The organism is Psychrobacter jeotgali (genome assembly GCF_904846315.1).
Taxonomy (GTDB): Bacteria; Pseudomonadota; Gammaproteobacteria; order Pseudomonadales; family Moraxellaceae; genus Psychrobacter; species Psychrobacter jeotgali.
On record NZ_CAJHAF010000001.1, the window covers coordinates 1,384,113 to 1,845,485 of the forward strand.

At 42.7% G+C, this 461,373-nt stretch carries 401 protein-coding genes, 5 tRNA genes, 1 pseudogene, 1 CRISPR repeat array and 2 riboswitches (2 of these 410 running past the window's edge); of the genes and pseudogenes, 178 read left to right on the top strand and 229 right to left on the bottom strand.

Going from position 1 to position 461,373, the window contains the following annotated elements; all coding sequences use genetic code 11:
- The 5 genes from JMX18_RS05485 to JMX18_RS05505 form a co-directional block, all read right to left on the bottom strand.
- A protein-coding gene (locus tag JMX18_RS05485) for a lytic murein transglycosylase (RefSeq protein WP_201585446.1) crosses the window boundary here: on the bottom strand, positions 1-1,043 show its 5' portion. The gene continues 283 nt to the left of window position 1, outside the view; only the first 1,043 of its 1,326 coding nucleotides appear in the window; its start codon is at positions 1,041-1,043; the stop codon falls past the left edge of the window.
- Positions 1,044-1,258: 215 nt separating this feature from the next.
- Positions 1,259-2,482, bottom strand: coding sequence for a vWA domain-containing protein (locus tag JMX18_RS05490; RefSeq protein ID WP_201585448.1), 1,224 nt, complete (start codon positions 2,480-2,482; stop codon positions 1,259-1,261).
- A 66-nt stretch (positions 2,483-2,548) separates the two neighbouring features.
- Positions 2,549-3,412 carry an AAA family ATPase gene (locus tag JMX18_RS05495; RefSeq protein WP_201585450.1) on the bottom strand — a complete coding sequence of 288 codons (864 nt, stop codon included), beginning with the start codon at positions 3,410-3,412 and terminating at the stop codon, positions 2,549-2,551.
- A 287-nt stretch (positions 3,413-3,699) separates the two neighbouring features.
- Complete coding sequence (locus JMX18_RS05500; RefSeq protein WP_227674570.1) at positions 3,700-4,437, bottom strand: hypothetical protein; 738 nt, start codon at positions 4,435-4,437, stop codon at positions 3,700-3,702.
- Positions 4,438-4,686: 249 nt separating this feature from the next.
- The gene (locus tag JMX18_RS05505; RefSeq protein ID WP_201585452.1) at positions 4,687-5,007 is read right to left on the bottom strand and encodes a YcgL domain-containing protein; all 321 of its coding nucleotides are present in this window, start codon (positions 5,005-5,007) and stop codon (positions 4,687-4,689) included.
- Between the two features lie 217 nt (positions 5,008-5,224).
- Positions 5,225-5,348: riboswitch (glycine riboswitch) on the top strand.
- Positions 5,349-5,883: 535 nt separating this feature from the next.
- Between JMX18_RS05505 and gcvT the strand changes: the two genes are divergently transcribed.
- The 6 genes from gcvT to JMX18_RS05535 all read left to right on the top strand — a co-directional run bounded on the left by gcvT (position 5,884) and on the right by JMX18_RS05535 (position 13,420).
- Positions 5,884-7,062 (top strand): glycine cleavage system aminomethyltransferase GcvT, encoded by a 1,179-nt coding sequence (gene gcvT, locus JMX18_RS05510; RefSeq protein ID WP_201585454.1) that lies wholly within the window; start codon positions 5,884-5,886, stop codon positions 7,060-7,062.
- A gap of 118 nt (positions 7,063-7,180) precedes the next feature.
- Positions 7,181-7,561: a glycine cleavage system protein GcvH gene (gene gcvH, locus JMX18_RS05515; RefSeq protein ID WP_201585456.1), complete on the top strand. Its 381-nt coding sequence runs from the start codon at positions 7,181-7,183 to the stop codon at positions 7,559-7,561.
- Between the two features lie 270 nt (positions 7,562-7,831).
- Positions 7,832-8,611 carry a nitroreductase family protein gene (locus tag JMX18_RS05520; protein ID WP_201585458.1) on the top strand — a complete coding sequence of 260 codons (780 nt, stop codon included), beginning with the start codon at positions 7,832-7,834 and terminating at the stop codon, positions 8,609-8,611.
- 225 nt (positions 8,612-8,836) lie between these two features.
- On the top strand, positions 8,837-11,740 hold the full coding sequence (gene gcvP, locus JMX18_RS05525) for an aminomethyl-transferring glycine dehydrogenase (protein WP_201585459.1): 2,904 nt from the start codon (positions 8,837-8,839) through the stop codon (positions 11,738-11,740).
- Between the two features lie 176 nt (positions 11,741-11,916).
- Positions 11,917-12,642 carry an esterase/lipase family protein gene (locus tag JMX18_RS05530; protein ID WP_227674571.1) on the top strand — a complete coding sequence of 242 codons (726 nt, stop codon included), beginning with the start codon at positions 11,917-11,919 and terminating at the stop codon, positions 12,640-12,642.
- Between the two features lie 103 nt (positions 12,643-12,745).
- Positions 12,746-13,420, top strand: coding sequence for an esterase/lipase family protein (locus tag JMX18_RS05535; protein WP_201585460.1), 675 nt, complete (start codon positions 12,746-12,748; stop codon positions 13,418-13,420).
- Positions 13,421-13,450: 30 nt separating this feature from the next.
- Here JMX18_RS05535 and JMX18_RS05540 read toward each other — a convergent pair whose 3' ends face one another.
- The 4 genes from JMX18_RS05540 to JMX18_RS05555 all read right to left on the bottom strand — a co-directional run bounded on the left by JMX18_RS05540 (position 13,451) and on the right by JMX18_RS05555 (position 17,260).
- Positions 13,451-14,767: a ribonuclease D gene (locus tag JMX18_RS05540; RefSeq protein WP_320158319.1), complete on the bottom strand. Its 1,317-nt coding sequence runs from the start codon at positions 14,765-14,767 to the stop codon at positions 13,451-13,453.
- A gap of 64 nt (positions 14,768-14,831) precedes the next feature.
- Positions 14,832-15,425: a recombination mediator RecR gene (gene recR, locus JMX18_RS05545; RefSeq protein ID WP_201585463.1), complete on the bottom strand. Its 594-nt coding sequence runs from the start codon at positions 15,423-15,425 to the stop codon at positions 14,832-14,834.
- A 113-nt stretch (positions 15,426-15,538) separates the two neighbouring features.
- Positions 15,539-15,868 (bottom strand): YbaB/EbfC family nucleoid-associated protein, encoded by a 330-nt coding sequence (locus JMX18_RS05550; protein WP_201585465.1) that lies wholly within the window; start codon positions 15,866-15,868, stop codon positions 15,539-15,541.
- A 126-nt stretch (positions 15,869-15,994) separates the two neighbouring features.
- Positions 15,995-17,260, bottom strand: coding sequence for an O-succinylhomoserine sulfhydrylase (locus JMX18_RS05555; RefSeq protein ID WP_201585473.1), 1,266 nt, complete (start codon positions 17,258-17,260; stop codon positions 15,995-15,997).
- 391 nt (positions 17,261-17,651) lie between these two features.
- Here JMX18_RS05555 and JMX18_RS05560 point away from each other — a divergent pair, with 391 nt between their 5' ends.
- The 3 genes from JMX18_RS05560 (at position 17,652) to dusA (ending at position 21,852) form a co-directional block, all read left to right on the top strand.
- On the top strand, positions 17,652-19,340 hold the full coding sequence (locus JMX18_RS05560) for a phospholipase D family protein (RefSeq protein ID WP_201585475.1): 1,689 nt from the start codon (positions 17,652-17,654) through the stop codon (positions 19,338-19,340).
- Positions 19,341-19,453: 113 nt separating this feature from the next.
- Positions 19,454-20,755 (top strand): MFS transporter, encoded by a 1,302-nt coding sequence (locus JMX18_RS05565; RefSeq protein ID WP_201585476.1) that lies wholly within the window; start codon positions 19,454-19,456, stop codon positions 20,753-20,755.
- A gap of 125 nt (positions 20,756-20,880) precedes the next feature.
- Positions 20,881-21,852 (top strand): tRNA dihydrouridine(20/20a) synthase DusA, encoded by a 972-nt coding sequence (gene dusA / locus JMX18_RS05570; protein WP_201585477.1) that lies wholly within the window; start codon positions 20,881-20,883, stop codon positions 21,850-21,852.
- Positions 21,853-21,902: 50 nt separating this feature from the next.
- Here the strand turns inward: dusA and JMX18_RS05575 are convergent, their stop codons facing one another.
- The 4 genes from JMX18_RS05575 to JMX18_RS05590 form a co-directional block, all read right to left on the bottom strand.
- On the bottom strand, positions 21,903-22,679 hold the full coding sequence (locus tag JMX18_RS05575; RefSeq protein WP_201585478.1) for a CPBP family intramembrane glutamic endopeptidase: 777 nt from the start codon (positions 22,677-22,679) through the stop codon (positions 21,903-21,905).
- A 71-nt stretch (positions 22,680-22,750) separates the two neighbouring features.
- A complete protein-coding gene (locus tag JMX18_RS05580) occupies positions 22,751-23,638 on the bottom strand; it encodes an alpha/beta fold hydrolase (protein ID WP_201585479.1) in 888 nt (295 codons plus the stop codon).
- A gap of 156 nt (positions 23,639-23,794) precedes the next feature.
- A complete protein-coding gene (sppA, locus tag JMX18_RS05585) occupies positions 23,795-24,856 on the bottom strand; it encodes a signal peptide peptidase SppA (RefSeq protein ID WP_201585480.1) in 1,062 nt (353 codons plus the stop codon).
- 133 nt (positions 24,857-24,989) lie between these two features.
- Positions 24,990-28,043 (bottom strand): ComEC/Rec2 family competence protein, encoded by a 3,054-nt coding sequence (locus JMX18_RS05590; RefSeq protein ID WP_201585486.1) that lies wholly within the window; start codon positions 28,041-28,043, stop codon positions 24,990-24,992.
- Positions 28,044-28,376: 333 nt separating this feature from the next.
- Here JMX18_RS05590 and JMX18_RS05595 point away from each other — a divergent pair, with 333 nt between their 5' ends.
- Positions 28,377-28,964, top strand: coding sequence for a DUF2062 domain-containing protein (locus JMX18_RS05595; RefSeq protein WP_227674572.1), 588 nt, complete (start codon positions 28,377-28,379; stop codon positions 28,962-28,964).
- Positions 28,965-29,004: 40 nt separating this feature from the next.
- Here JMX18_RS05595 and JMX18_RS05600 read toward each other — a convergent pair whose 3' ends face one another.
- From JMX18_RS05600 to JMX18_RS05610, 3 genes are all read right to left on the bottom strand, one after another.
- A complete protein-coding gene (locus JMX18_RS05600) occupies positions 29,005-29,307 on the bottom strand; it encodes a hypothetical protein (protein ID WP_201585490.1) in 303 nt (100 codons plus the stop codon).
- Between the two features lie 49 nt (positions 29,308-29,356).
- Complete coding sequence (lolD, locus tag JMX18_RS05605) at positions 29,357-30,037, bottom strand: lipoprotein-releasing ABC transporter ATP-binding protein LolD (RefSeq protein WP_201585492.1); 681 nt, start codon at positions 30,035-30,037, stop codon at positions 29,357-29,359.
- A 70-nt stretch (positions 30,038-30,107) separates the two neighbouring features.
- Positions 30,108-31,346 carry a lipoprotein-releasing ABC transporter permease subunit gene (locus JMX18_RS05610; protein ID WP_201585500.1) on the bottom strand — a complete coding sequence of 413 codons (1,239 nt, stop codon included), beginning with the start codon at positions 31,344-31,346 and terminating at the stop codon, positions 30,108-30,110.
- Between the two features lie 513 nt (positions 31,347-31,859).
- Between JMX18_RS05610 and JMX18_RS05615 the strand changes: the two genes are divergently transcribed.
- Positions 31,860-32,825 (top strand): hypothetical protein, encoded by a 966-nt coding sequence (locus JMX18_RS05615; RefSeq protein WP_201585502.1) that lies wholly within the window; start codon positions 31,860-31,862, stop codon positions 32,823-32,825.
- A 124-nt stretch (positions 32,826-32,949) separates the two neighbouring features.
- Here JMX18_RS05615 and JMX18_RS05620 read toward each other — a convergent pair whose 3' ends face one another.
- The gene (locus JMX18_RS05620; protein WP_201585510.1) at positions 32,950-33,339 is read right to left on the bottom strand and encodes an SCP2 sterol-binding domain-containing protein; all 390 of its coding nucleotides are present in this window, start codon (positions 33,337-33,339) and stop codon (positions 32,950-32,952) included.
- Between the two features lie 997 nt (positions 33,340-34,336).
- Here JMX18_RS05620 and ccoN point away from each other — a divergent pair.
- The 6 genes from ccoN to JMX18_RS05650 all read left to right on the top strand — a co-directional run bounded on the left by ccoN (position 34,337) and on the right by JMX18_RS05650 (position 40,405).
- Positions 34,337-35,818, top strand: a complete 1,482-nt coding sequence (ccoN, locus tag JMX18_RS05625; RefSeq protein ID WP_201585512.1) for a cytochrome-c oxidase, cbb3-type subunit I — start codon at positions 34,337-34,339, stop codon at positions 35,816-35,818.
- Between the two features lie 9 nt (positions 35,819-35,827).
- Complete coding sequence (ccoO, locus tag JMX18_RS05630; protein WP_201585514.1) at positions 35,828-36,466, top strand: cytochrome-c oxidase, cbb3-type subunit II; 639 nt, start codon at positions 35,828-35,830, stop codon at positions 36,464-36,466.
- Positions 36,466-36,648 (top strand): cbb3-type cytochrome oxidase subunit 3, encoded by a 183-nt coding sequence (locus JMX18_RS05635; protein ID WP_201585516.1) that lies wholly within the window; start codon positions 36,466-36,468, stop codon positions 36,646-36,648. Before ccoO ends, JMX18_RS05635 begins: the two co-directional genes overlap by 1 nt.
- A complete protein-coding gene (gene ccoP, locus JMX18_RS05640) occupies positions 36,645-37,787 on the top strand; it encodes a cytochrome-c oxidase, cbb3-type subunit III (protein ID WP_201585523.1) in 1,143 nt (380 codons plus the stop codon). Before JMX18_RS05635 ends, ccoP begins: the two co-directional genes overlap by 4 nt.
- Before the next feature lie 432 nt (positions 37,788-38,219).
- Positions 38,220-39,629: a cytochrome c oxidase accessory protein CcoG gene (gene ccoG / locus JMX18_RS05645; protein WP_201585531.1), complete on the top strand. Its 1,410-nt coding sequence runs from the start codon at positions 38,220-38,222 to the stop codon at positions 39,627-39,629.
- A gap of 185 nt (positions 39,630-39,814) precedes the next feature.
- Positions 39,815-40,405, top strand: coding sequence for a FixH family protein (locus JMX18_RS05650; protein ID WP_201585533.1), 591 nt, complete (start codon positions 39,815-39,817; stop codon positions 40,403-40,405).
- A gap of 112 nt (positions 40,406-40,517) precedes the next feature.
- Here JMX18_RS05650 and ttcA read toward each other — a convergent pair whose 3' ends face one another.
- Positions 40,518-41,639 (bottom strand): tRNA 2-thiocytidine(32) synthetase TtcA, encoded by a 1,122-nt coding sequence (gene ttcA / locus JMX18_RS05655; RefSeq protein WP_227674573.1) that lies wholly within the window; start codon positions 41,637-41,639, stop codon positions 40,518-40,520.
- 301 nt (positions 41,640-41,940) lie between these two features.
- Here ttcA and queC point away from each other — a divergent pair, with 301 nt between their 5' ends.
- From queC to JMX18_RS05710, 11 genes are all read left to right on the top strand, one after another.
- Positions 41,941-42,666: a 7-cyano-7-deazaguanine synthase QueC gene (gene queC, locus JMX18_RS05660; protein WP_201588242.1), complete on the top strand. Its 726-nt coding sequence runs from the start codon at positions 41,941-41,943 to the stop codon at positions 42,664-42,666.
- Positions 42,667-42,843: 177 nt separating this feature from the next.
- Positions 42,844-43,173 (top strand): hypothetical protein, encoded by a 330-nt coding sequence (locus JMX18_RS05665; protein ID WP_201585535.1) that lies wholly within the window; start codon positions 42,844-42,846, stop codon positions 43,171-43,173.
- Positions 43,174-43,514: 341 nt separating this feature from the next.
- Positions 43,515-44,012 (top strand): peroxiredoxin, encoded by a 498-nt coding sequence (locus JMX18_RS05670; protein ID WP_201585543.1) that lies wholly within the window; start codon positions 43,515-43,517, stop codon positions 44,010-44,012.
- A 215-nt stretch (positions 44,013-44,227) separates the two neighbouring features.
- On the top strand, positions 44,228-45,709 hold the full coding sequence (locus JMX18_RS05675; RefSeq protein ID WP_201585545.1) for a dihydrolipoyl dehydrogenase: 1,482 nt from the start codon (positions 44,228-44,230) through the stop codon (positions 45,707-45,709).
- A gap of 126 nt (positions 45,710-45,835) precedes the next feature.
- Positions 45,836-47,080, top strand: coding sequence for a mechanosensitive ion channel family protein (locus JMX18_RS05680; protein ID WP_227674574.1), 1,245 nt, complete (start codon positions 45,836-45,838; stop codon positions 47,078-47,080).
- Between the two features lie 177 nt (positions 47,081-47,257).
- A complete protein-coding gene (rlmKL, locus tag JMX18_RS05685; protein WP_201585556.1) occupies positions 47,258-49,552 on the top strand; it encodes a bifunctional 23S rRNA (guanine(2069)-N(7))-methyltransferase RlmK/23S rRNA (guanine(2445)-N(2))-methyltransferase RlmL in 2,295 nt (764 codons plus the stop codon).
- A 165-nt stretch (positions 49,553-49,717) separates the two neighbouring features.
- Complete coding sequence (locus tag JMX18_RS05690) at positions 49,718-50,293, top strand: TerD family protein (protein WP_201585563.1); 576 nt, start codon at positions 49,718-49,720, stop codon at positions 50,291-50,293.
- 346 nt (positions 50,294-50,639) lie between these two features.
- On the top strand, positions 50,640-51,707 hold the full coding sequence (locus JMX18_RS05695) for a DUF475 domain-containing protein (RefSeq protein ID WP_201585565.1): 1,068 nt from the start codon (positions 50,640-50,642) through the stop codon (positions 51,705-51,707).
- 376 nt (positions 51,708-52,083) lie between these two features.
- On the top strand, positions 52,084-52,659 hold the full coding sequence (locus JMX18_RS05700) for a TerD family protein (RefSeq protein WP_201585567.1): 576 nt from the start codon (positions 52,084-52,086) through the stop codon (positions 52,657-52,659).
- A gap of 174 nt (positions 52,660-52,833) precedes the next feature.
- Complete coding sequence (locus JMX18_RS05705; RefSeq protein ID WP_201585569.1) at positions 52,834-53,586, top strand: TIGR00266 family protein; 753 nt, start codon at positions 52,834-52,836, stop codon at positions 53,584-53,586.
- A gap of 140 nt (positions 53,587-53,726) precedes the next feature.
- On the top strand, positions 53,727-54,335 hold the full coding sequence (locus JMX18_RS05710; RefSeq protein WP_201585571.1) for a TerD family protein: 609 nt from the start codon (positions 53,727-53,729) through the stop codon (positions 54,333-54,335).
- Between the two features lie 98 nt (positions 54,336-54,433).
- Here JMX18_RS05710 and JMX18_RS05715 read toward each other — a convergent pair whose 3' ends face one another.
- Positions 54,434-55,720 carry a TerD family protein gene (locus tag JMX18_RS05715; protein ID WP_201585579.1) on the bottom strand — a complete coding sequence of 429 codons (1,287 nt, stop codon included), beginning with the start codon at positions 55,718-55,720 and terminating at the stop codon, positions 54,434-54,436.
- 171 nt (positions 55,721-55,891) lie between these two features.
- Here JMX18_RS05715 and JMX18_RS05720 point away from each other — a divergent pair, with 171 nt between their 5' ends.
- Positions 55,892-56,995, top strand: coding sequence for an ATP-grasp domain-containing protein (locus JMX18_RS05720; protein ID WP_201585581.1), 1,104 nt, complete (start codon positions 55,892-55,894; stop codon positions 56,993-56,995).
- 177 nt (positions 56,996-57,172) lie between these two features.
- Positions 57,173-58,280: a CRISPR direct-repeat array (repeat unit 28 nt; unit sequence CTTAATCACCGCATAGGTGACTTAGAAA).
- A gap of 788 nt (positions 58,281-59,068) precedes the next feature.
- On the opposite strand, the gene JMX18_RS05725 is transcribed toward JMX18_RS05720, so the two are convergent.
- Positions 59,069-60,256, bottom strand: a complete 1,188-nt coding sequence (locus JMX18_RS05725) for a sugar transporter (RefSeq protein WP_201585583.1) — start codon at positions 60,254-60,256, stop codon at positions 59,069-59,071.
- Between the two features lie 366 nt (positions 60,257-60,622).
- Between JMX18_RS05725 and JMX18_RS05730 the strand changes: the two genes are divergently transcribed.
- The 8 genes from JMX18_RS05730 to JMX18_RS05765 all read left to right on the top strand — a co-directional run bounded on the left by JMX18_RS05730 (position 60,623) and on the right by JMX18_RS05765 (position 68,849).
- Positions 60,623-61,900, top strand: coding sequence for a phosphoribosyltransferase domain-containing protein (locus JMX18_RS05730; RefSeq protein ID WP_201585585.1), 1,278 nt, complete (start codon positions 60,623-60,625; stop codon positions 61,898-61,900).
- A gap of 83 nt (positions 61,901-61,983) precedes the next feature.
- A complete protein-coding gene (locus JMX18_RS05735) occupies positions 61,984-62,805 on the top strand; it encodes an HAD hydrolase family protein (protein WP_201585587.1) in 822 nt (273 codons plus the stop codon).
- Between the two features lie 74 nt (positions 62,806-62,879).
- Positions 62,880-64,067 carry a cysteine protease StiP domain-containing protein gene (locus JMX18_RS05740; RefSeq protein ID WP_201585589.1) on the top strand — a complete coding sequence of 396 codons (1,188 nt, stop codon included), beginning with the start codon at positions 62,880-62,882 and terminating at the stop codon, positions 64,065-64,067.
- A 92-nt stretch (positions 64,068-64,159) separates the two neighbouring features.
- Positions 64,160-65,245: an HpcH/HpaI aldolase/citrate lyase family protein gene (locus JMX18_RS05745; RefSeq protein ID WP_201585591.1), complete on the top strand. Its 1,086-nt coding sequence runs from the start codon at positions 64,160-64,162 to the stop codon at positions 65,243-65,245.
- 86 nt (positions 65,246-65,331) lie between these two features.
- Positions 65,332-65,420: riboswitch (TPP riboswitch) on the top strand.
- 54 nt (positions 65,421-65,474) lie between these two features.
- Entirely contained in the window at positions 65,475-66,278 is an 804-nt protein-coding gene (gene thiM, locus JMX18_RS05750; protein WP_201585593.1) for a hydroxyethylthiazole kinase, read from the top strand.
- Between the two features lie 91 nt (positions 66,279-66,369).
- Positions 66,370-67,068 (top strand): thiamine phosphate synthase, encoded by a 699-nt coding sequence (gene thiE, locus JMX18_RS05755; RefSeq protein ID WP_227674575.1) that lies wholly within the window; start codon positions 66,370-66,372, stop codon positions 67,066-67,068.
- A complete protein-coding gene (gene thiD / locus JMX18_RS05760; protein ID WP_201585595.1) occupies positions 67,065-67,847 on the top strand; it encodes a bifunctional hydroxymethylpyrimidine kinase/phosphomethylpyrimidine kinase in 783 nt (260 codons plus the stop codon). The genes thiE and thiD overlap by 4 nt, the downstream gene beginning before the upstream one ends.
- A 66-nt stretch (positions 67,848-67,913) precedes the next feature.
- Complete coding sequence (locus JMX18_RS05765) at positions 67,914-68,849, top strand: DMT family transporter (RefSeq protein ID WP_201585597.1); 936 nt, start codon at positions 67,914-67,916, stop codon at positions 68,847-68,849.
- Between the two features lie 29 nt (positions 68,850-68,878).
- Here JMX18_RS05765 and JMX18_RS05770 read toward each other — a convergent pair whose 3' ends face one another.
- Positions 68,879-69,691 (bottom strand): alpha/beta fold hydrolase, encoded by an 813-nt coding sequence (locus tag JMX18_RS05770; RefSeq protein WP_201585599.1) that lies wholly within the window; start codon positions 69,689-69,691, stop codon positions 68,879-68,881.
- A 304-nt stretch (positions 69,692-69,995) separates the two neighbouring features.
- On the opposite strand from JMX18_RS05770, the gene JMX18_RS05775 reads away from it, so the two are divergent.
- Complete coding sequence (locus tag JMX18_RS05775) at positions 69,996-70,793, top strand: enoyl-CoA hydratase/isomerase family protein (protein ID WP_201585601.1); 798 nt, start codon at positions 69,996-69,998, stop codon at positions 70,791-70,793.
- Between the two features lie 159 nt (positions 70,794-70,952).
- On the opposite strand, the gene JMX18_RS05780 is transcribed toward JMX18_RS05775, so the two are convergent.
- The 3 genes from JMX18_RS05780 to acnB all read right to left on the bottom strand — a co-directional run bounded on the left by JMX18_RS05780 (position 70,953) and on the right by acnB (position 74,725).
- Positions 70,953-71,414, bottom strand: coding sequence for a DUF805 domain-containing protein (locus tag JMX18_RS05780; RefSeq protein WP_201585603.1), 462 nt, complete (start codon positions 71,412-71,414; stop codon positions 70,953-70,955).
- Positions 71,415-71,436: 22 nt separating this feature from the next.
- Positions 71,437-71,886 carry a PACE efflux transporter gene (locus tag JMX18_RS05785; RefSeq protein WP_201585612.1) on the bottom strand — a complete coding sequence of 150 codons (450 nt, stop codon included), beginning with the start codon at positions 71,884-71,886 and terminating at the stop codon, positions 71,437-71,439.
- Between the two features lie 235 nt (positions 71,887-72,121).
- Positions 72,122-74,725 carry a bifunctional aconitate hydratase 2/2-methylisocitrate dehydratase gene (acnB, locus tag JMX18_RS05790; protein WP_201585614.1) on the bottom strand — a complete coding sequence of 868 codons (2,604 nt, stop codon included), beginning with the start codon at positions 74,723-74,725 and terminating at the stop codon, positions 72,122-72,124.
- Between the two features lie 407 nt (positions 74,726-75,132).
- Between acnB and JMX18_RS05795 the strand changes: the two genes are divergently transcribed.
- The 3 genes from JMX18_RS05795 to JMX18_RS05805 all read left to right on the top strand — a co-directional run bounded on the left by JMX18_RS05795 (position 75,133) and on the right by JMX18_RS05805 (position 77,440).
- Entirely contained in the window at positions 75,133-75,537 is a 405-nt protein-coding gene (locus JMX18_RS05795) for a carboxymuconolactone decarboxylase family protein (protein WP_201585622.1), read from the top strand.
- Between the two features lie 134 nt (positions 75,538-75,671).
- Complete coding sequence (lipA, locus tag JMX18_RS05800) at positions 75,672-76,727, top strand: lipoyl synthase (protein WP_201585631.1); 1,056 nt, start codon at positions 75,672-75,674, stop codon at positions 76,725-76,727.
- A 239-nt stretch (positions 76,728-76,966) separates the two neighbouring features.
- Positions 76,967-77,440, top strand: a complete 474-nt coding sequence (locus JMX18_RS05805; protein WP_201585633.1) for a GFA family protein — start codon at positions 76,967-76,969, stop codon at positions 77,438-77,440.
- 141 nt (positions 77,441-77,581) lie between these two features.
- On the opposite strand, the gene JMX18_RS05810 is transcribed toward JMX18_RS05805, so the two are convergent.
- Genes JMX18_RS05810 through JMX18_RS05820 form a run of 3 tightly spaced genes read right to left on the bottom strand, consistent with a single transcriptional unit; the run spans position 77,582 to position 81,207 of the window.
- Complete coding sequence (locus JMX18_RS05810) at positions 77,582-79,627, bottom strand: TRAP transporter permease (protein WP_406947365.1); 2,046 nt, start codon at positions 79,625-79,627, stop codon at positions 77,582-77,584.
- Positions 79,628-79,649: 22 nt separating this feature from the next.
- A complete protein-coding gene (locus tag JMX18_RS05815; protein ID WP_201585637.1) occupies positions 79,650-80,222 on the bottom strand; it encodes a DUF1850 domain-containing protein in 573 nt (190 codons plus the stop codon).
- Positions 80,203-81,207 (bottom strand): TAXI family TRAP transporter solute-binding subunit, encoded by a 1,005-nt coding sequence (locus tag JMX18_RS05820; protein ID WP_406947366.1) that lies wholly within the window; start codon positions 81,205-81,207, stop codon positions 80,203-80,205. The genes JMX18_RS05815 and JMX18_RS05820 overlap by 20 nt, the downstream gene beginning before the upstream one ends.
- A gap of 656 nt (positions 81,208-81,863) precedes the next feature.
- Here JMX18_RS05820 and JMX18_RS05825 point away from each other — a divergent pair.
- The 7 genes from JMX18_RS05825 (at position 81,864) to JMX18_RS05855 (ending at position 89,751) form a co-directional block, all read left to right on the top strand.
- Entirely contained in the window at positions 81,864-83,615 is a 1,752-nt protein-coding gene (locus JMX18_RS05825; protein ID WP_201585641.1) for an amidohydrolase, read from the top strand.
- Positions 83,616-83,663: 48 nt separating this feature from the next.
- Positions 83,664-84,638, top strand: a complete 975-nt coding sequence (locus tag JMX18_RS05830; RefSeq protein ID WP_201585643.1) for an alpha/beta fold hydrolase — start codon at positions 83,664-83,666, stop codon at positions 84,636-84,638.
- Between the two features lie 132 nt (positions 84,639-84,770).
- Positions 84,771-85,592, top strand: coding sequence for a 2,3,4,5-tetrahydropyridine-2,6-dicarboxylate N-succinyltransferase (gene dapD / locus JMX18_RS05835; RefSeq protein WP_201585645.1), 822 nt, complete (start codon positions 84,771-84,773; stop codon positions 85,590-85,592).
- Between the two features lie 124 nt (positions 85,593-85,716).
- Positions 85,717-86,925 carry an L-2-hydroxyglutarate oxidase gene (gene lhgO / locus JMX18_RS05840; protein WP_201585647.1) on the top strand — a complete coding sequence of 403 codons (1,209 nt, stop codon included), beginning with the start codon at positions 85,717-85,719 and terminating at the stop codon, positions 86,923-86,925.
- A 183-nt stretch (positions 86,926-87,108) separates the two neighbouring features.
- Positions 87,109-87,843 carry a 7-carboxy-7-deazaguanine synthase QueE gene (gene queE / locus JMX18_RS05845; protein WP_201585649.1) on the top strand — a complete coding sequence of 245 codons (735 nt, stop codon included), beginning with the start codon at positions 87,109-87,111 and terminating at the stop codon, positions 87,841-87,843.
- Positions 87,844-87,953: 110 nt separating this feature from the next.
- Entirely contained in the window at positions 87,954-89,078 is a 1,125-nt protein-coding gene (locus JMX18_RS05850) for a multidrug resistance efflux transporter family protein (RefSeq protein WP_201585651.1), read from the top strand.
- Between the two features lie 37 nt (positions 89,079-89,115).
- On the top strand, positions 89,116-89,751 hold the full coding sequence (locus JMX18_RS05855; RefSeq protein WP_201585653.1) for a trimeric intracellular cation channel family protein: 636 nt from the start codon (positions 89,116-89,118) through the stop codon (positions 89,749-89,751).
- A gap of 54 nt (positions 89,752-89,805) precedes the next feature.
- Here the strand turns inward: JMX18_RS05855 and recJ are convergent, their stop codons facing one another.
- Positions 89,806-91,647, bottom strand: a complete 1,842-nt coding sequence (gene recJ / locus JMX18_RS05860; protein ID WP_201585655.1) for a single-stranded-DNA-specific exonuclease RecJ — start codon at positions 91,645-91,647, stop codon at positions 89,806-89,808.
- Positions 91,648-91,981: 334 nt separating this feature from the next.
- On the opposite strand from recJ, the gene JMX18_RS05865 reads away from it, so the two are divergent.
- Positions 91,982-92,497 (top strand): hypothetical protein, encoded by a 516-nt coding sequence (locus tag JMX18_RS05865; protein ID WP_201585657.1) that lies wholly within the window; start codon positions 91,982-91,984, stop codon positions 92,495-92,497.
- A gap of 156 nt (positions 92,498-92,653) precedes the next feature.
- Here JMX18_RS05865 and JMX18_RS05870 read toward each other — a convergent pair whose 3' ends face one another.
- The gene (locus JMX18_RS05870) at positions 92,654-93,034 is read right to left on the bottom strand and encodes a hypothetical protein (protein WP_320158320.1); all 381 of its coding nucleotides are present in this window, start codon (positions 93,032-93,034) and stop codon (positions 92,654-92,656) included.
- A gap of 221 nt (positions 93,035-93,255) precedes the next feature.
- Complete coding sequence (uvrB, locus tag JMX18_RS05875) at positions 93,256-95,370, bottom strand: excinuclease ABC subunit UvrB (protein WP_201585659.1); 2,115 nt, start codon at positions 95,368-95,370, stop codon at positions 93,256-93,258.
- 313 nt (positions 95,371-95,683) lie between these two features.
- Between uvrB and dps the strand changes: the two genes are divergently transcribed.
- Positions 95,684-96,166, top strand: a complete 483-nt coding sequence (gene dps, locus JMX18_RS05880; RefSeq protein WP_201585661.1) for a DNA starvation/stationary phase protection protein Dps — start codon at positions 95,684-95,686, stop codon at positions 96,164-96,166.
- A gap of 178 nt (positions 96,167-96,344) precedes the next feature.
- Positions 96,345-97,325 carry a glutathione S-transferase family protein gene (locus JMX18_RS05885; protein ID WP_201585663.1) on the top strand — a complete coding sequence of 327 codons (981 nt, stop codon included), beginning with the start codon at positions 96,345-96,347 and terminating at the stop codon, positions 97,323-97,325.
- A gap of 95 nt (positions 97,326-97,420) precedes the next feature.
- On the opposite strand, the gene JMX18_RS05890 is transcribed toward JMX18_RS05885, so the two are convergent.
- The 7 genes from JMX18_RS05890 to JMX18_RS05920 form a co-directional block, all read right to left on the bottom strand.
- Positions 97,421-98,491, bottom strand: coding sequence for a cation diffusion facilitator family transporter (locus JMX18_RS05890; protein ID WP_201585665.1), 1,071 nt, complete (start codon positions 98,489-98,491; stop codon positions 97,421-97,423).
- A 218-nt stretch (positions 98,492-98,709) separates the two neighbouring features.
- Positions 98,710-99,225, bottom strand: a complete 516-nt coding sequence (locus JMX18_RS05895) for an acyl-CoA thioesterase (protein WP_201585667.1) — start codon at positions 99,223-99,225, stop codon at positions 98,710-98,712.
- Positions 99,226-99,345: 120 nt separating this feature from the next.
- Positions 99,346-99,756 (bottom strand): DUF2177 family protein, encoded by a 411-nt coding sequence (locus tag JMX18_RS05900; RefSeq protein WP_201585669.1) that lies wholly within the window; start codon positions 99,754-99,756, stop codon positions 99,346-99,348.
- Positions 99,757-99,768: 12 nt separating this feature from the next.
- Positions 99,769-101,259 carry an SAM-dependent methyltransferase gene (locus tag JMX18_RS05905; protein ID WP_201585671.1) on the bottom strand — a complete coding sequence of 497 codons (1,491 nt, stop codon included), beginning with the start codon at positions 101,257-101,259 and terminating at the stop codon, positions 99,769-99,771.
- A gap of 317 nt (positions 101,260-101,576) precedes the next feature.
- Positions 101,577-102,611 (bottom strand): DUF1365 domain-containing protein, encoded by a 1,035-nt coding sequence (locus JMX18_RS05910; RefSeq protein WP_201585673.1) that lies wholly within the window; start codon positions 102,609-102,611, stop codon positions 101,577-101,579.
- Positions 102,612-102,795: 184 nt separating this feature from the next.
- The gene (locus JMX18_RS05915) at positions 102,796-104,547 is read right to left on the bottom strand and encodes an NAD(P)/FAD-dependent oxidoreductase (RefSeq protein ID WP_201585675.1); all 1,752 of its coding nucleotides are present in this window, start codon (positions 104,545-104,547) and stop codon (positions 102,796-102,798) included.
- Positions 104,548-104,717: 170 nt separating this feature from the next.
- Positions 104,718-105,458 (bottom strand): SDR family NAD(P)-dependent oxidoreductase, encoded by a 741-nt coding sequence (locus JMX18_RS05920; protein ID WP_201585683.1) that lies wholly within the window; start codon positions 105,456-105,458, stop codon positions 104,718-104,720.
- A 385-nt stretch (positions 105,459-105,843) separates the two neighbouring features.
- Between JMX18_RS05920 and JMX18_RS05925 the strand changes: the two genes are divergently transcribed.
- From JMX18_RS05925 to JMX18_RS05945, 5 genes are all read left to right on the top strand, one after another.
- Entirely contained in the window at positions 105,844-107,046 is a 1,203-nt protein-coding gene (locus JMX18_RS05925) for a pyridoxal phosphate-dependent aminotransferase (protein ID WP_201585685.1), read from the top strand.
- 232 nt (positions 107,047-107,278) lie between these two features.
- Positions 107,279-107,354 (top strand) — tRNA-Asn (locus tag JMX18_RS05930).
- A 416-nt stretch (positions 107,355-107,770) separates the two neighbouring features.
- Positions 107,771-107,846: transfer RNA gene (locus tag JMX18_RS05935), tRNA-Asn, on the top strand.
- A 274-nt stretch (positions 107,847-108,120) separates the two neighbouring features.
- Positions 108,121-108,456 carry a CopG family transcriptional regulator gene (locus JMX18_RS05940; RefSeq protein WP_201585687.1) on the top strand — a complete coding sequence of 112 codons (336 nt, stop codon included), beginning with the start codon at positions 108,121-108,123 and terminating at the stop codon, positions 108,454-108,456.
- A gap of 276 nt (positions 108,457-108,732) precedes the next feature.
- Positions 108,733-109,467: a hypothetical protein gene (locus JMX18_RS05945; protein WP_201585689.1), complete on the top strand. Its 735-nt coding sequence runs from the start codon at positions 108,733-108,735 to the stop codon at positions 109,465-109,467.
- Positions 109,468-109,551: 84 nt separating this feature from the next.
- Here JMX18_RS05945 and JMX18_RS05950 read toward each other — a convergent pair.
- The 3 genes from JMX18_RS05950 to JMX18_RS05960 form a co-directional block, all read right to left on the bottom strand.
- Positions 109,552-109,642 (bottom strand) — tRNA-Ser (locus JMX18_RS05950).
- A gap of 96 nt (positions 109,643-109,738) precedes the next feature.
- A complete protein-coding gene (locus JMX18_RS05955) occupies positions 109,739-110,893 on the bottom strand; it encodes a type I glyceraldehyde-3-phosphate dehydrogenase (protein ID WP_201585691.1) in 1,155 nt (384 codons plus the stop codon).
- 119 nt (positions 110,894-111,012) lie between these two features.
- Positions 111,013-112,971, bottom strand: a complete 1,959-nt coding sequence (locus tag JMX18_RS05960; RefSeq protein WP_201585693.1) for an AAA family ATPase — start codon at positions 112,969-112,971, stop codon at positions 111,013-111,015.
- Between the two features lie 354 nt (positions 112,972-113,325).
- Here JMX18_RS05960 and exaC point away from each other — a divergent pair, with 354 nt between their 5' ends.
- The 4 genes from exaC to JMX18_RS05980 all read left to right on the top strand — a co-directional run bounded on the left by exaC (position 113,326) and on the right by JMX18_RS05980 (position 118,455).
- On the top strand, positions 113,326-114,852 hold the full coding sequence (exaC, locus tag JMX18_RS05965) for an acetaldehyde dehydrogenase ExaC (RefSeq protein ID WP_201585695.1): 1,527 nt from the start codon (positions 113,326-113,328) through the stop codon (positions 114,850-114,852).
- Positions 114,853-114,943: 91 nt separating this feature from the next.
- Positions 114,944-115,972, top strand: coding sequence for an alcohol dehydrogenase AdhP (gene adhP / locus JMX18_RS05970; RefSeq protein WP_201585697.1), 1,029 nt, complete (start codon positions 114,944-114,946; stop codon positions 115,970-115,972).
- A gap of 241 nt (positions 115,973-116,213) precedes the next feature.
- Positions 116,214-116,540, top strand: a complete 327-nt coding sequence (locus JMX18_RS05975) for a DUF779 domain-containing protein (protein WP_201585699.1) — start codon at positions 116,214-116,216, stop codon at positions 116,538-116,540.
- A 214-nt stretch (positions 116,541-116,754) separates the two neighbouring features.
- On the top strand, positions 116,755-118,455 hold the full coding sequence (locus JMX18_RS05980) for a GMC family oxidoreductase (protein WP_201585701.1): 1,701 nt from the start codon (positions 116,755-116,757) through the stop codon (positions 118,453-118,455).
- Positions 118,456-118,562: 107 nt separating this feature from the next.
- Here JMX18_RS05980 and JMX18_RS13325 read toward each other — a convergent pair whose 3' ends face one another.
- The 3 genes from JMX18_RS13325 to JMX18_RS05995 form a co-directional block, all read right to left on the bottom strand.
- Positions 118,563-118,784: a DUF2798 domain-containing protein gene (locus JMX18_RS13325; protein ID WP_201585703.1), complete on the bottom strand. Its 222-nt coding sequence runs from the start codon at positions 118,782-118,784 to the stop codon at positions 118,563-118,565.
- Between the two features lie 175 nt (positions 118,785-118,959).
- On the bottom strand, positions 118,960-119,901 hold the full coding sequence (locus JMX18_RS05990; RefSeq protein WP_201585705.1) for an NERD domain-containing protein: 942 nt from the start codon (positions 119,899-119,901) through the stop codon (positions 118,960-118,962).
- Between the two features lie 120 nt (positions 119,902-120,021).
- Positions 120,022-120,732: a pirin family protein gene (locus tag JMX18_RS05995; protein ID WP_201585707.1), complete on the bottom strand. Its 711-nt coding sequence runs from the start codon at positions 120,730-120,732 to the stop codon at positions 120,022-120,024.
- Positions 120,733-120,939: 207 nt separating this feature from the next.
- Between JMX18_RS05995 and JMX18_RS06000 the strand changes: the two genes are divergently transcribed.
- A complete protein-coding gene (locus tag JMX18_RS06000) occupies positions 120,940-121,566 on the top strand; it encodes a YceI family protein (protein ID WP_201585709.1) in 627 nt (208 codons plus the stop codon).
- Between the two features lie 117 nt (positions 121,567-121,683).
- Here JMX18_RS06000 and JMX18_RS06005 read toward each other — a convergent pair whose 3' ends face one another.
- Positions 121,684-122,637 carry an MBL fold metallo-hydrolase gene (locus tag JMX18_RS06005; protein ID WP_201585717.1) on the bottom strand — a complete coding sequence of 318 codons (954 nt, stop codon included), beginning with the start codon at positions 122,635-122,637 and terminating at the stop codon, positions 121,684-121,686.
- A gap of 336 nt (positions 122,638-122,973) precedes the next feature.
- Between JMX18_RS06005 and JMX18_RS06010 the strand changes: the two genes are divergently transcribed.
- Positions 122,974-124,248, top strand: coding sequence for an alpha-hydroxy-acid oxidizing protein (locus JMX18_RS06010; RefSeq protein ID WP_201585723.1), 1,275 nt, complete (start codon positions 122,974-122,976; stop codon positions 124,246-124,248).
- Between the two features lie 364 nt (positions 124,249-124,612).
- Here the strand turns inward: JMX18_RS06010 and JMX18_RS06015 are convergent, their stop codons facing one another.
- The 8 genes from JMX18_RS06015 to serS form a co-directional block, all read right to left on the bottom strand.
- Positions 124,613-125,002, bottom strand: a complete 390-nt coding sequence (locus tag JMX18_RS06015) for a hypothetical protein (protein WP_201585725.1) — start codon at positions 125,000-125,002, stop codon at positions 124,613-124,615.
- A 574-nt stretch (positions 125,003-125,576) separates the two neighbouring features.
- A complete protein-coding gene (locus JMX18_RS06020) occupies positions 125,577-126,470 on the bottom strand; it encodes a tetratricopeptide repeat protein (RefSeq protein ID WP_201585727.1) in 894 nt (297 codons plus the stop codon).
- Between the two features lie 106 nt (positions 126,471-126,576).
- Complete coding sequence (locus JMX18_RS06025; protein WP_201585729.1) at positions 126,577-127,104, bottom strand: hypothetical protein; 528 nt, start codon at positions 127,102-127,104, stop codon at positions 126,577-126,579.
- 503 nt (positions 127,105-127,607) lie between these two features.
- Positions 127,608-128,501, bottom strand: a complete 894-nt coding sequence (locus JMX18_RS06030; protein ID WP_201585731.1) for a tetratricopeptide repeat protein — start codon at positions 128,499-128,501, stop codon at positions 127,608-127,610.
- 100 nt (positions 128,502-128,601) lie between these two features.
- Positions 128,602-129,135 (bottom strand): hypothetical protein, encoded by a 534-nt coding sequence (locus JMX18_RS06035; protein WP_201585733.1) that lies wholly within the window; start codon positions 129,133-129,135, stop codon positions 128,602-128,604.
- Between the two features lie 3 nt (positions 129,136-129,138).
- Entirely contained in the window at positions 129,139-130,356 is a 1,218-nt protein-coding gene (locus tag JMX18_RS06040; protein WP_201585735.1) for a PAAR domain-containing protein, read from the bottom strand.
- A 324-nt stretch (positions 130,357-130,680) separates the two neighbouring features.
- Positions 130,681-132,678: a transketolase gene (gene tkt / locus JMX18_RS06045; RefSeq protein WP_201585737.1), complete on the bottom strand. Its 1,998-nt coding sequence runs from the start codon at positions 132,676-132,678 to the stop codon at positions 130,681-130,683.
- A 380-nt stretch (positions 132,679-133,058) separates the two neighbouring features.
- Positions 133,059-134,345: a serine--tRNA ligase gene (gene serS / locus JMX18_RS06050; RefSeq protein WP_201585739.1), complete on the bottom strand. Its 1,287-nt coding sequence runs from the start codon at positions 134,343-134,345 to the stop codon at positions 133,059-133,061.
- Between the two features lie 362 nt (positions 134,346-134,707).
- Here serS and JMX18_RS06055 point away from each other — a divergent pair, with 362 nt between their 5' ends.
- Together JMX18_RS06055 and JMX18_RS06060 are read left to right on the top strand one after the other, a co-directional pair.
- Positions 134,708-135,367, top strand: a complete 660-nt coding sequence (locus JMX18_RS06055) for a YcxB family protein (protein ID WP_201585741.1) — start codon at positions 134,708-134,710, stop codon at positions 135,365-135,367.
- Between the two features lie 309 nt (positions 135,368-135,676).
- On the top strand, positions 135,677-136,165 hold the full coding sequence (locus JMX18_RS06060; protein WP_201585744.1) for a Dps family protein: 489 nt from the start codon (positions 135,677-135,679) through the stop codon (positions 136,163-136,165).
- Positions 136,166-136,252: 87 nt separating this feature from the next.
- Here JMX18_RS06060 and JMX18_RS06065 read toward each other — a convergent pair whose 3' ends face one another.
- From JMX18_RS06065 to JMX18_RS06075, 3 genes are all read right to left on the bottom strand, one after another.
- Entirely contained in the window at positions 136,253-136,984 is a 732-nt protein-coding gene (locus JMX18_RS06065) for a DUF2057 family protein (RefSeq protein WP_201585746.1), read from the bottom strand.
- A 129-nt stretch (positions 136,985-137,113) separates the two neighbouring features.
- Positions 137,114-137,917 (bottom strand): DnaA regulatory inactivator Hda, encoded by an 804-nt coding sequence (gene hda, locus JMX18_RS06070; protein WP_201585748.1) that lies wholly within the window; start codon positions 137,915-137,917, stop codon positions 137,114-137,116.
- Between the two features lie 256 nt (positions 137,918-138,173).
- Positions 138,174-139,280, bottom strand: a complete 1,107-nt coding sequence (locus tag JMX18_RS06075) for an AI-2E family transporter (RefSeq protein WP_201585750.1) — start codon at positions 139,278-139,280, stop codon at positions 138,174-138,176.
- A gap of 291 nt (positions 139,281-139,571) precedes the next feature.
- On the opposite strand from JMX18_RS06075, the gene purM reads away from it, so the two are divergent.
- The gene (gene purM / locus JMX18_RS06080; RefSeq protein ID WP_201585752.1) at positions 139,572-140,642 is read left to right on the top strand and encodes a phosphoribosylformylglycinamidine cyclo-ligase; all 1,071 of its coding nucleotides are present in this window, start codon (positions 139,572-139,574) and stop codon (positions 140,640-140,642) included.
- Entirely contained in the window at positions 140,642-141,349 is a 708-nt protein-coding gene (purN, locus tag JMX18_RS06085) for a phosphoribosylglycinamide formyltransferase (protein WP_227674576.1), read from the top strand. Before purM ends, purN begins: the two co-directional genes overlap by 1 nt.
- 134 nt (positions 141,350-141,483) lie before the next feature.
- Here the strand turns inward: purN and JMX18_RS06090 are convergent, their stop codons facing one another.
- Entirely contained in the window at positions 141,484-142,872 is a 1,389-nt protein-coding gene (locus JMX18_RS06090; RefSeq protein WP_201585754.1) for an NAD-dependent succinate-semialdehyde dehydrogenase, read from the bottom strand.
- Positions 142,873-143,347: 475 nt separating this feature from the next.
- Positions 143,348-144,337, bottom strand: coding sequence for a LysR family transcriptional regulator (locus JMX18_RS06095; RefSeq protein ID WP_201585756.1), 990 nt, complete (start codon positions 144,335-144,337; stop codon positions 143,348-143,350).
- A 706-nt stretch (positions 144,338-145,043) separates the two neighbouring features.
- Here JMX18_RS06095 and JMX18_RS06100 point away from each other — a divergent pair.
- Together JMX18_RS06100 and JMX18_RS06105 are read left to right on the top strand one after the other, a co-directional pair.
- Entirely contained in the window at positions 145,044-146,627 is a 1,584-nt protein-coding gene (locus tag JMX18_RS06100; protein WP_201585759.1) for an isocitrate lyase, read from the top strand.
- A 248-nt stretch (positions 146,628-146,875) separates the two neighbouring features.
- Positions 146,876-148,486 carry a CYTH and CHAD domain-containing protein gene (locus tag JMX18_RS06105; RefSeq protein ID WP_201585761.1) on the top strand — a complete coding sequence of 537 codons (1,611 nt, stop codon included), beginning with the start codon at positions 146,876-146,878 and terminating at the stop codon, positions 148,484-148,486.
- 100 nt (positions 148,487-148,586) lie between these two features.
- Here the strand turns inward: JMX18_RS06105 and JMX18_RS06110 are convergent, their stop codons facing one another.
- Positions 148,587-149,105, bottom strand: coding sequence for a L,D-transpeptidase (locus JMX18_RS06110; protein ID WP_201585763.1), 519 nt, complete (start codon positions 149,103-149,105; stop codon positions 148,587-148,589).
- A 124-nt stretch (positions 149,106-149,229) separates the two neighbouring features.
- On the opposite strand from JMX18_RS06110, the gene JMX18_RS06115 reads away from it, so the two are divergent.
- Positions 149,230-150,513, top strand: a complete 1,284-nt coding sequence (locus JMX18_RS06115) for a hypothetical protein (RefSeq protein WP_201585765.1) — start codon at positions 149,230-149,232, stop codon at positions 150,511-150,513.
- Between the two features lie 133 nt (positions 150,514-150,646).
- Here JMX18_RS06115 and JMX18_RS06120 read toward each other — a convergent pair whose 3' ends face one another.
- On the bottom strand, positions 150,647-151,885 hold the full coding sequence (locus tag JMX18_RS06120; protein WP_201585767.1) for an argininosuccinate synthase: 1,239 nt from the start codon (positions 151,883-151,885) through the stop codon (positions 150,647-150,649).
- Between the two features lie 287 nt (positions 151,886-152,172).
- On the opposite strand from JMX18_RS06120, the gene pyrC reads away from it, so the two are divergent.
- From pyrC to JMX18_RS06140, 4 genes are all read left to right on the top strand, one after another.
- Positions 152,173-153,252, top strand: coding sequence for a dihydroorotase (gene pyrC, locus JMX18_RS06125; protein WP_201585769.1), 1,080 nt, complete (start codon positions 152,173-152,175; stop codon positions 153,250-153,252).
- Between the two features lie 373 nt (positions 153,253-153,625).
- On the top strand, positions 153,626-154,282 hold the full coding sequence (gene rnt / locus JMX18_RS06130; RefSeq protein ID WP_201588246.1) for a ribonuclease T: 657 nt from the start codon (positions 153,626-153,628) through the stop codon (positions 154,280-154,282).
- A gap of 228 nt (positions 154,283-154,510) precedes the next feature.
- Complete coding sequence (locus JMX18_RS06135; protein ID WP_201585771.1) at positions 154,511-154,708, top strand: hypothetical protein; 198 nt, start codon at positions 154,511-154,513, stop codon at positions 154,706-154,708.
- A gap of 53 nt (positions 154,709-154,761) precedes the next feature.
- Positions 154,762-154,837: transfer RNA gene (locus JMX18_RS06140), tRNA-Glu, on the top strand.
- 203 nt (positions 154,838-155,040) lie between these two features.
- Here the strand turns inward: JMX18_RS06140 and JMX18_RS06145 are convergent.
- The 13 genes from JMX18_RS06145 to JMX18_RS06205 all read right to left on the bottom strand — a co-directional run bounded on the left by JMX18_RS06145 (position 155,041) and on the right by JMX18_RS06205 (position 171,969).
- Positions 155,041-155,664, bottom strand: a complete 624-nt coding sequence (locus JMX18_RS06145; protein ID WP_201585772.1) for a BLUF domain-containing protein — start codon at positions 155,662-155,664, stop codon at positions 155,041-155,043.
- A gap of 405 nt (positions 155,665-156,069) precedes the next feature.
- Positions 156,070-156,870 (bottom strand): IspD/TarI family cytidylyltransferase, encoded by an 801-nt coding sequence (locus tag JMX18_RS06150; RefSeq protein WP_201585779.1) that lies wholly within the window; start codon positions 156,868-156,870, stop codon positions 156,070-156,072.
- Between the two features lie 120 nt (positions 156,871-156,990).
- Positions 156,991-157,299 carry an FtsB family cell division protein gene (locus JMX18_RS06155; protein ID WP_201585781.1) on the bottom strand — a complete coding sequence of 103 codons (309 nt, stop codon included), beginning with the start codon at positions 157,297-157,299 and terminating at the stop codon, positions 156,991-156,993.
- Positions 157,300-157,376: 77 nt separating this feature from the next.
- A complete protein-coding gene (eno, locus tag JMX18_RS06160; RefSeq protein ID WP_201585783.1) occupies positions 157,377-158,693 on the bottom strand; it encodes a phosphopyruvate hydratase in 1,317 nt (438 codons plus the stop codon).
- Positions 158,694-159,040: 347 nt separating this feature from the next.
- Positions 159,041-161,356 carry a heavy metal translocating P-type ATPase gene (locus JMX18_RS06165; RefSeq protein ID WP_201585785.1) on the bottom strand — a complete coding sequence of 772 codons (2,316 nt, stop codon included), beginning with the start codon at positions 161,354-161,356 and terminating at the stop codon, positions 159,041-159,043.
- Positions 161,357-161,628: 272 nt separating this feature from the next.
- The gene (locus tag JMX18_RS06170; protein ID WP_201585787.1) at positions 161,629-161,853 is read right to left on the bottom strand and encodes a heavy-metal-associated domain-containing protein; all 225 of its coding nucleotides are present in this window, start codon (positions 161,851-161,853) and stop codon (positions 161,629-161,631) included.
- A 225-nt stretch (positions 161,854-162,078) separates the two neighbouring features.
- Positions 162,079-162,330: a heavy-metal-associated domain-containing protein gene (locus JMX18_RS06175; protein WP_201585789.1), complete on the bottom strand. Its 252-nt coding sequence runs from the start codon at positions 162,328-162,330 to the stop codon at positions 162,079-162,081.
- 41 nt (positions 162,331-162,371) lie between these two features.
- The gene (kdsA, locus tag JMX18_RS06180; protein ID WP_201585791.1) at positions 162,372-163,247 is read right to left on the bottom strand and encodes a 3-deoxy-8-phosphooctulonate synthase; all 876 of its coding nucleotides are present in this window, start codon (positions 163,245-163,247) and stop codon (positions 162,372-162,374) included.
- Between the two features lie 349 nt (positions 163,248-163,596).
- The gene (locus JMX18_RS06185; protein WP_201585793.1) at positions 163,597-165,231 is read right to left on the bottom strand and encodes a CTP synthase; all 1,635 of its coding nucleotides are present in this window, start codon (positions 165,229-165,231) and stop codon (positions 163,597-163,599) included.
- A 210-nt stretch (positions 165,232-165,441) separates the two neighbouring features.
- Positions 165,442-166,638: a porin gene (locus JMX18_RS06190; RefSeq protein WP_201585794.1), complete on the bottom strand. Its 1,197-nt coding sequence runs from the start codon at positions 166,636-166,638 to the stop codon at positions 165,442-165,444.
- Between the two features lie 227 nt (positions 166,639-166,865).
- Entirely contained in the window at positions 166,866-167,981 is a 1,116-nt protein-coding gene (locus tag JMX18_RS06195; RefSeq protein ID WP_201585796.1) for a porin, read from the bottom strand.
- A 165-nt stretch (positions 167,982-168,146) separates the two neighbouring features.
- Positions 168,147-169,229, bottom strand: coding sequence for a porin (locus JMX18_RS06200; protein ID WP_201585798.1), 1,083 nt, complete (start codon positions 169,227-169,229; stop codon positions 168,147-168,149).
- 541 nt (positions 169,230-169,770) lie between these two features.
- Positions 169,771-171,969, bottom strand: coding sequence for a malate synthase G (locus JMX18_RS06205; RefSeq protein WP_201585800.1), 2,199 nt, complete (start codon positions 171,967-171,969; stop codon positions 169,771-169,773).
- Positions 171,970-172,342: 373 nt separating this feature from the next.
- On the opposite strand from JMX18_RS06205, the gene miaE reads away from it, so the two are divergent.
- Positions 172,343-173,119, top strand: a complete 777-nt coding sequence (miaE, locus tag JMX18_RS06210) for a tRNA-(ms[2]io[6]A)-hydroxylase (protein WP_201585802.1) — start codon at positions 172,343-172,345, stop codon at positions 173,117-173,119.
- A gap of 122 nt (positions 173,120-173,241) precedes the next feature.
- Here the strand turns inward: miaE and JMX18_RS06215 are convergent, their stop codons facing one another.
- From JMX18_RS06215 to mtgA, 6 genes are all read right to left on the bottom strand, one after another.
- A complete protein-coding gene (locus JMX18_RS06215; protein ID WP_201585804.1) occupies positions 173,242-173,448 on the bottom strand; it encodes a hypothetical protein in 207 nt (68 codons plus the stop codon).
- Positions 173,449-173,555: 107 nt separating this feature from the next.
- Positions 173,556-173,942, bottom strand: a complete 387-nt coding sequence (locus JMX18_RS06220) for a hypothetical protein (protein ID WP_201585806.1) — start codon at positions 173,940-173,942, stop codon at positions 173,556-173,558.
- Positions 173,943-174,117: 175 nt separating this feature from the next.
- Positions 174,118-174,378 (bottom strand): hypothetical protein, encoded by a 261-nt coding sequence (locus tag JMX18_RS06225; RefSeq protein WP_201585808.1) that lies wholly within the window; start codon positions 174,376-174,378, stop codon positions 174,118-174,120.
- Between the two features lie 124 nt (positions 174,379-174,502).
- Positions 174,503-174,691 carry a hypothetical protein gene (locus JMX18_RS06230; protein ID WP_201585810.1) on the bottom strand — a complete coding sequence of 63 codons (189 nt, stop codon included), beginning with the start codon at positions 174,689-174,691 and terminating at the stop codon, positions 174,503-174,505.
- A gap of 255 nt (positions 174,692-174,946) precedes the next feature.
- Positions 174,947-177,157, bottom strand: a complete 2,211-nt coding sequence (gene ppk1, locus JMX18_RS06235) for a polyphosphate kinase 1 (protein WP_227674577.1) — start codon at positions 177,155-177,157, stop codon at positions 174,947-174,949.
- A gap of 105 nt (positions 177,158-177,262) precedes the next feature.
- The gene (mtgA, locus tag JMX18_RS06240; RefSeq protein WP_201585812.1) at positions 177,263-177,949 is read right to left on the bottom strand and encodes a monofunctional biosynthetic peptidoglycan transglycosylase; all 687 of its coding nucleotides are present in this window, start codon (positions 177,947-177,949) and stop codon (positions 177,263-177,265) included.
- Positions 177,950-178,138: 189 nt separating this feature from the next.
- Here mtgA and JMX18_RS06245 point away from each other — a divergent pair, with 189 nt between their 5' ends.
- The 5 genes from JMX18_RS06245 (at position 178,139) to JMX18_RS06265 (ending at position 182,334) form a co-directional block, all read left to right on the top strand.
- Entirely contained in the window at positions 178,139-178,504 is a 366-nt protein-coding gene (locus tag JMX18_RS06245) for a glutaredoxin family protein (protein WP_227674578.1), read from the top strand.
- Between the two features lie 45 nt (positions 178,505-178,549).
- Positions 178,550-179,761: an alpha-hydroxy acid oxidase gene (locus tag JMX18_RS06250; protein ID WP_201585814.1), complete on the top strand. Its 1,212-nt coding sequence runs from the start codon at positions 178,550-178,552 to the stop codon at positions 179,759-179,761.
- 182 nt (positions 179,762-179,943) lie between these two features.
- Positions 179,944-180,840 (top strand): rhomboid family intramembrane serine protease, encoded by an 897-nt coding sequence (locus JMX18_RS06255; RefSeq protein ID WP_201585816.1) that lies wholly within the window; start codon positions 179,944-179,946, stop codon positions 180,838-180,840.
- A 91-nt stretch (positions 180,841-180,931) separates the two neighbouring features.
- Complete coding sequence (locus tag JMX18_RS06260) at positions 180,932-181,741, top strand: MipA/OmpV family protein (RefSeq protein ID WP_201585818.1); 810 nt, start codon at positions 180,932-180,934, stop codon at positions 181,739-181,741.
- A 164-nt stretch (positions 181,742-181,905) separates the two neighbouring features.
- Positions 181,906-182,334: an Hsp20/alpha crystallin family protein gene (locus JMX18_RS06265; RefSeq protein WP_201585820.1), complete on the top strand. Its 429-nt coding sequence runs from the start codon at positions 181,906-181,908 to the stop codon at positions 182,332-182,334.
- A gap of 89 nt (positions 182,335-182,423) precedes the next feature.
- On the opposite strand, the gene JMX18_RS06270 is transcribed toward JMX18_RS06265, so the two are convergent.
- Together JMX18_RS06270 and JMX18_RS06275 are read right to left on the bottom strand one after the other, a co-directional pair.
- Positions 182,424-182,723: a HigA family addiction module antitoxin gene (locus tag JMX18_RS06270; RefSeq protein ID WP_201585822.1), complete on the bottom strand. Its 300-nt coding sequence runs from the start codon at positions 182,721-182,723 to the stop codon at positions 182,424-182,426.
- Positions 182,724-182,757: 34 nt separating this feature from the next.
- Positions 182,758-182,973, bottom strand: a complete 216-nt coding sequence (locus JMX18_RS06275; RefSeq protein WP_201588249.1) for a type II toxin-antitoxin system RelE/ParE family toxin — start codon at positions 182,971-182,973, stop codon at positions 182,758-182,760.
- A 325-nt stretch (positions 182,974-183,298) separates the two neighbouring features.
- Between JMX18_RS06275 and JMX18_RS06280 the strand changes: the two genes are divergently transcribed.
- From JMX18_RS06280 to JMX18_RS06290, 3 genes are all read left to right on the top strand, one after another.
- The gene (locus JMX18_RS06280; protein ID WP_201585824.1) at positions 183,299-183,853 is read left to right on the top strand and encodes a hypothetical protein; all 555 of its coding nucleotides are present in this window, start codon (positions 183,299-183,301) and stop codon (positions 183,851-183,853) included.
- Between the two features lie 58 nt (positions 183,854-183,911).
- On the top strand, positions 183,912-184,832 hold the full coding sequence (locus JMX18_RS06285) for a hypothetical protein (RefSeq protein ID WP_201585826.1): 921 nt from the start codon (positions 183,912-183,914) through the stop codon (positions 184,830-184,832).
- Positions 184,833-185,070: 238 nt separating this feature from the next.
- A complete protein-coding gene (locus tag JMX18_RS06290) occupies positions 185,071-185,223 on the top strand; it encodes a hypothetical protein (protein ID WP_201585828.1) in 153 nt (50 codons plus the stop codon).
- A 122-nt stretch (positions 185,224-185,345) separates the two neighbouring features.
- On the opposite strand, the gene fumC is transcribed toward JMX18_RS06290, so the two are convergent.
- On the bottom strand, positions 185,346-186,734 hold the full coding sequence (gene fumC / locus JMX18_RS06295; RefSeq protein WP_201585835.1) for a class II fumarate hydratase: 1,389 nt from the start codon (positions 186,732-186,734) through the stop codon (positions 185,346-185,348).
- 193 nt (positions 186,735-186,927) lie between these two features.
- On the opposite strand from fumC, the gene JMX18_RS06300 reads away from it, so the two are divergent.
- The 4 genes from JMX18_RS06300 to JMX18_RS06315 all read left to right on the top strand — a co-directional run bounded on the left by JMX18_RS06300 (position 186,928) and on the right by JMX18_RS06315 (position 188,587).
- Positions 186,928-187,545, top strand: coding sequence for a 5-formyltetrahydrofolate cyclo-ligase (locus tag JMX18_RS06300; protein ID WP_201585844.1), 618 nt, complete (start codon positions 186,928-186,930; stop codon positions 187,543-187,545).
- Positions 187,545-187,784: a hypothetical protein gene (locus JMX18_RS06305; RefSeq protein WP_201585846.1), complete on the top strand. Its 240-nt coding sequence runs from the start codon at positions 187,545-187,547 to the stop codon at positions 187,782-187,784. The genes JMX18_RS06300 and JMX18_RS06305 overlap by 1 nt, the downstream gene beginning before the upstream one ends.
- 105 nt (positions 187,785-187,889) lie before the next feature.
- Entirely contained in the window at positions 187,890-188,075 is a 186-nt protein-coding gene (locus JMX18_RS06310) for a type II toxin-antitoxin system HicA family toxin (RefSeq protein ID WP_201585848.1), read from the top strand.
- Positions 188,076-188,182: 107 nt separating this feature from the next.
- A complete protein-coding gene (locus JMX18_RS06315) occupies positions 188,183-188,587 on the top strand; it encodes a type II toxin-antitoxin system HicB family antitoxin (protein WP_201585850.1) in 405 nt (134 codons plus the stop codon).
- A gap of 95 nt (positions 188,588-188,682) precedes the next feature.
- Here JMX18_RS06315 and JMX18_RS06320 read toward each other — a convergent pair whose 3' ends face one another.
- Positions 188,683-190,044, bottom strand: coding sequence for a Na+/H+ antiporter family protein (locus JMX18_RS06320; protein ID WP_201585852.1), 1,362 nt, complete (start codon positions 190,042-190,044; stop codon positions 188,683-188,685).
- 533 nt (positions 190,045-190,577) lie between these two features.
- On the opposite strand from JMX18_RS06320, the gene lon reads away from it, so the two are divergent.
- From lon to JMX18_RS06335, 3 genes are all read left to right on the top strand, one after another.
- A complete protein-coding gene (gene lon, locus JMX18_RS06325; RefSeq protein ID WP_227674579.1) occupies positions 190,578-193,091 on the top strand; it encodes an endopeptidase La in 2,514 nt (837 codons plus the stop codon).
- Between the two features lie 143 nt (positions 193,092-193,234).
- On the top strand, positions 193,235-194,335 hold the full coding sequence (locus JMX18_RS06330; RefSeq protein WP_201585861.1) for an META domain-containing protein: 1,101 nt from the start codon (positions 193,235-193,237) through the stop codon (positions 194,333-194,335).
- 196 nt (positions 194,336-194,531) lie between these two features.
- The gene (locus JMX18_RS06335) at positions 194,532-195,089 is read left to right on the top strand and encodes a superoxide dismutase family protein (RefSeq protein WP_201585863.1); all 558 of its coding nucleotides are present in this window, start codon (positions 194,532-194,534) and stop codon (positions 195,087-195,089) included.
- A 175-nt stretch (positions 195,090-195,264) separates the two neighbouring features.
- Here the strand turns inward: JMX18_RS06335 and topA are convergent, their stop codons facing one another.
- On the bottom strand, positions 195,265-197,919 hold the full coding sequence (gene topA / locus JMX18_RS06340; RefSeq protein ID WP_201585870.1) for a type I DNA topoisomerase: 2,655 nt from the start codon (positions 197,917-197,919) through the stop codon (positions 195,265-195,267).
- Positions 197,920-198,331: 412 nt separating this feature from the next.
- Entirely contained in the window at positions 198,332-198,952 is a 621-nt protein-coding gene (locus JMX18_RS06345; RefSeq protein WP_201588251.1) for a hypothetical protein, read from the bottom strand.
- A gap of 417 nt (positions 198,953-199,369) precedes the next feature.
- Here JMX18_RS06345 and JMX18_RS06350 point away from each other — a divergent pair, with 417 nt between their 5' ends.
- The gene (locus JMX18_RS06350; RefSeq protein WP_227674581.1) at positions 199,370-199,804 is read left to right on the top strand and encodes a DUF2799 domain-containing protein; all 435 of its coding nucleotides are present in this window, start codon (positions 199,370-199,372) and stop codon (positions 199,802-199,804) included.
- Positions 199,805-199,994: 190 nt separating this feature from the next.
- Here the strand turns inward: JMX18_RS06350 and JMX18_RS06355 are convergent, their stop codons facing one another.
- From JMX18_RS06355 to JMX18_RS06365, 3 genes are all read right to left on the bottom strand, one after another.
- Positions 199,995-200,396, bottom strand: a complete 402-nt coding sequence (locus JMX18_RS06355; protein WP_201585874.1) for an ExbD/TolR family protein — start codon at positions 200,394-200,396, stop codon at positions 199,995-199,997.
- A 34-nt stretch (positions 200,397-200,430) separates the two neighbouring features.
- Positions 200,431-201,090, bottom strand: a complete 660-nt coding sequence (locus tag JMX18_RS06360) for a MotA/TolQ/ExbB proton channel family protein (RefSeq protein ID WP_201585876.1) — start codon at positions 201,088-201,090, stop codon at positions 200,431-200,433.
- 77 nt (positions 201,091-201,167) lie between these two features.
- On the bottom strand, positions 201,168-202,253 hold the full coding sequence (locus JMX18_RS06365) for an energy transducer TonB (RefSeq protein WP_201585887.1): 1,086 nt from the start codon (positions 202,251-202,253) through the stop codon (positions 201,168-201,170).
- Between the two features lie 452 nt (positions 202,254-202,705).
- Between JMX18_RS06365 and JMX18_RS06370 the strand changes: the two genes are divergently transcribed.
- The 4 genes from JMX18_RS06370 (at position 202,706) to JMX18_RS06385 (ending at position 206,965) form a co-directional block, all read left to right on the top strand.
- Entirely contained in the window at positions 202,706-203,728 is a 1,023-nt protein-coding gene (locus JMX18_RS06370; RefSeq protein WP_201585888.1) for a siderophore ABC transporter substrate-binding protein, read from the top strand.
- 273 nt (positions 203,729-204,001) lie between these two features.
- Positions 204,002-204,979, top strand: coding sequence for an ABC transporter permease (locus JMX18_RS06375; RefSeq protein WP_227674692.1), 978 nt, complete (start codon positions 204,002-204,004; stop codon positions 204,977-204,979).
- Between the two features lie 66 nt (positions 204,980-205,045).
- On the top strand, positions 205,046-206,116 hold the full coding sequence (locus JMX18_RS06380; RefSeq protein WP_201585890.1) for an iron chelate uptake ABC transporter family permease subunit: 1,071 nt from the start codon (positions 205,046-205,048) through the stop codon (positions 206,114-206,116).
- 75 nt (positions 206,117-206,191) lie between these two features.
- Positions 206,192-206,965 carry an iron ABC transporter ATP-binding protein gene (locus JMX18_RS06385; protein WP_201585899.1) on the top strand — a complete coding sequence of 258 codons (774 nt, stop codon included), beginning with the start codon at positions 206,192-206,194 and terminating at the stop codon, positions 206,963-206,965.
- A 100-nt stretch (positions 206,966-207,065) separates the two neighbouring features.
- Here JMX18_RS06385 and JMX18_RS06390 read toward each other — a convergent pair whose 3' ends face one another.
- Complete coding sequence (locus JMX18_RS06390; RefSeq protein WP_201585906.1) at positions 207,066-209,114, bottom strand: TonB-dependent receptor domain-containing protein; 2,049 nt, start codon at positions 209,112-209,114, stop codon at positions 207,066-207,068.
- A 655-nt stretch (positions 209,115-209,769) separates the two neighbouring features.
- On the opposite strand from JMX18_RS06390, the gene JMX18_RS06395 reads away from it, so the two are divergent.
- Positions 209,770-211,185, top strand: coding sequence for a uracil-xanthine permease family protein (locus tag JMX18_RS06395; protein WP_201585907.1), 1,416 nt, complete (start codon positions 209,770-209,772; stop codon positions 211,183-211,185).
- Positions 211,186-211,209: 24 nt separating this feature from the next.
- Here the strand turns inward: JMX18_RS06395 and JMX18_RS06400 are convergent, their stop codons facing one another.
- Entirely contained in the window at positions 211,210-211,881 is a 672-nt protein-coding gene (locus JMX18_RS06400; RefSeq protein ID WP_201585910.1) for a TetR/AcrR family transcriptional regulator, read from the bottom strand.
- A 233-nt stretch (positions 211,882-212,114) separates the two neighbouring features.
- On the opposite strand from JMX18_RS06400, the gene uraD reads away from it, so the two are divergent.
- From uraD to JMX18_RS06435, 7 genes are all read left to right on the top strand, one after another.
- Entirely contained in the window at positions 212,115-212,666 is a 552-nt protein-coding gene (gene uraD / locus JMX18_RS06405; RefSeq protein WP_201585919.1) for a 2-oxo-4-hydroxy-4-carboxy-5-ureidoimidazoline decarboxylase, read from the top strand.
- Positions 212,667-212,739: 73 nt separating this feature from the next.
- On the top strand, positions 212,740-213,108 hold the full coding sequence (uraH, locus tag JMX18_RS06410; RefSeq protein ID WP_201585927.1) for a hydroxyisourate hydrolase: 369 nt from the start codon (positions 212,740-212,742) through the stop codon (positions 213,106-213,108).
- A 79-nt stretch (positions 213,109-213,187) separates the two neighbouring features.
- Entirely contained in the window at positions 213,188-214,504 is a 1,317-nt protein-coding gene (locus JMX18_RS06415; RefSeq protein WP_201585929.1) for a urate hydroxylase PuuD, read from the top strand.
- A gap of 235 nt (positions 214,505-214,739) precedes the next feature.
- Positions 214,740-216,251, top strand: a complete 1,512-nt coding sequence (locus JMX18_RS06420; protein WP_201585930.1) for an NCS1 family nucleobase:cation symporter-1 — start codon at positions 214,740-214,742, stop codon at positions 216,249-216,251.
- Between the two features lie 88 nt (positions 216,252-216,339).
- Positions 216,340-217,350, top strand: a complete 1,011-nt coding sequence (gene puuE, locus JMX18_RS06425) for an allantoinase PuuE (RefSeq protein WP_406947350.1) — start codon at positions 216,340-216,342, stop codon at positions 217,348-217,350.
- 54 nt (positions 217,351-217,404) lie between these two features.
- A complete protein-coding gene (gene alc, locus JMX18_RS06430; RefSeq protein ID WP_201585932.1) occupies positions 217,405-218,508 on the top strand; it encodes an allantoicase in 1,104 nt (367 codons plus the stop codon).
- 8 nt (positions 218,509-218,516) lie between these two features.
- Positions 218,517-219,041 (top strand): ureidoglycolate lyase, encoded by a 525-nt coding sequence (locus JMX18_RS06435; RefSeq protein WP_201585934.1) that lies wholly within the window; start codon positions 218,517-218,519, stop codon positions 219,039-219,041.
- A 90-nt stretch (positions 219,042-219,131) separates the two neighbouring features.
- Here the strand turns inward: JMX18_RS06435 and JMX18_RS06440 are convergent, their stop codons facing one another.
- The 5 genes from JMX18_RS06440 to gdhA all read right to left on the bottom strand — a co-directional run bounded on the left by JMX18_RS06440 (position 219,132) and on the right by gdhA (position 224,130).
- On the bottom strand, positions 219,132-219,875 hold the full coding sequence (locus JMX18_RS06440) for an amino acid ABC transporter ATP-binding protein (protein WP_201585936.1): 744 nt from the start codon (positions 219,873-219,875) through the stop codon (positions 219,132-219,134).
- A 60-nt stretch (positions 219,876-219,935) separates the two neighbouring features.
- On the bottom strand, positions 219,936-220,664 hold the full coding sequence (locus JMX18_RS06445; RefSeq protein WP_455237714.1) for an amino acid ABC transporter permease: 729 nt from the start codon (positions 220,662-220,664) through the stop codon (positions 219,936-219,938).
- Positions 220,664-221,470: an amino acid ABC transporter substrate-binding protein gene (locus JMX18_RS06450; RefSeq protein ID WP_201585937.1), complete on the bottom strand. Its 807-nt coding sequence runs from the start codon at positions 221,468-221,470 to the stop codon at positions 220,664-220,666. The genes JMX18_RS06445 and JMX18_RS06450 overlap by 1 nt, the downstream gene beginning before the upstream one ends.
- Before the next feature lie 537 nt (positions 221,471-222,007).
- The gene (locus JMX18_RS06455; protein WP_201585946.1) at positions 222,008-222,586 is read right to left on the bottom strand and encodes a PepSY domain-containing protein; all 579 of its coding nucleotides are present in this window, start codon (positions 222,584-222,586) and stop codon (positions 222,008-222,010) included.
- A gap of 197 nt (positions 222,587-222,783) precedes the next feature.
- Positions 222,784-224,130 carry an NADP-specific glutamate dehydrogenase gene (gdhA, locus tag JMX18_RS06460; protein ID WP_201585948.1) on the bottom strand — a complete coding sequence of 449 codons (1,347 nt, stop codon included), beginning with the start codon at positions 224,128-224,130 and terminating at the stop codon, positions 222,784-222,786.
- A 623-nt stretch (positions 224,131-224,753) separates the two neighbouring features.
- Between gdhA and JMX18_RS06465 the strand changes: the two genes are divergently transcribed.
- The gene (locus tag JMX18_RS06465) at positions 224,754-225,419 is read left to right on the top strand and encodes a class I SAM-dependent methyltransferase (RefSeq protein WP_201585949.1); all 666 of its coding nucleotides are present in this window, start codon (positions 224,754-224,756) and stop codon (positions 225,417-225,419) included.
- Between the two features lie 14 nt (positions 225,420-225,433).
- On the opposite strand, the gene JMX18_RS06470 is transcribed toward JMX18_RS06465, so the two are convergent.
- Positions 225,434-225,988 (bottom strand): GNAT family N-acetyltransferase, encoded by a 555-nt coding sequence (locus tag JMX18_RS06470; RefSeq protein ID WP_201585951.1) that lies wholly within the window; start codon positions 225,986-225,988, stop codon positions 225,434-225,436.
- Positions 225,989-226,088: 100 nt separating this feature from the next.
- A complete protein-coding gene (locus JMX18_RS06475; protein WP_201585953.1) occupies positions 226,089-226,613 on the bottom strand; it encodes a hypothetical protein in 525 nt (174 codons plus the stop codon).
- A 332-nt stretch (positions 226,614-226,945) separates the two neighbouring features.
- On the opposite strand from JMX18_RS06475, the gene JMX18_RS06480 reads away from it, so the two are divergent.
- Entirely contained in the window at positions 226,946-227,599 is a 654-nt protein-coding gene (locus JMX18_RS06480) for a DsbA family oxidoreductase (protein ID WP_201585954.1), read from the top strand.
- Here JMX18_RS06480 and JMX18_RS06485 read toward each other — a convergent pair.
- From JMX18_RS06485 to nhaC, 19 genes are all read right to left on the bottom strand, one after another.
- Positions 227,596-229,446, bottom strand: coding sequence for a potassium/proton antiporter (locus tag JMX18_RS06485; protein ID WP_201585956.1), 1,851 nt, complete (start codon positions 229,444-229,446; stop codon positions 227,596-227,598). The genes JMX18_RS06480 and JMX18_RS06485 overlap by 4 nt on opposite strands.
- 221 nt (positions 229,447-229,667) lie before the next feature.
- Positions 229,668-229,952, bottom strand: a complete 285-nt coding sequence (locus tag JMX18_RS06490; protein ID WP_201585958.1) for a DUF4031 domain-containing protein — start codon at positions 229,950-229,952, stop codon at positions 229,668-229,670.
- A 36-nt stretch (positions 229,953-229,988) separates the two neighbouring features.
- Entirely contained in the window at positions 229,989-230,525 is a 537-nt protein-coding gene (locus JMX18_RS06495) for a cytochrome b (RefSeq protein ID WP_201585960.1), read from the bottom strand.
- A 24-nt stretch (positions 230,526-230,549) separates the two neighbouring features.
- Positions 230,550-230,954 (bottom strand): RidA family protein, encoded by a 405-nt coding sequence (locus JMX18_RS06500; protein ID WP_201585962.1) that lies wholly within the window; start codon positions 230,952-230,954, stop codon positions 230,550-230,552.
- Between the two features lie 45 nt (positions 230,955-230,999).
- On the bottom strand, positions 231,000-231,701 hold the full coding sequence (gene modB / locus JMX18_RS06505) for a molybdate ABC transporter permease subunit (protein ID WP_201585968.1): 702 nt from the start codon (positions 231,699-231,701) through the stop codon (positions 231,000-231,002).
- 89 nt (positions 231,702-231,790) lie between these two features.
- Entirely contained in the window at positions 231,791-232,747 is a 957-nt protein-coding gene (modA, locus tag JMX18_RS06510) for a molybdate ABC transporter substrate-binding protein (RefSeq protein WP_227674582.1), read from the bottom strand.
- Positions 232,748-232,968: 221 nt separating this feature from the next.
- Positions 232,969-233,433, bottom strand: coding sequence for a molybdenum cofactor biosynthesis protein MoaE (locus JMX18_RS06515; RefSeq protein WP_406947367.1), 465 nt, complete (start codon positions 233,431-233,433; stop codon positions 232,969-232,971).
- 29 nt (positions 233,434-233,462) lie between these two features.
- Positions 233,463-233,744: a MoaD/ThiS family protein gene (locus JMX18_RS06520; protein ID WP_201585970.1), complete on the bottom strand. Its 282-nt coding sequence runs from the start codon at positions 233,742-233,744 to the stop codon at positions 233,463-233,465.
- 44 nt (positions 233,745-233,788) lie between these two features.
- The gene (gene moaC / locus JMX18_RS06525; RefSeq protein WP_201585971.1) at positions 233,789-234,283 is read right to left on the bottom strand and encodes a cyclic pyranopterin monophosphate synthase MoaC; all 495 of its coding nucleotides are present in this window, start codon (positions 234,281-234,283) and stop codon (positions 233,789-233,791) included.
- 25 nt (positions 234,284-234,308) lie between these two features.
- Positions 234,309-235,073, bottom strand: a complete 765-nt coding sequence (gene mobA / locus JMX18_RS06530; protein WP_201585972.1) for a molybdenum cofactor guanylyltransferase — start codon at positions 235,071-235,073, stop codon at positions 234,309-234,311.
- Positions 235,066-235,596, bottom strand: coding sequence for a molybdenum cofactor biosynthesis protein B (gene moaB, locus JMX18_RS06535; protein WP_201585973.1), 531 nt, complete (start codon positions 235,594-235,596; stop codon positions 235,066-235,068). The genes mobA and moaB overlap by 8 nt, the downstream gene beginning before the upstream one ends.
- Before the next feature lie 247 nt (positions 235,597-235,843).
- Entirely contained in the window at positions 235,844-236,926 is a 1,083-nt protein-coding gene (gene moaA / locus JMX18_RS06540) for a GTP 3',8-cyclase MoaA (protein ID WP_406947351.1), read from the bottom strand.
- A gap of 227 nt (positions 236,927-237,153) precedes the next feature.
- Entirely contained in the window at positions 237,154-237,894 is a 741-nt protein-coding gene (locus JMX18_RS06545) for a nucleotidyltransferase family protein (protein WP_201585976.1), read from the bottom strand.
- Positions 237,891-239,237 (bottom strand): XdhC family protein, encoded by a 1,347-nt coding sequence (locus JMX18_RS06550; protein WP_201585978.1) that lies wholly within the window; start codon positions 239,235-239,237, stop codon positions 237,891-237,893. The genes JMX18_RS06545 and JMX18_RS06550 overlap by 4 nt, the downstream gene beginning before the upstream one ends.
- Before the next feature lie 102 nt (positions 239,238-239,339).
- Positions 239,340-241,835, bottom strand: coding sequence for a xanthine dehydrogenase family protein molybdopterin-binding subunit (locus JMX18_RS06555; RefSeq protein ID WP_201585980.1), 2,496 nt, complete (start codon positions 241,833-241,835; stop codon positions 239,340-239,342).
- 2 nt (positions 241,836-241,837) lie between these two features.
- Positions 241,838-242,830, bottom strand: a complete 993-nt coding sequence (locus JMX18_RS06560) for an FAD binding domain-containing protein (protein WP_201585982.1) — start codon at positions 242,828-242,830, stop codon at positions 241,838-241,840.
- Complete coding sequence (locus tag JMX18_RS06565) at positions 242,827-243,507, bottom strand: 2Fe-2S iron-sulfur cluster-binding protein (RefSeq protein ID WP_201585990.1); 681 nt, start codon at positions 243,505-243,507, stop codon at positions 242,827-242,829. Before JMX18_RS06565 ends, JMX18_RS06560 begins: the two co-directional genes overlap by 4 nt.
- A 136-nt stretch (positions 243,508-243,643) precedes the next feature.
- Positions 243,644-244,507 (bottom strand): universal stress protein, encoded by an 864-nt coding sequence (locus tag JMX18_RS06570; protein WP_227674583.1) that lies wholly within the window; start codon positions 244,505-244,507, stop codon positions 243,644-243,646.
- 164 nt (positions 244,508-244,671) lie between these two features.
- Positions 244,672-246,078 carry a Na+/H+ antiporter NhaC gene (gene nhaC, locus JMX18_RS06575; protein WP_201585992.1) on the bottom strand — a complete coding sequence of 469 codons (1,407 nt, stop codon included), beginning with the start codon at positions 246,076-246,078 and terminating at the stop codon, positions 244,672-244,674.
- Positions 246,079-246,426: 348 nt separating this feature from the next.
- On the opposite strand from nhaC, the gene JMX18_RS06580 reads away from it, so the two are divergent.
- The 5 genes from JMX18_RS06580 to JMX18_RS06600 all read left to right on the top strand — a co-directional run bounded on the left by JMX18_RS06580 (position 246,427) and on the right by JMX18_RS06600 (position 252,035).
- On the top strand, positions 246,427-247,623 hold the full coding sequence (locus JMX18_RS06580) for an amino acid aminotransferase (protein WP_201585994.1): 1,197 nt from the start codon (positions 246,427-246,429) through the stop codon (positions 247,621-247,623).
- 261 nt (positions 247,624-247,884) lie between these two features.
- Positions 247,885-248,352, top strand: coding sequence for a hemerythrin domain-containing protein (locus JMX18_RS06585; RefSeq protein WP_201585996.1), 468 nt, complete (start codon positions 247,885-247,887; stop codon positions 248,350-248,352).
- Between the two features lie 253 nt (positions 248,353-248,605).
- On the top strand, positions 248,606-250,138 hold the full coding sequence (nirK, locus tag JMX18_RS06590; RefSeq protein ID WP_227674584.1) for a copper-containing nitrite reductase: 1,533 nt from the start codon (positions 248,606-248,608) through the stop codon (positions 250,136-250,138).
- A 226-nt stretch (positions 250,139-250,364) separates the two neighbouring features.
- Positions 250,365-251,186 carry a formylglycine-generating enzyme family protein gene (locus JMX18_RS06595; RefSeq protein ID WP_201585998.1) on the top strand — a complete coding sequence of 274 codons (822 nt, stop codon included), beginning with the start codon at positions 250,365-250,367 and terminating at the stop codon, positions 251,184-251,186.
- A 99-nt stretch (positions 251,187-251,285) separates the two neighbouring features.
- Positions 251,286-252,035 (top strand): SCO family protein, encoded by a 750-nt coding sequence (locus JMX18_RS06600; protein WP_201586000.1) that lies wholly within the window; start codon positions 251,286-251,288, stop codon positions 252,033-252,035.
- Between the two features lie 117 nt (positions 252,036-252,152).
- On the opposite strand, the gene JMX18_RS06605 is transcribed toward JMX18_RS06600, so the two are convergent.
- From JMX18_RS06605 to JMX18_RS06645, 9 genes are all read right to left on the bottom strand, one after another.
- Positions 252,153-254,429: a nitric-oxide reductase large subunit gene (locus JMX18_RS06605; RefSeq protein WP_201586002.1), complete on the bottom strand. Its 2,277-nt coding sequence runs from the start codon at positions 254,427-254,429 to the stop codon at positions 252,153-252,155.
- Between the two features lie 386 nt (positions 254,430-254,815).
- Positions 254,816-255,286 carry a cyanase gene (cynS, locus tag JMX18_RS06610; RefSeq protein ID WP_201586004.1) on the bottom strand — a complete coding sequence of 157 codons (471 nt, stop codon included), beginning with the start codon at positions 255,284-255,286 and terminating at the stop codon, positions 254,816-254,818.
- A gap of 170 nt (positions 255,287-255,456) precedes the next feature.
- Positions 255,457-256,485, bottom strand: a complete 1,029-nt coding sequence (locus JMX18_RS06615) for a peptidylprolyl isomerase (RefSeq protein ID WP_201586007.1) — start codon at positions 256,483-256,485, stop codon at positions 255,457-255,459.
- A 112-nt stretch (positions 256,486-256,597) separates the two neighbouring features.
- Positions 256,598-257,791 carry a globin domain-containing protein gene (locus JMX18_RS06620; RefSeq protein WP_201586009.1) on the bottom strand — a complete coding sequence of 398 codons (1,194 nt, stop codon included), beginning with the start codon at positions 257,789-257,791 and terminating at the stop codon, positions 256,598-256,600.
- Positions 257,792-257,932: 141 nt separating this feature from the next.
- Positions 257,933-258,658, bottom strand: coding sequence for a respiratory nitrate reductase subunit gamma (gene narI / locus JMX18_RS06625; protein ID WP_201586018.1), 726 nt, complete (start codon positions 258,656-258,658; stop codon positions 257,933-257,935).
- Positions 258,659-258,669: 11 nt separating this feature from the next.
- Positions 258,670-259,476 (bottom strand): nitrate reductase molybdenum cofactor assembly chaperone, encoded by an 807-nt coding sequence (narJ, locus tag JMX18_RS06630; RefSeq protein WP_227674694.1) that lies wholly within the window; start codon positions 259,474-259,476, stop codon positions 258,670-258,672.
- Between the two features lie 61 nt (positions 259,477-259,537).
- Positions 259,538-261,076 carry a nitrate reductase subunit beta gene (gene narH / locus JMX18_RS06635; RefSeq protein WP_201586028.1) on the bottom strand — a complete coding sequence of 513 codons (1,539 nt, stop codon included), beginning with the start codon at positions 261,074-261,076 and terminating at the stop codon, positions 259,538-259,540.
- Between the two features lie 50 nt (positions 261,077-261,126).
- A complete protein-coding gene (locus tag JMX18_RS06640; RefSeq protein ID WP_201586030.1) occupies positions 261,127-264,885 on the bottom strand; it encodes a nitrate reductase subunit alpha in 3,759 nt (1,252 codons plus the stop codon).
- Between the two features lie 391 nt (positions 264,886-265,276).
- Positions 265,277-266,641, bottom strand: a complete 1,365-nt coding sequence (locus tag JMX18_RS06645; RefSeq protein ID WP_201586032.1) for a NarK family nitrate/nitrite MFS transporter — start codon at positions 266,639-266,641, stop codon at positions 265,277-265,279.
- Positions 266,642-266,995: 354 nt separating this feature from the next.
- On the opposite strand from JMX18_RS06645, the gene JMX18_RS06650 reads away from it, so the two are divergent.
- Genes JMX18_RS06650 through JMX18_RS06660 form a run of 3 tightly spaced genes read left to right on the top strand, consistent with a single transcriptional unit; the run spans position 266,996 to position 270,978 of the window.
- On the top strand, positions 266,996-269,050 hold the full coding sequence (locus JMX18_RS06650) for a histidine kinase (protein WP_201586040.1): 2,055 nt from the start codon (positions 266,996-266,998) through the stop codon (positions 269,048-269,050).
- 55 nt (positions 269,051-269,105) lie between these two features.
- Entirely contained in the window at positions 269,106-269,765 is a 660-nt protein-coding gene (gene narL / locus JMX18_RS06655; RefSeq protein WP_201586047.1) for a two-component system response regulator NarL, read from the top strand.
- Between the two features lie 25 nt (positions 269,766-269,790).
- Positions 269,791-270,978: a cytochrome P450 gene (locus tag JMX18_RS06660; protein WP_201586049.1), complete on the top strand. Its 1,188-nt coding sequence runs from the start codon at positions 269,791-269,793 to the stop codon at positions 270,976-270,978.
- 72 nt (positions 270,979-271,050) lie between these two features.
- On the opposite strand, the gene JMX18_RS06665 is transcribed toward JMX18_RS06660, so the two are convergent.
- Positions 271,051-272,532: an MFS transporter gene (locus tag JMX18_RS06665; protein WP_201586051.1), complete on the bottom strand. Its 1,482-nt coding sequence runs from the start codon at positions 272,530-272,532 to the stop codon at positions 271,051-271,053.
- Positions 272,533-272,914: 382 nt separating this feature from the next.
- On the opposite strand from JMX18_RS06665, the gene JMX18_RS06670 reads away from it, so the two are divergent.
- The 6 genes from JMX18_RS06670 to JMX18_RS06695 all read left to right on the top strand — a co-directional run bounded on the left by JMX18_RS06670 (position 272,915) and on the right by JMX18_RS06695 (position 278,180).
- Entirely contained in the window at positions 272,915-273,298 is a 384-nt protein-coding gene (locus JMX18_RS06670) for a DUF1971 domain-containing protein (RefSeq protein ID WP_201586053.1), read from the top strand.
- A 95-nt stretch (positions 273,299-273,393) separates the two neighbouring features.
- Positions 273,394-274,341 (top strand): DMT family transporter, encoded by a 948-nt coding sequence (locus JMX18_RS06675; protein WP_201586055.1) that lies wholly within the window; start codon positions 273,394-273,396, stop codon positions 274,339-274,341.
- Between the two features lie 113 nt (positions 274,342-274,454).
- A complete protein-coding gene (locus tag JMX18_RS06680; RefSeq protein WP_201586057.1) occupies positions 274,455-275,822 on the top strand; it encodes an amidase family protein in 1,368 nt (455 codons plus the stop codon).
- 92 nt (positions 275,823-275,914) lie between these two features.
- A complete protein-coding gene (locus JMX18_RS06685; RefSeq protein WP_201586059.1) occupies positions 275,915-276,817 on the top strand; it encodes a polysaccharide deacetylase family protein in 903 nt (300 codons plus the stop codon).
- A 107-nt stretch (positions 276,818-276,924) separates the two neighbouring features.
- Complete coding sequence (locus JMX18_RS06690; RefSeq protein WP_201586061.1) at positions 276,925-277,224, top strand: hypothetical protein; 300 nt, start codon at positions 276,925-276,927, stop codon at positions 277,222-277,224.
- Positions 277,224-278,180 carry a CobW family GTP-binding protein gene (locus tag JMX18_RS06695; protein ID WP_201586069.1) on the top strand — a complete coding sequence of 319 codons (957 nt, stop codon included), beginning with the start codon at positions 277,224-277,226 and terminating at the stop codon, positions 278,178-278,180. The genes JMX18_RS06690 and JMX18_RS06695 overlap by 1 nt, the downstream gene beginning before the upstream one ends.
- A gap of 364 nt (positions 278,181-278,544) precedes the next feature.
- On the opposite strand, the gene JMX18_RS06700 is transcribed toward JMX18_RS06695, so the two are convergent.
- The 22 genes and pseudogenes from JMX18_RS06700 to epmB all read right to left on the bottom strand — a co-directional run bounded on the left by JMX18_RS06700 (position 278,545) and on the right by epmB (position 313,478).
- Positions 278,545-279,300, bottom strand: a complete 756-nt coding sequence (locus JMX18_RS06700; protein WP_201588257.1) for a hemagglutinin repeat-containing protein — start codon at positions 279,298-279,300, stop codon at positions 278,545-278,547.
- An 84-nt stretch (positions 279,301-279,384) separates the two neighbouring features.
- Positions 279,385-279,594, bottom strand: coding sequence for a hypothetical protein (locus JMX18_RS06705; protein ID WP_201586071.1), 210 nt, complete (start codon positions 279,592-279,594; stop codon positions 279,385-279,387).
- Between the two features lie 28 nt (positions 279,595-279,622).
- Positions 279,623-279,856 carry a hypothetical protein gene (locus JMX18_RS06710; protein ID WP_201586073.1) on the bottom strand — a complete coding sequence of 78 codons (234 nt, stop codon included), beginning with the start codon at positions 279,854-279,856 and terminating at the stop codon, positions 279,623-279,625.
- Between the two features lie 63 nt (positions 279,857-279,919).
- The gene (locus JMX18_RS06715; RefSeq protein ID WP_201586075.1) at positions 279,920-280,330 is read right to left on the bottom strand and encodes a hypothetical protein; all 411 of its coding nucleotides are present in this window, start codon (positions 280,328-280,330) and stop codon (positions 279,920-279,922) included.
- Positions 280,331-280,445: 115 nt separating this feature from the next.
- Complete coding sequence (locus tag JMX18_RS06720; protein WP_201586077.1) at positions 280,446-280,676, bottom strand: hypothetical protein; 231 nt, start codon at positions 280,674-280,676, stop codon at positions 280,446-280,448.
- Between the two features lie 39 nt (positions 280,677-280,715).
- Positions 280,716-283,262 (bottom strand): hemagglutinin repeat-containing protein, encoded by a 2,547-nt coding sequence (locus JMX18_RS06725; RefSeq protein WP_201586079.1) that lies wholly within the window; start codon positions 283,260-283,262, stop codon positions 280,716-280,718.
- A 321-nt stretch (positions 283,263-283,583) separates the two neighbouring features.
- Complete coding sequence (locus JMX18_RS06730) at positions 283,584-284,018, bottom strand: hypothetical protein (protein WP_201586081.1); 435 nt, start codon at positions 284,016-284,018, stop codon at positions 283,584-283,586.
- A 31-nt stretch (positions 284,019-284,049) separates the two neighbouring features.
- Positions 284,050-286,764 carry a hemagglutinin repeat-containing protein gene (locus tag JMX18_RS06735; protein WP_201586089.1) on the bottom strand — a complete coding sequence of 905 codons (2,715 nt, stop codon included), beginning with the start codon at positions 286,762-286,764 and terminating at the stop codon, positions 284,050-284,052.
- A gap of 857 nt (positions 286,765-287,621) precedes the next feature.
- Positions 287,622-287,834, bottom strand: coding sequence for a hypothetical protein (locus JMX18_RS06740; protein ID WP_201586091.1), 213 nt, complete (start codon positions 287,832-287,834; stop codon positions 287,622-287,624).
- An 84-nt stretch (positions 287,835-287,918) separates the two neighbouring features.
- A complete protein-coding gene (locus tag JMX18_RS06745; RefSeq protein WP_455237854.1) occupies positions 287,919-288,638 on the bottom strand; it encodes an IS1 family transposase in 720 nt (239 codons plus the stop codon).
- Positions 288,624-288,701: pseudogene (locus JMX18_RS13330) on the bottom strand (IS1 family transposase); the annotation flags it as partial. The pseudogene JMX18_RS13330 and the gene JMX18_RS06745, both read right to left, overlap by 15 nt.
- Before the next feature lie 240 nt (positions 288,702-288,941).
- The gene (locus tag JMX18_RS13200) at positions 288,942-289,319 is read right to left on the bottom strand and encodes a hypothetical protein (RefSeq protein ID WP_227674585.1); all 378 of its coding nucleotides are present in this window, start codon (positions 289,317-289,319) and stop codon (positions 288,942-288,944) included.
- Positions 289,320-289,337: 18 nt separating this feature from the next.
- Positions 289,338-300,623, bottom strand: a complete 11,286-nt coding sequence (locus JMX18_RS06755; protein WP_201586117.1) for a two-partner secretion domain-containing protein — start codon at positions 300,621-300,623, stop codon at positions 289,338-289,340.
- A 115-nt stretch (positions 300,624-300,738) separates the two neighbouring features.
- Positions 300,739-302,529 (bottom strand): ShlB/FhaC/HecB family hemolysin secretion/activation protein, encoded by a 1,791-nt coding sequence (locus JMX18_RS06760; RefSeq protein ID WP_201586118.1) that lies wholly within the window; start codon positions 302,527-302,529, stop codon positions 300,739-300,741.
- A gap of 203 nt (positions 302,530-302,732) precedes the next feature.
- Positions 302,733-302,809 (bottom strand) — tRNA-Val (locus JMX18_RS06765).
- A 98-nt stretch (positions 302,810-302,907) separates the two neighbouring features.
- Positions 302,908-305,133, bottom strand: coding sequence for a transglutaminase family protein (locus JMX18_RS06770; RefSeq protein ID WP_201586120.1), 2,226 nt, complete (start codon positions 305,131-305,133; stop codon positions 302,908-302,910).
- Positions 305,130-306,266 (bottom strand): DUF58 domain-containing protein, encoded by a 1,137-nt coding sequence (locus JMX18_RS06775; RefSeq protein WP_201586122.1) that lies wholly within the window; start codon positions 306,264-306,266, stop codon positions 305,130-305,132. The genes JMX18_RS06770 and JMX18_RS06775 overlap by 4 nt, the downstream gene beginning before the upstream one ends.
- 163 nt (positions 306,267-306,429) lie before the next feature.
- A complete protein-coding gene (locus tag JMX18_RS06780) occupies positions 306,430-307,494 on the bottom strand; it encodes an AAA family ATPase (RefSeq protein WP_227674586.1) in 1,065 nt (354 codons plus the stop codon).
- 37 nt (positions 307,495-307,531) lie between these two features.
- Positions 307,532-308,167 (bottom strand): c-type cytochrome, encoded by a 636-nt coding sequence (locus JMX18_RS13245; RefSeq protein WP_265088815.1) that lies wholly within the window; start codon positions 308,165-308,167, stop codon positions 307,532-307,534.
- A gap of 167 nt (positions 308,168-308,334) precedes the next feature.
- Positions 308,335-310,416 (bottom strand): EAL domain-containing protein, encoded by a 2,082-nt coding sequence (locus JMX18_RS06790; protein WP_201586124.1) that lies wholly within the window; start codon positions 310,414-310,416, stop codon positions 308,335-308,337.
- Between the two features lie 134 nt (positions 310,417-310,550).
- Complete coding sequence (locus JMX18_RS06795; RefSeq protein ID WP_201586126.1) at positions 310,551-312,365, bottom strand: hypothetical protein; 1,815 nt, start codon at positions 312,363-312,365, stop codon at positions 310,551-310,553.
- Positions 312,366-312,470: 105 nt separating this feature from the next.
- Positions 312,471-313,478, bottom strand: coding sequence for an EF-P beta-lysylation protein EpmB (gene epmB / locus JMX18_RS06800; protein WP_201586128.1), 1,008 nt, complete (start codon positions 313,476-313,478; stop codon positions 312,471-312,473).
- A gap of 196 nt (positions 313,479-313,674) precedes the next feature.
- Between epmB and efp the strand changes: the two genes are divergently transcribed.
- Positions 313,675-314,247: an elongation factor P gene (efp, locus tag JMX18_RS06805; RefSeq protein ID WP_201586130.1), complete on the top strand. Its 573-nt coding sequence runs from the start codon at positions 313,675-313,677 to the stop codon at positions 314,245-314,247.
- Positions 314,248-314,295: 48 nt separating this feature from the next.
- Here efp and JMX18_RS06810 read toward each other — a convergent pair whose 3' ends face one another.
- From JMX18_RS06810 to JMX18_RS06860, 11 genes are all read right to left on the bottom strand, one after another.
- The gene (locus tag JMX18_RS06810) at positions 314,296-316,071 is read right to left on the bottom strand and encodes a GAF domain-containing hybrid sensor histidine kinase/response regulator (RefSeq protein ID WP_227674587.1); all 1,776 of its coding nucleotides are present in this window, start codon (positions 316,069-316,071) and stop codon (positions 314,296-314,298) included.
- Between the two features lie 63 nt (positions 316,072-316,134).
- Positions 316,135-316,929 (bottom strand): tRNA threonylcarbamoyladenosine dehydratase, encoded by a 795-nt coding sequence (locus JMX18_RS06815; protein ID WP_201586132.1) that lies wholly within the window; start codon positions 316,927-316,929, stop codon positions 316,135-316,137.
- A gap of 24 nt (positions 316,930-316,953) precedes the next feature.
- Positions 316,954-317,907 (bottom strand): TatD family hydrolase, encoded by a 954-nt coding sequence (locus JMX18_RS06820; RefSeq protein WP_227674695.1) that lies wholly within the window; start codon positions 317,905-317,907, stop codon positions 316,954-316,956.
- A 131-nt stretch (positions 317,908-318,038) separates the two neighbouring features.
- Positions 318,039-319,004, bottom strand: coding sequence for a hypothetical protein (locus JMX18_RS06825; RefSeq protein WP_201586136.1), 966 nt, complete (start codon positions 319,002-319,004; stop codon positions 318,039-318,041).
- An 89-nt stretch (positions 319,005-319,093) separates the two neighbouring features.
- On the bottom strand, positions 319,094-319,291 hold the full coding sequence (locus tag JMX18_RS06830) for a hypothetical protein (RefSeq protein ID WP_201586139.1): 198 nt from the start codon (positions 319,289-319,291) through the stop codon (positions 319,094-319,096).
- A gap of 46 nt (positions 319,292-319,337) precedes the next feature.
- A complete protein-coding gene (gspD, locus tag JMX18_RS06835; RefSeq protein ID WP_201586148.1) occupies positions 319,338-321,578 on the bottom strand; it encodes a type II secretion system secretin GspD in 2,241 nt (746 codons plus the stop codon).
- 44 nt (positions 321,579-321,622) lie between these two features.
- Positions 321,623-322,546 (bottom strand): type II secretion system protein N, encoded by a 924-nt coding sequence (locus JMX18_RS06840; protein WP_201586151.1) that lies wholly within the window; start codon positions 322,544-322,546, stop codon positions 321,623-321,625.
- On the bottom strand, positions 322,546-323,355 hold the full coding sequence (gene gspN / locus JMX18_RS06845) for a type II secretion system protein N (RefSeq protein WP_201586163.1): 810 nt from the start codon (positions 323,353-323,355) through the stop codon (positions 322,546-322,548). The genes JMX18_RS06840 and gspN overlap by 1 nt, the downstream gene beginning before the upstream one ends.
- Before the next feature lie 280 nt (positions 323,356-323,635).
- The gene (locus tag JMX18_RS06850; protein WP_201586166.1) at positions 323,636-323,959 is read right to left on the bottom strand and encodes an H-NS histone family protein; all 324 of its coding nucleotides are present in this window, start codon (positions 323,957-323,959) and stop codon (positions 323,636-323,638) included.
- A 503-nt stretch (positions 323,960-324,462) separates the two neighbouring features.
- The gene (gene ssb, locus JMX18_RS06855; protein ID WP_201586169.1) at positions 324,463-325,020 is read right to left on the bottom strand and encodes a single-stranded DNA-binding protein; all 558 of its coding nucleotides are present in this window, start codon (positions 325,018-325,020) and stop codon (positions 324,463-324,465) included.
- Positions 325,021-325,337: 317 nt separating this feature from the next.
- Entirely contained in the window at positions 325,338-326,390 is a 1,053-nt protein-coding gene (locus tag JMX18_RS06860) for a DMT family transporter (protein ID WP_201586172.1), read from the bottom strand.
- A gap of 616 nt (positions 326,391-327,006) precedes the next feature.
- Between JMX18_RS06860 and JMX18_RS06865 the strand changes: the two genes are divergently transcribed.
- From JMX18_RS06865 to JMX18_RS06900, 8 genes are all read left to right on the top strand, one after another.
- Positions 327,007-327,915: an urease accessory protein UreD gene (locus JMX18_RS06865; RefSeq protein WP_201586175.1), complete on the top strand. Its 909-nt coding sequence runs from the start codon at positions 327,007-327,009 to the stop codon at positions 327,913-327,915.
- Between the two features lie 95 nt (positions 327,916-328,010).
- Positions 328,011-328,313 carry an urease subunit gamma gene (ureA, locus tag JMX18_RS06870; RefSeq protein WP_201586177.1) on the top strand — a complete coding sequence of 101 codons (303 nt, stop codon included), beginning with the start codon at positions 328,011-328,013 and terminating at the stop codon, positions 328,311-328,313.
- A gap of 11 nt (positions 328,314-328,324) precedes the next feature.
- The gene (locus JMX18_RS06875) at positions 328,325-328,657 is read left to right on the top strand and encodes an urease subunit beta (protein ID WP_201586186.1); all 333 of its coding nucleotides are present in this window, start codon (positions 328,325-328,327) and stop codon (positions 328,655-328,657) included.
- Positions 328,657-330,360, top strand: coding sequence for an urease subunit alpha (ureC, locus tag JMX18_RS06880; protein WP_201586189.1), 1,704 nt, complete (start codon positions 328,657-328,659; stop codon positions 330,358-330,360). The genes JMX18_RS06875 and ureC overlap by 1 nt, the downstream gene beginning before the upstream one ends.
- Positions 330,361-330,381: 21 nt before the next feature.
- The gene (gene ureE, locus JMX18_RS06885) at positions 330,382-330,957 is read left to right on the top strand and encodes an urease accessory protein UreE (RefSeq protein WP_201586192.1); all 576 of its coding nucleotides are present in this window, start codon (positions 330,382-330,384) and stop codon (positions 330,955-330,957) included.
- Positions 330,935-331,654 (top strand): urease accessory protein UreF, encoded by a 720-nt coding sequence (locus JMX18_RS06890; RefSeq protein WP_265088816.1) that lies wholly within the window; start codon positions 330,935-330,937, stop codon positions 331,652-331,654. The genes ureE and JMX18_RS06890 overlap by 23 nt, the downstream gene beginning before the upstream one ends.
- A 59-nt stretch (positions 331,655-331,713) precedes the next feature.
- Positions 331,714-332,352 (top strand): urease accessory protein UreG, encoded by a 639-nt coding sequence (gene ureG, locus JMX18_RS06895; protein ID WP_201586195.1) that lies wholly within the window; start codon positions 331,714-331,716, stop codon positions 332,350-332,352.
- 291 nt (positions 332,353-332,643) lie between these two features.
- Positions 332,644-333,912 carry a RidA family protein gene (locus tag JMX18_RS06900; RefSeq protein WP_201586198.1) on the top strand — a complete coding sequence of 423 codons (1,269 nt, stop codon included), beginning with the start codon at positions 332,644-332,646 and terminating at the stop codon, positions 333,910-333,912.
- Positions 333,913-333,978: 66 nt separating this feature from the next.
- On the opposite strand, the gene JMX18_RS06905 is transcribed toward JMX18_RS06900, so the two are convergent.
- Complete coding sequence (locus JMX18_RS06905; RefSeq protein WP_201586201.1) at positions 333,979-335,343, bottom strand: MFS transporter; 1,365 nt, start codon at positions 335,341-335,343, stop codon at positions 333,979-333,981.
- A 645-nt stretch (positions 335,344-335,988) separates the two neighbouring features.
- Here JMX18_RS06905 and uvrA point away from each other — a divergent pair.
- The 3 genes from uvrA to JMX18_RS06920 all read left to right on the top strand — a co-directional run bounded on the left by uvrA (position 335,989) and on the right by JMX18_RS06920 (position 342,623).
- Positions 335,989-338,895, top strand: a complete 2,907-nt coding sequence (gene uvrA, locus JMX18_RS06910) for an excinuclease ABC subunit UvrA (protein WP_201586209.1) — start codon at positions 335,989-335,991, stop codon at positions 338,893-338,895.
- Positions 338,896-339,058: 163 nt separating this feature from the next.
- Positions 339,059-341,224, top strand: a complete 2,166-nt coding sequence (locus tag JMX18_RS06915) for an SEC-C metal-binding domain-containing protein (RefSeq protein WP_201586212.1) — start codon at positions 339,059-339,061, stop codon at positions 341,222-341,224.
- Positions 341,225-341,408: 184 nt separating this feature from the next.
- Positions 341,409-342,623 carry an IS256 family transposase gene (locus JMX18_RS06920; RefSeq protein WP_201586215.1) on the top strand — a complete coding sequence of 405 codons (1,215 nt, stop codon included), beginning with the start codon at positions 341,409-341,411 and terminating at the stop codon, positions 342,621-342,623.
- Here the strand turns inward: JMX18_RS06920 and JMX18_RS06925 are convergent.
- On the bottom strand, positions 342,615-343,565 hold the full coding sequence (locus tag JMX18_RS06925) for an IS110 family RNA-guided transposase (RefSeq protein ID WP_201586217.1): 951 nt from the start codon (positions 343,563-343,565) through the stop codon (positions 342,615-342,617). The two genes, JMX18_RS06920 and JMX18_RS06925, sit on opposite strands and share 9 nt — an antisense overlap.
- Positions 343,566-343,912: 347 nt before the next feature.
- On the opposite strand from JMX18_RS06925, the gene JMX18_RS06930 reads away from it, so the two are divergent.
- The 5 genes from JMX18_RS06930 (at position 343,913) to JMX18_RS06950 (ending at position 347,041) form a co-directional block, all read left to right on the top strand.
- Complete coding sequence (locus JMX18_RS06930; RefSeq protein ID WP_201586229.1) at positions 343,913-344,758, top strand: SDR family NAD(P)-dependent oxidoreductase; 846 nt, start codon at positions 343,913-343,915, stop codon at positions 344,756-344,758.
- 39 nt (positions 344,759-344,797) lie between these two features.
- Complete coding sequence (locus JMX18_RS06935; RefSeq protein WP_201586231.1) at positions 344,798-345,103, top strand: putative quinol monooxygenase; 306 nt, start codon at positions 344,798-344,800, stop codon at positions 345,101-345,103.
- Positions 345,104-345,315: 212 nt separating this feature from the next.
- Positions 345,316-346,368 carry an alpha/beta hydrolase gene (locus JMX18_RS06940; RefSeq protein WP_201586233.1) on the top strand — a complete coding sequence of 351 codons (1,053 nt, stop codon included), beginning with the start codon at positions 345,316-345,318 and terminating at the stop codon, positions 346,366-346,368.
- An 81-nt stretch (positions 346,369-346,449) separates the two neighbouring features.
- Entirely contained in the window at positions 346,450-346,782 is a 333-nt protein-coding gene (locus tag JMX18_RS06945; RefSeq protein ID WP_227674588.1) for a type II toxin-antitoxin system RelE/ParE family toxin, read from the top strand.
- On the top strand, positions 346,775-347,041 hold the full coding sequence (locus tag JMX18_RS06950; protein WP_201586244.1) for a helix-turn-helix domain-containing protein: 267 nt from the start codon (positions 346,775-346,777) through the stop codon (positions 347,039-347,041). Before JMX18_RS06945 ends, JMX18_RS06950 begins: the two co-directional genes overlap by 8 nt.
- 36 nt (positions 347,042-347,077) lie before the next feature.
- On the opposite strand, the gene JMX18_RS06955 is transcribed toward JMX18_RS06950, so the two are convergent.
- Complete coding sequence (locus JMX18_RS06955) at positions 347,078-347,359, bottom strand: DUF503 domain-containing protein (protein WP_201586246.1); 282 nt, start codon at positions 347,357-347,359, stop codon at positions 347,078-347,080.
- Positions 347,360-347,514: 155 nt separating this feature from the next.
- On the opposite strand from JMX18_RS06955, the gene JMX18_RS06960 reads away from it, so the two are divergent.
- From JMX18_RS06960 to gorA, 3 genes are all read left to right on the top strand, one after another.
- The gene (locus JMX18_RS06960) at positions 347,515-348,303 is read left to right on the top strand and encodes a threonine/serine exporter family protein (RefSeq protein ID WP_201586248.1); all 789 of its coding nucleotides are present in this window, start codon (positions 347,515-347,517) and stop codon (positions 348,301-348,303) included.
- 1 nt (position 348,304) lies between these two features.
- A complete protein-coding gene (locus JMX18_RS06965; RefSeq protein WP_201586263.1) occupies positions 348,305-348,757 on the top strand; it encodes a threonine/serine exporter family protein in 453 nt (150 codons plus the stop codon).
- Positions 348,758-348,911: 154 nt separating this feature from the next.
- Positions 348,912-350,267 carry a glutathione-disulfide reductase gene (gorA, locus tag JMX18_RS06970; protein WP_201586266.1) on the top strand — a complete coding sequence of 452 codons (1,356 nt, stop codon included), beginning with the start codon at positions 348,912-348,914 and terminating at the stop codon, positions 350,265-350,267.
- A gap of 109 nt (positions 350,268-350,376) precedes the next feature.
- On the opposite strand, the gene JMX18_RS06975 is transcribed toward gorA, so the two are convergent.
- Positions 350,377-350,700 (bottom strand): hypothetical protein, encoded by a 324-nt coding sequence (locus tag JMX18_RS06975; protein ID WP_201586277.1) that lies wholly within the window; start codon positions 350,698-350,700, stop codon positions 350,377-350,379.
- A gap of 162 nt (positions 350,701-350,862) precedes the next feature.
- Here JMX18_RS06975 and JMX18_RS06980 point away from each other — a divergent pair, with 162 nt between their 5' ends.
- Positions 350,863-351,060 (top strand): hypothetical protein, encoded by a 198-nt coding sequence (locus JMX18_RS06980; RefSeq protein WP_227674696.1) that lies wholly within the window; start codon positions 350,863-350,865, stop codon positions 351,058-351,060.
- Between the two features lie 29 nt (positions 351,061-351,089).
- On the opposite strand, the gene JMX18_RS06985 is transcribed toward JMX18_RS06980, so the two are convergent.
- Both JMX18_RS06985 and JMX18_RS06990 read right to left on the bottom strand, forming a co-directional pair.
- The gene (locus JMX18_RS06985) at positions 351,090-351,725 is read right to left on the bottom strand and encodes a GNAT family N-acetyltransferase (RefSeq protein ID WP_201586285.1); all 636 of its coding nucleotides are present in this window, start codon (positions 351,723-351,725) and stop codon (positions 351,090-351,092) included.
- A gap of 112 nt (positions 351,726-351,837) precedes the next feature.
- Positions 351,838-353,448 carry an FAD-dependent oxidoreductase gene (locus JMX18_RS06990; RefSeq protein WP_201586292.1) on the bottom strand — a complete coding sequence of 537 codons (1,611 nt, stop codon included), beginning with the start codon at positions 353,446-353,448 and terminating at the stop codon, positions 351,838-351,840.
- A gap of 270 nt (positions 353,449-353,718) precedes the next feature.
- Between JMX18_RS06990 and truD the strand changes: the two genes are divergently transcribed.
- Positions 353,719-354,891 carry a tRNA pseudouridine(13) synthase TruD gene (truD, locus tag JMX18_RS06995; RefSeq protein WP_265088817.1) on the top strand — a complete coding sequence of 391 codons (1,173 nt, stop codon included), beginning with the start codon at positions 353,719-353,721 and terminating at the stop codon, positions 354,889-354,891.
- Between the two features lie 7 nt (positions 354,892-354,898).
- On the opposite strand, the gene JMX18_RS07000 is transcribed toward truD, so the two are convergent.
- Complete coding sequence (locus JMX18_RS07000; protein WP_227674589.1) at positions 354,899-356,350, bottom strand: GGDEF domain-containing protein; 1,452 nt, start codon at positions 356,348-356,350, stop codon at positions 354,899-354,901.
- A 162-nt stretch (positions 356,351-356,512) separates the two neighbouring features.
- On the bottom strand, positions 356,513-357,400 hold the full coding sequence (locus JMX18_RS07005) for a PHP domain-containing protein (protein ID WP_201586294.1): 888 nt from the start codon (positions 357,398-357,400) through the stop codon (positions 356,513-356,515).
- Between the two features lie 168 nt (positions 357,401-357,568).
- Here JMX18_RS07005 and JMX18_RS07010 point away from each other — a divergent pair, with 168 nt between their 5' ends.
- From JMX18_RS07010 to JMX18_RS07030, 5 genes are read left to right on the top strand one after another with little or no spacing between them, the layout of a single operon-like run.
- Positions 357,569-358,120 (top strand): inner membrane-spanning protein YciB, encoded by a 552-nt coding sequence (locus JMX18_RS07010; RefSeq protein WP_201586297.1) that lies wholly within the window; start codon positions 357,569-357,571, stop codon positions 358,118-358,120.
- 59 nt (positions 358,121-358,179) lie between these two features.
- A complete protein-coding gene (locus JMX18_RS07015; protein ID WP_201586300.1) occupies positions 358,180-358,515 on the top strand; it encodes a YciI family protein in 336 nt (111 codons plus the stop codon).
- Positions 358,512-358,940: a hypothetical protein gene (locus JMX18_RS07020; RefSeq protein ID WP_201586302.1), complete on the top strand. Its 429-nt coding sequence runs from the start codon at positions 358,512-358,514 to the stop codon at positions 358,938-358,940. Before JMX18_RS07015 ends, JMX18_RS07020 begins: the two co-directional genes overlap by 4 nt.
- A 58-nt stretch (positions 358,941-358,998) precedes the next feature.
- Complete coding sequence (mnmC, locus tag JMX18_RS07025; RefSeq protein WP_201586310.1) at positions 358,999-361,119, top strand: FAD-dependent 5-carboxymethylaminomethyl-2-thiouridine(34) oxidoreductase MnmC; 2,121 nt, start codon at positions 358,999-359,001, stop codon at positions 361,117-361,119.
- Positions 361,120-361,133: 14 nt separating this feature from the next.
- Positions 361,134-361,559 carry a secondary thiamine-phosphate synthase enzyme YjbQ gene (locus tag JMX18_RS07030; protein ID WP_201586312.1) on the top strand — a complete coding sequence of 142 codons (426 nt, stop codon included), beginning with the start codon at positions 361,134-361,136 and terminating at the stop codon, positions 361,557-361,559.
- A gap of 33 nt (positions 361,560-361,592) precedes the next feature.
- Here the strand turns inward: JMX18_RS07030 and JMX18_RS07035 are convergent, their stop codons facing one another.
- The 6 genes from JMX18_RS07035 to tsaB all read right to left on the bottom strand — a co-directional run bounded on the left by JMX18_RS07035 (position 361,593) and on the right by tsaB (position 366,251).
- Positions 361,593-362,270: a DUF4112 domain-containing protein gene (locus tag JMX18_RS07035; RefSeq protein WP_201586314.1), complete on the bottom strand. Its 678-nt coding sequence runs from the start codon at positions 362,268-362,270 to the stop codon at positions 361,593-361,595.
- On the bottom strand, positions 362,263-363,201 hold the full coding sequence (gene ubiA / locus JMX18_RS07040; protein ID WP_201586316.1) for a 4-hydroxybenzoate octaprenyltransferase: 939 nt from the start codon (positions 363,199-363,201) through the stop codon (positions 362,263-362,265). The genes JMX18_RS07035 and ubiA overlap by 8 nt, the downstream gene beginning before the upstream one ends.
- Before the next feature lie 73 nt (positions 363,202-363,274).
- Positions 363,275-363,526, bottom strand: a complete 252-nt coding sequence (locus JMX18_RS07045; RefSeq protein WP_201586318.1) for a hypothetical protein — start codon at positions 363,524-363,526, stop codon at positions 363,275-363,277.
- A gap of 70 nt (positions 363,527-363,596) precedes the next feature.
- A complete protein-coding gene (locus JMX18_RS07050; protein ID WP_227674697.1) occupies positions 363,597-364,460 on the bottom strand; it encodes a class I SAM-dependent methyltransferase in 864 nt (287 codons plus the stop codon).
- Between the two features lie 65 nt (positions 364,461-364,525).
- The gene (locus JMX18_RS07055) at positions 364,526-365,368 is read right to left on the bottom strand and encodes an undecaprenyl-diphosphate phosphatase (RefSeq protein ID WP_201586319.1); all 843 of its coding nucleotides are present in this window, start codon (positions 365,366-365,368) and stop codon (positions 364,526-364,528) included.
- Positions 365,369-365,507: 139 nt separating this feature from the next.
- Complete coding sequence (tsaB, locus tag JMX18_RS07060; RefSeq protein WP_201586328.1) at positions 365,508-366,251, bottom strand: tRNA (adenosine(37)-N6)-threonylcarbamoyltransferase complex dimerization subunit type 1 TsaB; 744 nt, start codon at positions 366,249-366,251, stop codon at positions 365,508-365,510.
- A gap of 327 nt (positions 366,252-366,578) precedes the next feature.
- On the opposite strand from tsaB, the gene JMX18_RS07065 reads away from it, so the two are divergent.
- Entirely contained in the window at positions 366,579-367,394 is an 816-nt protein-coding gene (locus JMX18_RS07065) for an oxygen-binding di-iron domain-containing protein (RefSeq protein WP_201586330.1), read from the top strand.
- A gap of 255 nt (positions 367,395-367,649) precedes the next feature.
- Here JMX18_RS07065 and ffh read toward each other — a convergent pair whose 3' ends face one another.
- Positions 367,650-369,194, bottom strand: coding sequence for a signal recognition particle protein (gene ffh / locus JMX18_RS07070; RefSeq protein WP_201586332.1), 1,545 nt, complete (start codon positions 369,192-369,194; stop codon positions 367,650-367,652).
- Between the two features lie 473 nt (positions 369,195-369,667).
- On the opposite strand from ffh, the gene JMX18_RS07075 reads away from it, so the two are divergent.
- Positions 369,668-370,471 carry a cytochrome C assembly family protein gene (locus JMX18_RS07075; RefSeq protein ID WP_201586335.1) on the top strand — a complete coding sequence of 268 codons (804 nt, stop codon included), beginning with the start codon at positions 369,668-369,670 and terminating at the stop codon, positions 370,469-370,471.
- A 117-nt stretch (positions 370,472-370,588) separates the two neighbouring features.
- On the opposite strand, the gene purU is transcribed toward JMX18_RS07075, so the two are convergent.
- Complete coding sequence (gene purU, locus JMX18_RS07080) at positions 370,589-371,524, bottom strand: formyltetrahydrofolate deformylase (protein WP_227674590.1); 936 nt, start codon at positions 371,522-371,524, stop codon at positions 370,589-370,591.
- 189 nt (positions 371,525-371,713) lie between these two features.
- The gene (locus JMX18_RS07085) at positions 371,714-373,747 is read right to left on the bottom strand and encodes an Ig-like domain-containing protein (RefSeq protein WP_201586336.1); all 2,034 of its coding nucleotides are present in this window, start codon (positions 373,745-373,747) and stop codon (positions 371,714-371,716) included.
- A gap of 482 nt (positions 373,748-374,229) precedes the next feature.
- Here JMX18_RS07085 and rpmB point away from each other — a divergent pair, with 482 nt between their 5' ends.
- Both rpmB and rpmG read left to right on the top strand, forming a co-directional pair.
- Positions 374,230-374,466, top strand: a complete 237-nt coding sequence (gene rpmB / locus JMX18_RS07090; protein ID WP_201586338.1) for a 50S ribosomal protein L28 — start codon at positions 374,230-374,232, stop codon at positions 374,464-374,466.
- 94 nt (positions 374,467-374,560) lie between these two features.
- Positions 374,561-374,716 (top strand): 50S ribosomal protein L33, encoded by a 156-nt coding sequence (gene rpmG, locus JMX18_RS07095; RefSeq protein WP_010201403.1) that lies wholly within the window; start codon positions 374,561-374,563, stop codon positions 374,714-374,716.
- A gap of 204 nt (positions 374,717-374,920) precedes the next feature.
- Here the strand turns inward: rpmG and JMX18_RS07100 are convergent, their stop codons facing one another.
- Together JMX18_RS07100 and JMX18_RS07105 are read right to left on the bottom strand one after the other, a co-directional pair.
- Positions 374,921-375,232, bottom strand: a complete 312-nt coding sequence (locus tag JMX18_RS07100; RefSeq protein ID WP_201586340.1) for a hypothetical protein — start codon at positions 375,230-375,232, stop codon at positions 374,921-374,923.
- A 165-nt stretch (positions 375,233-375,397) separates the two neighbouring features.
- On the bottom strand, positions 375,398-375,709 hold the full coding sequence (locus JMX18_RS07105) for a hypothetical protein (protein WP_201586341.1): 312 nt from the start codon (positions 375,707-375,709) through the stop codon (positions 375,398-375,400).
- Between JMX18_RS07105 and JMX18_RS13250 the strand changes: the two genes are divergently transcribed.
- Positions 375,708-375,839, top strand: a complete 132-nt coding sequence (locus tag JMX18_RS13250) for a hypothetical protein (protein ID WP_265088818.1) — start codon at positions 375,708-375,710, stop codon at positions 375,837-375,839. The two genes, JMX18_RS07105 and JMX18_RS13250, sit on opposite strands and share 2 nt — an antisense overlap.
- On the opposite strand, the gene JMX18_RS07110 is transcribed toward JMX18_RS13250, so the two are convergent.
- The 10 genes from JMX18_RS07110 to ispH form a co-directional block, all read right to left on the bottom strand.
- A complete protein-coding gene (locus JMX18_RS07110; protein ID WP_201586342.1) occupies positions 375,836-376,219 on the bottom strand; it encodes a hypothetical protein in 384 nt (127 codons plus the stop codon). The two genes, JMX18_RS13250 and JMX18_RS07110, sit on opposite strands and share 4 nt — an antisense overlap.
- A gap of 120 nt (positions 376,220-376,339) precedes the next feature.
- Positions 376,340-377,026 carry a ribulose-phosphate 3-epimerase gene (gene rpe / locus JMX18_RS07115; RefSeq protein WP_201586343.1) on the bottom strand — a complete coding sequence of 229 codons (687 nt, stop codon included), beginning with the start codon at positions 377,024-377,026 and terminating at the stop codon, positions 376,340-376,342.
- Between the two features lie 78 nt (positions 377,027-377,104).
- Positions 377,105-377,326: a TIGR03643 family protein gene (locus JMX18_RS13255; protein WP_265088833.1), complete on the bottom strand. Its 222-nt coding sequence runs from the start codon at positions 377,324-377,326 to the stop codon at positions 377,105-377,107.
- Between the two features lie 310 nt (positions 377,327-377,636).
- The gene (gene fghA, locus JMX18_RS07125) at positions 377,637-378,527 is read right to left on the bottom strand and encodes an S-formylglutathione hydrolase (protein ID WP_201586352.1); all 891 of its coding nucleotides are present in this window, start codon (positions 378,525-378,527) and stop codon (positions 377,637-377,639) included.
- An 84-nt stretch (positions 378,528-378,611) separates the two neighbouring features.
- On the bottom strand, positions 378,612-380,078 hold the full coding sequence (locus tag JMX18_RS07130) for a C13 family peptidase (protein ID WP_201586353.1): 1,467 nt from the start codon (positions 380,076-380,078) through the stop codon (positions 378,612-378,614).
- A gap of 270 nt (positions 380,079-380,348) precedes the next feature.
- A complete protein-coding gene (gene htpG / locus JMX18_RS07135) occupies positions 380,349-382,361 on the bottom strand; it encodes a molecular chaperone HtpG (RefSeq protein WP_201586354.1) in 2,013 nt (670 codons plus the stop codon).
- Positions 382,362-382,626: 265 nt separating this feature from the next.
- Positions 382,627-384,147 (bottom strand): catalase, encoded by a 1,521-nt coding sequence (locus tag JMX18_RS07140; RefSeq protein ID WP_201586356.1) that lies wholly within the window; start codon positions 384,145-384,147, stop codon positions 382,627-382,629.
- Between the two features lie 223 nt (positions 384,148-384,370).
- Positions 384,371-385,186 carry a thioesterase family protein gene (locus tag JMX18_RS07145; protein ID WP_201586363.1) on the bottom strand — a complete coding sequence of 272 codons (816 nt, stop codon included), beginning with the start codon at positions 385,184-385,186 and terminating at the stop codon, positions 384,371-384,373.
- Positions 385,187-385,296: 110 nt separating this feature from the next.
- Complete coding sequence (locus JMX18_RS07150) at positions 385,297-385,542, bottom strand: hypothetical protein (RefSeq protein ID WP_201586365.1); 246 nt, start codon at positions 385,540-385,542, stop codon at positions 385,297-385,299.
- Positions 385,543-385,552: 10 nt separating this feature from the next.
- Positions 385,553-386,509 carry a 4-hydroxy-3-methylbut-2-enyl diphosphate reductase gene (gene ispH / locus JMX18_RS07155; protein WP_201586367.1) on the bottom strand — a complete coding sequence of 319 codons (957 nt, stop codon included), beginning with the start codon at positions 386,507-386,509 and terminating at the stop codon, positions 385,553-385,555.
- Between the two features lie 288 nt (positions 386,510-386,797).
- Here ispH and gmk point away from each other — a divergent pair, with 288 nt between their 5' ends.
- The 6 genes from gmk (at position 386,798) to JMX18_RS07185 (ending at position 394,613) form a co-directional block, all read left to right on the top strand.
- Positions 386,798-387,427: a guanylate kinase gene (gmk, locus tag JMX18_RS07160; RefSeq protein ID WP_201586369.1), complete on the top strand. Its 630-nt coding sequence runs from the start codon at positions 386,798-386,800 to the stop codon at positions 387,425-387,427.
- A 143-nt stretch (positions 387,428-387,570) separates the two neighbouring features.
- Entirely contained in the window at positions 387,571-387,831 is a 261-nt protein-coding gene (gene rpoZ, locus JMX18_RS07165) for a DNA-directed RNA polymerase subunit omega (protein ID WP_201586374.1), read from the top strand.
- Positions 387,832-388,257: 426 nt separating this feature from the next.
- Positions 388,258-390,444: a RelA/SpoT family protein gene (locus JMX18_RS07170; RefSeq protein ID WP_201586375.1), complete on the top strand. Its 2,187-nt coding sequence runs from the start codon at positions 388,258-388,260 to the stop codon at positions 390,442-390,444.
- 93 nt (positions 390,445-390,537) lie between these two features.
- Positions 390,538-390,918, top strand: a complete 381-nt coding sequence (locus tag JMX18_RS07175; protein ID WP_201586376.1) for a Rid family detoxifying hydrolase — start codon at positions 390,538-390,540, stop codon at positions 390,916-390,918.
- A 174-nt stretch (positions 390,919-391,092) separates the two neighbouring features.
- On the top strand, positions 391,093-393,366 hold the full coding sequence (locus tag JMX18_RS07180; protein ID WP_201586383.1) for a primosomal protein N': 2,274 nt from the start codon (positions 391,093-391,095) through the stop codon (positions 393,364-393,366).
- A gap of 143 nt (positions 393,367-393,509) precedes the next feature.
- The gene (locus JMX18_RS07185; RefSeq protein ID WP_201586386.1) at positions 393,510-394,613 is read left to right on the top strand and encodes a cation diffusion facilitator family transporter; all 1,104 of its coding nucleotides are present in this window, start codon (positions 393,510-393,512) and stop codon (positions 394,611-394,613) included.
- A 72-nt stretch (positions 394,614-394,685) separates the two neighbouring features.
- Here JMX18_RS07185 and JMX18_RS07190 read toward each other — a convergent pair whose 3' ends face one another.
- A complete protein-coding gene (locus tag JMX18_RS07190; protein WP_227674591.1) occupies positions 394,686-394,958 on the bottom strand; it encodes a hypothetical protein in 273 nt (90 codons plus the stop codon).
- Between the two features lie 195 nt (positions 394,959-395,153).
- Here JMX18_RS07190 and JMX18_RS07195 point away from each other — a divergent pair, with 195 nt between their 5' ends.
- Positions 395,154-395,858, top strand: coding sequence for a hypothetical protein (locus tag JMX18_RS07195; RefSeq protein WP_201586388.1), 705 nt, complete (start codon positions 395,154-395,156; stop codon positions 395,856-395,858).
- A 128-nt stretch (positions 395,859-395,986) separates the two neighbouring features.
- Positions 395,987-397,900 (top strand): monovalent cation:proton antiporter-2 (CPA2) family protein, encoded by a 1,914-nt coding sequence (locus tag JMX18_RS07200; protein WP_201586390.1) that lies wholly within the window; start codon positions 395,987-395,989, stop codon positions 397,898-397,900.
- A gap of 76 nt (positions 397,901-397,976) precedes the next feature.
- Here JMX18_RS07200 and JMX18_RS07205 read toward each other — a convergent pair whose 3' ends face one another.
- On the bottom strand, positions 397,977-398,906 hold the full coding sequence (locus tag JMX18_RS07205; RefSeq protein WP_201586392.1) for a DUF2628 domain-containing protein: 930 nt from the start codon (positions 398,904-398,906) through the stop codon (positions 397,977-397,979).
- 229 nt (positions 398,907-399,135) lie between these two features.
- On the opposite strand from JMX18_RS07205, the gene trmB reads away from it, so the two are divergent.
- The 3 genes from trmB (at position 399,136) to JMX18_RS07220 (ending at position 403,029) form a co-directional block, all read left to right on the top strand.
- A complete protein-coding gene (trmB, locus tag JMX18_RS07210; protein ID WP_201586394.1) occupies positions 399,136-399,936 on the top strand; it encodes a tRNA (guanosine(46)-N7)-methyltransferase TrmB in 801 nt (266 codons plus the stop codon).
- Positions 399,937-400,847: 911 nt separating this feature from the next.
- On the top strand, positions 400,848-401,897 hold the full coding sequence (recA, locus tag JMX18_RS07215; protein WP_201586396.1) for a recombinase RecA: 1,050 nt from the start codon (positions 400,848-400,850) through the stop codon (positions 401,895-401,897).
- Between the two features lie 55 nt (positions 401,898-401,952).
- Positions 401,953-403,029, top strand: a complete 1,077-nt coding sequence (locus tag JMX18_RS07220; RefSeq protein ID WP_201586398.1) for a regulatory protein RecX — start codon at positions 401,953-401,955, stop codon at positions 403,027-403,029.
- Between the two features lie 122 nt (positions 403,030-403,151).
- Here the strand turns inward: JMX18_RS07220 and JMX18_RS07225 are convergent, their stop codons facing one another.
- The 6 genes from JMX18_RS07225 to JMX18_RS07250 form a co-directional block, all read right to left on the bottom strand.
- Entirely contained in the window at positions 403,152-403,871 is a 720-nt protein-coding gene (locus JMX18_RS07225; RefSeq protein ID WP_201586400.1) for a YidB family protein, read from the bottom strand.
- Between the two features lie 268 nt (positions 403,872-404,139).
- On the bottom strand, positions 404,140-404,580 hold the full coding sequence (locus JMX18_RS07230; protein WP_201586402.1) for a hypothetical protein: 441 nt from the start codon (positions 404,578-404,580) through the stop codon (positions 404,140-404,142).
- Between the two features lie 47 nt (positions 404,581-404,627).
- Positions 404,628-404,924, bottom strand: a complete 297-nt coding sequence (locus JMX18_RS07235) for an FAD assembly factor SdhE (RefSeq protein WP_201586404.1) — start codon at positions 404,922-404,924, stop codon at positions 404,628-404,630.
- Positions 404,925-405,119: 195 nt separating this feature from the next.
- Positions 405,120-406,022, bottom strand: a complete 903-nt coding sequence (folP, locus tag JMX18_RS07240) for a dihydropteroate synthase (protein ID WP_201586406.1) — start codon at positions 406,020-406,022, stop codon at positions 405,120-405,122.
- Between the two features lie 255 nt (positions 406,023-406,277).
- On the bottom strand, positions 406,278-408,173 hold the full coding sequence (gene ftsH, locus JMX18_RS07245; protein ID WP_320158321.1) for an ATP-dependent zinc metalloprotease FtsH: 1,896 nt from the start codon (positions 408,171-408,173) through the stop codon (positions 406,278-406,280).
- Between the two features lie 423 nt (positions 408,174-408,596).
- Positions 408,597-409,229: an RlmE family RNA methyltransferase gene (locus JMX18_RS07250; RefSeq protein WP_201586407.1), complete on the bottom strand. Its 633-nt coding sequence runs from the start codon at positions 409,227-409,229 to the stop codon at positions 408,597-408,599.
- A 273-nt stretch (positions 409,230-409,502) separates the two neighbouring features.
- Here JMX18_RS07250 and JMX18_RS07255 point away from each other — a divergent pair, with 273 nt between their 5' ends.
- Complete coding sequence (locus tag JMX18_RS07255; protein ID WP_201586408.1) at positions 409,503-409,814, top strand: YhbY family RNA-binding protein; 312 nt, start codon at positions 409,503-409,505, stop codon at positions 409,812-409,814.
- 198 nt (positions 409,815-410,012) lie between these two features.
- A complete protein-coding gene (locus JMX18_RS07260) occupies positions 410,013-410,801 on the top strand; it encodes a DOMON domain-containing protein (protein ID WP_201586409.1) in 789 nt (262 codons plus the stop codon).
- Between the two features lie 110 nt (positions 410,802-410,911).
- Here the strand turns inward: JMX18_RS07260 and JMX18_RS07265 are convergent, their stop codons facing one another.
- Positions 410,912-411,634 carry a CHAP domain-containing protein gene (locus tag JMX18_RS07265; RefSeq protein WP_201586410.1) on the bottom strand — a complete coding sequence of 241 codons (723 nt, stop codon included), beginning with the start codon at positions 411,632-411,634 and terminating at the stop codon, positions 410,912-410,914.
- A gap of 271 nt (positions 411,635-411,905) precedes the next feature.
- Between JMX18_RS07265 and JMX18_RS07270 the strand changes: the two genes are divergently transcribed.
- Positions 411,906-412,421: a DciA family protein gene (locus JMX18_RS07270; RefSeq protein WP_201586411.1), complete on the top strand. Its 516-nt coding sequence runs from the start codon at positions 411,906-411,908 to the stop codon at positions 412,419-412,421.
- A gap of 290 nt (positions 412,422-412,711) precedes the next feature.
- On the opposite strand, the gene lpxC is transcribed toward JMX18_RS07270, so the two are convergent.
- The 13 genes from lpxC to JMX18_RS07335 form a co-directional block, all read right to left on the bottom strand.
- A complete protein-coding gene (gene lpxC / locus JMX18_RS07275; protein ID WP_201586412.1) occupies positions 412,712-413,629 on the bottom strand; it encodes a UDP-3-O-acyl-N-acetylglucosamine deacetylase in 918 nt (305 codons plus the stop codon).
- 408 nt (positions 413,630-414,037) lie between these two features.
- A complete protein-coding gene (gene ftsZ, locus JMX18_RS07280) occupies positions 414,038-415,219 on the bottom strand; it encodes a cell division protein FtsZ (RefSeq protein WP_201586414.1) in 1,182 nt (393 codons plus the stop codon).
- Between the two features lie 250 nt (positions 415,220-415,469).
- The gene (gene ftsA / locus JMX18_RS07285) at positions 415,470-416,762 is read right to left on the bottom strand and encodes a cell division protein FtsA (RefSeq protein WP_201586416.1); all 1,293 of its coding nucleotides are present in this window, start codon (positions 416,760-416,762) and stop codon (positions 415,470-415,472) included.
- Between the two features lie 173 nt (positions 416,763-416,935).
- Positions 416,936-417,736, bottom strand: coding sequence for a cell division protein FtsQ/DivIB (locus JMX18_RS07290; RefSeq protein WP_201586418.1), 801 nt, complete (start codon positions 417,734-417,736; stop codon positions 416,936-416,938).
- A gap of 346 nt (positions 417,737-418,082) precedes the next feature.
- Positions 418,083-419,219, bottom strand: a complete 1,137-nt coding sequence (locus JMX18_RS07295; RefSeq protein ID WP_320158322.1) for a D-alanine--D-alanine ligase — start codon at positions 419,217-419,219, stop codon at positions 418,083-418,085.
- 11 nt (positions 419,220-419,230) lie between these two features.
- The gene (murC, locus tag JMX18_RS07300; protein ID WP_201586420.1) at positions 419,231-420,688 is read right to left on the bottom strand and encodes a UDP-N-acetylmuramate--L-alanine ligase; all 1,458 of its coding nucleotides are present in this window, start codon (positions 420,686-420,688) and stop codon (positions 419,231-419,233) included.
- A gap of 120 nt (positions 420,689-420,808) precedes the next feature.
- A complete protein-coding gene (gene murG, locus JMX18_RS07305; RefSeq protein ID WP_201588271.1) occupies positions 420,809-421,873 on the bottom strand; it encodes an undecaprenyldiphospho-muramoylpentapeptide beta-N-acetylglucosaminyltransferase in 1,065 nt (354 codons plus the stop codon).
- A 229-nt stretch (positions 421,874-422,102) separates the two neighbouring features.
- Positions 422,103-422,543 carry a DUF2147 domain-containing protein gene (locus JMX18_RS07310; protein ID WP_201586422.1) on the bottom strand — a complete coding sequence of 147 codons (441 nt, stop codon included), beginning with the start codon at positions 422,541-422,543 and terminating at the stop codon, positions 422,103-422,105.
- Between the two features lie 107 nt (positions 422,544-422,650).
- Positions 422,651-423,619 carry a glutathione synthase gene (gene gshB, locus JMX18_RS07315; protein WP_201586424.1) on the bottom strand — a complete coding sequence of 323 codons (969 nt, stop codon included), beginning with the start codon at positions 423,617-423,619 and terminating at the stop codon, positions 422,651-422,653.
- A 93-nt stretch (positions 423,620-423,712) separates the two neighbouring features.
- Positions 423,713-424,411: an orotate phosphoribosyltransferase gene (pyrE, locus tag JMX18_RS07320; protein WP_201586425.1), complete on the bottom strand. Its 699-nt coding sequence runs from the start codon at positions 424,409-424,411 to the stop codon at positions 423,713-423,715.
- Positions 424,412-424,514: 103 nt separating this feature from the next.
- Positions 424,515-425,546 carry a hypothetical protein gene (locus JMX18_RS07325; protein WP_201586426.1) on the bottom strand — a complete coding sequence of 344 codons (1,032 nt, stop codon included), beginning with the start codon at positions 425,544-425,546 and terminating at the stop codon, positions 424,515-424,517.
- Positions 425,547-425,614: 68 nt separating this feature from the next.
- Positions 425,615-426,466 (bottom strand): NAD-dependent epimerase/dehydratase family protein, encoded by an 852-nt coding sequence (locus tag JMX18_RS07330; RefSeq protein ID WP_201586427.1) that lies wholly within the window; start codon positions 426,464-426,466, stop codon positions 425,615-425,617.
- An 80-nt stretch (positions 426,467-426,546) separates the two neighbouring features.
- A complete protein-coding gene (locus JMX18_RS07335; RefSeq protein WP_227674592.1) occupies positions 426,547-428,661 on the bottom strand; it encodes an Lnb N-terminal periplasmic domain-containing protein in 2,115 nt (704 codons plus the stop codon).
- A gap of 114 nt (positions 428,662-428,775) precedes the next feature.
- Between JMX18_RS07335 and ampD the strand changes: the two genes are divergently transcribed.
- From ampD to JMX18_RS07350, 3 genes are all read left to right on the top strand, one after another.
- Positions 428,776-429,390: a 1,6-anhydro-N-acetylmuramyl-L-alanine amidase AmpD gene (gene ampD, locus JMX18_RS07340; protein WP_201586429.1), complete on the top strand. Its 615-nt coding sequence runs from the start codon at positions 428,776-428,778 to the stop codon at positions 429,388-429,390.
- 123 nt (positions 429,391-429,513) lie between these two features.
- Positions 429,514-431,064: a murein biosynthesis integral membrane protein MurJ gene (murJ, locus tag JMX18_RS07345; protein WP_201586431.1), complete on the top strand. Its 1,551-nt coding sequence runs from the start codon at positions 429,514-429,516 to the stop codon at positions 431,062-431,064.
- 127 nt (positions 431,065-431,191) lie between these two features.
- Positions 431,192-431,839, top strand: coding sequence for a hypothetical protein (locus JMX18_RS07350; RefSeq protein WP_201586433.1), 648 nt, complete (start codon positions 431,192-431,194; stop codon positions 431,837-431,839).
- Here JMX18_RS07350 and JMX18_RS07355 read toward each other — a convergent pair.
- A complete protein-coding gene (locus JMX18_RS07355) occupies positions 431,831-432,475 on the bottom strand; it encodes a GNAT family N-acetyltransferase (RefSeq protein WP_201586437.1) in 645 nt (214 codons plus the stop codon). The two genes, JMX18_RS07350 and JMX18_RS07355, sit on opposite strands and share 9 nt — an antisense overlap.
- A 154-nt stretch (positions 432,476-432,629) precedes the next feature.
- On the opposite strand from JMX18_RS07355, the gene ribF reads away from it, so the two are divergent.
- Positions 432,630-433,679 carry a riboflavin biosynthesis protein RibF gene (gene ribF / locus JMX18_RS07360; RefSeq protein ID WP_201586439.1) on the top strand — a complete coding sequence of 350 codons (1,050 nt, stop codon included), beginning with the start codon at positions 432,630-432,632 and terminating at the stop codon, positions 433,677-433,679.
- A gap of 125 nt (positions 433,680-433,804) precedes the next feature.
- Here ribF and JMX18_RS07365 read toward each other — a convergent pair whose 3' ends face one another.
- The 4 genes from JMX18_RS07365 to JMX18_RS07380 all read right to left on the bottom strand — a co-directional run bounded on the left by JMX18_RS07365 (position 433,805) and on the right by JMX18_RS07380 (position 438,535).
- Positions 433,805-434,044: a DUF2789 domain-containing protein gene (locus JMX18_RS07365; protein WP_201586441.1), complete on the bottom strand. Its 240-nt coding sequence runs from the start codon at positions 434,042-434,044 to the stop codon at positions 433,805-433,807.
- 235 nt (positions 434,045-434,279) lie between these two features.
- Positions 434,280-435,263 (bottom strand): malate dehydrogenase, encoded by a 984-nt coding sequence (locus JMX18_RS07370; protein WP_201586443.1) that lies wholly within the window; start codon positions 435,261-435,263, stop codon positions 434,280-434,282.
- A 208-nt stretch (positions 435,264-435,471) separates the two neighbouring features.
- The gene (locus JMX18_RS07375) at positions 435,472-436,209 is read right to left on the bottom strand and encodes a T2 family ribonuclease (protein WP_227674593.1); all 738 of its coding nucleotides are present in this window, start codon (positions 436,207-436,209) and stop codon (positions 435,472-435,474) included.
- A gap of 265 nt (positions 436,210-436,474) precedes the next feature.
- Complete coding sequence (locus JMX18_RS07380; RefSeq protein WP_227674698.1) at positions 436,475-438,535, bottom strand: lytic transglycosylase domain-containing protein; 2,061 nt, start codon at positions 438,533-438,535, stop codon at positions 436,475-436,477.
- Positions 438,536-439,017: 482 nt separating this feature from the next.
- Between JMX18_RS07380 and miaB the strand changes: the two genes are divergently transcribed.
- Positions 439,018-440,499, top strand: a complete 1,482-nt coding sequence (miaB, locus tag JMX18_RS07385) for a tRNA (N6-isopentenyl adenosine(37)-C2)-methylthiotransferase MiaB (protein ID WP_201586447.1) — start codon at positions 439,018-439,020, stop codon at positions 440,497-440,499.
- A 93-nt stretch (positions 440,500-440,592) separates the two neighbouring features.
- Here the strand turns inward: miaB and JMX18_RS07390 are convergent, their stop codons facing one another.
- The 4 genes from JMX18_RS07390 to JMX18_RS07405 form a co-directional block, all read right to left on the bottom strand.
- Entirely contained in the window at positions 440,593-441,357 is a 765-nt protein-coding gene (locus JMX18_RS07390) for a LysE family translocator (RefSeq protein ID WP_201586449.1), read from the bottom strand.
- A 37-nt stretch (positions 441,358-441,394) separates the two neighbouring features.
- On the bottom strand, positions 441,395-442,627 hold the full coding sequence (argE, locus tag JMX18_RS07395; protein WP_201586451.1) for an acetylornithine deacetylase: 1,233 nt from the start codon (positions 442,625-442,627) through the stop codon (positions 441,395-441,397).
- Between the two features lie 71 nt (positions 442,628-442,698).
- Positions 442,699-443,184 (bottom strand): nucleoside deaminase, encoded by a 486-nt coding sequence (locus JMX18_RS07400; RefSeq protein ID WP_265088819.1) that lies wholly within the window; start codon positions 443,182-443,184, stop codon positions 442,699-442,701.
- Positions 443,185-443,262: 78 nt separating this feature from the next.
- Positions 443,263-443,916 carry a UPF0149 family protein gene (locus JMX18_RS07405; protein WP_201586453.1) on the bottom strand — a complete coding sequence of 218 codons (654 nt, stop codon included), beginning with the start codon at positions 443,914-443,916 and terminating at the stop codon, positions 443,263-443,265.
- Between the two features lie 263 nt (positions 443,917-444,179).
- On the opposite strand from JMX18_RS07405, the gene JMX18_RS07410 reads away from it, so the two are divergent.
- Both JMX18_RS07410 and JMX18_RS07415 read left to right on the top strand, forming a co-directional pair.
- Complete coding sequence (locus JMX18_RS07410) at positions 444,180-444,620, top strand: hypothetical protein (RefSeq protein ID WP_201586455.1); 441 nt, start codon at positions 444,180-444,182, stop codon at positions 444,618-444,620.
- An 87-nt stretch (positions 444,621-444,707) separates the two neighbouring features.
- The gene (locus tag JMX18_RS07415) at positions 444,708-445,163 is read left to right on the top strand and encodes a cell division protein ZapA (RefSeq protein WP_201586457.1); all 456 of its coding nucleotides are present in this window, start codon (positions 444,708-444,710) and stop codon (positions 445,161-445,163) included.
- Positions 445,164-445,255: 92 nt separating this feature from the next.
- Here the strand turns inward: JMX18_RS07415 and JMX18_RS07420 are convergent, their stop codons facing one another.
- From JMX18_RS07420 to JMX18_RS07435, 4 genes are all read right to left on the bottom strand, one after another.
- Positions 445,256-445,543 (bottom strand): hypothetical protein, encoded by a 288-nt coding sequence (locus JMX18_RS07420; protein ID WP_227674594.1) that lies wholly within the window; start codon positions 445,541-445,543, stop codon positions 445,256-445,258.
- Between the two features lie 204 nt (positions 445,544-445,747).
- Complete coding sequence (glyS, locus tag JMX18_RS07425) at positions 445,748-447,841, bottom strand: glycine--tRNA ligase subunit beta (protein WP_201586459.1); 2,094 nt, start codon at positions 447,839-447,841, stop codon at positions 445,748-445,750.
- Between the two features lie 9 nt (positions 447,842-447,850).
- Positions 447,851-448,846, bottom strand: coding sequence for a glycine--tRNA ligase subunit alpha (gene glyQ, locus JMX18_RS07430; protein ID WP_201588275.1), 996 nt, complete (start codon positions 448,844-448,846; stop codon positions 447,851-447,853).
- Between the two features lie 401 nt (positions 448,847-449,247).
- Positions 449,248-449,460, bottom strand: coding sequence for a PspC domain-containing protein (locus tag JMX18_RS07435; RefSeq protein ID WP_201586461.1), 213 nt, complete (start codon positions 449,458-449,460; stop codon positions 449,248-449,250).
- A gap of 483 nt (positions 449,461-449,943) precedes the next feature.
- On the opposite strand from JMX18_RS07435, the gene nadR reads away from it, so the two are divergent.
- From nadR to JMX18_RS07450, 3 genes are all read left to right on the top strand, one after another.
- Entirely contained in the window at positions 449,944-451,029 is a 1,086-nt protein-coding gene (gene nadR, locus JMX18_RS07440) for a multifunctional transcriptional regulator/nicotinamide-nucleotide adenylyltransferase/ribosylnicotinamide kinase NadR (RefSeq protein ID WP_201586463.1), read from the top strand.
- 34 nt (positions 451,030-451,063) lie between these two features.
- Entirely contained in the window at positions 451,064-451,807 is a 744-nt protein-coding gene (pnuC, locus tag JMX18_RS07445) for a nicotinamide riboside transporter PnuC (protein ID WP_201586464.1), read from the top strand.
- A gap of 106 nt (positions 451,808-451,913) precedes the next feature.
- Positions 451,914-452,366, top strand: a complete 453-nt coding sequence (locus JMX18_RS07450; RefSeq protein ID WP_201586465.1) for an Mpo1 family 2-hydroxy fatty acid dioxygenase — start codon at positions 451,914-451,916, stop codon at positions 452,364-452,366.
- Between the two features lie 125 nt (positions 452,367-452,491).
- On the opposite strand, the gene JMX18_RS07455 is transcribed toward JMX18_RS07450, so the two are convergent.
- From JMX18_RS07455 to JMX18_RS07465, 3 genes are all read right to left on the bottom strand, one after another.
- Positions 452,492-453,103, bottom strand: coding sequence for a nitroreductase family protein (locus tag JMX18_RS07455; protein WP_201586466.1), 612 nt, complete (start codon positions 453,101-453,103; stop codon positions 452,492-452,494).
- 224 nt (positions 453,104-453,327) lie between these two features.
- The gene (locus tag JMX18_RS07460; protein ID WP_201586467.1) at positions 453,328-454,266 is read right to left on the bottom strand and encodes a pirin family protein; all 939 of its coding nucleotides are present in this window, start codon (positions 454,264-454,266) and stop codon (positions 453,328-453,330) included.
- A 155-nt stretch (positions 454,267-454,421) separates the two neighbouring features.
- Complete coding sequence (locus JMX18_RS07465; RefSeq protein WP_201586468.1) at positions 454,422-455,135, bottom strand: pirin family protein; 714 nt, start codon at positions 455,133-455,135, stop codon at positions 454,422-454,424.
- A 223-nt stretch (positions 455,136-455,358) separates the two neighbouring features.
- Here JMX18_RS07465 and JMX18_RS07470 point away from each other — a divergent pair, with 223 nt between their 5' ends.
- Positions 455,359-455,685 (top strand): GNAT family N-acetyltransferase, encoded by a 327-nt coding sequence (locus tag JMX18_RS07470; protein ID WP_201586469.1) that lies wholly within the window; start codon positions 455,359-455,361, stop codon positions 455,683-455,685.
- A 118-nt stretch (positions 455,686-455,803) separates the two neighbouring features.
- Here the strand turns inward: JMX18_RS07470 and JMX18_RS07475 are convergent, their stop codons facing one another.
- The 4 genes from JMX18_RS07475 to JMX18_RS07490 form a co-directional block, all read right to left on the bottom strand.
- Positions 455,804-456,475 (bottom strand): isochorismatase family protein, encoded by a 672-nt coding sequence (locus JMX18_RS07475; protein WP_201586471.1) that lies wholly within the window; start codon positions 456,473-456,475, stop codon positions 455,804-455,806.
- 266 nt (positions 456,476-456,741) lie between these two features.
- Entirely contained in the window at positions 456,742-457,287 is a 546-nt protein-coding gene (locus JMX18_RS07480) for an NADPH-dependent FMN reductase (RefSeq protein ID WP_201586473.1), read from the bottom strand.
- 337 nt (positions 457,288-457,624) lie between these two features.
- Positions 457,625-458,347: a YoaK family protein gene (locus tag JMX18_RS07485; RefSeq protein WP_201586475.1), complete on the bottom strand. Its 723-nt coding sequence runs from the start codon at positions 458,345-458,347 to the stop codon at positions 457,625-457,627.
- Between the two features lie 150 nt (positions 458,348-458,497).
- The gene (locus JMX18_RS07490) at positions 458,498-458,896 is read right to left on the bottom strand and encodes a DoxX family protein (protein ID WP_201586477.1); all 399 of its coding nucleotides are present in this window, start codon (positions 458,894-458,896) and stop codon (positions 458,498-458,500) included.
- Positions 458,897-459,368: 472 nt separating this feature from the next.
- Here JMX18_RS07490 and JMX18_RS07495 point away from each other — a divergent pair, with 472 nt between their 5' ends.
- From JMX18_RS07495 to JMX18_RS07505, 3 genes are all read left to right on the top strand, one after another.
- Positions 459,369-459,980, top strand: coding sequence for a YceI family protein (locus JMX18_RS07495; RefSeq protein ID WP_227674595.1), 612 nt, complete (start codon positions 459,369-459,371; stop codon positions 459,978-459,980).
- Positions 459,981-460,191: 211 nt separating this feature from the next.
- Positions 460,192-461,097 carry a LysR family transcriptional regulator gene (locus JMX18_RS07500; protein ID WP_201586478.1) on the top strand — a complete coding sequence of 302 codons (906 nt, stop codon included), beginning with the start codon at positions 460,192-460,194 and terminating at the stop codon, positions 461,095-461,097.
- 172 nt (positions 461,098-461,269) lie between these two features.
- On the top strand, positions 461,270-461,373 hold the start of the coding sequence (locus JMX18_RS07505) for an MBL fold metallo-hydrolase (protein ID WP_201586479.1). The gene runs 1,024 nt beyond the window's last position; the window shows 104 of its 1,128 coding nt (coding positions 1-104); its start codon is at positions 461,270-461,272; its stop codon lies beyond the right edge, outside the window.

Sequence of the window (461,373 nt, forward strand, 5' to 3'; positions counted from 1 at the left end):
TTATAAACCTTTATCACATCAAAGTTAGGGCTTAGCAGCAGCGCAGGGCCATTTGCACCTGCCGGTAACCACAGCTCCATCATAGTATTGGCATCTAAATAGACATCATCTATGGTATCAATACCGAGCGACGCCCATCTTGCAGCAGGCATTTTTGTTCCCACCGTTGAGTAATCAAATGAGGCCGGAACAGTCACTTCATAAAAAGGCGCTAATCCACGTACCCAGCCTGAATTATTCAAATAATTGGCGGTTGATGCTAGAGCGTCTTTTGTCGACCAAGGGTTACGATGGCCATTACCATCACCATCCACCCCTTGCTCAAGCCAAGTTGCCGGGATAAATTGAGTCTCACCCATCCCACCTGCCCATGAGCCATCGAGCTGTGACCACGAGATATCGCCCCGCTGTAATAGGGATATCAGTGCCAGTAATTGTTTCTCTGCAAACTCTTGACGACGCCCATCGTAAGCTAGGCTAGCCAGCGCACTTGGGATATAACTGGAGCCTGTCACCGCACCAAAAGAGGATTCCATACCCCAAATAGCGGCAATAATCTCAGCGTTAACGCCATACTGCGATTCCAGTCCTGATAAATAGCCACGCTGCTCAGCGAACTTGCGTTTACCCGTACTGACTCGGCCATCTGATACCGCAGAATCGGCATAGTCCCAAGGCATTTTTGAAAACTCAGCCTGACTGGAGTCTGACGAGATGACCTGTTGGTTTAGATAAGTAGAGCCCAGCAAACGCTGCACGTCAGAGGCGTTATAACCAGCTGCCATGGCACGCATAGAAAAGTCTGATTTCCAGTCCGAAAAGCTACTGTAGCTAGGCTTTGGCGTTGATGGTGGTTTGGGTTTGATAACGGTTTGTTGCTGAATAACAACCGGAGCAGGTTTAGGCTTGATAGTTTGGGTTTGGGTAACCTGTACATTGCCTCGCACCGGTTTGCTAGGCTGAATTTGGGTGGGTTGGCTCACACAACCTACCACCATAAGAGTAGGCAGTAATAGGGCGATATGGTGCTTTTTTAACATCATAAGAATCTCGAGTATCTATAGCGGGGAGAAGTCAGTCAAATTTAGAACAAAGTTAGCAAAGGCTTACCTGCCTAACCTAGGTTATTGATACGAAGGACAATAACTGAAAATTACTTTAGCAATAAATAACTATAAAGTCGATGACATTAATGCGCTGATTACTATCTATCATTTCTGCTAGTTTCTAGCTATTAAAAAACCAAACATCTTAGCTTTTAGCGTGCCAAATAAGCGGTCATATCCTCGACCCCATGTAAAGTCATCGGATACATGTGTCCATCGAATAATTTTTTAATCTCGCCTATCGTTTGGGTATAGTCCCAATAAGCAGGGTTTTCAGGGTTAAGCCAAGCGACTTTGTCAAAATGTTCAAGGACACGCTTTAGCCATACGACTCCAGCCTCTTTATTCATATACTCTACGCTGCCGCCGACTGAAAATAGCTCGTAAGGCGACATCGAGGCATCACCGACAAAGATAACCCGATACTCACGGCCATATTTATTTAGCAGCTCAAAGGTCGGCATCGGGTTACTATGGCGACGGTTATTATCTTGCCAAACATAATCATATAAACAGTTATGAAAATAAAAAAACTCTAAAGTTTTAAACTCGTTTTTAGCGGCAGAAAACAGCTTCTCTAGAGCATCAACATGGATATCCATACTGCCGCCCACATCAAAGAGCATCAGCACTTTGACCCTATTACGGCGCTCAGGCTGCATGTGAATATCGAGCACACCTTTTTTGGCGGTACGTTTGATAGTTTCATGAATATCGAGCTCGTCAGCGCTACCGGTACGGGCAAACTGGCGCAGATTACGTAACGCCATCTGGATTTGCCGTGTACCAAGTAGATTATCATCATCCAAATTGCGATATTTACGCTGCTCCCAAACTTTTACTGCGCTACGCTTACGGGATTCGCCGCCGACTCTTACGCCTTCTGGATGGTCACCATAAGCGCCAAAGGGAGAGCTGCCGCCAGTGCCTACCCATTTACTACCGCCTTGATGACGCTCTTTTTGCTCTTTAAGACGCTCCTCTAAAGCTTTCATCAGCTCCTCAAGCGAGCCGTATTTTTTCAGCAGGCGTCGTTGCTCCTCCGTTAGATTCTTGGGATCAAGCTTTAAATCCAGCCATTCTTCTGGAATATCGGTCAATTTTGACATTAATTCATCAATATCTAAGCTGTCCACACCCTCAAAATAGTCCGCCATTGCGCGATCAAACTTATCGAAGTGGCGCTCGTCTTTGACCATGCATAATCTGATCAGCCGGTACATATCCTCACGACTGGCAAAGGTGGTTAAGCTGGCGTCCTCTGGATGTGGCTGCATCATCAGACCTTGCTCAAGTGCGGCATTGAGGTCAAGCAGCTCACGGGTGCTCACGGGCACGCCATAAGTACGCAGGGTATAGAATAGTTTTATAAACATAAGTTAAAGTCGCTTATTGGCAGATGTGGTTAACAAGCTAATAGCTATATAAACAGCTTTAGACCCTTAACGGCGCATCATATTGGCAAAACGCTGCAGCAAACTCACATCGGCTTCGTTTTTGAGCAGTGCACCATACAGCGGCGGAATGGACTTCTCACCGCGCAAGTTTTCTTCCAGCTCGTTTTGTGCCATATCGTCGGCAAGTAATAAAGTTAACCAATCAACCAATTCTGAGGTTGAGGGCAGTTTTTTGAGTCCTTGAATATTACGCAGCTTATAAAAGACATCTAGCGCATCATTGACCAGTTTTTCTTGGATATTGGGAAAATGCACCTCGATAATCTGACGCATGGTATGTTCATCAGGAAAGTCAATATAGTGAAAAAAGCAGCGACGCAAAAAGGCATCAGGTAGCTCTTTTTCATTGTTTGAGGTAATAATCACCACCGGACGCTGCTCGGCGGTAATGGTCTCGCCGGTCTCGTAAACGTAAAAGGACATTTTATCGAGCTCATGCAGCAAATCGTTTGGGAATTCGATATCGGCCTTATCCACTTCATCAATCAATAACACACTACGCTGCTCACTGGTAAAGGCATCCCACAATTTACCGGGCTTGATGTAATTACCAATCTCATAGACCTTGTCATCACCCAACTGCGAATCGCGCAGGCGTGATACGGCGTCATACTCGTATAACCCTTGCTCCGCCTTAGTAGTCGATTTAATATGCCAAGTAATCAGCGGCATGCCTAAACTTGCCGCCACCTCTTCGGCGAGCAAAGTCTTACCGGTGCCCGGCTCGCCTTTGATTAATAGTGGCTTTTGCAAGGTCATTGCGGCATTAACCGCTAGCTGTAGATCATCAGTGGCGATATAGCTGTCGGTACCAGTAAAGCTTTTTTTAGGGATGTTGTTAGTGGTCATAATACAAGTCTCAATGATGTCAAAATGAAAAGTTAATGAAATATCAGTAGTTAATAATAGTCAGTGGTCAATAATAGATAGTTATTAAGCCTAGCACAGCTCAGTCCTATATCGAAATAGTTCCAGCCGACTTATGCGTCTTTACTGACACTCAGCTTACCATTGTTAACCAGTAATTTTTAGTAAAGGGGCTCCATAAAAAAAGACACGCAGTGGTGTCTTTTATTGCACTTCTTATAAGGTCTGTTGACCCTAGTTAAAAGCTGAGTCTAAAAATAATAAGCTCATTATAACTTAGGGTCTTTGACCTCAGTCTCAGCTACAGGTTTTTTGCTGCTTGACTGATCAACAGCTGGTGCTTTGGAATTTTTGGCTTTAGCAACAACTTTCTCAGCGGCTATATTTTTATTGACGTCCTTGGTATAAAAACCTTCTCTAATTTTTTTGGGAGGCACGTTTGTCGCTGTTTTGGGAGCGGCTTGAGGGGTAGCTACGGGTATCTCATTGCTAGGTACAGCAGAATCTTGTACTAAATAATTACCCGTGGTCAACTGCATAGTAGCCTTGGTATCTTCAGCTGAGCGTTGACGGGCTTTATCCAAACTAGATTCGAAGGCACCCCGTATGAGCTGCCAAACAAAGCCAATAAACAATCCAACAACCAGCACCACTAATATCGGTAATAAATTACTAATTGCCATCGCCGTATCTTTCATCATCAGCGCATAAATCACCGCTATACTAGCCGGTGCAATCTGACTGGGATCACCAAGTGCAGTACTTGGTGCGAGTAGTACAGCAAATATCAGCATCCAAGTCATACCACCTAGCGGCTTTGGCAACATGCGAGCTACTAGTAGCCACAACAATAAGACAATAATAGTGAAACCAATATAAGCGTACATCGGTAGGTCAGCCGCTGGAACGTCTTTTACCAGCTGACTCCACCAAATAGTAATCTCACCAAGAATATCACTGATGGTATCTAATGGTAATAATTGTAAAATACTTTTTAACCAGTCCATGCGTGTTCAAACACCTACGTTATAAATAGACCTACTCAGCTATTTATGAGTTATTAATATTGTCAATATCTGTAAATCACCAACTCTTTAGGTCATAACAGACCCTATCTGTGACCAACAGACAACTAAGCTAATAATAACTACGCTAATAACAACTGCTCTAATAAATAGCTTCGCTTTATAAGCCGCTAGTTTATCACGACTCTATACTAAAATGCATATCACGGGCACAGACTCTGCTAGCAAGTCTTAATCGTACTTATTATCTTGCAACTCGCGGGCACGCAGCTCAGCTTGCCGGCGCATAACATCTTGCGGCGGCATTTGCACATAATAACCTTGTGATTTTAGTTTTGTCAGCACCTCGTCTTTATCGACACGAGCCAGCTTTGCAGTCGCGCTTAAATCTAGATGCATAACGAATTTACTAGCGCCTAAACTGGCACGAAAGTCCTTTGGCAACACTCCTAACCAGTCCTTAATCTCATCGGTATCATCTGGATAATCAGGGCGGGCAATATAAACATACATATCGTCGTGCTTAGGGAATTTGTAAATATCGCAATGCATACAGGCAACCTTTCATCTATACAAAAATATATAAAACGCTTCATTTATAATGCCATAGACTAGCATAATTCAGTTGAATAATATTAGTAGCTTTACGTTTGGCTATGGTAATTTAGGTCAAGTATTCTTTTTGGTTAACAAAAACACCTTTTTAGCAAATTTATTGATATTAATCCGTTTGATGACTTGTAAAAAGAGCAGTAACCTTTCATAATAAAAGCGTTTTTCAGGAGAGAGTTTAGGCTTAATACGGCGTTATAAATGACTCTGTAGCGGCTACTAAACCACCGAAGGCGCATCCACCCTGCCAATCGCTCAGGTAAAAGGACTGAAAAACGCATGCCATTATGGTTTATCAAACTGCTTTTATTCGCATAGTTTTTCATGCAAAAAGGCTTTCAAACGATAACGATCAGGCATAACAAATCTGGAGAGCGGTAAAACTATTATAGTTTGCCCACCGAAGGGGAGAAAATACGATCTTTTTCACTAAAATATAGTCAGGTGAAAGTAAAACTGTTATGTAGATTCAAATGTGCTGTTAGTATCCATTTTACTTGCTTGCTGTGTCTACGCTGACAGAGGCTGCGCAAAATGAACACCAGCAGCACTGAACGGTAACACTTTTAAAGTCACTCAACTATATCAGCTGGATAATGAAGTCGTATTGAAAATCTCAGGTCACAGGACAGATGGGGCTTTGCTAAACTGGCGTTCAGCGTCTGTTTGGCTTATGCTCTATGGTTCGTGCTACCCTTTAATACCGTGTTTGCCTATTGGCGAACTTATCTCCCATCATTATTAAACGTCATGTTAAATAGCTATATATCCCATTACCTATTTACAATAATAATGACGCAAACATAAGGATTTGTTATGACCGATACCTCATCTCAAGCAGATAACACTCAAACCCCTAAGCGCACTCCCCTCTACCAGTCTCACGTTGATAGTGATGGCAAGATGGTGGACTTTTCTGGCTGGGAGCTGCCTATTCATTATGGCTCACAAATAGAAGAGCATGACGTGGTACGTACCGATGCCGGGATGTTCGATGTCTCTCACATGGTCATCGTCGATGTTAAAGGCAAGGATGCCAAAGCTTGGCTCCAAAAGCTGCTCGCAAATGACGTCGATAAATTAAAAACCGTCGGTAAAGCGCTCTACTCGCCTATGCTCAATGAGGAAGGCGGTATCATTGACGACCTGATTGTTTACTTGATGAATGAAGACGCCACCCAGTACCGTATCGTCTCCAATGCCGCTACCCGCGATAAAGATATGGCACAGTTTAATAAAGTAGCCCAAGGTTTTGAGGTGAGCATAGATGAGCGTTCAGAGCTGGCTATGCTGGCGATTCAAGGACCTAAAGCGGTCGAAAAACTAGCGCAAGTTAAGCCTAGCTGGACAGATATCCTAACCGAGCTTAAACCCTTTGTCGGTGCAGATTTGACAACGATCGAAGGCAAAGATTGGTTCGTCGCTCGTACGGGTTACACTGGAGAAGATGGCGTCGAAGTCATTATGCACGGCGATGATGCGCCCGCATTCTTTGAGCAATTAAAAGCTAATAATATCAAACCCACAGGGCTCGGCGCGCGTGATACTTTGCGTATGGAAGCCGGTATGAACCTTTATGGTCATGATATGGATGAAACTACCAGTCCTTATGAGTGCAACATGGGCTGGACGCTAGCATTAAAAGATGAGCGCGACTTTATTGGTCGCACGGCTTTAGTCAGTAAACGTAAGCAAGCCAAAGACAATAGTACCGCTATGAAACAAGTCGGCTTATTGCTCACTGCCCGCGGCGTCTTGCGTGAAGGCATGGCAGTTACCATCAATCAGGGAACGGACAATGAGCAAACCGGTGTTATTACCAGCGGTACTTTCTCCCCTAGCCTGAAACATTCCATTGCTATTGCCCGTGTTCCTGCTAGTTTAAGCGAAGAAGATAGCGTCCAAGTTGATCTACGCGGTAAAGGCAAATTCGTCGATGTACGGGTTATAAAACTGCCCTTTGTACGCAATGGTCAGCAGCAATTTGACTCATAGATTTTTGTAAGCCTTTTCTGCAAAATAGTGCTAAATAGTTTTGTTGCGCAAGCTAGCAATTCAAAATAATTTTTATATACTGTTCATTCAACTACCCTCTATATTTTAGGAGAAAACCATGAGTAACATCCCAGCAGAACTTAAGTACATTGCCAGCCATGAATGGCTACGTTTAGAAGACGACGGCACCATCACCGTTGGTATTACCGACCATGCACAAGACTTGCTAGGCGACGTGGTATTCGTTGAATTACCTGATGTCGGCGATACTATCGCTGTTGATGATGAGATCTCAGTGGTTGAGTCAGTAAAAGCGGCCTCTGATGTTTATGCGCCTTTATCAGGTGAGATTGTTGCTATCAACGAAGCGCTTGAAGACGACCCTGAAATCATCAACACCGACCCTTATGGCGAAGGTTGGTTCTTTAGAATCAAACCTGACAATATGGATGACTACGAAGCCTTAATGACCGCTGATGAATACGAAAGCGAGCTTTAATTTTTAATTATTGATAAAGCTTATTAAATAAAATGATTTATTTATAGCAAAACTGCAGATATTAACCTCGATTGGTATCTGCAACTGCCCCGTACACTTGCTCACTTGAAGCATTGTTTATAACTTTAATACGTATATCTCTATTCTTTTAAAACTAACTTTTATCCTTTTACCGCCAATAAACCCAAGCATTTATATGATTTTAAGCCTTTAGACTCATAACTTCTGAAAAAAGTGCATAAAACTACCGCTACTCGCATGGATAATACAATGAATTCTGATACTGATAACAACGGTAATGACGATATGGATAAAACTCATTTAGCCACGCCGAAACATACGCCGCAGCTTGATGCCTTTCGGCAAGTAGTAGAATCACGGCGCTCAGTACGCCGTTTTACGGACACCCCTATTCCTGATGAAGTTATGGCAGAATGCCTGCGCTTAGCTATGCTGGCTCCCAACTCTAGCAATTTGCAGCCGTGGGAGTTTTATGTGATTGATAGCGACCATAAACGCAAAAAAGCCATCAAAAACTGTATGGGACAAAATGCCGCCAAGACCTCAGCTCGTCTAATCGCTGTCGTCGCACGCACTGATATCTGGCATGACCATGCGCAGCAAATCTTGCGAGAATATCCGGATAAACCCGTGCCCAAAAAGGTCATAGATTACTATACCAAAGTGGTTGCTTTAGACTTCTTACGCGGCCCTGCCAATGTGGTATCAGCAGCCAAGTGGAGCGCTACGCAAGTGTTCAGACGCGCTAAAGGCCCGATCAAATCGCCCTATTATACTTTTGAAGACGTCAAAAACTGGGCGACCAATAATACCGCACTAGCTGCTGAAAACCTGATGTTGGCACTGCGAGCGCATGGTTTTGATAGTTGTCCGATGGGCGGCTTTGATGAGCCTGCCATGAAGCGCTTGCTGGGTCTAGGCGATGAACATCATATCGTCATGATGATCGGTGCGGGCGAGCGTGCTGATAATGGTATTTATAACTCGCAATTTAGATTTAACCAAGACCAGTTTGTACATTACGTATAACCGGCTAAATATAGTTAATTCACTATAAAAGTGATGCAGGGCTGCTGGGATGAATTTTGCGCAGCCTCGAAACAGCATTGAAACAGCATAGCCGCAGCACGCAAGTAAAATTTATACCAGCAGCACGTTAATATCAACGTATCGATTTTATTCGGTACTGATTATATAACGGGTCAAAAACTATTAGGGTTAGCCCTTTTACCATAAACTTAATTAAGGACTGTCATGACGATTTCTCAACAACCGACATTCGATACTTTCAAGGGTTTATTTAACGAGGCGGAGTTTGTCTATCGCCATTTAGGCTCTAATGATAGCAAACAAGCCGAACTGCTAAGCTCAATCGGTTACAGTGATATGGACAGCTTTATCGATGATACCGTCCCTGAGCCAGTGCGTTTGCATAAAGATTTGGATCTGCCATTAGCGATGAGTGAGCACGCCGCCCTTGCCAAACTGCGTACTATGGCCGATAAAATCACGGTTAACAAAAGCTATATCGGTCAAGGCTATTCGCCAGTGCGCATGCCTGCTGTCATTCAGCGTAATGTGCTGGAAAACCCAGGTTGGTACACTGCCTACACCCCTTATCAGGCTGAAATTGCCCAAGGCCGCCTAGAGGCGCTGCTTAACTTTCAACAAGTGTGTATTGACCTGACCGGTCTTGAGCTGGCTGGTGCTTCCCTACTTGACGAGGCGACTGCGGCGGCTGAAGCTATGGCAATGTCAAAGCGAGTAAGCAAAAGTAAATCCGATAAATATTTCGTTGATGAGCGCATTTATCCGCAAACGCTAGACGTTATCCGTACTCGCGCCAAATACTTTGGTTGGGAAGTCGTCGTTGGTGATTTTGAACTGGCAAAATCGGGGGATTACTTTGGCGCTATATTTCAATACGTTGGTAAAGAAGGCGATGTCAAAGATTTAACCGAGGTCATCAGCGCCGTTAAAGAAAACAAGACTTATACCTCTGTGGTCAGCGATATTATGAGCTTGGTACTATTAAAATCGCCCGCTGAGATGGGCGCTGATATCGCTTTAGGTAGCACCCAGCGCTTCGGTATTCCTATGGGCTTTGGTGGCCCGCATGCCGCCTACTTTGCTTTTTCAGATAAAGCCAAACGCTCAGCACCGGGGCGTATCATTGGCGTATCAAAAGATGCGCAAGACAATGTGGCACTGCGTATGGCGCTACAGACTCGTGAGCAGCATATTCGCCGCGAAAAAGCCAACTCCAACATCTGTACTTCACAGGTATTATTAGCCAATTTAGCCGGCATGTATGCTGTTTATCACGGCCCCACTGGCGTCAAGCGTATTGCTACCCGTATTCATGCCTTTGCTACCGCCTTTGCCGATATTATCAACAACAGTAGCGATAGCAACGATAGTTTAAGTGTGGTACATGAGCAGTTTTTCGATACGGTAGTGATTGATTGCGGTTCAGAGAAAATGGCGACCCAAATCTTTGAAAACGCTGATAATGTAGGCTACAACTTATGGCGCATTAATGAGACTAAGCTGGCGGTTGCCTTTAGTGAAACTAGCGATGAAGAGGATTTTAAGGTCTTGACTCAGCTGTTTGTGAGTAAGTCGCATAGTCTACCTGAAACAGCGACGGTATCGCTTGATGACGCGCACCTGCGTAAAGATGATATCTTGACCCATCCGGTCTTTAACTCGCACCATACTGAGCATGAAATGCTGCGTTATCTAAAGTCGCTCGAAGATAAAGACTTGGCAATGAACCGCAGTATGATATCGCTAGGTAGCTGTACCATGAAGCTTAACGCCACTAGCGAGATGCTGCCTATCACTTGGCCTGAATTTGCTAACATCCATCCTTTTGCTCCGCGCGATCAAGTGGGCGGTTATATTGAGATGATTGCGAGCTTACAAGATCAGCTTAAAGCCATTACCGGTTTTGATGAGATCTCTATGCAGCCAAACTCTGGCGCCTCTGGTGAATATGCTGGTCTGTTGGCCATTCGCCGCTACCACGAGTCTTTGGGTGAGACCAATCGCGATGTCTGCCTGATTCCTATGTCAGCACATGGTACTAACCCCGCTACCGCTATGATGATGGGTATGCAAGTGGTGGTGGTCAAAACGGATGGTAACGGTAACGTTGATATTGATGACTTAACTGCTAAATGCGAGGAGCATAGCGAGCGTTTGGGCGCACTAATGATTACTTACCCTTCAACTCATGGCGTTTTTGAAGAAGGTATCCGTCATATCTGTGATTTGATCCATAAACACGGCGGTCAAGTGTATATGGACGGCGCTAATATGAACGCCCAAGTAGGTGTCATGCAGCCTGCTGACGTGGGCGCTGATGTGCTACACATGAACTTGCATAAAACCTTCTGTATTCCGCACGGCGGCGGTGGACCGGGTATGGGACCTATCGGTATGCAAGCGCATCTAGCGCCCTTTATCGCCAACCATACGATCAGCCCAGTGTTTAATGCCCAAAACGACTATTCAGCTGTATCAGCCGCGCCTTATGGTTCAGCAAGCATTTTACCGATATCGTGGATGTATATTGCGATGATGGGCCGTGATGGCTTGCTCAAAGCAACCGAGCTGGCGTTATTAAATGCCAACTATGTCGCCGATCAGCTCAAAGACGACTATCCTGTCCTTTATGCGGGCAAGAACGGCCGGGTGGCGCACGAATGTATTATAGATATTCGTCCGCTAAAAGAAGAGACCGGCATTACTGAGAGCGATATTGCCAAGCGCCTAATGGATTATGGTTTCCACGCGCCGACGATGAGCTTCCCGGTAGCGGGAACTTTGATGATTGAGCCCACTGAGTCTGAATCTAAAGAAGAGATTGATCGCTTTATCAGTGCGCTTAAAGCTATCAAAGCTGAAGCTATGAAAGCCAAAGCCGAGGAAGATGGCTGGACACTAGAAAATAACCCGCTAAAGAATGCCCCGCATACGGCGGCAGTGATTACCAGTAGCGAATGGGATTATCCATATAGCCGTGATATTGCTGCCTTCCCGCTGCCTTATATCCGTAACAACAAGTTCTGGCCAAGTGTGGGACGGGTTGACGATGTCTATGGGGATAAGAATTTGATGTGCTCATGCCCAAGCATTGAGAACTATATGTAGAATGATTGGTAAAATCTAAAACGTATTTAAATTATAAATTAGCCTTCAAATCACTGGTTTGAAGGCTTTTTCATAAGCCCTTATTCAGCACAATATTCATAAGTTGTTATAATATGACATGATAAAGCCAACTTAGCTTATCATTAATAAATGTCATCGTAATGGAATAACATATTGTGGTTCTCTCTTCTTTGCTGTCTAATTCTTCTTTTCTTAGTAACGACAATTCCTCTAGCAGTTATGATCCCTCAAAACCTTTTGTGGTTCTAATCCATGGCTTGCACCAAAGTGCCCGCACCATGAGCCCTTTGGCGGCTCAACTTCAAAGTAAAGGCTTCTCTACTTATCAGCATGATTACGACAGCCTAGGTGAAACCCTCGATCAGCATAGCGACAACTTACATACTTGGCTTGTAGACCACCGCGATCCCAAGGTGCCTATTAATTTTGTCGGGCACAGCTTAGGCGGTCTGGTAGTCAGGAATTTTATTACCCGCTATCCTCAGTGGAACATTGGACGCTGCGTAACGCTTGGCACCCCGCATACCGGCAGTATCAAGGCGAAATATATAAAAGACTTAATACCACCCCTTATAGGTAAGTCGTACGAGCAATCTTTGGATGGTAATATAGCGCCGCTAGAAGAAGACATTTGTATGGGGGTTATTGCCGGTGATGCGCCTGATAATTTTAGTCAAATTGTATTGATATATCATGAGCATCAGGCTAAATTAGCCGTAGATGAGCGCGCGCATGATGGGGCAGTTTTTGTCTATGAGACTTTGCTGCCCAATGCCGCCGACCATATTATTCTACCGGTTTCGCACATGGAGATGCTGATAGATGATGAGGTCGCTCAGCAAACGGCTTACTTTATACGTCATGGCAAGTTTGATAGGTAGCTTTTAAAATCATTGAAATTACACTGGATGCTAAGTAACAATATTAAGTACTGTGAATCGCTCATTAATAAACCAATTATCGTTAACGGCTTTGGATAATACTATGCACAAAAAGAATCGGGTAATTCTTATTCACGGCCTACATCAAGCGCCGTTTATCATGAGCCTGATGGCAAAGCGCCTGCAGGCACAAGGATTTGCTACCCATCAGTATGGTTACCGCAGTATGCGCGATGGCATTAAAACCAATAGCGCACGTCTAAATAGTTGGCTTGAGAACAATCATAATCCTGATCAGCCTCTATATCTCGTTGCTCATAGCTTGGGTGGTTTGATTATTCGTGATTTTGTGCATAGCTATCCACACTGGCAGATTGGGCGCTGCGTGACGCTTGGTACGCCGCATGCTGGAAGTGTCTGCGCTGATTATATTTGGCAACTTATGCCAGCAGTCGTAGGCAAGTCTTACGAGCAAGCTTTGGATGGAACCGTTGCGCCTTTGCCTGAACATATAGAGCTTGGCGTAATCGCTGGCAATAAACCTAAGGGGTTGGGACAACCCTTTTTATCCTATCATAACCATAAACTAAAAAAATCAGCTGAGGAATTAACAGCAGAACAACTCGCCCATGATGGTACAGTTTATGTGTCAGAAACCCAGCTTGAAGAAGCTAGCGATCATATTATTATGCCTGTCACCCATACTGGCATGCTGGTCAATAAAAACGTAGCTGCACAAACCGCGCATTTCTTAAAGCATGGAGCATTTCAGCGTTAGAGTATTAGGTCTCAAGCAAAAAACCACGCCTTATCCTTTAGCGTTTACCAGACCCATGCCTTGCTGCAACTCCTCTTTATGAGCTTCAATCACCGGCATTAAAGTTTGCGTCACCCATTCATAACGCCAGCCCTTTAAGCCTTCAGGTAAGTCCGCCAAATCCTTATCTAGCGCAATAACCTCATACAATTGACCCAGCCATTTTTTACGCATGAGGACGTTGGCCGGTACGCCAAGATGCTCAGCTTGCTCCTTTAGCGCTTGCTGTACCGCTTTTGATAATGCTTTATTTTTGGAGCGATAAGGCGGCACCAAACAAGCCGGGTGCTCAGCAAAGGCCATATCTTTTGCCTCTTTGATTACTTTAAGTAGCTCTTCGCCATAAAGCCGTAGCGTACTGCGGTGCATACTGGTCTTATGCGCAAGCTCACGCATGTTTTTGGGATTTTCAGTAATCACCTCGCGAACAGCTTGTTTTTTGATTATAAAAGTCCGCGGCTGGTTGGTCGCCCGTGCCAGCTCTTCTCGCCAAGTCGCCACCGCTTGCAAAACCGCCATTTGCTGGGAGTTATAACGATAATCCGCCATAGTCAGATACATAGCATCGTCTTCAATGTGCTGCGCTTCATATAACTCACTGGCATACAGCTGACAATCTTCCCACACATAATCATATAAGCCTTGCTGTTTTAGCTCATATTCTAAGCTTAGATATAACGCTGGCAAAAAGCGCACATCGTCAATCGCATACTGCTCTTGCTCATCCGATAGCGGTCTTTGTAGCCAATCAGACTGACTTTGCTCTTTATCAATATGCATATCTAGCTGATCATCAAGCGCTTGCTGATAACCCATTTGCAATTGCCCAGTCAGATAAGACAAAGCAATCTGAGTATCAAAGATATTGGTCAATGGCGGACAGCCAGATAGCAGATAAAATATCCCTAAATCCTCACCACAAGCATGCCAAATAGCAATATCTACCTCAGTAAGCGCCCGCCAAAAATCGGCTAATTGCAGCTTAGGCGCATCTAGTAGATAAATATGATCGCCAATGTTGAGCTGAACCAAAGCTAGGCGCGGATAATAAGTATCGCGCTTAATAAATTCAGTATCCAAAGCCACGCGCCCGCAACTCTCCAGCGCCTCAATGACTTCATCCAGCTGATATTGCTCTTTGATCCAAGTCACTGGCACTTCATCGGCGATATCTAATAGCGCATCAATATCAGGCTCATTAGGAATGCCGGATAAAGGTTGCGCTGGTAAGGTGGATTCGGACGAAAAGTCATCGTCAGCAATTGAAGCGTTATCTTGAAACATAGTAGCGGAGGAAGGGTTTGACACGGGCAGATACCTGCTTAAATAAAATGAATAGATTAAAGAATTTAAATACTATAAGATTAAAATACTATAAGAAAGAGCGGTTTTGTAGCGCCTGCCCCAAGGTCATACTATCGAGATATTCAAGCTCACCGCCCATAGGTACGCCTTGAGCTAAACGAGTGACCTTTTTGACATGGCGGCTTACCGCTTCACTAATAAAGTGTGCGGTTGTCTGACCCTCAACGGTAGTCCCGGTTGCTAGTATTAATTCTTCGACCGGCTCTTGTTTGACTCGCCATACCAGCTGATCAATATTCAAATCATCAGCATTGATACCATCAATCGGTGATAAGTGACCACCTAAGACAAAATAACGTCCACGGTAACCGGCGGTCTGTTCAATCGCCATCACATCAGCGGCGGTTTCAACCACACATAACAGGCTATCATCCCGCCTCGGGTCTTGGCACAGTGGACAGATATTATCATCACTAAAGCTATGACAGCGCTGACACTCAACGATATCACGCATAGCTTCATCGAGCGCTTGCGCGAGCGCCATACCTTGAGGACGTTTTTTAGTTAGTAGATGCAGCGCCATACGCTGGGCACTCTTTTGTCCCACACCCGGTAGCACCCGTAGTTGTTTAACCAGCTGATCAAATTTGGCAGTAAGCAAATGATTATCCTTTATTCATATAGCAAAAGCGTAGCTATAAAAATGGGGTCGTATCCTATAGATAACAACCCCTTTTTACGGTAAAAACCAGTATTTAGCGCAGAGTCATCGGCTTAAAACAGACCTTGCATACCTGGTGGTAAACCCATGCCTGAGGTCGCGCCAGCCATAGTTTCTTCATACAATTCATCGGCTTGACGAACCGCATCATTGATAGCGGCAGCGATTAAGTCTTCAATCATATCCGGCTCGTCCTCTAAAAGACTAGGATCAATACTGAGACGCTTGACCACGTGACGACCGGTCATGGTCACTTTAACCAGACCACTACCCGCTTCAGCTTGTACTTCTTTGTTAGCCAGCTCTTTTTTTGCCGTTTCAACATTAGCTTCAACCTTCTTTTGCATGGTTTGGGCTTGTTGCATTAATGCTTGAATATTCATAATTGCCTCTTTATTGCATGATGATAAATGTAAGGTGGTAATGATAAAAAGTGATAATGATAAATGGGTAGTAATAAGCGCTTGATAATAAAAACACTATGTTAACAGCCAATTATACCGTTAATGCTACAAACTGTCTAAACCACGTGCCAAATCTTTAATAATATCCTCTGCATCCTCAAGCCCTACTGACAAGCGAAGCAGACCATCATTGACTCCGGCTTCAGCACGGGCTTCAGGAGTCAGACGGAAATGCGTAGTAGTTGCCGGATGGGTAATAGTAGTTTTGGCATCACCCAAATTATTAGTGATAGAAATCATTCGGGTCGCATCAATAACTTGCCAAGCAGCGGCTTTAGCATCAAGGTTAGCGCTTGCTTTTACCTCAAAACCCATAATAGCGCCATAACCATTGGGCATGTGATGCTGACGAGTGGCTAGCTTATGTGAAGGATGATCAGGCAGACCTGAGAAATGCACTTTGCTCACATTGGGATGCGTCGCTAAGAATTGTACCACTTCGTTAGCATTTTGACAGTGCGCTTGCATACGCAGCTTGAGGGTTTCAAGCCCTTTGGTAAATACCCAAGCATTGAACGGGCTCATACTGATTCCACCTGAGCGTACGACTGTAAAGGCATCTTGCATGAGCTTATCACTGCCAACCAGTGCGCCACCAAGCACGCGTCCTTGACCATCTAAGTACTTGGTCGCAGAGTGAATGACCACATCCGCACCCAAATCAAGCGGACGCTGGATAGCAGGCGAAGCAAAGCAATTATCCACAACCAATAAAATATCGTTGGCCTTACACAGCTCGCTTAAAAACCCAATATCACAAATCTGCGCCAAAGGATTACTGGGGCTTTCGCAATAAATTACTTTAGTATTCGCTTGCACTGCATTTGCCCAAGCTTCATTATCAAAGCAATCAACGTAGCTGACCTCAACACCAAACTTGGCGATATAGTTATTAAATAGGCCCATAGATGAGCCAAATAATTGATTGGCAGCGAGCAGATGATCACCTGATTTGAGATAGGCCAAACACATGGTCAAAATAGCGCCCATACCTGAGGCGGTCGCTACGGCACGCTCGCCATTTTCAAGCGCAGCGAGGCGGCGCTCAAAGGTACGTACCGTTGGATTGGTATGGCGTGAGTAGACATTTCCGGTCTTACTACCATTAAAATGCGCGGCGGCATCGCTCGCTGACTCATAAACATAAGAGCTGGTGGTATAGATAGGTTCTGAATGCTCACCCTCATCACTACGGTGCTGTCCTGCACGGACGGCAATGGTTTGCATTCCATAATCTAAACTCAAATCTAAAGCGTCAGAGCGCCAATTTAAATCTAGACCATTATCATCTTGCGGTTGTGATTGACTCATAAATCTTCCATTATTTTCATTGCTTTAAAACATGCTAAAGGCGCAAGCGGGTATTTTAAGTGGTTTTAGTAGCTATTGTCTTTAGATATTGTTAAATTTAAATGCGGTTATTTTCTATACTACCCTATGCAGCTAACTTTACCGCTAATTCATAATAATAGTCAGTGATATCAACCGCTTTAAAACTAGAGCATCTGCTAGAGCTGGCTATAAAAACTGGCACGATATCATAACATGCCATTTATTGATTTATAAATGTATCTTTCACGCAGCCTACGCAAGCCATACCTATATTAGACATACTTATGCTAAAATCGTCTGCTGATAATTATTATTAACAATCCTTTACTTAGACTTTTAAATCGTTGGACACACTAAGGTAAATCCAGTTATGTCAATGTTAAATATAGAGCCAAACCAGATAGCATTGAGCCTTACGCTTGGGCTAACTTTAGGTCTAAGTGGCTGTCAGAACCTCCCTAAACAGCCCCATTTAGCTGACAGTCAGAATTTATCAGCGCGGATTAATGCGCTTTATCAACAAAACCCTAACCCTGAAAACACTGTTGCCGATGCTAATAATGATGCGGAAGAAAACACTGGACTCCTAAACCCTAGTAATACAAACCGCAGCAACAAAAATCTAGTAGCCGCTATTAGCGAACAAAACGATATTCATCCAGAATTATCAGGCTACCACCCTATTGTTACTGGCGCCAACGCTTTTGCTTCCCGCAGTATCTTAACCGGTATGGCTGCACGTAATATCGATGTGCAGTATTATATTTGGCATAACGATCAAGCAGGACAGTTGATGCTAAAGGATTTGTGGGAGGCGGCGGAGCGCGGAATTATTGTACGCTTATTGCTCGATGATTTTAATAATAGTGCAGAATTCGATCAGCATCTACTGCGTTTTTCGAGTCATCCCAATATTGCAGTGCGCATTATGAATCCCTTGATGCATCGCAAGCTCCAAGCATTGAACTATGTCACTGGCTTACCTCGAATCAATCGACGTATGCATAATAAAAGCATGATTTTTGATAAGCAAATCACCATCATCGGTGGCCGCAATATCGGTAACGAGTATTTAAGTAATGACCAAAATAGCCAATTCGCTGACCTTGACGTTCTGTTAATCGGCAAGGTCGTCGCTGATATTGATAATAGCTTTAATAGCTACTGGTCTTCACCACTATCATTCGATATCGAGACTTTAGCTACTCCCGATAAAAATGCGACAAAGGATTTTTTGGTAGGTCTAGATAAATTAGAGGAAGAAGAAAAGAGCAACTCTAGCAGTAGCTTAGCCGTTTATAAAAACGCTATTGAAGACTCCACCATTGATGAGGACTTAATCAACAAACAAGTGCCTTTTCGCTGGACCAATATGCAGTTCTTGAGCGATGATGTAGGCAAGCTAACTAAGAGTGTGCCCAGCGATACCAACTTAGTTCAGCAATTGCGCACCTTACTGGGTAGTCCTTCTGAGAAGCTGACTATTATCTCCTCTTATTTTGTTCCCACAAGAGACGGTGTTGACACCTTAGTGCGTCTGGCAGACTCTGGTATAGATATCAAAATTCTAACCAACTCATTTGACGCCACTGACGTTACCGCTGTGCATTCAGGCTATAGCCAATGGCGTCCTAAATTATTGCGATCAGGTATAAAAATCTATGAGCTAAAATCAACTGCTAGTGAAGAGAAGCGTGAAAACAAACTGTGGCGTGCCCGCAGTCAGTCTTCAACTAGCTTGCATGCTAAGACCTTTGCTGTTGATGACCACCAAGTATTTATCGGTTCTTACAACGTTGACCCCCGCTCTGCTAATATCAATACTGAAATGGGGGTCATTATCAGCGATGATGAGCTGGCTCAACAATTACATGAAGCGCTTAGCGATGATCTATTGAATCAAGCTTATGAGGTAAAGCTATCAGATAACAATAAACTGCAGTGGCATACGATTGAAAACGGCGAGACTATCATTTATGACTCAGAGCCGCGCGTTGACTTTACAGATCATATCTGGTTGAAAATTATGTCGTGGCTGCCTATCGATTGGTTACTGTAGTCAAAACCGTAAAAAAACATTCGTTTTGCAATAATTGATTATTTTTATTATGTATGGTTGCTGCTATAGCAACCATTTTCATACGACCTTAACTTGTAAAAATGTGACCTACTATGCCCTCTCGTCCTCAATATGCAATGATGTCACCTAAAGACAGAAACATGCTGCTATTCGTCTGTTTCACCAGTGCTGTCGCTTTTTTTGATTTTTTGATTTACTTATATATGGCGGATTCTATTTCATCAGCTTTCTTTCCGGTCGATATAGATAGTCGTGTCAATCGTTTGCGCGGCCTAGGACTATTTGCTATTGGTTATCTTGCTCGACCCATCGGCGGCATCGTTTTAGGTCGTTATGGTGATATTAAAGGTCGTAAACCCGTATTACTACTAAGTATTTTAATTACCGCTTTTAGTATGTTAGCAATGGCATTCTTGCCTTCATACTTGCAATGGGGACTTGCGGCACCGATTTTGTTTATTCTACTGCGTATGATTCAAGGGATGGCCTTTGGCGTTTACGTACCGCTTGCTTGGACTTTCATTTCAGAACATCTACCGCGGCAATATCTGACCTTGGGTTGTAGCTATGTGACCGCTAGTTTCTTTGTAGGGGTATTATTTTCTAATACTTTTTTTGTTTGGCTTAATTCAGCCATGACTCCCGAACAACTTATAGACTATGGTTGGCGGGTACCTTTTGTAGTAGGTGCGGTACTCAGTTTTTTACCATTAATAGTTTGGCGTTTTATTCGTGAGTCGCCTTTTTTCATTTTCATGCAGCAATCTAAGCCAAACACTCAACTGAATAAACCATTATCGCTACTGTTTAAACATTGCAAACACGCTATTTTTATAGGGCTAATTCTGGCTTTTATTATTGCTAGCATCACTACCGTTATCGCTTTATTGTTGCCTAGTCTGGTTGAGTTAAGCTTTAGCGTAGATAGTGATTTATTCGGATTCTCTCACAGCTTAGGTATTATTTTTATGATTTTTGGCTGTATTTTTTACGGCTTCTTATCTAATTATAAAAACTTTGGGAAGATTCTGGTGATTGGCTCTCTTCTACTAATTGCACAGATGTTTGCCTTTTACTATCACTTGCGGGCAGGCGGCGACTATATTCTAATTATGTATGCCTTATTGGGATTTTTTGCAGGAATTGTCGGTATGGTACCCGCTATTTTTGTGGTGCTGTTCCCCATCAATGTTCGTCTGACCGGTATAGCATTATCATATAATACTATGTATGCCATTGTTGGCGGCGTACTGCCGTTTGCTTTAGCGTATCTCACTGTATTTATTAGCTTTTCACCAGCATTATATATTGCCTTTATCGGTTTGATGGGGGTGATGATTGGGTTGTATTTTTATCATTTGCCTGAATTTAGAGAGGTTGATGAGATTGTTTAACGCTAACCTTATTTTACTTAGCCAAAAATGAGTTTATGTTTAAGAAAAACGGTCACACTTAAATACAATACATGCTTCAACATACTGAATAATTTATAAAGTTTAAGAAAAGGTAGTAAAAAATAATGCTTGATATGACTAATAAGCGCCTATCGGTCGCTCCTATGATTGACTGGACGACAACCGACTATCGTTATTTTGCACGATTATTCAATCCTCACATTTATTTATATACTGAGATGATCAGTACCGGTGCTTTGCTGTACGGCAATCGAGAGCGGCACCTACGTTTCGACGACAGCGAGCAACCTGTGGTATTACAGCTCGGGGGTGCCGATATTGACGAGATGACTCAATGTGCTGAATTTGCTCAACAATATGGCTATAACGAAGTTAATATTAATGTCGGCTGCCCATCTGATCGTGTCCAGCACAATAAAATCGGTGCCTGTCTTATGGCAGAACCTAATACGGTTGCAGACCTAGTCAAATATATGCAAGCAGCCGTCGATATTCCGGTCACGGTTAAGCATCGAATCGGTATTGACGACTTTGATAGCTATGAGTTTATGGTTGATTTTGTGCAGAAGGTCGCTGCTGCAGGTTGTTCGCGCTTTATTGTGCATGCCCGCACAGCTTGGCTACAAGGGCTCAGTCCCAAACAAAACCGTGAGATTCCGCCGCTACGTTACGACGATGTCTATCGCCTTAAACAAGACTTCCCAGCGCTTGATATCGAAATCAACGGCGGCATTGACACCATAGCGGATATAAAAGCACATTTGCAACATGTCGATGGAGTAATGATTGGACGAGCGTTTTATCACAATCCTTATTTATTGGCAGAAGCTAATGCCCTATGGCATCAGCCTTTACCTAAGCGCTCAGAAGTTTTAACGCAGCTCTACCCTTATCTGCAGGAGCAGACGGAAGAAGGAGAGTCGTTGCCTTCAATGGCTCGGCATTACTTAGGTCTATTTCAAGGGTTAAATGGAGCACGAAAATGGCGTCAAGCTTTAAGTGGTAAGCCGCAGTTGACGATTGATGATATCAAACGTGCAGCGGATGAGGTCTTACAATTAAATCCAGAAGCTTAGGGTCTGTTAGATTATTAAGTCTTTAAACCTTTATCAACATCTACCACCACTTAGCCAACCTGTGCTAAATACTGCCACATGGCTATACCGTTATTAATAATGTGGAGCAATATGGGCAGCAATAAGGAGCCGGACTTAATACGAGCATAGCAAAATATCAATGCCAGCACGACGATAGTGCTTATTTCGTACAACCCATATTGCAGATGTATCACGGCAAAAATTACGCTGGTTAAAAAACTAGCAACAATTGCGCCACGGGGCGCTGAGAATTGTTCAGCAATGGCTGACCACAATATACCGCGAAAGACTAACTCCTCATAGATAGGAGCCACGACAACCATCGCAGCTACTAGTAGCCATACCGAGCTGACCGACGCATAAAGCGGATTGACAAAGACTGATGGAGATTTACCGAGCCAATATGTGAGCAGCTGACTGCCTATCATAAACAGCAATAGCAGCCCAAACATACCCAGTCCAGTCGCTAATGAGAACGGCCTTAGCGCTAAGTACTGTCTAACCCTCCCCTTTTTTATACGGATAATAGATACCGTAAGCACACTCAATAAGGCTAGGCTAATCATAATGGAGAGGCTAACTATAGTGCCATTGCTACTACCAAAAAAGAAAATGTCACCAACGTTTGAACTTTTGGTGGCGGGCAACAACCATTTACCCGCTACATAAACACCTATTAACTGGCTCATAAAGAAAGCAATAACTGTACCAATAATGAGCGCAAATACTTCAAAGCGCGAGAACAAAGGGACGCGATTTGCTCGAGGCGTTGATAAAGGCTTTAGATTAGGTGGGTGGTTTTGCATAGCATAAGGGCTCAAGATAGCAGGCGATTATTTTCGATATGAGTAGATTTAAGATGACAAACTAGCATAATTTACGCTGTCAATTGCTGCTCAATCAAGGTTAGCACTTGCTGAGCTACCGATTCAGGATGCTCCAGTGGAAACATGTGCCCTCCCTTATGAGTCGTATAAGGAATATTTAACCGAGCCTGTATTTGCTGAGGGAAACGGCGTTTAAGAAAGATACTGTCCTCACCAATAATTAAGGTGACGGGCGGTTTGGGCGCTTGATTGGGCTTGAGCCAATAAAGCGATGGGTTGGTACGAAACACCGCTACCTCGCTAGACTTGGGAATAGCCAGCGTTACTTTGCCATCGGCACGCTCTTCTAAACCGTGCTCGATGTAACCTTGAAAACTACGCTCATCGAACTCCTTAAAAAAACCTTTATGGCGTAGCTTTTCATAAGCATCCTTGCGGCTATCCCAGACATCACGGCGGTTTTTTGACACCCCAGCTGGCGACAACTTATCCATCAAGCGATGATGCATCAAAGGCAGTCTATCCATAGTTTTTGCCAAGTGCCAAAGCAAACTGGTCTTACCATAAATCCAAGGCGGATCCATAAGCACCGCCTGATTAAAGCGCTCCGGAGCTTGATATAGCGCTTGCACAGTACAAAGCGCCCCAAGCGAATGGCCAACAGCAACTAGTTGCTCGACACTATGATGCTTGCAAGTGTGCTCGACGCTATCAATAATTTGCTGAGTAAGACTCAGCCAATGATCATCAATAGGATAATCCGGATCAACACCTAACATCGGAATATATTCGATAGTAAAAAACTCAGAAAGTGGCTCAAAAAACGGTGCATAAACCGCGCTTGGCATCCCATTAGCATGCGCAAAATGGAGCACTGGCTTTTGAGTTATCTTAGATACCGGTAATGCTGCAAAGGCTTGTAAATCAATCTCACTCATAACAGGCTCTCATGGGTTAGTATTTTTATAATATAAATCGAGTATGTTGAGCTGCTGCGCATACAACAAGGCTGAGTTTATTAAACTCAGCCTTAGAATAACAACCTTTTATTTTAAACGCCATGGCTCTATTACCACCAGTTTATCACCAAGTACTTAACGCATTTTGGCATTACTGTCTTCTTGTGGCAATAGATCAAGATTGACGCTTGAGCCTATCCCTGCCCCCATCTTGACTGCAAAACGATCCATGAATAACTGAAAAGGATCTAGCGGTGTGTAATTTACGATATTATCGAGCTCAAGTTTGCGCTCTAAGCTGGCGATACTGCCGGTATCATCCGCCAAACCTAAAGCAATAGACTGCTCACCAGTCCAAAACAGCCCTGAGAATAGTTTATTTGCTTCGGGGTCTTTCAGACGATCACCACGACCTTCTTTAACCGCATTGATAAAGTGCTTATGGGTATTAGCAAGTACTTCTTCAACATGCTGCTCCTCATAGTCACTAAGTGAGCGTGACAAACTCAATATATCTTTATATTCACCCGCCGTCACCGTACGATCATCAATACCTAACTTATCCATTAAACCTTCAATATTATAGCTGGGCATAATGACACCGATAGAGCCAACGAGGCTTGATGGATTGACATATATCTCATCTGCTGCTGAAGCAATATAATAAGCGCCTGAAGCCCCCATATCACCGATGACTGCATAAAGTTTTTTGTCTGGATATTCTTGACGCAAGTCCATCATGGTTTGCCAAATTTGATCGGACTGTACCGGCGAGCCACCTGGTGAATTGATATCTAAAGCTACCGCTTTGGAGTTTTTGTTCTCAAAAGCACGGGTTAACGCTTTGCTAATATCATAGGCATTAGCGGGGTCAGCATCACTAATAGTACCTTGTATCTCAACCACAGCCAAATGTGGTCTGCTGGTATCTGCACCTTCAAGCCCTGTTGGCGCTTTACTAGTACAGCCACGACCAAGCGTTAAAAACAGTAATAAGATATAGCCGAAAGTGAGTAATTTAAAAAATATACTCCAACGCCTTGCACGGCGCTGTTCTTCGACGCTGGCTAATAAAGTTTTTTCAATAACCCGCCATTCTTGTCCACTAGGCTGATTAGTAGCCGTTGGCTGGATAGGTGCCGGATGATTTGTCGAATTATCAGGACGTTTATTGGGATCTGGTGGCCAATTGGGCATATAACTTCCTAGGTTAAAAAACGCTATTTATTAAAGCAGTTTAGTATGGTGGCATTTCACTCGTGGTTCAATAGCAAAGCATCAAAGCGCAGAAATAATTTTATCTGAAGGCTATTATATCAGTATCTCTTATCTATGGCTCGCTAGAAACTAACATCGAAGAAAAGCTAGCTTCTAACGCTTTATTATCATAAGTGAGCACCTCCTTCACTCGCTGTGTTGTGAGTATCTTAGCTGAGGTGGACGCCTGACTGTGACTCAGCCAAGTTATTGAATCTATAGCTGCTGACTCACTCGTCATATTGATAGCAAACGGCTGTGTTTGACACAATAACGACCACAGCTGCCAAACCCTTTGGTGGGTAGCAGCATCTAAAATAAGACGCGATTGCATTTTTTGACTTTGAAGCGTTTTTTGCTGTGCTGATGGTAGATTTTGCTGGCTTTGGGATTGTTGGTTTTGATTAAATGCTTGGCCTATCAGTTTTTGACCGTCTACAGGCTTAGACTTATAAGGATTAGCTGCATCATAACGTTTAACCGTTATCGGTAGTACACTATCAATAGCAATCACACAGTCCCAAACTCGACTATCTTTTATCTCACTCCAACCCGTCATGGCCTTCAATACTAGGCTGCCATTAGCTGACTGCCAGATCTTTGCTTGCCCACAATTTTGGGCAGTGATTGGCATATCCAGGCTTGGCGCTATTTGACGCCCCGCTTGCCAATATTCAGAAGTGGGCAATTTACGACTTAATAGTGCAACTACCTTTGGAAGTATAGACAGCGGCTGAGAGTTCTTGGCTTTAGATCGGCTAGTAATATGAGCACTTTTTTGCTTATTAACTTCATCGTTAATCATTAGTAACTCAGCGCTAGTTTGTACAATAATGCCCTCCAAGCTTTTAACCGCTAAAGTACGCAGTTGTTGCTCAAGCGTAGTTGATAACTTATCAGCGCTTAGTGCGCTTGGCTTAGAAAGCTGCTCTTGTGGACGATGATCTGCCAAAAACAACCAACTGATATTATCAGTATCGTTATTCTTCTCAGGCTTTTTATAGTTGGGTTGATCCGTTATGTTGGTAGGATATTGTAGCAATACTGCAGTTAACTTTTGATCACCAGTAGGTAGTATATATAAAGTGGGCGTCAGTGATAGCGCTTGCTGATTGCCATAAACGCTCATCATCAGTAGAGCCAGTGGTGGTAGCGCCAGCCAGCGACTAATAAGACCACGTGGTAATAGCCATGGCAATATTATTAATAAGGCAATCAGCAGCACTCCCATATTCACTGGGGTATACAGCCAAGCTGCTGACAATGCTGGTAATGAAGTTAATTTATCAATAAAGGTATGCAAACAACCTATTATCGCACTTACTGATGCCCATATTATATCGGCTAATGCTGGAGAGAATAGATAACAAAGTCCCGCCAATAAATTAAGCGGTACAATAATCCAACCAAACAAGCCAATAGCAAACAAATTAATCACCAGCCCCCATAATGAGACCTTACCAAACAGCAATAAAGTGATAGGCAATAATGCGATAAATAACCAAAATTGTAGCTTGAATATACGTTTTAATAGCAGCCATAATTGAGTATACAACACGCTGGCTTTAGACTTTTTAGCAGCAGAAGGCCGTAAATGTGTGCGTAATTGAGTGTTCATATCGGCAAGCGGCACTACAGAGGTTTGATCTGGTCGGCTCTCTTCATACCTAAGCAGCAAGGCGACGGCGATAAAAGATAACCAATATCCAGCTTGCCATAACACGTAAGGATCAAACCATGCCATGACCACTGCTAAAGTCAATAATATGCGCATAGTACTGATAGGCAATAAAGTCATGCGCATTAACCCAATAACCAGTAGCATCCAAGCGGTGCGCGCAGCAGGCACATCAAAGCCTGTAAATAGAGCATAAATAAAAGCGGCACTTATCATCACCAGCCAGCGCAGTTGCCAACGTGGAATCCTGCGATACACTCCAGAATAAAACCGGTTCAAAAGTGATATGACCAAACCTGCCAGTACAATTGCTAAAAACAATACATGAGTGCCAGATATAGCCAATAGGTGCGAAATGCCAGCGCGTTGATATAAATCTTTAGTTTCACGACTAATGAGACTACGATCGCCAGTTAATAGACTCAAAGTAACGGCTTTGGCCTGCCTTTCAGCGGAGGTTTGAGCGTTCCAATCTACATAAAAATGTTGCCGAAGCTGCCAGCGCCCTTGGTCAATAATCGTACGTAAACGCTTAACGAGGGATTTTTTGGTCGATAGCAAAGTGGTGCCAACAGCATTAGGCACTCCAGAAGCATTTATAGAAGCATCTATCGGACTGCCCATAGCGATAATAGTTGCCATTCCATCGATATGGCGGCTGCGCAACCAGCGATAGCTATCAAACCCTTGCGGATTATCAAGGGCTTGTTGAGAGCTCTTCAACGGCGCTAATGATAAAGTCATCCATAACTGATCACCGGGCTGTAAGTTATTTATAACTGAAGCTTGAGAGTCTTTAGAATCCTTAGACGAGTTTTTGGGGTAAGCATTGAGTAGCACTCGGTAAGCAGGATACTGTCGTTTATTTTGACTTGAATAGTTAGGATTGTTTATATTGCTTAGGCTATTATCGCCTTCTGTGCTACTACGATTTATAGTATCGCTATTTAACGCTTCAGCACTTATCTCAGAAACTAAGGGCGAAACCGCTCGCAAAGTAGCGACTTGTCGGTAGCCACTATCATTCAAGGGGTCATAAACACTATCGCTGATACCCTCAATAGTCACCCAAGCTTGCACACGCATAGATTCAGCGACTTTGGTTGTTTCTGCCTGTTGATAATGAATCAAGGCTTGTAGTGCACTACCGATGATGAGTAGTAGCGATAGACTTATAACGAATAAGTAGCGCAAGATAACAAACAGCTGCTTAGAAATCACAGCTGGTTTAAGTCGTGGGTTGAGGGGCGGGTTTGACAACGGACTTGATAAAAATGAAAGCGGCTTTATATACAATAAAGTGGCAGCGATAAAGATTAACAATAGCGCCCAAATAGAAGCATTGATTTGAGTCAATAGTAGCGCATTGATCGGCAGTGAGGTAGTATCGACAACCGCCAACACCCCCATCATAGCGGTTATTATAATGATACTAATTGACCAATACACCAGCGCTCCTTGCTTGGTGAGTCGAGGGTTTCTCAGAGGTATTGCTAACAGCTAAATTTAGCAGCACTTATCAAAAGCGATGTAGGCTATATAGAGACAATAGCATTTCTATTTATATTACCTTATACTCGTTAAGGATGTTGCAGATATTTATCCTCGCTACTATTTATTTTATTATCCTTCTTTTTTATATCTCTGTTTTGATAACTTCTATTAATTGGGGTTATCAATGATATTGTTGCACCTTAGCTCTTTACGTGATTGCTAGAAACTGGCAGGAGATTAACTTGCAAAGTCTTTAGCTCACTATAGATAATGATTAAAGGCAAACCTGTGCCCAAAAACCGTTCAGACCGTCTTAAAAAACTTTTGCCTACGCCCGAAAAGATATTGGAAACCCGCTCTCTAAAGCTGTTTGTGCCTCATCTGGTAGATCCGCGTTTATGGCATTTCAATCGTCATAGCTTGAATAAAGCCGTTTACATCGGCGTGCTTTGCGCTTTTTTTCCGTTACCAGGACAGATGTTACTGGCTTTAATTGGGGCGCTGATTTTTCGTGCTAATGTGCCTATGGCACTGGGACTAACGTGGATTACCAATCCACTTACTACCTTGCCTATTTTTTACGCAGCCTACTATATTGGTGCCAAGATTATCGACGTACCAATGATTAGTATTAGATTGATCGGTAGAATGATTGCTGACTTTAGCTTATGGTTACTATCCAACGGCAGCAATCCATTTATTACATATCGAGGCACAGTATCTATTACCGCCTTTTGTCTAGGACTGACCATTTTAGCGATTGTAACCAGTGTCATATGTGGTTTAGCCTTTAAGGCTATCTGGCGTTACAAGACCGTGAGCAGCTGGCAAAAACGTTCACGCAGCTCCTCAGATGAGCCGCCCCATTCACGCTAAGCTATAGCTATAAACAACTATTATTAAAATATAGCGGCTACTATTCTTGGCTTTGCTTTATCAGCTCAAGGATGCGATCTGTAAAGTTACTATCCATTGCGATGATGTTAACCACTTTATTATTTTTCAGTAAAATATAGCGTTTACCGGTCTCGCTATCATGAACCTTTAGATCATAATCAACCCCAGCTAATGTTAAAGCATCAAACGCTGGGGTCAGCAGCTCTATCTGTGCTTTCTTGTCTAGCGTATCGAATAAACTAGGATCAATATAAGGCTGTAACGGACTTGTCCCCTCTTCAATACTACCAAAAGCACTAACAGGATCTTGATATTCATTCATTATATTTATCCTTATTAATCAATGATTAAGTTACCTATCCCCAAGCGGCTTAATAGTCTTCCCAGTGGCCATTACGCAACAATAACTGTCGATCTGCCAGTGCCGCTAGACTACGATCATGCGTAACCATTAAAAGTGCGGTTTGCATAGTACTTTGTAGCTCGGAGAGTAACCCAAACACACTTTGAGCGTTATCATAATCCAAGTTACCGGTAGGCTCATCTGCCAAAATAAGCGAAGGCTTGGTAACCAAAGCGCGCGCAATAGCCACCCGCTGGCGTTCACCACCTGATAACTCCCCTGGCCTATGATCTAAACGATGGCCTAAACCTACATTCTCTAAAATCTCAATCGCCTGCTTGCGTGCTTCACTGGTTGAGACTTTAGGGCGCATAAGTAAAGGCATAGCCACGTTTTCGACTGCGGTAAATTCCGCTAATAAATGGTGGAACTGGTAAATAAATCCTAGGTATTTATTACGCATAGCGCCGCGCTGGGTCTCATTCATATGGTTCAGGCACTCACCATGCAGCCACACTTCACCGCTGGTAGGTGTGTCAAGACCACCAAGCAAATGCAGTAAGGTACTTTTCCCCGAGCCACTGGTCCCCACAATGGCAATGCGTTCACCTGGATGCACGTTCAAGTCTAGACCGGTTAGGACTTGGGTATGTACTGCCCCTTCATCATATATTTTACTAATATTGCTCGCCTTTAAAATGGCAGACATATTCTTTCCTTTATTTATACTTATAGTCGTACTTATATTTATACTCAATTAATAACTAGCGGTTTAGCATCTATTCATAACGTAGCGTTTGTGCTGGTTGTATCTTTGCTGCTCTACGCGCAGGATAAATAGTCGCCAAGAAGCTTAAAATAAACGATACACCGGTGATCAGTAGCACATCGGTTAAACGCAGCTGTGAGGGTAAATAGTTAATAAAGTAAGCATCAAATAAATTTAGACCAAAGCTTTGATTGATCCAGCCTAAGATATCACTAACCGTTAGCGCAAATACTACCCCTAGAATCGTACCAGCGATAGTACCAATGACTCCAATGACCACCCCTTGAACCATGAATACTTGAGTAATCAGGCGCGGCGATGCTCCGAATGTTTTTAGGATAGCAATATCTGCTTTTTTGTCGGTGACGAGCATAACCAAGCTGGAAACAATATTAAAAGCGGCTACTAATATGATCAGGAACAATAATAAACCGACCATAGCCTTCTCCATTTGAATGGCGCCAAATAGATTACCATGCGTTTGTGTCCAGTCATTTGGATAGAGTAGATTAGGAGCAAGAGAAGCTGCCTTTTCTGCTGCGAGGGGCGCAGTGAAAATATCATCAAGCTTCATTCGAATACCTTGTGCGCCCTCTGGTAAACGTAATAGCTTGGCTGCGTCATTCATTGGAATAAAAGCCATCAAACTGTCTACTTCCGGGCTAATACTAAACACTCCAGTCAAAGTAAAACGCTTAAATCGCGGTATCACCCCGGCGGGTGACGGCGAAGCTTCTGGTAACACCAAAGTAACTTTATCACCCACCATTAGGCCCAAAGACTTGACCATCTCTTCACCCAGTACAATAGTGAAGTCACCGCTCTTCAAAGTATCAATACTTCCATCAACCATATGATCATTGATGATAGAGACGTTTTTCTCGTATTCAGGATCTATGCCGGTCACCATAATGCCTGCAACCTGACCATTAGAAGTCAGCATGCCTTGCAACTGGATAAAGGGTGCTACCGCTGTGACTTCAGGATCTTCTTCAATAATACGATCAGCCAGTAGCCTCCAGTCACCAATGACCTCTGGTGCCGTTACAGTCGCCTGCGGCACCATTCCTAAGATACGAGTTTTTAGCTCTCGATCAAAGCCATTCATCACCGATAGTACAGTGATTAATACCGCAACCCCAAGAGTCAAACCCACCATAGAGATCAGTGATATGAAGGAGATAAAGCCATTACTACGTTCTGCTCGGGTATACCGTAAGCCGATAAATAACGCTAAAGGACGAAACATATTCAAACTCTTTATCTTATTGATGGGCTTCACAAGATACACGAAACCCAGCAATATGGTTTTAGGCAAACTAAATACTTTTTAACAAGTTACTAATGACCTAACTACATTAATAGTGATATAAAGAGCACAGCTGCCAAAAAATGGATAGTTTGACACAATTTAGCTAAAATGTGCTAGCCATTAGCATTAACTGGTCAGATTTTTCAATAAAAATAGCATTTTGTTATTATTTTTTGTGAGGGGCTTGCTATTACTTGCGTCTATACCTATATATTGTATGCTAAAGACAATTGTCACTAACCCATCATTATGGTTTGTTGATCACAGCTAATAACACCGCAGATCGGCTAATGCTGCTGTATGAGACAGTGTCACTATATAAGAGATGCCTAAACCTTTCTCATTTATACAGCTAAGTATTGGTCAATGCAGATAACTAATACTATTAACCGTTATCAGCAAGAAGCTGGGTATCTAAACCTCACGACCGACCTAACTTTGAGTATTTTCATGAGCATTAATTATCAATATAAAAACGTACAATCTCCTACCAAACTCACTTTATCTGACGAGCAGACTGCTGGTCATGCTGATCACTGGCGTATTTTAACTGATGATATCAGTAACGATGTGCCTGAATGGTTACAGCAAATGATTACCCAAGCTTCCATGCCCAAAGGTCTTAATGGTAATGTCAGCGCTAAGGATAGCTGTTTACTACTATCGGAAAACCAGCCTTGTCATATCAATCAAGTTCTGGCTATGAATAACGGTAAGCCTGAACGCTTCATTAATGCTTACCCTTGTGTTGATGGACCTTACGGCCTAACTTGTACTATCGAGCGATTGGTAGTCAACGACAACTCACATGACGCTGTCCTACGTCTGCGTAGTGCTGATGGTAGTACCATTTATGCTTTTGATCAGCTTTACACGGCCAATCGCCATTTGTATCAGCAAAATACGCCTTACTTCGTCAACTTTAGTGGCTGGGCATACGAAATTACCCCCAGTGCTCAAGACGAGGTGATCGTGGTTGAGGATCAAGAAGCTATTCGTTACAACCGAGCTTATAACGATATTGTTGCTGCTAATGATGGACAAGTACCAGAGGATATCCAACAGCAAATTGCAGACTGGCAACCGGAAACTGAAGAACAAATGGCGCCAGTAGAAATCAACTTAGGCCACATGTGCGCCTATTTGTTTGGTGATACCCTAGGTCAAGAAGATGAAGCCTGGTGTCAAGGTCAAGTACTAGGAAAACAAGAGACTAGTTTTAATGGTAAGCCTATTATTTTGTTTGACCTAGTTATTTTACGTGAGCAAGATGCGGATCCATTCGTAGTACGTATCGGTGCCCTAAGTAATAGCGACACTCAAAAAATAGAAGTTCAAGACTATGTTCAAGCGAACATATGGCTGCAAGCGGCGATATATAAAGAAAACCAAGTGCCAGTATCAAGAGCCGGTTAATTCTTCATTCTAAAGACTTATTATAAAAATCGCTCTTAATATGAAATAGAACAGCCCCCTAACGTTGAGGTTAGGGGGCTGTTCTTTAATGACTCATTGCATTTATCTAACGCTTGGATTTAATTTAGGCTAGAGTCGTTATGGATTTGATACGTTTAAACAGCTCTTTTTGCTCTGTACTTGGACGAGCAGTTTGTAGAGCCATTAATTGTGACATATCGCCTTCAACGCGAATCTTTCCACTCATAAACGCGCCCATTACTTCATTCATATCAAAATCAGTTACGATAGATTGAAGAGTATCACGATCCAGTAATAAAGTAGTGGTTGCTTCATCATTTAGACCACGTTTTAATAGGCCATCTGTAAAATTAGCTTCTATTTCCTCTTCGGCACCAGAAACTTTTAAATTAATAATCATATCTGCTAATGCTGGTGGCAAATTTAGCTCGCCGGCTTCACTACCCAATTGCTCAACTTGTTCAAACCAAGCGTCCGTCAAAAAAACTGCCATATTATTATCCTTAATAGGCCAATAGCTTAAGTATCAATAATGCTATTACCCAAATTATATTAATGAATGTTAAAAATCGATAGCATGTAATAGTGAGCTGTACCACTATCGACCATTATAATTTATGTCCGACTTTCTCATTATAGTGGGTGAGCTGATAATAAGTAAAACTCAATTGTATAGCTAATTGTTAAATTGTAACAAAAATTTATACTTTATGGTTTCTTAATAGCTTTTTGGGCTAGCTCCGCTTTAAGCGATGAGCTATAAAACTATTATGGCGATAATAGCGAATTGCTAGCATCGAATTATTGCTATGTTGATTATATTTGCTATGATAACCAGCGTTTGGAAACGCTTCATAAATCGTAACGGTTGAACTATCAAGGTATGAACAATCATTTACTATTTGGTTTTTGAGTCAATAGCGGTTGCTATGCTGTATTTGATACCTTTCTCAATCCCTTAAATCTAAGCACAGTTAGCTTTTACAGATCTTATGATGAGTATTATAATAAGTTGTTCGCACAACTATTTACCAAAGAGTTTGTATTTTGGCGTACTGTTCTGATGATATTTCATTAAGATTGCGTTACAATACCCTTATATAGAGTCGGGAGTTTTAACTAATTATTACCCAACCCTGTTTTTTGTCGGCTGTCACTAGCATACATTGACTGTTAATAAATGATTATCAGATAAGTGTTTGATGCTAGAGACAGAGAGCTATATTACGACCCTAACGATATATCAATTGTCTTATCCCAGTTTGGTTTTATATGTGAGCTATTTTAAGTGCTCTACTTTATCAGTACTATTTGATAACCAACAAGAGTCTAAGCTGATAGTTGATAAACCATTAGGACTGGTAAATAAGCCTGACAGTAACAGCTAACGTTTATCATACCCTGCCATAGTTTACTATAGCGCAGGGTATCGATGTCCGAAGGGTATTAGTTAATTCTGTTGATAATTCAGGCTGTAAAGGAATCATCCAATGAGTTTACAAAACACAGCAGTCGCCCCTATTGACCGTGAGTATGAAATCACTATCGTAAGATTCTTTACGATAATGGCTGTCGTTTGGGGCATCATCGGCATGAGTCTTGGTGTGTTCATTGCTTCACAGTTGGCGTGGCCAGCACTTAACTTTGACATTCCATGGCTATCATTTGGTCGTCTAAGACCACTGCACACTAACGCCGTTATTTTTGCGTTTGGTGGTTGTGCCTTGTTCGCAACCTCTTATTACATCGTCCAGCGGACTTGTAAAACTAGACTTTTTGCACCTTATCTGGCTTGGTTTACCTTCTGGGGTTGGCAAGCCGTTATTGTCGCAGCAGTTATTACCCTGCCACTAGGTTTAACCTCTACTAAAGAATATGCAGAGCTCGAATGGCCTATTGATATTTTGATCGCTTTGGTCTGGATCTCATACGCTATTGTGTTCTTCGGTACGCTAATCAAGCGTAAAACGTCGCATATTTATGTAGCCAACTGGTTCTTTGCTGCCTTTATTATTACGATTGCTTTACTGCATATCGTAAACAGCATGGCAATTCCTGTTAGCGCATTTAAGTCTTATTCACTGTTTGGCGGCGCAACCGACGCTATGGTGCAGTGGTGGTATGGTCATAACGCCGTAGGTTTTTATCTAACGGCAGCCTTCCTGGGAATGATGTATTACTTCGTTCCGGTACAGATTGGTCGTCCTATCTACTCGTATCGCTTATCTATCGTTCACTTTTGGGCATTGATTGCTTCATATATGTGGGCTGGTGGACACCATCTACATTATTCAGCGCTACCCGATTGGACTCAATCATTAGCAATGGTATTCTCTATTATTCTATTCGCACCTTCTTGGGGTGGTATGATTAACGGGGTACTTACCTTGTCAGGTAGCTGGGATAAACTGCGTACCGATCCGATCATTCGTTTCATGATTGTGGCATTATCATTCTATGCGATGTCCACGTTCGAAGGTCCGATGATGTCGATTAAGACGGTTAACGCCTTGTCTCATAATACTGATTGGACAGTAGGACACGTACACTCAGGCGCTCTAGGTTGGGTTGGTATGATTACCATCGGCTCTTTATATGTGCTGTTACCTCGCATCTATAATAAGCCCAAAATGTACTCAATTAGTCTGATTACCACTCACTTTTGGCTAGCGACAGCAGGTACTATTTTCTACATCGTATCTATGTGGATCTCAGGTATTGGTCAAGGGATGATGTGGCTTGCTACTAACCCAGATGGTACTTTGGTATATAGCTTCGTTGATACGGTTGAGTTCTCACACTTGCCTTATATTGGTCGTGCTTTTGGTGGTTTCTTGTACGTCTCAGGTATGTTTGTTATGGCTTATAACTGCTATCGTACTGTCAAAATGCCAGAAGGTAAGCCTGTAGACGCTGCAGATCCAACTGATCATCACCCTAGTGTCGATAAGCCACAGACAGCTAACGTATAAGGAGCGATCATGGCTGGTATACCGCATGAAATTATTGAAAAAAATACAGGCTTGTTGGTCATTTTTATCGTTATTGCAATTAGCTTTGCAACGCTAGTTGAAATTGTTCCACTGATATATGATCAAAAAGGTCCTGAAGAGGGTGGCGTTAACGCTCCCCTACCTTCTATGGAGCCTTGGACAGCGCTGGAATTTGAAGGTCGTGATATTTATATTCGTGAAGGGTGTCACGTCTGCCATACTCAAATGGTTCGTCCCTTGCGGGCTGAAGTTGAACGTTATGGTCCCTATTCGCGTGCTGCTGAGTCAACTTGGGATCATCCATTCTTATGGGGATCAAAACGTACTGGACCTGATCTTGCACGAGTTGGTGAGCGTTACTCTGATGATTGGCAAAAACAGCATCTGATAGACCCACGCTCACTAGTGCCTGAATCAGTGATGCCAGGTTTCCCTTGGTTAGCTACTAGCGAAGTCAATGGGGTAAAAGTTCAGGATAAAATGCGTTTATTCCGCGATCGTTTTGGGGTGCCTTATACTGAAGATGATATCGAGGGCGCTCCCGATGCGGTTCTTGGTGCTACTGAGCTTGATGCTTTAGTTGCTTATCTACAGCAGTTAGGTACCGCGATGGAAGGGCAGCGCTAATGGGTATTGGTGAATTACAAACAATTGCGACCGTTTCTGCCTTTGTTGCCTTCGTAGGTGTTGCATGGTGGGCGTATTCGCCAAAAAACAAAAAACGCTTCGAAGAGGATGCAAAACTTGCGCTTGATGATGAGGATAAAGCCCCTGCATCTGACGAGCAGCGCAATAAGGATGAACGATGACATTTTTTTGGAGTTCTTGGATTACCATACTAAGCATTGCATGTTGGCTTGGTATCCTCGGCGTCTTATTATTTGTATTAAAATATAAACCAGATGTAGAAGAAGATGGTACGACTGGCCATGAATATGATGGTATCCGAGAATATGACAAACCGCTTCCTAAATGGTGGTTAGTCATCTTCTTCGGTAGTATTATATGGGGTGCGGCTTACTTTGTATTCTTTCCAGCTATTCAACCTGCGAGCTGGGATGGTATTGCTACCGTAGAAGTCGACGGTGAAACGGTGCCATGGAGCTCAAAAAACGAGCTCTTCAGCGAGCTTGAGAGTAACAACAAAGTATTCACCGATAACTTTGAACAAAGTATCTTAGTAAAAGCTAATGCTACGGAAGCTACTGAAACTTTAAGTGCTTTGGCTTCTCTACAAACTACTATGCGCCGTAGCGAAGAGCCACCAGCGGATTTGCAAGATAAGATTGATGAAAAGATTGCAGAGCTTGCTCCTGCTGTCGAAAAGCTGGCGCAAAACCCGAATGCACTGAAAGTTGGCAGTCGTTTGTTTTTACAGAACTGTGCAGTTTGTCATGGTTCTAACGCTAAAGGTGCTGTAGGCTATCCTAACCTAACCGATAATGATTGGTTATACGGCGGAGAAGCTGAGAATATCTTGACTACTCTACATAAAGGTCGTGTAGGTGGTATGGCAGCGTGGCGTGATCAGATCGGTGAAGACGGTATACGTGCGGTAGCCGAATATGTATTGGCAATCTCAGGTAACCAGCTAAATTACGATCTTGATGAAACTAAGGTTGCACAAGGCAAGGTAATATTTAATGAGCCTACTAACTGTGTGCTGTGTCATGGTGAAGATGCGAAAGGCATGATTTCTACTGGTGCGCCCAACCTAACCAATGATATTTGGTTATATGGCGGCGATCGCGAAACCATTCGTGAAACCCTTCGTTATGGCCGTGCTGGGGTAATGCCTGAATGGCAAACTAAGCTAGGTAATGAGCGCATTATGTTGCTTGCTGCTTATGTTTATTCATTGTCTGATAGAAGCAATCAAGCCAATAGTGACTCTGTAACGGCTTCGGCATCAAATGCGCCAAAGACAGAAGCAGCTATTGCCAATTAGCATCATCTTTAAAACTTACTGTTAGTATTGTTCAAGAAAGGGAGAGCTGTTATTACAGTTCTCCTTTTTTATTATATTGATTCGTTTATCTAGATTACTTATTGCTAAATTATCAATATTTATATTCATATAATGATTGTTTTTTAGGTTTTATTCCCCATTTATAAGGGGTAATGTTAAAATAAGTAAATATCCGTTCTTCAGTTTATGGTAACGACTTAATTTAATAATCATTTAGGCATAGATGGCTATTAAATCAAGTAATTGTAACCTTAACTTGTCATTTTTAGATTCTTTTGCATAAGCAAAGTCCTTATGTATAGCACCTTTTGTTTAATGACAATGATTACATCGAGAGTTAGATATCTAGTTCTATAATGGGTATTTTTATCCATGCCAGCAGACTGATTCTTTTTTTAAAGAGGCAAGTTTATGTCAGCACAACCCCCTAATCGGATACCAGTTCACGAAGTTGACATGAATGCTAACAAGAAACGCGTTCATCCTAGATTCGTAACCGGTTTTTATCAAAATATTCGTGTCATCACTATGTATGCGCTTTTGGCAGCATTCTTACTACTACCCTGGTTACGCTATCATGGCAGACAGGCGATTTGGTTTGATGTGCCCTCGCAGCATTACTATATTTTTGGCATGACGTTTTTGACGCAGGATTTTTATTTCATTGCCGCCTTCGCCATTATTGCCGCTTTCACTTTATTTATGGTAACGGTTTATGCAGGGCGTGTATGGTGCGGTTATGCTTGCCCGCAGACGATATGGACACATTTATACCAACATGTTGAAAAGTGGGTGCTTGGTGATCGAAATAAACGTATTAAGTTCGATAAATCACCTATGGGTCCAAAAAAAATCTCTAAGCGTTTATTAATATATTTTATTTGGTTTGTCTTTTCAGTGATTACAGCAGCGACTTTTGTCAGCTATGTGGCTGGAACTGAATACCTATATGGTAGCTGGCAAATGCTAGGGTTTATTCCCTTTCCAGACTGGCCTACTTGGGTTTGGGTATCGATGTTTATCTTTACTTTTGCTACTTATGCCAATGCCGGCTATATGCGTGAGCAAATGTGTATCCAGATCTGTCCTTATGGACGTTTCCAAAGCGTAATGTTCGATAAAGATACTCTAATTGTCTCTTATGATTACGACCGCGGCGAACCTCGTGGCCCACGCAAAAAAGGGACTAACCCTGATGACTTAGGCGATTGTATTGAATGCCAAATGTGTGTGCAAGTTTGCCCTACGGGTATTGATATTAGAGATGGACTGCAAGTTGCCTGTATTCAATGTGCTGCTTGTATTGATGCCTGTAATGAGATTATGGATAAAGTGGGCTATCCACGCGGATTGATTAGATATACTACTGAGCGGCAATTGGCTGAAAAAGAGCCTAGCCGGGTCTTGCGCCCTCGCCTATTTGCCTATTTAGCATTGCTGACAATACTATGTGCTGGCCTTATTTATGCTTTAACTGATCGGGTTCCGTTAGAGATTGATATTCGCCGTGACCGTAATCAGCTCTCCTCTATGAATGCTCAAGGTATGATCGAGAACAGCTATATAGTCAAGCTAACTAACAAAACTCAAGATGCACATACTTATGAGATTACTTTAGAACCGCAGGATGGTTTAAGTCTACAGCTTCGCTTCAATGATGTGCCGCTTGAGCCTGGCGAAAGCTTTGATATGCCTGTAAGTATTTATGGCGATCCTGACATCATCGAACCTGGTCAGACGCCTGTTATTTTAAGCGTTTCTAGTGAAGATGGTAAATATAATGTCAGTAAGCAAAATATCTTTACCACTCAAGGTCAGTAAGCACTTGATAAGCTTTGTTTACAGTTTTGGCTGCTAGGTATGCTCATTTGAGTCGCCTAGCAGCATGTTAGTATTCAAGCTATACTGATTTTATTTATGTGTTATTAAATATTCTAAATTTAACAGTGACAATTATAAATTATCTCATTTAATAAGCGCATTATTTCATTATCTATAGGTATATTATGTCTACACCCACTCAATCACCAAACTTTAAACATCAAGACAGTCAGCCTTGGTATAAGAATTACATGGTGATTATCTTTGTTATTGGGCTACCTGCCTTTGTAGTGGTAGCTTGTATATTCTTTGTTTATTATTCCTATCAAATCCGTGATAGTGTAGTGCGTGATGACTGGTATATGGACGGCAAAACCTTATATCACGATGTCTCTAGAGACAAACTTACTCACGATCTAGACCTTCGAGGCGAGATGCAGATCTCCGATAAGGGCGATGTGATTTTTTATTTAAACTATCCACAGCAAAGCTTGCAAACCGGTAAATTGCTAAATGGTGAACCTCTTGTTTATCCTGATAAGCTTGAATTATCTATATCCCATGCTACCGATATCAAAAAAGACCGTGATGCCATCCTGCAACACCAAGAAGGTAATAAATATATTGCTCATGTAGATATTGACCCTGTTAAAGCTAAATATTATCTACAAGTCAGTAATGATGGCAAAAATGATTGGCGCATGCGTGATGAGGCTAGGTTGCCGCGTCCAGAAGTTAATTTTAAACCGTTACCTGTTTTTGAGAAAAACAGCTAGCCGTAATGATACTCACCTACCCTTCAATAAAAAACCAGCTCATAAGCTGGTTTTTTATTACAGTTGATTAAATATCTAGATAATCTCTATGAAGTTCGTTTTCCTTATAACTTTAAAGCACAGGATTAATAGTAGGAATTTTTTGCGGAGTACCCTGACTTTCTGCGTCTCTATGCGGAGAGTTAGAACTATTATTAGCATTAGCAAATTTAGGATTATAAGTTTGAGTCTCTGGTGCTACTGGCAAACCAATCTCAGCCAGACTTTGAGTTTGTCCAGCCTGAATATTATCCCCTTCAAACAGACGCTCGTTATCATCACGATCTAAACTAAGCCGCTCAAAATCAAATAGCTCTCTGTCTGCTAGCTGGGAGGGCGCTACATTTTGCATGGCCTTAAAGATAGACGCCAGTCGCTGCGGATGGGCATCATCCCATTCGCGTAGCATGTCGTTAATAATAGCGCGTTGCAGATTGGTCTGGCTGCCACACAAGTTACACGGAATAATAGGGAACTCTTTTAAACGAGCGTACTCAATAATATCTTTTTCTTCGACGTAAGCTAAAGGACGAATCAAGATATTTTGTTTATCATCACTTAGCAGTTTAGGCGGCATGGATTTAAGCGCCCCACCATGAAATAGGTTTAAGAAAAAAGTAGCGAGCATATCATCACGATGATGACCAAGCGCAACTTTAGTCGCGCCAATTTGTTTAGCAAATCCATATAATGAGCCACGGCGTAGACGGGAACAGGCAGAACAATAAGTTTTACCCGCTGGAACCACGCTTTTGACAATGCTATAAGTGTCTTTTTCTAGAATATAGTGGGCAATACCCTGCTGATTAAGATATTCAGGTAAAACATCTTCGGGGTAACCAGGCTGTTTTTGGTCTAAATTGACCGCCACCACATCAAAGCTAATCGGAGCAATGCGCTTCAATAGTAGCAATATATCTAGCAAAGTATAACTGTCCTTACCGCCTGAAATACAGACCATAATGACGTCGCCTTCTTCGATCATATTAAAATCACGAATAGCCCACGAAACTTGACGACGCAGCTTTTTTTGAAGTTTACGAAAGTGTGCCGATTCCAGGTTTTTATTTTCTGTAGCCACTTTTCCAGTAGCTTTCTCATTACTATTAGCTACTTGTTGGTTATGGTTAGTATCTTCTGAACTATCAGTAGCATAGGGTGCAAACTCGGGCACATACAAGGTAGCTGTGGTCATAAATTACTCAATATTTTCGATAAGGTATTTGCAATAAGACCGCTTAAGATTAAGGCGTATTATCTTATTATAAGTGGTGGCGATTATAACAAAATTTGCTAACAGATTGAAAATATAGCATTAAACCATTCTGCTCTATCTATTATGGTACTGCATGGTTTTGTAATAAGCATAATTTCGCTAAATTTGCTAAAATAGCGATTTTTACTCATTAACGAATTACTCATTAACCAAAGATGCTCTTATGACCACTCACATTCCTCAATCACACACCTCTAACCCAGAATCAAACAGCGATAATATGAATAATAAACATCAAAACGCTGTGGTACTACTATCAGGCGGTCTTGATTCTGTCACTTGTTTGTACTGGGCCAAAGCGCGTTACGCCTCTGTGACCGCCGTTAGTTTTAATTATGGTCAACGCCATAATAGCGAGCTGGTCGCTGCTAAAAATATTGCAGAAACTGCGGAGGTTAGCCATCGCATTATCGATATCGACATTGCCCAACTCGGCGGCTCATCTTTGACCGATCACAGCATGATTGTGCCCGATGGGGATACCAATAAATTCCCTAATAAAAAGTATGATGAGATCGATAACGACACTATTCCAAATACCTATGTACCGGCACGTAATACCATATTTTTATCTTACGCTCTAGCCGTTGCTGAGGTGACTGATGCCAACCATATCGTTATTGGGGTGAGCTCCGTAGATTATTCAGGCTATCCTGATTGCCGACCTGAATATATTGATGCCTTTGAAAAAATGGCTAACCTGGCGACCAAAGCCGGGGTAACTGGTCATCATTTAGCTATTCAGACCCCTTTGCAGCATCTGTCTAAGGCCAAAACTATTGAGCTGGGACTGTCATTAGGAATAGATTATGGGCAAACGATTTCTTGCTATAAAGCGGATGCAAATGGGCGTGCTTGCGGAGTATGCGATAGCTGCGCTCTTCGTCGCCAAGGTTTTGCTCAGGCCGGAGTCGCTGACCCTACTCATTATCAGCTCGCTAAATAACGTTAAAAGTAAGAACTTTGTAATTATAATAAACAATATTAAATAAGTATCGAACGATAGAGATTTAAACATAAGCGTAACAATTGCTTGCATCAATACAGCATTAGCATGGTGTTTTTGCTGGCGATAATTGTTATCGTATTAAACTCTGTATTTATGATAATTAAGAGGACATCTATGAAGCTGTTGCAAATCCTACCTTTAGCACTAGTTGGTCTGGTTGCTATGCCGCAAGCTAATGCAGTTGACATCAAGCAAAGTAATATCAACCAGTGTATTGAAGGCGCGGTTAAATATAAAGTTGCTGATCGCAGTACCGCCTCTAAGCTCTGCAACTGTACCATTAATGTCCGTAGCAACATGACCATCGGACAGATGTGGGAAATTGAGAGTTATGCCCAAAACAAAAAGGACCCTTCAGGTCTGCCCTATGTTAAAAAGATGCAGAATGACTTGCAGCAATGCACAGTTGGATTAGATCTAAAACAGCCTCAAAAACCTTCTTAAATTTTTTCCAATTTAGTATGAGCTAGCACTGGACTAGAACCCAGTCTAAATCAATAATGCTATAGGACTGAAACTGAGGTGTTTTACTCGGCTAATATAGCCCAGTAATGTATCATTTAAGATACCAATAATTAAAGACTGACCATTGTCAGTCTTTTTTTGTTGTCAGCAGTTGCCAATAAAGAGCCAAAGTGTAAGACTAAGGAAGTCCTCCATTCAGAGAATAATATTCTCAACTAGATTTATCATAATGCTTTTTGTCATGTTTTTCGTCCTATATTGACTACTTAGAATAGACTTTCAATCAGCTTTAATCACTTTAAAATAATAAGGATATACTAATGGCTAAGCCAACTACTGAAACCACTCCTCTACCAGATTTTCCAGTCACTATCGTTCGTGAATTAGATGGTCACTTTATTCATGATGACATCAACTTAAAGGAGTTAATTGAGAATACCCGAAAAGGACTGATTCTCTATTTTTATCCTAAGGATAATACCCCGGGCTGCACTACCCAAGCGCTAGACTTTACCGAATACCTAAACACTTTTGATGATTTAGGCTACGACATCATTGGAGTCTCCCGCGACAGTGTTGAATCACACGAAAAATTTATTGCCAAACATGACTTACATATTCCCCTTATTAGCGATAGCGATGAAAAACTCTGCCAGTACTTTGAGGTAATTAAAGAAAAGAACATGTACGGCAAAAAAACGCTCGGCTTAGTACGCTCAACCTTCGTCTATGATAAAGACGGTACCCTTACTCACGCTCAGCGTAATCTAAGAGCCAAAGGTTATGCCGAACGCCTATTACAAACTTTAAAAGCATAGAGCAACTTATAGGGTTTATTGATCAAATCCTTATAATTATAATTTGTCAACGTTCTACAACAGGTATTGATTGCACTCTTCATTATAAACATTTACCCTACAATAGTATTGATATGTTTAGCTAAACTTATATAAAACCTAGCCATACACCCCTAGAAGTGGATAGTAGTTGCATAGATTTTGAATTAATTTAAAAACAATAGAGAATAAATAATATGAATGACTCGTCTAATAATGCTAATAGTAAAGTGACTCGCAAAGTTTCTGTCGCCGTCATTGGTGCTGGTACTGCAGGACAAAACGCCTTTCGTCAAGCCCTGAAGACCACCAAAAATATCGTTATTATCAATGAAGGCTATTGGACCACTACTTGTGTCGCTGTGGGCTGTATGCCAAGCAAGCTACTCATAGCCGCAGCTAACCGTGCTCACACCTCCAAATACTCTGAGGAGTTTGGTATTCATAGTGAGGTTAAGATAAATGGCAAACAAGTCATGGCTCGAGTACAAGCTGAGCGTAGCCATTTTGAGAGTTTTGTTGAAAAACAAGTGGAGAGCTGGCCTGCAGATAAGAAAATAGATGGACGCGCTTATATCAATAAAGAGGGTTTGATCGAAGTCAATGATGAGATTATTGAAGCTGATAAAATCATCGTAGCGACTGGTAGTACACCCTTTGTTCCTGATGGCTGGAGCGATAAGCTGGGTGAAACTTTGATTACTTCTGATAGCGTATTCGATTTGTCAGATTTACCTGACTCAATGGCAGTAGTCGGTACTGGCTCAGTAGGTTTGGAGCTTGCGCAAGCGTTTTCACGTTTAGGCGTTGGAGTAACTTCATTTAATCGTGAAAACAGGGTCGCAGGTCTCATTGACAATGATATTAACGCTAAAGCTATCGACTGCTTAAGTGGAGATCTGACCTTTAATTTAGGCAGCAAAATTACTGAAGTAGGCACTAAAGTAGATGAGAGCGATAAATTAGTCGCCTTTATTAAATATACTGATAAAGATGGCGAAGAGGGTCAATGGCAAGGCGACTATGTGCTAGCAGCTACTGGCCGCCGCAATACTATTAAATCACTGGGAGTTGAAAACTTAGGCGTTGAGCTCGATGACGACAACCGTCCAAAAAACCTAGACATAAATACCGGACAGATTGGCGACCTAGAGGTTTATGTCGTGGGTGACGCCAATGCGCATATTCCGCTATTACATGTCGCTAGTGATGAAGGCTTTAGTTCTGGCAGCATGGTATGTGATAAAAATACTGATGCCTATATTCGTCCACCGTCTGTCCCTTTCTCTATTGTATTTTCTGAGCCGCAAATCGTTAATGTGGGTAAAACGATACCCGAAATTGAGCAAGATCCAGAGCTTGAATATGTGATTGGTGAAGTCAGCTTCGATAACCAAGGACGTAGCCGAGTCATGGGAGTAAACTGTGGTTTGCTGCATATCTATGGCTGTAAAAAAACTGACAGTATCTTAGGCGCTAGTATGGTTGGTCCAGATGCTGAATATATTGGTCATATATTAGCAAACGCTATTACTAATAACATAACAGTAAAAAAGCTGCTTGATGCGCCTTTTTATCATCCTACTATTTTGGAAGGACTGCGCTCAGCGCTACGAGATGTCCAACATAAGATGTCGATACCCTATCAGTCTCATGATGCTCAAGAAGATAGCTTTTAGGCGATAGCTGAGCTACAATTTTACCAGAACGCTTTTTATAATAGCTTCGGTTAACCATCAGCTAACTACAGTCTGGTTGACCGAATTTTGTAGCACCTTCAGAACTAATTTGGCATGGACAAAACAATGGCAATCGCTGGGATTACTGATTTTTTTCAAGAAATCATTCAAGATTTATATACCAGCTTATATCTTGCTATTGGCGGCTCTGTAGAAGAAGAATCACGTGATTGGTCAGCTTTTGCTGTAGAGTTTGTGAGTACGAGTATCAAAATCCTAATATTGCTAGCGATACTAGGATTTTTTTATTGGATTGCTATTTATTTTATTAAGCACAATAAATCGCGAATGCGCCTTAACGAGCGGCGAGTCAATATTGCCCGCTCCATACTGCGTTATATTTGGATTGTCGCTAGCTTGATTGCGGTCATGAGTCAAATGAACTTTGAACCCAGCACAGTTAAAGCTACAGCCAAAGCGAGTACTTGGGCGGGTATCTATTATATATTATGGACCTCGTCAGGGCAGATTATCCATAGAGTATTACAACATTATGGACTAAATGCATCCATTGAACAGTTACTAAAAAACATTCTATCAGTACTAATTTGGGTGCTGGGCTTGGCCAGTGTTATGGCCCAGTTCGGTTTTGACATTGTATCGTTAGTAGCAGGTCTAGGTATCGTAGGTTTGGCCGTAGGTTTTGCAGCCCAATCGACATTGGCAAACTTTATCGCTGGTATCACCATTTTGCTTGAGCAGTCTTTTCAAGTCGGTGATTGGATCAATATGAATGATCAAGAAGGCCGCGTGGTGCTTATCTCTCTACGTACCACTCATATATTGACCCGCGACAATATTACCGTAATTATTCCTAATTCTAACATGGCCTCTTCTGAGGTTACTAACCTGACTTCTAAGAATTTTATCCGTTTCGATATTCGTATGCGCATAGCTTTTGAAGACGATATTGAAAAGGCACGTGAGCAGATACTACAGGTACTAACCGAAAATGAAGCGGTACTCAATCGTCCCGAATCTTCGGCCACCGTAGCTGAGATTGGTGAGTATGGCGTATTTTTTATCATCCGCTTTTGGGTCAAGCCAGCTTCAGTCGCTCGTATGCCTAAGATAAAAGAAAACTTGCAAGAAAGGATCAAACGAGCTTTTGATGCCGCCGACATCTCTACCCCTTACCCCCATATGCGCTTACTTATGCCCAAAGATGTAGATTATCCGATAGCTACTAAACCTTTTGCCACCACTACCCAGTTGTTGGCAGAAGATGGGCTCACAGAACCTTCTTTATCAAAAGAGGCCGCAGCAAAAAACCATACCTCAGATGTCTCCTTAACTAAAAAAGATAAATAAAGATTAGGGTCTATTAACCCTAAATACTGCTAACCTTAAGTAATGCTAACTTTAGCTGCTTTAAACCATAAAGCCCTAAATTATGGTAAAATTACCGGTTGAACATTCTATCTAATGACTCATTCAGCTATTGTTAGTTTCTTAACTCATGATGCATGACCGCCCACAGGTAACCGTATGACCGAACAGAATACCCCCGCATCTTTCACAGCCTCTTCGCCCGAGCTTGCGCTTGACCTTATTGTCACTTGTGCCGATGGCCTTGAAATTCCTTTACAAACTGAACTGACAAGCTTTGGTATTGTAAGTGCTATAAAAAGTACGGGACGTTTAACCGTTACTGGTAACTTACAAGACCTATATACTATCTGCCTATGGTCACGGGTAGCGTCACGGGTACTGATGCTGATTAAACGTAAGAATATCAACACCGAATACGATGTAGCCGAGCAGCTTTATGGCTTAGCTAAGTCAGTCAATTGGACTGAGCAGTTTAAGCTTGAGCAGACTTTTGCGATTCGCTTATCGGTGGATAAACGGGTGGCAGTCAGTCAGCAGTTTGCTATGCTACGTATCAAGGATGCAATCGCTGATACCTTTAATGAAGCTTACGATAGCCGTCCTAACGTCGACAGTAGAAATCCAGATTTTGCTATTTTTGCCACTGTTAATGATAAGCAAGCAGAGCTCTATTTAGATTTGTCTGGCACCAGCTTGCATCGCCGTGGCTATCGGGTAGCTATGACCGAAGCACCGCTCAAAGAGAATTTAGCTGCTGCCCTCCTCTATAGTGCTGGCTGGCATCAAAAAAATAACGATAGCACCCCTTTTTATAACGCTTTGATAGATCCTATGTGCGGTTCAGGCACCTTTATTATTGAAGCGCTATTGATGCATTGCGATTATGCAGTTGGTATCGATAAAGCCGCCAATCAGTTCGGCTTTTATGAGTGGCAGCATCACGATGAGCGCTTATGGCAGCAGATGATTGATGAGGCTCAAGACCGCTTTAGGGAAGCTTTAGCTATTGCTATTGAGCAGCCGGATACCTTGCCTCTGATATTAGGTTTTGATGCCGATAGTGGCGCTATTATCGCCACAGAGAAAAACTTGATCGCCGCCGGTCTACAGGATTTACTACCCTTATTAGATATTGAAACGCGTGCGCTTGATAAGTTGAGTAATAGACTACGTCCTATGGTAAAAGATGGCCGACTAAGCCATCCTTTAGTAATTACTAACCCGCCTTACGGTGAGCGTTTGGGCGATGAGGATTTTATTCGTCCGCTGTATCAAGCATTAGGACTTATCTTGCAGGATAGCTTTGCTGATAGTGGCATCCATCCTATGCTGGGCATCCTTGCCGCTCATGTCGAACAAGTAGATATCCTGCCGATCAGAGAGCCACAAACCCTGCGTTGTCATAACGGCGCAATTACCGTCTATTTCCGCTATGGTAAGCTCCTTTCTGGACAAAGTGGAAATCTGGTCAGCCGTTTTGAGAAGCGTGAGATTGAAGTAGAAGACGGCCAAGATTTTATCAATCGTCTGCAGAAGAATCTGACTCGGCTGAGAAAGCAAGCCAATAAAGAACAAGTCAGTAACCTGCGCGTCTATGATGCTGACTTGCCTGACTTTAAAGTCGCTGTTGATTTATACGGTGATTATGCTCATGTGCAAGAATACGCACCACCGAAAACCATTCCTCCGGAAACTGCCAAAAAGCGTTTTAATTTAGCGCTAATGGGCATTCGTGAAGTCCTTAACGTCAATCGTGAGCAAGTCTTTATCAAAACCCGCGCTCGTCAATCGGGCAATGAGCAATATACCAAACAAGCTCAGACGGATAAGCGTGGTAAATTCTATATCGCTCGAGAAGACGGTGCTTATTTTTACGTCAACTTTACCGATTATCTCGATACTGGGCTATTTATTGACCACCGTAATATGCGTATGCGCATCAAAGCCAATAGCAGTGGTAAGTCGGTATTGAATTTATTCGCTTATACTTGTACCGCCAGTGTTCATGCTGCCCTCGCTGGTGCCAAAAAAGTCACTAGCGTGGACTTATCACAGAATTATCTAGACTGGGGCAAGCAAAACTTTGTGTTAAATGGTTTGGATATCAACCAGCGTAAATACGAGTTTGTTGCTGCGGATATCTTTGAGTGGATTAAAAACAATACTGAACAGTTTGACGTTATCTTTATTGATCCGCCGACTTTTTCTAACTCCAAAAAGTTTCAAGGTACCTTCGATGTGCAACGTGACCATGCGGCGCTGATCAATCGAGCGATGAACCGCTTGACTGCTGATGGTGTGCTTTATTTCTCTAATAACTTTACACGTTTTGAGCTTGATGAGCAGTTAACCGAGCGTTATAACATTACCGACATTACTCATCAGACGATTGGTTTTGATTTTAATCCTAAAAAGCCGATTCATCAGAGTTTTGAGATTCGTCACCTTTAGAATGGTTTTATTAGCAAGCAGTAACATTAAGTCAGAAGCTAAATCTACCCAATCGGCTTTGATTGGGTTAAATTTTGTTGTTATGATAGAAAGCTGCTAATCGGTGTAAAAATCATAATCATAAAATACTTATAAACCCTATTCATAAACATAAAAGGAAAGCTCATGGCTTTATCACTCAATAAAGGCGGTAATTTATCGCTAACCAAAACTGACCCTAACTTAAATAAGCTACTCATTGGTCTAGGCTGGGACGAGCGGGCTACCTCTGGCGCTGAGTTCGATCTTGATGCTAGCGTCTTTTTGGTCAACAATGCCGGTAAAGTACGCGGCGATCACGATTTTATCTTCTACAATCAGCTCAAGTCTGACAATGGCGCAGTTGAGCATACTGGTGACAACCGTACTGGCGAAGGTGACGGCGATGATGAAGTCATCAAGGTGAATCTAACCCAAGTGCCAGCGGATATTGACAAAATTGTGGTTACGGTCACCATTCATGATGCCGCAGCTCGTGGCCAAAATTTTGGTCAAGTCGCCAACGCTTTTATTCGGGTAGTCAACGAAGAGACGGGTACAGAAGTGGTGCGTTTTGACTTAGCAGAAGACTATTCAGTCGAAACCGCTATGGTATTTGGTGAAGTTTATCGTCATAATAACGAATGGAAATTCCGCGCGGTCGGTCAAGGCTATTCAGGCGGTTTGCAAGCCATGTGTCACCAATATGGCGTTGATATTTGATAGCCCATACCTTATGCGTATTGAGTATTTAAAAATATTGAATGACGTTAAATAATGTATTGTTTAACGTCATTTTATTTGTCTGAACTATTTTTCTTAGATTTCTTCAATATAATATTTAAAATAAATTAACCATTGCAGTTTTATTTTCAGTCATACGTCACAATAATAAGTAAAATCATAAAAGTATTTGCAATTATTTTATAGAAAAAACCTTAATAATTCTTTATATTCCTTCTATGCTTATACCCAAAAAGTAGTGTTATTAGCTGCTTTTTATGGTTTAACCTCTATTCTTTATAGAAACAGACCAACTTTAGTTTTATGTAACCAGACAGGACATGTCATGAGACATTTTTATTTAGATTTTATCTTCACTGCCATTGCCTTAGCGGTAGCGGCTTGGTGGGGATATTCACATGGCGGTATGGGCGGGCTGATTGCCACGCTATCGATTACCGCTATTTTGGCCGTCATGGAAATCTCATTATCATTCGATAATGCGGTGGTCAACGCCTCGGTGCTTAAAGGCTGGGATGATTTTTGGAAAAAGATTTTCTTAACCGTTGGTATTTTAATCGCAGTATTCGGTATGCGTTTGGTGTTCCCTATCGTGATTGTCGCCGTTACCGCAGACTTAGGGATGATGCAGGTCATTGATTTAGCTTTGAATGATCCTAAAGAATACTCAGCAAGACTAATGGCTCATCATGCTGAGATCTCAGCATTTGGTGGTATGTTCTTGTTATTGGTTTTCTTAAACTTTATATTCGATGACAAAGATGTTCATTGGTTTAACTGGCTCGAGAGCCGCTTGGTGAAGCTAGGCAAAGTTGACGCTATGAGTGTATTTGTAGCACTCATTGTACTGATGATAGCGGTAACTTGGGCTAGTGCTGAGCAATCTTCAGCAGTATTAATGGCTGGTATTTGGGGCATTCTAATCTACTTAGGCGTACAAGTAGTATCCGGTATGCTTGAAGGTGATCTCGAAGAAGAACTAGAGAGTGACGGATCGGGTGCTGCTGCCACCAGCGCTATTATGAAGGGTGGTATCATTGGTTTCTTATACCTAGAAGTACTGGATGCCTCGTTCAGTTTTGATGGCGTAATTGGTGCCTTTGCTATTACTAATGACGTTATTGTCATTATGTTAGGTCTAGCGATTGGTGCGATGTTCGTCCGTTCTATGACCATCTTCTTGGTGGATAAAGGCACACTTGATGAGTTTGTCTATCTTGAGCACGGTGCGCATTATGCTATTGGAGCCCTAGCAGTGATTATGCTGTTATCTGTAAAATTCCATGTACCAGAGCTCATTACTGGTTTAATCGGTATCGCCTTTATCGGCTGGGCACTAATCGCCTCATTGCAGTATCGCAAACGCCATCCAAATGAAGTCACTGAGTTATAAAATAAGGTAATTTATATTTACTTACTTAGACCTTAGCTTTAATACTTACAGGCTATATCAAATAAATTGATATAGCCTGTTTTTTTAGAAAAATGCCTTTAACAGATTGATAAAGAGATGATTTTTTAGCCTTACTAACCTTTAGTAAAATAGTTAAAAAAGTATAAATTAATTCAGGTTAGTAAGTGAGTTAAATAAAAAAGTAAGCACACAAAATACGCCTTGCTTAGTAAGCAAACGCTTAGTATAGTAAAACTTAACCTATTTGATGGCGTATTGTAAGTGCTCACCTCTTTAATTTGAGTCTATATTTAGCTATTGCATAGGACATTTTTTATTTCATTAAATTCTAAAGATTAATTAAAAGGACAGTTATATGGCTATTAGCTTAACGAAAGGCGGCAACGTTAACTTATCAAAAGAAGCCCCAGGTCTTACCAACATTACCGTTGGTCTTGGCTGGGATCCACGTGCTACTGATGGCCAAGAGTTTGACTTGGATGCTATTGGCTTTTTGCTTGGGGAAAGTGGCAAAGTACGTAACGATCAAGACTTTATTTTCTTTAATAATTTAAAATCAGACAACGGCGCAGTTGAGCACACCGGTGATAACCGTACTGGCGAAGGCGATGGCGATGATGAAAAAATCAAAGTCAATCTAGCGAGCATTCCTGCTGATGTTAGCAAAGTCGCTTTATGCGCCATTATCTATGAAGGTCAAGCTCGTAACCAAAACTTTGGTCAAGTTGGTGACGCTTATATTCGTGTCGTTAATGACAATGGTAATAGCGAGATTGCTCGTTATGACTTGTCAGAAGACGGTAGTACTGAAACCGCTATGATCTTTGGTGAGCTTTATCGCCATAACAATGATTGGAAATTCCGCGCAGTAGGTCAAGGCTTCAGCGGTGGACTCGGTCCACTAGCAGCTTCTTATGGCGTAAATGTTTAATATTACCTGTCAATAAGATAGTCAATATTTGTCGGTGGCAGGGCTAAGTAAGCACCTGCTACCTTATGCTATTAAACAAGCTACCCATTACTATTTTTAAAGCACAAAAGTACATTTATCAAAAATATTACAGATTAAAGAATACAAGAATACAAGAATAAGGATTTACGCCCCATGGCAGCGACATTTAGCTTGATCGGCACTATTGAACCATTCTTACATTGTAACCTTAAAAAAGGCGATTCAATATATTGTGAAGCCAACGCCATGGTAATGATGGAGTCTAACCTTGAATTAAAAGGTAAGCTCCAAGGCGGTCTTATGCAGTCGCTTATGCGCCGCTTTGCTAATGATGAATCATTATTTCAACAGCAAATTGAGGCGGTCAATGGTGAAGGCGATTGCTTGCTTGCCCCTACCCTTGATGGCGATATGCAAATCATTGAGGTTGGTGCGCAGCAATATACTTTGAGCGATGGCGCCTTTGTCGCCGCTCAAACCGGTGTCGATATTAGGGCTAATATCCAGCGTAATTTAGGCGGTGCAGTATTCGGTGATACTGGCGGCTTTATGGTGATGCAGACCCAAGGCAAAGGTCAGGTTGTGGTATCAGGATTTGGCTCGCTATTTGAGATTGAAGTGACCCCGGATAAAGACGTCATTATCGATAATGGTCATGTGGTTTGTTGGGATTCCAATCTTGATTATAAGCTATCAGTTTCGACTAGCAAGAAAAAAGGCATCATGAGCAATATTATCAACTCAGTCACCAGTGGTGAGGGTATGGTATTAAACTTTTCTGGTAGTGGAAAAGTCATTATTTGCTCGCGCAATCGTGACAGCTATCAAGGCTGGCTCCAAAGCATCCTCGGCACCAGCTCTGGTGGTCGCGGCGGCGGTGGTGGATTTTTAGATAATATTTTATAAATATAGAATTATAACCATTCACTCATCAACAAGCCTTAAATGACTCGGGTCAGATAAACACTTACTCCTATATTGAATTTATAGAGATTATTCTTCACGAATTATAATAATTTACTCACAACCTCTACAAGGACTCTCTTATGGCAATCAATCTACAAAAGGGACAAAAGATCTCCCTAAATAAAGAAGCCGGTGGCACACTTACGCAAGTCAAACTAGGTCTAGGCTGGGATGTTGCGCAAGGTCCACAAGAAAAGAAGGGTGGCTTTTTAGGCAAACTGTTTGGTGGTGGTAGCGGCGGCGAATCTATCGATTTAGACGCCTCGTGCATTATGTTTGATGGCAATAAGCAGCCCGTCGATGCCATTTGGTTCAGCCAATTAAATTCAAAAGATGGCAGCATCGTCCATACGGGCGATAACCGTACTGGCGATGGTGATGGCGACGACGAAGTCATAAGGGTTAATTTAGCAAAAGTACCTGCTAATGTCGTCTCGCTGGTTTTTACCGTTAACAGCTTTACGGGACAAACTTTTGAGACCGTTGAAAATGCTTTTTGTCGTATCGTTAACGCCGATAATGATACTGAGGTGGCCCGCTACAATTTGTCAGCTCAAGGCGGCCATACCGCTATGATTATGGCAAAAGTCTATCGCCACAATGACGAGTGGAAAATGCATGCTATTGGTGAACCCGCCTCTGGTCGTACCTTTCACGACTTAATGCCTGCTATTACTCCGCATGCTTAATTGCTATTATTGAATATCTAAAAAGCCGACCGATGATAACATTGGGCGGCTTTTTCTTAGCTCTAAACGGGTATGCAATATACCCAAATAAAAACTTGCTATTTCCTACCTTTTTTCCAGCTAAAGCCCCAATTAAAGGCTTTATCCATCTCTTGATGACCTTTAAAATATTGGTTAATCCGCTCAACATTGATACTACCCTGCTGATTAACCAATCGTGCAATTGCACACATCGGTGAGCTGTTTGAACCTTCGGTCAAACGGGTCTCAATCGGTGGCTGCTCAGGCACATGTATGGTCACCACGCCATCAGTTTGCGCCCAGTTGGGTGCGCCCTCATAGATAAAAGCAAAGATAAATACCTCTTCTATCTGCGACCACTGCTGACCATTGATATCGAGCCACTCCCCGCCGCTCACTTGCCCCGTTCGATCATCAGCACGTAAGCAAACATAAGGCGGTGAAGACAGGCTACCAAAGCGATTGCCTAGTGCTTGTATTAAAGTTTTCTCGCCATTTTTTAGATGAATCATAGCGCCAACATCGAGATCAATACCACTGCTAGAGCCATGCTGCTTGAATAAATCGCCTAACAAGCCTTTTTTAGGTGCCGACTTGTTGGTATTGGGACGTTGGTTCCAGTTGAGATTAACAGAGATCTTACCGAAATCATCGCGTTTTTTCAGATTGATGCTCGATTGACTCTTAGTTAAAGTGACTTTACTTAAATTAATCGCAGGACTGGCTGGAATAGGCGGCGGCGTGCTGGATTGATTGGCGCTAACAGTGCCGCCCGCTTTTTGAGTATTAATAGGTCTTTGGGTATTAATCGGCTGCGCTTGGTTTTGGTTCTGGTTTTGGTTCTGGCTTTGAGCTTGAGCAGGTGCATCATCGGCAATCTCAACCCCAAAATGCTCAGATAAAGGCTTAAGCCCGCCTTCAAAGCCCTGATCGATAAAGCGAAACTTCCAGCTGCCCTGCCGACGATAACATTCCGCTAGGATAATGGCTTTTTCATTACGACCAGCGCTACTCACACGGCAAGTCAGTAGCACTTGACTGCCTTGTAATACTTGAATATCGACATCACCAATCTGCGCTAGAGTCTGATTGCTCGAAAATGCTAAAGCAATTTTATCAATATTCGCCGGCTGTGCAGGCAAGTTGATATCAAAGAAACCATCGCTGTCATGACCACGAAAGCTCACGCTACCATCATCACTACGCGTCTGCCCATAAAATATCATATCGCCATCGCCGCGTACTTTTCCAGCTGTGGTTAGACGATAAGCAGCGCAATCAATAGCATTTTGGCTTAAAATTCGCACGCTAATATTTTCATTAGGTAGTGGCGCATTGGCACCGGCGATTAATGTTTGACTCATGGATTATCCTTTAGGTTATTTATCGTATTGTCATTTGATTGCCCTATAGTAGCATGGATATTGAACGCTTTTTAATGGTGGTTTTTGAATGGTCAACAGACCCTAGTATTTATATCCTATAGCAATGTATATAATGGCTGTGATATTTATTTATGGGTGATTGAGAGTATTATGGATACTAGTAATAGTAATAAGAATAACAGCGAACAAGCCAAAGACTCTGCTGTTTGGCTGGCAGAGGGACAATCCAGCCAGCGCGATATGTTGCAGAGTCTGCAAGCGCTAAAAGCTAAATCAGAAACTCCCTTTACTATCATCGCTTCCCATCGTCAAAATCGTCCTGAGATTTTTGAGTTTGCTGATAAGGTCTATTCCGAACTCTCTGAACCCTCTTTATCACGCTGGCAATTGGTGCTTGAACAGGCGCAAAAAAACAAGGTTAAAGTATTGCTCACGGGTCGTAATAGTATCGATTATGAAGCGCAGCGTGATAAGTTTGCCGCCGCTGGTATTCGGCTATTAACCGGTGCCACTAGCGTGGCGGCATTAGAGTCTATTGATGATAAATTTGCCTTTATGCAGCACTGTCAGGCGCATGATATTCCCGTTGCTGCGGCGTGGCGCTTTGATAATAGCGCTGAGCTGAATGCTTTACTTAGCAAACATGGCGATCAACCACTTTGTGTCAAGCCTGTCACTGGCATATTTGCACAAGGGTTTTGGCGGCTGGATACCGGCAAAGCAGATCATGAGCAATACGATAGCTTTGAGCATCTTTACTTTACTGATAGCAAGAAAATCAGCACTGACCAGTTTGTAAATGCTTACGCCAACAGCAAAATGGTACATGAGCGCCCTATCCCGATGCTGCTCATGCCCTATTTAGCTGGACAAGAGTATTCTATCGATGTGGTGTGTGAATATGGTGAAGTGCTAGCCGCTATCACTCGGCATAAAACAGGTAAGGTGCAACATATTGGTTATGATGAAGCGGTTATGGAGGTGGTCATTCCACTGATTAAAGCGTTCAACTGCGACGGTATCGTCAGTGTGCAGACCAAAGCAGATGATAATGGTCAACACTGCGTGCTTGAGATCAATAGTCGTCCCTCTGGGGGCATTGGCTATACGGCTCATAGCGGCGTGGACTTGACCCAAGTCGGCTTTGGCTATTGGCTTGGTTTGACTGACAAGCCTAAACTGGCGAATATCGTTAAGCAAATTAAACCCTGTCAGGTACGTTCGATAATGACCAGTGTAAAGATTGAAGATTAACGATAAGTAACTCTTCAGTTTAACTGTGATACTTAACCCTAAAAAACCCTTTTTTTAGGCGCTATAAAAAATACCAACAAAATCAATAATTTATAATAGGGCTAAAAATGCAGGGTAATTTATGGTATTTTGCCCTCAACGCCTTGTCTTAACTGATTTTTTTGAGGTATAATTCTTCTTAATCACCGCATAGGTGACTTAGAAAGTCGATATGCAGAGCTATGTTGTCTGTATTATCTTAATCACCGCATAGGTGACTTAGAAATGTGCGCAGACTAGCTCAGCTGCTAATACCTGCTTAATCACCGCATAGGTGACTTAGAAATAGCATGTCGGTATACCCGTATTGTTCAGCTACTTAATCACCGCATAGGTGACTTAGAAAAATTTTAGAGATTAATATCATGGCCAAAACCACTTAATCACCGCATAGGTGACTTAGAAAATTATGAACAAACTCAACTTTATCTTCTCGAACTTAATCACCGCATAGGTGACTTAGAAATGCGCTTAGATACACCGCTGATTTTAGATATACTTAATCACCGCATAGGTGACTTAGAAATGTCATCGTAGCGTTTAATGCGCATAATCTAACTTAATCACCGCATAGGTGACTTAGAAACCTACGCCTTCAAAATCAGCAACCGACACACCCTTAATCACCGCATAGGTGACTTAGAAACGATGGCGGCCGCTATTAGTTTATTAGTCTCACTTAATCACCGCATAGGTGACTTAGAAATCATTTACAAGGCGCTGAATAACGCTGATGACCTTAATCACCGCATAGGTGACTTAGAAATGAGACGCAAATCTATTTAATCTCACCACTGCCTTAATCACCGCATAGGTGACTTAGAAATACTATGAGGACAGGCGTAAGGTGTCAGGCAGCTTAATCACCGCATAGGTGACTTAGAAAACGCTACTTGCAGTAAACGAATTAAAAACAGTCTTAATCACCGCATAGGTGACTTAGAAATCATATATTAGTATCACTCAGTTAACCGCAATCTTAATCACCGCATAGGTGACTTAGAAAAGTGTCATACTCATAATCTAGGCAACCTTTTACTTAATCACCGCATAGGTGACTTAGAAATGGTACTTGCAAGATACGTCTATGCCGGTCAACTTAATCACCGCATAGGTGACTTAGAAAGCTCACAAGCAAAGTAACATAGATTGCTTATCCTTAATCACCGCATAGGTGACTTAGAAACATTAGCCTCAGCTATAGCGTTCATCACATCACTTAATCACCGCATAGGTGACTTATGAGCAGCGTTAAAAAATTGCATGCCAATTTTAGCTGCGCAAGGAAAATCCTTTAGATAGGATTTTCAGGAGTCATAACTTCAAGCGTAACCTGAATAGGAAAATCATAGATTTCCCCTTGCGATGGGCTGAGCACTTCCCAAGTGCTCAGAATACCCCCATCTCACACACTTATAGGTGACTTAGAAAAGCGCCGTTACATTATCGGCGGCCATGGCAGCCTTAATCACCGCATAGGTGACTTATGAGAGCCGTTAAAAAATTGTATACCAGTTTTAGGCTCGCAAGGAAAATCCTTTAAATATGAGAACCGTTAAAACAAAGCACTGCTTTGTTAGGTTTGCAAGGGAAATTCTTTAAATAGAATTTCCAAACTCAGAATTCATGCTTCTAAACGCAACTTGATAAAATATATTTCATCGCCTAAGCGGCTTAGAAGTTATAACTCTAAACGTAACCTGAATAAGAAAATCACAGATTTCCTCTTGCGACGAGCTGAACATTCCTCGAATCTTCAGAATACCCCCATCTCACACACTCATAGGTGACTTAGAAAAAATGGAAAGATAAAAATGAGTGTTTAGTCGCATAAACGTTTTTAGATAAAAACGTCCAGCGAGAGTGATTGATTATGAAAAACTTTTAAATCATTCATTTAGACTTCTGTCTTCATCAACGCATAGATGACTTATGAGCAGCGTTAAAAGCTCAGCTTATGCTTGTTTCTTTATCCCTTCTCCCTCTAAAAAAGCACCTTATTATCAAAACCCAATCTAACTCTCAACCCAACTACTAACGCAAATCAGCAAAGCGCCTTATCATAAATATCATCAGTAGCAGCGCCATACCAGCGACGCCAGCCCCGACAAAACCCACGCTTGATAGCGAGATATTAGTCACCGCATAGCCGCCAAGTAGCGCGCCCATCCCAATTCCTAAATTAATAACACCCGAGAACATCGCCATCACCATATCTTGGGCGTTGACATCAATCATAATGACTTTGGCCTGAATAGAGATGATGAGCAGCATCAGTGCCGTGCCCCACAAGAGCGCATTTAGGCTCAGCGCCCATATCGACGTCACCACCAACAGTAGTGTGAGCATAGACACCAACATCACCACCGTCGATACCAGCATCAATAGCGTATTGGACTTATCGCCCCAACGACTGAATATCACACTGCCGATAATCCCAGCGCCGCCGAACAGCAATAGCACTAAAGTAGCGCCATTTTCACTGATTGAACCTACTTCGCGCATAAAAGGTTCGATGTAAGAATAAGCGGCATAATGGGCAGTAAAGACCACAAAACAGAATAAATATAGACAGACTAATAACGGATTTTTCAGCAGCTTAGGCACTTTTGCAAATGAGCCTTCAAACATACTAGGCAGGGTTGGCAAGAGTCTTGCTTGCAAAACAAAGACGATAAAGGCAATCACCCCAATACCGCCAAAGGTCGCACGCCAGCCAAACCATTGACCAACCAAACGCCCTATCGGGACGCCAAGCACCATCGCCAGTGACGTTCCAGTTGCCAGTACACTAAGCGCCAACGCCCTTTTGCCCTCAGGTGCCACGCGCAGGGCTATCGCTGCGGTGATTGACCAAAATATCGCATGCGAAAAGGCAATCCCTACTCGGCTAATCAACAGCACTTGAAAGCTCCATGCCAATACGGAAAGCACATGACTGGCAATAAACACCACAAATACCGCCAGCAATAAACGCTTGCGCTCAAGCCGACTGGTCAGTAACATCAGCGGCAATGACATGGCAGCGACAATCCAAGCGTAAAGCGTCAGCATCCAGCCGGTTTGAGCAGTGGTGATGGAGAAATCCTGCGCAATGTCACTAAGGAGCGCTACCGGAACAAACTCGGTGGTATTGACCACAAAGGCACTGACCCCCATCAAAATCATGCGCAGATATTGGGTTTGCCGCGAGACCGGTTCTGTATCAAGGTGATATGTCATAAAATCCAGTAATAAAAAGATAGCAAGGTGTCAAAACGGCAGCATTAGCCAAAAATAGAGAGAAAGACTAGAGGATATGCGAGTGGCTGAGCAAGATAACAAGCCATAAGACTTAATTAGCGTTGTTTTTTACTTTAGAATGGATAACAAGCTCTATTTCGCAGAAAAACCACCTATAAAAGTACAATAATTATTTAAACCCATTACTTGAATCAGCCGACTGCTAGAAGCAGATACTTATCAAGCTTATGCTTCTATATTCAGTCCGAAATAAAATAGGTACGTTAGGGTCTGTTTTAAAGTGAATCGACTATACAAAATTAAAAGTAGCATTAAAAGCACTATTCAAAGTATCAAGGAATATGAATGTCAAATAAGCCCCACAGCACTACCATTATGCTACCTCGAGGTACACTAGAGCTCAGTTATCAGACCAATAAGGTTAAAGGAAGCGATAGCACTTATCAATTAGAATATTTATTAGGATTTGCTCAGCGTATCAATCCTAAACGTGCATTTTTATTCGTCTCCAAAGTCTTAGGGCGTCATATTCCCGTTGCGCCCAGCACCATGCGCCGCGCCTTTACCGATTTGGCAAACTTAGTACCTTATAATCTGCCTGAACCTATTTTAGTCATTGGTATGGCAGAAACCGCCGTGGGCTTATCCGCTGGTGTGCATCAAGCTTTGCAAACCCGCTATCCCAAGGCATTACTCCTAAACTCCACTCGGCATGCCCAGCATAATCAAAATGATGCTAATACGGCGCGCTTATTGACCACTTTTAGCGAAGATCATAGCCATGCTAGCCAACATTTGATTTATCAAAGTAGCGACCAGAGCATACAAGCAAAACTTCTTGCTAGTAAAACCTTAATTATGGTCGATGACGAAGCCTCAACTGGCAATACTTGTGTCAATGTCGTCACGGCGCTGCGTGATGCTGGACTTGACCAATTAGAGCAAGTACACCTGACCACCCTAGTCGATTGGTCGCTAGATCAGAATCAAAACCAACAACAGGATCAGGGTCAAGCTGACGATAACATAGCTCAGCGCTTGTCTAATATCGACTTTTATCGCCATCATCTGCTAGCGGGTGCTTGGCAATGGATCGATACTCCTAATCCTGAACCGATTATCATGCCCTCGGTCGATACTACCGAAGCTGGTAGTCAAGCGCTGGGCAATACCGGTAATTGGGGACGCATGCCGACACTCGATAGCATCGATGGCTTTGCTGATTACTTAAAAAGGTTTCAACGAAGTTTTACTCGTTTTAGTAATCAAGTAGATTTTGATAAAGCTCAATTGCCACCGCGCATTTTGGTATTAGGCAGTAATGAGTTTGTGTGGTTGCCGTTTTTATTGGCAGAATGGTTAGAAGCCCAGAGTGATGATATCGAAAAAAAATCAACGGTTAAATTTAGTGCCCTTACCCGCTCACCGATTGCCCTTGGTGGTGCGATTAGCACTATGCTCAGCTTTCAGGATAATTATGGACTCGGTATGACCAATTTTGCCTATAACGTTGCGCCTAGCGATTGGGATTTGATTGTATTGTGTGTGGAGACCTCTACCGATAGCGTAGATGATATGTGGCAAGGATTAGATAATGTGTTGGTGGTGGGTGTTGATGATTGAGATTTGGCGTAGGGTGGCACCCTACATGAGCTATTTATTTTGAAGATATGACCCAACCCCAAAACTCATCAATGGAAAATCTTATGTCCACTCCCTTCTTTCAACCTGACTCAAATATCGTAAAACCTTATGCGTTAATGGATTTGGACGACACTCTATTTCAAACTCAGCGTAAAATTGACAAATGGGACTTACCAACAGCTGACGTTGAAGATTTGGTATACGCCACAGTGAATAAAGAAAACGAACCACTTAGTTTGATGACTCAGCGCCAAGCCAACCTTTTTAATTGGTTACTCATTAGTACCGAGCTTATTGCCGTTACCGCGCGTGACCGTGATGAGATTAAACGGGTTAAATTACCTCTTGATAGCTGGCAAGTCTTGACTCATGGTGCCACTATCATTCAGCCAAATGGTGATAGGCTTAATAGTTGGCTACAGCACATTTATAGAGAGCTTAAGCCTTTACAAGATAAACTAAAACAGCTCAGCCAATTATTTGATAAGCACAGCAAAAGTGACGATAGCCAGCTAGTGTTTAAAGCGCATACCGATAGCTTTAACAATGGCTCTGTCAATGAAGATTTGACTATTTATTTGGCGATTAAGCATGCGCAAAAAAACCATCAAGCGCTTGTTGAGTTGGCTAAGCAATTGCCCCATCTAGTCCGCGACTTTGATGATGATTTTTATGTCCATGTTAATGCCAATAACTTAGCGATATTGCCACATGCCATTCATAAGCGGCATGCCGTCCAGTTTTTATTAGACAACCATTTAGATAATGAGCGGCCTAGTTTTGGTTTTGGTGATAGCTTGGCTGACTTGCCATTTTTACAGCTATTAGACTGGTATGGGATGCCCAATCATGGTCAGCTGCACAATCAGCTTGATGCTAAATAACTTATAAAAACACAGTTTATAAAGAAATTATTTATAGAGAAACTATTTATAGAGACGTTACTTATAGAGACACTATGAACCATACGAAAACCCAAGTTTTTGATAAATTCAGCTCAGGCAGCTATCTTGCCAGCGATGTTACTATACTGCTCGATATCGTCGATAAAGATGCGGTTGCTGATGTGCCCGTTGCTCAAAAAGAAGCGCTGATTCAGAGTGGTCAGCGTCACTATTCAGACATGCTAACTTTGGAGCAAGCGCCCACTGCCGTGCACGAGCAATTATATCAGCAGGCATTAGATCAAGGCACAGCTAGAACCGCCACTGATATTGCTAATCTGGCTTATAGCTTACAGCATATTTTTGATAAAACCGTCAGTTTTGATAAAACCGTCAGTGAGGAGCAGCCTTTAGTTCTGGTGAGCTTGGTGCGGGCAGGCTTACCGATTGGGGTATTATTGCAGCGCGCTTTAGCGGATGCAGATAGCAGTTATGCGTTACCAAGTGTGCACTTTGGGATTAGTATTATTCGTGATCGTGGTTTGGATGCGCTAGCCTTGCAAATGATACTGGACGCTTATCCAAATAGCCCTATCGTATTCGTCGACGGCTGGACGGGCAAAGGCGCTATATATCAAGAATTAGCCCAGAGTTTAGCGCCATTTAACGATGCAAACCATGCTCATTTTGCCAATATTTTTCATCAGGGAAAAGACGTTATTCCGCTCTTGACCCTTGCCGATCCGGCAGGGGTTGCTTGGCTTGCTGCCAGTACGGAGGATTGGCTAATTCCATCCGGGCTACTTAATAGTACGGTATCAGGGCTGATATCACGCAGCTTATATACTGAGCCGCAATTGGGTCTGCATCGCAGTGTGTTTTATGATAACTTAGTAGCGGTGGATCATAGCTTGGCATTCGTCAATCAGATTGAGGCGGCAAGACAGCGATTAACCGCCTGCCCCCAGCGTTTGCCAACCTTTAAACAACCCCGTTATCAAACGGCTGATTTGATTGATACCCTTGCGACCCGTTATCAGATTACCAATCGCAACCGCATTAAACCGACGATTGCAGAGGCAACACGGGCTATCCTGCGCCGCGATCCTGAACGTATATTACTGGCTTACCCTGATCATCCTGATACGATTTTACTGCGTCATTTGTGCAGCGAACGAAATATTGATATTACAGTCTTAGGTGCTAAAATATTACCTTACCAAGCCATCACCCTTATTAAACAACGCACAATAAAAAATTAATTTAGGCGGATGCTGAACCCTTATAAGTAGGATAAATGCTTATAGCATTATACCTACTCCATCACTCACTACTACTTATGATAGCCGCTACTATGCCTGATAAACCATCCAATCTTTATGATTATACCCAGTCTTACGCTCATCTGATCACTGAGCGTCATGCGATGATTAAGCCGCACACTCACCATCCCTATCAGTTGGGGGCGAGCCTTTATATGCCGGCGACTCGGCAAGATATTTTGCAAGTGATTAAGCGTGATAAACTGCCTACGATTAATAGTATTATTATCTGTTTAGAAGATGCTGTCAGCCATAATGACGTTGAGCTGGCATTATTACGATTGCAGACTTTGCTTGAGGATTGGGCTAATAATATTGATAGTATAAATGAGCCTTCAAAACAGCCTGATAGTCAAACAGAGCAGCAGACCCATCAAACCCTCCAGCCGACACGACCTTTAGTATTTGTACGTCCACGTAATCCGACTATGCTGCAAAAGCTAGCAGACTTTGAACATATCGACCTGCTCGACGGTTTTGTGTTGCCTAAAGTAGATATGTATAGTTTATCTAATTGGCGCATGGCTTGTCAGAACCTAAGCGATCATCAGCTATTGATGCCGACTCTCGAGACCGCTGCGGTTTTTAATCCGCATCACAATCAAGAGTTGGCGATCGGTTTTAAAGAAGCTTTTAGCCAGCCTGTCTTTGCCCTACGTATCGGCGGCAATGATTTATTTGCGGCTCTGCGTTTGCGTCGTCCTAAGAATAGCATCGTCTATGATACGCCTATCGGTACTCTTGCCTATCAGCTACTAGGCTGCTTTGTGCCGCACGGCTTTTATTTATCAGCGCCAGTATTCGAATACTTGGATGAGCCGGTACTATTTATGCAGGAGCTTGATCGTGATGTCAGCTTGGGATTGGTGGGCAAGACCGTCATTCATCCGAGCCAAATCGCTTTAGTCCAGCAAGCTTACTGCGTACCGATGAGTATCTTGGATGAGGCGCAAGCGATACTGCATAGTGAGGCCAAGGCAGTATTTAAGTATAACAATACTATGCTAGAGCCTGCTACTCACCGGGCTTGGGCGACTGAGATTGTCAATCGCGCCGAAGTATTTGGCACCATCAACGACGGCAATAGTGACTATAACTCCTTGAGCGACTCGCTTTAACCTTTAATTTTTTAATCTTATACCTTTTTCTACTTACTCAGCTAAGGGTTGTATTACTCTCATAAGTTGAGTAAGATGTTTTATAACGTTATTCACAGGGGCGCCGCAAGGCTGAGAAGTACCCTTTGAACCTGATCCAGCTCGTACTGGCGTAGGGAGTGTATAGCAATCATCGTATTATTCATGATTCTATGTATTTTCTCGCCTGCCATTTATTTATGGAGGGGAAATGCAGCCTCAATTGATTCATTCTTGTTTTACCGCAACTCAAACGCAAGCACCCTTGGTGCAAAACATCACTAACTTTGTCGCTATGAATACCGCAGCCAATGTTCTTTTGGCCGCTGGCTGTTCGCCTGCCATGGTTTGGGCTTTAGAAGAAGCGCCTGAATTCGTGCGCTTGGCTCAAGCGCTTACCATCAATATCGGTACCTTATCGCCAGAAGGGTTAGCCGGTATGTTAGCGACAGCAGAAGTCGCTCATCAACATAATATTCCTTGGGTGTTTGACCCCGTTGCGGTAGGTGCCACCAGCTATCGCCAGCAAAGCTGTGCGCAATTATTGAGATTTAAACCTGACATAATCCGTGGTAATGCTTCGGAGATTTTGGCGTTAGCAGGCATGAGCAGCCAAAGCAAAGGCGCTGACAGCGGCGATACTGTCGAATCGGCAAAGCTAGCCGCAGAAGCTTTAACGCAGCATGCCAAGGTGGTCATTGTCACCGGTGAGATTGACTGGGTAACTGATGGCACCCAGCAATGGTCAGTTCATCATGGGGTGCCTATGATGGAGGATGTCACTGCCTTGGGTTGTGCACTCACGGCACTGCTGGGCGGGTTTGTAGGTGCCAATCGTGATAATTTCGCAGCGGCAGCCATCAGCGCACTATGCTATTACGGTCAGGCAGGAGAAGTTGCCGCCCAGCAGGCGCAAGGCCCTGGCAGCTTTTATGTGCATTTTTTAGATGCGCTACATAGCTTGGATGCAGATAATGTAGCCAAAAATGCCAAGGTGACTTCTATAAAAGCCTAATTTTCAACATGCAAGCTGGGCTAAAAGCACCAGCCTACGCCGATATATTTTGCTAGTTGAGATTAGAGTATTATAAAAAAAGGTAAAAAATATGACAAATAACACTCATGAAATAAACGCTAACAATATGAGCAAACCCAGCTCAGCGTTAAGCTTATATCTGGTGACTGACGCTGCCATGTGTAATGAATATGGCTTAATTGATACTGTTTGCGCTGCTATTGATGGCGGGGTCACCATGGTACAACTGCGTGACAAACAAGCCGATGATGAGGAGTTATACCTAACAGCCTGTGCGCTTAAAGAAGCTATCGCAGGACGAGTACCCCTATTACTCAATGATCGGGTAGCTATCGCTAAAAAAGCCAAACTAGATGGCGTACATCTAGGTCAAAGCGATATGTCGATTAATGAAGCTCGGACGCTGCTAGGCTCAGAGGCTTGGCTGGGTTTGTCAGTAAATACGCTAGAGCAATTACAGCAGGCGCATAACCATCATTTATCACAGATAGATTACTTTGGTTTTGGCCCTGTTTTTCCGACCACTACCAAGCGTAACCACGCTACTCCGCTAGGTTTAGAAGGGCTTGCTAAGCTTATTAAATCAAGCCAATTGCCTACGGTAGCTATTGGTGGTATCCACCTAGATACTGCTGCTCAAGTTTATGCTACTGGCTGTGACGGTATTGCGATTGTGTCTGCGATTTGTGCCGCCAAAGACCCAAAGGCCGCCGCTGCATCATTAACTAAAGCAAAAATAAAAGCCAACAGTATGGGAGAGCAGCCATGATTGCCAACATTTTATCTATCGCTGGCACCGACTGTACTGGCGGTGCGGGCATCCAAGCGGATATCAAAGCCATCAGTGCCAATGGCGCTTATGCCATGAGCGTCATTACTGCTGTGGTGGCGCAAAACACCCAAGGCGTCCAGCAAATCCAAATGATGTCGCCTGAGATGGTACGAGCGCAGCTTGATTCGGTGTTTACTGATGTGCATGTCGATGCGGTAAAGATTGGTATGCTCGGTAGCGCTGAGATTATTCGCTGCGTTGGCGAGGCCTTAGCAAAGTACCAACCCAAAAATGTCGTCCTCGATCCGGTTATGGTCGCCAAAAGTGGCGATCGTCTACTCGATACCGACGCCCTAGCTGCCATGCGTGAGCTATTGCCACAAATGGGACTGATCACCCCCAATCTACCAGAAGCCGCTGACTTACTTGGCGTGACAGAAGCCCAAAGCCGTGCCGAGATGATAGTGCAAGCTGAGCAATTTAAAGTGCCAGTGCTACTAAAAGGTGGACATTTAAGCAATGGAGACTCACCCGATTTATTAAGCATTAATAGTCAGCAGCACTGGTTTGAAAGCGAGCGTATTAATACTAAAAATAGCCATGGCACCGGTTGTACCTTATCCGCCGCCATTGCTACTTATTGGGGTCGCGGTGATACGCTTGCAGACGCTTGCGAAAAGGCTAAAGTCTATCTGACGGGCGCTTTGAAAGCGGCAGATAGACTCAATGTCGGACAAGGACAAGGGCCTGTGCATCACTTTTATGAGTTTTATTAACGCCTTGTCTTATTGACATTTTATAAGGCTTTCATCATTTTTCGCCATTTATTGTGAGTCAGACTTATGCTCAAAAAAGGACTACCCTCGCCCTATATCATGTTGGTTTTGGCTCCGCTGTTTTGGGCGACTAGTAACGTCACTGGCAAGCTAGGTAAAGGGTGGCTCACTCCTTACGAGATGACATTTTTTCGCTGGTTTTTAGCCACCCTTATCTTGAGCTTTTTTGCCCGTAAGTTTATTCGTCAAGATTGGGCGCAGCTCAAGCAGCATTGGCTATGGCTGTTCGTCGTAGGTGGTAGCGGCTTCGCCCTGTTTAATATCATTCTTTATAGTGCGTTTTCATTAGGGGCAAGCGTGGTCAATGTATCCATTATCACCGCTTTAATTCCCTTTGGCGTGATTTGTTTTAGTGCCTTTATCTACAAAGACCAACCGCATATCTTGCAGTGGCTGGGTATTGCTATTGCTTTTATGGGGGTGATTTGGGTATTGACTCAAGGTCAACCGTGGGTACTGGCCCAATATAACTTTGCTATAGGTGACGCTTTAGCGCTGGTCACAACTGGTATTTATATCGCCTATTCGCTGGCGCTACGTCATGCGCCCAAGATTCATTGGGCTAGTATGATGTGGGCGATGAGTTTGGCAGGCTTGGTAGTCGCAGCACCTTTTTACGCTTATGATTTGGCTCATAACGGTTTGCATTTTCCAGATTGGCGTGGCTGGCTGATGCTGCTCTATATTGCTGTCTTTATCTCTATAATATCCAAGCTATTTTATATGGAAAGCGTAATTCAGATTGGTGCTAATCGAGCGGCATTGGCGATGAACTTTCTGCCGGTGTTTGGTGCGGTAATGGGAGTTCTATTTTTCAAAGATGAAGTTATGAGTATCAACCATCTTATTGCCTTGGGACTGGTTGTTATTGGTATTGTTTGCTCAGAGTATGGCGCAGCGCTCAAACGCCGACCTTTACCTGAGCGCGCCGGTGCTTACTAATACCTATTAGTGAAACAATATCGTGATAACTAAGCCTGATTTTTTAAGAAGTTCTCAATAACTTTATTAACTTGCTCAGGCTCTTCCACTGTCGAGGTGTGCCCTGCCCCTTTTATGACTTCAAGCTTAGAGCCTTTTATCGCCTGATGCATGCGCTCAGCTTTTGCAACTGGGGTAGCGGTATCTTCGTCGCCCACTATGATCAAAGTTGGCGTAGTGATATTGCTTAACTGCTCATAAGTGCCTTGACGCTCAATCACTCCTAACGTCGCTTTGGTGACCCCTTCTTTGTCATTTTCTTGAAGCATAGAGCGCCATTTTTTCTGTTCAGCTTTGCGAGCTTTGTCATTCAAAAAGCTCTCACCAAACATAATGGGCATCACCTTACCACTAACCGGCTTCATACCCAGCCAGCGAATGGCGGTAAGCAGTTTACGATATTCAGGGATGTTACTAGGATCTTCGGGGTCGGCAGAGGTTTCGAGCAGTATCAAGGTATGTAGTAGCTCAGGACGTTTCAGCGCGACCCGCTGCGCCACAAAACCACCCATAGACAATCCCAAAAAGTGACATTTTTCGATGTTCAGAGCATCAAGCAACGCTAAAGCATCTTCGGCTAAAGTATCCATATCATAGCCAGATTCGGCTACTTGTGACTGACCTTGACCCCTAAAATCAAAAGCAATACAGCGATAATCATTTTTAAAATACTCAACCTGCTTATCATACAAGCGCGTATTCCACAGCAGCCCATGCGCAAATACCATCACTGGCTTTTGGCTATCATTAGGGGCACTATCTTCGTAATAAATCTCGGTATTATTGACTTTGAGCTTTGGCATAATAACTTCCTTGTTTAGTGATTTAGAGGTTTGATAATCTAGAGAATAGACCTGTCCTTGAGTCATTCCTTGCTACTAGAGCCTTTTAGCATAAGGCACAAACTTAGCATTTAATAGCACTATTTTTGAATCAGAAGTTTTTATAGCATATCGTAAAACCCTTCAGCCAGTAATAAGCTTAACCTGTTTGAGTATAAAACCTGCTTTTATAATAATGCCAAGCTGCTATAGTAATCTAGCATTGAGCCATTTATCACTATTAAACAGTCATTTTTAATCAATTATTTTGAATAAGGACAACCCTATGTCGTCATCTCTAGTTGAGTATCAAGTTAATAACCATATTGCTACCATCACCTTGAATGATCCAAAAAGCCTAAACGCATTTAGTACGCCTTTAAAGAACAGCGTGTTAAAAGCGCTTAATGAGGCTGAAGCCGATGATCAGGTTCGAGTCATTGTCCTACAAGGAGCAGGCGGTAACTTTTCAAGTGGTGGCGATATCAAGGAGATGCTCTCTGACGGCATAGACAAAGAAGTCATTTCAAATAAGTTAAAAGGCATGGTCGAGGGTGCGGGAGAAGTGAGCCTAAAGCTGCGCAAAATTCATAAGCCTATTATTGCTAAGTTAGAGGGCGCAGTTGCCGGCGCAGGTATGAATCTAGCCTTAACTTGTGACTTTCGTATCACCGCCGATAATGCAAAATTTATACAAGCCTTTGTACACATTGGCTTAGTACCCGATGCTGGCGGAGTCTATTTATTGAACCAATTAATCGGTCCTGCTAAGACCGCTGAGCTGGTAATGCTCGGTGAAAAAGTCAGCGCTACAGAAATGGCGGATTTAAACTTGGTCAACCAAGTGGTGCCAGTAGAAGCACTAGATGAAGCGGTATTAAAACTGGCTTCGCGTCTGAGTGCCCTACCCGGTAAAGCCTTATCCAGCATGAAGGATATGCTCAATACTCATGCCTACTTTGGTCTCAACGAAGCACTCGATATGGAAGTGCATCAGCAAGCTCGCCTAGCAAAAACTGATGACTTTATCGAAGGCGTGACTGCTTTTGTAGAAAAGCGTAAGCCGGTATATCAAGGCAAGTAGATAGCAAACCAAGCTTATTTTGTTAGAAAGTATTAACTATTAAAGTATCAGGTTATTAAAATATCAAGCACCATTAAAAAGACTTCGCTTATATGCTAAGCGAAGTCTTTTTATTTATAATTCTAACGATAATATAAAGCCCCTATCAATCTAGCTTATTTACTTAGCTGGAGGCCCCCATTGATTGGTCTCAAATTTGGTTTGGCTAACGAAGAATATCAACAACACAATAGAACCTATAAGCGGGATAAGCGATAACAAAACCCACCATCCTGAGCGGCTGGTATCATGCAGTCTGCGAATAGTAACCGCCAAACCCGGTACGAACAGACCCAACGCCACTATTCCATAGAACAAAGGAAACCCTGAATCAAACAACATAGCATCAATCATTGAAGTAATGAACATCAGCACCGTATGTACCAGTACAAAATACCAGTATTCTTTCCGCCGAGCTCGACCAGAAAAATTGGTATAATTTCTCAGTGATTTTTTGAACCAATCGATAATACTATAATTTTCTTCTGCGGCATAAATATCATTATTATCGATAGTAGGATTAGTTGATGGGGGCTGGTAAACCTTATCAAGCGTAGTTTTGTTTTCTCTAGGATCTATCATGGGCTCTCTCTAAAGGTTGGTGTTATGCGTTAGAAGCAGAGTCTGACTTCTGCTGATAGGGTAAGGTAAATATCTTGTCAAAGATCAAAGTAAAGATAAAAGTATAAACCAAAAAGAATAATAGTAATGCAGCTTCCATCTTGAAAGCTTTTATCACACTCACATCGTACCATATCATGTATAACGGTAAGCAAATTAGTACCAACCCGCCTTCAAAACCTACAGCATGAATAACCCGTATCAAGAGTGTACGCTGCGCTGCCCGCCGGCGACGCTCCCAAGCCTCAAAAGCGGTGTTATAAATAAAATTCCAAATGACTGCTGCCAATGACACCATCACCGCTACCGGCAAGGATTCTGCAGCATCGCCACCACTTAGCAGCATCAACACAAAGGTAGATGCAATAATAGCAATAATCTCAAAAATGACCACATAAACGATACGACGTTTTAGCGGAGATAAAGTAATCACCACGACTCCAAAGCACGTAAGTGCCTAATTAAAGCACCTAGTTAAAGTATCGGTCCGTCCCGAGATAGAAAAATAAATAGAATGCAAAGCCACGGTTTCCGCCTGCGCTGATATTATACCTAAAACAGTGTTATTAGACAGGGCGTGCTTAAATCAAAAAAACCCCGCATCATGACGATACGGGGTTCCTATTTAAATAAAAGCTGTAAAACTTCAAAACGTTTAGATTAAAGACCTAAGTCAACTGAGCAACGTTAATCTTATCCGCTTCTTCAGTGTACTCTTCCATACGGTCGAAGTTCATGTACTGATAGACTTCATCGCCCATGCTGTTGAGCATGCCAGCGTACTGCTGATATTCATCGTTAGTTGGCAGTTTACCCAGTACCGCGGCTACCGCTGCAAGCTCGGCAGAAGCTAGGTAAACGTCAGCGCCTTGACCCAAACGGTTCGGGAAGTTACGGGTTGAGGTCGATACCGCCGTAGAGTTCGGGGCGATACGTGCTTGGTTACCCATACATAGTGAACAACCTGGCATCTCAGTACGAGCGCCGGCTTGTGCATAAATATTGTAGTAACCCTCTTCCATCAACTGACGCGCATCCATCTTCGTCGGTGGCGCAATCCATAGACGAGTCTTGAGGCTACCTGCTGGGACGTCTTGTAGCAATTTACCCGCCGCACGGAAGTGACCAATGTTAGTCATACATGAACCAATGAATACTTCATCAATGGTATCGCCAGCAACGTCAGCCAAAGTTTTAGCATCGTCTGGATCGTTCGGGCAGCACAGGATTGGCTCTTTAATCTCAGACATATCGATAGTCATATCGATAGCGTATTCTGCATCTTCGTCAGCACGCATTAGGCTTGGATTAGCTAGCCATTCTTGCATTTGCTCAACACGGCGGCTAATGGTACGCGCGTCGCCATAGCCTTCTGAGATCATCCACTTTAGAAGCGTGATGTTTGAGTTTAAATACTCAGTCACTGACTCTTCAGATAAGGTAATCGTACAACCAGCAGCACTACGCTCAGCTGAGGCATCAGATAATTCAAACGCTTGCTCAGCCGTTAGGTCTTCTAGACCTTCAATCTCAAGAATACGGCCGTTGAACTCATTGATTTTACCTTTTTTATCAACGGTCAAATAACCTTCTTTGATAGCTTGATAAGGAATCGCATGGACTAGGTCACGCAAGGTGATACCAGGCTGGCGCTCGCCAACGAAGCGCACACGCACAGACTCAGGCATATCAAGTGGCATAACACCAGTCGCTGCAGCAAATGCAACCAGACCAGAACCGGCTGGGAACGAGATACCCATTGGGAAACGGGTATGCGAATCACCACCCGTACCAACGGTATCTGGAAGCAGCATACGGTTCAACCAGCTATGGATAATACCATCACCCGGGCGTAAGCTCACGCCGCCGCGGTTCATGATAAAGTCAGGTAGGGTGTGCTGAGTCTCAACGTCAACTGGCTTTGGATAAGCGGCGGTATGACAGAATGACTGCATCACAAGATCCGCTTGGAAACCCAAGCATGCCAAGTCTTTTAGCTCATCACGAGTCATCGGACCAGTAGTATCTTGCGAGCCAACGGTAGTCATCTTAGGCTCACAGTACATACCCGGACGTACGCCTTCTAGACCACAAGCTTTTCCGACCATTTTTTGAGCAAGCGTAAAGCCTTTACCAGTATCGGCAGGCTCTTCTGGCTTAGCAAACACATCTGAATGACCAAGACCCATATATTCACGTGCGCGATTAGTCAATCCGCGACCAACGATTAATGGAATACGGCCACCAGCACGCACTTCATCAAGCAAAGTTGGTGAGTTGAGTTTAAACTCAGAGATCACTTCATCAGAATCATGCTTGGTGATTTTGCCATCATGCGGATAGATATCAAACACATCACCCATATCGATATTGTCAACAGCAACTTTTTCGATAGGCAAAGCGCCAGAATCTTCCATAGTGTTAAAGAAGATAGGAGCGATATTGTTACCAAGTACTAGACCACCGCCGCGTTTATTTGGCACATTAGGAATATCTTCGCCCATCAGCCATAATACTGAGTTGGTCGCAGATTTGCGGCTAGAGCCGGTACCTACTACATCACCAACATAAGCTAAGGGATGGCCTTTTTCTTTAAGCGCTTCGATCTGCTTCATTGGACCCACTACGCCTTCTTCATCAGCAGTAATGCCGTCGCGAGAGTTTTTGTGCATAGCTAATGAATGTAGTGGAATGTCCGGACGGCTCCATGCATCTTGTGCAGGTGATAAGTCATCGGTGTTAGTTTCACCAGTAACTTTGAATGCAGTGTAAGTTGACTTTTTAGGAACTTCTGCACGGTTTAAGAACCATTCAGCATCAGCCCAAGATTGGATAACTTCTTTAGCGATGTCATTACCCGCTTCAGCTTTTTCAGTGACGTCGTTGAAGGCATCAAATACCAGCAAAGTCTTTTTCAAAGCTTCGGCAGCGTCTTGAGCAACATCGGCATCATCTAGCGCAGCAACTAATGGCTGAACGTTGTAGCCGCCTTGCATAGTACCTAGGATTTCAATCGCTTTTTTCTTATCGATAAGTGGCGACGTTGCTTCACCCTTAAGGATAGCAGCCAAAAAAGCAGCTTTCACATAAGCAGCTTGGTCAACCCCAGCAGGAATACGATTCTCTAACAAGTCCATCAAGAACTCATTTTCACCGGCTGGTGGGTTTTTGAGAAGCTCAACCAATTGGGCTACTTGCTGCTCATTAAGTGGAAGGGGAACCGTTCCTTGTTCGGCACGTTCTGCGACATGTTTACGATAAGCTTCTAACACAATAATCGTCCTCGTCAGTTGGAGATTAGCACATCACGTGAGTAGTCAGGATGACTGCCTACATCGATGTGCTATAAGAGATGGTCAATCAAATAATTATTCGTGCAATGATAGCTTAAAACGCTCAAAATGTTAATGACTCAGCTAATAAAAGGCCCATAATAGCGCCATATTGGCTATTTATTATAAAAATGGTGCTATAAATAGGGCGATTGAGCCTATTTTTATCGTCAACCATAAGTAGGTAAAGTATCTAACTGCTGCTTAACTATGGTCAATTTATTTTGCTAGATATAGTTCGGCTGATATACTCTTTTAGGAGAGTACCCCTCAAAAAATGTAGTGCAGGAAAAGCACATCTGATAACGTACGATATTATCGTAGCAAAACCGATTAAGGATGACAGTATGCCAAACCAAGCTAATTATGAAAAAGGTCTAAAAGTGCGCACCCAAGTGATGGGTGGAGATCATGTCAAACGCTCTCTTGATTCTGCAACGCCGTTCACTCAGCCGCTACAAGACTGGATCATTGAACATGCTTGGGGCAGTACATGGCAAGATGATTCAATATTACCGCGCAAATATCGCTCCCTAATTACCATCGCATTTTTGATCGCTCAAAAAAGCCCAAATGAGTTGAAAGGTCATATTCGCGGCGCCATAAACAACGGTGCCAGTGTGTCAGAGATTCAAGAAGTACTCATGCATAGCCTACCGTACTGCGGTGCCCCTGCTACCCAAGAAGCTTTTCGGGCCGCTATAGAGATACTGAATGAACTGAATATTGATTTGAATAAAATTGATAACTGATAAAAATATAGGGCTATGACCAACAGATGAGCAAAAAAATCAGATGCTATATCTGCTATAATAACTCAACTCATAAAACATGCTGATAATTCCATAAACCCTTACTTTATAAAGGGTTAAGAGATGATTTAATTATGACAATTGCCGTTCAAACCCATGTTCCTGCTGCCAAAGCAAAGCCCAAAAAAGCCGTTCAAGGCGAAAAGCTGCGCGGCTACGATAAAGTAGCGCGCATCCCTATTAAAGTAATCCCAACGGTCGAAGCGAAGAAAAAGCCCGATTGGATTCGAGTCAAGATGTCATCGCCAGCTGAGGTAGCGCGCATCAAAGCCACCTTACGTAAGCAAAAGCTCTATACCGTTTGCGAAGAGGCTGCCTGCCCCAACTTGCCGCAGTGCTTTGCCGATGGTACCGCCACCTTTATGATTATGGGTGATATCTGTACGCGCCGCTGTCCATTCTGCGATGTGGCACATGGTCGTCCTAATAATTTAGATCCGGATGAGCCGCGCCATACCGCTGAGACTATATTAGGTTTAGGACTTAAATATGCGGTGATCACCTCGGTAGATCGTGATGATCTAAAAGATGGCGGGGCCCAGCATTTTGTCGATGTGATTAATGAATCAAAGGCGCTGAGCCCGAACTGTTTGATTGAAATACTGGTGCCAGATTTCCGTGGTCGTATGGATATCGCTTTGGATTTATTAACCGAAACTGCACCCGATGTCTTTAACCATAACATTGAGACTGTGCCGCGTTTATATAAAGCCTTCCGCCCGGGTTCTGATTACCAGCATTCGCTTGATTTGCTCAAGCTCTATAAAAAGCGCCGTCCAGATATCGCTACCAAATGCGGCTTTATGGTCGGACTGGGTGAAACTGAAGAAGAGATATACGCCCTACTCGATGACCTAAAAGCACATAACGTCGATATGGTAACCGTTGGTCAGTATTTGCAGCCCAGTAAAAATCATGCGCCGGTTGATCGCTATGTCCATCCCGACGAGTTCCAACGCTATATGGATTATGGTAAAAAAATTGGTTTATTTAGCGTATGGGCAGGTCCAATGGTACGCTCAAGCTACTTTGCTGATCGTCAATATTATGGCGAAGATTGCCCTGCTCCTGTACGTAGTAAAAAAGCACTTGAGGCAGAAGGTAAAACTGAAGGCAAACTTGGTTGTTAATAAGCCATTGATTGCGCTATCTGTATATAAAGAGGAGACCCAATAAGGTCTCTTTTTTATTAGCGCCAATTAGCAAAGTAGTTATCCTAATTAGGTAAGATAATGCTATATTTTAAATATAGCTTTATTCTCAATTATCTAAGATTATTTGCTTAGGCTTTGGTTCATACTAAGTTGACAGTCAGGTAAATATCATAAATTAATAACCCTGTACCCTCTTATTAAAGAAGGATTGACCGATGAGCAGTAAATTTATTCCACAACAAGGCTCTTGCTCCTGTTATAGCAATACTTATACTATTAATCATACCCCTATTGAACGCTTTATTTGCCACTGCACTATTTGTCAAGAATATACTGGTCAGGCTTATAATGATGTGACAATTTTACTCAAGTCAGATGTAGATGACTTAAACTTGATTAGAACCAAGTTTCGCCGCTGGAAACTACCGCCCAATATTAGCCGAGGGCTTTGTACTCGCTGTAATAAACCTAGTATAGAGAAAGCAGTGGGTGGCAATCTGATCCTGATACCTACGAGCAATTATCCTGATGTAACCGCCTTGCCCAAGCCTACTATGCATCTATTTTATAATCGGCGTGTTGAGGATATAGAAGACAACTTGCCCAAGTATAAGGGTTTTATACAAAGTCAGGCCATGATAGTAAAAGCTCTTGCGCAGGGTATGTATAAAAGAGTGGCTAAACGTTAGTGGCTGTATTTAGAACCTATATCTAGAGTTTAAGTTTAAAATCTAAGACTAGAATATAAAAAGGGTGAGTAACAGATAACCGTTACTCACCCTTTTTATTTATACCTTTAGTAGTCTCATAAATCGTTCAAAACTAACGCTTTATACTACTAAAGTCGGCGTTGGCTTGCCACTGGTTTTTATATTCCAAACCGCAATCATCAATACTATAAACCCGCCTATTAACCCGGTAGTTATCTCAGGGTAAATGAGCAGCAACGCACCAATCGCTAATATGGCACGGGTTACCGGATTCATAACACCTCTAAAAAAACCTTCCAAGGCTACACTTAAAGCGATAACTCCGGTCACAGAAGTCACCACCACCGTCACGATATCAACAATAGGAGGTAGCGGGAAATCTTTTGCCGTCACCGCCAACCCTGTAGGATCTATCATCAGCATGGTTGGGTTGTAGATAAACATAAAGGGCACGATAAATCCAGCTAGCGCTAGTTTTAGCGACAAGAATCCTGTCTTCATCGGATCGCCGCCTGATATACCTGCACCTGCAAAGGCGGCGAGACAGACTGGCGGGGTAATATTAGCAAAAATACCGAAGTAGAAGACAAACATGTGCGCCGATAAAATAGGAATATCAAATCCAGCCAAAGCCGGTGCGGCCATGGTGGCGGTAATAATATAGGCTGGAATAGACGGCAGTCCCATCCCGAGCACCATTGACGCTAGCATGGTTAAAATAAGGGTGAGAAATAATGATCCTGCCCCCAAGGTTACGATAGATGAGGTCATTACCGTACCAAAGCTGGTTAAACTCACTACCCCAATAATCACCCCGACCACCGCACACGCTGCCATTACCGCTAGTGATTGGCGAGCGCCATCTTCTAAAGCACCCAAAATATCACTAACCCCCATACGGGTTTCTTTACGCAGCATACTAATTACCACGGTAAAACCAATAGTATAAGCAGCAGCGTAACCTACAGGGACGTTTTTAATTAACAAGTAAATCAAAAACACAATAGGCAGTAACATATGTCCGCGTGCTTTTAATACATCCTTGACTCGAGGTAAGCTTTCCTTGGCAATACCCTTTAAGTCGCGGCGTCCAGCACGGAAATGCACTTGCGCAATAACGCCTAAATAATAAAGCACGGCTGGCAATAAGGCGGCCAAAGCAATGGTGCTATAAGGCAAGCCTGTGGTTTCTGCCATAATAAAGGCACTGGCGCCCATAATAGGCGGCAATATTTGCCCGCCGACTGATGCACTTGCTTCTACCGCTCCGGCAAAATCTTTATGATAACCGACCTTTTTCATCAAAGGAATAGTAAAAGCACCGGTGCTAACGACGTTTGATAAGGCTGAACCATTAATACTGCCCATAAAGCCGCTGGAGATTACTGCTACTTTGGCAGGCCCGCCTTTTTTGTCCCCTGCCAGCGCCAAGGCTAAATCGTTAAACAGCTGCCCCATACCGGAACGCGCTAAAAACGCCCCAAATAGAATGAACAAAAAGATAAAAGTTACCGACGCACCGATAGCAACAGAATATAAGCCTTCGGTCTTTAAAAACAATTGACCAAAGATATCGCCCATATCATAAGGGCGTGTCAGTAAGCGATCAGGCATAAAGTCGAAATGACTAACAAACGGATAAGCCAAAAATATCGATGCCAATATGGGCAAAATCCAGCCGGTAATTCGGCGACTACCTTCAAGTACACAAATCACTGTGATAATAGAAAATATCACATCAACTTGATTGGCCATACCGCCACGCGAGGTGACAATATCTTGATATTCATAGATAAGGTAGCTCATCCCTGATAAGGACAACGCAAACCAAATCCAATCGTACCAAGCCACACGCTGGCGACTACTCTTTTTACTAGCCGGAAAAATCAAAAATATAAGGGCAAAACCAACGCCTACGTGCACGGAGCGCTGTAATAATGCAGGCATCGGATTAAAAGTGATATATAAATGAAAGAGGGAATATAAGATACAAATCCCAGCGATAAAATATTTGACTGGACCTTGGGTGATTTGGCGAGTAATTGATTCACGGTCGTACTTTTCTAATATAGCTTGATTGTGAGCCTGTACTTCAAGCTCAGTATCAACATGGGTATCCGCTTGGTCGGGGGAATGAATAGACTCGTCAACCCTGTTATCTGACATTGCTGCCATATTATTCACATTATCATGATCCGTCACTTGGGAGCTCATGGCAAAAATCCTTTTTAAATCTATCCATTAAACTATAGGCTTTGGGTGTAATGGCTATCTCGGAATAATCCGGCACCCATTGGTGAATCAGAATTCGCTGGTCGCCATAATTAAGCTCACCTTTAGTAAGCCTTGACACTACCCAATTAAGCTTAGGCAGTTTCTCATCGATTTGATAGCCTAAATAGCCTGGTTTTTGGATGGGTGCAAGCGCTTCGGTCGATGGCGTCCCTGCCCCAAAAGCTTGAAAATAAGTAGTGGTTAACAACAGCCCATCATCTTTACGTTGATACTGCTCCTCCCACCACTGCTTTTCTACCGAATGCATCCAGCGCAGCTCAAAGTCGGCTTCAACGAAATAACAGACCGTTTTGCCTGATCCTTTAAAGCCACTATCGCCCTCAGTTTGTACTTCGATGACCGACTGGCGGCTAAACACTGCCCATAGTATAAAGATAACTAGTAGTATAAAAACAACTAACGCAACAATTAATGCTGCGCTAGGGAACGAGGATAACCACCAGCGTTTATTTAGCGGCTTGTTCATCGTAATACTTTTTGGCGCCCGGATGAATAGGCGCTACCATGCCGACGTTAGCGGTATCTAAGCTGATATCGTTAGCCGCTTGGTGGGCTGTTTTTAGACCATCCAAGTTCTCAAATAGTGCTTTGGTAAGCTTATAACCGTCATCTTCAGACAGATCAGAGCGCACCATTAAAGCGTTCATAATAGCGGCGGTTGGGATAGCTGTTTCGTTACCATAAGTGCCTACAGGTATCTCAAAGGTCTTGAAATAAGGCTTGGTGGCGATGATCTCATTAAGCTTATCTTGATTAATAGTGATTAACTGCAAATCTAAGCCCTGCTCAAGCTCCATCAATGATGAGTTAGGCAGACCGCTACTAAAGAACGCCGCTTCAATTTTGCCCGCTTTCATACCATCAGCAGCTTCAGCGAAGCCTAAATAGTCTACTTCCACATCATCATAAGTAATGCCAAAGCCTTCCAATAGAGTACGAGCGTTGACTTCAGTGCCTGAACCTTGGTCGCCTACTGCAATACGCTTACCGCGCAAATCTTCAATATTTTTGATACCAGAATCTTTGGTAGTGACAACTTGCACTACATTAGGATACAACACGGCAATTTGTTGAATATTACTTATCGGCTGATCAAAGTTATTTTCACCAACCACAGCATCAGTAACGACATCGCTCAGTGCCAGTACCATATCGACTTTACCTTGGGTTAGCAGATTGACGTTTTCAACAGATGCGCCGGTGGTCTGGGTTTTTGAGTTAACCCCAAAAGTTTTGGCATAAACCTCTGATAATGAGGTACCAATGATATTATAAGGACCTGATGCACCGCCGGTTGCGATAGTAACGAACTTGGTATCGAGCTTGTCGCTAGCGGTAGATGATGGCGTTGATTGTGTTTCTGATTCGGTGGTCACCGCTGGATCAGAGGCTGTCGCCGTTTCATTATCAGTATCTGAACAAGCAGTGAATGCTAAGCTAGAGGCTAGCATAGCTACGATTAAAGAGGTTTTGTTGGTAAGCTTCATTGATTTCTTCCTTGATAAAATAAACTAACTTTAGAAAATGAGGAGCAAGCATAATATGCTCTTATCACCCTAAATACTCTGTGTTCTCCTAAACTATACAACCTTTTGATTAAGACAATATATAAGCTACTCCTTGCCTTATATCTATAATAACATTTTAATTGACATATAAGCGTTAATACACGGTTTCACTATGCGAAACTATGTTTCATCATCTCACTATTTAAGCAGAATATAGATATCCTGTAAACCTTTATCCACTTATAATGGTCAAAAAGATGCTTTTAAGCAAATTGTTTTATCTCGATAACAACATCAACTACCGCTGGTACCCGTCTTAATAAAGCTTCTAACCATTTAACACCTTTAAACATCTACTCCTATAGTCTGACCCTATGCTCTCTTAACTGGCTAAGAGTATTTATAGTCGTAGCAGGCTATAATAATTGCACTTCTTTTATTTTGAATAGATTACCGTTTAACTAGGACAACAATAAATAAGCTGAGTATAAACGCTCTGGTTTGTTACTATAAATCATATTATTGCTTGCATAGCTTTTACTATCAGGGCTAGAACTGCAGTTAAAACAACTTTTAAGAGAAGTCTTCAAGGGAATATAATGTTACTAAACACTTTATCCAAACCTACTTTGCTAAGCCTAGCAGTTATAAGTGTCATCGGTTGTACGGCAACTCAGACAGCGACTCATTCAATGACTCAAACTACCTCTGGTCAAGCAACGGTTTATTACAACGGCGATATCATTACTATGGAGGGTGAGCAGCCACAGATGGTCGAGGCTTTGGTTACTCAAGCAGGCAAGATTGCTTATGTTGGCAGCTTAAAAGACGTCCAAAATAAATATAAAAATGCCGCGCAAATAGACTTACAAAACCAAACGCTACTACCAAGCTTTATCGATCCACACAGCCATTTCGGTATGGTATCGAACACTATGGGTCAAGTCGATCTGAACCCGCCCCCTATTGGTAATGTCGATAATATCGACAAAATGCTGCAAGCGCTAAAAGCTTACAAAGAAGATAACAATATTGCTGATGGCGAATGGATATTTGGTTGGGGCTATGATGAGACCCAGCTTGCTGAGCAGCGCCATCCGACCAAAAATGATATCGATAAAGTATTGCCTAATAATCCCGTTTATTTGCAGCATACCAGTGGTCATATGGGGGTAGCCAACTCCAAGGGCCTCGCCGCTATGAATATCAGCGCCGACAGCGAAGCGCCGGCTGGTGGTAATATTGCCCGTATGCCGGGCAGCGATGAGCCTAGTGGTTTGGTACAAGAAACTGCCATGTATCCGTTTATGTACAATCTGCTGCAGATACTAGAACCTAAACAAGCTGAGTTTTTTGAGCAGACCCAAGACTATTATGCTGAGAGTGGCGTGACTACCGCCCAAGATGGCTCAACCACCCGTGACGCGATTAAGTTTTTTCAATCACAAGCAGATGCCGGTAAACTTAAAATCGATTTGGTGTCTTTAGCAGGCGCGAGCGATTTGGATGAAAACTTAGCGGATGAAAACTTTAGGTGGAAAACCTATCAAAACGGCTTTAAAGTCCAAGGTACCAAAATCATCGGTGATGGCTCGCCCCAAGGTAAAACCGCTTACTTTACTCAGCCTTATCTGACACCAGTTGAAGGCTGCGCGCGTGATTGCCGCGGATTACCTAGTCTCAGTCAAGATGAGATGAACGCGATGTTTGTGAAGGCTTATGCGCGTGATAATCAGTTGTTTATTCACAGTAATGGTGATGCCTCAATCGATATGATTATCAAAGCCCATGAACATGCCATCGAAAAAACCGGACAAGACGCTGACAAAGACCGCCGTATTGTACCGGTCCATGCTCAGTTCGTTCGCCCTGATCAGCTAGAGACGTTCAAAAAATATAAAATGGTACCGTCGTTTTTTACCAATCACGCTTACTTTTGGGGCGATGTCCACATCAAAAACTTAGGCGAAAAACGTGCTAACTTCTTAAGTCCGATTGCCACCGCTGATAAAATGGCCATTACCTATACCAACCATTCCGACGATACGGTAACGCCTTTAGATCCTTTATTCTCAGTATGGTCAGCAGTCAATCGCACCTCGCGCTCAGGTAAAGTCATCGGTGCCAATGAACGAATCACGCCTTATCAAGCCCTCCAAGCTATTACCACCAATGCTGCTTACCAGTATTTTGAGGAAGATAGCAAAGGATCACTGACGCCCGGCAAGTTGGCTGATTTGGTTATTTTAGATAACAACCCATTAACCGTTGATGCGAATAATATTCGTGATATAAAAGTTATTAGAACCATTAAAGAAGGTAAGACTATTTATGAGCGCCCCAAATCATAACTTACTATAATAAAAAACAATTCTTAAAACTTAAACAAGGAAGCCTTTATGAGCACCACTGATAAGAGCAATAATCAAAGCAGCACTGAGCAAATCACTTCTTCTGATAATACTCATTATTTACACCATAGCTTTTTTGAGCCGACCGATAGCGATACGGATGTCAAAGCAACCTTGCTAATCGTGCACGGTATGATGGAGCACGGCGGGCGCTATGCCGACTTTGCGCAGTTTTTGGCAGATAATGGTATCGCAGTCGCCACTTACGATCAGCTCGGTCATGGGCAGACGGTCAAATCCTCTGATGAATTTGGCTTTTTTGGTCGTGAGCATCCCATGCAATCGTTGCTAAAAGACGTCATTATCATGGCAGACAGCTTAAAATCTCGTCATCCCCAGGTACCACACTTTATAATGGGACATTCAATGGGCTCATTTATTGTGCGTAATGTCCTCAAGCATCATGCCCAAGACTTTGCAGGCGCTATTATTATGGGCTCCTCAGACGCCAATCCGTTGATTAAACTACTGATGCCGCTTAACAAAATATTAGCCAAAGCTGCACCCCGCAAGCCCAACCCTTTATTTGCCAACATCATGAATAAAATTCTTAATAGCAAGCTGGATAATCGTATCTCAGACTCTGAGCATGCTTGGTTAAACGAAGATCCGGCGGCTATTGAAGCTTATGAAGCCGATCCTTTAACCGGTTTTGATTTTACTAATAATGGTTTTTTGACCTTATTCGCCTTGATGCAATCCAGTCTCCATAAAGGCTGGGCGAAAACTATTACTAAAGATTTTCCCATGCTATTTGTCAGCGGCGAGAATGATCCTATCGGTGATATGGGCCGCGGTATTCGTAAAGTTATTGGTAATTTAGAGAAACAAGGGTTTAAAAATATAGATGAGCAGCTTTATCCGAATATGCGTCATGAGCCCCTGCATGAGCAAAACCATAGTATGGTCTATAACGATATTTTAAACTGGATAGATAACTATATTGATGCCGACCAGGCTTAGAGTCTATTTGCTAAACTCAGTCAAATTAGCGACAATAGTTCGGGTGGTTTTTTATCTTTAAAACCGTTTATTGCGCTGGATATGGCACTAAAATTTTAATTCATTGCTAGCTCATTACTTTTAGGGATTTTTATGTCACTGCAACAAACTATCGAACAAGCTTTTGAGAATCGTAACGATTATAGTCCCGCCAATATGCCACAAGATGTGCGCGCGGCTATTGAGCAAGTGCTAGAACAACTTGATAACGGTAGCTTGCGAGTCGCTGAAAAAAAGGCTGGCGAATGGGTGGTCAATCAGTGGGCCAAAAAAGCGGTGCTATTGTCTTTTCGTCTCAATGATAACTACGCCATGCCAGCCGGTGAGCATGTGCAGTTCTATGACAAGGTACCGACCAAGTTTGCAGGCTGGACCGAAGCACAGTTCAAAGCAGCAGGCATACGTGTAGTCCCTCCAGCGGTTGCGCGTAAAGGCTCATATATTGCCGCTGGCGCAGTACTTATGCCCTCTTATATCAATATCGGTGCCTATGTCGATCAAGGTGCGATGGTTGATACTTGGGCAACGGTGGGCTCATGTGCACAAATCGGTAAAAACGTCCACCTATCAGGCGGTGTCGGTATCGGCGGCGTCTTAGAACCGCTACAAGCTAACCCTACTATCATTGAAGACAACTGTTTCATCGGCGCACGCTCTGAGATCGTTGAAGGCGTCATCGTAGAGGAAGGCGCCGTTATCTCGATGGGCGTTTACATCGGACAATCAACCCGTATCTATGATCGTGAAACCGGTGAGATTCATCGTGGACGAGTACCTGCAGGCTCAGTAGTGGTGCCGGGCAGCTTACCATCGAAAGATGGCAGCCACAGCTTATACGCTGCTATTATCGTCAAAAAAGTCGATGCCCAGACTCGTGCTAAAACAGCGGTAAATGAGTTACTGCGTTTAGACTAGGTTTATTGCTTAAAAAGGGTAGCGCTTAAAAAGCCGACTTGATAGCAGGTCGGCTTTATTGGTTTTTTAGCTTTTAGATTCATGGCATACTGGCTATTTTTATGCTCTTATCAAGGGATTTGATATGGTTAATAATCATTACGCGGTCATTGGCGGAGGGATTAATGGACTCTCTGTGGCTCGGCAGTTACTACTGGATTTTCCAGACTCTAGAGTAACGGTATTTGAAAAAGAACAAAAGGTTGCCCAACATCAATCAAGTCACAACTCTGGAGTAGTACATGCTGGCCTTTATTATGAGCCCGGCGGCCTTAAAGCTCGCTTATGCCGTCGAGGTGCGGAGCTAGTCAAGCAATACTGTTTAGAAAAGGATATCGCTTACGACGAATGTGGCAAAGTAGTGGTGGCATTAAACACCGTCGAAGAGATTAGGTTAGAGAGCATCTATCAAAGATCTATAGCCAATAAAGTGGCTGATGTTCGAATGCTAAATGCCGAAGAGATTAGCGCCGTTGAACCCAATTGCATTGGAACGAAAGCACTTTATTCTCCTCGTACCGCTATCGTAAGCTACGGAGATATTGCCCAAAAAATAGCGGAAGAAATCTTGGAAAAAGGGGCGGATATTATCCTTGGCAGAGCCGTAACTCATTTAACTGAAAACAATAAAAAAATCAGCGTCCACTTCTCTGATAACGACCATCATGATTCTACTTTTGATTATGTGGTTAGCTGTGCAGGTTTACAGTCTGACCGACTGGCTGCTCATTCAGGCGATATCAAAACTCCCAAAATAGTGCCGTTTTTTGGTCAATATTACGTTATCGATGAGGCCTATAAAGAGCATGTTAAAGGTTTGATTTATCCGGTACCGGACCCGAGCTATCCTTTTTTAGGGGTACACTTTACCAAGCGTATTGACGGTCAGATGACTATTGGACCAAATGCCTTTATCTCTTTGGGTCGTGAAAATTATAGCGGTACAGATTACAACGTTGTAGATATTTATGATTTTCTTACTTATAGAGGGTTTTGGCGGTTCTCGTCGAAAAATGTGCCCGCCGCCGCGCGTGAGTTACGTACGGTTTTAAGCCAAACTAACTTTGTTGCACAAGCCGCTAAATATGTGCCTTCTTTAGCCAATGTCTCAGTGACCCCTGCTACCCGAGGAATCCGAGCGCAGGCTATGGAAACTGATGGCTCTTTAGTCGATGATTTTGTTATTAGAAAACAAGGGAATATCACCCACATTCGTAATGCGCCCTCACCCGGTGCTACCTCCTCTTTAGCTATTGCTGAATATATAGTAAAAGAGATCATGACCCATGAATAAATCATAAAATTGACTCAAACATTATCATATATAAAGTCTCTATATCTTTTTTGCGGTTTAATACAATAACTTAGGCTATAATCCATTAGTTATACGTCTTAACCCTTTATTAACTATTCTTTTTTTATTTTTTTCGATACCTATTTAACTGAGTATCGACAGCCAATTGTATTTGAAAACATTATGACTAAGACCTTGCTACGCCAACCTCATATACCTGTCACTGACCCTGAAGCCGGTTTACGCATTACTGAGATATTTTATTCTCTACAAGGTGAAGCGCTGACTTCAGGCTTGCCAACGATATTTGTGCGCCTAACCGGTTGTCCGCTGCGCTGCGTTTACTGTGATACCGAATACGCCTTTACTGGTGGTGAGCGGCAGTCGCTTGAAACCATTATAGAGACTATCAAAAGCTATCCTTGTAAACGTATTTGTGTGACCGGCGGCGAACCTTTAGCGCAGCCTAATGCTATCGAGCTCATCAAACGTCTGCTGAGCGATAATTATGAAATATCCTTGGAAACCGCAGGCGCACTCACAGTAGCTAACGTCCCGCCAGCTGTGAGCAAGGTTATGGATATTAAGACGCCAAGCTCAGGAGAAGCGGATCGAAACCTATGGTCAAATTTAGACTATTTGACCCCAAACGATCAGCTCAAGTTCGTCATTATGAATCGTGCTGATTATGACTGGTCAAAGACCATGCTGAAAGAATACAACCTTGAAAAACGTGTGGCTACGGTATGGTTCTCCCCCATGTTCAATGTGGTAGACGACGCTGACCCAAAGAGTGCTAGCCCTGAGGTGCCAGCACTTGCGCGCGAATTGGCGGAATGGATCCTAGCCGATGCGCTACCTGTACGCTTTCAATTACAGCTGCATAAAATCATTTGGGCAGACGCTAAAGGTAAATAAGCATATCAGCGAACGACGCTAGCTGAGCCTTTTTTATTTTAGTTTAATTGTTAGAGTGAATGGCGAGCAAACTATTAGATTGAGTGGCGAGCAAAGTTAAGGACACAGGGATGGTCAAACTTATTTTGCTGGGCTTGTTAGCCGGTGCCTTTTTTAGCTCAACCTTTATCTTAAATGAGCTGATGAGTAGCGCTGGCGGTCATTGGTTTTGGTCAGCCAGTTTACGTTACGTTTTTATGTGGCTGATACTCACCGCCATTATCACCATGCAACATGGTTTTGGGCGGATCAAAGCATTGACGACGCTATTCTTGGAGCATTGGGGATTTTGGTGCATTACCGGTAGTATTGGTTTTGGCATGTTTTATACCGGTATATGTTACGCTGCAGACCACGTTGCAGGATGGGTGGTTGCGGCAACCTTTATGTTCACTGTGGTCGCTAGTCTATTGGTATTATTAGCCTTTGGGCAGCGTTTTGATAAAAAGTTTGTCGTCTACGCCTGTCTAGTCTTTTTCGGGGTAGTATTGGTCAATCTTAGCGAAGGTTTGCGTGCCTCCGCCATGATCATAACAGACAGTAGCTCTGCGCTATCAATGACTGAAACCTTACTTTTCGGTGCCTTGCCAGCGCTAGTTGCGGCCTTTTGCTACCCGATTGGTAACCAACTGGTTTGGCAAGTGTCCTCCAATACTAAAAAGATAAATGCGCAACCGCCTCCTGCTGATTCACAGCTTATAATGGAAGCCTCTTTATTTACTCTCGTAGATAAGCCTGTCCTTAATAATGCTGATAATAACCATTCGTTCAACTTATCCCCTGACAAGCCTCCACCTTTATTACAGAAACTAATTGCCCGCATCCCTACCATTAGAACCACACTCTTGCATAATGCTTTTAACAAGGTCTGGCTGATGACGCTTGGCAGTTTGCCATTCTGGCTGATTTTAGGCATGATGGTGCGACCTGAACTGCCTAATACTTCGCAGCTTTTCAACACTTTGCTAGTGGCCTTACTGGCTGGCGTGGCGGCGACCAGCCTGTTTTTGTATGCGCGTGAACAAGCGCTAACCTCAAGTGAAGTCGCTGGTGTGGATTCCACTCAAGCTAGCGAGGTTATATTCGCATTGATCGGCGGCATAATATTGCTAGATAATGCGCTACCTTCAATGATGGGGCTAATAGGTATTGCGCTAATTGTGTTAGGACTGGTGTTATTTGCTAAAGGTGGCTAAAAATATTGATAGACAATAATCAACTGGGTACATAACCATGGTCAATGATTTGATTTTTCCTGATATCTTGTTGTATTTATTAGATATGGTTGGGGTAATTGCTTGTGCCGTCGCTGGTACTTTACTTGCGCAGCATAAAGGCTTTGATATTGCCGGCTGCATCTTGGTATCAATGGCCAATGCCGTGGGCGGCGGTACACTACGTGATATAGCGCTGGATCGCCATCCTTTATTTTGGATGACTGATCTCAATTACCTTATCGTTATCACCGTAACCTCGCTTATCTTGCAGATCTTTTTCCATTTATATCATAAGATTGATCGAGCGCTTAAGCTCTTCGATGCTATTGGCTTGGCAGCGTTTAGTGTTATCGGCTTCAAAGTGGCGTTAAATCAAGATATGGCGCCCCTTATTGCTATCTTGATGGGCGTTTGGACGGCAGTTATTGGCGGATTAATGCGCGATATTATTTGTCACGAAATCCCGCTACTGCTACAACGTGAGATTTATATTACCGCTAGTATTGCAGGGTCAGTCACTTACTTAGTGCTCGATAGCTTGGGCGTAAATCCAGGATTAAATGAGTTTATTATGCTCGGTATTATCTTTTGGGTACGGATTTTAGCCCTACGTTTTGATTGGCACCTGCCTTCTATTCGCTTGGTTGATTAGGCTAAGAAAAAACAGCGGGTTTATTAAAGCTATCAATGTTCACTCAGCGCTCAATCACGGCTCAATGACAGCTAAGTCTCTGACCATCAGCTGTAAGCTCTGTTTGCCATTCCATTCGTTGATATCAAGCTCAAATAATAAGTGCACTTGCTGGGCGCGGTAGTCCCATACTTGATGGTCAAAGTTAAAATAAATCGCCTCAATAGGATATTGCACACCCGGATAACGTAGCGATAACTTAAGATGCTTGTCCTTTAGAATCTTAAAGCTGAGTACTTCAAATACCCCATCGAATATCGGCGGGGCAAAACCATGTCCCCAAATGCTAGCGTTAGTTAACTGCTCAGCAAATGATAAACTAAAATCACTCGCTTGTAGGCCGCCATCGGTAAACTTTTGCTCCGCAAACACCTCATCATCAAGCTCCGCCATCACCTCATTAAAGGCCGTGACAAAGTCATCGAAGTTGCTACGCTTGAGGGTCAAGCCCGCTGCCATCGCATGACCACCAAAATGACTAATCAAATCAGGATACTGCTCAGCAACCTGCTCAATCGCATCACGAATATGCACGCCAGCAATCGAGCGTGCTGAGCCTTTAATCGCATCATTATCACCGGTGCGCTGAGTATCCGCTGGCGCAAATACAATGCTGGGACGATAATGGCTCTCTTTTAAACGTCCAGCGACGATACCGATCACGCCTTGATGCCAGTCATCTTTATATAGCACAATACTGCGTTTATCGTTTTCAGCTGCTCTTTGCTTAGAAGGTCTGTGAATAATAATATCGCCATGTTGATAATCATCCAAGCCCGCATTGTCATCGTCATCACTGCTATTAATATCAGCATCCGCATTCAAAGACTGTACGATAGCATCGGCTTGCGCGCGCATCTCACCCTCGACCTGTCGGCGGCTACGATTTAACTGTTCAAGCTCATGCGCCAGACGCTGGGCGCTACTCCAGTCCTCAGTCAACAAGCATTCGATACCAATACGCATATTATCCATGCGCCCAGCAGCATTAATCCTCGGACCAAGCACAAAACCGAAATCCTGCGCTTGCATTTGTTTGGGGTCACGGCCTGCTTGCTCAAGCAGTGCCAAAATACCTAAACAACAGCGACCTTGCCGAATAGCTGCTAGTCCATGATGCACCAAAATACGGTTATTTTTATCAAGTACTCCTACATCAGCAATAGTGCCCAAAGCCACTAAGTCGAGATACTGACTGACTTGTACGGTAGATTTACCTGCCTCACGGCGCAATTTTGCCAAGCGTCCTAACACATAGAACGCCACTCCTACTCCAACCAAAGCCTTACTATCAAAGCCACATTCGAGCTGATTGGGATTAACTACCGCCTCAGCTGGCGGCACAGGTTTGGTGGTCAGGTGATGATCGGTAATAATAACGGTAATACCATCGGCCTGCGCTCGTGCTACACCTGCATGACTAGAGATGCCATTATCGACGGTAACAATCAAATCAGGCTGATAAGTCTCGATGCCCAGCTCAACAATCTCAGGCGTGAGCCCATAACCATACTTAAAACGATCGGGTACTAGAAAATCAACATTGGCGCCCATCTTAGTTAGGGCACGCATCATCAGCGCCGTACTAGTAGCGCCGTCGCAATCAAAATCACCAACGATTAAGATGCGCAGGCTCTCATCAATAGCACGATCTAACAGACGCACGGCTTCAGTAATGCCATGCAGCTGTTCAGCAGACAATAGACCTGACAGCCCAGTATCAAGCTCGTCAGGATGCACGATACCGCGGCCAGCATAAAGTCTAGCTAAGGTAAAGGATTGGGCAGCAAGCGCTTGCAGCGCAGCAGGTAACTCGTCAATACGAGTAGCGGTAAAACGGGGGGTTAAATTTAGCATGAGCGTATTCTACTGTCTTTAGCAGACAGTCACAATATCAATTTAGCATGTTAAATAATAAGCTAAGAATACTCAGTCTATTAACTCTATTTACAAGGCATGTAATTAAATTTATGCTAACTGGTAGTTACAAAAACCGTGCACAGTTACGGCAATTTTCTGCATTTTGCTACAAAGCTATGATTGTATGCTGCCGGTAAATCCATAAAATAGTAACTATTATAGATATCTATCATCTGCGAGATTTTTATTAAACTATCAAGTGTTTATTAAAGCGCAAGTGTTTATCAAATCGGCATTTATTTATATTTTTCACCATTTATGAGGATATTCCATGAAAACAACCCCAAAAGCAGAAAAGCTTCCTAACACCATCGATCCTAGTTTAGACTTAGATAAAGTTAAAAAGGAATGTAAAAAACTAGTCAAAAAACGCGCTAGAATCTCAGCAGGTGTGGCTATTATTCCTATTCCCTTCTTTGATGTAGCCGTCGATGCTGGCATGTTGACTCATCTATTGCCAGAGATTAGTGAGCGTTTTGGACTGATTGAAGGTCGTGAATCGGCAGTTGACTTACAGTCGCGTGAAGTACACTGGAATGCTCTAAAAGACCGTACGGTTGACTTTGCTGGTCTTATGGCTACTCGTGGTATTGTCAAAAAAGCCATGCAGGGCTTTGGTGGACGTATAGCGGCTAAACAGGTTACCAAGTTCATTCCCCTAGGCGGTCAAATGGTAGCTGCCACTATGGGCTATATGATCTTTAAAAAAATCTCTTTTGATCACATCAATGAATGCTACACCCTAGCAAAAGATATTCAGAAAAAAGAACATGGTAAAAATGTTTAAGCTTTAATGGTAATAAAAACAGATAACCAGTTAAGAGGATTCTCTTAGCTGGTTTTTTTGTTGAATGTCTTTACTATGCGACGAGCTCGGAACAAAAAAAGCGCTATCAGTTCAATATCCTGATAGCGCTTTTTTATAACTAATCATCTAGCAGATCTAATATTTATCGGCATCGGTAATGACAGCGCCACTTCCTAGTGCTGCCGCCATAGGTATGGCTTTTTCCATACGAAAGTACTTAGAATGACTATCTATAATCTCATTGACCCCATCGACCAAATCTTCAATCACGTCATCATAAATACCATGTTGTAATTCAGTTTCGAATGCGGTAAAAGGATGCTTGCGAGCCGCTGCTCTTACATCTGTTATGCCTTGCTTACTATAAAACATATTGACGCTACCATCACTGTTTAGCACACAGCTGAGATCGCCGTCATCAATCATTATATCGATTTTTTGAGGCGTAAAGATGTAGTCATCGACATCTAGTAATTGTTTTTCTACCTCTTTTTTAAATAACGACTTTACGTCCATTATAACTATTCCTTATGGTTCAAAATATTCAAATAAAACGAGCTCAACCCCGCTATGCCATACTTATTTATCGTATAGTAAAGGTTCAGAAAATTGAATATAGACTGTGTAAACCTGCGTTTGCGCTTAGTAAGGATTTCAGCGCACCAGTCTAAAATCATTTCCATTGTCGCTGCGCTGATCTCTACTATTTTATCTACATTTACTATTATCGAAACTCTTTATTGTACCAAATGCGCTTTAAGCTCCAGCACCTTATCACGAGTCTTCGCCGCATCTTCAAACTTCAAATCACGGGAGAATTGTTTCATCAACTTCTCAAGGCGATTGATCTCTTTAGCCAGCAGATCAGGGCTTCTGAGGATACTGATATCCACATCGGGCAGATTACTTTTAACTGGAATCGCTTGGTTGTCATTAGCATCCAAATCTTCACCGGTATCAATTTTATCGGTAACGTTTCGGCGTGCGCCTTTCGGGGTAATATTATGCTCAAGGTTAAAGGCGACTTGTTTTTCGCGGCGACGATCGGTCTCCTCTATTGCTTTTTGCATACTCGGCGTAATACGATCCGCATAAAGAATAGCCTTACCATTCAAGTGGCGCGCAGCACGCCCAATAGTCTGAATCAGCGCACGCTCAGAGCGCAAAAAGCCCTCTTTATCGGCATCAAATATCGCCACTAGCGATACCTCGGGCATATCTAAACCTTCACGTAGTAGGTTAATCCCAACCAATACATCATGCACGCCAGTGCGCAGCTCATGAATGATCTGCATACGTTCAACGGTATCAATATCAGAGTGTAGATAAGCGACTTTGACATCGTACTCTTTAAGATAACTGGTTAAATCCTCCGACATGCGCTTGGTCAAAGTGGTAATAAGTACGCGCTCATCAAGCTCACGGCGTTTGGTAATCTCCGAGAGCACATCATCGACCTGCGTGAGAACCGGACGAATCTCAATCTCAGGGTCAATCAGCCCCGTTGGACGCACCACTTGCTCAACCACTTGCTCGCTATGCTCAAGCTCATACTGCGCAGGGGTCGCACTAACATAAATGGTCTTGGGTTTGATGCGCTCCCACTCTTCAAACTTCATTGGACGGTTATTCATCGCACTTGGCAGACGAAAGCCGTAATTCACGAGGTTCTCTTTACGTGATCTATCGCCTTTATACATGGCACCGACTTGCGATACCGTCACGTGCGATTCATCAATGAATAACAGCGCATCTTCTGGAATATAATCAAATAGCGTCGGCGGCGCCTCGCCCCACGGACGGCCAGAGAGATGCTGCGAGTAGTTCTCAATGCCGTTACAGTAACCCAGCTGCTGAATCATCTCTAGATCATACTGGGTACGCTCTTTGATACGCTGGGCTTCGATCAATTTATTATTATCACGGAAGTACTCTAGCCGATCCTCCAGCTCATCACGAATGGTATGGCTAGCCGCCTCCAAGCGGTTACGCGGGGTGACATAATGCGATTTAGGATAAATAGTGATACGCGGCACGCTGCGTACGGTCTTACCCGTTAAAGGATCAAACCAAGTGATCTTCTCTACTTCATCATCGAACAGATGCACGCGTACAGCGAGCTGCTCAGACTCAGCGGGATAAATATCTAGAAGCTCACCGCGTAAGCGATAAGTACCCCGGCCAAAGTCCAGCTCGTTACGGGTATACTGCATCTCGACCAAGCGCTTGATGGTCGCCGTGCGATCTATTTTGTCACCTACGACCACATGCAACAGCATTTTCAGGTAACTCTCAGGATCGCCCAAACCATAAATACAAGAGACCGAAGCCACGATAATCGCATCACGGCGCTCAAGCAGTGCCCTAGTCGCTGACAGACGCATTTGGTCGATATGATCATTAATGGCGCTGTCTTTTTCAATAAAGGTATCGCTTGCTGCTACATAAGCCTCAGGCTGATAGTAGTCATAATAGCTGACGAAATATTCGACTGCATTATTAGGGAAAAACGCTTTGAACTCGCCATACAACTGCGCAGCAAGGGTCTTGTTATGCGCCATGATAATCGTTGGCCGTTGGCACTCAGAAATAACTTTGGCCATGGTATAAGTCTTACCCGAGCCGGTGACCCCAAGCAAAAGCTGCTCATCCATGCCAGCATCGATGCCTTTCACAAGCTTGGCAATGGCTTGTGGCTGATCGCCTGCTGGCTCAAAATCAGTGAACATTTCAAAGGCACGGCTTGATATTTGCGTCCCTGACGCATTGACACCAGTGATCTCAGCTTCGCCTTGTAGCTGAGTGGCCAATTGATTTAACTGACGCGACGAGCGCGGTTCGGGCATACGCATGTTTGATTTTTTCCTGGTTTTTATAAGAAGTAAGGTTTATAACAATGTGGGGGCCTTGAGGTGGTTTTTAAAGGCGGGTGGACTCGTCTCTCAATCAAAGACAATGCCATTTCTCGTGCCAAACTTACAAAGCTTTTCATGCTTAACAAAGTCATTACACGACCCCTTAACAAAGCCTAAAACATAGGGGTTCATTCATTCTAATAAGTTGATACTATAGGTACTGAATTAATTAGTAAGCAATAAGTACAATTAATAAAGCGCTTAAAAGTTAATCCAATATCTAATAAAACCTAAAATAAAGGAGCAAAATATGAGAGAACGTTATGCAAGTGGTATCAGTGATGAAACTGCAAAAAAAGTTATTGATATCCTTAATAAAAACTTAGCCAACGTCATCGATTTGACTTTAGATGGCAAGCAGTGCCACTGGAATCTACAAGGCACTGGATTTATCGGTGTACATCAGCTACTAGATGAAACCACAGCACGTATCCGTGAAATCTCAGATACTATCGCTGAACGTGTAGTGATTTTGGGCGGTAAAGCAAATGGTATCTCTAGCCGTGTTGCCGAAGACTCTATTTTAAAACCTTATCCTACGGACATTACTGAAGTAGATGAGCATGTTCGTGAGATCACATCTCGCTATAAAACAGTAGCCGAAGCCCTACGTGAAGCTATTGATGCTGTAGGAGATGCAGGCGATGAAGATACTGCCGACTTGCTAACAGAAGCTAGCCGTATCATTGATAAAGACGCATGGTTTATTGGTGCTAACGCTCCAAAAAAATAAGATAACATTAAGTAAATATTTATTTCATGACCAAAAGGCTGCCTTAAGAGGTAGCCTTTTTTTATAGTTTACAGTTTTAGACCACCACATAGTATTAAGTAGTGCTATCATATACAATACCTATCATTAGATAAACTAACAATAGATGCAGCACTTACAATTAAAATAGGAGGTAATTATGGGCTTACTCGTTAATGGTAAATGGCAAGACCAATGGTACGATACGGATGCTAGTGGCGGACGTTTTCAGCGTGAAGAGTCGGGGTTTAGAAACTGGATTACCAAAGATGGTAGCGCAGGCCCATCAGGTTCTGGCGGATTCAAAGCTGAACCCAATCGTTATCATTTGTACGTGTCTTTAGCTTGTCCTTGGGCACACCGCACGATGATATACCGTAAGCTAAAAGGGCTTGAGGATATGATCTCCATCTCTGCGGTTCATCCCTTTATGCGTGAGCATGGCTGGACGTTTGCAGAAGGTACAGGCGTAATCTCCGATCCTATCTTCAACGCCGACTACATGCACCAGATTTATACCGCAGCAAAATCTGATTATACTGGACGTGTGACTGTACCCGTATTATGGGATAAAAAGACCAATACTATCGTCAGTAATGAATCTTCTGAGATCATTCGTATGTTTAATTCTGCCTTTGATGACGTTGGGGCTTTACCAGTTGACTTTTTGCCCTCAAAGCTAGTCGATGAGATTGATGAGCTGAACGCTTTTATTTACCCTAAAGTCAATAATGGTGTTTATCGCTCAGGCTTTGCCACCACTCAAGAAGCTTATGAAGAAGCGGTTACTGAGTTGTTTGAAGCGTTAGATACTTTAGAGAAACGCTTAGCAGATAAACGTTACCTTACCGGTAATACAATAACCGAAGCCGATTGGCGCTTGTTTACAACGTTAGTGCGCTTTGATCCGGTTTATGTCGGTCATTTTAAATGCAACATTCGCCGTATTGTCGATTATCCAAATCTATGGGGTTATGTGCGTGATTTATACCAAGTACCAGGTATTGCAGAGACCGTAAATATGGATCACATCAAGACTCACTATTATGCTAGCCACGATACTATCAATCCAACAGAGATTGTGCCGGTTGGCCCTGCTATTGACTTTGATAGCTCCCATGATCGTGCACATCTATCATAAATTAAGCTCGCAAGCAGACTATCAGAAAGAAGCCTCAAATTACTCTATAGTTTGAGGCTTCTTTTTTATATTATAATCTCTCAATCAGTGCTCTTCTAAACCGCTTGTTTGCTATCCAAACTCAAAAGACTGTCATTAGGCGCTGATAACGTCAAGATAGCTTCTTGAAATAACGGATTAGCACGGAATTGATTTTCAATAATTTCAAACTTTTCAGCAATATTTTTCTCTCGCTGATTATCTTTAATATCCACTGCTGCTACCATAAATATCTTTTTAGGCCCTACCCATTCTAAATGTAGATAAGAGACGCTATCAATGTCAGGGTGACTAAGTAGTTCTCCTAGCACGTAGCGGTGCATACTATCAGATACTTTATGTCCGACTAAAAAATCACGATTACGACTGATCAAAAATATCGCTACTGCGCCTAATAAGAGACCAACGATAATAGAGCCGAGCGCATCCCAAAATGGTTGTCCAGTGTAAGCATGCATACCCATAGCGGCAGCCGCAATAACCAAACCTATGACCGCCGCTAAATCTTCGAAGAATACCCCACGTAGTGTTGGATTAGAAGTATCGACAACATAGCCAATCGCACTTATGTTTAATTGCTCTCCGTGCTTTTTACTTTGCAAATAAGCTTGCACTAATGAGAAACCCTCGAGCACAAAAGCTACTGCTAAAATAATAAAACCAATCGTATAGTTGGTTTCGGTCTCCGCAGCGTTCCACTCAGTGATACCTGTATAAATGGAGACGATAGAACCGGCCATGAACACACCAAATGCGGCAATCATCGACCAGACATAAGACTCCTTGCCATAACCTAAAGGGTGGCTTTTGTCCGCAGGTTTGACCGCCTTTTTTTCAGCGACAATAAGCAGGGCACCATTACCTGCATCTGCCCAAGAATGCGCCGACTCCGCTATCATAGAAGCAGAACCAGTCATAAATGCGGCAATAGTTTTGGCAATAGCAATAATAAGGTTGGCACCTACTGCTATTAGCACTGTCACTAATGAGCTTGAATTTTTATTATCATCGTTAGACTCAGGTTCGCCATTATTAGGCTGACCTGCACCGCGTGCACCTGAAGTGGTTGGTTTTGATGTTTCATCAAGATGAAGTTGAGGGTTGGCGATAGAAGGCTTTAAACTCATAATAAGCTCAATAAAAGGGTTACTGTCATGGCAAATTAATTATAATTTGGCATAATAAACTAAAGAGTATTTAGGGAAATAGAATTAGCCTAAAATAATTACCCTGCAAGAACAGTAACTTTTTTAATGAATCATGTTTGAGATATTTAATTTTTACTACTTTTAGTAGTTCTTATTGACCGTATTAGTAGATTTTCTAACGATGTTGCTATTTGATTTTAAAAACTATCTAAATCACAACTAGGACGATCTGAGCTTTGCATACGCAAGTTTTTACGCTCTTCTGCGGCGTCAAAACGACACTGCTGCAAGTCGCTCTTGATATCGAGTGGTGGAACAGGTGTAGGCTTGCCATTGTCATCTATAGCTACCATGGTAAAGTAACAACTGTTGGTATGACGAATGGTGCGTGCACGCACGTCTTCTGCTTCTACCCGAATCCCAATCTCCATAGAAGTTTTGCCAACGTAGTTAACACTAGCAGCAAAGGTGACCAGTTCACCGACATAAATAGGCTCACGGAACATCACTTGGTCAACAGATAGAGTTACTACGTAATGACCACTATAACGGCTGGCGCAAGCGTAAGCTACTTGGTCTAGCATTTTTAGCAGATCGCCACCATGGACGTTACCGATGAAGTTTGCCATATCAGGCGTCATAAGCACTGACATATATAATTCATGGTTTAAAGGCGCTTTTTTAGCCGTTGAAGTGGTATTGTACTGTGCCATAATATTCCTTGTAAGCGGTTATTAATTGAAAGTAATCTCTAAATATAAACCAGTGTAGCGCAAACTACTCACCTGATGACAGTGTCTTGTCGGTCATAAATTAGAGATACTGACTCTAATTTAGCTTAACCAATGAAAGCGATACGCCAACCACGCCACAATAGCACTGACCGTACCTGTCAATAACCCACCCCAGATGAAGTCCACCACCGCGGCATCTAAAGTATAACCTTTGAACAGTGCTAAGCTGGTAAAGTCATAAGTACCATACGCCATCAACCCTATTAGACCGCCCAACAGGAAAATATGGCCAATGGAAGCATTGGCTTTGATTTGTGGGTATAAAATCAACAGACATAGCGCCAATAAATAAAACATATAAAACACGCCAGCAGCGACCATATTGGGCTCATCAGCTAGCAAATGGCCGATGCGTTTTTCATAAAATAAGCCTGTCATAGTTTTGAGCCAAACCGCATCAATACCCAAAAATATCGCCACAGCAGCGAGATATATATAAACATAACCCATGATAAAATCCTTTTATGTGATGGTTATTTGTTCATCGCAACATTTTGGAAAACTAGGATAAAGCTCTTTAGCTACTCCATGAGCTGCTGGCAAATCAGAAAAATGCAGCGTATCGATATTATCAGGCTTCACCGCAGTCACTTGCACCACGCCTATTGTGCGCTCCAAAAACCCACCTTCACAGTAGCAGAAGTAAAACTCCCACAAACGGATAAAGGCCTCATCATAGCCAAGCGCTTTTATTTGCTCATGCTGTGCCATAAACGCAGCACGCCAATCACGCAAAGTGTAGGCATAGTCAAAACCATAATCGTGTAATTGCTTGATGACCATGTCGGTCTGTTCGGTAAATTGGATGGTTAGCTCTTGATTGGATAGCAAACAGCCACCTGGGAAAATGTGGGTCTGGATAAAATCCACTGACTCTAGATAGCTCTTATAATTTTGGTCATTAAAGGTAATGGCTTGCAAAACCATCAGCCCTGTTGGCTTAAGCAAGCTATTACATTTAGCAAAAAAGGTGGGCAAATACTCATGACCCACGGCTTCAATCATCTCAATGCTCACCAGTTTGTCATATTGCCCAGTTAGCTTGCGATAATCTTGTTTTAATAGCGTAATTTTATTAGATAACCCCGCTGCTTTAACACGGCGCTCTGCCTCTTTGAATTGCGCATCCGATATCGTAGTGGTGGTCACATGACAGCCATAATGGGGGGCAGCATAAATGGCAAAACCACCCCAACCGGTGCCAATCTCAATAATCTTATCGTCAGCACTTAATTGTAAACGCTGACAAATAAGCTCAAGCTTATGCTGCTGAGCCTCGCTAAGCGAGCTATCTGCTGCTGGATAGACGGCGGATGAATACATCATTGATTCATCTAAAAACCGCTGATACATCTCGTTACCCAAATCGTAATGCGCTAAGATATTAGACTTGGAGCCTACGGCATCATTACTACGCAGCTGATGGTTGGCTTTTTCAAACGCCTTACTGATACCAGCAAAACGGTTCTCAAGCTTATTTAATACCGCTAAATTACGCGCCGCCAAACGTATCAGTCCGGTCAAGTCATCAGTGTCCCACTGGCCTTCAATATAGCTATCAGCAAGGGCAATCGAACCCCCCAAAAGCAGTCTACGATAGACCCTGCTATCATGAAGCGTCAAGGTCACATGTAGAGAATGCCGACCTACCTTAGAGCTGGTGAGCTGAGCTGGCTGCTGCTCTTTTTTGCCGATTGCAGAGTCTTTGACAGGCTCACCAAAGATTTGACCAAAAGTTTGCTGGCTTGGTGCAGCCTGGCCGAAGTTCTCTATGAGGGTTAAGCTCCCAAACTGCAGATGCTTTAAAGCGCGAAATATCGCCTTTCTAGCCAAATAATTTAGGCTTTGGTTAACTGGTTTTAAAGCGGTGCTGGTACTTATCGTTTGGCTAATCTTGGCACTGAGCTTTTCTATTTTTGAGGTCGGCGTACGATCGGTTGGGCGTGCGGCCATGCTGCTAGTATCCTTTTGTGATAGCGTAAATAAATTTATTACCCACTATTTTTATAGACTTTTCCTTGAAATACTGTATTTGCAGCGTTATAGCTAATAGTTAGCTAAATACTATCTAGCACAAATATTTATAGTCAATTGAAAACAAACTGTTATAGATTTAAGTGCGCTACTGGTATAAATTTTACTTGCTGGCTGCTTGCGTATACTTCACAGAGGCTGCGCAACCCATATTTAAAAAAAGCATCCCAGCAGCGCTATCTCATTTTTAAAGTGCATCGACTCTACTTAGGTCAAACATTACTTTTTGATACCTTTTATTTTTCTTGTTGCTGACTGTCCGCCAGCTTTTCATCGTAATTAATATAAGGGACTTTTTTGATGGCATACAGCTTAAAAGCGTGCCAATAAATACGGCTTAGTGAGGTCATATTCATCAGTGGGTTTTTCTTTAGGCTTTGCTGAATACTTTGAGCAGTCATCATTTCGCCGGTCATTTTTATGCCTGTTTTGAGCACTTCGCCGCGCTCGTCACTGATATTGATAGCGATACGAACCTGCAAGCCATTATTTGGCTTGGTTTTTACTTTATCCTTTCCTACTTCACGCTTTGCTGCTGCATTTTTTCCTATCTCTTGTTTTACGGACACCTGCCAGCGATACAATTGGTCTATAGGATTAAATGGCGACACATGGAAGTCTTTATCGTGACAAAACTCAGTCTCTGCTCCATCCAATAAAAACCCATAATAATGACGCTTATCCCAAGGGGTGTTAGAGACCTCAGCCAATAAATGGGTCGGTGTTTGCGCCTCATCAAAACCTAAATAAAAATTCACAGGGCTAAAATAAATACCGACATTACGGCAAACCAGCATTCCCATTATATCGCCTGTAGGAGCGCTACCCGTATGATGGATGAAGGCTTGATTTAAACGCTGCATTAGCGCTTGCACGGGATTAACGTCGTCATCGATTTTGTTAACTGTACTGCTGCTAGTCGTCTCATTAACGCTATTTGCATTCTTTTTCTCTGGTTCCTGCAAATAATCAGCAGGGTAAAATTGCTGCAAGGCTCGGTGCTGAGCAGAAAATAACGGCAAAGCTTTTGCCAATATTTTATTAAAGGGTAGTCTGTTTAGAAGCTTATTACTCACGCTCGCATTAACTTCAGGCAGCGCCTGCCCGGCCGCCAAAGCACTAAAGTTGACCCCCCAATACCGATACGGATAAGCAAATTTATGCACACTCGGTAATAAGCGACTGTGCCACGTCGTGCCATGAAATAGCTGATGCGGCATCGTGGCTGCGTTGGTCGCTTTATCGTTGGACGGCTGCTCTTTGGCGGGCATAACGTTCTCTTTTATGGGTTCGAGATTACTGTAGTCGGTTGAAACTGATACATAGGTTTGAATGTGCTACTGGTATAAGTTTTCCTTGCTTGCTGTGCGACTCCGTCACTCCAGAGGCTGCACAAAATTCATCCCAGTAGCACTATGCTCTTTTTAGAATACGTCAAATATTCTAAATAGTTCATTAACTCTTTGCTTTACGGCGTCCAAATAAACCGCGCTTTTTCTTAACCGGCGTGATGCTTGCTTGTAAGGTAGCGATATAGTCTACTAGCTCTTGATTGGTGCTTGCGGTCAGGACTTGGCGCTTATTAAGGGTGCGCGAGCTTTTATCGGCTTTAACAGGCAATTCCTTATAGCGAAAAGGCGTGTGCGCCGTATCGCTGTCAGGCAAATGGCTGGGATCAACCTTGTCTTTGATATCGATGGCACTACCGAGCGCCTGACAAACCCTAAGGCCACTACGCACCCCATCTTCATGAAAGCCATTGAACCAATATGCCCCGCAAAAATGAGTGTGCGATCCATTACTAGAGATGCGAGGCCACGCGCCTTGCGCCGCTATCATCTCATTATCAAACACCGGATGACTGTAATCGATACTTTTAATAATTTGCGCCTCATCGATACCGTTATTTAAAATAACTGGATTAAGCGTGACCAAATAATTATGCTGCTTGGTTAAGCGTTGCAAAATATTCATATGATAAGTGAGTACCGGCTTTGACGCGGCTTGATTAAGTACAGGCCGCTTTGATTTTTTGCCACTTATCTCATCCAGCTTGTTGTTTAACTTATTATTAATAAGATAATTCCAGCTCGCCCAAGCTAGCGGTTTTTTGGGTAAAACGCTGGTATCGGTATGCAAAACTGCGGTATTTTTAGTGAAATGAAAATTCTGCAATACCTCAGTCTCATCATTACTGGCATCGCTAAGTAAACGCAGCGCCACATCTGCATGACAAGCAAAAATCACCTCATCAAATACCAGCTCTTGCAAATCATCATTGAGTTTATTAGCAACCAGTAACTTCACCTCGTTATCACGGCGACTAACCGACTGTACCGGACTGTTTACTCGTACTGTACCACCCGCCTTTACAAAGCGCGGAATGAGCTTATTGACATACTGCTTTGAGCCGCCTTTGATGGTAAACCACTGCGGACGATTGACCACATCAAGCAGACCGTGATTGTCAAAAAACTGGGCGAAAAATATCAGCGGAAAATCTTGTACATCTTCAAGGCTGGTTGACCAAATAGCAGATACCATCGGCAGTAGATAGTTATCCGTAAACAGTTTGCCATAGCCCTTAGCGCTTAAATAACCGCCCAAAGTCTGCTTAGTAAAAGCACTGGTGTCTTTAGCGCTCACTCGCGCCTCGTCATAGTCTTGGCGCAGCGCTTTGATATGTTTATTAAACTGCAGAATGTCTTTGATAAATTGCCAAAACATCGGGTTTAAGACGTTTTTGCGCTGTGATAATAAGGTATTAAGGGTATGCCCATTATATTCAAAATTAAGCGCGGTGTTTTTCACCGAAAAGCTCATGTCAGTCGCTTGAAACGGCACTTGCAAATCGTGCAGCAGACGAAAAAAGTTAGGATAAGTACGCTCGTTAAAGACGATAAATCCGGTATCAATGGCGCTGGTTTCAACGTGCTTATTTTTTATAAACGGCCACTTTACTTTTTTATCCGCTTGTAGCGCCACATCGATGGTATTAACATGTCCGCCGATATAGTCATTAGCTTCAAATAAAGTTACGTCATGCAACTTTGCTAGATAGTGCGCACAAGTTAAACCTGACACCCCGGAACCAATAATAGCTATGCGCTTTTTAAGGTTAGCATTATCAGTGTTTTTCATTTTGCCCACTTGATTACTCTTATGGTTACTTTTATCTTTTGCACGCTTTGAGCGGATAAATGACATAATTGCAGTTTCTCTTACTTTGGGTGTTATAGTCGATATACAATAAAACTGATAATCTCTTACCACGTGCTACTGGTAAAAATTTTACTTGCGTGCTGTGCCTACGCCGACAGAGGCTGCGCAAAATTAATACCAGTAGCACTGTATCGTTTGTGATATTTTTGACTCTATTAATCCTCTTTATACAGCTTAGTGGTGACTTGTTGCCAAACCATATCGGGCAATGCGCCTAAAGTTTTTAATGGCAAGGTGAGTTTTTTGGGAAATTCAATAACCTCATTACCATTAGCAATACCATCACGAATTGCTCGGCTTGCCTGCTCGGTGGTCTGCAAAAAAGGCATAGGGAAATCGTTTTGCTTAGTCATCGGGGTCTCAACAAAGCCCGGAACCACCAAACTTACCGCCACATCGTATGGCGCTAGACTAATTTGCAAGGTTTTCATCAGATAATGAATCGCCGCCTTGGAGCCGCCATAAGCTTCAGCACGCGGGAAAGGCACATAAGCAGATGCTGACCCTATACCCACCAAGCGTCCTTTTGACGCTATCAGTTTGGGCAATACTCCTTCGATAGCGTGCGAAAGTGTTCCCAAATTAATAGATATCACTTTCATAAAGCACTCACTGTCAAAGTTGGGCATGTCTAAATATTCGCAGGTGCCGGCGCAGCAAATCGCCAAATCCACTTGGTCGATCTCAGCAAATGCAGCAATCACTTTTTCTCTATCCATCAGGTCCAAATCGATAGCTGTCGCGCCAAGCTCTTTCAATTCAGCTAATGCCTCGTCATCACGCCCAACCGTGTAGACTGTATTCCCATCTAGCAAATAGTCTTTGGCTACTTGCTTGCCAATACCAGAAGTAGCGCCGGTAATAAGAATATGTAAGCTTTGAGGAGAGTCGGTCATTTTAAAAATCCTTTTTAAAATATTCTTCAAAATATAATCGGCTTTAAGAAATAAGCGAATCGATAGTCAATCAAAGATCAAAGACCAAAGACCAAAGAGTGCAAATTACTTCTGCTCAACTATAATCATTATTAAAATAAATCTTATATTTAACAGCCATTTATTCATTAAAGCTAAATAATCGCATAATTACCATATGCGGTAAAGCGATTATTGTTGTTACTTCACAATTCAATGTTCAAAGACGAATTATGTATACCGTCGCTAAATGCTATATTTTCTTTTATAGCGCTATAAGACAGCACTATATAGCCATGCTACAATAATTATCCGTAGCCACCATTACTGTTCCTAACTTCCACTCACCTATAAAAAAGGATATTCCATGAGCGAATTACAACTATCCAACCGTGTCAATAACATCAAGCCATCGCCTACTCTTGCTATTACTAATAAAGCCAAAGAGCTTAAAGCAGCAGGCAAAGACATCATTGGTTTAGGTGCCGGCGAACCTGATTTTGATACCCCTGATCATGTCAAAAAAGCTGCTATCGAGGCCATTAATAATGGCTTTACCAAATATACCGCAGTCGATGGTACGCCGGAGCTAAAAAAAGCCATTATTGAGAAGTTCAAACGCGATAATGACATCAACTACGAGATGAATGAGATTTTGGTGTCAGTCGGTGGTAAGCAATCGTTTTTCAACCTTGCTCAAGCCTTTATCAATGCTGGCGACGAAGTCATCATCCCAGCGCCGTATTGGGTCAGCTACCCTGACATGGTCATCATTGCAGAGGGCAAACCGGTTATCGTTGAATGCCCAGCCGAGCAAGATTTCAAAATTACCCCGCAGCAATTAGAAGATGCCATCACTGACAAAACTAAAATGTTGGTACTCAACAGCCCTTCTAATCCCACAGGGATGATTTATACTTTAGAAGAATTAAAAGGCCTCGCTGAAGTGCTCAAAAAACATCCGCACGTTTACGTGGTATCAGATGATATGTATGAACACATTCGCTGGACGGGTGACAAGTTTTATAACATCTTAAACGCCGCACCTGAATTAAAAGAACGCGCTATTATCTTAAATGGGGTGTCAAAAGCCTATGCGATGACCGGCTGGCGTATCGGTTATGCTGGCGGTCCTGCCAAACTGATTGGCGCAATGAAAAAGGTACAATCGCAGTCGACTTCATGCCCGACCTCAATCAGCCAAGTCGCTGCCGAAGCTGCCATCAGCGGCGATCAAAGCGTCCTTACCCCTATGATTGAAGCGTTTGAGCAGCGTTGTGATTTGGTAGTCGATGGTTTGAATGCCATCAAAGGCATCACTTGCCTACGTCCAGACGGTGCCTTCTATGTTTACCCAAATATCAAACCTTTGATTAAAGCCGCTGGCCTGTCCTCTTGCACTGAGTTCTCAGCATGGTTACTGGATAAAGTCGGCGTTGCCGTAGTACCAGGCGATGCGTTTGGCCTTGGTGGCTATATGCGTATCTCCTACGCTACCGATGAAGCTACATTAAAAGATGCGCTATCCCGTATCGAAAAAGCAGTGGCTGACTTAGATGTTGCTGAATAGGTTATCGGTTGTCGAATGAATCTAAACTGAGACGTCCATTAATGGGCGTCTTTTTATAATCAAAGGTAGTAAAACTGATGCGAAAAAGACTATTTAAGTCATTAAAAGCATAATATTTGGCAAAATTATAAAAAAGGCTTGACCTATTTTTTATCTTTGCTAGAATACGCCCCACTTAGCAACAACTCATCACCGTTGGCGCTAAGCTCGCAGTAAGTTAATTACCGCTTATTCCTCAATAGCTCAGTTGGTAGAGCGTCGGACTGTTAATCCGTGTGTCCCTGGTTCGAGCCCAGGTTGGGGAGCCATATTCTACAAGCTGTTTTATTCGCAGCTTGATACTACTTTGAATCGTTTTGATTCGATTATGGCATTTGCCAAGACCCTTATCACTTTGATGAGGGTTTTTTTATGGCTGTTAATATTGCTCTCACTGGCCTTTCCTAGCTATTTTAAATAATAAAGACTAAGCGCAGTTAACAGCATCGATTTTAAAATTTTATGCTTTTTATAGCCTTAGTTTTTACAGCGCTTAGAGGGAGAAAGTCTGCGCTCTATCCTAAAAAAAGCATATCCTAGCCAAAACTTAGTAAATATTTATAAATATTGGCTTATCGAGGTTGACAGACAATCATGACTTGGCTAAAATGTGCCCCACATAACGCAAACAAGCTCAAAGCTAATTAGAGTTTAATTTAGTAAATTTGCAGTTATCACAGCTTATTCCCCAATAGCTCAGTTGGTAGAGCGTCGGACTGTTAATCCGTGTGTCCCTGGTTCGAGCCCAGGTTGGGGAGCCATATTATAAAAAACCTTCATCCGTTACCGATGAAGGTTTTTTTATGGCTGTTGATTTTATACGGAACGGTGGTCATTGATAAACGGTGTTCTTTTAAGTGGTTTTGTTGTATGGTATCTATATATAGTAACTTATTATCGTCTGTACCCTTATCTCTTTGCTATTTAACGTAAAAGTAAGCCAATTAAGCAGACATTAATCTTGAAAAAGCACATAATTACCAGAAGCTTTCGTTCAATATCTTTATTCCTACTCACTTTAAGTAACGGTTTATTATGATACCTGTACGCATAAAAAATAAATTCTCTGATCACCCCCAAAAAGTCATGCGTCCGATTAGCATTCGTCTTTCTGAGGAGATGATAGAGCTACTAGAAGCAACGTCATCAGAGCTTGGATTTAAACGCATTCAAGGGCTGATTCGCCTTTACATTCGCCAAGGCCTTGATCGTGATCATCAAGACTATACTTTAGCCCATGATGAGGTATTTATTGAGACTCTGCGCAAGCGTGGTGTCAGTCAACGCATTATCGATGAAGCTATCGTAGTCACTCATAACAACAATATTACTCACCCCTTATCTGAACTCCAAGATCAAGAGCAGAAATAAGCTCGGTTTTGCCATAGTTAATCAAAACTGCTTGAAAATATAGTTTATAGTAAAGCCAAAAGGCCAGGCACTATTACAGTGCTTGGCTTTTTGACTTTTGTAAGACTCATTCTTAATCTGTAGCTTTTACTGTAAACCACCTTCTACAAAATTAAACACCCTATTTAGTGATATTTATACTTACTATGCTATTAAAAACGGTATATTAGACTATGATTTAAATAATAATACGGCTTAACAAAGCTCATAAGGAAAAGATTTATAAGGAGATAAATCGTGAATAGTTTAAAGCAATATTCCAGTGCCATTCTATTGATATTAATCTCATTAGGTCTCATTCCTACTGTTAGTGGCTGTTCTGCGCCGCAAAGTGATCCTACCAAACAGACTATTCCCACTGATTCAGACCAATGGCAAAAAAGACTGGGCGATAGTTTTGAGCAGCTATCTGCAAGCGATAGGCAGCTGCTCAGCCGTTATATGCTGCGCATGAAGCTGAGCGGTGCCTATGAGTCAGGAGCTATGCCACGCACCACCATTGGCCAAGCACTTACCCAACAGCGTGAATATGAGCGCTTGCATCCTAACAACCCTACAGGTGAGAGAAGCCCTATTGTTGGGAGTCGACAAACCATATTGATCAATACTCAAACCTACCCTATCGCCCTGTTACCTATTAAGACTAGCGATAGTGATAGCCTCAATCAGGTCAAACTACAATTTATGCTATCCAATCATGGCAGTGTAGCTATCGAGAGCTTTAGAGGGAAGCTAATGATGCAAGATGCAAAACTGACTAAAGGCAAACGCTTTAATGTGCCTTTAACGACCTTTGATCCGCCTATTATGCCTGAGCAGTCGGGGAAGATAGTGATTGAGAGTAGTATCGAAGATATTAACGTAATGCGAGCTATCAGAAACGCTCAAGATGTTAATATTACCATTGATGAAGGTATACTAACCCTTAGCGATGGTGAGCAAGTTGAGTTTAGTAAACAGCTGATTAAGTAAGCGACGTAATATGTGTTAAAACTTTCAATAAAAAAAGCCCCAATCATAATTGATTGGGGCTTTTTTTATTCTTTACTGCTAATTTGGCGGAGACGGTGAGATTCGAACTCACGAAGGGCTATGAACCCTTGCCGGTTTTCAAGACCGGTGCATTCAACCGCTCTGCCACGTCTCCATTGGTGCATCATTATAGCGATCTAAAATGATAATGCAATAGCCTAACCCAAAAAATTTAAATTATTTTATATTATGAGTCTATTGAATGGATAAATTAGGGTTTGGTTGCGGCCAAATGCAGACACATGTCGAGCAACCTATTGGCATAGCCCCATTCATTATCGTACCAAGCAAACACTTTATATTGTTCGCCTACTTGCATAAGTTGTTGACCATCGATAATAAGCGATTCAGTTTGATGAATAAAATCACTAGAGACTAGCGGCTCATCGGTATAAGCCATGATATCAGTTAAGTGCGCTTGGCTCGCCGTCTTAAGCGCCTCTCGTACTGACTCAATACTGACATCCGGCGTATTAAATACAAAAGTCACATCGATAGCTGCAACATCGATAGTCGGCACCCGAATAGAGTGACCATTAATCTTACCCTCCATCGCTGGCAACACCCGTTCGGTTGCCGCTATACTACTAGATGTTGTAGGGATAATATTGTGCCCTGACGCCCGCGCCCGCCGTGGATCACGGTGCGCTTGATCGAGTACGGTTTGATCAGCGGTGACCGCATGAATCTCGGTCATCATCGCTGAGCTCACTCCAAATGCCTTATCAAGGGTGTCAATAAGTGGCACCAAAGCCTGAGTGGTACAAGAGACGCTCGAGATAATCGGTAGCTGCTTGGTAAGCTGATCGGTATTGACCCCCATCACGATACAAGCATCAACGTTATCAAAGGGCGCCGCACCGATAATGACTTGCTGCGCTCCTGCCTTAATATGCAAATAGGCTTGATCATAAGAACGAAAGTGTCCGGTACATTCTAGTACCACATCGATATCCAGCGCTTGCCACGGGAGCTGCTCAGGATCGGCCTCAGAGAGCAGACGAATGCAGTAAGTATAATTGTTTTTGGTCAGACAAAGCTCGGTTTCGTAGTGACCCTCTATCGGCTCTTTGACGATATCCGCACTGACCCCTAGACGGCTTAAACGTCCATGCGTACTATCAAACTTAAGCAGATGCAACAAAATATCAGCCGGTGCCAAGTCATTTATCGCCACCACATGAATGGCTCGACCCAGCACTTCAAAGCGCTCTAATAATGCACGCAGTACATTGCGCCCTATACGTCCAAAGCCATTGATAGCTATGCGCAAAGGCTGGTCTGATGACTTATTATCCAAATTGCTCATAGGTGACACTTTGGTTTTAGTATTTAGAGGGTAAGAGGTACTAGAAAAATCAGGCATATAAATGAATCGCTATAAGTATGATAAGCCCAAAAGCTTATTAGAGCGTGTTGCGCTGAATATAGATTAGAATGAAAGCTAGAGTGAGGGTTAAACCGTTTCACCTAACCCATACAGCGTTAAGGAGTAATAAAAATAAGCGCCAAGCGAATGGTATTGTAGTCCACTTTTTGTTTCAGATAATCAAAGATAGGACGCAGCTTTATACTGCCATCATCGTTGAAGTCATTGGGATTATTAGCCACTTTAATGGCGATATAAGCATTCCCCACAGCGGTCATAATCTCGTCATCGGGACGCAGATGATCACAGGCAAGACTGGGATCTTGCGATTTGAGCTCACTAATATGGCGCATAATAGTAGACTGTGCCAGTCCGCGCGTTTGTGCAATCTCAGCGATAGACAAACTCTCTTCTAATAGAATTCTAGTCTCTGACAACGTGCTTTCTGATTTATCAGCGACTTGGTTGCCAAGCTTTTGCTTTTTATCCTGCTGAGCTTGTAGCCGTTCGCGGCGACGCTTTTGCAAGTTATCATAAGCCTCGATCACTGACTTACTCAAGGTGCCACCTGATTTTAGCACAAACTTCTCGTGCGCCTGCGTCATGCTTTTTTCATCGAGCATGCCATAGTTAGCATCGGCTTCCTCAGATAGCTCTAAAAAGCGCTTGTCGGCACCACGTGCCAAGGGATCAAGTTGTAAGCTCATTTTATTCATGCCGAGCAGTTGCAACCCTGCCAGCGACTTAAGCCGTGATAGCGCCACATAGCCTTGACCTAGCTCAAAGGTACGTGATAAGTCAATCTCAGCGGCGTCCAAAGTCATCCCTTGCGACTTATGGATAGTAATCGCCCAAGCCAGACACAATGGCACTTGATGATAGCTTGCCAGTACCTCCCCGCTCTCATCTTCGATGATCCACTCTTCGGGTTCAGCGATCACTTCACGACCTGAATTAAGACGGACTACGGGCATTTTTGGTGCGGCTGATTTTTTCTTTTTCGCTTTAGACTTTTCCGTATTCTTACCCTTGGTATTTGTATTGGTATTAAGATCATCATTATCGTCGATATCAATGCTCTTTTTATCGTTGCTCTCGTCCTCTGTGCTGTCTTTAAAGGCGTCATTTTGAGCTTGGTCTTTATCATCCACCTTTACCGCAGCAAAGCCAATCAGCTCACCCATCGTGCCGTTTGAGACGCCAAGCTCGGTGTTATTTTTGATAAACATCACTTTAGCGCCAACTTTGAGGATCAGCTCATCTTGAGTACGCACGGTTTTTTTCAAAGTATCGACTAGCTTACTATCGCCGGTCGCCGTCGACTCGAAGCGCATCATCTCGCCATCAAGCGCTGCAAGCTCTTTATCATTGATTTTATTGACGTTGAGATTATGAGTATAAAGCCGCGTACGCTTGATATCGACATCTTGATCAAAGGTATTCTCCAGCGCCGCTATGGCCTCAAAGCTGACTTCTTGACGGCGAATTTGATTGAGAATATCGTCCAAATCAAGACCACCATTGGCAGCTTCGCTAACTTGCCGATGCTGTTCAGACAGATAGCAGATATGAAACTTAGCATCAAGCCACGCCTCAGACATAAAAGCAAACTTGTCCCGATTACTCTCACCTTTACTCCCAATGGGCGGCAACTGAAAAAAATCGCCCGCTACCACCACTTGAATACCGCCAAATGCGCTATCATTTTTGCGCACATGCTTGAGCACTTGATTGACTGCATTAAGCTGCTTGGCATGCAGCATGGAGATCTCATCAATAATGAGTACCGCCGTATCTTTGAGCCTATCAGCCAAAAACTGCTTACGTGATAAGTTGGCTAAATCACGCTCGGATAACTCGTCTTTAATCCCAATCCCTGACCAGCTATGGATAGTAGTGCCGCTCATGTGTGTCGCTGCAATACCAGTACTAGCGGTAACCGCCACAGGCACTCGGCGCGCACGCAAATAGTTGATATATTGGTTAAGTGTGTAGGTCTTACCTGAACCTGCTGAGCCAGTCAAAAAGACGTTTTGACCTGTTTTTAGAATATCAAGAGCAGAAGATTGACGCATATATCCAAACCAATGAGTAATTTAGGGGTTGAGGGCTAAAGCACCATCCCAGCCCATAATGAATTGAAAGCTAAAAATAACTGACAATTATTATAGCAGTTGTAATGACTCTTGTAGTCAGTTTGCCCACCATTTTGAGTTATTAATACCTGATAACTTAAAGTTATACATTAGTTCATCAGACATTACTAAATTAAACTAGCAGTTCTCTCAAAAGCTTAGTACGATAGAGTAAGTAGCCCATCAGGAAGATAGGTTGCCGAGCCAGTAAGTCTATATTTTTTATATTGTTTTATAGCTCTATAAATAAACTTGCGCCCGATTGATCTCAAAATATATAACAAGGAACCGTTTATGTTATACGCCTATCCAAACACTGACAAAAGTCCGGTAAAATTCCGTGAGAAGTACGATAATTTCATCAATGGGGAATGGGTCGCCCCAGTCGATGGTGAATACTTTGACAACCCAAGCCCCATTGATGGTAAGACTATCTGCCAAGTGGCGCGCTCCAAAGAAGCTGATATCGAAAAAGCGCTAGACGCCGCCCATGCGGCAAAAGATGCTTGGGGCAAAACCAGCGTCACCGAACGTGCCAATCTACTACTTAAGATTGCCGACAAGATGGAAGCCAACTTAGAAGCCATCGCTATCGCTGAGTGCTATGAAAATGGCAAAGCGGTACGTGAGACTCTCGCTGCTGACATTCCTCTCGCTATCGACCATTTCCGGTATTTCGCCAGCGCCATTCGCGCCCAAGAAGGCGGTATTAGCCAAATTGATGATGATACGGTTGCCTACCATTTTCACGAGCCGCTAGGGGTCGTTGGTCAGATTATTCCGTGGAACTTTCCTATCTTGATGGCCGTATGGAAGCTTGCCCCAGCGCTTGCTGCCGGTAACTGTGTGGTGCTAAAGCCCGCCGAGCAAACGCCTGCTTCTATTCTATACATGCTGGAGACCATTGGCATTGCCGATATTTTACCCAAAGGCGTGCTCAATGTAGTCAATGGTTTTGGCGTAGAAGCTGGTAAACCGCTGGCCTCAAACCCACGTATTAATAAAGTTGCCTTCACTGGTGAGACTACGACCGGCCGCCTTATCATGCAGTATGCCAGCGAAAATATCATTCCAGTGACTCTAGAGCTTGGCGGTAAGAGTCCTAATATCTTCTTCGCCGATATTATGGATGAAGATGATGACTTCTTAGACAAAGCGGTTGAAGGTCTAGTGATGTTTGCGCTGAATCAGGGCGAAGTTTGTACCTGTCCTTCAAGGGCTTTAATACATGAAAGTATTTATGATGAATTTATCAAACGCTGTATCGAGCGCGTCAAAGCCATCAAAATGGGCAACCCCCTAAATACCGATACCATGATTGGTGCCCAAGCCAGCTCAGATCAGTTAGAGAAGATTTTATCCTACCTCGATATTGGCAAAAAAGAAGGTGCAGAAGTCCTCGTTGGCGGCGAACAAGCCCAACATGATGGCGATCTTGCAGACGGCTACTATGTGCAGCCGACTATCTTTAAAGGTACTAACGACATGCGGGTATTCCAAGAAGAGATCTTTGGTCCCGTGCTAGCCGTAACAACCTTTAAAGATGATGAAGAGGCCATGAGCATCGCCAACGACACCTTATATGGTCTTGGTGCTGGTATTTGGACGCGCAGTGTACACAAAGCTTATCGCTTCGGCCGTGGTATTCAAGCAGGACGCGTCTGGACCAACTGCTATCACGTTTACCCGGCTCACTCAGCATTCGGTGGTTATAAGCAATCAGGTATTGGCCGCGAGAACCATTTAATGATGCTCGATCATTATCAGCAAACCAAAAACATGCTGGTATCGTACAGTCCTAAAGCGATGGGCTTCTTTTAAGCCTATCTTTTGAGACACTTTATGGGAAGCGACGTAAAGTGTAGAACCGATGCTCAAAAGCATCTTTGACGTAAAAAAAGGAATTAATAATATGAGTAATAAAATGAAAGCTGCTGTCCTACATGAGTTTGGGCAGCCTTTACAGATTGAAGAAGTTGATATCCCAACCCCGGGTGCAGGCGAGATTGTAGTAAAAATGGAGGCATCTGGCGTCTGTCATACTGACTTGCATGCTATCGAGGGCGATTGGCCGGTCAAACCTAATCCGCCATTTATCCCGGGACACGAAGGTGTAGGCATTATTACTGCGGTTGGCGACAACGTTCATCATGTCAAAGAAGGCGACCGTGTTGGAGTGCCGTGGCTCTATTCTGCTTGTGGTCATTGTACGCATTGTTTGGGCGGCTGGGAAACCTTATGTCTACAACAAGAAAACTCCGGTTACTCAGTAAATGGTAGTTTTGCAGAGTATGTGCTCGCAGATGCTGACTATGTGGGTGTTATCCCTGAGGGTGTCGACTCTGTAGAGATTGCTCCAGTTTTATGTGCTGGGGTTACGGTGTATAAAGGTCTAAAAATGACTGACACCAAGCCCGGTGATTGGGTGGTTATCTCAGGCATCGGTGGTTTGGGACACATGGCCGTACAATACGCTATTGCTATGGGGCTCAATGTAGCCGCTGTCGATATCGATGATGAAAAGCTCGAATTTGCCAAAAAGTTAGGCGCAAAAGTTACGGTTAATGCCAAAAATACTGATCCTGGTGAATATATACAAGAAGAGATTGGCGGCGCTCATGGCGTGCTAGTAACGGCGGTATCGTCGAAAGCCTTTGATCAAGCGCTGAACATGTTACGCCGCGGTGGTACTTTGGTCTGTAATGGCCTGCCAACCGGTGATTTCCCTGTATCGATCTTTGATACTGTTTTAGATGGTATTACCATTCGTGGTTCCATTGTAGGTACTCGTCTTGACTTACAAGAGTCATTAGAGATGGCAGCCGAAGGTAAAGTAAAAGCGACGGTCGCTGCTGAGCCGCTGGAGAACATTAATGATATCTTTGATCGCATGCGTGACGGCAAAATTGAGGGACGTATTGTGATTGACTACCGTATGTAGCCATTAACAAGCCTGTAAAGGCGCTATAATGAAGCGCTATGATGTTGTGATTGAGATGGTTAATCACTTCAATCATTAATCACCGGCCGTATCATTTTCAACCCTGCATTACTAGCGGTTTGAGTTGAAGTGATACGGCCTTTTTTCTCTTATTTATTCTCTTAGCTATTAGTTATTAGTTATGTATTTTTTATTTAGGATTTAACAGCTTCAATATAAAACTTGCGATAAGGAGATCATCATGAAAGTCATGGCTACCCAAGCCTGTAAAGCACTCATTGACTTGCTAAAATCCAAACATGGCGAGCTTATGTTTCATCAATCGGGCGGCTGCTGCGATGGTAGCTCACCGATGTGTTATCCCTTAGGCGAATTCAAGGTGGGCGGCCAAGATGTCCTCGTGGGCGAGCTGGCTGGCTGTCCTTTTTATATGGGCAAGGCACAGTATAAGCTTTGGCAACATACCGACTTAACTATAGATGTGGTAGACGGCCGCGGTGCTAGCTTTTCGCTTGAGATCCCTGAGGGCAAACGCTTTATCGTCCGCTCAGAGGTATGTGAAGTATAAATTAAGATCTACTTTGCCCATCTCATAAGTCGACGCTGTTTAGTGCGCTGATAAATGAATGCGCTGATAAATAAATGTCCCGATAGATTGTCACATCGTTACATCGTTACATTGATACGCTTTAGTCATTATTATTTCTCTCTTTTATCACAATAAAAGCTATGGTAATAAGTGACTAACACTTGGTTAGCAAGGAAGCGACAAGGAATATCACATGGAAGTTGATAAGCAATTCGATTATATTATCGTTGGTGGCGGCTCAGCAGGCTGCGTGCTCGCCAGCCGTCTCACAGAAGATCCTGACATTAGCGTCTGCCTATTAGAATACGGCGGCGATGGCAAAGATCTTGCCGTTCGTGTGCCTGCCGGTCTCATCCTCCTCGTACCCGGTAAACCTATTAAACTCAATAATTGGTGCTTTCATACTACTCCGCAAACTCATTTAAACAACCGGCGCGGATTCCAACCTCGCGGGCAGTGTTTGGGCGGATCCTCAGCGATTAATGCCATGATTTATACTCGTGGTAGCGCCTTGGACTATGAGCGCTGGGTTGAGCAAGGTTGTACAGGTTGGGGCTTTGACGACGTCCTACCCTACTTTATTAAGTCTGAAAACAATGTCCACGGTAGCGATGAATATCATGGCGATAGCGGTCCGCTGCATGTTACAGATCTCATTAGTCCGCGTGATATCTCCAAAGCTTTTGTAGAAGCTGGCATTGCTAATGGACTGGACCACAATCCAGACTTTAATAAGGATAAACAAGACGGCGTAGGTTTATATCAAGTCACCCACTTTCATGGCGACAGGCAAGGCGAGCGCTGCTCAGCGGCGGCCGCTTATTTGCATCCGGTACAGAGCCGTCCTAACTTAAGTGTCATCACCCATGCACAAGTCAACCGCGTCATCTTTGAAGATAAAAAGGCGGTAGGTGTGGTCTATGAAAAACGAGATGGCGAGCTGACTATTAGAGCACATCATGAGGTCATTTTATGCGGCGGTACTTTTGGCTCGCCCAAGGTCTTGATGCTGTCCGGCATTGGTCCTGCTGAGCATCTAAACGAGCACGGTATCGATGTGCTGGTCGATGCCCCCGAGGTCGGCGGTAATCTGCAAGATCATCTGGATGTGGTTTTCGATTATGAGGTCAATACTACCGACGTCATTGGCGTTGGTATGGTAGCTGGCAAGAACTTCTTAAAAGCCATTTCGCAGTGGCGTAAAGACGGCACAGGTATATTAACTACCAATTATGCCGAAGCCGGCGCCTTTTTTAGTGTAGGCGACGATCCCAAAGAATGGCCCAATACGCAGCTGCATTTCGTAATATCGAGAGTTATCAATCACGGTCGCGAGCTAAAACGTGGCTATGCTATCTCTTGCCATGCTTGCTATTTACGTCCCGAAAGCCGTGGTACGGTCAGGCTTAATTCTGCCGTTCCCGATGATCCAGTACTGATCGACCCCAACTATTTATCGCATCCGAAGGACGTAGAGTATATGGTAGCCGGCGCTGAGCGTACTCGAGCTATCATGCAAGAAGCCCCCCTCGCCAAATATATCACTGAGGACTACCCAGCTCCTTATATCGAAAAGGACGGCATGCTGGGCTATATCAAGAATAAATCCGATACTATCTATCATCCGGTAGGTACTTGCCGTATGGGTTCTGATGATAGCTCAGTGGTTGATTTGGAGCTGAAAGTGCGAGGCGTAGAAGGCTTACGTGTGATAGACGCCTCAATCATGCCCACTTTGATTAGCGCTAATACTAATGCGCCAACGATTATGATCGCTGAAAAATTGGCTGATATGATTAAGGCTGAACATAATAAAACTAAAAGTGAGGTTAAGAACAGTCAAGTTAACAGTGGTAAGGCTGAGCATAGTCACCCTGAGCCTGTTTTAGCTTAAGGATTTATTCGAAGCTCTTTAAGGCGATATTCAGACTATTATAGAGCTTCGAGCTTTAGGGTTGTTTTATCACCTTCTTTACTAAACCTAAGCTTAGTGAGCCCTTTTTACTGAGATTCTAAAATTCGCTTGGTTAGCTTTTGCACAGGTTGACCGATGATTAAGACGGCAACGAATGCGGTTGGTAAGGCTACCTTCCAAGCATTTAAAAAGTTTATAAAAAAGTCATCTGACAAACCCAAATTTATAAATGTAATAAACATGGTCATCAGAAATGATAATAATGTAGACATTATGGCGGTATTAACCAATCTAAATTTAAAGTTCATGATTTCCCTATAAGTTAAATTTAATATTAATGTGAATGTGAATAGGCTTTTATTGCTGGTCTGCCTAAAACGATAAAAACATTATATATAAATACATAATGTTTTTGAATCTTAAAAAACCAAACGTGATGATTGATTATTTAGAATAATATTATATTAAATGACAATTTTTAACTTACATTACATTCACCACACCGCGACACTTAGGAAACTGACTACAGCCATAGAATGTTTGACCTTGCCGTATTCCTTTTTTGGCAACGCGCTTAATCATCTCGCCCTGACATTTTGGACAAGCAGGTATGCTCTCAGAAATAAGAGCTTCATTATTGGGTTTAACATTATGAGACGCGATAACTTTAGACTCGGGTTCTGAAACCTCAAACGGTGTAGGGAAAATAGTATTGTCGCTATTAAGCTGAGCACTGGTAGGCTGCTTTATAAATGCATCGGGATTTTCAACCTGCACTTGATCAGAGCGCTTATGCGCTTTTCTACTTTTAATCTTATCCGACGATTCTATTTCGGATTTGAGCTTAGTATTTAGGTTACTGTGTTTGTCTTTTAGATAAGTTTTATGCGTTCTATTGGTGCGCCAAGATTTAATAAATCGACTACTGTCAATCTGCTTCACAATGGCTTGAACCTCGTCCTCATCTAGTAACTTATCCTGCTTTTTCTTGATATAAGACACCATGCCGCTGGTTAACACCTGCTCTGGCAACTCATCACGAGTCTTAAGCTCGCACTCACCGATAAAAGCAATCATCGAGTGAAAATATCTTATATCTAACTCTAGTAAATCAGCTAACGTTTTAATATGTAGATAATTCTGCTGCAGTGGATTTTGGAATTTATATTTGCGCCCCATGATAACCTGCGTCCATTGTTTTTGCTTCTCATTGCCAAATATCCAACCTTTGTAATTTTTGGTTTCGATGACAAAAATGCCGTATACCGAAACTATGACATGATCAATTTGGGTGCTGCCGCCATTGGATAACGGTAAGGTGATATTATTTAAGCGATGATAGACTTCCTTTTCAAGCTTTAGCCACATGGCAACGTTGATAACGGTCTCGCCTAAGATACCTTTGAAACTGGAGATAAGAGACATTTTTAACTACCCATGATTTATTATAAACAGTAAATTACTATTCTAAGCAGCAAAAAACGTACCAATTTGAAGTTACTCAAATTTAAAATCAGCTTTTACTTAATTGATAATACAAGACCATCACCACACCGGCACTTCCATCACCAGCACTTGGGCATTGCTAACCACCTCCATCGTAAACTTTTCGACTTCGGTAATCGCCAAGCCATCACGCGGCTGTAAAGCTTTATCATTAATGATCACGCTACCGGATATAACAAACACATACGCACCATTATCAGTATTATTCAGCCTATAGCTTTGGGTCACGCCTTGCTCGAACTCACCCACACTAAACCAAGCGTTTTGATGAATCCACACGCCAGCGTCGTCTTTGTTTGGCGAGAGCACTTGATTAAACTGATTGCGGTTCAGTAATTCCACCAAGTTAACTTGTTGATAGCGCGGGGTGACGTCTTTTTTATTAGGCTCAATCCATATCTGTAAAAACTTAACCGGCGTATCTGCACTAGCATTCATCTCAGAGTGTACTACCCCCGTACCTGCCGACATAATCTGGATCTCGCCGCTGCTGATAGTGCTCTCATTACCCATGTCATCCTTGTGTACCAGCGCACCTGACAGCGGAATACTGACAATCTCCATATTGCGGTGCGAGTGCGAACCAAAACCATGACCGCCTTCGACATGATCATCGTTAATCACTTTCAGTACGCCAAACCCTACCCGCTCTGAATCATAATAATCAGCAAAGCTAAAGGTGTGTTTACTCTTGAGCCAACCGTGATGAGCACCGCCGCGCAAGCTTGCTGGATGATGGATAGTTTTCATATAAATTCCTTTATATAGCCTATATGTTTATAACATCGCCTAACCATAATGCTACACGGTAAAGCAGTCATTATAGTAGGCTATGCAAATATGAGTTGTCGTCTTTGTATCTTCATGATGTTATAAAACCGACATTTATAGTATTTACACTAGAGTCTGTTAAACATTTACATTGATTTATTTTCATCTGTTTCTTGGATCATAACTATGATTATACCTGCTACTTTATTGTCTCATTCAAAGCTGCGCTTCCTTAGCCCAGCTTTGACAGCGGGGCTATTAATGTCGTTAACGACTATAGGTTTCGCTGCTACCGATATTCCACAGAAATGGAAACTGGATGTACCAAAAACCAGTGCAGAATTTGAGGTGGCGTATCTAGGTAGTGCTACTGTCGATGGTCATTTTCATAAGGTCAACGGTTCAATAGACTATGATGTAAAAAAACCAACCAGCACTACGATAAACTTCCAAGTGCATACCCATAGCGTTGATACTGGCCTTAAGATAAGAGATTCTTTTTTACGCCGAAAAGAGCTGCTGAACTCTCAGCAATATCCTACTATGACTTTTGTCTCCAAAAAGGTGAAGATGATCACCCCTCAAGAGGCAGACATAACTGGCGATTTTACTGCTTTGGGTCAAACCAAACCTTTAACCGTAAGAGTCAAGTTAGCAGACGTGAAGACCGATCCTAGCACTCAAAAGCCCATTTTAAACTTTACCGCAACCGGTCTGGTCGACAGGTACAATTATGGGGTCACCGCTTTTCCTAGATTAGTCGGTACCAAAATACCACTTGAGATTACCGGCAAACTAATCCCTGCTAACTAACTTTACCCTTGAATAAAAGAAGAGCTGCTAGATTGACCTAGCAGCTCTTTTGGATTAAGCCGTTTGTTTAATAAAAAATAAAGCTACCATTGTTTTAGCGCACCAATAGTTCATCGTTTACCACATACCACGGCGATGGTTTTTCACCCAGCGATGCATACCTAAAGTATTAAGGGTTTTCATATTGCTAAAGTTGGTCCAGCTTTGCACTTCTGGGCTAAACTCTATATTGCGATAGAGCTGATCCCAGCTTTGTCCGGCACGCTCAAGCTTCAGCACTTGCTTATGCAAATCTACCATATAACGGCGTAGCGCCACTTGCTCGGCTTTAGTCGCCGGCGTGTAGTGACCGATATCGATAATATCGACGTCTTGTGCGATAACCCAATCTAAAGTATTAATCCAACCATCATAATAGAAGTCTAAAAAGTCGTTATAAGGCATGGTTTTGTTTTGGCAGACGTCAGTACATTGCAGCGCTTTCTGACGTGGAAACAGCACCATAGTCATACTATTTGAATGACTAGAATCAACATTGTATAGCTCAACCGTTTCACCGCCTAAAGTGATGGTCATTTTCTCATCAAATACTTTATCAGGAATGGCATAAGGCATTCTTTCACCAATGACAGGTTCAATCGCATTTCTGTGTGCAACGATAGTAGCGCCTTGTTTTTGCAGCACTTGACTCCCTGCCATATGATCAGCATGAGCATGGGTGAGCACATTGTATTTAATAGGAACACCAAAGCGGCTCTGAATCTCTTTGCTTAGCCACTCTGTAGCACAAGTTGCCCCGCCATCAACGACGAGAGCGCCTTCATCAGTTATCATCACAATACCGCTGTGGACGGCTAAGCCTGAACCATTGGTATGACGGTATAAGTTATCTTTCAATTTAGTAAGCGTTGGAGCGGCATCATCGCACATACCTACCGTAAAGTCGGGCAATACAGTGCGCGTAGTAATATTTGATTTGTCTACTCTAATACCGGTATCAGAAGCGGCATGAGCTGCTATTGAAAGAGTAAGACTAGCCAAGGTCAGTAAGGATTTTTTTAATAAAGTCATAATACGCCTTAAATATTATTGAAGTGATATTAGTATTAAGTAGAAGTCTCGAAAAATGAGAAGTACGAGGCACAAAAGCTTACCTTCTAGCAATAATATATAACAAACACTCATACTGTTAAAGTATTATTTAATTTAACGGGCTATTAGTTAGTTAAATATCATAATAAAGCTTGATATTTTCTATTTTTAGAATAAAATAAATATCATAGGATCATGCTCTTATGGCTTTAGTCTTATAGTTATCACAACTAGTCATTTACACCATATCAATACTACTCTCAAGTATAGAGTACTGTATGGATGAGTTAACATCTAATTACTTAAGGATACAAAATGGAATCATTACTCGAAAATCCAGAAGAAAAGTTAGACGCCATAGCCAAAAAAACTATTTCAAGACGTAAGCTACTGGGAGCAGCGGGTATCGGTCTGAGTGCTTTACCTCTAATGAGTACGCAAGTGTTTGCAGCTGCAAATGATGCTGCAAGACCAGCCGTACCTTATCGAGCTAGTACCGCTGAAAAAAGTCTTGATATCATTAGTCTTGATCGCCTTGAAGTGGAAGCTCGCGGCGTTATTCCAAAGGCAGGATATGAGTTTGTATCTGGCGGCGCAGGAGATGAATGGACGCTGCACGAAAACCGTAGAGCCTTTGATGATTATCGTATCGCTGCCAAACGTTTAGTCGGTTTATCTAGTGATGATATCAATATCAAAACTCAGTTATTAGGTCTGAATATGCCATCACCAATTATGGTTGCGCCTATGGGTGCACATATGATGGTTCATGAGCAAGGTGAAAAAGACACTGCACGCGGTGCCGGTCTAGCCAATACCTTATATTGCTCGTCAGGCGCTTCTAACAGCACATTAGAAGAGATCTCTAAAGCGACAAATGGACCAAAATGGTTTCAGTTATACTGGAATAACGATGAGGCGGTAACGCGCTCATTACTTACTCGCGCCAAAGAGTCTGGTTATTCTGCAATTATCTTAACTGCTGATGCTCTAGGACCTGGTATGCCTGAGGACTTCAAAGCGATGGGGAGCCCTTTCCGTCCAGATGCGAACTTTGCTAATCATGATCCTAAAAAAGGGGGTTTTGGGAACTTTTTTGATCAAAAGACTTCTTTAACGCCTGAAAACATTCAATTTATCAAACGTTTCACTGGTCTGCCTGTAGTAGTCAAAGGCATTCTACGCCCTGATGATGCTGATAGATTTATCCGTGCAGGTGCTGACGCTATACAAGTTTCTAATCACGGCGGCCGTCAAATCGATGGTGTTCCTGCTAGTATCACTGCCCTGCCGCCTATAGTAAAAGTGGTAAATAAACGCGTACCGATTATCTTAGATGGTGGTATTCGCCGTGGTATCGACATCGTGCGCGCGATTGCCATGGGCGCTGATGCCGTAGCAGTGGGTCGTCCAATGATGTATGGTTTAGGACTGGGTGGTGCAAAAGGTGTGCAGTCGGTCATTGAGCACTTAAACAACGATCTGAAATCTACCATGCTGTTAACTGGTGCAGCAAAACTGTCTGATTTGAATCCAAACTATATCGATATCGTTGGTGAAAACGAAAGATTTGACACCTATAACGGCTAATCAGTGTAATAAAGCTAAACTAATTTAATCAATATAGACAAGAGCTGCTAACCTAGTTAGTAGCTCTTTTTTTGGTTTAGAATCGACTATGGGGTTTTATTGTGTAGCTCTAGTCTCCTCGACTTGCACCTTGCCTCAAATCATTTTAGCTAGCAGCAGTGCCTATCTTTGAATAGTAGATATTCATAATCAAATGATAATAAAAAATCCAATTCTAAACGCTTAGTTTCAACGTCTAAAATTGGATTCATCACTACACAAGTAAGGTTTTATTTCAGATAAGTTATTGGTTATTTAACAGTATTATGATCGAAAACCTAAATATAAACTTAGCAGATATTAGAGCAATATCTGACTAAATTGTTTAATACTGCCATGGTTGATCTTGGCTTTTATCAATATTACCAGTTCTCTTATTTTGTTTTTTCTGAACTAGGGTATCTATTCTATCCTGCTTTTTCTGCGCCTCTTGGTTAATCTTATCTAACATTTTCTGCATCTTTTTGTCTATCTTATCTTGTTCTTTTTGACGCTTCTTGTCTAGTTTAGCCTGCTCTTTTTGGTACTTTTTATCTACTTCATCTTGCTCTTTTTGAATCTTCTTATCTATTTTATCCTGCTCTTTTTGGCGTTGTTTATCTATCTTATTTTGTTCCTTTTGACGCTTCTTGTCTTGTTTAGCTTGCATTTTTTGATCCCTTTTGCTTAATTTATTATTATCTATCTTATCGTTCTTAACGGATTTCTTTGACATGATATGCACCTCTAGTAATATTATTATGTAGAATATCTTGATACTTTATATTAGGTGAGTATCTATATTGAGTCAACTTCTCACTACAAATATACACCTCAAAGCACTGTTTCTTTAAATTAATATACAAAGCGCAACGCTAATTAATATTATGAAATATCTGATTGATTTCTTAGACATGTAAAAAAAGAGAATTTTGGGATGCATTCAGCGCAGCAATATAACTTAAATTTAAAGCTTGAGAAAAAACAAAAAGCTTAGCCTCGATATCTGCTGCTTTAAAGATGAGAAATTATGCGGGTCACGGCTCGGTTTTCTTTAACGGTTCATTCGTGCCTCGTCCCTCGGCAGTATTGCAACCTTTTACTTAGACCAATACTTTACTGTCACCTCGCTCACCTTTAGCAAAAGCAAAGCATTACGAGCGGGTGAAATATGATGTTTGCCGTAGGGTGGCGTTAGACTTGTCACACTCTCGTAGAGAATGATGGGAAGGCGCCACCAATTTGAGTGATGATTTTTCTGATTTTGGTGGGTTACGCTGCTCCTCATTTACTCTATGCTTGCTTTGACATTATTTTTCAATATCCCCTAACGTAAGCCCTGTGTCTTCGGTACTGTATATAATGATACCTTCATCATCGATTTTATTATCCATTACCAATCTACCGATTCTATTACTGGCCTCTTGATTGCCTTGGTCGGCTGCTTTTTTGTACCATTCAAAAGCTTTATCATAATCTTGTGGTACGCCTTGACCGTTCTCGTAAAGATCACCAATATTCAGCTGTGCTACATCTAACCTTTTATCAGCAGCTTTGGTATACCACTCTAAAGCCTTATCATAGTTTTGTTTTACGCCTTTACCAAAATAATATAGCGCGCCAATATTATTTTGAGCATCAGATGATCCGTTGTCAGCTACTAATAGATACCACTCCATTGCTTTTTTATAATCCGGATCAATACCAATACCTTCATGATAAATTACGCCCATATGATGTTGAGCATCGACGTTTCCTTGGTTAGCAGCTTGTTGAAACCATTCAAGTTTTTTTAGCTCATCTTGTTCAACAGCAATACCTTCATGATACATAATACCGAGACCAAATTGAGCTTCGGCATATCCTTGATTGGCTGCTTTTTGCACCCATGCAAATGCTTTTTGATAGTCCTTTTCTACTCCCAAACCGTCATAATACATTAGACCTAAATAGTACTCAGCAGGCGCATAGCCTTGATCGGCAGCTGCTTGAAATAGCTCAAAAGCTTTGTCATCGTCTTCAGGAACAGAGTCGCCCTCGTAGTAGGCCAATCCCAGCTCGTATGTTTGTTTAGGATCATTGTGCTTTACTGATTCAGTGATATTTGAAGGTTCCGCTGAACAAGCTGAAACAGTTAGTCCAACTGATAGCGTTACCGTTATCAGTAAAGACTGAGTTAAGGTATAGATAGTTTTTTTATACATTGAAGATCCTCTAGCTCATTTATTCTACGCATATCTTTATGATTCAATTCTGTTTACGATAACTTCATTTCTCGTAGTTTGAGATGTTAGGAACACTACGCTATTATTAATTTAAATCATAGCAGGGAAGGCTGTAATCGTATTTAAGCTCTACCAGAGTACGTGTTTTGAACAAATCAATAACATAATCATTTTGCATGTCAGTCATATACATAAAAATTGTCGCTTTTTTATTACACAAGATATGAACGTACTTCGCAGTTTCTTCTGATTGACTTGCAGTTTTTGATATATACTCGTCTCTGTCGATTTCGCTTGTAATATCTACCCAGCCTTTTTTTATAAGATAGTTATATAATCTTAATAATTCATTCTTATCGTATTGAGGACTTACATATCTGGACGTATACCATACCTTCCTATTGAAGTACCTATAATCGCTTACTTTGAAGTTCATAAAGTTAGCAATACTATCAAGCTCGGATACAAGCCAGCTTTCCTTCCTAATCAATTCCTGTTGATATATTTCAAGTTCTTTATCTAGTTCTAAGTCTATAGTCCATATAAATAAAATAACAACGAAGATAATAAGTAAAATATTAGGCAATTTGTATTCCCTACCCATTATTTTCACGAATTATTTTCCTACGTATTCAATAATATTTTTTGCAGCTTTATATTTCATCTCCGTTGCTTCTTCCATATTTGTAGAGCTCTTACTAACGCCAATAGAAGAGCTATTTTTATTACCTCCAAAAGAGAGATGTTTACCTGCACTGATAACCCCTCCAGTTATTTTACCATCATGAGTGGTTTCAAAAGCAGATCACGTAGGGTGCGCCCCGCGCACCATTTAAGAATTAAATATCGAAGTTGAAAGTATATTTATAAGTAGCTTAGGGTAGGTTCATTTGCATATTTGAGTGCATTCAATTTATTGTTTGATGTTTATGCGTAGGTGCGCTGGGCGCACCCTACGAAAACTGTAGGTTATCCTGCCAATAACGCTAATCCACCCTACGCTCGCTTGTCACACTCTCGTAGAGAATGATGACAAGGCGCCACCGATTTGAATGATGACTTTTTTAATACTGGTGGGTTACGCTGCTCCTCATTTACTCTATGCTTGCTTTGATATTATTTTTCAATATCACCTAATGTGAGTCCTGTATCTTCAGTGCTATATATAACGATATCTTTATTATCGATTTTATTATTCATTACCAACCTACCAATTCTATTACTGGCCTCTTGATTACCTTGATCAGCGGCTTTTTCGTACCATTCAAAAGCTTCGTCATAGTCTTGTGGGACGCCATAACCGTTTTCGTAGAGACCACCAATATTAAGTTGTGCCACATCTACTCCTTGATCGGCGGCCTTTTTGTACCATACAAAAGCTTCATCGTAGTCTTGTGGAACGCCTTGACCGTTCTCGTAAAGACCACCAAGATTAAATTGTGCGAGTCCCACATTCTGTTTAGCAGCTTTTTTGTACCATTCAAAAGCTTTACCGTAATCTTGTGGTACGCCTCTACCAAAGTAGTACATTGTGCCAATGTTGTTTTGAGCATCAAGAGATCCATTATCAGCTGCTAATAAATACCATTGCATGGCTTTTTTATAATCCTGATCAATACCTACTCCACTTCCATACATAATACCGAGACCAAATTGAGCATCGGCATATCCTTGATTGGCCGCTTTTTGCATCCATGCAAATGCTTTTTGATAGTCCTTTTCTGCTCCCAAACCGTCATAATACATTAGACCTAAATAGTGCTCAGCAGGAGCGTAGTCTTGGTTGGCCGCTTGTTGAAATAGCTTAAATGCTTTGTCATCGTCTTCAGGAACAGAGTCGCCCTCGTAGTAGGCAAGGCCAAGCTCGTATGTTTGTTTGGGATCATTTTGCTGGACTGATTCAGGAATATTTAAAGGTTCCGCTGAACAAGCGGAAATGGTTAGGCAACTGAATAACACCGTGCTCAGTAATAGAGACTGAGTTAAAGCTTCAATTTTTTTTTGGTACATTGAAGTTCCTTTGGATAACTTAATTTTTATCTATCTTCACATCTGAATTCTAAACACAATAGTTTCAACTATTTAGTTTTATAGTACTGGCACTGTTGTACTATTCTTTATTTAGATCGTAGCAGGGTAAGTTGTAATCATACAACAGCTCTATCAAAGTACGAATATTGGACGATTCATATTCAGTATCTTTTTGCATATCTGTCATGTATAGCAGAATAGTGGCTTTGTCATTACATAAAATTCGCATATGTTCAACTGTTTCGTCAGATTTTTCTATAGTTCGAGCCATATAATCGTTTTTATCAGTTTGATTAGTTATATCTACCCAGTCTTTTCGTAGAAGATAGTCATGCAACTGCAACAGTCTATCCTTATCAAAATCGTAGCCATAATACCAAGAGTAGAACCAGACTTCGCGATTAGCGTAATCATATTCGCTCCTTCTAAAACTCATAAAATTTGCGATATTATCTAACTCGGAAAGTAGCCAGCTTTCCTTCCTAATCAATTCCTGTTGATATATTTCAAGCTCTTTATCTGGTTCTAAGTCTATAGTCCATATAAATAAAATAATAACGAAGGTAATAAGTAAAATATCAGGTAATTTGTATTCCCTACCCATTATTTTCACGAATTATTTTCCTACGTATTCAATAATATTTTTTGCAGCGTTGTATTTGAAACCTATAGCCAACTCCATATTTGTTGAACCTTTACTGGCACCAATAGAAGAGCTGTTTTTCTTACCTCCAATAGAGATGTCTTTACCTACACTACCCGTTCCAGCGGTTATTTTACCATCATGGGTAGTTTCAAAAGCAGTACTTGCAGGACCGAATTCAACCGAATAGGAGTGACCTTGACCTGATAATATAATGTCAGTGGCATCAGTTTTACTTTTGATATTGCTATTTATAATACGCCCAACTCCTATTTGTACACCGATGAAAGGTGCTTTATTAGTATTGACATTAGCGTTTGCAGCTATTGGCTCATATACTCTACCATTATGTGCATTTACAGCCATTGATGTCTCTATAGCAAAATGTTTGACGCCACCGCCGCCTGCTATATAGACGAAGTCTACGTCCGTTCTTTGTCCAAATTGCAGCATAGCGGTTGCTGCCGAAGCCCTAGTTCTTTGAGGGAAGGTTTTTATTCCTTCTTCCAAAATACCAAGAGTTATAGGAGCTATACTTCTAGGATTTTTAAAAGGATCAACCGTATTTTTAACTAACTCTTTACCTTTTGTTTGAGCACCTTCAAAATACGACGTCACCTGATTAACAAGTAGTTCGTAGGTATCTTTTCCAAGAGTAGATATCTGATTCCCAAAACCTTCTTCTTTATACCAAGTAGAATCAGCAGCTAGTAAACCACTAGGATTGTCTGCTAAATCATAACTGTCCAAATAATCACCATCACTATTAAATTCAACGACTTCAATAGCAAAATGAACCTTTTCAGGTTTTTCTTCATTCTCAGTGTTTTTTAAACTAGCAAACAAGCTTTCTGGATCAGACTTTGGAAATTGTAAAGGTGCGGGTTGTTCAAACTTTGGCTCAGGCTGCTCAACGCCGAATACTTCAAAGTCCGACTCTGCAAACGACTGCTGAATAGCAATTAGCTTTGCCCCGCAACTAGTGACATCACCTTCGCGAGCAATAGGTGCACCGTCCACGATGAATGAGGGATCGCCTGTGAGAATAGTAGTGAGTTTTTTACATTTTTTGCAGATGACTTTATCACCTTTACGCGAGACTTGGACGCCATTGTGCGTAGTATGTGGTGACCCAGTAATGACTTCACCGCCATGAGTGGTTTTTGCACCCACTGTGATATAAGCTGCCATGATATTGTCCTGAAAGTATTTTTCTAAAAACTTATTTTGCGAAGAAGTATATTGTTTATTAAACAAAGTTGCGTTTAGTTAAACAGAAAGACAAACAAATATCAATTGCATGCTAACATAATGTATTGGGTCTTGTGGCTTGTTACCAAGCTATCTATCTTTTAAATATTTAGTAGTAGCCGTAGATTTATAAAACAGAGATTAGCTCCAAAACAAACCAAAAAAAAGAGCCACCAGAATTATCCAGCAGCTCTTCTTCATACAATGTCATCAACTCAGCTATAAATTATAGCTAAGCGCTGGGCTAAAGCCGCAGCCTACAAATCAGACCAAACTATTCACTGCTTCAACCACAGCTTCGGTAGTAATACCAAACTCTTTATACAAATCACTAGCTGGGGCAGACTCGCCATAAGTGGTCATACCGATGACTTTGCCGTCAAGGCCAACGAACTTATACCAGTAGTCCACATGCGCCGCTTCCACAGCGACGCGAGCACGGATATCAGCAGGTAATACGGCTTCACGATAGCTGGCTTCTTGCTCCATGAAAATCTCCGCACACGGCATAGACACCACACGGACACCAATACCGTTTTCGCTAAGTTTTTGATGCGCTTGCATGGCAAGACCCACTTCTGAACCTGTCGCAATGATGATGGCCTTTAGCTCGCCCTGCTCTCTCGCTAGGACATAACCACCTTTAGTAATATTAGTCACTTGTTCGCTGTCACGCTGTTGATGTGGCAAGCTTTGACGACTAAAGATCAGTGCTGATGGGTTATGTTCTGATTTAATCGCTTCTATCCAAGCAGTAGCAGATTCAGTAGCATCACAAGGACGCCATGTGCGTAGATTCGGCGTGGTACGAAGGTTAGTCAATTGCTCAACCGGCTGATGCGTCGGGCCATCTTCGCCCAGACCGATAGAGTCATGGGTGTACACATGAATGATGCGCTGCTTCATGAGTGCGCCCATACGGACGGCATTACGTGCGTATTCCATAAACATCAGAAAGGTTGCCACGTAAGGGATAAAGCCGCCGTGCAAGGCGATACCATTGGCAATCGCGGTCATACCAAATTCACGCACACCGTAGTAAATATAGTTACCATCGGCGTCAGTCTCGATACCTTTTGCGCCATTGAACAAGGTCAGGTTTGAACCTGCCAGATCGGCAGAGCCGCCCATGAGTTCAGGCAGTAGTGGCTGCAAAGTATTAATCGCATTTTGGCTGGCTTTACGGCTAGCGACATCGCCGCCCTGCTCTTGAGTTTGCTGGATATAATCTTGCGCTTGGCTTGCAAAATCAGCTGGCAACTCGCCATTCAGACGACGCAATAACTCTTCTGCTAATTCTGGGTAGGCTTTTTTATAAGCTTTAAAGTCAGCTTCCCAGTTCTTTTGAAGCGTATCACCTTTAGCTTTACCGTCCCATGCTTGATAGATTTCATCATCTAATTCAAATGGCGCATGTTTCCAAGCCAGCTCATCACGAGTTAGAGCAATCTCGTCGTCACCTAATGGCGCACCGTGGCTGGAGGCTTTACCTTGTTTATTTGGACTACCGACACCGATAATGGTTTTACAAATGATTAGACTTGGTTTGCTAGTCTCTTTGATCGCTTGTTCGGTGGCTTTAGTGATCGCATCGGTATCATGACCATCAACATTAATCACCTGCCAGCCGTACGCTTCAAAACGCTTTTGGGTATCATCGGTGAACCAGCCTTCGACGTCACCATCAATAGAGATGCCATTGTCATCATAGAAAAAGACTAATTTGCCAAGTCCTAACGTGCCAGCGAGTGAGCAAACTTCATGGCTAATACCTTCCATTAGGCAACCGTCACCTAAGAAAGCGTAAGTATGGTGATCAACGATATTATGTCCGTCACGGTTAAACTGCGCAGCCAAAGTCTTCTCAGCAATAGCAAAACCAACGGCGTTAGCGATACCTTGCCCTAGTGGACCCGTAGTAGTTTCAACCCCGTCAGTATAGCCATATTCTGGATGCCCGGGGGTTTTTGAATGCAACTGACGAAAGCCCTTTAAGTCATCAACGCTAACGTTATAGCCTGACAAGTGCAGTAGTGAATAAATCAGCATCGAGCCATGACCGTTTGATAAAACAAAACGATCCCGGTTGTGCCAGTTAGGATCAGCTGGGTTATGCTTCAAAAATTTACGCCATAACACTTCGGCAATATCAGCCATGCCCATCGGTGCACCGGGGTGACCTGAGTTGGCTTTTTGCACCGCATCAAAAGACAATACACGGATGGCATTGGCAAGTTTACGTTCGCTAATTGGAGCTGGCATAGAATGTCCTAGTATTGAGGATAAGAGGAAAAAGTATTCGAAAACAACTTTCTAAAAGCTTGTTAGATAGTATTATTTAAAAACTTAGAAATAAAAATAGAGAGATAAAAAACTAGTAAAGCTATAAAATGGTGTAAAAACTTATGAATACAGCTATAAAGGCGCAACAGCCACTTTCAAAATATAAGCTAAAAATTCAAGCTACAATATTAACATAATTGACTATAGTCACGCTAAGAAATGGCGTGGCTATAGCGTTTGTATTTGGCAATGACTTATATTGGTTTTCTTAAACCATAAGAATAAAATCTATTTTGACTGCAATGCATGATAAATAGTCAATTGTAGATAACCATAAGTTAGGCTAAGCCCTATTATCTTTAAGCGGAAATAGTCTCTGCCCCGCCCATAAACGGACGCAATACTTCTGGAATAGTAATGCTGCCATCAGCGTTTTGATGGTTTTCCATTAGCGCAAGCAGGGTACGTCCAACTGCCAAACCTGAACCGTTTAGAGTATGCGCAAGAGCCGTTTGCTTGCCGTCTTTCACCCGAGTGCCCATACGGCGGGCTTGGAAGTCGCCACAGTTTGAACAGCTAGAGATCTCGCGGTAAGTATCTTGGCTCGGTAACCAAACCTCGATATCATAAGTCTTTTGGGCGGCAAAACCCATATCACCTGTACAAAGCTTCATCACCCGATACGGCAAATTAAGCTGCTGCAAGATATCTTCAGCCTGTGCGGTCATCGCCTCAAGCAATTCTTCCGACTGCTCAGATGTCGCAATATTGACCATTTCGACCTTTTCAAATTGATGCTGACGGATGAGACCACGGGTATCACGACCGTGCGAACCGGCTTCACTACGAAAACACGGCGTATGCGCGGTAAACTTCAAAGGCAACGCTTTGATATCTAAGCGCTCACCTCGTACCAAGTTAGTCATTGGCACCTCAGCGGTTGGAATCAAGTAGAAGTCAGTGCCTTCGTTATTGGTATGATTGGTCAATTTAAACAAATCATCTTCGAACTTTGGCAACTGACCAGTACCGGTTAAGCTCTCGCTATTGACGATATAAGGCATATAAGTCTCAAGATAGCCGTACTTATTAGTATGAGTATTCAGCATGAACTGAATCAATGCCCGATGCAGCTGCGCCAATTGACCTTTAAGCACATTAAAGCGGCTACCCGTAAGCTTTGCAGCAGCTTCAAAATCAAGCATACCCAAAGTTTCACCAATATGCGTATGGTCTTGGATCTCAAAATCAAACTCACGTGGATTACCCCAGCGGCGCATCTCAATGTTATCTTCCTCTGAGCTGCCAACAGGTACGTCTGCTTCTGGAATATTAGGAATTTGCAAAGCGGCTTGGTTAATACGTTCCTGTAAAGTGCGTAGCTCCTCTTCAGCGGTTTTGATTTCACCGCTCACACTTTGCATCTGTGCTAATAACTCACTAGCATCTTCGCCTGCCTTTTTTAGCGCACCGACTTGCTTCGCTCCGGCATTACGCTGCGATTGCAGTTCTTCAGTCTTTACTTGGAGGGATTTACGCTCATTCTCGATAGTCTGCCAAAACTCCATATCCAGCGTGTAACCACGAGTGGCCAGTTGCTGTTGTAAGTCGTTTAAGTTACCGCGTAAGAGTTTAGGGTCAATCATAATATTAGCCTATAACGCTGAGAGTGAATAATAAGTTAGAAAATAATCTATAAAATATGAATAAAACAACTGCAATGAAAAGAGAGAAATAAATTAGTGGTTATGATACCAAGACCCAGCAGATTTGACTACTTTGACGGTGCTTTCAAGCATCAGCGTAAGCGTTAGCATGGTAATTATGTTTCTTTTAACCCCACTTTTCGGTAAGATAAGCGCAGGTGATAGGTTATCTTGCTTAACGCTACATTATTAGCGTCGGCGTGGTCGCTAACACTCTAACGCCCATTGCTTTTGATAGCCATTACTTTTAGTCTAAATAGTCTAAGTATTCCAATTTAAGTACTTCAATCCGAGAAACCTTTATGGCCCTGTATCCCTATACCCTACAACCTGTTGCGCTAGATCTCACTGAAGCTGAATTTCAGCAAGCGCAGTATGAGCTATTTACCAATGCTAGCCCTTCATACGGCTTAAAAAGCATCAAGATGAAAGAATGGATTATCATGGCGGTGGTGGTCATACTGGCGATTGCCGGATTGGTTTTTGTATCGGGATATTCAACGATTATTTTTTGGCTAATGCTGGTTTCAGTGGTTATTTACTTATTGGTACGTACTCTTGGCTTTAAATGGTATGTCAAAAAAGAGTTTGAAAAACAAGTCGCCGCCCAAGAAATGCCTGACGAGATGCGCCAAATGAAGCTCGGAGTGCAAAAGCATGGTTTAGTTATGGCTATGCCGGTTAATCAGCCCGATCTTATGCAGAACCCACAAATGCGCGGTATGCAAATGCGTGCAGGCTCAACCCAACAAGCAGTCATTCCTTGGAGCGCGGTCAAAAGCTGGGATGAGACTGATGATTATATTTTCATGATGTTTGAGATGAAAGGTCAACAAGGCAGCCAAATTATACCCAAACGCTTGCAGACGCAAAAGTTCCCTATCGATACCGTACGTCAACATTTGCAAGAAGTAGTGCCTGTCCGCGGCCTTCAAACCGAGCATATACAGCCGCTAGCATAGTCCTTACTTACGCCTACTTTACAAACGTTAGTTTTGCGAAATAGATTGTATATGTTTATTTAATCAATTTAACTTATAGACCTGAATTTGCTATTATAGCAGTCATAGGTAGAAGGACAGAGCAGAAGAAAAATAAAATCGTAGCTCTCGCATAGTATGCATAAGTAAAATGCGTAAGTTTTGTTAACTTTATGAGTCTAAAAGCTCCAATATATTAACGAGCATAGTAATAGCTTAGATGACTTGCTACACTCTTATTCTTCTACAAATAGTCTTTACATTCACACTCAAACTATAAGGATAATATTTATGAGTAATACTAATAATACTACTAACCAGATCGGTCTAGAAAAAGCGGATATGAGCGCAGTCATTGATAAACTTAACGACTTACTATCAAGTTATCATATCTTTTATATTAACGTACGTGGCTATCATTGGAACGTAAAAGGCGAACACTTCTTCTCGCTACATGAGCAATTTGAAGATTTGTATACCAATTTGCAGGTTGAAATCGATGAAATTGCCGAGCGTATCCTGACTTTAGGTGGTACGCCACTGCATGCTTATAGCGACTTTGCGCAGCATACCAGTATTAAAGAAGATAAAGATGTTCATGATGGCAATGCTTGTGTAAAAGGCGTAGTTAATGGTCTGCAAACTCTTATTGAAGAACAACGTGTAGTATCAGCAACCGCAGAAGAAGCCGAAGACCAAGGTTCAGCTGACTTAGTTGATGAGTACGTACAGCAGCAAGAAAAGCTGGTTTGGATGTACAATGCCTTTTTGGCATCATAAGCGCTTAAACATCTAGAAAAAATAAATTAAGTAATATAATTAGAAAAGCACCTAAATTTAGGTGCTTTTTTTATGTTCGCTTTGGATTTATTGCTGAATCCATTGACGTATTTTTTCGCGCTCAGCAGGGGTCGCTTGCAGCCATAATTGCATAAAACTATCGAGAGTGTTAGCAGACTGAGCAGCATTGGTTCTCGGTATAGCGGTATAGGTAGTAGAAGATACGGCTCCTGAATTGACATTACCTTGCGTCACTGTTGACTGGCCAGCTGGCGCTTGACCTAGCGCGGCAATAGCACGCTGGTTTTGTACTTCAGCATCACCGCCGCCACCAAACACACCACCTAATGCTTTACCTAACCCCGAGAAAATCCCGCCATCATCACCAGCGATACTCTCTTGACTAGCGACAATAGCATTGCCTTGTTGTACAGCCAAGGTTGGACGTTCAGCATACTCTTTAGCTGCCTCATATTTTTCAGGCTGATTAGGCATAGTCAAGCGGTAGGTTTGATTGTCTGCCAAGTTAGCCGCTACGCTAATGTTTCCTGAACGTAGATAATCGTGCTCATCGCGAGGTAGATTATAAAGACGATCATATTTAGCAGTAATCACGTGTTGACCTGGCTGCAAGGTAAACTGTTTAGTCAAGGGTTGAAACATACTTTGTTTAAGCTCTTGTCCATTAATAGCGGTGACCTTGATATGATCGTCAACTAGTAAAGTAACTGCAGCATGCGAGAGCATAGATACTGATCCAGCACTAGCTAATATCGCACTAATGGCTAGTTTTTTGATCGAAGAGGCGGTAATTTTCATAACGTATCCTATAAGTAATAAAAAAGGTTTGACGAGAAAGGATTAGCTTACAGCCTCTCTAAGTATTTACGATTTAAGCTTGACTACTCAGCAGCGCTCAAATTTTTAGTGGTTCAAAAATCTAGGGGCTCAAAAATCTAGGGGCATAGTATGCTGATCTTGATTAGCGACTTGATTGTCTATTTGAGTTTCTTGACTGATATCCGCAAGCTCAGCGGCTAGTGTTTGCTCATCAATAGTTCGTAGCGCATCACTAATTACCGCTTTGGAGATATTACTACGTCCAAGGTTTGAGAACATCGGCTGAATATAATTCAATACCTCCATCATCGCCCCAATACGATGGGGCCCCTCGTTAAGCAGATGATCTAAAATACGCTCATCGAACTGCCAACCGCGCCGGCGTAAGATAGATTGAAGCAATGCCTGACGATCATCAAGGTCTTTACCATTAGGTACTTTAAAGGTTGGTGCTTGTGCTAAGCGGGTCAATAGGTCAGTCAACTGAAACGGTAGCTCACTAGCTGGTTTGTTAGCAGCAAATAATAGCTGACGCTGGCCTTCTCGGCTACGATTAATCAAATGAAATAGAGCCTCTTGCCATTGAACACTCTGCTCAAGAACTTCTAAATCATCAATAGCAATGACATCAAAATTTTCAAGCGAAGACAATACATTGACATCAGTATGGATCAGCTCATTGAGTGATAAACAAATCGCCGATTTATCCATTTCAATAAAGGATTCACAAATAGCAGATAATAGATGGGATTTACCAGTGGCAGGGCTACCGAATAGGTACAGTTGACGAATCAGACCGACATGTAACTGCCGTACTGCATCGATGATTGACATCCAACCGGGGCCTGAGAAGTCACTGAGACTTGCATCATGCTTGATGTCTAGATTGAGACTTAGCTGTGCTTCTGCCATGAATCGTCAACTTATCGCATTATGCGATGGAACCTTATTAAAAACCTTAATAAAAGGTATATCGTAAAAATTGTTATAAACGCTGCGCCTATATATACCATATTTACAAAATGACTGACAAGTCTTTTACGTATTTACTCCATTAGACAGTCATTGTCATAGCTAAATATTCAATCCATCATATTATATATTTCACTGTACATTGTCATAACTCTTAAAATAGCTCTTAAACCACAGATATCCAATCCCATTACCCCTATTTTTTATCAAACAAATCTAACTGTTTGCGCCCTTTATAAAAGTCAGTAGACTGATAATAAGCATACAAGTGACGGAATAAAACGTTTAAAACTGCTGAAACTGGCAGAGCAATAAGCATACCGACAAAGCCTAATAAGCTGGCTCCTGCTAACACTGAGAAGATAACCCATAGCGGTGACAGACCAATCTTATCACCTAATAATAGAGGTTGAAGAATATAGCCTTCTGCCGCTTGACCAACCAAAAAAGCCCCTACAATTAATGACAGATAAACCCAGTCTAAGCCAAACTGAAATAAGCCTGCGACAATAGAGGCAATAAAACCCAGCCCAAAGCCTAAATAAGGTACAAAGCTCGCAATACCTGCGCCCATACCTATAATCAGCCCCAGCTCGAGCCCTATCAATTGTAATTGCACCGCATAAATTATCCCTAGCAGCACCATTACTAGCAGTTGACCTTTTACAAACTGCATCAGTGCTCGATCACACTCCTGTGCGATACCAATAACTTTCTTGCTATAAGCTTTAGGAACCGCCATCTTCCAACTGGTAATACGCTTATCCCAGTTAAATAAGAAGTAAAAAGTAAGAATGGGCACCAATACGATCAGTCCGGCACTATTAATAAAATTCATACTAGAAGTCAAAACTTGACTCATTAACGTGCTAGCATCTGAAAACCTATAATTGGTTTGCAAATAGTCAACTAAGGTTTCAGAGAATCCTTTTACTTCCAATTCCGGTAGCCGAATACGAGTATTAGTCTCAAACCAGGCTCTAGCTACTTCATTGTACCAGTCTAAAATCTGCGGTAAATACTCCCAAGCGGCTTGCAATTGTCGCCATAATGTTGGCACCAGCCACCATAATAGCATTACCATTCCGAGGGTAATCGCCGTATAAACAACGATGATAGCTATCCAGCGCCTAACATATCTTGATAGCTTTTTAACCAAAGGGTTAAATAGATAAGCAAGCACAAAGGCAACGACAAATGGAATAATGACCGGCAACATCAAATACAATAATGTCAGCGTTATCAAAAGCGCTATAACGATAAAAAAGCGCCGAAAAAAAGGATCTATGGGTTGATTGATCATTAATCATAATCCTGTGGTTAAGCTGGTTTAAGATAGTTAACTGGTTTGAGACAGATAAAATAAAGGTTATATATTATTGCAGACTATAGTAAAAAAGCAGTCTTTTTTTGTGTCTAAAATTTTTAATTTAATGATTATCCCCCATCTCAATAGAATAGTAGCAAGTTGCTTTGCGAGTGCAGGCTATTTTTGGGTATAATGCGCACACTATAATTACGCTTTATACTCCCTTTACTACCTTTATTAGTTTCTTTACTATTTTTTCTAACTATTCCCAAATGTGAGATGACCATGAGTGACAAGCCTTCTTTAAGCTACAAAGATGCTGGTGTTGATATAGATGCAGGCGATGCTTTGGTTCAGCGAATCAAATCTGTAGCCAAAGCCACTACTCGCCCTGAGGTGGTAGGTGGCCTTGGCGGTTTTGGCGCCTTGTGCCGTATTCCTACTGGTTACAAGTCGCCTTTATTGGTCTCAGGTACAGATGGCGTGGGCACTAAGCTTAAGCTAGCCTTGCAGCTGAATCGTCACGACACCATTGGTATCGACTTGGTGGCTATGTGCGTCAATGATTTATTGGTTTGCGGTGCAGAGCCCTTATTCTTCTTAGATTACTACGCAACTGGTAAGCTCGATGTTGAGGTGGCAGCAACGGTGGTGACGGGTATTGGTGAAGGCTGTAAATTAGCAAACTGCGCTTTAATCGGTGGTGAGACCGCTGAGATGCCCGGCATGTATCAAGATGAGGATTATGACTTAGCAGGCTTTTGTGTAGGTGTGGTCGAAGAATCTGAGGTCATAACCGGTAAGAATGTCAGCGAAGGCGATGTGCTGATTGCCCTTGCCTCAAGCGGCGCACACTCCAACGGTTATTCGCTAGTACGCAAAGTCATTGAGGTTAGCGGTATTGATGTTGCTGAGAGCGATAAACAATTGGATGGTAAACCTATCTCTGATGCTTTAATGGCTCCCACTCGTATCTACGTCAAAGCTATCAAAGCGCTACAAGATACCCTGGGTAATGCAGCCATTCATGCTATGTCGCATATTACCGGTGGTGGTCTGACGGATAACCTACCACGTGTATTACCAGACAATCTGGCCGCTAGTATCGACACCAGTAGCTGGCAGTTCTCCGAGCTATTTACGTGGTTACAAAGCGAGGGTAATATCGCTCAGAGCGAGATGTATCGCACCTTTAATTGCGGCGTAGGTTTTGTCATTGTTGTACCTCAAGATAAAGCTGAGCAAGCCATTCAAACCTTAAACGATGCTGGCGAGAGCGCTTGGAAATTAGGGGAAATGGTAAAACGTGGTGAGGGTAGCACCGATAATAGCGCTGATGCCGTGGTGTACTACTAATGTCAGAGGTACCTTTAGAGCGCCATTATAAAGAGTCGATGCCACCGTTACGCATCGCTGTCCTAGTATCGGGCAGCGGTAGTAATTTGCAGGTATTAATCGATGCTATGCAAACTAATGAGTTGCCCATAGAAATCATTGGCGTCATCAGTAATCGTGAAGACGCCTACGCTATCAAACGTGCACAGCTAGCCGATATTCCTGTCACTGTACTATCGCATACTGATAGTGGCAAGCGCATGGGAATTAAAACCTTTCAGGCTCATGCCAGTGCTCAACTGCGAGCTTGGCAGCCGGATTTGATCATACTGGCCGGTTTCATGCGAGTATTAAGCACTGATTTTATCGACAACGCACCTGCGCCGATGATTAATTTACACCCCTCTTTGCTTCCTGTTTATAAAGGGCTTGATACTCATCAGCGAGCGCTACAAGCGGGTGAGCGCTGGCACGGCTGTAGTATCCATGTGGTCACCGCTGAGCTGGACGCAGGCATCGTATTGACTCAAGCGCTGCTGGAGGTAAGATCAAACGATAGCGCTGAGACCTTGCAGGCGCGAGTACAAAAGCTTGAGCATCAGCTATTGCCTTGGACAGTGTTATTAATAGCCAAAGGGATATTAAATCTTCAAACTGTAAGCGCACAACCTAATGACGATTCTAATTATCTACCTGCTCTACCTTTAAAGCTTTGGTTGAATTATTAAAGATCATTAACTACCTTTATTAAAAAAACCTACTAAAGTTAATATACCCTAGCAAAAAAGCCCCGTTACTGAGTAACGGGGCTTTTGAGATAGCCAATTAATTAAAAGCTAGTGAATGCTATGAAAGCTTTTAATTAAGCTGGTTTTTTATTTACCACGTGGATGGCTTTAATGTTAACAAACTCTTTGATACCAAAGCCGCCATGTTCACGGCCATAGCCTGAATCTTTAACACCACCAAACGGTAGTCCTGGGTTAACCAAGTCATAACCGTTAATGTAAACCATACCAGTATCGAAGTGTTTTTGCGCCAAATCAATGGCTTTATCTTCATCTTTAGAGAACACCGCACCGCCTAGCCCATAGCGGCTATCGTTAGCGATTCGGAAGGCATCTTCTTGGTCTTTAGCGCGAATCAAAGAAGCTACTGGGCCAAACAGCTCGTCTTTATAAGCAGGCTGATCTGGCTTAATATTCTCTAAAATCGTTGGCGGATAAAACGCACCTGGCTTATTAGGCACTTCGCCACCCATAGTAATAGTTGCGCCCTTCTTCACACTTTCCTGTACTTGCTCATGCAGGGTATCACGCTGTTTGGCACTTGACAGTGGTCCAACATCAACTGAGTCGTCCATAGGATCACCCACTTTATACTCATTGAACTTCTCAATCACCAAGTCACGGAATTTGTCATAGACACTGTCTACAACGATAAAACGCTTGGCTGCAATACAAGTCTCACCGTTGTTATAGAGACGCGCATGAGCACAAGTGGCCGCTGCAAGGTCTAAATCAGCATCTTCTAGTACGATAAAGGCGTCGTTAGAACCGAGCTCCATAACCGTCTTTTTCAGTACTTTAGCCGCTTGCTGAGCAACTTTACGACCCGCTACATCACTACCTGTCAAAGTGACACCGCGTACTTTTTCGTGTTCAATTACTTTTTCAGACTGATCATGACTGATAATTAGGGTACGGAATAAATCATTTGGCAGATCAGACTCATGGAATATTTTTTCAATCAATAAACCTGAACCGGTCACGTTTGAGGCATGCTTGAGCAAAATACTGTTACCCGCCATCAAGTTAGCAATGGTATAGCGGAATACTTGATAAGCTGGGAAGTTCCATGGCTGGATACCATAGATGATACCGATAGGATCATAGCGTACCAGACCTTTTTCAATGCCTTCAATATCGCGCTTATCTTCAGCCAAAGCAGCTACACCTTCGCTAGCTGTAAAGTCACAAATGGCCTTACACAGATCGACCTCTTCTAAGCTGGCATCAAGAATTTTACCACGCTCCTCAGTCATTAATTCTGCAAGCTCTTGCTTATACTTCATCAAGGTCTCACCAATTGAATTGATGACCTTAGCACGTTCTTCATGGCTAACTAAACGCCAGTCTAAAAATGCTTTATGCGATGCGTCAATAATCTTATTAACTTCATCAGTACTCATATAATTATAATCTTTAATATCTTTACCCGTTGCTGGGTTTACAGTAGTAATATCTGCCATGATTATTTCCCTTTTTTTATTTGATTGATTATCACAAACACTGCGTACACTTAAATTTGATAAGTAAACTAGGGCTTAGATAAAACAGTGACTGTATTACGTAATGATTATATTACGTATTGTATAAAGCCTCAGCCGTACGCCTCTTACAAAACTATCCAAATTCGTGGATGAGTCCTAGCTTATATTTTCTAGCTTATATTTTCTAGCTTGTGCTTCCTAGCTTAACAGTTGCATTTGTTATTGTATTTTTACTTTAAGCTTTAATTATAATAACAGAAGTTTTGATAGGGAGTTTTACAAGATATTTAGAAGTGTGATGAAGTTGTTAAAAGTGTGACTCTGTGGTTGGTACGTGTGTCTACAGCACTACTGAAATTAAAAACCAGCAGTAAGATTACTCACTGCTGGTTTTATTTGCTATAAGGCCCTTAGCTTAAGCACTTAGACAATTACTTATATCTTTAGAGCAACCTTAGAACAAGTGATTGATAACTGGAATTTCTTCCATCTCGCCTTCTTCTTCAGCCACTACTTGACGAGCTACGTGCATAATAAGATGGCGTAACCATCTATGCGCCGGATGATGCTGCAATAATGGCGACCAAGCCATGGTCAGCTCAAATTCTGGAATAAAAAATGGCGGCTCTTTCATTATAATACTGTCATTGGTAGCTTGCATACGGGCGACTCGTGTGGGCAAAGTAGCGATTAAATCCTTATTAGCAGCGAGCATTGCCGGCATTTGATAGTGGCGAGTAAAAACACTAATTTGACGCTTTTGACCTAGGCGCTGTAACGCTTGATCAATAGACCCTAAACCACCTGATTTTTCAGGATTGACTCCAAAGCCAACCCCCATACCGGTCTTGGATACCCAGACATGTTGACCTTTCAGATAATTTTTTAAATTAAAACGATTGGCATAAGGGCTATCTGCTGATAAAAGACAACTAAAGGTATCTCGCCATACTAAAACCTGATGAAAGCTTTGCGGAATTTCATTAAAGCGGTTAATGGCCAAATCGACTCGGCCTTGCTCCATATCACGATAAGAGACATCGGATGGGGTCAAAAAATCTAAAATGACATTGGGCGCTTCAGAGCGTAATGCTTTGACCAGCTTAGGTACCAAAGTCGCTTCAGCATAATCTGAAGTCATAATCCGAAAAACCCGCGAAGTACTATAAGGACGAAACTCAGTACGCGGCTCGAGGACTTGGGTCAGATCAGCAAGTATCTCTCGAATACGGGGCTGCAGCTCAAGCGCACGCTCAGTAGGCGTCATTCCCTCAGACGAGCGCACCAATAATGGGTCGTTGAATAGCTTACGCAAACGCCGTAAGATGTTGCTCATTGCAGGCTGAGTAATACCCAATTGCTCTGCCGCCCGTGTGACATTCTTTTCTCGTAGTAATACATCTAAATGTACTAACAAATTCAAATCAACCCGCTGCAAATTCATATATATTTCTCTTTGCCTTAGAGTAAGTACTATCTGTACTAACTATCTTATACGCTATTATCAGTAGTAATTAAAATGCCACTTTATCCATCTATTCCAACTTAATAAGCTGTTTTAACTAGATGTTTTTTATTAATACTACTATTTTATGCTTTAAATTATGCTTCAAAAGATTTCAAACTACACCTAAGTATATGTTTATACTATACTATATCTAAATAAAATACCCAAGATAACTATCATAAATTAGATAAATCTTAGTAAGGTCGCTATAGTAAGGGACATAGACAAGTCGACTAATTAACTATTAAACCTGTTATTTTGCTGCGTGGTTATTGTAGCACCTCTTGCTCATAATTAGCGATACTGCTACTTCATAGCTCTTAATAGCGATTGATAAATAGTTAACTATCTCTGAACCAACAATTTAGGTAAAGTCCTTGTATTTATCCGCAGGTTTGTTTAGGGTAATAGGCCAAGATTTATGATAACTGGTTATTCATCAGTCAAACCGCTTATCTTACTAGCGCCAATTTCAATACATAATTATTAATTCCAATTATTATTTAACCCCTGTTAACTTTAACTTGATCACAACTGTTACCGTAGCGTCTAAAAGCCTCACGTCATTTAGTTATGGTCATTTTATTACTTTTAATTATCTAATTTTAATTCCATATTTTACACCCCACCAAGGAGAGTCTAGATGACAACATATAAGTCAGCAATCGATTTAGTACGTGAACTAAAGCAAAAGCATGGCAACTGGCAGAATATCAGTGAGACTGATGCTGCACGTATGATGGTACAAAACCGCTTCAAAACGGGTTTAGATATTGCAAAACATACTGCAAAAATCATGCGTCAAGATATGGAAGAGTATGACAATGACACTTCTAAATACACGCAGTCACTAGGTGCATGGCATGGTTTTATCGCTCAGCAAACTATGTATGCTAAGAAAAAATATTTCGGTACTACCGAAAAAACTTACATCTACCTATCAGGTTGGATGGTAGCGGCGCTACGCTCTGAGTTCGGTCCTCTACCTGACCAATCTATGCACGAAAAAACTTCAGTACCTAAGCTAATCGAAGAGATTTATACTTTCTTGCGTCAAGCAGATGCTAAAGTATTGAACGACTACTTCCGCGAGCTAAATGCTGCTGAAGAAGCGGGTCAAGATACTACTGAGATTCAAGCAAAAATTGACAACTTTGATTCACACGTTGTGCCAATTATTGCCGATATCGATGCAGGTTTCGGTAACGAAGAAGCCACTTACCTATTGACTAAGCAAATGATCGAAGCTGGTGCTTGTGCTATTCAGGTTGAAAACCAAGTATCTGATGCCAAGCAGTGTGGTCACCAAGCAGGTAAAGTTACTGTACCGCACGAAGACTTTATCTCTAAATTGAATGCTATCCGTTATGCGTTCCTAGAGCTAGGTGTTGAAGACGGCGTTATCGTTGCCCGTACTGACTCTGAAGGTGCTTCACTAACCCAGAAAATCCCAGTATCAGAAGAGAAAGGTGATCTAGCTTCTAAATACATCGACTTTATCGATGTAGAAGAAATCGACATCGCTGATGCTCAAGAAAACGATGTACTCTTAAAGCGTGATGGCAAATTGGTACGCCCTGTTCGTCTAGCTAACGGCCTATATCAGTTCCGTGAAGATACTAACATCGACCGCGTTGTTCTTGACTGTGTAACCGCACTAGAAAACGGTGCTGATCTACTATGGATTGAGACCCCTACTCCAGACGTTGAACACATCAAAATGATGGTTGATCGTATTAAAGAAGAGCAGCCAAAAGCGAAGCTAGTATACAACAACAGCCCATCATTCAACTGGACACTTAACTTCCGTAAGCAAGTTATCGCCCAGTGGGAAGAAGAAGGTAAAGACATCTCTAAATACAATAAAGATGACTTGATGAGTGCTGATTACGATGGTACTGAGCTTGACAAAGCTGCTGACGAAGCTGCTAAGAACTTCCAGAAAGATGCGTCACGTGAAGCTGGTGTATTCCATCACTTAATCACGCTACCGACTTACCACACCACTGCTCTTAGCGTTCATGAGCTTGCTAAAGGTTACTTCGGCGAAGACGGTATGCTTGCTTATGCAGCTGGCGTACAACGTAAAGAAATCCGTGAAGGTATCTCTTGCGTTAAGCACCAAGCAATGGCCGGTTCTGACCTTGGCGATGATCACAAAGAGATCTTCTCAGGTGATAACGCGTTAAAAGCTGGCGGCGAAAAGAACACTATGAACCAGTTCTAATTATGGATTTAATACAAGCAAGTGTCTTTATTAAATAAATGGCTTATTGAATAAATACCTTGCTAATAAAAAGCCGCTCTACTTTAAGTAGGGCGGCTTTTTTGTGCCTATACCAAAGCTTTAATTCTTATCTACCAAAAACATGCTTTCAACTTTATTAAAGATATCCTTGTCACATGCAGTGATATAAGACATAGTAGTTCTATAACCGCTTACGAATTAATATAAATGCAAAGGAGGATTCAACCATGCACGAGATAGAATTGAGGTTTTTGATACCACCAGCACGTCTAAAAGGTCTGATGCGTCAAGCAAAGGTGAAATCCTCACGAGTGACTTCATTAGCAGCGCATTATTTCGACACCCCGAAGCAAGAGTTAGCAAAATCAGGTATCGGCCTGCGTATTCGCCAAGAAGGCGACAATTGGGTACAAACCATTAAAGCGGGCGGGGATGGTATCGCTGCACGTTTAGAGCATAATGCATTGTTAGATAATGAACAGGTTCAGGCGATGCTTGATGAAGATAGGCTATTGCCAGACTTGACTATCTACGCAGATACCTCAATAGCTCCTGCCTTAGCAGATTTCAATCTTAAAAAACTGCCTAAAAAGTTAACTCGGCAATATGTTACCGATGTTGAACGTACCACCCGGTTATTGAAAGATGATCGTGATAAAAACGATGACGATAGCGATAACAATACAGCCCAAAGTGTCATCGAAGTCGCTTATGACTATGGCAAAATAATTCACGGAAATGACGCTAACTTGTCTATGCCTATTCAAGAAATAGAGTTCGAGCTAGTAGCAGGTGAAATTGATTATTTATTTGAGACCGCTAAAACTTGGTGTAAGCGTTATAAGCTTCGTTTATCGACAGTGACTAAAGCTGAGCGTGGTGGTCTACTGCTCAAACAAGCAACTTATAGCCCAGCGGTTAGTGCTAATATGAATAAGCTAACTCTCAGTGAAGATATTAGCATGCCTGCTTTTGTGCGCGCAGTGGTGCATAATTGCTTATTGCAAATACTACCAAACAGCAGCGCCATTGCCGAAGGTAGCAAAAGTAATGATCACGTCTTGCAACTGCGTATCGGTATTCAGCGGCTGCGGTGCGCCCTAAAAGCCTTTGACAGGTTCTCAGAGCAGCTCAATCCTGAATGGTCACCGATACTTAAACAAACCGCTACTTTATTGGCTGAATACCGTGAAATAGCTTATTTAGTGGATACTGTGCAACCTAAGCTTGAGCAGCATGGTGCTCCTATTGTAGATTGGAGTGCAGAGCTTGAGGATCTCAAAGTATCGCCTGTTGATGCCGTTCGAGCGAACGATTTTCAGCTGACCTTGCTTGAACTTATTGCCTTTACTATGAGCGATGCCAGTCAAGAGGCTAAGGCCCATAAACTAGCCAGTGATAAGCTGCCCAAAGTACTTTCGAAACACTATACCAAGTTTTTGAAAGCTGAGCTTAAAGTGGCAGATTTTGAGTTTGCCGATTCAAATAATGGCAGTACAGATAATGAAAAAACCAGCGCCGATGAACAAGATAGTTACTATGAGATGCAGCATAAGCTACGCCAACGACTCAAAAATCTACGTTACGTTAGCGAATTTGCCGCTCCCTTATATGCTAATAAGAAAAGCAAACGTTGGCTTAAGCGGGTAAAGAAAGCTCAAAAAGCTTTGGGGGAGCATCTCGATAATATAAGTTATCAACAGCATTATCAGTATAAATCCTTCACGGATACTAATGCTTTATATGGTGCGGGTTGGTTTAGCGCTACTATGTTGCCTACGGATAAAAAAAGCAAAAAGCGTTTGGATAAATTGCAGAGCTGCACTGTATTCTGGTAACGGTTTTGCTAAAGTGAGAGTTGTAGACGCTTAGAAAGCTTATAAGTTTTATCTAAAAAGGTAGCTAGCTGGTTCATAAAGTTATTAATTAGTTAGCTGCCTAGTCCGCAATAATCTTGACAGACGTTCCTTCATTTACCTGCTCATATAGCTCGATAATATCTTTATTACGCATTCTTATACAACCATGCGAATAGGCTACTCCCATAGGCTCACTGTCTGGCGTACCGTGAATGTAGATATAGCGCTTATAAGTATCACAGCCGCCTAGACTATTACTACCTTTGTTTATTCCCTCTTCAATACCTTCTAACCACAAAATACGGCTTAGTATCCAATCGCGCTCAGGGTGATTAGCCGCAAGCTCGTTACTATAAATCTCGCCCGTAGCTACTCGGCCAATAAACACCGCATTAATAGCCTCACTGCCACCAATCTTTTGCGCAATGATATGCTGCCCAAGCGGAGTACAGCCGCTATCTTGCTGACTACCGATACCATTTTTGGCTGTAGAAACGGAGTACTGTCGAATCTTTTTTTGATGCTGATATAACGTTAGCATCTGCTCAGCAATATTGATAATTATTTCATTCTTAAGAGAGTCCGCATCATTTATCATCAGCTATTCCTATTATTATTCTCTATATAAAAAGTTAGAAAATTTAGTATTTATAATCTTAAGGGATTGTATCAAAGCTTTTGGCACCGTAATATAGGGGCACACTTTTTGATGCTAGCAGATTATGATTACTATTTCACCGACACGCGTGTCGATGTATGATTTTTTGTATCAAGATACCAAGCCCATGGTATCGCTATTGGCGGATGCTGCCCAGTTGTCATTGCCGCAAACTCGGATTGCCATGAATGCCAGCTTGCAGGCTATTGTCAGCGCGCTCCTCGCTTATCAACAGCGTTACAAAGGTCAAGGGGTAGCTAAAAAATTATTTACTCGTAGTGCTATAAAAGAGCTACGCCAATATAATTCGATGAATTTGGTAACTCTTAAAGCCACTTTATACTACCGTCAAGAGGTGACTAACGCCTTATTCAATGATAGTGACCGCATTATCCAAGCTAGTGAGTATATTGCTAGCCAAATCGATGCTGAAGCAGCAAAAGTACAAGTTTTGCTTACCATTTTATGTGTCATTGCCCTACGTGAACTGGCTATTCTGGCGGACTACAGTCAGCTAGATTATGACGAGCTTGATAAATGGTTTGCTTTACAACCTCAGTTTTTGTCCGCTGAACGGTTTATAAATAATAATAACTTACATAAAACAGATGTAAATAATGCCAGTTTAGATGAAACTCAGTCAGCTGCTATTGAATCAAATGATGACGGCAGCCACGAAGCGACTAAAGATGCCATCGATAATCAAGTCAGCGCCGACAATCAAGCTAGCCTAGACAGTAGTTTTGAAGATACCCCGCCCCCTTTTGAGCCTCTTTGGTATGAGCTCACAAAATTCAGAGTAGAGCAAGTTGAGCCCGTGCAGGATATGCAACAAGCCACCTCTAACTATCTAAAAGTCATTGGACGCGCACGAGAAAACGCTCAAAAAGGCCAGCACGATGATATGCTAGTGTTTGCGCAAATGCATGCTATTGCTCTACCGCATCAGCGCTGGCTCTTACAGTTGGCTAAAATATCTGATATCTACCTGAGTCGCAATCGTCTGCGTATCACCTCAGAGCCTGAGAGTCCACCTACCCGCCCACTTGTGAGCTTAGGGTTTATCGATATTAATAAAGAGGACACCCCTGCTACCCCCAGCGAAACTCCTATTGAATACGACAAACCGCCACCGCTGTGGAAGAACCCCGTGATCTTGATTACGCTACTGGTCATTGCGGTCTTGGGCGCATTAGCCATGCTAAAGTATCAAATGCAACAATCGAATGGCTTAGTTTCAGCGACTGAAGCGGTAGCAGAACATGATTCCAAAGAAGAGCGTAAGCAGCAAGACGTGGCTATCGTCAGAATAAATGAAGATGAAGATCAAACGCCAGATCCTAAATAAGTAGTCAATCAGTACTTATAAAACCAAACATTATAAAAACGAACTTTTATAAATATAAAAAAGGCACTAGCTATATAAGCGTAGTGCCTTTTGTTATAAAGCGCTATTGTATTTTTATTTGGATTTATCTAAGTTACTTAGATAAATCACGGCCACGGCTGGCTTCAATAGCCAAGCGTAATCCATTCAAACGGATAAAGCCTTCTGCATCTTTTTGATCATAAGCACCAGCATCATCTTCAAAAGTAGCGATCTTTTCATCAAATAGTGAATCATCTGACTTACGGCCTACCACACTTACGCAGCCTTTATAGAGTTTTACTCGTACTGTGCCATTGACATGCTCTTGCGACTTATCTATCAAGGCTTGCAGCATTTGACGCTCAGGACTGAACCAATAGCCATTATAAATAATCTTTGCATAACGTGGCATCAGCTCGTCTTTTAGATGCGCCGCTTCACGATCCAGCGTCAAGGATTCAATACCACGATGCGCTTTTAGCATAATAGTACCTGCTGGAGTCTCGTAACAACCACGAGACTTCATACCGACGTAACGGTTTTCCACGATATCCAAACGACCAATACCATGTTGACCGCCGATTTCATTAAGCTTAATCATCACCTCATAAGGCTTAAGCGTCTCACCATCGATAGCAACGATATCGCCTTTTTCGTACTCAATTTCTAAATACTGAGGCTCATCAGGCGCCTCTTCTGGGCTTACCGACCAACGCCACATGTTATCTTCAGCTTCAGCATACGGATCTTCTAAAATCCCACCTTCATAAGAGATATGCAGTAAGTTGGCATCCATTGAGTAAGGTGATTTTTTCTCACTACTAGCATAATCGATAGCAATATCATGCTCTTTGGCATATTGCATCAGGCTTTCGCGGCTCGATAAGTCCCACTCACGCCAAGGCGCAATCGTTACCACATCAGGGGCTAAAGCAATAGCGCCTAGCTCAAAACGCACTTGATCATTACCTTTACCGGTAGCACCATGACTGATCGCATCGGCGTCATGCTCTTTGGCAATCTCAACCAAACGCTTGGCAATAAGGGGACGAGCGATAGAGGTTCCTAATAGGTACTCACCTTCATAGATAGCATTGGCACGAAACATAGGGAATACATAATCACGGGCGAACTCTTCACGTAAGTCTTCAATATGGATATGCTTGATACCCATCGCTTCCGCTTTGGCGCGAGCGGGCTCTACTTCCTCTCCTTGACCGATATCAGCGGTAAAGGTAATGACCTCAGCATCATAGGTTTCTTTTAGCCATTTGGCGATAATTGAGGTATCTAGTCCGCCAGAATAGGCTAAGACAATTTTATTAATATTTTTAGGATCAAGCTGAGCCATGAAAAACTCCTTACATGGGAAATAGTAAAAAAATTTAAACTTAAAATGGGATTGAGTGATAAATTGCTTGTTCAGTGTACATCATATTTACTATGGGCAAAAGTGCAACTATGCCTACACGTGCTTGTTTAGCCTTTACAAATGCAAGATACTAGCCGTTAGCAACAAAATGTAGGCTTATATTTAGTCAAACGGGTAAACCTGTTATGATAGTAACTGATGCCATGCTACGAGTTTAGCTGTGTATTTTCTACTTCTTATTCCCTTATATAATGATATAGAGCGCCATGACACCCACTACTGATGCGATAACAGAACTAACTATTATTCAACCAGACGACTGGCATATTCACCTTCGTGACGATAAGGCGCTAGCGACTACTGTACCTCATGCTGCAGCTAGTTTTAACCGTGCTATTTGCATGCCAAACTTAGTACCACCTGTAAAAACTACCGATGAAGCGCTTGCTTATCGTCAACGCATTTTGCATCATCTACAAGCAAGTGATGTTAGCACTGAGCGTAAAGCTGCCTTTGATCCGCGCATGACCTTATACATGACCAATGAAACTAGCGCCCATGATATCGAAGTAGCCGCCAAGTCTGGTATTGTTCAAGCGGTAAAGCTATACCCAGCAGGGGCAACGACCAATTCTGCTGATGGCGTAACCGATATCAATGCCTGTGTTGGTATCTTTGAGGCCATGGAAAGGTACAACTTACCGTTGCTACTTCATGGAGAAGTTACCCATGATCACGTTGATATCTTTGATCGTGAAAAGCGCTTTTTAGAAGAAGTGCTGGCTCAAATTATTGCCAAGTTCCCCTCGCTAAAAATCGTTATGGAACATATTACCACTAGTGATGCCGCTGATTTTATCTTGTCGCAAGGCAATCAAGTCGCCGCCACTATTACTCCGCAGCACCTGATGTTTAACCGCAATCATTTATTACTGGGCGGTATCAAGCCCCATTTCTATTGCTTACCTATCTTAAAGCGTGAAAAACATCAAAAGGTGCTTTTGGATGTCGCAACTAGCGGCAACCCTAAGTTCTTTTTGGGCACAGATTCTGCGCCGCATGCTACTGATCAAAAAGAAAACGCTTGCGGCTGTGCCGGCTGCTATAGCGCATCAATAGCACTGCCTTTATATGCTACTGCTTTTGATAGCGTCGGTAAGATTGATAAGCTAGAGGGCTTTACCAGCCGTTTTGGCGCCCAGTTCTATGGTCTACCTGTCAACGAGACTACGGTTACTTTGATCAATCAACCTATGCAAGTACCCGCCGACTATCCTTATTTTGATAACTCAAAATTGACGCCATTAATGGCGGGTGAATACTTGCCTTGGTCTATTAAAAGTTAAGTCCCAGAAAAACCTAACTTTTTAGCTCATAGATATCGATAGCTGATGCTATAAATCAATTATAGTGTCAGCTTACAACTTATTAAGCTCTCTATTTTAATACCAAAACTCCTCTCATTTATAAACTCGTATTAAACCTGATAAATGATAAAGTACAATTTGACTGATAAAAGTGATTTAACCTGCTATGACCACTACGACTAATACTGCGCCATCTGATAAGTCCGATAAAGCCTTATCAAATGATTCATCTAATAATGACTCAAATAACAACTTAAACACCTCTACTGTCGATACCAGCCAATACGTTGTCACGACTAGAACTATTGATAGCATCAATGAGACTGTTGATGAATCAGAAGTGTCTGCGCCTATGACTCTCAAAGAGCGTTTTCGTAAATTTTTACCGGTAGTAGTTGATGTTGAAACTGCAGGCTTTAATGCGCAGACTGATGCGCTGTTAGAGATTGCTTGTATACCTATCCTATTAAATGAGCAAGGGGTTTTTTATCCAGGAGAAGCGTTGAATGCGCATATTGAGCCTTTTGAAGGCGCAAACCTAGAGCCACGGGCGCTTGAGTTCACCGGTATCGATCCTAATAATCCGCTGCGAAAGGCTATTGCTGAAGATGAAAAAACTGCCTTACGCCGTTTATTTAAGGGTCTCAAAGAAGTGCGCCGGGCGGAGGAATGCCGTCAATGTGTGCTAATTGGACACAACGCCCATTTTGACTTGGCATTTTTGAATGCTGCGGTTTTACGTACTAATAGCAAGAATCATAACCCTTTCCATCAGTTTTCTGTTTTTGACACCGTTACCTTATCAGCATTAGCATTTGGGCAAACCGTGCTTGCTCGAGCTTGTAAGGCTGCTGGAATAGACTTTGATGGTAAAGATGCTCATTCAGCTTTATACGACACCCAAAAAACCGCTGAATTGTTCTGCCACATTCTAAACAGTTATCCGATGCTGCCCAATGCTTTGTATACAGAAGAGCCGGAGAGTGAACCCAAAGATAATGATGAGTAATAAACAACAATATAAAAACATAACTATTGTCAATTTATTATTATAATTAACGAATAGCTCTACTCACTTTAGAAGGATTCTATCATCTGACTTGTATTTAATTTTAAATTTAATTTGATTATAAGGACATAATCAAAACCCTTCTATCTTTTTGATAGCATCTCTTTGATAGGCCCTCTTTTTGATATATTTAAACCACTTTGTTTAGCTCAAAAAAAGGACTTTGCCATGGACCCACAAGTTAAGTTATGGGGCACCATTTTTGGTTATATGTTGCTGGCTATCAGTATAAGTATTTGTACATCATTATGGATTCGTCATCATTTAAAGAATAAAGACCTGCATCCGCGGCGTGCTATCAAAAAAAGGTACTTAACTTTAAAAAGAAGAAGAAAAAAGCTTGACACCAGGCGCAAGCGCCACTAAAATGTGCACCACTTCAGCATAAATGGTGAAAGCAGCTGAAGGTGTAGTACCTAGTCCCCATCGTCTAGAGGCCTAGGACACCGCCCTTTCACGGCGGTAACGGGGGTTCGAATCCCCCTGGGGACGCCACATATTAAAATACTATAGTCTTTAAAAGCTATAATTATTTTTAAACCCTTAGAATTTGATAGATTCTAAGGGTTTTTTTGTGTCTGTCTACTTTTATTTTTTATAACTTAAGAGCAGCATAGACTATAACTCCTCAGAAACTCATAAAAACTAAAAAGCCAGCAAAACGCTGGCCTTATAACAATACCTTAAAACTTATAAGTTTAAAATATTTTATCTGATAGCAAAACCCAAAATAGTGCTGCCACAATTAACAAACCTAATATTGTTTGAATCAAAAAGAAAGCTTGATGCTGGCTAACGACTTTACCTAAAGTAACCCCTAAGGCTTTATATTTAATAGGCTGCATATCCACTTCTTCCTTTTTCTCTTGCTGCTCATAATAGTTTTGTAACACATTTAAAAACTGTACCCATTCATCTTCAACCCAAGTATAGGGCTTAAATGGCATCAAAGCTTTGACTCTAGAATCATCAACCATCCAGCGCTCAAGAATAATAGAGCGTAAAGACCAACTAGAAAAACGACGCTGATTAATGACTGAAAAATCCAGTACTTTTATCTCTTTATGACGATTATCCATTAACAATCGGTTTTTTAGATTGGTTAATGCTTGCTCAGTGCCTTCAACGCACTGAAAAAAGTAACCATTGCCATAGCAAAGAATACCGGTCACCTTATCCGCTTGATTGTTTTTTATAGAATGATCAGCTATATCGTTTAGCGTACTAGCGCCTGATAAGCCTGTTGAAGTAATACGGCTTATGTAAACCAGCTGATAGAGCTCTGAGCTCTTCAAGTTTGTTGTATCAGCAGCCTTTAACAATCTGCTTCTCCTTATTATGGCATTCACTTCTGATCTATGAGACTTAAAGTAAACAATATAGAAGTAGAATAATTAGTAATACAGGGTGCTTTCTATATTATTGATATTATAAGATTTATTATTGATTGTATTAAGTTAGTTACAGTGTAGGACAATTAGGTCAATAAAGCAAACTTTTGTGATAAGACTGCCAGCCTTTCTTGTAACTGAACAAAGTTTTATAAAAAATCTAGTTGTTTTTAGAGGCTAATTCTTATAAATAACGAACTAATGCCTCAGGTACGAAAGGATGGGAAGCAGACTACTATCTAGCTATAGGTAGCATATACTTTAAAATAAAAAAACACCATAAGCTCTACTATGACCTATAGTGTTTAAGGAATAAATTTTTGGAGGTTTGGTATTTTAGAATGAAGGTTCGCTCTGAGCCTTTATTATAGAGGTTAGCAATAGATTGTCATCAGGATAAGTCAGTTTGATATTTTGGCGGCTACCTTCAACTAAGCGGATAGGTAAGTCTAAATACTCAAAAGCACTAGCTTCGTCAGTAATGCTCAGGTGCTGCTCTTTGACGTAAGACAGGACTCTATATAGTTGATCTACTCGAAAAACCTGCGGGGTTTGTGCTTGCCAAATACCAGTACGATCTATGGTATGTTTAGCATAACATTGCTGACTATTGTTTATACTATTAGTTTCATTATTACTTGAATGACTGTTAGCGCTATCTTGATGGTCAGCAGCTACATTAGCGTTAGAGAGCACATAAGACTGCTTTAGGGTATCAGCTACAGGAGCTGCCAAAATAGCCCCATAATGCTCATGCATGGCCGATTCTATCACTTGATTTATATCAGTTTGGGGCACGGCAGGACGAGCGGCATCATGAATCAAAATGAGATCCGAGGGCTTTGCACCCGCTGCCATTATTGCCTCAACACCTGCGAATACCGACTGCCAACGCTCATTGCCGCCAAGCGTATAATAAACAGGCAAAGCAAAATTCAAAGTTCGTGCAATATCATCATCACTAGCCACAACTAACCAGCAGTCAGTAATATAATCACTAGTTGCCAATCTGGCAACGCTACGCTGTAGTAACGTTTGGCCACCTAAAAGCACATACTGCTTAGGGATAGAGGCACCAAAACGGCTACCACGTCCAGCAGCGACAATCATGGCATAGACTTTAGGATTGGTGTTCATATTATGATATCGGACAGAGGGCGAAAGAAATAAATATTGTATGGATATTACTAACTAACACGCTAAAAACAAAGCATTATAAATATAATAACGTACTGACTAGCGACGAAACGGATAAAGTCACTGACTAGTGTGGGTCGTGGGTGCGGTAGAAACTTGTACGAAAGTCTCGTTAGGCTTTATCAAGCCTAGATCTAAACGAGCATGCTCCTCTACTGCCTCAAGCCCAGTCTTTAGATCATGGACATCGGTACGTAGCAAATCATTAGCCGCAGTCTGATTACTATTCAAGCGTTGCTGCTCACTAATCTGCACCTGCAGCTTGTTGTGCTCAAGTCGACCATTTTGACCAAACCAGTACTGATATTGCAGCCCTGATAGCACGGCAACCGCTAAAGCAAGTAGCATAAACTGGCTAAAATATTTCATATAATAATAACATCGAACAAGGTGAAAGGTATATAAAGCAAAGCGCTAATACTAATATTAGCACTTTGCTTCAGCATTTAGCCACGTAGACCAATGAACTCATCTGCACCGCGGTAACTGGCACGGACTTGTTGTTCTATACGCAGTAGCTGATTGTATTTTGCAACACGATCCGAGCGGCAAAGTGAACCAGTCTTGATCTGACCAGCAGCAGTACCCACCGCTAGATCTGCAATGGTGCTGTCTTCTGTTTCGCCAGAGCGATGCGAGATGATCGTCGCATAGCCATTATTTTTGGCCAAGTAGATAGCATCTAAAGTTTCTGACAAAGTGCCGATTTGGTTGAACTTAATCAAGATAGCGTTAGCGATATTTTTATCGATACCTTCTTGCAGGATAGCTGGATTGGTTACAAACAAATCATCACCAACCAACTGTACTCTATCGCCAATTTGCTCGGTTAAATACTTCCAACCATCCCAATCGCCTTCATCAAGACCATCTTCGATAGAGATAATAGGATATTGACGGGTCAGTCCTACTAAATAATCAGAGAACCCTTGGCTATCAAAAGATTTATTGCCCTCGCCTGCCAAAACATATCTGCCATCTTTGTAGAACTCGCTAGCGGCACAGTCAAGCGCTAAGTGAATATCTTCACCGGCTTTATAGCCTACTTGCTCAATAGCTTGCATGATAACCGTAATAGCTTCTTCGTTGCTACGTAGGTTGGGTGCAAATCCACCTTCATCGCCTACAGAAGTATTCAGACCTTGTGACTTTAGCACCGACTTTAAGCTATGGAAAATCTCCGTACCCGCTCGCAGCGCTTCTGAAAAACTACTGAAACCTACAGGCTCAATCATAAACTCTTGAATATCAACGGTATTATCTGCATGCTCGCCACCATTTAAAATATTCATCATGGGCACAGGCATAGTAAGCGACGTCTGATTACGCAGGTTGGCGATATATTGATGCAGTGGCAGGCTTTGTGCTTTTGCTGCGGCTTTTGCTGCGGCTAATGAAACCGCTAGCATAGCATTAGCACCCAACTTGTCTTTGTTCTCAGTACCATCAAGGGCAATCATCGCATCGTCAATACGCTGCTGTTCGGTGACATCAGTATTGATAAGTGCGCTACGAATCTGACTATTGACGTTGGCAACGGCCTTTTTGACGCCCTTACCCATGTAACGAGACTTATCCCCATCACGTAGCTCAAGCGCTTCACGTGAACCTGTTGAGGCGCCACTAGGGGCAGCGGCACGGCCCACTCTGCCATCAGCCAAAATAACATCAGCTTCAATCGTTGGATTACCACGTGAGTCTAAAATTTCACGAGCGCGAATGTCTTTAATCTCGGTAGCGTTTTTGATTTCTTCAGCGTACATAGTCGGTGTTAATTCCTTTGGTCATGCCAAGTGTGTGGGATAAAAAAGGGATATTATATAAAATTAGGGTAATTCGTATAACCAAAATATTAGCCTTGATGCAATGCTCAGCGCTTATTTACTATTCATTAACCGAACATAAAGCAGATTATTTACCACTAATCTGGCACTTTATTAGCTTAATAATAACTTGGTTATCGTATTTGGCATAATAGCATAATTTGCTTTAAACATCGCCTATCTTAGCAACCCCTACTAGGGCGTATGAAGTACTCAATACACCCTAATGATTATTCAAGATACTATTGGAGAATGTCTTAAAAATATTGAGGCAAAATGTTTAAATATTATTTGGATACCGTATTATCGAGCTCCACTTCAGTTTTGAAGCGAGTTAAGCGCAGAGCGTTCATCAGTACAGAGATGGAGCTAAGCGCCATAGCTGCCGCAGCAATCATAGGATTTAAAAAGCCAAAGGCGGCAAGTGGAATACCTAGAGTATTATAAAGGAAGGCAAAAAATAAGTTTTGTTTGATATTACGTAGCGTGGCGTTAGCAATCTTTTGCGCCGCATCAATGTGCATAAGCGATTCCCCCATCAAACGAGCGGAGGCGCTATGCTGTGCTACGTCCGTACCTTCAAACATAGCAAAGCTGGCATCAGCGGTAGCCATGGCTGGCGCATCATTGACACCGTCCCCTGCCATAGCCACTTTGTGACCTGCTGTTTGTAGTTTGGCAATTTGACTGGCTTTATCACGGGGACTCATTTTACCGTAAGCGGCTTTAATCCCCAGCTGTGCTGCTACATGGTCAACTACCGATTGCTTATCACCACTCATCAAGATAACATCAATACCGGCGTCTTGAAGGGCCGTAATAGCCTGCGGCGTATCCGACTTAAGATCATCAGCCAAAGCAAATGCACCTAGAGGCTCATCATTAATACTGATGGCGACGGTACTGGCAATTTGCCACACTTTAGGCATCAGCTTCGGTAAGGTTAAATTGGTATACTCTGCAGTACCCACTTTTACCATACCTAACCCTGCAATATTGGCTTGAATGCCTGCTCCTTTCACCACACTGATATCAGTAACCGGTAACAGTGGTAAATTACGCTCTTTGGCAGCATTGATAAGAGCCGTTGCTAAAGGATGACTAGCATGCGCTTCAACGCTTGCGGCAAGTTGCAAGACGTCATCTACTGCTAAAGATCTATCGACCATTACTTGATCAACGATAGTAGGTTTACCGATGGTCAAAGTGCCGGTTTTGTCGAGCACTACCGTATCAATATTACCAGCCGCTTCCAAACTTTGTGCGTCTTTGAACCAAACCCCATGGCGCGCTGCCACCCCCATTCCTGCCATAATGGCAGCTGGGGTAGCCAAACCAAGCGCACATGGACAAGCAATAACCAACACTGATACCGCATGCATCAAAGCCGTATCTACCATACCCGTTAGCCACCAAGTCAGCCCAAAGGTAATTATTGAGATAGCAACGACTACTGGTACGAAGATAGCTGTAACTCTATCAGCTATCCGAGCCAAATTAGCTTTTGAGCCCTGAGCGTCACTGAGCGCTTGCACCATATCGCCAAGCTTAGTATCACTGCCCTTGGCACGGACTCGATATAACAAACTACCATTTTCAACCAAAGCGCCCGCTAACAACGCATCTCCAGGTTCTTTTTTGAGCGGTACGGACTCACCGGTTAAATGGCTCTCTACACACCAGCCACTACCGTCAACGACGATACCATCGGTGGCCACTCTGCTACCTTGCTTAGCCCGTAAGATATCATCTACTTGTACCTCTTGTAACGCCACGTTATGAAAATCACCGTTTGGCTGTTGCTGCTCAACCTCATCAGGAGTCAAAGATAATAATAGATCGATACTGTTTAGGCTATGCTTTTTGGTACGATCTTCTAAATATTTTCCCGTACGCACAAAAGCAATAACCATCACCCCAGCTTCAAAATATACTGCTGGACCATGACCACCTGCATGAGAGCTTTGGAGTAAGCTATTGAGACTACCATCACCATGAGTAAGCCACAGATAAGTGGAATATGCCCAAATAGTTACGGTACCAATGACTACCAGCACGTCCATATTGGCAAGACCACCTTTGATGGAAGCCCAAGCGCTCTTATAAAAAGGTAGTGCCAAACCAAACTGTACAATAGTCGCTAGAATAAATTGTATCCAGACCGGCGGCATCCAAGCCATACCTTGACCCACCAGCATGCCTGCCATACCAAATAAAAACGGTACCAAACATACCCATAAAGCAATCAGTCGCCATGGCCATTCAGTCGCTGTATCTTCATCGGCTTGGGAAAATAAGGTATCACCTGCTTGCAAATTGGCGACAAAACCAGTCTTATTAACCCATTCAGTCACCTGTTCTGGCGTAGTCTCAGTAGGATCATAATCCACATTAGCCGTTTCGCCAGCAAAGTTTACGTTTACCTCATAGATCGCAGACTTCTTATTGAGCACTTTCTCGATTCGTGAAGCACAGGCCTGACACGTCATGCCCTCAATCGCCAGCTGTAGATGGGCACGTTCCGGCTGTAGTTGAGTATTCGATTGAATAGCGGTCTCAACGTCATAGGATTGATCGTTTGCGATGCGAGTAGAATCAGTCATAGGTAAAGCTCGTCATAGTCTTATAGCTTCATAACCCATTCACAATAAGGTTATAGAAGTTAAAGGCATAGCAGTGGAAGAAATAAATATTTATAAAACTTAGCTATTATTATACTTAAAAATATATTAACAATATAGTTTAGATGGTTATCATCATCAACAATTCAAGGCTGCTATAGCGCTTAAAGTAGCCCACTAAAAAACCAGCTGAAATAGCTGGTTTAATATTAAATGATTGAAAAATGGGTGAAAAAGGTTGGATAGGTCTAAACTTATGAGTTAGCAACGGTAGCATCAAAGCCAGAATCATCGATAACCGCCGCAATCTCTTCAGCGCTGGTCTTACTATCGTCAAAAGTCACGGTAGCTTGATTTTCAGCAAGCTCAACACTAATAGTCATAATCCCATCAAGATCGGCAGTCACTTTATGAACGCTCTCGACACACCCTTCACAGGTCATGCCATCAATTTTAATAATACGAGTTTGGTTTGCCATGTTAGGCTCCTTATTGTTATTTATTAAATTTTATTTATCGAATATTTATGCATTGAAAAAAGGTTATCATATAATAGTCAGCGATAACCAACATCAGTTATCTATACACTACGGTAAGCGATTTCAATATTAACATCAAGTTCATTTAGTAAGCGTTTTATAAACCCTTCAGTAACGACTTACTCTTCAGTACGAATTAATCTGATGACAACCTGCCCTTTCTTTTTAATCATTACGTGGGTTTTGCGGTGCATCAATAGGAAAGGGCTGGGTGACGTAATCAACCATACTGATCGCCGCAGTAAACGCATGAATACTGGTATCAGTATTGTCATAACGTATCAGGGCGGTGTTACTAGCAGGCTCAAGCTCGATTGCAGTAACGCCTTTGATATTCTTGAGCGCAGTCATTACACTCTCCACCCCTTCGGCATCATCGATATTTTCTATACTTACCTTTGCTGTCTGAATTGCCATAACTGTATTCCCTATAAATTTTTATATAATTATTTTATGTATTACTGGGTATCTAGCACTTTAAAGCCTTTAACCAAGTCATCAATCTGCTTCAACTGCTGCAAAAACGGCTCTAACTGGCTCATACGTAAAGCACAGGGACCATCACACTTTGCTACTTCTGGATTGGGATGAGCCTCTAAAAACAGTCCTGCCAAGCCCGTCGCCATGCCCGCACGAGCAAGGGTGGTAATTTGCTCACGGCGACCACCAGCACTATCACTGCGTGCGCCCGGCTGCTGCAAGCTGTGAGTCACATCAAAGAATACCGGCACCTCCATCTGCTTCATAGTATCAAAACCCAGCATATCAACGACTAAGTTATTATAACCAAAGGCACTACCACGCTCGCAAAGAATCAGCTTATCATTACCTGCTTCTAAGCATTTATTAAGAATATGGCGCATCTCATGCGGCGCTAAAAACTGTGCTTTTTTGATATTAATAATGGCGCCGGTCTTTGCCATCGCTTCTACTAAATCGGTTTGACGTGACAAAAAAGCAGGCAGTTGAATAATATCAGCCACCTCTGCGACTGGCTGCGCCTGATAAGGCTCATGCACATCAGTAATAATCGGCACTTGGAACTTTTCTTTGATTTGACCCAACCAATCTACGCCTTTCTCAAGTCCAGGTCCACGAAAAGAGTGTAGACTTGAGCGATTGGCCTTATCAAAGCTGGCCTTGAACACATAACCGATACCCAAACGCTGGCAGATATCGATATATTGTTCAGCAATCTCAAACGCTAGTTCTTTTGATTCCAGCACGTTCATACCGCCGAACAACACAAACGGTTGGTCGTTACCGATATTAATCGTATTACCTTGGCTATCTTTGAGCTTAATATGAGATTGAGCGGTTAATAGTTTTTCCATGACGACCTACCTAGAGATTATTAGCTGATTATTATTATTAATGACATGTCGTCTATTGTAAACGATAGTGGGATAAAAGAAAGCTACTCAATAAAAGCGCTACAAAATCAAAATTACAGATATAAACGCTTAGCATAAAAAAAGATCAATCCGAAGATTAGTCTTTTATCTAAATTAGAGATATATCCTACTCTTAACTCTTCTAAAACTATTGACGTAGGCTAAGTTTTCAGCCCAGCATTTTGCTTCTATAAAGTCTCAAAGCTAAAAACTCCAGCCTACGATAGTTCATTATAAGTTGAGAATCAGTTAGATATAACACTCATTAATATCATTTAGTTTAAAGCACTTATTTAGCTTCATTATAATTCTTTGCCGCTTTGACAAAGCTATTAAACAAGGGGTGGCCACCACGAGGCGAGCTGGTAAACTCAGGATGGAACTGCACCGCGATAAACCAAGGATGATCAGCTATCTCAACCGACTCAACCAAATGCTGCTTGGCAGAATAGCCAGAGATGGTCATGCCCGCTTGTTCTAAAGGCTCGATATAGCGGTTATTCATCTCATAGCGATGACGATGACGTTCGGTAATCATAGTAGCGCCATAGATTTGCGCCAGCTTGCTACCAGCGACTAATTCAGCTTGCTGAGCACCTAAACGCATTGTACCGCCGAGATCTGAATTATCCGTCCGAATCTGTAGCTCACCGCGCTCATCTAGCCACTCAGTAATTAGACCAATAATAGGCTCTGCGCTCTTACGATCAAATTCAGAAGAGTTGGCGTCGATACCTAGTACATTGCGGGCATACTCAATTACAGCCAGCTGCATACCTAAGCAGATACCTAAATAAGGAACTTTGTTTTCGCGAGCATAAGTGATGGCCTTAATCTTACCGGTAGTACCACGCTCACCGAAGCCGCCAGGGACTAAAACAGCGTCCGCCTGACTTAGCTGAGCAAATAGTGCATCGTCACTTTCTAAATGCTCGGCATCAATATAATCAATTTTGACCGCAGCTTTATGGGTGATACCGGCATGTAATAATGCTTCGTTAATAGACTTATAAGCATCAGGCAGCTCAACATACTTACCTACCATTGCCACGGTAACTGTCTTTTCTGGATTGAGCTGGGCTTCGACTACCTTGTCCCAATCACTCAAATCTGCTTCTGGTAAATCAAGACCAAAACGCTCACAAATCAAGTCATCGAGATCTTGTTCGTGCAAGGTGCGCGGTATCTGATAAATACTCTTGGCATCTTCACACATGATGACCGCACGCTCTTCAACGTTAGTAAATAAAGCAATCTTACGACGGTTATCAGAGGATATATGATGATCAGAGCGGCAAATTAAGATATCAGGCTGCAAACCAATAGAGCGTAGCTCTTTAACCGAATGCTGAGTAGGCTTGGTCTTGGTCTCGCCAGCGCTGGCAATATAAGGGACTAGTGTCAGATGCATGAGGATAGCTCTATTACGGCCCAGCTCAACTTGCATTTGGCGCACAGCTTCCATAAAAGGTAGCGACTCGATATCACCGACGGTGCCGCCAATCTCGATAATGGCAATATCATAGCCTTCGCCACTTGCTATAATCTTACTTTTAATTTCATCAGTAATATGGGGAATAACTTGGACGGTACCACCGAGATACTCGCCGCGGCGCTCTTTATTAAGCACGTTTTGATAAATGCGACCACTAGTAAAGTTATTACTTTTACTCATTTTGGAATGACGCAAAAAGCGCTCATAATAGCCCAAATCCAAATCGGTCTCAGCCCCATCTTCGGTGACGAATACCTCGCCATGTTGAAAGGGACTCATCGTACCCGGATCGACATTAATATAGGGGTCCATCTTGGTCATGGTCACGGTGACACCGCGGGCTTCAAGAACTGCGGCCAAAGAAGCTGCAGTAATACCTTTTCCTAGTGAGGACACTACCCCACCGGTCACAAATATAAATTTGGTCATAGTACTCTATCGGTAGTTGGTAAAAGAGGATTTTACTAAAAATACGCTGTGAAATATAGGACAAAACTTAAACTGGCTTAAATTTTCTGCAGCCAATAGGTTTAGGCCTCATCTATCAGCAGATTTAGATCAATAAAAAAAGACTCATCCTCAAGGGATAAGTCTTTTATCTAAGCAAGGTTTATTATAACATTTATATAGAAGATTAATTTAGAATTTATATTCTAAACCGCCACCAAAGGCGAACACCTCAATATCAGATTCAATATTGGCATAGCGCTCATATTGATTATTATCAGCGTCCACACCTTTTATTTTACCTACTGCCACATAATCAGCTGAGTTTTTGCCGATATAAGCATGAGCTGTGATATTCTTTTTAAAATCATAAGTACCGCCAAGTACTATTTGATCAGAATTAGAATCATCATAGCCATTTAAGTTGTCTGTCTTATTGTACTGAAGATAAACAGAAGCTGGTTTGGCAAAATTCTCTAAATTCATCTTTCCGCTAACCACTAAGCCTTTCTCTTTTTTAGACCCTTTAAAGTCATAGTCAGCTTGTTGATACATCAGTCCCAAAGTTACCGGCGCTGGCAAGGCAAAATACTTATCAACATCCGCTGTTATCTCTCCACGAATAACGTCGCCGCCATAGCCCACATTTTTTCTACGGGGTTTATTGGGGTTGGCTAGATCTAAGATTCTGATCTTATCATTAATATCCATATCTTTACTATAAGCCAGACCTAGAGTATAGCCAGCCTCCGGCTCATATAATAGCGCAGTAGCAAAACCATCTTGATCACTATCATCATCAGATCCAAAGCTTTCATCAGCAGCGTACTGTAGCCTCAACTCTAAGGGTATATCTTGGTATTTAGGTGAAATCCATACTATAGAATTACTTTGCCGCGAATCATCAAGCATATTTAGTGCTCTAAGCTCATCTTCACTTTTTAGCTTACTGTCTCCTAGATTATCGAGATAACCTTCGGTAACGATAGATTTATCCACTTCACCAAGTACGGATGAGTTACGGCCCACACGGATTTGACCAAACGTCTTATTATCTAGCCCTAAATAAGTATCTCGACTTTTAAAGGTTTTGTCATCACCATCAACACTAGTACCATATTCTAGTTTATAAATGACATCAGTATTTTCAGTCATAGCCTCAGAACCTCTAAGACCTATACGAGATCCATGCGAATTAAGCTCTATGGTATTCTCGTCATAGTTATCTAAAGCTTCGGTGGTTTCATTGGGACCAAGACGGGTATTTATATCTGCTTGGGCATTAATATAATCAGCAGTAAGAAATATTTTACCATAAAATTTTGGAGCTGCTTGAGCAGTAGATAGGGATAGCGCAGCAATAGCGGTGGCTAAGAGTAGTTTTTTCATGGAGAGATCTCTATTTAGGACTTCAGCGATAGGCTGTGAAACTTAGCAACTAAAAATTATTAAGGTATATTTATTAAGGTATATATAGTCACTAGTGTCGGAAATTATCTTAGACGACATTTATCATCGAATTCGTAATTTACCTTCCAGCCTATCACTTTTAAAATAGTTTGCAATACCCTTACTTGCATAGTTGATTTGAAATGCAATAAGTACAAAATCTAGTGCTAAAAAAGATACTCTAAACCGCCACCAACAGCGAAGACATCGATATCTGCTACTGATCTCGTAGGATCCATAGGACTGGTATAGTCGGCTGAGTTCTGGCCGATATAAGCATGAGCAATAATGTTGTCTTTAAACTGGTATTCACCACCCAGTACAATCTGATCCGAATCATTATTACTGATACCATTTAGATTGTCTGTCTTATTGTACTGTAAATAGACCGTGGTGGGTTTAGCAAAGTTATTCAGTGCCATCTTACCGCTGACTATTAGACCTTTTTCTTTCTTAGAACCTCTAAAGTCATAATCAGCTTGCTGATAGACAGCGCCTAAAGTTATAGGCGTGCCTAGGTCGATATATTTATCCAAATCGACAGTTAAAGTACCGCGAATAGCATCACCGCCATAACTGACTCTACCCTCAACATTATCGTCAGTGACAAAATCTAAAGTGTTGATACTACCACTAGCCTCGATATCTTTACTGTAAGCAAGGCCGGCAGTATAGGCTGCTTTAGCAAGCTTTATTGATGCTCCATAACCGTCTTCATTATTATCGAAACTCTCGCCAGCGACATATTGAACGACCAACTGTAAGTCGTTGTACTCAGGAGCAATCCATAATGCCGAATTGTCTGAGCGTGTATAATCAAGCATATTTAGAGCAGCAGCACCTCCACTATCATTGAGGGTACGTTTACCTAAATTATCCCAGTAAGCTCTAGTAACCATAGGTTCGTACACATAGCTGAAGACCGAGGAGTTGCGACCAAAGCGAAACTCGCCATAGTCTTGATTGTTTAATCCTAAATAAGTATCACGACTTTGAAAGGTTCTATCCTCGCCATCAATCTCAATGCCATACTCTAATCGATAAACGACATCAGTATTGGTCGTCATAGCCTCAGAGCCTCTCAAGCCTATCCTAGAGAAGTTTGAATTGATCTGAAATGAGTCTTCATCAAAATCTTTAGTAGCATTGATACGCTGATCATAGTCTGCTTCACTATTGATATAATCCATGGTCATAAAGGCTTTACCATAGATCTCTGGGGCAGCCTGAGCTGTTGTTACAAAGAGGCCTGCTATTATTGAGGCTAAAAGTCGTTTTCTCATCAAGGTCTCCACTTTATATTTTTAAAGATAAGCAGTTCTAATAATCTGCAAATTAATACCTTATCGTTATAAGCTACGATAAAAGCTATAAGACTAGTCAAAATCAACATAATAAAAAACTCATCCCGAAGGATGAGTCTTTTTTAGAGCTGTATTAGCTTTGGATTAGAATATGTATTCTAGACCGCCACCAACAGCAAACAAGTCGGCATCATAACTACGATAAACGCCACTGCTGTCAAGATAACGAGCAACACTATCGGCTGAGTTTTGACCGATATAAGCATGAGCAATCATGTTGTCTTTATACTTGTACTTACCACCCAAGACGATTTGGTCTGAATCAGCACCACTGAAGCCACTTAGGTTATCAGTTTTGTTGTACTGTAAGTAAACAGAAGCTGGGCGAGCAAAATTAGTTAGACCCATCTCAGCACTAACCACTAAACCTTTCTCTTTTTTAGAGTCGTAAAGGTAGCCAGCTTCGTGATCATAATCAGCTTCCTGATATAGCACACCCAAAGTTACTGGATAAGCAACGTAATTACCTAGATCAACACTAGCAGTACCACGGATGATATCACCGCCCGTTCCGATACTCATGTCTTTATCATAACCGATACCCGCAGTAAAACCGGTACCTTGGTCAAACATTAATGAAGCACCAAAACCATTGTCACTATTTTCAAAGCTTTCATCAGCACCATACATAAGCGCAAGCTGTAATGGTAGGTCGTTATATTTTGGTGCAATCCAAACGATTGAGTTATCAATACGAGTGCCATCCGTTAAGTTACGGCTTGAAACGATGTCATTCTCACTAAGAGTGTTAGCGCCTAAATTATCCCAGTAACCTTCGTTGATTGCGACGTTATTGATATAGTCAATAACAGCGAAGTTACGACCAGCACGGAACTGACCAAAGTCTTTATTAGCAAGACCTAGATAGGTATCACGGCTTTTAAAAGTTCTATCATCACCATCAACACGAATACCATATTCTAACTGATAAATCACATCAGTATTAGCAGTCATGGCCTCAGAACCTTTTAAGCCGATACGTGAAGCATTTGAGTTAATCTCTACGGTGCTATTGTCTTCTTTTACAACATTAGTTCCATCAAAGACGTAAGCTTCTTTATCGACATAATCAGCAGTAACGAATGCTTTACCATAGACAGTCGGTGCCGCTTGCGCTGCAGATACAGATAGAGCAGCGATTGCTGTAGCTAAAAGTAGTTTTTTCATGGGTATCTCCACTTTACAATTTTAGTAATGAGCGAGCTATTATTAGCGAGTGCTCAAAATGGTATCGTCACAAATCCTCAAAGATATAATGTGTAACTGGCTACCGAAATCAGTCAGAAACAAGCGTGGCGAAGTGCTATTACTGTAAGAAGAAAAAACCAAAAATTACACGGTTGTAACTATGAAAGCACGTCTCAATGTAACTACTATGTAAACTTGGGTCTTTAACACTCTAGTGTGTAACATCCGTTACCAAACTCATACTTCAGCTATAAGCATAACAACTCTGACATAATTTGCAACATCTTTTTTAACTTTTGTTAATAGTTTTTTATAAAAGATTGCTAAAACTTCTGTTATTAGCTGATATCAAAGCGTTTATTAGTAGTTATCAACAATATATATTTTCCATAGAAAAACCTTCACCTGCCAAAACAGATGAAGGTCTTATCAAAAATAGCTCAAAGAGAAGATAGTTATCAAATAGAACTGATAATCTATCGGGTCATAAAAGCCTAATTACTAAGTCCTAATTACTAAGTTATGCACTAGACTTTAGATCACGACGTGCTTGATGCAATAACGGCTCAGTATAGCCACTTGGCTGCTCACGACCTTTGAATACTAAATCACAAGCGGCTTTAAAGGCATAAGAGTTATCAAAGTCGGTCGCCATAGGCTGATAAGCAGGATCATTGGCGTTTTGCTCATCAACAACTTTTGCCATACGCTTCATCGCCTCCATCACCTGCTCTTCGCTGACGACGTTGTGATGTAGCCAGTTAGCAATATGCTGACTAGAGATACGTAGGGTGGCACGGTCTTCCATCAAGCCGACATCATTGATATCAGGAACTTTAGAACAGCCTACTCCTTGGTTGACCCAGCGTACGACGTAACCTAGGATACCTTGAGCGTTGTTTTCAAGCTCGTTCTGCTTTTCTTCGTCAGTCCAGTTGGTATCCTTGGCTAGCGGTATGGTCAAGATATCGTCGACACTAGGACGAGTACGTGACTTGAGGCTATCCTGCACATCAGAGACATTGACTTGGTGGTAATGCATGCTATGCAAAGTGGCACCAGTAGGCGAAGGAACCCATGCGGTACTAGCTCCAGCTTGTGGATGCGCCGCTTTGGTATCCATCATCTCTTTCATCTCATCAGGCTTGGCCCACATGCCTTTACCAATCTGAGCACGTCCTTGTAGGCCAGTTTCAAGACCGATATCGACGTTCCACTGCTCATACGCAGGCTGCCAAGTTTGCGACTTCATATCGCCTTTACGTACGAAAGGACCCGCATTCATACTGGTATGCATCTCATCGCCTGTACGATCTAAGAAGCCGGTATTAATAAAGATAACGCGTTCTTTTGCTTGGCGGATGGCTTCTTTAAGGTTGACCGTCATACGACGCTCTTCATCCATCACACCTATCTTTAGGCTATTACGTGGCAGACCTAATAAATCTTCTGAAGCATCAAATAAGTCATTGGCCATTTTAACTTCATCTGGGCTATGCATTTTAGGCTTAACGATATACATAGAGCCTTTGCGCGAGTTCGACAGCTCGTTTTTACCTTTGATATCATTAATAGATAATAGTGGCGTGATTAGCGCATCCATAATACCTTCAAAGATCTCTTCTTGACCTTCTCCTAAATCGACCAAAATAGCAGGGTTCTGCATCAAGTGTCCGACGTTACGGATAAGTAATAGTGAGCGACCTGGAAGCACTAATTTGCCGCCATCTGGCGTAGTGTATTCACGATCTGGATTTAGCTTACGAGTACGGGTCTTACCGCCTTTCTCAAAAGTCTCTTCCAAATCACCATTCATCAGGCCAAACCAGTTGCGATAGACTTCTACCTTTTCTTCTGCATCAACCGCAGCGATAGAGTCCTCAGAATCTTGAATAGCCGTCACCGCCGACTCGAGCAGTACATCTTTGATACCAGCAGGATCGTCTTTACCGATCGGATTACTGCTATCGATTTGAATCTCGGCATGTAGTTTATTATTTTTTAATAAAATACCGGTTGGGCTATCGGCATCACCAACATAACCAACAAACTTGCTAGGGTCTTGTAGTTGGGTACTGTTATCTCCTTGAGCGATTACTAGCTTACCATCCGCTACCTTGAAGCCGGTTACTTCTGTATAAGAACCTGATTCTAAAGCAAAGTTATCATCCAAGAACTGCTTGGCATAAGCGACTACCGCCGCACCGCGAGTAGGATTATAACCGCCTTTGTTTTCTTGACCGTTTTCCTCACTGATGACATCGGTACCGTATAGAGCATCGTATAAGCTGCCCCAACGTGCGTTGGTAGCGTTTAGCGCATAACGAGCGTTACGTACGGGCACCACCAACTGTGGCCCTGCGATATGAGCAATTTCGTCATCAACATTTTCAGTTGTTACGGTAAAATCTTCGCCTTCTGGCAATAAATAATCAATATCTTGTAAAAACTTTTTATAAGCTGGAAAATCTATCTCACCATTTTTGGCAGGGTTGTCCAAATGCCACTGATCTATTTTTGCTTGAATATCATCACGAGTCGCTAACAGCTCTTTGTTACGCGGCGTAAATGTCTGGACTACCTTTTCAAAACCTGACCAATAACTGTCCGAATCAATATCAACTCTAGGCAGTACTTCATTTTCGATGAAGTCATATAATTGTTGGTCTATTGCAAGAATTCCTTTTTGGATACGATTAGCATGAGAAGCCTGACTCATATTGTTGTCCTTATATGTTATGGGTGGGAGGGTTATTTGATAGTAAGATAAATTGCCCTAAAAGCAAAATATTATCCTACTATCAAATAACGAAATAAACAAGGATAAGGTATTTAGTATATAAATATTGGCATTATATACAAATGATGTTCTATAGCCTGACTGCCTTAGGTAGCTTTTTAATATTGGTTATACAAGTAGACTTAAGAGTAAACTTAAACTGTAAGCAATCATTTCAGAGAGGTTTTAGCGGTTTGCCAGCCAGTTTGCCATTATTTAATAGCGCTCAGTTAGTAGGTATATTTACTGTTATAATCTATAAATGAAATAACCGTTTATAGATAACCACCTCTTGATACAGCTTGATTAAACTATGAATACCAACGAAAACCCTTCTATTAGTAACAAAAGTAATAACCGCTCAAATATCAACTCTGATGATTATAATAACTATAGCTTAAGCGTAGGAAATAGCACTGATGACCTAAGCGATGACAGTAATAATGACAGCACCGATATTAATCAGCTAAAGACGCCTATAAAGGTGGATTTGTCAGCTGTCTATGATTTTTTAGGTGGCAGAACTTCGCAAGCTTGGGTCAAGGCGGCCATTGATAATCTGCCCCTCATCATCCAAGATCATGCTAATTGTGAGAAAAAAGCGGCTGGAACCGCTATGAACCTCCTATTTCGTTATGAGTTCTCTTATGAGCTTCAGCGTAAATTAGCACAATTGATCCGTGAAGAGATGCTCCACTACGAGCAGGTTTTAGGCATCATGCATGAGCGCGGGCAGCAATGGGAATATCTAAGTGCAGGCCGTTATGCTAAGGGTATGCTTAAACATAAACGCACTTACGAGCCGGCAGCCATGGTTGATGTATTGATCATTGGCGCCTTTATTGAAGCGCGCTCCTGTGAGCGTTTTGCGGCGCTGGCGACAGCTATGGATGACGAGCGTTTGGCTAAATATTATCGTTATTTACTTAAGTCTGAAAGCCGTCATTTTGAGGATTACCTAGCATTAGCACAGTCTTTATCTACAGATAATATTGATGAGCGGGTGGCTTTTTTTAAACAAGTAGAGAGTGAGCTTATAACCCGTCCTGACCCTGAGCTGCGCTTTCATAGTGGCGAGCCTGCGGCTTAATTTTTTTCCAACTAATGGTTTAAAAGCCATAAAAAAAGCAATGGCCATTTGCCATTGCTTTATCATTTCTAGCTACTGTTATGTATTATAAACCTATCGTTAATAGATGCTGCTTTGGTTTTTTACTTTTTATTCTCAGTCAGGTCAGTATCATACTGCTTAACATTTTTTGCTACATTATGGATATCATGATCAGCAGTCGCTTTCTCAGCAGCAGCTGGATTTACCTTTTGTAGCGCATCATCAGGAACGATACCTTCGTTATCACCCGCATCTTTTAACTCATAATCCTTATTTTTATCTGGATTGATATCCTTTGATGTACTCATGGCTATTCCTTTTTATAATTATAGGTTTATAGTTATACGTTTATGGTCATAAAATTTATGATGGGATAAAGTCCATAAAAGTCTACGCTATGTTCTCAGACTGTGTATTAATCTGGATCTTTTTCATCAGGGTTCAATATACGTGACTGTGCATTATCCACACTGGCATAACGATTCATATCCGTAATTTCTTCGCTTTTTTCACCCTCACTCCCCATTGTATCCTCGTTGATATTACCATCAAAAGGCGAGCTACCTTGTTGGTCACGGCGATCGGGTTGACGTGCTGGGTTATCGTCGTCGTTAACATGCTGGGTTTCTACAATATCTTCTTCAAAAGTATCCGTTCCCTTGTTAATTGTAGTGTTATCTTCAATATCTTCATGATTTGCACGATTATCAGCTACTTTTACATTTGCTGTCTCTGCCCGAGCTGCTGTTTCAGTAGTGTCAGTGATTGGGGTTTTCGTTAGAGCAGGATCCTTGGTTTCCATATCTTTCTCCATATATATAAAAGGTTATTAGAACGATTGGCGCTGGATAGTTAGTGGCGCTCTTAGATGAGAAAAGACCATTAAATGCAAAGCTAATCAACTTCTCAGCAAATGGTGGCTGCTTATTATTGTTGTAATTAAAGTAAGGTTACAGAGCTAAGCATTTTGAGCTAAATTATAAGTCATCTCGGCCCAAGTTATCAGCCGTTAAATCTCCGACATTCTTACCACCAGCAGGTAAATCTTCTTCTTTTCTCGGGTCAGAATACACTTCATCAGTCTCTTGGGAGTCTTGTATAGGACCGTCTATCTCTGGGTCGTATTTGCGCCCTTCATAACTGTCTCTTGGGTTTTCTGGTTTTGTTGAAGCTGGGTCATTAACCACTACTTTTTCTTCAGTAGGATCATTATTAACCACTTTATTATTATTGGTCATGGCATATCCCTCGCATGCATTGGTTATAGTAGTTTGTTTATAGTAGTAAGGCTTTATGATAGTTGGTATACATAATAAGGAGAAAAACTTGATAAATGATGCTTTTAACCTTACTTATAAACTCTTACTTATCAGTACGTACTTGTTGGTTTATAAAGGAAGTTTCTTGCTCTTCAGTCAAGTTTTCTGGCTCATTCGTTGCCTTTTCATCCTTCAAGTTACCATTCAAATTCTTTTCAATTTGCTCGACATTAGCCTTTTCAGCCGCTTCTCTTACATCCGATTTATCAGTGTGATTATTATCAGTAGTCATTACCTATCTCCTATCTTATTTATATTTTGGTATAGCTATAGCATAAACGGCACATACTGATCGATTGAAACGCCTATAGCAGCTATAACCATTTCAATCTCAATGTTCCATCTAACTGGTTTAACTTGACTTAAGTATAGATAAGAAATTTACCTATACGCCAGTGCACTGCCGTATCAATATGTGAATAATTGTGAGCTTAAAAGGCAGTTTGTAACCAGTGCTCAGATAGAATCGGTGCAAATTTGATAGCATTTAAGTTGATTCGCTTACATGATTAATAGTCTTGAGCAAATAGTCTTGAGCAATGTGTATAGGCTCGTCTACAGCACGCTGAACTTGTTGCCAAACGCCATCACCATTTAACACCCAAGCTTGTACATTATCCTGTAAATAGTTTTGCAGACCATCTTGATAAATCTGTTTGAATAGCTTTTTGTCCTCGATAGGAAACGCTACTTCAACACGGTGGAATAAGTTGCGATCCATCCAGTCGGCACTACCACAATACAGGCGCTCATTGCCATTATTATGGAAGTAATAAACTCGTGTGTGCTCCAAAAAGCGACCAACGATCGAGCGCACAGTGATATTCTCAGACAGCCCTTTTACTTGGGGACGTAGGCAACAAATAGAGCGTAAAATCAGCTCAATTTTGACCCCAGCTTGCGAAGCATCATAGAGCTTATCAATCAAGCGGCGCTCCGTTAGCGCATTGACTTTGACAATAATGTGCGCACGCTTGCCTGCTTTAGCATGAGCTATTTCATCGTCAATAAAGCTCATCAATTTATCATGCAAGGTAAAGGGCGCATGGAGTAGTTTTTTCAGATTAGCTGGTTTGCCCATACCGGTAAGCTCTTGGAAGATTTTGTGCACGTCCTCTGAGATATCAGGATCAGCGGTAAATAGACCATAATCGGTATAGACTTTAGCGTTGGCAGCATGATAATTACCGGTGCCTAAATGCACGTAACGACGGATATAATTGTCTTCACGGCGGACAATAAGCATAAGCTTGGCATGGGTCTTATAACCGACAATGCCATAAACTACCACTGCGCCAGCCTCTTGTAAGTAGTTGGCGACAGCGATGTTCGACGCTTCATCAAAACGTGCACGTAGCTCAATAACAGCGGTAACTTCCTTGCCATTACGGGCAGCGGCGGCAAGTGCTTGCACTATCTCAGAATTGGTGCCTGAGCGGTATAGCGTTTGCTTGATAGCCAACACTTTAGGGTCAGTAGCAGCTTGCCATAGCAAATTAATAACAGGCGCAAATGCATGAAAAGGATGGTGCACTAGCACGTCGCCTTTACGCATGGCGCCAAACATGCTGGTGGAGCGATCGAGTTTATCAAACTCACGCCGAAATGGCTTGGGCATGATATGAGTGAATGGCTGATAGCGTAGCTCTGGAATATTAAAATCAAATAATAACCGGGTCAGATTGACCGGCCCATTGACTCGGTATAATTGGTTATCATGAAGTTCAAACTCATTAAGCAAATAATCACTAATAGCTGTCGGACAATCGGTGGTGACCTCCAAGCGTACTTTGTCACCAAAACGGCGGTTCTCAAGCTCGCCTTCTAATGCTTTAGCAATATCATCGACATCATCAGCCAAGTCCAAATCTGCGTTACGGGTTAATCTAAACTGATGGCAACCGGTTACATTCATACCAGGAAATAGCTCGCCCACATGTTCATGGATCACGGCTGAAAGCATAATATGATGTTCTTTGCCGTCGGTAAGCTCATCCGGCAGACGTATCACCCGTGGCAAGCTACGCGGCGCGGGGACAATCGCTAAATTAATATCACGACCAAAAGCGTCCTTGCCTTCTATAGTAGCGATAAAATTCAGGCTTTTATTGACCAAGCGCGGGAATGGATGCGCCGGATCGATACTGATAGGCGTAAGCACTGGTGAGACCTGTTCAGTAAAATAACGCTTCATCCATGCCGACTGCTCCGCATTGAGCTCATCACGTTTTAGATAGCGAATATCTTGCTCTGCTAAGGCTGGTAAAACATCTTCATTAAGAATGCGATACTGCTCATCAATAGCGTCGTGAGCCACTGCTGATATTTCGTTTAAAACCTCACTAGGACGCATACCGTGCGGGCTGGTGGCGACGTTACCAAGGTTGAGCTTTTGCATAATACCAGCAACACGAATCTCAAAAAACTCATCCATATTGGAAGAGAAAATAATTAAGAAAAATAGGCGCTCAAGCAAAGGGTGGCGTGGACTGGCTGCCTGCGCCAATACGCGCAAATGAAACTGTAATAAGGACAAATCACGATTGATATAACTGCTCGGTGAATAGCTTCCGTCCTCAGAACGCTGCCAATCGATTTGGGTCAGAGAATTGTCATCTGCTCTTTCGTGATTGATACTGTTTTTATTGACACTGTCGCTATCAGCTTTATCAGTTTGCTGCTTATTTACATTTGCCATATTGCGCCCTCCATCCTTGTTATTAGTCGTTATTGGTCACTATTTACTTCATTTAAGCATAACTGCTACTCAAAATCTTACTACTAATCAACACCTCACTACCATTTATGTTGCTTGCGGCAATACGGCATTATTCATCCGCTTTTTGACGATGCGCTGCTTATTACGCAGACGTCTATCACTTTGATGATCTTGGTAATATTTAGGATTGGTCAGCATGCTGATTAGTAATGCTGACTCGTCACGGTTGATATTGGCCGCTGACTTATTAAAATAATGCTGAGAGGCAGCTTCAATACCATAAATACCGTTACCAAACTCGGCCACATTCAAATAAGCAGTCAGAATTCGCTGTTTATCCCAAAACGTCTCAAGCATAACGGTAATAATCGCTTCTTCACCTTTACGAATATAAGAGCGATGCGAAGTCAAAAATAAATTCTTCGCTAGTTGCTGAGTAATCGTTGAGCCCCCAACCGAAGCTTTACCTGAAGCTTCGTTCTTTTTCATCGCTACCTCAATACCTTCAAGATCAAAGCCATTATGATGACTAAATTTTGAATCTTCACTGGCAATAGCTGCTTGTTTGGCGGACTTGGCAATAGCGTCATACTCCACCCAATTTTGGGTAACGCTGCCGCCCGTTAAGCGATGAGTGAGCATAAACATACTATTGTTAATCGGCTGAGTTTTCCATATCAATAGCAGCCCTGCTACTAATACATGAAAAGCGACCACTAAGAGCATTAATGCCAATAGCAGCCGTTTCATAAATTTGCCAAAACTTGTCATGCGTAAGGTGTCCGAATGGTTAAAAAAGCGACTAAAACATAAGTGTCATAAATAAAGATTAGGAATAGGTATAAGATATGCAAGTAGGCTATCTTACCTAATCCGACAATCGCTGTCATTATTGGTACGATTTCTTTATCATATAGCAATAAATCAGTAGCCTTAAAACTTTAACTCAAAAGTGTGTATATGAATATAAATATAAGTGCTCACAGCAATCATAATTATGCAAAACCCGGCACCCAGTCTTCCGCGAAGGCGCTAAGAGCGGCGATTATTAAGGCTATGCCCAGCTTATCTGAATCCAATAAGAAACAGGAATGGTGGCTACTGGGTACCTCTAATTGTCATTTATGTGAGCAGGCTGAAGCGCTAATGAAACGCTTCCAAGCGGTCCAGCCTATCACTTATCAGCACGTTGATATTGCCGATTTTGATGAAACTCTAATGATGGCGTTTGCGACCACTATTCCGGTGATATTAACTGAGAATAAGCGTTTGAATTATCCGTTTTCAGTGATGGATTTACAGCAATTACTAGATGAAAGCAGCTAAACCTATTATAAAATAAAAAAAGCCCCTTTATCGGCGAGAAAAACTATGAAAAAAGATCTAAGTAAAATCACTGAGATCGAAGACTTACGCCGTGTGGCTGAGCGCAAAGTACCACGGATGTTTTACGATTATGTTGATTCAGGCTCATGGACTCAAACCACTTATCGCAATAACGAGACTGACTTTGACCGTATTAAGCTGCGTCAACGGGTGCTGGTCAATATGGAAGGGCGTTCGCTTGCTACCCAAATGGTAGGGACTGAATCGTCGATGCCGGTCGCCATTGCACCGACTGGGTTCACCGGTATGATGTGGGCAGATGGTGAGATTCATGCGGCGCGAGCGGCTGAAAAGTTTGGCGTACCCTTCTCTTTATCGACGATGAGTATTTGCTCAATCGAGGACATCGCTGAGCACACCAGTGCACCTTTTTGGTTTCAGCTCTATGTCATGCGGGATCAGGAGTTTATGGCCAATTTGATTCAAAGGGCTAAAGACGCCAATTGTTCGGCTCTGATTCTAACTGCTGACTTGCAAGTATTAGGGCAGCGTCATAAAGATATCAAAAATGGTCTATCTGCCCCGCCAAAACCGACTCTGACTAATATTTTAAATCTAATGACTAAGCCTGAATGGTGCCTAAACATGCTCCAAACTCGCCGCCGCACCTTCGGTAATATCGTTGGTCATGCCAAAAATGTTGAAGATATCTCGTCGCTGTCGGCATGGACGGCAGAGCAATTCGATCCCCGTTTAAGCTGGGATGATGTCGCTCGTATCAAAGACCAGTGGGGCGGCAAGCTGATTATCAAAGGCATTATGGAGCCTGAAGACGCAATACTTGCTGCTCGTAGCGGCGCTGATGCGCTGGTGGTCTCCAACCATGGTGGTCGTCAATTAGATGGTGCGCCCTCCTCTATCGCTGCGCTTAGCGATATCGTGCAAGCGGTACGAGCGGAAAACAGTCAAATTGAGATTTGGCTCGATAGCGGTATTCGCTCAGGTCAAGATGTGCTCAAGGCGATGGCGCTGGGTGCCAATGGCACCATGATTGGACGTGCGTTTCTCTATGGTTTGGGGGCTTATGGCGAGGATGGCGTGCGCCGCGCGCTTGAGATGATCTATAACGAGTGCGATATCAGTATGGCGTTTTGCGGACATACCGATATCAGTCAGGTGACCAAAGATATCTTGGTCAAAGGCACTTATGAGCAGCTCAAATCTGCTCTACCTTATGTGGCACCGATGCGCTGGTAACTCTGCATTCCATCTTCGTAAGCATTCATTAGCATTTAGGGCTAAAAGTGTCCGCTGTGCCTAATTAATCGATATTAATTTGTGGCTGAAGGCTTTATATATTGAATTATTCGTCAGTAGCTTTGTTTATAGGACCAATAGCCCTTATACTTTACTTATAATCTTTACCGATATGCGGATTTATGACCATTAATCAGCTTTTAAAAACAGCACCTGTGACTACCTTATTATTGATCAGTTTTATTGGACTGTTTATCATACAATTCTTGACAGGTGTAGACATCAACAGCCCATCGACTGAGGCTTTGCTCAATTGGGGCGCTAATGCCTTGCCTTTAACCATGACTGACGAGCCTTGGCGACTGGTGAGCAGTGGGTTTTTGCATATTGGCTTGATGCATTTATTATTTAATGGTTTTGCCATGTATTTCTTTGGTCAAATAGCCGAGCCAATGTTTGGTTCCGCTAAATTTTTGGCGCTGTTTTTGCTGGCGGTCATCGGCGGTAACTTACTGAATAATTACGTCACTTGGCAAGGTATTTTGGACGGCACTGGACAACCGGGGCTCTCTGCTGGTGCCTCTGGCGGTATTATGGGTATTGGGGCGGCGCTATTGATCGCCGCATTATTTAAGATATCGGTTAATGGTATGGTGCTGAACCTGCGCAGTTTGGTCTTCATCATGGGTATCAACCTCGTTTATGGTTTTGCAGTGCCGGGGATTGATAACGCAGGACATATTGGCGGTGCGGTGACAGGCTTAATCATTGCTTTAGGTTTCGCTATTGCTTATCGTCAGCGTATGGCAGCTATACAACAAGACCGTACTATTTATTCTACCCATTATGGTAATTATTCACTAAATAATGAGGTTTATAACCATACTAACGCTGATATCCCTGTAAACTCTACTATTAATAGCCGTCCTATTGATGTGACTCCTACTAAAACTTCTAAACCTACCCTACTATGGTCATTACTCCCATGGCTAGTGATGCTACTTATCGCTATAGGCTTTGTTTGGTGGTGGCAAGATATTCACAATCAGATACTACAAATATTAAGTACTGTTGAATAAAAACTAGCATTTACTTACTATAACTATATAAACTATTAGATAATAACTGAATGTTAGAGCCCCTATTCCTACTCGCACATGAGAAATAATTATGTATAAATTATCCGCGCTATCTCCAACCTCTACCCGTGTTTTATTGACTACCCTTACCACCACAGCGCTGCTCGGTACTGCGAGTATAACCTATGCCGCTCCTTTCAAAAACCTGCCTGCTGACCAAGATGCTGAGTTGAGTGTCGGCGCTAATGTTATGATTGTACGTTCAGGCTATGATATGGATGACAGTACCGAAGTACGCGTGCTGCCGGGCGTATTTTATGACAACAATAAAATCTATGCCCGCGGTGCACAAGCTGGCGCTTACTTGATCAATGACGGCACTAATCAGCTGTCTGCTTATGCGCAGCTGGCTGGGACCCAGTTCGATCCTGATGATGCTAATGGTGCCCTACAAGGTTTGGATGAGCGTAAATGGTCAGCCGCTGCTGGCGTTACTTATCTGCGCCGTACGCCTATTGGCGGCTTTCGCGGGCAAATCGCTACTGACGTATTGGGTCGTAACGATGGCACCTTTGGGCGCTTGACCTATCTTGCAAGAATTAATAAAGACAAGTTGACCGTCTATCCAAGTATCGGCGTTGAGTGGAATAATAAAGACTACAACGATTATTATTATGGAGTAAGTGCCGCCGAATCTGCACGCACCGGCGTCAATACCTACTCACCGAGCTCAAGCTTTAATCCCTACATTAATATTAGTGCCAACTACGATATCAATGAGCGCTGGGCAGGATTTGCCAATCAAAGCTTAAGCTATCTATCGGACGAGCAATACGATAGCCCCATGGTAGACTCGCGTACTGAATCGCGGACAACCATTGGTCTGCTTTATAAGTTTTAGGATTTTAAGAGTTTAAAGTTTTGATATAGAAAGCTGAGCATTTTGCTTGGCTTTTTTGATATGAGCGTATGGTTAAGCTACATCACCCTTGAAATTCTATAGACAGCCTTTATATATATAGTAGGTAAGATAAACAACTAACAATTCATTTTAAGGAGCATATTATGAGTAAACTAGTTACCCGTAACTCAATATTTGATAACTTCTTTGATGAGATGGCACCCAGCTTTTTGATGCGCCCTCTACATGGTGAAGCATTGCCTAATGCGAGTCAAATCAAGATTGATGTTAGTGAAAAAGATGACGCGTTCCATGTTAATGCCGAAATACCGGGCGTTGCCAAAGAAGATATCGATCTATCTATCACTGGCGATATTGTCTCTATCAGCGCTGAAATTGCACAAAAAGATGAGCAGAAAGATGGCGATAAAGTACTACGTAGCGAGCGCTACTTTGGCTCAGTATCACGTAGCTTCCAGTTGCCTTCTAAGATTAAGGTCGATGCGGCAGATGCGTCTTATGAAAACGGTATACTAAAACTAGTCCTACCAAAAGAGACCAGTTCAGAGCGCAAAAAGCTTGAGATTAAATAAAAAAACAAAGAAGCTTTGATAAAAATTGAGTGAAATTATAAGGGCACATGATTAATTCATGTGCCCTTTTTTTATGTCATCTGTTTGATTTAGATATACTCAATAGACTCAATATCATCTAAAAAATCAAGGTCATTCGTCTCAACCAAACGCAACTCATAAGTGGATTGCAGACTTAACCAAAACTGGGCGCTACCACCAAAATATTTGGCTAAACGTAGTGCAGTATCTGCCGTAATACCGCGCCTCTCGCGTATAATCTCGTTAATACGCGCAGGGGTGACAGCAAGCTTTATCGCCAATGCATTGGCACTCATATCGAGCGGCTCAAGAAAATCTTCTCGTAATACCTCACCGGGATGAATGGGACGCATACCGTTTTTAGTCATAGTTTTTTCTCTTTGTCTCGTAACTTATTTTTAATCAGTGATAATCTACAATTTCTACATCTGTAACACCTTGCTCCGTCCAAACAAAGCACAATCGCCATTGCGCATTGATGCGGATACTATGTTCACCTTCTCTATCACCATGCAAGGCTTCCAAGCGATTACCAGGCGGTGCTTTTAAATCTTCAAGCATAGTTGCGTTATCTAATAGCAATAATTTACGCTCTACAACGTTTTTAATAGTTGATATGAAAAGCTAAACTTTGTGCTCAGCCTTGAACTGGATTAATTGACTTTCTTCTTTTGCTATTCTAGAGCCTCTATTATGTGTACACTTCTAAAATACATTATAAGTACTGAAATTTAATAAGCACCGTTTTTAATACTGACGATTTTAGGCATATGTAATAAGATGAGGTTCTATTGCATCGGACGTACTCACCATATGCTCATATAGATTACAAGCAAACACTTAGTAAAAAAGCTGTGCAATTTTGGTACTATTAACAAGATGACAAGTCTAACTATAGCAAAGTGTACTTTTAAATCTAACACAGATCAGGCGGTCCATTATCGTGAGTAAGCAAGAATTAAAGGCTTTGGAAAAGCGTTTTAACCACATCATAGACTATGAAATGAGTCCAGAGTTCTATAATCATTATCTGCAGTTAAAGCCTCATCTTGATGATCTTGAAAGAAGTATGGCTGAACGTAATAGCTTACTAAAAGAAAAAGATTATGAGTGGTTAAAGTGGCTTGTCGCAATAGCAGCAGGTGTGTTTTCTGTGATTGTTACTCAGATACCTAAAATATCTTTTTTGCAAGCTGATCAATTAATTTTGCTTAAAATCGCTATATCAGTAAATGCTTTAGGAATTGTGCTCGGTGCTATTTATCTTTATACCGACGTAAGACATGCGAAGGACTTGGTTCGTAAATTGCAAATCCAACGCTACTACTTACTGCTAGAAGGTAAAAATAAATACAATAATGTCGTAAGTTCTGACAGACTACGATTTGCGGAGTTATGCAAACCTTTTAGTTTAATTTGCTTTTTAATTGTCATTTGTATTTGGGTATGGTTTGTATGGCAAATGCAGATAGACCCTCTACCGCTAGTAGTGAAGTAAATAAACTTTAATTCTTTATGAAATAAAAAACTTCTAATTTTTAACATCGGAGAAGTAAATGCAAGCAATCCCATTGGCGGCTAATGAAAGAATAATAGAAGCAGATTTTAAAGTTACTTATAATACTGAGAGTCCCCCAAGTGTCAAAGACGTCATCAAAAGCCTATCTAGCTTAGAATACCTAATACAAAAAGGTGTGCTAGTTTTAGAAGCAGCTTACCCTGATATTAAAATAGTCAGTACTGATGTTTATGTTCAAGATATTGAAGCTGGCAGTCTTTATGAATGGCTCAAAGTTACCTGCTTAACTCGTGCCATTGGTGACGACAACTTACAAAAACTAGAAGAGGTGTTCAATGATATTCTTCAGGATGGTGGAAAAGTGAACAGCCTTGTAATGTTAGGTACAGGAGCTTTTATTGGTGCTGGTATTGTAGCAGGCTCTGCTTTGCTTAGTGATGATGAAGTACAGCCTGTAAATACATACAACACAGTTAATATCGTAAGTGTAGCACAAGATGCAGGGATCACTGGTGAGCAGATTGAAAGTATCGTAGTAGCTAACATGAATAAAAAAGTAGCTACCAGTGCAGTGGAGTTTGTGCAACCTGCTAAAGACGAGAGTGCTACAATTTCGCTGGGTGATAATGAGACGCTTACTATACCTAGCGAAGTGGTAAAAAACGCTCCAACTGTGACTAATTTTGATCCGCCTGAACGGAAAGAAGACAATTATAGCAATATTGACTTGTATGTTTATGCTAGTGATCAAGACAGTAGCAGTCGTGGTTGGGCCGGTATCGCGCCTGAGCTATTTGAAAAGCGGGTTAAGTTTGAGTTAGGAGACGAGTTGGATCCATTTACCTTACATAACGCGGGCAAGAAGATTAAAGCCAATATAACTCTTGTTAAAAAATATGATAAGGAAAAACGAGACTATGTGCCTGAAAAAATCATTATACATAATACGATTGTCTAACACTTAACCCCTACAAAATCAAAAAACTCTATTTTTTTATAGCCTGTTAACAAATATCAATCAATGATAACGCTGTCTCAGCTTTTTACTGGTTTTGGGAGTTTTAATTATATAATAACTTGAAAATATAGATAATGTTGTTGGGTGTCACAAGTTCCACGCCAACCTACAAATTAAATATTTTCAAACTTTGTTAGATATTAAAGCCCAAACTACGATAATTATATGTAAAAACGAGATGCAACCGCTAGCCCTGATTGCAGCGGATATCCTTGGTGCAGCATGGCGTTACAGGCGCTTAGCAAGGGGCGTTATCGCTAGGTCAGGAACGACCTTTGCTACTAGCGCCTGTCGCCTTGCTAGCCAAGATAGCAGCAAAAAGCGGGAATAGCTCCAAAGATTTCATAAAGCACAAAAAAACCTTGCCACATAACATGACAAGGTCTTTTTCGGTCAAATGACTTCGGCGGGTTACGCTTAAGCTAACCAACCCTACTAACTACCTTAAAAGATTTATTTAGGATGTACCATATCTGCAGGCGTGACCCACTCATCGAACTGAGCTTCGGTCATTAGATCCAGCTCTACTGCCACTTGCTTAAGAGTCTTATCTTCTTTATAAGCCGTCTTAGCAATCTTCGCTGCATTCTCATAGCCAACATGACGGTTTAAAGCGGTCACTAGCATCAATGAGTTGTGCAAGAAATCATCAATCTTCTCTTTAACCGGCTCGATACCGACGGCGCAATTATCGTTGAAGCTGTTGCACGAATCGCCTAATAGCTGGATAGACTGCAATAAGTTAAAGGCGATAACCGGCTTATAAACATTAAGCTCAAAGTTACCCGATGCGCCCGCCATACTGATAGTAGTGTCATTACCCATCACTTGCGCAACGACCATAGTCATCGCTTCTGACTGGGTTGGGTTCACTTTGCCCGGCATAATTGACGAGCCTGGCTCATTCTCTGGAATGGTAAGCTCGCCCAGACCACAGCGAGGGCCTGATGCTAACCAGCGTACGTCATTAGCAATTTTATTGAGGCTACCTGCTAGCGTTTTTAGTGCGCCTGAAGCAAATACTTCGGCATCACGTGCTGCTAGCGCTTCAAACTTATTGGGTGAGGTGACAAACGGCAAGCCCGTTAATTCCGCCAATTGCTCAGCCGCTTTTACTGCGTAATCAGGGTGAGCGTTCAGACCGGTACCGACAGCAGTACCCCCTAGTGGCAACTCATACAAGCCTTGCAGCGCATTGTCAATGCGAGTCAATGAGTGGTCAAGCTGGCTAACATAACCGCTAAATTCTTGACCTAGAGTCAAAGGCGTGGCGTCTTGCAAATGGGTACGACCAATTTTGACGATGCTATCGAATTCTTTGGCTTTTTTATCCAGCGTATCCCGTAGCGCTTTTACCGCTGGGATCAATAAGCTATTGATTTGACGAGCAGCGGCGACACGGATAGCGGTTGGGAAGCTATCGTTAGTTGACTGGGCGTGATTGACATGGTCGTTAGGATGAATCGGCTTATAGCTACCGCGCTCGTTTCCTGCAATTTCGTTGGCACGATTAGCCAGTACTTCGTTCATATTCATGTTTGACTGCGTACCAGAACCGGTTTGCCAAACGACGAGCGGGAACTGATCGGTAAGACCGCCATTGATGACTTCGTCCGCCGCTTGAATAATTAAATCGCGCTTGTCATCTTCTATACGCTCGAGGCTGGCATTGGTGATCGCAGCAGCTTTTTTGACTAGCGCCATAGCTTCAATCATCGGGCGCGGCAAAGTCTCACCACCAATCTTAAAGTTCTCACGACTACGCTGAGTTTGTGCGCCCCAATAGGCGTCAGAGGGCACTTCTACGTTGCCCATGGTGTCTTTTTCGGTACGAGTTGACATAACATCTCCTGCTTATGATTATAGATTTCACGGATTAGAATTTGTTTTGATACTTTTGATACTAAAGGTGTTAAATGAATAGTTGAGCTTATAATTTGCTTAAAACGTCTACCTAACTTCTGTCTAAAGAAAGTTAGCGCAATTATGATAGCATGACTTATCATAAATTTCTGCATATCTACAAGGGATACAGATGTCAAAAGCTCAAATAATATCCTCTATCAATCCGCCCCGACGTCAATTTACTCGCCAGCGTCGTCAGCTAACCGATGGTGAGCGCAGACAGCTGGCACGTTTAGCGAGTCTACATTTGGTTAAACTGCAACAACGCTTGCCAACACAGGCACGCATCGCTTTATATTATGATGGCTTTGGTGAGCTACCGACTCAGCCATTACTCGATTGGTGCCAGCGCTCGGGCTATCAAGCGTATCTACCTGTGGTGGGCTCGCTTGGACGTGATAATAAATGTCTGCGCTTTGTGCCGATTTATCATGACAAGTTAATCAATGTACCTACCCTCATTCACCGTTTGGGTATGAAACAAAGTTATAATCGAAAATTGCTATGGGCAGAAGAGTTGGATTTAGTGATCTGTCCATTGGTAGCGGTCGATAATGAGGGCAATCGAATGGGCATGGGCGGCGGCTTTTATGATGCGACCCTTGGTAGAAGCTATCGCTCCGGTGCAAAGAAGCCTTTGAGGATTGGTTGGTGTTATGACTTTCAAGTGGTCAAACAATTACAGCGACAACCTTGGGATGTGCCCTTAGATGGGTTGATGACCCCAAGCGGTATAAGGTGGTTTTGATGAAAAATAATAATAAAAAGTCTGATGGAAAAAAATCTAGTGCGGATAATGTTGCAGAGCATTTAGAACGATTGGCAGATAATGACGCTGTTGAGCAGCGTTATTATAGTCAGGAGCAGCCTTTTAGTGCGGAGGAGCTGGCAAGCGTGATTAATGAAGCACGTTTGAATGAGTTGCTTATGCAAAGTGATGAGTTTTTAAGTGGTTTATCGGGTGAGATTGAGGATTTTGATGAATAGTTCTTTATGCAACAATCATACACACCTTTACACACTATTTTATTGATATGATCTATACAGTGTGTAATAATACACACACTTAATTAGCAGAAATTCGAGGTACCTATGAAAAGTAGTAAGCTGATTAAGTTGCTGCAAGAGGATGGTTGGATAATTGATAGGATTAAAGGCAGTCATCATATTCTAAGAAAAGAAGGTATTGATAGTATCATCTCAATTAGCCATCCTGAAAAAGATGTGTCTCGACATCAATTGGCTCAAGCAAGACGCATTTCCGGTTTGAAGCTCTAGATAGAACAATTTTTAGCTCTTGGTGCGCGGGGCGCACCCTACGAGACTTTCAACTAATAGATTTAAACTCTAAACTTATTATTAAAATCATATTCATAGGGGGTTATATGTTAAATTATCCCATCGCTATATTCAAAGACGAAGGCATGGACAACTATGCGGCTATCGTACCTGATATCGATGGCTGCTTCCCTTTAGGAGATACCATCGATGATACTATTCAAGAAGCTGAGTCGCTAATTTATGACCATATAGAATATATGCTCGATAAAGGTATGAGTTTTGACTTTCATACCAGTGAGATAGAGTCATTGAAAACCAATCCAGATTTCAAAGATACTTTGGTTTGGGCTATCGTCAGTATTGATGATACTAAATTCTCAACTAAGCAGGTACGCTTTAACGTCAGTTGGCCAGAGTATTTGCTCAAGCGAGTTGACCATTATGCCGAAGCAAACCATGAGACTCGTTCAGGATTTTTGGCAAAAGCGGTACAAAAAGTATTGGTATAATCAGATTATCGATGTTTTTTATTGCCAGTTTAGAAATATAAAAGCTACCTTAAAGGTAGCTTTTTTGGCTCATATTCTTGATCAAATTTATCTTGTTACAACACCATCGCTGCAATCCAACCAAATATCAATAGCGGAATATTATAGTGTAGAAATGTTGGCACAACGCTGTCTCTGATATGGTCGTGCTGCCCATCAACGTTAAGACCCGATGTTGGCCCCAAAGTCGAATCGGACGCTGGCGAGCCGGCATCACCCAGCGCTCCTGCTGTACCGATAATGGCAACGGTCGCTAGTGGCGAGAACCCTAGTGACATACATAGTGGCACATAAATCGCCGCCACAATCGGAATGGTCGAGAATGACGAACCGATACCCATGGTGACCACCAGACCAATCGCTAACATCACTAGCGCAGCCACGGCTTTATTGCCAGCGAATAAATTGGTTGCGCCATCAATGAGCGGTGCAATCTCCCCCGTCGCTTTCATAACTTCGGCAAAGCCTTGCGCAGTAATCATGATAAAGCCAATCATTGCCATCAGCTTGATACCATCGTTAAACACCGTATCGGCATCCCGCCACTTGACCACGCCTGTCGCCATAAATACCGCAAAACCAAACATCGAACCGAGCAACAGCGAATCGGTATAGAGCTGGACCACAAAAGCGGTCACAATCGCAGCGAGAGCCACTAGGGTTTTCATTTTACTTTGAGATTGCGCACTGGCGGCCTTTTTACTTAAATCGTTGCCTTCTACAATGGCATCACGCTCTTCTTTATTGATAGCCAATTGCTGATACTGCCGCGGCTTGCGATAACTTATGAATATAGCTGTGAGCAAACCGACAAACATGCCCAGTGCTGGAATCGCCATGGCTTTGGTAACTGAGATATCAGTGATATCGATACCCGCCTCGCCGACGTTTTTCAGCATGATTTGGTTAAGATAAATATCTCCAAAGCCATACGGGATAAACATATAAGTGGTCACCAAACCAAAAGTTAGCAAACAGGCAATTAAGCGTCTATCAATCTGCATGCGGTTAAAGGCTAAGAGCAATGGCGGCACCAATAGCGGGATAAAGGCGATATGAATGGGGATCAAGTTTTGGCTAAAGCAGCTCATCATCACCAGACCAGCAAACAGCGTATACTTAATCATGCCGCTGGTGCCGCCAGCATCGATACGTTTGATAACCGCGCCTGCCAAAGATTGCGGCAGTCCTGAATGCGCAATAGCTACCGCAAAAGCGCCAAGCAAGGCATAAGAGAGCGCAATACCAGCGCCGTTTTGGATACCTTCTTGAAAGGCCTCTAAGGTCGCAGTGACGCCCAAACCTGCGATAAGACCGCCTGCCAGCGCGCCAATAAGCAAACTGAGCACCACATGTACCCGCGCCAGTGATAGCCCAAGCATGATGACTACCGCTAGTAATACTGCGTTTATGGTCATAGCCCTTTACCCTTACTTTGTCGTCTATTTACATTTAATTGATATTGATAATGCTGAGTCACTTTAAAAGTGTTACAACTCAGTGCTGCTGGTATTTGTTTTGCGCAGCCTCTGTCAGCGTAGACACAGCACGCAAGTAAAATGAATACCAGCAGCACGTGGCTAAATATGTCAGTTTTATTTGAGATTAACTATATTTGCCAAAAGCCATCACTTTTGATCACAAGCTCTGTTTATAACTCATTCACTTTAAAACCGATACGGTGCGCCTATTAGCGTAGTGATCTTATTTTGAGCTAACTATAAGACGGGCGTAAGTTTACCTGATTTTATCTATAAAACCTATGCATAGAATCTATATATAGAACCTATGTATAGAACCTAAGCGCTCTAAAATGGGCGTCATTTAAATAGGTAAGCACTATTTTACGACGGCTTAAATGCCAAGCCTTGCAATTTTCGCCAAGGGCACCATTTATCTAGACATGAACCACAAACTAGACTTACAGAGCTAGTTAACGAGGAAAAAATATATGAGTGAACATAACATTGACAAAGACAACATCGATATCGATGTTTCAGCTGCTATCTCTGATGATAACGAGCCCGATAATATTCAGGAGCAAACACCGGAGAATTATCTACCGCTGTTAGCCTTAAGAGATGTCGTGGTCTATCCGCACATGCAGATTGCCCTATTCGTTGGTCGTGCGCCTTCGGTGAAAGCCGTTGAGCTGGCACAAGCGGAATACGGCGATAAGGTGCTGGTTGTGGCACAAAAAGATTCGCTAACCGAAGATATTGATCAAGATAACCTTTATCAATATGGTACGGTTTGTCGTATCGTTAGCACCATGCCGCATGATAGCGATGAGAACTGCATCAAGGTTCTTATCGAAGGTCAATACCGTGCCCGTGTCGACACCTTAGAAGATCATCAAGAAGTGTTGATGGCGACCTTTGAGCGTGCTGATATTGAAGTCGAGATGGATGACAGTCAGCAAAAGAACACTATCAAAGCCCTAACCGGTCTATTTGAGGATTATGCGGATGCCCGTCTGCGTAATGCTCGTGAGTTGACCCGGGTGGCTAAGCGTATCGATGACTTATTAGAGCTGGTGTACTTCATTTCTACTCGCGTATCTATGGAGCTTGATGTTAAGCAATCATTTCTAGAAAATGATGATATCAAAGCCCATATCAACACTTTGACTGAATACTTAGTCAAGCAAAGTGCTGAGCAAAATATCGAGCAAGAAATTCAAGATGCGGTTCGTCAGCAAATGGAAGACAATCAGCGCGAATACTTCTTGAATGAGAAGATGAAAGCCATTAAGAACGAGCTTTCTGATATGAATGACGGGGCGTTCGACGGTGAAGATGATGTTAGTGAGCTTGAGCAGCGTCTAGAGGATGCTGATCTACCGGAGGATGTACGCAAAAAAGCGGATCAGGAGCTTAAAAAGCTCAAGATGATGCCGCCTGCTTCTAGTGAATCATCTGTCGTGCGTAACTATATTGAATGGATATTGGATACGCCGTGGAATGCGACGACTAAGGTCTCTATCAATCTAGATAAAGCCAAAACTGTGCTTGATGAAGATCATTACGGTCTAAAAGACGTCAAAGATCGCATCTTAGAATATTTAGCGGTACAGTCGCGAGTGAAAAAACTACGCGGACCTATCCTGTGCTTAGTCGGCCCTCCGGGTGTCGGTAAAACCTCGTTGGGTGAGTCGATTGCCCGCGCCACCGGTCGTAAATATGTACGTATGGCGCTTGGCGGCGTGCGTGATGAAGCTGAGATTCGTGGGCATCGCCGCACTTATATCGGTGCAATGCCGGGCAAAATCGTCCAGTCTCTGGCGAAGGTTGAAGTCAAGAACCCGCTATTCTTATTAGATGAGATTGATAAGATGGCGCAAGATTTCCGCGGCGATCCAGCATCAGCGTTACTTGAAGTGCTAGATCCCTCACAGAACGATACGTTTAATGACCATTATTTAGATATGGACTTGGATCTATCGCAAGTGATGTTTATCTGTACCGCAAACAGTATGGATATCCCGCCAGCGCTACTTGATCGCATGGAAGTTATTCGTCTGCCAGGTTATACCGAAGAAGAAAAGGTCAATATCGCCCAGAAATATCTAGTGCCAAAAGCGATTAAGCAAAATGGTCTAAAAGACGGCGAGATTGAGATTGTAGAAGCGGCATTGCATAGCATCGTACGTAACTATACTCGTGAAGCGGGTGTGCGTAACCTTGAACGTGAAGTCAATAAAATCTGCCGTAAAGTGGTTCGCGGTTCGGTTGAGTCGCATGGTGCCCGTGCTCCGAAAAAGGCTGAGCGTGAACTGGTAGTGGTCGATGATAAAAATATCGACGACTATCTAGGTGTCCATCAGTATGACTATGGTCTAGCTGAAGAAGAGCCTGAGATTGGCCGGGTGACTGGCCTTGCTTGGACGCAAGTTGGTGGTGAGCTGCTGACTATCGAAGCCGTCGCTATGAAAGGTAAAGGCGAGCTTAGCTTTACGGGCTCCTTGGGTGATGTAATGAAAGAGTCCATTCGGGCTGCCATGAGCGTGGTACGTGCTCGCGGCGATAGCTTAGGTATTGACTATGAAACGGTCAAAACCACCGACGTCCACGTGCACATGCCAGAGGGCGCAACTCCTAAAGACGGGCCTTCTGCGGGTGGTGCGCTCACCACTGCACTGGTATCGGCGCTGACCGGTATTGCTATTCGTCCAGATATTGCGATGACTGGTGAGATTACCCTGCGTGGTAAAATCCTACGTATCGGTGGTCTAAAAGAGAAGCTACTCGCAGCCCATCGCGGCGGTATCAAGCACGTCTTGATCCCTGCGGATAATGAGCGCGACTTGGCGGATATCCCGGATAATGTCAAAGAAGGTCTGACTATTCAGCCGGTATCAACCATTGATGAGGTGCTAAAAGTGGCGTTAGTCAGTATGCCGACACCCCTCAAGCCTGCCAAGGTCACGGTTGATAAAACTGCTGGAAAAGCACTACATAACTAAGCTGATTGGTTATAAATAACAGTATAAAAGTCAAAAGCCGCTCATCACTATGATGAGCGGCTTTTTTATTAGGTTACGCTTTTAGACAAAGCTTATTTATATAAAAATGCTATATTTTATAAAATGTCTTAAGTAGAGATTTCATGATGAATAGCTTAGTGATTAAAACACTAACAATATCGAGCTATATTTGGCTTACTTTAAGCTTAACTAGCAGTTTTGCAGCAAATGCGAGCCCACCTAGCGCCGTACCGCAGCTATCTTCTATCAATGAGCCTTCCTCTATTACTGAAATCCTGCCCGTACGCATACCTCTTATAGTAGGATCTCAATTGCCTGAATCAACCTATACGCAACCTTCTTTAACTGCTTTAAACCGTTATCAGTGGCGATTAACTCAGGTTACGGATGAGCAAAGTCAAACCACTGCTATCCCTACTGACCCGCCTTTAGTAATGGATATTCAGCCAAATAAGTTGTTATTTTACAATATTTGTAATCGCTATCGTTTTTATTTCTCTGATCGTCTATTCAGTGATTTTCCCTATCAGATGCACCACTCTGACTCTTTATCGATGAGCTGTACTCCTAATGCTGGAAATAGTGATGAAACCGATTTGGTTAGCATAGGCTTAAAAAGCACCCTGCAATATACTGATGGACGCGGTTTTGGCTTTAAGTGGTTGACGCAAACTGCTGATTCAGCGACTGTGGCACTCAAGGTTGACCAAGGTAAAACCTTGATCTGGCAAGGCGATAGTAAGCCTGATGCGCCTATTATAGGTTTACCGATTACTACCAAGTTGCTTGAAAGCTATCAGTGGCATCTGGTTAGCGCTATCGATAACTCCAATAAGACCTCCAAGCCTATAGCTGACTTTTACTACCCTGAGGTGCCTATCAGCGCACACTTTAGCACTAACGATCAGCGTTCAAGAGTGTACTTTGATGATACTTGTAATGGCGTTAGCGGAGGCTATCTGTTGACCGCTGATCAAAAACTTATGATAGGACAGCACCCTAGTACGGATATGGGCTGTAGCATTGAACGTAATCGAATTGAGAGCAAGCTTGAGAAATTAATGCATAACAGTACCAGCCAGCTGCATTTAAGCTTGCAACCTTCAAATCAAAAAACAGAAGACTTTCCACGCTATAACTTACTCCAGACAATGGAAACCGGTGAGACTTTAGTATGGCAAAACACCAAAAAACCAAAACGTAGTTTTGAATTTATTGATTAGTTTATCGAGATAAAGGTAAATTATATGAGTCAGCGCATTTTGATGACTTACATTTATTAACCGATTGTTGCGCATTTGGTGAACAACTATAATAATTGTTTGGCTATACTAACTCTGACATCTACAAAATCTGTAGAAATTGTAGAAGCACTCATAACTACAAGAGTCAAACGATTGAATATTAATGGAGATAATTATGAAAAAGATGATGTTTGCAAGTGCCTTATTATGCGGTTCAGCTTTAGCTTTGACCGCCTGTCAAACGACTGAAGGTCAATTACAGACGGGTAACCCACTGAACCAGCCTGCATTGAAATCAACTATTAAAACTGTAGATGGAACTAACCGCGAAGTTGGCCAAATGTATCTGCGTCCTGTAGATGGCGGTGTTCAAGTTTATGGTAAGCTTATGAACATGAAGCCAGGAGCGACTGTGGCGTTACATATTCATGAAACTGGTAGCTGTGCTGATGGCGGTAAAGCGGCAGGTGGTCACTTCAATCCTGACAACAACCCTCATGCTCATCCTGATAATATGGACGGCCACGCAGGTGACTTACCAAACTTGAAAGTTAATGCTGATGGCGTTGCTACTATAAACTATGTTAATAAGAAAATCTCTGCGGCTGAAGCTGGTAAATACAGTGTGCACCGTCGTGCCTTTATCGTCCATGCCGGCGCTGATGACTATACTAGCCAACCAGCAGGCGCTTCAGGCGACCGTATTGCTTGTGGCATCATTGAAAAGAACTAATAATTTAGGTCAAAGTCATAGCTTTGATACTTAAGTTTTATAATTAGTTTTTATATTAAAAAATAGCTTTTCCTATAACAAAAAACCTCTTAGACAATCTAAGAGGTTTTTTTAATTTAAAGATTATACTTATTAAGCAAGGGTCAATTAGAGCCTTAACGGTGGATACAGGCAATTACTCCTCTACCCATTCACCTTTACGCCAATATACGCCCCAACGAGTGGCCTTGCCGTTTTTCTCCGAGCCAATATACTGCTCCTTTTTCTTACGCGACCAGCGTAGAATCGTAGGATTGCCATCGGGGTCTTCATCTGGCCCTTCAAATAAATACTGGAATTTATCTTCCATTTTGTCTTGAATAGGACGGAGCTCTGCCAGTTTAGGGGCGCGAGTTTCGCGTACTTTAGGGAACTTGGACGCCGCCAAGAACATTCCAGCCGCCCCTTCGCGTAAGATGAAATAATCGTCATGCTTGGTCGATTTAAGATCCGGCATGTGGATAGGATCCATACGCGGCGGTGCAGGCTCACCAGTTTTGAGTACTTTACGGGTATTATCACAGTTCTGACAAGCAAAGTACGGTCCAAAACGTCCGGTCTTGAGCTCCATTTGCCCATCGCACTTATTACAATCAATGGTTGGTGCATCTGAGCCCGGCACTTCAAACTTGCCTTCTTCTAAGATATAGCCATCGCAGTCAGGGTTATTACCACAGACGTGCAACTTGAGACCACCATCAACGATATAGCCGTTCATGGCGGTACCGCATTTAGGGCAGCGTTTTTTCTCCATCAAATCTTTGACTTCAGCGGTATCATCATCGCCTTCCGCATCATCAAGATTGGCAAAGGCTTCAACCGGCATCAGGTTTTTGGTACCTTTACAGCGCTCTTTAGGCGGCAAATTATAGCCTGTGCAGCCTAAGAATACCCCGGTCGAACCGGTACGTAGCTGCATTGGACGACCACACAGATCACAGTGTACATCCGGTACATCGGTCGGATCATTAGGGCGCATGCCGTCTTTATCTTTGGCATGTTCAACCTTTGACTTAAAGTCGCCATAGAAGTTATCTAGCACATCTTTCCAGTTTTTACCCCCTTCAGCGACATCATCAAGCTTATCCTCAAGCGCAGCAGTAAAGGTATAATCCATCAAATCGGGGAAGCTGTCAGTCAATCTATCGGTGACAATATCGCCCATCTTTTCAGCGAACAGACGTTTGTTTTCAAGCTTGACGTAACCGCGATCTTGAATGGTGGAGATAATCGAGGCGTAAGTTGATGGACGACCAATACCTTTTTTCTCCAGCTCCTTGACTAGACTGGCCTCCGTATAGCGTGGTGGTGGCTTGGTAAAGTGCTGACTAGGATCGAGCTTATCTAATGTTAATACATCACCTTTTTTGACATCGGGCAGTAGCGTATCATCAGTTTTAGCAGGTGGCATAACTTTAGTGTAACCATCAAAAGTCATAGTACGACCACGGGCCTTTAGCTCAACGTTGCCCGCTTCTACAAACAAATTCACCGATAAATATTTGGCTGGCATCATCTGACAGGCCACAAACTGCCGCCAAATCAGCTCGTACAGACGAATAGCGTCACGCTCAACCCCTTTGAGCTGGGTCGATTTCATATGGACATTTGAGGGCCGAATCGCTTCGTGCGCCTCTTGTGCGTTTTGCTTATTGCCATAGAAATTTGGCTTTTCAGGCACATATTTATCGCCGTAGCTGTCTTCGATAAACCCGCGTGCAGCCGCTAGCGCATCCCCTGATAAAAAGGTCGAGTCAGTACGCATATAAGTAATATGACCCGCTTCATAAAGACGCTGCGCCAAGATCATAGTCTTTTTGACCGAGAATCCTAAACGGGTACTAGCGGCTTGTTGCAAGGTCGAGGTAATAAAAGGCGCACTCGGGCGTGATTGAGTGGGCTTTTCTTCACGCTCTTTAACTAGATAGTCAGCCGTTTTGAGAACTTCTAATACTTTGTCAGTTTGCTCTTTGTTGACCAGCTTAAGCGTTTTGCCCGCTTGCTTGGTAGCCTCCAAGCGAATGCCTATATCTTCAGCAGCCTTTTTGGTATCTTCTATATGCGTATCAGCATGAATCTGCCAATACTCTTCAGGAATAAAGGCACGAATCTCATGCTCACGCTCGACCACTAAGCGCATAGCAACCGACTGCACCCGCCCTGCCGATAGTCCACGAGCGACTTTTTGCCAAAGAATAGGCGATACCATAAAGCCTACAACGCGATCCAAAAAGCGTCGTGCTTGCTGCGCATTTACACGGTCGATATCGAGCTTGGAGGGCTCTTTAAAGGCATTTTGAATCGCATTTTTGGTAATTTCATTAAACACTACCCGCTCGTATTTACTATCAGCACCGCCGATGACTTCTTTGAGATGCCAAGCGATAGCTTCCCCCTCTCTATCCATATCCGTTGCCAGATAGATTTTGTCCGCATCTTTAGCTAGGGCTTTTAGCTCTTTGATCACTTTGGTTTTATTCGGCAATATCTCATAGACGGCCGCCCAATCATGCTCGGGATCAACCCCCATACGTCTTACCAATGCTTGCTGCGCTTTCTCTTCTTTGCTCAAGCTCTCATCTTTTTTGGTAGTCGCTGATTTTTTAGTGCTTTTGCTAGCGCTGACAGGTAAATCACGCACGTGCCCAATACTTGAGCGTACGATAAAATCATCACCTAGATATTTATTAATTGTTTTTGCTTTAGCGGGTGATTCGACGATCACCAAAGACTTGCCTTTTGGACTCTTGGTAGCAGCGGCAGGACTTTTCTTAGTTGCGGTTTTTGCCATGTTTGACGACACCATAATAAATGGATTAAAAGTAGCTAAATGTGGTTGAAAATGAATAGCTTAAAAATGAGTAGTCATGCAGCGGTTGTGACCGCCTAATAATAGTGGTGACTACCAATAAGTGCTTATAAAATACATGACAGCGACGAGATGATTACTTTAGTGCCGCAGTAGATTTACAATGACGTTACACTGCTATGCGCTGAGCTGTCAACTATTGATACTCAGCTGAGCGTCAAATTGTTGCAATATCATAAGCTATTTAATTCTAAATATAGCCATTCATCTTAACGGTTATATAGCTTCGGTTTATAATATAAATTTTGTATAGTAACTTAGTATTTCGTATAGTAACTTAGTATATTGTTCTAATATCTTGTTCTTCAATGCCTGCGCCCAAAGTAATAGTCCGCTAATCAAATAGAATAGTTGGTTTTTGGGGCTGATACTGCATTTGTCTCGCCCACTTTTCAAGCTGTGATTTTAGCGCTAACAAATCAGGCTCAATAGCATTGGGCTGATAGCTAGGATTAGTAACAGGGCGAACATAAGCAATATCCTCCCAGTAGATAATGATAGTGTTGGCTTTGGTCGTTAACCCTTTTACAAACGGCTCAATCGTTGCCGGTAATGCTAATGGGGCTTTATCTAAGCTAAAATCAGGCTTTTTAGCGGGTTCACTAATGGGACTGTTAAGACTACGCACCACACTAGGAATATTAAGCTTAGTATCATCGACACCAATATCAACAAGGCTGCTATCGGGGCGCCACTGTCCATCAAGCACTCGGTAGCGTGTGTGAGGCAGCTTAATATTATCTAGTTTCAAACAATATTGGCCCATCATGCCGCGGCCATACTCATTATCTTTGCCCTGGACCCAGTCAGGACAGGCCACTAGCTTTGGATTAAGCTGCAAGGAGCGTGCGGTTAGGCGTAACTTGTCTAGACGCTGGTCAACTCCATTAGGTTTAAGCGCCATCATACTCCCTAATACAAACAGTGCAATAAGAATGGCTATCCACATCCCCATAATAGTTCGACCTTTTAGCTGGGTTAACATTTTAATGTTCAAAAAAGACTGTAGGCTACTGTTCAGCACCGCTAAATATTCAGCCAGAAATCAATAGCAGGTACTCATAATAAGCGCGAACCACGAAAAATCAAGCCCAGTGCATTGAGTAACTCAGTAAAACCAAGCATTAAGTCGGTTATTTACAGTTTTATATCAATCACTTAGCTTTATTTAGAATCAATAATCTACAAGATATAAAACGCTACTAATAATAAAAAATGCTATGATAAAGCATAGTTTTGAACGGGCAGGTTTATTATGACTTACTTTTCTAGATTAAAATTATTACCTAAAAGCGCAAATAGTACCATGACTAGTAAATTTATAAATAAAGTGAATAAGCCTAAAATTGGCTTATCACTGTTAGGTATAGCATTGTTAACTTTATCAGGCTGTGCCACCACCAAACCGAATCTAACCCCGCAGCAATGTCAAACTAGTAATTGGCAAGAAGTAGGTTACGCTGATGGACTGCGTGGGCGCTCAGGGGCTTACTTTGGTCACTATGCTAATAGCTGCGCTAATGTGATTGGCGCTACTCCCAATCGAGTGCTTTGGGAGCAAGGTCGTCAGCAAGGACTCAAAAACTATTGTACTGAGCTAAACGCTTACAAACTAGGCCGTGAAGGTTACGACTGGCAGCCAGTCTGCCCGCTTGAAGGTATCGATAAGTTAGAAGAAGCCTACGCACAAGGGCGCTACTACTATATCCGTCAACGTGACCTCGACTATCTGCGCTCGCCTTATCCTTTTGGCTACAGTAACTTTGGCTACGGCCCTTTTTATAGACCATTTGGCTACGGTTGGTAAAGTTGGAGCTGGTAAAGCAGACTTTATTAGCAGTATAAAAAAACCTTTGTTAAATTGATAAGCAACTTAACAAAGGCTGGAGATAAGATTATTATTTTAATTTTTCTTCTTATTGTAGTGGCACTGTTTTTGCTTATAAGTTTGCTGGTTTATTTGGCAAGCTTATTGTTATAGTGGTTTATCCAAACTGCTATTCATTGACAAAAGCAATCTTGGTCAATCCTGCTCCACTCGCCGCCGCTAACACTTGAGCGACGGTATCATACTTACCTTCTTTATCTGCACGTAACTGAATAGAAGGATCATTGCCAGCTGCACCCTGTTGCTGCAAACGTGTCTGTAACTCTGCCATAGTGACAGACTCATCATCCCAAAACAGCCCCGCATCCTTATCAATACTGATTTGAATAGGGTCGACTGGCGGCTCATTCACCTCGGCGTTAGTTTGAGGCAGATTAAGCGGAACCGTTGGATTCAAAACCGTTGCGGTTAACAAGAATATAATCATCAACACTAACATCACATCAATGAGAGGAATAAGATTCATCTCATTCATGCTTTGGGTGTCGTCATCGCCTAATTGAAAAGCCATAATAATCTCAATCTTGGGTTAATTATCTATCAAACTATACGCTATGTTGATTAGCCGGCGCATTTACCATACCTGCCATTTTTTGATTACTAGGTACTGCATTTGCGGACTTGCTAGCAGTTGAATGGGCAGGTTTGACCACATCAACAGCTTGCGCCAATAAGTCATGCGCCCGGTCATTAGCTTGATACATTACGCGGCGATTGATACGAATAGCTAGGTTATAGAACACTACCGCTGGAATAGCTACAGCAATACCCAAACCCGTCATAATAAGCGCCTCACCTACTGGTCCTGCGACTTGATCAAGACCCGCTTGACCACTGGTACCAATATTGTGCAGGGCATGAAAAATACCCCATACCGTACCAAATAGCCCGATAAATGGGGCGATAGCTGCTGTAGTGCCTAAGATAGGTAATCCGCGCTCACTAGCAAAGCGATAACGGCCGATATGTTTGAGCAATGCCTGCTCGGTAATCAAACGCCGAGTGGCAGTATCAGCTGTAGCCAGCTCAGCATTTTTTGTTTGAATTTGCGCACTCAAGTCGTCAGCGACGGTTGTTGCCAATTTACGACTTTGAATAATTCGGATGATACCGGTCACCCAAGAAAGCACTGATAAGGCTAACAAGAGAAAGAACAGTGCTCTAGTTACCATATCGCTATATTGCCAGTAGCTTGCAAAGTCCATTCAAGACTCCTTAGTATTTTGATTTCTTACCTAGTATGTATTGACTAGCCATATTTGATTTTTATGCTATAAACTTACTATTGCTGCTTCATTCTGAATTTGAAGTTGGCGACACTTTTGACAGGTTTTTCATCTATGGTTGTCGGTTTAAGCTTAGCCTTTGATAAAGCATTTATAAAATCTTTACCAAAACGATTGCTACCTGAGTTTTTGATTATTTTTATATTACTTATGTTGCCATATACATCAACCGAAAAACTAACCTCTATGCTAAGTTCAGGTGTTTTAAAGTTGTACTTGTTGTTTTGAATAGAGTTAAAGTTTGGCGACGTTTGCCAGCTTGAGTCATTGATATTGCCATATGTTATAGGCTCATTATTGGTAGCCGGTGGTGTCGCTATAGCATCCTTTTTAGGAGCCTCATCTCTACCCTTGGGAATCGGACGCTGGCTTTTACCATCACGGTTCGCCTGCGGCATACTACTAACAGTAGGGGCGGTAGGAATGGTTGAGTGCGGAGTATAACCTCCCCCATAAGTTTCCGCGGCTGGCGCTGAAGTAGATGGCGAAGCGTTACTAGCCCCTGAATTATCACTTGAGCTTTTAATGGTAGTGGTTGTGCTCGTTATCACCCCAGACTTTAATTCTGGCTCAGTAGCGGGCGGTTGTGCAGACTCCACCTGTGCTTCAGGCTCTATAGTTTCAGGCTCAGGCGGTATAACTTCAGGCTCGGGCTCTGTAATTTCGGGCTTAGGTGCTACTAGCTCGGGGGCAGGCTGACGTTCGACTTCGACTATAGGTTCTTGCTCAATCTCAGGTTCTGGTTCAACTTGTGGCTCAACTTCTAATTCCGCTTCGGGTTCTATTTGAGCTTCAGGCTCAGCTTGCGCTTCTTCAATCGTCGCTTCTTCAGCATCGATTACTTCCGCATTGTTTGCTTCGCCATCATTATTACTATCACTGTCACTTTCGCTGGATGTAGTGTCAGCAATAGTCAGAAGCTCAATCTCAATCGGCGGCGTTTCTTGAAGTGGCTCGATGACGGGCGTAGGCGTTTTAACTAGCGTCAAGGCAATAGCCGTCAGTACATGCAATAGCACTACGATACCGATTGCGCTGAGGATTAGCTTAGTCGATGGTCTGTCAAAACTTGCTGAACTCATAACACCCTAGCGCTTAACACAAATCGAAGTGAATTTAAGAGGAGATTAAAAAAGTGGGTTGATAATAATACAAACGATAATCATTATCAATATAAAAGTAATATTTTTGCTATCTCTCGACACTAATTGATAACCGGATCACTATTAACCGACCACTATGACAACGGCCCAGCACCTGTATATCATGATTTAATTATCCACACCTATAGCTTAGCACTTATAAACTTAAGGGTTCTATACCCGAACTTTACGGTAAGTTAAAAAGCCTTGCCAATTTATATTTGCTGTCATAACTGCCATCTTTAGATGATAATATTGTTAATATTAATAGTAACAATTATCATTATCATTGATAAATAAGTTTATATCATTTACCATAATGGCATTAAATATTTCTATGGCTTTAAAATAAATAAACTATCCGTCTCCACTTATGATATATCGAGCTTAACATGTCTAACCCCACTACCTTTTTAAAACGTTCCTCCTTAACCGCTATAACGGCTGCCCTTTTCGCTACTATAAGCTTGACCGGTTGTACTTCTAGTGATTCTGAAATCAATGATAGCAAAGTAGAAAACAATACCGCTGATGCAGCCTCAAATGTCGCTGATAATGATGCGGTTTCAGTAGCGACTATCGCAGTTGATACGGTCAAAGGCCCTGTTGACTTAGCCATGAACCCCTCTCCCCTAGTCGTATATGATATGACCTTGATGCAAGATTTGGCGGCGCTTGATGTAGCGATTGACGGGGTGCCAAGCAATCTGCATTTAGATAATTTGCAATCTGATACTCAATCCGAACCCAAAACAGTCGGCACCTTGTTTGAGCCTGACCTTGAAGCATTAAACGCCATGCAACCGCAAGCTATTCTAGTGGGTTCGCGGATGGCGGAGAAATACAATGAGCTCTCTAATATTGCGCCAACCTTAGACATGACCATCGATACGGCCAATATTTATGAGTCCAGCAAACAACGTTTGCATGATCTAGGAGCTCTATTCGGCAAAAGTGATCAAGCGTTAAAACTACAACAAGATATCGATGGGATGATTGAGCAAACCCAAGCCTTAACTAAGGATAAAGGTAACGGCTTGGTGGTGATGGTCAACGGTAATAAGCTCTCTACTTACGGCGATAAATCCCGTTTTGGTTTTATTCATAGTGTCCTTGGCGTGCCCATGGCCGATAACCAAATAGAGGACTCCCGCCATGGTCAACCCATCTCGTTTGAGTATGTACAAAAGGTAAATCCAGACTGGTTATTTGTGATAGATCGTAGCGCGGCTATCGGTGAAGATGGTGCTGGAGCCAAAGCGGTGCTCGACAATCCATTAGTTGCCCAAACTAGTGCTTGGAATAAAGATCAGGTGGTTTATTTAAGCCCAGATTCTTACCTTGCTTTTGGCGGATATTACCAATGGATGCAGGATTTGAACACTATTAAAGCCGCTTTTAGTAAAACCCAGTAAAATCGGTATTATTGCTCATAAATGATAGCTAGCTACTCGTTATTTCACTACTTTTTTAAGATTGTTTGAACCAGGTAGTTATTACAATCAGCTTTTTTGCTCAGCCAAAATGTTAAGCCAGCAACCATTATGTCGTTATTCTCTCGCCAAGCCTCTGCTCATCAAGTCGGTGACAGCTTAGATGAATTAAAAGCCTCTCTACCAGTCACTGCTTCACCGCAGTGGCAGCGGAAAGTCGTTGGTAATGCTAATCATAAACCGCGCCGCGCCGCCATGCCGCCTTGGCTTATTAATACCGGTAGCCTATTTATTATGGGGCTGCTGATATTGTTAAGCCTATCTATTGGGGTATCAGACTTTTCTTGGTCGGGAGTCATCCAAAGCCTGATTAATCATAGTGCTAACGCTGATAGCTCCTTACTATTAGTCAGCCGTTTGCCCCGCACGGTAGCTATTATTTTAACTGGTATTGCCATGGCGGTCGCCGGGATGATTATCCAAGTGGTGCTCAAAAACCGTTTTGTTGAACCTTCAATGGTCGGTGCCACCCAGAGCGCCGCCCTTGGGTTATTAGTGGTTAGCCTACTCTTCCCCGCCAGTGCACTGATTATAAAAATGAGCGTAGCAACCGTCACCGCAGTCTTTGGCATGATGCTGTTTATGCTACTTATCCGCCGGATTCCGCCCACTGACTTTCTGATGATTCCGCTTATCGGTATCGTCTTTGGCGGTATTATTGAGGCGGTAACCACCTTTATCGCTTACCAAACCGAATCATTACAGATGCTTAGCGTTTGGCAATTTGGCGACTTCTCCAGCGTATTAGCGGGTCGTTATGAGCTGTTATGGCTGACAGGCGTGCTGTGCGTTATCGCTTATATTATCGCTGATAAGCTGACTATTATTGGTTTGGGCGACAATATTGCGCTTAATTTAGGTATCAATAAACGCCAGATTACTTGGATTGGTGTCGGCATGGTAGCAATGATGAGTGCGGTGGTGGTCGTTACGGTGGGGATGATTCCTTTTATTGGCTTAGTCGTGCCTAATATCGTCAGCCGTATTATGGGTGATAAGCTACGGCGCAGCTTGCCGGCCGTCGCCCTGCTAGGTGCCTCAGCGGTCTTACTGTGCGATATTATTGGACGCTCTATTCGCTATCCGTTTGAAATCCCTGTCGCCACGGTATTTGGCGTCGTCGGTACGGTGATATTTTTATGGTTATTATTGCGTGCGCCTGCACAAGAATAGATTAACCTTTAATTATTAGTGAGCTCTTAAACACTGATTTTAAATCCTTTTTTATAAGATTTGCGTATGTTATTCTCGTCCGACTCTCCTACTAAAAATGCGCAAAATAACGCCATATCTATAGCTGCTGCTAATCCATCGAGCCAGCACTCACCAAACCATCGATTGTTGAAAGTTTGGCAGACCGTCACTAACCATCCTATTCTGGTTGCTAGCCTTCTATTATTGTTATCAGCATTACTGTTTTTAACCTTAAACGTTAATGGCCATTGGGACTTCACCCTACCTTTACGCAGTAAAAAACTGCTGGCATTAATGGTGGTCGGTTATGCTATCGGGGTTTCCACCCTACTGTTCCAGACCTTGACCCACAATCCTATTTTGACCCCGTCATTATTGGGCTTTGATGCTTTATATGTCCTGCTGCAAAGTCTACTGGTATTTTTCTTAGGAGCGATTAGCTTTACTAGTATCAACCCCGTAGCGAAGTTTGGGCTTGAAGTGATATTGATGTTTGGTGCGTCATTATTACTATTTCGGGTGCTATTCTCTAAGACCAATCAGGACTTAACTCGGCTGATACTGGTAGGCGTCATCTTTGGGGTTTTGTTTCGCAGCTTATCAGCACTGGTAGCAAGGCTCATTAATCCCGATGATTTTGTGGTGGTACAATCTGCTAGTTACGCCCAGTTCAACACTATCAATCCGCAACTGCTGGGTATCAGTATCGCTATTTGCGCCATCAGTGCCATAGTAATATGGCGCTGGCGTTATCAGTGTGATGTGTTAATGCTTGGTAAGCCACAAGCCATAAATTTAGGAATAAATTATCAGCGTTTGGCTTTCGGTTTGTTGACCGTTATTGCGGTCTTGGTAGCCACAGCGACTGCCCTAGTGGGGCCGGTGACTTTCTTTGGACTATTGGTTTGTGCCTTGACCAATCGAATGACTAACACTATGGCTCATAGTCAGCGCTTGGTTCTGGTTAGTTTGATTGCGATGATTTGCTTGGTGCTCGGTCAGGCTATTTTTGAACAACTACTAGGCATGGCAGGCGTACTGTCGGTGGTTATTGAACTGGCAGGCGGCTTGGTATTTTTACTATTGATATTTATGACTCAGCGTCGCCGAGTATAAAGCGTGGTGTAGAGGCTAAAACATAGCCTACGCCTCGTATTTACGTCAAAGACCTATCTAAAAAAAAGATCTATTATGATTAAAATAAACCAGCTTTCGCATCAGATTGGTAAACAGCAAATTTTGCACGATATCAATTTATCCTTACCGCCATCGCAAGTGATTGCCTTAATTGGCCCAAATGGCGCAGGCAAATCAACTTTATTTTCGGTGATGGCACGTCTGCAACCGCTGCAAACGGGTTCGGTAAGCTTTGCTGTAGATAATGAGCCGCGTGATATTGTTAACTGTGATGCTCGTACGCTGGCTACTACGGTGGCGATGCTCAGCCAAGAAAACCAAGTGCAAGGGCGCCTGCGCGTGCATGAGTTATTAATGTTTGGCCGTTATCCCTACCATCAAGGACGACCTACGCCCCAAGATGTACAAAAGGTAGATGAGATTATCGAGCGCTTTGAATTGCAAGAGCTTGCCAATCGCTTCTTATCGACGCTATCAGGTGGTCAGCGCCAGCGTGTGCTAATTGCGATGATTGTCTGCCAAGATACGCCTTATGTATTGCTTGATGAGCCGCTCAATAATTTGGATATGTACCATGCTGGTCGCCTGATGCGCGAGCTACGAAGCTTGAGTCATACTGAGCAGAAAACAGTGGTGATTGTGCTGCACGATATCAATCAAGCAGCGCAGTTTGCCGATACCGTAGTGACTATGAAAGGCGGACAAGTCATGGCGGTTGGTAGTCCTGGCGAGGTCTTGACCAAAGAGACTATGAAAGACTTATATGACGTAGACGTTACCGTATTGACCCATCAAAATCGACCGGTCATTGTAGATACGGCTCAATAAAATAGCGCCATAAAAACAGCTCAATAAAAATAATTAATAAATAAAAAGCCAGCTATCTAAAATAGATAGCTGGCTTTTTTAGAGCTATTTATAATAACTTTTAGAACTGATAAGTTAGTGACGCTTTGATATTACGACCCATCTCAAAGTCAGTAGTTGCATCATCAATAGCGTTGTAACGTGATGAGTGGCTGGCATAAGTTTCATCAAACAAGTTATAGACCCCAACCGTGGCTTTAATACCTTCAAGCTGACGTGGCGAGTAGTTCATATAGACATCATGCACATCATAATTTGACTTAGTCTCTCCCTGATTATCAGTGATGGATGCCACATAGGTACTGCGCCAGCCAAGTCCTATCTCATCGTTTGGCTCATAGTTTAGATTTACCATGTAGCGATCACCTGAGTCAGCACTACCACCACTTACTGATGGAATGCTATTGCCTGTTCTGTCGCCTTCACTACGGGCGCGCGAGTAGCTTAGACCCATACCAAAGTTGTCTGCTCTATAGTCTGCTGCCAGCTCAACCCCCTTTATCTCAAAATCTTCATCGCTGTTAATCATACCTTGGCATTCACCGCCAATTTCTCCAGTCTCACAATCAATTCCAAATCTACCTGGACGATTACCTGTTCTCATAAACTGTTGATAGTTTTCGATATTAGACTTAAAGTATTTAGCACTTAGTTGCAGCGCATCGTCAGCTATGGTCAGCCCCCGCAGGGTGGTGGCAACACCCACTTCAGAGTTATAACCCTCTTCTGGTTTTAAGTCATTATTGACATAAATACCAGCACCATTGCTATTGAAGATCGCTTGGCCTAAGTCGGGGCCATTAAACAACTGGGTATAGCTGGCAAAGACTTGGGTACGCGGCGCAATCTCGTAACTGGCGGCCAAGGCACCCACCACATTGTCATAGGTCTTACCGCCTGATACAAATTCAGGCGACTCGTAACGGTCATAACGGACCCCTGGAGTTAAGCTAAACTTACCCATCTGCCACTGATCTTCTAAATACACTGAAGTATTTTTTGCACTATCACTATTTGCACTATTATTATCTCGTGCCATCTCCGATTCTTTTTTATAGTGTTCTGCCCCTGCTATCAACTTATGGCGGCCCATTTCAGTTTCAATAACACTGGTATTTTCAACCTTGGCGCCAGTAGTTTTTACCTTAGCATTCCAGTCATAACCTGGCGATACGTCAGGTTGATTATCACGCAAAATCTCTGTTTCAGTTTGATAAATAGTAGTATCAACATCAATCAAAGTGTTTAAGGGGTTAAAGTTATGATCCACCGTATAAGTATTTCTCTTTACCTTTTGCGGGATTGGGTCATCACCTAAACTAGGAAAATCAGGACGAAATGGAAAGGTACCTTTTTTCTCAGTACGGCTAAAGCTAGCGCCGATACGGTTATCATCATTGATAGCCACCCCAGCTTTTAATAAGATGTTTTCACTTTTGCTGTCTTCAAAAAGCTCACGACCGTCACCATCTTCGCCAGAATCTGTATCGCGCTTACCATAATAAGCCAATAAATCAATATTATCGGTTGGAGCACCATAGACAGTTGCCGAAGTCAGAAGCTCGTCATTGTTACTACCATAACCTGCATGTATTTTTGCACCCACTCTTTGACCAGGTTTTAGCAGGTCTGCCGCATCTACCGTTTCAAAAGCCACGGCTCCGCCAATAGCATCATTACCCAAGGTAACTGAATTATTACCCACGGCTACTTCTGCTTTTTTTAATAAATCTGGGTCGATGGTGATATCACCCATGTGGTAAAACATTGCGCCTTCTTGACGAGCACCATCAATCGTGACTTTTAAATTGGTATCATCAAGACCACGTACGCGCACACGCTGGTTAACTGTTGACGTCCCACCAACGGTAACCCCCGGTACTACGTTCAAAAAGTCACTTAAATGACTGGCTTGCGCTGCTGGCGTGTAGTCTTCTATATAGACAGAATCCTCTTGCACACTTTCACGTACCGAATTATTGGCGGTTACAGTGATGGTTTGCAAAGTGGTACTGGGCAGCTCCTCAGCACTCGCTACTTGTGACCACAACACTGCTGCTACACTCATCGATAATACGGTTACTCGACTAGAAAACCTCATTTTACCCATAACGCACTCGCTTGATTTAACTATTAGATTTATTTTTAAAATGATTCATCAACCACAATTCTTTAAATGACTTTTATCTTCTCTAGTTTTTAAACCATTTAAAGTATTTACAAGCTCTATGAATCGTATTAATAAAGTTAATGATAATTGTTATCATTATCATAACGAAAAGCATGATAACCGAGTATTAACATTTTGGCAATAATTAATATAAGGATTTTAGAACTAAATAGCTTTATGACTTAGCTTAGAAGGTTTGGGACTCTACATTAGCTTAAGCTTCTTAAAGCGCTGATGACCCACAATTGCATTGTTTTAGCACTGAAAACTACACAAGCTACTGCTATTTATAAATAATCAGTAATAAAAACAACTATTAATATTAAAAAAACATTGCAATAACTGACCTTTTCACTATATTCTATTTAGAGCTGACTAAATGGTCAGGTTTTTATGGACTAATTAGTTTTATCTTTAGCCATTGTTTAGTTTTTAGCTTTTGTAGTAGCACAAGGACAGGTGCGACTCTTTATTGAATCGACAGCCATTATTGTAATAGGAGACTTAGGGGTATTTATCCCTAAGTCTATATCAGATAAATGGCTGAATAATCGATGAGGGTTAGGCTTAGCAGTTATTCAAGGAGAGAGCCACAATGAGTGATCCCAATGCAAAAACGCAAATAAATACCGATTTATTATACGGACTACACGATCGCCCTGCCCCTGCAAAAGCGTTTTTGGGCGCTATTCAGCATGTACTCGCCAGCTTTGTCGGCATTATTACTCCGTCACTCATCATTGGCGGGGTTTTGGGCTTAGGCGAGCATATCCCTTATCTTATCAGCATGTCTTTGATGGTATCAGGGGTAGCGACCTTTATTCAGACCCGCAAAGTGGGGCCGGTAGGCTCTGGTCTTATGGCGCTGCAAGGTACTAGCTTTGGTTTCTTAGCTGCGGTACTAGCCGCTGGTTTTGTGGTCAAAAATCGCGGCGGCAGCCCAGAGGAGATTCTGTCAGTTATCTTTGGGGTCTCCTTTCTGGGCGCCTTTATTGAGATATTTTTGAGTCAATTTATCACTAGACTCAGATCGCTAATGAACCCTATCGTCACCGGCTGCGTCATTGTCACTATTGGCTTGTCTTTGACTAAAGTGGGGCTCACTGATTTGGCAGGCGGCGTTGGTGCTAAGGACTTTGGTAGTATGCAAAACCTATTACTGGGCGGCGGTGTACTGGTCAGTGTGGTGTTGATTAGCATTATTAATAATAAAGTTATTCGCTCCAGTGCGATTTTTATCGGACTGATGCTGGGCTTGATTGCCGCTATATTTATGGGGCGGATTGATTTTTCTTTGGTTAGTGAAGCCCCGTTATTTACCTTTCCCGTACCCTTTAAATTTGGTTTCGGTTTTGACTGGCAAGCCTTTATCCCTATCGCTTTTATGTATGTTATTACCAGTATTGAGACTTCAGGTGACTTGACCGCGACTTCGATGATTTCAGGCGAGCCGATAAAGGGGCCGATATACGAGAAGCGCATTAGAGGCGGAGTATTAGGTGACGGGGTGAACTCTTTAATTGCGGCAATATTTAATACCTTCCCTGTCACTACTTTCAGCCAAAATAATGGGGTGATTCAGATGACGGGAATCGCCAGCCGTTACGTTGGTCTTTATGTGGGCGGTATCTTATTTTTTATGGGTTTATTTCCCATTATCGGCGCTATCTTTACCCAGTTACCAAAACCAGTAGTTGGCGGGGTTACCTTATTGATGTTTGCCACGGTAGCGACTGCCGGTATTCGCATTCTATCCACGGTGGAATTTACCCATCGCAATATCATGATTATCGCCACCTCCTTAGGGCTATCGATGGGCATTGCCTTTGTCCCTGACGTGCTGGCGCAGACGCCGCAGCTGTTTCGTAATATCTTTGGTTCAGCGGTAACTATGTCAGGCATTGTCGCTATCACCTTAGATACTATCTTACCCAAAAGCTACGGAGTGGAGTTTGATACTCCAGAACAGCCGCTTGATAAAGCTTTAGAGCCTATACAAGAGTTATCTTGAGAGATTTATTGGATAGTAGCGCGGTTATTCGAGCCCACAGCCGCGCAGTATAAAGGGGACTAAAAAATCAGCGGCACGGGTTTCATCTTGCTGATCATAAGCCTCTTTTTGTAATAGACCCACTATCTCGGTTTCGAATTCTGCATAACGCTGGGTGGTTGCCCAGATCAAGATTAATAGTTGCAGCGGATCAGCAATAGTAATTTTGCCTTGCTCATGCCAAGTTTTCATAACCTGCGCTTTATCAAGCGCCCACTCTTGCATGGTGGTTGACATAAATTCTTGCAAATGCGGCGCACCGCTAATGACCTCTAAAGCAAACAGTTTGTGCCGATTGGGATTGGCAAAGGCTTGGCGCAGTTTGGTACGGACAAACTTTTCAATGACGGCTTTGGGATCACTATCAACCGTCATAGTGACCAAGCCATCATTCCACTCTTCAATGATTGAACGTAGCACCGCCTTATATAAGTTCTGTTTATTTTTAAAGTAATAATGAATATTGGCTTTGGGCAGCCCCGCTCGATCAGCGATACCTTGCATAGTGGCGCCGCGATAGCCTTGCAGTACGAACTCTTCTTCAGCGGCGCTAAGAATCAATGCTTGGTTATGGGCGCGAATATCTTGTTGGCTACGCTGAGGCGAAGGTTCGGATGAGGGTGAAGGTAAGGAATTTGCTTGCTGGGTATTAATCATAAATGCAACCGTTAGCTATAAATGCATATAAAGAGCCGTATTCTAATGGGTTATTACCATAAAACCCAAATATTACGAGATATAGTTGATGAAATATAGCATAGCATTAAAAATAGTTTATAAACTAGTTGACCATTTGGTCAGCTTTAAGCAGAATAGAAACTATGTCATAAAAACTTTAGTAAAAACCGTCCTAACTCATCAGTAGCCATTTTAAAAGACAAGGATGTCAAATGACTTCTAGTTCCGCAGCTTCTAATCCAGCACCTTTAACTTTAGCCGCCTTTAATAAATTATCTCATACAGAGGCCACTGCTCAGTTATTAACCTGTTGCACCAGTAGCAGTTGGGCAAGCCAACTAGCCAGCAAGCGCCCTTTTCCAGTTTTAGAAACCTTATTCGCAAGCAGCGATAGCGTTTGGCAAGAGGTGCAAACCCAAGAGGCAGACTTGTTAGAAGCGCTCGATGGTCATCCACAAATTGGCAATGTAGCTACCCTGAAACAAAAGTATCGCAACACTCAAGATAGCGCCGCGCACGAGCAATCAGGTGCCAACGACGCTGACGATGCAGTGCTGGCAGCACTGGCGCAAGGCAATCAAGATTATCTCGATAAATTTGGCTTTATCTTTATCGTATTTGCGACTGGCAAGAGTGCCCAGCACATGCTGGATTTATTGCTTACCCGTCTGCCCAATGATCGTGATACCGAGCTTACCACTGCCGCTATTGAGCAGAACAAAATCACTCGGTTACGCTTACAAAAACTGCTAAGCGCGGCGTAACTTATTTAAACCGTAAGCCTTATGTCAGCCTTATTTTTATCTCTATTTTGACCGCCTATTCTAAGGAAATATTATGCCCGCCACTCTTTCATCGCACATTCTAGATACTCATCTAGGCAAGCCTGCTGCTGATATTGCAGTGACGCTGCACCGCGTTACCGATAATGATGCCGCTAAGCTGCTAGCAAATGCTACCACCAATAACGATGGGCGTATCTCCCCCGACAGTTGGGAGTTTGACCCTGCCCTTAATAACTCTGAGTGCGCCTTAGATAGTGGCCGCTATATTTTAACCTTTGACACTCAGTCTTATTTTGACGCACAGCAACTAACCACATTTTATCCGCAAGTGGTTATCGACTTTGTGGTTAGCGACAATAGCCACTACCATGTGCCGCTACTGCTCAGCGCCCATGGTTATAGCACTTATCGAGGCTCATAAATAGCGAAATAGCATAGAACAAAGTATTGGATAACAAGGTATTGGATAACTGAGCATTGGACAAAAGGACATTGGCCGTATGGGTACATATCTTCTCGACTGGGTAGCTTTATTTTTTCGCTGGTTCCACGTTATCGCGGGGATAGCTTGGATTGGTGCCTCATTTTATTTTGTATGGTTAGATCTTAGCCTGCGTAAACCGCCGCAGTGGAAAACCGATAAAGGAGTCTCAGGCGATTTATGGGCGGTACATGGCGGCGGTTTTTATGAGATTGCCAAATACAAGCTTGAACCTGAAGAGATGCCAAAGACCCTGCACTGGTTTAAATGGGAAGCCTATACCACGTGGCTAACGGGTATGGCGATGCTCTCTATTGTCTACTATGCCAATGCGACTGCTTATTTGATTGATCCCAGCAAGATCGCTTTTACCAATGTAGGCGCCATCTCTACCAGTTTATTGTTCCTATTCGGCAGCTATTTTATCTATGAGGTAATCGTTCGTAGTTATATTGGCAAAAATGCGCTTATTTTTAGCTCGACTATTTTTATTCTATTGGTGATTGCTTGTTGGGGGTCTTACCAGTTATTTAGTGATCGTGCCTCTTTTATTCATATTGGTGCTATCCTCGGTACGGTAATGGCAGGTAATGTATTCTTTGGCATTATGCCTGCCCAGCGTGCGCTAGTAGATTGTGTGCGCCGCGGTGAGAAGCCGGGTAAGGAAGTAGCAGATTTGGCGTTGATGGCTAAAAACCGCTCCTTGATGAATAACTACTTCACCTTACCGCTTATATTCACCATGATCAGCAATCACTATCCGATGATGTACTCCCATGCTCACGGCTGGCTGGTATTGGTTTTTGTCGGGGTTATCACCGCTATCGTTCGTCATTATTTTAACCAAAAGCATTTGGGCAATACCCAGCCGAAATTTTTATGGATTCCTGCCATACTGACGGTATTATTAATCATTTGGATGCGCCCAGAGCCAATCGAACCGTTACCTGCTATCACTGCTGTCGCTGCTGAATCTGTAGCCATTGACAGCACACCCCCAGCTACTGACAATGAGGTAGCAAGCGCTGCTGTTAATTCTGCTGCTAATTCTAATCAGAGCGTCACTGCTGAGCCATTACCAGTGACTGCCTCAGCAGATACTGCCATGATGGCTATGGTACACACACGCTGCACCAGCTGTCATGCTGCTCAGCCAACTCAGCAAGGATTTGCAGCGCCGCCAGCAGGCATCATTTTGCAGACACCTGAAGACATGAAGATACATAAAAACAAGATCATCACTGCGGTACAAAGTGGCTATATGCCGCTGGGTAATCTTACCCAATTGACAGATGATGAGCGTCAGAAAATATTGGCTTATACCTCAGGATTATAGCGGCAATTGAGCAGTCTGTTGAAAACAACCTATATGCTAATTGATGATAATGACCTACTAATAAAAATAGCTTCCGTATCATGCTCTGTTCTCCGATAGAACCTAGGAAGTTAGGTTTTTGCTCTAATTAAAAAATTATAGATCAAAACTAAGATTTATCTTGACCAAAACGTCAGATATCCCTACAGTGAAAGCAAGCTTAATTATGCTTATTCTCCGCTAAAAGGAAGAACGGATGTCTAATGATACGCGACAAGGAAGTCAGCGAGATGGTCAGCCAATCAGTGCTATCTATGATTGCAACCTGTTCGATCCAGAGCGTAAAAACTCAAGGCTGTACAACGACGATCTAGCTCCCTTGCAACCAGAAGATCGCAAATGGGGTTGGTTCTCAATATTCAATGTGTGGTCCAATGATATTCAAAGTTTGTTTGGTTATACGCTTGCTGCATCGCTGTTCTTAAGCTATGGATTAAGTGGTTGGTGGGTAATGGCTGCTATCATTTGTGCCGGCTTTATTGTGATGGTGATGGTTAATCTAACCGGAAAGCCTAGTGTCAAATACGGCGTACCTTTTCCAGTATTGATACGAGCCAGCATGGGGGTAAATGGCGCTAATCTGCCCTCTTTATTACGTGCAATTATCGGTATCTTTTGGTATGGGGTGCAGACCTACTTTGCCTCCACAGCCGTTGCTATCTTACTGGCGGTGTTTATAGGTAGCTCGGATAGTACCTTTTTAGGGCTTAACGGCACTGCTTGGCTTGCTTTTGTCATCGTTTGGGTATTTCAGATCATGCTGTTTTGGGCTGGTATTGAGCCTATTAAGCACTTTTTGAACTGGGCTGGGCCGCTGGTTTACGTGGTCATGATTATTTTGATGGCGATGATATGGTATCAATCAGGTGCTGAGCTCTTGCCTGCGATCAACTCTATCTTCACCAGTGGTAGCGATTATACGGGTACTTCTGTCCAAGCTTTTACGGCTATTGTCGGTACTATGGTGGCTTATTTTGCCGCTGTGGTGATTAACTTTGGCGACTTTTCGCGCTTCTTACGCAGTGAGCGCGATATGCGCCTAGGTAACTTACTGGGCTTGCCGGTTAATATGGTGTTCTTTTCATTTATCGCCTTAGTTATTACCGCCGGCACTTTGGTATTATTTGGCGAAGCTTTAACCAACCCCTCAGACATCGTTGAGCGTGTTGATTCGCTACCATTGACTATCGTTGCCGCCCTGACATTTTTTGCCGCAACCGTAGGTATTAATATGGTCGCCAACTTCATTCCGCCTGCCTATGATTTGGCTAACTTATTTCCTAATCATATTAACTTTCGTAGAGGTGGTTTAATCACCGCAGTGATTGCTTTTTTTGTTGGTGCTCTCTGGTTATCGGTCATTAGTAAAATTGGTATTGTTGGCTTCGTCAACGTGGTCGGCGCAATCATTGCGCCCTTCTTTGGCATTTTGGTCATCGATTATTACATTATCAGACGTCAACATATTAATATGAATGACTTGTTCTCCGCACAGCCGACCGGCGCTTATTACTATAATAAAGGCTGGAATGTTCGCGGTCTTATTGCCTTTGCCATCGGTGCGCTATTTTCAGTAGCTACTGTATTGGTGCCAAGTATGACCAAATTTGAAGGTTATGGTTTCTTATTAGGCGCAGCATTAGGCGGTATCGTTTATTGGCTTCTTATGCGCAAATACGCTATTGAGCTGAATAAAGTTACAGAATAAAAAAGAAGATTTTAGGCGATTAAATTTATAGAAAAATAACAATTAAAAGAGTTTTCATAAAGCTATAAAAGTATAAAGGAAAGACACTATGACTCAAAAGAACAATATGACTCAAAAAATAACCAGCGATTTTGATCAATCTGCTTACCCTCGCGACCTCAAAGGCTACGGCGGCAACCCGCCCAAAGCCAATTGGCCGGGCGGTGCCAAGATTGCTGTGCAGTTCGTACTAAACATTGAAGAAGGCGCAGAAAATAGCGTCATCCATGGCGATGCTGAGTCAGAGCGCTTTTTGTCCGATATCTTGGGTACGCCCTCCTTTGTCAATCGTCACCAATCTATCGAGTCAGCTTTTGAATATGGTAGCCGGGTTGGCGTTTGGCGAGTGTTGGACGTGTTTAAGGAATACGGTGTGCCTATCACTACCTTCGCCTGCGCGGCGGCCGCTGAAAAGACCCCGCATATTATCGAACGTGTATTAGAAGACGGTCATGAAGTTGCTAGCCACGGTCTGCGCTGGATTACTTATCAATATATGTACCGTGAAACTGAGCGCGAGCATGTACGCCGTGCTACCGAAATCTTTGAGCGCATGCTGGGACATCAACCCCTTGGCTGGTATACCGGACGTGATAGCCCTAATACTCGCGAATTGGTGGTGGAGCAAGGCGGCTACGTTTATGATTCTGACTCCTACGCCGACGAGCTGCCCTACTGGTTAAATGTCAGAGTCGAAGATGGCGATCAAATATTACGTAAGCCGCACCTAATCATTCCCTACTCGCTTGAAACCAACGATATGCGCTTTTCATCCAGCCCCGGTTACACCAACGCCGAACCCTTTTATCAGTATCTCAAAGACAGCTTTGATACTCTGTATGAGGAAGGGGCCAAAGACGGTAAAAACACGCCCAAAATACTCACTATCGGTTTGCATTGCCGCATCATTGGCCGTGCTGGGCGCATTACTGCCCTTAAACAATTCTTAAAATATATCACTAGCAAGCCTGACGTCTGGATCTGCCGCCGTGACGAGATTGCGAAGCACTGGTATGAAAATCATCCCGCAACTAGCGATAATAGCGCAGATTGGCTGTAATCCTACCTCTAAAATAAACCTGAATAAATTTATAACCTATAAAAAGGAGTTCTTATGAGTATCGTAGAAGCTTTTCCAATTATTCCAGCTGACAATTTACCCGAAAACCTGCCTGCCTTTACCAAAAAAACCAATGTCGCTGACAATCGTCTAGGCGCAAAAGTGCTATTCGCTACTGACGACTTTTTTGCGGATAAAAGCCGTATTTTAAACCCTTTCCCGCCCGTATTTATGGTGGGTAAGTTCGATGACAACGGTAAATGGATGGACGGCTGGGAGACCCGCCGTAAGCGCCATCTGGGTTATGACTATATGGTAGTTCAGCTCGCTCGTCCCACCAAAATCGCCGGTCTCGATATTGATACCAGCCACTTTACCGGTAACTTTCCCTCATCAGCGAGCGTAGATACGTTATACGCGCCAGATTTATTGCAAAAAGATGCAGAAGAGCTTACTCAAATGACTAAAGAGGAATGGGATAGCAAAGTATGGCAGACCATCGTCGGTATGACTCCGCTGAAGGGGCATAATCATGAGTTTATCGATATCAATGATGAGACAACCGTCACCCACCTGCGTCTCAATATCTATCCTGATGGCGGCGTGGCACGTCTTCGGGTCTATGGTGATATTCAGTTGGATGAAAATGTTCATAATCAAAGCGAAAGTATTGACCTCGCTAATGCCTTGAATGGTGGCCGCGCTATCGCCAGTAATGACGCTCACTTTGGCGGTGCCAGCAATTTGCTACTGCCTACTGAAGCGCCCAATATGGGCGATGGCTGGGAGACCCGCCGCCGCCGTGAGCCCGGTAATGACTGGTGTATTATTGCTTTAGGTCAAGCGGGTATCGTCGACGCCATCGATGTCGATACCGCCCATTTCAAGGGTAATTATCCTGACAAAGTCTCTATTCAAGCGGTCTATGCGCCAGATACCCCAGAGCAAACGCTGGTGACCCAAAGTATGTTTTGGCAAACCTTACTTGAGCCCCAGACTACCGAAGCCCACAAAGTACACAGCTACAATCAAAGCCAGCTCAAGATTGATAAGCCCATCACCCATATTCGGATTAATATCTTTCCAGATGGCGGGCTCAGCCGCGTGCGTGTTTATGGCAAGGTGGCTGACAGTACTGACACCGCTCACCATTCATAAGGAGTATTATGAGCACTACAATTATTGCTAAACCTTTGACCAAAGCTGCATTTGCGCCCTTTGGCACGGTTATCGAGCCTTATGAGCAACAGCAACAAACCTCTGAGAACTGCTACTATATTAATAAAGGTTACGCCTGCCGCCATAATGCTATTGCCAAAGCATCACTTGACGGCGGTGAAGTGGGCATGAGTATCTTTCGTGCCAAAAAGCGTGACTTTCCTATTGCGCTATCGGTGATGGAATATCATCCGTTTGGCACCCAAGCCTTCTTTTCGATGCATGGTCAAGATTATATCGTCGTCGTTGCCCCCAAAGGCGAGCCGCCGCAGTCTGCTGCCGATTTAACGGTATTTTATGCCAAATCCCATCAAGGCGTGCAGTACGATGCCAATGTTTGGCATCATCCGCTATTGGCGCTGGGGCGTGATTCGGACTTTTTGGTTATTGACCGTATTAATGGCGAGGGCAATAATTGCTACGAGCTTGATATCGAGGTTTGGCAGGTTTTCGTTAAGCTTGAAAACCGTTAAGAGTATAAAATTTTAGGTATAAAAAAGTCTTTTACTTAGCGAGTAAAAGACTTTTTATTAAAACTTCTAAATGATCAAAAACTTCAAACGCTACTCACTAATACGCTGCAAAAATGCCTGCGTACGCGGATGTTTCGAGAGCTCAAACATCTGCTTGGGACTGCCCTCTTCTATGATGTGCCCGTCTTCGATGAGTACCACATGGTCAGCCACATCGCGCGCAAAATTAATCTCATGAGTGACCACTACCATCGTCCAGCCTTCAGATGCCAGCTGCTTCATAGTTTCAAGCACATCTTGTACCAGCTCTGGGTCGAGCGCGGAAGTTGGCTCATCGAACAATAATAGCGACGGCTCAATGGCTAAGGCACGAGCAATACCAATACGCTGCTGCTGGCCGCCTGATAACTGAAAGGGATAAAGATCAGCCTTGTCCGACAGTCCAACCTTCTTCAGCAGCACTAAAGCTTGCTCACGTGCCTGCGCTTTACTTTGTCCTTGCACTACCGTTGGCCCAAGCATTAAATTCTCAATTGCAGTCTTGTGCGGAAACAAGTTATAAGACTGAAAAACCATGCCAGACTTACGTTGTAATGCTAGCAGGGCTTTCTTTTTGGGCTTAGTAGCAAAATCTACGCTCAAGCTGCCATCGTCAAAAGCGATCACCCCTTTATCAGGAATTTCAAGCGCATTTAGGCAACGTAAAAAGGTCGTTTTGCCTGATCCTGACGGCCCTAATATGACCACGACCTCACCTTTAGCAATGGTCAAGTCAATGCCTTTGAGCACTTGATTATCACCAAAAGCTTTATGGATATTAGTAACTTGGATCATAAAGATTCCTGCAAGGTTAGAACAAATGATTTATGACTATATTTATTTGAGACGAATGAACTATTTGGCAATATAACGATCTAATCGGGTTTCAAGTTTACCTTGGATAAAGGTCAAAAACAGACAAATTCCCCAATATATAAACGCCGCTTCGGTATAAACCAGCATAAACTCGTAATTACGCGCGGTGATAATCTGTGCTTGCTTAAACAGCTCAGTGACCAACACCAGCGATGCCAAGGAGGTATCTTTTACCAAGCTAATAAAAGTATTGGACAACGGCGGCACTGATACTCGTAAAGCTTGCGGCAAGATCACATGGCGAAAGGTTTGCATATAAGTCAAACCAACCGTGGAACCTGCCTCCCACTGACCTTTAGGAATAGATAAGATCGACGCCCGTACCGTCTCTGAAGCATAAGCACCGATATTGAGCGAAAAAGCAATGATCGCTGAGGGAAAAGGGTCAAGCTTCACCCCCACACTGGGTAGCCCATAAAAGATGATAAACAACTGCACCAGCATCGGTGTACCACGAATGGCGGACACATAAATACGTGCTAGCCGATAAAGAATCTCATGCAACCAGCCAGCACGCGGTACGATACGAATAAGTGCTACCGTTAGCGCAATAATCATGCCTATAGCAAACGATATCAGCGCTAGCGGTATTGAATAGTAAATACCGCCTTTAAGCATGGGCCAAAAGGAATCGATAACAATTTGGGCCCGATTAAGATCCATGAAAGGTAATATTGCTAGAAGCTCAGCTAGCCATGACATTGACATTATTTCTGCTGGCTTATATCAGCATTGAAAAAGTCTTGGCTAATCTTAGTCAAGGTGCCATCAGCTTTTAACTCAGCCATCGCTTCATCTAGTTTTGCTACCACTTCATCGTTACCTTTAAGTAGTACTAAACCTGAACCACGCTGCTCACTTGCCGGGGCAACCAGTTTAATCTCAAGTCCACTGTCAGGGAATTTTTTGAGATAGTCTAATACCGCAAGATTGTCATTCATAGTAAAATCAGCGCGACCTTGCTTAACCAATTGAATAGCTTGTGACATTCCGTCAACCGGAATAATCTCGGCTTCATAACGCTCAGCCAATTCTCCATAGTTACTGGTCAATGATTGGGCGCTGCGCAGGCCTTTTAGGTCCTCCCAAGCGCTATAGCGTTCATCATAAGTAGGTGCTAATACCACAGCACCTGACCAACTATACGCTTCTGCTTTATCATACTTAGCTTTGCGCTCAGGCGTGGTTAGGCTAACTTGATTGGCCACCATATCAAAACGCTTGGAGTCCAGACCGGCTAGCATGGCATCCCACTGAGTCTCTTGGAACTCAACCTCTACACCTAACTTATCTGCGACAGCACGAGTCACTTCAACATCATAACCGGTAAGCTTGCCGCTCTCATCATGATAAGTAAACGGTGGATAAGTGCCTTCGGTACCAACATTAATGGTACCGCCATTATTAATGCGTTGGAGCAGATCAGGATTAGTAGCGGCATCGTTAGTAGATTGTCCACAGGCTGCTAATAGTACAGTACTGGCAGCGAGTGCTAAAAGAGTACGACGTTTCATAAGGCGTCCTTATTTTAATAAATGAGGTAGAAATTTTTAACGCAGTAATAACCATATAAGCCTTGGTTATGAGAGTAAATATAACATAGGCGTTACTATATTTGAGTATTTGAAGCTGACTAAACGATTTGAAGGTATTGAGCCTATTTTTCAATACTATTGTTATACTCTAGTGCTGTTTATTATTCTAAGTCAAACCGACCTTTGCAACCCTACAATTTTGTGAGTCTATAAAAAGCTTATTAGGCTCATTAACCATTGGGTAACTATATGGTAACCCTTTTTTCTTATCATCAACGTACGAAAATAGTGAACAGGTATAGTACTTCCCCTTCACCAGTACCACTGTAACCTACGACAACTCATACTAGCTACGACTAGCTACGAACAACTCATACTAGCTACGAATAGAAGGATGCATTATTTACTATTTATTCTGTACCGATAATCTGTACTGATAAAAAAACCTGCCGATATCCATCAGCAGGTGGCTTTTTTGACTGTCCGTTCGCTACTTAATAAGGCTTTATAGCGCGATTAGTTTTTAACTTTGCGCTCAAACTCGCGGCCGGTGTCAGCGTTTATTTTTATCTCAGTGATCTGATTGCCTTTGAGTATCTCTACTTCATAATAAGTAGGATGATCATTATAATCACGGTCATTCTTAAACTCGATCTCCAGAACCTTGCTACCGGTCTGTTTTTCAATAGCATTAATGACTGACATCATACTTATCTTTGCACGGCGTTGGACGTTATAATCATTGATATCACCACTATCCAAGCTGTCGGTATCTAGATCAACCACTTGACCAGTGATAGCATCAACCTTGATCTCATACTCTGTTTTGCCATCACTAAACTCTAGCTCATAAACACCGCCCCCACTTTGGGAGTCGCTATCATCATCGTCAAATTCTGCATCAACTAAAATCCCAGAAGCCTGTTTACTAGCAATATCAATCGCTTGCTTTAAATTAATCTTTGCTGCTTGAGCGGCGCGTATTTCACTTGCCGTGTCTGCATGAACAGTAGTACTAATAACGCCTGTGCTCAACGCCAAAGTAAGACAGGCACCTAAAGTCGTAAGTTTAAGGCTTTCTAATGGTTTATACATAGAATCATCTCCTTTTCTTTATTGAGGTTATTATCACTTTGTCTTTATAGTAACGCTTATAGATAGTTACTGTAAGCTAGAAAAGTAGCTCTATGTATAGTTGATGTTTAAAGCATGTTGAGCATTAAAAATACCGCGCCTCTTTAACAGAGACGCGGTATTGAAATTAGCAAGCAGTAGATTGACGCTGGCAGATATTAGTTCAAAATACCGTAAGCTACTAAAGCATCAGCGACACGCTTGAAGCCCACGATATTAGCGCCGGCCATATAATTGATATAGCCATTATCGGTTTGACCATATTTCTCTGAAGCTTCGGCAGCACAGTCATGAATATTCTTCATGATAGCCTTTAGGCGCTCATCGATTTGCTCAAAGGTTTTATATTGACGCACAGAGTTTTGTGACATCTCGAGCGCTGAAACCGCTACTCCACCTGCATTAGCCGCCTTACCAGGTGCATAATGGACGCGGTGCAAACAAACATAATCAACTGCTTCAGCAGTTAATGGCATATTTGCGCCCTCAGCCACATACTTTATACCGTTTTCGACCATTAGCTTGGCATCATCTTCGTCGACTTCGTTTTGAGTGGCTGAAGGAATAGCTATATCGCCTTTGAACTTCCAAGGCTTTTGTTTAGCTAACCACTCGCCACCAAACACCTCTACATAGTCCGCTAATGGTTTACTTTGCTCTTTTTGTTTCTTGAGCCAATCTATTTTTTCTTGATCAAAACCGCTTTCGTCATACAAAGTCCCTTGCGAGTCGGAAACAGTGATTACTTTAGCACCAAGCATATTTGCCTTTTCAGCAGCATGCAATGAGACGTTACCTGCGCCTGATACTAAGACGGTTTTACCTTCCATACTATCGTTTTGGGCGGCCAACATATTTTCTAAGAAATACACTGCCCCATAACCTGTGGCTTCTGTCCGCATCAAGCTCCCACCAAAGCCAACACCTTTACCGGTTAAGACTCCGCCATATTCGTGCGTTAGGTTTTTATACATAGCAAACATATAGCTAACTTCACGACCGCCCACTCCAATATCACCAGCAGGAACGTCAATATCCTTACTCACGTATTGATGCAGCTCACGCATAAAAGCATAACAAAAACGACGAATCTCATTGTCTGTTTTGCCTTTTGGATCAAAATCAGAGCCGCCTTTGCCGCCGCCCATAGGCAAACCGGTCAACGCATTTTTGAATATCTGCTCGAAGCCTAAGAACTTCAAAACGGATTGGTTTACTGTAGGATGAAATCTAACACCGCCCTTATATGGGCCTAGAGCATTACTAAACTGGACACGCCAGCCTCGATTGACCTGTACTTCACCTTTATCATTTTCCCAGTTGATGCGAAAGCCAATCACACGGTCAGGCTCGATGAGACGCTCAAATATTTTAAAAGTTTCGTATTCAGGATGGGCGTCGTATAAAGGGGCGATAGTAAGGGCAACTTCTTTTACTGCTTGGATAAACTCGGGTTGATGCGCATAACGGGCTTCAACTTTTTCGATGGCCTGACTGATACTCATACTTTTTCCTTTACTCTACAAAGTGTGTTCGCTCTTGATTACATCCGCGCAATATCGTATTACACTAGCTCACAGTATTGCAAACATTAATTTGGGATTGAGGGCATTTTTATACGTTTTCACGAATAAAAACGGGCGGGATTAAAGGTCAAAATCTTTAGATTAATAAATATTTCAGTCGAGATAGACTTGATATCTTATCTACTATGCTAATTGCACGAGAAGCTACCCTAATATCGATAGCATGAAAAACATGGTGGGATTCAATCAATAAAGTGGTATCTAGCGTACTTTTAGAGTTAAAACTTAACCTCTCCTTTTTAATTTACCTTTCTGCTTGAAAAAGTCAATACTTTATATTGAATTTTATAGTCTTAAAAAAAACTAGCACTTATCGAAAACCGCTCATGCACTTGCTACCTTTTGGCAACAATCACTCATAACTCATGAACGATAGCAATGATAACGTCCTTATAAGTAACAATAGTTTACCTGTAAATGGGACATAATAAAGAGAGATTATTATATTTACTAATTAATAATTATTATGTACTTTATAACCAACTCTTGATAGTGGCAACTTTTGCCAAACCTTGCATTTATGCTCATTTTTAGGAAAGTTTATGACTTCGCTGACTTCTGTACGCGTGCGTTATCAAACCATTGAGATCGGCAATACGGATATTCATATCTGCACGCTGCGTGATAATCAACAGTTTAGTGACCCTGATGGTGAGGCATCAGATTTAGGTATTTGTTCTGCCTCTTGGCCTTTATTTGGAATAGTTTGGCCATCAAGCTTGGTTCTTGCCAACCACATGCTCAACTACGATATCGCTGGCAAGCGTATTCTGGAAGTAGGCTGCGGTATGGCGTTGTCTAGTCTACTACTCAATCATCGCCATGCAGATATTACCGCTACCGATTATCATCCGACTGTTGAGTATTTTCTCGATAAAAACACCGCTCTAAACAATAATAAAGAGATTGCTTTTGAGCGCTTAGACTGGGCGGAGGACAATAGTCATCTTGGACGCTTCGACATGATCATCGGTAGCGACTTGCTCTATGAAGATCCCCATGTCGAGATGTTAGCTGCCTTTATTGAGCGTCATGCCAATCCCAACTGTGAAGTCATCATCGTAGACCCTGGCCGTGGGCGCAAAAACAAACTCACTAAGCAAATGGAGAGCTTTGGGTTTAGCAGTCAACACGTTAAGCCCACTGATACCTCTTATCTTGAGCTACCCTTTAAAGGCTATATTTTGACATTTTCGAGAAAAGGATAATTATTTATCCTTTTCTACGACTGCTCCCAGTCCCGCTGAGTAATCTTATATAGCACCTGCTCAGCAAGACGGTGACTAGACTCAAGCATAGGATGAGAAAAATTATCTTGGGTATTACTCATACCGATGCGGTGCATAATTAGCTGTGAGCGTTGATTGATAACCGCAGTAAAGGCAACGACCTCCTCTACACCAAGCTCACTAAAAGCAAACTCCAAAGCCGCACGTGCCGCCTCAGTGGCGTAACCTTGTCCCCAATAATCTTGGTGTAGCCGCCAACCAATCTCTACGCTAGGCGCAAACGGCATATCAGCGTGGGTTTCATTCAAGCCTACCATGCCGATAAAAGCTTCATCTGCCTTTAGACTTACCGCCCAAAACCCCCAACCTTTATCCGCAATGAGCTTTTGACACTTATCAGCTATAGCATCGCTTAGTTTTGGTGATAAGGCTTTAGGAAAGTATTTCATTACCTCGCTATTGGCATTGATCTCAGCAAATACGGCATAGTCGCTTGGTTGCCATTGCCTTAGATACAACCGTTCTGTTACTAGCGTGGGTTCTGTCATACTTTAGGCTCCATACTCTTACCTTACGTCTATTGCTTGTTCTTAGATGACGCTAAGCCCTTACTCTATACATTTATTCTAACTACTATTGTAGTTTAAACTAATTACCACTGATCACATAAGTTGGTAGTGTAAGCTCAGTTCCTGGTTGGGTTCTAATAACCTCAGAAACTCGCTGATTGGTTGCTTTATCTATAATCCACAAATCCACATAACTGTTATCAGACATCCACTGAGTACCAATATCAGTCGCAAACTCAAGCTGATAAATGCGATTAGGCTGTGCTGTAAATTGCATCAGAATCGGTATGGCACTAAAGGATCCAGCGCGATAAGTAGCCGTTACCGTACGATTGCCTGTACTAATAGGATAAACGCTATCCCAAGTATCACTCTGCCTGGCACTACGGCTACTCAGTACTGGTTTACCGTCGATAGCCGTAATATAAGCCACACGACCAGCAGCAAACTTACTATCCCCAGGTTGTAATTTACCGGTGATAATAGCTTTTGCACCCGAATAAGGTGGTTGGTAAGTAGAAGTATTCGCCGCACTTTCCACAATATAATTACTGCTACAAGCAGCCAAAAACGGTACTGCCAACATCAATCCATACAACTTCATAACTTACCCTCAGTAAAATTTATTTTGCTGACTAATTCTAAAGACTATTAACTCTTAATTCATCTTTTATAACACAAATTATTATCAGGAATGAATATATTTGAAAGCTTTCAAGCTAGCCAACTAACAACCTTCACAAATAAGCACTATTAATGACAGATCAGCTAAAAAACCTACGCAACTTTACTTTATCTCTAATAAGAGCGCATGATAATGTGAATAATATAAGGTATAAATAAAATTGCTACCTATCAAAGTAATAACCCTACTAAGTTTATAGTAACGAGTTTAGTTTATAGTAATGAACTTACAGTAAAGAAGAGGAATATATTATGAGTAATACAGAAAAACCGCTTAGAATTGATATCGTATCAGACGTCGTCTGCCCCTGGTGTGTTATTGGCTATCGCCAACTGGCCGAAGCCCTTAAGCAAACCAATACCCAGCATGAGATTCATTGGCATCCATTTGAGCTTAATCCTAGCATGCCAAGTGAGGGGCAAAATTTGCGTGAGCATATCATAGAAAAGTATGGTTCTAGCAAGCAAGAATCTGATGCCAGTCGTGTGCGAATGACCGAAGCTGGGGCAGAAGTTGGTTTTGACTTTAACTTCAATGACGACACCCATATGCATAACACCTTTAATCTACATCAGCTGCTGCATTGGGCTGAGCAACAAGGACGCCAGCATGATCTAAAGCAAGCGTTGTTTAGCGCTCACTTTACCCATAACCGTGATATCTCAGATACCGAGGTGCTTGCCGATATCGCCGCAGAAAACGGGCTAGATCGAGCTCAAGCCTTAGCGGTAGTAGAAGAGCAGCGCTTTGCTCAGGAGGTACGTGAAGCAGAGCAGCACTGGCAGCAACAAGGGATTCAAAGTGTACCTGCGATTATATTTAATGAGCGTCATTTGGTTAGCGGTGCGCAAGGTGTGGAGAATTACAAAAATATTTTAGAAAAGTTGGCTAATATGGAAGACTAAATGGTTTTTAAGCCGATAGTTCTTAGATTGCCATATTGATCAAGCTCTTTGACCACCAACACCCATTCCTCATTGATAGCAACCGTATCACCAGAGACCGGTTTGGTCTCTAAATGGGTGGCAATATATTCAGCGACGGTTTGTTGCCACATATTTACGGGTTCACCCTGATGTTCCGTCGTTGAATCAGCCGTTGAATCAAACGTCTGTTGCTGATTAGCTATCAAATTAGCTTCAGACGAATTAGATTCAACCTCTTCAACTTCTCTTGGCGGGTATTCAGATTGCATTTTTCCGGTGAAAAACGGTAGCTCTCCTAATTTAGCACTAGGAGAGAGTAACCAGTCGCCATAAAAGTCGTCTATCTCTTTGCGATTCAAAGTAGTGTTACTAAAGATCTGGGCAATTTTGCTAGCATGCTTACCTCTTAGCCCATACCATACGCTGTCGCCTACTTTTAATTGCGTGTTTGCATCTACTCCAACCAGTTGTTGACCACGCACCAACGCAAACATTTTAATCTCATCAGGGTTGATTCTGCTGGAGATGGCTTTTGGATGCCGCCCATTAGCAAATGCTCCAGCTTTTACCTCAAACTCGTATAAAGTAATACTGGCATTGTCTGATACCCAAATCTCCATCTCCTCCTTAGGCTCATTTTTGACCGGAATACGCACTTTGAATAAATCAGCCATCATAGGAATGGTCATGCCTTGTAATACCAAAGACAGAATTACCACCCCAAAGGCGATATCGAATAGCAAAAAAGCATCCTCTACCGAGGCCATGATGGGCAAAATAGCCAGCGTAATAGGCACGGCTCCACGCAGTCCGACCCAAGAAATAAAGCCGATTTCTCGATTTTTAAAACCAAAAGGTTTTACCCCGCTATAAACAGCAAGCGGTCGAGCAACCAAAATCATAAAGGCGGCAATCGCCACCGAATAAGGCCATACGTCAATAATATTGGATGGCGTAACTAATAACCCCAGCACTACGAACAGTATCGCTTGTGACAACCAAGCAAAACTATCCATCACTCGCATCACATGCTCGGTTGATCGCACTCTATTATTACCAATAATGATCCCAGCCAGATATACCGCCAAAAAGCCACTACCCCCCGCTAGATTGGTAGCGGCGAATACTGATAGACCGGCGGATAGAATCAAAATCGCATACATACCCTCTGCTAGGTTTACTTTTGGCAATAGTTTAGATAACAGATAGCCTGAGAGCAGACCAAATACCAATCCGAAGCCAAGTTGCTGTAATAGCAAACTCAAGAAACCAAGTACAGTCTGGCCTGCTGGATCTACATTGAGGGTGATAAGTCCCGTAACCAATAAAATAGCAAAAGGGTCGTTAGCGCCAGACTCCAGCTCAAGCGTAGCTTGGACGCGATCGTTGAGCTTAACTCCCCCATTACGTAGCAAAGAAAATACTGCTGCTGCGTCAGTTGAACCGACAATAGCCGCCATCAACAAGCCAATTCGCCAATCAACATCGAGTAGCCAAGTAACAAAAACACCTAATATGACAACAGTAGCAAAGACTCCCCAAGTCGCTAGGGTGACCGCCGGTTTTAGACCCACTCGAAAGGATTTGAAAGAAGTGCGTAAGCCGCCGTCTAACAGAATACAGGCTAAGGCCGCTTGGCCGATGAAATTTGCAGCGCCATACTGCGAGAACTCAATACCTAAGATACCCTGCTCGCCTGCCAGCATGCCTATTGCCAAAAATAATAGCAATAGGGGTATCCCCAAACGGGCGGACAAGGTACTTGCCATGATGCTCGAAAATATTAACAACGCCCCTACTAAATATAGGATATTTAAGGTTTGCATCTTTTTTATGCCCTATTGTTTAATGATGGTGACCATAGCATTGGTAAATATTTATTATCTATAATGGAGCAAATATAAAGAGAGTATAAATAGAGTGAACAAGGAAGATCAATAAAGTAAAACTAAGGCTTTTTATTAGAGTCTGTTGCCATAACATCCTCTATTGCATTCAATAAAAGTAATAGCTCTATCAAATGAGAAATAAAAAAGCTAATTTTTTTCTAACGGTTAGTTAAAGTTATTTGATACTCCAGCTCAACCTTTAACTTTTTAGCACATTCAATAATCTTTCTTCTATCAGCCGCTATAGCGCCATGTTCGATAGCAATCTCTCGCATTTGCAAAGTAACGTCATAATGTGGATAGCTGGCATTGCGATGAAATAAACGCTTATCCAACTCAATAAGCTCGGCGAATTCATGCAACTCTTGTAATGAGTCTGCCAGCATATGACACCATCGGTAGCCCTTGAACTCTATGCACATAAAATCTACATATATCGCCATTAGGTCACCTCTCTAAATATTGTCATTTAATCTACACTATAATATTCGATTCATTAGCTTATCTTTTTTAATAAACTGATGATGTAGTGCTGCTCCGATATGCAGCAAGGTAAATACAATAATCAGCGGCCAAATAATATCGGTATGCAAATCGTTAAAGGTACGAGCCAAACCGCGATCAGGTGTAACAAAAACAGGAATCTCAAATAAACCAAACATATCTACCGGACGGCCGCCATAAACGGACATCAGCAGCCCAGCCATTGGCATTGCAATCAACAAAACATAGAGGGCAAAATGATTCAATTGCGAGATGATTTGCTGCCATTTAGGCATCGGTATAGCGGGCGGCGCTCTATCAAATATACGGTTAATAACCCGAGCTATCATCCAAAAGAGTAAGCTGATACCAAAAGCTTTATGCAGCCCAATGTATAAAGAGTTATCAGTATTTTCATACAAAAAAATAAGCGCCAAAACCATTAACAACAACAGCGCACTAATCCAATGAAAAATACGACTTATGGCCGACCATTTATTAATATAGACCGTATTAGATTGAGCCTTGTTCATATATCACCTTTTATATAAAACCATTTAATCAATAATAGCCGTCATCTCAATTTCAATCAGCAAGTCCGGCATAGCTAGGGATTGTACACCCACTAGCGTATTAGCAGGCGGCTCTATAGCGCCGTAAAAGTTGCTGATAGCTTTTCCTACAACTTCTAGATCTTCAGGCTTAAGATCTACAATATAAGTTCTCATCCGTACGACATCAGCTGACGTGGCGCCAGCTTCTTGTAGTACAGTAGCTAAGTTTTTAAAGACTTGTTCAGTCTGTGCTGCCAAATCCCCTTTACCGATAATCTCTTCATTTTCATCCCAAGCTAATTGCCCAGCACAGTGTATTACTGTTTTGCCTTGAGTTTTAGTAGCATGAGAAAAACCATATTGTAAACTATCATACATAACCGTTGGATTTATCGTTTCCCGACTCATCAGAATCTCCTTTTTTATTATAAATAATAAAGCACATTATTAGCTTTAGGGCCGTTGATTTAATTTATTCACACTAGCAATCAAAGCTACCATTACCATGCCCACAACTATAAGGATAGCAGACATAGTATGGGCCATACCATAATTAAGCGCTTCAACTTGCTCATAAATTGCAATAGAGATGACTTTGGTTTCACCAGCGATGCTACCACCTATCATGAGTACCACGCCAAACTCACCAATAGTATGGGCAAAACTAACTAGGCTACCTAAGATAATACCCACTCGTGCTTGCGGTAATGCTATTCGCATAAAGCGCCGCAAATGGCTAGGCTCTAATAAATGAGCCGCTTCCATCACACTAGCTGGAATACGCAAAAACTGCGCGTAGACAGGCTGCACATAAAATGGCAGAGAATAGATTATAGAGCCAATAACTAGGCCCTCAAAAGTAAAGATAAAGGTTTTGATATTATGCGCAGCAAGCCAACCACCAATACCGGAGGTTGGACTCATCAGTAATAGTAAATAAAAACCAATAACTGTGGGAGGTAATACCAACGGCATAGCAATAACGCCCATTAATATGACCTTTAGCCGGCCAACAAAATATCGATGGCTAGGCTTAGCCAACCAGTAGGCTAGCGGAGTCGCCAGTAATAATAAGCACAATGTGGTAATACCAGCAAGCTTAATACTCACCCAAAACGGGACTAGCATCGCTGATAAAAGCGCTTCATCTATCATAAGGTCACTATTATTTGGTTATGATTGGCTTATTATTGAGGTCTATTGAACTATCATAAATGCTTTTATAATTTGGGCTATTCCACCACTTATTTAACTTCTAAATAACCAGCATCAGCAAAGTACTTTTGTCCTGCAGGTGACAATAGATAGCTGGTGAAATCTGTCGCTACGGCGGCATCACTGAGCACCACGCCATCTTGCAAGATAGCAGGATAAGTGTCTTGCGCTAGTATATAAAATTGCTCTGGAGTGGCATTTATTGCCGATACTTGTGATTGGGCAACAAATCCATAGTCGACACTACCGGTATGGGCATACTGAAAGGTTTGACCGATATTTTCCGCTTGAATCAGTCGTTTTTGGCTGTTCAATGGCTCATAAAGATTCTGTGATTGCAGATAAGCTTGGGCAGACGCACCATAAGGGGCCAGATCAGGATTAGCAATAGTAATCTTGGTATTAGACTCTTTGGCTAATAGCTCAGCTAAGCTTGACTGGTTAAGCTCGCCTACTGGATGCTTGACACTATAAAAAGTCAATTGTCCTTGAGTATAAGTAAAAGGCTCATGCTTGGGCGCATCGGCTGGTCGCTCATTAGCCCATTTGGCTGGAAACTCTTGATTAGCGGATAAAAAGATATCATAAGGGGCACTCGCCGCTATTTGCGCATAGAGTTTACCTGAGGAGGCAAAGGTTAGCTCAATCTCTTGCTCGGGTACATTTCTCTCAGCCTTGTAGCCTTCAACAATTTTGGGCAATACATCCGATAAGTTAGCGGCCGCAGCAATACGTACTTTCTCTCCGGCTACAACAGCCTCGCTAGGTGCTACTGCAGTCTTCTCAGGCTGTACAATCGCTTCATCAGGAGTGGCTGGCGGTTGCTCGGCGGTATCGGTATTCTCTTTGGTACAAGAGGCTAATGTCAAAGCCACACAAGCTGAAACACCCACGGTCAAGACTGTCTTTGATGCTCTAGTAACCCGCTGCATCAAGGTTTGATTAAATTGATTATGATCATAACTACTGGATTTACTGATTTTCATAGCTTATCTCCTTTATCCACTATGATAGCTGCAAGCTAGTAATGCCAAAGTAATTGCCTGCATAAGGTTGGCCACTTGTATTTAAATTATTTAAAAAGCTGCCAAAACGACTAAGAAAAAATAGTTTTATAACTATTCTTCCTTAGTCGTGGTAATATTTTTATTATTTATAAACAGTTTTATTTGATATTTATCTAACTTTTGTCTTATTTAGGTCTTGCTTAACCGTTATTGCTAAGCCATTTAGAAGAGTTATCATCATAATACTCTTGTTTCCAAACCGGGATATCAGCCTTGATGGTATCTAATATCCAGCGGCAAGCATCAAAAGCTGGATAACGGTGCGCAGACGCCACCCCGACCCAAACGGCTACATCGCCAATCTCCAGCGCCCCAATACGATGAATCGCCACCGCACCGATGATATCAAAGCGCTCTTTGGCTTCTTCGATAATGAGCCGACCTTGATTAATCGCTAAATCTTCGTAGCCGTAATAAGTCAAACTATCGACACTGCTATCGTTATTATGATTACGTACCCGGCCCTCAAAGCTCACAAAGGCGCCGCAGCCATCATCATCTAGCATAGCCTTTAGACGGCTCTCATCAATATCGATATCCAATAGTGCAAAACCGTCACGCTCTGCCAGTGCATAGACCTCATCCACGCTACGCTTAATGGTCATCGACTGGCTATGTACGTTGTCTGTCATGTCTAGCCCCCTGCTACTGGGGTAATGAATACCACATTATCGCCTTCATTTATCTCATCGGTCCATTTAGCGAAATAATCATTTACCGCCACTCTTAAATCAGACTGTGGACGACTAAAGCGATGCTTTTGGCTCAGCTGCTCATAAAGCTCGGTCAAGGACGTCGCAGGCGCAACTTGGATTTGCTCTTCATTAAGATTGGCTTCGTCAGCTAGGCTCGCAAAATATAAGACATTAATAGTCATCAGTGTATCGGTGTTGGTATTTTCAGCTATAGCGCTCATCTTTATCTCCATCGTCAAAATTCAAACCAAAATTAAGCTAAAATCTAAGCATGCTGATAATCAGACTTACCGCCAGTTTTGGTTAATAGGCGAATATTATCAATCACAATGTCATGTGATATCGCCTTGGTCATATCATATATCGTCAGGCAAGCGACACTCACCGCCGTCAATGCTTCCATCTCCACCCCAGTTTTATGGGTGACTTTTACTGTAGCGCTAACGTTAATACTATTAAGTGCATCGTCATAAGCAAAAGTTAAGCCGATTTTATCCAGTGGCAACGGATGACAAAGCGGAATCAAATCATGGGTACGCTTGGCGGCCATAATACCAGCGATATGAGCGGTTTGGGTGATACTACCCTTTTTAGTCATCCCATCAGCGGCTTTGATTTGCTCATAAATTGCGCTTGGGAAACGCACTTCTCCTGCCGCATGCGCCTCACGTGTCGTTGGCGTCTTGCCGCTCACATCCACCATAGTAATATCACCGTCGCTATCTAAATGCGATAGGGTATTTTGTTTATTATTGCTCATAAGTGTTTCGTCTTATTATTTTATTCTACAACTCATTTAAGGCGGCACAAGCGCGCTTAAAGTCATCAGGGGTATTCAAATTGGTCAAGGGTTGCCATTCTTTGGTGACTGCGACTGCTTGAGTTCTAGGCTTTATAAACGTCATAACCTCACGTTTTCCACTGTCGATATAGGCTTTCATATCCGGCTCAATGCTCAATTTATACAGCCCTAATAAGGGGTAAAGATGCGCATCATCCGTCAGACAAATGACCGATTTATCATAAGTTGCGTCTGTAGCTGTATAAGGACTTAGCGCTTGCCACAGGTCATAAGCATTGATCAAGCTATCGCAGCTAATCACCATCAACCATGAAGCATCGGTATTTTCTACCTTAGCCGTACCCTCTTCTTTAGCCTTAAGCTTAGTCAGTGTCTGTAGCGCTGACTCAATAGCAACCAACGGTCCTTCTGTCTCGCTATCCGCCACAATGGACGGAGAATTATAATCAGTGATATGAGAAATAGGCATCTGCGCACTTGCCAGCAGGGCCTCATCAATCTGAAAATCACGCTCATTATCCGCAATCATTATTGGTACGTTTATATTAACCGTATGTAGCTTAAGCGCTTGGCGTACGTGATAGTCGAGTAACCGTTCATTATTGGGCAAGGTCAGCCGAGCTTTAGGGGTCCCCATACGTCGAGATTTGCCGCCCGCTAATATGACTATCCCTGCCAAGCTTGCTGTATCGTTGCCATGGCTCGAACTATCTAGGCTATCTGCATGCTTTAAATTTGAATTAGTCATGGGTAGGATTCACTCGCATAAAGTGCGGGATAAAATTACAAGGACGGGTACGACTATCAAACTGCTCTTTTAGGATATCTTCCCAACCCGTACGGCAAGCTCCCGTCGAACCCGGTAGGCAAAAGATGCCAGTGCCATTCGCCATGCCCGCAACTGCGCGTGATTGTATGGTGGACATGCCGATATCTTCTTTGGAGATAAGGCGGAACATTTCACCAAAACCATCGATAGCTTTATCGAATAGCACGCCTACCGCTTCCGGCATGCTGTCTCTGATATAAAACCCGGTGCCGCCAGTAGTAATCACCGCATGCACATCAGGATCTGCTATCCAGCGGCTGATGACCGCTCTAATTTTATAAATATCATCGATAACCAATTCGCGGTCAGCTAGGTTATGGCCAGCGGCTTGTAACTGGTCAACTAAATACTGACCTGAAGTATCTTCTGCCAGCGTACGGCTGTCAGAAACAGTTAGAATAGCGATATTAATAGGCGTAAACTCAGCTGCAGGCTTGCTCATGATTGATCCTTAATAAGTATGGTTTTCAACTTTTTTGCGTAGGCTGGGGTGTTAGCCTAGCATTTTAATATTGTAAATTCTCATAGAAATTCTATTTAAAGAATTTCTCTTGCAAAGCTAAAATTGTAGTACAATTTTTTAACGCTTCTCAGGGTTAAAAACCCAGCCTACGATAGTCCATGCTAAATTGAGAGTCAGGTTTCAGATTAAATAAAGTACAGACAATAAAGACCTAACGACCTATCCCTTAACCACCAATCATGGACAGATTAGCCATCATACCGCTATTAGAATCATGCAAATGATGATGTTCAGGCTTGATCGGCATAAAGCTGTGCAGTGTATTGACCAGTCCGTCGACATCATCGTTACGTAGATGCTCACGGATATCATAGTTGCCCTGATCAAATAGGCACAAATGCACTTTACCTTGAGAGCTTACTCGTAGACGGTTGCAGCTATCACAAAAATGAGCAGCGTAAGGGGCAATCATACCGATGCGCCCTAGATAATCCGGATGGCTATATTCCACCGCTGGGCCATCGCTACTGCCACGCACATGCGGCTGCCAGCCATGCTCTAACAAATAATCAATAATGGTATCGGACTGGGCATGCTGAGCGAAGAACAAATCACTATTGTCGCTGGTTTGCATAAACTCAATGAAGCGATAAGTAATCGGACGATGCTTGACATAGTCCATTGCCGTTATCAGGTTTTCAAAAGCGGTTTCGGCCATCAAGATACTGTTTATTTTCAGCTTAATGTCGGTCGTTTCTAATAACTTATCCATATCAGTCAGTAGCTGCGGCAACATATTAAAGCCGGTCATCTTATGAAAGATATCGGCATCGAAGCTATCCATACTGATATTAATCTGATCCAACCCAGCGGCATCCCAGTTGGCCAGATGCTTGCCCAGCTTATAACCGTTACTGGTCATCGCCATGGTTTCGATGCCATGCGTTTGCTTGATGGTATGCATAATATCAACCACATCACGGCGAATAGAAGGCTCGCCCCCGGTGATTCTGACCTTTTTGGTACCCACTTGCGCAAAGCCGCGGATAAGAGTGTCAATCTCAGGCACAGTGAGCTCACCCTCAGGTGGCTTACCTTGGTAGCCATTAGGCAGGCAATACTCACAGCGAAAATTGCAAAAGTCGGTAATAGATAGACGTAAGTAAGTCAAACGCCGTGAAAATCCATCAGTCAATGGTTGGGTAGCAGAAATAGAAGGGCTTGCAGACGAGATGGCTACTTTAGAAGATGGCTGCTTAGAAGATAGCTTGTCATCAAAAATAGCGGATGCAGCGGTAGGTGAATACATTTGAGTACTCCCTGTAATCGGGCTATGATAAGTCATATAGTGTTATCGCTAATGTTATGTGCGTTAAGCGTTGCCTCAGGTTATGAGTTGATAAAATAAGTGTAGATAAAAATAATATTTAACATTCATTATATCAGCTTACTGCCAGATAGCAATTGACCCTAATAGCCTAACCCTTACTACTTTAGTAGTATCATTAGACTATTAAAAGTAAGCTTTTTATAAAATCAAGGGTCCAACCAACCTTGCTGTCTGGCATAAGCCAGTTGCTCAGGTGTATCAATATCATAGCTAAGTTGATTATTCACCATCGTCTCAATCTGCTGGGACGGCAAAGCTCTGATTAAATGACGTAAACCTTTATCTCCGCTTAGTGCTGCTTGCCAGCTTTTAAGGCGCTGATAGTTTATAACCAAAGGTAAGCCTATGATGCCTTTCTTAGTATTATCTTCAGCAGTCTTATTGAATTGAGAGTTGTTTTTAGATGGTTTGATTGAAGGAAAACCAATTAAAGGTTGCCAATTATCATAGCAGCTAGCCACTACTTCAGACTGCCCTGCGAGCAATCTGTGCAAATGTGACTCATCTAACAACACCTGATCAATGCCCATAATTAATATACGTTCAAGCGGCTTACTATTATTAAATTCAGCTAAGGCGGCAATACCTAAACTAAGACTATGCGCCATTCCCACTTTAGGAATAGGATTAATAATAGTATGGATAGCAGGATCTTTAGTAATTGACTTACTTATAACTGGATAATCTTTAGGAATGATAACCAGCACGGTTCGCGGCTGGGTTGATAAAGCCTGTTCAATCATGTAGCTGACTAAAGGCAGCGAGCTTTTGCTTAACAATTGCTTGGGTTGACCCAAACGCTGACTTAAGCCGCTGGCTAAAATGATAACGGCATGATTTTGTACTCGTTGTTTAACGTTAGGTAACGGTTTTTGGTCAGTTATCATGCTTGGCTCATCAGCATATGACAGTGGGTAGTTTCAGTCGGCAAAAATGCGGCTGGCAACACTTTATCATGCATCACCGCATTGATCTGCGCCATGATACCCAGCGCCAAGGCTTCGGGACCATCACCACCAAGTTTATAGCCGATGGGATAATGCAGTTTACTTATTCCCGCATTTAGAATACTAGGGTCAGCTTTAGTCGCGCTAATCTCGTTAATTAAGCGCTCAGTACGATAGCGCGGGCCCAATTGCCCGATATATTTATAATGCTCAGCGTGCTCTAATAAAGTCGCAAGACGGCTACGATCTTGGCTTAAGCTGTGAGACATCAGCGCCACTGCTGCATTGTTACTGAGCTCAAGCAGTTTCTCCGTCGCCTCAAGCGGCAAATGCATCACCACATCTGCTTGTGGAAAACGCAGGCACGTGGCATATCTAGGGCGACTATCGATGACAGTGACATGCCAGTCTTGCAGCTTTGCCATGGTCACTAGCGGTAGCACGTCATCACCTGCCCCGCAAATCAGCAGACGTATTTGCGGCTCCACTCTTTGAATAAGCCATTCTGTTGATTCTGCCCCTGCATCGTTTTCTATAAAGACGTACTCAGTATTGTTGTTACTTAAGTTATGGTCTAAATAGTGCTGTAGTAAAGTTTGGGCGCTATTAGCAAGTTTGCTTTCACTATCTTTAGGCAAAGCTTTTTTGCGGTCTTTATCAGTCTCAAGAATAGCAATTTGCCCCTTATAATTATAAGCATCTAAATCAAGGCGAGTGCCGATTGGTAAATAATCACAGTTTTTTAAATAACTTTTGGGCGCAATACCAGTTCGAATTAAAGTCGCTATCGTTGCTGGCTTTTGGGTTTTGCGTACTTGGCGAATAAGGTTCAATACTGGCATGGCCGTTTTTAGGCGCTCAAACAACACATGCACACGCCCATTGCAGCCAAGACCGAAATTGAGCTCATCCGCTGCATAACGTAAGTCGTTACCCCAGTCCTCATTTACTTCGTTTGATGCGATCTCAGAGTCAAGTCTCGCATCATCTGCAAATGCTGGTTTGGTCTTGCCATCATCGGTATAGCCAATATCATCGCCAGTTTGATAGGACTGGACGTTGGCACCACCACGGGTCAACCAAAAGGCACGTTTGATAATATGGGGCTCAAGACAGCCGCCGCTAATCATCCCCACCGAACGCCCATCCTCTAATATGAGCATCATCGCGCCAGCACGGCGATAAGCTGAACCCTCAGTGCGTACCACGGTCGCTAATACCGCATCAATTTTTTGCTGTTGAGCCTCGTCTGCCATTCTAAGAATATCAGCGATTTGAGTCATAATATTCCTTATAAAGTTATAAAACCCGCTTTAGCAGTCATACTGAAGCGGGTTCTTGAGCTAAAAACTATAAGTGTAGATAGAACAATCTATCAACGACCCTTATTCTGGCATCTCATGAAGCAGCTTATCAAGCGTGATCGGGAAATCATAAACCCTAACACCCACCGCATTATAGATAGCGTTAGCGATAGCAGCCGCAGCCCCTGATATAGACGTTTCACCAATCCCTTTTATATGCATCGGATTGGTATAAGGATCATCTTCCTCCATCAAAATTACTTCCAACTGCGGTACATCAGCGTTGACCGGCACGTGGTATTCGGCCAGGTCATGATTACACAAGCGGCCATCACGTTTGTCATGGATAACCTCCTCCATCAAAGCAGAACCAATGCCAAATATCATACCGCCATAACACTGCGAGGTAGCCATTTTATGGTTAAGAATGCGTCCGGCGGCGAATACTCCGGTCATACGTTTGACCCGAATCTCACCAGTATATCGGTGGACCGCAACTTCAGCGAAGTTGGCACCGAAAGAAGACTGGCGCAGGTTCTTGCCGTTTTTACCCGGTTTAATTTGACCTTTAGCGCTGATCTCTTGCTCGTCAAATTCAGCGAGTATATCAGCCAAAGCATAAGATTGATCACTACCGAAATCGTATGATTTAGCGGCTGATATTGATTCGGGCAATTCTACGCCAGTCTGCTCTGAGACTTTAACTGCCAAGTCCGCAGCTTTATCGACTAAGCCTGAGATCTTATCAGTTAAGTTATCAGCGACGTCTTCGTCAATGAGTGCTGAGACTTTTTCTTTACCAGCCTTAATAGCCGCTTCGGCTTTGCTTGGTTGGTGCTCGCCTGATTTTTTTACTTGACCTTTATCTATGCGAATCGTATCGGCATGTAGACCTACTTTTTTGGCCAGTATTTCACGCAGTTGCTCACAGGCTAGATAAACACCGCTACCGGCACTGGCTGCCCCAAAACTACCACCGGAGCCTGATGATGGTGGCAACTCACTATCACCAAGCTTCATCTCGATATGATCGATGGGCAGTCCTAATAGATCGGCGGCGACCTGAGTGAATACTGTGTAAGAACCGGTGCCAATATCAGTCATATCGGTTTCGATAATAGCTTTGACACCCAGCTCCTTTGAGCTATCTACTTGCAAAATCGCTCGTGCTTCAGAGGGTTGTAACTGATTACCACGAGAGGTTCCAGCCATCCCAGTACCTATCCACCAATCACCTTCTAGCTGGCTTGCAGGCTTGGGGTTGTGTCGGTCCCATCCAAATGCTTCAGCGCCTTTTTCCATACAGGCAATCAGCTGACGGGTTGAGAACGGAATATCTTCACTAGGGTCCTGTTCAGGCTCATTACGGCGACGGAATTCGATAGGATCAATATCAAGTTTGGCAGCCAGCTCGTCCATCGCACATTCGACGGCAATCATACCGACCGCTTCACCAGGAGCACGCATAGAGCCAGATAATACCTGATTCATATCGACCATCTGATAGCTTACACGGCGATTCTCACCACGATATAGATAATGAGTTGACAATGCCGTAGGTTCGAAGAACGCCTCTCCCGGTAAATTACTAGTAGTGGTATCGTGAATAAAGGTATTAATAATCCCGTCTTCATCACAACCAATGGCGATGCGCTGGCGGGTGTTCGAACGCCTTACAGTAGACTCCATCACTTGGGGACGGGTCATAGCAATCAGGACTGGACGACCTACTTCTTTTGAGGCAATGGCTGCGGCGATAGATTCTGGTGCAATACCGAGCTTACTACCAAAGCCACCGCCGACATAGTAAGAGATAAGCTGAACTTGATCTTTATCCAAATCTAGCGCATCCATAACTTGCTGCTTACCAGGAGCAATCATTTGGTTGGAGGTGTACAAAACCAGCTTATCCTCTTCCCAATACGCCAAAGTAGTATGCGGCTCCATAGCAGCGCTGTTTTGACTGGGAGTATGATAAAAACGATCCAGGGTTACCGCTGAATCAGCCAGCCCTTTTTCTGGATCACCTTGCTCAGCATTCTTATCTGAGCCTTTTTTTTCATCGACCTCATGAGCATTAGGCAGCTCTTGGGTAAAGTTCAAAGCAGCTTTATCGGTCTCATCTTTATAAGTAATCTTAAGCGCATTAGCGCCTTCAGTCGCTGCTTCAAAAGTATCAGCAACCACAACGGCAATGGGCTGACCGTGATAAAAAATCTCAGTTGCACCCTGAGTCGGCGCTTCAGTTGCACCACCTTGCTGCGAATTACGCAGAAAACGCTCAGAATCGGTAACCACTTTGATAATGCCTGGAATATTTGCCACCGAATCATTATCGATATTTTCAACTTGCCCTTTAGCAATGGTAGCTCCAACCAATACCCCATAAACTTGATTGTCTACTTGAATCTCTGCCGAATAAGGCGCTTGACCGCTAACCTTTAATGAACCGTCCACGCGGTTAATCGGCTTGCCCACCAAATTGCTCGCTGTTTTATCGAATAAGGTCGCAACTGGCTCATTCATCGTCTCTTTATTGGTAGGTTCTGACGATAATACTGAATCTAATAATGACATGATTATGCTCCCTTGCCCGCTAATGCACGCTGAATAACTTGTTTGAGTAGACGGCGTGTTAGGGGAATTTTAAAGTCGTTTTGACCATTTCCTTTGGCGTCTTTTAATAACAAGTCGGCAGCTTGCTTAATAGTATCGTCATCACCTTTTGTGTCTGTAAGTAATTGCTCAACTTCTTCATTGCGCCAAGGCTGGGTACCGATGCCGCCAAATGCCAAACGTACTGTGGCTAAGTCGCCATTATCATCAGTGTCTATTATGGCTGCACAAGACACCAGCGCAAACGCATAAGAGGCGCGGTCGCGTACTTTGTCATAAGTGTGCATCCCTTTAGTGGCAGCGGGCAATACTACATGGGTAATCAGCTCACCACTCTCTAATACGGTTTCAATATGCGGCGTGTCTTTGGGCAAACAATAAAAGTCTTTTAGCGGAATCTGACGAATCGAACCATCGGTTTTCACCGTTTCAATCGTAGCATCCAAGAGGCGCATGGCGACCGCCATATCAGAAGGATGCTGAGCGATACAAGCGTCACTAGTTCCTAAAATGGCTAAGGTACGGTTCTCGCCATTGATAGCAGGACAGCCGCTACCCGGCTCACGCTTATTACAAGGACTATCCGTCTGATAAAAATAATAGCAGCGGGTACGCTGTAAAAAGTTGCCGCCAGTGGTCGCTTTGTTACGTAATTGTCCAGTTGCTCCGGCTAAAATTGCCCTAGACAGTACTGGATAATGGGCAATAACGCTAGGATGCGCTGCTAAGTCACTGTTACTCACTAGCGTACCAATACGTAAACCGCCCTCTGCCGTATCCTCGATCTGCTCAAGCTCTAAGCGATTGACATCAACCAATTGGGTTGGGGTTTCAATCTCAAGCTTCATCAAATCGAGCAGATTGGTACCGCCTGCAATAAAGAAGGCATCTTTTGGATTGGCATAATTTGCCGCTTGCTGTGGAGTATTCGCACGGAGATATTCAAAGCGTTTCATGAGCGGTCTCCTGCGGTGTTGGAACGAGCAGATTTATTAGTTGAAGGGCGATCGGTTGCTGACGACTTACCGAGCTGCGCCACGCTTGGTGGCGGGGACCAAATACCCGTTACCGCTGTACCTGTGGTTGTAGGACTCATTTCTGAAAGCGAATTGGCTTTATCTGCAACTTGGCTCTCTAATACCTGAGAGATTGCTTTAATAATATTGGGATAAGCAGAACAGCGGCAAATATTACCGCTCATACGCTCAGCGATTTCCTGCACTAATAACCCATCCGGATTCTCTAAATCAGTACTAACGTAGCTTGGCCAATTCTGTTTGACTTCCTCAATGAGCGCCGTTGCTGAACAAATTTGCCCTGGGGTGCAATAACCACACTGAAAGGCATCATGATCTTTAAAGGCTTGTTGCAGCTCTGATAGTGATTCAGGCATACCGATGCCTTCGATAGTGGTGATTTTATCGCCATCGTGCATAACTGCTAGGGTTAAGCAGGAGTTGATACGCTCGCCATTAATAAGGATAGTACAAGCCCCGCACTGTCCGTGATCACAGCCCTTTTTGGGTCCGGTAATTTGTAGATGTTGACGACATAAGTCCAATAGTGTGGTGCGTGTATCGAGATTCTCAAAACGATGTTGTTTATCGTTAATCGTTAAGGTTAAAGTAGACATGCTGGCTTCCCGCTGGCAGGTTATAGTAGTTTTTTTGATTTTTTGAATGGGAGTGAAATATTCTTTCAAACTTGAGTATAACTTTAGAGCTGTTAACCTATTTTTTATACGGTATTAACGTAATAGAATCATAGGATTAACGTAACAAAATTATGGGAGAAGAGGTTTTTGCGATGATTTTTGTAGTCGTACTACCAATGAATAACTGCCGCCATTTTGAATGGCCGTAGGCGCCCACAACGATAATATCGATAGCCTTCTCTGTTTGGAATTGCAGTAATCCCGTGACCACATCAGACTCAGGCAGGTGATGCGCTTCTACGGTAAAGCCTGACTTTTTTAGCTGCATAGTAACTCTTGCCAGACTATTGGTAGTAGCGTCATCATGATTACCTATCATCACGATATGACCTTGCAAGCCTTTTAGCAGCTCACTGTTAGCCACCATTTCGGTGGCTTTAATAGCCGTTTTACTTCCATCAAAAGCGATCATATACGAGCTTGGCGTTTCAAACTCTGCTGAGCTAATTAGGATAGGAATACTCGATGCTCGGACCACGGTTTCTATCTGACTACCAATATTAATTCTATCGTTTGTATGATCCTCTCTACGACGTCCCATAACGATAGCACGGTTTTTGGGATTAAAATGCTCAATAGCAGGTAATAGTTTACCGTGACGCCGATAGGTATTGACCTCCACATCAGAGTAGCTCTTGATATGGCTTTTGGCATCTTGTATTAAAGCGTTGCTATAACTATTGACTACCCTTGCACGCTGCTCATCGAGTTGGGTCAACTCATCGAGCAAAAGCTGACGACTATCAATCCCTATCGAACCTGACAAATCACGTCTGGTCGATGCTGGAACCTCACTAACATGAAGCAGTGCCACTGGTAGATTCAAGCGACTGGCATACCATGTTGCATAGTCGCAAACGGACTCAGTCACCGCCGAACCATCAATGCAAGCTAAAATGTGCTGTTGGGTAGTCATCATTTATCCTTAATATAATAAGTGTGATTTTATCCTTTAACTAGTACGATAATAAATTATCCCCTCTAATCTAGCCTACAACACTAACCTCTCCCTATCAATCCTAAAATTGTCTGCTCTTTGACGACCTATGACCCTGACTATATAGTAGATACTACCGTAGCATTTTACCTAGATTCACTTGTTTGACTGCTATTAGCAGGACTAATGGTCACTCCGGTAAAGCCGAATATGATCGTTAAGAATAAAGATAAATAGCAGAAAAACGCATAAGGCAGATAATCAAGCACCGGCACGCCTAGCGCTTGGCTAATAAAGACACCGCAGACACTCCAAGGGACTAATGGATTTATAACCGTACCGGCGTCTTCGATAGTACGAGATAAGTTTTTGGGATGTAAGTTCAAACGCTCAAAGGTTGAACGAAAAGCGGTGCCCGATATCAAGATGCTTAAGTATTGTTCACCGATGAGCACGTTGATACTGAGCGCAGACATAGCAGCCGCAAAAATAGCCCGTCCTGAGCTGGTCAAGCTGTCTTTGATACCGGCTAATAAGGCCGGCAAAATACCTAACGCCCTTAGCAATCCGCCTAAACTAAGCGCCAATATCACAATCGTTTGAGTAAAAAACATACTTTGCATGCCGCCGCGAGACAGGACGCCACCGATCTCCCCTAAATCTAGCGATTCAGCTGGGGCGTAACCGGCAAAGAAATAACCACCCAGTTGTTCAATGGATGGTGAGCTATGCAAATAAGTAATGATTAAGGCACTAATGATAGTAGCTATAATGGTATAAATAGCATTAACTCGAAATACAGCCAGTCCCACCAGCACTAAAAAAGGCAGAGCCGCATAACTATGCACCAAGCCGCTATCAATCAATTGCGCTTGTAATACGGTAACTTGGCTTAGATCAGCGCTTACCGTTTGTCCGGAGAAAAACCAAAATAGCACCACGGTTAGCAGCCATGCAGGGACGGTGGTGTACATCATATTACGTATATGAGCAAATAAGTCGATGCCCACCACCGATGAGGCAATAGTACAAGTGTCTGACAAGGGCGACATCTTATCACCAAAGAATGCCCCTGATACCACCGCACCCGCAGCGATAGCCACATTGGCATCAAAAGCATGACTCATACCGATGAAAGCGACCCCCAAAGTCGCCGCGGTAGTCAAACTACTGCCGAGAGCAATCCCAATAATAGAGGTCAATACAAAGGCTGAGATATAATAAAACTCAGGAGATATCAGCTCAAAACCAAAATACATAAGCGTCGGTATAGCGCCCGACATCATCAAAGCGGCAATCATAAGACCAATAAAGAAGAACAGATATATCGCCCCAATCCCGCTCATGACCCCAGCTGCCATTTGCGCCTGCATATCATCAAAGCTAAGTCTCCTAAATAGACCGATGGCCAGTAACACACAGATAGCTAGTAGCAGTGACAGATGAGGCACCCAGCCAAAGCCAATCATAGTAACGCCCATAATGGCAATAACTACAGCGGAGATAAGGAACGCCAGCTTGGGTGAGAATTGAGTTAGGATTTTTGGAGGCATAAGACGTCCTCAGATTGCCGATCGAGTTTAATATTAGGTGGGCTTAGAATACACAAATTTAAGGCGTAACTTTACTAGCTTTTGTCCCATTGGGCTAGCTTCATTATTTACTCGACAGGCTACCTTACTATCGGAGTTTCTCAGGCTATTCTAGTTTATAAATGCCACTCCCAGCTTTGCATAAGCTGTTATAGGTGAGGTTTTTATAAGAATAATTGCTCTTGTCTAAGACGATTTCATACTGCGGTAGCCTTAATAGTCTTATCCGCATCAATCTAACGTTGAGTTAATCGACAATCTAGTTTATGATTTTTGTCGGCTTTATCTTATCTCTATTAAGGAAACGACATGTTTACCCGTATCGACTATTATGCTGGCGACCCCATCTTAGGCTTGATGGACAAGTTTGCGGCGAATACCAACCCCCGTAAGGTCAACTTAGGCGTGGGGGTCTATTATGACGAAAACGGCAAATTGCCGGTACTTGAGTGTGTTAAAGAGGCGGAACAGCGTATCGCCAATCCCATCTCCCCTCGCCCTTATCTGCCGATGGAAGGGTTAGCCGGACACCGTAAAGGCTGTCAGGAGCTGTTATTTGGCAGAGACGCCCAAATCCTCAAAGACGGATTAGTCGCTACTATTGCTACGATCGGCGGCTCTGGCGCCTTAAAAATCGGCGCTGAATTTATCAATCAATGGTTTCCTCACGCTAAATGCTACGTCAGCGACCCGACATGGGGCAATCATATTGCTATCTTTGAGGGCAGTAACGTTGAAGTGGGCAAATACCCCTACTATGATAAAGCCACTGGCGGTATCAAGTTCGATGAAATGATTGCCTTTTTTGATACTTTAAATAAAGACGATATAATACTACTGCACCCCTGCTGTCACAACCCAACGGGCGTAGACTTGACTAAGGAGCAATGGGATACGGTACTCACAGTCATTCAAAAGCGAGGGCTGATTCCATTTATGGATATTGCCTATCAAGGCTTTGGCGAAGACATGGATAGCGACGCTTATGCTATCCGTAAAGCGGTTGATATGGGTCTGCCATTATTTGTCAGCAACTCATTTTCTAAGAACTTATCATTATATGGTGAGCGTGTTGGCGGTCTATCGGTGGTTTGTGCTACTGCTGATGAAGCCAAGAGAGTCTTTGGTCAATTGATCTTTGGCGTGCGCCGTATTTACTCAAGCCCGCCGACTCATGGCGGACGAGTAGTTGATATCGTTATGAATGACGAGGCGCTACATGAGCAGTGGATTAGTGAGGTCTACTCCATGCGTGATCGTATTAAATCGATGCGCCTAAAGCTAAAGTCGGTACTAGAAGCCAAAATCCCTGAGCGTAACTTTGATTACCTGACTAAGCAAAATGGCATGTTTAGCTTTACCGGGCTGACTCCGGAGCAAGTCGAGCGTTTACAAAGCGAGTTCGGTATCTATATGGTCTCCAATTCACGCTTATGTGTGGCAGGATTAAATACCAGTAACGTCGATTATGTTGCTAATGCGATGGCCGAGGTGTTAAAAGCTTAGCTTTATTAAAAGTTGTTCAATTTACTTATTATATCTAACAAATATATCTAAAAAAACGCTGCTCTTAAAAAGGGGCAGCGTTTTTTATTTAAGGAGTATTAAATATTCACCAATAGCTTCGGTCAATATAAGGACTAACGTTACACACGCCCTAGCCAATAAACGCTCTATTAGTATATAGTTAAACACAGGCTATATTTTCTATACAGCCAAGGTAATCTAATTTTTTTATTTTGTCTCAATTTATTAAGGTAGCTAACTATGAAACGCGCTAAGCAATTACAACCTTTATCTCGTCAACACCACCTTGGTCTTAACTTGTCTCGCCATGCCAAAGAATGTGTGGATGAGCCTAAAGAGATCAGCAAGCATTGGCATAATCTTACCTCTTATATCAACGACATGAGCCAGCATTTCCAAATCGAAGATGACCTTATTGGCGCAGCTTTACTGCCTTACAAGGAATCCCAACCTGAAGTAGCTACCGCTATTAATACGCTTGATGAGCAACATAAATCTATGTACAAGCTTATTGAAGAAACCAAAAATGATAGTAAAAACATAACGGTCGACCAAGTCAAACAACTGGGTCATTTATTATATGATCATATTCGCTTTGAAGAGCGCGAGCTATATCCTCTTACTGAAAAGTATCTTACAGAAGCTGAGCTAGATGCTATCTACGCTGCTAGTCCTGAGCATATAAAGCGTGTAGATGAAGGACGTTAAACGACACCACTTTTGAGTATTATATAGCCTCATTTGTACTTGACTATCTTCAATTAAAAGCATATCCATGCTTTGCAGAATACATTTTTATATGACTCACTAGTCTCATACTAGACAGAAATATGTCAGCAATAAGTAGTGTCATTAATAACATTCATTTATAATGAATGTTATAAGACCTACTGGCATCAGGGGTATAAATTCATTGCTCTTTGGTAGGTGTTATTACTTAATACACTTCGAGGAGAATTTTATGATTTTATTTAAATCCAGTGCTAAAGCGCATAAATCACCTTTAGTCTATTCACCTTTAGCTTTGGCTTGCATGTTAGCCCTTGGTACTCTAACTCTAGCGGGCTGCGATAAATCGAACACAGAATCTATTGCCACTAGCAATGATATTCCAGCAACTAGCCAGCAGGCCGCAGAAGCTGACAATGTGGACCAAGGAGAGCTGCCTGTTATCGACGCCGTGCTGACCTCTGCTCCTAAAGTCCCGCCTCCTATCGATCGTGACTATCCAGCTAAGGTAGTGGTAAAAATGGAAACGGTCGAAAAAGTGATGCGCTTGTCTGATGGCGTAGATTATAATTTCTGGACATTTGATGGCACAGTACCTGGTAGCTTTATTCGTATTCGTGAAGGCGATGAAGTAGAGTTTCATTTATCGAATCACCCCGATTCAAAAATGCCACATAATATTGATTTGCATGCGGTGACGGGACCCGGCGGCGGCGCAGCGTCATCACTCACCTCCCCAGGGCATACCTCACAGTTTAGTTTCCAAGCTCTAAACCCAGGCTTATATGTCTATCACTGTGCTACAGCGCCAGTGGGTATGCATATTGCTAATGGCATGTATGGTTTAATACTGGTTGAACCTAAAGAAGGCCTGCCAAAAGTCGATCACGAATATTATGTCATGCAAGGTGACTTTTATACTAAAGGTGGTTATGGCGAGCAAGGACTACAGCCATTTGATATGGATAAAGCCATCGCCGAGAATCCAGACTATGTAGTATTCAATGGCTCAGTAGGCGCTCTCACCGGTGATAATGCGCTAAAAGCCAATGTCGGTGAAACCGTACGCTTATTTGTAGGTAATGGAGGACCGAACTTAGTGTCTTCATTCCATGCCATCGGTGAAATCTTTGATAAAGTCAATACCGAAGCTGGCACGTCAGAGAACCATAATGTTCAAACTACCCTGGTTCCAGCAGGCGGCGCGGCGATTGCGGAGTTTAAGGTTGAAGTACCGGGCGAAGTTGTCTTGGTCGATCACTCTATTTTCCGTGCCTTTAATAAAGGAGCGCTCGGAATATTAAAAGTAGAAGGTCAAGAGAATAAGCGGATCTACTCTGGCAAAACTAGCGAGCGTGTCTACCTCCCCGAAGGCTCAGTAAAACAAACCATTCCAAAAAGTGCCAGCGCCCCTGCTCCACAACAAATCGCGGCCACTAAACAGGAACGTATCGATACCGGTAAAGCGGTCTATGATAATAACTGCGCAGCTTGCCATCAGCCTAACGGTCTTGGCGTTCCTAAAGCTTTTCCGCCACTGGCCAAGTCCGATTATCTAAACCAAGATCCAAACCGTGCTATCAAGACGGTTATTCAGGGCTTGAATGGTAAAGTCACTGTCAATGGTGAGGTTTATGACAGCATCATGCCAGCGGTAGCTTTAGACGACGAAGGGGTAGCAAATGTCTTGACTTATGTCTTCAATAGCTGGGGCAATAATGGTACGGAGGTAACTCCCGAGCAGGTTAAAGCGGCTCGTAAGTAAAAAGGTTAATTTTAGCTGGACTTTATAGCAAACCACGTAGAGAAAAGGCTAAAGATATAACCATCAAAAGCTGTACGTAACTATAACGGCTTGAAGGTCCAGCGTTATTACAGCGTACAGCTTTTCTACTATTAGCTTGATTATTATAAGCTTTAAGTTGAGACCTTTTTATAGCTTCATCTGAACCCTCTAGCTATAAAAAGGTAAATCGAGTCAAGGAGGAACCATGTTATATAGCCAAACTCGTCCTTTGTTGATTGCGCTCGCTTTGGTTACTCTAGGTGTGAGCATAGAGTTAATCAGCGATTTTGACCTGATGGTTAAGACTGCACAGGCCAAAGAGCTACCTATAAAGGCCGGCACTTATCGTCCTCTATATTTAAGTAAAAACTCACCTTTAGTCAAAGTAGATAGCTTTGAGATAGATGAGCTTCCAGTCACCAACATACAATTTTATAAATTCTTAAAGAGCCATCCTCAGCTCAAAAAACAGACCATTGCATCTATCTTTGCAGACTCAGGCTATCTTAAGCATTGGCTAAAAGCGAAGAATGGCTATGTGCCCAAAGTGGCTGATTTTCAAAAGCCGGTAGTCAATGTGTCATGGTATGCAGCCAATCAATATTGCCGCTCTGAAGACAAACATCTACCCACGGTTGAACAGTGGGAGTACGTCGGTCAAGCTTCTACTACTCAAAAAAACGGTAGTCTAGAGCAAGGATATAATCAGCGCATACTAGAATGGTATAGCAAATCAACAGGCAGCAATAATGAGCTAGCCACTGTGGGACAAAGCCCAGCTAACTATTGGGGGGTAAAAGATATGCATGGCCTAATTTGGGAATGGACAGAGAATTTCAATAACGCCCTAGTTACGGGAGAATCGCGCTCGGACAGCAACCTTAATCAAAACATGTTTTGTGGCTCAGGAGCTGTAGGTGCAGTAGATCCTAGTGATTACGCTGCTTTTATGCGCTATGGGTTTCGTTCAAGCTTAGAAGCTAAATATACGGTAAGTAGCCTAGGATTCCGTTGTGCTAAAGGCTAATTACTCTTCTTCATGAATAACAGTAATTCTGAATAACGATAAGTATCCGCCACTTTTACACTTACTTGTTATTTTATTGATCATAAAAAGGAAACCATCATGAAACTCTCAAATAATAGCTCCTCAACCAATAGCTCCTCAAAAACATTCCTATCATTAAATTTATTAAAAGTAGCGGTTGCTAGCGCCTTATCTCTGACCTTACTAGGCTGCAATAGCCCTGAATCAAGGTCAGACACCACTGAGCAGACTACCACTAGTGCCTCAGATGCTCACCAAAACATGAATCATAGCAATAGTGATAGCGCCATGGCGCACAATAATATGAACCCAACTGAACCTGCTGAAGCTCTTGGACAGGATTATTCCATTTACCAAGTCGGTGGTGATTGGATCGATCAAAATAGTAAGGCGCTGACTCTCGACCAATTGAAGGGCAAAAACCAAGTCGTGGTTATGGCTTATACTAGCTGCCAACATACTTGTCCTATTTTAGTTCGCTCGATGAAACAAATACATGACGAGATGACCCCAAGCGCTCGCGCGCAGACCGAGTTTGTATTAGCCACTCTAGATACCGAACGCGATACACCAGCCGTCATGGCAAACTATGCCCAGTATAATGATTTAGGCGATAACTGGCACCTCATTCGTAGTGATGAAGCTAGTACCCGGATGTTAGCCAATACTCTGAATATTAAGTATCAGTTTGCTGATAATGGCGATATCAATCACTCTAATTTAATCTCTATACTAGATAAAGAAGGTCGGCTGGTTGCTCAAGGTGTTGGTATAGCAGATTCAGGCATTAAACCACTGATTGAGTACTTAAACACCCATAGTGAATAGCTTTATTTTCGTCAACTCCTAACCCTGATTATCAATAAATGCTTTAATTTCAATCAAAAAACCAGCCCTGCTAATTAGCAGGGCTGGTTTTTATCTCAAGCTTTATATCATTTTTGACTAATCATTTACTGGTTTTTCAGGATGATAGTTTGAATGCGAAGGCTTAGCAAAGGTAAGTTTAACCACTTGCCATGCCACACTGAGCGCACCGATAATAAAGATTACATCTGCAAAGGTGCGAATCCAGCGTAAAGTCTGCAAGAAGTCTTGTTGCAAGAAACCTTCACTACGAGCATACCACAAACCTTCAGTCATCGAAGCGTACGCTTGGTATATACCGATGGGCAGCAGACTGGTTGCAATCATCAGTACTAAGCCTAGGTTTAATGCCCAAAACCCTGTTTTCATGAGTTTTTCATTAAAAATATAATCTGGGCGAATATAACGCATCACTAACATTACAAAACCAATCGCTAAGAATCCGTAAACCCCAAACAAGGCCGCATGCGAGTGCACAGCGGTGGTATTTAACCCTTGTAGATAGAATAACGATACCGGCGGGTTAATCATAAAGCCGAATACCCCAGCCCCAACCAGATTCCAGAAGGCTACCGCTACGAAATACATAATAGGCCATTTTAGCTTTTTCATCCAAGGTGATTGATGCTGCATGGACCAATGCTCATAGCCTTCATATCCCAAGACCACTAACGGCACTACTTCTAAAGCACTGAACGAAGAACCGATAGCCATAATAGGCGTTGTCGTACCTGAATAGTATAAATGATGGAAAGTGCCTGGCACCCCGCCCACTAAGAACAGGGCTGCAGAAGCGATGGTAGAGGCAGTAGCGATCTTTTTATTTACCAGACCTAAGTTAAAGAAAATGAAAGCTAGCGATGCAGTAGCGAATACTTCAAAGAACCCTTCTACCCATAAATGCACCACCCACCAGCGCCAGTATTCCATAATCGTTAGATGAGTACGTTCCCCGTAGAATAGACCACTACCGTAGAATAAGCCCACGCAAACTACTGAAGCAAAGAAGATGGCTAATAAGTTGTTATCCCCTTTATTCTTGAACGCGGGCAGAATAGCACGACTCATTAATACCAACCAAAAAAGGATACCTACCCACTTTAGAATCTGCCAAAAACGACCTAAATCAACAAACTCATAGCCTTGGTGACCAAACCAAAAGTTGTATTGAGCTGGCATAATATCGGCTAAAGAGAAATACTGTCCTGCAAACGAGCCCACAGTCACTATAATCAAAGCTACCCAAAGGATATCTACACCCAGTTTTTGATACTTAGGATCTTGCCCGCCATTAATTACCGGTGCTAAGTATAATCCTGCCATTAAAAAGGCAGTGGCAATCCAAAATAATGCCGCCTGGATATGCCAAGTACGTACTAATGCATAAGGAAAGAAGTCAGATACCGGCAGTCCATAAAACTCTTGACCTTCAACCGTATAATGGGCGACAAAACCGCCTATAAATACCTGAAAAACAAATAAAGCCACTACCAAAAAACCATACTTAGCGAGGGCTTTTTGTGAAGGCGTTAGTGCCACTTTAGTTAAAGGGTCGACATCAGGCGTTATCACTTTAACTTCGGTGTCTTCTGCCCGTAAGAATGCCCAGCCCCAAATCAAGAAGCCTACCCCAGCAATCAAAAAGACAATACTGGCGATGGACCACATAATATTTTCGGTCGTTGGGACGTTATCAATAAGCGGCTCATGCGGCCAGTTATTAGTATAAGTGGCATCGGTGCCGGGACGTTCAGCCGAAGCAAGCCAAGTCGTCCAGAAAAAGAAATTCGTTAGTTTTTGTCTATCTTTAATATCAGTGATGGTGTTGTTCTTCATTGCAAAGCTTTCACGCGAGGTTTGCAGTGCAGGGTCATCACCATACAAGCTTATATAATAAGGGGCGACTTCATTGATAGCCGCTATTCTAGTATCAGATAAGACTACTTGATTATTTTCCTCAAGCACACTACCACGATACTCTTTTTTAAGCTGTGCATTTAACACCGCTTTTTGATCATCAGAGGCACTTTCATAATCGGTGCCGTAGAGTGTTTGCGCTTTGATATCGAGCCAAGCTACTAGCTCTCTATGGAGCCAATCAGCGGTCCAGTCAGGAGCCTGATAAGCACCGTGACCTAATACCGAACCCAGCTGCTGGCCCCCAGTGCGTTGCCAAGCCGACTGGCCATCCAAAACATCTTCTTTGGAAAATAAAACCTGACCACTGCTATCGACATACTGCTCAGGTATCGGCGGCGCAGTGCGGTAAATCTCAACCCCACCCCAGCCTAATAAAAAGAAGGTTACCGCCAATATAGCGATTAAGCCGAACCAATACTTCTTGTACTCACCCATATCTCTCTCCTCTTAACTAATGGGTTAAATACCTCAAACATGTATATAAAATGAATGTTTAAGGGTACTAGAGTGCTCTAAATATTAAAACTTTACATCAATAATGATCAGTAACAAAAACGGCTTATCGCATAAATCATTATCAATAATTTGCCATAGAAATTATTTTTAAGTTAAAAATGGCTTTCTCTCAAAGTCTAGAACCTGCTTATTTCAAAAGCGATTTTATTATAACATTCATTTATTATGAATGTTTATTTTTTAAAGCTAAAATAATGAATTATTTTCAAATTTTGAGCTCTTATTTAACTATTTTTCTTTTTATTACCATAAAAAAAGTCGACGTAGAACGTCGACTTTTATATTGTCACTATTGCAAAATTTACTTAAAAAGGTTTATAAGGTAGGAACTTACCATCTAGGGTAATAACCACACGGTCACCACCTTCTGGGTCTTCTACTTTTTTTAGATCCATTTTAAAGTTGATAGCGCTCATGATACCATCGCCGAATTGCTCATGTACTAATGCTTTTAGCGTGGTGCCGTATACTTGCATCACTTCATAAAAGCGATAGATGGTTGGGTCTGTAGGCATATTATCCTCCACACTACCACGCAGTGGAATAGATTGAAGTAACTTAACTTCGCTTTCATCCAAACCCAAGGTTTCGCCTACTTTTTGCGCAGCTTCAGCGGGCAGTGGATGCTGACCTAACAAAGCTGCGGTAACGAAGACATCACTTAATCCTGTTCCTGCTGCTATCTGCTCAAACGATAGGTTTTTTTCAGCTTTTGCCGTAATAATCGTATCGGTCAAAGCTTGGCGTGCACTATTACTGATTTGAGATTGGCTCATATAACACCTCTTATTATGATTGACCGTATAGGTCTTTGTTATAATTATTGATAGTTTATCCAAGGTTCGGCTCAAAAGTGAACTTGCAAAATATCCTTTCAAAACACCTTTCAAAAAGCACTTAAGAGCCGGTCATAAGCTTTTATCATAACAAGCTTGTATGATAAGTATTACCCTCGGAATACATTCTCTTGCTCAAGCATCATCTCAATACCTTCTATATCAGCTTCGTGCTCTAAGGTGAACAGGTAATCACACAAAGATTGATGGAAGGCTTGTTGACTAAGCTTGTTATGTATCGCTGGACTTACCTGCTCATAAGTCATTTGGATACCAGGCTGTTTATCTAACACCTCGACAATATGAAAGCCATATCTGCTCTCAATAGGACTAGGCGCCAGACCTTCATCTAACTTAAATAAAGTATTTTCAAACTCAGGAACCGTCTGCCCTTTATCGATAACTCCTAATTCGCCGCCCTGCTCTTTTGAAGGACAGGCAGAATATTGACGGGCCAATTCGATAAATGCGGCATCAGGATTTTTATCATTGTTAATCTGTTCAATAAGCTCATAAGCGGTTTTTTTCAGCTTTAAGCGCTCATCGCCATCTTCAGGTAAGCAGGCCAATAGGATATGGCGTACTGACATGATAGGATCACTCTTAAAATCACTCATATTTTGCTGATAGTAACGCTCACAGGTTGCCATATCAGGAGTAGCGGCCTGTACGTTTTTATCGATTAAGGCCGATATTGCTTGCTCTTCATCAGCTTCCCAAGCTGACTCTCCAAGGCTAGGCTCATTCAATACCGCCAGCTTTAGTAGCTCTCTCACCACCAAAGCTTGAGTCGCTAGAAACAAAGCATCCTCTTTGGTTTCGGCAGGATGATACTGTAATTCTTGAGCGATAGCGGTTCTATCGATCATCACTCCATTGACCGTAACCGAAGGCAGCTCATCACGGCTTGAAGCGATCAGATTACTATGATTGCTACGCTCTTCCTGCATCGCCATATCGATGAACTCTTTATCCGAATGCGGCTTTTTGAGATCAGCAGCCGTGGGCATGATTCGAATAATCTCTTCGTTGCTCTCAGCTTCAGCAGAAGCATTAGTGGCATGAATATCATTATTAACGTCATTACTGAGGTTATTATGAGTAGCATGGTCAGCTGGGTTATAAGTATTGACAGTCATAGTTGGTACTCCACTAATGATTCATATCGTAAAATAATATAAAAAGTAATATAAAAGTTTAAGTTTGCTACTAAAGTTACTTATAAAGGACAACTTAAGCAACTTAAGTAGGTTACAAGCTCATTTTAGGCCCAAAAGGTTCGTAATGAACGCTGTCAGCCCCATGCTCCAGATCTATCAATCCGTCAATCATGCTTTCCATAAACGGCATAGAGCCACAAACATAAATATCGGCAGGCTTAGGCAAAGTGGCAAGATAAGTCTCATCTAATATTTGATGGTCTTCAAAATAAAAGATATGTTTTTCTACCGTTGCCGCTGACTCTAAAAGCTCATTGACTTGGCTCTTAAAGGCATGATGCTGCTCATTTTGGCAAGCATAAATCCAAATAATAGGTCTTTGAGGATTAAGGGTAACTTGCTTTTCTAACATGGACAAAATAGGCGTGACCCCGACACCAGCACTGATCAATACCAATGGCATTTCATTTTGGGTGACTAAATCTTCATTTAAGGCAAAGTCGCCCGCAGGAGCGGATAATAAAATAGTATCGCCAACTTTAACCTCATCATGCAGGTAGTTAGACACTAAACCATAATGGCCATTTCGGTTATCACGTCTTACCGCAAACTGAATGCCTTTATCCGTATTAGTCGAGTACAAAGAATAATGACGCAGCGCTAAATGATCGCTATCTTCAGGGTCGGTTTTGACCGTGATATATTGACCAGCCGTTAAATTCAATTGCTCTAAATCTATATGTTGGCTTTTATCCACTGACTCGTCATTTATAGGAACTACGGTAAAAGCAGCAATATCTTGTGCAGCGGCAGTCTTTGCCACCACTTCAAAAGGTACAAAACCTTCCCACATCGCCTGCTCATACATATCTGCTTCTAGCTGAATAAAAACGTCGGCAATCTCATCATAAGCCTGAGTCCAAGCATCGATAATATCATCGTTGGCCGCCTCCCCTAGTACTTCTTTGATAGCGCCCAGTAGATGCTTACCAACGATAGGATAATGCTCAGGCAGGATTTGTAAGGCGCGATGCTTATGACTGATTTGGGTTACTTGTGGCAATAAAGCTTCTAAATTTTCAAGATGCTTGGCGGCGGCTAGAACCGTAGTGGCTAGTGCGGTTTGTTGACGACCTAGTTTTTGGTTAGTTTCGTTAAAGATGTCGAGCAATTCTGGATGCTCATTAAACATATTTTGATAAAAGACGGTAGTAATGGCAGTCCCATGCTCTTCAAGCACAGGAACGGTTGCAGTTACAATCTCTATAGTTTTTGGTGAAGCCATTATGTTTCCTTAGTGAACTGAGTATTGGTTAGTTAGTGATTAAACGATTCTCATAAGATTCATTTAAAATGAACCTTATGATATCGCTGTTAAATCGCCAATGCTGTATCACTATTGTGACGGTTTCTATTGCCTTTATTTCTATTGAGACTTCTTCTGTCTTACGATCTGATAACGACGCCCTAAGTACCATACTGGAGCACTGATGATATGGATCAAGCGCGTAAACGGGAAGATCATAATCAAGGTAATACCTAATGCCATATGGATTTGATAAATTAGATCGGCCTGTTCAATACGGGCAGCGGCTTGGATAGGTCTTAACACCGTAATGTCCTGGGCCCAACCGGCGTAGTTCATCATCGTCAGACCATCTAAATGCTGTGCTGAGGTAAAGATAGTCATCAAGCCTAAATTAAGCTGAATGAACAGTAGTACTAATACCAGCTTGTCCGAAAAGTTTGAGGTATTGGAGATACGATCATCAGTGAAGCGTCTCCATAACAGCATAACCATCCCAATCCAGCAGAACACCCCGGCAATACCACCGACCACTACCGCTAATACCTGCTTTCGTCCAGCACTAATAAAAGTTTCATAAACGAAATGCGGTGTTAATAGTCCAAACAAATGACCTAGTAGCACGACAATAATACCTACGTGAAATAAGTTACTCGCCCAGCGCATATTCTTGGTTCTGAGCATCTGTGAAGAGCCCGTTTTCCACGAATACTGCGATAAGTCAAAACGCACCCAAGTACCAACGATCGCGATGGCCAAAGCAATATAAGGATAAACACCAAAAAGGAATATCTGTAGCCAATTTAGGCTGGCTAGAGCCTCTAAACTAGGGCCTGCAATATTCATGTCTTTTCTCCTTATGAATGGTTGACTGGCTGTTTTTGTTTAAAATCCACCCAATGTACGGGAGCGTCAACGACTTTTGCAGGTGAGGTTTTGACCCCTGCTTTGGCTGCAAGATTAAGAGTACTGGTTTGTGAAGAGCAACGCTCCTCTTGCTGGGCATCTAGGAAGTCAACAACTTCTTCTTCCCACTCCTTATCTATAGCTTCAAAAGTATCATCACGCTTCTCTTTACTAATCTTTTCTTTATATTCTTCGATCATATCAAGTGGCTTGCCTGCAATTTGCAAGAGCGCATTGAAGCAGCCTTGATAAATACTGCCACGATCATCTAGTCTGGCAGCAAGCAGCGCAATAATATGACTGACATCAGCAATATCCATTCGAATCTGAATATCATCATTAATAACAGTAGCTTGATAAGCTAAGAACTCTAGATATAAAGGCAAGAAGTCTGGTAACTCTTTAACCCCGATCTCAAAGCCTGCCTCTTCATATTGGTTCATAAGATCAACCATAGCTTGACCGCGATCACGCGACTCCCCATGGACGTGCTCAAACAACCAAAGCGATAAAGAGCGTCCTCGTTCGAACAAGCCGTCGTAACGCGCTTGCGCCTCAAGAGATCCGGTGTCAATCAAGTCTTCAATCAAATCAATTATTTGAGTGCGAACTTCTGGGCTAATTAGTGTCGAGGTTGCTACGATCTCAGTACAATCAGCCAGATTGTCACCTACAAAAAGCTCACTGCTCGGATAGTCTATAAGTAAGCTTATTACCTTGAGTAGCTTAAGATCAGACTCACCAATATTAGGTGGCATCGTAGGCTCATCAACTGAGCTGGTATTAAGCGCAGGATTATGTAATTGAGTAGTTTGCATCTTATGACTCCCACTTTTGTACGGTATCAATGAAATCACGGCGGTTGGTTTTGCGTTGTCCAAACATACTGTTATCAGAATGTCCTGAACAGCCTTCACCAAAGGTAAAGCCGCAGCCATTACGCTCAGCAAAAGCATCACTTAATGCTTCTTCACGGTGCGCCGTTGGGATAACAAAACGGTCCTCGTAATTGGCAATGGCTAGATAACGATACATCTCTTCAACTTGTAGTTTAGTAAGACCTACGTCATCCAAGATGCTTTGGACTTCTTGTTTTTCAACCAATTGCATACGTTTGTAGCTACGCATCGCTAGTAGACGTTTTAGGGCCAAACGTACGGGCTCTTCATCACCTGCGGTGAGCATATTGGCTAAGTAGCGTAACGGAATACGTAGGCTATCAACGTCCGGAATCAGACCATCCATACCGACGTGCCCTGCTTCAGCAGCGTTTTGAATCGGTGATAATGGCGGTACATACCAAACCATGGGCAGCGTACGATACTCAGGGTGTAGCGGTAGCGCCAATTTCCAATCCATCGCCAACTTATAAACCGGTGAGCGCTGGGCTGAATCAATAACGGACTGCGGTACGCCATCTTTTAATGCTTGGGCAATAACAGCCGGATCGTTAGGATCTAAAAACACATCCAGCTGTGCTTGATACAAATCTTGCTCATTAGGTACGCTAGCCGCTGCTGAGATCTTGTCCGCATCATAGAGCAACACGCCAAGATAGCGGATACGGCCTACGCAAGTCTCTGAACAAACGGTTGGCAATCCTGCTTCAATACGGGGATAACAGAAGATACATTTTTCTGACTTACCCGACTTCCAGTTATAGTAGATTTTTTTGTAAGGGCAACCGGAGATACACATGCGCCAGCCGCGACACTTCTCTTGGTCAATCAGTACAATACCGTCTTCTTCACGCTTATAGATTGCGCCGCTAGGACAAGCTGCTACGCAAGTAGGGTTCAAGCAATGCTCACAAAGGCGCGGCAGATACATCATGAAAGTATTTTCATACTGTCCATAAATATCAGCTTGAATATTATCGAAGTTCTTATCTTTACGACGTTTTTCAAACTCCGATCCTAAGATCTCTTCCCAGTTAGGGCCCCATTCAATCTTTTGCATACGCTTACCAGTGATGGCAGAGCGCGGACGAGCGATGGGTGAGTAATTACCAATCGGGGCGGTATGCAGATGCTGATAATCAAAATCAAACGGTTCGTAGTAATCATCAATCTCTGGTAGATCAGGGTTGGCAAAGATATTTGCCAACACTCTGAATTTGCCACCGATTCGCGGATTGATACTGCCGTTAGCATTACGTATCCAACCGCCGTTCCATTTATTTTGATTCTCCCATTCTTTGGGATAACCGATACCAGGCTTTGATTCAACGTTATTGAACCAAGCGTATTCCATTCCTTCGCGAGTGGTCCAAACGTTTTTACAGGTAACTGAGCAGGTGTGACAACCGATACATTTATCGAGGTTAAGCACCATGCCGACTTGTGAACGAATTTTCATGGGTGTGCTCCAAGCTTTTGTATAAAAAGCATTAATATTAAAAAGTGCTATTAGCCATCAATGGTTGTTGGTAATGGGCGCGGTAGTGAATCATCTGGTTTTTCTTCTAACCAGTCGATCTTCGACATTTTGCGAATCACTACGAACTCATCACGGTTACAGCCTACGGTTCCATAGTAGTTAAAGCCATAAGACTGCTGCGCATAACTACCAATCATATGGGTCGGTTTCAAGATAGTACGAGTGACCGAGTTATGAATACCACCGCGAATACCGGTTTGCTCAGAGCCTGGTACGTTGACCAATTTTTCTTGAGCGTGATACATCATGGTCATGCCTTCTTTAACCCGCTGACTGACGATAGCGCGAGCAGTGATAGCACCGTTAGCATTAAAGACCTCAATCCAGTCGTTGTCGACGATATCTGCTTTTTGAGCATCAACTTCTGACATCCACACACAAGGACCACCACGGCTAAGCGTCAACATCATTAGGTTTTCAGAGTAAGTACTATGAATACCCCATTTTTGGTGCGGTGTTAAAAAGTTCAGTACAATCTCTTTATTACCATTAGGCTTAGCGTTTTTGATAATATCAGTGGTTTTAGTATCGATTGGTGGACGATACTGCTGCATTTGCTCGCCAAACGCCTGCATCCATGGATGATCCTGATAAAACTGCTGACGGCCAGTAATGGTACGCCAAGGAATCAGCTCATGAACGTTGGTATAACCAGCGTTATAGCTCACTTCGTCGGACTCAATACCTGACCAAGTCGGGCTTGAGATGATCTTACGCGGCTGTGCGACGATATCTTTAAAGCGAATTTTTTCGTGTTCGCTCGATTTTGCCAAATGCGTGTGATCACGACCGGTAAATTCAGATAGAGCAGCCCAGCCTTTAACCGCTACATGACCATTGGTTTCAGGAGCTAACATCAAAATCATCTCTGACGCATGCACAGCGGTATTTATCTGTGGTCGACCTTCAGAGATACCGGGCTCAGTAACTCGGTGATTAAGATCACCCAATTGCTTAACCTCAGTTTTCATATCCCAATTCAAACCTTTAGAGCCGTTACCTAGTTTTTCTAACGCAGGTCCAAGAGAAGTGAATTTTTTATAAGTGTTAGGATAGTCACGCTCAACCACTTTAATCATTGGGCAGTTCTTACCCGGTACTGGTTTTTCACCTGCTGTTTTCCAGTCCGTACCACCAAAGGGCTGTGCCAGCTCACCAGGGCTATCATGCTGCATGGGTAGGGTTACTACATCAGTCTCAACCCCTAAGTGCCCTTTGGTTAACTCAGAAAAGCTTTTGGCAATGCCTTTATAAATCTCCCAGTCGGTCTTAGATTCCCAAGCTGGATCTGTAGCAGCCGTCAATGGATGAATAAACGGATGCATATCTGAGGTATTCATATCATCTTTTTCATACCAAGTTGCGGTAGGTAAAACGATGTCAGAATATAAACAGGTAGATGACATACGGAAGTCTAAGGCGACTACCAAATCAAGTTTGCCTGTTGGGCCTTTTTCAACCCAATCGACTTCTTTTGGCTGCAAATGACCGGTAGGGTTCTCTTCGTTGAGCAAACCGTTTCTAGTGCCCAAGAAGTAATGGAGCATATATTCATGACCCTTACCCGATGAACCCAAAAGGTTTGAGCGCCAGATGAACATATTGCGTGGGAAGTTCACAGGATTATCTGGTGACTCACAAGCGAAACGTAAGCTACCATCCTCTAAAGAGTCCACTACGTGATCTTCAATCCCTTTACCTTTTGCCTGCGCTTGGGCGGCAATGGTCAATGGGTTACGGTTAAGCTGCGGCGCTGAAGGTAACCAGCCTGCACGCTCGGCCTGGATGTTGTAATCGAGCATGTGCTCAGGGAAGAACTTTTTATTAGCATTAGGAGACAATATCTCGTGAGCCGAGATGGTCTCATGACGCCACTGTGAGCTGTGGTTATAGAAAAAGCTGGTACCGTTCATATGACGCGGCGGACGATGCCAATCAAGAGCAAACGCTAATGGTAACCAACCGGTTTGCGGGCGTAGTTTTTCTTGACCAACATAATGCGCCCAGCCACCACCTGATTTACCGACACAACCACAAAGCATCAACATGTTGATAACGCCGCGATAGTTCATATCAAGGTGATACCAATGGTTCATGCCGGCACCGATGATAATCATCGATTTACCGTGGGTCTTGTGAGCGTTTTCAGCGAACTCACGAGCCACTTGGATAACACGCTCACGGCTAAGACCAGTGATCACTTCTTGCCATGCTGGCGTACCTGGCACGGTAGCGTCATTATAATCGTCGGTGACATGGTCGCCGCCAACGCCATTATCGACGCCCAAGTTAGCTACGGTTAAGTCAAATACCGTTGCTACTATAGCGCTTGAGCCATCGGCCAATTGTACAGTTTTACAAGGTACGGTTTTTTGCTGGATAGGCTCACCTGGTACTGAGGTAAAGTGCGGATGATCCACATGCCCGAAGTAATCAAAACCAACGACGCAAGTCTCGTTGCTATCTTTTAGAGTCAAGGTTAGATCGATATCTTCACCGGTAGCTCCGCTTTTTTGCTCGAGGTTCCATTTACCTTTTTCGCCCCAACGATAACCAATCGAGCCTAAAGGCGATACTAGCTCACCATTACTGTTGAGACCGATTGTTTTCCACTCAGGATTATTTTCTTCACCTAAATTGTCCACTAAATCTGAGGCACGTAGATAACGACCCGGACGACGTGCGCCCTCTTCGCCTTCTAGCATCACTAGAACAGGTAGATCAGTATAGCGCTTAGCATAATCTAAGAAATAGTCGCTTGGCTGCTTAAGATAGAACTCTTTGATAATGACGTGACAAAAGGCTTGGGCAACTGCCGCATCTGTCCCTTGTTTAGGGTTGAGCCATAAGTCAGTTAGCTTAGAGATTTCAGCATAGTCAGGAGTTATAGAAACCGTTTTGGTGCCTTTATAACGAACTTCGGTAAAGAAATGCGCATCTGGTGTCCGGGTTTGCGGTACGTTAGAGCCCCAAGCGATGATATAGTCAGAGTTGTACCAATCGGCTGATTCAGGTACGTCTGTTTGCTCGCCCCAAGTCATTGGAGAAGCTGGTGGCAGGTCACAATACCAATCATAAAAAGACAGGCAAGAGCCGCCGATAAGCGATAAATAACGCGTACCTGCTGCGTAACTCACCATCGACATCGCTGGAATAGGTGAGAAGCCAATAATACGATCAGGACCATAAATCTTGGCAGTATAAACGTTACTAGCGGCAATGATTTCATTGACTTCAGCCCAGGTCGAGCGGATAAAGCCACCAAGTCCACGCTTAGATTTATACTGTTCAGCTTTGATCGGGTCTTCTACGATACTTTCCCACGCATCAACAGGATCTGGATGCTGGGCTTTGGCTTCACGCCACAATTTTAGTAGTGGTTTACGTACCTTTGGATATTTAACCCGGTTAGCTGAGTACATATACCAGCTATAGCTGGCGCCACGTGGACAGCCGCGTGGCTCATGGTTTGGTAGGTCCGGACGGGTTTCTGGATAGTCAGTTTGCTGAGTTTCCCAGGTAACTAGGCCATTTTTGACATAGATTTTCCATGAGCAAGAGCCGGTACAGTTAACCCCATGCGTTGAGCGCACAATCTTGTCATACTGCCAGCGGCTGCGATAGACGTTCTCCCACGCACGAGACTCATCACGGGTCTCACCATGTCCATCGGAGAACTCTCCTTTTTTACGTTTAAAAAAGCGGAATTGGTCGAGTAAATGACTCATTAGGCTATCCTCTATTTTGTGGCTTATGTTATGAGCTGTGATCGTTTTGGCGCTGATTACATAGAGTGGGGTAATATATCTGGGTTCAAATTTACGGCTCTATATTTATAAGCGGTCAATATTATTTCGATATCATCATTCTAATTAACTACCCATAGCCTTACTATTATCTAACGTGAGCAGCCAACTACTCCCTTGGTGGTAGTCGCTAACTAAGCCCTAACTATTAAAACCCACTTAAAATTGTGATTAATTTAAAATACATAAGACGCTTGGTAATAAATAAAAAAAGCCACTTAACTAAGTAAGTAGCTTTTAAAAAGGCATAAAGGATTTTTGAATAGCTTGGTAGAGCTTCTAGAATAATAGCTTCTAAAATAAACAGAGCTATTTAAGAAGGGTAAGGAGCATTTTTACGGCTGTAATACCACCATGTTAGCGCTATACAAACGATATAGAACACTATCAGAACAATAAAAGTACCATAAGCGCCCAAGCCTGAACCAAACATTTTAGGAATAAAGAACGCACCGTAAGCGGCAAATGCTGAGGTAAAGCCAACGACTGCTGCCGCTTCTTTACGAGCTTCTACCAATAAATTTTTGGTACCCAGTTTTTCATGTAGCGTTCTAAAGATGACCGGAATCATACGGAAGGTAGAGCCATTACCAATACCAGTAGTAATAAACAGCACCATAAAGGAGATGAAATAGCCTGTAAAGCTGCCTGGACGAGTTTCGCTAGGCAAGAAGAACATCACTGCTACTACCGCTAGCACCATGACAATATAGTTCCAGAAGGTCACTCTTGCGCCGCCTATTTTATCGGATAACCAGCCACCGAATGGACGAACAATTGCACCTACGAACGGACCTAGAAAGGCGAACTTTAACGCATCAATTTCAGGGAATGAGCTCTTGATGAGCATAGGGAAAGCCGCAGAATAACCGATAAAAGAGCCGAATGTTGCTAGATAAAGAATACACATAATCCAGTTATGTTTACGCTTAAAGATAATCGATTGATCTTTAAAAGAGGCTTTGGCATTAGCCAAATCATTCATACCAAACCAAGCCAGAACTGAGAATAGAATGATGAAAGGTACCCAAATAAAACCGGCGTTCTGTAAGTAAAACACTTCGCCTGTGCTGGTAACTTGAGGGTCGCCGCCTAGTGAGCCGAATACAGCAAAAAGAATAACTATAGGCACTACAAACTGCATTACCGATACGCCCAAGTTACCTAAACCGGCATTAAGACCAAGGGCTGAGCCTTGTTTTTCTTTAGGATAGAAAAATGAGATATTAGCCATAGATGAGGCAAAGTTCGCTCCACCAAATCCACACAATAGCGCAATGATAGCGAATGTCATAAAAGGCGTATTAGGGTTCTGTACGGCAAAGCCCATCCATAGCGATGGAATTAATAGCGAAGCCGTTGAGATCGCTGTCCAGCGCCTACCACCAAAGATCGGCACCATAAAGGAGTAGAAAACTCGTAAGGTCGCCCCTGATAATCCGGGCAAAGCCGCCAACCAAAAGAGCTGTCCTGAATCGAAATTAAAACCAATTTCAGGCAAGCGCACAATGACTGCGCTCCACACCATCCATACTGAAAACGCTAGTAGTAATGATGGGATAGATATCCACAAGTTACGACTCGCAACCTTTTTACCGCCCTCCTCCCAGAACCTTTCATCTTCAGGTCGCCAGTCAGTGATGAGCTTACCACCTTTCAAACTATTATTAGTGCTCATTCTGTTCCTCACTTAGTATCATGTATACTCAATTTTACTTAGCATTTTTATATCATTAAGTGCTTATAAAAACACGGTGCGCAGTAGCCTTTAAGGGTGCATATAGCTATCAATCAATGAACTACTGCGATTATTCGTTAGTCATAACTTTCTATGTACTAACGAAAGGTAATAACTCACGTTACTTTGTTACTACAATTATTAGTATTCATACATAGTGGTATACTGATAGCTTAAAGAGGTATATTGATTATCTGTTCTTGACTAAAACTGCGGTTGCGCCGAGATCTTTATTTGTTTTAGAGTCAATATTCTTACAAACACATATTATTGATAGATAAAGACTTATTCATTATGAATAGTATATTACGACAGTCTCTCCCCGTTCAGGCTTGGGTATCCATCTGTACCATTGCCTTATTGTGCTTTATGTCCGCTTTAGGTGGTGGGGTATTGGCGTGGGTATCAGAAGCCGATGCACAAGCTATCAATACCGCAGGGTCAATTCGGATGGCGACCTATCGTATTAACTTTCAAATTGCTACTGACTTTACTGCGGACAGCCCATCGAATTTGAGTATCGCTGTTGAGCAAGACCGTTTGAATGAGACTTTAGAAAAGGAGGTATTGGCTTTAAGTGAGTCAGCAGGTACAGGTATTCCCAATCAAAGCAGGTCTGCCAAAGTAGATGCCTTAGTGACTGATATGGAAAACCGACTCACCAATTTACGTGAGTATCAAATGGCTTATGCCAACAAACATAGAATCATCAATGACCAGTTGCAACGTATAGAGTCGCAGTGGTTCAACACCCTCAAACCTATTGTTTTGTCGCAAAATAAAGAAGCTTTTTATGATGCATCGCCACCTTACATCAGAAACGTCGATAACTTTGTCAATGAATTACAGATTAGAAATGAGCAGCGGCAGATATGGCAACAGTTCCTACAAGTGCTATCGTTAATCTTGACCATTATCATTATGCTGATTGGCATGTATAAGCTACGCCAGAATGTCCTGGTGCCAGTGCAGCGCCTTATTAAAGCCAATAGTCTATTTAAGCAAGGCAAGCACGATACTAGAGTGTCTATCTCTGGCTATACCGAGTTCAAAAAGCTGGGCGATTCTTTTAACAATATGGCCAGTACCATTGAGACTCATCAGCGCTCACTCAAAAGTGAGATGCAGATAAAAACCAAACATTTAACCACAGCTAATGAAGTGTTGTCACTGTTCTATGACTTCTCCAAACAGCTGACCACCAGCTCCGTTACTTTATATAAGCTCGACCAATTGATTACTGACTTTGGGCATATATTTCCTCATTTAGACTTCACCTTATGTATTCAAAACGATATCTTAAATGGGAAGGAAGCCATCGCTCTACACGATGACAAAATGAAAGAGCTGTGTTCCAAGCTTAGCTGTGATAACTGTTTTATTAAAAACAACGTTTATGCTGAAACCTATCCCATTACTCACCAAAATCTTGAGTTTGGAGAGTTAAAAGTTCGACCTAAATCTATTTTGCTTATGAATAGCGAGCTTGCTACAGAGCTTGATGCTAAAGATAAAAAAGAGGATAAAACCTCTAAACGTATTCAGACCGTAGATCTGGACTCTACTTATCTAAATGCTGAAAATAGTGAGCTGATTACTGCGCTCACCAACCTTATCGGTACCGCTTTGTCATTACGTAAGCAGCGTCAACAAGAGCATCAAATTATCTTGTTAGAGGAGCGCTCAACGATTGCAAGAGAGCTGCACGATTCGTTAGCTCAGTCGCTGTCTTATCTAAAGATTCAAGTAAGCGTATTAGAGAAACGCTTAGAGAACGCTTCTGAAGCCGCCAACGATGATCATGTTTTGCAGAGTATTAATCAAATAAAGCTCGGTCTCAGCTCCGCTTATCAGCAATTAAGAGATTTACTCGTCACCTTCCGTCTTACTATAGATAGTGATAACTTCGATGAAGCATTACGTGAGGCCGCTGATGAATTTGCGACCAGAGGTCATTTTGATATCCAAATAAATAATAGTATTATGTCGCTCAATTTAAGTGCAACCGAACAAGTGCATCTGGTCCAAATCATAAGAGAGGCACTATCAAACATCAGTCGTCATGCTATGGCCAAAAACGTAACCATTGATTTAGGCTATGATGATGAAAGCAATTATATTGTCATGAAAGTGTTAGATGACGGGGTCGGTATAGTCGGAGAAGTCGATCAAACCCAGCACCATGGTTTAATGATTATGAAAGAGCGTGCGCATAATTTAGGGGGTATTCTAAAGGTAAGTAGCAACCAACCCTCAGGTACCATTATTACGGTCAAATTCGCCCCTAACTTCTTTAACGAATATTTAATAGAAAAAACCAGAAGTAATACTACAGACGAGCTGTCTTAAGTTTTTAACTATTTGAATACCTTGCTTTTACGATTTTTTAATTTGTGAGTATCTTATGAGTACCAATGTTTATACCTCCAACTCCCCTGCCAAGCTGTTGTTAGTCGATGACCACCCCATGCTACGCCGTGGCATAGCAGAGCTACTAAGCTTGGAGGATGACGTAAAAGTAGTGGGTGAAGTTAGTAATGGACAAGAGGCTTTAGACTTTTTAGAAAATAACGAAGTCGACTTGGTAATACTAGATCATAAAATGCCAGTATTAACTGGTATTGAAACCTTGCGAGAAATCAAAGCTAGAGGTATTGAGGTCAAAGCTCTGTTGTTCACGGTCTCTGATAGTGGTGAAGATGTACAAGAAGCGCTGAAATTAGGAGTAGATGGTTATCTGCTAAAAGATATGGAGCCTGAGCTGATTATTCTTGATATCCGAAAAGTATTGCGTGGCGAGCTGGTCATTAGCCCTAACCTAGCATCGATATTGGCACAAACTATGCGTAAGCCCAGTATTGAAGATATCGCAGGCAATCTAACCAGTAGAGAGCTGCAAGTGATTCAGATGATAGCAGAAGGACTTAGCAATAAAATGATTGCTAATAAGCTAGATATTGCTGAGTCAACTGTCAAGGTACACGTTAAACATATTCTCAATAAAACTGGCCTACGTACTCGGGTGGAAGCTGCTGTATGGACGGTGAATCATTTGTCGAAATAGTTTAGTCATTTTTAAAGGGTTAACTATGTTTTCTTATCCTCAAAAAAACAATCTATCATCAAATCCCGAACCAGATAGTCATTCAAACCATGACCGACGTACCCTGACGGATAAGCTACGTCAACAACATGAAGTGATAAAAAATGATGCTGGCGAGTGGGTACTTTTACGCCATGCGGATGTTATGGCTGCTGCACTAGATGACAGCACTTTTTCTAGTCAAGTATCGCGTTTTTTACAAATACCTAATGGCCTTGATGGCGCTGAACATGACCGTTTTCGCGCCCTCATAGATAGCTACCTTAATCAATCAGCGCTTACTCCCTATTTACCTGTTTTTAAAGATGTCGCTTCAGAGATTATGAGCGCTTTACCTAAAGACACTGTAATCAATGCGGTCACCGATATCGGTGCGGTATTTGCAGTACGGGCTCAATGTGCTTGGCTTGGTTGGCCGGCTGGTCTGGAACCTGTACTCCTGCAGTGGATAACCGACAATCACAACGCTACTCGCTCAAAAGACAATGCCAAAATGGCGCAAGTCGCGCAAGATTTTAATGAAATTATTCGCTCGGTTATAATACCTTATCGTAGCGCAGATAATACAGATAATGCGCTTAAGGATATCGATGGGCATACGGTGACTGCGCAGTTGTGCTGTGAGCGTGTGGACGGAAGAGAGCTTAGCGAAGCTGAACTGGTGTCCATTTTACGCAACTGGACGGGTGGTGATTTAGGATCTATCGCTTTATGTGTTGGGGTTATTGTAGCCTATCTTGTTGAGCACCCTGAACAGATTAACGTCTGGGCCGGTGCCTCTAACACGGATCTTGAAGCCATGATTGATGAGGTCTTACGTATCGATGATCCTTTTCCATCAAACCGACGTGTTACTACCTGTCCGGTCACTATTGGTGAACATCAACTACCTAAAGGCGCACGCGTGCAACTAAACTGGACATCAGCTAACCGAGATGAGACCGTCTTTGGTGATAACAGCTTTGCGCCTGAAGATCACGCCGCTGATAACCTCGTTTATGGTATAGGCAGACACGTATGCCCTGGGCGACTACTGGCTACTTGGCAACTTAGAATAGCCACCCAAGCGCTATTAGCTCACATAAACCATATCGCTCTCGCTCCCAACCATCCGCTTGAACGTGAGCAACCACCCTTGGGCGGCTATAGAGATGTACCGGTGATTCTCAGCTAAATTAAAATGATAAAAAACCACCTAACAAGTTAGGTGGTTTTTCGTATTAAACATAGAATCATACTGAAAGTACTATCGAGCTTCATCCGCAGCAATTTGACGATCCACCGATGACATTTTGTACTCATCATCAAAGGCACCTTCAGGCTCTTGTAGCCAGAAGTAGCATATGACCCAAGCAACAAATGCGCCTATAGCAATGATAAAGAAGAACTGGTTAGGCTCTACAAAGGTGAAGATAAATAAGTAGAATACCGCACCAACGTTACCATACGCGCCAGCCATACCTGATATCTGACCCGTTAAACGGCGTTTAATTGAAGGAATAATACCGAAGGTCGCTCCCTCTGCCCCTTGCACGAATACCGAACAAAGTATGGTGAAAACAACAGCGATAAACAAAGGCCATTCAGCATTTAGCAGCCCCATAAGTCCAAAGCCAATACCGATACCAAACATATATATCAACATAACCAAGCGGCGGTTACCAACCTTATCGGAGATATAGCCACCTAGCGGACGCGCCCATAAGTTAACAAAAGCAAAGGTTGAAGCTACCAGTCCTGCTACCGTCGGATCAAGTTTCCAAGTGGCAGCAAAGAACATTGGTAGCATTGAGACCACCGCTAGCTCAGCGCCAAAGTTAGCAAAATAAGTAACGTTCAAAGCTGCTACTGATTTGAACGGATATTTATCATCCTCAGGAATACCCGCTTTGAGCATAGGCGCATTGACGCTAATAGCTTTGTATATCTGATAAACAACTACCACAGCGATCAGAATATAAAATCCCCAAGCCGCTGTTTCACCCAAAAAGCCCATATTCTGAGTCCGATAAACCAAGACCCCCAATATGCCGTATAAAGGAATGATAAATAGACAGTATAACCAAAGATCGCGCCAGCTTGAGACTTCTAAAGCCCCCGCCTTGCGAGCTTTTTTGTGCGTATCTACGGTAGGACCATCAGTAATCAAGAACCAATAAGCAACACCATAAGCGGCCATAAGTATACCGGATAAGGCAATAGCCCAACGCCAACCATCATCACCACCAAAGAATTGCAAAGCTACGGTTGGAATAGTGATAGCTGCTGCTGCTGAACCAAAGTTACCCCAACCGGCATAAAACCCTTCAGCGAAACCAATGTCTTTAGGTTTAAACCACAGCGCTGTCATATGAATACCGACGACGAAACCGGCACCAACGATAGACATAAATAACCGCGCCACAAAGAACTGCATGGCAGACGTACCAAAAGCGAAAAACCAAGTCGGTATCGCCATTATAACCATCAATATCGAAAACACTCGCCGAGGCCCAAAGCGATCCAAGGCCATGCCCACCACCACTCGCCCAGGAATGGTTAAAGCAACGTTTGCTATTAAAAATAACTTGATATGATCAGGTGTAAGATAATCCTCAGTTGCTAGCATCGAGGTTGCTAGCGGAGCCATATTGAACCACACGTAAAAGGTTAAGAAAAAAGCGATCCACGTATAGTGGAGCGCCCTTATATCACGGCGTTCAAACTCCAGTAATTCTTTTGCATGCATAATGAATACTCCCATCACCAATTTTTATAGTTGTGATGAGGGTAATGTAACAATAAGAGTAAGGGATAACTATTAGGCGAAAGCAGTATGCATTACACTTTAACTACTACTTAATGAGGACTAAGGAGTAGTTTTGTAACTTTTATGCCCGCTCAGTCACATCTACTGTTTAGTTATAGGTACCTATAACCTTCTACTTAAAGCTATTGAACTCACATTCAATCATTAAGACTAGCATCAAGTATTTATGAAAATCATGAGTTTTGAGCGTTATTTATACACCTTATTAATAATGATTATCATTTACATTGCAGTTTTAGAGGATTAAGATAGGAGAGGTATGATTCATTCAATTAAATTGAATTAAATAGGAAGGTTTATTATGAATAAGTCAGTTATACCCAGCCATTGGAAAATAAAACGCTCTACCCATTTTTTCACTAAAGATAAAGTACCCAAAGCTTTATTGACTCATCACAATACTGCTGAAGGAGTATATGGCCAGATTTGTGTGATGCAGGGGACAGTCACCTTTTATGGGTTTGCTAACGAAGCGGCTACCGAACCTGAGCAAACTATAATCATTCACGCAGGAGAATTTGCTGTTAGCCCGCCGCAATACTGGCACCGGGTAGAGTTAAGCGACGATGCTCAATTTAATATTAACTTTTGGACAGAAGGCGATACGGGCAATAAATCACTGTTCAATAGCTCTACTATTCACACTAAACCTATTGAGGCATTATTCGATAAAAATTCTGAGTGATAATATCTTAGCAACAATGAAATAGTGGTTAAAGCTATATCCTGATATAAAATGCTAATAGCCGTTTAGCCGTTGTTGAACCCCTAGGATAGTCCATGAGTGAACCTATAGAGCAGTCTGTGTCTCAGCAAAAAAGCCGCTGGTTAGTGCCTGTTATGTGTCTATTAGCGGGCGGCTTTTTGATAGGTATCACGACTAATGTAGCAAAATATGCTGGGGAGATAGGCTTAACTCCGCTGGCTTTTTTATTTTGGTCAATCGCAGGCGCTGCTCTTATTCTATTAGTCTTTGGACTTATGCGTCATCAGCCTCCACCTTTCAATATTCGTAGCATTGAATACTATTTAGTGGCGGCACTGGTCAGTGTCGCTGGTTCTAATCTAATATTCTTCTCAGCTATTCCTCGTGTTGGTGCAGGATTTGTGGCGCTCATTATTACTCTGCCCCCATTATTGACTTATGTTGGCGCTTTACTCTTGCGCATGGAACGTTTTCAGATCCTGCGGGCTTTGGGAGTAATAGCCGCCCTCATGGGCGCAGGGGTGCTAGCGGCACGCAAGTTTTCGGCACCTGATTCTAGTATATTTTGGATAATACTCGCGCTGTGTGGCCCCATCTTGCTGGCTATTGGCAATCTCTACCGTACTCTGCGATGGCCAGAGAACGCCTCTCCTACTGCGCTGGCACCAGGGATGTTAATAGCGGCGGTCATTTTGCTCGGCATGTTCAGCTTATTACCGAATTACTCGCTTGCGATCCCCTTAACATCAGCTTTACCCATTGCCTTAGTCGCCCTGCAAGCGGTTATCTTTGCCGGTCAATTCCTATTGCTGTTTTTGCTACAAAAAACCGGCGGTCCCGTTTTACTTAGCTTACTAGGCTCAGTCGGGGCGGTAGTCGGCGTTCCCGTCGCTATTTTCTTACAAGGTGAAGCGCCACCAGAGGGTCTGATACTCGGTGCTTCTTTGATTGCTCTGGGTGTAGCATTGGTAACTTGGGGCGGTATAAAGATAGCGAAAGGTGTTCACGATGAGCCTAATTAATAATAAATTTCAACAGAGCTTAAATTGACTATAGTTGGTTTTTGTCCTATGTTAAGGATACAACCTCCAATAAATCAGTAATATGGAGTAAAATCAGTAACATGGAGTGAGTTATGGCGCATAGTGCAAAAGAAGCAGTTTCAGCACTAGGTATAGCAGCTGGTCTTGATGATGGTAGCCTTTGTCCGGTTGAGCTGGTTGAACAGACCTTTGCTCGCATCAAAGCTTCGGACCCAGCTATATTTACCGAATTACTGGTAGAGCGGGCATTTAAAGAAGCACAGGCTGCCAAACAACGCCGCCACGCCGGTCGTCCTTTAAGCTCATGGGATGGGATGCCCATCGCTTGGAAAGACCTCTTTGATATAGAAGGACGGGTGACCACCGCAGGATCAACGGTTCTTAAATCTAATGCCCCAGCTAGCCGTGATGCTGATATCGTTTCCTATGCTACTCAAGCTGGTTTAGTCTCCATCGGCTGCCTTAATATGACTGAGTTTGCCTATTCAGGACTCGGTCTCAATCCACATTATGGTACGCCCAAAAACCCTTATGGAAACGGCCCTGCCCGCATTCCGGGCGGCTCGTCCTCCGGCTGCGGAGTCGCCATTGCCCGTGGACTGGTGCCACTAGCTATCGGTAGTGATACGGGCGGCTCTATCCGTATCCCTGCCGCCTTGAATGGCGTGGTCGGTTATAAAGGCTCGAGCGTAGCCTTTCCCAAGGGCGGCACCTATCCCTTATCAGTGACGCTAGATACCTTCGGCCCGCTGGCCGCTGATGTAAAAAGCTGCATTGGTGCCGCCGAGATTCTAAACGGGCGCACGCTTACGATGCCCAAGCCTACATCTATCAACAACCTTAAATTCCTAATTCCTACCAATGTGGTTTTCGATGAAGCTCAAGAAGCGGTAATTGATAATTTCGAAGCCAGCGTCCGTGCTTTAGAACAAGCTGGAGCGACGGTAACCCGAGGCGTCTGCACCGAATTTGATGCGATTAATACGCTTACGGCGGAACACGGCTATCTAGTAGGTCCTGAAGCGTTAGATCTACATTGGGATTTGGTACATTCTGCCAAGGCGGCTGAAATGGATCAAAGGGTGCTTGAGCGCATCCTCGATGCAGGAGATCTATCGGCTCGCGACTTGATTGTTATTCAAAGAACTCGGGCTAGATTAATAGCCGCCAATCGCCAAGCTTTGGGGGATCAAATTGTACTGTATCCGACTACCCCCATTACCGCTCCTAAGCTTGAACCCCTTGAGCAAGATGATGATTTATACAAGCGCACCAATCAATTGATGCTGCGCAACCCGGGCTTTGGCAACTTTTTGGACTGGTGCGGTGTCGCTTTACCTAATGGCATGGATGAAAATCAGCTGCCGACCAGTATTTTGCTATCGATGCCGGGTGGTCGTGAAAGCGATATCCTTGCGGCGGCGCTTACTGTGGAAGAGCTATTACTAAAGCTTAATTAAAACTTATAACACTCATTGATACACGTTAATACAATTTAATAATGATAACACTCGTTGATAACACTTATTGATAACAAGGAAAGGAGAACAACATGGCTAAAACTATTATATGTGGTTTCGGAACTGACGTTGATTCAGTAGCAGGACAAATCGGCTCCTACGGCGGCGGCGAAAGCCCATCGGATATTCAGCGCGGGGTATGGGCATCTGAGGTCGGCGTTCCGCGCCTCTTAAGATTGTTCAAAAAGTACGATATGCGTACCTCATTTTTTATTCCCGGTCATAGTATCGAGAGCTTCCCCGATGTCGCCAAAATGATCGTTGATCACGGTCACGAAGTCGGCGCCCATGGCTACTTACATGAAAACCCCATTGCCATGACCCGCGCGCAAGAAGAGGCGATAATGGAGAAATCTGTTGAGCTGATTACCAAGCTCACCGGTCAAAGCCCACGTGGTTATGTAGCTCCATGGTGGGAGATGTCGGCGGCGACCCCTGAGATCTTAGCCAAATATGATTTCAAATACGATCATAGTCAAGGCTACCGTGATTTCCAGCCGTTCTATGCGCGCGTTGGTGATGAATGGAACGTGATCGATTATTCCAAAAAAGCAGAAGACTGGATGCATCCTATGATCCATGGTGATGAGATTGATCTGGTCGAGATTGGCGCTAACTGGTATATGGACGACCTGCCGCCAATGATGTTTATGAAAAATGTGCCGAACAGTCACGGTTTCGTCAATCCCCGTGATATCGAAGAGATGTGGCGTGATCAATTCGATTGGGTCTATCGTAATATGGACTATGCGGTTTATCCTTTTACCATTCACCCTGACGTGTCTGGACGTCCACAAGTGCTCATGATGCTGGAGCGTTTAATTGACTATATCAATAGTCACGAAGGCGTAGTTTGGATGCCATTTGAAGATATCGCCGCAGATTTCCGTAAACGTTTTCCTTTTGAAAGCGGCAAACGTCCTGAAGTGATATAAGGCGTATTAAACGTTTCAAAAATAAGGACTACTAAGCAGAAATGACCTTGTTGACGTTGTTAACTTTCTCAACAAGGTCAGCAAGGCTAATGTTAAGGAGAATATAAATGTGTAACGCATGTGGCAACCCAGCCGCCCCCGGGCACTGGACAGAAGCAGGCGCGCAAACTGGCGGCATACGCCTAAGGGCGGTATTTCAGCGCATCTCAGTATTAAAACGCGTGCTGCACCCTTACGGCTTTTCAGTTTATGCCGATGGTGTTATTCCGCAAATGCAGCTCATTTGCCCAGGAGGTGCTAGAGTTTTAGTTGATAATTTATCGGAGCTTTGGACAGAGGTCGAACGCCGTCAAGGGTTCGCTATAGACCCATTGGCCGCGCCATTAACCATAACCCTGACCAGCTGATGTCAACCTCACAAGACCATCGGCTCGATATCGTTCTATTGAGCGGCTATCTGGGTTCCGGTAAAACCACATGGCTACGGCATGCACTCTTTACTCAAGCGTTTGGTCATGCTCAAGTCTTTACTCAAGAAGCGGCTCAGCAGCCCGTCGACGACTTACTGCTAGAGCAAGCGCTGAGCGTCACTGTACTGACTGGCACAGCGGGCACGCCAAAAGGTAAAGAGGAGCTGATCGCTGCCTTACTTGAGGTTGCCGAATCTCGTACCAGTGCATCATCCGGCCCTCAACCAGACACCCTGATTATAGAAACCAGCGGCTTAGCTGATCCTGCTGAGATTATCGTGGCTATCAGAGTACATCCGATTCTGATTTATCATTTTGCCTTAAAACAAACTATCATCATGGCTGATGCCCTCCACTTTGAGGAGGCGCTAAAAACTGATGCGTTATGCCGTCAACAACTGCTATCTGCGGATCGAATAGTCATCGCAAAATCAGAGGATATCTCCCTACCTGCCTTATCAAATCTGGTCTCTACCATCGAGCACATTAATCCAGCCGCTCCTATCTCTTTATCGACATTCGGTGTCGAAAGCCCCTTACCTGCTTTGCCTACGCCCACTGAAACTTACCAATCTACTCTCGCTGATACCAGAGCGCCCACTACTGTGGTCACCCTACCGATGCCTGAGAATATAAATTGGATTGAGTTTACCGTTTGGCTATCGGCATTGCTGCACGCTCGAGGGGATAAAATCCTGCGTGTTAAAGGCGTTTTGCACACTGATGAAGGTGCACTGTTGCTACAATCGGTACGTAAAGTCATGCAGCAGCCTGAAATTCTAGCTCGTGAGAGCAGCGAAGCGAGATCTGGAGATATGGTCTTTATAGGAGAAAACATGAATAAACAGGATCTGCTTGCCTCTCTTTTTGCTTTTATTAACAAAGAAGATTAGGTCTGAATTTAATTTGAATTAGATAGCTTATTTTAAACTCAACTTAGGTTATTAAAACGAGCAAAAAACCCTTTTTTTAGACCGCTTAAAAAATCACAATAAAATCAGATAGTTATGACCTCAATCATGTCAAGATAGGTCTAGCAATAAGTCTCAAATGGTCTTAAATGCCGTATTCTTACATACCTTGTACTGACGGGCTTAGAGCCTTGTTTCCATAACTGCAGATTACTAGCACATTAATATACATCAATATTTAACTCGTATTTGGGCACTGCCACTTTGCAGTGTTTTTGACCTCTACCCTACCGCTATTTCTATCAAAATGGCCTAATAAACTACCCTTTTCTATATTTTTAGAGGTTCAATATTGTAAGAGAATACAATAATACTCAGGTTCTTCAAGACGCTTTTTACCGAACTCTTTGGTAATTTGTGACTGCGCCCCAAGCTCTTTATTCACTCGTGTCGCATTAAACACATTATCCAGTACTCCAGCATATTCTTCATGATTGTCAGTCGTGATATCCCTATTACCCGTAATGCCAGTAATACCCGCTTTGGTGACACTGCTATCACTATCGCCATCGGTGCCATAACCTAAGCCGTTACTATTAGCCTGAGGTTTGTTCTCAGTCATACCAAGACTGACGCCAACTTGGATCGCATCTCCATCATAGGTCGTAGAGTTCTTGATATCTTCTGAAGTAACGCCTTGTTTAAAGACGATGTTACTCTTACCATTGGCTTGGGCATCCGCTGAAGTGGTGAACACGCCACCGATGAAGTTGCCTTTGCCTTCAGTAACGAGGTCGGCTTCATTGGCAAAGATGCCTGATTGCGCGCCTACGGCTTTGTAGTCCGCATCGATATCTGTCTTGCCACCATTCAAGGATAGACTGGATCCTGCACCACCCTTTAAGTCAATGTCTGCTGTAAAGCCCATGTTCTTTTGCTTGCTGTCATAAGTTGCCGTATCCTGTAGCGATTCGATGTTGACGTTACCGCCGATCACGCCCTGCGCTTTATTAGTGTTTATAACACCGCCTTTGATGTTGACGTCGTTACCAATGTCAAAGGTAGTAGTGCCGCCGACGTTGATTTGGCTGTTAGCGTAAATAAATGAAAAAAGCTACGATTCGTTTAAAATCATAGCTTTTAGTTAAATCGAGATTAATTTATAAAGTTATAGGCTAAAAATCAATTAATCATTATTGTAATTCATTGATGTTGTTACAGTAGTTGGCAGAGTAGATAGAATATCCTCATAATCGTTTATACTAAGCATGCCGCCTGCTACCAATCCAAATAAATAGCCTTGCCAAAGTATTGAACCTTGACGAGGGTTGTTGCTGAGTTCTAAATATTCAGGAATTTCTTCTTGAAAATCTTTTTTACTATACTTAAATGCCATAAAACCTCCTTAAAATTGAAATAATTAGCTAATCAGGTTCTATATCTGAGGGTTCCCCTAATAGAAAGTCATAACACTCTTTATCTCCAACTTGCGGTAAAAGAGTATACAGCTCACTATCACCCTCAATTATACTAAACTCAAGTAAGGCGAATAAATAGCCTTGCCAAAACAAAGCAACGTCATCGCAAAAATCGTCACGTTCCATCTGTTTTTTTAGCATTATTTTAATGTTTTCTACATTCAAATTTTCATTCTTCATAATTATTTATTGTAAAACTCAATAATAGAAATAATAAGGCTTTTAAGTAAAAAAATATCTTAATTATAAACAAGATATATTAAACTTATATTCCTCAGGTAAGTCTTTTGGATACGAATCAGTATTGACACCCCAAGGAGATATTTCTAAATAAAAATCATTTGTATTCCAAATACATAATTTACACATGAAAATGATTTCTTTTAAATGATTTGATATTTCAATATCATGTTTAGCTTCAACTATTACTATTTCTAAATCTTCAATTAATTCCAATATTTCTGAAATTTTCATCAAAATAGAAGGATCGCAGTCATCCACATATCTTAATATCTTAAACTTATCCTCATCATTTTCTCTCTCTAAGAAACTACTGTTTCTAAGGTGTTCAGAGCGATATATAACCCTTTTATGTTTTTCTGCTAAACCTAAATCATTTGGAGATATCTTTCTATATACACTGAAAAACTGCATAACTTATTCCCTCTATAAAGTACCAGGGAAAGTATTAATCAGCTCCCCTTTTGATTAGTAATAATTATTATGACAAAATCACTAAATGTATTAGGTAAGCTTTTCCTTATGACTATTAAGCGATTAGTTTGTCGATAATTTCAAGACATTCTTCTTTCGGTAATACAAACTCATCTCCCATGTCCATTGCTATTAAGCTATGTAAATCACTATGAAGATCATAAGGTATCTCACTAGAATAATCGAGTAAAACCTTCATAGCTTGTGTTGATATCTTAGTAGGCTGATAATCAGTCAATATCTGTCTTTTTAATTCTAATAATTCAATTTTGATAAGTTCATTCATACTTTCACCTCAGACTTCGTCTTTATAAATGCAATTAACTCAACGACCTAGCTCCTTACCTGTGGGTGGATAATGTTGCCCAGTAACTTGTTGTCCATTAATCGATTTCGGATTCACTCTAATAACTTCACCTTTATGGTTATAGCTTTCCATCCACTGCCTAACAAAGCCTGTTTTAGGATTATGCTCAGTGACAAAAGATGCTCCTCTAGTAGATCCTGGTTTACTTGCAAGTTTCTCTTGTGCGTAATATCTAACACGTCCATCAGGTAATACTTTAGTTTTAATTGCCGTATTTTGAGCTGTTTGAAGAGCTGAAAGTTTTGCTTTTAACGCAGCTTGAGCATTAATATTCGTAGCATTCGTAGTGTTAGGAAAAGAATTATTTTTACTGTTTGTAGTTACTTTAGTTGCAGGAGCCTTAGCCGAAACTGCTGAACCACCTCTGCCGCCTCCATAAGATGATACATACCAAATCTCTCCTGCTATCGCTTGAGCTGTTTTTCCCTCTGCTCTAGCTATATTTGAAATACCACGGTCTCGAGCTTGTATAGCATAACCGTTATTATTCCTAGTATTGAAAGACGTATTAGAACCGCCACCTAATTTGTTTATTTGCTTATATAAAGGCTCGGCGACATTGGCACTAGGATAAGCACTATTATAGTTGATGATCTCAGCCTTACATTGTGCAAGATTGAAATTATCATTACAAACATTGTTAAGTCTATTTTGCTGATCCTTATCTAACTTTTGATAGATATCGTTGACTCGTGTCACGCAGGTTGAGTTGCCATTACAGGCTTTTAAACCGTCTACCCAATTCTGCAATTGTATATGATTCAAATAATTATTCTGAGTCTGATTTACACTACTCGCTGCACCTGCGGTATCACCACCAACGGCGCTACCAATGCCCGCCGACAATCCTAAAAGTAAAGCGTTTTTCGTCGTTTCATCAACGCCTTGCTCATCTAAGTAACGACCTACCGCAGGAATAGAAACTGCTGTAGTACCACTAGCTAATGCACCGTCAACACTACCCGTAGCAATAGCACCAACTAGCGTATGCAAACCAACCCGATAAGCCCCGCCTTCTGCCCATTTATCCGCTTCGTCTATTCTACCTTGTTCAATAAGGTCTAGTTGTCTGCTAGCTGCAAAGTCCCCAACCGCCTTTGGCGCTTCCTTACCAAACTCTCGGGTAATCTGCGTCTGAGCCCCAACCTCCTCACTAACTCGTATCTCATCAAAGGCGTTTACAAGCGCACCCGCGTACTCTTCGCGGTTGTCCGTTGTAATACCACTGTTACCTGCAATACCTGTGATACCCGCTTTAGTAATACTGCTATCACTATCTCCATCTGTGCCATAGCCTAAACCATTCATCGTAGCTTGTGGCTTGCCTGTGGTGTTGCCCAGACTGACGCCAACAGAGATGGCATCACCTTCATAGCTACTGCTGTTCTCAATATCTTGGGTGACAATGCCGCCTTTGCTAACATATTTGTTTAGACCTAATTCTAATGCTTTGTCAGTGGTGGTAATCGCTCCACCAATAAGGTTGGTCTTACCCTCAACTTCTAGATCAAAGCCACCATCCCCTGTAAAGATGCCTGACTGCTGACCAACGGCTTTATAGTCCGCGTTGATATTGGTCTTACCGCCATTAAGAGATAGACTAGATCCTGCGCCATTATTGACTAGATCAACGTCAAGGGTAAAGCCTACGTTCTTTTGATTGCTGTCATAGACGGCAGTATCTTGTAAGGATTCGATATTGACGTTACCGCCTATGGTGCCTTGGGCTTTATTCGTATCAATAACGCCGCCTTTGATGTTGACGTCGTTGCCAATATCAAAGGTACTGGTACCGCCAACGTTAATTTGGCTATTGGCATAGGTCACTGAGTCGCTATTAGCATAGCCTTTACCTTTGCTGGCATTAGCCGTGATGCCGCCGCTTGGGCCTTGTCCGCCAAAGCTGGCGTAACCGCCAATAGCGGCGCTTGAGCTTGAATTGGTGCTACGGGTATTACTGTTTTGTGCGACGCCACTGACGTTGAAGTCGTTGTCGGCTTGGAAAAGGGCATTATTGTTGACATTAATGTTACTGCCATTAATATTGATATTACTATCTTTGCCAGCGCCTGTAGCGATAAGCGCTAGGTTGTTAGTATTAATATTTGAGCCTTGGTTGACCTCGGTGTAGCTTGAGCTGTTCGATTGACTCTTTTGCGAGCCGATGGTGGCTTGGATGCGGGTGTTGCCAAGCGTTGATACTCCACTAATGGCATCGCCTGTTTGCTTGGTTATAGCGCGGGCTTTTAGTAAACCACTGACTGCTGCCATACCTTTCATGCGGGTGCTATCAGTATTACCGCCAGCATCAACTAAATTATCGATGGCTTTGGCACTGTCAATCAAACTGTTAGAGACAGAGACGGTAAGACCGCTTGTTTTAGACTTTTGCTCGCTTTGGTTGGTTTCGATGTCCAGGGCGTTATCGATGTTGATATCTTGGGCGCGAATGATGGCGTTGCCACGGTTGGGGTCGCTGATAGCTTTGTCGGTGTCTTCTCCCATTCCTGCGATGATATTACTACCGGTTTGTTGGTAGCTGCCACCAGCGTCAATGATGACGTTGCCGTCGATGGCAGCGACGTTACTGGCAGTATTGGTGAGTGCGGTTTAACAAAGAACAAAAACATAAGAAACATGACCTATAGACTTAGGTTCTTTAAGAGTCGTGAAATATGCGGGGCATGGGTTATCTATTTTTAATGGTTAGGTTTGTGCCTCGTCCCTCGGCAAAAACAGATACAACTTGATATTTGAATGAAACGATAATTTAATATTTAATTTAAAAAGATGCTGGGTGTCGCTAGCTCCACCCAGCCTACGCGCTTAGCTAAATTGAGAAAAATCTATTGATTCAATATTAATTTTCTCTTTTTTAAAAACAGGAATTATTTTAGATAAGTACCAATCAAAATCAGTCATGCCATAGCTATTTATCTGCCTATTGTTGCTCAGAGATATGCTAATCATTAAATCTTGATCTATTAAAAACTCACCGCCTACATTGGTATCTAGCCATGATAATGAAACCCCCAATGTTTCTTTAAAGTTGTTTTTTCTAATCAATATATTAAAAATTTCACAATCTTCAATATCAGTACTTGATTGCCAATCAAACATATCGTCATCATGCAGAGGCAGAAAAACTTTATTTCCATTATCCTCGATTCTCCAACCATGATTTAACAGATATCTAAATACAGTTACTGGATCAATATTTTCCTCAGATAAACTAATATCTATGCTAGCTGAAACTGACATAAAAAATCCTTACTTATAATTACTCGAAATTTTATTGATGTTCATAAGATGAAATTCCTTTCTTATTTAACCAATCTTTTATATCTTTTGGAATCGGTGTATTAGAGTGTAGTTCATAAGTACCGCCGTTTTCATTTGCGATTCTTTTCCTAGCTCCCATATCCGATTTGAACTTTTCTAGACCTCGTGATTTAGAAGTAACATCTCTCCAATAGTTACCAGATTTTGCCTCATACCATCTATTTCCAAAAGCTCCGTCAAATTCTCTTCCACCTTTTGAAAAACTTTTGCTACCCCCATAACTAGAATGTAACCAATCCTCAAAATCTTTGCCGTTCAATCCCTTAGCTATCTCTCTCTTGCCACTCGGCTTATTACCCAAATCATCATCTATCTGATTGTTATTTGTGACTCTTGCTTTCTGCACGCTATCTTCTGCTGCTTTCTGTGCTTGTTTTAGGGTTTTATACTTGTTAACAATTTTTCCGCCTATTTTTAAAGTGTATTCAGCCCCTTTTCCACCTACAGCTGATCCAACGATCATCACTGCACCTGCTTTAACAGAATTCACCATCTCTTGGTCAGTAGCAACCCTGAAGTTGCTACTTGCGCCACAGCTATGACTACTAGTTGGAATACAAATAATAGTTTGACCCTTAGCATTTTTTCCAAAGACTGGCATATGAGGTAGCATCCAGTCAGGTACTACTTGCGTACTATTTGAACCATGATTTGGATCCTTGTTCCAATAGTTATCCTCAACTGCGACTAAAGCTGTTTCACCCGCGTTTACTGAATCAGTCACACTACCTGTAGTCGAGCCAATAACAACGCCTGTAAGACTGACAATACCTCTAATCGTATCTTTTTGTTCAGCGGTTAATTTATCAGTATCTTTGGTTTGGTATAAAAATTGAGAGATAAGAGGCGCAGTCGCTTCTCCGGCACTAGCAGATAATCCTCCTGTGAATACATCATTACCAGTAGCATAACTAACAGCAGCACCTAGAATGCCATGCGCTAAGATATGAGCGGCACTACCTGGTTCTAATCTATTGCCGTTGTCATCTCTGTTATCTGCTCTATTATTTTTGAAATAATCTCCAATTTGACTGGCTATAAAGGGACTTGCCGCTTTGGCAGCATAGCCTATTGTTCCATTGCTGTTTGGTCCATATAAAGCACCAGATATGGCGTCAAATATTAGTCCTTGTGTTTGAAGCTTATCAGCTTGATTAACTAGGTTATCACGAGCAGTAATATTACCTAGTTTGTCTTGTTCTGCTGCTGTTTCTAATAGCTTTTGCTTTTTCTCTTCGATTTCATTTTTAATCTTACGCCGCTCTTGGTCGAAAGCTTGAGTAATCTCAACCTGCGCCCCCAGCTCCTCATTAACTCTTGTTTCGTCGAACACATTCTCAAGCGCACCTGCATACTCAGCACGGTTGTCCGTTGTAATACCGCTGTTGCCTGCAATGCCGGTGATGCCCGCTTTGGTTGTACTGCTATCACTATCGCTATCGCTGCCATAGCCAAGCCCACTCATGCTAGGTTTTCTCTCTTTACCAGCACTTAAACCAATAGAGATGGCATCGCCTTTATAACTGGTCGTGTTCTCAATGTCTTGAGTGACTATACCGCCTTTGCTGACGTAGTTATTACGTCCAGCTTGGAGGGCAGCATCAGTCGTGATAATCGCCCCGCCAATCAGCGTGGTTTTACCCTCAGTGGTGAGATCAAAGCCACCATCTCCTGTGAATATTCCAGACTGTTCACCAACCGCTTTATAATCCGCATTGATATCAGTCTTACCACCATTGAGTGATAGACTTGAGCCTACACCTTCTAAAGCGACATCAAGGGTAAAGCCTGCGTTCTTTTGATTGCTGTCATAAGTGGCCGTGTCTTGTAAGGACTCGATGTTAACGTTACCACCGATAGATCCTTGGGCACTACCCGTGTTAATGACGCCACCTTTGAGGTTGAGGTCATTACCAATGTCTAGGGTAGTGGTAGCACCCACGTTGATGTTGCTGTTGGCATAAGTCACTGAGTCGCTGTTGGCATAGCCTTTGCCACGGCTAGCACTGGCAGTAATGCCGACACCACTACCTGTTGAAGCATAACCTCCAATAGCGGCACTTGAGCTTGAGTTCGTGCTGCGGGTATTACTGTTTTGTGCCACACCACTGACGTTGAAATCATTGTCCGCTTGGAATAGGGCATTATTGGTGACATTAATGTTACTGCCATTAATATTGATATTACTATCTTTGCCAGCGCCGGTTGCGATAAGCGCTAGGTTGTTAGTATTAATATTTGAGCCTTGGTTGACCTCAGTGTAGCTACTGCTATTAGATTGGCTCTTTTGCGAGCCGATGGTGGCTTGTATTCGGGTGTTGCCTAAACCTTTCAGGCTACCTGCATTGACACCGCTAGCTAGACCTTTTGCAGCACTAGCAGCCTCTTTAGCTAGTGATCTGGTCTTAAGAGCGCCTGCTACTGCGGCCATTCCTTTCATGCGTACGCTATCAGTATTACCACCAGCATCAACCAAACTATCGATATCTTTGGCACTGTCAATTAAGCTGTTGGAAACAGAGACGGTCAGACCGCTTTGCTTGAACTTACTCTCGCTTTGGTTAGTGTAGACATTTAGGGCATTATCGATGTTAATCTTTTTGGCACGTACCACAGTATTGCCACGGTTAGCGTCATTACTGTCTAAGCTACTGTCATTGCCCATTCCAGCAATCAGATTGCTGCCAGTTTGCAGGTATTTGCCACCAGCCGAGATGATGACGTTGCCATCGATGGCAGCGACGTTGCTTGCGGTGTTGGTGAGGGAAGTGCTGCTATTGCGGTTTGATAAAGAACAAAAATATAAGAAGCATGGCCTCGATATTTGAGTTCTTTAATGAGCTGGAAATATGCGGAGCAGGGATTATTAGTCTTTAATAGTTAGCTTCGTGCCTCGTCCCTCAGCAGGGGCAGATATAGTTTTGTATTTGGGCAGTGCTCTGCTATTTTATATTTTAAGATGTTGGGAGTCGCAAGCTCCTCCCAGCCTATGCGCTAAAGTGACAGTGTCCTATTTTTTGAAAGATTTTACCTCGACGCTACCGTCCTCAATGTTGACTATATAGTCGACACCGTTCCAGTTACTAGCAACTAAACTATTGTGAGATGAAGTATGAATCGAAACATACGGCTTATTTTCCTGTGTTCCATGAGAACTAGGTTCAATCTGCCACAAACAATCTCCAGAAAGAGTAAAACGATATACGTTACTATTAAATAATTCTTTAGCTGGAGGATCTACTCTAACAATAACAGATTGTTCATACTCTAAAGCTTCTGCTACTGGAAAAGGCAAATATATCTTCTCATTATTTATATAAATGACCCCATCATTGATATTAAAATTTGAAAAAATAATTTTTATAACCTTTTTGTATTTTTAAATGAAGATTCAGGTAAACGTTCTAAAAGTTCGGAAACCCTCCAGACATATGCACTATCTAGACTACAAACTATCTATATAAATCTTAGTTTCTTAATATAAGTGGAGATATTCTCAATAAAAGAAACAATATAATTTTTTTATATACTATTATTAACTACAATAATTTCATTCCAAGTAGGACTTAGTCCTTTACTAATCATATATGTTCCAAAATCAACAAAAAGAGCATTTCCAATATCAATGACCTTAAACCACATTGCATCACATTCATCGCATAAAAATGTTTCAGCTTGTAGTTTATTAATCAAAACTTTAAAGATTTCACCTTGATTACAACGTGGGCAGATCATATTTCACCTCATGGAATGGGATAAGCAGTAATAATTTGATTAGTTCGGTAACCCTCCCAACCATAAGACACCTAATAAATAGAATTAAGCTGCCTGATTAAGTTTCTGTATTGGCGTAAAACCGCCATTGCCCATATTAGGTCGTTCATGATTATAGTGGTATAACCAGTTTTCTGCTTGTGCGCGTACCTGTTCTAGGTTATCAAACAGCTCCTGATTTAACCAATCATATCTCATCGTTCTGTTAAAGCGCTCTACATAAGCATTTTGCTGTGGATTGCCAGGCTCAATATAACTAATAGTGATGCCTTGCTGATCGGCCCAATCTTTGAGCGCATGACTGATGTATTCAGGGCCATTATCGCATCTTATTTGCACAGGTTTACCTCGGTACTCAATCAACTGGTTCAAGCTACGTATAACCCTCCTAGCCGGTAGCGAGAAGTCACGTTTGCCCCAGACATAAGCCACAATCTCATTAGTAGCACGGTCATAAGCATAAATAAGCCAGACTTTACGCTTCTTGCGGTACACGTAAGTCCAGAACTCATCAACCTCTAAGCGTTCATAGTAGCGCTTTTTAGGTGTAATCTTATAGACCGATGAGTCTATGGTGCTAAGGACTTTACCAATGCTAACTGAGGCTATCAGGGCAATGTCTCTAACACCACATCCCCTAACCGTCATTAGCCGTATCTTTTCTTCTATTTTAGAATGGCAGCCTTGGTAGGTTAAAGCATGGTCGCCAATGAATTGACGCTTACAGTCTTTACATTGGTAATTCTGCTTGCCATAGCTTTTTATACCGTTTTTCTTTAAACTAGGACTGTGACAGTCGGGGCAGATAATTTCTATTTGTGTCTTCATAACCTCAAATATATCATCTTGCTTCGGCTGTCACCCTCCTTTATTCCTCAGCATACTTTCTGATACACCACCTTTAATTTAAAAAGATGCTGGGTGTCGCTAGCTCCACCCAGCCTACGCGCTGAGTCGCTATTGGTATAGCCTTTGCCGCGATCAGGTTCGCTCATCATTTTATCGCTGTCAGCGCCCATTTAGGCGATGAGGTTGCTTGGCTAGAAGCCCAGACTAAGCTTGAAGCTATTAAGTTGTGTATTTATATAGTTGTTCACTTACAAAATCTGAATCATCAGAAAGAAAAACTTCTTTTGGAAACTCTTTCAGACCATTTATTATGAAGCAACCAGCCTCTAGTCCATATTTAAACCAATATTCTTCTAAATAGCAAAACTCTAAAAGCTCAAACCATGTATCAATTAGGCTATATATACTATGTTTAAAATTGATATGTTTCTCTAGTCCAGCAGCACTTCCAACTAACATACTTTTAAATTCATGAAAATCTATTTTTTTCATTTCAAAGTCACAAATGGTTTTATCAAAATATTTGATTAAATTGTTATGTTGTATTTCCCATTCATGATCTAGTGGTTTTTTTTGATTCGTTTTTATATAGTTCAAGACCTCATCCCCATTTTATTAATTAATAATAGTTATAACTCTCTTTTTGTCTGGACTTAATATTACTTCGACATCTCCAGATGTATGTTTCCAGTTTCCATTGTTTTGTTTAATTGGTTTAGAGTTGTTAATTACAGCTTCAACGTTATTAGGTGAAATAGATCTTCCACGGATCATTTCTCTTCCATCATAATTTAAAATTCCTGGCTCCATACCTTTAGTGCCAGTATTGTAGCGTAGTCCTTCTTCAGATGAAATTCCCGATGAATATCTTTGATTACTAGGTTGCATTCTTCCTACTGCATGACTTGAATAATACCTGTCTCCTATTAGTGCAAAATCTTGCGGACCCTTTGGAGTTTCGAAAGATTTTTTAGGATAAGAAGACCACGTGCCCCACGGTAGAGTATTTTTAGTAGCTCCCTTAACAGCACTACTCTTAGCAATATTGGTAACTGTTTTAGCAGCTCCATATCCTAAGAGTGCATAGTCCTCAGGATGTACCGGTGTTATAGCACCAGAACCTACATTAGCCACCTGACTAGCAGCAGCTTTAGTTTGTGAGTCCAACGCAGTACCAAGATTTCTTCTTGGATCATTACTCCGTAAGGATGTACCACCGTTTGGCGGTGAAGGCGGATAAGTATTTGTTAATAAAGTATTATAATTATACTGATTACTATCAGCATTTAAGAAACCAATGTCATTACCTTTATTGTCAGTAAGTCTATTTCCTTTATTGTCTTTTAAGTAAACTGACCCTTTTGCATTGTTAGACATCTCATTGATTATAGATTCAGCTTTTTGGTAGTCTGCAAGGTAAGCGTTTCCAAGTTCAGCGCCTAGTTGACTTGATGCATCAATTCCATTATTTATTCCCTGTTTATATTGATTAAACTTGTTGTTACCTTGGGCATCTACTTTAGCATAAGCTGCACCGTACAGAAGATTTAACCAGTATTCTTCTGTATCTTTATCTCCTTTGGCTAATATTTTTGCACGTTGTTTGAGTTGACTAATCTCACTCGGATGCAACTGCCTATTGTTAGCATCGACATTCACTCCAGTTGCTGTACTCGACGTATCAAGCCCAGCTGCACTGCCAGCACCTAGTAATGCCAGACTAACCACACCACTTGCAGCGCCTTCGGCAATGTCTGCACTCATACCTTTATCGACAAGTGCTTTAGCTAGTTTGGTTTGTACCTCATTAAGCGTTGGCGCAGCGGCAGCAACGCCGCCTGTCGTTAGTGCACCCTCAACACTGCCAGTGGCTAGTGCTCCAAGTGCGGTGTGTGCCGCGACTCGGTAAATACCGCCTTCATCCCATTTGGCAATTGCTGCGTTTTTCTCGGCATCACTAAGAGTGGCGTCAGCTCTAATGGCTTTAATACGATTATTAGCAAAGTCCCCAACCGCCTTTGGCGCCTCTTTACCAAACTCTTTAGTGATTATCGTCTGTGCCCCAAGCTCTTCATTCACTCGACTGGCATCAAATACACTCTCAAGCTTACCGCCAAGAGTTTCACGATTCTCAGTGGTAAGAATGCCCTCTGGATCATTGTAACCACTGACGCCGCCTTTAGTGATACTGCTATCGCTATCACTATCAGTACCGTAGCCAAGCCCACTCATAGTCGCTTGTGGTTTGTCTTTGATCTTACCAGCACTTAAGCCAACAGAGATCGCATCGCCCTCATAGCTTGTGGTATTGTTAATGTCTTGTGAGGTCACGCCTTGTTTAAAGACGATGTTGCTCTTACCATTGGCTTGGGCATCCGCTGAAGTGGTGAACACGCCACCGATGAAGTTGCCTTTGCCTTCGGTTACGAGGTCGGCTTCATTGGCAAAGATGCCAGATTGTTCGCCTACCGCTTTATAATCTGCGTTGATGTCGGTTTTGCCGCCATTGAGTGAAAGACTCGAGCCTGCACCTTCTAAAGCGACATCAAGGGTAAAGCCTGCATTCTTCTGCTTGCTGTCATAGGCTGCCGTGTCCTGTAGCGATTCGATGTTGACATCACCGCCTATCGCGCCTTGGATCTTGTCTGTGTTAAGTATCCCGCCTTTGAGGTTGAGGTCATTGCCAATATCTAGGGTAGTGGTATTACCAACGTTGATGTTGCTATTGGCATAAGTCACTGAGTCGCTATTGGCATAGCCTTTACCTTTGCCAGCATTAGCGGTAATACCAAAGCCGTTACCTGTAGACGCGTAACCGCCAATAGCCGCGTTTGAGCTTTTGTTAGTGCTGCGCGTTTGACTATTTTGTGCCACGCCACTGACATTGAAGTCATTGTCCGCTTGGAATAGGGCGTTATTAGTAACATCAAGATTACTGCCGTTGATGTCGATGTTGCTATCTGCCCCAGCACCAGTAGCAATCAGTGCTAGGTTGTTAGTAGTGATGCTTGAGCCTTGGTTGACCTCAGTGTAGCTACTGCTATTAGATTGAGACTTCTGACTACCGATGGTGGCTTGAATACGCGTGTTGCCAACGCCTTTGAGGTCGCCATCGAGTAAATCATATCCTGCACTGTTCGCTTGTTTAGCCAATGCTTTGGTTTTAAGTAGCCCAGCTGTACTTGCCAAGCCTTTCATGCGTACACTTTGGGTGTTACCTGCCGCATCAGCTAGGTCGTCAATGGCACGAGCGCTATCGATGAGGCTGTTAGAGACTGAGACAGTCAGACCTGTTTGTTTAAACTTACTCTCGCTTTGATTGGTATAGATATCTTTGACGCTGTCTATGTTAATCTCTTTGGCACGTACCACCGTATTGCCGCGGTTGGCGTCATTAATGTCTAAGCTACTATCATCACCCATACCAGCAATCAGATTGCTGCCTGTCTGCTGATAGCTGCCACCAGCGTCAATGATGACGTTGCCATCGATAGCGCCAACGTTACTTGCCGTATGGGTCAGTGCGCTTTGAGCATTAGTGTCATCGCTTTGCTGCTTACCGATGGTAAAGCCCATGCCGCCGTCAGCGCCGAACAGTCCTGACTTTTTAGTTTGACTAAAGGTGCTTTCACTGGAGGTGTTTTGTGCTGCGAGGATGTCGATGTTACCGCCCGCCGTAAGACTGGTGCCTTTGTCACTGATGGCGTTAGTACCTGTTAGGCTGATGTCATTACCCGCTTGCATAGCGACTTGATTGCCTTCAATGTTGCTGCTGATGGCGTTATCACTTTGGCTGTCAAATCTATCTTGGGTGGTCTCTTTACTAAAGAAGCTTTTGCTGGTGGTTTTGGTCGCCGTGCTTAGGTTTTTGGTGTTACGACCCTCAGTAAAGGTAATGCTGTTGCCAGCTTTAATGCCAACGGTGCCGCTATCGCTGCTGATTTGGATAGCGGTGCCAGTGATGTTGTTGCCTGATTGGATGATGATGTCACTGTTACCGGTAAGTGTACTGCCGACATCGATGGACTCGCCTTGCTTAAAGTAGTTGTTAGCATCACCAATGCTATTGGTTTGGTAGCTGGTATTGATAGCATTAAGAGCAACGTCTCCTTGAGTGTCGATAAGGCTGCTACCCCCTAGGTTATTTAAACGGCCAGCAGCGAAGGTGGTGTTACCGCCTACGTTGGCGATAAAGGTGGTTAGTGGGTTGCCCTCAGCATCCGTTTTGCCTTTGAGACCATCGCCCACGTAGATGCTGGCGATTTGGGCAATGCCAGTACGGGCACCATTACTCGCGCCTTTGGCAGCGCTGGTGGTATAAGTCAGACTCTCGTTATTAAAGTCGCCGCCGGCATCCAGCTGCATGGCATTATTGGCTTGCAGAGTGCCGCCAAGGTTATTTAAGTCGTTGACCGTGTCTATTTGTACATAGTCGCCTGCAATAAGGCCGCCGTTTTGGTTGGTCAAGTTGCTGGCATTAATCTTAACCTGTTTATGACCAACGATGTTGCCTTGGTTAGTCAGGTCACCTGACAGTTGCATGTCAATTCGGTCAGCGGCGATGAGATTACCAGTACCATCGATTTGATTGACCGCTTGTCGGGTGTAGACTTTGGGGACTAAGACCTTTTGATTAGTGCCATCAGCAAGCGTAATCTCTTGCTGCACCAGCCAGACCATGTCAGTCGTCAGCCTTGCCACTTGCTCATCGGTTAAGGCAATACCGGGGCGTAGGTTTAGAGTCTGAGCAGTGGTAATACCTGTATCCATCAGCCCTTTATACTGGGCATCAAGGCTACGGTAGTCAGCCAGATAATAGCGACCCGTGAGCATCATGATTTGATCACGGATATACTGCTGCTCGTAGTAGCCATCGCCCAAACGCTTTTGGGTGATAGCTGGATCAAACTGTAATCGGTTTAACATATAGTCTGATGATAACCAATTTTTATAATTGGCAAAGGCGGAATCAGTCTCGATTAGATAATTAGCATTGCTATCAGGATTGATGCCGTAGAGACCACTATTTGGTAGGGTTGGCGCGTTGCCAGTAGTGCGTATCTCTTCGCTAGCGGTTTGCGCTATTTGGTCATCGATACTACTAATCAGGTTGTCAATAGCGGCTTTATCAACTTTGTTGCCACTTTTTTGAGCATCAATTAGTGCTTGAAGCTGCTGCTTTTGAGCGTCTGTTAATTGATTGTTTTCAGCTTTAGCAAACTTAGATAACAGATTAGTTGCATCCTCAAGACTTGTGGCATTGACAGAAGTATTATCGGACTGTCCAGTTACTGTAAACTTGTCTTGAGTCAGGGTGTCGATGGCATTTTTTATCTGATTAACTACATTAGCTTTGGGATCATCTATGTTGATCTTTGAGCTGATATCATTATTAGTGATAGTCACTGCAGTATCATAAACCCCAATAGCTTGATTGTCTGAATTAAGAATTTTAAGCTGATAAGGTGTTCCCGTTACTTTAGGATTTACCGGCTGAGTAGCATTATAAGTATTAGTTTTGGTAACTCTATACGAACCCCAACATGCCCCAAAAGGGCCATTAACTCGACAATCATTATCTTCGTAGTGATTAGATAAATAAACTTTCTCATAACTATATTTTGGTATCACTTGCGTTGATTCAGCATCAACACTTGCAACTTTGCCTTGCAAATTAATCATACTACCAGCAATAATTTGACTCTTATCAGTATTGAAACCATCTAAATCAAACTCAATACCTTGACCAGATATAATACGACTTGGATCACTAGAGAGTGTTTCTTTTTTGGTCAAAATCTCGTCATAACTCCATTCATTATAGTTACGGTGTTCAGTATCGGTTTCCTTAATATATAAATCATGAATTTTGTTCTTGTGTCCGCCTCTGTGGATTTCTATTTCATCTGAATCATAAAATTTCTGATTATCTACTGTAAATTGTTTTACGCTTATTGCTTTAGAAGTATTTATAGACTTAAAATCTGCATTCACATTATTAAGCTTATCAGTACTGATACTCATATCACCAACGGATTCTATACTAGCCCCTTTGTTAGTGATATTTTCTGCTTTACCTACAGCGTGATGGTTTCTATCTAAACTACCAGCGATATGCAGCTCGCCATTACTGATAATCTGCGCTTGTCCATTGAAGTCCTCGTTAAAGATACCGCTACGTGCCTGATTGGGGTTATTATTAAGGGTGTTCACACCGATGTCTAAACGGCGACGAGCCGCAATAACGGGATCAGGCTCTGAGCTGACACGATAATAAATACCATTTTCAACCAAACACCCAGGTCCTGCCTCACAATTCTCAACCTCAGTTTTAGTAAAGACATCAGGCGTATTATTCAGAGTATTTGTCTCTATGGCAACATGATCGCCATAGATACGCCCATTACTATAGTTATTGACTGCATTACCTGCATCTAGATAAGTATTAATACCATTGATCAAACCACGATTGTCAATGTTAGCTGAGGTATTGAGCGCAGTAGTGCCATTGCTGGTGATCTCAGCACCCTTTAGATTAGCGATATTATTGGCATCAATCGTTAAAGCGTTTTGACCTGATAATTGACCACTATTAGTGAAATTGCCTTGTGTGGTCAGTTTTAAATCAGCGGCATTGATGGTATCGCCTTGACCATAATAGATACTATCAGAGACATTGATATCAGCTTGATCCACCGCACTGATCGTACCGCCTGCATTGCTATATCCTTTAGCTTTGATACTCAGATCTTTATTGGCGTTAATAAGCCCTTGATTGTTTGTAACGACTAGACGGCGTCCTGCGGTATTGCTATCACTAATAACAACATCATGACTATTGATCGTACCTGACTGATTATTAAGCTGATTGCTAGCTTTGATAGTGGTTTTATCATTGGCTAGCAGCTGTCCGCCCGTGTTATTAATGGCAGAGGCGTGAATAGCTAGGGTATTACCGGCTAAAATACCTTGGCTTTTTTTAGAGTTTGTCGATTGCTTGGTACTTTGATTATTTAAAGTACCCGTAGTTAACGCTAAATCTGTAGCGGCTTGAATGAGACTACCTGCGCCATTGTTATTGATACGACCACTGCTGGCATCACCTATGATCAGATTAACTTTATTAGCCCCAATCTGACCGTCTTGGTTATTTAGGGTAGCATTACCAGTTGCGTTGATAGCCAGCTGCTCAGAGGCTTGCAGTTGACCTTGTTTATTATTAATGTCATCTAAGCTCTTTATAGTTAGATTATTAGCCGTGATAAGTCCAGATAGATTGTCTAAGCTACTACTAGTAATAGACACATCGCTATTGGTAATGATACCGAGCTGCTTATCTGAATTAGCGGCAGTCTTAGTGTTTTTATTACTAAGCAGCCCTTTACTTTCAACTAACAATACTTCATCAGTGCCGCTTTGTATAATCAGTCCACCGTCGTTATTGATACCTTGCTGACTGAGCAAATCAATAGCATCTGCGGACAAAGTACCCGTCTGATTATTAAGATCGCCACCTGTAGCTACCTTTAAGGCTTTAGTCGTTGCAATAAGACCTTGATTGTTCAAAGACTGCTCTGTATCGATAGTCGTATCAGTAGCTGCTTGCAGACGTCCCAAAGCAGTATTGTTGATAGTACTGGTATTGATCGTAACGCCTTTATTGACTGAGGCAATCTGTGCATCATTATTAAGAATACCGCCATTGATTGTCATAGACTCATTACTGGCTGTAACTGCGCCGCTAGCGTTATTGAAGCTATCATCCGCTGTGATGGTTGCAGCACCTTGTGCCATCAGAGTCGCTTTATCACTATTGCTTAATTGCCTAGCTTCAATAGTTAGATTATTACCGCTTTGGATATAAGCCTTGTCACCTTGATTGGTAATATCTGTCGCAACCAGCTGAAGGTCGCCGCTTTGGCTGACCAGCTGACCATTTAAATTAGTAAGTTTGCCCGCAGAGACTTGTAGCGCCTCTGCTTGAACCCCGCCCTCAGTATTATCAAAGTCTTTATTGATAGTTGCCGTCATCTTGCCATTACTAATGAGCTTACCTTGTTGGTTCAGTAGAGAGTCAGCAATGATGGTGGCACCACTATTAGCACTAGTATCGACATCAGCACTTTGGACTATCGACCCTTGATTGTTATTGAGCTGTCCTTGAGTGTTGATAGTCAAACTTTCAGCTTTACCACCGATAACGCCATTTTGGTTATTGATAGTGCCATTGGTCACTAAGCTAAAGTCTTGACTGCCTGTTTGATTAATCGTACCGGCTATATTTGATAGCTTATTGACTTGCCAATCAAACCCACCTGCTTGCAATACACCACCATCATTACTTAGCTTGCTTTTGGTATTCAAGCTTGCCATTCCTGTAACCTTAGTAACGGCTTTATCTAAGCTAATATCACCAGCAGTAGCAGTTAGTGATAAATTACGGCTTTGATTACGACTCCCCGTCAAATCAAGCTCACTACTTTTTAAGCTAATATCACCAGTGGCAATATTAGTACCTGCGTTGGTTTGCTGGGCGCGACTAGTAACCGTTAGATTCGAGCTACCGCTAAGCTCACCCTCAGGGCTAAGTCCTGCTATCAGTTGACCAGCAGTACTTTGATTAAGACTGCCGGTGGTGATGGTCGTATTGCTTTGTGCGGCGATGCTGCCGGTATTGCTCATCTCACCTTGATTGGTGATGTCTAGGTTATCTTGGCTGTAAACACTGCCGCTGTTGATGAGGCTGTCTGTAGTTAGCGTTAAGTCTTTGACGCTTGATATCTGACCTTGCTCATTAGTCAAACCACTGGCATTAATATTTAGGCGACCCGTATTACTACTGATAATTGCTTTATTAGCTTCTATAGAATCAGTTTTGGTGTTATTAATATCGCCTGTGACACGCAGCTGACTCACCATCTCTTGATTAGCGTCGTCTTGGTTTGTGACCGCGATTAGCCTGCCATCGGTATTATCTACATTATTTGCTGAAATATCGAAGCGCTGAGCTTGTATCACTCCATTTTGATTATCAACGCCAGTCGCCACTTGCCAAGTCTGATCGCCTAAGCTAAGGACTTGACCTTGATTATTAATCACTCTATCTGCAGTTATAGACAGACTAGGGCTAACCTGCGCCGTTTGTACAATAGCACCACTGCTGTTATCCAAAACATTAGTATTTACAGTTAAATTGCTAGCGTTACTAGCAATACGACCTCGGGTGTTATCGATACCTTCTGCTAAACTTAGCATAAAGTCTTGATTGCCCGTTTGAGTCATTTTACCGTCAGTATTGTTTAGACTCTTGGCTTTAACATCGAAATTATGCGCTGATATCTCACCGCTTTGATTGTTCAGAGTGCCTTGAGCACTATCAAGGGTTAAATTCTCTTTGGCGACTATCGTCGCTTTTTGATTACTGAGGTTACCCGTGGTAGCCCTCATGGTAATATTATGCGCTTGCGTGACACTGTCATCTAGACTCACGCTACTGCCGCTGAGAGCCATATCACCAGTAGCGATTTGCTTGCCTTGGCTAACTATCTTGTCTTTAGCCGTCACTGACAAGGCGGCGTTACCGCTCTCAAGTAGACTTCCATCCGTTTGCATCCCAGCAATGAGACTACCTGAAGCGGTTTGCGTGATAGTACCTGCTTTAACTTTTGTATCAGCTTGACTGGCAATCAGGCCACTGTTTTGTAGAGCGTCTTTGATTGTAATTTGGTTATTAGCTTGACCGTACATCTGCCCGCTGTTGTTTAGGGTGTTGGCGGCTATATCAAGATTACCTTGGGCATTGATATTGCCCGTATCATTGCTTAATCGAGCCGTATTGATAGTTAAGTCATTATTACTATTGAGCCGACCTTGAGTGTTGATTAGATTGCCATCAGCGTTAATCGTTAAACCGCCTTGACTGCTTAGTCTCCCTTGAGTGTTATCTAACGCCGAGCTTTGCGTCGTTATCGTGCCGTTAGACTCTACAACCCCTTTGGTGTTATCAAATTGGTGCTGCGACTTTAAATCAATGTCACCGACAGCGGCGATACGACCTTGGGTATTCATAATCTGATTGGCTGATTGAATAGCAATATCGTTGAGCGCAGTGATTTGACCACGGCTGTTATCAAAATTGGCTAATTGCCAATTGATACTATCGAGTTGCAAGCGACTGTCGGTATTTATCGTACTGCCATTATTAGCGATATTAAGGCTGCTGACCGCTAAGCTGGATTTGCCTTGATTAGCAATACTGTCTGCCGACACATTGATATTATCATTAGTATAGATGCTGCCGGTATTGGTCAGACTGTCAGTGCTGATACGACCATTTTGAGTGATAATAGGTAAAGTTTCAGGGGTTTCAGACGACGGCGTATTGCCATCGGTACTTGCTTCAACGCTGCTACCATTGTTAGCGGTGGTTGGTGGGGTTTTAGAGGGGGTTACCGTTGGCGAATTGGTAGTATCGTCAGGATACAGGTCTCGACCGATAACGCCGCCTTGCTTATTAATCAGTTGCTGGGTCGCGATAGACAAATCACCTGTGCCCGTTTGTAGCAGTTTGCCGCTATTGTTTAACTCGGCAGAGTTTACATCAAAGCTACCAGCAGCTATCTCACCTGAGTTATCGATACTACCCGTTTGCTGCGCTGTCAAAGTATCATAACTGCTGATAACGCCGCTATTACTTAATGCGCCACTATCGATGTCAATACTAGCGCGGGAACTTGCGATAGTGCCTGAGTTATCGACTCTGTTGCCTTTGTTGGCGATATCTACTTTGCCTTGATTGGCAATCAGGCTGCCTGAGTTGATCAGGTTACCATTACTATCGAGTTGCAGACTGCCTGAGCTGGCAATGATGCTGCCTGCATTGGTCACACCCATACCTTTATCAGTACCAATTAGACGGATTTTTCCGGCATACATTGCACCCAGCGCTGAAACATCAAGGGCAACGCCTGTTGCTTGATTGCTACCCGTTGAACTTTTAGGCGTAATGATTGAGTCTGCGCCATCGGTCTCATAGCTAACGCTATTATTACCAGTAATGACATCTAAGGTATTGGCATAAACCGCGGCATTAATCTCTGTGGTTTTGGCGAGTATCTGCGTATAGTCGGAGCCACTAGTATCTAAGCCATCACCATCAACCCGGATATTACCTTCTTTAATATCAAAGCCTGTGAGACGATCTTGATCCATCAAAGCATTACCCGTCGTGAGCGTGGTACGCGCCGCATTAATAAAGCCGCAACCTGCGCAGGTAATACCGGCAGGGTTGGCGATGATCAGCTCCGCGCGGCCGCCTGCGATCTCAGTGAAACCTGTCAAACGACTCGGATCACTTGAGTTGACCTCATTGAGGATGACGCGAGCCTCACCACGAGCAAGATAGGGGTTGCCCTCAACCCAACCAGCAAGCTGGGTTTGCGCATTAGTGCGGCTGTTGTTAAGAATAGCACCGTCTTGACCCACATCGAACTTGCTAAAGACGTTACGTGAGACTCCAGCGGCGCTTGGGGTTTGAATATTGACTTGGGTTTTGCCACTTGAGGTATTAATGATCACCGCTTGCTGGTTAGCTGCCGCATTGCGATCAGCGACAATGTTCGTAGTGTCGGCGTAGGCACTGTTACTAACGCTGCTGCCAATGATAGTGGCAAGACCTAATGCTAGCAATAGATGCGAGCGCAGGGTCATTAGCTTACCACCTTGATAGCGACTCCCAGCACTAACTTGGGTACTTGTTTGCGAGCCGCCAGCAACTTGGCTAATAGCGCTGCCGCCTTCGCTTGGGTTACTGGTTTTGCCTTGAGAGCGCACCGATTCGGACACCACCATCAGCATACCACGGGCTTTGTTAAAGATAACTCGGTAGCATTGTGCGTTCATAACGGTGTCCTTTGAGATATAGGGGTATAACAAATATTGGATAGTGCTAAAGCTAATAGTTTTTAAGAAACACTAATTTATAACTGAGACGGTTTAGTGATATGCCTGACAGCAACTAGTACTGCCAGCCAAGACTAAAGCCGGTCACCCAATCTTTGTCACTAAAGTTGTCAGGCTGCTTAAGCGGGTAGCCGGCAAATAAATCATAGCTAGTGCGTAATGGCGTCACATAGCCTTTAACGCCAACCACGCCGCCGATCAAATGATCACCGAGCAGTAAGTCATCTTGTGCCTCGTTATCAAGCTTGACGTAACCGGCATCAATACCCGCATAGATGGCATGCGGCTTATCTCCTAAATAGGCGCTAAGCTCTTGTCTAAGTAGCGCGCCATGATCGCCACTTAAGCTGCGCTCGCCATCAAAGCCTCGCACGCTATAGCGACCACCAATGATAAAGCGCTCGTTGGGCACTAATGCCTCTGTGGCATATTGACCTTTAAAGGTGGCATGGTAATTGAGTGCTTTATCAGCAAGCTTGATAGGTTGATTGACATCAATATTGGTTTTGATGATACCGGCGCGAGCACTACCTTCATTAAATAACGCCTCAGGCGGACTGATGGCATTAAAGGCACCGGTGCCGCGCTGATAGATCACATCGCCGATCCATTGGGTGTTACCTATCATAGTCTCGTAGCCAATGCCCGCTTTGTAGCCTGCGGTTTTGCGGCGCTGTACCTCTACTTCCGTATCATCGATATAGTTATTTTGCTGTTTGGCAAAGCCGCCCGCTTTCAGGTAAGTCTTACTGTGATTATCACGATGCACTAAATGGCTTACTAGTACATCGGTATTGTAAGACTCACCGCTATAGACGTAATCTTGATTGACCCCAGCAATGGTTTGATCATAGTTATAGCCGCTGTGAGTCAGTGTGAGTTGGGTATTATCAATAGGCAGGACATAACCGACGTTATAGCCCCAGCTACCATCGCTATCCTCATTACCACCATCGAGATCATGGTTATAGGACAGATAGAGCAAATCGTTATGCCATGTTGGATTGTCTAGTGATAGCGTTACGTTACCTTGATAGACACCAGTGCTATCTTGCCCTGAATCATCAACCGTAGCCGATAAGCGCCAGCGTTTATCCTGTTGCCATTGCACTTGAATGTCGCTATAGCCTGGAGCGCTTAAACGAGTACTTGGCGCAATAGAAAAGTCGGCATCAGCAGTCGGTACCCGTTTGAAGTTCTCAAGCGCTTGCTCAATATCGCGCACGTTAAGCAGATCGCCGGACCGCATCGGCATGGCTGGTGCAAAGTTGGCAGGATTACCACTACCGTCAGTATAGATAGGACGGGACGCTTTAATGTCGGTGGCAACAATTTGATCGATGCGGCCTGGGATGAGGGTAAGAAATAGGTTGCCAGATTTAAGGTTTTGATTGTTTACTAGCACGCGGGTGGTCACATAGCCTTTTTCGATAATGCGGTTTTGGACGTTAGTGACTAATTGATTAATATCATTGACCGACAGACAACTGCCTAGCAGTGAAGACTTACCCATGGTAAACGGCGTCAGTGCAAAGCTGAATTGCTCACTTAGCTCACCGGTTAGATAGATATTATTAATATCGAAGCAGGGACTTGAAGCTAAGTCAATATTGTTAGTAGCAGAAGGGGCTATAGCAGTCGAAGGTGCTGCTTTAAAAGCGTTAGTATCGATGTTGACATTAGGATTGATGATTTGCTGTTGCTGCAACGCTTCGGTGCGCTGTTCTTGATACTGCTCAGGGGTGATCGACTGAGCACTCATACTGGTGAGAACAGTTGCTATACTTAGTGATAAAAAGCACCAAGTATAACCTACGCTATTGATATTAAAGATACTTTTATACATAAAGCCACCGTTTTCATAATGGTCAAATTATGCTGTCAACAGCTGTTCATTGCAAGCTTTTTTTCAATATCTATTAATGATTACTTCAATATTATTGAGATTGTTTTAAGGGTTTATTCGCTAAATAATCTATTTTCCGCTACATCACCTATTTTATAGGCATAAAAAAAGCCCCAATCTTTATGATTGGGGCTTTCAAAATTTGGTAGGCGTAACTAGATTCGAACTAGCGACCTCCACCATGTCAAGGTGGCGCTCTAACCAACTGAGCTATACGCCTATTTAGGTTGAGCATTTTAGCAAGTTTTGCAGACTTTGCAAGCATTTTATCTTAATAAATGCTTTTATATTTTTAGCGTATTGCCAATTTAATAATAGCTATCGCTTTAACAGCGCGGCTAACCTTTGTACCTTTTGCCTGAACTGAGTTAAAGCTTGCTTATAATTTTCATGGTTAGCTTCAAACTGACTAAGTTGCCCATAACGTAATTGACGATAATATTGCTTGATATCATCTATATATGCCTTAGCTTGTTGGTCATTATCAGGCTTGATAGCCGTACTTGCCAGCCGATCCAGCCAAGCCAGTTGCCCTTCATTATCATTTCGAGCCAGTAGCTTATCCTGCCTACTTAGACGTTTAGACAACCGCGCTAGAGGCAAATCTACCGGATGCCAACGCTTACGCCGGTGCTGCCAAATCAGTAATATCACGATCATCATCACGGCAATGGTAGTAGCCGTTAGCCAAACCATCTGCTGGGCAAATGAGCTGATATTGAACCATTTAAACAACGAGTTTGCCTGTTTATCCTGATCATAGCCGACGATGTCTTTTTGCCAATAGTAACTGGCTTGATCAGAGAAACGCCGCAGGGCTTGTAGCATCTGATACTGCTGATAGCTAATCTGCGCGCCTGCGCCCTCCCCGAATAAGGAAGCTCCACGCTGCTGAGTTAGCGCGTCCATTCCCTGCTCCACCCGTTCAGGCGCGACGAAAGCTGTGGGATCTATACGCACCCAGCCCCGTCGCTCAAGCCAAACTTCAGTCCAAGCATGAGCGTCCATTTGCCTGACTTCCCAGACGCCGCCGCTACGACTAGGCTCGCCGCCTTGATAGCCGGTGACTATTCTGGCTGGGATGCCAGCTGCACGCAGCATAAAAGTAAAGCTGGAGGAATAATGCTCACAAAATCCTGCTTTGGTCTCAAATAAAAACGCATCGATACGGTCTTGATCAAGCCGTGGCGGTGATAAGGTATAGCTAAACTCGGTCTGATTGATCCAGCGCTCAATAGCGCTCATATAGCGAACTGGATCCGCCCCAGCTTGGGCAAATAACTGCTTGGCAAGCTTGCGCGACTTAGCATTACCCTCGGCAGGTAGCGCTAGATTGATGCGCCGATCATAGTCATCTAGGATAGGATCGATATGCATGGGCGCATAACGCAAGACCTTATAACGCAGCTGCTGGGTGATAGGTTGATCTTTGAGTAAGGTAAAGTTGGAGGTAATACTAATCGCTTGCTGCTGGGCAAAGGGATAATCGAGCCCAAACAGCCAGCGCTGCTGGGTAGGCTCCAAGATAACCTCATAATTAATGGGCGCAAGCTTGTCCTTATCGGTAGCGGTAGTTAGGGCGCGCTTCATCCAGTTGGGCATCTGCCGATTTGGCTCCCACTGCCATTGGCGTTGACGCTGATTGGGACGCCAGGTAATACCATCAAAATCACTAAAAACTAAGCCACGCCAATAAAGCTGTCCTTGCGGTGGTCGCCTGTCATCAAATTCAACCCGAAAGGCCAGCGCCGTTGACTGCCCCAAATTAGCAAAGTCACCCGGCGACATACTGTCAGAAACCCCTGTTGTCGCTTGCTGTCCAGACAACTGTACCGACCATAATGGCGGTAATCTTGGGAAAAATAAGAACAACACCACGAGTAATGGCAGCGCGCCCACCCCTAACAGCGCTAAAGTCCGCAAACGCCCCTCACCACGTCTATTACCATCATCATTGACCGCAATAAATGCCAACAATACCGCCATCGTACCAAGGATAACCTCTACAGTAGCGATTAGGCTTTGATCCATCAAAAACAGCGCAGCCAGTACAAACAATGATAAATTCAATACCACATAGGCATCGCGGCGTTTATACAGTTCCCACAGCTTACTGACCAAACATAGTACTAAAAACGCCACCCCCATATCGAGTCCAAATGCCGTTTGGTAGGTCAACCATAGCCCTGCCAGCCCCATAAGAAAGCCCAGCATTTGCACGCTTTGGTAGAGTCTCTTGAAGTGGTTTGTCTTTTGCAACTTAGCTTTGATAAAGGGCAGCTGTGCGGTGATACTTACTACTGCAAAACCCATTAACCATAACGGTAGATGGGCGGCATGAGGGAGAATAACGATGACTTGAGTGATGAGCACCCAATAGTAGGCGGGTAGCGCCAACAGCTTACGATACCATTTATCTTTTACGCTAGCCCTATTTACAGCACTAGACTGACCTAACGCCAAGCGTTCAAAGTCAGTCGTTACCGGCTGGTTGGCTAAAGATGCCTTTGAGGAAAAATTACCAGTGGACTTAGAGTTAGTCATGGCGCTTTTGCTAGCCTTAGCAAGCACACTTGCGTAAACGACTCGCCATGACCGATGACAGGTTTTGTATGAGTGTCATTAGGCAGCTGCAGCTGAAAAGGCACATTGAGCTTACCCAAAGTAATGGCGCCATAAGCCAATTGTGCAAGTTTTTGCTCATGATTGGCGGCGGGCATAGCACTATAATCTAGCATCAACTCATGACCGATAGGATCAGCAAAGTGCTTGGTCAACATGCCCTGCCCGCGTGCCAGATGCGCCCAAGAGATTTGCGCCAAGGATTCACCCTCAATATAATTATCCAAACGCTCAAAGTCATCTTGACCCTGCAGCTGTTGCTTATAGTGCCCAGCTGTCGGTAGCTCATCCAAACTGGCAGCGCTATGTTGTACTTGCCAGTCAAAGGCTAGGGGCTTTGGATAAATCCAAGTGGTTCGCGCAAAATAAACATACGACCAAGCACGCATGATACCGAGCGGATAAACCGTTTTGATTTGTAGTCTTGGGAGCTCAAACCGCCCTCGACGTTCAGTAAATACAGGCATACGAATAGTTTGCTCATCGTGCAAACTTGCAACGACCACCTTGCTACTGGCTGCGCTATTTATTTTATCAACCTCGTTGTTTTTTTGGGTTGGTGATGGGCTATGGGTTTGCAGATTTTTCTTACGCGCTTTTTTAGACGCTTTTAAGGCTTGTTCTGCCCCTTGGTCAAAGCTCAGCACCAACTGCCGCCTTGGCTGTTTACTTTCGCTACGTAGCTGCAAAGTAACCCAAACCGGCTCGCCCGCTTCTGCTACCGTGACATCGAGCAAACGCACTTGCAGACCTGACAGGTGAGCAAAGGTGATATGAACACTAACCAACCAAACGCTTATTAAATAAAAGCATAAACCCAGTACTAAATTATTACCATAATTGATACCCGCAACAAAGGTAATGATTAGCAGCACTGCAAAGAGCAGCCCTTCACGACTAAAAAAGATATAGACGTTGCGCAAATTGAGCGTGGTACTGTCATTTTTGGGTGCACGTTTAGCGAACCAACCTGACAATGCAGCAGTGACAGCAGCAGAGACAGCAGCAGAGACAAAGTTTATGGGTGCCGTTAACGCTCGTGGTAAGACCTTCATGACCATCCTGTTATTGTTATAATCAGCACTCAAAAAAGTTAGAAATAATAGCTAGATAGTCAGCTGAAAGTAAAACGCTTATATAGAAGATTTAAACGCGCTACTATAGTCAATCCTAAATAAAACCAGCACGCATAAAGGAAAAAGTAACTCAAATAGCACCCTAAAACGTTACAGGCACCTCATCCAAAATACGCTCAGCAATGGTTTGCGCCGCTTGTCCACCTCCATTTAACATCGGTACAAAAGGTTGTCCTAATCTATGATCAGTTACCGCAGCAAATACCGCTTGTATATCCTCAGGCGTCACTTCTAAATGCCCAGAAACATACGCATAAGCCTGAGCGGCACGCTGTAGCGATAACATCCCGCGCGGTGACAACCCATGATACTCCTGACTGACACGGGTTTTGGCTACCAACTGCTGTAAATAATCCAGTACCACCTCCGCCACATAAACCTGCTGCACGCCTTGCTGCGCCAATAGCACCGCCTGTGTATCCAACACCGCATCCAACTCTAATAGGAGCTCGCGGCGGTCTTGACCTTGCAGTAGCGCCCGTTCAGCGGCGGGCGATGGATAGCCTAGCGACAAACACATCAAAAACCGATCCAGTTGCGATTCAGGCAAAGGGTAGACGCCTGATTGCTGTAAAGGGTTTTGGGTGGCAATGACAAAGAACGGTTTCGGCAATAGATAGGTTTGCCCATCTTGAGTGACTTGCCGCTCCTCCATCGCTTCAAGTAGAGCGCTTTGAGTCTTGGGGCTACAGCGATTAATCTCATCAGCGAGGAGTAATTGAGTAAAGATAGGCCCTTTACGAAACTCAAAACTAAGCTTAGCTGGATCGTAGACACTCATGCCCAAGATATCGGCTGGTAGCATATCGTTGGTAAACTGCACTCGGCTAAAGCTAAGCCCTAATAACTGCGCCAGCCCTTGCGCTAAAGTGGTCTTACCCATACCGGGCAAGTCTTGCAATAGTAGATGTCCCCCTGCCAGCATAGCGCTAAGTGCGAGCTTGATAACTTCAGGTTTATCCAATATAACTTGATTGAGTAGGCCTAATAACTGCGCAATCTGCTGCTGATTCGCCGTATAGTCAGGCGCTGATCTAGCGTCTATATTTGATTGAAAGGTGTTGTTACTGCTGCTATCAATAGCCGACGAGCTTTGGCAGGCATGGCTCATCGGAGTATGACTTTTATGAACACCATTTTGACGCATTATTTGTTACCTGTTTTATTAGGGTCTGTAGAACATTTTACTGAAAATCTGCGGCTGGCTTATGAGCGGCGCCGTCTAGTACTTCGACCGCTTCATTGGTCATTGCTGTCGGTGCCTCTTTATTATTAGCTTCGTTATTAGCTTTAACACCCTCTTCAAGAGCTGGTGCCTGCTCGGCCGTGCTGTCCACTTCTTCAAGTACTGGAGGATCAGCCCGCAGCGTTGACAGATAAGCAATGACATCTGCCCGCTCGCTGGCATCAGGCATAGGATCTGCGAGCATCTTTGAGCCCGGTAGCGCTTCTTCAGCATCCGCGATATAAGGATCAAGGGTTTGCGCATCCCACACCCAGCCGGAGGTCTGTAGTGCTTCACTATAGTCATAATCGGCCAAACTGGCAGCTGGAGCGCCGTATACATTCATGAGCTGTGGGCCTTTTTTATTCAGCCCGGGTGTCAGTTGATGACATTGTCCACAAGCGTCTTCATAGATAAGCGCTCCATTATCAGCATCACCTTGAGTATAAACGGGCAAAGTCACTGCATCACGATAATCAGGCGGCGTTTTTTCGCAGGCACTAAGCACTAACATGCTGATGGACAAGGCACCCATTAAGGCGGTTTTAAAAAGTTTTTTCTGACTGGATAGCATTATAAAATTACGAGATATCATGTTTTAATCTTAATTATAGTTTATAGTTTGGAAGGTGCTCACTATTGAAGAGCAGCAACGCTTTAAGAGCAGTAACTCTTGAGCAAAGCAAGATATTAAGTTACGCAAGATAATAAGTGAAGCACGATAGTAAGTGAAACAAGATAGATATTAGGGCGGTTTGAGCATTAGCCCAGAGTTATGGTTGCGCTTGGTTCTTGTAGATAATAGCCCTGCAAGTAGCGCGCGCCCACGCTCCAAGCTACCGACATGGTAGCAGCCCCTTCAATATAAGGCATCAACACATCAACTTCCAATTCATTGGTTTTGGCAATCAGCGCCTTGATAGACTCTAAATTATTGGCGTTTTCTATATCTTCCATATAGTTACGAGCCAAACGGGTCATATCAGGTTGGGTAAACTCAGCGACTTCTACTGATTTAACCGCAGTGCCAAAGTTATTGATACTTAACTGACAATCAACCGCCTTGAGCGCCGCAAACTGAGTTTTTGCTAGGCTCAAATGATTGGCGATATCTTGTTCATTAAATTGCAGGGTAAGCGCCCCTTTAGCGCCGCCAATAGCCTTGATTAATTGGCTGGCTACCTGAGGTAATTTTTTATCGATCAAAGAGCCGCTGGTCAATTGTACCAAAAGTCGGGCGTCCGGCTGCACTTTACGGATTTCACTGATCTGTTTGCAAGCATTAATCAGTACCCAGCGGTCTATTTTCTCATGGAGCTGATGCGCTTTTGCTACGGTCATAAATTGATCTGGGGTCAACACAGTATTATCAGCATCGGTTAATGGTAAGCGCAGATAGACCTCAAAAAAATCACTGCGATCGGTATTAATATCATAGATAGGTTGATAGAGGAGCTCAAACTGATTATGTGTAATTGCATTGATTAGAGATTCAGCCAATGCCTTGTCATCACTACTGGCATGGGTGCTTGGGTCATATACATGATAAGCATCACCATGATTGGCAGTCTCAATTCTAATATGATTGATGGCCTCAACTGCTCGATCAAGCAGATCAGTGGGCGGTGGTGAATGCCGATCAATATTGATCACGCCGATACTAGCAGTGGTCGTAGTGGTGCGTGCTTCCACCTCAATGAGCATATCGCTAATACCAGTACGCAGCTGTTCAGCTAAGCGCTCTATCGCTTGTATGGACTGATTTTCGACCAAAACAGTAAAGGCAGTATCGCTAAAACGGCTAATATATCCTTTATCTACTAACTGCTGAAGCTTATCCGCCACCTGCTTAGTGGTAGCATCAACCCCTTGTAGGCCTAAGCCGCTACTAATCTTGCCTATATTATCCAATTGCACATACAAAAGGCTAGCGGTGAGTAACCCTTGCTGAGCTTGTTGGTAAATGGTTGCCAAATGCTCTTCAAAACCTCGACGATTGCTCAGACCTGTCAAGCTATCTTGGCGCTCAGCCTGTGCTAAACGTTGGGCAATCTCTGCAGTATTATTGTTTTGCTGAATGATAATCTGAATGACCGGCTCGCCCTCATAGGTCGCTGCTGCCAGTTGCAAATTAGCTTCAAAAGTACTGCCATCCATACGCCGACTTTCAAAATTAAACTCAACTTGTTCACGGCTACCTTTATCGAACTGTCGTAAAAATTGCTTAAAGTCTTTGACATTATTACTACCGGCAATCAAGTCGATAATGGAGATACCAAGCAAACTGTCCAAAGACTCAAAGCCAAACAAAGCCAAATAAGGCTCGTTGGCAAAAATATGAATACCTTGATCAATATAAGCTACTGCGCTCTTAGAGTTCTTAATCAAGATATTAGCGCGCTGTTCGGCTTCAGAGAGTACGTGACGTAAGGCTTTAAGCTGGCGACGGGTGCGTAAGCCCTCATGCTGTAAGCGTATTGCAATAATGACCGAATTTATCTCATCGGTAACCAATGTTTTAACCATGCTCTCATCAATGACCGTAGGTAGTCCATCCTCGTTGCGATTATGGTCAATAGTTGCCTCACTCTCAAGAGCCATCATCGGCAAATCAATATTTTGCTCTTGTAAGGTGCCAACGATATCAGTAAAGCTCATATCATAAGCCTTACCAAATACCAAGACATCCCACTGCTGACGTAGCGCTTTGTCCAGCTCTTCTTTGTCATCTAAAAAGCCTAAATTCACCTCATCATAATAAGCACATAGCATAGTAACTAAACGCTCAGCATAAAGCTGATCATCATCAATAACTAACAGGTTAAGCAGAGAATGAGCGGACATAACAGGCCTTTTACGTTTTCTTATTGTAATATTTACGTAAGCTTACCATGATATGGTTTTGTTTTAATACTGTCCTAGCTACTTTTTTCATGGTTATTCATTAGTAATTAGATCCAGTTATATCCCTATTGAACCTAAAGTCTGACAAAACCATACTGGCTGAACTCTTTAGTACTCAGTAGACATTGCTTTAATTGTAGCCTACTTTCTTCTGTACCTATTCGAATAACAACCTTATCATTAGCATAAAAATGACCCGTAGGCATTATTAAGCTAGGACTGGTTTTTAGCTGGTCATCAGCTGCGACTATAAAGGCAGGGACAAAGCTTACCCTACGAGTATGACCGTTCTTAAAGTTGATACTATTACCTTTTCTCTTACTCATCTTTGAGTCACTATAACTCTCTAGACCTAGGCCACAGGCACTCAAAGTATGCCCGAGTATCTCCCACTCCACCTCAATCGGCTGATGCTCGAGACTAAGCCAACGTATCAAACCAAGCGACCATTTAAGCTTACTATTGTTATTAGGTCGGTGTAATAAACATAGTTTTAGCACGCTTAACGGCGGCACTTGAGTGCTGGGCTGATTACTTGGAAAAATATGAGTAGTAGCGGATAATTTCAGCACGCTAAAGGGTGAGCTGACATCAGTGCTGTTATCATTGCTATTATTAATACTATCAAGGGCAGTTACTGCAAATTCGGACATGAGCTTAGCAGAGCTCATTTGCGTCTCATACGTCTCATAACATGGCTGCTGTTCGGCAGGTAGCTTTTCAGCAGCAATCAAACGGATAAAGCTCTGCTCGCCAGCAACATGATAATGAATAGGATGGAATCCAGTAATCATTATCGCCTGCTGTTTGCTATTAGGCTTAGCAGCAATAGTATGCTGACGCTCTATATAACGGTAATTAAGCAGCTTTAAAACTTTAATGATCAAAAGGTATTCAGCACTTTGTTGAGCTAAATGGGACTTATCTGCTTTATTTTTATTTAAAGACTGTTCTAAATACTGTATTAAAGGTTTAAGCTCAATAAATAAGCACTGGTGGCGCTCATTATAAGGATTAATCGTAGTCTCTGTGGTCAGATAACTGGGAGGACGATCACTTTGCAGATCGACAAATATTCGCGTTTTGGTTTGCGGTTCAATAGTTGCACTGATATACCTTGACCAGATCGGTAACAAACGCTGCAATAGCAGAATACTAGATCTACTCATAGCACGGACATTTAATAAACTATGCAGGCACATCTGACTATAAAGCTGATGAATACTATCGGCGGTATGCACAGGATGACTGACTACATAACGAGTTAAGTTTAGCTGAGCGATATCAAATTGACAGGCTAAGCGGTAAAGCCTATTAAGCGCAGCCCAGAGATGCGGGGGTGGTTTTTGATAAAAGCTGGCGGCTTCAACCAAGAGCTTTTGATAGTTAATCTGCTGAGAATAGATAGCTATTGCTAGTAGTAGTGGTGTCGATTTATGAATTGAAAGTGGCCGCCAATTTTTGACTATAGAGCTTCGCTGGTGTTTTCTAAGTGCTGGATGCGCTGAACATTGGCTTTGCAAAATCTTATCGTAAACAGCAATTTTTAGATAGTAAAGTGTTTTGACCTTATCCATTAAGCGCAGCTGCTCTGTATCTAACCCTCCCTGCTCATACATATAATGCTTATGCAGCGTAGCGATTAGGCGATTTGCCGCCGTCTCAACAATTTTAATTGCTGCTAAGCGCTGCTCATCATCTAGATCCATAGCGGCAAGGGCGGTAAGTATTTTCTCCAATTGCTGGATTTGCTGAGCCTGCGTCTGAGCGGATAAACTGGCGGCCCATACGAGTAGCTGCTGCTCTTGATCACTCATAGCTTGGTGCGGCTGACCTATCAAAGCGTTTTTTGATGAAAAATACTTTTTGAACGTTGTCATGCTGAACATAAATACGTCCTCATACTATAGATCATGATCATTATCCCTAATGGTGCCGCTGGCTAAAGCTTACCTACCTTAAAACCGATAGTTATCCTGCCTATAATGAAGGCTCTACACCTGTTTGTAAATATCTATCGGCACCTTAAATGGTCGATTCGGCAACTCGCGTACCAGTTTTGGTACCAGATAGCCTGGCAGCTCAGCTAGCAATCGCCAATAAAGCTGCACCGCTGCGGCTTCCTCTTTATCGAAATGAGCGGCACCTGCCACTTTGTCTAATACATGCAGATAATATGGCAGCACACCTGCAGCAAATAAACGCTGGCTTAGCGCTACTTGAGTGGCTACATCATCATTAATACCTTCTAATAACACTGTCTGATTTAATAGAGTGATACCAGCGCTACGAGCACGCTGCAAATACTCAGCGGTGTTACTGTCTATCTCATTAGCATGATTACAATGCACCACCATCACAATCTGACATCGGCTCTGGGCTAAGCGCTCTAACATCTCATTATCCAAACGCTCTGGAATAACGAGCGGTAAACGAGTATGTAAACGAATGGTCGTCAACTGGCTCATAGACTCCAAAATATCCAGCCAAGCAAATAGCCGCCGATTAGAAACACTCAACGGATCGCCACCACTCAAAATTACTTCGTTAATTTCGGGATGCTGAGCAATATAAGCCTTAATATTGTCTTTTGCCTCGGACTTTGGCATATTAGCGCTATAATCAAAATGCTGGCGAAAGCAGTAACGGCAATGGATAGCACAGGCCCCAGTGACGGTTAGCAACACTCGTGATTGGTATTTGTGTAATAACCCTTGGATAGGATTCTGCTCGTTCTCTGCTAAAGGATCGGCTACATAACCGGTGACTGCCAATTGTTCTTGCTTATTGGGCAAAACTTGCTGTAATAAAGGGTCATTGGCATCGCCCTTTTTCATTTTGCCCACAAAGGCACGCGGCACTCGCAGCTCAAAATGAGCGGGTATATAGATTTGCGTACGCAAAGATTCAAGATTCAGCAGGCTAAGCAGCTCATCAACTGAGGTAATGACTGTGGATAATTGTGTCTGCCAGTTTTTTTGTGTGATTAAATGGTTTATCATGATCACCTGATACTTATACCTAAAAGCCAACATTATACGCAAAATAAGCAAATCGTCAGTGCTCTATCAAAACATACGTGTGCTACTTTATCAGTGAGTGTGGTCTTTTTAGTAAAATATTTATGAGTAAGGGCTTTTTTAGCAGTCGCTGCCGTTGCCCATCTATCGCACCACTAACTATTATTAGGAGTTTCTTGTGGCAAGTTTTTCTACCAATGAATTCAAAGCCGGTCTAAAAGTCATGCTCGATGGCAACCCGTGTGCCATCATGGAAAATGAGTTTGTCAAACCTGGCAAAGGACAAGCGTTCAACCGTGTCAAACTGCGCAACCTTCGCAGTGGCAAAGTATTGGAGCAAACCTTCAAATCAGGCGAAAGCTTAGAAGCTGCGGATGTCGTAGATACTGAGATGAACTATCTGTATAACGATGGCGAATTTTGGCACTTTATGCATCCAGAGAGCTTTGAGCAGATCCAAGCCGACAAAACCGCGGTAGCCGATGCCATAAAATGGCTCAAAGAGAACGGTAATGATCTATGTACCATTACTTTATTCAACGGCGTGCCTTTGTCTGTCACTCCGCCAAACTTTGTTGAATTAGAAATCACCGAAACCGATCCCGGCGTGCGTGGTGATACTTCTGGCGGTGGCGGCAAGCCAGCAACTTTAGAGACTGGTGCTGTCGTTCGTGTTCCGCTATTTGTTCAGCAAGGTGAAGTAGTGCGCGTCGATACTCGTACAGGCGATTATCAAACTCGCGTCAGCTGATCGTTTTTTATCGTTTACAGTTTATAAAAAGCTTAATGATTTAAATCATTAAGCTTTTTTATACGGCATTTTTTTGTCTTTATTATGCCGTAGCCAGTACTGTATCAAAGCATTTAGATATTCTTTCTTAAACGGCTTAGTACAGTAGTCTTGCATGCCCACTTTTAGATACTTTTCGCGCTCACCATCCATAGCGTTCGCGGTCAGCGCAATGATAGGTGGCAGCATATCTGGATTATAAAGCTCGTGCAGTTTAATAGTAGCCTGAATACCATCCATAATAGGCATGTGATGATCCATCAAAATAATATCATAACGCTTAGGATGCGCTGAAAAATGCTCAATCGCCTTTTGCCCATCAGTCACGTGAGTGACGGTATGACCGCCATTATGCAGTGCCCTTTTGGCAATAATAGCGTTTACCTTATCATCCTCTACCAATAAAACGTGGCCAGCATAAAGTGAGGTCGAATTATATCCTACCTCGTTTTTTTGTTTCCAGTGCTCATAGGCTTGAGCCTCCATCGCCGGCAGTGGCAATAATACCTTAAAGGTAGTGCCTTCCCCCACCACGCTATCTGCCCAAATATGCCCGCCCATTAGGTTCACCAACGATTTACAAACGGACAGTCCCAGACCGGTGCCGCCATAGAGTCGATGAGTCGATTTATCTGCCTGATTATAGGCATCGAATATCGCCTTTAAAGATTCAGGCTTGATTCCTACTCCAGTATCACTCACACCAATACACAGCGTCATATTTTGATAATTAACACCATTATCATGCGCCAAAGCAGAGCTTTCGTTATTGCTATCAGCATCATGACCGTCTTTATAATCACATAATGCAGGCTTATTAATGTTAATACTAACTTTGCCGCCTTCACGGGTAAACTTGATAGCGTTATTAACTAAATTGGCCAAAATCTGCTTAAGCCTTACTGGATCTCCAATAACGTAAGGCGATAGCTGTTCATTAAAATGATACGCCAAAGTTAAATCACGTTGACGAGCTTTGACTGCGAAAAGGTCTATCACTTGTTTGCACAAATCTGACAAGTTCATCGGTATCGCATCAACCGTCATCTTGCCGGCTTCGACTTTAGACAAGTCCAAAATACCATTAATAATAGCCAGCAAATGCTCAGTAGATAGCTTTATATTATCGATATGGTTTTGTTGCTCAAGGCTAAGCTCAGTATCATCGAGCATCTCCACCATACCGATGATACCGTTCATTGGCGTACGAATCTCATGACTCATATTAGCCAAGAATTCGGACTTCATTTGATCAGCATGCTTAGTCAGACGTTGTCTTTTTTGTAACTGTAAGGCATCGCCTGTCATCGCTGCAAACTGGGCCAGCAGCCGAGCTTGTTTATCACTAAAATCATAATGGGGCTTGGTATCCATCAAGCAAAGCGAGCCTAAACGATAAGACTTATTATCCTCTTCCAAGATAATAGGCGCACCGGCATAAAAACGCAGATGAGGCGCATGGGTAATCAGTGGATTATGCATAAAGCGCTTATCAGCACTCAAATCATTAATAATAAAAACCTCATCTGACAGCACAGTATAGTTACAGATAGCGTCTGCGCGCGCTGTCGCACATACCTCACCAAGACCTTGCGGCGCTCTGAGATACTGCGTATGCTCATCCATAAAGGTGATGGTAACAATCGGCATGTCAAAGAAGAGCTTTGCCAGCTCAGTCAAACGAGCAAAAGCAGGATCATCGTTAGTGTTGAGCACTTGGTATTCGCGCAGCTTGGCAATACGCTCGTGATCATCTATCGCTATAGGATATTTATGCTTTGACAATGCGATCTCCAAATTTAACGCAATCTGCAATTTTTTGGTTAAAGCTGAGCATTCGTTATATATTTATTGTTTGCCGAGGATTTGTAATGCTTCGCTTACCATAACCATCGCCACTACCGAGGTTATAGTGACCGCCGATCCGTAACCGCCGCAGTGCAAACCTCCGGTCTGACAGCTTTTATCGACTCGTGGTGGTTCGGTTGAGTAGACACATCTGATGCCAAACTTCTCTTTTAGGCCGCTATTGATGCCTTTTTCATGGCGTAATTTACTACGTAGCTTTGCCAGTAGTGGATCTTGATAGCAGTCCTTTAGATCGCTCACGGTGATTTGGCGTGGGTCTATCTTACCCCCTGCAGCGCCGGCGCAGATTAGCTTTAACTTATTAAATCGACAATGCAGCGCAATGGCAAGCTTGGCATCCATATCATCAACGCAGTCTAAAATAACGACAGGTTTTCGCTGTGCCGCCGCTTCTTTTGCTTGCTGGCGTGAGGGCAGTAAAGCAGTAACATTATCTGCTGTCAAAAAATCATCTATCAAATTTAGCTTAACTTTGGGGTTAATCTGATAGATACGCTCAGCCATAGCGGCAATCTTTGACTGACCAAATGTGCTATCTAGCGCCGGCAGTTGGCGATTAACATTTGAAGCTACTAGCACATCTAGGTCTATCAACGTTAGCTGCCCCACGCCCGTACGTGCTAAGGCTTCTGCCGCCCAAGAGCCCACCCCACCTATCCCAATAACATATACATGCGCGGCGGCAAAAACTTCAAAAGCGGATTGACCATAGAGCCTTTGAGTGCCTTGAAAACGCCGCTCATACTGATCATAATCGGGGGCCTGATTGCTCATACTTTACACTCTTCTTAAATATAATTACTGATAAGCCCAACTGGTTTGTAATGCTGCACAGCTATTTTTCCATAGCTGTGCAGCTAGCGTGGCGCTATCAACTTCTAAAAGCTCACTTAAGCTCTTAAGTACCCATGGTAGATTGGCGGGAACGTTTCGGTTGTACCCCTCTGCTCCTTGCCATTCATTATCTACATTCATTCCCAGCGCCGATTGATTATTAGCAGAAGTCTGGCACATAACCGGCGTCATATCCGGGCAATCGGTTTCAATAACCAAACATTCAATGCCGTAGCTATCGACCGCGACTTGAATGGCCCGCCGTAGCTTTTTTGCATTAGGATTGGTCACCTGTCCGGTCACTCCCAGCTTAAAACCAAGTTTGGCGAAAGCTTTTGCTTCTTGCTCGCCGCCACTGAAACTATGCGCAATACCGCCGAGCTTATGGGCATCATAATCATGCGCTTTTAAAATAGCTAGCGCCTCTGCATGAGCTTTACGAATATGTAGCATCACTGGCAACTGATGCTTGACCGCCATATCGAGCTGAGCATTGAAAAAACGCTTTTGCTTATCGAACTTATCTGCTGTTTTCATCTCATCGGTATAAGTATCTAACCCAATCTCACCTATCGCCAAAGGTCGCCGCTCATCGAGCATTTTCGCCATAGCCGTTAGATGAGCGTCGGTATGCTGGTCAATATAAAAGGGGTGTAATCCGAGCGCAATATGCGCTGCTGGATAACTTGGTGATGTATCTGGCGATGTACTTGGTGATGCGCTTGAGGCTGATTCTGACGGCTCAAGCTCTGACAGTGCCTGCTGGGTTTCATAAATTCTATCAAAGTGCTTATATAAATAGCCTACCAGCACTAAATGACGAACGCCTTTACTATAAGCTTTTTGTGCTTGTAGAACACGGTCCTCATCAAAGACTGGGGCATCAAAATGCGTATGGGTATCAATCATAGGATAGATATCCAATGCGGCATTGGTATTATTAGCATTTTTATTATTATTTTGTGCGGTTTCTATCTTGGACATTGATGCCTCCATAGACTTTATCAATAAAAAATTAGTTAGGCTGTGAGTTATTGGACGCTGCGACCTTAAGAGTCAACCTGATAACTTATTTTATAATTTGGTTTAATAAGCCCCTCTAATAACTCATAAGGTACAATCAAATCAACGGCATCGGTAGAGCTCTTTAAGAGCTCACCGGACTGATAAACCATGTGCAGCCCCTGCTCATCTAGATACCATTGGCGTGACAAATGCAGCGGCCACTCATCGAGGTACTGCTGTTCAACACCTTGTGACATTAACCATTGTTTTTTAGCATTTTGAAAACTCGTTAATAATTCAGCCGTACTCACCTCCGGCAGCAATATATCCTTGATATTCAGTTGCAGCTTTTTTTGCATATCCAGCATGACATAGTTAATATGCTGACGATCAGTGCCACGCTGCTGATTAGAACGAATGACAAGATAGCCAGTATCCACGGTATCAGGCGTGGCCGGATTAAAGACCACTTCAGTCTCAATACGCTGATATAGGGGTAGTGAGCTGACCATAGTTTCACTATACTCAACCTGATTGAGTAACATGAGCACTGTTTTTTTGGCGGTTTCGTCTTGACTAACTAACGGAGCTTGCGGCGCAACAACCCGCACAATAGTCTGCCACATAATACTGGTAAGCCAAGGCTGCTGGGGCGTAAAGTCTAAGATATTTAATTCAAAGTATTGGCAAGCCTTTTGGCTAGGGTCACAGTTTGGCTGACGAGCTATCGCCTGCTGCTTAGTAATTTGAATGGGTTTATCAGCAGCATTTTCCGTGACGACCGGTGTCACTTCAGTAACTATCGCTACCTCATCGTCTACCTGACTTTCTACTGCCTGATTGCTAACACTAATATCCATTCCATTGTTGGAATTGGTTTCCGCCTGCTGTTCAAATGGGGACTTTGGTTGCGGTTTACAACCGAACAAAGCAACACTGCTCATGCTAAGCGTAAGCCAAATAGAGATATAAAACCAGTAGTAAAGGAAGGTAGGCCGCTTGATAGTCATAAAGCGTAGCTATAATAGGAAAGGGGATTAAAATATTAGCACAAATTGAGTAAATAGTTAGGGTCCGTTGAACATTCAAATATTAGGGCTTATGTTTGGTTGTCGTCCTCTGCTTGACTAGAAGATGTCTGATCTTTTGGTGATAGTGGCTTAGAATTCTCTTTTGGCATAGCGCTGGACATATTTTCAGGCCTAGTTTTAGGCATAGTTTGTCGACTACTACGCCTCGGAATGAGCAATAAAGCCGTACCCACAGCACCTAAGGTTAACCATTTTTTTATTGTCATTGAAGAGTCAAACCTCCTTAAAGGTTAGTTTTAAGCCGCCGCAATATTATGGGTTTAATGGATAAGTAGTTATGCCAGCGTTTGGTCTATCAACTGGGTTAAAGCTTTGTGTCATGGACTTTTGTGGCACTTGATTGCGCTTAGGAACCAAAGGATTAAGCGGCATCAGCTCATAATCGGGCTCAATAGTACCGTCCCAGTTTTCAGTACCACTAAGCGGCAGCTGTTTAATAGTACCATTTTTATCAATCACTAACTGCAGTACGCGCATTTGATTATATTTACGCTCAGTTACGCTGGCCACTGCCCCGCCATCGCGCAAGATTGTAGGCTGCAAAAATATAATCAAGTTGCTCTTTTGGATACTGTCATTATCGGAGCGGAATAAGCGACCGATGAAGGGAACATTGCCTAAACCCGGGACTTTTTGCTGACGAGTCGTTGAATTATCACGCATCAGACCACCGAGAGCGATAGTTTGCTGGTCATCGGCTAAAATAGTGGTATTAATCAGGCTTTTATTGGTGATTAAACCATTAGCATTTCCCAAACTACCCGGCACCACTGAAGAGACTTCTTGTGAGACCTCTAAGCGCACCGTACCATTCTCGCCAATATGAGGAATAACATTCAGATTAATACCGATATCTTGACGATCAATCGTCTGAAATGGATTGGTAGAGGAGTCGGCCGTAGTGGTGAAAGAACCGGTAACAAAAGGGACATTTTGCCCTACTAAGATACTGGCTTTTTCATTATCGAGAGTTAAAATGGAGGGCATAGATAATAGATTGGCGCTGGTAGAGGAATCCAGCGCTTGCAAGATAGCGCCATAAAATTGAGTGTTACCGCTGCTATCTTTACTACTGTTACCGATACCAACCAAGGCGCCAGCAATGGAGCCTGCCGCCGCACTAATACTAGCGCCGCCTCCGGTTAAGGCTGCTGCCGCAAGGGTAGCTGCACTAGCGCCGACATTATTAAAATTGACGACCCCGTAGCCACTGTTGGCATTACCCAGTGCCCACTGCACACCGAGCTGAGTGGCATCATCACCTGACACCTCTACGATGGCGGCTTGAATCAGTACTTGCGCACGGCGATTATCTAACTGATTGACCGCTTCTTCAATTTCAAACATCAGCTCAGGATCAGCGTTCACAATCACCGAATTTTGGGTTTCATCAGCAATAATACTAAAAGGTCTGCTTGAGCTAGCCGCTGGGCTGCCGGTATTAGCGCTAGGAGAAGCAGTGGTGGTATTGTTGATAGCTCGACTAGCTCCGCTATCAACTGCGGTGCTAGCGCCGCTGGCATCGAGCAATGAGGCAGGCTCCAAAGTCGATTGGGCGCCCGTGCTGTTGATCGACTGATTGGCGAGTAATCCGCGCAGCATCTGTGCAATATGCCCTGCACTAGCATACTTTAAGCGAAAGACTCGTAAACCGCTAAGCCTGCGCGAAGGGGTAGTATCGAGCTGATTCACCATATCTTGCACTTTAGCAATCATCTCAGGACTGCCCTTTACTAGCAATCGATCACTGGCAGTATCGGCAATTACTTTTAACTGATCATTTGCTGATTGCTGTCCTGCCCCGCTGGCACTACCGACTAAGCCGCTTATCAGATCCATCATACGCTCAGCATCGACATGACGTAGAGGAATGACTCGTAGGGTATCATTAACATTACTATCTAAATCACGGATGAGCGCAGTTAATTGATTGAGACTATCGGCACGATCCGACAAGACCAAGGCATTAACCCCTGGAACAGCCGCAGCATGCGCCGATTGCGGCATTAGAGGTCGAATAACGCCCAATACTTCAGTCGCCTGAGTATTAGTTAGATAAATAACTCGAGTAGCTAGGGCCTCACCCACGCTATTACCACGCAAATCTACCGCTATACCAGATTGTTTGGCGACGTTATCAGGCACAAGCTTGGTGGTCGTCCCTGAGTCGATGGCGGCAATGCCATTGACCTGCATTACACTTAAAAATAACTGGTAAATCTCATCACGAGATAATGCCCGGTTGGAGATGACCGTGACATTACCGTTAATACGAGGATCAAGCACAAAGTTCTGCTCAGTAATGGTGGCTACTTCATTGATAAAGGCTTTGATATCTGCATCTTGCAGATTAACTTTCCAACTTTCAGCATGGGCCCACCCACAAGAGAGCGCCCATAATGGTAGGGCTAAATATAATGGCCGCCACCGGCGCAGCAGACACTGCATTGAACGACTTAAGGGTATTACTGAAAATTTATACAAACTTGCCATGATCGTCATTACCCATTTTAGGTCATTCATTATAATTTAAAAATTTAAAACTGCTGGCGGATAGTAATTATTTGCTCGCCGCGCTGTACTTCAATTTGAGCCTCGCCTAACTGCTGTACTTGTTGCAAGACGCTGGCATCTTGTGCAGGGTTACTACCGACATTTTGACCATTAACCGACAACACTTTATCACCCGGCTCTATTCCTAAACGGTCGCGCATGGCTGCTGGCATGGCAGCCGTCACTTGATAGCCGTCACCTGAAGCCATCACTCCCATCCTACTCAAGTAGCTGGCAGGGTTTTGTTGTAGCTCGATTATGGCTTCACTAATAGCAGATTGAGGCTGAATGCCATTATCAGCACCATCAATCGTATTATTAGCCTGCAAATTATTGATACCATCCGTTGGTAGAGACAGAGGCAGTGATAATGCTGTGGCTGCATTATTATCTGGCAAGCGCTGATTGCTAATAGCATCAGTAGGCAACCCCCGTTGGTCTAGCGCCATACTATCGGCCATAGTGAGGACGGTTTGTTTATTAGCGGCATCAGCGATAATAACTGTATTCCAGTCTACTGCGATCAGTGTATAGTCGTTATCATTTAAATAGTCCCCAATACGATAGTTTTTGACCTGACCATTGACTTCTAATAAAGCTGAGGATAGGTACTCTGGTATCGCCAGCAACACCCCTTTCAACACTACATTAGGAGGAGCTTGCAGCGTTAATGCCACTGAATCAGGCTCAGTAAATATAGTAAATAAACTACTATTATCAGTGCCGATGGTTGCAGGGTTTTGTAGCGCTTGCAGCGGTAATGCAGGCGCAAGCGGTGGGGCTATTACCAGCCATACCAGTCTGGCCGCAACCCAGCAAAGCCAAATTATGGCTAAGAGTAACAACCAGCCTGACAGTCGATTTGACATCTCTATCACAGGTTTGAGATGGGCACCGATGCTTATCATTATCGTGCCCCTAGACCGGTTAATAATGGCTGGCGCACACTAACTACAGGGGTATCTTGCGGCGCTTGTCCTTGATACTCTGGCATATTCTCAAGTAGACGCTGCGTTAAGCTGACATCGAGCATATTATCACCATCAAGGTACAGATCGCCCAAGCGTTTATCTTGCTTGTCTATGAGGTTGACATGCAATCTATTACTGTCCCCTTTTTGCTCATGACTTAGCTGCGCGCGCATAGCAGGCATAGCGATATAGAGTATCTTGTCCTCATTTGGATAGCCCACCTCGCCGCCAACCCAAGTCAGTTGACCTTCAGCCTGACTAAATCCTGCCTTAGTAGTACCGGACTGGGTAGCAGATTGGCGTTTTAGACCAACAGCATTGACTTGAATAGGCGTATTTGGCAGTTGCCAGTTGACTAGACTACTAAGGGTTTGGGGCGCAATCTTACCTTTCATATCTTTGACTTGCCATGCGTTTCGGCTGACCCTCACTTGTCCATTAAGTCTAGTCTGATCGGCACTAATATCAACATCAGCTGCGAATTGGCCGAGAAACAAGTACCAAGGTTGCCAATGCCAGCGCGCTGATCCGGTCAACGACTCATTGGTATTGGGCACTTGCCATATCGCAGAGCCTTGCCACAAGTTGCCTGATACTTGCTGCACATAGGGCGATTGCGGCGCATACTTACTTAAGATCCAAGACGCCGGCATTTGGAGTACGACAAATACTCCAAACACTATGAGCCCGATGAGCCACCAAAGCTTGTGCGGGCCCTTAAAAGACAAAGCAGATGCTTGTAACATAATAGTAAGAATCTTGTATAAGATAGGTTTTCAAAAGATAAGTTTTGTTATCATAACAAACAATTACATGAGAATGACAGAAAAAAGGCCAATATCTTCAAATAAAGATATTGGCCTTTATCAATCCTATAAAACACTTTTAAAAGATTGATTATAAAGTAGCACTAGTAGAAATATGAATATATAAATTTAATAGATAGTAAACTGAGTTAATCAACGCTCAATAAGATATATTTAATATAATGCCTATTCTATAAGCGCCTGACTTTAAGGGTGGTATTTAGATTGCAAAGTCTTCAAGGTTTTTACCAGAGGCCAGTGCTTCGACTAACCAAGTGGGTTTACGGCCGCGACCTGTCCATGTTTCTTCACTATTTTCAGTATTACGATATTTAATACTACGTTTCTTTTCAAGCTTTTCACCGGCTTGTAGAATCTCTTCTATAGTACTATTGCTCTCTTCTGCAATTTTCTCAAATTGCATATAAGCATCGTATAAACGCTGGTGTTGTTTCTGCTCAATAAGCTGCTGGGCGCTTTCGCTTATAGCTTTTAACTCGTCAACACCTAAGTTTTCCAAATCAATTATACTGTTTTTGCTCATAGTGGTCTCAGTCTTAATTTATGTTCAATTTACTTTAAGGGTATTAGGCCTACAAAAAATGCTCTAATACTGATTTAGGATACTGTTTAATACTGTTTTCAATTCATTACTTAATAGACATCATCAAATCAATATTAATATAGTGGAATTAAATCAAAACCCTTTTTATATTTTAATATTGTTTTATATCTATATAAATACGGATAGATAAATATATTAGCATATTTCATTAAACTAATGAATATTTAACTTTTAATCATAAAGGGTAAATAGAGGGTACCCTTGATAGCGCTTCATATCTATAAACCATTAAATATTAAACGATTTTCATCGGGCTTTTGTTAGCTAACTGAGTTGATTTACTATTTACATTTATCGTTATTTTAAAATCAAAAATCAATATTAAATGAGCGAATATCATTATCTCACGCTATAGATATTAATAACCCTCGTGGTTACGAGGGTTATATAGCATACTCTTTGCACTTTGATTCTTATAAGATTTAGAACGGAATATCATCATCTACCGGGCCATCAGGCATTGCTGTAGGTTTGGTAGCTGGGGCGTTATTAGGCGCTTGAGTGGGCTGATTAAACTGATTGGGCGCGCTTTGGTTGCTATTGAAACCACCTTGCGATGTACCTTGTCCTGAATTGCTTTGATCATAACCGCCGCCTTGAGGCTGTTGATTAAATCCACCTTGTGGGCTTGAAGGTTGACCACCACCTGCACTATCAAGCATTTGCATTTGATCGGCACGAATCTCAGTGATATAACGGTCTTGTCCGCTTTGATCTTGATATTTACGCGTGCGTAAGCTGCCTTCGATATAGACCTTACTGCCTTTACGTAAGTACTGTGCTGCGATCTCGCCTAGACGATTAAATAAAGAAATGCGATGCCATTCAGTCGCTTCTCTTTTTTCGCCACTTTGTTTGTCTGTCCACTGCTCGGATGTCGCCACTGAGATATTAGTGACGCTACCACCATTGCTAAACTGACGGGATTCTGGATCTGCACCGAGATTACCAATGATAATAACTTTATTAATACCGCGCATAATATCGTCCTTTTTTAATGAATGTTTTTGTAGTAAGAAGCCATTAAAGTTTAATGATTTCGTTTTAGTAATTTTTATAATAGAGCTGACTGACTCCTTGTTAGGTAAAATCAACTAGGGCTCAGCAAGATAGTTTTACTTTATAGAAGTTTTGTCTAAATATCTAGAGGGCTACGCATAAAAGGCGACAACTATTGTCGTAAGGGTATTTAAAGTACTTTGAAAATCAACTATATGTTTTCAAAATAACAAAAAGGCCCGACAAACAAATATCAGGCCTTAATAAGCTACTTTAGAATAAGAAGACTATTCTTTTGTTAGGTCCCTGGTGATTTGGTGCCCCGTATCTTATTTAGCAGCATATTATGCAAACCGTTCTGATAAGCAACAGCGGCTAAAACAACAACAACACCTATCGCTTGTAATATTGAGATAGACTCGCCGCTGGTATAGGGCGCTACAAGTACGGTAGTAATTGGGCTCAATAATAACAACCCAGCTACCACTGTAGGATCTAAGTTCACAGAACCTACTTGGACGAATACCCAAGCCATCGCATGACCAATGACTGCCAGTGCAACCATCCACCACCAGTTAGCAGCGGTAATCATATCACCAGTCATCGCCGTACCAGCATCCATGGGTAATTTACCATTCGCTAATACCCCTTGAGTAACGTTCCAACCTTCAGGAGCTAAGAATAGCATGGTAAAACCTTGGGGAATCAGCTGTGCTAAAAACACCCACATTAGCGGCTGCACATAAAGACCTGCGTTTAGCGTGCCAGATTTCCTACTAGTATATAGATAGATACCGTAACAGATACCAGAAAGGATACCTAAAGCTGTACCTACATACGCAATCGGATAACCCCAAATCATGGTTGGGCCTTCTACGGGATCACCATCAAAGATACCCCCTGCAAGAACAATACCAAAAATCATAATAGGAACTAAAACCCAAAAGCTTTTCTTAGGTTTGAATCTATCAAAGGTCATGGCTAATAAGGGCATAACGATGATTTGCAGGTTCAATAGGACTGAGGAGATACCAGCACCGATAAAGAAGATGGCGTAGTTCCAAGCGGTCATATCGATACCGAGGAATATACCGGCTAAAATGGCCAATAAGACACCGTTCTTGCTGAGCATTCTTTTCTTTTTGATCTCCCAAATACCAAAAGGTATCAAGGTGACAAACCCTAATAAACAACGAAGAAAAGCGTTGGTTACTGGTTCAAAGTTAGCTTCTTTTACCATGATAGCCGAAAAGGCTAAAGCAAATATACCGAGCATGATAAAAGTATAAGCAAGTATTGGTTTGAGCGGTTTGTCTTCAACGATTTCAGGAGATTGAACGGATTCTGACATAGCGCACCTCTAAAATAATGTTTGTAGGTCTGGTTCTATGAGCATACCGCTCAAGAACAGTATAGTCTTGATCGTTAAATCATGAGTAATTGTATGGATTTATTTATGATTATCTATCTACCTTACCAAATTGTAAATACCAAGTTACTAATCTTAACGACATTATTAAATATAAATTTACTATATCCTTCAAAGGCTCTACTAGATTTATTAATATAGAGGAGTATTACAATTCTACGACCATAATTAATCCATAAAAATCAATGGTTTAAATACATACCATTAGATAATAGCTATTGGAGCTAATATTGTAGTGTACTATTCCCTTACCCTAAGGTAGGATTGATAGAAACAGTTACTGTTTTGTGTTTTGTAACTTTCTAAATTGTGGCAAATAAAAGTTTAAGTACAGTTCTTTAGATTTATTTACTTAATGCTCCGTTCAAAAAGTATAAAACTTTAGGTTACTATTGTTCAATAATAAGTAGGCTTTTGTTAGTTTTGATATTAATTTATGGTTTGCCACCATAATGCCGCTTAGATAAATTGCTTCACGTTTGTAGTTGGTATAAACAAGTAAACTTGAACTCATAATAAATAAAAAGGTATTTGTGCAATGACAATTATCTCCCCTACGAAAGTAGAGAAGACCCCCTCCCTATATTCTGGACACCATTTTGATGCCAAACGTCATTGGGCTGCGTCTTTGACTCTAGGGTTTGACACCCGTGCTGAGGCTGACACTAATATCACTCGCCTAAAAGTTGCCCGGCATTTTGGTCCACTGCGTGTACAAAGACCTTTTTATCCAGAAGGACGCGCAGGATGCTGTCATGTCTATACTTTGCATCCCCCTGGCGGTCTAGTTAGCGGTGATGAGCTCGTTATAAATGTCACTGTCGATAAAGACGCTCATGCTCTGGTAACAACGCCGGCGGCTAATAAGCTTTATAAATCGGATAGAAATAATGTTCCTTGGAGCCAAATTACCAACTTAACCGTCGCTGACGGCGGTACACTAGAGTGGCTCCCTCAAGAGTCTATTGCTTTTGACAGCTCACGCGGCACACAAGTATTTCAGATTGATTTGGAAGGCGATGCCAAATGTTTGGGCTGGGAGATTCTTTGTCTTGGTAGACCTGCTAGTAATCTACCCTTTGATCAAGGTTATTTAGAACAGCGCTTTGAGCTACGCCGTAATGGCAGCCCGCTGTGGCTTGAGCGTCAAACTATAGATCCTAATCATCCTAGATTTATGGGAAAGTGGGGGCAAGCAGGAGCTAGCGTGCATGCGACCTTATGGACGGTTGGACTCAGTGATCCAGAGGCGACTGTTCTAGCACTACGTGAACACCTTGCGCCTACCAAGAACTGGGCCGTGACTTATAGACGCGGCGTATTGTTACTGCGTTATATTGGTAATGAGCGCAACGAAGCGTGGCAGCTTTTTGAAAAAGCAAGAGAAGTTATTCGACCCCTATTAACCGGACACGAGGCAACCGTACCTCGTATTTGGTTGACTTAAATGTTTTAGCTAAAGTATCTGGTGCATGACAGTTACTTTTGTATATCTGTGATACCAGCTTTTAAGAAAGTAATATTCATAATAAGGAGCTAGCGATGAAATTAACCCCTAGAGATAAAGATAAGTTACTCATATTTACGGCAGGTCTAGTGGCAGAACGCCGCAAAGAAAAAGGACTTAAATTGAACCACCCAGAAGCTATAGCCTATATCAGCTGCGCTCTTATGGAAGGTGCTCGTGAAGGGCGTACCGTAGCAGACTTGATGGGTGCTGGCCGCGAAATCCTGACTCGTGATGATGTGATGGACGGTGTTGCCGATATGATTGATAGTGTTCAGGTCGAAGTAACTTTCCCTGACGGTACCAAACTGGTCACCGTTAATAACCCAATCGTTTAAGGAGACTTCTCATGATTCCCGGTGAATATCAAATAAAAAGTGGCGATATTGAGCTATGTAAAGATAGACCTACTATATCTGTGCACGTTTCCAATACAGGCGACAGACCTATCCAAATAGGCTCACATTATCATTTCTACGAGACCAATAATGCTTTAGATTTTGATCGTGAAAAAACCTACGGTTATCGTTTGGCGATTCCGTCAGGTACCGCAACTCGTTTTGAGCCCGGTCAGAGCCGTGAGGTAAACTTGATTGAATTTTCAGGCTTACGTCGTATTTATGGCTTCCGCGGTGATGTGATGGGATCATTAGATCAGAAGCAAGATTCAGGAGCAAAATAATGAAAATTTCTCGTAAAGCTTATTCCGAATTATATGGTCCAACTACAGGTGACAGAATTCGTTTAGGGGATACTGAACTTTGGATCGAAGTAGAAGAAGATCTTACTCACTACGGCGAAGAAGTAGTATTCGGCGGGGGTAAATCTATTCGTGATGGCATGGCTCAGAGCCAACGCTGTGATGATGAAGTCATGGATACCGTTATTACCAATGTCATTATCCTAGATTGGTCGGGTATCATCAAAGCCGATGTGGGTATAAAAGATGGAAATATCGCTGCCATCGGTCAAGCCGGTAACCCAGATACTCAGCCAGGCGTTGAGATCGTTATTGGACCTGGCACCGAGATTATCTCTGGTGAAGATAGAATCCTGACAGCTGGCTGTATCGATACCCATATTCATTTTATTTGCCCGCAGCAAGTCGATGAAGCCTTAATGAGCGGTACAACGACTATGATCGGTGGTGGTACAGGCCCTGCAACAGGTACTTTAGCAACCACTAGTACACCAGGCCCATGGTACATCGGTAAAATGATGCAGGCTGTAGATGATATGCCAATGAACATTGGTATATTTGGTAAAGGTAGTGCCAGTACGCCAGAAGCTTTAGTTCAGCAAATTAAAGCGGGCGCTTTTGGTCTGAAAATTCATGAAGACTGGGGTGCAACACCGGCCATTATTGATAATGCGCTGACCGTTGCTGACGAATATGATATTCAAGTGGCGCTGCACTCTGATACGCTAAACGAGTCAGGTTTCTTGCAAGATACGATCGCCGCTATGAAAGGTCGCTGTATCCATACCTTCCATACCGAAGGCGCAGGTGGTGGGCACGCGCCAGATATTATTGCTATCTCTGGTCTGCCTAATGTGTTGCCAGCATCTACTAACCCAACACGTCCTTATACTGTCAACACCGTTGATGAGCATTTAGATATGCTCATGGAGTGTCACGCGCTAGATCCTAATATTCCAGAAGATGTCGCTTTCGCTGACTCACGTATTCGCCGCGAAACTATTGCTGCAGAAGACTTGCTTCATGACATGGGAGTCATGGCAATAATGTCATCTGACTCGCAAGCGATGGGGCGTATTGGTGAAGTGGTATGCCGTACCTGGCAGACAGCACATAAGATGAAGGTGCAGCGTGGACTACTGCCAGAAGACGAAGAGCGCGGTGCTGATAACTTCCGTGCCAAACGCTATATCGCTAAATACACTATCAACCCTGCTATTGCACATGGTGTTTCGCATGTGATTGGTTCTGTTGAAGTGGGAAAAATGGCAGACTTAGTGTTATGGAAGACGGCATTCTTTGGGGTCAAACCACAATTGGTAATAAAAGGTGGCATGATAGCTGGTGCTGAAATGGGAGATCCAAACGCAGCTATTTCAACCCCGCAACCAGTGCATTTCCGCCGTATGTTCGGTGCGTATGGCCGCGCTGCTGCAGCCACTCGTGTGACCTTTATCAGTCAGGCTGCTGAAAATACAGGGCTTGAAGAGAAGCTCGGTCTTAAGAGTAAGCTTGTGCCATGCAAAAACATTCGTAAGATGGGCAAAAAAGATATGAAACTCAATACTGCCTGCCCTGATATCAATGTAGATCCGCAGACCTATGAAGCTTATGCCGATGGGGTACTACTCACCTGTGAGCCTATGGCTGAATTACCATTAGCACAGCGTTATCATTTATTTTAAATCGTTTGCAAGGATAGTAATATGCTTGAATTAACACAGAGAGTCGATAGCAACAGTGAGGTCAGCAAGGCCGAGGTATTTGATACCTTAACCTTGCCTTATGATCTACGCATCCGTGGCCGCCTAAAAGCGGTTACAGATAGTGGGCGCGACGTAGGCTTGTTCCTCGATCGTGGCCCTGTATTACGTCATGATGATCTATTGCAAGCCAGTAGCGGTGAGCTCATTCAGATTTGTGCAGCGGACGAACCAGTCACTACTGCATATATCGAGAATGGCTTACCATTAGGACGGCTTTGCTACCACTTAGGTAACCGTCATGTAACCCTTGCTCTAGGTATGGATGAAGATGGTCGTCACTGGGTAAGATTCCCTCCAGATTATGTATTAGAAGAGCTGGCAGAATTGTTGGGAGCAACCTTGACCCATCATGAAGCGCCTTTTGATCCAGAATCTGGTGCTTATGCACAGGCTGGTCGTGAACATTCACATGGTCATAGTCATAGTCATGAACACGGTCATAGTCATGACGACCACGACCATTCACACAATCATGATCATGGACACTCCCATAATGACAACAACCATGCACATTGATGAGCCACCAAAGGCAATTAGCGATTTGGCACTATTGGGGCTAATGCAATTGATTAGTCCTGCCCTACCTATAGGCGCTTTCGCTTGGTCGCAAGGTCTTGAAAGCTCTTTTGAGCTGGGCTGGGTAAATAATGAGCAAGAGCTTGGCGACTGGCTAGAGGGCGTACTTGCCGATGGTTTAACTCGCTGTGAGCTACCAGTATTAGCACGTTTGCATACTTGCTGGGCCAATAGTGACAGTGACGGTATTGCTTACTGGAATGATTGGATTCACGCCAATCGCGAAAGTGCTGAGCTTAGTGACGAAGATATTCGTTTAGGGTTGGCGCTAGTGCGTCTGCTTGATAGCCTAGATCTTCAGCCGAGACCTGAGCAGGGCGATGCTAAGTTTCCAAAAGAGCCAGGCTACGTGACTGTTTTTGCTTGGGCGGCATATCAGCGTCATATACCTATCCGGCAAACGCTATTAGGCTTTGCTTGGGCTTGGCTTGAAAATCAGCTCGCCGCTGCCTGTAAAGCTATGCCATTAGGGCATACCGCTGCGCAGCGCTTGAATGAGCAATTGCGTCCGCTATTGGTGATTGCAGTTGATACGGCACTTATGCTAACCGATGACCAATTAGGCCCGATATTGCCCAGCTTAGCGCTTGGTAGTGCTCAACACGAAACCCAGTATTCAAGATTATTCCGAAGTTAAACAATCTTGAAGCTGACAGCGATTTTACAACCCTTTAATTTATGTAAGGAATAAAAACTATGAAACATTGTTTACGAGTAGGCGTTGGAGGACCGGTTGGTTCTGGCAAAACAGCGTTACTGCGCCAACTGTGTAGTGCTCTAAAAGATCATTATGAGATTGCCGTAGTCACGAATGATATCTATACCCGTGAAGATGCTGACTTTCTACTCAAGCATGATGCTTTACCAGCGGATCGTATCTTGGGTGTAGAAACAGGCGGTTGCCCGCATACCGCAATTCGCGAAGACGCCTCTATGAACTTAGCTGCTATTGACGAATTGCAAAAACGCCATCCTGATTTAGAATTGGTATTAGTAGAGTCTGGCGGTGACAACTTGGCGGCGACTTTTAGTCCTGAGCTATCTGACTTGACCTTATACGTCATTGATGTAGCTGCTGGTGACAAAATACCACGTAAAGGTGGGCCTGGTATTACCAAATCCGACCTGCTGATTATTAACAAAATCGATATTGCTGAATATGTGCATGCTTCACTGGATGTGATGGAACGTGATTCCAAAAAAATGCGCGGCGAACGTCCATTTATATTCACCAATCTGTATGATGGTGTAGGCGTGGAAGAGATTATCAGCTTCATCTTAAAAGAAGGTATGTTACCTGAGCGTCGTCCTGAAAAACTGGCTGACAAGGCTTAATTCTGACAGCCGTCTTACTCGTGCCCTAAGCGGCGTGGTAACGGTTAGAGGTAGTATATTCGCTACTGCCTAATCTGCTTTACCAAGTCTCAATTAGATAAAAAAGCCGCACGGTCTCCCTGCGGCTTTTTGAATTTAAAAGCCCTATCAGCTTTAAAAGTCAATGCTTTAAAAGTCAAAGCTTTAAAGCCTTAATTATTAAGAATTTAAACAGCAAGAATGAAATAGAAAAATTAAGAATAAGTTAGCAATACCTAATCAATAATGAAAGTAATATAAGGAATATATACTATGAGCGACACTATTATAAAAGCTTCAAGAAACACAGATAATGCGCCAAAGCATTCACATTCGACCCAAACGGTCGCCTTTTCACATTACAATTATATTTCAGCGCAACTGCCCGTGCGCCCTACTATGGACAAAGTCGTCGCCAATGATGTAAAAGCGCAGGCCACCCAGTGCCTTAAGAATATTGAAGCTATCGCCGAGAGTATTGATCATGTGATGGATGATGTGGTCAAAATAAATATCTATCTAAAAAACATTGAAGATATTGATGCTATAGACCTGATTTATGCTGGCGCTTTCCAAAGTCATCTACCCACCCGAACCGTCATAGCCGTAGACGATCTACCTATGGAAGGTGCTTTGGTGCAAATGGACGCTATAGTTTCAAACGGAGAAGGCACGCATCCGCAAGACGCTACCGATCTGATAAAAGTGGAGAGTAATACCGAAAATGCACCCAAAGATTCAGCGTCAATGCAAACGGTTGCCTTTTCTCATTATAATAATATCTCAGCCCAGCTGCCCCTTGACCCAACAACAGAGGCAATCGTTGATGGTGGAGTCAAAGAGCAGACTGAGCAGTGTCTCAAAAATATTCAAGCTATCTTAGAGAATATTGAGGTGCCCGTTGATGATATCGTTAAGACCACTATTTTCTTGACAAAAGCAATGGATATTGAGGCTGTCGATCAAGCCTATAGTACTTTTTTCCAAGAGGCTAATACTGCTAAAACAGCGGACTACCTTTTCCCAGCGCGCACTATAGTTATAGCGTCAGAGCTACCGATGAATGCCTCGGTACAGATTGATGCCGTAATCTCCCATGGCAATGGTACCCCGCCGCAAGCAGTCGAAGATCGCCATAATATCGTTATAAAAGCTCATAATACTGACAGCGCACCCAAACATTCATTATCTACTCAGACTGTGGCGTTTTCGCATTATAACCATCTTTCAGGACAGTTACCTATCGATCCTAAGTCAGGTAAGATAGTTTCAGGCGATATAAACGAGCAGACCAAACAGTGCTTGGAGAATATTAAAACTATTATAGAAAGTACAAACCATGTAATGGATGATATCGTAAAAGTCACTATCCAACTTAAAGATATCAAAGATATTGAAGCGGTAAACGCCATCTATAAAGGTTACTTTGATAGCGACTTGCCAGCACGAACGGTAATCGGGGTATCCGCTATTCCTATGGATGCGTTGATACAAATTGATGCTATTTTATCTAACGCTGAGGGCACACCGCCTGCATCTTAACAGCATCTTTAGACCAAAAAAGAGCAGCATAGTAGAACTATACTGCTCTTTTTATTTATTATTTAACTATATATCTAACGGACTTTGCGCCAAGCTCGTTAGCTGCTGTTTGGCATCATCGGTCAATTGGGTTTTATCTAACTTTAAATAAGCGACCTGCTCTTTTGCCATCACTACCAACTCATCAACGCCATGAATTGCCATCATTTGCTGCGACCAGTCTTGAATATCGACATCTTTGGGTATCGTCACCGTGGTGCTCGATAAATACGGCGGCTGGGCGATAGGTATGATGATCAATAATGCTACCCCCATGATAGCCGCAAGTATACCCCAAGCCAATAGATTAGACTGAGTCAATAGCAGACCACCCATCGCCCCGCCTACAAAGGCACCAAGGAACTGACTGGAAGAATTAAGACCCATCGCTGTCGCTTTATTGGCAACCGGCGCGCGCTTCGATATCCATGAGGGAATGGTGGCCTCAAGTAAATTAAAGCCCATAAAGTAAAATAACAGACCCAAAATAATACCAACACCGACCTGACTACCCAACGCCAAGAGCGCCAAAGAAGCGGCCATTAATACCATCGCGCCCAAGAATACTTGGCGCATTTTGCGCTTCTTTTCAGCGATAATAATAAAAGGAATAGCTACGGCAAAACCGATAAATAATAGGGGCAGATAAACCAAGCCTTGCTGGCGTACCGACAGCCCCATAACGTCGGTTAATTGCTGCGGCAAAATCACAAATATGGCGGTAAGGGTCAAATGTAGCGCAAAAATACCAATATGCAGGCGGTTTAAATCGCCAATTTTGAGCACAGTAGCTAATTGCTGACCAATAGACTTATTATCCAAATTGTGCTTGAGCACTCGTAACGGTGAAGGTACAAACCATAATAAAATCATAGCTAATACCGCAAAACCTGCAGTCAACCAAAACAATCCTGACATGCCGATAGAGCCTACCATCAAAGGCCCAAAGGCAAAGGCGAGCATAATAGAGGTAGCTATCGTTAACCCCATGGTCGCCATCGCTTTGGTACGCATCTCTTCACGAGTAACGTCTGCTAACAATGCCATGAGCACAGCCGATACTGCCCCTGCGCCCGCCAGCGCTCGACCGATGATCACCCCATAGATATCAGTAGCATTGGCCGCGATAATACCGCCTAACGCAAATAATATTAAGCCGATTAAAATAACGGGTTTGCGAGGGAACTTATCAGCGGCAAGGCTCATCGGTATCTGAAAGATAGCTTGCCCAAGGCCATAAATACCAACCGCCAAACCAATTAAAAAGGGCGTGGCATGCGCATAGTCGTCACCATAGACAGCAAACACGGGCACAATCATAAACAGGCCAATCATACGCAAGGCAAAAATACCACCGACCCCCAAAATCGCCCGTTTTTCTACGCTATTCATAGTTGCCCCACTGGTTTATTATTACTAATGTATCGTTGCCACTCATCTTTTAATTAGTTAACTTCGTTGATGTAGGCTGGCGCTTTTAGCCCAGTATTGTAACTAAGTTAAAAGCTAGATAGTTATCATTTTTACTGGCTACTCATCTTGATGATGAGTTAATAATTAAGCCCCACAGTATAGAACATTAGCTACTTAGTTGCCGAACCTTTTATCCTTTAATCTACTTTCGCCAGACCTTTATCTGTAAGTATCCAGTATCATACCATCACTCAAAAATTTGTTACCAAGTGCATCTAATAGCCATTTATACCTTGAATAATGCCTCAGTCATGACAATAAAGTAAGTCGTTGCAAAGAGTATTAGAGAATCAAACGATAGCTGAGGCGAGACAGAAATGATAAACCACAGTGGTTATAGATAAAATAAAAATCGAACCTAGATACAGACAGGGATTGATAGACTTCTATATAACTTCAGCTACTTTGCAAAAACTATTATTAATCAAAACTGCCCTATTTTTGACCCCTTATTCGATAGATCATTTATTTAGCATTCCTTTAATGACTTTGACTTTCCATACTTTATAACCTGTTAATTATTTATTTTAAACCCCCTTTTAGCAAATAGGAAACCTGTAACCGATGGCAAATGAGCATATTAAGATTCGCGGTGCCCGTACTCATAATCTAAAAAACATCGACTTAGATATTCCACGGGATAAATTTGTGGTAATTACTGGTTTATCAGGCTCTGGTAAATCATCATTAGCATTTGATACGCTGTATGCCGAAGGACAACGTCGTTACGTCGAGAGTCTGTCCGCTTACGCACGTCAGTTCTTATCACAGATGGAAAAACCAGAAGTTGATAGTATCGAAGGCTTATCACCAGCGATTGCTATTGAGCAAAAATCGACCAACCATAACCCGCGCTCCACTGTGGGGACGATTACTGAGATTTATGATTATCTGCGCCTGCTCTATGCACGTATTGGTACCCCCTACTGTCCCGAGCATGGCGAACCGATGGTCGCACAGTCGGTCACTGAAATGGTCGATCAAATCATGGCATTGCCAGATGAGACCAAGCTAATGATATTAGCGCCGGTCATTCGTGAGCGTAAAGGTGAGCATACAGTGCTGCTTGAACAGCTAATTGGGCAAGGATTTGTACGTGTACGCGTCGATGGTCATGTCTATGATACCGACGAGCTGCCAACGCTCGATAAAAAGAAAAAGCATACTATTGAGGTGGTGGTCGACCGCTTCAAAGTGCGTGATGATTTAGGTAATCGGGTCGCTGAAAGTTTGGAGACTGCGCTACGCTTGGGTCAAGGTATTGTCACGCTGCACTTTATGGATGGCAATCCTAAAGAAGGTGGCGATGATAATCAAGTGATGTCAGCTAAGCATAGCTGCCCGGTTTGTGATCGGGCGGTGTCCGAGCTTGAGCCGCGGATGTTTAGTTTTAACAATCCATACGGCGCCTGTCCAAGTTGTGATGGACTAGGAAAACGCCAGTATTTCTCTGCGGAAAAGCTCATTACCCACCATGAAAAGTCGCTTAATCAAGGGGCGATCAATGGTTGGGATAAGCGCCATGCTTATTATTTTGGTCTGCTATCTACTGTTTGTAATCATTTCAATATTGATATGGATGCGCCGTGGACGGAGCTGCCCAAAGCGCAGCAAGACTTAATCATGCAAGGTTCAGGCAAAGAGAAACTGACCTTTAACTTCACTGATGAACGTGGTCGTAAGACTAATAAAACCGTGCCTTTTGAAGGTGTACTACCTTATCTTGAGCGCCGTTATGCCAAGACTCAAAGCAACCTCGTGCGTGATGAGCTAGCAAAATATCTAGCCGATACCACGTGTAACGTCTGTGATGGCGCACGTTTGAATAAGATATCACGCAATGTACGTGTCGATGAACAAACCATCGCTGATATCGTCAAGTTATCGATTGGCGATGCGGCTGACTATTATAAAAGCCTTAAAATCAGCGGTCACAAAGGCGAGGTTGCCGAGAAAATCTTTAAAGAGATTAATGAGCGCCTAAACTTCCTTGTCAGCGTCGGACTTGACTATCTGTCATTGGCGCGCTCAGCTGAAACCTTATCAGGTGGTGAAGCCCAACGTATTCGTCTGGCTAGCCAAATCGGTGCCGGTCTGATGGGTGTAATGTATGTGCTCGATGAGCCCTCCATTGGCCTACATCAACGTGACAATGATCGTCTGCTTAAAACCTTAACGCGCCTGCGTGACTTAGGTAATACGGTACTGGTCGTTGAACATGACGAAGATGCCATTCGCCAAGCCGATCACGTGATTGATATAGGTGTCGGCGCTGGGGTGCACGGTGGTCATATCATCGCTCAAGGTACAGTTGAGGAGATTATGGCTACTAAAGACTCCCTAACTGGACAGTATATGTCTGGTAAAAAGCAAATAAACATCCCTAAAATTCGACATAAAGCGAAAACGCTAGAAGTCGAAGGTAAGGGCAAAGCTAAATCGAAAAAAGTACCGATGAGTATTGAGCTTAAAGGTGCCTCAGGCAACAACTTAAAAAACGTTGATTTGAGTCTACCGGTTGGCATCATGACTTGTATTACTGGGGTATCAGGCTCTGGTAAATCAACCTTGATTAACCGTACTTTAATGCCCATAGCGGCTACTCAATTGAATAATGCCTCAACCTTAATCGCCGATAAACATGAGAGCATCAGTGGTCTTGAGCATTTGGATAAAATGGTCGATATCGACCAAAGCCCGATTGGTCGTACGCCGCGCTCTAATCCAGCCACTTATACTGGGGTGTTTACGCCCGTGCGTGAGATGTTCGCCCAAACCCAAGAAGCACGTGCTCGTGGTTACAAGCCCGGTCGCTTTAGCTTCAACGTTAAAGGTGGACGCTGTGAGACTTGCCAAGGTGATGGACTTATTAAGGTTGAGATGCATTTCTTGCCCGATATGTACGTACCCTGTGATAGCTGTGATGGCAAGCGCTACAACCGTGAGACCCTTGAGATTTATTATAAAGGCAAGACTATCGCCGAAGTGTTAGACATGACGGTTGAAGATGCGACCGAATTCTTCTCTGCTATTCCTGCCATTCATCGCCGTTTGCAAGCGCTGATGGATGTGGGTCTCAGCTATATTCGCCTCGGTCAATCTGCGCCTACCCTATCCGGCGGTGAAGCGCAGCGGGTGAAACTGGCACGCGAGCTTGCCAAGCGTGACACGGGACAAACGCTGTATATCTTGGATGAGCCCACCACAGGTTTGCATTTCCATGATATCGATAAACTACTCAATATCCTGCATGCCCTACGCGATAAAGGCAATACCATCGTCGTTATCGAGCATAACTTGGACGTTATCAAAACTGCGGACTGGGTTATCGATCTTGGCCCTGAAGGCGGCAAAGGTGGCGGCATGATTATCGCGGAAGGTACGCCGGAGGAAGTGGCGGAGGTTGAAGGCTCGTTTACGGGTGAGTTCTTGAAGCCGGTTTTGGAGCAGGCGATGTCTGAGGCGAGTTAGTAAGTTAATTGTTTGGTTTTGATTTAAAGGTCACTCTTTTGGGGTGGCCTTTTTTGTTGGATGGATATAATGAATAAATTTAAATTCTAGATGATAAATATTAGTCTGGAAGTAATATACTATGTTAAATTCGACTATATACAGACAAATGTAAAGGATGAAAATGTTTAGTAAAGATGATAAAAGAACAGAAGCGGAAGTCTTTAGCGATTTAAAATTATTATGCCAGTCTGATGGATATCTACATACTATTGCATACTTTTGTTTTAGAGATAACACTGTACGATGTGGCGAAGAAATACAGAAGGAAGACTTTCTAGAACAGTATGGTACGGATAGACTATTACGGATTGAGATATCTACATTAATCGGTTTGGCATGTACAGCTGAATTAAATGTAAATTTACCAACTCCTGCTAAAATGCAAGAGTATATAGAGAAGACAGAAGCTTTGCTTTTAGAACTCCATCATTCAATGATACCTGATATTTCAGATATGTTTAAATTAGACGCTAACAATCAACCAGATAAAAGCTATAATCCCCTTGATAAAGGTGTTTTTTTAAGAGAACCTATATTTTATGGAGGCGAGTCAGCCTATCATTTTCAATATAGAGATTTATCGGAGTTAAAATATAAACATGATGAAGATTGGATAATAAAAAACAGAGGCTATTCACTGGATGAGTTATTCTTCATTGTTGAATCTATTGGTTCGTTACAACTTAAAAAGGTTAACAATATACTATCTAAGGTTTTGCAAAAACATCCTGACGAATGGACAGTTTTAGATGCATATACATTCACAATAGATGAGATAGAAACTGAGTTATCCATATCTTTGTCTAAACCTTCAATAAGAAAGGTAATTGAGTCTTTTGTATCAATTGATGACTACAAATTCAAAAGGCTTGACGATTTTAACCAAAAAAACGCATTTCCAATTATAAAGCTAGATGAGAGTAGTTATCTTCTTTTTCAAAACTATAGTTTGTTAGAAGCATTGTATGAGTCTCCTTTCTTTTGGTTCTGGGATGATGAATCTTATCGTAGTATCGCAATGACGAATCGAGGCAACTTTACGGAAGATTTTTCAGTGAGTAGGCTAAGAAGTGTTTTTGGGAATAGTAGAGTTTTCCAAGGTGTAAATATTCTTGAAAAAAAAGGGGTAATTGCTGGAGAAATAGATGTTTTAGTTTTATTTGCAAACAGGGCTATTGTTCTGCAAGCTAAATCTAAGAAGCTTACGCTAGAATCCAGAAAAGGTAATGATTTAGCTATAAAAAATGACTTTAAGAAAGCTGTTCAAGATTCGTATGACCAAGCTTATTTATGCTCTGAACTCCTAGTAAATAAAAGTTATGAACTTGAAGATAAAGATGGTCGCAGTATAGATATTTCAAATATCGAATTTCAAGAAGTGTATCCCGTATGTATTGTATCAGACCACTACCCTGCTCTATTCTTTCAAGCTAAACAATTCTTAGAATTTAAAAAAACCGACATCATTAGAGCTCCTTTCATTATGGATGTTTTCTTTCTAGATGTTTTTGCTGAAATGCTCAATACACCATTATATTTTTTGAGCTATTTGAATAGAAGAACAAATTACTCACAAAGAATAACAGCATCTCATGAAATGACCATACTTGCATATCATTTAAAAAACAACTTGTGGTTTGATAATGAAATGAGCCTGATCCATATAGGAGATGATTTTAATGCTGAGCTAGATATTTCAATGTTGACCAGAAGGGACGGTTTGAACTCTATCCAGACTCCAAAAGGAATACTTACAAAATATCAGGGTACTACAGTTGGAAAGTATATTTCTGATATTGAAAAAATGCATAATTCTAATACATTAGATTTTGGATTCTTACTATTAACAATTAATCAGCAATCAATTCAGCAAATTAATAAAACGGTTGATTTGATTTGCAGTAAAAGCTTAGCTGATGGCAAAAATCATGATTTTACAATTGGATTTGAACATGGCAATGGTGAAGGTTTAACAATTCATTGTAACTACGATGACTATAATATTGCTAAAGCAAGGTTAGAAGACCATGCTAGAAGAAGAAAATATTATACAAAATCTAAAAAATGGCATGCTATCTGTATTGATCCAAATACAAAAAATATTAGATTTGGTATGAAGCTCGATTTCCCTTGGGAGTATTCGCGAGAGATGGAACAAGCCACTTCCCACATGGCAAAACCTCTATCAACTTTCAATCCTAAAACGAGAATTATGCCTAAAAAAATAGGAAGAAACGAAAAATGCTCTTGCGGTAGTGGAAAAAAATATAAGAAATGTTGTTTATGATTTATTCAGTTAGTAGATACCATCTTGCCGAACCAGAATCAAGCAGCGATTTTCGCTGTTTGAGGCTGATAAGGCATTTGGTGTTTTAACACACCAAAGCAGATATGTACTAATTTACGCATGGCGGCGGGAGTTTCCTAAAAACTTTGTAACTGCTTATAATCCACTAACCGGAGAATAAGCAATGACTACTCAATCTGACCTTAAAAAACTGGCCGAGCAAATGGCTGGTAGCATGAAAAGCTTCGATGACATCAAAGACTTCCAAAAGCAGCTCATGCAATCCTTTATCGATACTGCCTTAGAGGCTGAAATGGAAGACCATCTCGGCTATCCCAAGCATGAAAAGGCGGATAAACCAAACAAGCGCAATGGACACACTAAAAAGACCGTCCGCAGTGACACAGGCGATCTTGAAATCTCTACCCCAAGAGACCGTGATAGCAGCTTTGAGCCTGTACTCGTTAGTAAGCATCAAACCCGTATCTCAGGTCTCGATGATAAAATCATATTCCTTTACGCCAAGGGTCAAACCACCACTGAGATCGTAGAGAGCATTAAAGAGCTCTACGATGTCGACATTTCAAGCAGCTTGGTTTCAAGAGTCACTGACAACATCATAGAGGACATCACCGCTTGGCAGAACCGGCCATTGAGCAGCGTTTATCCTATTGTCTATCTAGACTGCATTGTCGTCAAAGTACGTCAAGATAAGCAGATTATCAACAAAGCCATTTACTTAGCGCTAGGTGTTGCTCTTGATGGTAAAAAAGAGCTGCTTGGTATGTGGCTCTCAGAGAATGAAGGCGCTAAGTTCTGGCTTGGCGTACTCACTGAGCTACAAAACCGCGGGGTACAAGATATACTCATTGCCTGTGTCGATGGCTTAAAGGGCTTCCCTGATGCTATCAATACGGTTTACCCTAAAGCACAGGTTCAGCTGTGTATCGTACACATGGTGCGCTATTCAATGAAGTTCGTACCCTGGACGGATAAGAAGGCCGTAGCGGCTGATTTAAAGGCCATCTACGGCGCTGATACGCTTGAGATAGCAGAGGCCAACCTTGAGCACTTTGATGAGGTGTGGGGTGATAAGTACCCACATGTGGTCAAGTCTTGGCGTAATAACTGGGAGGGCTTAACGGTGTTCTTTGAGTACCCGAAAGACATCAGAAAAGCCATTTATACCACCAATGCTATTGAGTCTTTAAACAGCGTGATTCGGACAGCGGTGAATAAGCGTAAGGTGTTCCCATCTGATCAGGCAGCATTCAAAGTGGTGTACTTAGCAACCCAGCAGGCGTCTAAAAAGTGGTCGATGCCAATCCGTAACTGGACGTCTGCTCTGAATCGTTTTATGATTATGTTTGATGACCGTATCAGTAAGCATTTAATCTAAATGGCAGTTACACAGAATCTGGGATGGTCTCATGGCGGCACAGATAGCCTGCATCTTACATTTACCGTTTGCAAGCAGACGCTCATACTGCGCTTTGATATCAGGGTTATGTTTGGTTGACACCACCGCTGCCATGTAGAGCTTGGCTCTAATATCACTAGAACCGTTTTTAGCCAAGCGAGTTTTACCTCTGAACTGACCGGACTGTACTTGTTTGGGTATCAGTCCTAAGAAGGCAGCCGCTTGTGAGGCTTTAGTAAAGCTTTTATTGTGCATAAGCGTTAGCATCTGTCTTGAGGTGACCGTGCCAACGCCTTTGATACTCTTAAGCAGCTCTTGGTCTTGCTTAAGAGTAGGATGACGATCGATATGATCATCAATGTCAGCGTTTAGCTTAGCAATAGCTTCTTGCAAAGCGGCAATCATCTGCTCAATAGATGCGGTAACGATAGGCGCCGTATCGGTAGCGTCTGCTTTTTCTTGGCGATTTTGCTCACGCTGCAGATCTTCCTGCAGAGCGTCTAAGCGTTTGATTAGAGACTTTAAATGCCGCGCTTCAGCAGGCGGCGGTGTCCATAAATCAGGTTTGATGCTATAAGCATAGCGGGCTAATAACACACTATCCTTCTTGTCGGTCTTATGACGGCTACCTAAGCTATCAGCATAGCTTCTGACGAAAGCAGGATTGACGATACTGATATTAAGACCTTGATCATGTAAGTAGTAAGCGAGGGTCTCATGATAGACGCCTGTGGCCTCTACTGTGATGTGAATATCACTTAAGTCATCAGTGACGTTGGATTTAAGCCAGTCAATGATGCGGGCAAAGTCTTTATGATCATTTTTAAAGACTTTGGTTTTAACTTTAAGTTTGTCGATGTCTCTAATCCAAGCTAAATCAAGTTTCGCTTTACTAACATCGATACCGATATAATGGGTCATCTTATTATCTTCCCTTGTTCATGCAGTGTCACTCAAAGAGGCACTTGGATACCATTCAGAATATGAAGATGAAAGAATGAGCATTGGGCGTTATCTACGTCACAGTGTCTAAGCACTAAGGGTGCGCTCACGCTCACAATGCTCGTGATTAGATGATAAAGTGTAGCAAGCTTCGATGAAGTTATCATCTAGTCGAGATACAAGGGTGCGTTCTACGCACCCTTTACCCTTTCCAATTACAGCCTCCTTCCCAATCACAACACTTTCATTACAATCAGCAGCATGACGACCGATAAAATAGAACCCATCCAAAATCTAAATAATAACTGAAAATATAAGGATGACTGATGACAAAAACTATTTTAATTACTGGCAGCACGGATGGTCTTGGTAAACTTGCCGCTTTAAATTTAGCAAAAGCGGGACATCACGTGTACTTGCATGGCAGAGACGCCGACAAGCTTGATAGCGTCATTGCGGAGATCAAAGCAGTAGCGACTGGCGCAGCGGTAGACTATATTGATGGGTTTGTGGCTGATTTTTCAGATTTAAATGCGGTACGTGACATGGCAGCAGAAGTAAGCAATAAGCTGGCAAAGCTTGATGTGCTCATCAACAACGCTGGGATTTATACCACTGGCTCACCCGTGACCAAAGACGGATTGGACATACGTTTCGTCGTCAATTATTTAGCGCCTTACGTGTTGACCAACGCCTTATTACCACTGCTTAAAAAATCTAATAAAGCGCGTATCGTGAATTTAAGCTCAGCGGCGCAAGCACCAATATCCTATCAAGCATTTGCAGGCAACGAGCGTCTCGATGACCAAGCAGCCTATGCGCAAAGCAAGCTAGCGCTTACGATGTGGAGTATGGACTTAGCAGATACCGTCGCAGACGATGATATCAACGTCATCGCGGTCAATCCAGGCTCGCTACTCAATACCAAAATGGTCGATGAGGCTTATGGAAAATATTGGTCATCGGCAGATAAAGGCGCGAACATCCTAACTGAGCTTGCCATCTCAGATGAGTTCGCTGATGATACGGGTAAGTATTTTGACAATGACATCAAAGATGGCGCGCATGGCGATGCCAGAGGCGAATTCGGACAACCACATGCTGATGCTTTGAATAAAGACGCCATTGCCGAGCTTAACCATCAAACGCAAGATTTATTACAATCGCTATAATATTTAATTAATTATAATATTCAACCATAGGAAGTACTTATGAACACCCGAGAAAAACAAGCCATCACCCTTGTAGCCAACATCAATGCCAAACCTGAGCACGCCGAAGCTCTCAAGTCTGAGCTGCTCAAACTCGCCAAAGCGTCACAAACCGAGCAAGGTGCCATTTATTATAATATCCATCAAGATAATGAAAATCTAAATAACTTTATTACTTATGAAGTTTGGGAAAATCAGGAGCTAATGGAGCAGCATGGACGAAGCGAGCATTTTCAAAACTTTATGAAGGTGACAAAAGATATGATTGATGACTCAAAAATGACGCAAATGACCCGTATTGCGTAGGTTTTATTTAAATAAACATTAATATCCTTTTGATACTGCCTTGCATAGAATTGAGACTTCAATTTGTTTCTTTTAATGGTTTCTACCGCGATTACTGCCCGATGAATTGCAGTAGAAACCATCCTAAACAAGCTCAAAAAAGATTTAGTATGGCTTTAACACCTAATTGAAGCGTAATTGTTTATCATTATTAATCAAGATAAGGATATCTTATGAAAATCAAAAACCACCCAAAGCTAAAAAAACTCGCCTTTAAAGCACAAAAAATCATCATTAAAAGAATAGTTAATCTACCCAAACCTATTCTACAAAAAATCGCTGGCAAGCCTATCACTATAGACGGACAAACTTTTGATTTGTCGCTACAAGTGCTATTAAAGCTATTTGGCCCACCACCCAATCAAGTAGCAAGTGTGGCAGCCACTCGTGCCATGATGAACACGCAAAGCGCTTTGCTGGCGCAGCCTGATAACAAAGACATTATTACTGATGAATTTACACTTGACGTATCGGGCGGTGATAACATTCGCTTGCGTCGTTATCGTCATCGAAACGCTGGCAAAAATAATCAACCGGCTTTGGTCTTTTATCATGGTGGTGGTTATGTCGGCGGCTCGCTTGAATCCCACGATTTGGTTTGTCAGCAGTTAGCATCTGATGGCAATTGCACCGTTATCGCAGTAGATTACCGCCGCACACCTGAGCACTCTTTCCCTACTCCTGTCAACGATGGGCTGGCCGCTTTCCACTATATCGTCAATAATGCCGACAAATTTGGCGTTGATGCAAATCGTTTAGCGGTTGGCGGTGATAGCGCAGGCGGCAACTTAGCCGCTGTCGTGGCGCAGCAAACTAAAGGCGATACTCATCCGCCAAAGCTGCAATTATTATGGGTACCTTGGGTCGACATGAGCCGTGAGCGTGAATCTTATGAGTTATTTGCTACAGGGTTCTTTTTGGAGCGCTCAAAAATGCGCTGGTTCACTGAGTATTATATAGATGATGAAGCCGATAAAACCAACCCAATGGCGTCGCCGATATTTGGAGAGGTTAAAGGCGTTGCGCCTGCCGTTATTTTAGTAGCCGGATTTGATCCACTACGTGATGAAGGCATTGCTTATGCGGATAAGCTTAAAGAGGCGGGCGTAGAGACTGAGCTTAAAGTCTATGAAACCCTGCCGCATCTATTTCCGCTTTTTGCAGGGGAGATTGAAGACGCAAAAGTGGCTTTTGATGATGCAACGCGGGCGCTTCGGGGGTTATAGGGTGTTGTTAAAACAAATCAAAAAAACCTGTTAGCTTTATATCAGTACTGATATAATTGTCTAATAATGACAGGGGCAGATATGAAAGATATTGAGTTTTTAGGCACCTCATTAGAAGACGTTCGCTCGTTCCCTGATGACATTAAACAAGATACAGGCTATCAATTACACAAAGTACAAATAGGTGATATGCCTGACAACTACAAACCTATGAGCAGTATAGGAAGCAGTGTCGTAGAAATTCGTCTAAAAGACAGTAATGGTATTTATCGAGTTATTTATACTGCAAAATTTGCTGATACTGTTTACGTACTCCATGCTTTTACCAAAAAAACTCAAAAGACGCCTCAATCTGATATTAATCTTGCAAAATTAAGACTTAAATCACTCATACAGGATTTAAAAGATGACTAAATACACCTCTGCATTTGACGCCTTATGTGATACTCCTACTCAAAGCGCTAATCTAAAATTGCGTGCTGAACTTATGCATCATATTACAGATATTATTAAACAAACACCGGGCACTCAAAGCGAGATTGCCAAGCTTTGCGGAATTACACAACCTCGTCTTAATGACTTATTACAAGGTAAAATTAGCAAGTTTAGCCTAGATGCATTGGTGAACATTAATGCTAATTTAGGCGTTGAAATCAGCCTTGATTTTGCTTGATAGGGTTTTGAATGCTAGGATATAAAACCACTCCCCCTAAATAAACTCCCGCTCAACATTCATTATCCGTCCATCTACAGTCCGTTCTATCTTCTCCTCTATTTGACTACATTGCGACTCAACCTCACGTTTGGACAGTCCGACAATCACAAATGTCCATTCGCTGGCGTCATGCCGATCGCGCTCACCGCTCTCGCACACGGCAACGCTTGGATTATTGCCAAAACGCGCGTGCAAGCCGCCCATACGTTGGCGTTTTTCTTTTAATGAGCTGCATCCGGGCAAAGAGAATGTCAGAGTCAAGATAGCAATATGCATTTCATTTTCCTTTTTTCTTTATTGACATTAATGTTATTGATGCTTCATGTTATCATCAAGCAGGCTTTTTGCGTAGGCGACTATAGCTAAGCATTGCCAAGCATCTGATAACCACTCAAGCTAATGACATTGATAACCGATATGTGTATTAACCCATGACCTCTATCAGCTACGTACAGCAGCAGCACATTACTCGATTATGTGTACGCTGCGGATTGCTCCTTATGCAATATGGCGCTGAGGCGGCTGTGGTGGTTGACTTGTCAAAGCGTTTGGGATTCGCGTTGGGGATGAGTAGCGTAGAATGTTCGCTTAATTTTAATGCTATTACCTTGACGACCATCTGTGATGAACGCTGTATCACCACCACTCGGGACACCATTAATCAGAGTATCAATGTCAATTTATTGGTGCAAATTCAGCAAATCGTCAATAGAACTGAAGCGGCTGTAGACAATGGCAAGCTGACTGAACTTACTACCCTGGCGTTTGATGGGTTGGATAAGACAGTTTATTCCAAATGGCTGGTGGGGGTGTTTGTTGGCACCTCTTGCGCCGCTTTTGCTTATCTGAATGGTGGCAGTTTGTCGATTACCGCTGTGACCTTTATCGCTGGCATGGTGGCGATGCTCACGCGTATTTATCTGTCCAAATTCCACTTTAATCCCTTTATCACGGTTATTATGACCGCTTTTATCGCCTCTTTAATTGGGGCGACCACCTATTATTTTGATATTGGTAATAATGGGGATATCGCCGTTGCCTCCAGCGTACTATTGCTAGTGCCAAGCTTTCCCCTGATTAATTCTTTATCAGATATCCTAAAAGGCTATGTCAATATTGGGATTGGGCGTGCTGTGTTTACTTATATGCTGACCTTGTCCGCCTGCGTTGGCATTGTGATGGCGCTGGTGTTACTGCAAATACAGCATTGGGGATTTTGAGATGTGGTTTATCGAAACCATTGCGCTGGCCTGCATCATTACACTCGGTTGGACGCTGATGTTCACCGTGCCCAAAAGGTATATTTTGCCTTGTTTGCTGATGACCGCTTTCGGGTTCGGACTAAAAACGGCGCTGGTTTATCAACATATACATCTGGTAATAGCCAGTTTTTTTGGCGCAATGCTCGCCAGCTTTTTGGGGGTTTATTTTTCTAGGAAATACACCCTACCGCCCAAAGCCCTTATCTCGCCCAGTGTCATTTGTATGATGCCGGGCATCTCGGCTTATAAGGCGATGGTGAGCATGGTGCAGATTGGGTATTTTGGCTTCTCGGATGAGCTGTTTAGCCAAATGATGGTCTATTTGTTTGAAGCTTTATTTGTGACATTAGGATTGGTGCTAGGCTTGTCCATTCCGGGACTGTTATTCTATAGACGTCGTCCTATTGTGTAAGTGAAGGACTATGCTTCTACTTTTGCTTAACTATACACTGTACTGATGTTATACGTCTTAAGGATGAAAAAACTTGTAAGATTTATTATGATACCCATTACTATAGGGTACAAAATCACACTGATAAGAACTTAATAAAGAAAGAGACGTAAAAATGACCAAACATTATGATTATATTTCCATTGGCGGCGGTAGCGGCGGCATTGCCTCTATCAATAGAGCAGCGACTTATGGTAAAAAATGCGCCATTATCGAAGCCGAACAATTAGGCGGCACCTGCGTCAACTGGGGCTGCGTGCCCAAAAAGGTGATGTGGTACGGCGCACAAGTAGCCGAAGCGATTGAGAAATATGCGCCAGATTATGGCTTTGATGTAGAATTAAAAGGCTTTGATTATCAAAAGCTAGTACAAAGCCGTCAGCAGTATATTGAAAACATTCACCGCTCCTACGACAATAACTTAGCCAAAAATGGCGTTGAAGTGATAAAAGGCTTTGCTAAGTTTGTCGATACTAATACCGTAGAAGTCAATGGCGAGCTCATTACCGCCGACCATATTTTAATCGCTACCGGCGGTCATCCTATTTTCCCTGACGTCCCAGGTGCAGAATACGGTATCGATTCCGATGGGTTTTTTGAATTGAATCATCTGCCAAAACGTGTCGCTATCGCCGGAGCCGGATATATCGCCGTAGAAATCGCCGGCGTACTCAATAGCTTAGGCGCTGAGGTGCATTTATACGTCCGTCAGCACTCACCGTTACGCTCCTTTGACCATACTATCGTTGAAACCCTGCTAATAGAGATGGAACAAGACGGTATTCAATTGCATACCAATACCACAATCACTGAAGTCAAAAAGAATGAAGATGGAAGTCTAGAGTTATTCGCTGAAGACGGCACTCTTGATACAGTAGATTGCTTGATTTGGGCGATTGGGCGCGCGCCCTCCACTGACAATATTAACTTGGAGGTGACGGGTGTAGAAACTACCGAAATTGGTAAAATTAAAGTTGATAAATTCCAAAATACTAATGTCGATGGCATTTATGCGGTCGGCGATATTATCGAGAACAGCATTGATTTGACCCCGGTAGCTATTGCGGCAGGCAGACGTCTGTCTGAGCGTTTGTTCAACGATAAAACTGATGAGCATTTAGTTTATGATTTAGTACCGACGGTCATTTTTACTCACCCGGCTATTGGCACTATTGGCTTATCAGAGATTGATGCAGTTGAAGAGTACGGTAAAGACAATATCAAATGCTATAAATCAACCTTTACCTCTATGTATAGTGCAGTGACTCAGCATCGCCAAAAATGCGTGATGAAACTGGTGTGCTTAGGAGATGATGAGAAAATTATCGGTCTGCACGGTATTGGTTATGGGGTCGATGAGATGATTCAAGGCTTTGCGGTAGCGATTAAGATGGGCGCAACGAAGGCAGACTTTGATGATACGGTCGCCATTCATCCTACCGGTTCAGAAGAGTTTGTGACGATGCGTTAATTAGCGCTAGTAGGCATTATTTATGCGCTAGATAGATTTAAAGCTAATAAAAAAGGCTATTCTCGATGGAATAGCCTTTTTTACTCAAGTGAAAGCTTACCCTAGCCTTTTAGTCTCCCAGCGCCCATTCACCATTATATTTATAGACCAAAAAGTTAACCTTTTTAGTTTCGCTCTTGCCATCCTTACTCTGGACAATCTCAGCGACACAGCGATAGTTATCTTCACCTTCAGCAGCGGCGCACTTCACATTACTTACGCTTTCAAGCGTTGGCATGACTACCTTGCTATGGGCAGCAGAGGTCATACCATGGGCTTGCTCATACTGCGCTCTGATCAAACCCTCAACGATATCGTCGGCAGGAACGTTCGAACAAGCCGCTAATAAAGGCGGCAAGAGCAACAACAAAGCTAGTTTTCTTAAGTTGGTCATAAAAGTCTCATTGGTACTGGATAGGAGGTTTATTGAATAATAACTTTGACAGTTGACGTATGCTAGATAATCAAAGTATGAGAATATTTAATACTGACAGTGTAATACCGATACTGCTATGATGCCAGTATTCTAAGCTGTTGAGAGATAACTGTGTGGCAGGTGTACTTGTTTATTTTACCGATTGGTCTGGGCATTATGACCTTGGTAGCCAGTTTAATAGGCTTATTTGCTTACCTTATGTCTGATGATAATGCCACTCGCTTGCTTGCTTTTAACTGGTTTAAACGCCTGATTATCGTAGCATTTCTATTGATTAGTATCGGCCTGTTTATGACTTTTGGACATTTTTGGGGTTAATTCAATTTTGATAGAGTTAAAGTTAACCTTTATACATTAACTATCTTCTCTAATTCTAACAACTCTAAATCCTGACGCTTTGGCTCGCCATTATTGCCATCATCCGGAAATGGCATTTTGTTACCATTCAATTGATAACCACGGCGCTGATAGTAAGCCAACAACTCGGGGCGATGGCTTAAAATAGACATGGTCAGTCGGCTGATTTGCTTGACGTTTTGATTAACCATTTGACTGTCAACTGCTGCTAAATGCCGAATAGCAAAGGTTTCTGCCGCTTCCAGTATTATATTGCCCACGCCTTTGCCTTGCAGCTTTGGATGAACGGCAAACATACCGATATAGGCTTTCTTATTAGAACCATCATTAGTAGCAGCTTCACTGACATCAGCATTAGTTGTTATCTCAACTGCAATACAGCCTAAGAGCTCGCCGGTCTCCTGTCCTACGCGCATGCCAGTAGTAGTTTTTGGATAAACAAATACATAATGTTTGGGCGTAGCAATAACTTTAGCCAGCTCAGCTTGGGTAGTTCGAATGCCGCCTATCAAATTGGCTTCATTTGTCCAGCCTTCATCTTGGCGATAGCAATGGTTCAGTAGCTTCTCTAGTGCGCTCACATCATCCGCTTCAGCTTGGCGTAAAAATACAGAATTCTTATTCATAATAACGCTGATCCTTCATTTATAACTCACAAAAAGGGCGGCTCAAAGCTATTAGAGCCGCCCTTAATGATACCAATTAGTCCATCATTACTGTAAATTTTTTGCTACTAAACTAGCGCGATAGAGCATGCGCTTGGTCAATAATATCAAAGCCATTATTAATCTGCGCCCGAGTGGGGGCATGGCCACGACGTAATAGCTCAGCAAAAGCGATAAGCTCTTTATCACGTCCAAGCGAGCTGGCCGCACTAGCTCGAGTATTCTCGCCCTCATCATCGAAATAGTATTCAATATAATCAAGCTCATTGGGTCTACCGAACAAAATACTGTGGTCGGTGGTAGCAGCATGGCCACTATAGCGTAGACTTTTGCCATATTGCGCTGTCCAAAAGAAGGGAATACGCTCCTCTAGCGAATTGACATCATCCTTGCCCAAGATGGCAGCAGCGGTTACCAAGCCGTGCTGCAACGCTACACGCCAGTGCTCAATCCGCTGACGACCCATCTGATTGGTCGCTTTGGCGATATCGCCTAAGGCATAAACGCCATCACGCAGTTGTAGATGCTCATCGACTTGTACGCCATCAGGATCGTTCACTTCGCTTAATAATTCCGTACGTGGTGCCACCCCTGTCCCTAGGATGACCATATCAGCGTCAAGGCTACGGCCATCAGATAAGGTCACGCCGCTCACTTTACCATCATCGCTATTGATCTCGTTGACACCAGCACCAAAGACAAAGCTAACGCCATTTTCTTCGTGCAAGTTGATTAAAGCATTACTTACTGCTTCAGAGACAATATTGCCCATCACTCGCTGACTAAGGCCCACTACGGTAATAGCAGCCGTTTCACCTGCCTGCGCTAGTGCTGACGCAGTTTCCATACCGATAAAGCCAGTCCCTACTATAACCACTTGCTTACCTGCGCTAGCTTCTTTAATCGCTTTGGCATCATCCATACTACGAAGGGTATAAACACCTTTGGCATCAGTGCCCTTAAATGGTGGCACTTTTGGCTCAGAACCAGTAGCTACCACCAAAAAGTCGGCGCTCAGTTTACTATCTGCATTGCCAGCATCATTACTAATGATAATCGTCCGCTCATTAGGCAGAACCTCACTGACGGTTTGGTTTAAGCGCAGATCAATATCGTGTCTATCCGCCCAACTCGAACCACCCAATATTAACTTTGACTCATCCATTTTACCCGCCAAAAACATCTTGGAGAGCAGTGGACGATTATAAGGCGCTTTGTTATCTTTACTAATCAAAGTAATCTTACCGCCATAGCCCATATTACGCAGTTGCTGGGCGGTCATAAAACCTGCACCACCGCCACCAACGATAACGGTATGAGTATCGCTCAACTTATCATTATCTAGCGTTTTATCTATCTTAGCTGAAGTATCGACGATCAAGCTATCGCCATTGTCCGTCAATTGATATTGGGTCAGCCCTTTCATGGCAACAGGCTCTAATAGTGTCCCATCACGGCTATCAAAAGTACCGTGGTGCCAAGGACAAACCACGCGGTTACCACAGCGCAGCCCCTCACCTAAATCTGCTCCTGCATGTGGACATTTACCATCAAATGCTTGAAACTGATCCTCATCACGAGTGATTAAAATGATACTATCGTCAGCTTGCTTAAATGACTTCATTCCGCCACTGGGAATGTCCGCTTTATTGATAGTGATCTTATTGCCGGTTATCTGAGTCATAAGTTATCCTTAACGGTTGTTATTAGCTTTTATATAAATCATCAATATACTGATAGTAACAAGATCACCCAACCTAGGCTGTTTTATTGTATATCTTCCTCGTTGCAAAACGTAAAGGTCTAATGTTGTTATAAATGCTTAAACTTTTGCAAAAATCAAATGCTGGGCTAAAAGCGCTAGCCTACCAAAGTTCATATTGAATTAAAAACCAGCAAACTACTAAATTCATACCTTTTCAACTCAAACGCTTAATTTAAAAAAGATTGCCTTATGACCTCAAATACTCATGACTCCGTTGATACTACTGATACTACTGATACTACTGATACTACAATGCTTAATTTTGCCGAAGCGACTGATACCGCAAAGTTGCCACAGCCAATCACGCCTCCTATAAAGCAAGCTATTTATAAGTCAAAGGCGGAAGACTTTGTGGTCAATGAGATGCTGGATATCGACTTTACTAACGAAGGTGAGCATCTTTGGCTACATATCCAAAAGTCAGGTATGAATACGGCTTATTTGGCTAAACTGCTGTCAGAATGGGCTGATATTCCTCTACGAGATGTCGGCTACTCTGGGCTTAAAGACAGACAAGCGCTAACGTCACAGTGGTTCAGCCTGCGTCTACCAAAGAAGCAGATGCCCAATCGCGATTTTACTCCTATAGATATTGGTGACAATGAGTCAATAACTATTTTGGCGCAGTATTGGCATAACAAGAAGCTTAATCGTGGTACTCATCAAGCTAATGAGTTTATTATTACTTTGCGTGAGCTAGTATTAGCTACTGGAGCTGAACAACAGCTTGAGCAGCACTTGCAATATATGAGCGATAACGGGGTGCCTAATTACTTCGGTTCTCAGCGCTTTGGATTTGGTGGCAATAATATTAAAGAAGCGCTGGCATTATTTGCCCGTCCGCTAACCTCTACTAAAAAAAGTAAACGTAAGCGGGCGCCGCGAGAACAAAATAGTATGGAGCTATCCGCGGCACGTAGCTTAATCTTTAATGAGATATTAGCCGCACGTGTGCGTAATGGTAGTTGGGATAAAGGCCTTGCTGGTGAGGTATTTAATTTAAATGGTTCAGGGTCGATATTTGCTACCGAAAATATGGACGACACCTTACGGGCCCGCCTTGCCAGCGGCGATATTCATCCTACTGGGGTCATGTGGGGCATTGGCAATGATAAAGTTACAGGCTCAGCAGCTCAGTTAGAGAACCAAGTCGTCGAGCAACATCCATTGTTAGCTCAGTTAGCTACAGGTTTAGAGCAGCGTGATGTGAAGGCGCAGCGGCGAGCACTTAGACTACCTATTGACAAGCTCACTTGGGAATGGAGGGATGATCAGACCTTGGTATTACAGTTTAACCTACCAACCGGCAGTTTTGCCACCAGCGTCTTAACAAGCCTAGTTCAGCAGTTACAAAATGGTTAATAGTTTGCTAAGCTGGATGGCGCTGGTTAGTCAGCGCCTCATTTGCCAAAGCATTAGCACTAACCACTTGGTTACGGCCACGAGCCTTGGCTTTATATAAAGCCTCATCAGCAATACTTATCAAACGTTGACAGATATTACTACCTAGCACGTTATTTTCTGCCAGCGTTATCGAGGACGGGGGCGATTTACCTCGATATTTTAGCTTTTGTAATCTAGAGTGCGTAGGTTTTATTATTTCTGTCTGTATGGGCGTATATTCTTGTTTGAGCCGTATGAACTCGGCGTGAGTCAAGGTATAGAGCCCTAAGCTGACCGTGACCTGGAAGCTATAATAGTGGTCAACCTCTACTACATGCTGCTCTATATCATGACGCAGTTGTTCAGCGATTATCATTGCTTCATGGTGAGCCGTATTGGGTAAGGTAATCAGGAATTCCTCTCCCCCGTAACGACTGACGCTATCGGGGTTAGCTAATCTACTTCTCAAGATATCAGCCACTTCTCGAAGCACTTGATCGCCAACTTTGTGACCATAGTTATCATTAATACTTTTAAATAAGTCCAAGTCCAATAACAGCACACTGTAATCCTCATTATCAGTTGCCATGAGGGTTTGCTGCATTTGATTGAGTCCATAGCGGCGATTTTTTAGCTGGGTTAGTTCATCCTGATTGGCATGCTGGAGAATCTCATTTTTACTGTCATCTAATATTAGGAGCAGCATACGAAATATGTAGACTATAAATATCGCTTTAGGTAAGGCCATATACATATGAGTGGCGCGCCAGAAGAGTGCGGAGGAGCGTTGTACTTCACTAACGCTACTCCAGCCGAGACTACCACTCTCAAACGCCGAGGCCGCAATAGCGTTTTCGATAATCATAATCTCGTTATAAGTAAGATAATTGTAAGTTTCAAGCAGAGGATAAGTGGCAGAAAGCTGGCGCAAATTGGGCAGATTAATCCCAAAATATGGTGAGATAACCAATAACAATATTAATAAAATATGCATCAAAAACATGCGCCAAACATAACGCCGCCTGAGCAGCATCATGCTTAACATGGTACCGCCTACTAGCGTTACTCCTGCCACTATACTACTGTAGCCCATCATGACAATGATAGTAGTAATATAAATAGTGTAGATAATGATTAGTGCCACTTGCCATTTATTTAGCGTGCTGGTATTGCTCTTGATTCGGGATAAGTGTTCAATCATCCACAAAAAAAACACTCCCATCGACGTGATTCCTATCCACAAAAGATAAAAATACTGCATATCAACGTAAAGCTTAAAGCTATCCTGCTGCCACCAAACAAATAAGCACCACAGCCAATGTAAAGATATTTCCAGCACAATAAACAAAGCTAGCAGCGAGGCACGATCTGCTGCTTGCCACTCAAAGACTATTTTAGAGATTTTTTTGTAGCCCAACTGGTATATCGATACAGTCATCGGTCAGCTATCATCTATTATTTTAGAAGTTATATTACGCTATCACATCTCTATATAAAGTGTGACCATTTTTATTACTATTTTCCATTAACTTATACCTAACGGTATTAATTCATTCTCTAATGGCTGAGCTTTAGCTATTAGCAATCTGCATAGAAAGTTTTAGGAATGCTTAAAACTATTGAAAGACTGCCAAACTCCCTGTTGTTCAGAGGTTAAAGTTGGTACATCACCAAGGCGTCGCCAAGGCATATTACTGCCATGAAAGTCGCTGCCAATCGAGGTTTCCAGTTGATGCTCTACAATACTGCGATCGACCATCCGGCGAGTACTGAGGGGCTCACTGTTGGCAGGTAGCTCGCAAGCATCACCGCCAAGCGCAGCAAATTCAGCAATTAACTTACGCACTCGGGTCGCTGATAAATGATAGCGTGTCGGATGCGCTAGTACCGCCTTGCCGCCGCACGCATGAATAAGCTCAATACCGCGCGCCATACTCAACGCTTCGATAGCAACATAAGCAGGTTTATTATCCGCAAGATATTTATCAAAAGCCTGCTGCACAGTTTTGACTTGTCCACGCTCAAATAATACTCGGCCGATATGAGCACGACCTACGGCCTGCTCATTGCCTCCAGCCTTGGCACAAACTTGTTGCCACAGCTCTTCATAATCAAGGTCTAACAACTCGCTCAGCTTTTGGGTGATGCGCTGCCCCCGATTGGCACGGCTATCTTGGAGTTGCTGCAAGCTGGCTTGCATCTTGTGACGATCATCAAAATCTAATCCGACCACATGAATAATCTTATTGGTAGATTTGTTTTTGCCATAACCACCGCTCAGCGTATGCTCACAACTAATCTCCACCCCATTGATAAGGGTCATGCCGCAGTCTTTAGCCGCGGCTCTGGCTTCATCGATACCTGCTAAGGTATCATGATCTGTCAATGCCAAAACATCAACGCCCGCTGCATGGGCGCGCTGGACGACTTCTGTAGGGGCGTAAGTACCGTCAGAGCAAGTACTATGACAGTGTAAATCGATTTTCATAAGGGTAACCTTAAATGTTGTGCATTATGTTTAGCAAAGTATTGATTCGTAGTATTGAGTCAGTATCGGTATAATGGTGATGTTCATGTGTTGTAACGTTGATTGCTTTTTTTTCATCTAGGACACGTGTAAACTATTCTATACGTTTTGTTGGACACCCTATCTGTTATGAAAGCCTTTTTAGAATTCATTCCTCTTATTGCCTTTTTTATTGCTGCTCGTACCCAAGGTATTTTAGCAGCTGCTGGCGCATTGCTCATTGCTACTGTCATTGTTTACGCCATTCATTTTATACGCCAAAAGGGTAAATTTGATAAGCAGCAATGGGTGGTATTATTATTAACCATAGCATTTTGTGGCGGTACTTTACTGCTACGTGATGATATCTACCTACGCTGGAAATCACCGATTATTAATGGTGTTTTTGCTTTAACCTTGATTGTCAGTGCTGCTATCAATAAGCCTTTAATGAGACTGGCTATGAAAGAGGTGTTTTCGCTGACCATGAGCGGTTGGAAGAAACTAACCCTAGCTTGGGCTTTGTTTTTTACCCTAATGGGTGTACTGCATTATATCACAGCCTTTACCATGTCTAATGAGGCCTGGATTAACTTTAAAACCTATGGCTGGATCCCAATTATGTTGGTATTCCTCATTGCTCAGTTTGCGGTATTAAAAAACCATTTAAACCCCGCTTTGACAGATAAAACTGCAAAATAAATGTTCGAAGCTAAAACTTTTAAAGTGATAACTTTTATTAAAAATTTTAAGGAAATATTATGCCTTTATTTGTAATTATTGGTCATGACGTTGCTGATAGTAGTGCGAAGCGTCAACTTAATCGTGTTGACCATCTCAAGCGCTTGCAAGTATTAGATATTGAGAATCGTCTGGTAGTAGCCGGACCCACGCCCACAGAGCATGGCCAAAGTGCAAAATCAGATATATCAGAGATGTCAGGTAGTGTTATTATTGCAGAATTTGAGTCTCTTGAAGCGGCGCAAGAATGGGCCAATGAGGACCCTTATCTAAAAAGCGGCGTCTATAGTCATGTTGATATCAAGCCCTTTGTGCGGGTTTTGCCAAAATTCAATGATAAGGCTACGGCATTGTGAACCCATCGTCGCTAGTTCCATCCTCATCAAAACCCTTAGTTTGTAAAAACCTAGGTTATGCTATAGCGACCGTCATGCTCGTGGCAACGACAAGTGTACAAGCAGCTCCAACGGTTACCGCTGCAGCAGCGGTATCAGAGCCAGACAATACCCCAACTACAGTAGAGAGCTTATCTGAGACCAATAATACTCTAGCTACGCAGCGTCAACCATCTGATGCTGCATTGTCTGCTGCCAATCAAAAGCTGCTTAGCCAAAATGCGCAATTGCAGCGGCAAGTTAATGACCTACAAACCCAGGTCAATGTTTTGGTCTATGAGAGTAAAGGTCAGCTATTTCTGTATGGGGCTTTTACGGTTGTTATTAGCTTACTGGTTGGTATCTTTGTTTCATGGTTGGTATTCGTCCGCCGAGAACGCTGGTAGCCTTTAGTAACGATAATCCTTTTGCTACTCATTCTTGTTTATTTGGTGTGATTTTTCTATGTCCAAGCTCCCCTCTATAACCGCTACCAAGGCAGACACTGCTGATACTAATAGGGCTAAGACCGCTCGTACTAATATAGAAAAAACCGAATACTCAAATATCATCAGCCCGGCCAATATCGATTGGCAAACGGACGACACTGGTAACCAAGTACCAGTATCGGGCGAGTTTGGTGATGTCTATTTCTCTCATGCTGACGGCTTAGCAGAATCACGTCATGTTTTTATAACCGGTAATAACTTACCTGAGCGTTTAGCTAACTTAGCACCTTATCAGTGCTTTACCGTGGCTGAACTGGGCTTTGGGACAGGGCTTAACGTACTAGCGCTGTGGGAGTTATGGCAACAACTTCGCACTACCCATCCGAACTTAGCAAGCGCTCGTCTGCATATTATCACTACTGAAAAGCATCCGATAGCGCTTGAAGACTTAAGCCAAATACTTAGATTATGGAAAGCACGTGCACCTGAGCTTAGTGACTTAATCGAATTACTTTTGAGCGCTTATCCTACGCTAATTGCAGGTTGTCACCGCCTTAACTTCGATAACGATAATCTAACCCTCGATATTTGGCTGGGTGATGCCGCTGATAGTTTGGCAAAGTTAGCAACTGACATAGAGCAAAAAAATGCCGATGCTAATGCTTATGTTGACGCTTGGTTGTTAGATGGTTTTGCTCCCTCGTGTAATGAATCCTTATGGGCGACATCGATATTTGCACAGCTGCAACGCTTGTCGCATTCAGGAACCACTGCCGCTACTTATAGCTGTGCTGGTGTGGTCAAACGAGGCTTGCAAGCTAGCGGCTTTACTATCAAAAAAGTTAAAGGCTTTGGCCGCAAGCGTGAGATGCTAACCGCTGTTATAGAAGGCAATTCAGAATTAGCCCACTCAGCACCTATTAGAAATACCCAAGATACGACCGACAAACCCCGTCATACCATCGTGATAGGTGCGGGGGTTTCCGGCTTAATGAGCGCTTGGTCGTTAGCGAATCGTGGCATTAAGGTAACTCTGCTAGATAAAATAGCGCCGCTAGCAGGCGCCTCTGGTAATCCGCGGGCGCTCTTAGCACCCAAAATGACACCGATTCATCATGCTGATGAGCATCTGCATACTATAGGTTATCTCTATAGCAGCCGACTGTATCAACAGCTCAATGATAGCGCTGCTAAAAGCAACACAGCCCCTGTGATAGAGTTGACTGGCGCACTGGATTTGTTAATCAAAGCCAATATTGATAGCAGCCAAATAGCTGATTATCCTGACGATATGGCGACTACCTTAGCAACCACTGAGGCTCAGCAAAAAAGCGGTTTAAAGACGCAAGATTTAGGTGAAAACTTATATCTACCGCAGTCGGGGTTAGTTAATCCGCAAGCCTTAAAAGCCGTTATCTTGGCGCATCCTTTGATTAGCTTTAGACAATTAACCGTTGCTAAAATAGCAGAAACTGAGACCCACGTTAGTATTACTGGCAGTGATAAACAGCAGAATACGCTATCAGTCACAGCTGATAATGTCGTAATCTGTGCCGCTTATGAAAGCCATTATTTAGATAAGCGTATCTTTGATTGCCGAAAAATTCGTGGTCAGCTGTCTTGGTTTATCCCGACTAAGGAGCAGATAAGCGCTCTACCTAAAATACCGCTGAAATATAGCGGCTACTGCGCCACTTTTGTTGGTCAACAAGACGATAGAGAATTGAATAAGGTAGTAGAAGCACAGACGCATTTTTTAATGGGCGCCAGCTTTATACGTAATGAGACTGTTACCGATATTCGTGATAATGAACACCAAGTGAGCCGGGACAAATTGGTTACGGCGATTCCAGAGCTTGCAGAGGTCATTGCAGTGGATACTGCTAAATGGCAAGCTCGTGCTGGCGTACGCACCCAAACTCCTGATTATCATCCGATGGTCGGTCCGTTGGCTAACAGTGCACGGCTGTGGACGCTAAGTGCGATGGGCGCTAAAGGGTATGCTTTTGCACCCATCTGTGCTGAGGCGCTAGCAGATATGATGCTAGGAAAGTTTGCGCCTTTATCAGAGGCGATGCTAAAGCGGTTGTCGCCTAATCGTACACGCTTGCAGACGCCTTTAGCTGACTTAGATTAATAGTGAGGAGCACCATGAGCTATCAACAAACCACCCTTATCCTGCCTGCCTATGAACGCGGTATTCATATCATTACCCCCATCATCGACAAGGCGATTCAAGAGCTGATCTCTACTCAAGCGGGAGCAGGTTTGGTGCAGCTGTTTTTGCAGCATACCTCAGCAAGTTTGGCTATCAATGAAAATGCTGATCCCAATGTACGGCTCGATACTGAGGACTGGTTAAATAAAGTCGCCCCTGCCAATCAGCCCGAATATCGTCATACGCTTGAGGGTAGTGATGACTTGCCAGCCCACTTTAAAAGTATGATGCTTGGTGTCAGCTTAACTGTCCCTCTTATCAACGGCAAGCTGGGTTTAGGACTGTGGCAAGGTATTTACTTATGTGAGCATAGAGAGCGTGCTGGTCAGCGCAAGCTAGTGATTACCGTTAGCAGTTAATCATTAACCTAGTATTTGAATGTTCAACAGACCCTAGCCAAAACCCGTTACCCTACCGAAAAAGCTCACTAACCAGCCTATACCTGCCCATACTCCCCAAAGAATAACGGCAATAAATATTAACCCCAAAATATCAGGGATATGCAGATATAGCCAGGCGACCACTGGATTACGCCAAAACTTGCTATTACGCTGTTTATTCTCTAGTTGCTCATGCAAAAATGGTCTATCCATGTGAGTGGTTTCAGTAATGCCGTACTCTTGCTGAATATGCTGGTGAACGATAAATAAAGTCTTGCGGCTAGGACGGATAAAGATATCCAACAGTGTACCGACGGCTGGGATGATACCAACCACCGTATCGATAAGTGCTAAGCGCACGGCTGGGGTCATCTTGCTAGCAGGTACCCCTAATCGGCGCCCTAACACAAAAGAATAGCTGGTCAAAGCCAAACCCGCCAAGTCGCCCGCTAATGGTATGGTTGATAAGGCGGCATCAGCGCCTAATCCTTGCTTGGTAAAAGGGATACGTACTACCGAATCCATGGCATTAGCAAATTTGGCTAACTTGCGCTCGGTGGCGATGACTTGCTCACGTGTCAAGCCATGCTCAGCCAGATTAAGCTCATAGTTGATTTGTAGATCAGTGGTTACTGGGTTTTTGGTAACTGTAGGCTTTGAGGCTTTTGGCGACTTCTTGAACTTATCCATTAAATGTCGTCCATATACAAGATACTGCGACCAAGGCAAAGACATAACGCCCTACCCAAATATTAGCCAAAAACGCTTGGAAACAAGCAGGTGCTTGACGAGTAGCACAAGCGCTATTTTGCTTAGCAAACATCATTGCAACTAACGCTAAGCCGAACACCGGGATAATGCTCAGACTGGTTGGCGCAAAGTAATGCCACAACACCGCGCCCATCAATATTAAAAACAACGTCTGCAATAGCGAGATGATAATCACATCGTAGCGACCAAATAATATCGCCGTTGATTTGACCCCAATCTTTAAATCATCTTCACGATCAGCCATCGCATATTGGGTGTCATAAGCGATAGTCCAGCACATATAAGCGGCAAACAATAACCAACACCAAATATCAGGACTGCCCTGTATCGCCACATAAGCCATCGGTATCGCCCAGCCAAAGGCGGCTGCCAAAAACACTTGCGGCAAATGGGTAAAGCGTTTCATAAAGGGGTAAATAAAGGCCAAAATTACCGCGCCCAGTGACCAATAAAACACAGAGATCGGCAAAAACAATAATAGACTGGCACTCAGGGCGACCAATACCACAAACGCTATAATCGCCTCCTTGCCCGTCAAGCGCCCGTCAGCTAATGGCCGACCTTTAGTGCGACTCACATAACCATCGACCTTACGATCAGCGAAGTCATTAATCGCACAACCTGCCGCCCGCATCAAAATCGCACCCAAAGCAAAGAGGATAAACACCTTTAGACTCGGCAGCCCAGCGCTTGCTCCTTGCTGCTGCGCTTGCCCCATTGCCGCTAACATCACCCCCCATAAAGTTGGCCAAAGTAATAGCTCAATGCCAACTGGCTTATCAAAGCGGGTCAGCTGCATATAAGCATAAAACTTATCTTTAAAGGTCAAGGTGGGGCTATGATTTATCATGACTTATAACATCTCTATTTATATCGCTTTATTACGTCAGTTACTCTGTCAGCTGCTATGTCAATTACTATCGCTACTGCTGTATTTGTTGCCATAGCTTGTTAGCTTCCATCAGTGATAGCTCAGGATACTGTTTGCGTAAAGCTTTGATTGCGGCGATTTTATTATTCTGGGTTGATTTTGCTTGCTTACGTAAAAAAGCCAGTTGTTCTTGGGGATTGCTAAGCTCTCGTAAGCGTGCTTCTAGCCTGAGAATACGAGTACGTAGCAAGATATTGATCAGTAGTAAGGCGGCACCCATGACCCAAATTATTATCGTTGTCATCCTTCACTCCTAAGCTTATGATCCATAGATTATTGCGCTTATATAGATTAATCATTATATAAAACAGCCCTCATATAAAGTAGCCATCAAAACGTAATGCCTCATTGCTCCAGCTCTCGCTAGGCGGCTGCTGTGCAAAAAATGGCGCTTGTTGGGGACGTTTAATAACGACTCGGCCCATTTTTGTATCATTTTGACTAATCACTGCTTGAGCGCTTTTTAAGAGTTGTTGCTCCTCAGGTAACGAGGGTGGCTTTGCAAGCTGGTGCAGCGCTTGCATGTGCTTGCCAACTTTAGCGCCCTTGCCGGTTTTGCTATCTTGATAACTGTCTGCTGGAAACATCGGATCTAGATAAATCACCTTTACGCTATTATTGGTAATATTTTTCTCATCAGTAAAATAGCTCAGCGCATCAATATTAATAATATGTAGCCGCGACATTAGTTTTTGCCAATTAGGCTGTCTGCTCATCCGCTGCTGTTCAGCAAGCAGTAATAACGCCATCAGCGGTTGTTGCTCCAGCATGGTCACCTGCGCGCCGCTGCTGGCTAGTATCAAGCTATCGTGACCAAAGCCTGCGGTGGCATCTATAACCACGCTGTCTGCGGTAAGTTTGGCCGCTTGCAATAACAGCTCTGACTTGCGCCCTGCGCTGACTACCCGCCGCTGCAACTTATCCCACTCTAGCGCTACGCTTAGCCTTTCAGTTAATAATGATAGCTGCCCTTTGTCATCTAACTTTTTATTATCCAACAGTAAAACCGGCTGTGCGTACTCATCAGTTAAGCGTAGGCGACGTTTTTGATTAAGCTTGCCCTCTAGTAACTCAGCATCCAATTTAAGGGGAAGCTTATAGTGCTCAATGAGCGCTTGCAGATCCTCAATTTGAGCTTGTTGAGCGGCATCAATGTAAAGTAATTTAAAAGTCTTAATCTGAAAGTCCTTAAAAATATAGCCAATGCTAAACAGAGTGAGCAGATTTTTTGTCACGTGCTGCTTTATCCTGCAAACTGATAACCAAATACCCAAGCGGCAACCAACACAATAATACCTGTAACGATACGTAGCCAAGCAAAGATTTTGAAGTCGCGGCGACTGACCCACGCTACCAGCCAGCGAATACAAAGCAGTGCCACGACAAATGATACGACTGTACCTACGCCCAATACCAGCCAATCCTCACTACTAGTGAGGACTTCATGATGCTTGATTAAATCAAGCAAAGCGGCACCGACGATAACTGGGATACCTAAAAAGAAAGAGAACTCTGCTGAGGCTTTACGTGAGACTCCAAGCCATAATGCGCCGATAATGGTAGCGCCTGAACGTGAAGTGCCCGGTACTAACGCTAAACACTGAAACAATCCAATTTTTAGGGCAGTTTTTAGGCTGACCTCTTCAGCTTCATGAGCGATGATAGCTTTAGGCCGGTTTTCAACATAAAAAATCAACAAGCCACCAATGATGAGCATGATCGCCACTGTGATAGGATTGAATAAGTACTGCTTAATCTCATCGGCAAATGTAAAACCGACAATCATCACTGGAATAGTCGCCACAATCAGACTAAGCCCTAGCTGTCTTGGATTAGTCATCCCTTCTGCTTTGCCAGTCAATAATCCCATCAAAGCCTGCCACAATCGACCCCAATAATCATAAATGACTGCCAAAATAGCGCCTAGCTGTACCACCACCACGAACAAATCAACTTTTTCTTTAGTCCAAAAACTCATCAAGTCTGCTGATAGGATTAAATAACCCGTGCTAGAAATCGGTAAAAACTCAGTGATACCTTCGACGATACCCATGATAACCGCTTGAATTAATAAAAGTATATCCACAATCACGTTCCTAACCAGAGACCTAAAAACAGCACTAGCGCCTGTCCTTATTATTATAGGGTCATATTATTGTATTGTTGCTTTGAATGTTTGCGCCGTATTCTATACTAAAGGGCTTTTATAGTTATCCCTATTATTTTTAAGCCTTCCCTTGCTCTTTTAGGGTTTTCCATGCTTGATTGCGCAGATATTTTGGTAGCGCTTGCGCCGCATCCGTACCCCCAGACACCATAAACTGCGCTATTCCCAGCTTGCCAATGATGGCTGCATCAGGCCAAACGGCTTCATAATAGCTTTGGTCATCGTGTAAACTTAACAGCGCTGAACCATTACCAACGACAGGGATATTAAGAGTGGTATAGCTAGCATAATCCAGTAATTGCTCACCGCTATCATCAGTTATAGAGGTAGAATCAGCTATATAAGCAGGCTGCATAATCTCATTATGAAAGGGGTTAGCCGTTCCATCCAAACTATCTGCTGACTCATTTTGCAACACGTAATGAGCAAAATAAACCTGCTGCATACGGGCATCTAGCGCACTATATACCTGCGTTAAACCATATTGTTGATAAGCTTTTTGCGCTATCGTTTGCAAGCTCGATACGCCGACACAGGGCAAATCATGAGCTACTGACAACGCTTGCACCACAGCAGTATTAATGCGAATACCACTAAACGCACCTGGACCACGGTTAAATATTAACGCCTGCATATCAGCTAGACTCACTTGAGCTTCCGATAAAAGCGTATCAATCATCGGTAGAATTTGCTGAGTCTGTTGACGCTTACCGGTTTCGGTAGCACTTGATACCACCTTACCCTCTGCATCCAATAGCGCGACTGAGCATTGGTCAAACACGGTATCCATGGCTAAAAACATTATCACCTCAATTTGTATTATTAACTTTCAACAATTATTTAGCTTTGAACAACTATTGGCCTTGCAAAGCAGTTGGCTTGATAAGAACCAATAGTTCTATAAACCACAATTTTTTATAAAAATAGTGGCTATCATAGCATTTAGAATTAGGCGCTGTATAGAATGGTTAAAGTTTTAAAACTTGGGTTAATTAATAGATATTTAAGTTTATCTTTAATCCCACATCAACTATAATGATTTCTCATTTTATATTTACTTATCAATGCTTAAGCTTTGTCAGCCTCTTTATGGCATATGCATGAGTCTTGTTGCCTACTGGAGCATCAAATGTATCATCACATTTTATATGACGATGGCCACCATAAATGTGTGGTTTTTTCTATGCCACATGATAATGAAAGCGTGCCTTCTAATCAGTTTCTAATTATTGATGGTGATGAAGCAGCGGTTATTGATCCAGGCGGCGACCTGACCTTTGCTCCCTTAACGATCAATATCATAAAGCATACCCGCATGACAAATATCCGTTATGTGATTGGTTCACATCAAGATCCTGATATTATCGCCTCCATGCCGCGCTGGCTGATTCATGTTGAAGGCGCTAGTGTACTGATTCCCAAACTATGGGAGCGGTTTCTGCCGCATTATAATTCTGCTTTTACTAAAGGACGACTGAAGCAGAGTTTGTCTGAGCGCTTGATGACCATTCCAGATATTGGTGGCTACTACCCATTAGGCAATAATGGTATTGTTGCGATGCCAGCACATTTCTTGCACTCTGTAGGTAATTTTCAGTTTTATGATCCTGTAAGTAAAATTCTATTTTCAGGCGATATGGGGGCTTCATTGGTAGGTGATTCAGGTCAAGCCGTCCAAGACTTTCATACTCATATCGGTAATATGGAAGGCTTTCATCAGCGCTATATGACCAGCAAAAAAGTCACACGGCTATGGGCAGATGCTGTGCGCAATTTGGATGTTTCTATGATGGTGCCCCAACACGGTTATCGCTTAGAAGGCCAAGAAGTATTTCATCAATTTTTAGACTGGATCAGTCAGCTCGACTGCGGCATTGACCTATTTAACGAACAAAGCTATCAGTTCAAACAATATATTCCTGACATTGCTACCGCCGCTGAATAGGAGTCAAAACATTAAAGCCAAATGCAATATAGTGAGTTCATTATAAAAACGATACAGCGGGACTGGTATGAATTTTGCGCAGCCTCTGTCGGCGTAGGCACAGCACGCCAGTAAAATTCATACCAGTCCCGCGTTTAAATATAATGTATCTGTTTTATTTAGAATCGACTATAGCATAACAAAGCCCCAAAACTGTTAATCCTACTAACAGCTTTGGGGCTTTTATTTTGACTTTATAAATAACGACCAGCCAGCCTAGAAGCGAGTTTTAAACTTCTTAGGAGCGTTATTTTGCAGCTCCTGCATTTGTTTTTGCATCTCATCGGTACTAGGCAGATTGTTTGGATCTAACCCCATTTGCTTAGCCATCTGCTGTGGGTTCACATCCTTAGTGCCGCCTGATTGACCACCGCCGAATAATGGACCACCGCCACCACCAGCTCCGCCGCCGCCCATTAGGCCTTGCATAGACTTCATCATTTTACTGATACCTTCTGGCTTAGAAATCATTTTCATCATTTTTGCCATTTGCTTATGCTGTTTTAGCAAGCGATTGACGTCTTGAATCTCACGACCAGAGCCTGCCGCTATACGGCGCTTACGACTGGGGTTAATTTTATCAGGGTTTTTACGCTCAAACGGCGTCATCGAATTAATCAGTGCTTCCATCTCGCGCACTTTTTCTTCTGGTTTGGCATCTTCAACCGCCTTTTGCATATCAGAGCCGCCCATACCCGGCATCTTATCGAGGAATCCTGCCATGCCGCCCATATTCTTCATTTGTTGAAACTGGGTCAAGAGATCCTCAAGGTCAAATTCACCGCCCTTTTGCATCTTTTTAGCCATTTTTTCGGCTTTATCACGGTCGATTTTTTGCTCGACTTCCTCAACTAGGCTTAAAACGTCACCCATACCAAGGATACGCTGGGCAATACGCTCAGGATGGAATGCTTCTAATGCATCTAGTTTTTCACCGCGCCCTAAGAACTTAATTGGCTTACCAGTGATAGCTCTTACTGACAAGGCTGCACCGCCGCGGGCATCACCATCGGTTTTAGTTAAGATAACGCCAGTCAGTGGCAATGCGTCATTAAAGGCTTTGGCGGTATTTGCCGCATCCTGACCAGTCATCGCATCGACTACGAATAAGGTCTCAGAGGGGTTAACCGCATCGGTCAGCGCCTTAATTTCATCCATCATCATATCATCGATGGCAAGACGACCGGCGGTATCGATAATCAAGATATCTTGATATTGAATTTTGGCCTCTTCGATCGCACGCAAAGCAATATCAATAGGATTTTCATCGGTCGTTGAGTTGACGAACTTAGCATTGACCTGCCCTGCCACTTGCTCTAGCTGCTGGATAGCGGCTGGGCGATAGACGTCAGCGGATACTAACATCACCTTTTTCTTTTGACGCTCCTGTAAGTATTTAGCTAACTTACCAGCTGTGGTGGTTTTACCCGCACCTTGCAAACCTGCAAGCAGATAGACCACGGGCGGCTTACCGGTCATCTCCAGTTGCTGATTAGCACTACCCATCATCTCGGTCAGCTCATCGTGGACGATTTTAACAAAAGCCTGTCCAGGTGCCAGCTCTTTGAGCACTTCGGCGCCCAGCGCCTGCTCTTTGACACGCTTAACAAAATCACGGGTGACTGGCAGTGCCACATCGGCTTCAAGCAGTGCCATACGCACTTCACGTAAGGTATCTTTGATATTATCTTCGGTTAATTGTCCTGTACCAGCAATATTGCGAAGACTCGAGGATAAACGTTCGGTTAAAGTATCAAACATAAATAATTCTCAGTTAAAATAATTCTTAATTAAAATCTTAGTTAAAATAGTACTCAGCTAAATCGTTCGAATAGCTTACAAAGCATAAAAGTTATAGCGCATCTGGCTTGCTCATAAAAGCTCTAATTTATTCGTAAATAAACTAGTGTGTTTCGCTATCGACATCCATAATTCATTGTATTAAATACCGATAATATTAACCGGTGCTGCCACTGTTATAAAAAACTGGCTTATTATCAATACTATAGCATTAAGACAGCTTAAGTTTTATAACGGTTTTGCAAAACAGTTCATTTTTACTCTTAAGCGATTTCTCTAAAAGATGAACACTTTTTAAGAATAAAAAAGATGATGCTCAATTAGAGTCTATTTTATGATAAATTGGATGATTATTCTAATCCTTGTGATAATAACACTTTAGCGTTAACTTGAGCGGCTGTTTTGCGTTCATAATAAGATGAGGTTTTTTACCTGTGCCAGTTGCATTTTTGGTTGCTAGTATGGTTTATATCTTGGTTAGCGTCCATATCGGTTGGGCGCTCATTCAAGACAAGCCTATCTATAAAAGCATCAGTTTAGGCTTATTGCTAGTAGGAATGCTTGCGCATACTACACTGCTATACCCTTATATTTTTACCTTATACGGGCTAAACTTTAATTTATTTAATGTCTTAAGCTTAATTAGCTTATTCTTTTTATTATTCTACGTGCTGTTTTCTTTATATCGGCCTATAGTAAGTTTGGGCATTTTGGCCGCTCCGACCGCCTTTATTGGTATGACGTTAGGTTATATTGGACGAGCGCCCTATCAGCCGCTCACTGATGTCAGTGTCGGTCTTGAAGCTCATATCATCTTATCATTTGCCGCCTATTGTGTGCTGCTGATGGCTGCGGTACAAGCGTTATTTTTACGCCTACAAATTCGTGAGCTTAAGCACCAAACGATTCATCGCTTTTGGGTCAATAAGCTGCCCTCCTTACAGAGTATGGAGAGCTTGTTATTCGATATGATTTTGGTCAGCTTTGTCTTGCTGAGTATCGCTTTAGGGTTCGGTTTTATCTACGTAGAGGACTTGCTGGCGCAGCATATTGCCCACAAAACCGTCTTTAGCATACTCTCTTGGCTATTGCTTGGTGGGTTATTGCTTGGCAATTGGCGTGCAGGTTGGCGTGGTAAACGAGCTGCTAATTTGACTATTTATGCCTTTATTTTACTGGCTATAGGATTTGTGGGCAGTAAGTTCGTTCTAGAAATGATACTGGGAGTACGAACGTAAAAATATAGCGGCCGGTAGCATTATCTGCTGACCTTCCGCTTATATTTTAATACCAGCTATTTGCTTCAGCTTGATACTTCAGTTTAATAAAAAAACTGCTTCCAAAAAGCTTAACTTTTAATTAAACACCACCGTTTTATTACCACTGACAATAACCCGATTCTGTACATGCCAATTTACCGCCCGCGCCAGCACATTACGCTCGATATCACGCCCAATTGCCCGTAATTCTGCTACGCCTTGTTTGTGAGTCACTCGGTGCACATCTTGCTCAATAATAGGCCCTTGATCAAGCTCGGCGGTTACATAATGAGCGGTTGCCCCAATTAGTTTAACGCCTTTTTCATAAGCTTGCCGATAAGGGTCTGCCCCTACAAACGCCGGCAGAAACGAGTGATGAATATTGATAATCTTCATAGACCAGCGCTGCACAAAATCAGAAGATAGGATCTGCATATAACGAGCTAATACTAGCAAATCATTACCTGCCAATAGTTCATGAATCTGTGCTTCTGCTTGCTTTTTATTCTCTTTGGTAACCGGCACATGATGAAAGGGAATACCGAAGTTTTCTACCGACTGACGCAGATCTTCATGATTGCTGACTACCGAGGTAATCTGACAATCAAGCAGCCCACGTTCATGCCGCCATAATAAATCTAATAAAGCGTGGTCAAATTTTGATACCAAAATGCCCACTTTGGTCTTAATCGCATTATCGTGCAAGCGCCAAGTCATATCGTAGCGCTTGGCAACGGTATGGGCAAAACTGCCTTCAAAGTTCTCAATAATATCGCTGAGCCCCGCTAATACAAACTCTAAGCGCATAAAATACTGTCCGCCTTCGTGAGCAGTTGAATACTGATCAAGGGTAATAATATTGGCACCATAACGATAAATAAACTCCGATACTGCCTGTACAATGCCGGCTTGATCGCGGCACTTGATGAGCAAGGTAGCCGTATCGTTATTGGTAGCTTCATTAAGATATTTACTGATAGCTGCGTTATTAGATAAGGTATCGGATGAAGTGTTGGTTATATTGTCTGACATAATGAGCCCAATTTAAAAAAGAGAACAAAGCCCGCTGTTATGTTTAAAGATTTTGACAGCGTAGCAAACCAGCTATTTTAGTCGCTTTCGCAATATTTTGCTAAGCAAGTGAGTCATTTTTAGTTATTCAATGTTAATAATGCAAAAACCCTCAATTAATATTGAGGGTTTAGTTAATTACATTTTTTGCTACCTAGGGCTAGCACAGCTTAGATCAGTTCCAAACGGGCTATTAGTATTAGGACGAATAGGTGTACTGATATCAACGTCATCTACTGAAGCTGGGAAGTCTATTGTACGAGACTGCTGTGATTCACTACCATCTACTCTAGTATTCACAGTGACTTTGGCCCTATACCAGTTTGCATACTGCTTTGGATAGCGCACTGAAAAGTCAACTCTTCCAGTATTATCCGTCACAAAGTTAAAGTTCTGATTAGAGTCAACTGTTTGGCCGTTATCATTAATAACTGCTGCTACGTTGACGGGGTCCAGTTGCTGATTCCCATTGAAGTCCTCATTAGGATCTAGAATTCCATTATTATTTTTATCTTCATTATTACAAATAACTGCATTTTGCTGCCAGATATTGGTGCCAAACAAGTTTCTAATGATATCGAAATAACCTTTTAAGTAGCTGTCAGGAGTCAAGTTAATAGACACTGGCTGATTGATAGCAGGCTTACCAGCACTATTAAGAACACTGATAGATCCTTTTCTAAAGTAGTATATTTGGCTATTATCAGTAGTTACTTTATCAGCAAAAGCAAAGCTGATATAGGTAGATCTCGTTTGAACTGTAATCTCTGAAGTATCTTGAATAGGATTAATTGATTTCTCCTGACCGCTTGGTAGCTTAACTGACTGTACCTCAGCTTTTATAGTAACGCCATTTGTACTCGTTGGGTTCTCTCCAGCATTGTAAGTCACCGTAGCAATCCCACTGTCATTAGTGTAAGCAAAACCTTGACCTAGACTCCCACCAGATGCATCTCTAATGGTAGTAAACTGCACTATAGCGTTCTTAACAGGAGCATCATTTTTATCTAACACTCGAGCTACTACTGAAGTAGAACCTCCAACACTTACGACAGCACGCTCAATCTGTAATAATAATTTGGTCGGATTAATTGATACAAAACTCAGTACCTCTTCTTTAGTTTCTCTACCATGTTCTGCTCTTATAGTTGCTGGACCCGGTACGTTTGAATCAATATAAAACTCTATTTTTCCATTTATTGCAACTAAACCTCGACGAGAGCTTCCTCGAACCTCATTAGCAGAAATTAATATCTCACCTTTATTAGTTGAAATAAATACAACATCCCCATTAGCCGCATTTGGAACACTCAAAGTAACTTTTTGCTTATTCCCAACTATAATATCAGGGGTTTCCGAAAAACTCATAGTTGAGCTATTAGTCGAAACCACCGTTAGAACATCGGGGATACGTTGACTAATTTGTTCACCTTTAACTTCAAGACTAAATAAATAACCGACGTCTAATATCTCTAAATTGGAAGCATTTAAATCAAAGATAAACTTACCACTATTATCAGTAAATCCGGTTCCCGCTTCTTTATCATTACTGTATAAAACAATAGTCGCATTAGCCACAGGTTTAGATACACCATCTACGACTTGACCTGATATTCTAAAGTTTTCTCCAGCTTCTACTAGGTTTTTAGACGAGACAACATTGCTTGTACGAGTTCCTGACACTAAAATAGGGAGGGTTTGTTTTACCATCTTGTCTTTTTCATCGATAAAAACAGTCAATAAGCTGTCATGGTTTAATTGGGAGTCTATACCCACTGTGTTCTGTATTAATTCTACATTAATTAAACCTTTATCATCAGTTACTTGATTAGAAGTACCATTCAAAGACAACCCATACAGTGCCGCATCAGCAATATTTATCTTGACAGGTACATTACTGACAATCCCACCATTACTATCCGTAACTCTAATAGCAATATTAGTTTTATCACTACCTGTTAATAACTGATTTTTTTCAGCAGAGATGTATATTTCACTTGCTTGGGATTTAGTAGTATCATCCGTCCCACCACTACCCGGCTGCTGCACACCTGTATCAGGTGGAGGTGCGATAGAATCTACGGTATCGCCATCACCGCCACCACAACCGGCTAAAGCCAGTGCCAAAGTCAGTGCGGTAAATTGAAACAGCTTAGAAGTTACTGGTCGTGAAGTGTGTGACATTTTTGGGACTCCGCATTGGCGATAGTTTGTTCAGACAATAAACATTACGACTATTAGTAGAGGTAAGAAGCAGATACAATATATACTGTTACGCTATTGTTTAAATTGTTATTTAATTGTATACAATACATTACAGCAACTTTACTGTCTTTTTAATCAACTTACAACTAAAAGTTTAAAGTTAGTTATAAGTAATCGGTAACACTCTATGTTCAATTCAGGGTATAATGGTCAATACTAATAACGGCAGTTATCGTAAAATGATTTGAATATTCTGTCATTTTATGGTATAAATGTCGGCTTTAAAATTTTCTGAATTGGTCACTCTGTTATTTGCCTTTAGATAGCAGTTATGCCAGCTCAACCTTCATACAGTTTTGTTTGGTGCAAAAGTGTTGCTTGCTGCGTCCATGCCGCAAATTGGCGCAACTTGCCCAGACTGGTATGAGAAATCCTCATACCTTATAGATTAGGAGTTCCCCATGGCTAGAGTTTGCCAAGTGACTGGAAAGCGCCCTATGGTGGGTAATAATGTTTCGCACGCAAACAATAAGACCCGTCGTCGCTTCCTACCAAACCTTCATAACCATCGTTTTTGGGTAGAGTCTGAGAATCGTTTTGTACGTTTACGTGTATCTACTAAAGGTCTACGTGTTATCGACAAAGTAGGTATTGATAAAGTGCTAGCAGATTTGCGTGCACAAGGTCAAAAAGTATAAGTTTAGCGATTTTATAAATCCTATTCCTTAAATACTTTAGATTTATTTTATTCAATACCCACCGTTTGAAGACCCTCATTAAAGGAAAGCTATCATGAGAGACAAAATTAAGTTGGTATCAACAGCTGGTACTGGATACTACTACACCACGACTAAAAACAAGCGCACTATGCCTGGCAAAATGGAAATCAAAAAGTTTGATCCAAAAGTTCGCCAGCATGTGATCTTTAAAGAAGCAAAAATCAAATAAGCTATACTTTTATAAGCTGTCGTACTTTATAAGCTTTAGTTATAAGGCTTATAATAATCAGTCTCATTTGAACTGCTTATTTGAGCTATAAGTTAGGCAGCACAAAAAAAGGGTTTGTTAATTAATTAACAAACCCTTTTTCTATTGGCTATTATTTAGTATGGCACCCTACTAAAACTTATAACAGCTTATGAAATACCTTCATTAACTATAGTGTGTAGGCTCTTTATCGTAAACATGAGCGTGCCATTGGCTCATCTGCTTTTGCATGATGACCTGAATAGCGGCGTGAATCATGTGCTGACCAATAGCTTGAGTGTCGCTACCGAGCAGCTCTTTGAGCTTATCAGAGAAATCAATAGTCATCAGTGGATCACTATCCTCTCCGGTATCGCGCAATAATAAGGTTCCATCTTCCGCTTCTACCAGTTCAAGCGTGGTTTCTTTGGCAAAGCCTGAAAACTTATCTTGGTTATCGTTATCTACTTCTATTTCATTATCGATATCATATGGCATTTAATATTATCCTCGTTAGCCCTTTCATCCGCATGTAGAACACACTTATGATGGATTGGGTAAATACGTAATACTCATACAATGGACGCTTTGGGCATGGATTTCAAGAGGGGTTGACACAACTCTTATCAATCAGTAGCTATCTCTCGGTTTTTTTAAATAGTTTTAGCGCCAATAACGCAGCTTTGCTAAAGTAAATAACAGCGCTACAAACATCCCTAAATAATAAGCCTGCTTAAGCTCTAAACTAGGATCCCGATATTTAAACGGTAACGCTACCGTAGCCGTTGCCGTTGGATATATCACTAACATTAATAGCCAGTTTTCGAATACGTGCAGCCAACCTTGCCAATTAGTACCATACCTTAGCGATGATAGCCCTAATAGCAAGCAGGCAATGATTAAGCCTATAAACAAGCCATTGGGCAGATCTTTTGGAAAGATAATATCAGTGATTTTAGATGATGATTTTTGCATGCAAGTATCCAGTCACGATAATCTATCGCAGCTCATTAATGAAAAAGAAGTAATAAGTGTTGAGCCTTCGCCAAAGAATCTCTGTTTGCGCTATATTTATGGTGAGCGTATTTATTCTGCTAAACCCTAACTATAAGTGCCCATCAACCATAACATAGCTACACAGGCAGTGAGCCAGCCAAGGCTCAAAGCATTTCTAGTCTCGATATGCATGCCTCTAAATTTATTCAACGCTTGTGAACCCAGCCAGAACAAAAATGGAATCCCCAGTACAAATGCTGGTACCACCACTGCTGCATGCTGTAGCACCGATGCAGGCTCTTCACCAACCATTAAACGAAAGCCATAACCGGCAAGGCTTAGCACTAAAGCAAAGATAGCTAGACCTATAGTAATTCCTTTAGGGACTAAGCTACGTTTTTGCTTCTCTTTAGACTGGTCAGGCGGTTGATGTTTCGCTGCTGCTGAAACAGAAGACTCTGATGAGGCAAACGACTTTTGCTTATCCATATCTCACCTCTACTATAAGTTATTTGATGCGCTAAAGCTTAGATGGCACCGTTCACGACAATATCAATCCTTTATTAAATTAGGACTACTGATTAGTATTATCGTTTATGGTTGTTTGCTTTACTTATTGACTAAAGCTAGCTCATCACGCATAGCCGAAATAGCTGCTGTATAGTCTTGTTGATTAAAAATAGCAGAACCTGCAACGAACATATCAGCGCCCGCCTCAGCGATAGAACGAATATTATTAGCTTTAATACCGCCATCAACTTCTAGTCTGATATTCCGCCCACTAGCATCAATAAGTTGACGCACTTCGCGTACCTTATCTAAGGTGCTCTCGATAAAAGACTGCCCGCCAAAACCTGGATTGACACTCATCAACAGGATTTGATCGACTTTATCCATAACATAGTCTAAATAATGTAGCGGCGTGGCAGGATTGAGCACCAAACCACATTTAGCACCGCCATCCTTAATCAATTGGAGGGAGCGATCAACATGCCCACTGGCCTCTGGATGAAAAGTAATAATGCTCGCCCCTGCTTCCAAGAACTGCTCAATCATTCCATCTACTGGACTTACCATTAGATGCACGTCAATAGGCGCATCGATACCATAATCTCGTAGCGCTTTGCAGATCATGCTCCCGAAAGTCAAATTAGGGACATAATGATTGTCCATTACGTCAAAATGTACCACGTCTGCACCTGAGGCTAGCACCCGTTCTACTTCTTCACCGAGCCGGGCAAAATCGGCGGATAAAATCGAAGGCGCAATTAAATAAGGTTTAGAAGGACAAATCATAATTAACTACCCAGTTGAGTTGTGCATAAATTTTAATAGAATACTTTACGGCTTCAGGCCTTTATTAGAGCCGAAGTGCTAACGCTGCTTATACTGCGTTTGGCAATAAGCACGGCCCACTATAAAAGGACGCTTAGCTTGATGTTTAGTGGTGCGACCGGTTACCCGCTGGCGCCACAAACGAAAAGAGGAAGGCTTTAACTCTTGACGCATCAACTTGATAACATCAGCCTCACTAAGTCCATAGCTGTAGGCTATAGCAGCAAAAGGCGTTCTATCCTCCCAAGCCATCTCTATCACCCGGGAGAGCTGTGAGCTATCAAGTGCCTTATTATCTGTTCTACTGACTGGTTTTAGTAGGCTATCATCAGAACCAGCCACATTTGCCTTATCAGCACTGTTTTGGCGTTCAACTTGTAAAGCTTTATCCATATCAGCCTGCATCACTGCAAAAGACGTCTGAAGGTCAGATCGCTGAGCTGCTGAGCCCTTGTAATTATCAGCACTTAGAGTGCTCACTGAAAATACTTGGCTATCTGCCATAAAGTCTGCCTATTTATTATTAATGCTTATTGTTATTATTAACGCTTATCGCGTAAAACCCAATCTTTTAGCTCAACTGCGCCATCCGCCAGTGATGCCAAATATGATCATTGATGACGCTTTGGATAAAGTAGTAACTATGATCATGACCTGCTTGATAACGTAAGGTCAAAGGCTGATTAGCCTTTTCACAGGCTTGTTGCAGCTTAGGAGTTTGTAGCTGTCCTTCTGCTAAAAAGTTATCGGCTGCGCCTTGATCAACCAAGATACTTGGGTACTGCTGACCTACTCTCTCGATAGTATGCGCTGCATCGTGCTTTTGCCATACGGTTTTATCATCGCCAAAGTATTCGGTATAAGCCGCTTCACCCCAAGCTGATTCACTAGCTGCACATACAGGTGATAAGGCCGAGACACTAACAAACTTACTAGGAAAGGTGAAACCTAAAAGTAGTGCGCCATGTCCTCCCATTGAGTGCCCCGTCACACCGATACTACTAATCGCAAACTCGGTGCGCAATAGATCATAAAGCTCATCAACAATATAACTTTGCATATTGAAGTTTTCAGACCAAGGTGCCTTAGTCGCATCAACATAATAGCTGGCCCCTTGACCGACAAAATAACGCTCGTCATTCGGCACATCGGTGTCTTCGCTACTGCGAGGAGAAGTATCTGGCGCAATAAAAATCATGCCAAGCTCACTACACTTTTGTTGAAAGTGGGCCTTATGAGTGACGTTATCAGCGTTACAGGTCAAACCTGATAAATACATAATAGCGGGACAACGCTGACCTGCCAGCGCTTCATCCGGCAAATATATACTAAAAGTCATCGGGGTCTTGGTAGCACTCGATTGATGGCTATAATAATGCTGCTCACCATCAAAACAGCGATTGACACTAACCTGAGTCAGTTTTGAATTAGCCGTCAAATTGTGATTGAAAGAATTATTCATAGTTTATATTCCTTTTTTATGATAAATACAAATACAAAATCTAGAATTTGGTGATGAGTTCAATTAAATAAGCTCGTCTCTGGTCTAGTTTGACTCAGCACCCTCTACTATATCAATGGTTATGGGCTTTGTCACATTAGCGCCTTTATCACCATTGGTAATAGACCTAACCGAAGGACGTGCTTGATCAAACAGAGCTTTCTCAAAAGCAGGTAAAGCGGTTTCCATAAGGCTACCAATCACCATTTGCGGCTCAGATGGCTCAAAACCCATCAAGCTTTCACGTTCTTGCACCCGTCTAATGGCATCTTTGAACGCCGCTGTAAAGCTAGTATTCTCACGTAAGCTCTCAGCAAAAAACGCTTGACCAAAATAGGTCATCTCAGCGGTATTGGTACAGCCAAAGGACATTTTATCAGCGGCTGAGGCGGTTATAATAACTGTCGTAGGTGAAGCCAATTCATCGATAAATGAGCCTGAATAACAAGCTGATACCACAATGACCCGCCAGCGAATACCAGACTCGTCTAAGGCCTCACGAAGCCATGCCGCATCTAAGTGTTCCATTTCCAAAGGAGGATTATCTAACAACACAATATCTTGATCGCCATGAGAAGATAGAGTTAAAAACAGCACATCTTCATCCGCATTCATCTGTTGGCCAATTTTTTTCAGGCCTCGCAAGATACTGGTTTTGGTCGCTATAGGTTCATCAAGCCAGCTATAAGTGTTATTAATCAGTGCTAAAGAACGCCCACTGGTACCAAAACGCACATCAAATAATTCACGGACTTTGTTAATCTCCGAGCGAAAAACATCCAGTCCAGAAAACCCGGCTACGCCCATAAAGTACCAATCACTCTTACCAGCGACACTAGGATCAACACTATTTAATGCTTGTTGCAACAGTCGTGGCTGCTCATACAAAGCCGCTTCGGCTATCATGGGCTGAACGGGTACTTGCTTAAATATCGGCTGGTCAGCAACGTTATTTTGCCAAATAGTTAGCAGAGCTAATGAGCCTAGCAGCAAGATAATGCGCTCCCACCACGGTGTCCTTAGACGACGAGCAAGAATCCATATCAACGCTAAGGTCTGCCACAAAAACAATAGCAAAAACAGTATGGGTAAGAATGAATAACTCCAATCTGGCAGCCAGCCTTGACTACCAAAAAACTGAACCATGCTTTGTAATAATGCTGAGAGCGTATCAGCGGTTAGCCACAGTATGACCGGTACAAATAAGAGTGCTTGATTGCCAGAACGGCGAGCAAGGATAATACCGCCCAATAGGATAATGGTTGGCCAAATCAAATAGCTGACCAGCCCTTGCTCATTAAACACGCTACCACTTTGAGCGGCTAACCATGAAAATAAGACATTGCTACTCAGCGCCAACACGGCAAAAACGGCGAACTGTATAAAGGTTGGTTTCACCCAAGAAAAGGCACGGGTCGACCCTACCAGCATCCACAAAGCTGCGATAATATTGGCAGCGAAATTGAGCGAAAAGCGCTGGAGAGAAATATTTTTTTGCGATGAGAATGACAAAGATTAGACCTCTATCCAGTCAGAAGAAGTAAAGGGACGGAAAAAAGTTATCAATAACCCGTTAGCTAGCAACTATAGACAGTCTATCTTGCTATTCTGACCCAATTGTAACGGATTGTGAGTAAAGACAGTAAGGCTGATTTGTAAAAATAGCTAGAAAGTCCAAACGTCACTTTTAAGTATAGAGATAGATAGAAGAATCAGTATAAGAAAAGGCCTTATAATTAAGACCTTTTCTTTATTAACTATAATGAATTTTTAAAACAGTGCTTATTTCATCAATAGCTCATTCACACGCTTAAGATATGCGGCCGGATCATCAAGCTGACCACCATCGGCTAGTAGCGCTTGATCAAAGATGACTTGCGCCAACTCATCAAACTGCTCGCTACTCTCAAGCTTTTTGATTAGCGGATGATCAGGATTGACCTCCAAGATCGGTTGGGTATCTGGTACCTCTTGACCCATTTGCTTGAGCATTTGAATCATTTGCGGCGACAACTCACCTTCTGGGGTCACTAGTATCGCTGGGCTATCGACCAAACGATTGGACACTCGTACGTCTTTAGCACGTCCACTAAGCGTGGTTTTGAGCTTATCAACCATGGGCTTCATGGTTTCTTGTGCTTTCTCGGCTTCAGCTTTCTCTTCTTCGTCTTGCAAGTCGCCCAAATCGACTGCGCCTTTAGCAATATTTTGTAGCGGCGTACCATCAAACTCGGTTAAGAAGTTCATCGCCCACTCATCAACACGGCTGGTCATAAGGATAACTTCGATGCCTTTCTTCTTAAACAGCTCAAGCTGCGGGCTGTTTTTGGCAGCGGCAAGATTATCAGCGGTTAGATAATAGATGGCTTTTTGACCGTCCTGCATGCGGCCTTTGTAATCTTCAAAGCTGGTCGCAACCTTGTCATCGGTGCTGGTAGCATAGCGTAATAACTTGGCAATACGCTCTTGATTGCCCATATCTTCGCCAAGCCCTTCTTTGATAACGTCGCCAAACTCGCTATAGAACTGAGCGAATTTGTCTTGTTTATCATTATCTTCGCTATTGGCCAGGCTTGCTAGCATAGTCAATACACGGCGAGCATTACCATCACGGATTGATTTGACATCACGTGATTCTTGCAAGAGTTCACGGCTGACGTTCAGTGGCAAATCAGCTGAATCAATAACCCCTTTAACAAAACGAAGGTACATCGGCAGTAACTGCTCGGCGTCATCCATTATAAACACACGTTTGACGTAGAGCTTTAAGCCATGTTGCTGCTCACGGGTATAAAGATCCATCGGTGCTTTTTTAGGTATATATAACAGCTGGGTATACTGTACGCGGCCTTCTACGCGGTTATGCGTCCAAGTCAGCGGATCATCGAAGTCATAGCTGATGTTTTTATAAAAATCGATGTATTCGTCATCGTCAACCTCGGAGCTTGAGCGTGTCCACAGTGCGCTGGCTTTATTGATGGTTTCCCACTCATCAGTCAATACCATCTCGCCGCCCGTTGCAGCGGCGCTTTCATCAGTACTCTCGCCTTCATCTTCGACGACATCTTCTTGCCAAACTTCTTTACGCATCTGAATCGGCAAGCTGATATGGTCTGAATACTTATTGACCAAACGCTTAATTTTGGCGCGGTCTAAATAATTGTCTTCGCCCTCAGTGTATTCTTCTTTAAGATGCAAAGTGATACTGGTGCCGCGGGTTTCTTTAGTAATGGTCTCAACGGTAAAACTGCCGCTGCCATCAGATACCCAGCGCACACCTTTATCTGCAGGGTCGCCCGCTTTACGTGATTCGACGCTAATGGTATCAGCAACAATAAAGCCTGAGTAAAAACCAACCCCAAATTGACCAATCAGCTGACCGTCTTGCTTTTGAGATTCAGATAACTTATCAAGGAATGCTTTAGTGCCAGACTTGGCAATTGTTCCCAAGTTCTCAATAGCATCGGCTTCATTCATCCCGATACCATTGTCGATAAAGGTAATAGTTTTAACTTCCTCATCGATAGCGATACGGATACGTAATTCGCCATCATCCTCATAAAGGCTGTCGTCATTGGTAGCTTCAAAGCGCAATTTATCGCAAGCATCGGAGGCGTTAGATACCAACTCACGTACGAATATATCAGCGTTAGAATACAGCGAGTGGGTGACCAAATGCAGCAGTTGTGCCACTTCGGCCTCAAAACTGTGTTTGGTTACGTCTGGGTTATTATTTGAATCGTTATCTATATTGTTATTATCGACCGCTGTTTGGTCGTTTTTTTGCTCGCTCATAAAAAACTCCTTTAATTTATGTCAAGTTGAGAGTCGGGTAAAGCTTATAATTGAACAGTATTAATTAAACCAAAATCGCTCAAATAAGCATAACAATGGCTTAGTTTTAAATAGCGCTAGGCTGCTTATACTAATAGGGCCATAAGAAAAAATTTCAAGCATGATCATGGGTTATCTAACTAAAAATAACCAGCAAGAAAACACCGCCTTAGTTTCCTAAGGCGGTGTCGTTATACAATAAATGATTTATTTTTAAATCTATAAATTACAAGCAGCTAGGCAAATTACGAGCAGGATCAGTCTCTCGAGCTGCCATCGCATCTTCAACGCTCAACCCTAGTGCTTTGGCAACACCTTCACCGTAAGCAGGCTCACACCAATTACAGTTACGGATATGACGATATTTGATAAAATCTGGTGCATCGCCCATCGCTCTTGCGGTGTTACCGAAAAGCGCCTGCTTTTGCTCATCGTTCATCAGGTTGAACAGCGCACGGGGCTGGCTGAAATAGTCATTTGAGTCCTCACGGAAATCATAGTGATCAGCATAGCCATCAATCTTCAGAGGTGGCTCAGCGTACTGTGGCTGCTCTTGCCATTGCTCAAAGCTGTTTGGCGTGTAGTGTGGACGGCCGCCATAGTTATCATCAACCCGTACCTGACCATCACGATGGTTGCTGGTCACCGGACAAGTTGGTTTATTCACTGGAATCTGCTTATGATTAACACCAACACGGTAGCGCTGAGCATCGGCATAGCTAAACAGACGGGCTTGTAGCATTTTGTCTGGTGAAGCACTGATACCGGGTACTATATTATTCGGTGCAAAAGCCGCTTGCTCAACGTCTAAGAAATAGTTCTCAGCGTTCCTATTTAATTCGAACTCGCCCACTTCGATCAGCGGATAATCACCTTTTGGCCATACTTTACTTAGATCAAACGGATGGTACGGTACTTTATCAGCCTCTTCTTCTGGCATGATTTGTACGTACATCTTCCACTTCGGAAAGTCGCCATTATCGATAGCATTAAGTAAATCCTCTTGATGGCTCTCACGGTTGCTAGCGACAATCTCAGCCGCTTCAGCATCGGTTAAGTTTTTAATACCTTGCTGAGTAACGAAGTGAAATTTGACCCAAAAACGCTCATTATCACTATTAATAAAGCTATAAGTATGCGAGCCAAAGCCATGCATGTGTCTATAAGAGGCTGGAATACCACGGTCACTCATAGTGATAGTGACCTGATGCAAAGATTCTGGCAATAGTGTCCAAAAATCCCAGTTATTAGTCGCTGAACGCATATTGGTACGAGGGTCACGCTTAACCGCTTTGTTCAAATCTGGAAACTTACGAGGGTCACGGACAAAGAATACTGGTGTATTATTACCCACTAAGTCCCAAATACCTTGATCGGTATAGAACTTTAATGCAAAACCGCGAATATCACGCTCAGCATCAGCGGCGCCGCGTTCGCCTGCTACGGTACTAAAACGGGCAAACATCTCGGTCTGCTTACCGACTTCATTAAAGATATTAGCGCGAGTGTATTTAGTAATATCGTTAGTCACAGTAAACGTTCCAAATGCGCCCGAACCTTTGGCGTGCATACGGCGCTCAGGGATAATCTCACGGTTAAGATCAGCAAGCTTTTCATTAAGCCATAAATCTTCTGCTAACAGTGGGCCACGTTTGCCTGCAGTTTTGCTGTTTTCATTATCAACAACAGGGGCACCATTACTCATAGTAAGTGGAGTAGTGTCATAAGGGCATTTTTTATCGTTCATTATCTGTCTCCTTTCAAAGTGGAATAAAAATAAAGCCTTCAACAACCTTTTTAAAAAATTACTTAATAATTCCAATAGTAATATTTAGCATAGTTCATCTTTCTATTAAAGGTCACTATGGTAATTACACCTTATTATCATCCATTTGTATAATAAATTAAATCCATGTTAACGTTCTACTTTATAAAACCATACCTAAGCACTCTCTGCTGCTACCGCCGGCCTAGGACGGCATTGGGCGAATGGTCAAAATCTGTTCACTGCGACCAAAGGGACCGTGAATATCGTGCAAGATAGCACTGGTTATGCCAATACCATCGTACCCATACTGCTGCACCGCTTCAATACCAAGCCACTGTCCTGTTGGTGCACGGTGCATATGAATTTGTAAGTCAGTATTGGGGAACATCCACTGTGCAGCTGACAGCTCTATGCCAAGGCGTGGTACCACCCCGTTGGCGGTATCGACCATGCCTAATAAATGCACTAAATCATGGGTAGGTTCACCTGCTACCATTTCAAGATCATTAGTAATCCACACCATACCCTTACCAGGGCGGCGCTCTGAGCTCGCAACCAAACGCACGCTTTCAATAAAACCACCCGGCCAGCCCTTCATATCGTTCCATGCGGGCAAAGCATCGGGCTTATATGAAGGTTTTTGATCCTCAAGTCCTGCAACTGCGCTAGTATCTTGAGTCAGAAGCCGCCAAGCACGAGCAATGATACAATCGCGACCACGACTGCTCATTACCGACTCGATTAGCTCAATGGTTCGGCCCGGGCGAATACAACGCGTGGTGATGATAAAATCATCAAGCGGAATCAATCCCAAAATATCAAGACTAATACGCGCAATACGCATATTATCCTGCGGCATATAGCGCTCCAGCTCGGTAGTCAATACACCCGTAGCCGGTGCCATATGTTGCTCATGCTCATTCCAAGCACCTTGAGCATGCTTGGTGGGCTTATAATGCGCCACACAGACCCCATCCGCCTGCTGTTCGCGTTTTATAAAGTGGTAATAAGCGGCCATGATTATCCTTAATCCTATAAGTGAGTTGAAATCAATTATTTTTCGACATTATTATTATTTTATTGTTGACCGTTAGCTTAAATTAATTAAGCTAAAACGGTTGTTAGATTTTATTTAACTAGCGCCTGCTTTCTAGTTTTTAAAAGCCTACGACCCTTAATAATAAGAAATAGTAATAGGAACATCACCGCAATTAAGAAGCCATAAAAGAAGCTACTTTCTCTGATAAAAATCATTATGTTTCTGCTTAGAATAACTACCAGCAGCGCAATAATAAAAGCATTTATCTTTAATTGCCTATTGACCTCATCGAGCGTCGCTTCTGCCAATACGAACTTGGTTTTTTGCTTTTTCATCCTACTAGACCTACTGACCCACTTGGGTGACCGGAATGCGCAGCGCTTTAGGTAAGCTAAAAGTAACATTTTCTTCAATACCTGCTAGCTCATTAGGTATTTGACCACCCCAATCTTGCAATTGTTGCAATACTTCTTGGATAAGAATTTCAGGCGCAGAGGCTCCAGCCGTTACACCCACACTAGTAATACCATCAAACCAACTACGCTCGATTTCATTAGCATTATCAATTAAATAAGCCTGACAATCCATACGCTCAGCAAGCTCACGTAGACGATTGGAATTCGATGAGTTTGGCGAACCGACGACCAAGACCACTTCACAACGTTCCGCCAGATCTTTTACTGCGTCTTGGCGGTTTTGGGTGGCGTAGCAAATATCGTCCTTACGCGGCCCTTGTATACTAGGAAACTTCCCTCGTAGGGCATCAATCACCCGTGCAGTATCGTCCATCGATAAAGTAGTCTGAGTCACAAAAGCCAAGCGCTCAGCATCTTGGACGGTTAGTTTATCGACATCACCTTCATTTTCGACCAAATGGATTTGGCCCCCGTGCTTACGGTTAAAGCGGCCCATTGTGCCCTCAACCTCAGGGTGGCCAGCGTGTCCAATCAATACTGCATCCATCCCGTTTTGAGCGAATTTTGCGACCTCGATATGTACCTTAGTCACTAGTGGACAAGTCGCATCAAAAACGGTCAAATCGCGGCGCTCAGCCTCATCCTCGACTGCTTTTGAGACCCCATGAGCAGAGAAAATAACGATGGAGCCATCCGGCACCTCATCTAATTCTTCAACAAATACCGCACCGCGATTAGCCAGATCTGATACCACAAATTTATTGTGTACCACTTCATGGCGGACATAAATGGGAGGGTCAAAACGAGTAAGTGCTTCATTGACAATAGCAATGGCACGATCTACACCAGCACAAAAACCACGTGGATTGGCAAGATAAATTTGCATAAGACAGCCTATCATTGGATAATTTAGCTTCAAAAGCTTCGATTCAAAAAAGTTAGGTAAAGCGCATGCTCTACTTTATCATAGTTTGTTTTTATTACCTTTTAAATTACAACCCTCTCAGTCGAATAAAGGGCACATTAAGATAGAAAATACTTAAACTAAAATAAAAGGCCTAAAAGCAGTTTATAATTATAAACCAATCTTAGTTTCTATTATTTTACATGATGCATCTTACATGATGCCGTTTTTTCTTTTTACCAGCTTTTCTATATCATTAGGACATAATGTATGACAGGTTCATTGTTTATTATTACCGCCGCCTCTGGCACTGGCAAGACCTCACTGGTCAAGCAGCTACTGGCTACCACTAATGACTTGACGGTGAGCATCTCTCATACTACCCGCAAACCGCGGCCCGGTGAAATTGACGGTCATCATTATCACTTCACTGCCGTAGACGACTTTGTGACCGCTATTGGTGAAGGTAAGTTTTTGGAGCATGCCGAGGTGTTTGGTAATTATTACGGCACCTCCGAGCAAAGCGTAAGGGCGCAGCTAGAGGCTGGCGTTGATGTTATCTTAGAGATTGATTGGCAAGGCGCATTACAGGTCAAAAAAATCTTTACTGAAGCAATAATGGTCTTTATCTTACCACCCAGTTTGGCAACTTTGCGTCAGCGTCTATCTACCCGCGCCCAAGACAGTACGGAGGTCATAGAGCAACGGCTTGCCGGAGCCGTTACCGAGATGGCACAATACGTGCATTTTGATTATGTCATCATCAATGATAACTTTGAAGTGGCATTGGCCGAACTCAAGGCCATTATTATAGCCGATAGGCAAACAATCGAGCGCCAACAGCAACGCTATCAGCGTACGATTTCGACTTTGTTAGCTGTGCAGACTGCTTTCAATTAATTAATAGTAAAAGCAACTGCTTTATTTGGCAAAAAATGCTATAATAAACGGTTATTACATCTTATATTTTTATACTATTTTTATTAGACTAAGAACAACAACTGCGATTCTGATGCTAATAAAAACAACTGAGGTAGCTATTTATGGCACGAGTGACAATTGAAGATTGTTTAGAAAACGTTGATAATCGCTTTGAGCTGGTTTTGGTTGCAAGCAAACGTGCCCGTCAACTGGCTAAAGGTATCGCTGAACCTATGGTTGAAGTCGATAATGACAAGCCTACTGTTTTAGCGCTACGTGAAATTGCTGCTGGTAAAATTACCCGTGATATCCTCAATCAGCCTGAGCATAACTTTGCTACTAGCTCTCTTGATTTGGCCTTATCAGGCGATAACGGTTTTTAAATCAAATATTATTCATAATCAATAGTTTTTAAGTGGATTGAAAGCTAGATAGCATTCACAAATGATAATAGCAAAAGCCACAGTAATATACTGTGGCTTTTGCGGTTCTAATTCAGGCGTTTTTGTGTTTGCGCTGCTATGCAAAATACTATTATTGACCGTTCATGCCCTAAAAAGCACCACTTAATGAAATCGACTTTACTTGTTACATAGCAAGTAGGCTTAGTAGTTGACATTCAGAGCATTTTACGATTAATTAGAGGGTGATCTACGGTCGTTCGTACTGCCCTATCTCATCTAACTTATTGAGGGTTGATCGCCAATATTTAGTATCTTTTTAATAAGTACCTCTAGCTTTTGATAAGTACTTTTTTAACGCTTTAATCTATTACAACTCTTCCAGTAAAATTATAGGACCGCGACTTCATGAGCCAAACCTTACCCAAACTTAGCCATCATATGGTCGATGATGCTCGATCTAATTTACTGCGTTCAGTAGGTTATCTGACGGCTGCGGAGCGGCGTGACATTGCTGATGCTTGTGAGTTTGGAGATATTGCTCATATTAAAGACAAACGTAAATCAGGCGAACCCTATATTACCCATCCAATTGCAGTTGCAGAGATATTAGCGGGCTTTCGTTTGGATCGAGATACAATTATCGCCGCTATTTTGCATGATACCGTTGAAGATACTGAAGTTAGTGACGAAGAAATTGAGCAGCGTTATGGCAAGGTAGTAGCACGTTTAGTCGACGGGGTGACTAAGCTAAAATCATCCAATCATAATAAACAACAAAATAAAGCTGCCACCTTTCATAAGATATTGACCGCAACCCTTGATGATCCACGAGTACTCATTATAAAGCTCGCTGATCGCTTGCATAATATGTCGACTCTAGATGCAGTAAGGCCTGAAAAGCAGCGCTCTACTGCACAAGAAACTTTAGACTTTTACGTACCATTTGCACGCCTAATGGGACTCAATGACATTGCTGATTATATTGAGGTCCTGTGCTATCGCAACCTTGACTCGAAGATGTATAACAAGCTGGCGGACAAACTACTCCAGCATGGACTGGGACGTAACTTTCAAAAAGAAGCCATCCATCGTTATCTGATGATCGTCTTAACCAATCTAGAGTTGGGTGGTCATGTCAAGATTTTAGATAACCGCGTCTCTATGTATAGGCAGTTCTTTCGTAATCGTGGTGAGATAAATGCGCTGCTACGTCAATATTCATTTGAGATTGTGCTGGATAACATCGAAGCTTGTGACAAGCTGGCTTATTATTTAATTAAGAAGTATCAGATTGCCGACTCCCATATTGAAGATAATATTCGTCGGCCGCTACCGGGTGGTAATCAGTCGCTGACGCTTATCTATGAGCGTGATAATGACTTCATTAAAGTCACCATTATGACCAAACAAATGCAAAATGCAGCACGGCTTGGGGTCATTGGTGCCGAGCACGCCTCAGATATCAGTCAGTCGGTCATTCAAGCCTCCCTGCGTAATATGAAAGATTTGGTCGATGAAGAGTCTTTAGATGATAATAATCCTGACTTTTCAGCAGCAGTTTCTACTATTAATGAGCTGATGGATTATTTGCACTCAAGCAAAATCCTTTGCTACAGCCCTCAAGGCCGTGCATATGAGCTGCCACAAGGCGCCACTGCTCTAGATTTTGCTTATGCGGTCGGCCCTATGGTGGGTAATGTAGCGGTCGGAGCGAATATTGACCATAAAAAGGCCAAACTAGGTACGGTTGTCAAAAACGGTCAACTGATAGAGATTGAGGTCGAAAGCGACTCTGAGCCCAAAGCAGAATGGTTAGGATTCGTGGTTACCAATAAAGCTCGGGAAGAGATTCTACGCTGGTTTAAAGATTTATCTCCAGAAGGTAAGCAGCGCCATGGTCAAGAAGCATTGGACCGTGCGCTTAAAACCTATCAAAAGGGGCTCGATGATCTGAATGCTAGTGATTGGGATAATTTATTGGAATGGCGCGGTTTAACTGAAAAAGACCAATTATTTGAACAAATAAGCTCTGGCATTTTATTGCCTCAATTGGTGGTATCCCGCTTATTTAGTGACGAGGTCGCTTGTATAAATGCGCAAAACTCTACTAATGAAATGGCGCAGCCCCAGCAACTAGTCGCTAATGCTGCTGGAGTAGAGCTGGATTTTGCCAACTGTTGTCATCCGATTTATGGCGACCCTATCGTTGGTCATTTATCACGTCATGGATTAGTAGTGCATCGTCATAAATGCTTTTCACTGGACGAAATTCGTAAAGATAACCCTTATCAAGTCATTCAGCTGCGTTGGCGTGACGATAAAGCCATCAAGCAAAATGATACTGGTGAACATAGCGAAAGAATCCGCTTCCCCGCTTATCTAAAGCTTTCTATATCGCTAAGTGATGAGCAAACCAGCCAAGTGATTTATAATTTACGTCAATTAAATATTGGGGTCGAGACCGTTGATGTGCGTAGTAGTGATACTATTGTGCATGTTATCGTCCGTAGCCGCGTGCATCTGGCTAAAGGTATTCGTGAACTGCGCTCATTATTAGGATTTCCTAATATCATGCGCCTTTATCAGCTTTAATGCTCGGCTGTATAAACACAAAATAGAATAAACTCAAAATAAATTGTCATTTAAACTAAGCTTTTAATTTTCAATAAAAAATAAGGATATTTTATGACTCGTCAAACCATCCAAACTGATAAAGCTCCTGCTGCCGTCGGCACTTATTCACAAGCGGTAAAAGTGGGCAATACTGTCTATATCTCAGGCCAACTTGGATTTGATCCTGAAACTATGGAGTTAAAAGAGGGCTTTGCAGCGCAAGCTGAGCAAGCTTTTGCTAATATTAAAGCCATTTGTGCAGCAGCTGGCGGTAGTATTAATGACGTGGTTAAATTTAACGTCTCTCTCACTGATCTAAATGACTTTGCCACTCTTAATGAAGTATTTGTTGCTCAGCTAAGCGAGCCTTATCCAGCTCGTGCAGCAGTACAAGTTGCAGCATTGCCTAAAGGCGGCGTAGTTGAGATTGAATCTATTTTATATATAGAATAGCTTTTGACTCGACATCAACCCTCCAATTTTATAAGGGTATAATAGTCCTTATTAAGTTAGGGCTATATAATTAAACCTAAATTCAAACCCAAATAGTGTTATTTGGGTTTGCTTGTTTTAAGCTATTGCTAATCTCCAGCTTTTTTAATCTTCCCAAAGCCATGAGCGTTTTTTATGTTGGTACAAGTTGCTTTGCCTGTTCCCCTTTATCGGGTGTTTGACTACCGTATACCGGCAGATGTCAACGCTTTTTCTAGCGGCTCTATACCTAAAGTTGGCTGCCGGGTCGAGGTGCCTTTTGGACGCCAAACCTTGATAGGCATTGTCATTAATCATATTGCTAGCGCTGATAGTAGCGTTCCTAGTAATAAGCTCAAGGCTATCAAACGTTGTTTAGACGATGAGCCGATTTTAAATGAGAAAATGCTAACCTTAGCGCATTGGCTTGCACGCTATTATCATTATCCACTTGGCGACGTACTATCAGTGATGTTGCCCAGCCTAGTCCGCCAAGGTAAACCGTTAGATCTGCTAATCACTCATTGGCGGGTTTTACCGCAGGTGACCGATGATGCTTTTCGTGCCAATGCCAAAAAGCAAAAACAGCAATTTGATATGCTAAAACTACACGGCGAGCGTGGTGCGAGCGAAGATGTACTATTACTAGAAGGCATGCAGCGCTCGTTTCTAAAAACACTAGAAGATAAAGGACTGATTGAGCGCTATATCCAAAAAAGATCGGCACCAACGCCTGTCAGTTTAGCCAAAATGCCGCTGGATTTAAACGAGGAGCAACAACAAGCCGTCGACGCTATCATTGCTGCTCACGAGGCTGAAAAATACAGTGGATTTTTACTCAATGGTATTACTGGTAGTGGCAAGACTGAGGTCTATCTGCAAGCAATGCAAGCAGTGCTAGAAACAGGTAAGCAAGTGTTAATTCTAGTGCCAGAGATTGGCCTGACACCGCAAACTCGGGCGCGTTTTGCCAGTCGTTTTGCCGCTCAAATTGTGCTGCTGCATTCGGGAATGACCAACACCTATCGTCTACAAGGCTGGCAAGACTGCCGTACCGGTCATGCGCAAATCATCATCGGCACGCGCTCATCTATCCTCTATCCTTTCGCTAATCTAGGGCTTATCGTCGTTGACGAAGCCCATGATAGCTCTTATAAACAGCAAGATACCTTGCGTTATCATGCCGCCGATGTTGCACTGTATCGCGGGCTACAAGATCAGATTCCAGTGCTACTTGGCACCGCAACGCCTACCCTTGAGCATCTAAAACTAGTGGATGACGGCAAGTTAATCGAATACCAACTGCGCACCCGTCCCGGTAATGCCAAACCCGCCCCCATGCAGCTGATTGATGCGCGTCTGCAAACTACCCATCAGCAGACTCAGGACGATGGCGCACGCTATGATACTGGATTGACTGACAAGTTGATTGGTGCCATCAAACAAACCTTGGAAGCCGGAGACCAAGTGTTAATATTCTTAAACCGTCGCGGTTATGCCCCGGTATTATTATGCGAAGCTTGTGGCTGGCAGGCTGATTGTCCTCGCTGTGATGCGCATTTAACCGTACATTATAGTAGTCAAAATAAACAAAATGCTTATCTCAAATGCCACCACTGCGATTGGCAAGCTTATATTCCAGCGGTTTGTCCTGATTGTGGTAGCCAAAACTTAGATGCCAAAGGTATGGGCACTACCCGGCTAAGCGAAAACCTACATGCTATCTTTGCCAATCCACAAACCAGTAAACAGACTTATCCCATTATCCAAATCGACCGTGATACTACTCGCCGCAAAGACAGTTGGGAAAATATTTACCAGCGTATTAATGAAGGCAAACCTGCGATATTGGTTGGCACCCAAATGGTCGCCAAAGGTCACCACTTTCCTAATGTAACTTTAGTATGTTTACCGAATGCCGATAGAGGGTTTTTATCAGCAGACTTTCGCTCGCCTGAGCATACCGCTCAGCTGATGATTCAAGTCGCCGGACGTGCCGGACGTGGTGACAAGGCGGGGCGGGTGTTAATTCAGACCTTACAGCCTGAAAACGAGCTGCTATTAAAACTGGTCAAAGACGGCTATTTATCCTTTGCCCGTAGTTTATTGCAAGAGCGTAAAATGATGGGACTACCGCCCTTTAGCCACGCCGCTTTAATTCGCTGTGAAGGCAAAACTTTGGCTGCAACGACCCAAGCCCTTAAAGATGCTATCGCTGGCTTGCCTGCCTCTCATAACTTAGCCATTCTTGGGCCTATCGATGCGCCGATGAGTAAGAAGAACAGCCGCTATCACTCGCAGCTGTTGTTGCTTGCCAAAAACCGCCCCCAACTGCATCAGGTGCTCAATCAGTGGTGGCCGTCCGTACTTTTGATGCCCAGTGCTAAATATCTAAAGCTGACTTTAGATATTGATCCGGTCGGTTGGTAAGTAGGCTTTGTACTAACGGTAACTTCCTCATTACAACTTTTAGTCATTAAATATGTTAAATTCTTTATAATCAATTCTAAATAAAATAAAAAGCAAAGTTACTAAATTGTGCCATATCCATTTCTATCATTTTAGGTGTTGTTATGAGTCCAAAACATTCCAATCTCAAAGATAATAATCATGACTATACTTACGATGATGAAGACGATCATGACCACGATGAGCATTTAGAACAAACCACACCACCGCGTGATACTAAAGGTTATCAGCGTACTCTATTCATCAGCTTTCTCATTATTACCGGTTATATGTTCGTTGAAGCTATCGGTGGGTGGCTGACAGGAAGTTTGGCGCTATTGTCAGATGCCGGTCACATGCTCAGCGATGCAATAGCATTGGGCGCAACCTTGATGGCGTTCAAAATTGGTGAGAAGGCAGCTACTCATCAAAAAACCTTTGGTTATAAACGTTTTGAGATTTTGGTCGCTAGCGTCAATGGCGTGACCCTAGTCGTTATTGCGCTAATGATCTTTTATGAAGCGATTAAGCGTTTTAACTCTCCGCCAGAGATTGCTACTCAAGGCATGCTTATTGTCGCTACGATCGGTATGCTGGTCAATATTTTAGTGGCATGGCTTATGCATCGTAGTAGCAATTCGAGCGATAGTCATGAACATAGTCATGATGAAAAATCTGATAGTAAAGAGCCTGCTAACCTGAATATGCAAAGCGCCTATCTACATGTCTTAAGCGATTTGATGGGTTCGGTTGCCGCTATTATTGCCGCCCTACTCATGATGAGCTTCGGTTGGGTATGGGCAGATGCGGCTGCATCGGTTATCGTTGCTGTGCTGATTTTATTCAGTGGCTATCGTGTGGTACGAGATTCGGTACATATCCTTATGGAGGGTACGCCAACCGGTATCTCTTTGGTCAATATCGAGCAGAATCTGGTAGCGCATCCACAAGTAGAACAGGTGCATGATTTGCATGTTTGGAGTATAACCAGCGGCCTCAACGCTCTATCTTGTCACGTAGTCGTTGATGGCGATATGAGAATCACCGAGGCCAGCTTATTGATTGCTGATTTGGAACAGCGTCTGCTCGACCTAAATATTCATCATGCTACTATTCAGGTGGAAAGCTTGTCGCATCCACAAACAGACACCCATAGTGATGCGCTTGTATGCAATATATCAGAAGCTCCTGCCGACGACTCCGGCGCTCATATTGGCCATAATCACTGACAGCTAGCTATTAAATAATGATTATTAAAAATTAAACCTTACTTAGCTGTTTATAAACAGCTTATTATAAAACTACTTACTGTGCTTGAATAGCTGATAAGTCGTACTTAGTACAGTCCAAACCAGCCAAATTATAGTAGTGAGCCAAATCAGTAAGCCAGCCGCTAGTAGCGTCATTCTAATCCACATATCCAAACAGCTATCGCAAACTTCAGGCAGATAAGCGGGTCCCATATTTGAAGCCATAATCAACCAAAAGCCAAAGATTAGTACTAATCCAGTGACCAGTATTCGCATTGCTATCTTGCCAATGACCATTAATACAGAGACTTGTTTTCGCTGCACTATTCATTCCCTAATTGATCATTAACAAAATAAGCTTTTATAAAGAAAACATCGGCCTCTTGCACTACGTCAATTTATAGTAGTGTGTATCACTATACTATCTTGTTAAAAATAACGAAAATATAGCTTCACTCTCATACTTTGAGCATAAATTAGGTATACTTAATTAATTTACGGCCTTTAACGAATAACATTATGTCTAGACGATCTGCTCCATTTGTTGCTCCAAGTTCCATTGATGAACCTGATTCAAAAGAAGGTAAAAAATACGCCAAAGCGTTGCTATCAACCTTGCAAGAAGATATTGCTAGCTTTCGTAATGAGCAATTTCCACCAGATATTTTGCGTCAAATCCGTGATATGCCCATTTATGAAGGCAATCTAGCTGAGGTTCAGGCTTATCAACAACGTTGGCAAAAGTTGATTGATCGCGCCATGGCTTTTTACCCTGCAGCCTATTTGCCCCCTGATTATCTGCCTCTGCCAGCTAGTCTTGAGATTCCACAGTTCATGTATCATGTCCAGCGTCTACATTTGACCAAAACCCGAGCTAAAGAATCTAAAAGCTTTGGCTCAGTGGGCGCATTAACGGATAAATGTGGCGATTATAGCGCTACAGAGCTTGAGCGTATGGCCAGCATCTTTGAAAGTGACGATGAGGCGCGTTTGGTTGCCCACCGTGAGTTTATCGATCTGCGAGCGTATGTTTTTTGCCGTGATACCAAAGGTGAGCTCTTGGAGCCTGAACGGGTGCGTTTTTATCGTACCGGATTAATTGTCCATGCGCTGCCTGACTTTAAAATTGTCGATAGTAGGCAGACACCGCGTAAGCGACGTAACGATGCTTATAGCAATGCTATCGCTGACAATGGCATCTGGAAAATCTACCGTAAGAAGTAATTTTCACCTCATCTGATTAGTGTTTATATTTATAGTATATTTTATATCAAGGTCTGTTTAGAACTTACTCATGGTTTTAATAAATTTTTGGGTAGTCTTTAGATAGTCTGTAATACAAAGGATCGATTATGTTCGCTGCCGCCGCCGGCTCACCAAACTTGATGTTGCAAGCCACCATTTTTTTGGGTGCGGCATTGCTTTTTGTTCCCCTTGGTAAACGCTTTGGTCTGGCTACGGTCTTAGGTTATCTGATTACAGGCTTAATACTAGGACCAAGCGCCCTCGATGTGGCAGGAGATGCTGAAAGCCTATTACATTTCTCTGAGTTCGGCGTGGTGATGCTACTTTTCATCATTGGTCTTGAGCTTCAGCCTTCAAGATTATGGGCACTGCGCCGCTCCATATTTGTCCTTGGGGGCTTACAAGTCGGGGTCACTGGCATTTTATTGATGGCTATTGCTCATCAGTTTTTCTCGCTAAAGCTGGATACGGCTTTCATTGTAGGCTTTGGTTTGGCGCTCTCCTCGACTGCCTTTGTACTACAAATATTAAATGAAAAAGAACAGCTTTCTAGTACCCATGGCCGTGAAGCTTTCACCATTTTACTTTTTCAAGATATTGCGGTCATCCCGTTACTAGCTGTCATTCCTTTCTTATCCGGTGTACGCGAACAAAGCTATGATTTGATTTACTTTGCAAAGGTTGTAGCCGTCTTTGGCGGATTGATTTTTGCTAGCCGCTATGTGATTCGACCATTTTTTAAGTTTGTCGCTTCGAGTGGCGCATCAGAACTACTGACCGGTGTGGCTTTATTTATCGTCATGGGCGTGTCTATTTTGATGGGACAAATCGGTCTATCGATGGCATTAGGGGCGTTCTTGACTGGTGTGCTCCTTGCTGACTCAGAGTACCGTCACGAATTAGAAGCCAGTATTGAACCCTTTAAAGGGTTACTACTGGGGCTGTTTTTTATGTCGGTAGGTATGCTAACTGATGTCAAATATATCATAGCGCATCCGGTATTTATCATTAGCTGCGCAATCGCCCTTATGCTACTGAAATTCACTGTTATTGCCGCCATTGCCAAAATATCAGGTAATCGTTGGCCTACCAGTATCCGCTTAGGGGTCACTTTGGCTCAAGGGGGTGAGTTTGCATTTGTTTTGTTCAATGTTGCCGCCACCCAAAACGTCTTACAACCTGAGCTGGAAAACACCCTCAATTTGGTGGTTACTATATCTATGGCATTGACCCCATTGGCCTTTTTATTATTAGAAAAAGTAGGTGAACCGCTTTTTGCTAGAAGCAAGCCTAGCCGCGAATACGATACTATTCCCGATCATGAGCATCCAGTAATTATCGCAGGCTTTGGCCGAGTGGGACAAATCATTGGCCGAGTTCTACGGATGCACAGTATAGAATTTACTGCTATTGAACGCTCTGCAAATCGGGTGGATTTCGTACGTAAGCTTGGCAATCAAGTCTACTATGGCGATCCTAAAAATCCTGAAATTCTACGAGCCGCCGGTATTGATAAAGCACGGGTATTCATCATTGCGGTAGATGACGTCGAGCGCTCTATCACCACTGCTGAATATCTCCATCAGCATTATCCCGATCTAGTCGTACTTGCTCGGGCGCGTGATCGGCAACATTACTACCGTTTACGTGAAGTAGGTATTCGCCATATCTGGCGTGAGACCTATTTATCTTCATTAGATATGTCACGTGAGTCGCTACAATTACTGGGTATTACCCCTGAAAAAGCACGCGAAACCATTCAAACCTTCCGTGATTATGATGATGATTTGATCGAGCGTCAGCAAGCTATTTATGATGATGAAGCACGCATGCTAGAGTCAGCGCAGTCCTCTTTAGTAGAGCTTGAAAGCTTGTTCGATGAGGATATCTCCGAAGCACGTAAGATGGATTTGGGGGAGTTTTATGCCGTCTTAAAAGAACAAGCAAAACCCGTTGATGACGCTGAGCATGCTGATGATAGCGTTAAAGACGATATCGGCTCTGATACTAAAACCCCATAACTTAAGCTTGCACGCTCTTCAGCATTCGTTATTCATTTACACGTACAGGCTTGCCACACTCAAAGCTAATTTTAGCTTAATTAGCTATACAGCTTTTGGGCGTTTGCTTCTTATTTAGCGAGCTCATACATTCCCAATTATCGCCATTGGGCTGATGATAAAAAACCAAAGTCTGCCCATTGAGATAACGTATAGGAAACTTAACATTCTGCACGGTAGCGATAATCGCACAATCAGTCTCAGGGACACCTGGAGCCTGAATATCAATATGCATACGCACCTGCTGATCTTCGGTACTAAGTGGCAAATCAATAGGACACTGGCCGGTCTGCTGATAAATCAAAGCCACTCTATTTTGCGCATTTTTAGCAATATCATAAGCATCAAATAACACTTCATTTTCTTTTTGTTTGGCAATAAGCGGCAAAAACTGCACATTGATGACCGTCAATGCAAAAGCATAAAAACTAAATCCTAGCCCCAAACCAAATAAACTGACCCCACCTTCACGCTTTAAGTGCGCTTTTTGTGCCGCTTCATCGCGCGGATAATCATTAATAGCATCAGCAATTTCGCGCCGCGCCATACGATAATAGTAAGCATCCGTCCAGCGTGCGACCATAAAAGACCAAAATAGCCAAATTAATGCCCCAATACCGATGCGAGTGGCCATTTGATATGCATCAGGAACATAAGACATCGCAAAAAACTCAAAGGTTACCAGCACGATAGTAATATTGAGTTGAATAAACGACCACCCTGCTACGCTATATACCAATGCATCCATATAGCGCTTGCGATACAGCAACCAAGGAAAGGTGACGAAAAACGCCGCCCAATGCCATTTCGGTGATAAATACCCTTGTTGATCAAACTGCTCAAAGCGCTTTAGATAATAACGCTGCGTCCGGTTTCCAATAAACCATTTATCCAGTTGTTTACGTTTGGCTGGCGTCAGTTGTTCTTGATAAAACGGGGGTGGTGAATCCGTCTCGATAAATAACATAGCAATAGACTCTGGCTTTGTTGACGATGTTGTTGATTAATAAAAGCATATCACAAATTGAATTGGCGCTAATATTATAAGTTAATGCTACAACCCTTGTATATGAACATAAATGTATAGAGGTACAACAATGAAGTAAGCAAAAGCATGATAGTCGTTCACAGTAGAATTTATTTCACCTATAATACGCCCATCTACCTTCCTTTATTAAGCCATAGTAAGTAATCTTATGAGTCAAAATCCTAGTAATAACGATACCGCTGATAACGCTAGCAATAGTCCTAGCAGTGCTGATAACCGTATTGATAATACCGAATCTGATAAGCATATCAGAACCGTCCAAACCTTTATGAAACGGCGCACGCACATGAATAAAAATGCAGAACAAGCGTTGAGTGATCCTGAGTTCGCTCAGTATATTGTTAATAATGGTATGGGTGAAGGTCAGCTTGACGGTATTAATGACCTGCGTTCACTATTTGTAGATAGCCCTAATGGCAGTAATGCGCCGCTCACTTTAGAGATCGGCTTTGGACTTGGCGACTCCTTAATTGAGATGGCTGCTGCTGATCCGACCCGTAACTTTGTCGGTATTGAAGTTCATGAGCCTGGAATTGGTAAGTGTGCCTATATGGCCGGTAGTCAAAGTCTGGAGAATATCAAAATTATTAATGGTGACGCTATTGAGCTGCTTAAGCAACTACCGGAGAATCACATAGACCGTATTCAGCTTTATTTTCCTGATCCTTGGCAAAAGAAGCGGCATTATAAGCGCCGTTTTGTTAGTCCAGAGCGAATGGCAGTCGTGACTCGCAGTTTAAAGAAAGGTGGCTGGTTCCATACCGCTACGGATTGGGAGCATTATGCTTTTTGGATGGTTGAAGTTTTAGACGACTTTTCAGGATTGACCAACCAAGCAGGTACTGGCAACTTTACTAAACGTCCTGACTTTCGCCCTATGACTAAATTTGAGCGTCGTGGTATCGAGCGTGGTCACAGCGTTTGGGATTTAATTTATATTAAAGATTAGGCTGTGCACAGTTATTGATGTTCATAAATTTAAGCGGCTTAATAATTAGCCGCTTTTTTTGGCTAGTTAATCCAGTATAAAGTACGTGAAACATGGCTGTTATTAGTACTTTTATGAGCTAAAAACTCTCTTTTCCTAAATCTCGTGACACCTAATATTCTGTACATTACATTTTATGAGGAGCGCAAACATCGATAGTATAAGGCCTAGATAAGTTCTCCCCATAAGCTGTGGATAAGTATGTGGATAACTCATGACTTGACAAGGATATTCCTTGATAGCTCAAAGGTTAAGGTAAAATTGGTCATTTTTTGTACAATTTTAATTATATTTAAAATCAATAGCTTACCTACTATAGTAAAATAAAATGAGTTATTTTTAAATTATTTTAAAACTATTGATATTCTTACTAAGGTTTCACAAGGCTAATATTTTTCTCAAAAATAGCTGTGGATAATTAGCTATATTTGTTGACAATGAAGTTTAAAAATGATTTATATTTACATTCCTGTAACTATTGGATAATAGTTTATTGTTTATTAATGAAAGAGCTATTTAGGAAATATATCGCTAATTTATATTATCTTTCAAGACACGACATTGAGTGTCGTTTAGCCTCTCCTCCCCCCTAACCTAAGTGTTGGTTTTTGCTATAATTACCTCATCTAATCAAACAGCAGACAGGCCAATTAACGACCAGTCAGATCAATAGTAGCTCTTACTATCTTTAGTATCCTTCATACCTACAGCCCTTTATATTTTACTGTATAGTAGAACTAGACTTAGTAAGATTAGATTACTTAAGTATTGAGAAAAAGTTATAGCCATAGCGCTTACTCAATTAGCGCTATAGCTCAATTACTACTACCGTTTGATACTCACGAATTACTTATTTTTATAAGGAGTCCATTATGGACGAGAATAAAGCCAAAGCACTAAAAGCAGCGTTGGGTCAAATCGAAAAGCAATTTGGTAAAAACACCATTATGCATTTAGGTGATGATTCAGCAGCATTAGATGTCGATGTGGTTTCCACAGGCTCGCTGGGGCTGGATATTGCTCTTGGTATTGGCGGCTTACCCAAAGGCCGTATCGTAGAGATTTACGGCCCTGAAAGCTCAGGTAAAACCACCATGACCCTGCAAGCTATTGCCGAATGTCAAAAACAAGGTGGCACTTGCGCTTTTATCGACGCCGAACACGCTTTAGATCCTGTTTATGCTCGTAAGCTTGGGGTTAATACAGACGACTTACTTGTCTCACAGCCTGATAATGGCGAACAAGCGCTTGAGATTACCGATATGCTCGTTCGTTCAGGTGCTATCGATATGATCGTTATTGACTCGGTTGCTGCTTTGACTCCGCGTGCGGAGATTGAAGGGGAGATGGGCGACTCACATATGGGCTTGCAAGCTCGTCTGATGAGCCAAGCTTTACGTAAAATCACCGGTAACGCCAAACGCTCTAACTGTATGGTAGTGTTTATTAACCAAATCCGTATGAAAATCGGCGTAATGTTCGGTAGCCCTGAGACCACTACGGGTGGTAACGCTCTTAAATTCTACGCCTCGGTGCGTATGGATATTCGCCGGATTGGCGCGGTTAAAAATGGTGATGAAATCATCGGTAACCAAACCCGAGTCAAAGTTATTAAGAACAAAATGGCCCCTCCTTTCCGTCAAGCTGAGTTCGAGATTACTTACGGCGAGGGAACTAACCATTTAGCTGAAGTTATCGACTTAGGGGTTGAGATTGGCGCAGTTGGCAAAGCTGGTGCATGGTATAGCTATGGCGATGAAAAAATCGGTCAAGGTAAAGCCAACTCGGTGATCTTCTTAAAAGAAAACCCAGCGATTGCTGAAGAGATCGAAGCAAAAATTCGTGCTGAAAAATTGGGGACAGCCACGGATGATAAACAACCTGAAACTGAGACGGACCTAGAAGCAGCAGAAGTACAATAACCCTTTATCTGTCGATCATTATCATAGTGATTAATTGTTGTAGTAATGAGTTATTATGCAGATTAAAACATTAGCCGAAATATTAGCTGAGTCGGATGCCGATTCAGCTAAATCTACGCTGTCTAAATCAAAAGAAACAGTAGCGAAAAATACAGCTAGAAAACCCGTTAGACATGTCAAAAAAGAATCTAGTGACCTATATCGACGCCCTAATGATTCTAATAAAGACTCTTCTTTTGTTGAAAACTCCGATACTGATACTAGGCATGGTATTCAGTCCTCTAATACAGCTGTTACAAAAAAGCCTCCCCGCTCTAAAGGCAAAAAACGTAAAAAACGCTTTCATCCTGCAGCTCCTTTCAGCTCTGAAACCACGGATACTCCTATATATCAGCCTCCTGAACCTCAAAGTATTCAAGAAATGCTAGCTGAAGTTAAAAACAAGGTTCATGGGACTGAGGCACAAAATACTGATAATGCTACAGAAGCAAACTTAGAGCTTCATGTGGATAGTCAGTCTAATAACCAAGCTGACAATCTACCGTCTGCTCTCAAAGCTTATTTACGCACGCCTGAGCAGCGTCAGGCAGAAGTCGATGCCATTAAAGCTGAGAGTCGCTTACGTTGGTTGGCCTTTTATTATTTATCACGCCGCGAGTACGGCAAAACAGAGCTTAAGCAGAAGCTGCTCGATAAAGAGCAAGATCCTGACCAAATTGATGCGCTGCTAGATGAATTCGAACAAAAAGGTTATCAGAGTGATTACCGTACTACTTTGATGCTGATTCGTGAGAACATCCGTAAAGGCAGAGGTCGCGGCCGTATTGAACAAGAGTTTTATCGTAAGAAAGTCGCTATGCCTGATAATATTGACGAGCTGATCGACATGGCAAATGCAGAGTCTGAGGAGTTTAGCGAGTTCGTTGATAATGATAACGATAGTTTAGTAGAGGGGGTCGATTGGCTCAAATTAGCCGTGACTGCTCGCACTAAGAAGTATGGTGATGACATTCCTATTGATCAAAAGGAAAAGGCGAGACAATTGCGGTTTTTGCAATACCGCGGCTTTAAAACTAATATCTGTTTTCAGGCGCTTAACTATACTCTGGATACCTTAGACGAACGTTTTTGATATATTCGGCTATTATAAATTTGAGTTTAAAAAAGTATAGAAAACCAAGCTAAAAGAGCATGCCATTAATGGCGTGCTCTTTTTATAAAAATTTAGTGAAAAATAATTAGCACCTATTTTTATTATTTCAACGTCCCTAAGCGGCTTGATAACTGGCTGACGATCTGCTCAATTTCCTGATTGGCTTCAGTTTCATTATTCAGATTACCTTGCGGCGTTAATTGATTGAAAACCTCGGGCAATAATTCAGCCAAGCCTTGACGCACTTCTGCATCATTAGCACCAGTATGGGCAGCAACCTGCTGAATCTCATTTTCATCAAATAAACGGCTGATATCATTAGGGTCTAGATTGTCGTTGGTATCGTTAGTACTCAGCCAAGAGCGCGCCTGATTATCATAACCCATCCCCGTTATCTTTGATAATGCCCCGCTCAAACCACCATTACGCTGAATCCAACTAAGAACCATAGGCATAAGCGCCGCTATCAGCATCCCTTTACCGCCAAAGCCGCTCCTACTACGCTGATTACCACCCAGCACGCTACCTAGTATATCACCCAGTCCTCCTGCCCCAGAGTTCATTCCGCCGCGCTGAGTGCCACCAGTCAATCCACCTAACAAATCATCCAAACCAAAACCATTGTCAGGCTGACGCTCATAACGCTGCGGATTATAGTCACGAGCTTGGCTACTGTTTGCTCCTAGAACACTACCCAGAATATCCCCTAAGCCGCCAGTACGACGCAGAGTGGTACGCTGGTTGACAGGATTACGATGCGCATCTTCTGGATCCATAGCGCTGCGTGCTACTTGCGAAACTAAATTACCTAATAAGCTCATATAATATCCCTTAATTCTTTATTGGTTATCCTATATTTGCTCTACAATGAATAACAACCCTATGTACAATCGTATAATTGCACAATTCAAAGTTAGCTTCATCATTTGCAAACTTACCTTAGTAAGATAACAAAGTCATAAGTGTGTTTAGATAGGTATTTTGTGATGGCTTGTAGGACTTCGTTAATAGCGCATCGGACTTCTTATAAACAATCAGTAGATGATTGCTCAATAATCATTCTGTCAGCTATTACCAGTAGCTCCTTACCTAGCTGGTCTTGGTAGTCATTACTGTCGCTAATATATTGAGCTCTCGCCAGTCTTCAGGACTTACTTGATCGCGATAAATCGTCATTGATATCGATTTTTTAAAAGGTTCAATGGTTAAAAAATCAAAATGTATAAGCCAAAAGTAAGAATGGACATTTAGCAATTCAGCTTGCCACAATGCCTCTCCACGTCCAGTATGCATCAATAACTGCCAGCCTTTATCGGCCCGCTGGCTTATGGGAGGCTGACTAAGATGCTGAAGAGTCGGACGTGATAAAGCTAAATAGGCACCTACTACTACGCTTACGCTAACTAGTAATAGATAGTGCCATAAGCCTAAGCTGGCCAGCCCTGCTAATGAAGATATTAGGCTGATTAAAGCAATATAGAGCAGCAAACGTAAACGACTACTCGATTGAACCGCTGTATCAATTCTCATTGTAGTAATCGAGAGAAAAAAGTATCAATAGTTTGCATCATTAAAAGCTACACTAAATCTTGTTCATGACGCCACTTTTTGATTTTATTAACCAGCTCCCATACAGCTTTATCCTCGGGTTGGCTTTGATTGGTAAAATAATCCAATAAATCTGGATCTTCATAGGTAAGCATCTCAGCAAAGGTTTCTTGCTCAGTAGGTGATGCGAAAAGGTACAACTCTTTTACATAAGGGTCGATATAGAAATCTAACTCTTTAAGGCCACGGCGTGCCTGATAAATGATACGACGTTGCTCATTAGTGGGTTCAGGTTGACTGGCTGGATGATTGGTTACTGCTGTCATGATAAAGACCTCGAAATGTTTTAATTTAAAATAATAAACAGAACTGACAGGTTTTTTTGTCAAGTGCTGCTGGAATTAATTTTGCGCAGCCTCTGTCAGCGTAGACACAGCACGCAAGTAAAAGTAATTCCAGTAGCACTGCACGGTACTGCTTTTAAAGTGTCTTAACAACACTATCTAAAATTTGATTAAAAACTAATTGCAGGACTGACAATGAATAGATAATTGCTGCCAAAGTGCTACTGCCTGCTGCATCATCGCAACGTTATGAGTACGAATAATACAGGCACCTTGCTGTAAGGCAAACAGTCCAGCAGCAGTACCAATAGGATCTCGCTCAACTGCTTGAGTAGTAGCTACTGCCTCCACGCCACTCTTGGTAAGTACCTCTGCCAAAAAACGCTTACGTGATATACCAAACATCATCGGCAACCCAAGCGCTTGTAAGCTATTAAGCTGAGTTAATAGGGTGCAGTGATGCTGATAATTTTTAGCGAAGCCAAACCCAGGATCAATAATTAGCTTATTACGCTTTACGCCCAGTGCTACTACTTCCTCTATACGAGTGCTAAGTTCGGTATGAACCGTAGCGACCACATCATCGTATTGCGCCAAATTATTCATAGTAGTGGGCTCACCACGCATATGCATCAGCATTACTGGTATATCGAGCTTAGCGGCCATCTGTGCAGCACCATCGCGCTTGAGCGCCCGCACATCATTCCAAATATCAGCACCTGCCTCAAATGCCGCCTGCATGACCACAGGATTGCTGGTATCGATCGACAACCAAACACTCTCACCACAATATTGGCGGACCGCCTTAACAACAGGCACGACACGCTCAATCTCTTCCTCAGTGGTCACAGTTTTGGCATTTGGGCGGGTAGATTCACCACCAATATCGATAATCTTTGCTCCTGCCTTTAGCATCTCTTGACAATGGGCGACTGCCTGTTGCACCCCATTGAACCGGCCGCCATCTGAAAAGGAATCAGGGGTAACATTCAATATACCCATAACCTGCGGCTGGGACAAATCAAGGATTTTATCACCGCTGGAAACGGTATAAATAGGAAGCGGATTAAATAACGACATAACTTATCCATCATAACTAACAAAAAAGACTATCAAACTTAGAGCTAAGTTTTATGACTCCTATAATATAAGCCTCTACAATATAAGCCACTACAATAGAATAGGAATTCTAATATTATTTATCAATCATCATACAGTAAAGCACTGAGAGCAGTAAGACTAGGACTATAAAAATTTATGATTATAAAAGTTAAGCATAAAAAAGCCCTTTATTAAAAAGGGCTCTTCATCATTCAAAACTAAACGCTCTTAAAACTACATCGCTGGTAAGGGTGGTGGCGTAGAGCCTGTAGTCTTAACATCGTCTTTTGATAAGTTCACTTCGTTAGGCTGATAGACTCTAGGTGGACGAGGTTCTTCTCCCGCTAAGATATCTTGCAGCTGATCACGATCAATCGTTTCCCACTTCATAAGTGCATCAACCATGGCATGCATCTTATCTTGGTTACCTTCGATCAGTTCGCGAGCGATATCATACTGCTCTTCTAGCATCCGGCGTACTTCTTCATCAACCTTTTGCTGCGTAGCTTCTGAGATAGTACGACCGCCACCACCAAAATAACCCTGCGAGCTGTCATCGTCTTCGTAGACCATGATACCTAATGCATCTGACATGCCATACTTAGTAACCATAGCACGCGCCATTTTAGTTGCTCGCTCAAAGTCATTTGAGGCACCCGTCGACATCTGATTGATAAATACCTCTTCAGCAATACGACCACCGAATAAGATTGCAATGTCGCTAAGCATTTTTGACTTATTCATACTAGTTTGATCGTGCTCAGGCAACTGCCAAGTGACACCAAGAGCAAAACCGCGCGGCATAATAGTAACCTTATGCACCGGATCCGTACCTGGCAGCAACTCAGCGACTAGCGCATGTCCTGCTTCATGATAAGCAGTGGCACGGCGCTCTTCTTCACGGATAACCATCGATTTGCGTTCAGGGCCCATATAGAGCTTGTCTTTAGCATCTTCAAAGTCATTCATATCAACGCTGCGCTTGTTACGGCGAGCCGCAAATAATGCCGCTTCGTTCACAAGGTTAGCCAACTGGGCACCGCTAAATCCTGGAGTACCACGAGCTAACGCATGGGCATCAACGCCGATAGTATTAGGCAGCTTTCTCAAATGTACTTTTAAAATCTGCTCACGACCTTTAATATCCGGCAAGCCTACTTGTACTTGACGGTCAAAACGTCCTGGGCGCAATAAGGCTTTATCCAGTACGTCAGCGCGGTTAGTCGCAGCTATTACGATAACGCCTTCGTTACCTTCAAAACCATCCATTTCAACCAATAACTGGTTCAATGTCTGTTCACGCTCATCGTTACCGCCGCCCATACCTGAGCCGCGATGACGACCTACTGCATCAATCTCATCAATAAAGATGATACAAGGAGCACTTTTCTTCGCTTGCTCAAACATGTCGCGCACACGTGATGCACCGACACCTACGAACATTTCAACGAAATCAGAACCTGAGATTGAGAAGAAAGGTACTTTTGCTTCACCAGCAATCGCTCTTGCTAGTAGTGTTTTACCCGTACCCGGCGGACCTACCATCAAGATACCACGTGGAATAGTCGCTCCAAGCTTAGTAAATTTGTCAGGGTCTCGTAAGAACTCGACCACTTCTACGACTTCTTCTTTGGCTTCTTCACAACCAGCGACGTCTTCAAAATTAACATTAATCTGATCTTCAGTAAGCATCTTAGCTTTTGATTTACCAAAGCTCATTGGCCCACCGCCTTTACCACCGGCGCCGCCTTGCATATTACGCATAAAGAATAAAAACAGACCAATAATCAGCAGAATTGGGAAGCTGGCAATTAGTAATTGCATCAATACACTTTGACGTTTAGGGGCAGTACCTACCACCTCAACTTGATTTTCACGCAGCAATGGCATGAGCTGTTCATCGGCTACAGCAGGCCTAACGGTCTCAAAAGTTGAGCCATTTTTCTTTTCACCGGTGATTTGCTCTCCGTCGATTTCAACGCTGGCTACCTGATTTTCAGACACTGCGGTCACAAATTCAGAATAGTTAAGGTTATCCGGCTCCGATGACTGATCAAAGCCGCTAAATACCAGCACCAAAATGCCGATTACCACCAGCCACAATAAGGTATTTTTTACCATGTCGCTCACAAGTTTTCCCATCCCTTACTTATTGGTGTGTTTACTAAACACGTGACGTCTATCAGCATATTACTCACCCTTTATCGCTATCTGTCTGTTGTAGGGGCCACTGATACTATCATTCTCATAACAGAAAAGATAATAATGAAGCGGTTACCAAAAAAGAAAGATATCGTAATCTATAAGTTAGCAATAAACGGTTAAGCTTATAAAAGCTTAGTATTAGACGACTTTGCTCAAAGCTGTTGTTTGTTTAATACAATTGATTCTAAACAAAGTTAATATAACATGATATGTGGTTTTAACCTGTATAATTCAAGCATAATATGCTTTTATTCAGTTAACAACTGTATTTAAGCTTGCAGCATATCGTAGAGAGCTTAAATTATTGTTGTTCAACTGATTGTCGTCATAAGCTTTTGAATAATCAAGCTATTTTATAGCTATCCAAAATATCTCTTTTGAACGCGGACGTGATGCTCCAGGCTTAATACTACGAATTTTACTAAAATCAGCCTGCATTTGCTTACGTAATTCTTGAGTGCCTTCGCCTTGAAACACTTTCATAATAAGCGCGCCACCTTCTGGTAAGGTAGCTAGAGCAAAGTCTACCGCCAGCTCGCATAGATAAATCATGCGTGGTTGATCCACAGCGCTGTTACCGGAGGTATTAGGAGCCATATCAGATAGCACCACATCTACCTGCCTATCGCCTACCTCTGCCATAATGCTATCGAAAACTTCGGCCTCACGAAAATCGCCCTGAATAAACGTGACATCAGCTAAGGCGTCCATAGGTAAGATATCAGAGGCGATTAGCACTCCTTGCTCACCCACTAGCCTGCTCGCCACTTGTGACCAACTACCAGGCGCACTGCCTAAATCAACTACGGTCATCCCTTTATTGATAAGATTGGTTTTCTCATTGATCTCGAGTAGCTTATAAGCTGCACGCGCTCGGTAGCCATCCTTGTGTGCTTGTTTTACATAATGATCATCAATATGCTCTTTCATCCAAGCGCGGCTACTCTTTGACAACTTTTTATTTTCAATACGGGTGGCCAAAAATATGCTCCTATTAGCGGTTATCTTATTCAGTATTTCTATGACAGTATTTAGCGCTATGTTTAAAGTGGATTAGCTTAACTCCTCTATGAGCTGTTTGTTAAGCTAAGGCGCATTTATAAGGTGTTAAAACCAGCAGTTTAACATTTTCATCACCTAATTTTGTATAAAACCCTACTGATTACAAGCAAGTTGAACGCAAATTACTTATAATATGAGTTAACTTTTTTAATAAATGTTCATCCACTCATATTTTAAATGCTTAGGAATTTTATGGAACTTGATAACGCTACAATTAAACGCTTAAAAGGTATTGGTCATGAGCTCAAGCCTATCGTTATGATAGGGAGCAATGGTATCACTCCTGCTATCACTGAAGAGATTGACCGAGCTTTGAATGATCATGAGCTGATTAAAGTAAAACTACCAGCCGGTAGTAAGCATGATCGCGACTTAGTTAGCACTGAGCTTGCTACTACTGCTAACGCTAACGTGATTCATACTATTGGACGTATGGCATTATTACTACGCCAAAACCCAAATGCTAACCCTAAACTATCGAACTTAATACGTCATGCTCAATAACTATAGGGGATAAACTCTATTAGACAACCTATGAGCAATAGTTAATAAAAGCCGCATGGCATTATGACATGCGGCTTTTATGTTGCTGCCGAATACTCTATTAAGGCACCAGCATCGCTTTTCAATGTTTAATATTTTTATCTATACGTTTAAACTAATCTATTACTAGTCAATTATCTCTATTAGGTCACCTTTCTTATGAGCCAGCTATTTAACCTACAATTGGCGACCAATACTTTGTTAGCGGATGCTCAACAGCTTGGTGTCGCTATAGAGCAGCTCCAAAAAATTGAGGTTCGAGTTAAAGCAGCAGTTGTACTGCAGCCAAAAGCAAAGTTGCAGCTGCACTACAGTATAAAGCTGCCATGCCTGACTTTAGCTACGCAATTAGATTGGCCTACTTGGGAGCTTAATCAAGTAGTGTTTACTGATTATTTATGGGAGCGTACGTGCCTTGAATGCTTCATAGCTGGCGACCTTTTAGATGCCCAGCAACCATCAAGCTATATTGAGCTTAATGCCTGCCCCAATGGACGATATGCACTTTACAAGTTTGACAATTATCGGACACCAGCTTCATTGCCGCCCAGACCTTTACTTAGAGCAACCGAAAACCTTTATGCCGCCATTACTTGGACCAATATTCCAATAGATGCCAATCTATCATCAAATCTTTATGGTACAGCAGCTAAGTTAGCGCCACCTTCTAAACTTATCAACTCTGCTAAGACGATAACAACCGCTACTTTTATGGCAGCTTATCACTATAAGCGAAGCTTTGAGTTGCCCCTAGACCAACTAAACTCTGAGCCGTTTAATAATGATAACTCTAAAGTTTTTGGTATTAGCAAGCTACAGCCTTGTGTCATTTTAAAGTTCGGTGCAATCAACTTATACTTTGCCAGTGCTCACCCTCACCCACCTGACTTTCATCAACGCCACTATTGGTCTCATGTTGATGATCGACAAATAATCAGCTACCACTGAGCAATTTCAAAAATGTATCACTTCATATAAAAACCCAGCAATATCATAAAGACTATTGCTGGGTTTGGATAACACTATAAAAAAGTAGTGTTTAAATAAGCTTGGCTGTATTACTCTGCCATAGCAAGATAAATACCGCGATCTGAAGCGTCATCAACGTATTGTGAATCGCGCCATGTGGTATAGCTATGAACACCACTATAAGGGCTGATACTTCTTTGACGGAAGTCAGATACCCAATCATTACCATCAAAAATTTGGATATGCCCATGAGGACGGTTTGATGAGCGGTTATAGACTACGACATCACCAATCTGTGGTGGGGTATCGTTACTAATCTTAGTAAAGCCTGCTTGGGCAAGTGTGCCGCGAGAAGCATACTGATAAGCTGAAGGGTTAGGCGTAAATTCATAACCAGCGGACTGTAGCGCTTTACGTACATAGCGAGCGCAGTAGCCAGAACTTCTAGATAAAGCTGCGCGTGATGCACGCATTGCTGCAATAGCGGGCGCAGAATTACTATCTGGAGCCTTGCTTGCTTGCTGTTGACGCTCATATGATAAACGGCTAGTTAAATTTGCGAGCTGATATTCTTTTTGTTTGGCATGAGCGCTTAGGTTATCAATAGCTTGACTGATCTCGTCATTGCTAGAAACATAAGCACCGCTATTGGTGCTATAAATATTACGGCTAGAACCATAATTAGTAGCAGCCGAGCTATTAGTTATCGTATGACTCAAGGTATTATTTGGTTGAAAGGTCGTTTCGACAGCACCACTCGTTTGTGCTATGCCCATTCCCAGTACTGACAAAATTAATAAAGCTTGTTTCATAAATTTACTACCTATTGTTAATACAAGTTTGCTTGTCATCCATGACAGGCATTAATTAATTTAGAGGAGATGACCATTAATAAATCGTGATAAAATCCTAAATATTATAGCTAACGCTTTAGTCTGTAGTATTCAACACTGACAGTATTATCAGTTTCGTTGTTTACCTCGTAAATCGTTTGCTCTACCTTAATAACTAAAGGCTTTCCTTTCTAACTATCTCTCTATCTGTTTGGTATACCCGCTAGTAGTTGATCAACGAGTAATTAAAATGGCTAAAAAACAACCTAATCGTCTTGCTAAACTTATCGACCATCAAGCTTTTGCTGGTAGCGCTCTGCCTCAAAGCTTAAGTGACGATATGCGCTGTTATCTGCAAGCTACCAAAGAGGTGAAAACCATACTAGTAGACTGCCTACCAGAAGAGATTCTCAATAGCTGCTTAGTTGTAGGCTTGACCGCCGAACAACTAACTCTCAGCGTAAGCTCTGTAACAGCAGCTAACCATATTCGTTACTTACAAAACGCTTACTTGCAGATTTTAAGAGAGCAGTCCTTTACATTTAAACAACTCAAGCAAATTCGCATCGTGGTAACAAATACTTCTACTAACTATCCAAAAAACTCAGAACAATCAGCTGGGTCAATAAATGCTTTAGAACCTCATAAAGCCAATAACAATCAGGCTCTTAGCCAAAACACAAAGCGGACTATAGCACAGGCTGCAGAGCATGTCACCACTGATAAAAACCTACAAAATGCTATTTTAAGACTGATAAAAGACTAAAAATAAACATATTACAATGTAAACTTACGTAAATAAAAGCCTAAAATGTCTAAAAATTTAGATGAAATCTGCTCGAACTCATAACAAAAAAAATCGTTGTGCGCTTATATCCAAAATATGAATATAAGCGCACAACGATTTCTTAATTGGCGATAGCCTTTTTATTCTCTTGCCTGCGAAGAATAGCTTTTCTATAACAGATTATAAATTTCTAATTAAATTAGTTCTAAGGGGTACTAGCCTATGTAATATTACGTAAATGTTGCGATACATCATGTATATTCGTGTATTTATCCTTCAACAGCCAAACCAAAAGCTGGTTGATATTCGATAGGACAAGTTACATTGTCATCAAATGTTACAATTTCAAAGTTATTAGGATCTGATAAGACCTCTCTAACCAATAAATTATTTAAAGCATGTCCTGATTTATAAGCATTAAAACGGCCTAATAAAGGATATCCAATTAAATATAAATCCCCTAGAGCATCTAATATTTTATGACGTACAAACTCATCAGCATAACGTAGGCCTTCAGCATTTAACACCCGACTCTCATCAACAACAATGGCGTTCTCCATACTACCGCCTAGTGCTAAATTATTCCGGCGTAGCGTTTCAATATCTTGTAAAAATCCAAAGGTACGCGCTTCACTCAATTGTTCTATAAAGTTTTGCGTAGAAAACTGCAGCTGAGCATGTTGGAAGTCTTTATCAAACGCAGGATGATCAAAATCAATCTCAAAGTTTAATTCAAAACCATCGTAAGGCCGTAGCTCCGCCCATTTGTCATCAACATTCACTCGGACTGGGCGCACAATTCGTAAAAACTTCTTAGGGGCATCTTGCTCATACAATCCAGCTTGCAATAGCAAGCCAACAAATGGCGAGGCACTACCATCCATAATAGGAATCTCACTCGCAGAGACACGAATCAATAGATTATCGATACCTAGTCCTGCGATGGCACTTAATAAATGCTCAACCGTACCGACACGAGTTCCACCAAACACTAGATTTGATGACATCATAGTATCTTGTACTAAAAATGCATTAGCAGGTACAGGTGCACTACCAGGAATATCAGAGCGCTCAAAGACGATTCCAGTGTCTACAGGCTGGGGGTAAAATTCTAGATCAACAGGTTCACCACTATGCAGACCGGTACCGGTTACCGTAATCGCTTTTTTTATAGTACGTTGGTTCATGGCTGTTTTCTCACATATTTTGTTACAATTACCCTAGTGTACCATTAGCTCCCTTTATTCGCTAGCAGCAAAATAGTTAAAATACCAATACTGTATATTGATAAAAATCATTATATGCTCAATTATAATAAGTTTTATTTACAAACTTAGATTAAAAAAAACGAGCTAAATGTTCAATTATCAATAATTAAATTCCTTTGAAGCCATATACAGTCTTTGTTTAACAACTTTAGATTAAGGAGATAAGCAATAAAAAAGCCAGCGCAAATACGCCGGCTTCTTAAAAGAATGGTTAGCTTTATTAAAATAAGTTTGACACTTTTTTAACTACTAATAAAAAATTTAGATACTTAAAAGTAAACCTATAAAATTTAGTAATGCAAATGTTGATTTATTTCTAAAAAGCATTTACTTATTTTGTTGGCGTTTTAAGTAATCTTGAATACTATTAGTTTTAGTCTGCGGCTGCTCTTTCACCGGTTCTGGACGAGTGACATTATCTTGGGATCTCTGCGTCTGTTTGTTAAGCGCACTGGTATGCAAGTTAGGGTCTACCGCTTGCGTACTAGTAACCGAAGGCACAGGCTGCTCTTCCACTGGCTCGCCGGCATGCTCGTCTAAAGTTAGACCGGTAGCAATAACCGTCACATGCAGATCGTCTCCCATCTTCTCATCGATAACAGAACCATAAAATATATTGGCGTCGTCAATGTCAGTAATCTCATCGACTATACCACTGATTTTACTCAACTCATCTAATGATAGCGATTCAGATGAGATCACGTTCACTAGTAAGCCTTTAGCGTTTTCTAAACGTAAATCATCGAGCAGTGGTGAGCGGATGGCCTTTTCTGTTGCTTGACGGGCACGGTCATCACCGCTTGCACGGCCAATACCCATCATTGCATGACCTTTAGCAGTCATAGCAGTACGAATATCGTTGAAGTCAATATTAATCATACCTTCGCTTGCAATGGTCTCAGCGATACCTTGAACCGCATGCAGCAAAACATCATCAGCTTTTTTGAAAGCGTCTTGCATGGAGATATTACCATAGACACTCATAAGCTTATCATTAGGAATAGTAATGATTGAATCAACAAAATTGGTCAATTGTTCAATCCCCGCTTTAGCAGACTTGATACGTTTACCCCCTTCAAACTTGAAAGGAGTAGTAACTACCGCTACGGTGAGCACTTCCATCTCTTTGGCAATACGAGCTACTACTGGAGCTGCGCCTGTACCAGTACCGCCACCCATACCAGCAGTAATAAAGACCATGTCTGAATCTTTGAGTAACTCGCGGATAGCCTCTTCTTCACTTTCCGCCGCTTCACGACCAACCTCAGGATTAGCACCCGCTCCTAAGCCACGGTTTGTTTTGGCACCTAGTTGGAGCTTGTGTGGCGCTGTTAGACGATCAAGAGCTTGCTTATCAGTGTTAGCACAGACAAAGGTCACGCCTCTAATACCTTGTTGAACCATATGCTCAACAGCGTTACCACCGCCGCCGCCAACGCCAAATACGGTAAAATGGGCTTGGCCGTTGTTATTAGCTTGAGTGTCATCGGGCATGGTGTATTTTGACATAAAAAAGGTTCTCCAGTTGCAGATAACATAATGATAGATAGGTGATGATGCACTGATCTAACGTGCTATCGCTTTACTATAATAAATTTAATTCAATAATTCTTAATAAGTTATATAAATATTTATTACTTATTATGCGCTTTATTCAATTTACATTGTTTATCTTTGCTACTATTAAAAGTTAGTGTCAGCTTCTAACTTATGCTTAGTATGCCGTAGAAAAATCTAATACTAAGATTTAATAAAGATCTTAAAGAATCTTTTTTAGTAATTGAGTAAAACGTTGACCAACCCCTTTAACACTACCTTTGACGCGACTTTGTTTTATCGCTTCAGGCTCGCTTTGCTCACTGTGACGAAACTGCTCACTTTGGCTATATAACAAAGTGCCGAAGGCAGTCTGGTAAACACGATCTTGAACTTGTAGACTTAATTGTTTAAAGGATTCATCATTATCAAAGTGATTATAAGCACTGATAGCAGGATGAGTGTTAGTCAGTACCACCGGCATTCTAAGTAGTTTTTTAGCAAAGGGTACCATCCCTTTAATAGCACTACCACCCCCTGCCAGTACCATACCGCGGTCAATATAGCTTAGCAGTTCAGCTTCATGCAAATGTTTTACTACTTCAGTAAACAGTTGCTCATAGCGTGCTTCAATAATTTGTGCCAGATTATACAAGCTAACATTAACCTCGTCACCTGTTCCTTGAGGTCTGAACAGATGAAATGCACTGGGATCAACGCTGTTAAGATCAACGGTGCCATGTGATTTTTTCAGCTTTTCAGCCTCTATCATAGAGATACCCATATCCGCTGAGATATCCATAGTCACTTCATGACTACCACGGGCTATACAATGGGTAAAAATAAGCTTGTTTTCTTTATAGACACAAATACTAGTAGTACTAGCACCTATATCTATCAGACAGACACCTTGTTGACGCTCTTCTGGCATTAAACTATATTCTGCACTAGCTACAGCATCAAAAACGATATGATCAATGCCTACATCGCAGCTCTGTAACAATTTTTGAATATTCTGGCGGCTAGCGACCGGCATCATCATCATGTGGTAAAGTACTGTAATATTATTTGCTACCATTTCGATGGCATCATCGATCATGGTAGGTTGTTCATCGATATAAATACCTTGCTGACAGCAATGCATCAAGTAGTAATCAGAGGCAAGATCCTTTGATTTCGCATTGGATAAAGCTTGTACCATATCTTTAGCACGTACCACATCATCTTCTACTGCGACGTGACCTGCGCTATTTTTACTCAGCAATTCCGGAGTAGCTAGAGTGAGCCAGACACTATGGACACGACAATTTGCGGTATCCTCTGCTTCTTGAATGGCTTGTTTAATTGCACTTTGCAGGCGCTCACGATGTTTGATCTGACCTTGATAAAAGTCACTATTTTTAACTTGCCCGACACCTATAATACGAATGTCTTTTGCAGACACAACACTACCAATCACAGCATAGACTGCGGTAGCACTTAGATGAACAACAACCAGATTTTCAGAATTTTTCATGGTACCAAACAAATTATCGCTAAATAGGAGACCATATGACGTCTCCATTAAATCATTAAAAAACCATATTTTTAAGAGGTAATACTTAAACTAGATTATCATGCCCATCGCAACCCTAAACTACTAATACAAGAGATTAATTAACCATAATACTGATGCGGACGGTTATTAAACTACTGACTACTAATTGCCGCTTCTGCTGTACTATTAACATTCCAAGCAATAGTAAAGCCATTCTTGTAGCGCAGATCTATAGACTGCATCTCATCACGGCGCTCGCTCAACTGATTGCCCAGTAGCTGACTTAGGCTCAAAAGCTTTTGAGCCGTATTTTCATTATCAACAATAACTCGTAAGCCATTGTCAAACCGTACTAACCAAGTCATGCGTGGTGTCAAAATAATGTCTTCGACCCGCAGATCTAAGGGAGCATACCAGTCATTAATTTGTTGCATTTGCTGCATAATGACTGGCGCTTGAGTTATTTCACCTTGCAAGGTGGCAAAATCATCTTGGCCCAGCTCATTACTATCCGCAGGGACAAAAACATCTCCTGAAGCATCGACGAGGCGCTCAGTACCAAAGTTTGCCACCGCCTGTTTTGGCAGTGCCGTAATCACAATACCACGCTGCCAGTCGCGGGTCACACCCACTTGATCGACCCAAGCTAAGCTAATGGCAATGTCACGTAAGGCTTGCATATCAGTAGTAAAGAAGCTGCTTATCGCCTGCTGCTCCATAGTACTTTGCAAAGTTTGATATTGAGCCGCACTGAGTCCTGACGGATCTACTATGATAGCGGCTGGCGGTGCATCACGTAAAGCCTTACCACCCATGGCTAGGATAAGTAGAAGTAGCCCCATAACTAGAGCCATAAAAAAATATCTGGCCATATTGGGAAGTGGCAATCTCGATTCTGAACGACGGGTCTTATCACTCATCAAGTCAGCGACTTCATTGACAGTTTGAGCCATAATCTCCTTCGCCCCTATATCTTAATTTTACTTATGCTATTGAACCGCTATTATACTTCCAATACTTTTACTATAAAAAGCGGCTGGAATAGCAGTTATTAAAAATATTATTAGATTTGATAGTCTAATACGCTCAAATTGTCCCTAATATGAGATGATTTTCGCCAAAATAGATTTATCACCACAATATTAACGTATTTTGCCATTAAACAATAGCCTAACCCCAGCTGAAGTTGCTGAATTTACACAAGTTTACATGATGCTGTGCTAGAGCAGGGCTAGTGATACATTGGTAGTTACTTTTAAGCTATAGTTAAGTCTATTTTTGGTTGTGTAGTCCCTGTTCCTACAGAGTCTGCGCTAGTATATGCAGACACAAAGTTTCAAAGTCCATACCTCGTGCTTTGGCAGCCATCGGCACTAAACTATGACTAGTCATACCAGGTACAGTATTGATTTCTAGCAGCCAAAAATTACCACTATTATCCTGCATGGCATCAATACGGCCCCAACCTTTAGCATCAACCGCACGAAAAGCGGCTAGACTTAGCGCTTGCAAATGCTTTTCATCATTAGCGCTCAAACCACAAGGTATATAATAGCTGGTGTCATCACGATTATATTTGGCATCAAAATCATAGAAGTTAGCGATATCGGCAGGCTCTAAACGGATGACGGGATAAGCTTCATCGTCGATAATCACAATGGTAAATTCGCGTCCTGTAATCCAGCGCTCTGCCATAACTGCATCGCCGCACTGGCTGGCTGTCTCGTAAGCGGCAGGAAGCTCATCTAAGTTATTAACCTTTGTCATACCAATACTAGAACCTTCATGTACCGGCTTTATAATCAAAGGCAGTCCTAGCATGTTGACCACTTGTTGCCAGTCGGTATCGGCTGTTAGTAGGGCAAATGGCGCCGTCGATAACCCACATCCCTGCCATAATTGCTTAGTACGAACCTTGTCCATTCCTAAGGCTGAGGCTAAAATACCAGAGCCGGTCTGCGGAATATCAAGCCACTGTAATACCCCTTGTAATAACCCATCCTCGCCGCCGCGGCCATGCAAAACATTAAACACCCGATCATAATCACGTAGCTCAGTGATATCCTGGTACTTGGGATCAAAATGAACGGCATCCACTCCTCTGTTTTGTAGCGCTTGGAGTACTGCGGCGCCACTATCTAGCGAAACACTGCGCTCATTACTACTGCCTCCATAGACTACAGCGACTTTGCCGAATGTAGTAGGATCAAGCGCTGATGAATCAGATGTGGCTAATTTATTTTCTTCATAGGAGTCATGGGCTACTTTACCCTCACCGTCTTGCTGAGCCTGAGCAGCGGCTGCTAATGCGGGTTCTGGGTTGGTAATATTAGCCGTATCTGAGTCAGTAGCAACCTCGTCATTGGTAGTAGACGGATGGTTTTTGGTGATAAGACTTTGAGTCATATCAGTGTCCTTATTAGTATTATTGGTCATGAATTAGACTCCTAGAGCACTTTTTCGACTTGATTGAGATATAAATTATTAGCGGCCAGTTCAACAGCAATTTGTCCCACATTACCCGCTCCTTGAGTAATCAGCATATCATTAGCTTTTAATAGTCGCTGCATAACTGGAGCAAGATTCTCTTTGTCTACTATGGTCGGCTCAACCGCTCCGCGCAGACGAATACTGCGAGCCAAAGCTTTGGTGTCAGCGCCAGTAATCGGACTCTCACCTGCTGAATAAACTTCCAATAATAATAACTCATCGACAGTAGACAATACTTCTACAAAATCATCAAAACAGTCGCGAGTGCGGCTATAACGGTGCGGCTGAAATAACATCACTAAACGTCGATCTGGGAAGCTTTGACGTGCCGCTTTAATGGTAGCATCAACCTCTTTTGGATGATGACCGTAATCATCAATCAGTAAGACATCGCCTTCATCAGTAGGGACTAAGGCGTGCTGCTCAAAGCGGCGACCTACCCCTTCAAACTTATCCAGCGCACGCTTAATAGCTTCATCACTAACCCCTTCATCGGTTGCCATAGTAATGGCCGCAAGAGCATTATAAACATTATGAATACCAGGAATGTTTAAGGTCAAATGCAAGGGATCACGGTCACGGCGCAAGACGGTAAAGTGGGTTTTGGTGCCTTCTACCACCACATCAATGGCTTGTACATCATTGAAAGACTCAAGACCAAAGGTCAATACAGGACGCCCAATATCATCAATCATCGCATATAATTCTGGATCATCCCCACAAACCACAGCTAAGCCATAAAAGGGCATATTCTGTAAAAACTGGATATAGGCCGCTTTTAGTTTATCGAAACTATTTTCATAAGTTTCCATATGGTCTTGATCAATATTAGTGACAATAGCCGACATAGGATGCAGCGATAAAAAGGACGCATCGGACTCATCGGCTTCAGCAATTAAGAAACGACTGCTACCCAGCGCTGCATTTTTACCAGAAGCATTGAGCTTGCCGCCAATCACATAAGTTGGATCTAGGTTAGCTTCAGCCATCATAGTAGTTAATAAGCTGGTAGTCGTGGTCTTGCCATGCGCACCAGCAATCGCAATACCATGACGATAACGCATCAATTCGCCTAACATATCAGCGCGGCGAACTACTGGCAGGCGAGCTTTAAGTGCGGCTTCAACTTCAGGATTACTACGATCAATCGCTGATGACACTACAATAACATCCGCATTAGCAATATTTTTTGAATCATGACCAATGTATATCTCAATGCCAATCTGCTCTAAGCGTTTGGTCACTAGACTTTCAGCAATATCAGAGCCACTGACTTGATAGCCTTGATTGTGCATAACTTCAGCAATACCGCACATCCCTGAGCCGCCAATCCCAACAAAATGTAAATGCTGAATACGGCGCATCTCTGGAATTTCAATTAGCCGCTTAGGTAAGGCTTTTTTAGAAGTAGGCATAGCAATTTCTCTTTATAAAACAAGGTATAAAATAAGACTCATAGAGTCCATAAAATGTAAACAAGTCAGATATTAATAAATAAGTTAGAGATCAATCAGGAAGTCCAGCAACAATATCAATTACAGTGTCTGCCAAATAATATCTGCCACCTGCTGACTGGCGCCGCGATTGGCAAGCGCCTGACCTTTTTGAGCCATCTCCAAACAACTTTGTCGATTCAGTACCGATAGCTCTTGGCTCAGGCGCTCAGGCGTTAACTCAGCTTGTGGTAATAAAATAGCCGCATCTTGAGCAGTAAGCGTACGTGCATTGGCCGTCTGATGATCGTCAACCGCATGAGGTAGCGGTACGAATATCGCAGCGATACCGACGTTCTGAATCTCGGTAACGGTCAATGCGCCAGCTCGGCAGACAATCACATCGGCCCAGTTATAAGCCGCTGCCATATCATCAATAAACGGCTGAACATTAAACTGGTGCAGATTTAAATCTTCACTGTCATAAGCCGCTTGGGTCGCGTTTTCATTATTACGGCCACATTGATGGCGCACCTCAAAGGGTTTATCTAATAACGCCAAGGCTTTAGGGACGGTAGTATTTAGTGCCTGCGCCCCTAAGGAACCTCCAACGACCAATAACCGTAACGGCGATTGATCATTAATATCATAGCGGGCTGAGGGTCTTTCTACCCCCGTAATAGTATTACGTACAGGATTACCAACCGTCGTAAGCTTGCTATCACTTTTACTATTGGCAAAAGTATGTTCAAACGCTTGTAATACCTTGGTGGCAATTTTGGCTAAATAGCGATTACTCATGCCAGCAATAGCGTTTTGTTCGTGGATAATGAGAGGCGTACCTGTCAGGCGAGCAGCAATACCCCCAGGAGCGCTAACGTAGCCACCAAAACCGACCACCATATCAATCTGATTGCTACGGATAACTCTCATCGCAGCCATAGTCGCTGATAATAAAGTCTTTGGCAGTTTAAGCAGTCGCCCCACTCCCTTACCCCGCAGGCCTTGCATAGCAATCGGGTGAAAAGTGTAACCAGTAGGCTTTACTAGATCGTTCTCCATTCCACTTGGCGTACCTAGCCAATGCACAATTGCCCCACGCTGAGTCAACTCTTCGGCAACCGCTAATGCTGGGAATACGTGCCCGCCAGTACCTGCTGCCATCATTAGCACGTTGGGTTTTTTGACAGCAGTAACCGCTTGATAATCAGGGCGGTTATCAGAGGAATCAAACACAGGGGATCTCCTAGCGGTTATACAGATTCTAGATTTATACAGAAAAAACGAGGGTCAATAACAAGTGCAAAATCATAGCACAAAACAGCTGCATAAATGATGAAATACCTGTGTAAAGCGACGCCTAAGCTAAAAATAATAATAGCAAATACTTGATAATCTAAAGGCGTTTGAGCACATGGGTTTTGCCGATTAACGAGATGCCTTTATAACCGCGCAATTTAAGGCTATCTCCTTCTAACTGTGCTTTTCCAGAAAAAGTTATACCTGTTTTTGGATCAATGCCTTCGCCATCAATATAGCGATTCGGGTTATTAGGATCTGGTTTTAAATCCCAAATGACCGTCGCTCCTGCTAAAGGTTTATTTTGGAACTTACCTTTACAGCTAGCACATTTTTTATTGTTTGCAGGTTTGTCTAATATATCGACGATCTCAGCTGAGAGTTTGCCACCATTTTCATTGAATTTGAGTACCGCATTAGCTTCACCTTTTTTATTATAATTGACCCATTTAGTATTATTAAGCGGATCAGCTGCACTGGCATTGATCCCTAATACTAGTCCGACGCTCAGTAATAATGGTTTGATAGTTTTACTCATAGTGCCTCCTGTTTTTGCAATTTATACTAATAAATAACCAGAAGCAGAAATCTTTCCACTTGGTTATTTATTTAACGCAACCGTTTGCTACGCCATGCTGATGGCGTTTAAGCGTTTAGCTTTTGCTCAATAGCGATTATCAAATCGGTTGCGATATCAGTACCGCACTGATCATCAATCTCGCGCACACAAGTAGGACTGGTGACATTAATCTCGGTAATACGTCCGCCGATTAGATCTAGTCCCACGAACATAAGGCCTTTTTCTTTGACAATTGGCGCTACTATTTCGGCTACTTTACGCTCAGCATCAGTCAATGGCATAGCAACCCCACTGCCACCAGCCGCTAAGTTACCCCGGGTCTCCCCTTTGACGGGGATACGGGCTAAGGAATAATCTACCACCGCCCCATCGACGATTAAGACCCGTTTATCTCCTTCTTTAATCTCCGGTAAATAACGCTGCGCCATAATAGGCAAAGTTTCAAGCTCGGTCAGTATCTCCAGCGTTACGCCAATATTAGGACTATCGGCGGTCAGACGAAAAATACCCGTACCGCCCATACCATCAAGCGGTTTGACAATAACGTCTTGCTGCTCAGTGATAAACTGACGGATATGCGCCTGTTTACTGGTCACGATGGTCGGGCTCATGTGTTCACTGAACCAAGTGGCGAACAGCTTCTCATTACAATCGCGCAGTGCTTGTGGATCATTAACCACCAACACCCCAGCTGCTTTGGCATGATCAAGCATATAAGTTGAATACAGAAAGCGCATATTAAATGGCGGATCTTTACGCATCAAAATCACGTCATAATCACTGACTGGAGCGGTGGTCTTGTCGCCAAGGGTATAAAAATCATTGGGATCACGCTTGGCAGTCACCGGCTGCGCATCTATCATCAACTGCCCACGATCGAGCCATAGATCATGTATTTGACAATAACCCAAGGTGTGTCCGCGATCTTGCGCCGACCACATCATAGCTAAAGTAGTGTCTTTTTTATAGTTGACCCGTTCTATAGGATCCATAATAACCAGTATGTTTAGAGATTTAGTAGTAGCTTGACTCATGATAAAACTCGCTTATTTATATTATTATTAAAGTATGAAAGTTAAAGTGTGAAAGTTAGCAATACAGATAAAACGCTATAAACCTGCGCTCAGTTATATGCCGTAACGCTCACGGTAATGCTGCATTTTTGCCAATTGGGCTTGGTCTTGCTGTGCGCTATTGTTGTCCGCCAAATAACCAATTAAGTCGTCCATATCGATTAGCGCTTGAACCGGCACTTGCAGAGTGGTCGCCAGCTCTTGAATCGCTGAATGCTCATTTTGACCTTTTTCTTTACGATCCAAAGCAACCAGAATACCGGCAACGCTAGCGCCCGCCTGCTGTAAGATCTCTACAACTTCACGCATAGCAGTACCCGCGGTAATAACGTCATCGAGTATCCAAACTGCTTTACCATTAACCTCGGCGCCGACTAAATTGCCGCCCTCACCGTGAGTTTTGGCTTCCTTACGGTTATAACCCCACTCGGCATTGATACCATGATGTAACCACAAAGCCTGCGCCGTAGCGGCAACAAAAGGAATACCTTTATAAGCGGCACCGAAGATAACCAACCCATCCGCTTTATTATCATTGGCAGCGATTTGTTTGGCTAATGCATCGGCATAACCACGGGCTAATAGCGACAACATCTCGCCGGTAGCTAACAAGCCGGCATTGAAAAAGTAAGGACTGATGCGCCCGGACTTTAGTACAAACTCGCCAAATTTAAGCACTTCATTATCTAGCGCCAATTGAATAAAAGCATGAGAGGAAAATGCTGTATTTTGAGGAGTTTGAGCTTGAGCCATTAGACAGTCCTATTAGTAAAGTAAAGGTAAAAATTTAGACAAAGCTATAAAAATGAGCACATTATAAAGGTTAGAATAGGTTTGCACCTGACCCAATATCACTCTAACCACTAACCCAGCCATTTATATAATACGCTTGCATATTGGCATAACGAGTAAGTAGGCTGCAGCGTGATGAGATATTAAAATAACACTCTCCATCATCGCTCACTTGTATCTTCCAGCCCAAATGTATGGCAGCGGCAATAACATGACCCGTAAACAAACGTATCTGCCGATATTGATAATGGTGAGCGGGGGTGTGTAGCACCTGACTAAGTAAATAGCTGCGCACATGCTGGCAAATTTGCTCAGCGCTATAACTTTGATTGATAGTTTTGCGGGTGGGACACTGTTTCAACACGTGCACCGCCGCGCTACAAGCCATAATATCAGTAGCTAAACTCCCCTTGCCGGTTTCAAACTGCTCCGGCTGCAACATTACTTCCCAGTCGTCAGCATATACACTATTGAGCAGCTCATCCGGATCATGGCGTTTACATAGCGCCCTTAAGCTGCGCTGTGGTTGCTGAGCAGTCTCTTCATCAGAACTATCTTCATCTTTAGAGTTATCTTGATCTTTTGCGCTAAAGCCATAACGGGTTAGCGCCGGATACTGACTGAGCACTTGCTGGATATCAGCTAAATCCAGTAGGTTCATCTCTTCAAAGGGTGATAATAAAGGTTGGGCAGACTGCTGGCCTTGACCCGAAGACCGATAAGGGGAGTAAAAGCTTGGGGGTATAGCAATAAGCTTGGCGGCGCTAAGTAAGGCCAAATGCTCAGCAAAAGGCTCGGATGCCACCAGCTGCCACTGGGACAATAATTGCTCATTTGGCTGATAAAAACGCGAAGACTTGCCGTATAAGCGGCGCAACTGACCGCTTAAACGCCGCGCAGGCTCTGGAATATGGTTAAGCGGTCTGGCAGGGTCAAGCGGAGTTTGGTTGGGGTCAAAATTTGGGTGTACAACTGCAGGTTGACTGCCATCAGATAAACTAGAGGCATGCTCAGCTTGCTCTTCTATAGGCTTACCTCGACTCAGCGTATGGTCAGCGTTAGACCAGTGTTGATCAAAAGTAGAATGCTGAGTCATGAAATCTCCGTAAACTATAAAATAAAATTAAACCGTAACTTAAAACAAGCTGTGTTTGAGTAAAATCGTTAATCTTGCTGGTGTTGCAAGATATCCTGATAACCTACTTGCCAATCAGGATAAGTCAGCCATGCTAACGGAATGTTGCTGTGTAAGCGTTTGCCCGTAACTGCCGTTTTATTCTGATCAACCGTAGGCGGCTCAGCTCCTACTTGCTCACTGAGCCAAATACCAAGCTCAAGGGTAGTAACCGGGCGATAATCAGTAGCGATATAAAGTGGCTTGATAGATTCTGGCGCCTCAATAGTGAGCACTTTCGCAATAATCGCTACCAAATCACGATCCATAATGCGATTGCTCCAGTGCTCAGCGGCGATTGGCTCTTTATCAGTCTCGCGCGCCTTGCGCAGGCGCATCAAGCGCTCGCGTCCATAAATCCCACTAGGACGAATAACAATAGCCTTGTCGCCAAAGCCGCTTTGAAGTGCTTGCTCTGCTTGGCGTATCACCTTTGAAGCATCACGCTTAGGAGTAATAGGAGCGGTATATTCATCAATCCACTCGCCATTATCTTGCCCATAAACCCCGGTTGATGAAATAAAAACGATACGCTCAAGCTCGGTTAATTGCTCTGCAAGTTGCGCCAAATGCTGGCAAATCGCTAAGTAACTATTGTTATAACCACTAGTCGAATACTCATCAGGAGTGACAATAATAGCGATACGAGTAAAAGCTTGCAACTGCTCAGCACTGAGCTTTAGCGCATCAGCTTGTATAAATTTGGCCTTATCATCTAAAGCATAGTGGCTGCGCTCATTACGAGCCAGCCCAGTAACCGCTAAGTTACCTTGGGCAAGCGTATTAGTCACTGGTACGCCGATGTCACCTTGACCAATAATCAGCCAGTTTTGATTAATCATAAAATATCCTTAACTATCTAATTTTTATTTTTATGAGCATAGTTTAGGGTTGCCACTGTCAGCAGAGCAGCAAGTTTAGCCTAAAAATAGCGCATATAAGACAGCTTCACGTCATCATTATCCGCCACCCGATCCTGCCAGTCGTAGCTGGCGTTAATGCGCAGTGCTTGTTTTTTATCGATATCATATTGCAGGCCTAAAGTGCTAATGGGCTGCCAATAACTGCCTTTGACATCGCTCTGGTCGCTACTGCCATGATACCAATACGGCAATTGTAATTCAGCCTGTGCGCGTAAGCGATTGTTAATCTGGTACAAGCAGCCTGCATTGATTCCAGCTCCTACCCGAAAGCCTTTATTAATCCCGCGGCCAGCTTGCAGTGCTCCAGTAGCAAAGGTATAGCAAAGCTGCGGCGGCATCTCGCCTGAGCCCGCTTTTGGCGTACCAAGCGCCCATGACTGACCATACTCAAAGGCAGCGCTACCCACTAGATGCCCTCTACCCTCTTGCTGTGAGCCATCATTAATACGGGTAGCTTCCACAGCTGCGCCCCAGGTTTTGCCTTTTTTGGCAGAATTCACTGGATTAAAAGAGCGACCGCGAACTAGAGTAAAGTTCTGCAACTCCACACTAGAGGGAGAGTTGCTATTACTATCGGTATCATAAAAACGCAAAGTCGCCGCTACCCCTTCTAAATCAAAAAACTGCGGAAACCCTGAAGGGCGATCGAGCGTATCATGATAACCTGCGCGTAGACCCAAATCGATATAAGCGTTATCACCGCGCTGACCGATACCAATATGTCCGCGCTGTAAGGGATGGCGATCAAGCGGATTGTTATCAGAGACGGTAATCGCAGGCGGCTCTAATCTTTTACCATCCTTTGATATACTGGACGCTGGATTAAGGTTCTCCGACTTTATCTGATTGGCCTGCTCTTTACTTAGCGTTTGATAGCCTAATTCGTCCGCTTGTTTAGCCTGATTTAACTGCGCTTGGCGGGCAGTACTATCGGATGGCGTATACACAGTATTTACTAACAACTTCTCATCAGCCAGTAAATTGATCACATCAGAAGGAATGACCACATAAGGCAGTTTACTGACCAAATGCTGCTGCGGTCGCACCACATCGATAAGACGTAGAATCTCAGAAGCACAGTTGTCGGTAGTGAAATAATAAGGGATATATAAATCCTTGGTTTCCCAAACGTGGCGTATTATTTGTTGTACCTCGCTTGGGGTTAAATCCAACTGATAGGTCCAAGTGTCCCGCTCATCTTCTTTTAGATATTTTGCTAGTTTTTCTGAATAAGGATCAATCTCAATGCGATTGTCATAACCGCCGCTTATCGCTTTGATAGCGAAAACAGTAAAAGCGTCGTCAGGATTACCATCGACGGTATCATTAAGCGCATAAGCATGGTGAATTTGACTAGAATCTGCTACGCTCGCTGGCGAGTCGATACGTAATAAAGTATGGGCAAAAGCGGAAATCGGATTGTCTAAATACTCTTGACCAAACATAATGGATAACTGTTCAGGTGCAAGCATAGCCATCCACTCTTCAAACTCTGAGCAGTCTGCCTGCAAATAGGCATTATCGATATCTAAAGTCTCAGCTAGCCACTGTACTCGGGCTGGAAAACGGCATTGGACGGAGTTGCTATTACTACGCTGACTACCAGCAGGCATAACCGATTCGCTTGCGAGCGCTACCAGCATAGCATCCAGCTCAGCGGCTGAATCCTGCCGACCGGCGCTACTTAAAAAGAAGTCAGAATCCTCGATTACACTGATACTTTTACCTTTACTAAAAAGTCCTTTTTTTTCATCAATGAAATATAATAACCGGCGCCATGTTGTATGCTGAGCTAGATTCTTTACTTGAGCTTGTTGTCGCCAGTCTGCCAATAACGATTCAGCGTTTGTAGACTTTGAGATAGCGTCACTGCCATTATCATTTATGGTGTTATTATTTATGGCATTATAGACAGGTTCGCTATTAATCGCCGTCAAAGGCGCTGAAGCATTAGTCGTCACCTGGATGTCTGTATTTACCACCGCTAATGGCGTGGGTAGTGCCTGCGCCTCTATAGAGAGTAATAAGCCAGCAATGATAAAAGGCAAACCACTTTGCTTATTTATTTTATTAACGCTTGATACTACCGATATACTGTTTAACTTTATAGACATGGCTCTATATCTCATATTTGACGGTTTTTATGCGGTTGACTGCTTTTATTCCAGCTACTCTTACTGTTGCCCTTTATTTTAGATAATCAGCACGACCTTTTTAGAGAAATTATTATGTCCATCTCATCATCCACTTCAGCTCTATCCCTTCAGCCTATGTCGATTAGCGAGGGGCGCTTGTCAGCAGCGACTTGGCTAGCTTCGCCCAATTATAATCAACGTCCTGAGGGTATAGCGGTTGATACTATCGTTATTCACAATATCAGCCTACCCCCTGACAAATTCGGGGCTTGCGACACTAATGGCTTACATTACGTCAAGGCATTATTTACTAATCAATTGGACTGGGAGGCGCATCCCTACTTTCAAACCATCAAGGGTGCAAAGGTCTCGGCACATATACTGATTGAGCGTGATGGCTCAATTACCCAGTTTGTCAATTTCGAAGAGCGAGCTTGGCATGCTGGCCGCTCAAGCTACCTTGGACGCGCTGAGTGTAATGATTATAGCATTGGTATCGAGCTTGAAGGTTCTGATTTTGTGGTCTTTGAGGACGTACAATACCAAGCACTGGTAAATGTAATTAAGGCTATTTATGACGCTTATCCTAAAACCCGTCGTCATTTAACTGGGCATAGTGATATTGCACCGGGCCGCAAGACTGACCCCGGGGGTTATTTCGATTGGGTACGCCTGCGAGCGATGATTACTCAAACACACCTTGATTAAAAACTATAAATGACGCTTAGATTATTTGCACAACCAATTCATTTACCCTGACTTCTAAAATGCTATAATCCGTCAGTTTTTTGAAATAAACCAATAAGCAGGCAAACGAGCAAATAGGTTCTCATGGCAAAAAGTATATTGTTTCGTTCAACGATGGTGGTCAGTAGTATGACCATGCTATCGCGTATCTTAGGGTTAGTACGGGATATCGTCTTATTAAGTGTCTTTGGTGCCGGCGGGCTGATGGATGCGTTTTTGGTCGCCTTTAAGATCCCTAACTTTTTGCGGCGGTTGTTTGCTGAAGGCGCTTTTAGCCAAGCTTTTGTACCTGTATTATCTGAATATAAAGAAAAATATAGCTTACAACAAGTACAGATATTGGTCAGCCGTACCTCAGGAGCACTGCTGCTAATACTGTCTATGCTGACAGTAGTGGTTATTTTAATGGCGCCTTGGGTAGTGGCATTATTTGCTCCAGGCTTTGCCGATCAGCCCGACAAGTTTGCTATTACCGCTGAGCTACTGCGCCTAACCTTTCCTTATTTATTATTTATTTCTATGACCGCCTTTGCCAGCGGCATTTTACAAAGCTATGGTCGTTTTGCGGCGCCCGCCTTTGCGCCTGTATTATTAAACCTTTGTATGATTGGTGGCGCACTTATCTTTGCTCCCATGTTCGATACGCCTATTATGGCTCTCGGTTATGCCGTCGCTATCGCAGGTTTATTACAGTTTTTGATTCAACTGCCGCAGCTATGGCAACAAAAGCTGTTGGTCGCACCCAAAGTTGACTTCAAGCACGAAGGCGTCAAACGTATTCTAAAATTGATGCTACCCGCTATTTTTGGGGTTTCTGTTACCCAAATTAATCTACTATTAAATACCGTTTTTGCCTCGTTGATGATTGGCGGCTCGGTCTCTTGGCTGTATGCGGCTGAGCGTATGAGTGAGCTGCCACTGGGGCTAATTGGGGTAGCTATTGGGACCGTTATTTTGCCCAGCTTGTCTAAAAGTGAAGCACAAAAAGATGACATTACCTTTAAAAAGACTATTGATTGGGCGGCGCGTCTCATCATCTTGGTAGGTATTCCAGCTTCAGCGGCTCTATTTGTACTCGCTGATGCCCTCATGCAAGCGCTGTTCTTACGCGGGGAATTCTCGCTGCGAGATGCGCAAATGAGTTCGCTGGCGTTACGCAGTATGGCCGGAGGCATCCTAGGTTTTATGCTCATTAAGATCTTTGCGCCTGCGTTTTTTGCTCGTCAAGATACCAAAACTCCAGTAAAAATCGGTATTGTCTCAGTATTTGCCAATATGATTTTTAGTGTGATTTTTATTGGTATATTTTACTTCCTTGAGATGCCTTTACATGGCGGTCTAGCGCTAGCAACCACTGGCGCCGCTTTTGTAAACGCCGGGCTGCTCTATTACTTCTTGCATAAGCGCAATATTTTCCGTTTTGATCATCACTGGAAAAAACTCTTTGTACAGTTTTTGATAGCTACTACCGCTATGGTCGCTGTGCTTTATTTGATGCTGCCTTACTTTCCCACGGATTCGGTTCAGTGGCACCGTCTTATTGCTTTACTTATCATGTGTGTGGTCGGCGCATTGGTATACGGCGTGGTATTACTGGCTACAGGATTCCGCCCTCGTCAACTTAGACATGGTTAAGAAGGGCTATTAAGAATTGATTTTAAGCCCTACTTTACTAAATCAAAACAAGCCTTATATGATAATAGACTGTCAATACGCCGGATCATTGGCATAATTGAGATCAAATTAAATCAGAGGATTGGTTATGACTATTAACTCGCTAAAGCGTAAATCACTAAAGCGCCTACCCTTATCAGTAATCACTACTGCTTTATTATGTAGCAGTCTGCTAATCAGTGCTTGTAGCAATAATGATACTGACGAAACTGCTAATGTTAATAACGCTAATGTTAATAATGCTGATGAAACGGCAGCCGTTAGCGAAACCACGACTACCGATAATGATGCTAGCGCTCAAGCAGCAGCGGTTGAGACTAGCGATACCGCAGAAGATGGCGATGAAGATGAAAGAGATGAGATTGCGATCACCAGTGACAATATCAATCCTGTAACCTCAGACGCTGAGCAACAGAGCATAGTCACCAATCCAACTGAAGCAGGTACCCCAGAAGATACCGTCAAAAAGGCGCTTAACACTCTATACTACGGCGATGCCGGGCAAGCCGCTCAGTACTATCAAGTCGATATAGATAATTTTGAGCAAGAGCTTGTGAATACTCAAAGCACCTTTCAGCAGACCGTTGAGAGCGTGACTATTACAGATACTAAATATAATGGCGATCAAACCCGAGCGACTATCAATGGTGAGCTGATGCTAATCGGTCAGAGTGAGCCTGCTCCTCTCACCTATGAGCTGCAAAAAATAAAAGGTCAATGGAAAATCTTAGGATAAATGAGCTACGTAATCTGTAGTATCTACAGAGACTGCTTTTCCTAACATTACTACATCAGCGATAAATCCCTGCATATCGCAAACCTGCGGTAGATAACCCCACTGCTCAAAACCAAGCTTACGGAACAAACTTAAGCTTGGTCCATTATGAGCAAAGATAAGTGCTACCACATTGTAAATGCCTAGCGTCGGGGCTTGAGTGAGCATCCAGCTTGCCAATAAACAACCTAAACCTTGGGCTTGATAGTCTTGATGCAAATAAATGCTAATCTCACTACTGATATGATAAGCAGTTCGTGCATATAAATCACTAAAACTACCCCATGCTACGATTGTCGATGTTGGCGATAGATACTTAAATGATGATAAATGGTTATTACGCTCAGGGCCGTCTGAATTTATATCAGTACAGTCAATAGCTTTTACTACATAAATCGGCCGCTTAAAATTATTAAGATGCTCCTCAAACCAAACCATACGCTCATCGATAGTAACGGCTACCAGATTAGCAGTAGCTTGCTTGCCGGCGATACTTTGATTATAAATCTTTAAAATAGCCGCCAAATCTGCTTTATCTGCCCGCTCAACTACAAACTTATCTGTCAGTTTATGGGCAGTCTTACCCTCATTAATCATAGCCGGCCTCGTATAATTGTTCTAGTAAATAGTTTTGGGTGTGAGGGACGCTATTTTACTTTATAATGGCAAGTTTTAGACTTCTTTTCAGACCTTTTAAACTCAATTTAAGAGATTTTTTATACCTAACTGGCCTTATCATAGCTGCAAACTTATGAATACCTACTTTCTTGAGCAACTGATTGCACCGCCATACGCAATATCTGACATATCTGATGATATCACTTCAACTGAGCTCCCTTCTTGTGTGCTAACCATTGGTAACTTTGATGGGGTGCATTTAGGTCACCAAGCGATGCTCGCACAAATGCGCACTTTAGCCAAAGAGCAAAAACTGAGCGCCGCAGTGATGATATTTGAGCCTCAGCCCCGTGAGTTTTTTGCGCCAAAATCTGCGCCAGCGCGGTTGACTAATTTGGCTGAAAAGCAGGCGATACTGGCAGAATATGGCGTTGAGACCTTGATAGTCGCTAGGTTCGACAGTGACTTTCGAGCCTTATCTGCTAAAGCTTTTGCTGATCTGCTAGCGCTACGCTTAAACGTGCAAGCGTTAGTATTGGGCGATGACTTTCGCTTCGGTCATGATCGTACGGGAGACAGCCAGTTCTTACGTGATTATGGTCTGCAAGTGACTAATTTGGATACTGTTACCGATGACGCTGATGCCAACAAACGTATTAGCTCCACGCGAGTGCGTGAGCTATTGCTAGCAGGTGATATCGACGCTGCCAATCAGCTGCTTGGCCGTGATTATACGATTACAGGTAGCGTTGTAGGTGGCGATAAAATCGGTCGGACACTAGACTTCCCAACCGCTAATATTGATCTCAAGCGGATAAAGCCTGCGCTGCACGGTATCTTTGCTGTTGACGTAGTGCGCCTGGATAGTGAGGGCAATATCATTGCTGATGGACTGGTCAGTCTAGCTACTGATAATCAGCTGGGCGTTGCCGGATTAAGAGCACATAGCCTTTTTGGTACCGCTAATGTTGGGACTAGACCTTCGGTAGATAAGGAGCCAGAGTGGCGCTTAGAAGTGCATTTTCCGCAGTTTAAAGCGGACTTATATGATGAAGTCTTGCAAGTGCGCTTTTTGCACTATTTACATGGTGAGTATCATTATGAAAATTTAGCGGAGTTAAAAGCGGGCATTCATAACGACGTTGAAGATCTACTAGATTGGCGAAAACAGCAGCTCACTTAAATAATCTTCATTAACTATATTTATTTTTAATGAATTAGAAGCAAAAGCCCATAACGATTAAGTTATGGGCTTTTATGGTATAGCATATGACATTTATTCAGTAGACTATTATATTTAACAGACTACTAGGCAGTAGGATGCAAGCGCACATTCAGCTCATCGATAACTTCTACCCATACCGCATCTTTTTTCCATTCTTCTTGAAGGAACATACGCTGCTTATCGTTCCAAATATCTGATTCTATTAGCGCTTCATCTTTTTCTAACTTATTATTCTCGATAAAGTTATCAATAGCTTCATCAGAGTTATCAAGCCCCAACTGGGCAAATAATTCATTCATGGTATAATCTGGCTCACCTAACATCTTTGCTCTCCTTTAATACGATTGCTTAAAATTAATTATTATTGCTTAAATTATTGTTACTGGCTTTTTATCCTTACCAGCTTTTATTGTAGCAAGCCCCATCCTAACAACTGTTATCTATCGTTAATAGTTGTGTTATGAATAGTTGTACTAATGGCATAAAAAAGCCCTCTACTAAAGTGAGGGCTGATTTATAATTAGATTAATTATTCAACGATTTAGATAACTACACTGCTTATGGTAGTAGATGTGATACTGCGTCACGCTCTTCACTTAGCTCTTGTTCGGTCGCTGCCATCTTATCTTTGGAGAAGTCTGATGAGACATCAACGCCATCAACGATAGACCAGTCGCCATTGCTACAAGTGCATGGGAATGAGTAAATCAAACCTTTAGCAATACCATATTCGCCGTTTGAGTAAACGCCCATTGAGACCCAGTCATTGTCATCAGAGCCCAATGCCCAAGTGCGCATATGTGCAATTGCAGCGTTAGCAGCAGAGGCAGCAGATGAAGCACCACGTGCTTTGATAATAGCAGCACCGCGCTGTTGTACTTCTGGGATATAAGTGTTCTCGTACCAATCACGATCCACTAAATCTAGTGCAGGCTTACCGTTTACTGTACATGCGGTTAGATCTGGATACTGAGTAGATGAATGGTTACCCCAGATAGTCATTTTTTTCACGTCATTAACAGTGCTGTCAGTTTTTTCAGCCAACTGCGCAATCGCACGGTTGTGATCCAGACGAGTCATAGCAGTAAAGTTACGTGGGTCTAAATCTGGTGCATTACGCTGGGCGATAAGAGCGTTAGTATTTGCAGGGTTACCTACAACCAATACTTTAACATCACGGCTTGCCACGTCATTTAAAGCTTTACCTTGTGCTGAGAAAATAGCAGCGTTAGCTTCTAGTAGATCTTTACGCTCCATACCAGGACCACGAGGACGTGAGCCTACTAATAAAGCATAATCGACATCTTTAAAAGCCACACTAGCATCATCAGTTTGCACCACGTCTGCTAATAAAGGGAATGCACAGTCTTGTAGTTCCATGACCACACCCTTTAGGGCATCTAGTGCTGGGGCAATTTCAAGTAATTGCAAAATAACAGGCTGATCTTTACCTAGCATCTCACCAGACGCAATACGAAATAGCATAGCATAGCTGATATTACCAGCAGCACCGGTTACGGCAACACGTACAGGCTGTTTCATAGAATACTCCCTCATTGTTCATTCATTGTTTATTAAATATGGTTGTTTAAATGTTAACCATCGATAGTTAACGAATATAAGCCGAGGGCTAGTGTATCACTTCAGTTGACAAATCGTCTAGATACAATGCCGTGGTTAATCATGTCTATATTGTTACATTTTATACCTATATGAGTGCTGAGCTGGCTTGACGACTTGCTATTAAGGGCTATCGGCCACCTGAAATAATAAATTTACTACCACAATTATTTACGGTATTACTGCAGCTGCCAAATCCAGTACCTTCATAACAGATATGAATATCGGTAAGAATAGATTGACGACGTGAACCATCTTTGCAGATTAGATCTACGCTAGCAGCGCTCATGCCGCTATTTAGACGAGTCAGCTGACTGATAAAACTCGATTTAGCAACTGTGTAGCTGTTGCCGGTAGTGAGCTCATTAGGAAGGTTTAACTGTCCTGCATAATTAGTAATCTGACGGAAATACCCGCTGGCACTTAGCGGACCACAAGCACCATAACGCTGCCAGACTTGGTTACGAACGGTACTATCTGGCATGATACGATTGACTACTTTTAACTGCAACGGGGTGAGACGCGGCTCACTTCTACGACCACAGCGTGAGTCATAACCGAGATCGAGACCGGATACGGTAAAAGAATACCCTTCTAGGCACTGGCGCATGCGCGCACGAGTGGGCTGTAGCTCACAAAGAGCTGGCGTCATCTCTATCATTAACACTCGCTGACCGCTCTTTGCTACACTTGCAGCTTGCGCTGGTATTACAGCGGCTGGTAACAACAACACTCCGGCAAGGCTAGCTACCGTACGTGTTGTAGGTCTTAATCTGCTTGCTTTTATTATAGAATACAGAGAGCTTTGAACCGAAAACTGCTGTTCAATAGAAGATAATGAGAGCCTGGTAAAATATTTTTTTATCATAAGTAACAAAACATTGAGCAGTTATCAGAAGCTTATAGGTTTATCGTCAAAGCACGGATGTTAACTAACATAATGGTAACAAAACCCTTTCTTTAGTCTATAGCAAAAACGTAAACTTATCCTAAAGGGCCTATATAAGAAAACTCATCTACAAAATATCTGGCAATAGTTGTCACTTATCTCTACCCAATAACAAACAAGCCATTAGCAACAACTTACTAATGGCTTGTTTAACTGACCTGTTTAAATACTTTATTTATGACTGCTAAAACGTCGGTGGAATAGTACCCATACGCTGGCTGATAGGCTGAGGGCGACCCAGTAAACTGCTATATATAGTCGCATTTTCCATTACGTGTTTGACATAATTGCGAGTTTCAGGATAGGCGATGGATTCAACATACTGATCAGCGGCTAATGAGCCATAAGCGGGCTGCCAGCGTTTAGCATTATTAGGTCCAGCATTATAGCCGGCGGTTGCCAATACGGGCTGGTAATTTAGCTTGCCCAAGATATCACCCATATACCAAGTGCCATAGCGAATATTGGTATCGCCACTATTAGCACGGCTTGCACTATAGGTTTCACCCAAATTACGAGCGATATATTTCGCTGTATCGGGCATCACTTGCATAAGCCCACTGGCACCTACATTAGAGCGCGCTGAGGTTACAAAACGGCTTTCTTGACGCATAATGCCGTAAGCCCACGCTGGATCAATACCCGCTGACTGACTATAACGCACTACAGCACTCTGGTGTGGCATCGGATGCGACAAGGCCAGATTATTTACACTGTCGCTATTATCAATGGCATAGATAGCCCGATCCAGCCAGTCCATATCATAGGCGACACGTGCAGCCGCAACAATTAAACTGTCATCACGGTTATCACGTGCTTGCTTGACCGCCCAGTTCCACTCACGGTTGGCATAAGCACGGCTAGCATCAGCGTTGTATAAAGCAAAAGCCCGTGCAAAATGTGGATTCTGCATTACTCGTGCTCTATCTGTGCTACTAATATTAGGTAAGTTATTGCCGCCTAATTGATTGGCATTAAAGCGTTGACCGACTTTATCCTTTGCCATTAATCCATAATATTCATTGCTCTTAGCAAGGCGCTGATATATTTGTCTCGCCAAACCACGCTTACCAGCATCGTTTGATTGCTCATACGCGCGCGCAAGCCAATACTGCCATTGATCCATTTTTTGAGTTTCGACATTCATCTTGGAGATAGCTTGGGTTACATCATCCCAGCGGCCAAAACGAATAGCTGCCATTGCATAGTATTCGGCTTCTTCATCACTAAAATCATCATCTAAGCTCTTACGGAACCAATCTACCGCCTCCACATTGAAGCCATCATCGGTATTATGATTCATCCGCTGCACCCCAAGAATACGGTAAGCATAACGGCGAGTTTCTTCATTTAATAAACGTAACGGGCGTTGATTGTCCTGTTTGATATCAAAATCAAGTTGCAGTGCCGCTTCACGATAAGACTTATCAGCCATACGACCTAGAGCATATAGGTAAAGATATTGATTGATTTGGCTACTGGGTTCTCGGTTGAAACGCGTAAAAAACGCCGAGGTATTGAGCTGGATATCACCCAACGCCGAATAAGGAATCGGCGTACCAAGGCGTGAGGACAACGCTATGATATCGCCAGTATTACCCTTACGCAGCATACGCTTAAGACGAGCTTTTCTATCCTGATTACTAATCAATGGATTATCATTCATCTCCATAGCCAGCTGGTCACAAAGTGCGGGCTGCTTTTTGGTTATCAGCCAAACATCAGACTTGGCGGCCATAGCACGCATAGTATCACCGCCATGATTAAACCCAAGCGCCACCGCACAGCGTTCGCTAGCATCCGCATTGGTAATCAGATTAGCGATTTGACGTATCGGGGCGTAATCGCCCGCAGCGGCTTTGGTCTCAGCGTAATCAGCCACTAGCTTTTCTGCCATAACCGTATTGGGATATTGGCGTACAAACTGTGCTACTGCCGCTGGACTTTGGCTATTTAGATCTAAATTCATCCGCCAGTAAGTAGGATACATCGCAAACAAACCGCCGCTCATCATTTGCTCATAATTAAATAAAGCACTGATATCACCACGATTCTCAGCTTGTGCAGCGGCATTGAAATACTCCACACTGTTATCTTGCTGATAACTACTTTCTTGCTGATAACTGTTGCCATCGCCCCACTGAAGATCTGCACAAGCGACTTGCGACAGCCCCATGGCACTCATCGCCGTAACCAAACTTAGCACCCCGACGCGTACCGAACCTGTGGTTAAGCTTGCAGGCATTCTTGCAGGCGTAAAAGGGCTGGATAACTGCTTAGCAGTAAGGCGGTGGTCAGCGCGGCGCTTTGTCATACTTACTCTCTTTATAGTCTGTATTTATGTGGATTTTGATGATCAGAGGCTCATCATACTATATTCGTTCAACTTTCAACCAGTATTCTTACCATTCATCAATAAAGAGGAGAGCGACGTGTAACACAAAAATGATAAGACGGATCATTTACTTTAGAAATAATAACGATCCTAACGCTTAATAATGCTTAATAACTATAAATGGCTAAACCATCAAGCGTAATACAGGGTAAGCATTTGATACTATTAAAAATAATGGCTTTAAGTAGTCATGAATACTTCAGCGTTACTTTTCACATTAACCAAGGATTATGGTAAAATACGCCACCTATTAATAGGCTAAGGTCAATATTTGACTATTAGCTGTCAATGCGCTTCTCTGCTCTATTTTAGTTAATTATGGACTTATCCCTATGAGTGTTACTGTATTTAATCCCCTTACCGATGAAGCGGCTGCCAAGCCTACTTCTTCTTTGATGACACTCGAAGAGCCGAATGCTAATCCAGCAGATGCTCAAGCACCGGTCGTCAAAAAGGTCTTTATCACCACTCAAGGCTGTCAGATGAACGTTTACGACTCTGGCAAAATGCTGGACGTACTTGGCGACTCGCATGGTATGGAAGTCACTCATAATATTGATGAAGCGGATGTACTGCTCATGAATACTTGCTCTATCCGTGAAAAGGCGCAAGAAAAAGTATTCTCAGAGCTAGGACGCTGGCGTAAGCTCAAAGAAAAACGTCCAGATTTAGTCATTGGTGTCGGCGGCTGCGTCGCCTCGCAAGAAGGTGATAATATCCAAAAACGTGCGCCCTATGTCGATATGGTGTTTGGTCCGCAAACCTTGCACCGCTTGCCAGAGCTATATGATCAATCCAATGAGCAAAAGAATATTGCACCCAAAAATCGCATTGGAACTATCGACATCTCCTTCCCAAGTATCGAGAAATTCGACTTCTTACCTGAACCAAGAGTTGAGGGTTATAAAGCCTTTGTCTCTATTATGGAAGGTTGCTCAAAATACTGCTCATTTTGCGTCGTGCCTTATACTCGCGGCGAAGAATTATCACGTCCGCTTGATGATGTGCTGGCAGAAATTGATAGTTTGGCTGAACAAGGTATCCGTGAGATTAACCTACTCGGTCAAAACGTGAACGGCTATCGCGGCGAAAAAGACGATGGCAGTATTTGCCGTTTCGCTGAGCTCTTGCATTATGTCTCGCATGTCGATGGCATCGAGCGCATCCGTTATACCACCAGTCATCCACTAGAATTTACCGATGATATTATTGACGCTTATGCCAAGCTACCTGAGCTGGTATCGCATTTGCATCTACCCGTCCAAAGCGGTTCTAACGCCATACTGGCAGCGATGAAACGTAACCATACTATTGATGTTTATATCAATCAGATTAATAAGCTCAAAGCTATTCGTCCTGATATCTACCTATCGAGCGACTTTATTATTGGCTTCCCGGGCGAAACTGATGAGGACTTTCAAGCGACGTTGAATCTAGCCAAAGAGCTGAACTTTGACCACTCTTACAGCTTTATTTACTCTAAACGTCCGGGCACCCCAGCGTCCGAGTTGCCTGATAACGTCAGCTTAAAAACTAAAAAAGAGCGCTTGGCCGAATTTCAGCAAGTCATTATTGATTCTACTTTACAAAAAACCCATGATATGGTCGGCTCTACCACTCGGGTATTGGTCGAGCAAATCGCCGACCGTCATCCCGATTGTCTAATCGGTACCGCCGACAATACGCGTACCGTTATGTTCCCTTATGATTTGGACAAAATGGATCAGCTGTTAGGTAAAATCGTCAGCGTCCGTGTCACTGATTTTGTCAGTCCGCACATGGTAAAAGGCGAGCTGGTTGAGGTGTTGGCTTAAACCCCCAAAAAACTGAGCTCAAAAGAAAAGCCGTTCGCTAATAAATAGCGAGCGGCTTTTTTATTATGAAAGCTACTTATCTTTAGGCCTTGTCTAAGCCAAAAAAGTACTTGCCACTTCAGCTAACAAGGCTAGGGCAATTATTATAAATATTAATCCGCAAATTCGATTCAGCCATGCCAAGCGCTTGCCTACATCCAGCCAGCCTGCCAATTGCTTACCCCCAACGGTATAAATAATTTGCCAAATGGTTTCGCTTAAAAACAGCCCTAAGGTTAAGATAATATATTGAGGCCATAATGGCATACTAAAATTAATAAACTTGGGGAAAAAGGCGGCGAAGAATAAGATAGCTTTAGGGTTAGATAATGACACCCAAATACCGGTACGAAAGAGCTTTGAATTAGTGGGTACTGTCTTTACCGCAGCACTTGATAAAGTGCGCGGTTTAAGCTGTTTTTGATGGCTATAAACGCTCTCAGTTCCATAACTATCGGTATTAGGTGCGTCAGGATACTCAGCGGCAACCTCAGCACTGACTAGGCTAGCATCTGCCATTAGGCTGCTATTACTACCAGTATCACGCCATGATACTACACCTAAATAAATCAGATATGACGCCCCAACCGTCTTGATAAGCTCTAATAACCACGGCGATTGACGACTGATAACATCTAAGCCTAGTAGCGTAGATAACAATAGAATGAACAGCCCTAAACTTAGGCCCGCCAGCGTCCATACCGTGCGCTTAACTCCATAATTCAGTCCGTACTGGAACGCCAGTAGCATGTTGGGACCTGGAGTCGCTGATATAAAAAAAGTACTGACAAAAAATACGGTAAACAGATGCCAAGACATCAACGACCCCTACTTTATTTATTCGCTATCTATTTATTCAATGAACCGTACAACTATCTAATAACTTCTGCAAAAAACCATCGCAGCGTTCAATCTCATTCAATTCAACAAACTCGTTGGCTTTATGCGCCTGCTCAATGCTACCCGGACCGCAGATAATCGTTGGAATACCGGCGTTAGTAAACTGCCCGCCTTCGGTTGCATAAGCGACCTTATGGCGCTGATTATCACCGGTGAGTGCCGCTATTAATTGTTGCAGCTCAGCATTGTCATTATCAGTCATCGCCGGCACGCTCTCTTCTTGCAGCAATTCAATACCGGTTTCAGCTGCACGCGCTTGCATCTGGGTATTTAGCTCGGCTATTTTTGTGCGAATAGGCGTTAATATATCGTCTTGGGTCATGTGTGGCAGGTTACGATAATCAAAGGTAAACTCACATAAATTGGGTACGATATTGGTCGCTGTACCGCCCTTTATCGTGCCAACTGACAAGGTGGAATACGGCACATCAAAAAACTCATCATTATCGTCACGCCCGCTTATCTCTTCGGCTAACTCATCGACATAACCGACCAAACGGCTGGCATAGCTGATCGCATTGACGCCTTGATGGGTCAATGATGAATGCGCTGATTTGCCATGCACACGGCAACGATAAACCGCGATACCTTTGTGCGCTACCACCATAGACATATTGGTAGGCTCGCCCACGATGCAATAATCTGGAGTGATACCACGCTCCTTTATATCCGCCAGTATAAGCGGAGCTCCTAAGCAGCCGACCTCTTCATCGAACGAAAAAGCCAAATGCAGCGGACGGCTCAGCTTACCTGCATTGGATAACTGCACAGCTTTTGGCAATAAGCTTAAAGTACAAGCGATAAAGCCTTTCATATCACAAGCACCGCGCCCATATAACTTATCATCACGAATATCAGCGCTGAAAGGCTCGGACGACCACTCTTGCCCGTCAACAGGTACGACATCGGTATGCCCTGAAAGCACTAGACCTCCTGTGACAATATCAGCCTGACTCCCCGCTGGGACAGTAACGAAAAGATTGGCTTTATCCCAAGCTTCGTTAAAGGTTAAATCGACACTTAAACCCAATTGCTCACAGTATCCTTGCACGTCCTTGATAAGCGCTAAGTTTGAGTGCCGACTAACGGTATCAAAGCCTATCAACCGGGTCAGCCAGTCAATACTATTAGTCGGATAATTGGTATCCGACTTAGCTTTGTTGCTTTTAGTAACCCTTTTTACCGTCATAAGATGTCCTTATCAATATATAAAATAGTAATCTAGAATCGTTACCTAAAATAAGCATGCAAAATAGAATACTAACCTTGCTGATGAGCACGCTCTTGGAGCGCTTTTACCTCCTCATCCAAGCCCTTTACTGGGCCTTCAACTCTCACATTCGGCGCTACCTGTTGAATAGATAAAGAGTTAATAGCGAGCGGCGACTCTACACCCATCTCCGCCATCCATTCGCCCAATTGCTTGGCTGAGCTGACATAAACAATGCGTCCCAATCCTGCCAAACCATGCGCTGCTGAACACATAGCGCAGTGTTCACCTGAGGTATAAACGGTAGCTTTTGCCCTTGTCTCTTCGCTCATATTCTCAGCCGCCCAGCGCACCAATGCCACCTCAGGATGATAAGTCGCTTCAACGCTATTGATACGGTTACGATCTTCGCGCAGCACCTTGCCATCGCCATCGACCAACACACTACCAAAAGGCGCATCACCCGCATCTAAGGCTTCGGCCGCCAGCTCAACACAGCGGCGCAGATGAATCATATCCTGCTCATTTATCATCATTATTCTCCTTATACTTATTACTTATGGTGCCTGTACCTAAATTTTTCTTGTAGCTAAGTATAGTAGCTTAACATTAACTTACGATGGATTATTATGGTTCATGACATCTACTACTGGCGGCATGGGCTTGGGCAACTTGCCTTCTGCTTGCAGCTCTTTGGTGGTCTTGGCATCAATAGCTAAACCTGAAATCAGCGCCAACTCTTTTATTGGTTTACGCTTGCGTGTAGCAAAGCTCACCGGTACCATACGTGCGAACTCGTAAATATAAAGATACGACTCTTCACCGCCTTCATAATCTTCGTCCTCTTCGAGACGAATAGCGCCAATTTTAGCTAAGTCGGTAAGCATCTCGTTTTCTTCAATACTTAAAGAGCAATCGGTAATACCAAAACCAGTCATAAAACCATTGGCCCACTGTTTCAATGCCATTACACGCTCGTATAAATCATGTTCATCATCAGGTACAAGTGGCGTATAAGCATAGGCATCATCTTTATCCTTGAGCTGAAATACGGTATCTTCAGCTTCTTCGGTCAATAAAGTGAGTGCAGAGTCTGGCAACGGCGCAAAGCTCAGCTCTTCTAATATAGTCGCCCAGCCTTGCTCATCAGGAGCATTACAAGCGGTCATTAGCCCAGTCATCAAGCCATGCAGCTCACTAATGCTCACATCCGTCCAATCTTCAATAGCATTGGACCAAGTATTCCAGCCAGAGATATTGTCATTCATAAAAGTTATCCTAATAATTTATTTATGCTTGCTTTATCAAGCTTTTGATTACTACTTATCGGTGTTGATAATGATTAATTGATAATTATGCCGCTGCTCATTCCCCATTGTTACGGTATAGCAGCTGAGAGGAGTGCATAATAAAACATTGGCACACCTGCAATTACTTTGTTGATATAGCTATTATGCGGTCACCTATGGCATTATTAAACATGACCAAAAAAATTCATTCACCCATTGCTGATTAAGGATAAAAACTGACTATGTATGATCAATTAAAAGTCTTAGAAAAAACCCTACTCGAGGTCAAAAAACAATATCAGCTGGTCAGCCAAGAACTGAATCGCCTAAAGCAACAGCCAAATGTTGACCCCAAAGAATTGAGCTCGCTCAAAAACAAACTTGATAGCAGTCATACTGAACGTGACCAGCTCAAGCAGCAGCTTATTGAGCTTGATAAGCGCTATCAAAGCTTGGCTGAAGCGCATCATATGATTGGTGAGGACCAAGATAAGCTGCAAAAACAGCTCAGCGACTTGCAGCAACAAAATAAAGCGCTACAGCAAGAAAACACCAATCTAAACCAGGAAAACCAAGATATTATTAAGCAAAATAATGACTTACAAGAAAAGAATCAATTGGCAGCGGAGCGCACTCAAGTGGTTTTACAGCGTCTGACCCTTATTGATCAGATGGAAAGCTAATGGCATATAAAGGGTAAAATGACAGCACTCCTTGTCATAATTATACGATCTAAATCATCACTTTAACGACACTTTGTAGGATTTTTCATGACCGATAATACCAAACAGACCGCTAATCAAGAACCCGTTCAAAAACCTGTTCAGGAACCCACTAAAAAATCTGATCAAAAACTGGATACTGAGACTGCTAATAATGACTCTACTAAATTAACAGCACAAAATAACTCGCAGCTCGATAAACAGCCTGAGCCACAAATGAAAAAGGTCAATATTGTCATTGCCGGCATCACTTATCAGATTTACTGTCCAGTAAATGGAGAAGAAGAGTTACGGGCAGCAGTATATTACATAAATAACTTCTTGCTAGATATCAAAAAAGAGGCACCACGATTAAGTCAGGAGCATCTACTGGTCTTATGCTGCTTGAACCTCTATGAGAAAATTCATGCAAATAATAAAACCAACGAAGCGAATAAACAACAGAGCTTACAAACAGAAGCTCTGCTGAGCAATATCATAAAAGAAGCGCAGTCCATTTTATAATTGCGACTGGAGTTAATGATAATACCCCGCTTTCAACTATTCTAAAATTACTGCCGTAGGCTGGGCTAAAGCGCCAGCCTACGATAGCTTATTTACTGATACGTTCTGCCGGCATGAAAATCAGCTTGATGCTCATAATTGCAAAAGAATAGCTCTTTTTTATCTAGCTGATCAATAGAGTTTGTTACTGTGTTAGCCGCAGGCTTTTCAAGAACGCCGCGATATTCAGCGAGACTATTGCCACAAAAATTACATTGGCGCGGCGTAGTGACATCGCCTTTTTGAGGCATCATACTTTTTGGCGCACGCGGATACATAAACTTGTAAAAACCCCACATACAAGCCCAAATGATCAGAATAACGATAATAGCAGCGAACACGGCTATGCTCCTTGAGATAGCGATTTATACGCTATGAATAAGTAAGTATAAATACAGATATACCCTAAAGTTTACGTAAATAATGCCGATAGCACAATTATTACTCGGTTAATTATGAGCAGATTTGATAGCGATTTAAAATTAAAAAACTGGCTATATCTAGCCAGTTTTTTGTTGAATTGTTTTTATCTGTATTGTAGTGAACTACAGCTGCAACTCACTAATATCCGCTACTGTCAAAAACAGCGCACGGACTTGCTTCAGTAGCGCTAAGCGATTGGCTTTTAGAGCTGCATCTTCGCTATTAACCATAACGTCAGCGAAGAACTGGGTAAGCGGCGCATCCAGCTGCGTTAAGGTTTGCAGAACTTGAGTATAATCGGCAGTCTCAAGCAGCGGCGCTACTTCAGTTTGCGCTTGATGAACTATCTTATAAAGCGCTTGTTCAGCCGGCTCAGATAACAGGCTTTCATCGATACTGCCAGCCACCTCCCCTTCTGATTTGGCAAGGATATTAGCCACCCGTTTATTGGAGTCTGCCAGCATAGAAGCTTGCGGCAATTCGCTAAAGGTCTGTACCGCGCGAATACGCTGATCAAAATCAAGCGGCATGTGCGGATTGATCGCTTGCACTGCCTGAATGGTATCGACATTGACGCCTTTTTCGGTATACATGGCGCGATAACGTGAGTTTAGAAAAGTCATGACCTTAGTAAAGGTATCGCCCATTTTGGCAATTTTACTACCGTTATCATCGCTATAGTTTTTAATCGCTTGTTCAACCAAAGCCGCTAAATTAATCGGTAATTGCTTTTCGATCAAAATACGCAGAATACCAATCGCTGAACGGCGTAAACTAAAGGGATCTTTGGAGCCCGTTGGTGCTTGATCAATAGCAAAGATTCCAACCAAAGTATCCAAGCGATCCGCTAATGCCAAACAGATACCAATAGGGGTTTGCGGTAGTACATCACCGCTGAACTTAGGCAAATACTGCTCCTCAAGACTTGCCGCCACCGCTTCTGGCTCACCATTTAGACGCGCGTAATAAGTCCCTGCAATACCCTGTAACTCAGGATACTCACCAACCAGCGAGCTGGCCAAATCCGCTTTAGACAACATTGCCGCTCGTACCGTTTCATCGACGTCAATCTGCTGCCCTTGCTGCTGCATCAAGGTCGCAATATAAGCGGCAAGCTTGGCGATGCGCTCGGACTTCTCCCAAATCGTACCCAGTTGATCTTGGAACACTCGGGTTTTTAAAGTTTCGGTAAGCGCATATAAAGGCTGCTTTTGATCTTGTAAGAAGAAAAACTCAGCATCCGCCAAACGGGGACGCACTACCTTCTCATTACCTTCAATAATTTGATTAGGATCCTTGGATTCGATATTGGTAATAAAAATAAAGTAAGGCAGTAATTTACCCTCTTTATCAGTCAAACAAAAATACTTTTGATCGGCCTGCATAGTAGAGATTAGCGCTTCTTGCGGTACTGCTAAAAAGCGCGGTTCAAAATCTGCCCGTAGCGCAATAGGGAAATCGACCAAAGCGGTCACTTCATCTAATAAATCCTGCGGTATGATCTCATTAGCATTAATCTCATCTGCTAAAGCTTTTACTTGGTTTTTGATCAGCATTTGACGCTTATCAAAATCAGCAACGACTTTGAGGCTATCTAAAAGCGACTCATAGCTATTGGCGTGCTCAATGGTATGATAATCTGGACTATGGAAACGATGTCCCCGTGTCTGATTACTGGTTTTATGACCTTGAATAGTAGCGTCGATAACTTGCTCATCTTGCATCAATACTGCCCACTGTACCGGACGCACGAACTCATTTCGGCTGGCTCCAGAGCGCATACGTTTGGCAATAGGCAAATCATCAAGCGCTGTTTGGAAAATGTCAGGTAACAAATCAGTAGTCGCTTGACCACCAATGGTTTGCTCAAAACCCACGTAATCGCCTTTGTCGGTATGGATAGTAGTCAGCTCACTAGGATCAATGCCCAAGCCTTTAGCAAAGCCCATAGCGGCACGGGTGGGATTACCCTCGCTATCAAATGCCGCTTTTACTGCAGGGCCACGCTTTTGCTCCGTGCGATCGGGCTGCTTATCACTGATGCCTTCAATCTGTAGCGCTAAACGGCGCGGTGCGGCGTATGACTTGATACTATCAAAACTAATACCGGCCTCATTTAACTGCTCAATGACGCTGGATTGCAATGCATCACGGAGGGGTTTTAGGCTTTTGGGGGGCAGCTCTTCACACCCCAGTTCAAATAAAATAGTACTCATGGGATGCTCCTATTTATCGTTATTGTCGTTAGTAGAGGTATGGTTGTCAGTATTATCTGCCAGCGCAGCTTTGCTCTCGTTATCACTCTTGGGCAAATATTTATCCAGCGCCGCTTGACGATGCGCTTCTTCTGCTAGCGGGAAACCCAATCTAGCTCGTGCTTCAACATAACCAAACGCCACCTTGCGTGCCAGCGTTCGTACACGTAAGATAAAACGCTGACGCTCGGTGACTGAAATCGCCCCACGCGCATCAAGCAAGTTAAAGGCATGCGAGGCTTTTAACACCATCTCGTAAGCGGGTAATGGCAAACCTTCGGCCACCAGCTTATCGGCCTGCTGCTCATAAAAGTCAAACAGCTCACCCATCATCGGTACATCGGCATGCTCAAAGTTATAAGTCGATTGCTCAACTTCATTTTGATGGAACACATCGCCATAAGTGACCCGTCCAAACTCGCCATCTGCCCATACCAAGTCGTAAACGCTATCGACATCTTGCACATACATCGCCAAACGTTCCAGACCGTAGGTGATCTCGCCGGTGACTGGAAAGCACTCGATACCGCCGACTTGCTGGAAATAAGTGAACTGCGTCACCTCCATACCATTGAGCCAAATCTCCCAACCCAGTCCCCACGCACCAAGCGTTGGCGACTCCCAGTTATCTTCAACAAAGCGCACATCGTGCACCAAAGGGTCGATACCAATGGCTCTTAAAGAGTCTAAATACAGCTCTTGAATATTGGGCGGGTTGGGTTTTAACACCACTTGAAACTGATAATAATGCTGCAAGCGGTTGGGGTTGTCGCCATAACGACCATCGGTTGGACGGCGTGATGGCTGTACGTAAGCGGCGTTCCAGCGCTCAGGCCCTAAAGAGCGCAAAAAAGTGGCAGTATGGAAAGTACCTGCGCCCACTTCCATATCATAAGGCTGCAACACTACGCAGCCCTTTGATGCCCAAAAGTTCTGTAAAGTTAAAATTAAATCTTGAAAAGTCATCGGTTGGGAATTATCAACTTGGAGAGTCATAAGAAAATCACTATGGAATTAGAAGTATTAGATCGAACGTAATTTATACTAGGTTCAGCGTTCATCCAGCGCATTTGGCTGCTTATCTATTTGCCTGCTCACCTTACTAAAAAATGGCTATTTTATCCATATTTACAGCAACTAAATTTGTTTTATAATCGAAATAAAGGTGAAATTTGGCTCATTTATAGATAAAGACCGGAAAACCACGGATGGTAAGCGGAATATAGCAAAAAAATACCCAGATGCGTTAACATCTGGGCAGGAGGAAAAGTATATCGCTGGTATCCTGTTGGGTCAGGCTTTTTGTTTTTTATGGGCTAGTATTTTTATTATTGTATTGATCTAGTTTATTTATTTAATACCGTTAACTATTGATAAGATTGAACGGTAGCTTTGGGCATAACAATCCATAAAACGATGTAGATTAAGATGCCGGGTACTGCAGCACTTAGTGATGAGATAACCACAAATAGTATGCGCACCCACGTCGGTGACCAGCCTACATATTCTGCGATACCACCCATTACGCCTGCAATCATACGATGGTTCTTGGAGCGATGTAATTTTGCTAACTTAGCCAAACTTCATACCTCTCTTTGGTTTTTAATATTTAGATTTCTTATATTTATGAGCTCTTTTTTTACTTGTACATGATTTTACATTTTTTTAAGATGTGCTATTAAAACTTTCTAAGCGATCTAACTTGCTTTGCTTGAGAATTATTATAGCAAGTCTTCCCTATTTATCTGTTGGCAGTGTAGGTATGGTTTGTGACTTTATGCTACCTAAGCTTACTCCAACCTGTCCCAGCACTCTGTAACTACCTGATTTTAAATAGTTATTTCAAAATGTTTCAGAAATTACTTTATTGCTACTTTGTTTCCATCTTGGTACAGGCTTTTTGCTTGTTATCTAATTATTTTTTAAAGCTATTAGTCATAATCTAAGTTCAAAACCACTTAAGTATGGACTCATTTACAATAACCCACCTGTAATTAACTGCAAATATTTATAACATGCTGATCAACATGCTCTGAATAGCACACTATCAAATGAGGTTTACTATGCATGATAATGGCATAATGATTGGACATTTTGAACCATTACATTTAGGACAAATGCGCAGTATATTGTACGCCGCTGGGCAAGCACAGGCGCTCCATATTATTATCACCAAGCATCCAACCCCGCATCCAGATTTTACTATTACTTTGCAGGATAAGGCACGCTGGCTACAAATGGCCTGTGCGGACCTGCCTTTTATCCATATCTATACCACTGATGAGATCAAGCTACCGCTGCACGAAAGCTTTGATGATGTGGTGATTGATATTGGCACTACCAACGCTAAATTACAGCATATCAGTGCTGAATTGGAGCTACCTGCTGATAGCGTATTGTTCGTCGCTGAAAATCATCCCTTAGCTTCAAATATCTTGGCATCGAACATCATATCAAACCCTGCTTCTATCGAAAATCAGAGTCCATTAATGATGCAGGTAGAGACCACACCGTTGCAGCCAGAATTTGACTCTTATGCCATTGCTCGTGATCCCGTTGCCCATTGGCCAGCGCTCCATCCTCAAGTGCGTGGCGACTATACCAAGACTGTGGCCATTGTTGGCGGCGAAAGCTCAGGTAAAACTACTTTAGTCCATAAGCTTGCCAACTATTATGGGGCTAGCTTTGCTCTTGAGATGGGTAGGCTTTATGTCGGGACAGATTTGGGCGGCAGCGAGATTGGCTTACAATATAGCGATTATGGACCGATTGCGCTCGATCATGCCGAGGCGATGCGCGTAGCCGCTAGCAATGCCACTGCGCCAGTAACCATCATTGATACCGACTTTGTGACTACTCAAGCCTTTTGTGAAGAGTATGAAGGCCGCACTCATCCTTTTGTAACGGCTTGTATTGATGAGTTCCGTGCTGACCATACCATTATGCTGGATAACAATACGCCGTGGGTTGATGACGGGATGCGCTCATTGGGTACGCCTGAGGCGCGTGGACGTTTTGAGCAGCGCTTGATTGATATCTTTGAGCGTCATGATATTGAGCCGCATTTGATTGACCAGCCAGACTATGATACCCGCTACCAACAAGCAATCGCCTTTATCGATGCGCAGATTTATAATAAGAAAGCATAAATTAAGAACAACAATATTTTAAGGAAAATCAGCGATGCGCATTCAGCTTTTAGACAATATCACCGGAAAATGGTCAACACAGTGGATTATTATTTGGTTCCTGTCTGGAGTTGCTGCCCTAAGCGCAGGCTTTTGGACTACTACTGAACACGCTACTCTAGATATATTTTATTTAGGAGTTTCATTTATAGGGCTGATTTGTGTGGTGTCATTATCATTTCGCAAGAATATAATGGGTAATGGCTTTGGTATGGCGGCTACCGCTGGTGAAGTGGTGGTACAAGGCACCTCTGGTGCAGTGGGCTTAATGCTAGCGCCACTGTTCAACTTTTTTACTCATGTTTACGGTATTTTTTATTGGTCAAAGCATACCGATGCTGATGGCGATATGATTCCCAAATCCGCTAATAAGTGGGTTTGGCTTATCACGGCTACCTTTATGATAATCGGTTTAGCACTGTTTCCAACCGTTAATGATTTACTGGCCAGCTATGGTTATGCGGTAGTCGAAGACGATAATAGTAAATTCTTGGGATTTATCTCCTTTTTCTGGATTAATGTGATCGCTTTTATCCTCTCTATTACTGCACAGGCAGCGATGATTTTGCGCTACTCGTTTAACTGGTGGTTGTGGATTATCTCTAACTTTGTCTGGTTAGCTGTTAATTTGATGTCGGGCAATTATATTTTTGCCATTCAGACCATGGTCTATCAGGTTAACTCTTTTGTGGGACTGTATGAATGGCATAGAAGCGAGCGTGATTCAGTAAAAGTATGACTGCGAAGTGCAATAGATAAAATGGCATAGTGGTTTAAATAATGCTACAACTAGTAATAAGTTCATTTAACAATTACTATTTATCAACACTAACAAGGAGGTTAGTATGTCGCGTACTTCCCAAAAGCGCATGTCTAAGCGCACTCTCGAGCAATGGCTGAGTGAGTATTCAGTTAGCCATCAAAACCTGATCAATAAAAGAATCCACTGGTTATGTGTCCCTACTATTTTTGTCAGTATTTTAGGCATGGGCATGTCTCTCTCAGTGTGGATCACTTTAGTACTCAGTGCTTTAGTATTATTGTTTTATGTACAGTTATCTACTCCGCTATTCTTAGCAATGGGCATTTTTATTCTAATATGTTTGGCAGTGATGGCGGCTATGCCGTTGGGATTTAAAGCGTGGGCCAGTGTGTTTGTCATTGCTTGGATCGGGCAATTTATCGGTCATAAGATTGAAGGTAAAAAACCGTCATTCTTTGAAGATTTACAGTTCTTACTGATTGGCCCTGCATGGGTTGCCAACAACTTCTTAGGCGGTAAAAAGAAGCCTGCTTAAACTAACAAGCTCTAATCACTGTAGTTAAAAATATTTGGTTAAAAAGATATAGGTAAAAAAAGCGTCATCCCTTTATAAAGGAATGACGCTTTTAATGGTAAATGACTTCTATTTATTCAATAAGCTTATTTGCCAAATACTTTCATACGCTCGTCAGTAGGTTTAAACTCTTTATCGCCTGCTGGTTGCTCAATACCACCAAATACCATTTGCGCAATAAGATCCCAATGATCATCAATACCCCAGGTTTCAGATACTTTGTTATCAATAACCGGGTTGTAGTGCTGCAAGTTAGCGCCAACGTTTACGCTTGCTAGACTCGTCCATAATACATATTGATGAATTGCACTGGTATGCTCTGCCCAAATAGGGAACTTGTCAGCGTATAGTGGCGCCGCTTCTTGTAAGTTTCTGACTACGGTTTGATCTTCAAAGAATAGAATAGTACCCGCAGCTGCTTTAAAGCCGCCTATTTTCTGCTTAGTAGGCGCAAACTGCTCTTCGTCATTAACGATATCACGTAAGACATCTTCAGTGATGTCCCATAGCTTGTTATGATCTTCATCAAACAATACTACGATACGCGTTGACTGGGAGTTGAATGCTGATGGTGTGTGCAAAATAGCATGCTCGACCATCTTGATAATATCTTCTTTTGAAACCGGTAGTTGATCGTTTAGTGCATAAATTGAACGACGTTTTTCGGCCAGTTGTTGTAGATCTTGTAAATCTGACATAGTTATTCTCCAAATAATTAATTAGTGTAAATAATGAAGTTTATTTTAGAACGATAATTATAATGAATCGTTTCAAGCTCAATAAATCTGCTCTATTATAGAAAACTTAGCTTATATTGATAGCCCCTTTTTGTAAGATAACTTAACTAGAACTATCAATTATTAAAAAATACTAAATACTATGAGCTTTTTACCTTAACTTCTTTCAGCTAGTTTTTCTTAACCTAACCTTTAAAACCTTCTGGTAGCTCTGGTGCCGGCAGACGTTTCATATCAGAGTCTACATTACCAAAACGCTCGTGGCCATTGTTCCAGTCGATGATAGATTGCTCAATCTCTTCTTTATTGTCGGCAACGAAGTTCCACCATAGTAGTACTTGGTTGTTTAAAGGCTCACCACCGATAAACATCACGCGCGTGCCTTTTTTGGCAACCAGCTTGATGCTTTTATTATTAGCAACATCGCTATCATGGAAACGCAGTAGCTGATCTTGTGGGCAAACTTTGCCCTCTGATTCAATCTCACCTTCAGTTACTAAGATTCCATACTCAAAGCCTGGCTCTAGAGTAAAAGTAACCTCGCCGTCTTGGGTAAAATAGGCATCGATACCAACCATTTTTGAATACTGGATGGTAGGCGCTTCATATTTTTCGCCTGACACACTGGTATAACTGCCAGTAGTAAGTATCATCTCAACGCCATTTTCACGCCAACGTGGCAGCTCTGGGTAATGATGAAAACTACGTTCAATCTCTTGATCGGTAGGTAGTGCAATCCACAGTTGCACCATGCTCAATGCGCGCGATGCATCTGGCGAGCCACCGGTATCTGGAAAGATACTTTGCTCAGTATGACTGATACCTTGGTCAAGACCAGTACCGGCGGTCATAACGTTCACTTGGTTTTTAGTAATAACTTGCTCGTTACCTAGGCTGTCTTTGTGCAGCACTTCACCGTCTAACATCCAGCTAAAGGTCTGAAGGTTGGTATGCGGATGACGACCGACCTGCATACCTGACTCATCCTCACCAAATTCAGCAGGACCAGCATGATCTAAAAAGCACCATGCACCAATGGGCTTTTTGCCTTTATTAGGTAACAGACGCGCGATAGGGATACCGCCAACGTCAGCCAAACGAGGTTGTAGCGTTTCAATACTCATCGCTTATTTCTCCTTACACATTTCGCATAATTTTTATAATAATCTAGTGGTAGATGTTTTGATTTAGATCAAAGCTGGGTTAAAACCCAGCTTGTAACGATCCTAAGATTAGTACTAAGATGATTAGCCCTAAGATTGGATTTTAGGAATTGATACTAAAGTGTCATTGGCACTTCCATTACCAGCACTCTAGCATCATCGATGACATCCATCGTAAAATTCTTAGTGTCTACCATACCTAAACCATCACGGTTGTCTAGTGTATTTCCATTAATCACTACTTTACCGCTAATAACAAACACATAAACACCATTGTTAGCATCTTTTAGCTGATAGGTTTCAGTCAGGCCTTTATCAAAATCGCCCATATGAAACCAAGCGTTTTGATGGATCCATACGCCTGCATCATCAGGATTAGGCGATAGCACTTGGTTGAACTGGTTGTGCTGCATACCTTCATCGATACGTATCTGCTGGTAGCGCGGCGTGACATTTCTCTTATTCGGAATCACCCAAATTTGCAAGAACTTCACTGGCTCCTCGTTATCACCATTCATCTCGCTGTGAGTAATACCCGTACCGGCTGACATGACTTGGATCTCGCCAGTTTCAATGATACCGTTATTACCAATATCATCACCGTGACCGAGTTTACCAGATAAAGGAATACTGATAATCTCCATATCACGATGCGAGTGCTTCCCAAAGCCTTGACCACCGATGACAAAATCATCGTTAATCACCCGTAAAGCACCAAAGCCCATACGCTCAGGATTATGATAGTTGGCGAAGCTAAAGGTGTGACGGCTTTTTAACCAGCCGTGGTTAGCATCACCGCGTGAATCTGCTGCATGATAAATAGTTTTCATAAGATGTCCTTAATTTTTATCGTTTGGTTTAAACTATGGCTATATTATAATTGTTAACTAAAGATAGATAAACTCATGTAAACAAAATTGACTATTCTTATTACAAGAACAATAACATCATATACACAGAGTATTATTACTTATAGCTATCATAATAGGTGATTGGTACAAGCTACTTACTTTACCATTGATAATTCATTTAAACTTTCAAAGGAGTATAACCATGTCGGATAAGCAACCATTAAATTATGAAGTCATTGATAACACTGAAGAGCAGCGTTTTGAGATTCATATCGAGGATAAAATCGCTCTAGAAGACTATGAATTTTTCACCACCTCAGAAGGTAAAAAAGGTATCGAGTATAAACACACTGAAGTACCAAAAGAGCTTGGTGGTCAAGGTATCGCAGGCTATTTGGTCAAGCATATCTTAGACGATGCCGCCGCTAAAGGTTTGGTAGTCAAACCGACTTGTCCTTATGTCAAATCTTATATCGACAAGCACCCTGAATATCAGGATATCTCTGTGTTCCATAATGCAAAGGCTTAATAGTTATATTTCAGAGTATTAATCTACTTCAAATTAATAAGCTCAAAAAAACGCCATGCTTCAAGCATGGCGTTTTGGTTTTAAACCTATAAGTATCTCAATACTTCAAGTTTACACCTTAGACATTATTAACGATATTTTTTGGTGGATTATAGTAGTACTGCACCCCTACACCATAGGCGCCGCCGTGCTCTTTGACGATATTCATGACATCATCATAAGTCTCTTCACGCGCCCAATCACGTTGTAACTCACACAGTACCTGAATCCAGGTTACCGGTGTTACCCCTGCTTCTGTCATGCGAATAATTGCCATATCGTGAGCTTCTTTGCTCGCTCCGCCGCACGCATCAGTAACTACATAAACGTCATAGCCCTGATCTGCCGCCGTTATCGCTGGTAATAGTACACAGATCTCAGTCCACAATCCTGACATGACAATCTTCTTACGACCAGTCTTTTTGACTGCATCAACCACGCGCTGATCTTCAAACGCATTAAGCCCCGTACGGTCGATTGGTGTATGGTCTTCAAACACTCTTTTTTGTTGCTGCGGGATCTCGCCCGTAAAGTCGTCAGTAGTTAAAGTCGTTAGGATAGAGGGGATATCCCAGATTTTTGCAGTCTTCGCTAAGCCTTGAATAGCGTTCATAACCGCATTGGCATCATGACTTTGTAGCCCAAAGTACATTTGTGGCTGCTGGTCAATGAACATAAATACGGTATTATCAGGCGTTAATAGTTTGTCACTAGGTTCGGCCTTAACCTGTTCTACATTAAAATTAGACATAATTGCTTCCTTTTATTATGAGTGAAATGGTCTAGTGTTATCGTTATCTAAGAATTATTTAATATAATGAATATTGATCATTTATCTAAAAATCAACAAGCACTACACACTAGTAAATAACTCTTAACAATATACTGTCGCCCTATTTTGAGAACAAAATAGTCAACCAGTAAAGTGTCTGTTAATTTCCTATTAAAATGCACTTTGTATTGTTTGTTTTATTACTAAAGCTTTATTCTTGGTGTATTAGCATTTTGTCCACTAATTTACTTCGCTATGTATTCGACAAAACCATCAACGAATCTTTTTAGGAACTTTTGTGTACGTTCACTAACTTGTCCATTCTCATCTAAACTTTCTGCTGCTCGGCCTAAATAAACTTCAGGACTCACCATCATCTGTGCTGACAGCATTTGCATACTCTTACGTACATCGAGACCGCTGACTCTACCGCCATAAGTACCAGGGGATGCGGTAACGACAGCTACTTTTTTATCTGTCCAGACGCTTTTGCCATGAGGCCGTGAGCCAATATCTATTACGTTTTTTAGCGCCGCAGGCATAGTGCGATTATGCTCTGGCGTTACAATAAGTACCGCATCAGCTTGACTGAGTTGTTTACGAACCCGAGTATAGTTAGCAATATCTTGGTTGTCATAGTCTTGATTATAGAGCGGCAAATCAGCGATATTCACCTCTTCTACTTCGATACTGTCAGGTATCTGCGAGACAATATATTCGGCAAACTTACGATTAATTGATGCCTCTCGTAGGCTACCAATGATTAGTGCGACGCGTGCAGGTGTACTCATGATAAACTCCTAATTATTATTCATTTTATTGTCGTTATTATTAATGTCTTTCTTGAGGTACTTCTTATTAAGCTACTTCTAAAATTGTTAACGTATTTTTTCAATGTAGCAGCCAAGTAAGCTAAAATATTTAACTGTGAAAATCTGGTGCTTTAACAAAGCTAACCTTAGTATAATTGTTGACCTTGACCAGATAAACGGTAATAAATACAATTGTTAATTCTGTTTATGAGAACAATTGTTTTGAATTTCAGTAATTAACTACTTATCTTAAAACCAGTTGTTGAGAATAAGATCGTAAATAGACATGTTGGAAAGGTGAGAGTGCGAAAAAGCTTTAACCAATATTTTGTAAAAAGCCTTCTTTGCGTGCCACTACCGATAAATAAAGTACTGGTAAGACAAACAAACCCACCGCCCAATAGCTTAATTTGACATATAAAAGTGCGCCCAATAGCGCCCCAACGATAAAGCTTAAGACTAGCGCTGAGCTATGACCTAGTTTTTTGGCATTTTCAGAAGTTCGATTGGCCAAATAATCTGATAGATTAATTCCCAACTGGGTAGTATTACCAGTCATTAATACCGTTGGACTCATATGCTTAATTACCGTTTTGCTAGCGGTATTACGGATGGCTAAGGCAGTTAAACCTAAGCCGCCAGTAATAGCTACAGTAATACTGTCAGCATCGGTAAAGGGCTGAAAATATAAGCCCGCTATCATAAAGGCAAGCAAGAAAACCGCTTCCGCCAATAATAAATGACTGAGTATCAACTGCTGGCGACGACTTTTATCGATATAAATTTTAGTAATAACCACTGTCAAGATAAACAGCGGTACTGATGCCAGCTTAATCCACAATCCATCTTCGCCTTTGACCAAACCGCTACCTGCTAATACTAAGTTACCAGTAACGTGCGCAGTGAAAAATCCGAATAGAGTTATAAAACCAATAGTATCTATCGCTCCACCAACAACGGTTAACAACACAGGCGTTTTATAGCGTTGCCAAAAACTAACCTGTGCGGTACCTGTACTATTAACAGTATTGTTGGACATTAAATAACACACTCATTGTTTTATAAACATTTTTATAGCTACTATTATCAGCTTCACCACGCATTTCAATAAGCTGGCTAATTAGCTAGCGTCATCGAGTCACTACGACCACTACTTGGCTACTCATTATTTTATATAGCCTTATATAACTTAGTATCTAGTATGATTGTGCGAAGGACCATCGACAGAATAGGCGCCGGGACCATAAGCAAAAATCAATAGAAAACCACCCGCCATAGCGATGTTCTTCATAAATGGATTCATTTGCGACTCATCAATCCAAAATTGATGAAAGATAAATGCTGACACGATATTGAAACCAACAAATAGCAACGCTACTAAACGTGCTTTAAAACCTATTAGAATAGCAATACCGCCAAATAGCTCAAGTGCAATAACTAAGGGTAATAACAAGCTCGGTACACCCATAGACTCCATATAGCCGGCTGTATCTGCGTAACCGGTGATCTTGCTAAAACCTGAAAAAATAAAAATCATCGATAAAAATAGGCGACCGATTGGTGCGCTAATATCTTGTAACTTATCCATCAACATTCTCCATCCGTAATATAAAAATATATTTAAGTGTTTTTCTTTTCGTTAAACAGTGACAATATTGTAGTTGTTGTTTATAAATAGATAAACTGCGATAATTACAAATGTAAGTTCTCAGTATAAGAACAATAGCGTATATGAATAATAGTGAATTAACCGTATCATAAGTGTTTCGTTAGGTAGGATCTTTACTTTTAAATGCATGAGAATTTTTAATGAAGGTTAATTATCAAAGCACTTATATGCCCCCACAATGAGTACATAAATCTTAGAAATGTACATTTTTTGATAGTTTTAGCCTTAAATAGCCTAATTTTTGCTAAACTTTAACATCTTTATATATAAGCAGTGCTTAACTCACACGCTTTTAGTTTAAACCAGTCTTTGAACTGGTGGTTGAATAAGGTAGTATATTTACCCAAATCTATACTTACCTGCATTTACTCATTTAACAAAAGGATTGATTATGATGGATTCAAAATTTATCAAGCAAGTAAATCGCACTATAGCTATCGCTGCGATCAGTAGTCTTGGCATGCTTAGCACGCTAGGTCATGCGGCCACTTACGAGCTTGACCCGCATCATACCGCAGTACGCTTTTCTGTAGACCACTTTGGCACCACTACCAATGCTGGCGGTTTTTATAACCTATCGGGTAATCTTGAGTATGCTCCTGAAGAACAAAAAGGTTTTATTGGCCTTACTATACCCATGGGCAGCTTGAGCACAGGCATCAAAGCCTTTGATGGTCATCTAAGATCTGCTGATTTTTTTAATGTAAAAGAGTACCCAACCGCTTACTTCAAATCTACTGATTGGGTATTCGATGGCAATAAAGTCAAGGCAGTCAAGGGGAATTTGACTCTACTCAATGAGACCCACCCTGTCACCTTAACGGCTACAAAGTTCGGTTGTTACGATAGCCCTGTATTAGGAACGGAAGCTTGTGGTGGTGATTTTGAAACCACTATCGATAGAACCAAATGGGGTATCGATACCTTTACCGATGGCGGTATAATGAAAAATGTCAAACTAGTTATTCAGGTAGAAGGTAGTAAAGTAGAAGATCTAAAATAAGTGTCCTGCTAACTTATTGATTAGATAAAGGCTGGGCTTCTAATCCTGAAAAGCGTCAAAAAATTGCACTGCTAGGAAATTATAAATTTTCTCTTGCACTAGGATAGAGGTCTCTAGACCTTTATTGTCTCATAGCCTTGCAAGGGAAGTTCTTTAAATAGAATTTCCCTTTTTAATTTGGTAGAGCTAACAAGCTAATAAGGAGGCTGGAATGGGTCAATTAGAAGATATGGCTATGTTTGTACGAGTTGTCGAAGCTGGCAGCATTACTAAAGCCGCCGACCAGCTGAACATCGCTAAATCAGCGGTTAGCCGGCGCCTAAAAGATTTAGAAACCCGTTTAGGAAGTCAATTAATCAGTCGCACCACTCGTCAATCTAATTTAACCGAGGCCGGTGAGCACTATTACCAGCAAGTATGCAGTATATTAAATGAGGTCGATGCACTTAACGAACAGACTAGCGGCGCCCCTACTCGTATAGAAGGCACTTTAAAAATGACTGCCCCACTATCCTTCGGTCTTATGCATCTCAATGAAGTAATTAGTGACTATGCCAATCAAAACCCCAATTTAGATTTTGAGCTGGATTTCTCTGATAGACATATTGACTTGATTGAAGAAGGTTACGAGCTGGCTATTCGTATTGGCGAGCTCAAAGATTCTAGCTACCAAGCCAAGCGTCTGACCTCTGTCCGTTTTATACTTTGCGCCAGCCCTGAATATTTAGATACCAAAGGGAGGCCTAAAACCTTAGAAGACTTAAAAGATCACACCTTTTTGCAATATAGCTTAGCTAAATATAGTGACTTAGAGCTTATAGATGAAAAGGGCAAAAAACACAACATAGCAATAGATGCCAAAATAAAAGCGACCAATGGTGAGTTTTTGGCAAATATGGCGGTAAAAGGTCATGGGATTGTTTTTATACCGACTTTTATTGCTTATAAAGCATTGAGACGCGGCGAGCTCGTACCGATTTTACAGCAATATCAACAACCTACCCTAAATGCTTATGCCGTCTATCCAAAAAATCGATTTTTATCACAACGTTGTCGCTATTTAATAGATTTTATCGCCGAGCGCTTTGGCGATGATCCTTATTGGGATCAGTTTTAATCGATAATAACATTGATAATAACATTGATAGTTACTTAGTTATCTTAATTATCTTAGGTATTGAATGAGACTTACGAGTCTCATAAAGTCGCTATAACTCTTAAAGTAATATTGCTACTATCATACGCTAGAAGTTTTTTAGATATATCCATTAATCATAAGGAGATGAATTATGGATCATACTGAGCTACACCATCTTGGCATGAAAGCCATAACCGAATTCGACGATGTGCGTCAAAGTCCATTGCCCAAGGAGCGCTTAGAGGCAGCTCGCAA

Coding starts and splice junctions, on each gene's coding strand:
- JMX18_RS06550 (WP_201585978.1), bottom strand. CDS start 239,237: ATGACTCAAATCGCTGATATTCTTAGAATGGCAGACGAGGCTCAACAG.
- JMX18_RS06715 (WP_201586075.1), bottom strand. CDS start 280,330: ATGCAGTTTTTCAGTGTATATAGAAAGATATCTCCAAATGATTTAGGT.
- JMX18_RS06660 (WP_201586049.1), top strand. CDS start 269,791: ATGTTTTCTTATCCTCAAAAAAACAATCTATCATCAAATCCCGAACCA.
- JMX18_RS06260 (WP_201585818.1), top strand. CDS start 180,932: ATGTATAAATTATCCGCGCTATCTCCAACCTCTACCCGTGTTTTATTG.
- JMX18_RS06600 (WP_201586000.1), top strand. CDS start 251,286: ATGAAACTCTCAAATAATAGCTCCTCAACCAATAGCTCCTCAAAAACA.
- ppk1 (WP_227674577.1), bottom strand. CDS start 177,157: ATGGCAAATGTAAATAAGCAGCAAACTGATAAAGCTGATAGCGACAGT.
- JMX18_RS05535 (WP_201585460.1), top strand. CDS start 12,746: ATGCACAAAAAGAATCGGGTAATTCTTATTCACGGCCTACATCAAGCG.
- JMX18_RS05665 (WP_201585535.1), top strand. CDS start 42,844: ATGAAGCTGTTGCAAATCCTACCTTTAGCACTAGTTGGTCTGGTTGCT.
- JMX18_RS05730 (WP_201585585.1), top strand. CDS start 60,623: ATGTCAAATAAGCCCCACAGCACTACCATTATGCTACCTCGAGGTACA.
- JMX18_RS06500 (WP_201585962.1), bottom strand. CDS start 230,954: ATGAGTCGGGAAACGATAAATCCAACGGTTATGTATGATAGTTTACAA.
- JMX18_RS06115 (WP_201585765.1), top strand. CDS start 149,230: ATGATTACTATTTCACCGACACGCGTGTCGATGTATGATTTTTTGTAT.
- JMX18_RS06225 (WP_201585808.1), bottom strand. CDS start 174,378: ATGACCAATAATAATAAAGTGGTTAATAATGATCCTACTGAAGAAAAA.
- narI (WP_201586018.1), bottom strand. CDS start 258,658: ATGAATATTGCAGGCCCTAGTTTAGAGGCTCTAGCCAGCCTAAATTGG.
- JMX18_RS06245 (WP_227674578.1), top strand. CDS start 178,139: ATGAATATAAATATAAGTGCTCACAGCAATCATAATTATGCAAAACCC.
- JMX18_RS06925 (WP_201586217.1), bottom strand. CDS start 343,565: ATGACCCATTATATCGGTATCGATGTTAGTAAAGCGAAACTTGATTTA.
- JMX18_RS05920 (WP_201585683.1), bottom strand. CDS start 105,458: ATGACCGACTCTCCTCAAAGCTTACATATTCTTATTACCGGCGCTACT.
- JMX18_RS05940 (WP_201585687.1), top strand. CDS start 108,121: ATGATACCTGTACGCATAAAAAATAAATTCTCTGATCACCCCCAAAAA.
- JMX18_RS05780 (WP_201585603.1), bottom strand. CDS start 71,414: ATGATAGATCCTAGAGAAAACAAAACTACGCTTGATAAGGTTTACCAG.
- JMX18_RS06420 (WP_201585930.1), top strand. CDS start 214,740: ATGTCTAATGATACGCGACAAGGAAGTCAGCGAGATGGTCAGCCAATC.
- JMX18_RS06485 (WP_201585956.1), bottom strand. CDS start 229,446: ATGCAAACCTTAAATATCCTATATTTAGTAGGGGCGTTGTTAATATTT.
- JMX18_RS07045 (WP_201586318.1), bottom strand. CDS start 363,526: ATGACAACGATAATAATTTGGGTCATGGGTGCCGCCTTACTACTGATC.
- uraH (WP_201585927.1), top strand. CDS start 212,740: ATGCCCGCCACTCTTTCATCGCACATTCTAGATACTCATCTAGGCAAG.
- JMX18_RS05805 (WP_201585633.1), top strand. CDS start 76,967: ATGAGCAGTAAATTTATTCCACAACAAGGCTCTTGCTCCTGTTATAGC.
- JMX18_RS05700 (WP_201585567.1), top strand. CDS start 52,084: ATGGCTATTAGCTTAACGAAAGGCGGCAACGTTAACTTATCAAAAGAA.
- JMX18_RS07475 (WP_201586471.1), bottom strand. CDS start 456,475: ATGTCTAATTTTAATGTAGAACAGGTTAAGGCCGAACCTAGTGACAAA.
- JMX18_RS05680 (WP_227674574.1), top strand. CDS start 45,836: ATGGCAATCGCTGGGATTACTGATTTTTTTCAAGAAATCATTCAAGAT.
- JMX18_RS06720 (WP_201586077.1), bottom strand. CDS start 280,676: ATGAATGAACTTATCAAAATTGAATTATTAGAATTAAAAAGACAGATA.
- JMX18_RS06640 (WP_201586030.1), bottom strand. CDS start 264,885: ATGAGTCATTTACTCGACCAATTCCGCTTTTTTAAACGTAAAAAAGGA.
- argE (WP_201586451.1), bottom strand. CDS start 442,627: ATGACGGTAAAAAGGGTTACTAAAAGCAACAAAGCTAAGTCGGATACC.
- mnmC (WP_201586310.1), top strand. CDS start 358,999: ATGTCCAAGCTCCCCTCTATAACCGCTACCAAGGCAGACACTGCTGAT.
- nhaC (WP_201585992.1), bottom strand. CDS start 246,078: ATGCCTCCAAAAATCCTAACTCAATTCTCACCCAAGCTGGCGTTCCTT.
- rpmB (WP_201586338.1), top strand. CDS start 374,230: ATGGCTAGAGTTTGCCAAGTGACTGGAAAGCGCCCTATGGTGGGTAAT.
- JMX18_RS07380 (WP_227674698.1), bottom strand. CDS start 438,535: ATGCCTGCAAGCTTAACCACAGGTTCGGTACGCGTCGGGGTGCTAAGT.
- JMX18_RS06135 (WP_201585771.1), top strand. CDS start 154,511: ATGGACCCACAAGTTAAGTTATGGGGCACCATTTTTGGTTATATGTTG.
- JMX18_RS07220 (WP_201586398.1), top strand. CDS start 401,953: ATGCAGATTAAAACATTAGCCGAAATATTAGCTGAGTCGGATGCCGAT.
- hda (WP_201585748.1), bottom strand. CDS start 137,917: ATGGCAGAAGCACAGCTAAGTCTCAATCTAGACATCAAGCATGATGCA.
- JMX18_RS05895 (WP_201585667.1), bottom strand. CDS start 99,225: ATGGCACAGTACAATACCACTTCAACGGCTAAAAAAGCGCCTTTAAAC.
- JMX18_RS06030 (WP_201585731.1), bottom strand. CDS start 128,501: ATGTACCAAAAAAAAATTGAAGCTTTAACTCAGTCTCTATTACTGAGC.
- JMX18_RS05825 (WP_201585641.1), top strand. CDS start 81,864: ATGTTACTAAACACTTTATCCAAACCTACTTTGCTAAGCCTAGCAGTT.
- JMX18_RS06250 (WP_201585814.1), top strand. CDS start 178,550: ATGAAAAAAGATCTAAGTAAAATCACTGAGATCGAAGACTTACGCCGT.
- puuE (WP_406947350.1), top strand. CDS start 216,340: ATGACTCAAAAGAACAATATGACTCAAAAAATAACCAGCGATTTTGAT.
- murC (WP_201586420.1), bottom strand. CDS start 420,688: ATGCCTACTTCTAAAAAAGCCTTACCTAAGCGGCTAATTGAAATTCCA.
- ureE (WP_201586192.1), top strand. CDS start 330,382: ATGCTTGAATTAACACAGAGAGTCGATAGCAACAGTGAGGTCAGCAAG.
- queE (WP_201585649.1), top strand. CDS start 87,109: ATGACTAAGACCTTGCTACGCCAACCTCATATACCTGTCACTGACCCT.
- JMX18_RS07260 (WP_201586409.1), top strand. CDS start 410,013: ATGAGCCAGCTATTTAACCTACAATTGGCGACCAATACTTTGTTAGCG.
- JMX18_RS06040 (WP_201585735.1), bottom strand. CDS start 130,356: ATGGCAGCTTATATCACAGTGGGTGCAAAAACCACTCATGGCGGTGAA.
- JMX18_RS06905 (WP_201586201.1), bottom strand. CDS start 335,343: ATGAATAGCGTAGAAAAACGGGCGATTTTGGGGGTCGGTGGTATTTTT.
- miaB (WP_201586447.1), top strand. CDS start 439,018: ATGAGTGTTACTGTATTTAATCCCCTTACCGATGAAGCGGCTGCCAAG.
- JMX18_RS06850 (WP_201586166.1), bottom strand. CDS start 323,959: ATGAGCAAAAACAGTATAATTGATTTGGAAAACTTAGGTGTTGACGAG.
- JMX18_RS07495 (WP_227674595.1), top strand. CDS start 459,369: ATGATGGATTCAAAATTTATCAAGCAAGTAAATCGCACTATAGCTATC.
- JMX18_RS06480 (WP_201585954.1), top strand. CDS start 226,946: ATGAGTAATACAGAAAAACCGCTTAGAATTGATATCGTATCAGACGTC.
- JMX18_RS05795 (WP_201585622.1), top strand. CDS start 75,133: ATGCCAAACCAAGCTAATTATGAAAAAGGTCTAAAAGTGCGCACCCAA.
- JMX18_RS06320 (WP_201585852.1), bottom strand. CDS start 190,044: ATGACCATAAACGCAGTATTACTAGCGGTAGTCATCATGCTTGGGCTA.
- pyrC (WP_201585769.1), top strand. CDS start 152,173: ATGACACCCACTACTGATGCGATAACAGAACTAACTATTATTCAACCA.
- JMX18_RS06020 (WP_201585727.1), bottom strand. CDS start 126,470: ATGTATAAAAAAACTATCTATACCTTAACTCAGTCTTTACTGATAACG.
- JMX18_RS06435 (WP_201585934.1), top strand. CDS start 218,517: ATGAGCACTACAATTATTGCTAAACCTTTGACCAAAGCTGCATTTGCG.
- JMX18_RS05955 (WP_201585691.1), bottom strand. CDS start 110,893: ATGCCTGATTTTTCTAGTACCTCTTACCCTCTAAATACTAAAACCAAA.
- JMX18_RS06345 (WP_201588251.1), bottom strand. CDS start 198,952: ATGGGGATGTGGATAGCCATTCTTATTGCACTGTTTGTATTAGGGAGT.
- purM (WP_201585752.1), top strand. CDS start 139,572: ATGAGTGACAAGCCTTCTTTAAGCTACAAAGATGCTGGTGTTGATATA.
- JMX18_RS07255 (WP_201586408.1), top strand. CDS start 409,503: ATGGAACTTGATAACGCTACAATTAAACGCTTAAAAGGTATTGGTCAT.
- JMX18_RS05675 (WP_201585545.1), top strand. CDS start 44,228: ATGAATGACTCGTCTAATAATGCTAATAGTAAAGTGACTCGCAAAGTT.
- JMX18_RS06985 (WP_201586285.1), bottom strand. CDS start 351,725: ATGAATAAGAATTCTGTATTTTTACGCCAAGCTGAAGCGGATGATGTG.
- JMX18_RS06950 (WP_201586244.1), top strand. CDS start 346,775: ATGACTAAATACACCTCTGCATTTGACGCCTTATGTGATACTCCTACT.
- rpoZ (WP_201586374.1), top strand. CDS start 387,571: ATGGCACGAGTGACAATTGAAGATTGTTTAGAAAACGTTGATAATCGC.
- JMX18_RS06175 (WP_201585789.1), bottom strand. CDS start 162,330: ATGGCAATTCAGACAGCAAAGGTAAGTATAGAAAATATCGATGATGCC.
- alc (WP_201585932.1), top strand. CDS start 217,405: ATGAGTATCGTAGAAGCTTTTCCAATTATTCCAGCTGACAATTTACCC.
- tkt (WP_201585737.1), bottom strand. CDS start 132,678: ATGCCAGCTCCAATTAGCGAACGTAAACTTGCCAATGCCATCCGTGTA.
- ccoO (WP_201585514.1), top strand. CDS start 35,828: ATGGCTGGTATACCGCATGAAATTATTGAAAAAAATACAGGCTTGTTG.
- JMX18_RS07200 (WP_201586390.1), top strand. CDS start 395,987: ATGTTCGCTGCCGCCGCCGGCTCACCAAACTTGATGTTGCAAGCCACC.
- JMX18_RS05975 (WP_201585699.1), top strand. CDS start 116,214: ATGAAAGTCATGGCTACCCAAGCCTGTAAAGCACTCATTGACTTGCTA.
- purU (WP_227674590.1), bottom strand. CDS start 371,524: ATGTCAGACAATATAACCAACACTTCATCCGATACCTTATCTAATAAC.
- JMX18_RS07085 (WP_201586336.1), bottom strand. CDS start 373,747: ATGTCACACACTTCACGACCAGTAACTTCTAAGCTGTTTCAATTTACC.
- JMX18_RS06255 (WP_201585816.1), top strand. CDS start 179,944: ATGACCATTAATCAGCTTTTAAAAACAGCACCTGTGACTACCTTATTA.
- JMX18_RS07405 (WP_201586453.1), bottom strand. CDS start 443,916: ATGAATGACAATATCTCTGGCTGGAATACTTGGTCCAATGCTATTGAA.
- fumC (WP_201585835.1), bottom strand. CDS start 186,734: ATGTCAACTCGTACCGAAAAAGACACCATGGGCAACGTAGAAGTGCCC.
- ftsA (WP_201586416.1), bottom strand. CDS start 416,762: ATGAAAAATTCTGAAAATCTGGTTGTTGTTCATCTAAGTGCTACCGCA.
- JMX18_RS06890 (WP_265088816.1), top strand. CDS start 330,935: ATGACAACAACCATGCACATTGATGAGCCACCAAAGGCAATTAGCGAT.
- JMX18_RS06875 (WP_201586186.1), top strand. CDS start 328,325: ATGATTCCCGGTGAATATCAAATAAAAAGTGGCGATATTGAGCTATGT.
- JMX18_RS05620 (WP_201585510.1), bottom strand. CDS start 33,339: ATGGCAGTTTTTTTGACGGACGCTTGGTTTGAACAAGTTGAGCAATTG.
- JMX18_RS05550 (WP_201585465.1), bottom strand. CDS start 15,868: ATGAATATTCAAGCATTAATGCAACAAGCCCAAACCATGCAAAAGAAG.
- JMX18_RS05520 (WP_201585458.1), top strand. CDS start 7,832: ATGAATTCTGATACTGATAACAACGGTAATGACGATATGGATAAAACT.
- JMX18_RS07485 (WP_201586475.1), bottom strand. CDS start 458,347: ATGTCCAACAATACTGTTAATAGTACAGGTACCGCACAGGTTAGTTTT.
- JMX18_RS05720 (WP_201585581.1), top strand. CDS start 55,892: ATGGATACTAGTAATAGTAATAAGAATAACAGCGAACAAGCCAAAGAC.
- JMX18_RS07145 (WP_201586363.1), bottom strand. CDS start 385,186: ATGGCCGCTTATTACCACTTTATAAAACGCGAACAGCAGGCGGATGGG.
- JMX18_RS13325 (WP_201585703.1), bottom strand. CDS start 118,784: ATGAACTTTAAATTTAGATTGGTTAATACCGCCATAATGTCTACATTA.
- JMX18_RS05500 (WP_227674570.1), bottom strand. CDS start 4,437: ATGGACTGGTTAAAAAGTATTTTACAATTATTACCATTAGATACCATC.
- JMX18_RS06330 (WP_201585861.1), top strand. CDS start 193,235: ATGATGAATAGCTTAGTGATTAAAACACTAACAATATCGAGCTATATT.
- JMX18_RS06195 (WP_201585796.1), bottom strand. CDS start 167,981: ATGAGAAAACGACTTTTAGCCTCAATAATAGCAGGCCTCTTTGTAACA.
- JMX18_RS07205 (WP_201586392.1), bottom strand. CDS start 398,906: ATGTTATTTATCGAGACGGATTCACCACCCCCGTTTTATCAAGAACAA.
- JMX18_RS06360 (WP_201585876.1), bottom strand. CDS start 201,090: ATGGACTTTGCAAGCTACTGGCAATATAGCGATATGGTAACTAGAGCA.
- pnuC (WP_201586464.1), top strand. CDS start 451,064: ATGCGCATTCAGCTTTTAGACAATATCACCGGAAAATGGTCAACACAG.
- JMX18_RS05890 (WP_201585665.1), bottom strand. CDS start 98,491: ATGAGTTTAAAGCCTTCTATCGCCAACCCTCAACTTCATCTTGATGAA.
- JMX18_RS07410 (WP_201586455.1), top strand. CDS start 444,180: ATGTATGATCAATTAAAAGTCTTAGAAAAAACCCTACTCGAGGTCAAA.
- lolD (WP_201585492.1), bottom strand. CDS start 30,037: ATGTCTGCCATTTTAAAGGCGAGCAATATTAGTAAAATATATGATGAA.
- JMX18_RS05830 (WP_201585643.1), top strand. CDS start 83,664: ATGAGCACCACTGATAAGAGCAATAATCAAAGCAGCACTGAGCAAATC.
- JMX18_RS06585 (WP_201585996.1), top strand. CDS start 247,885: ATGAAACGCGCTAAGCAATTACAACCTTTATCTCGTCAACACCACCTT.
- JMX18_RS05565 (WP_201585476.1), top strand. CDS start 19,454: ATGCCCTCTCGTCCTCAATATGCAATGATGTCACCTAAAGACAGAAAC.
- JMX18_RS06065 (WP_201585746.1), bottom strand. CDS start 136,984: ATGAAAATTACCGCCTCTTCGATCAAAAAACTAGCCATTAGTGCGATA.
- JMX18_RS06825 (WP_201586136.1), bottom strand. CDS start 319,004: ATGACTATCAAGCGGCCTACCTTCCTTTACTACTGGTTTTATATCTCT.
- JMX18_RS07185 (WP_201586386.1), top strand. CDS start 393,510: ATGAGTCCAAAACATTCCAATCTCAAAGATAATAATCATGACTATACT.
- JMX18_RS05670 (WP_201585543.1), top strand. CDS start 43,515: ATGGCTAAGCCAACTACTGAAACCACTCCTCTACCAGATTTTCCAGTC.
- JMX18_RS06335 (WP_201585863.1), top strand. CDS start 194,532: ATGAAAAAGATGATGTTTGCAAGTGCCTTATTATGCGGTTCAGCTTTA.
- recA (WP_201586396.1), top strand. CDS start 400,848: ATGGACGAGAATAAAGCCAAAGCACTAAAAGCAGCGTTGGGTCAAATC.
- JMX18_RS06310 (WP_201585848.1), top strand. CDS start 187,890: ATGAAAAGTAGTAAGCTGATTAAGTTGCTGCAAGAGGATGGTTGGATA.
- JMX18_RS06940 (WP_201586233.1), top strand. CDS start 345,316: ATGAAAATCAAAAACCACCCAAAGCTAAAAAAACTCGCCTTTAAAGCA.
- JMX18_RS06900 (WP_201586198.1), top strand. CDS start 332,644: ATGAGCGACACTATTATAAAAGCTTCAAGAAACACAGATAATGCGCCA.
- JMX18_RS06465 (WP_201585949.1), top strand. CDS start 224,754: ATGACTTCGCTGACTTCTGTACGCGTGCGTTATCAAACCATTGAGATC.
- JMX18_RS07235 (WP_201586404.1), bottom strand. CDS start 404,924: ATGACAGCAGTAACCAATCATCCAGCCAGTCAACCTGAACCCACTAAT.
- JMX18_RS07225 (WP_201586400.1), bottom strand. CDS start 403,871: ATGAGCTTATTAGGTAATTTAGTTTCGCAAGTAGCACGCAGCGCTATG.
- JMX18_RS06545 (WP_201585976.1), bottom strand. CDS start 237,894: ATGATAACTGACCAAAAACCGTTACCTAACGTTAAACAACGAGTACAA.
- JMX18_RS05960 (WP_201585693.1), bottom strand. CDS start 112,971: ATGCGTCAATCTTCTGCTCTTGATATTCTAAAAACAGGTCAAAACGTC.
- JMX18_RS05910 (WP_201585673.1), bottom strand. CDS start 102,611: ATGCCCGCCAAAGAGCAGCCGTCCAACGATAAAGCGACCAACGCAGCC.
- JMX18_RS05815 (WP_201585637.1), bottom strand. CDS start 80,222: ATGAACAAGCCGCTAAATAAACGCTGGTGGTTATCCTCGTTCCCTAGC.
- JMX18_RS05580 (WP_201585479.1), bottom strand. CDS start 23,638: ATGAGTGAGATTGATTTACAAGCCTTTGCAGCATTACCGGTATCTAAG.
- ffh (WP_201586332.1), bottom strand. CDS start 369,194: ATGTTTGATACTTTAACCGAACGTTTATCCTCGAGTCTTCGCAATATT.
- JMX18_RS06170 (WP_201585787.1), bottom strand. CDS start 161,853: ATGGCAAACCAAACTCGTATTATTAAAATTGATGGCATGACCTGTGAA.
- dps (WP_201585661.1), top strand. CDS start 95,684: ATGAGAGAACGTTATGCAAGTGGTATCAGTGATGAAACTGCAAAAAAA.
- JMX18_RS05905 (WP_201585671.1), bottom strand. CDS start 101,259: ATGGCCGCACGCCCAACCGATCGTACGCCGACCTCAAAAATAGAAAAG.
- JMX18_RS06060 (WP_201585744.1), top strand. CDS start 135,677: ATGAGTAATACTAATAATACTACTAACCAGATCGGTCTAGAAAAAGCG.
- trmB (WP_201586394.1), top strand. CDS start 399,136: ATGAGTCAAAATCCTAGTAATAACGATACCGCTGATAACGCTAGCAAT.
- JMX18_RS06385 (WP_201585899.1), top strand. CDS start 206,192: ATGATTAAAATAAACCAGCTTTCGCATCAGATTGGTAAACAGCAAATT.
- JMX18_RS06840 (WP_201586151.1), bottom strand. CDS start 322,546: ATGATAAGCATCGGTGCCCATCTCAAACCTGTGATAGAGATGTCAAAT.
- JMX18_RS07455 (WP_201586466.1), bottom strand. CDS start 453,103: ATGTCAGATTTACAAGATCTACAACAACTGGCCGAAAAACGTCGTTCA.
- purN (WP_227674576.1), top strand. CDS start 140,642: ATGTCAGAGGTACCTTTAGAGCGCCATTATAAAGAGTCGATGCCACCG.
- gcvT (WP_201585454.1), top strand. CDS start 5,884: ATGACCGATACCTCATCTCAAGCAGATAACACTCAAACCCCTAAGCGC.
- JMX18_RS05770 (WP_201585599.1), bottom strand. CDS start 69,691: ATGCCAAAGCTCAAAGTCAATAATACCGAGATTTATTACGAAGATAGT.
- JMX18_RS06620 (WP_201586009.1), bottom strand. CDS start 257,791: ATGGCTTCACCAAAAACTATAGAGATTGTAACTGCAACCGTTCCTGTG.
- nadR (WP_201586463.1), top strand. CDS start 449,944: ATGCATGATAATGGCATAATGATTGGACATTTTGAACCATTACATTTA.
- lipA (WP_201585631.1), top strand. CDS start 75,672: ATGACAATTGCCGTTCAAACCCATGTTCCTGCTGCCAAAGCAAAGCCC.
- JMX18_RS05555 (WP_201585473.1), bottom strand. CDS start 17,260: ATGAGTCAATCACAACCGCAAGATGATAATGGTCTAGATTTAAATTGG.
- JMX18_RS05505 (WP_201585452.1), bottom strand. CDS start 5,007: ATGCATTGCGATATTTACAAATTCCCTAAGCACGACGATATGTATGTT.
- uvrB (WP_201585659.1), bottom strand. CDS start 95,370: ATGCGTATGCCCGAACCGCGCTCGTCGCGTCAGTTAAATCAATTGGCC.
- JMX18_RS06090 (WP_201585754.1), bottom strand. CDS start 142,872: ATGGCAGATATTACTACTGTAAACCCAGCAACGGGTAAAGATATTAAA.
- JMX18_RS05900 (WP_201585669.1), bottom strand. CDS start 99,756: ATGGGTTATGTTTATATATATCTCGCTGCTGTGGCGATATTTTTGGGT.
- JMX18_RS06650 (WP_201586040.1), top strand. CDS start 266,996: ATGAATAGTATATTACGACAGTCTCTCCCCGTTCAGGCTTGGGTATCC.
- JMX18_RS06095 (WP_201585756.1), bottom strand. CDS start 144,337: ATGAATTTGCAGCGGGTTGATTTGAATTTGTTAGTACATTTAGATGTA.
- JMX18_RS05490 (WP_201585448.1), bottom strand. CDS start 2,482: ATGTTTATAAAACTATTCTATACCCTGCGTACTTATGGCGTGCCCGTG.
- JMX18_RS07465 (WP_201586468.1), bottom strand. CDS start 455,135: ATGAAAACTATTTATCATGCAGCAGATTCACGCGGTGATGCTAACCAC.
- JMX18_RS07170 (WP_201586375.1), top strand. CDS start 388,258: ATGAGCCAAACCTTACCCAAACTTAGCCATCATATGGTCGATGATGCT.
- JMX18_RS05635 (WP_201585516.1), top strand. CDS start 36,466: ATGGGTATTGGTGAATTACAAACAATTGCGACCGTTTCTGCCTTTGTT.
- JMX18_RS06470 (WP_201585951.1), bottom strand. CDS start 225,988: ATGACAGAACCCACGCTAGTAACAGAACGGTTGTATCTAAGGCAATGG.
- JMX18_RS06005 (WP_201585717.1), bottom strand. CDS start 122,637: ATGACTTTATTAAAAAAATCCTTACTGACCTTGGCTAGTCTTACTCTT.
- modB (WP_201585968.1), bottom strand. CDS start 231,701: ATGATAGATGAAGCGCTTTTATCAGCGATGCTAGTCCCGTTTTGGGTG.
- JMX18_RS06000 (WP_201585709.1), top strand. CDS start 120,940: ATGATTATACCTGCTACTTTATTGTCTCATTCAAAGCTGCGCTTCCTT.
- JMX18_RS06865 (WP_201586175.1), top strand. CDS start 327,007: ATGACAATTATCTCCCCTACGAAAGTAGAGAAGACCCCCTCCCTATAT.
- JMX18_RS05990 (WP_201585705.1), bottom strand. CDS start 119,901: ATGTCTCTTATCTCCAGTTTCAAAGGTATCTTAGGCGAGACCGTTATC.
- JMX18_RS06265 (WP_201585820.1), top strand. CDS start 181,906: ATGAGTAAACTAGTTACCCGTAACTCAATATTTGATAACTTCTTTGAT.
- JMX18_RS06220 (WP_201585806.1), bottom strand. CDS start 173,942: ATGGAAACCAAGGATCCTGCTCTAACGAAAACCCCAATCACTGACACT.
- JMX18_RS07290 (WP_201586418.1), bottom strand. CDS start 417,736: ATGGCTCAAACTGTCAATGAAGTCGCTGACTTGATGAGTGATAAGACC.
- JMX18_RS06935 (WP_201586231.1), top strand. CDS start 344,798: ATGAACACCCGAGAAAAACAAGCCATCACCCTTGTAGCCAACATCAAT.
- JMX18_RS06455 (WP_201585946.1), bottom strand. CDS start 222,586: ATGTATAAACCATTAGAAAGCCTTAAACTTACGACTTTAGGTGCCTGT.
- narJ (WP_227674694.1), bottom strand. CDS start 259,476: ATGCCACCTAATATTGGTGAGTCTGATCTTAAGCTACTCAAGGTAATA.
- JMX18_RS06290 (WP_201585828.1), top strand. CDS start 185,071: ATGCAACCGCTAGCCCTGATTGCAGCGGATATCCTTGGTGCAGCATGG.
- JMX18_RS07010 (WP_201586297.1), top strand. CDS start 357,569: ATGAAAGCCTTTTTAGAATTCATTCCTCTTATTGCCTTTTTTATTGCT.
- moaC (WP_201585971.1), bottom strand. CDS start 234,283: ATGAGCAATAATAAACAAAATACCCTATCGCATTTAGATAGCGACGGT.
- JMX18_RS06150 (WP_201585779.1), bottom strand. CDS start 156,870: ATGAACACCAATCCTAAAGTCTATGCCATGATTGTCGCTGCTGGACGT.
- JMX18_RS05885 (WP_201585663.1), top strand. CDS start 96,345: ATGGGCTTACTCGTTAATGGTAAATGGCAAGACCAATGGTACGATACG.
- JMX18_RS07230 (WP_201586402.1), bottom strand. CDS start 404,580: ATGAGAATTGATACAGCGGTTCAATCGAGTAGTCGTTTACGTTTGCTG.
- JMX18_RS05710 (WP_201585571.1), top strand. CDS start 53,727: ATGGCAATCAATCTACAAAAGGGACAAAAGATCTCCCTAAATAAAGAA.
- JMX18_RS06680 (WP_201586057.1), top strand. CDS start 274,455: ATGGCGCATAGTGCAAAAGAAGCAGTTTCAGCACTAGGTATAGCAGCT.
- ubiA (WP_201586316.1), bottom strand. CDS start 363,201: ATGATAAATCATAGCCCCACCTTGACCTTTAAAGATAAGTTTTATGCT.
- JMX18_RS07355 (WP_201586437.1), bottom strand. CDS start 432,475: ATGATTAATGAGGGTAAGACTGCCCATAAACTGACAGATAAGTTTGTA.
- gdhA (WP_201585948.1), bottom strand. CDS start 224,130: ATGAGTATCAGTCAGGCCATCGAAAAAGTTGAAGCCCGTTATGCGCAT.
- kdsA (WP_201585791.1), bottom strand. CDS start 163,247: ATGGAAAAACTATTAACCGCTCAATCTCATATTAAGCTCAAAGATAGC.
- gspD (WP_201586148.1), bottom strand. CDS start 321,578: ATGGCAAGTTTGTATAAATTTTCAGTAATACCCTTAAGTCGTTCAATG.
- eno (WP_201585783.1), bottom strand. CDS start 158,693: ATGTACGCTGAAGAAATCAAAAACGCTACCGAGATTAAAGACATTCGC.
- JMX18_RS07415 (WP_201586457.1), top strand. CDS start 444,708: ATGACCGATAATACCAAACAGACCGCTAATCAAGAACCCGTTCAAAAA.
- JMX18_RS06200 (WP_201585798.1), bottom strand. CDS start 169,229: ATGAAAAAACTACTTTTAGCTACAGCAATCGCTGCTCTATCTGTATCT.
- recJ (WP_201585655.1), bottom strand. CDS start 91,647: ATGCTAAATTTAACCCCCCGTTTTACCGCTACTCGTATTGACGAGTTA.
- uvrA (WP_201586209.1), top strand. CDS start 335,989: ATGGCAAATGAGCATATTAAGATTCGCGGTGCCCGTACTCATAATCTA.
- JMX18_RS06990 (WP_201586292.1), bottom strand. CDS start 353,448: ATGACTCAGATAACCGGCAATAAGATCACTATCAATAAAGCGGACATT.
- JMX18_RS06965 (WP_201586263.1), top strand. CDS start 348,305: ATGTGGTTTATCGAAACCATTGCGCTGGCCTGCATCATTACACTCGGT.
- JMX18_RS06645 (WP_201586032.1), bottom strand. CDS start 266,641: ATGAGCACTAATAATAGTTTGAAAGGTGGTAAGCTCATCACTGACTGG.
- JMX18_RS06565 (WP_201585990.1), bottom strand. CDS start 243,507: ATGTCTACTTTAACCTTAACGATTAACGATAAACAACATCGTTTTGAG.
- JMX18_RS07265 (WP_201586410.1), bottom strand. CDS start 411,634: ATGAAACAAGCTTTATTAATTTTGTCAGTACTGGGAATGGGCATAGCA.
- JMX18_RS06560 (WP_201585982.1), bottom strand. CDS start 242,830: ATGAAACGCTTTGAATATCTCCGTGCGAATACTCCACAGCAAGCGGCA.
- adhP (WP_201585697.1), top strand. CDS start 114,944: ATGAGTAATAAAATGAAAGCTGCTGTCCTACATGAGTTTGGGCAGCCT.
- JMX18_RS07370 (WP_201586443.1), bottom strand. CDS start 435,263: ATGAAACAGCCTGTACGTGTTGCCGTAACCGGTGCTGCTGGTAATATC.
- lhgO (WP_201585647.1), top strand. CDS start 85,717: ATGGTTAATAATCATTACGCGGTCATTGGCGGAGGGATTAATGGACTC.
- ccoP (WP_201585523.1), top strand. CDS start 36,645: ATGACATTTTTTTGGAGTTCTTGGATTACCATACTAAGCATTGCATGT.
- JMX18_RS07180 (WP_201586383.1), top strand. CDS start 391,093: ATGTTGGTACAAGTTGCTTTGCCTGTTCCCCTTTATCGGGTGTTTGAC.
- moaA (WP_406947351.1), bottom strand. CDS start 236,926: ATGTATTCACCTACCGCTGCATCCGCTATTTTTGATGACAAGCTATCT.
- fghA (WP_201586352.1), bottom strand. CDS start 378,527: ATGAATAATTCTTTCAATCACAATTTGACGGCTAATTCAAAACTGACT.
- JMX18_RS06705 (WP_201586071.1), bottom strand. CDS start 279,594: ATGGCATTTAAGTATAGTAAAAAAGATTTTCAAGAAGAAATTCCTGAA.
- JMX18_RS06515 (WP_406947367.1), bottom strand. CDS start 233,433: ATGACCATTAAGCGTAGCGTGGATGAGGTCTATGCACTGGCAGAGCGT.
- JMX18_RS06725 (WP_201586079.1), bottom strand. CDS start 283,262: ATGGGAGAAGACACCGACAAAGCTATCAGCGACCCCAACCGTGGCAAC.
- truD (WP_265088817.1), top strand. CDS start 353,719: ATGACCTCAAATACTCATGACTCCGTTGATACTACTGATACTACTGAT.
- rpmG (WP_010201403.1), top strand. CDS start 374,561: ATGAGAGACAAAATTAAGTTGGTATCAACAGCTGGTACTGGATACTAC.
- JMX18_RS06305 (WP_201585846.1), top strand. CDS start 187,545: ATGAAAAATAATAATAAAAAGTCTGATGGAAAAAAATCTAGTGCGGAT.
- murG (WP_201588271.1), bottom strand. CDS start 421,873: ATGATGGCAGCAGGTACTGGCGGGCACGTATTCCCAGCATTAGCGGTT.
- JMX18_RS05610 (WP_201585500.1), bottom strand. CDS start 31,346: ATGTTTCGTCCTTTAGCGTTATTTATCGGCTTACGGTATACCCGAGCA.
- gorA (WP_201586266.1), top strand. CDS start 348,912: ATGACCAAACATTATGATTATATTTCCATTGGCGGCGGTAGCGGCGGC.
- gcvH (WP_201585456.1), top strand. CDS start 7,181: ATGAGTAACATCCCAGCAGAACTTAAGTACATTGCCAGCCATGAATGG.
- cynS (WP_201586004.1), bottom strand. CDS start 255,286: ATGAGCCAATCTCAAATCAGTAATAGTGCACGCCAAGCTTTGACCGAT.
- JMX18_RS06760 (WP_201586118.1), bottom strand. CDS start 302,529: ATGTATAAAAGTATCTTTAATATCAATAGCGTAGGTTATACTTGGTGC.
- JMX18_RS06230 (WP_201585810.1), bottom strand. CDS start 174,691: ATGACTACTGATAATAATCACACTGATAAATCGGATGTAAGAGAAGCG.
- gspN (WP_201586163.1), bottom strand. CDS start 323,355: ATGTTACAAGCATCTGCTTTGTCTTTTAAGGGCCCGCACAAGCTTTGG.
- JMX18_RS05850 (WP_201585651.1), top strand. CDS start 87,954: ATGGTCAAACTTATTTTGCTGGGCTTGTTAGCCGGTGCCTTTTTTAGC.
- JMX18_RS06685 (WP_201586059.1), top strand. CDS start 275,915: ATGGCTAAAACTATTATATGTGGTTTCGGAACTGACGTTGATTCAGTA.
- JMX18_RS05695 (WP_201585565.1), top strand. CDS start 50,640: ATGAGACATTTTTATTTAGATTTTATCTTCACTGCCATTGCCTTAGCG.
- thiE (WP_227674575.1), top strand. CDS start 66,370: ATGACAAATAACACTCATGAAATAAACGCTAACAATATGAGCAAACCC.
- gcvP (WP_201585459.1), top strand. CDS start 8,837: ATGACGATTTCTCAACAACCGACATTCGATACTTTCAAGGGTTTATTT.
- murJ (WP_201586431.1), top strand. CDS start 429,514: ATGGCAAAAAGTATATTGTTTCGTTCAACGATGGTGGTCAGTAGTATG.
- queC (WP_201588242.1), top strand. CDS start 41,941: ATGAATAATAAACATCAAAACGCTGTGGTACTACTATCAGGCGGTCTT.
- JMX18_RS06120 (WP_201585767.1), bottom strand. CDS start 151,885: ATGGCTCAGCTTGATCCTAAAAATATTAATAAAATTGTCTTAGCCTAT.
- exaC (WP_201585695.1), top strand. CDS start 113,326: ATGTTATACGCCTATCCAAACACTGACAAAAGTCCGGTAAAATTCCGT.
- JMX18_RS06110 (WP_201585763.1), bottom strand. CDS start 149,105: ATGATAAATGATGCGGACTCTCTTAAGAATGAAATAATTATCAATATT.
- JMX18_RS06400 (WP_201585910.1), bottom strand. CDS start 211,881: ATGATTAATACCCAGCAAGCAAATTCCTTACCTTCACCCTCATCCGAA.
- sppA (WP_201585480.1), bottom strand. CDS start 24,856: ATGCCCAATTGGCCACCAGATCCCAATAAACGTCCTGATAATTCGACA.
- thiM (WP_201585593.1), top strand. CDS start 65,475: ATGCAGCCTCAATTGATTCATTCTTGTTTTACCGCAACTCAAACGCAA.
- JMX18_RS06555 (WP_201585980.1), bottom strand. CDS start 241,835: ATGTCATTATTAGATTCAGTATTATCGTCAGAACCTACCAATAAAGAG.
- JMX18_RS06730 (WP_201586081.1), bottom strand. CDS start 284,018: ATGTCAGTTTCAGCTAGCATAGATATTAGTTTATCTGAGGAAAATATT.
- JMX18_RS06675 (WP_201586055.1), top strand. CDS start 273,394: ATGAGTGAACCTATAGAGCAGTCTGTGTCTCAGCAAAAAAGCCGCTGG.
- JMX18_RS06190 (WP_201585794.1), bottom strand. CDS start 166,638: ATGAAAAAACTACTCTTAGCCACCGCTATTGCTGCGCTATCCCTATCT.
- glyS (WP_201586459.1), bottom strand. CDS start 447,841: ATGAGTACTATTTTATTTGAACTGGGGTGTGAAGAGCTGCCCCCCAAA.
- JMX18_RS06945 (WP_227674588.1), top strand. CDS start 346,450: ATGAAAGATATTGAGTTTTTAGGCACCTCATTAGAAGACGTTCGCTCG.
- JMX18_RS06015 (WP_201585725.1), bottom strand. CDS start 125,002: ATGTCAAAGAAATCCGTTAAGAACGATAAGATAGATAATAATAAATTA.
- JMX18_RS06395 (WP_201585907.1), top strand. CDS start 209,770: ATGAGTGATCCCAATGCAAAAACGCAAATAAATACCGATTTATTATAC.
- JMX18_RS06770 (WP_201586120.1), bottom strand. CDS start 305,133: ATGACTAACTCTAAGTCCACTGGTAATTTTTCCTCAAAGGCATCTTTA.
- JMX18_RS07295 (WP_320158322.1), bottom strand. CDS start 419,219: ATGACCAATAATACTAATAAGGACACTGATATGACTCAAAGTCTTATC.
- JMX18_RS07470 (WP_201586469.1), top strand. CDS start 455,359: ATGTCGGATAAGCAACCATTAAATTATGAAGTCATTGATAACACTGAA.
- JMX18_RS06955 (WP_201586246.1), bottom strand. CDS start 347,359: ATGCATATTGCTATCTTGACTCTGACATTCTCTTTGCCCGGATGCAGC.
- ureG (WP_201586195.1), top strand. CDS start 331,714: ATGAAACATTGTTTACGAGTAGGCGTTGGAGGACCGGTTGGTTCTGGC.
- JMX18_RS07175 (WP_201586376.1), top strand. CDS start 390,538: ATGACTCGTCAAACCATCCAAACTGATAAAGCTCCTGCTGCCGTCGGC.
- JMX18_RS06795 (WP_201586126.1), bottom strand. CDS start 312,365: ATGTTCAGCATGACAACGTTCAAAAAGTATTTTTCATCAAAAAACGCT.
- JMX18_RS05740 (WP_201585589.1), top strand. CDS start 62,880: ATGAACCATACGAAAACCCAAGTTTTTGATAAATTCAGCTCAGGCAGC.
- JMX18_RS07390 (WP_201586449.1), bottom strand. CDS start 441,357: ATGTCTTGGCATCTGTTTACCGTATTTTTTGTCAGTACTTTTTTTATA.
- narL (WP_201586047.1), top strand. CDS start 269,106: ATGAGTACCAATGTTTATACCTCCAACTCCCCTGCCAAGCTGTTGTTA.
- JMX18_RS06270 (WP_201585822.1), bottom strand. CDS start 182,723: ATGACTAAAAACGGTATGCGTCCCATTCATCCCGGTGAGGTATTACGA.
- JMX18_RS05715 (WP_201585579.1), bottom strand. CDS start 55,720: ATGAGTCAAACATTAATCGCCGGTGCCAATGCGCCACTACCTAATGAA.
- htpG (WP_201586354.1), bottom strand. CDS start 382,361: ATGAGCGAGCAAAAAAACGACCAAACAGCGGTCGATAATAACAATATA.
- JMX18_RS07065 (WP_201586330.1), top strand. CDS start 366,579: ATGTATCATCACATTTTATATGACGATGGCCACCATAAATGTGTGGTT.
- JMX18_RS05560 (WP_201585475.1), top strand. CDS start 17,652: ATGTCAATGTTAAATATAGAGCCAAACCAGATAGCATTGAGCCTTACG.
- serS (WP_201585739.1), bottom strand. CDS start 134,345: ATGATTGACCCTAAACTCTTACGCGGTAACTTAAACGACTTACAACAG.
- tsaB (WP_201586328.1), bottom strand. CDS start 366,251: ATGTTTTTAGCCATGGATACCGTGTTTGACCAATGCTCAGTCGCGCTA.
- JMX18_RS07325 (WP_201586426.1), bottom strand. CDS start 425,546: ATGACTCAGCATTCTACTTTTGATCAACACTGGTCTAACGCTGACCAT.
- JMX18_RS13250 (WP_265088818.1), top strand. CDS start 375,708: ATGCAAGTATCCAGTCACGATAATCTATCGCAGCTCATTAATGAAAAA.
- JMX18_RS05575 (WP_201585478.1), bottom strand. CDS start 22,679: ATGCAAAACCACCCACCTAATCTAAAGCCTTTATCAACGCCTCGAGCA.
- lon (WP_227674579.1), top strand. CDS start 190,578: ATGAGTGAACATAACATTGACAAAGACAACATCGATATCGATGTTTCA.
- JMX18_RS07480 (WP_201586473.1), bottom strand. CDS start 457,287: ATGAGTACACCTGCACGCGTCGCACTAATCATTGGTAGCCTACGAGAG.
- JMX18_RS07140 (WP_201586356.1), bottom strand. CDS start 384,147: ATGAACGATAAAAAATGCCCTTATGACACTACTCCACTTACTATGAGT.
- JMX18_RS07350 (WP_201586433.1), top strand. CDS start 431,192: ATGACTATTAACTCGCTAAAGCGTAAATCACTAAAGCGCCTACCCTTA.
- JMX18_RS06570 (WP_227674583.1), bottom strand. CDS start 244,507: ATGATGACTACCCAACAGCACATTTTAGCTTGCATTGATGGTTCGGCG.
- pyrE (WP_201586425.1), bottom strand. CDS start 424,411: ATGGCTCAAGCTCAAACTCCTCAAAATACAGCATTTTCCTCTCATGCT.
- dusA (WP_201585477.1), top strand. CDS start 20,881: ATGCTTGATATGACTAATAAGCGCCTATCGGTCGCTCCTATGATTGAC.
- JMX18_RS06735 (WP_201586089.1), bottom strand. CDS start 286,764: ATGGGCAATGACAGTAGCTTAGACAGTAATGACGCTAACCGTGGCAAT.
- JMX18_RS06915 (WP_201586212.1), top strand. CDS start 339,059: ATGTTTAGTAAAGATGATAAAAGAACAGAAGCGGAAGTCTTTAGCGAT.
- JMX18_RS07400 (WP_265088819.1), bottom strand. CDS start 443,184: ATGATGATAAATGAGCAGGATATGATTCATCTGCGCCGCTGTGTTGAG.
- nirK (WP_227674584.1), top strand. CDS start 248,606: ATGATTTTATTTAAATCCAGTGCTAAAGCGCATAAATCACCTTTAGTC.
- JMX18_RS07015 (WP_201586300.1), top strand. CDS start 358,180: ATGCCTTTATTTGTAATTATTGGTCATGACGTTGCTGATAGTAGTGCG.
- modA (WP_227674582.1), bottom strand. CDS start 232,747: ATGAAAATCAGTAAATCCAGTAGTTATGATCATAATCAATTTAATCAA.
- JMX18_RS07500 (WP_201586478.1), top strand. CDS start 460,192: ATGGGTCAATTAGAAGATATGGCTATGTTTGTACGAGTTGTCGAAGCT.
- JMX18_RS05995 (WP_201585707.1), bottom strand. CDS start 120,732: ATGAAAACTATCCATCATCCAGCAAGCTTGCGCGGCGGTGCTCATCAC.
- JMX18_RS05775 (WP_201585601.1), top strand. CDS start 69,996: ATGTCGTCATCTCTAGTTGAGTATCAAGTTAATAACCATATTGCTACC.
- JMX18_RS06010 (WP_201585723.1), top strand. CDS start 122,974: ATGGAATCATTACTCGAAAATCCAGAAGAAAAGTTAGACGCCATAGCC.
- JMX18_RS06380 (WP_201585890.1), top strand. CDS start 205,046: ATGTTATTCTCGTCCGACTCTCCTACTAAAAATGCGCAAAATAACGCC.
- ureA (WP_201586177.1), top strand. CDS start 328,011: ATGAAATTAACCCCTAGAGATAAAGATAAGTTACTCATATTTACGGCA.
- uraD (WP_201585919.1), top strand. CDS start 212,115: ATGACTTCTAGTTCCGCAGCTTCTAATCCAGCACCTTTAACTTTAGCC.
- JMX18_RS07460 (WP_201586467.1), bottom strand. CDS start 454,266: ATGAGTATTGAAACGCTACAACCTCGTTTGGCTGACGTTGGCGGTATC.
- JMX18_RS07375 (WP_227674593.1), bottom strand. CDS start 436,209: ATGATAAAAAAATATTTTACCAGGCTCTCATTATCTTCTATTGAACAG.
- JMX18_RS07105 (WP_201586341.1), bottom strand. CDS start 375,709: ATGCAAAAATCATCATCTAAAATCACTGATATTATCTTTCCAAAAGAT.
- JMX18_RS06960 (WP_201586248.1), top strand. CDS start 347,515: ATGACCTCTATCAGCTACGTACAGCAGCAGCACATTACTCGATTATGT.
- JMX18_RS05735 (WP_201585587.1), top strand. CDS start 61,984: ATGTCCACTCCCTTCTTTCAACCTGACTCAAATATCGTAAAACCTTAT.
- gmk (WP_201586369.1), top strand. CDS start 386,798: ATGACAGGTTCATTGTTTATTATTACCGCCGCCTCTGGCACTGGCAAG.
- JMX18_RS06315 (WP_201585850.1), top strand. CDS start 188,183: ATGTTAAATTATCCCATCGCTATATTCAAAGACGAAGGCATGGACAAC.
- JMX18_RS06055 (WP_201585741.1), top strand. CDS start 134,708: ATGGCCCTGTATCCCTATACCCTACAACCTGTTGCGCTAGATCTCACT.
- topA (WP_201585870.1), bottom strand. CDS start 197,919: ATGGCAAAAACCGCAACTAAGAAAAGTCCTGCCGCTGCTACCAAGAGT.
- JMX18_RS05705 (WP_201585569.1), top strand. CDS start 52,834: ATGGCAGCGACATTTAGCTTGATCGGCACTATTGAACCATTCTTACAT.
- rnt (WP_201588246.1), top strand. CDS start 153,626: ATGACTCTCAAAGAGCGTTTTCGTAAATTTTTACCGGTAGTAGTTGAT.
- JMX18_RS05650 (WP_201585533.1), top strand. CDS start 39,815: ATGTCTACACCCACTCAATCACCAAACTTTAAACATCAAGACAGTCAG.
- JMX18_RS06690 (WP_201586061.1), top strand. CDS start 276,925: ATGTGTAACGCATGTGGCAACCCAGCCGCCCCCGGGCACTGGACAGAA.
- narH (WP_201586028.1), bottom strand. CDS start 261,076: ATGAAAATTCGTTCACAAGTCGGCATGGTGCTTAACCTCGATAAATGT.
- JMX18_RS05725 (WP_201585583.1), bottom strand. CDS start 60,256: ATGACATATCACCTTGATACAGAACCGGTCTCGCGGCAAACCCAATAT.
- JMX18_RS06615 (WP_201586007.1), bottom strand. CDS start 256,485: ATGACTGTCAATACTTATAACCCAGCTGACCATGCTACTCATAATAAC.
- JMX18_RS07270 (WP_201586411.1), top strand. CDS start 411,906: ATGGCTAAAAAACAACCTAATCGTCTTGCTAAACTTATCGACCATCAA.
- JMX18_RS07150 (WP_201586365.1), bottom strand. CDS start 385,542: ATGAAAAAGCAAAAAACCAAGTTCGTATTGGCAGAAGCGACGCTCGAT.
- ureC (WP_201586189.1), top strand. CDS start 328,657: ATGAAAATTTCTCGTAAAGCTTATTCCGAATTATATGGTCCAACTACA.
- mtgA (WP_201585812.1), bottom strand. CDS start 177,949: ATGACAAGTTTTGGCAAATTTATGAAACGGCTGCTATTGGCATTAATG.
- JMX18_RS05980 (WP_201585701.1), top strand. CDS start 116,755: ATGGAAGTTGATAAGCAATTCGATTATATTATCGTTGGTGGCGGCTCA.
- JMX18_RS06415 (WP_201585929.1), top strand. CDS start 213,188: ATGGGTACATATCTTCTCGACTGGGTAGCTTTATTTTTTCGCTGGTTC.
- JMX18_RS06975 (WP_201586277.1), bottom strand. CDS start 350,700: ATGACCAACTTAAGAAAACTAGCTTTGTTGTTGCTCTTGCCGCCTTTA.
- JMX18_RS05870 (WP_320158320.1), bottom strand. CDS start 93,034: ATGGACGTAAAGTCGTTATTTAAAAAAGAGGTAGAAAAACAATTACTA.
- JMX18_RS06860 (WP_201586172.1), bottom strand. CDS start 326,390: ATGTCAGAATCCGTTCAATCTCCTGAAATCGTTGAAGACAAACCGCTC.
- JMX18_RS06920 (WP_201586215.1), top strand. CDS start 341,409: ATGACTACTCAATCTGACCTTAAAAAACTGGCCGAGCAAATGGCTGGT.
- JMX18_RS06285 (WP_201585826.1), top strand. CDS start 183,912: ATGCAAGCAATCCCATTGGCGGCTAATGAAAGAATAATAGAAGCAGAT.
- glyQ (WP_201588275.1), bottom strand. CDS start 448,846: ATGACTTTTCAAGATTTAATTTTAACTTTACAGAACTTTTGGGCATCA.
- JMX18_RS06205 (WP_201585800.1), bottom strand. CDS start 171,969: ATGAGTCAGGCTTCTCATGCTAATCGTATCCAAAAAGGAATTCTTGCA.
- JMX18_RS06100 (WP_201585759.1), top strand. CDS start 145,044: ATGACAACATATAAGTCAGCAATCGATTTAGTACGTGAACTAAAGCAA.
- miaE (WP_201585802.1), top strand. CDS start 172,343: ATGAATACCAACGAAAACCCTTCTATTAGTAACAAAAGTAATAACCGC.
- JMX18_RS07365 (WP_201586441.1), bottom strand. CDS start 434,044: ATGTTAGGTGAGCCAGATTATACCATGAATGAATTATTTGCCCAGTTG.
- JMX18_RS06215 (WP_201585804.1), bottom strand. CDS start 173,448: ATGAGTACATCAAAGGATATCAATCCAGATAAAAATAAGGATTATGAG.
- JMX18_RS06595 (WP_201585998.1), top strand. CDS start 250,365: ATGTTATATAGCCAAACTCGTCCTTTGTTGATTGCGCTCGCTTTGGTT.
- JMX18_RS05745 (WP_201585591.1), top strand. CDS start 64,160: ATGCCTGATAAACCATCCAATCTTTATGATTATACCCAGTCTTACGCT.
- JMX18_RS06105 (WP_201585761.1), top strand. CDS start 146,876: ATGCACGAGATAGAATTGAGGTTTTTGATACCACCAGCACGTCTAAAA.
- JMX18_RS06155 (WP_201585781.1), bottom strand. CDS start 157,299: ATGAAATATTTTAGCCAGTTTATGCTACTTGCTTTAGCGGTTGCCGTG.
- JMX18_RS13245 (WP_265088815.1), bottom strand. CDS start 308,167: ATGATATCTCGTAATTTTATAATGCTATCCAGTCAGAAAAAACTTTTT.
- JMX18_RS07490 (WP_201586477.1), bottom strand. CDS start 458,896: ATGGATAAGTTACAAGATATTAGCGCACCAATCGGTCGCCTATTTTTA.
- JMX18_RS06580 (WP_201585994.1), top strand. CDS start 246,427: ATGTTTACCCGTATCGACTATTATGCTGGCGACCCCATCTTAGGCTTG.
- JMX18_RS07005 (WP_201586294.1), bottom strand. CDS start 357,400: ATGAAAATCGATTTACACTGTCATAGTACTTGCTCTGACGGTACTTAC.
- JMX18_RS05810 (WP_406947365.1), bottom strand. CDS start 79,627: ATGTCAGATAACAGGGTTGACGAGTCTATTCATTCCCCCGACCAAGCG.
- JMX18_RS07335 (WP_227674592.1), bottom strand. CDS start 428,661: ATGTCTATAAAGTTAAACAGTATATCGGTAGTATCAAGCGTTAATAAA.
- JMX18_RS06445 (WP_455237714.1), bottom strand. CDS start 220,664: ATGTCAATGTCATGGCTAGCTGAGCTTCTAGCAATATTACCTTTCATG.
- JMX18_RS07035 (WP_201586314.1), bottom strand. CDS start 362,270: ATGGATAAGTTCAAGAAGTCGCCAAAAGCCTCAAAGCCTACAGTTACC.
- JMX18_RS06830 (WP_201586139.1), bottom strand. CDS start 319,291: ATGACAATAAAAAAATGGTTAACCTTAGGTGCTGTGGGTACGGCTTTA.
- ccoN (WP_201585512.1), top strand. CDS start 34,337: ATGAGTTTACAAAACACAGCAGTCGCCCCTATTGACCGTGAGTATGAA.
- JMX18_RS06775 (WP_201586122.1), bottom strand. CDS start 306,266: ATGAAGGTCTTACCACGAGCGTTAACGGCACCCATAAACTTTGTCTCT.
- JMX18_RS05600 (WP_201585490.1), bottom strand. CDS start 29,307: ATGAATGAATATCAAGATCCTGTTAGTGCTTTTGGTAGTATTGAAGAG.
- ispH (WP_201586367.1), bottom strand. CDS start 386,509: ATGCAAATTTATCTTGCCAATCCACGTGGTTTTTGTGCTGGTGTAGAT.
- JMX18_RS07100 (WP_201586340.1), bottom strand. CDS start 375,232: ATGCCATATGATATCGATAATGAAATAGAAGTAGATAACGATAACCAA.
- ampD (WP_201586429.1), top strand. CDS start 428,776: ATGTCCATCTCATCATCCACTTCAGCTCTATCCCTTCAGCCTATGTCG.
- JMX18_RS06450 (WP_201585937.1), bottom strand. CDS start 221,470: ATGAAACGTCGTACTCTTTTAGCACTCGCTGCCAGTACTGTACTATTA.
- JMX18_RS07030 (WP_201586312.1), top strand. CDS start 361,134: ATGAGCTATCAACAAACCACCCTTATCCTGCCTGCCTATGAACGCGGT.
- JMX18_RS05865 (WP_201585657.1), top strand. CDS start 91,982: ATGAAAACAACCCCAAAAGCAGAAAAGCTTCCTAACACCATCGATCCT.
- JMX18_RS07000 (WP_227674589.1), bottom strand. CDS start 356,350: ATGACTGTATCGATATACCAGTTGGGCTACAAAAAAATCTCTAAAATA.
- JMX18_RS06930 (WP_201586229.1), top strand. CDS start 343,913: ATGACAAAAACTATTTTAATTACTGGCAGCACGGATGGTCTTGGTAAA.
- JMX18_RS07450 (WP_201586465.1), top strand. CDS start 451,914: ATGTCGCGTACTTCCCAAAAGCGCATGTCTAAGCGCACTCTCGAGCAA.
- rpe (WP_201586343.1), bottom strand. CDS start 377,026: ATGATTTGTCCTTCTAAACCTTATTTAATTGCGCCTTCGATTTTATCC.
- mobA (WP_201585972.1), bottom strand. CDS start 235,073: ATGACTAATTCAAATTTAAAGCATGCAGATAGCCTAGATAGTTCGAGC.
- JMX18_RS06780 (WP_227674586.1), bottom strand. CDS start 307,494: ATGCGTCAAAATGGTGTTCATAAAAGTCATACTCCGATGAGCCATGCC.
- JMX18_RS06365 (WP_201585887.1), bottom strand. CDS start 202,253: ATGAGTTCAGCAAGTTTTGACAGACCATCGACTAAGCTAATCCTCAGC.
- JMX18_RS05495 (WP_201585450.1), bottom strand. CDS start 3,412: ATGACCACTAACAACATCCCTAAAAAAAGCTTTACTGGTACCGACAGC.
- rlmKL (WP_201585556.1), top strand. CDS start 47,258: ATGACCGAACAGAATACCCCCGCATCTTTCACAGCCTCTTCGCCCGAG.
- JMX18_RS06165 (WP_201585785.1), bottom strand. CDS start 161,356: ATGACTGATTCTACTCGCATCGCAAACGATCAATCCTATGACGTTGAG.
- lpxC (WP_201586412.1), bottom strand. CDS start 413,629: ATGAACCAACGTACTATAAAAAAAGCGATTACGGTAACCGGTACCGGT.
- JMX18_RS06520 (WP_201585970.1), bottom strand. CDS start 233,744: ATGAGCGCTATAGCTGAAAATACCAACACCGATACACTGATGACTATT.
- moaB (WP_201585973.1), bottom strand. CDS start 235,596: ATGAGCAAGCCTGCAGCTGAGTTTACGCCTATTAATATCGCTATTCTA.
- JMX18_RS06815 (WP_201586132.1), bottom strand. CDS start 316,929: ATGAGCAATCAGGCCCCCGATTATGATCAGTATGAGCGGCGTTTTCAA.
- JMX18_RS06490 (WP_201585958.1), bottom strand. CDS start 229,952: ATGGCGATATATGTAGATTTTATGTGCATAGAGTTCAAGGGCTACCGA.
- JMX18_RS06375 (WP_227674692.1), top strand. CDS start 204,002: ATGCCGCCTTGGCTTATTAATACCGGTAGCCTATTTATTATGGGGCTG.
- JMX18_RS06370 (WP_201585888.1), top strand. CDS start 202,706: ATGTCTAACCCCACTACCTTTTTAAAACGTTCCTCCTTAACCGCTATA.
- folP (WP_201586406.1), bottom strand. CDS start 406,022: ATGTCGTTATTTAATCCGCTTCCTATTTATACCGTTTCCAGCGGTGAT.
- JMX18_RS05915 (WP_201585675.1), bottom strand. CDS start 104,547: ATGTCATTTATCCGCTCAAAGCGTGCAAAAGATAAAAGTAACCATAAG.
- JMX18_RS06670 (WP_201586053.1), top strand. CDS start 272,915: ATGAATAAGTCAGTTATACCCAGCCATTGGAAAATAAAACGCTCTACC.
- ttcA (WP_227674573.1), bottom strand. CDS start 41,639: ATGACCACAGCTACCTTGTATGTGCCCGAGTTTGCACCCTATGCTACT.
- JMX18_RS06495 (WP_201585960.1), bottom strand. CDS start 230,525: ATGAACAAGGCTCAATCTAATACGGTCTATATTAATAAATGGTCGGCC.
- ribF (WP_201586439.1), top strand. CDS start 432,630: ATGAATACCTACTTTCTTGAGCAACTGATTGCACCGCCATACGCAATA.
- JMX18_RS06755 (WP_201586117.1), bottom strand. CDS start 300,623: ATGAACGCACAATGCTACCGAGTTATCTTTAACAAAGCCCGTGGTATG.
- ssb (WP_201586169.1), bottom strand. CDS start 325,020: ATGCGCGGTATTAATAAAGTTATTATCATTGGTAATCTCGGTGCAGAT.
- JMX18_RS06740 (WP_201586091.1), bottom strand. CDS start 287,834: ATGATCTGCCCACGTTGTAATCAAGGTGAAATCTTTAAAGTTTTGATT.
- thiD (WP_201585595.1), top strand. CDS start 67,065: ATGATTGCCAACATTTTATCTATCGCTGGCACCGACTGTACTGGCGGT.
- epmB (WP_201586128.1), bottom strand. CDS start 313,478: ATGATAAACCATTTAATCACACAAAAAAACTGGCAGACACAATTATCC.
- JMX18_RS05615 (WP_201585502.1), top strand. CDS start 31,860: ATGAGCATTAATTATCAATATAAAAACGTACAATCTCCTACCAAACTC.
- JMX18_RS06475 (WP_201585953.1), bottom strand. CDS start 226,613: ATGAAGTTGTATGGATTGATGTTGGCAGTACCGTTTTTGGCTGCTTGT.
- gshB (WP_201586424.1), bottom strand. CDS start 423,619: ATGAGTCAAGCTACTACTAAATCTCTAAACATACTGGTTATTATGGAT.
- JMX18_RS07110 (WP_201586342.1), bottom strand. CDS start 376,219: ATGGATAAGCAAAAGTCGTTTGCCTCATCAGAGTCTTCTGTTTCAGCA.
- JMX18_RS06710 (WP_201586073.1), bottom strand. CDS start 279,856: ATGAAGAATGAAAATTTGAATGTAGAAAACATTAAAATAATGCTAAAA.
- JMX18_RS05690 (WP_201585563.1), top strand. CDS start 49,718: ATGGCTTTATCACTCAATAAAGGCGGTAATTTATCGCTAACCAAAACT.
- JMX18_RS06665 (WP_201586051.1), bottom strand. CDS start 272,532: ATGCATGCAAAAGAATTACTGGAGTTTGAACGCCGTGATATAAGGGCG.
- JMX18_RS06790 (WP_201586124.1), bottom strand. CDS start 310,416: ATGTCCGCTCATTCTCTGCTTAACCTGTTAGTTATTGATGATGATCAG.
- ccoG (WP_201585531.1), top strand. CDS start 38,220: ATGTCAGCACAACCCCCTAATCGGATACCAGTTCACGAAGTTGACATG.
- JMX18_RS05855 (WP_201585653.1), top strand. CDS start 89,116: ATGGTCAATGATTTGATTTTTCCTGATATCTTGTTGTATTTATTAGAT.
- JMX18_RS05820 (WP_406947366.1), bottom strand. CDS start 81,207: ATGCTAGCCTCTAGCTTAGCATTCACTGCTTGTTCAGATACTGATAAT.
- JMX18_RS07330 (WP_201586427.1), bottom strand. CDS start 426,466: ATGATTAATCAAAACTGGCTGATTATTGGTCAAGGTGACATCGGCGTA.
- dapD (WP_201585645.1), top strand. CDS start 84,771: ATGTCACTGCAACAAACTATCGAACAAGCTTTTGAGAATCGTAACGAT.
- JMX18_RS07310 (WP_201586422.1), bottom strand. CDS start 422,543: ATGAGTAAAACTATCAAACCATTATTACTGAGCGTCGGACTAGTATTA.
- JMX18_RS07195 (WP_201586388.1), top strand. CDS start 395,154: ATGTCTAGACGATCTGCTCCATTTGTTGCTCCAAGTTCCATTGATGAA.
- JMX18_RS06605 (WP_201586002.1), bottom strand. CDS start 254,429: ATGGGTGAGTACAAGAAGTATTGGTTCGGCTTAATCGCTATATTGGCG.
- JMX18_RS06390 (WP_201585906.1), bottom strand. CDS start 209,114: ATGGGTAAAATGAGGTTTTCTAGTCGAGTAACCGTATTATCGATGAGT.
- JMX18_RS06300 (WP_201585844.1), top strand. CDS start 186,928: ATGTCAAAAGCTCAAATAATATCCTCTATCAATCCGCCCCGACGTCAA.
- JMX18_RS05925 (WP_201585685.1), top strand. CDS start 105,844: ATGAGCGAATTACAACTATCCAACCGTGTCAATAACATCAAGCCATCG.
- ftsZ (WP_201586414.1), bottom strand. CDS start 415,219: ATGTCAAAATACACCATGCCCGATGACACTCAAGCTAATAACAACGGC.
- JMX18_RS05765 (WP_201585597.1), top strand. CDS start 67,914: ATGCTCAAAAAAGGACTACCCTCGCCCTATATCATGTTGGTTTTGGCT.
- JMX18_RS06355 (WP_201585874.1), bottom strand. CDS start 200,396: ATGGCTTTTCAATTAGGCGATGACGACACCCAAAGCATGAATGAGATG.
- JMX18_RS06440 (WP_201585936.1), bottom strand. CDS start 219,875: ATGATCCAAGTTACTAATATCCATAAAGCTTTTGGTGATAATCAAGTG.
- JMX18_RS06185 (WP_201585793.1), bottom strand. CDS start 165,231: ATGACCAAATTTATATTTGTGACCGGTGGGGTAGTGTCCTCACTAGGA.
- JMX18_RS06075 (WP_201585750.1), bottom strand. CDS start 139,280: ATGATCAATCAACCCATAGATCCTTTTTTTCGGCGCTTTTTTATCGTT.
- JMX18_RS06695 (WP_201586069.1), top strand. CDS start 277,224: ATGTCAACCTCACAAGACCATCGGCTCGATATCGTTCTATTGAGCGGC.